At 44.3% G+C, this 461,373-nt stretch carries 400 protein-coding genes, 3 tRNA genes, 2 pseudogenes and 1 riboswitch (2 of these 406 only partly in view); of the genes and pseudogenes, 214 read left to right on the plus strand and 191 right to left on the minus strand.

What is annotated here, in order from left to right; genetic code table 11:
• A protein-coding gene (locus tag ALT761_RS01640; RefSeq protein ID WP_129735897.1) for a hypothetical protein crosses the window boundary here: on the plus strand, positions 1-15 show its 3' end. The gene continues 249 nt to the left of window position 1, outside the view; only the last 15 of its 264 coding nucleotides appear in the window; its start codon lies off the left edge, out of view; the stop codon is at positions 13-15.
• A gap of 31 nt (positions 16-46) precedes the next feature.
• On the opposite strand, the gene ALT761_RS01645 is transcribed toward ALT761_RS01640, so the two are convergent.
• The 3 genes from ALT761_RS01645 to ALT761_RS01655 form a co-directional block, all read right to left on the minus strand.
• Positions 47-727: a haloacid dehalogenase type II gene (locus ALT761_RS01645; RefSeq protein ID WP_129735899.1), complete on the minus strand. Its 681-nt coding sequence runs from the start codon at positions 725-727 to the stop codon at positions 47-49.
• Positions 728-744: 17 nt separating this feature from the next.
• Positions 745-1,629: a protease HtpX gene (gene htpX / locus ALT761_RS01650; RefSeq protein WP_129735901.1), complete on the minus strand. Its 885-nt coding sequence runs from the start codon at positions 1,627-1,629 to the stop codon at positions 745-747.
• A gap of 190 nt (positions 1,630-1,819) precedes the next feature.
• Positions 1,820-4,081, minus strand: a complete 2,262-nt coding sequence (locus ALT761_RS01655) for a TonB-dependent receptor (protein WP_129735903.1) — start codon at positions 4,079-4,081, stop codon at positions 1,820-1,822.
• A 311-nt stretch (positions 4,082-4,392) separates the two neighbouring features.
• Here ALT761_RS01655 and ALT761_RS01660 point away from each other — a divergent pair, with 311 nt between their 5' ends.
• The 3 genes from ALT761_RS01660 to treF all read left to right on the plus strand — a co-directional run bounded on the left by ALT761_RS01660 (position 4,393) and on the right by treF (position 8,272).
• Positions 4,393-5,415 (plus strand): LacI family DNA-binding transcriptional regulator, encoded by a 1,023-nt coding sequence (locus ALT761_RS01660; RefSeq protein WP_013785764.1) that lies wholly within the window; start codon positions 4,393-4,395, stop codon positions 5,413-5,415.
• Positions 5,416-5,526: 111 nt separating this feature from the next.
• Positions 5,527-6,765 carry an MFS transporter gene (locus tag ALT761_RS01665; protein WP_172602834.1) on the plus strand — a complete coding sequence of 413 codons (1,239 nt, stop codon included), beginning with the start codon at positions 5,527-5,529 and terminating at the stop codon, positions 6,763-6,765.
• Between the two features lies 1 nt (position 6,766).
• Positions 6,767-8,272 (plus strand): alpha,alpha-trehalase TreF, encoded by a 1,506-nt coding sequence (treF, locus tag ALT761_RS01670; protein ID WP_129735905.1) that lies wholly within the window; start codon positions 6,767-6,769, stop codon positions 8,270-8,272.
• Between the two features lie 156 nt (positions 8,273-8,428).
• Here the strand turns inward: treF and ALT761_RS01675 are convergent, their stop codons facing one another.
• Positions 8,429-9,307, minus strand: coding sequence for a DMT family transporter (locus ALT761_RS01675; protein ID WP_129735907.1), 879 nt, complete (start codon positions 9,305-9,307; stop codon positions 8,429-8,431).
• 209 nt (positions 9,308-9,516) lie between these two features.
• On the opposite strand from ALT761_RS01675, the gene ALT761_RS01680 reads away from it, so the two are divergent.
• From ALT761_RS01680 to ALT761_RS01700, 4 genes are all read left to right on the plus strand, one after another.
• The gene (locus ALT761_RS01680; protein WP_129735908.1) at positions 9,517-10,020 is read left to right on the plus strand and encodes an HAD family hydrolase; all 504 of its coding nucleotides are present in this window, start codon (positions 9,517-9,519) and stop codon (positions 10,018-10,020) included.
• A 243-nt stretch (positions 10,021-10,263) separates the two neighbouring features.
• Positions 10,264-14,169: a hybrid sensor histidine kinase/response regulator transcription factor gene (locus ALT761_RS01690; protein WP_129735912.1), complete on the plus strand. Its 3,906-nt coding sequence runs from the start codon at positions 10,264-10,266 to the stop codon at positions 14,167-14,169.
• 817 nt (positions 14,170-14,986) lie between these two features.
• Positions 14,987-15,154 (plus strand): helix-turn-helix domain-containing protein, encoded by a 168-nt coding sequence (locus ALT761_RS20925; protein ID WP_129740540.1) that lies wholly within the window; start codon positions 14,987-14,989, stop codon positions 15,152-15,154.
• 498 nt (positions 15,155-15,652) lie between these two features.
• Entirely contained in the window at positions 15,653-17,278 is a 1,626-nt protein-coding gene (locus ALT761_RS01700) for a polysaccharide lyase family 7 protein (RefSeq protein WP_129735913.1), read from the plus strand.
• A gap of 58 nt (positions 17,279-17,336) precedes the next feature.
• Here the strand turns inward: ALT761_RS01700 and ALT761_RS01705 are convergent, their stop codons facing one another.
• From ALT761_RS01705 to ALT761_RS01715, 3 genes are all read right to left on the minus strand, one after another.
• Positions 17,337-17,660: a DUF3392 family protein gene (locus tag ALT761_RS01705; RefSeq protein ID WP_126872998.1), complete on the minus strand. Its 324-nt coding sequence runs from the start codon at positions 17,658-17,660 to the stop codon at positions 17,337-17,339.
• A gap of 142 nt (positions 17,661-17,802) precedes the next feature.
• The gene (locus tag ALT761_RS01710; protein WP_129735915.1) at positions 17,803-18,678 is read right to left on the minus strand and encodes a sugar phosphate isomerase/epimerase family protein; all 876 of its coding nucleotides are present in this window, start codon (positions 18,676-18,678) and stop codon (positions 17,803-17,805) included.
• A gap of 31 nt (positions 18,679-18,709) precedes the next feature.
• Entirely contained in the window at positions 18,710-19,717 is a 1,008-nt protein-coding gene (locus tag ALT761_RS01715) for a LacI family DNA-binding transcriptional regulator (RefSeq protein ID WP_129735917.1), read from the minus strand.
• 378 nt (positions 19,718-20,095) lie between these two features.
• Between ALT761_RS01715 and ALT761_RS01720 the strand changes: the two genes are divergently transcribed.
• The 7 genes from ALT761_RS01720 (at position 20,096) to ALT761_RS01750 (ending at position 27,765) form a co-directional block, all read left to right on the plus strand.
• Positions 20,096-21,259 carry a Gfo/Idh/MocA family protein gene (locus ALT761_RS01720; protein ID WP_129740541.1) on the plus strand — a complete coding sequence of 388 codons (1,164 nt, stop codon included), beginning with the start codon at positions 20,096-20,098 and terminating at the stop codon, positions 21,257-21,259.
• A gap of 15 nt (positions 21,260-21,274) precedes the next feature.
• Positions 21,275-22,351, plus strand: a complete 1,077-nt coding sequence (locus ALT761_RS01725) for a sugar phosphate isomerase/epimerase family protein (RefSeq protein WP_129735919.1) — start codon at positions 21,275-21,277, stop codon at positions 22,349-22,351.
• Positions 22,352-22,383: 32 nt separating this feature from the next.
• Positions 22,384-23,598: a nucleoside permease gene (locus ALT761_RS01730; protein ID WP_129735921.1), complete on the plus strand. Its 1,215-nt coding sequence runs from the start codon at positions 22,384-22,386 to the stop codon at positions 23,596-23,598.
• Positions 23,591-24,517, plus strand: coding sequence for a hydroxypyruvate isomerase family protein (locus ALT761_RS01735; protein WP_129735923.1), 927 nt, complete (start codon positions 23,591-23,593; stop codon positions 24,515-24,517). Before ALT761_RS01730 ends, ALT761_RS01735 begins: the two co-directional genes overlap by 8 nt.
• Positions 24,518-24,566: 49 nt before the next feature.
• The gene (locus ALT761_RS01740; RefSeq protein WP_129735925.1) at positions 24,567-26,252 is read left to right on the plus strand and encodes a GMC oxidoreductase; all 1,686 of its coding nucleotides are present in this window, start codon (positions 24,567-24,569) and stop codon (positions 26,250-26,252) included.
• Positions 26,252-26,869 (plus strand): gluconate 2-dehydrogenase subunit 3 family protein, encoded by a 618-nt coding sequence (locus ALT761_RS01745; RefSeq protein ID WP_129735927.1) that lies wholly within the window; start codon positions 26,252-26,254, stop codon positions 26,867-26,869. The genes ALT761_RS01740 and ALT761_RS01745 overlap by 1 nt, the downstream gene beginning before the upstream one ends.
• A gap of 77 nt (positions 26,870-26,946) precedes the next feature.
• Entirely contained in the window at positions 26,947-27,765 is an 819-nt protein-coding gene (locus tag ALT761_RS01750; protein WP_129735929.1) for a 3-keto-disaccharide hydrolase, read from the plus strand.
• A 121-nt stretch (positions 27,766-27,886) separates the two neighbouring features.
• On the opposite strand, the gene ALT761_RS01755 is transcribed toward ALT761_RS01750, so the two are convergent.
• On the minus strand, positions 27,887-28,777 hold the full coding sequence (locus tag ALT761_RS01755) for a LysR family transcriptional regulator (protein WP_129735931.1): 891 nt from the start codon (positions 28,775-28,777) through the stop codon (positions 27,887-27,889).
• Positions 28,778-28,965: 188 nt separating this feature from the next.
• Between ALT761_RS01755 and ALT761_RS01760 the strand changes: the two genes are divergently transcribed.
• Complete coding sequence (locus ALT761_RS01760) at positions 28,966-29,640, plus strand: type 1 glutamine amidotransferase domain-containing protein (RefSeq protein ID WP_129735933.1); 675 nt, start codon at positions 28,966-28,968, stop codon at positions 29,638-29,640.
• Positions 29,641-29,812: 172 nt separating this feature from the next.
• On the opposite strand, the gene ALT761_RS01765 is transcribed toward ALT761_RS01760, so the two are convergent.
• From ALT761_RS01765 to gpmA, 4 genes are all read right to left on the minus strand, one after another.
• Entirely contained in the window at positions 29,813-30,445 is a 633-nt protein-coding gene (locus tag ALT761_RS01765) for a hypothetical protein (RefSeq protein WP_129735935.1), read from the minus strand.
• Positions 30,442-31,632, minus strand: a complete 1,191-nt coding sequence (locus tag ALT761_RS01770) for a DUF3500 domain-containing protein (protein ID WP_232043516.1) — start codon at positions 31,630-31,632, stop codon at positions 30,442-30,444. Before ALT761_RS01770 ends, ALT761_RS01765 begins: the two co-directional genes overlap by 4 nt.
• Positions 31,633-31,866: 234 nt before the next feature.
• Positions 31,867-33,015, minus strand: a complete 1,149-nt coding sequence (locus tag ALT761_RS01775) for an iron-containing alcohol dehydrogenase (protein ID WP_129735937.1) — start codon at positions 33,013-33,015, stop codon at positions 31,867-31,869.
• A 212-nt stretch (positions 33,016-33,227) separates the two neighbouring features.
• Positions 33,228-33,974: a 2,3-diphosphoglycerate-dependent phosphoglycerate mutase gene (gpmA, locus tag ALT761_RS01780; RefSeq protein WP_057794463.1), complete on the minus strand. Its 747-nt coding sequence runs from the start codon at positions 33,972-33,974 to the stop codon at positions 33,228-33,230.
• Positions 33,975-34,368: 394 nt separating this feature from the next.
• On the opposite strand from gpmA, the gene acnA reads away from it, so the two are divergent.
• Positions 34,369-37,080 carry an aconitate hydratase AcnA gene (acnA, locus tag ALT761_RS01785; RefSeq protein WP_129735939.1) on the plus strand — a complete coding sequence of 904 codons (2,712 nt, stop codon included), beginning with the start codon at positions 34,369-34,371 and terminating at the stop codon, positions 37,078-37,080.
• 110 nt (positions 37,081-37,190) lie between these two features.
• Here acnA and ALT761_RS01790 read toward each other — a convergent pair whose 3' ends face one another.
• Complete coding sequence (locus tag ALT761_RS01790) at positions 37,191-39,407, minus strand: GspE/PulE family protein (RefSeq protein WP_129735941.1); 2,217 nt, start codon at positions 39,405-39,407, stop codon at positions 37,191-37,193.
• A 470-nt stretch (positions 39,408-39,877) separates the two neighbouring features.
• On the opposite strand from ALT761_RS01790, the gene rpsJ reads away from it, so the two are divergent.
• From rpsJ to rpsQ, 11 genes are read left to right on the plus strand one after another with little or no spacing between them, the layout of a single operon-like run.
• The gene (gene rpsJ, locus ALT761_RS01795) at positions 39,878-40,189 is read left to right on the plus strand and encodes a 30S ribosomal protein S10 (RefSeq protein WP_006012796.1); all 312 of its coding nucleotides are present in this window, start codon (positions 39,878-39,880) and stop codon (positions 40,187-40,189) included.
• Between the two features lie 18 nt (positions 40,190-40,207).
• Positions 40,208-40,846 (plus strand): 50S ribosomal protein L3, encoded by a 639-nt coding sequence (gene rplC / locus ALT761_RS01800; protein WP_013785735.1) that lies wholly within the window; start codon positions 40,208-40,210, stop codon positions 40,844-40,846.
• 18 nt (positions 40,847-40,864) lie between these two features.
• A complete protein-coding gene (rplD, locus tag ALT761_RS01805; protein ID WP_126872982.1) occupies positions 40,865-41,470 on the plus strand; it encodes a 50S ribosomal protein L4 in 606 nt (201 codons plus the stop codon).
• The gene (rplW, locus tag ALT761_RS01810) at positions 41,467-41,766 is read left to right on the plus strand and encodes a 50S ribosomal protein L23 (RefSeq protein ID WP_013785733.1); all 300 of its coding nucleotides are present in this window, start codon (positions 41,467-41,469) and stop codon (positions 41,764-41,766) included. Before rplD ends, rplW begins: the two co-directional genes overlap by 4 nt.
• 14 nt (positions 41,767-41,780) lie before the next feature.
• Entirely contained in the window at positions 41,781-42,605 is an 825-nt protein-coding gene (gene rplB, locus ALT761_RS01815; RefSeq protein ID WP_013785732.1) for a 50S ribosomal protein L2, read from the plus strand.
• 15 nt (positions 42,606-42,620) lie between these two features.
• Complete coding sequence (gene rpsS / locus ALT761_RS01820) at positions 42,621-42,896, plus strand: 30S ribosomal protein S19 (RefSeq protein ID WP_013785731.1); 276 nt, start codon at positions 42,621-42,623, stop codon at positions 42,894-42,896.
• 12 nt (positions 42,897-42,908) lie between these two features.
• Entirely contained in the window at positions 42,909-43,241 is a 333-nt protein-coding gene (gene rplV / locus ALT761_RS01825; protein WP_013785730.1) for a 50S ribosomal protein L22, read from the plus strand.
• 9 nt (positions 43,242-43,250) lie between these two features.
• On the plus strand, positions 43,251-43,955 hold the full coding sequence (gene rpsC, locus ALT761_RS01830; RefSeq protein WP_013785729.1) for a 30S ribosomal protein S3: 705 nt from the start codon (positions 43,251-43,253) through the stop codon (positions 43,953-43,955).
• Positions 43,956-43,958: 3 nt separating this feature from the next.
• Entirely contained in the window at positions 43,959-44,372 is a 414-nt protein-coding gene (gene rplP, locus ALT761_RS01835) for a 50S ribosomal protein L16 (protein ID WP_013785728.1), read from the plus strand.
• Positions 44,372-44,563 (plus strand): 50S ribosomal protein L29, encoded by a 192-nt coding sequence (gene rpmC / locus ALT761_RS01840; protein WP_013785727.1) that lies wholly within the window; start codon positions 44,372-44,374, stop codon positions 44,561-44,563. The genes rplP and rpmC overlap by 1 nt, the downstream gene beginning before the upstream one ends.
• A complete protein-coding gene (gene rpsQ, locus ALT761_RS01845) occupies positions 44,563-44,820 on the plus strand; it encodes a 30S ribosomal protein S17 (RefSeq protein ID WP_013785726.1) in 258 nt (85 codons plus the stop codon). Before rpmC ends, rpsQ begins: the two co-directional genes overlap by 1 nt.
• A gap of 76 nt (positions 44,821-44,896) precedes the next feature.
• Here rpsQ and ALT761_RS01850 read toward each other — a convergent pair whose 3' ends face one another.
• Both ALT761_RS01850 and ALT761_RS01855 read right to left on the minus strand, forming a co-directional pair.
• The gene (locus ALT761_RS01850; RefSeq protein ID WP_129735943.1) at positions 44,897-45,988 is read right to left on the minus strand and encodes a glycosyltransferase; all 1,092 of its coding nucleotides are present in this window, start codon (positions 45,986-45,988) and stop codon (positions 44,897-44,899) included.
• The gene (locus ALT761_RS01855) at positions 45,985-46,953 is read right to left on the minus strand and encodes a glycosyltransferase family 9 protein (RefSeq protein WP_232043517.1); all 969 of its coding nucleotides are present in this window, start codon (positions 46,951-46,953) and stop codon (positions 45,985-45,987) included. The genes ALT761_RS01850 and ALT761_RS01855 overlap by 4 nt, the downstream gene beginning before the upstream one ends.
• 210 nt (positions 46,954-47,163) lie before the next feature.
• Between ALT761_RS01855 and ALT761_RS01860 the strand changes: the two genes are divergently transcribed.
• A complete protein-coding gene (locus tag ALT761_RS01860) occupies positions 47,164-48,480 on the plus strand; it encodes a 3-deoxy-D-manno-octulosonic acid transferase (protein WP_129735946.1) in 1,317 nt (438 codons plus the stop codon).
• 295 nt (positions 48,481-48,775) lie between these two features.
• On the opposite strand, the gene ALT761_RS01865 is transcribed toward ALT761_RS01860, so the two are convergent.
• The gene (locus ALT761_RS01865) at positions 48,776-50,575 is read right to left on the minus strand and encodes a cation:proton antiporter (RefSeq protein ID WP_129735948.1); all 1,800 of its coding nucleotides are present in this window, start codon (positions 50,573-50,575) and stop codon (positions 48,776-48,778) included.
• 248 nt (positions 50,576-50,823) lie between these two features.
• Between ALT761_RS01865 and ALT761_RS01870 the strand changes: the two genes are divergently transcribed.
• Together ALT761_RS01870 and ALT761_RS01875 are read left to right on the plus strand one after the other, a co-directional pair.
• Positions 50,824-51,687 (plus strand): hypothetical protein, encoded by an 864-nt coding sequence (locus ALT761_RS01870; protein ID WP_129735950.1) that lies wholly within the window; start codon positions 50,824-50,826, stop codon positions 51,685-51,687.
• 116 nt (positions 51,688-51,803) lie between these two features.
• Positions 51,804-52,391: a hypothetical protein gene (locus ALT761_RS01875; protein WP_129735952.1), complete on the plus strand. Its 588-nt coding sequence runs from the start codon at positions 51,804-51,806 to the stop codon at positions 52,389-52,391.
• A gap of 27 nt (positions 52,392-52,418) precedes the next feature.
• Here the strand turns inward: ALT761_RS01875 and ALT761_RS01880 are convergent, their stop codons facing one another.
• Both ALT761_RS01880 and ALT761_RS01885 read right to left on the minus strand, forming a co-directional pair.
• Entirely contained in the window at positions 52,419-54,329 is a 1,911-nt protein-coding gene (locus tag ALT761_RS01880; RefSeq protein WP_129735954.1) for a methyl-accepting chemotaxis protein, read from the minus strand.
• A 324-nt stretch (positions 54,330-54,653) separates the two neighbouring features.
• The gene (locus ALT761_RS01885; RefSeq protein ID WP_129735955.1) at positions 54,654-56,861 is read right to left on the minus strand and encodes a M3 family metallopeptidase; all 2,208 of its coding nucleotides are present in this window, start codon (positions 56,859-56,861) and stop codon (positions 54,654-54,656) included.
• 321 nt (positions 56,862-57,182) lie between these two features.
• Between ALT761_RS01885 and ALT761_RS01890 the strand changes: the two genes are divergently transcribed.
• Positions 57,183-57,701 (plus strand): YgjV family protein, encoded by a 519-nt coding sequence (locus ALT761_RS01890; RefSeq protein ID WP_129735957.1) that lies wholly within the window; start codon positions 57,183-57,185, stop codon positions 57,699-57,701.
• A 182-nt stretch (positions 57,702-57,883) separates the two neighbouring features.
• Here ALT761_RS01890 and purU read toward each other — a convergent pair whose 3' ends face one another.
• Complete coding sequence (gene purU, locus ALT761_RS01895; RefSeq protein WP_129735959.1) at positions 57,884-58,738, minus strand: formyltetrahydrofolate deformylase; 855 nt, start codon at positions 58,736-58,738, stop codon at positions 57,884-57,886.
• A 139-nt stretch (positions 58,739-58,877) separates the two neighbouring features.
• Entirely contained in the window at positions 58,878-59,561 is a 684-nt protein-coding gene (thpR, locus tag ALT761_RS01900; protein ID WP_129735961.1) for an RNA 2',3'-cyclic phosphodiesterase, read from the minus strand.
• 204 nt (positions 59,562-59,765) lie between these two features.
• Between thpR and ALT761_RS01905 the strand changes: the two genes are divergently transcribed.
• Positions 59,766-62,429, plus strand: a complete 2,664-nt coding sequence (locus ALT761_RS01905) for an ATP-dependent RNA helicase (protein WP_129735963.1) — start codon at positions 59,766-59,768, stop codon at positions 62,427-62,429.
• Between the two features lie 28 nt (positions 62,430-62,457).
• On the opposite strand, the gene ALT761_RS01910 is transcribed toward ALT761_RS01905, so the two are convergent.
• Entirely contained in the window at positions 62,458-63,684 is a 1,227-nt protein-coding gene (locus ALT761_RS01910) for a lytic murein transglycosylase (RefSeq protein WP_129735965.1), read from the minus strand.
• 127 nt (positions 63,685-63,811) lie between these two features.
• Positions 63,812-64,015 (minus strand): hypothetical protein, encoded by a 204-nt coding sequence (locus ALT761_RS01915; RefSeq protein WP_013785703.1) that lies wholly within the window; start codon positions 64,013-64,015, stop codon positions 63,812-63,814.
• 226 nt (positions 64,016-64,241) lie between these two features.
• Between ALT761_RS01915 and mrcB the strand changes: the two genes are divergently transcribed.
• A complete protein-coding gene (gene mrcB / locus ALT761_RS01920) occupies positions 64,242-66,587 on the plus strand; it encodes a penicillin-binding protein 1B (protein ID WP_129740543.1) in 2,346 nt (781 codons plus the stop codon).
• A gap of 213 nt (positions 66,588-66,800) precedes the next feature.
• Here mrcB and ALT761_RS01925 read toward each other — a convergent pair whose 3' ends face one another.
• Both ALT761_RS01925 and ALT761_RS01930 read right to left on the minus strand, forming a co-directional pair.
• Positions 66,801-67,088, minus strand: a complete 288-nt coding sequence (locus tag ALT761_RS01925) for a hypothetical protein (RefSeq protein ID WP_129735967.1) — start codon at positions 67,086-67,088, stop codon at positions 66,801-66,803.
• A gap of 370 nt (positions 67,089-67,458) precedes the next feature.
• Positions 67,459-68,376, minus strand: a complete 918-nt coding sequence (locus tag ALT761_RS01930; RefSeq protein WP_129735969.1) for a DUF808 domain-containing protein — start codon at positions 68,374-68,376, stop codon at positions 67,459-67,461.
• Between the two features lie 171 nt (positions 68,377-68,547).
• Between ALT761_RS01930 and ALT761_RS01935 the strand changes: the two genes are divergently transcribed.
• Positions 68,548-69,309 carry an AraC family transcriptional regulator gene (locus ALT761_RS01935; RefSeq protein WP_129735971.1) on the plus strand — a complete coding sequence of 254 codons (762 nt, stop codon included), beginning with the start codon at positions 68,548-68,550 and terminating at the stop codon, positions 69,307-69,309.
• A 229-nt stretch (positions 69,310-69,538) separates the two neighbouring features.
• Complete coding sequence (locus tag ALT761_RS01940; RefSeq protein WP_129735973.1) at positions 69,539-70,417, plus strand: DMT family transporter; 879 nt, start codon at positions 69,539-69,541, stop codon at positions 70,415-70,417.
• 11 nt (positions 70,418-70,428) lie between these two features.
• On the opposite strand, the gene ALT761_RS01945 is transcribed toward ALT761_RS01940, so the two are convergent.
• Positions 70,429-71,301 (minus strand): hypothetical protein, encoded by an 873-nt coding sequence (locus ALT761_RS01945; RefSeq protein WP_129735975.1) that lies wholly within the window; start codon positions 71,299-71,301, stop codon positions 70,429-70,431.
• 225 nt (positions 71,302-71,526) lie between these two features.
• On the opposite strand from ALT761_RS01945, the gene glnK reads away from it, so the two are divergent.
• The 4 genes from glnK to ALT761_RS01965 all read left to right on the plus strand — a co-directional run bounded on the left by glnK (position 71,527) and on the right by ALT761_RS01965 (position 75,988).
• A complete protein-coding gene (glnK, locus tag ALT761_RS01950; protein WP_013785695.1) occupies positions 71,527-71,865 on the plus strand; it encodes a P-II family nitrogen regulator in 339 nt (112 codons plus the stop codon).
• A 32-nt stretch (positions 71,866-71,897) separates the two neighbouring features.
• Complete coding sequence (locus ALT761_RS01955) at positions 71,898-73,145, plus strand: ammonium transporter (protein WP_129735977.1); 1,248 nt, start codon at positions 71,898-71,900, stop codon at positions 73,143-73,145.
• Positions 73,146-73,328: 183 nt separating this feature from the next.
• Positions 73,329-75,008 carry a gamma-glutamyltransferase gene (gene ggt, locus ALT761_RS01960; protein WP_129735979.1) on the plus strand — a complete coding sequence of 560 codons (1,680 nt, stop codon included), beginning with the start codon at positions 73,329-73,331 and terminating at the stop codon, positions 75,006-75,008.
• A 50-nt stretch (positions 75,009-75,058) separates the two neighbouring features.
• Positions 75,059-75,988 (plus strand): Dyp-type peroxidase, encoded by a 930-nt coding sequence (locus tag ALT761_RS01965; RefSeq protein WP_129735981.1) that lies wholly within the window; start codon positions 75,059-75,061, stop codon positions 75,986-75,988.
• A gap of 13 nt (positions 75,989-76,001) precedes the next feature.
• Here ALT761_RS01965 and ALT761_RS01970 read toward each other — a convergent pair whose 3' ends face one another.
• The 4 genes from ALT761_RS01970 to ALT761_RS01985 form a co-directional block, all read right to left on the minus strand.
• Complete coding sequence (locus tag ALT761_RS01970) at positions 76,002-77,084, minus strand: adenylate/guanylate cyclase domain-containing protein (RefSeq protein WP_129735983.1); 1,083 nt, start codon at positions 77,082-77,084, stop codon at positions 76,002-76,004.
• Between the two features lie 18 nt (positions 77,085-77,102).
• Positions 77,103-78,386 carry a glutamate-1-semialdehyde 2,1-aminomutase gene (gene hemL, locus ALT761_RS01975; RefSeq protein ID WP_129735985.1) on the minus strand — a complete coding sequence of 428 codons (1,284 nt, stop codon included), beginning with the start codon at positions 78,384-78,386 and terminating at the stop codon, positions 77,103-77,105.
• A complete protein-coding gene (locus ALT761_RS01980) occupies positions 78,373-79,404 on the minus strand; it encodes an aspartate carbamoyltransferase (protein ID WP_013785689.1) in 1,032 nt (343 codons plus the stop codon). The genes hemL and ALT761_RS01980 overlap by 14 nt, the downstream gene beginning before the upstream one ends.
• A gap of 85 nt (positions 79,405-79,489) precedes the next feature.
• Positions 79,490-80,146, minus strand: coding sequence for a TetR/AcrR family transcriptional regulator (locus ALT761_RS01985; protein WP_129735987.1), 657 nt, complete (start codon positions 80,144-80,146; stop codon positions 79,490-79,492).
• A 120-nt stretch (positions 80,147-80,266) separates the two neighbouring features.
• Here ALT761_RS01985 and ALT761_RS01990 point away from each other — a divergent pair, with 120 nt between their 5' ends.
• The 3 genes from ALT761_RS01990 (at position 80,267) to ALT761_RS02000 (ending at position 85,445) form a co-directional block, all read left to right on the plus strand.
• Positions 80,267-81,421, plus strand: a complete 1,155-nt coding sequence (locus tag ALT761_RS01990; RefSeq protein ID WP_129735988.1) for an efflux RND transporter periplasmic adaptor subunit — start codon at positions 80,267-80,269, stop codon at positions 81,419-81,421.
• A complete protein-coding gene (locus tag ALT761_RS01995; RefSeq protein WP_129735990.1) occupies positions 81,418-84,564 on the plus strand; it encodes an efflux RND transporter permease subunit in 3,147 nt (1,048 codons plus the stop codon). Before ALT761_RS01990 ends, ALT761_RS01995 begins: the two co-directional genes overlap by 4 nt.
• A 185-nt stretch (positions 84,565-84,749) precedes the next feature.
• On the plus strand, positions 84,750-85,445 hold the full coding sequence (locus tag ALT761_RS02000; protein WP_129735992.1) for a DUF2982 domain-containing protein: 696 nt from the start codon (positions 84,750-84,752) through the stop codon (positions 85,443-85,445).
• A gap of 11 nt (positions 85,446-85,456) precedes the next feature.
• Here ALT761_RS02000 and ALT761_RS02005 read toward each other — a convergent pair whose 3' ends face one another.
• Positions 85,457-88,588, minus strand: a complete 3,132-nt coding sequence (locus tag ALT761_RS02005) for a hybrid sensor histidine kinase/response regulator (protein ID WP_129735994.1) — start codon at positions 88,586-88,588, stop codon at positions 85,457-85,459.
• A 294-nt stretch (positions 88,589-88,882) separates the two neighbouring features.
• Here ALT761_RS02005 and parC point away from each other — a divergent pair, with 294 nt between their 5' ends.
• The 3 genes from parC to ALT761_RS02020 are packed head-to-tail and all read left to right on the plus strand — an operon-like array spanning position 88,883 to position 93,961.
• Positions 88,883-91,189, plus strand: coding sequence for a DNA topoisomerase IV subunit A (gene parC, locus ALT761_RS02010; protein ID WP_129735996.1), 2,307 nt, complete (start codon positions 88,883-88,885; stop codon positions 91,187-91,189).
• 60 nt (positions 91,190-91,249) lie between these two features.
• On the plus strand, positions 91,250-91,786 hold the full coding sequence (locus ALT761_RS02015) for a heme NO-binding domain-containing protein (RefSeq protein WP_013785682.1): 537 nt from the start codon (positions 91,250-91,252) through the stop codon (positions 91,784-91,786).
• A 3-nt stretch (positions 91,787-91,789) separates the two neighbouring features.
• A complete protein-coding gene (locus ALT761_RS02020) occupies positions 91,790-93,961 on the plus strand; it encodes a putative bifunctional diguanylate cyclase/phosphodiesterase (RefSeq protein WP_129735998.1) in 2,172 nt (723 codons plus the stop codon).
• 76 nt (positions 93,962-94,037) lie between these two features.
• Here ALT761_RS02020 and ALT761_RS02025 read toward each other — a convergent pair whose 3' ends face one another.
• The 8 genes from ALT761_RS02025 to rpe all read right to left on the minus strand — a co-directional run bounded on the left by ALT761_RS02025 (position 94,038) and on the right by rpe (position 102,703).
• Positions 94,038-94,844 (minus strand): DUF1338 domain-containing protein, encoded by an 807-nt coding sequence (locus ALT761_RS02025; RefSeq protein ID WP_129736000.1) that lies wholly within the window; start codon positions 94,842-94,844, stop codon positions 94,038-94,040.
• A gap of 57 nt (positions 94,845-94,901) precedes the next feature.
• Entirely contained in the window at positions 94,902-96,371 is a 1,470-nt protein-coding gene (gene astD, locus ALT761_RS02030; RefSeq protein ID WP_013785679.1) for a succinylglutamate-semialdehyde dehydrogenase, read from the minus strand.
• A gap of 16 nt (positions 96,372-96,387) precedes the next feature.
• Positions 96,388-97,425 carry an arginine N-succinyltransferase gene (astA, locus tag ALT761_RS02035; protein ID WP_013785678.1) on the minus strand — a complete coding sequence of 346 codons (1,038 nt, stop codon included), beginning with the start codon at positions 97,423-97,425 and terminating at the stop codon, positions 96,388-96,390.
• 24 nt (positions 97,426-97,449) lie between these two features.
• The gene (locus ALT761_RS02040) at positions 97,450-98,658 is read right to left on the minus strand and encodes an aspartate aminotransferase family protein (RefSeq protein WP_126872952.1); all 1,209 of its coding nucleotides are present in this window, start codon (positions 98,656-98,658) and stop codon (positions 97,450-97,452) included.
• Between the two features lie 325 nt (positions 98,659-98,983).
• Positions 98,984-100,150: an HDOD domain-containing protein gene (locus ALT761_RS02045; protein WP_129736001.1), complete on the minus strand. Its 1,167-nt coding sequence runs from the start codon at positions 100,148-100,150 to the stop codon at positions 98,984-98,986.
• Positions 100,151-100,381: 231 nt separating this feature from the next.
• Positions 100,382-100,957, minus strand: a complete 576-nt coding sequence (locus ALT761_RS02050) for an anthranilate synthase component II (protein ID WP_013785675.1) — start codon at positions 100,955-100,957, stop codon at positions 100,382-100,384.
• Between the two features lie 30 nt (positions 100,958-100,987).
• Positions 100,988-101,995 (minus strand): tryptophan--tRNA ligase, encoded by a 1,008-nt coding sequence (gene trpS / locus ALT761_RS02055; protein ID WP_013785674.1) that lies wholly within the window; start codon positions 101,993-101,995, stop codon positions 100,988-100,990.
• Between the two features lie 30 nt (positions 101,996-102,025).
• Positions 102,026-102,703: a ribulose-phosphate 3-epimerase gene (rpe, locus tag ALT761_RS02060; RefSeq protein ID WP_013785673.1), complete on the minus strand. Its 678-nt coding sequence runs from the start codon at positions 102,701-102,703 to the stop codon at positions 102,026-102,028.
• A gap of 387 nt (positions 102,704-103,090) precedes the next feature.
• On the opposite strand from rpe, the gene ALT761_RS02065 reads away from it, so the two are divergent.
• From ALT761_RS02065 to ALT761_RS02075, 3 genes are all read left to right on the plus strand, one after another.
• Positions 103,091-103,813, plus strand: coding sequence for a TorF family putative porin (locus ALT761_RS02065; RefSeq protein WP_129736003.1), 723 nt, complete (start codon positions 103,091-103,093; stop codon positions 103,811-103,813).
• Positions 103,814-104,006: 193 nt separating this feature from the next.
• Positions 104,007-104,285 (plus strand): hypothetical protein, encoded by a 279-nt coding sequence (locus tag ALT761_RS02070; protein WP_129736005.1) that lies wholly within the window; start codon positions 104,007-104,009, stop codon positions 104,283-104,285.
• A gap of 45 nt (positions 104,286-104,330) precedes the next feature.
• Entirely contained in the window at positions 104,331-104,531 is a 201-nt protein-coding gene (locus ALT761_RS02075; RefSeq protein WP_013785669.1) for a DUF2970 domain-containing protein, read from the plus strand.
• Here ALT761_RS02075 and ALT761_RS02080 read toward each other — a convergent pair whose 3' ends face one another.
• The 9 genes from ALT761_RS02080 to pilM all read right to left on the minus strand — a co-directional run bounded on the left by ALT761_RS02080 (position 104,532) and on the right by pilM (position 113,644).
• Positions 104,532-105,410, minus strand: a complete 879-nt coding sequence (locus ALT761_RS02080; RefSeq protein ID WP_013785668.1) for a Dam family site-specific DNA-(adenine-N6)-methyltransferase — start codon at positions 105,408-105,410, stop codon at positions 104,532-104,534. It lies immediately after the preceding gene.
• 211 nt (positions 105,411-105,621) lie between these two features.
• Complete coding sequence (locus ALT761_RS02085) at positions 105,622-107,136, minus strand: SPOR domain-containing protein (protein WP_129736007.1); 1,515 nt, start codon at positions 107,134-107,136, stop codon at positions 105,622-105,624.
• A gap of 88 nt (positions 107,137-107,224) precedes the next feature.
• Positions 107,225-108,292 (minus strand): 3-dehydroquinate synthase, encoded by a 1,068-nt coding sequence (gene aroB, locus ALT761_RS02090; protein WP_129736009.1) that lies wholly within the window; start codon positions 108,290-108,292, stop codon positions 107,225-107,227.
• Positions 108,293-108,318: 26 nt separating this feature from the next.
• Positions 108,319-108,834, minus strand: coding sequence for a shikimate kinase AroK (gene aroK, locus ALT761_RS02095; RefSeq protein WP_013785664.1), 516 nt, complete (start codon positions 108,832-108,834; stop codon positions 108,319-108,321).
• Between the two features lie 272 nt (positions 108,835-109,106).
• A complete protein-coding gene (locus tag ALT761_RS02100; RefSeq protein WP_129736012.1) occupies positions 109,107-110,867 on the minus strand; it encodes a type IV pilus secretin PilQ in 1,761 nt (586 codons plus the stop codon).
• Complete coding sequence (locus tag ALT761_RS02105; RefSeq protein ID WP_129740544.1) at positions 110,867-111,397, minus strand: pilus assembly protein PilP; 531 nt, start codon at positions 111,395-111,397, stop codon at positions 110,867-110,869. Before ALT761_RS02105 ends, ALT761_RS02100 begins: the two co-directional genes overlap by 1 nt.
• Positions 111,397-112,008 carry a type 4a pilus biogenesis protein PilO gene (locus tag ALT761_RS02110; protein ID WP_129736015.1) on the minus strand — a complete coding sequence of 204 codons (612 nt, stop codon included), beginning with the start codon at positions 112,006-112,008 and terminating at the stop codon, positions 111,397-111,399. The genes ALT761_RS02105 and ALT761_RS02110 overlap by 1 nt, the downstream gene beginning before the upstream one ends.
• Positions 112,005-112,589, minus strand: coding sequence for a PilN domain-containing protein (locus tag ALT761_RS02115; protein ID WP_013785660.1), 585 nt, complete (start codon positions 112,587-112,589; stop codon positions 112,005-112,007). Before ALT761_RS02115 ends, ALT761_RS02110 begins: the two co-directional genes overlap by 4 nt.
• A complete protein-coding gene (gene pilM, locus ALT761_RS02120) occupies positions 112,577-113,644 on the minus strand; it encodes a type IV pilus assembly protein PilM (protein WP_129736018.1) in 1,068 nt (355 codons plus the stop codon). The genes ALT761_RS02115 and pilM overlap by 13 nt, the downstream gene beginning before the upstream one ends.
• Positions 113,645-113,783: 139 nt before the next feature.
• Here pilM and ALT761_RS02125 point away from each other — a divergent pair, with 139 nt between their 5' ends.
• The 3 genes from ALT761_RS02125 (at position 113,784) to yghU (ending at position 119,875) form a co-directional block, all read left to right on the plus strand.
• Positions 113,784-116,462, plus strand: a complete 2,679-nt coding sequence (locus tag ALT761_RS02125; protein WP_129736021.1) for a penicillin-binding protein 1A — start codon at positions 113,784-113,786, stop codon at positions 116,460-116,462.
• Positions 116,463-116,533: 71 nt separating this feature from the next.
• Entirely contained in the window at positions 116,534-118,225 is a 1,692-nt protein-coding gene (locus tag ALT761_RS02130; protein ID WP_013785657.1) for an NAD-dependent malic enzyme, read from the plus strand.
• A gap of 792 nt (positions 118,226-119,017) precedes the next feature.
• Positions 119,018-119,875: a glutathione-dependent disulfide-bond oxidoreductase gene (gene yghU, locus ALT761_RS02135; RefSeq protein ID WP_129736024.1), complete on the plus strand. Its 858-nt coding sequence runs from the start codon at positions 119,018-119,020 to the stop codon at positions 119,873-119,875.
• A 97-nt stretch (positions 119,876-119,972) separates the two neighbouring features.
• Here yghU and ALT761_RS02140 read toward each other — a convergent pair whose 3' ends face one another.
• Entirely contained in the window at positions 119,973-120,563 is a 591-nt protein-coding gene (locus ALT761_RS02140) for a TetR/AcrR family transcriptional regulator (RefSeq protein ID WP_129736026.1), read from the minus strand.
• A gap of 153 nt (positions 120,564-120,716) precedes the next feature.
• Here ALT761_RS02140 and ALT761_RS02145 point away from each other — a divergent pair, with 153 nt between their 5' ends.
• The gene (locus ALT761_RS02145; protein WP_129736028.1) at positions 120,717-122,138 is read left to right on the plus strand and encodes an NAD(P)/FAD-dependent oxidoreductase; all 1,422 of its coding nucleotides are present in this window, start codon (positions 120,717-120,719) and stop codon (positions 122,136-122,138) included.
• 18 nt (positions 122,139-122,156) lie between these two features.
• Entirely contained in the window at positions 122,157-123,272 is a 1,116-nt protein-coding gene (locus ALT761_RS02150) for a DUF2855 family protein (RefSeq protein ID WP_129736031.1), read from the plus strand.
• Positions 123,273-123,385: 113 nt separating this feature from the next.
• Here the strand turns inward: ALT761_RS02150 and ALT761_RS02155 are convergent, their stop codons facing one another.
• The 8 genes from ALT761_RS02155 to argC form a co-directional block, all read right to left on the minus strand.
• Positions 123,386-124,276, minus strand: coding sequence for an alpha/beta hydrolase family protein (locus ALT761_RS02155; RefSeq protein WP_129736034.1), 891 nt, complete (start codon positions 124,274-124,276; stop codon positions 123,386-123,388).
• A gap of 91 nt (positions 124,277-124,367) precedes the next feature.
• Entirely contained in the window at positions 124,368-126,623 is a 2,256-nt protein-coding gene (locus ALT761_RS02160; RefSeq protein WP_129736036.1) for a sensor domain-containing phosphodiesterase, read from the minus strand.
• Between the two features lie 148 nt (positions 126,624-126,771).
• Positions 126,772-128,082, minus strand: a complete 1,311-nt coding sequence (gene argA / locus ALT761_RS02165) for an amino-acid N-acetyltransferase (protein ID WP_129736039.1) — start codon at positions 128,080-128,082, stop codon at positions 126,772-126,774.
• Positions 128,083-128,086: 4 nt separating this feature from the next.
• Positions 128,087-129,469 carry an argininosuccinate lyase gene (gene argH, locus ALT761_RS02170; protein WP_129736041.1) on the minus strand — a complete coding sequence of 461 codons (1,383 nt, stop codon included), beginning with the start codon at positions 129,467-129,469 and terminating at the stop codon, positions 128,087-128,089.
• 10 nt (positions 129,470-129,479) lie between these two features.
• Positions 129,480-130,685 (minus strand): argininosuccinate synthase, encoded by a 1,206-nt coding sequence (locus ALT761_RS02175; protein ID WP_013785647.1) that lies wholly within the window; start codon positions 130,683-130,685, stop codon positions 129,480-129,482.
• A gap of 14 nt (positions 130,686-130,699) precedes the next feature.
• Complete coding sequence (locus tag ALT761_RS02180; protein ID WP_013785646.1) at positions 130,700-131,611, minus strand: ornithine carbamoyltransferase; 912 nt, start codon at positions 131,609-131,611, stop codon at positions 130,700-130,702.
• Positions 131,608-132,414, minus strand: a complete 807-nt coding sequence (gene argB / locus ALT761_RS02185) for an acetylglutamate kinase (RefSeq protein ID WP_129736044.1) — start codon at positions 132,412-132,414, stop codon at positions 131,608-131,610. The genes ALT761_RS02180 and argB overlap by 4 nt, the downstream gene beginning before the upstream one ends.
• Positions 132,414-133,427 (minus strand): N-acetyl-gamma-glutamyl-phosphate reductase, encoded by a 1,014-nt coding sequence (gene argC, locus ALT761_RS02190; RefSeq protein ID WP_129736047.1) that lies wholly within the window; start codon positions 133,425-133,427, stop codon positions 132,414-132,416. The genes argB and argC overlap by 1 nt, the downstream gene beginning before the upstream one ends.
• A gap of 527 nt (positions 133,428-133,954) precedes the next feature.
• On the opposite strand from argC, the gene ALT761_RS02195 reads away from it, so the two are divergent.
• Positions 133,955-134,365 carry a methylglyoxal synthase gene (locus tag ALT761_RS02195; protein WP_013785643.1) on the plus strand — a complete coding sequence of 137 codons (411 nt, stop codon included), beginning with the start codon at positions 133,955-133,957 and terminating at the stop codon, positions 134,363-134,365.
• A 78-nt stretch (positions 134,366-134,443) separates the two neighbouring features.
• On the opposite strand, the gene ALT761_RS02200 is transcribed toward ALT761_RS02195, so the two are convergent.
• On the minus strand, positions 134,444-135,283 hold the full coding sequence (locus ALT761_RS02200) for a hypothetical protein (protein WP_129736050.1): 840 nt from the start codon (positions 135,281-135,283) through the stop codon (positions 134,444-134,446).
• Positions 135,284-135,442: 159 nt separating this feature from the next.
• Here ALT761_RS02200 and ALT761_RS02205 point away from each other — a divergent pair, with 159 nt between their 5' ends.
• Entirely contained in the window at positions 135,443-136,192 is a 750-nt protein-coding gene (locus tag ALT761_RS02205) for a flagellar basal body L-ring protein FlgH (RefSeq protein WP_129736053.1), read from the plus strand.
• Positions 136,193-136,204: 12 nt separating this feature from the next.
• The gene (locus ALT761_RS02210; protein ID WP_129736056.1) at positions 136,205-137,395 is read left to right on the plus strand and encodes a flagella assembly protein FlgT middle domain-containing protein; all 1,191 of its coding nucleotides are present in this window, start codon (positions 136,205-136,207) and stop codon (positions 137,393-137,395) included.
• Positions 137,396-137,448: 53 nt separating this feature from the next.
• On the opposite strand, the gene ALT761_RS02215 is transcribed toward ALT761_RS02210, so the two are convergent.
• Positions 137,449-138,261: a Spy/CpxP family protein refolding chaperone gene (locus ALT761_RS02215; RefSeq protein ID WP_129736059.1), complete on the minus strand. Its 813-nt coding sequence runs from the start codon at positions 138,259-138,261 to the stop codon at positions 137,449-137,451.
• A 247-nt stretch (positions 138,262-138,508) separates the two neighbouring features.
• Here ALT761_RS02215 and ALT761_RS02220 point away from each other — a divergent pair, with 247 nt between their 5' ends.
• The 4 genes from ALT761_RS02220 (at position 138,509) to trmL (ending at position 142,203) form a co-directional block, all read left to right on the plus strand.
• Positions 138,509-139,249, plus strand: a complete 741-nt coding sequence (locus ALT761_RS02220; protein ID WP_129736062.1) for a response regulator transcription factor — start codon at positions 138,509-138,511, stop codon at positions 139,247-139,249.
• Positions 139,246-140,616, plus strand: coding sequence for an ATP-binding protein (locus ALT761_RS02225; protein ID WP_129736066.1), 1,371 nt, complete (start codon positions 139,246-139,248; stop codon positions 140,614-140,616). Before ALT761_RS02220 ends, ALT761_RS02225 begins: the two co-directional genes overlap by 4 nt.
• A 72-nt stretch (positions 140,617-140,688) precedes the next feature.
• Positions 140,689-141,654: an alpha/beta fold hydrolase gene (locus ALT761_RS02230; RefSeq protein ID WP_129736069.1), complete on the plus strand. Its 966-nt coding sequence runs from the start codon at positions 140,689-140,691 to the stop codon at positions 141,652-141,654.
• An 84-nt stretch (positions 141,655-141,738) separates the two neighbouring features.
• Positions 141,739-142,203 carry a tRNA (uridine(34)/cytosine(34)/5-carboxymethylaminomethyluridine(34)-2'-O)-methyltransferase TrmL gene (gene trmL, locus ALT761_RS02235; protein ID WP_126872927.1) on the plus strand — a complete coding sequence of 155 codons (465 nt, stop codon included), beginning with the start codon at positions 141,739-141,741 and terminating at the stop codon, positions 142,201-142,203.
• A gap of 60 nt (positions 142,204-142,263) precedes the next feature.
• Here trmL and gpsA read toward each other — a convergent pair whose 3' ends face one another.
• The 4 genes from gpsA to ALT761_RS02255 form a co-directional block, all read right to left on the minus strand.
• A complete protein-coding gene (gpsA, locus tag ALT761_RS02240; RefSeq protein ID WP_129740545.1) occupies positions 142,264-143,268 on the minus strand; it encodes an NAD(P)H-dependent glycerol-3-phosphate dehydrogenase in 1,005 nt (334 codons plus the stop codon).
• Between the two features lie 12 nt (positions 143,269-143,280).
• A complete protein-coding gene (secB, locus tag ALT761_RS02245; RefSeq protein WP_013785633.1) occupies positions 143,281-143,787 on the minus strand; it encodes a protein-export chaperone SecB in 507 nt (168 codons plus the stop codon).
• 62 nt (positions 143,788-143,849) lie between these two features.
• Positions 143,850-144,110, minus strand: a complete 261-nt coding sequence (grxC, locus tag ALT761_RS02250; protein WP_013785632.1) for a glutaredoxin 3 — start codon at positions 144,108-144,110, stop codon at positions 143,850-143,852.
• A 12-nt stretch (positions 144,111-144,122) separates the two neighbouring features.
• A complete protein-coding gene (locus ALT761_RS02255; RefSeq protein WP_129736072.1) occupies positions 144,123-144,548 on the minus strand; it encodes a rhodanese-like domain-containing protein in 426 nt (141 codons plus the stop codon).
• 257 nt (positions 144,549-144,805) lie between these two features.
• Between ALT761_RS02255 and ALT761_RS02260 the strand changes: the two genes are divergently transcribed.
• Positions 144,806-145,960: a murein hydrolase activator EnvC family protein gene (locus ALT761_RS02260; protein WP_129736075.1), complete on the plus strand. Its 1,155-nt coding sequence runs from the start codon at positions 144,806-144,808 to the stop codon at positions 145,958-145,960.
• A gap of 70 nt (positions 145,961-146,030) precedes the next feature.
• On the opposite strand, the gene ALT761_RS02265 is transcribed toward ALT761_RS02260, so the two are convergent.
• Positions 146,031-146,363, minus strand: a complete 333-nt coding sequence (locus ALT761_RS02265) for a hypothetical protein (RefSeq protein ID WP_013785629.1) — start codon at positions 146,361-146,363, stop codon at positions 146,031-146,033.
• Between the two features lie 318 nt (positions 146,364-146,681).
• Between ALT761_RS02265 and ALT761_RS02270 the strand changes: the two genes are divergently transcribed.
• On the plus strand, positions 146,682-147,524 hold the full coding sequence (locus ALT761_RS02270) for a divergent polysaccharide deacetylase family protein (RefSeq protein ID WP_129736078.1): 843 nt from the start codon (positions 146,682-146,684) through the stop codon (positions 147,522-147,524).
• Positions 147,525-147,856: 332 nt separating this feature from the next.
• Positions 147,857-148,285, plus strand: a complete 429-nt coding sequence (locus ALT761_RS02275) for a MerC domain-containing protein (protein WP_129736082.1) — start codon at positions 147,857-147,859, stop codon at positions 148,283-148,285.
• 157 nt (positions 148,286-148,442) lie between these two features.
• On the opposite strand, the gene ALT761_RS02280 is transcribed toward ALT761_RS02275, so the two are convergent.
• The 4 genes from ALT761_RS02280 to rsgA form a co-directional block, all read right to left on the minus strand.
• On the minus strand, positions 148,443-149,132 hold the full coding sequence (locus ALT761_RS02280; protein WP_129736085.1) for a glycerophosphodiester phosphodiesterase: 690 nt from the start codon (positions 149,130-149,132) through the stop codon (positions 148,443-148,445).
• Positions 149,133-150,017: a DMT family transporter gene (locus tag ALT761_RS02285; RefSeq protein WP_129736087.1), complete on the minus strand. Its 885-nt coding sequence runs from the start codon at positions 150,015-150,017 to the stop codon at positions 149,133-149,135. It lies immediately after the preceding gene.
• A 3-nt stretch (positions 150,018-150,020) separates the two neighbouring features.
• The gene (gene asd, locus ALT761_RS02290; RefSeq protein ID WP_129736090.1) at positions 150,021-150,935 is read right to left on the minus strand and encodes an archaetidylserine decarboxylase; all 915 of its coding nucleotides are present in this window, start codon (positions 150,933-150,935) and stop codon (positions 150,021-150,023) included.
• Between the two features lie 168 nt (positions 150,936-151,103).
• On the minus strand, positions 151,104-152,150 hold the full coding sequence (gene rsgA / locus ALT761_RS02295; protein WP_126872918.1) for a small ribosomal subunit biogenesis GTPase RsgA: 1,047 nt from the start codon (positions 152,148-152,150) through the stop codon (positions 151,104-151,106).
• A gap of 84 nt (positions 152,151-152,234) precedes the next feature.
• Between rsgA and orn the strand changes: the two genes are divergently transcribed.
• The 8 genes from orn to ilvN all read left to right on the plus strand — a co-directional run bounded on the left by orn (position 152,235) and on the right by ilvN (position 160,917).
• Positions 152,235-152,780, plus strand: a complete 546-nt coding sequence (gene orn / locus ALT761_RS02300) for an oligoribonuclease (protein WP_013785622.1) — start codon at positions 152,235-152,237, stop codon at positions 152,778-152,780.
• A 104-nt stretch (positions 152,781-152,884) separates the two neighbouring features.
• Positions 152,885-152,960 (plus strand) — tRNA-Gly (locus tag ALT761_RS02305).
• A 171-nt stretch (positions 152,961-153,131) separates the two neighbouring features.
• Positions 153,132-153,207, plus strand: a tRNA-Gly gene (locus ALT761_RS02310).
• Between the two features lie 645 nt (positions 153,208-153,852).
• Positions 153,853-157,224, plus strand: a complete 3,372-nt coding sequence (locus ALT761_RS02315; RefSeq protein WP_129736093.1) for a TonB-dependent receptor — start codon at positions 153,853-153,855, stop codon at positions 157,222-157,224.
• Positions 157,225-157,363: 139 nt separating this feature from the next.
• The gene (locus ALT761_RS02320) at positions 157,364-157,858 is read left to right on the plus strand and encodes a DUF4442 domain-containing protein (RefSeq protein ID WP_013785620.1); all 495 of its coding nucleotides are present in this window, start codon (positions 157,364-157,366) and stop codon (positions 157,856-157,858) included.
• 260 nt (positions 157,859-158,118) lie between these two features.
• Complete coding sequence (gene maoP, locus ALT761_RS02325) at positions 158,119-158,499, plus strand: DUF413 domain-containing protein (RefSeq protein ID WP_129736096.1); 381 nt, start codon at positions 158,119-158,121, stop codon at positions 158,497-158,499.
• Positions 158,500-158,701: 202 nt separating this feature from the next.
• Complete coding sequence (locus tag ALT761_RS02330; RefSeq protein WP_129736099.1) at positions 158,702-160,420, plus strand: acetolactate synthase 3 large subunit; 1,719 nt, start codon at positions 158,702-158,704, stop codon at positions 160,418-160,420.
• Positions 160,420-160,917, plus strand: a complete 498-nt coding sequence (gene ilvN, locus ALT761_RS02335; protein WP_013785617.1) for an acetolactate synthase small subunit — start codon at positions 160,420-160,422, stop codon at positions 160,915-160,917. The genes ALT761_RS02330 and ilvN overlap by 1 nt, the downstream gene beginning before the upstream one ends.
• 71 nt (positions 160,918-160,988) lie before the next feature.
• Here ilvN and ALT761_RS02340 read toward each other — a convergent pair whose 3' ends face one another.
• A complete protein-coding gene (locus tag ALT761_RS02340; protein ID WP_129736101.1) occupies positions 160,989-161,948 on the minus strand; it encodes a hypothetical protein in 960 nt (319 codons plus the stop codon).
• 179 nt (positions 161,949-162,127) lie between these two features.
• On the opposite strand from ALT761_RS02340, the gene tatA reads away from it, so the two are divergent.
• From tatA to hemB, 7 genes are read left to right on the plus strand one after another with little or no spacing between them, the layout of a single operon-like run.
• A complete protein-coding gene (gene tatA / locus ALT761_RS02345; protein ID WP_013785615.1) occupies positions 162,128-162,367 on the plus strand; it encodes a Sec-independent protein translocase subunit TatA in 240 nt (79 codons plus the stop codon).
• Positions 162,367-162,666, plus strand: a complete 300-nt coding sequence (gene tatB / locus ALT761_RS02350; protein ID WP_013785614.1) for a Sec-independent protein translocase protein TatB — start codon at positions 162,367-162,369, stop codon at positions 162,664-162,666. The genes tatA and tatB overlap by 1 nt, the downstream gene beginning before the upstream one ends.
• Entirely contained in the window at positions 162,667-163,422 is a 756-nt protein-coding gene (gene tatC / locus ALT761_RS02355) for a twin-arginine translocase subunit TatC (RefSeq protein WP_013785613.1), read from the plus strand.
• Positions 163,423-163,448: 26 nt separating this feature from the next.
• Positions 163,449-163,973: a hypothetical protein gene (locus tag ALT761_RS02360; protein WP_129736104.1), complete on the plus strand. Its 525-nt coding sequence runs from the start codon at positions 163,449-163,451 to the stop codon at positions 163,971-163,973.
• Position 163,974: 1 nt separating this feature from the next.
• Complete coding sequence (locus tag ALT761_RS02365) at positions 163,975-164,754, plus strand: TatD family hydrolase (protein WP_129736107.1); 780 nt, start codon at positions 163,975-163,977, stop codon at positions 164,752-164,754.
• Between the two features lie 5 nt (positions 164,755-164,759).
• Positions 164,760-166,661: a sensor domain-containing diguanylate cyclase gene (locus ALT761_RS02370; protein WP_172602835.1), complete on the plus strand. Its 1,902-nt coding sequence runs from the start codon at positions 164,760-164,762 to the stop codon at positions 166,659-166,661.
• Between the two features lie 3 nt (positions 166,662-166,664).
• Positions 166,665-167,663: a porphobilinogen synthase gene (gene hemB, locus ALT761_RS02375; RefSeq protein ID WP_129736113.1), complete on the plus strand. Its 999-nt coding sequence runs from the start codon at positions 166,665-166,667 to the stop codon at positions 167,661-167,663.
• Between the two features lie 132 nt (positions 167,664-167,795).
• Here the strand turns inward: hemB and ALT761_RS02380 are convergent, their stop codons facing one another.
• The gene (locus ALT761_RS02380) at positions 167,796-169,307 is read right to left on the minus strand and encodes a Ppx/GppA phosphatase family protein (RefSeq protein ID WP_129740546.1); all 1,512 of its coding nucleotides are present in this window, start codon (positions 169,305-169,307) and stop codon (positions 167,796-167,798) included.
• 13 nt (positions 169,308-169,320) lie between these two features.
• Complete coding sequence (gene rhlB, locus ALT761_RS02385; protein ID WP_126872911.1) at positions 169,321-170,628, minus strand: ATP-dependent RNA helicase RhlB; 1,308 nt, start codon at positions 170,626-170,628, stop codon at positions 169,321-169,323.
• A 99-nt stretch (positions 170,629-170,727) separates the two neighbouring features.
• On the opposite strand from rhlB, the gene trxA (ALT761_RS02390) reads away from it, so the two are divergent.
• From trxA (ALT761_RS02390) to ALT761_RS02405, 4 genes are all read left to right on the plus strand, one after another.
• Positions 170,728-171,054 (plus strand): thioredoxin TrxA, encoded by a 327-nt coding sequence (trxA, locus tag ALT761_RS02390; protein WP_013785606.1) that lies wholly within the window; start codon positions 170,728-170,730, stop codon positions 171,052-171,054.
• Positions 171,055-171,333: 279 nt separating this feature from the next.
• Positions 171,334-172,599 carry a transcription termination factor Rho gene (gene rho, locus ALT761_RS02395; protein ID WP_013785605.1) on the plus strand — a complete coding sequence of 422 codons (1,266 nt, stop codon included), beginning with the start codon at positions 171,334-171,336 and terminating at the stop codon, positions 172,597-172,599.
• A 211-nt stretch (positions 172,600-172,810) separates the two neighbouring features.
• Positions 172,811-174,100 carry an amidohydrolase gene (locus ALT761_RS02400; RefSeq protein WP_129736116.1) on the plus strand — a complete coding sequence of 430 codons (1,290 nt, stop codon included), beginning with the start codon at positions 172,811-172,813 and terminating at the stop codon, positions 174,098-174,100.
• A 27-nt stretch (positions 174,101-174,127) separates the two neighbouring features.
• A complete protein-coding gene (locus ALT761_RS02405; protein WP_129736119.1) occupies positions 174,128-176,938 on the plus strand; it encodes a hybrid sensor histidine kinase/response regulator in 2,811 nt (936 codons plus the stop codon).
• Here the strand turns inward: ALT761_RS02405 and nhaA are convergent.
• Positions 176,900-178,177, minus strand: a complete 1,278-nt coding sequence (gene nhaA / locus ALT761_RS02410) for a Na+/H+ antiporter NhaA (RefSeq protein WP_129736122.1) — start codon at positions 178,175-178,177, stop codon at positions 176,900-176,902. The two genes, ALT761_RS02405 and nhaA, sit on opposite strands and share 39 nt — an antisense overlap.
• A 241-nt stretch (positions 178,178-178,418) precedes the next feature.
• Between nhaA and purE the strand changes: the two genes are divergently transcribed.
• The 6 genes from purE to ALT761_RS02440 all read left to right on the plus strand — a co-directional run bounded on the left by purE (position 178,419) and on the right by ALT761_RS02440 (position 182,643).
• Positions 178,419-178,913, plus strand: a complete 495-nt coding sequence (purE, locus tag ALT761_RS02415) for a 5-(carboxyamino)imidazole ribonucleotide mutase (RefSeq protein WP_013785601.1) — start codon at positions 178,419-178,421, stop codon at positions 178,911-178,913.
• A complete protein-coding gene (locus ALT761_RS02420; RefSeq protein ID WP_129736125.1) occupies positions 178,910-180,046 on the plus strand; it encodes a 5-(carboxyamino)imidazole ribonucleotide synthase in 1,137 nt (378 codons plus the stop codon). The genes purE and ALT761_RS02420 overlap by 4 nt, the downstream gene beginning before the upstream one ends.
• 61 nt (positions 180,047-180,107) lie before the next feature.
• Positions 180,108-180,183 (plus strand) — tRNA-Thr (locus tag ALT761_RS02425).
• 198 nt (positions 180,184-180,381) lie between these two features.
• Positions 180,382-180,867, plus strand: a complete 486-nt coding sequence (locus ALT761_RS02430) for a copper chaperone PCu(A)C (RefSeq protein ID WP_129736128.1) — start codon at positions 180,382-180,384, stop codon at positions 180,865-180,867.
• A 139-nt stretch (positions 180,868-181,006) separates the two neighbouring features.
• Complete coding sequence (locus ALT761_RS02435) at positions 181,007-181,480, plus strand: Dps family protein (protein WP_013785598.1); 474 nt, start codon at positions 181,007-181,009, stop codon at positions 181,478-181,480.
• 29 nt (positions 181,481-181,509) lie between these two features.
• Positions 181,510-182,643 (plus strand): PQQ-dependent sugar dehydrogenase, encoded by a 1,134-nt coding sequence (locus ALT761_RS02440; protein WP_129736131.1) that lies wholly within the window; start codon positions 181,510-181,512, stop codon positions 182,641-182,643.
• A 149-nt stretch (positions 182,644-182,792) separates the two neighbouring features.
• Here the strand turns inward: ALT761_RS02440 and ALT761_RS02445 are convergent, their stop codons facing one another.
• Positions 182,793-183,122, minus strand: coding sequence for a DUF962 domain-containing protein (locus ALT761_RS02445; RefSeq protein WP_013785596.1), 330 nt, complete (start codon positions 183,120-183,122; stop codon positions 182,793-182,795).
• 175 nt (positions 183,123-183,297) lie between these two features.
• Between ALT761_RS02445 and trxA (ALT761_RS02450) the strand changes: the two genes are divergently transcribed.
• A complete protein-coding gene (gene trxA / locus ALT761_RS02450) occupies positions 183,298-184,167 on the plus strand; it encodes a thioredoxin (RefSeq protein WP_013785595.1) in 870 nt (289 codons plus the stop codon).
• 28 nt (positions 184,168-184,195) lie between these two features.
• Here the strand turns inward: trxA (ALT761_RS02450) and ALT761_RS02455 are convergent, their stop codons facing one another.
• Positions 184,196-184,621: a hypothetical protein gene (locus tag ALT761_RS02455; RefSeq protein WP_129736134.1), complete on the minus strand. Its 426-nt coding sequence runs from the start codon at positions 184,619-184,621 to the stop codon at positions 184,196-184,198.
• Positions 184,622-184,904: 283 nt separating this feature from the next.
• On the opposite strand from ALT761_RS02455, the gene ALT761_RS02460 reads away from it, so the two are divergent.
• The 4 genes from ALT761_RS02460 to ALT761_RS02475 all read left to right on the plus strand — a co-directional run bounded on the left by ALT761_RS02460 (position 184,905) and on the right by ALT761_RS02475 (position 188,631).
• Positions 184,905-185,087: a DUF2065 domain-containing protein gene (locus ALT761_RS02460; RefSeq protein WP_013785593.1), complete on the plus strand. Its 183-nt coding sequence runs from the start codon at positions 184,905-184,907 to the stop codon at positions 185,085-185,087.
• Between the two features lie 173 nt (positions 185,088-185,260).
• The gene (locus tag ALT761_RS02465) at positions 185,261-186,559 is read left to right on the plus strand and encodes an adenylosuccinate synthase (protein WP_129736136.1); all 1,299 of its coding nucleotides are present in this window, start codon (positions 185,261-185,263) and stop codon (positions 186,557-186,559) included.
• 236 nt (positions 186,560-186,795) lie between these two features.
• Positions 186,796-188,202, plus strand: coding sequence for an aldehyde dehydrogenase family protein (locus ALT761_RS02470; protein ID WP_129736138.1), 1,407 nt, complete (start codon positions 186,796-186,798; stop codon positions 188,200-188,202).
• Positions 188,203-188,211: 9 nt separating this feature from the next.
• Positions 188,212-188,631 (plus strand): VOC family protein, encoded by a 420-nt coding sequence (locus ALT761_RS02475; protein ID WP_129736140.1) that lies wholly within the window; start codon positions 188,212-188,214, stop codon positions 188,629-188,631.
• Between the two features lie 56 nt (positions 188,632-188,687).
• Here ALT761_RS02475 and ggt (ALT761_RS02480) read toward each other — a convergent pair whose 3' ends face one another.
• Positions 188,688-190,361, minus strand: coding sequence for a gamma-glutamyltransferase (gene ggt, locus ALT761_RS02480; RefSeq protein WP_129736142.1), 1,674 nt, complete (start codon positions 190,359-190,361; stop codon positions 188,688-188,690).
• Between the two features lie 70 nt (positions 190,362-190,431).
• Positions 190,432-191,808: a Na+/H+ antiporter NhaC family protein gene (locus tag ALT761_RS02485; protein WP_129736144.1), complete on the minus strand. Its 1,377-nt coding sequence runs from the start codon at positions 191,806-191,808 to the stop codon at positions 190,432-190,434.
• A gap of 341 nt (positions 191,809-192,149) precedes the next feature.
• Here ALT761_RS02485 and ALT761_RS02490 point away from each other — a divergent pair, with 341 nt between their 5' ends.
• Positions 192,150-194,012: a glycoside hydrolase family 3 N-terminal domain-containing protein gene (locus ALT761_RS02490; RefSeq protein ID WP_129736146.1), complete on the plus strand. Its 1,863-nt coding sequence runs from the start codon at positions 192,150-192,152 to the stop codon at positions 194,010-194,012.
• 238 nt (positions 194,013-194,250) lie between these two features.
• Positions 194,251-195,276 (plus strand): mechanosensitive ion channel family protein, encoded by a 1,026-nt coding sequence (locus ALT761_RS02495; RefSeq protein WP_331903091.1) that lies wholly within the window; start codon positions 194,251-194,253, stop codon positions 195,274-195,276.
• On the opposite strand, the gene ALT761_RS02500 is transcribed toward ALT761_RS02495, so the two are convergent.
• From ALT761_RS02500 to murQ, 3 genes are read right to left on the minus strand one after another with little or no spacing between them, the layout of a single operon-like run.
• Positions 195,229-198,348: an FAD-binding and (Fe-S)-binding domain-containing protein gene (locus tag ALT761_RS02500; RefSeq protein WP_129736150.1), complete on the minus strand. Its 3,120-nt coding sequence runs from the start codon at positions 198,346-198,348 to the stop codon at positions 195,229-195,231. The genes ALT761_RS02495 and ALT761_RS02500 overlap by 48 nt on opposite strands.
• A complete protein-coding gene (locus ALT761_RS02505) occupies positions 198,341-199,783 on the minus strand; it encodes an exo-beta-N-acetylmuramidase NamZ family protein (protein WP_129736152.1) in 1,443 nt (480 codons plus the stop codon). The genes ALT761_RS02500 and ALT761_RS02505 overlap by 8 nt, the downstream gene beginning before the upstream one ends.
• Before the next feature lie 16 nt (positions 199,784-199,799).
• Positions 199,800-200,741, minus strand: a complete 942-nt coding sequence (gene murQ / locus ALT761_RS02510) for an N-acetylmuramic acid 6-phosphate etherase (protein WP_129736154.1) — start codon at positions 200,739-200,741, stop codon at positions 199,800-199,802.
• A gap of 371 nt (positions 200,742-201,112) precedes the next feature.
• On the opposite strand from murQ, the gene alr reads away from it, so the two are divergent.
• Complete coding sequence (alr, locus tag ALT761_RS02515; protein WP_129736158.1) at positions 201,113-202,180, plus strand: alanine racemase; 1,068 nt, start codon at positions 201,113-201,115, stop codon at positions 202,178-202,180.
• A 349-nt stretch (positions 202,181-202,529) separates the two neighbouring features.
• Here the strand turns inward: alr and ALT761_RS02520 are convergent, their stop codons facing one another.
• The 3 genes from ALT761_RS02520 to ALT761_RS02530 form a co-directional block, all read right to left on the minus strand.
• Positions 202,530-203,219, minus strand: a complete 690-nt coding sequence (locus ALT761_RS02520) for a YitT family protein (protein ID WP_129736160.1) — start codon at positions 203,217-203,219, stop codon at positions 202,530-202,532.
• A gap of 191 nt (positions 203,220-203,410) precedes the next feature.
• Positions 203,411-203,713: a hypothetical protein gene (locus ALT761_RS02525; protein WP_013785580.1), complete on the minus strand. Its 303-nt coding sequence runs from the start codon at positions 203,711-203,713 to the stop codon at positions 203,411-203,413.
• Positions 203,714-203,750: 37 nt separating this feature from the next.
• Positions 203,751-204,152 (minus strand): VOC family protein, encoded by a 402-nt coding sequence (locus ALT761_RS02530; RefSeq protein WP_129736163.1) that lies wholly within the window; start codon positions 204,150-204,152, stop codon positions 203,751-203,753.
• A gap of 218 nt (positions 204,153-204,370) precedes the next feature.
• Between ALT761_RS02530 and ALT761_RS02535 the strand changes: the two genes are divergently transcribed.
• The 4 genes from ALT761_RS02535 (at position 204,371) to ALT761_RS02550 (ending at position 209,385) form a co-directional block, all read left to right on the plus strand.
• Complete coding sequence (locus tag ALT761_RS02535) at positions 204,371-205,489, plus strand: hypothetical protein (RefSeq protein WP_129736166.1); 1,119 nt, start codon at positions 204,371-204,373, stop codon at positions 205,487-205,489.
• Positions 205,490-205,498: 9 nt separating this feature from the next.
• Positions 205,499-206,296, plus strand: a complete 798-nt coding sequence (locus ALT761_RS02540; RefSeq protein WP_129736169.1) for a substrate-binding periplasmic protein — start codon at positions 205,499-205,501, stop codon at positions 206,294-206,296.
• A 328-nt stretch (positions 206,297-206,624) separates the two neighbouring features.
• Positions 206,625-208,016, plus strand: a complete 1,392-nt coding sequence (locus tag ALT761_RS02545) for an alginate export family protein (RefSeq protein ID WP_129736171.1) — start codon at positions 206,625-206,627, stop codon at positions 208,014-208,016.
• A 106-nt stretch (positions 208,017-208,122) separates the two neighbouring features.
• Positions 208,123-209,385: an NRAMP family divalent metal transporter gene (locus ALT761_RS02550; RefSeq protein ID WP_442858137.1), complete on the plus strand. Its 1,263-nt coding sequence runs from the start codon at positions 208,123-208,125 to the stop codon at positions 209,383-209,385.
• A gap of 45 nt (positions 209,386-209,430) precedes the next feature.
• Here the strand turns inward: ALT761_RS02550 and ALT761_RS02555 are convergent, their stop codons facing one another.
• The 4 genes from ALT761_RS02555 to ALT761_RS02570 form a co-directional block, all read right to left on the minus strand.
• Positions 209,431-209,673 (minus strand): hypothetical protein, encoded by a 243-nt coding sequence (locus ALT761_RS02555; RefSeq protein ID WP_129736174.1) that lies wholly within the window; start codon positions 209,671-209,673, stop codon positions 209,431-209,433.
• A gap of 7 nt (positions 209,674-209,680) precedes the next feature.
• The gene (locus tag ALT761_RS02560; protein ID WP_129736178.1) at positions 209,681-210,166 is read right to left on the minus strand and encodes a GNAT family N-acetyltransferase; all 486 of its coding nucleotides are present in this window, start codon (positions 210,164-210,166) and stop codon (positions 209,681-209,683) included.
• Positions 210,167-210,271: 105 nt separating this feature from the next.
• Positions 210,272-210,526 (minus strand): RNA recognition motif domain-containing protein, encoded by a 255-nt coding sequence (locus ALT761_RS02565; RefSeq protein ID WP_013785571.1) that lies wholly within the window; start codon positions 210,524-210,526, stop codon positions 210,272-210,274.
• Between the two features lie 156 nt (positions 210,527-210,682).
• A complete protein-coding gene (locus ALT761_RS02570; RefSeq protein ID WP_129736180.1) occupies positions 210,683-211,342 on the minus strand; it encodes an NADPH-dependent FMN reductase in 660 nt (219 codons plus the stop codon).
• 256 nt (positions 211,343-211,598) lie between these two features.
• Here ALT761_RS02570 and ALT761_RS02575 point away from each other — a divergent pair, with 256 nt between their 5' ends.
• A complete protein-coding gene (locus ALT761_RS02575; protein WP_129736183.1) occupies positions 211,599-212,510 on the plus strand; it encodes a 2OG-Fe(II) oxygenase family protein in 912 nt (303 codons plus the stop codon).
• A gap of 399 nt (positions 212,511-212,909) precedes the next feature.
• Here ALT761_RS02575 and ALT761_RS02580 read toward each other — a convergent pair whose 3' ends face one another.
• From ALT761_RS02580 to ALT761_RS02620, 9 genes are all read right to left on the minus strand, one after another.
• The gene (locus ALT761_RS02580) at positions 212,910-213,398 is read right to left on the minus strand and encodes a GNAT family N-acetyltransferase (protein WP_129736186.1); all 489 of its coding nucleotides are present in this window, start codon (positions 213,396-213,398) and stop codon (positions 212,910-212,912) included.
• 1,020 nt (positions 213,399-214,418) lie between these two features.
• Positions 214,419-214,694: a hypothetical protein gene (locus tag ALT761_RS02585; protein ID WP_129736190.1), complete on the minus strand. Its 276-nt coding sequence runs from the start codon at positions 214,692-214,694 to the stop codon at positions 214,419-214,421.
• Positions 214,695-214,928: 234 nt separating this feature from the next.
• Complete coding sequence (locus tag ALT761_RS02590) at positions 214,929-216,008, minus strand: DUF418 domain-containing protein (RefSeq protein ID WP_129736193.1); 1,080 nt, start codon at positions 216,006-216,008, stop codon at positions 214,929-214,931.
• A gap of 127 nt (positions 216,009-216,135) precedes the next feature.
• On the minus strand, positions 216,136-216,861 hold the full coding sequence (locus ALT761_RS02595; RefSeq protein ID WP_129736195.1) for a hypothetical protein: 726 nt from the start codon (positions 216,859-216,861) through the stop codon (positions 216,136-216,138).
• A gap of 134 nt (positions 216,862-216,995) precedes the next feature.
• The gene (locus ALT761_RS02600; RefSeq protein WP_129736197.1) at positions 216,996-217,319 is read right to left on the minus strand and encodes a hypothetical protein; all 324 of its coding nucleotides are present in this window, start codon (positions 217,317-217,319) and stop codon (positions 216,996-216,998) included.
• A gap of 124 nt (positions 217,320-217,443) precedes the next feature.
• Positions 217,444-217,935, minus strand: a complete 492-nt coding sequence (locus tag ALT761_RS02605; protein WP_129736200.1) for a DUF4265 domain-containing protein — start codon at positions 217,933-217,935, stop codon at positions 217,444-217,446.
• 63 nt (positions 217,936-217,998) lie between these two features.
• Positions 217,999-218,262 carry a type II toxin-antitoxin system RelE family toxin gene (locus tag ALT761_RS02610; protein ID WP_129736203.1) on the minus strand — a complete coding sequence of 88 codons (264 nt, stop codon included), beginning with the start codon at positions 218,260-218,262 and terminating at the stop codon, positions 217,999-218,001.
• A complete protein-coding gene (locus ALT761_RS02615; RefSeq protein ID WP_129736206.1) occupies positions 218,249-218,482 on the minus strand; it encodes a ribbon-helix-helix domain-containing protein in 234 nt (77 codons plus the stop codon). Before ALT761_RS02615 ends, ALT761_RS02610 begins: the two co-directional genes overlap by 14 nt.
• 178 nt (positions 218,483-218,660) lie before the next feature.
• A complete protein-coding gene (locus ALT761_RS02620) occupies positions 218,661-219,080 on the minus strand; it encodes a DUF6326 family protein (protein ID WP_129736209.1) in 420 nt (139 codons plus the stop codon).
• A 460-nt stretch (positions 219,081-219,540) separates the two neighbouring features.
• On the opposite strand from ALT761_RS02620, the pseudogene ALT761_RS02630 reads away from it, so the two are divergent.
• Positions 219,541-219,993: pseudogene (locus ALT761_RS02630) on the plus strand (IS110 family transposase); the annotation flags it as partial.
• Between the two features lie 137 nt (positions 219,994-220,130).
• Here ALT761_RS02630 and ALT761_RS02635 read toward each other — a convergent pair.
• From ALT761_RS02635 to ALT761_RS02715, 17 genes are all read right to left on the minus strand, one after another.
• On the minus strand, positions 220,131-220,655 hold the full coding sequence (locus tag ALT761_RS02635) for a hypothetical protein (RefSeq protein ID WP_129736215.1): 525 nt from the start codon (positions 220,653-220,655) through the stop codon (positions 220,131-220,133).
• Positions 220,656-220,773: 118 nt separating this feature from the next.
• Positions 220,774-221,076 carry a hypothetical protein gene (locus ALT761_RS02640; protein ID WP_126874042.1) on the minus strand — a complete coding sequence of 101 codons (303 nt, stop codon included), beginning with the start codon at positions 221,074-221,076 and terminating at the stop codon, positions 220,774-220,776.
• A gap of 111 nt (positions 221,077-221,187) precedes the next feature.
• Positions 221,188-221,610, minus strand: a complete 423-nt coding sequence (locus ALT761_RS20930; RefSeq protein ID WP_172602836.1) for a hypothetical protein — start codon at positions 221,608-221,610, stop codon at positions 221,188-221,190.
• A gap of 218 nt (positions 221,611-221,828) precedes the next feature.
• On the minus strand, positions 221,829-222,257 hold the full coding sequence (locus ALT761_RS20555) for a hypothetical protein (protein WP_172602837.1): 429 nt from the start codon (positions 222,255-222,257) through the stop codon (positions 221,829-221,831).
• Between the two features lie 110 nt (positions 222,258-222,367).
• Positions 222,368-222,679: a hypothetical protein gene (locus tag ALT761_RS02650; protein WP_129736221.1), complete on the minus strand. Its 312-nt coding sequence runs from the start codon at positions 222,677-222,679 to the stop codon at positions 222,368-222,370.
• Between the two features lie 126 nt (positions 222,680-222,805).
• Positions 222,806-223,309: a hypothetical protein gene (locus ALT761_RS20560; RefSeq protein WP_172602838.1), complete on the minus strand. Its 504-nt coding sequence runs from the start codon at positions 223,307-223,309 to the stop codon at positions 222,806-222,808.
• Positions 223,310-223,366: 57 nt separating this feature from the next.
• The gene (locus ALT761_RS02655; RefSeq protein WP_129736224.1) at positions 223,367-223,822 is read right to left on the minus strand and encodes a nuclear transport factor 2 family protein; all 456 of its coding nucleotides are present in this window, start codon (positions 223,820-223,822) and stop codon (positions 223,367-223,369) included.
• A 546-nt stretch (positions 223,823-224,368) separates the two neighbouring features.
• A complete protein-coding gene (locus tag ALT761_RS02665; RefSeq protein WP_129736227.1) occupies positions 224,369-224,797 on the minus strand; it encodes a hypothetical protein in 429 nt (142 codons plus the stop codon).
• A 128-nt stretch (positions 224,798-224,925) separates the two neighbouring features.
• Entirely contained in the window at positions 224,926-225,330 is a 405-nt protein-coding gene (locus ALT761_RS02670; RefSeq protein ID WP_129736230.1) for a DUF1801 domain-containing protein, read from the minus strand.
• A 138-nt stretch (positions 225,331-225,468) separates the two neighbouring features.
• Positions 225,469-225,876: a hypothetical protein gene (locus ALT761_RS02675; RefSeq protein ID WP_129736233.1), complete on the minus strand. Its 408-nt coding sequence runs from the start codon at positions 225,874-225,876 to the stop codon at positions 225,469-225,471.
• A 141-nt stretch (positions 225,877-226,017) separates the two neighbouring features.
• Complete coding sequence (locus ALT761_RS02680) at positions 226,018-226,275, minus strand: hypothetical protein (protein WP_129736236.1); 258 nt, start codon at positions 226,273-226,275, stop codon at positions 226,018-226,020.
• Between the two features lie 136 nt (positions 226,276-226,411).
• Positions 226,412-226,858, minus strand: coding sequence for a hypothetical protein (locus tag ALT761_RS02685; protein WP_129736239.1), 447 nt, complete (start codon positions 226,856-226,858; stop codon positions 226,412-226,414).
• 78 nt (positions 226,859-226,936) lie between these two features.
• On the minus strand, positions 226,937-227,308 hold the full coding sequence (locus ALT761_RS02690) for a hypothetical protein (RefSeq protein WP_129736242.1): 372 nt from the start codon (positions 227,306-227,308) through the stop codon (positions 226,937-226,939).
• 1,164 nt (positions 227,309-228,472) lie between these two features.
• A complete protein-coding gene (locus tag ALT761_RS02700; protein WP_129736245.1) occupies positions 228,473-228,901 on the minus strand; it encodes a hypothetical protein in 429 nt (142 codons plus the stop codon).
• Between the two features lie 107 nt (positions 228,902-229,008).
• On the minus strand, positions 229,009-229,308 hold the full coding sequence (locus ALT761_RS02705; protein ID WP_129736248.1) for a hypothetical protein: 300 nt from the start codon (positions 229,306-229,308) through the stop codon (positions 229,009-229,011).
• Positions 229,309-229,448: 140 nt separating this feature from the next.
• Complete coding sequence (locus ALT761_RS02710) at positions 229,449-229,685, minus strand: hypothetical protein (protein ID WP_129736252.1); 237 nt, start codon at positions 229,683-229,685, stop codon at positions 229,449-229,451.
• Between the two features lie 173 nt (positions 229,686-229,858).
• Complete coding sequence (locus ALT761_RS02715) at positions 229,859-230,296, minus strand: hypothetical protein (protein WP_129736255.1); 438 nt, start codon at positions 230,294-230,296, stop codon at positions 229,859-229,861.
• A 246-nt stretch (positions 230,297-230,542) separates the two neighbouring features.
• Here ALT761_RS02715 and ALT761_RS02720 point away from each other — a divergent pair, with 246 nt between their 5' ends.
• Entirely contained in the window at positions 230,543-231,511 is a 969-nt protein-coding gene (locus ALT761_RS02720) for an integron integrase (protein WP_129736259.1), read from the plus strand.
• A gap of 90 nt (positions 231,512-231,601) precedes the next feature.
• Here ALT761_RS02720 and fadA read toward each other — a convergent pair whose 3' ends face one another.
• Both fadA and fadB read right to left on the minus strand, forming a co-directional pair.
• Positions 231,602-232,765: an acetyl-CoA C-acyltransferase FadA gene (gene fadA, locus ALT761_RS02725; protein ID WP_013785548.1), complete on the minus strand. Its 1,164-nt coding sequence runs from the start codon at positions 232,763-232,765 to the stop codon at positions 231,602-231,604.
• Between the two features lie 18 nt (positions 232,766-232,783).
• Positions 232,784-234,934 carry a fatty acid oxidation complex subunit alpha FadB gene (fadB, locus tag ALT761_RS02730; RefSeq protein ID WP_129736262.1) on the minus strand — a complete coding sequence of 717 codons (2,151 nt, stop codon included), beginning with the start codon at positions 234,932-234,934 and terminating at the stop codon, positions 232,784-232,786.
• A gap of 448 nt (positions 234,935-235,382) precedes the next feature.
• On the opposite strand from fadB, the gene ALT761_RS02735 reads away from it, so the two are divergent.
• From ALT761_RS02735 to ALT761_RS02745, 3 genes are all read left to right on the plus strand, one after another.
• Complete coding sequence (locus ALT761_RS02735) at positions 235,383-237,446, plus strand: transglycosylase SLT domain-containing protein (protein ID WP_232043518.1); 2,064 nt, start codon at positions 235,383-235,385, stop codon at positions 237,444-237,446.
• A gap of 269 nt (positions 237,447-237,715) precedes the next feature.
• Positions 237,716-239,035, plus strand: a complete 1,320-nt coding sequence (gene pepQ, locus ALT761_RS02740) for a Xaa-Pro dipeptidase (protein WP_129736269.1) — start codon at positions 237,716-237,718, stop codon at positions 239,033-239,035.
• Positions 239,036-239,205: 170 nt separating this feature from the next.
• Positions 239,206-239,925 carry a ZIP family metal transporter gene (locus tag ALT761_RS02745; RefSeq protein WP_129736272.1) on the plus strand — a complete coding sequence of 240 codons (720 nt, stop codon included), beginning with the start codon at positions 239,206-239,208 and terminating at the stop codon, positions 239,923-239,925.
• Between the two features lie 4 nt (positions 239,926-239,929).
• On the opposite strand, the gene ispB is transcribed toward ALT761_RS02745, so the two are convergent.
• On the minus strand, positions 239,930-240,904 hold the full coding sequence (gene ispB / locus ALT761_RS02750) for an octaprenyl diphosphate synthase (RefSeq protein ID WP_013785543.1): 975 nt from the start codon (positions 240,902-240,904) through the stop codon (positions 239,930-239,932).
• 769 nt (positions 240,905-241,673) lie between these two features.
• Here ispB and rplU point away from each other — a divergent pair.
• From rplU to cgtA, 3 genes are all read left to right on the plus strand, one after another.
• Complete coding sequence (rplU, locus tag ALT761_RS02755) at positions 241,674-241,985, plus strand: 50S ribosomal protein L21 (RefSeq protein WP_013785542.1); 312 nt, start codon at positions 241,674-241,676, stop codon at positions 241,983-241,985.
• 15 nt (positions 241,986-242,000) lie between these two features.
• Positions 242,001-242,258: a 50S ribosomal protein L27 gene (gene rpmA / locus ALT761_RS02760; protein ID WP_013785541.1), complete on the plus strand. Its 258-nt coding sequence runs from the start codon at positions 242,001-242,003 to the stop codon at positions 242,256-242,258.
• Between the two features lie 172 nt (positions 242,259-242,430).
• Positions 242,431-243,627, plus strand: coding sequence for an Obg family GTPase CgtA (cgtA, locus tag ALT761_RS02765; RefSeq protein WP_013785540.1), 1,197 nt, complete (start codon positions 242,431-242,433; stop codon positions 243,625-243,627).
• Between the two features lie 149 nt (positions 243,628-243,776).
• Here cgtA and ALT761_RS02770 read toward each other — a convergent pair whose 3' ends face one another.
• Positions 243,777-244,145, minus strand: a complete 369-nt coding sequence (locus tag ALT761_RS02770) for a hypothetical protein (RefSeq protein WP_129736275.1) — start codon at positions 244,143-244,145, stop codon at positions 243,777-243,779.
• A 375-nt stretch (positions 244,146-244,520) separates the two neighbouring features.
• Here ALT761_RS02770 and folA point away from each other — a divergent pair, with 375 nt between their 5' ends.
• The gene (folA, locus tag ALT761_RS02775; protein WP_013785538.1) at positions 244,521-245,009 is read left to right on the plus strand and encodes a type 3 dihydrofolate reductase; all 489 of its coding nucleotides are present in this window, start codon (positions 244,521-244,523) and stop codon (positions 245,007-245,009) included.
• Positions 245,010-245,071: 62 nt separating this feature from the next.
• On the opposite strand, the gene rpoS is transcribed toward folA, so the two are convergent.
• The 11 genes from rpoS to ALT761_RS02830 form a co-directional block, all read right to left on the minus strand.
• Positions 245,072-246,064, minus strand: coding sequence for an RNA polymerase sigma factor RpoS (gene rpoS / locus ALT761_RS02780; protein WP_129736278.1), 993 nt, complete (start codon positions 246,062-246,064; stop codon positions 245,072-245,074).
• A gap of 73 nt (positions 246,065-246,137) precedes the next feature.
• The gene (locus ALT761_RS02785; RefSeq protein ID WP_129736281.1) at positions 246,138-247,001 is read right to left on the minus strand and encodes a peptidoglycan DD-metalloendopeptidase family protein; all 864 of its coding nucleotides are present in this window, start codon (positions 246,999-247,001) and stop codon (positions 246,138-246,140) included.
• A 10-nt stretch (positions 247,002-247,011) separates the two neighbouring features.
• Entirely contained in the window at positions 247,012-247,590 is a 579-nt protein-coding gene (locus ALT761_RS02790; RefSeq protein WP_129736284.1) for a YqaA family protein, read from the minus strand.
• Positions 247,587-248,222, minus strand: a complete 636-nt coding sequence (locus tag ALT761_RS02795; protein ID WP_013785534.1) for a protein-L-isoaspartate(D-aspartate) O-methyltransferase — start codon at positions 248,220-248,222, stop codon at positions 247,587-247,589. The genes ALT761_RS02790 and ALT761_RS02795 overlap by 4 nt, the downstream gene beginning before the upstream one ends.
• 42 nt (positions 248,223-248,264) lie before the next feature.
• Positions 248,265-249,008, minus strand: a complete 744-nt coding sequence (surE, locus tag ALT761_RS02800) for a 5'/3'-nucleotidase SurE (protein WP_129736287.1) — start codon at positions 249,006-249,008, stop codon at positions 248,265-248,267.
• A 10-nt stretch (positions 249,009-249,018) separates the two neighbouring features.
• Positions 249,019-250,089, minus strand: a complete 1,071-nt coding sequence (truD, locus tag ALT761_RS02805) for a tRNA pseudouridine(13) synthase TruD (RefSeq protein WP_129736290.1) — start codon at positions 250,087-250,089, stop codon at positions 249,019-249,021.
• Positions 250,086-250,559, minus strand: coding sequence for a 2-C-methyl-D-erythritol 2,4-cyclodiphosphate synthase (gene ispF / locus ALT761_RS02810; RefSeq protein ID WP_013785531.1), 474 nt, complete (start codon positions 250,557-250,559; stop codon positions 250,086-250,088). Before ispF ends, truD begins: the two co-directional genes overlap by 4 nt.
• Positions 250,550-251,281, minus strand: coding sequence for a 2-C-methyl-D-erythritol 4-phosphate cytidylyltransferase (ispD, locus tag ALT761_RS02815; protein WP_129736292.1), 732 nt, complete (start codon positions 251,279-251,281; stop codon positions 250,550-250,552). Before ispD ends, ispF begins: the two co-directional genes overlap by 10 nt.
• A 5-nt stretch (positions 251,282-251,286) precedes the next feature.
• Positions 251,287-251,577: a cell division protein FtsB gene (gene ftsB / locus ALT761_RS02820; protein ID WP_013785529.1), complete on the minus strand. Its 291-nt coding sequence runs from the start codon at positions 251,575-251,577 to the stop codon at positions 251,287-251,289.
• 107 nt (positions 251,578-251,684) lie between these two features.
• The gene (locus ALT761_RS02825; RefSeq protein WP_129736295.1) at positions 251,685-253,403 is read right to left on the minus strand and encodes a TIGR03545 family protein; all 1,719 of its coding nucleotides are present in this window, start codon (positions 253,401-253,403) and stop codon (positions 251,685-251,687) included.
• A 140-nt stretch (positions 253,404-253,543) separates the two neighbouring features.
• Complete coding sequence (locus ALT761_RS02830) at positions 253,544-255,166, minus strand: methyl-accepting chemotaxis protein (RefSeq protein ID WP_129736298.1); 1,623 nt, start codon at positions 255,164-255,166, stop codon at positions 253,544-253,546.
• Between the two features lie 423 nt (positions 255,167-255,589).
• Between ALT761_RS02830 and putA the strand changes: the two genes are divergently transcribed.
• The 6 genes from putA to ALT761_RS02860 all read left to right on the plus strand — a co-directional run bounded on the left by putA (position 255,590) and on the right by ALT761_RS02860 (position 267,543).
• A complete protein-coding gene (putA, locus tag ALT761_RS02835; RefSeq protein WP_129736301.1) occupies positions 255,590-259,387 on the plus strand; it encodes a bifunctional proline dehydrogenase/L-glutamate gamma-semialdehyde dehydrogenase PutA in 3,798 nt (1,265 codons plus the stop codon).
• A 206-nt stretch (positions 259,388-259,593) separates the two neighbouring features.
• Positions 259,594-260,967, plus strand: a complete 1,374-nt coding sequence (locus ALT761_RS02840) for a TolC family protein (protein WP_129736305.1) — start codon at positions 259,594-259,596, stop codon at positions 260,965-260,967.
• Positions 260,964-262,394, plus strand: a complete 1,431-nt coding sequence (locus tag ALT761_RS02845; RefSeq protein ID WP_129736309.1) for an efflux RND transporter periplasmic adaptor subunit — start codon at positions 260,964-260,966, stop codon at positions 262,392-262,394. The genes ALT761_RS02840 and ALT761_RS02845 overlap by 4 nt, the downstream gene beginning before the upstream one ends.
• Positions 262,387-265,518, plus strand: a complete 3,132-nt coding sequence (locus ALT761_RS02850; protein ID WP_129736312.1) for an efflux RND transporter permease subunit — start codon at positions 262,387-262,389, stop codon at positions 265,516-265,518. The genes ALT761_RS02845 and ALT761_RS02850 overlap by 8 nt, the downstream gene beginning before the upstream one ends.
• Positions 265,519-265,532: 14 nt before the next feature.
• The gene (locus tag ALT761_RS02855; RefSeq protein WP_129736315.1) at positions 265,533-266,213 is read left to right on the plus strand and encodes a response regulator transcription factor; all 681 of its coding nucleotides are present in this window, start codon (positions 265,533-265,535) and stop codon (positions 266,211-266,213) included.
• Entirely contained in the window at positions 266,206-267,543 is a 1,338-nt protein-coding gene (locus tag ALT761_RS02860) for a sensor histidine kinase (protein ID WP_129736318.1), read from the plus strand. The genes ALT761_RS02855 and ALT761_RS02860 overlap by 8 nt, the downstream gene beginning before the upstream one ends.
• 117 nt (positions 267,544-267,660) lie before the next feature.
• On the opposite strand, the gene ALT761_RS02865 is transcribed toward ALT761_RS02860, so the two are convergent.
• Positions 267,661-268,263, minus strand: a complete 603-nt coding sequence (locus tag ALT761_RS02865) for a TIGR04211 family SH3 domain-containing protein (RefSeq protein WP_129736320.1) — start codon at positions 268,261-268,263, stop codon at positions 267,661-267,663.
• Positions 268,264-268,440: 177 nt separating this feature from the next.
• On the opposite strand from ALT761_RS02865, the gene ALT761_RS02870 reads away from it, so the two are divergent.
• Together ALT761_RS02870 and ALT761_RS02875 are read left to right on the plus strand one after the other, a co-directional pair.
• Positions 268,441-269,946, plus strand: coding sequence for a CYTH domain-containing protein (locus ALT761_RS02870; protein WP_129736323.1), 1,506 nt, complete (start codon positions 268,441-268,443; stop codon positions 269,944-269,946).
• Positions 269,947-269,982: 36 nt separating this feature from the next.
• Complete coding sequence (locus ALT761_RS02875) at positions 269,983-271,068, plus strand: helix-turn-helix domain-containing protein (protein ID WP_129736326.1); 1,086 nt, start codon at positions 269,983-269,985, stop codon at positions 271,066-271,068.
• Between the two features lie 61 nt (positions 271,069-271,129).
• Here the strand turns inward: ALT761_RS02875 and mutH are convergent, their stop codons facing one another.
• Positions 271,130-271,804 (minus strand): DNA mismatch repair endonuclease MutH, encoded by a 675-nt coding sequence (gene mutH, locus ALT761_RS02880; RefSeq protein ID WP_129736329.1) that lies wholly within the window; start codon positions 271,802-271,804, stop codon positions 271,130-271,132.
• A 116-nt stretch (positions 271,805-271,920) separates the two neighbouring features.
• Between mutH and rppH the strand changes: the two genes are divergently transcribed.
• From rppH to ALT761_RS02915, 7 genes are read left to right on the plus strand one after another with little or no spacing between them, the layout of a single operon-like run.
• A complete protein-coding gene (gene rppH / locus ALT761_RS02885) occupies positions 271,921-272,463 on the plus strand; it encodes an RNA pyrophosphohydrolase (RefSeq protein WP_041453052.1) in 543 nt (180 codons plus the stop codon).
• 56 nt (positions 272,464-272,519) lie between these two features.
• A complete protein-coding gene (gene ptsP, locus ALT761_RS02890) occupies positions 272,520-274,811 on the plus strand; it encodes a phosphoenolpyruvate--protein phosphotransferase (protein ID WP_129740548.1) in 2,292 nt (763 codons plus the stop codon).
• Between the two features lie 59 nt (positions 274,812-274,870).
• Positions 274,871-275,677: a sulfite exporter TauE/SafE family protein gene (locus tag ALT761_RS02895; RefSeq protein WP_129736332.1), complete on the plus strand. Its 807-nt coding sequence runs from the start codon at positions 274,871-274,873 to the stop codon at positions 275,675-275,677.
• A 4-nt stretch (positions 275,678-275,681) separates the two neighbouring features.
• Positions 275,682-276,485: a prolipoprotein diacylglyceryl transferase gene (lgt, locus tag ALT761_RS02900; RefSeq protein ID WP_129736335.1), complete on the plus strand. Its 804-nt coding sequence runs from the start codon at positions 275,682-275,684 to the stop codon at positions 276,483-276,485.
• Between the two features lie 12 nt (positions 276,486-276,497).
• Positions 276,498-277,331, plus strand: coding sequence for a thymidylate synthase (locus ALT761_RS02905; protein WP_129736338.1), 834 nt, complete (start codon positions 276,498-276,500; stop codon positions 277,329-277,331).
• 9 nt (positions 277,332-277,340) lie between these two features.
• Complete coding sequence (locus ALT761_RS02910; RefSeq protein WP_126873170.1) at positions 277,341-278,366, plus strand: response regulator; 1,026 nt, start codon at positions 277,341-277,343, stop codon at positions 278,364-278,366.
• Positions 278,366-279,325, plus strand: coding sequence for a sensor domain-containing diguanylate cyclase (locus ALT761_RS02915; RefSeq protein WP_129736341.1), 960 nt, complete (start codon positions 278,366-278,368; stop codon positions 279,323-279,325). The genes ALT761_RS02910 and ALT761_RS02915 overlap by 1 nt, the downstream gene beginning before the upstream one ends.
• A gap of 83 nt (positions 279,326-279,408) precedes the next feature.
• Here ALT761_RS02915 and ALT761_RS02920 read toward each other — a convergent pair whose 3' ends face one another.
• From ALT761_RS02920 to rapA, 6 genes are all read right to left on the minus strand, one after another.
• Complete coding sequence (locus tag ALT761_RS02920; protein ID WP_129736344.1) at positions 279,409-281,595, minus strand: hybrid sensor histidine kinase/response regulator; 2,187 nt, start codon at positions 281,593-281,595, stop codon at positions 279,409-279,411.
• Between the two features lie 244 nt (positions 281,596-281,839).
• Positions 281,840-283,177 carry an AmpG family muropeptide MFS transporter gene (locus ALT761_RS02925; RefSeq protein ID WP_232043520.1) on the minus strand — a complete coding sequence of 446 codons (1,338 nt, stop codon included), beginning with the start codon at positions 283,175-283,177 and terminating at the stop codon, positions 281,840-281,842.
• A 118-nt stretch (positions 283,178-283,295) separates the two neighbouring features.
• The gene (locus ALT761_RS20910) at positions 283,296-283,619 is read right to left on the minus strand and encodes a hypothetical protein (protein ID WP_013785507.1); all 324 of its coding nucleotides are present in this window, start codon (positions 283,617-283,619) and stop codon (positions 283,296-283,298) included.
• Positions 283,620-283,755: 136 nt separating this feature from the next.
• Positions 283,756-284,622 (minus strand): DUF3530 family protein, encoded by an 867-nt coding sequence (locus tag ALT761_RS02935; RefSeq protein ID WP_129736350.1) that lies wholly within the window; start codon positions 284,620-284,622, stop codon positions 283,756-283,758.
• A 127-nt stretch (positions 284,623-284,749) separates the two neighbouring features.
• Positions 284,750-285,550 (minus strand): pseudouridine synthase, encoded by an 801-nt coding sequence (locus ALT761_RS02940; protein WP_129736353.1) that lies wholly within the window; start codon positions 285,548-285,550, stop codon positions 284,750-284,752.
• On the minus strand, positions 285,550-288,378 hold the full coding sequence (gene rapA / locus ALT761_RS02945) for an RNA polymerase-associated protein RapA (protein WP_129736356.1): 2,829 nt from the start codon (positions 288,376-288,378) through the stop codon (positions 285,550-285,552). Before rapA ends, ALT761_RS02940 begins: the two co-directional genes overlap by 1 nt.
• Before the next feature lie 372 nt (positions 288,379-288,750).
• On the opposite strand from rapA, the gene ALT761_RS02950 reads away from it, so the two are divergent.
• Positions 288,751-290,148 (plus strand): PhoH family protein, encoded by a 1,398-nt coding sequence (locus ALT761_RS02950; protein ID WP_129736360.1) that lies wholly within the window; start codon positions 288,751-288,753, stop codon positions 290,146-290,148.
• A gap of 80 nt (positions 290,149-290,228) precedes the next feature.
• Here ALT761_RS02950 and ALT761_RS02955 read toward each other — a convergent pair whose 3' ends face one another.
• The 3 genes from ALT761_RS02955 to ALT761_RS02965 form a co-directional block, all read right to left on the minus strand.
• Positions 290,229-291,278 (minus strand): hypothetical protein, encoded by a 1,050-nt coding sequence (locus ALT761_RS02955; protein ID WP_232043522.1) that lies wholly within the window; start codon positions 291,276-291,278, stop codon positions 290,229-290,231.
• Positions 291,279-291,412: 134 nt separating this feature from the next.
• Positions 291,413-292,798, minus strand: coding sequence for a siroheme synthase CysG (gene cysG, locus ALT761_RS02960; RefSeq protein ID WP_129736362.1), 1,386 nt, complete (start codon positions 292,796-292,798; stop codon positions 291,413-291,415).
• A gap of 125 nt (positions 292,799-292,923) precedes the next feature.
• A complete protein-coding gene (locus ALT761_RS02965) occupies positions 292,924-294,690 on the minus strand; it encodes a DEAD/DEAH box helicase (RefSeq protein ID WP_129736365.1) in 1,767 nt (588 codons plus the stop codon).
• 216 nt (positions 294,691-294,906) lie between these two features.
• Here ALT761_RS02965 and prsT point away from each other — a divergent pair, with 216 nt between their 5' ends.
• A complete protein-coding gene (prsT, locus tag ALT761_RS02970) occupies positions 294,907-297,684 on the plus strand; it encodes an XrtA/PEP-CTERM system TPR-repeat protein PrsT (protein WP_129736368.1) in 2,778 nt (925 codons plus the stop codon).
• A 137-nt stretch (positions 297,685-297,821) separates the two neighbouring features.
• On the opposite strand, the gene ALT761_RS02975 is transcribed toward prsT, so the two are convergent.
• Positions 297,822-298,667 carry an ion transporter gene (locus ALT761_RS02975; RefSeq protein ID WP_129736371.1) on the minus strand — a complete coding sequence of 282 codons (846 nt, stop codon included), beginning with the start codon at positions 298,665-298,667 and terminating at the stop codon, positions 297,822-297,824.
• Between the two features lie 267 nt (positions 298,668-298,934).
• Positions 298,935-300,302, minus strand: a complete 1,368-nt coding sequence (gene tolC / locus ALT761_RS02980; RefSeq protein WP_129736374.1) for an outer membrane channel protein TolC — start codon at positions 300,300-300,302, stop codon at positions 298,935-298,937.
• A 291-nt stretch (positions 300,303-300,593) separates the two neighbouring features.
• Here tolC and nudF point away from each other — a divergent pair, with 291 nt between their 5' ends.
• The 9 genes from nudF (at position 300,594) to ALT761_RS03025 (ending at position 313,836) form a co-directional block, all read left to right on the plus strand.
• Positions 300,594-301,220, plus strand: coding sequence for an ADP-ribose diphosphatase (nudF, locus tag ALT761_RS02985; protein ID WP_129736377.1), 627 nt, complete (start codon positions 300,594-300,596; stop codon positions 301,218-301,220).
• 41 nt (positions 301,221-301,261) lie between these two features.
• On the plus strand, positions 301,262-301,657 hold the full coding sequence (locus ALT761_RS02990; RefSeq protein WP_013785495.1) for a DUF1249 domain-containing protein: 396 nt from the start codon (positions 301,262-301,264) through the stop codon (positions 301,655-301,657).
• Positions 301,654-302,409: a metallophosphoesterase gene (locus tag ALT761_RS02995; RefSeq protein WP_129736380.1), complete on the plus strand. Its 756-nt coding sequence runs from the start codon at positions 301,654-301,656 to the stop codon at positions 302,407-302,409. The genes ALT761_RS02990 and ALT761_RS02995 overlap by 4 nt, the downstream gene beginning before the upstream one ends.
• Positions 302,406-302,990 carry a YqiA/YcfP family alpha/beta fold hydrolase gene (locus ALT761_RS03000; protein WP_129736383.1) on the plus strand — a complete coding sequence of 195 codons (585 nt, stop codon included), beginning with the start codon at positions 302,406-302,408 and terminating at the stop codon, positions 302,988-302,990. Before ALT761_RS02995 ends, ALT761_RS03000 begins: the two co-directional genes overlap by 4 nt.
• A gap of 214 nt (positions 302,991-303,204) precedes the next feature.
• The gene (gene parE, locus ALT761_RS03005; RefSeq protein ID WP_129736386.1) at positions 303,205-305,100 is read left to right on the plus strand and encodes a DNA topoisomerase IV subunit B; all 1,896 of its coding nucleotides are present in this window, start codon (positions 303,205-303,207) and stop codon (positions 305,098-305,100) included.
• Between the two features lie 451 nt (positions 305,101-305,551).
• Entirely contained in the window at positions 305,552-310,054 is a 4,503-nt protein-coding gene (locus ALT761_RS03010; RefSeq protein ID WP_129736389.1) for a chemotaxis protein CheB, read from the plus strand.
• A gap of 7 nt (positions 310,055-310,061) precedes the next feature.
• Complete coding sequence (locus ALT761_RS03015; protein ID WP_129736392.1) at positions 310,062-311,564, plus strand: GAF domain-containing protein; 1,503 nt, start codon at positions 310,062-310,064, stop codon at positions 311,562-311,564.
• A gap of 142 nt (positions 311,565-311,706) precedes the next feature.
• On the plus strand, positions 311,707-312,384 hold the full coding sequence (locus ALT761_RS03020) for an HAD family hydrolase (protein ID WP_129736395.1): 678 nt from the start codon (positions 311,707-311,709) through the stop codon (positions 312,382-312,384).
• Positions 312,385-312,486: 102 nt separating this feature from the next.
• Positions 312,487-313,836 (plus strand): hypothetical protein, encoded by a 1,350-nt coding sequence (locus ALT761_RS03025; RefSeq protein ID WP_232043523.1) that lies wholly within the window; start codon positions 312,487-312,489, stop codon positions 313,834-313,836.
• Between the two features lie 111 nt (positions 313,837-313,947).
• On the opposite strand, the gene ALT761_RS03030 is transcribed toward ALT761_RS03025, so the two are convergent.
• Entirely contained in the window at positions 313,948-314,262 is a 315-nt protein-coding gene (locus tag ALT761_RS03030) for a hypothetical protein (protein ID WP_129736400.1), read from the minus strand.
• Between the two features lie 164 nt (positions 314,263-314,426).
• On the opposite strand from ALT761_RS03030, the gene ALT761_RS03035 reads away from it, so the two are divergent.
• On the plus strand, positions 314,427-314,618 hold the full coding sequence (locus ALT761_RS03035; RefSeq protein WP_013785486.1) for a hypothetical protein: 192 nt from the start codon (positions 314,427-314,429) through the stop codon (positions 314,616-314,618).
• A gap of 2 nt (positions 314,619-314,620) precedes the next feature.
• Here ALT761_RS03035 and epmB read toward each other — a convergent pair whose 3' ends face one another.
• On the minus strand, positions 314,621-315,646 hold the full coding sequence (epmB, locus tag ALT761_RS03040; RefSeq protein WP_129736403.1) for an EF-P beta-lysylation protein EpmB: 1,026 nt from the start codon (positions 315,644-315,646) through the stop codon (positions 314,621-314,623).
• 36 nt (positions 315,647-315,682) lie between these two features.
• On the opposite strand from epmB, the gene efp reads away from it, so the two are divergent.
• The 5 genes from efp to ALT761_RS03065 all read left to right on the plus strand — a co-directional run bounded on the left by efp (position 315,683) and on the right by ALT761_RS03065 (position 321,390).
• On the plus strand, positions 315,683-316,252 hold the full coding sequence (gene efp / locus ALT761_RS03045; RefSeq protein ID WP_013785484.1) for an elongation factor P: 570 nt from the start codon (positions 315,683-315,685) through the stop codon (positions 316,250-316,252).
• Between the two features lie 205 nt (positions 316,253-316,457).
• Complete coding sequence (gene epmA, locus ALT761_RS03050; protein WP_129736406.1) at positions 316,458-317,426, plus strand: elongation factor P--(R)-beta-lysine ligase; 969 nt, start codon at positions 316,458-316,460, stop codon at positions 317,424-317,426.
• A 251-nt stretch (positions 317,427-317,677) separates the two neighbouring features.
• Positions 317,678-320,104: a TonB-dependent receptor gene (locus tag ALT761_RS03055; RefSeq protein WP_129736409.1), complete on the plus strand. Its 2,427-nt coding sequence runs from the start codon at positions 317,678-317,680 to the stop codon at positions 320,102-320,104.
• Between the two features lie 18 nt (positions 320,105-320,122).
• The gene (locus ALT761_RS03060; RefSeq protein WP_129736411.1) at positions 320,123-320,884 is read left to right on the plus strand and encodes a gamma-glutamylcyclotransferase family protein; all 762 of its coding nucleotides are present in this window, start codon (positions 320,123-320,125) and stop codon (positions 320,882-320,884) included.
• Entirely contained in the window at positions 320,872-321,390 is a 519-nt protein-coding gene (locus ALT761_RS03065; protein ID WP_129736414.1) for a GNAT family N-acetyltransferase, read from the plus strand. Before ALT761_RS03060 ends, ALT761_RS03065 begins: the two co-directional genes overlap by 13 nt.
• Here ALT761_RS03065 and ALT761_RS03070 read toward each other — a convergent pair.
• Positions 321,387-322,010, minus strand: a complete 624-nt coding sequence (locus ALT761_RS03070; protein WP_129736417.1) for a peptidylprolyl isomerase — start codon at positions 322,008-322,010, stop codon at positions 321,387-321,389. The genes ALT761_RS03065 and ALT761_RS03070 overlap by 4 nt on opposite strands.
• A gap of 9 nt (positions 322,011-322,019) precedes the next feature.
• Complete coding sequence (locus tag ALT761_RS03075; protein WP_129736420.1) at positions 322,020-323,294, minus strand: methyltransferase; 1,275 nt, start codon at positions 323,292-323,294, stop codon at positions 322,020-322,022.
• A 30-nt stretch (positions 323,295-323,324) separates the two neighbouring features.
• On the opposite strand from ALT761_RS03075, the gene ALT761_RS03080 reads away from it, so the two are divergent.
• From ALT761_RS03080 to ALT761_RS03095, 4 genes are all read left to right on the plus strand, one after another.
• Positions 323,325-323,954 carry an alpha-ketoglutarate-dependent dioxygenase AlkB family protein gene (locus tag ALT761_RS03080; protein ID WP_129736423.1) on the plus strand — a complete coding sequence of 210 codons (630 nt, stop codon included), beginning with the start codon at positions 323,325-323,327 and terminating at the stop codon, positions 323,952-323,954.
• Positions 323,955-323,961: 7 nt separating this feature from the next.
• On the plus strand, positions 323,962-324,276 hold the full coding sequence (locus ALT761_RS03085) for a BolA family protein (protein ID WP_013785476.1): 315 nt from the start codon (positions 323,962-323,964) through the stop codon (positions 324,274-324,276).
• A gap of 91 nt (positions 324,277-324,367) precedes the next feature.
• Positions 324,368-325,048 (plus strand): phosphatase PAP2 family protein, encoded by a 681-nt coding sequence (locus tag ALT761_RS03090; protein WP_129736427.1) that lies wholly within the window; start codon positions 324,368-324,370, stop codon positions 325,046-325,048.
• 75 nt (positions 325,049-325,123) lie between these two features.
• On the plus strand, positions 325,124-325,723 hold the full coding sequence (locus ALT761_RS03095) for a nucleotidyltransferase family protein (RefSeq protein WP_129736429.1): 600 nt from the start codon (positions 325,124-325,126) through the stop codon (positions 325,721-325,723).
• Here ALT761_RS03095 and ALT761_RS20755 read toward each other — a convergent pair.
• The 3 genes and pseudogenes from ALT761_RS20755 to ALT761_RS03105 form a co-directional block, all read right to left on the minus strand.
• On the minus strand, positions 325,700-326,227 hold the full coding sequence (locus tag ALT761_RS20755) for an ANTAR domain-containing response regulator (protein WP_442858139.1): 528 nt from the start codon (positions 326,225-326,227) through the stop codon (positions 325,700-325,702). The genes ALT761_RS03095 and ALT761_RS20755 overlap by 24 nt on opposite strands.
• A gap of 24 nt (positions 326,228-326,251) precedes the next feature.
• Positions 326,252-327,063, minus strand: a pseudogene (locus tag ALT761_RS20760) (nitrate- and nitrite sensing domain-containing protein); the annotation flags it as partial.
• 257 nt (positions 327,064-327,320) lie between these two features.
• Positions 327,321-327,605 (minus strand): hypothetical protein, encoded by a 285-nt coding sequence (locus tag ALT761_RS03105; RefSeq protein WP_013785472.1) that lies wholly within the window; start codon positions 327,603-327,605, stop codon positions 327,321-327,323.
• Positions 327,606-327,932: 327 nt separating this feature from the next.
• Between ALT761_RS03105 and ALT761_RS03110 the strand changes: the two genes are divergently transcribed.
• The 11 genes from ALT761_RS03110 to ALT761_RS03160 all read left to right on the plus strand — a co-directional run bounded on the left by ALT761_RS03110 (position 327,933) and on the right by ALT761_RS03160 (position 344,317).
• Positions 327,933-329,498 (plus strand): SulP family inorganic anion transporter, encoded by a 1,566-nt coding sequence (locus ALT761_RS03110; RefSeq protein ID WP_013785471.1) that lies wholly within the window; start codon positions 327,933-327,935, stop codon positions 329,496-329,498.
• 353 nt (positions 329,499-329,851) lie between these two features.
• On the plus strand, positions 329,852-332,401 hold the full coding sequence (gene nirB / locus ALT761_RS03115; RefSeq protein ID WP_129736432.1) for a nitrite reductase large subunit NirB: 2,550 nt from the start codon (positions 329,852-329,854) through the stop codon (positions 332,399-332,401).
• Positions 332,402-332,415: 14 nt separating this feature from the next.
• Positions 332,416-332,769 carry a nitrite reductase small subunit NirD gene (gene nirD, locus ALT761_RS03120; RefSeq protein WP_129736435.1) on the plus strand — a complete coding sequence of 118 codons (354 nt, stop codon included), beginning with the start codon at positions 332,416-332,418 and terminating at the stop codon, positions 332,767-332,769.
• A gap of 43 nt (positions 332,770-332,812) precedes the next feature.
• Positions 332,813-335,602: a nitrate reductase gene (locus ALT761_RS03125; RefSeq protein ID WP_129736438.1), complete on the plus strand. Its 2,790-nt coding sequence runs from the start codon at positions 332,813-332,815 to the stop codon at positions 335,600-335,602.
• A 123-nt stretch (positions 335,603-335,725) separates the two neighbouring features.
• Complete coding sequence (gene cobA / locus ALT761_RS03130; protein WP_129736460.1) at positions 335,726-336,625, plus strand: uroporphyrinogen-III C-methyltransferase; 900 nt, start codon at positions 335,726-335,728, stop codon at positions 336,623-336,625.
• Complete coding sequence (locus tag ALT761_RS03135) at positions 336,609-337,604, plus strand: glycosyl transferase family protein (protein WP_129736463.1); 996 nt, start codon at positions 336,609-336,611, stop codon at positions 337,602-337,604. Before cobA ends, ALT761_RS03135 begins: the two co-directional genes overlap by 17 nt.
• Positions 337,605-337,803: 199 nt before the next feature.
• Positions 337,804-339,120, plus strand: coding sequence for a methyl-accepting chemotaxis protein (locus ALT761_RS03140; protein ID WP_129736466.1), 1,317 nt, complete (start codon positions 337,804-337,806; stop codon positions 339,118-339,120).
• 417 nt (positions 339,121-339,537) lie between these two features.
• On the plus strand, positions 339,538-340,953 hold the full coding sequence (locus ALT761_RS03145) for a CmpA/NrtA family ABC transporter substrate-binding protein (protein ID WP_129736468.1): 1,416 nt from the start codon (positions 339,538-339,540) through the stop codon (positions 340,951-340,953).
• Positions 340,954-340,989: 36 nt separating this feature from the next.
• On the plus strand, positions 340,990-341,985 hold the full coding sequence (locus ALT761_RS03150) for an ABC transporter permease (RefSeq protein WP_129736471.1): 996 nt from the start codon (positions 340,990-340,992) through the stop codon (positions 341,983-341,985).
• 15 nt (positions 341,986-342,000) lie between these two features.
• The gene (locus tag ALT761_RS03155; protein ID WP_126872439.1) at positions 342,001-342,867 is read left to right on the plus strand and encodes an ABC transporter ATP-binding protein; all 867 of its coding nucleotides are present in this window, start codon (positions 342,001-342,003) and stop codon (positions 342,865-342,867) included.
• A gap of 274 nt (positions 342,868-343,141) precedes the next feature.
• Positions 343,142-344,317, plus strand: coding sequence for an alginate export family protein (locus ALT761_RS03160; RefSeq protein ID WP_232043577.1), 1,176 nt, complete (start codon positions 343,142-343,144; stop codon positions 344,315-344,317).
• A gap of 177 nt (positions 344,318-344,494) precedes the next feature.
• Here the strand turns inward: ALT761_RS03160 and ALT761_RS03165 are convergent, their stop codons facing one another.
• The 5 genes from ALT761_RS03165 to ccoG form a co-directional block, all read right to left on the minus strand.
• A complete protein-coding gene (locus ALT761_RS03165; RefSeq protein ID WP_129736477.1) occupies positions 344,495-345,097 on the minus strand; it encodes an HD domain-containing protein in 603 nt (200 codons plus the stop codon).
• A gap of 120 nt (positions 345,098-345,217) precedes the next feature.
• Positions 345,218-345,850, minus strand: a complete 633-nt coding sequence (locus ALT761_RS03170) for a thiol:disulfide interchange protein DsbA/DsbL (protein ID WP_013785457.1) — start codon at positions 345,848-345,850, stop codon at positions 345,218-345,220.
• A 197-nt stretch (positions 345,851-346,047) separates the two neighbouring features.
• Complete coding sequence (locus ALT761_RS03175) at positions 346,048-347,976, minus strand: TonB-dependent receptor plug domain-containing protein (RefSeq protein ID WP_129736480.1); 1,929 nt, start codon at positions 347,974-347,976, stop codon at positions 346,048-346,050.
• A gap of 52 nt (positions 347,977-348,028) precedes the next feature.
• Positions 348,029-348,244: riboswitch (cobalamin riboswitch) on the minus strand.
• 44 nt (positions 348,245-348,288) lie between these two features.
• Entirely contained in the window at positions 348,289-349,260 is a 972-nt protein-coding gene (locus ALT761_RS03180; RefSeq protein ID WP_129736483.1) for a serine/threonine protein kinase, read from the minus strand.
• Positions 349,257-350,690, minus strand: coding sequence for a cytochrome c oxidase accessory protein CcoG (gene ccoG / locus ALT761_RS03185; RefSeq protein WP_129736486.1), 1,434 nt, complete (start codon positions 350,688-350,690; stop codon positions 349,257-349,259). The genes ALT761_RS03180 and ccoG overlap by 4 nt, the downstream gene beginning before the upstream one ends.
• Before the next feature lie 320 nt (positions 350,691-351,010).
• Here ccoG and ALT761_RS03190 point away from each other — a divergent pair, with 320 nt between their 5' ends.
• Positions 351,011-351,376, plus strand: coding sequence for a hypothetical protein (locus ALT761_RS03190; protein ID WP_013785453.1), 366 nt, complete (start codon positions 351,011-351,013; stop codon positions 351,374-351,376).
• A gap of 27 nt (positions 351,377-351,403) precedes the next feature.
• On the opposite strand, the gene ALT761_RS20565 is transcribed toward ALT761_RS03190, so the two are convergent.
• Positions 351,404-351,571, minus strand: coding sequence for a hypothetical protein (locus tag ALT761_RS20565; protein ID WP_172602839.1), 168 nt, complete (start codon positions 351,569-351,571; stop codon positions 351,404-351,406).
• Positions 351,572-351,652: 81 nt separating this feature from the next.
• Here ALT761_RS20565 and ALT761_RS03195 point away from each other — a divergent pair, with 81 nt between their 5' ends.
• Positions 351,653-352,198: a DUF3016 domain-containing protein gene (locus ALT761_RS03195; protein ID WP_129736489.1), complete on the plus strand. Its 546-nt coding sequence runs from the start codon at positions 351,653-351,655 to the stop codon at positions 352,196-352,198.
• 139 nt (positions 352,199-352,337) lie between these two features.
• Here the strand turns inward: ALT761_RS03195 and ALT761_RS03200 are convergent, their stop codons facing one another.
• On the minus strand, positions 352,338-354,098 hold the full coding sequence (locus ALT761_RS03200; RefSeq protein WP_129736491.1) for an acyl-CoA dehydrogenase family protein: 1,761 nt from the start codon (positions 354,096-354,098) through the stop codon (positions 352,338-352,340).
• Positions 354,099-354,187: 89 nt separating this feature from the next.
• Between ALT761_RS03200 and ALT761_RS20860 the strand changes: the two genes are divergently transcribed.
• The 3 genes from ALT761_RS20860 to ALT761_RS03210 are packed head-to-tail and all read left to right on the plus strand — an operon-like array spanning position 354,188 to position 355,959.
• Positions 354,188-354,316 (plus strand): hypothetical protein, encoded by a 129-nt coding sequence (locus ALT761_RS20860; protein ID WP_269472492.1) that lies wholly within the window; start codon positions 354,188-354,190, stop codon positions 354,314-354,316.
• Between the two features lie 27 nt (positions 354,317-354,343).
• A complete protein-coding gene (locus ALT761_RS03205; protein WP_129736494.1) occupies positions 354,344-355,093 on the plus strand; it encodes an SDR family NAD(P)-dependent oxidoreductase in 750 nt (249 codons plus the stop codon).
• Positions 355,090-355,959 (plus strand): amidohydrolase family protein, encoded by an 870-nt coding sequence (locus tag ALT761_RS03210; protein WP_129736497.1) that lies wholly within the window; start codon positions 355,090-355,092, stop codon positions 355,957-355,959. Before ALT761_RS03205 ends, ALT761_RS03210 begins: the two co-directional genes overlap by 4 nt.
• Before the next feature lie 60 nt (positions 355,960-356,019).
• Here the strand turns inward: ALT761_RS03210 and ALT761_RS03215 are convergent, their stop codons facing one another.
• The 5 genes from ALT761_RS03215 to ALT761_RS03235 form a co-directional block, all read right to left on the minus strand.
• The gene (locus ALT761_RS03215; RefSeq protein WP_013785447.1) at positions 356,020-356,373 is read right to left on the minus strand and encodes a hypothetical protein; all 354 of its coding nucleotides are present in this window, start codon (positions 356,371-356,373) and stop codon (positions 356,020-356,022) included.
• Entirely contained in the window at positions 356,370-357,656 is a 1,287-nt protein-coding gene (locus ALT761_RS03220) for a hypothetical protein (protein ID WP_129736500.1), read from the minus strand. Before ALT761_RS03220 ends, ALT761_RS03215 begins: the two co-directional genes overlap by 4 nt.
• Positions 357,657-357,720: 64 nt before the next feature.
• Positions 357,721-358,905: a mandelate racemase/muconate lactonizing enzyme family protein gene (locus ALT761_RS03225; protein ID WP_129736504.1), complete on the minus strand. Its 1,185-nt coding sequence runs from the start codon at positions 358,903-358,905 to the stop codon at positions 357,721-357,723.
• A gap of 66 nt (positions 358,906-358,971) precedes the next feature.
• Positions 358,972-359,739 (minus strand): class II aldolase/adducin family protein, encoded by a 768-nt coding sequence (locus ALT761_RS03230; RefSeq protein ID WP_129736507.1) that lies wholly within the window; start codon positions 359,737-359,739, stop codon positions 358,972-358,974.
• Between the two features lie 116 nt (positions 359,740-359,855).
• Positions 359,856-360,377 carry an NUDIX hydrolase gene (locus ALT761_RS03235; RefSeq protein ID WP_129736510.1) on the minus strand — a complete coding sequence of 174 codons (522 nt, stop codon included), beginning with the start codon at positions 360,375-360,377 and terminating at the stop codon, positions 359,856-359,858.
• A gap of 145 nt (positions 360,378-360,522) precedes the next feature.
• On the opposite strand from ALT761_RS03235, the gene ALT761_RS03240 reads away from it, so the two are divergent.
• The 5 genes from ALT761_RS03240 to ALT761_RS03260 all read left to right on the plus strand — a co-directional run bounded on the left by ALT761_RS03240 (position 360,523) and on the right by ALT761_RS03260 (position 368,592).
• Positions 360,523-361,584 carry an efflux RND transporter periplasmic adaptor subunit gene (locus ALT761_RS03240; RefSeq protein ID WP_013785442.1) on the plus strand — a complete coding sequence of 354 codons (1,062 nt, stop codon included), beginning with the start codon at positions 360,523-360,525 and terminating at the stop codon, positions 361,582-361,584.
• A 3-nt stretch (positions 361,585-361,587) separates the two neighbouring features.
• Entirely contained in the window at positions 361,588-364,698 is a 3,111-nt protein-coding gene (locus tag ALT761_RS03245) for an efflux RND transporter permease subunit (protein WP_129736512.1), read from the plus strand.
• Between the two features lie 529 nt (positions 364,699-365,227).
• Complete coding sequence (locus ALT761_RS03250; RefSeq protein ID WP_126872457.1) at positions 365,228-365,632, plus strand: phosphate ABC transporter substrate-binding protein; 405 nt, start codon at positions 365,228-365,230, stop codon at positions 365,630-365,632.
• Positions 365,633-365,665: 33 nt separating this feature from the next.
• Positions 365,666-366,823: a topoisomerase IV gene (locus ALT761_RS03255; RefSeq protein ID WP_129736515.1), complete on the plus strand. Its 1,158-nt coding sequence runs from the start codon at positions 365,666-365,668 to the stop codon at positions 366,821-366,823.
• Positions 366,824-366,972: 149 nt separating this feature from the next.
• A complete protein-coding gene (locus ALT761_RS03260; protein WP_129736519.1) occupies positions 366,973-368,592 on the plus strand; it encodes a methyl-accepting chemotaxis protein in 1,620 nt (539 codons plus the stop codon).
• Positions 368,593-368,843: 251 nt separating this feature from the next.
• Here the strand turns inward: ALT761_RS03260 and rpoD are convergent, their stop codons facing one another.
• From rpoD to rpsU, 4 genes are all read right to left on the minus strand, one after another.
• On the minus strand, positions 368,844-370,670 hold the full coding sequence (gene rpoD / locus ALT761_RS03265; RefSeq protein WP_013785437.1) for an RNA polymerase sigma factor RpoD: 1,827 nt from the start codon (positions 370,668-370,670) through the stop codon (positions 368,844-368,846).
• Positions 370,671-370,994: 324 nt separating this feature from the next.
• Complete coding sequence (gene dnaG / locus ALT761_RS03270; protein WP_013785436.1) at positions 370,995-372,776, minus strand: DNA primase; 1,782 nt, start codon at positions 372,774-372,776, stop codon at positions 370,995-370,997.
• A gap of 141 nt (positions 372,777-372,917) precedes the next feature.
• The gene (locus tag ALT761_RS03275) at positions 372,918-373,364 is read right to left on the minus strand and encodes a GatB/YqeY domain-containing protein (protein WP_129736521.1); all 447 of its coding nucleotides are present in this window, start codon (positions 373,362-373,364) and stop codon (positions 372,918-372,920) included.
• Between the two features lie 339 nt (positions 373,365-373,703).
• Positions 373,704-373,919, minus strand: coding sequence for a 30S ribosomal protein S21 (gene rpsU / locus ALT761_RS03280; RefSeq protein ID WP_012517258.1), 216 nt, complete (start codon positions 373,917-373,919; stop codon positions 373,704-373,706).
• 536 nt (positions 373,920-374,455) lie between these two features.
• Between rpsU and tsaD the strand changes: the two genes are divergently transcribed.
• Positions 374,456-375,469: a tRNA (adenosine(37)-N6)-threonylcarbamoyltransferase complex transferase subunit TsaD gene (tsaD, locus tag ALT761_RS03285; RefSeq protein ID WP_129736524.1), complete on the plus strand. Its 1,014-nt coding sequence runs from the start codon at positions 374,456-374,458 to the stop codon at positions 375,467-375,469.
• Between the two features lie 72 nt (positions 375,470-375,541).
• Complete coding sequence (locus tag ALT761_RS03290) at positions 375,542-376,885, plus strand: alkaline phosphatase family protein (RefSeq protein ID WP_129740550.1); 1,344 nt, start codon at positions 375,542-375,544, stop codon at positions 376,883-376,885.
• A 63-nt stretch (positions 376,886-376,948) separates the two neighbouring features.
• On the opposite strand, the gene plsY is transcribed toward ALT761_RS03290, so the two are convergent.
• Positions 376,949-377,551: a glycerol-3-phosphate 1-O-acyltransferase PlsY gene (gene plsY, locus ALT761_RS03295; protein ID WP_129736527.1), complete on the minus strand. Its 603-nt coding sequence runs from the start codon at positions 377,549-377,551 to the stop codon at positions 376,949-376,951.
• Positions 377,552-377,789: 238 nt separating this feature from the next.
• Between plsY and folB the strand changes: the two genes are divergently transcribed.
• The 4 genes from folB to ALT761_RS03315 all read left to right on the plus strand — a co-directional run bounded on the left by folB (position 377,790) and on the right by ALT761_RS03315 (position 379,997).
• Positions 377,790-378,143 (plus strand): dihydroneopterin aldolase, encoded by a 354-nt coding sequence (gene folB / locus ALT761_RS03300; RefSeq protein WP_129736531.1) that lies wholly within the window; start codon positions 377,790-377,792, stop codon positions 378,141-378,143.
• On the plus strand, positions 378,143-378,637 hold the full coding sequence (gene folK / locus ALT761_RS03305) for a 2-amino-4-hydroxy-6-hydroxymethyldihydropteridine diphosphokinase (protein WP_129736534.1): 495 nt from the start codon (positions 378,143-378,145) through the stop codon (positions 378,635-378,637). Before folB ends, folK begins: the two co-directional genes overlap by 1 nt.
• An 8-nt stretch (positions 378,638-378,645) precedes the next feature.
• Positions 378,646-379,446 (plus strand): undecaprenyl-diphosphate phosphatase, encoded by an 801-nt coding sequence (locus ALT761_RS03310; protein ID WP_057793864.1) that lies wholly within the window; start codon positions 378,646-378,648, stop codon positions 379,444-379,446.
• A 182-nt stretch (positions 379,447-379,628) separates the two neighbouring features.
• Positions 379,629-379,997 carry a histidine triad nucleotide-binding protein gene (locus ALT761_RS03315; protein ID WP_126872461.1) on the plus strand — a complete coding sequence of 123 codons (369 nt, stop codon included), beginning with the start codon at positions 379,629-379,631 and terminating at the stop codon, positions 379,995-379,997.
• A gap of 148 nt (positions 379,998-380,145) precedes the next feature.
• Here ALT761_RS03315 and ALT761_RS03320 read toward each other — a convergent pair whose 3' ends face one another.
• The gene (locus tag ALT761_RS03320; protein ID WP_129740551.1) at positions 380,146-381,852 is read right to left on the minus strand and encodes a dipeptidyl-peptidase 3 family protein; all 1,707 of its coding nucleotides are present in this window, start codon (positions 381,850-381,852) and stop codon (positions 380,146-380,148) included.
• 389 nt (positions 381,853-382,241) lie between these two features.
• Here ALT761_RS03320 and ALT761_RS03325 point away from each other — a divergent pair, with 389 nt between their 5' ends.
• Positions 382,242-383,078 carry an HDOD domain-containing protein gene (locus ALT761_RS03325; RefSeq protein ID WP_129736537.1) on the plus strand — a complete coding sequence of 279 codons (837 nt, stop codon included), beginning with the start codon at positions 382,242-382,244 and terminating at the stop codon, positions 383,076-383,078.
• Positions 383,079-383,126: 48 nt separating this feature from the next.
• On the opposite strand, the gene ALT761_RS03330 is transcribed toward ALT761_RS03325, so the two are convergent.
• Positions 383,127-384,290, minus strand: coding sequence for a benzoate/H(+) symporter BenE family transporter (locus ALT761_RS03330; protein WP_129736540.1), 1,164 nt, complete (start codon positions 384,288-384,290; stop codon positions 383,127-383,129).
• Between the two features lie 164 nt (positions 384,291-384,454).
• On the opposite strand from ALT761_RS03330, the gene ALT761_RS03335 reads away from it, so the two are divergent.
• Complete coding sequence (locus tag ALT761_RS03335) at positions 384,455-385,024, plus strand: helix-turn-helix domain-containing protein (protein ID WP_129736542.1); 570 nt, start codon at positions 384,455-384,457, stop codon at positions 385,022-385,024.
• Between the two features lie 119 nt (positions 385,025-385,143).
• Here ALT761_RS03335 and rdgC read toward each other — a convergent pair whose 3' ends face one another.
• Together rdgC and ALT761_RS03345 are read right to left on the minus strand one after the other, a co-directional pair.
• Complete coding sequence (gene rdgC / locus ALT761_RS03340; protein ID WP_013785423.1) at positions 385,144-386,055, minus strand: recombination-associated protein RdgC; 912 nt, start codon at positions 386,053-386,055, stop codon at positions 385,144-385,146.
• A 93-nt stretch (positions 386,056-386,148) separates the two neighbouring features.
• Positions 386,149-387,885 carry a sensor histidine kinase gene (locus tag ALT761_RS03345; protein WP_129736543.1) on the minus strand — a complete coding sequence of 579 codons (1,737 nt, stop codon included), beginning with the start codon at positions 387,883-387,885 and terminating at the stop codon, positions 386,149-386,151.
• A 202-nt stretch (positions 387,886-388,087) separates the two neighbouring features.
• On the opposite strand from ALT761_RS03345, the gene phoB reads away from it, so the two are divergent.
• The 12 genes from phoB (at position 388,088) to ALT761_RS03405 (ending at position 404,217) form a co-directional block, all read left to right on the plus strand.
• A complete protein-coding gene (gene phoB / locus ALT761_RS03350; RefSeq protein ID WP_013785421.1) occupies positions 388,088-388,777 on the plus strand; it encodes a phosphate regulon transcriptional regulator PhoB in 690 nt (229 codons plus the stop codon).
• Between the two features lie 73 nt (positions 388,778-388,850).
• On the plus strand, positions 388,851-390,152 hold the full coding sequence (gene phoR, locus ALT761_RS03355; RefSeq protein ID WP_129736545.1) for a phosphate regulon sensor histidine kinase PhoR: 1,302 nt from the start codon (positions 388,851-388,853) through the stop codon (positions 390,150-390,152).
• Positions 390,153-391,115, plus strand: coding sequence for a PstS family phosphate ABC transporter substrate-binding protein (locus ALT761_RS03360; RefSeq protein WP_013785419.1), 963 nt, complete (start codon positions 390,153-390,155; stop codon positions 391,113-391,115).
• Positions 391,116-391,139: 24 nt separating this feature from the next.
• Complete coding sequence (locus ALT761_RS03365) at positions 391,140-391,949, plus strand: 2OG-Fe(II) oxygenase (protein ID WP_129736547.1); 810 nt, start codon at positions 391,140-391,142, stop codon at positions 391,947-391,949.
• 207 nt (positions 391,950-392,156) lie between these two features.
• Positions 392,157-396,230, plus strand: a complete 4,074-nt coding sequence (locus ALT761_RS03370) for a hypothetical protein (RefSeq protein ID WP_129736549.1) — start codon at positions 392,157-392,159, stop codon at positions 396,228-396,230.
• A 95-nt stretch (positions 396,231-396,325) separates the two neighbouring features.
• Positions 396,326-399,022 carry a TonB-dependent receptor domain-containing protein gene (locus ALT761_RS03375; protein WP_013785416.1) on the plus strand — a complete coding sequence of 899 codons (2,697 nt, stop codon included), beginning with the start codon at positions 396,326-396,328 and terminating at the stop codon, positions 399,020-399,022.
• A 155-nt stretch (positions 399,023-399,177) separates the two neighbouring features.
• Complete coding sequence (locus tag ALT761_RS03380; RefSeq protein WP_129736551.1) at positions 399,178-399,936, plus strand: DUF3450 domain-containing protein; 759 nt, start codon at positions 399,178-399,180, stop codon at positions 399,934-399,936.
• Positions 399,937-399,949: 13 nt separating this feature from the next.
• Positions 399,950-401,317: a MotA/TolQ/ExbB proton channel family protein gene (locus ALT761_RS03385; RefSeq protein ID WP_129736553.1), complete on the plus strand. Its 1,368-nt coding sequence runs from the start codon at positions 399,950-399,952 to the stop codon at positions 401,315-401,317.
• Between the two features lie 2 nt (positions 401,318-401,319).
• The gene (locus ALT761_RS03390) at positions 401,320-401,838 is read left to right on the plus strand and encodes a MotA/TolQ/ExbB proton channel family protein (RefSeq protein ID WP_013785413.1); all 519 of its coding nucleotides are present in this window, start codon (positions 401,320-401,322) and stop codon (positions 401,836-401,838) included.
• 29 nt (positions 401,839-401,867) lie between these two features.
• Positions 401,868-402,275 carry an ExbD/TolR family protein gene (locus tag ALT761_RS03395; protein ID WP_013785412.1) on the plus strand — a complete coding sequence of 136 codons (408 nt, stop codon included), beginning with the start codon at positions 401,868-401,870 and terminating at the stop codon, positions 402,273-402,275.
• A 3-nt stretch (positions 402,276-402,278) separates the two neighbouring features.
• Positions 402,279-402,887, plus strand: coding sequence for an energy transducer TonB (locus ALT761_RS03400; RefSeq protein WP_013785411.1), 609 nt, complete (start codon positions 402,279-402,281; stop codon positions 402,885-402,887).
• A gap of 4 nt (positions 402,888-402,891) precedes the next feature.
• Complete coding sequence (locus ALT761_RS03405) at positions 402,892-404,217, plus strand: tetratricopeptide repeat protein (protein ID WP_129736555.1); 1,326 nt, start codon at positions 402,892-402,894, stop codon at positions 404,215-404,217.
• Between the two features lie 137 nt (positions 404,218-404,354).
• Here the strand turns inward: ALT761_RS03405 and ALT761_RS03410 are convergent, their stop codons facing one another.
• The 4 genes from ALT761_RS03410 to ALT761_RS03425 all read right to left on the minus strand — a co-directional run bounded on the left by ALT761_RS03410 (position 404,355) and on the right by ALT761_RS03425 (position 411,132).
• Entirely contained in the window at positions 404,355-405,449 is a 1,095-nt protein-coding gene (locus tag ALT761_RS03410; protein WP_129736557.1) for a response regulator, read from the minus strand.
• Positions 405,442-408,753: a hybrid sensor histidine kinase/response regulator gene (locus ALT761_RS03415; protein ID WP_232043526.1), complete on the minus strand. Its 3,312-nt coding sequence runs from the start codon at positions 408,751-408,753 to the stop codon at positions 405,442-405,444. The genes ALT761_RS03410 and ALT761_RS03415 overlap by 8 nt, the downstream gene beginning before the upstream one ends.
• A gap of 139 nt (positions 408,754-408,892) precedes the next feature.
• On the minus strand, positions 408,893-410,461 hold the full coding sequence (locus tag ALT761_RS03420; RefSeq protein ID WP_129736559.1) for an AMP-binding protein: 1,569 nt from the start codon (positions 410,459-410,461) through the stop codon (positions 408,893-408,895).
• 200 nt (positions 410,462-410,661) lie between these two features.
• Complete coding sequence (locus ALT761_RS03425) at positions 410,662-411,132, minus strand: hypothetical protein (protein ID WP_129736561.1); 471 nt, start codon at positions 411,130-411,132, stop codon at positions 410,662-410,664.
• 88 nt (positions 411,133-411,220) lie between these two features.
• Between ALT761_RS03425 and ALT761_RS03430 the strand changes: the two genes are divergently transcribed.
• The 6 genes from ALT761_RS03430 to lysC all read left to right on the plus strand — a co-directional run bounded on the left by ALT761_RS03430 (position 411,221) and on the right by lysC (position 421,819).
• Entirely contained in the window at positions 411,221-412,447 is a 1,227-nt protein-coding gene (locus ALT761_RS03430) for a PQQ-dependent sugar dehydrogenase (protein WP_129736563.1), read from the plus strand.
• Between the two features lie 437 nt (positions 412,448-412,884).
• Positions 412,885-415,698 carry a bifunctional aconitate hydratase 2/2-methylisocitrate dehydratase gene (locus tag ALT761_RS03435; protein WP_129736565.1) on the plus strand — a complete coding sequence of 938 codons (2,814 nt, stop codon included), beginning with the start codon at positions 412,885-412,887 and terminating at the stop codon, positions 415,696-415,698.
• A 200-nt stretch (positions 415,699-415,898) separates the two neighbouring features.
• Complete coding sequence (locus ALT761_RS03440) at positions 415,899-416,915, plus strand: DNA ligase (RefSeq protein ID WP_129736567.1); 1,017 nt, start codon at positions 415,899-415,901, stop codon at positions 416,913-416,915.
• A gap of 334 nt (positions 416,916-417,249) precedes the next feature.
• On the plus strand, positions 417,250-419,862 hold the full coding sequence (acnB, locus tag ALT761_RS03445) for a bifunctional aconitate hydratase 2/2-methylisocitrate dehydratase (protein ID WP_129736569.1): 2,613 nt from the start codon (positions 417,250-417,252) through the stop codon (positions 419,860-419,862).
• A 70-nt stretch (positions 419,863-419,932) separates the two neighbouring features.
• Complete coding sequence (locus ALT761_RS03450; RefSeq protein ID WP_129736571.1) at positions 419,933-420,382, plus strand: DUF192 domain-containing protein; 450 nt, start codon at positions 419,933-419,935, stop codon at positions 420,380-420,382.
• 72 nt (positions 420,383-420,454) lie between these two features.
• Complete coding sequence (gene lysC / locus ALT761_RS03455) at positions 420,455-421,819, plus strand: lysine-sensitive aspartokinase 3 (protein WP_129736573.1); 1,365 nt, start codon at positions 420,455-420,457, stop codon at positions 421,817-421,819.
• A gap of 121 nt (positions 421,820-421,940) precedes the next feature.
• On the opposite strand, the gene ALT761_RS03460 is transcribed toward lysC, so the two are convergent.
• The 7 genes from ALT761_RS03460 to ALT761_RS03490 form a co-directional block, all read right to left on the minus strand.
• Positions 421,941-423,965 (minus strand): HAMP domain-containing methyl-accepting chemotaxis protein, encoded by a 2,025-nt coding sequence (locus ALT761_RS03460; RefSeq protein ID WP_129736575.1) that lies wholly within the window; start codon positions 423,963-423,965, stop codon positions 421,941-421,943.
• A gap of 226 nt (positions 423,966-424,191) precedes the next feature.
• Positions 424,192-425,007 carry a symmetrical bis(5'-nucleosyl)-tetraphosphatase gene (locus ALT761_RS03465; RefSeq protein WP_129736577.1) on the minus strand — a complete coding sequence of 272 codons (816 nt, stop codon included), beginning with the start codon at positions 425,005-425,007 and terminating at the stop codon, positions 424,192-424,194.
• Between the two features lie 12 nt (positions 425,008-425,019).
• Positions 425,020-425,394: a Co2+/Mg2+ efflux protein ApaG gene (gene apaG, locus ALT761_RS03470; RefSeq protein ID WP_013785396.1), complete on the minus strand. Its 375-nt coding sequence runs from the start codon at positions 425,392-425,394 to the stop codon at positions 425,020-425,022.
• Between the two features lie 9 nt (positions 425,395-425,403).
• The gene (gene rsmA / locus ALT761_RS03475) at positions 425,404-426,231 is read right to left on the minus strand and encodes a 16S rRNA (adenine(1518)-N(6)/adenine(1519)-N(6))-dimethyltransferase RsmA (protein WP_126872480.1); all 828 of its coding nucleotides are present in this window, start codon (positions 426,229-426,231) and stop codon (positions 425,404-425,406) included.
• Positions 426,228-427,211, minus strand: a complete 984-nt coding sequence (pdxA, locus tag ALT761_RS03480) for a 4-hydroxythreonine-4-phosphate dehydrogenase PdxA (protein ID WP_013785394.1) — start codon at positions 427,209-427,211, stop codon at positions 426,228-426,230. Before pdxA ends, rsmA begins: the two co-directional genes overlap by 4 nt.
• Positions 427,212-427,225: 14 nt before the next feature.
• Positions 427,226-428,512, minus strand: coding sequence for a peptidylprolyl isomerase SurA (gene surA / locus ALT761_RS03485; RefSeq protein ID WP_269472494.1), 1,287 nt, complete (start codon positions 428,510-428,512; stop codon positions 427,226-427,228).
• 54 nt (positions 428,513-428,566) lie between these two features.
• Positions 428,567-430,801: an LPS-assembly protein LptD gene (locus ALT761_RS03490; protein WP_129736581.1), complete on the minus strand. Its 2,235-nt coding sequence runs from the start codon at positions 430,799-430,801 to the stop codon at positions 428,567-428,569.
• A 441-nt stretch (positions 430,802-431,242) separates the two neighbouring features.
• Between ALT761_RS03490 and djlA the strand changes: the two genes are divergently transcribed.
• The 11 genes from djlA (at position 431,243) to mazG (ending at position 442,792) form a co-directional block, all read left to right on the plus strand.
• Positions 431,243-432,109 carry a co-chaperone DjlA gene (djlA, locus tag ALT761_RS03495; protein ID WP_129736582.1) on the plus strand — a complete coding sequence of 289 codons (867 nt, stop codon included), beginning with the start codon at positions 431,243-431,245 and terminating at the stop codon, positions 432,107-432,109.
• Positions 432,109-433,026 carry a site-specific tyrosine recombinase XerD gene (gene xerD / locus ALT761_RS03500; RefSeq protein WP_129736584.1) on the plus strand — a complete coding sequence of 306 codons (918 nt, stop codon included), beginning with the start codon at positions 432,109-432,111 and terminating at the stop codon, positions 433,024-433,026. The genes djlA and xerD overlap by 1 nt, the downstream gene beginning before the upstream one ends.
• Before the next feature lie 183 nt (positions 433,027-433,209).
• Positions 433,210-433,932: a bifunctional protein-disulfide isomerase/oxidoreductase DsbC gene (gene dsbC, locus ALT761_RS03505; RefSeq protein ID WP_129736586.1), complete on the plus strand. Its 723-nt coding sequence runs from the start codon at positions 433,210-433,212 to the stop codon at positions 433,930-433,932.
• A 137-nt stretch (positions 433,933-434,069) separates the two neighbouring features.
• Positions 434,070-435,791 (plus strand): single-stranded-DNA-specific exonuclease RecJ, encoded by a 1,722-nt coding sequence (recJ, locus tag ALT761_RS03510; RefSeq protein WP_129740553.1) that lies wholly within the window; start codon positions 434,070-434,072, stop codon positions 435,789-435,791.
• Positions 435,792-435,847: 56 nt separating this feature from the next.
• The gene (locus tag ALT761_RS03515) at positions 435,848-436,123 is read left to right on the plus strand and encodes a hypothetical protein (protein ID WP_057793797.1); all 276 of its coding nucleotides are present in this window, start codon (positions 435,848-435,850) and stop codon (positions 436,121-436,123) included.
• Between the two features lie 43 nt (positions 436,124-436,166).
• Positions 436,167-436,880: a DNA repair protein RecO gene (gene recO / locus ALT761_RS03520; RefSeq protein ID WP_129736588.1), complete on the plus strand. Its 714-nt coding sequence runs from the start codon at positions 436,167-436,169 to the stop codon at positions 436,878-436,880.
• 155 nt (positions 436,881-437,035) lie between these two features.
• On the plus strand, positions 437,036-437,773 hold the full coding sequence (pdxJ, locus tag ALT761_RS03525; RefSeq protein ID WP_129736589.1) for a pyridoxine 5'-phosphate synthase: 738 nt from the start codon (positions 437,036-437,038) through the stop codon (positions 437,771-437,773).
• Positions 437,774-437,845: 72 nt separating this feature from the next.
• Entirely contained in the window at positions 437,846-438,223 is a 378-nt protein-coding gene (gene acpS / locus ALT761_RS03530; RefSeq protein WP_013785384.1) for a holo-ACP synthase, read from the plus strand.
• Between the two features lie 17 nt (positions 438,224-438,240).
• Positions 438,241-439,662, plus strand: coding sequence for a 23S rRNA (uracil(1939)-C(5))-methyltransferase RlmD (gene rlmD, locus ALT761_RS03535; RefSeq protein ID WP_129736591.1), 1,422 nt, complete (start codon positions 438,241-438,243; stop codon positions 439,660-439,662).
• Between the two features lie 12 nt (positions 439,663-439,674).
• Positions 439,675-441,858, plus strand: coding sequence for a GTP diphosphokinase (relA, locus tag ALT761_RS03540; RefSeq protein ID WP_129736593.1), 2,184 nt, complete (start codon positions 439,675-439,677; stop codon positions 441,856-441,858).
• Positions 441,836-442,792, plus strand: coding sequence for a nucleoside triphosphate pyrophosphohydrolase (mazG, locus tag ALT761_RS03545; protein WP_129736595.1), 957 nt, complete (start codon positions 441,836-441,838; stop codon positions 442,790-442,792). Before relA ends, mazG begins: the two co-directional genes overlap by 23 nt.
• A gap of 50 nt (positions 442,793-442,842) precedes the next feature.
• Here the strand turns inward: mazG and ALT761_RS03550 are convergent, their stop codons facing one another.
• Positions 442,843-443,487: a tetratricopeptide repeat protein gene (locus tag ALT761_RS03550; protein WP_129736597.1), complete on the minus strand. Its 645-nt coding sequence runs from the start codon at positions 443,485-443,487 to the stop codon at positions 442,843-442,845.
• A gap of 476 nt (positions 443,488-443,963) precedes the next feature.
• Here ALT761_RS03550 and rplM point away from each other — a divergent pair, with 476 nt between their 5' ends.
• The 9 genes from rplM (at position 443,964) to ALT761_RS03595 (ending at position 452,538) form a co-directional block, all read left to right on the plus strand.
• Positions 443,964-444,392 (plus strand): 50S ribosomal protein L13, encoded by a 429-nt coding sequence (gene rplM, locus ALT761_RS03555; RefSeq protein WP_013785378.1) that lies wholly within the window; start codon positions 443,964-443,966, stop codon positions 444,390-444,392.
• Positions 444,393-444,404: 12 nt separating this feature from the next.
• Complete coding sequence (rpsI, locus tag ALT761_RS03560) at positions 444,405-444,797, plus strand: 30S ribosomal protein S9 (RefSeq protein WP_013785377.1); 393 nt, start codon at positions 444,405-444,407, stop codon at positions 444,795-444,797.
• 486 nt (positions 444,798-445,283) lie between these two features.
• Positions 445,284-445,916, plus strand: a complete 633-nt coding sequence (gene petA, locus ALT761_RS03565; RefSeq protein ID WP_013785371.1) for a ubiquinol-cytochrome c reductase iron-sulfur subunit — start codon at positions 445,284-445,286, stop codon at positions 445,914-445,916.
• A 1-nt stretch (position 445,917) separates the two neighbouring features.
• Complete coding sequence (locus tag ALT761_RS03570) at positions 445,918-447,180, plus strand: cytochrome b (protein WP_013785370.1); 1,263 nt, start codon at positions 445,918-445,920, stop codon at positions 447,178-447,180.
• Complete coding sequence (locus tag ALT761_RS03575) at positions 447,180-447,914, plus strand: cytochrome c1 (protein WP_013785369.1); 735 nt, start codon at positions 447,180-447,182, stop codon at positions 447,912-447,914. The genes ALT761_RS03570 and ALT761_RS03575 overlap by 1 nt, the downstream gene beginning before the upstream one ends.
• 109 nt (positions 447,915-448,023) lie before the next feature.
• Positions 448,024-448,656 (plus strand): stringent starvation protein SspA, encoded by a 633-nt coding sequence (sspA, locus tag ALT761_RS03580; protein WP_013785368.1) that lies wholly within the window; start codon positions 448,024-448,026, stop codon positions 448,654-448,656.
• Positions 448,653-449,108 (plus strand): ClpXP protease specificity-enhancing factor, encoded by a 456-nt coding sequence (locus tag ALT761_RS03585; RefSeq protein ID WP_129736600.1) that lies wholly within the window; start codon positions 448,653-448,655, stop codon positions 449,106-449,108. Before sspA ends, ALT761_RS03585 begins: the two co-directional genes overlap by 4 nt.
• Before the next feature lie 330 nt (positions 449,109-449,438).
• Complete coding sequence (locus ALT761_RS03590) at positions 449,439-450,332, plus strand: AraC family transcriptional regulator (RefSeq protein ID WP_129736602.1); 894 nt, start codon at positions 449,439-449,441, stop codon at positions 450,330-450,332.
• A 187-nt stretch (positions 450,333-450,519) separates the two neighbouring features.
• Complete coding sequence (locus tag ALT761_RS03595; protein ID WP_129736603.1) at positions 450,520-452,538, plus strand: cache domain-containing protein; 2,019 nt, start codon at positions 450,520-450,522, stop codon at positions 452,536-452,538.
• Between the two features lie 37 nt (positions 452,539-452,575).
• Here the strand turns inward: ALT761_RS03595 and mgtE are convergent, their stop codons facing one another.
• The 12 genes from mgtE to ALT761_RS03655 form a co-directional block, all read right to left on the minus strand.
• Positions 452,576-453,934 carry a magnesium transporter gene (mgtE, locus tag ALT761_RS03600; protein ID WP_129736605.1) on the minus strand — a complete coding sequence of 453 codons (1,359 nt, stop codon included), beginning with the start codon at positions 453,932-453,934 and terminating at the stop codon, positions 452,576-452,578.
• 156 nt (positions 453,935-454,090) lie between these two features.
• On the minus strand, positions 454,091-454,363 hold the full coding sequence (locus ALT761_RS03605) for an HPr family phosphocarrier protein (RefSeq protein ID WP_013785364.1): 273 nt from the start codon (positions 454,361-454,363) through the stop codon (positions 454,091-454,093).
• Between the two features lie 2 nt (positions 454,364-454,365).
• Positions 454,366-455,208 (minus strand): RNase adapter RapZ, encoded by an 843-nt coding sequence (gene rapZ / locus ALT761_RS03610; protein WP_129736607.1) that lies wholly within the window; start codon positions 455,206-455,208, stop codon positions 454,366-454,368.
• Positions 455,209-455,246: 38 nt separating this feature from the next.
• Positions 455,247-455,690 carry a PTS IIA-like nitrogen regulatory protein PtsN gene (ptsN, locus tag ALT761_RS03615; protein WP_129736609.1) on the minus strand — a complete coding sequence of 148 codons (444 nt, stop codon included), beginning with the start codon at positions 455,688-455,690 and terminating at the stop codon, positions 455,247-455,249.
• An 8-nt stretch (positions 455,691-455,698) separates the two neighbouring features.
• Entirely contained in the window at positions 455,699-455,986 is a 288-nt protein-coding gene (hpf, locus tag ALT761_RS03620; protein WP_013785361.1) for a ribosome hibernation promoting factor, read from the minus strand.
• 29 nt (positions 455,987-456,015) lie between these two features.
• Positions 456,016-457,500 carry an RNA polymerase factor sigma-54 gene (locus tag ALT761_RS03625; RefSeq protein ID WP_013785360.1) on the minus strand — a complete coding sequence of 495 codons (1,485 nt, stop codon included), beginning with the start codon at positions 457,498-457,500 and terminating at the stop codon, positions 456,016-456,018.
• 75 nt (positions 457,501-457,575) lie between these two features.
• The gene (gene lptB, locus ALT761_RS03630; RefSeq protein ID WP_013785359.1) at positions 457,576-458,301 is read right to left on the minus strand and encodes an LPS export ABC transporter ATP-binding protein; all 726 of its coding nucleotides are present in this window, start codon (positions 458,299-458,301) and stop codon (positions 457,576-457,578) included.
• Positions 458,302-458,303: 2 nt separating this feature from the next.
• Positions 458,304-458,867, minus strand: a complete 564-nt coding sequence (gene lptA, locus ALT761_RS03635; protein WP_129736611.1) for a lipopolysaccharide transport periplasmic protein LptA — start codon at positions 458,865-458,867, stop codon at positions 458,304-458,306.
• Positions 458,836-459,414, minus strand: a complete 579-nt coding sequence (lptC, locus tag ALT761_RS03640) for an LPS export ABC transporter periplasmic protein LptC (protein ID WP_013785357.1) — start codon at positions 459,412-459,414, stop codon at positions 458,836-458,838. The genes lptA and lptC overlap by 32 nt, the downstream gene beginning before the upstream one ends.
• The gene (gene kdsC / locus ALT761_RS03645; RefSeq protein ID WP_129736613.1) at positions 459,411-459,977 is read right to left on the minus strand and encodes a 3-deoxy-manno-octulosonate-8-phosphatase KdsC; all 567 of its coding nucleotides are present in this window, start codon (positions 459,975-459,977) and stop codon (positions 459,411-459,413) included. The genes lptC and kdsC overlap by 4 nt, the downstream gene beginning before the upstream one ends.
• Complete coding sequence (locus ALT761_RS03650; RefSeq protein WP_013785355.1) at positions 459,977-460,951, minus strand: KpsF/GutQ family sugar-phosphate isomerase; 975 nt, start codon at positions 460,949-460,951, stop codon at positions 459,977-459,979. The genes kdsC and ALT761_RS03650 overlap by 1 nt, the downstream gene beginning before the upstream one ends.
• A protein-coding gene (locus ALT761_RS03655; RefSeq protein ID WP_129740554.1) for a calcium/sodium antiporter crosses the window boundary here: on the minus strand, positions 460,951-461,373 show its 3' end. The gene runs 534 nt beyond the window's last position; the window shows 423 of its 957 coding nt (coding positions 535-957); the start codon falls outside the window, past its right edge; its stop codon occupies positions 460,951-460,953. Before ALT761_RS03655 ends, ALT761_RS03650 begins: the two co-directional genes overlap by 1 nt.

Here is a 461,373-nt window from a genome sequence, read left to right on the forward strand (position 1 = left end):
AAAACTGATAACTAAAGCCTGCTACACTTTATATACCAAGGGTGCTTTATGCGCCCTTTTTCATTTCTTGCTCAAGCCCAGTTAAACTTTCTACGTTCAAGTCGGGTGCAAGCCCCAACGGATACATCATTTTGCCAGGTCTGTTTACAAACGTGGTTTGCATACCTATGGCCTTTGCACCACTCACATCCCACCCATGTGCCGCTACCATCATGGCATCTTCTGGCTCAACGCCAACTTCTTTGCACGCCCAGCGATACACATCGGGGTAGGGCTTATACGTTTTAATTTTTTCTGTGCTCAGTACATGCGAAAAGCATTCACTGATGCCTGCAAATTCCAGTTGCGCTTTTAGTCCTTCAATAGAGGAGTTAGATAGCGCCACTAACGGCACGTTTAATGACTGAAGCTTTGAAAGTGTCGGCTTCACATCATCATGCGCTGGAAGCTTGGTAATGTGGCTCTTTATGGCATTAAGGGCTTCGTCTTCAGATACGCTAAAACCTTTACTATGCGCCACCATCACCAAGGCAGCTGCCCCAATATTGATAAAATCATGAAATTGGTTAGAAGCTATATCGACAAGCGAGTGATGCAAAAGGTTGGCGAACCACAAATCGACCAAGTCTTCATTGCCACCGAGTAATGGCGCTAAACCATGCTTCATTTCTGCCATATCAAGCAAGGTTTCGTTAATGTCGAAAAAAATCGCTTTAGGTGCTGTCATAGTGGTAACTCCCTTTATTATTGCGCTTTCGCGCGACGTCTAAGCACATCTATACGTTTATCTAAGGGCGGGTGGCTCATAAATAATTCTGAAAATGCCGACTTACCCGAAATGCCAAAGGCCATCATGGTGCCATCTAACTGACTTTCACTGTTCGATTTTAAACGCGTTAACGCCGCTATCATTTTTTGTCTGCCCACTAATTTGGCTGAGCCTGCATCGGCCCGGTATTCACGCTGACGAGAAAACCACATCACAATAATGCTAGCCAAAATGCCAAACAGCATTTCAAGTACAAACACAATGCCGTAATAAGCAAAGCCGCCTAATGCACTGCTTCCGTTATTACTGCCACGAGCAGCATTAGAGATAGCACCGGCAATTACGCGCGCTAAAAAGATAACGAAGGTATTCACAACCCCTTGAATTAACGTAAGGGTAACCATGTCGCCATTGGCAATGTGTGATACTTCGTGGGCAAGCACCGCTTCCGCTTCATCTTCGCTCATACCATTTAATAAGCCACTGCTTACGGCAACTAAGGCATTGTTCTTATTCATGCCGGTTGCAAAGGCGTTTATTTCAGGGGAGTCGTAAATTGCTACCTCTGGCATGCCAATACCCGCCTTTTTAGCTTGGGCAGAGACCATATTAATTAACCAGTGTTCAGTTGGGGTGGTGGGGTTATCAATCACCTGGGCACCCGTACTTCGTTTGGCAATCCATTTCGACATGGCTAATGAAATAAGCGCACCGCCAAAACCAAATACCGCAGAGAAAACTAATAGCCCAGTAATACTGCGGTTATCAATACCAAAAGCAGCAAACACAATATTCAGCACAATACCTAGCACTAACACTACGGCTAAGTTGGTAACAAGGAATAAGAAAACCCGTTTCATATAATGTCTCTATCTTGAGGTAAAAGGTTAAGGTAAAAATTATGGCAAAACGTTATGGCAAAGTGCCCAGCAAAAGAACCAGTACAACAATTACATTATGGTGGCGAAATATGGCGCTTCAAAGAGGGAGGCAATAAAAAAGCCGATGAAATGATCACCGGCTTTGGATTGGTAGCTTATAGTCTGTTAATCAAAAGAACAGATAAGATACGCTTAGTTTAATACTTCTTGGCATGATATAACGGCCATTAGGCGAATCTGGGTTTCTTGGGTCGCCCTCGGTAATGCCTTGCTCATCAGTTAAGTTATCGATAGATAGTTGAACACTAAGTGCATCCGTAGGCTCAAGAGTCATGCCTACATCAACTTTTTCATACCCTTCTAAAATTACCGTATTTTCGTTGTCGCCAAAGCGGTCATCAACTGCTGAAAAGGTACCATATACAGTGGCGTACATATCGCCCACATCGAAACCATAGCTAGGTGTCATACGCACTTGCCAGCCTGGCTGACGTTGGGCTTCGTTGCCTTCGTTGGTAGCGCTAGCAGTAATTTCGGTTTCTTGTAGTGTTGCATTTACACTAAGTGAGAAACCTGAGTCGTTGTTGTACTTCCCATCAAACTCGATACCGTATGCTTCATTCGTTAAAATTTCAGCTGGTGCACCTGGCAGGCGAACAAAGGTATCGCCTTTTACTTCGTTAGCAAACGCCGTAGCGAAAAACTGAATGTTGTCATTCATGTATTTATAGCCAAGTTCGCCTTGGGTAACTTCTTTAATTAAATCGTTACCACCAGTGTACGCTCCCCAGTTATCACGAAAGTCATCGAAATAAGGCATTTTGTAGCCACGGTTCATACGTACGAACACGCCGCTAAAATCATTAAGTGCGTAGTTAGCCCCTAATGTCCACGAAGTTTTGTTTTCGTCATACTCCAGTGCTTTAGTAATCACGCCATCAAGGCCCTCATCAACCGAGTAGCTTACTTCATGGTTTTCACGGCGTAGCCCTAAGTCGATGCTTAAATCTTCAGTGGCGTAATAGGTGCTGGTAGCATAAAGTGCAAATGTACTGGCATCACCAACGGAGTTTATATCGTAACTCCAGCCGCAGCCTTCCGCACTGCTATTACAAGCAATTCCGTCTAGCATTTCGCCGCCAGGTACTAGTGCATAATACGCTTGGTTACCAATACTCCACCAATCTTCTGCTTTAGTAGTTGCGCTATAAATACCAAAAGAGGTATCGAAGTTGTCCCACGATTTAGATACGGCTAAGTCGTTAGTGAAAGACTCAACATCTTTTAGCACAACCCAACGGCCGATTTGTTGAATGGGGGTGTCGCCATCGTAGGTGTTTCCAGTGACTGCACCCGTTGCGCTTTCTCCGTTATCAGCAACTTCAGCCACGGTTATTGCTGAACCATCTGGCACTAAACCAAAGGTGTTTGCATCCCCTTTAGTCAGGTTAAAACGGTCAACCAAATGCCAGCCGCCACCTAGCTCAAGCTTTAAGCTACCACCACTAACATGACCATCCCAGCCTCGCCCATCACCAAAGTCAAAAGACTCAGAAGTAGCATTTTCAGGTCCGTAGTTGATTGTAGCTTGACGGTTCAACGGGCCTATTTGGGTATAATTAGCATCAATGCCATCTACGTTTAACGGCGTAGGCAAATACCAAGTGCCATGATCGTCAGTTTGGCGTGTATAAAGGTTTAGCTCACCTTTATCAAAAATTTTTGTTAGATTAACAGTGAATTGGTTGCCCTCTTCAGAGCTAAACCCAGCATCGCGAATACCATCAGAGCTTTTTACGTAACCGCCTACCATGTAGTAAAGGTCGTCGGCTAGTGCACCGCTAAGTACAAGATCAACGCGATTCAAGCCATAATCTGATACTGTGTATTTCACACTGGCTTCAGTATCTTCACCGCCGCGTTTTAAGCGAAAGTTGGTGGTTAAACCGGGTTGGCCGTTACTCACTACCGGGTTAGGGCCACCACGTAAGCCTTCAACCATTTCAATGGTGTCATCAATTCTAAACATCTGAGAGTTTTCTAAGAACGATAAAGTTGAAGCTGGGTAAATAGGCGAACCTTCCAGTGAAATGGTAAGGAAAGGTGCATCACCGCCACCTGGGAACCCTCGAACAAATACATTCGCGCCTGACTCACCGCCAGAGCTTTCTACCCAAACACCTGGTATGGCTTTGAATAAATCGGCTGTAGATTTTGGTGCTAGTTTTTCAATATCGCTGGCATCAATATTCGTAACAGCGAAGCTTGCATCAATTTTTCTTATCCCTGCGCCGCCTGGCGTTCCACTTACTACAATAACTTCAGTGTTTTCTGCAGTAGCTTGTTTTGTTTCTTCTTGTGCAAAGGCCGTTTGGGTTAACGCTAAAGAAATTGCAGTGGCTAGCATTCCTTTTGTGAACAACGTTTTCATGGTGTGTGCTCCTGAAAATAATTTTTGGGCGTTGTTAACCGAATGCGTGGAACAGGTTAAAAAATTGTCACTCGCTTCGGGAATGAGCAACAAAATAGATCTGTTTGCAAACGATTGCAAGAGTAAAATACAATCGATTGCAAAATAATTGTATAAGCATGTTAACATTTGTTTGCAAAGTGGTTTGGTGCTGAATTGGGATGAGTAGAAGTAAATAACCTGAGATTCAGAGACTTATACCATCGCACGCAGAGCATAGGCTTTTTGTGTATTTCTAGGTATAGTTTGAAAAAAAGAGAGAGCTAAATAACTTGAGTTCAGAAACAAAATTAACGTTGGCTAAGCTGGCAAAGCTTGCAGGGGTTTCAACCTCTACAGCATCTAGAGCGCTTAAAGATAACCCGCTGATAAAGCAGGAAACGCGAAATAAAGTGCAGGCATTGGCAAAAGAATACAATTACAGTGTAAATGCCGCTGCAAGTAGGCTACGTACGCAGAAAACTCATGTTATTGCGGTAATCCTCAACCTTATCGATCATACCGAGCAAAGCACCACAGACCCCTTTTTACTGAAACTGGTAGGTGAACTGAACCAAGCATTGAATGCCAAGGGCTACGAGTTATTGCTATCAAATTCTTTTATGGCGTCTGACGATTGGGCCAACTACTTCATTCATAGTCAGCGCGCTGATGGAATGATTGTAATCGGGCAAGGGAAGTCGACTAAGAAGATTGACCGCGCTGCAGAAGCTGGTGTACCCCTTGTGGTATGGGGCGATCCAAAAAGCGAGGCTCGCTATCCCATAGTCGGTGGTGATAATTATCAAGGTGGTTTTGAAGCCGCCACCCACTTGCTGCAAAAAGGCGCTAAACGCGTGTTGTTCTTAGGTGATGCAGAGCATGCCGAGATGCAAGAGCGTTATAGAGGCTACTTGCAAGCGCATCAAGACGCTAATATTCCAGTGAGTGAAGACTGCACTTGCACTATTGATATAACCTCAAAAGCGGCGTACGAGTATATAAATCAAAGAGTAAAAGCGAACGGCTTAGATTTCGACGGTATCGTGTGTTCAAGCGACATGGTAGCGCTTGGTGCACTTAAAGCGTTGAAAGAGCGCTACGTGGGTATTCCTAGCGATGTAGGCATTGTGGGCTACGATGATATTTCGCTAGCTGAACTTATGCATCCGGCGTTAACAACCGTACGTCAAAACACTCAACAAGCTGCGTCGGCCATGGTAGAGCAACTACTTCTCCAATTTGAAGGCAAAGAAACCGCTAGTTATGTGGTAGATACCCAATTGGTGGTTCGTCGTTCAAGTAAACACGATTAACGCGGTCATAAATAAGCACCACTTAACAAATAACACGTCAATGCAAACGTTTGCATTTTTGTTTTTATCCGTCTACACTCCGGCTTAATTTAGTTAACAGAGTGTTTACACATGTCCAGATTGTTGATTATCGCTGCGATAGCCGTAAGCTATTATGTGTTTGCCATACTGCTAAACAGTGTGGGCACCGTTATTTTGCAATCGATAAACAGTTTCGATGTGTCGAAACCAGAAGCCAGCACCCTAGAAGGGTTTAAAGACTTATCCATTGCGCTGGTATCCTTTCTTGTTGCTAGCTTTATTCCTCGTATCGGCTACAAGGTTTCAATGCTATTCGGCCTTATTCTGGTGGCTACGCTTTGCGCTATTACGCCTAGTATTGGCAGCTTTTGGGTTATAAAACTCTTGTTCGCAGGCATAGGCACAGCCTTTGCGTTAGTGAAAGTGTCGGTGTACGCCATTATTGGTCAACTCTCTTCCAACACCAAAACGCATAGCTCTCTAATGAATACCATTGAAGGTATTTTTATGTTGGGTGTGCTTTCAGGATATTGGGTATTTGCAGCCTTCATCGACCCGACTAATGAAGCGTCTCTTTCATGGCTGAACGTGTATTACCTTATTGCCGCTCTAGTTGCCGTAACGATTTTATTGGTGCTAATGGCGCCGATTCAAAAACCAGAGGTAAACAAAGAAGTTGGGGTAGGGACGGCGTTTATCGATATGCTTAAACTTGCCTATAAACCCTTAGCACTCATCTTTATTATTTCCGTGTTTCTGTATGTATTGATTGAACAGGGCATAGGCTCTTGGTTACCTACATTTAACCGGGAAGTGTTAGGTTTGCCTACCCAAGTGAGTATTCAAATTACCAGTATTTTCGCCGTAGCGCTTGCCGTTGGCCGTTTATTGGCTGGTGTAGTGCTAGCAAGAGTAAGTTGGTATCCCTTTATGAATGCCTGTTTGGTAGGCATGGCTGCGGTGATGTTATTGAGCTTACCTTTAGCCGAAAAGGTAGACGAGAACCTTATTGCTAGCTGGGTAGATGCACCAATAGCGGCGTACCTTATTCCGCTTATTGGGCTTATGATGGCACCCATTTACCCTGTTATTAATTCTGTAATGTTAAGTGCATTGCCCAAGGTGCAACACGCCCCTATGACAGGCTTAATCGTGGTGTTCTCTGCCCTTGGCGGTACCACTGGCTCTATTATTACCGGCTATGTATTTGAAGCAATGGGTGGGCAACAAGCCTTTTACTTATCGCTTATTCCCATAGGTGCACTGCTTGTCACTCTGTTCTTTTTTAAACGAGCAACCTCTTCAATAGTGTTAAAGGATACCGCGTAACATGGCATTAACTACGAGTGGTTGGCGTAAGTGCCTGCCATTTTTTGAAAGCAATTTGTTTAAAGATGTGCAAAACGCGGCCTTGTTTCAAGACAGCAAGACCTTTGCCGATGCCATTGTATTAAGCGATTGGCAGACCGTAATAAATGAATACGAGCTGCAAAAATGTAACGAAGACTTTAGTTTATCCTCTTTCGTTGTCACTCATTTCCAAATGCCAGACATGGTGGCAAACAGTACAAATTTTACATTCAGTGCTGTACCAGACTATGTGCAACATATGTGGGATGTACTGACCCGTACGCCAGATGCAGAAAATATAGATAGCCTAATTAGCCTATCGCGACCTTACATAGTACCTGGCGGCAGATTTCGAGAAATTTATTACTGGGATAGTTACTTTACCGCATTAGGGTTAATTGATTCTGGAAAAGCTGACATGGTAATTAACATGTTGGAAAATTTCTTAGACATATTAGATGAAGTGGGCTGTATTCCAAATGGAAATCGAGCCTACTATTACACCCGAAGCCAGCCACCCGTGCTGGCGCTAATGTTCTCGTTAGTAGAGGAAAAGTTAAGTGAAACACAGCGTCAAAGGGCTATAGCAGGCATCGAAAAAGAATATGCTTTTTGGATGAATGGCGCGCAAAGCATAAGCGACACGCAAGACGCTAAGCAAGCAAGTGAACACCTAGTACGCATGCCTAGTGGTGCTTTACTTAATCGGTACTACGACAGCGAAGCCTCGCCACGACCAGAGTCGTACAGAGAAGACATTGAAACGGCCGAGCTGGTAGGCGCAAAATCAGTAGAGTTTTACCGCCATATAAGAGCCGCATGTGAATCAGGTTGGGATTTCAGTTCCCGTTGGCTTGCCGATGAAAACGCCCTGTCTAGTATTCGTACTACTGAAATAGTACCTGTTGACTTGAACGCACTGCTGTATTTTGTTGAAAGTACATTGGCGCGGGTTGGCACCGAAGCCAGCAAATACCGTGAGGCCGCTGTTAACCGAAAGCAGGCAATAAACACCTATTTGTGGAATGAAGATAAAGCCTGTTTTTACGATTACCATTACCCCAGTAATGCACAAACTACCGTGCTTTCAGCGGCTGCAACCGTACCTTTGTTTCTAGAACTTGCCACCGATGCACAGGCTATTGGGGTAAATGTTGCCCTTCAAACGCACTTGTTAGCACCCGGCGGAATAGTGACCACTGCAAATACCACTACCCAACAATGGGATTCACCCAATGGATGGGCACCTCTGCAATGGTTTGCGGTGAAAGGGTTACTAAATTACGGTTTTAATGATGAAGCTGACGATATTATTAAACGCTTTACGCAAACCATTGAAGATCATTTTGCGCGAACTGGCGTAATGCTAGAAAAGTATAACGTGTGCGAGCCTGACAAAACGGCAAGTGGCGGAGAGTACGAAGTTCAATTAGGATTCGGTTGGACTAACGGCGTTTATACTCGCTTTAAAACCATGCAAGGCTAAACGAAAAGCCGCTAGTTCCGTTATCATTGATTTGTAAATTTAAGATATAAAACAGGGTTAGCGGCACTAGTCGCAGTTTACATCTAATGCTGACTGCAAAGGCGCTGGCTCCAAAAAGCATTAGCTATACACTGAATGCGAAAACGCCTTCTTGTACTACAAGGGCGTACCGAAGCTTACCAAAATACCCACACCCACCAACGCAATTACCGACCATATCAGCGTAGCCTTCGTGGCTTTTTCGCCCATAACCCAAGCAACGCCTAGCGACATTAACGCGCTGGTAGCGATTAAGGTTTGCACCACGGCAGCTTTCGCATAGGCAAACGCGAACATTTGCAGGTAAATAGCGGCGGTAGTGCCTAATAAGGTAGCCAGTACAAACGCAGGCCAAACCCGTTGATTGGTTGCTAATACTGGCATCCATTTAGTGCGGGTAATCACAATTAAGGGTACGACAAAAACCATACCGCCTACCAAGCGCAAGAAGGCCGCGCTGGCAGCGTCTATATCTCCACTACCTAGAATATCGCGGCTAACCACAGCGCCTACGGCCTGGCATAATGCCGCCCCCACACCATACATATAGCCTGAGGTTGCGAATACGTGCGTGGTATTTCGCTTACGGGCTTTTATCACCATGTCGACCGACAATAGCACCACGGCAATACCCACCCACTGCTGCCAGGTTATCCATTCACCAATAAACGCCATGGCAAAAAGGGCAGTAAACAAAGGCGCTAGGGTTTCGGCTACTAATACCGCTTGGCTATCACCAATAGATTTTAATGCTTTAAAAAAGCAGGTGTCGCCAATACCAATACCAATAAAGCCGCTTAATAACAGCCAAAGTACAGCGTTGGTTTCATAAGCATTTGGCTGCACTACCGCAATAACGACTGCCAAAATAGCAATAGAGATAAGGCCCTTCCAAAAATTCATGGTAAGAGGAGAAAACGCGTTGCCTGTGCCCCTAAACAAACGGGCGGCAATTGCCCAACAAAGTGCCGTTCCTAGTGCTGCGAATACACCCATTAGTAACCTATAAAATATGAAGCTTAGAAAAAAGAGCCGCTATGCTAAATGAAAGTGAATGCGTATGTTAGTAGATATTAAAGAATCCGAGTTCAGAAAATAAGTTAACTAACTAAAAGTTAACGGAAACACAGTCACGCTTGTGGCAATGTTATAGCACGAGGGCAAATAGCCTTGCCTACCTTAAACGTAATTAAAGAGTATAAAGAATGGATTTAAGCGGTATTAAAGGTGTTATTTTTGATTTAGATGGCACCTTAGTTGAGTCTAGCCTTAACTTCTCGCAAATGAGAGCAGATATAGGCTGCCCGCAAGATGAAGACATTCTTACGTTTATAGACAATATGGGGTGTGAACAAGAAAAAGCGAAAGCCAACCACACCATATTGCAACACGAACTAACCGACGCACAAAACGCGAAATGGCTACCTCTTGGTAAGCAAATGGTAAATAAGGTTTTAGAGAGTAACTTGCCCATAGCTATTGTTACACGCAACTGCCGAGAAGCCAGTGCCATTAAAATAGCCAATAACCGCATACCCATTGAGTTTGTACTTACCCGAGAAGATGCACCCGCCAAGCCCGACCCCACCGCACTATTACATATAGCCCAACACTGGCAGCTACAACCCGAAGACTGCCTGTATGTGGGTGATTTCATTTACGACCAATTAGCCGCCGAAAATGCCGGTATGCGGTGGTTGTTGGTGTAGTGAGTCTAGACCTATGCCTGGTGGGGTTGGATTTTCTGGACCATTGGGAAGGATAGTTTCATAGTCATGATAAACACAACATGAATAAAATGTCCCGCCATAGACTTTAGTATAATCTTGCTCGTTTAGCTCTTGAATGTTGGTTTTTTGTTCGATACTCATAGTGTTTCCTCTTATGGATTGCGTTGTTTTCATTTTGCTGAGAAAGCAACTAGATAATAAAAATAACTATGAGAAACAGCTATGAATATAGGGACATATCGATTTATTAAGCCACCTTTGAGGATTTTTGGCCTAGTTTTGCATATTTTTTTACTATCTTTACTTTCACCTCAAGTAACAGCAAATGAGATAAATTCATACGGAAAAAGAGCGTTTGCAGGCGTTCCTACTGGATTAATTAGAGATATTGAAGTCTCCGGTGATGTGGTATTTCTTGCGGCTGAAAATGGTGTTTTTAAGGTTATCGGTTCATACGCAGAGCGAATCCCGTTTAATCAAACAAGCGGCAATACGGGCATCATTTCGGACGTTTCGGTTTATGATGGTTACCTTTGGGTCGTTGAATATGGAGTTGGAGTATTTAAATACGATTTAAGCACAGGAAATTCTAAGAAATATTTACCTCATGTCCCAGAGCTCAATAAAGTTTGGAAGTTAGTTGTTTCGCAACAATTTATTGCTTTCTCTACTATTAATGGAATTCTAGTAATAGATAAAAATACCGGAAACTTAGCCGATTGGGCCGAAAATGTTTCCCCAGGAAAACTTGCTAAAGTTTACTCACTAGCAGGGCAGTCACAATCAAGAGTATTCGCTCAATCACAAAGTTACTTAATAGATATAAACATCAAGGATAAGAAAGTAGCCCTCACGCCCGTTAAAGACAACTTCAAAAAGTTATCAGAAATCACAGTTGTTAATGCTCACAAAGACAAGGTCTACGTTGGCGGCCCAGAAGGACTGTATACAACAGATGTCTCTCTTCAGCAGTTATCATTTATTCCTTTTGAGAACTCTACCTCATTCAGAAAACCGGTGGAGTATATTTATGTTTCTTCAACTAATGAGGTATGGATAGCGGCGGGAGGAATTTATAAGGTTTCAGAAGATATGATCAAAACATTAGATTGGATGATGCCAATGTTGAGCTCCGATTCTATTCAGTCAGTCATGTCAATAAGCGAAACTAAAGACAAGGAAATCCTTTTATCCTCCTCCCAAATAGGGATGGTCGCTTTAACGAATACTCAGACCTCAGTTAACTACCTTAGTCTGGGAGGATCTGTGTATGAGAAAAATATTGATGATGTTGGAGTGGATTCGTCAGATCTAATCTTTATAAAAGACTCAGAAGACACTTTTCGTATTACAGGTGATAACAGCACTCTCAGTGTCGTACAGAATGCCAAATTAGGGCAGTGCCTTAGTCGATACGAAGTATTGTTCGAAAAACTATATAGTAAATATATCAAAGAAATAGATTTCTGTAAGGGTAATTACAACCATGTAATTAGAGTAGATAACAAGTCATTCTACGCATATATAGAAACCTCAGATGGTTGGAAATATTTCTTATTTGATGATAATAAAATTTTGGACAGCTTCGACGCTCCTGCATTTGTAAGAGAGTCCATTGTATTGAGTCGTGGTGAAATTCTAGCCTATGATATTCATAGCACCATGCATTTTCAATTGTCGAAGTACAAGTGGAAAAGCCTCACTGCAAACGCTACTAATTTGCAAGGGATAACCTGCGTAATCGAGCTAGGAGACTTTTACCTAATTTGCACGTCAGGTAACGGCTTACGTCAAATTAATAGTGCTAATGGTGAAATTTCAAAATCCTCAATTTTTGGAGATCTTGACATCAGATTTATTAGGGGAGGATTTTTAAGTCAAGAAAAGAATTTATGGCTAGCGACTAATGTGGGGCTATTTATCTATGATACAGAGCGCGACATACTCTACGATTTAGATAGTAGTGATGGTGTGTTTGACTTAGATTTCGACTACAGAAATATCCATGGAGCACAAGGGCGAGTTATCGTTATTGGCGATAGGTTAGTCTACAACTTTGACGAAAGTAGATTAATAGAAAGCCTTAGAAATAATGAGCAAACTTTATCAAGAGCAACCATTTACAAAGCTGACTGGGAAGGGGAAGAACCCCACTCTTTAGATCCCGTTTATTTAGATTTTCCGCCTATTTTAGATAGTCACTATGGAACGCTAAGCTTCAGTGTCGCATCCAATAGCTACGTTGAAAGCTACAAACATAAACTAGAGTTTAGAATACTCGGTTATATTGAAGATTGGCAAACTCATAACGCATCAAGTATGAATTTGGCTATTTCTGATATTGGCTATGGTAATTTTGAATTGCAAGCTAGGGTACAGTCACCCCATAGTAATGTTGAAAACCCTATTAATTCCCTACATTTCAAAATTAATCCGCCATTCTATTTAAGTCGCTATGCCTACGTTCTGTATTCCATTCTTACGTTCCTCTGTTTATATTTGTACAGAAAAGGCTATCTAAAATTGTTGGCTTTAGCGATTATAAATACCTCTCTAGTACAGAAGGTATTAGGTAGGTACGGTGCTGAGCATAAGAATAAAATAGAAGCATTAGCGCAAAACAAAATTCGGCTTTTCAGCGATGTCTCGCACGAACTTCGCACGCCACTGCAACTCATTATGAGCGAGTTAGGTAATTCGAAGAAAAGTGAATTAGAGGAAGAAACGCTTAATATCTCGGCGTTAGTCCACAATGTTCAAAGAATGGAAAACTTATTAGATCAAGTGAACACGGTAGACAAACTGGGTACTTCAACGCTCGAAAACTTTAGGTTGTACTCTGTAGATGACATTAAAATTATAGCTTCAAGTTTAGACTCATTAGTGAAAACAAAGCGCCAAGTACTCGATGTGAATACGCGAGGGAGTGGCACTATTTCACTCTTAAAAGGTAGCTTAGAGTCGATTATTGGTAACCTCATTACTAACGCGGTTAAATTTACCGAAAACAATGGAGTAATTAAATTCTCTGCCGTTTTTGATGAAGATAATCTAACACTGAGTGTGAAAGATAATGGGAAAGGTATTGACGAATCTAACCATCAAGAAATTTTTAAACGTTACAAAAGAATAGATCCATCTCCCGAAGCAGCAGGCGAGGGAATTGGTTTGTCTTTAGTTAAAGAGTTGGTGGCTATGAACCAGGGCGAAATAGCTGTCGACAGTTCGCTGGGCAAAGGTACCAGGTTTATTGTGACTTTCCCCATAGATGATATACAGCTTTTAAATAGTCAAAACGTAGATGAAAGTATTGATAGTAACTGGGAAGACAAGCCAGCTATCTTGTTAGTGGATGATAGCCGCCAACTTCGTAATCATCTTTTTAAATTATTCTCTTCAACCTATAAATGCCTTGTGGCTAGAGACGGCAAGCAGGCTCTAGATATTCTACAGATTCACCAAGTTAACCTAGTTATAACCGATCTTATGATGCCGGTTATGGGGGGGCTGAACTTTGTGGAAAAATTGCGTGATACTGATGCCTTACAATATTTACCTATTATCGTTTTAACGGCAAAAGTAGATGATGAATCGAAAGAAAGGGCATTGCAGGCGAATGTCGACTGTTTGCTTACTAAGCCTATCGCAGATGAAGAATTAATACTTAGAGTCAGGCATCTTGTAGCATTGAAGCGTACCCCATCAAACAATCTCTCGTCGTCAGAAATGAATAAAAGCGAAGATAGCTGTATTTTATTGCCAGAACTTTCGTCAGAAAAAGATATGGCTTTTTACCTCAACTTTATCTCTGTTTTAGAAAAAAATTATCAAGATGAATATTTCACTAGAGATAAAGCTGCTGATTTATTACTAATAAGCCCCAGAAGTTTAAATCGAAAACTTTCAGAGCTATTCGACTACAACTTCAGCGAGTTTCTCTCGCGATTCAGAATCGACAAATCCAAAGCGCTACTAGCAGATGGTGCCTCAGTTATTTCGGTTGCTATAAGCGTAGGCTTTGCTGGGCCATCCTATTTCTCAACCACATTCAAACGTATTATGGGTATACCACCTAAACAGTATTCCAGCACATTAGTACAACCTCACAGTGCCGAAAAGCAGATCTAACCACCAGCAATTCCTCCTAGGAAAAGTGAGGTTGAAGCGCATACATTAATTTATTTAACTAATTTTGCATTAATTGGTAATGCATTTGGCTGTTTTATATCTTAATTTCTTAGATGGTTTTTGTTGGCAAGTCATGGTCGTGCGAAATAGACTCATTGAATAGTTCTTTTGAGGAAGGTATACCATTGAGTGAAAACGTCCCCCCAATTTATAACGCCCCATTTTCTCTAATTTATATAAGTTTAAGGCCCATCATGAATCGAAAAAACGCATATAGACATTACCCTAAAGTTTTAGGGGCTATGGTGCTATGGGCATTGGTAGTTTCCGTCGTTAAACTTATACCAATAGACTGGCTTAGAACAACATTGGTTGTATTAGCAACTGTTGTGACCTTTATCTATGGTTCTTTTTATATATCCAAAAATGACTAAACATAGATTTCAATCAACAAGTAATCATGGCTAGGGGTAATGTGTGCTATTAAAAGAATCGATTTTAAGTTTGAAAAAGTCGGTGTTATTTTCACTAATGGTCTTGTGGAGCGCGTTCTTCGGAATATCGGTTCTACTCAGTCAAGCTGATGCTACTATTTTTTGGATGAAATTGAACCAATTTATAGTTGTCGTACTTTCGTTCATTTATTCAATTTTCTTCATTCTCATTGCAACATCTTCAACCATACAAAATTTAGTTATTCAAAATACAAAACGAAATCAATTTGATGAAAAAGTATTTTATTTTACTTCCTTTGTCTCTTTTGCCTTTTCTGCAACGACATTTTTTTTGAGTTTACAAGCAAAGTAGGGCGTTCCAAATTAGTGGGGGCTTAGCAGATGGTGCCTCAGTTATTTCGGTTGCTATAAGCGTAGGCTTTGCTGGGCCATCCTATTTCTCAACCACATTCAAACGTATTATGGGTATACCACCTAAACAGTATTCCAGCACATTAGTACAACCTCACAGTGCCGAAAAGCCGATCTAACTACCAGCAATTCCTCCTAGGAAAAGTGAGATTAAAGCGCATACATTAATTTCTTTAACCAATTCTGCACTTATTGGTAATGTGTTTGGTTGTCATTTTTCATTTATTTTATCTAGTTTTCGCTTTGTTAACGATTCCATTCTGCTTAATTTGTTAATAAATTTATAAATAATTCTCATTTGTATTTTTTATTTGTTAAATCCGGGCATGGTAGCAATTTGTTGAATTATAAGTGTTTTTGTATTTTCGCTTTTAAATGGTAAGTAGCTTAAAGTCTTTTATCTTACCTTTTGGTAAGCTATTTGTTAAAAGGTTGTGTTGATCTTATTGGGTTTTTGGTCAATCATTTTACATGTGGGTTGGATCATTGGTATTACCGGTTTGGTAAGCTTGGATTCTGGCTCATATCGAAAATTGAATTTCGTTTTTAGTCGCAGCAAATCTCGCTGGGCTTATTTTAATTGGTTTACTAAAACCGTTAATTACAGGACAAATTGCATGAACATCAGCACACGTAAAACATCGCTCTCTTTTTTAATAGGCACCGCGCTTACCTTAGCAAGTACATCATTTGTACACGGGGCGTCGGTATCCATCGACAACCCAGGGTTTGAAAACGGGTTTGATGGCTGGGCCGATACCGACCCTTCCGCTGTCTCTGGGAATGCTTACGCAGGAAGCAGTTCAGCTAAAATTTCTGGCACTAACGGTAAAGTAGAGCAATACGTTGATGTTACCGCTAACACCGATTACACCTTGAAAGCTTACGTAAAAGGTATTGGTAAAATTGGTGCCGATGTAAACGGCACTCGCTTTAACAGAACCGGTGGTGGCAGCGATTTTGAACCTGTATCGGTAAGCTTTAATTCAGGCTCTGCTACTTCCGTTAAAATTTATGCAAACTATTATGGCGGGGAAGGGCGATTCGACAATTTCACGCTGGAAAGTGCTGGCTCTACAACACCTCCCGGTAATTCCACGTGTTCAGGGAATGACAACCTAAGCATTAGTACTGCAACCGACAATGGCACTAACGATGGGCATGGGCCGTTAAATACCATCGACAATGACTTAACTGACGAGTCCCGTTGGTCGTCCAACGGCACTGGCAAAACTATTACTTACGATTTAGGTGAAGTGGCTACGGTAAAAGCACTGCAAGTGAAATGGTTTAAGGGGAATACCCGAAGCTCGTTCTTCGATGTGCATACTTCTACCAATAACAGCAACTGGAACGCAGTGTTACTTTCAGGAGCGTCTAACGGTTCAAGTTCCGGTTATGAAACGCATGATGTTACCGATTCTGATGCGCGTTATGTTCGTATTACTGGGTTAGAGAATTCGGCGAATACCTGGAACAGCATTGTGGAAACCAACATTTATGGCTGTGGCGGTGATACTGACAACACGCCTGATCCAACGCCTACACCTACCCCAACTCCCGGCAATTTTGATATGAGTGATTGGGACATGGAAGGTGCCGATCCTCGTGTTGGCGACACGATGGAATTTGATGCCCTTCGTGAACAGCATGTTACGCCCAATGGTAATGGCTGGCGTCACGAGCTAAAAATTAAAGAAGAAAAACGGGTCGCAATGACCGCCGTGTTTGAAGACTTTCAAGCGAACATAAAAGTGGAAATGTCTGATGGTTCAAAGGCCATTGTTGCCCAGCATCATGCTAGTGACACAGGCACCATTATGAAATTATATGTTTCAGACACCAGTGAAACAGGCTTCACACCCACTAATGCTGGCGTAGAAAGTGACAGCGTTGCAAGCAACGGTATTTTCGATGTGTATGTTCGCCTTGCAAGAGAAGACGGTTCCGGTGAAGACAAGCAGTTATTAGGTACTATGGTAAGCGGCCAAAATTTCGATTTTAGAGTTATTAACGACCATGGTTATGTGACGGTTTCAGCGTTTGGCGAGTCTTTCTCTCGAACCATTGAAGACAGCACAGATTCTTACCTGAAATTTGGTAACTACTTACAAGCACAAGATCCTGAAACAAGAGAAGATGTAGACGACTCAGATGATTGGGCTGCGTTTTATGCCAGTGAAGGTATCACTGAAAGCCTTCTTACCTTTTCAAGCATTAGCTACATTCGTGATGAAGACTAATACCTAGTTAAATACACGATTAAAAAATAGAAGGGCGAAGCCAGTTGGCTTCGCTTTTTTATATATATCTTCTACGCTCGGCCAGAAACCCAATAAACATGAATGCAAATACAAAACCTGCACCTTGGTACTGCCAAGGCAGATAGGCAATAATGTGGTGCAGAAAAGGGGCACCATAAAGGGTTAATGCGCCATAACCAAAAGCACATAGCACTACAAAAAGGCTAACCCGAAGTATGAAATGATAGGGAGCTAAAATACGCTTTATATGACTATTAATAATATCGCCGTAAACCACTAAAATAGTGGCCATCAGCATGATGCTCATTTCAGCGTAATAAGGGCTTAACGTGCGGGATAAGGCACTGAACAGTTCGTTCATACTGCTTTACTCATGATAACGACACCTACAACATAAAGGTGGCGTTATCATAACGATATATACGGTTTTGCTAAAGCGCTTTGCTATAAAATACTTTGTTACACAGCCGTTTGATATATAGCGCTTTGTTACACGTACTTTGCTACAAAGTGCTGTTTAGCATACTTACCGCTTTGTAGCCTTGTTCGATGGTGGCAATGCGATCGCCGGTTTGATCCCGCTCCACAAATTTATGCTCAATTCCAGCCAGCTTTCCATTCGCAAAAATCGTTTCAAAGTCGATAACGCCGGTGCCCACATCGGCAAAACTACCGTCTGTCGCCATGTCTTTTACATGCCATAATTTAAAGCGTCCAGGGTATTGCTTAAAGTAATCTACGGGGTCTTTACCGGCTTTAACTGCCCAGTATAAATCTAGCTCCATAGACACTAAATTCGGGTCAGTTTCAGTAATCAGTACATCCAGTGGTATTTCATCATCACGTACTTCAAACTCGAAGTCATGATTGTGGTACGCAAGGGTAATATCGGCTTTGCTACACGCTTCGCCAATGGTGTTAAGTTTCTCAGCAAGCGCTTTGTAGGGCGCAATACCTTCGCCGCGCTGCGCTTCGCTAAGCCAAGGTACCACTAGGTATTTATGACCTACGGTTTGAGCATCTTCTAGCACTTGCTCTAAGTTATTATCGAAGTCATCTAGCTGAATGTGAGCAGACGGCGCCGTTAATCCTTCGCCTTCTAAAATAGTACTAATTTCTTTTGCGCTATGACCAAAGTAACCGGCGAATTCCAGTTCGTTGTAGCCCACCGCGCCCACTAACTTCAATGTAGCAGGTACGCTAACTTTCATGATGTCGCGAAGGGTATAAAGCTGCAGTCCAATACTGCTGCTGGCCATACCATTTAAAGACTTAGCCGTGTGTGAATGTGCAAGTACGCTGGGTATGGCGGCGCAACCTGCACCTATTGCCGCGGCTCGAATAAACTGCCTGCGGGTGAAGGTGGAAGTGGTAATCATAGCATTCTCCTTAACGCGCCATTATGCGCTGTTACACAATTCGGGCTGGGCCAGTACTGCCCCTAGCAATGAGTTCAAACGGCATAATAACTTTTGGTGCTTTACGAATTTTGCCGTTAATTACATCTATCAATAAGCTAACTGCCGTTCGGCCGAACTCTTCGGCTGGCTGGGCAATTGTGGTTAATGGTGGGTCGCAAAATGCCGAAAAGGCAATGTCATCAAATCCCGCGACTGAAATATCTTCAGGTATACGCAGGCCAGCTTGTTTTAATGCTTGCATAGCACCTATTGCGGTTTCATCGTTTTCACAAAATACCGCAGTGGGCTTGTCTGCTTGCTGGGCAATGGTTACACCGGCGTTATAGCCTGCTTGAAGCGTGAAGTCTCCGGGAAATAAGAGATTTTCATCGAAGGCAATATTGGCGTCGTTTAAAGCATCTTTATAGCCCGATAGTCTGTCTTGCGTAAGCGGGCTGGAGTGAGGGCCTTTTATCATGGCAATACGAGTATGGCCCAAGCCCAACAGGTGTTCGGTCATGGCTTTCGCTGCGGCACGGTTATCAAGCGACACTGTAGGGTAATTACCCTCATCAATTACTTCACAGGCATTTACCATAGGTAACAGGCCATTGTCGTTAATCATGCTGTTGTCGAATGGGTTTAACGCGCGTAATTGAATAAGTCCATCGGCCTGAGAGGTGCTAACCATTTTTGCGTAATGGCTTTCAATGTCAGGGTTACCTAATGTATTTGCCAGTAAAATGGAGTAGCCCAATTCGGCGGCCGTTTCTTGCATGCCGCTAATCACGCGCGCAAAAAATACATTCGCGACAGTAGGAACCAACACAACCAAGTTGTGGGTTTTTCCCGAACGAAACTTTACCGCCATTAAGTTGGGCTTGTAGCCCACAAGGTCTACTGCCGTCATTACTTTGGTACGGGTTTTCGGAGAAACGCGTTCGGGTTGTTGAAGTGCCCGAGACACTGTTGCTACCGAAACGCCAGCGCTATCAGCAACATCTCTAATATTTGCCATTTACTCGTGTCTTGTCTTTATTCACTTGTTTGCGAACCAATTGCATTAATGTAACCGATATCATTTGAGATTTAGAATACGGAACTTTCTTAAAAAATCCAGTGCTAAGTGTATATTTTTTGTAAATGGTTTTGAGGTCTTAATTCGTTTATTCACTATTTTAAGGGAAGATGCGCTTGTTTAAGGGCTGTTTAAGTTATTTTCTTAAACTTAAGTTTAACAAAAAACGCTCAAATACATTGACAGACAAAAATGTAATCCGTTACATTTTAAATATAGTTACAATAATGCAACAAGTTTGCAATGAGCAAGCTTGATACTGGTAACGTTTACTGGTTAAGCACTGCACCACAACAGGAGCTACGCAGCATGGCGAAAATGCAAAAAATAAGATTAGGAATGATTGGTGGTGGTGAAGGCGCATTTATTGGTGCGGTTCATCGCAACGCATTCGGGTTAGATGGCCAGTACGATTTGGTATGTGGAGCCTTTAGTCGCGACCCCAGCAACAATGAAAGCACGGCAGATAGTTTAGGTGTTGAACATAGCCGTACCTATGCCTCGTGGGAAGACATGCTAGAAAAAGAGGCTGCGCTTCCAGAGCAGCAACGCATGCAAGTGGTGTCTATTGTTACACCGAATCATTTACACGTACCTATTTCAGTGGCCGCAATAAAAGCGGGTTTTCATGTGTTCTGCGAAAAGCCTGCTGGTGTTGGCTTAGGCGAAGTAAAAGATTTACAAGACTTACTCCATAGTACCGACAGATTATATGGTCTAGCACACACCTACTTAGGCTATCCCATGGTGTGGCAAGCGCGCCACATGGTTCAAAGCGGCATACTAGGTAACATTCGTAAAGTGTTTGTTGAGTACCCACAAGGGTGGCTGTCGGCAAATGAAGAAACCCACAACAAACAGGCCAAATGGCGTACCGACCCAAGTTTAGCTGGCGGCAGCGGCTGTATGGGCGATATTGGCACACACGCTTTTGGGCTTGCTGAGTTTGTTTTAGATGATGCTATAACAGCCTTGTGTGGTCAGCTATACACGCACATCGAGGACAGACAGTTAGATGACGATGGCGCAGCGCTGATTAAAACCAAGAAGGGTGCTACTGGTGTGTTGATTGCCAGCCAAGTGTGCGCAGGTGAAGAAAACGCCTTAAAGATAAAAGTATATGGCGATAAAGGCGGATTAGAGTGGCATCAAATGGAACCGAACTCTGTGGTGTATCGCCCCATAGGCCAGCCATATCAAGTATTCCGTGCAGGGCTAGGACAACCCGGTTTATGCGACGAAGCTGTCAATCGTTGCCGCATTCCAGGTGGGCATCCCGAAGGTTACCTAGAAGCCATGGCGAATTTATATAACGACTTTGCCAACGCGGTTCGTAGCGAATCAGATCAAACAAGCAGTAAAGCAAGTGGTGTACCTGGCATTAATTCCGGTCTTCGAGGAATGGTGTTTATAGATGCCATGTTGGCTAGTAGTGAAAGTGATACTAAGTGGGAAACCGTCAGCCCAGTTGGTACAGAATAAGTGGAGCATGTGGCAATGGAACAACAAGCAAACGAAGCAAAACCAATTAAAGGCCCTGCCGTCTTTTTAGCCCAATTTATGGGTAAAGAAGCCCCCTTCGATACACTTGAAAACATGGCCAAGTGGGCCGCCTCATTGGGGTATAAAGGCATTCAAGTGCCTACCGATCCGGCACTTTTCGATTTAGAAAAAGCAGCAGAAAGCCAAGAATACTGTGACCAAATTGCTGCTACCTGTAGAGCAGCAGGCGTAGAAATTACCGAGTTATCAACGCACTTGCAGGGGCAGTTGGTAGCGGTACATCCTGCGTACGATGAGCTATTTGATAACTTCGCGCCAGCACATCTACACGGTAATCCCAAAGCACGTACTGAATGGGCGGTGAACCAGCTTAAGTGTGCAGCTATTGCCAGTAAACGCTTAGGTCTAAACGCCCACGCTACCTTCTCGGGTGCTTTGATGTGGCATTTGGTGTACCCGTGGCCGCAGCGTCCTGCTGGGTTAGTTGAGCAAGGGTTTGCCGAGCTAGCCAAGCGTTGGTTACCTATTCTAGATGCCTTCGACGAGGCTGGGGTAGACGTATGTTACGAAATTCACCCAGGTGAAGATTTGCATGATGGCGCTACTTTCGAAATGTTTTTGGCCGCGGTAGATAACCATCCTCGAGCCAATATTTTGTTCGATCCCAGTCACTTTGTACTGCAACAGCTCGATTATCTAGACTTTATCGACAGATACCACAGCCGTATAAAAATGTTTCATGTGAAAGATGCCGAGTTCAACCCAAATGGCAGAAGTGGTGTTTACGGTGGTTACCAAGATTGGAAAGACCGCCCAGGGCGTTTTCGTTCCCTTGGCGATGGGCAAGTCGATTTTAAAGGTATTTTCAGCAAACTGACTCAATACGGATTTAGCGGATGGGCTGTGCTCGAATGGGAATGCTGTTTAAAAGATTCAGCGCAAGGTGCCGCTGAAGGTGCGCCTTTTATTGCTGAGCATATTATTCAGCCAACCCGCTACGCGTTCGATGATTTCGCCGGTGGCGAGGTAAGTGAAACGAAAAACAACCGCATTTTGGGCATAAGCGAATAACGCTGCCCCGCTGACACAGGATAATAAGAATCATGATAACCCTACGTCTTAGCACCATGATGTTTTTACAGTTCTTTATTTGGGGCGGCTGGTTTGTCACCTTGGGAACGTACTTAGCCAGCACCTTATCGGCCAGTGGTAGCCAAATGGGAATGGCATTTTCTACCCAAAGTTGGGGCGCGATTATTGCGCCTTTTATCGTGGGGCTAATTGCCGACCGCTTCTTTAACGCTGAACGTATTTTGGGTGTACTGCATTTGTGTGGCGCGGTGCTGATGTACATGATGTATCAGGCGGGTGATTTCACCACCTTTTACCCGTACGTACTAGGCTACATGATTGCGTATATGCCAACCCTTGCATTGGTGAATTCAGTGGCTTTTGGCCAAATGACAAACCCTTCAAAAGAGTTCGGTAAAATTCGTGTGTGGGGCACCGTGGGCTGGATTGTTGCGGGCTTACTTATTAGTTACGTGTTTTCTTGGGATTCCACATCAGCAATTGCTGATGGCATGCTTAGAAACACCTTTATGTTATGTGCAATAGCGTCGTTAGCATTAGGTATATTCAGCTTTACCTTACCCGCAACACCGCCAAAAGCGGCAGGCCAAAAGACTGGCTTGCGCGATGTGTTGGGGTTAGATGCGCTAGCGTTACTTAAAGATAAGAACTTCTTTGTCTTCTTTTTATCCTCTGTACTTATTTGTATTCCTCTAGCGTTTTACTACCAAAATGCCAATCCGTTCTTAACTGAAATTGGTGTTGAAAATGCCACAGGAAAAATGACGCTAGGTCAGGTTTCTGAAGTGTTATTCATGCTGGCTCTACCTGTTTTTCTTAACAAGTTTGGCATTAAAGCTACCTTACTAATTGGCATGGCGGCATGGGTAATACGGTATGCCTTATTCGCCTTTGGTAATGCAGACGAAGGGCTGTTTATGCTGATAGTGGGTATCGCCTTACACGGTATTTGCTACGACTTTTTCTTTGTGTCAGGGCAAATTTATACCGACGCGAAAGCTGGAGATCGTATCAAAAGCGCAGCTCAAGGATTAATCACCCTCGCAACGTATGGAATAGGTATGCTGATTGGTTTTGCAGTAGCCGGAAAAATAACAGACGAGTACACCACGGCAACATCTCACAGTTGGCAAGATATTTGGTTGTTCCCTGCAGGCTTTGCGGCGGTTGTTTTGGTTATTTTCTTAGTGCTGTTTAAATCTGAAAAGGTGAGTACTGATGCATAACGAACGCAGGCGCAGCTTAATGAAGGCAATGGCGCTAACGGGCGCTGGTGTATTGGCACCTGCTGCGTTTAACAGCGCTCATGCAGCCAATGCAGCAGGGAATACAGCAGCCAATACTACAGAGCACGGCATGAAACAATCATCGCTAAAAGGCAATATTAATCATTCTGTTAGTCGCTGGACTTACGGCGACCTTTCCATAGAAGCGTTATGTAAAACCGTAAAGCAACTTAACTTTGCGGCTATTGATTTGGTGGGGCCGGAAGATTGGCCTGTACTGAAACAGTACGGTATTGATTCTTCTATGTGTAATGGCGCTGAAATTAGCCTTGAAGATGGCTTTATTCACAGCGAACTGCACGACGAATTAGAAGCGCGATACTTAAAGCATATCGACCTAGTGGCAGATGCTGGTTACACCAACCTAATTTGTTTTAGTGGCAATGCACGCGGCATGAGCAAAGAGGAAGGGCTAGATAATGCGGTGGCGGGTTTAAAGCGCATTTTACCTCATGCACAGAAGCGTGGCGTGGTGATCTTTATGGAGCTGTTTAATAGCAAAATAGATCACCCTGATTATATGGCCGATAGTTCAAAATGGGGTGTTCAGCTTTGCAAGCGCCTTAATAGTAAGCACTTTTCTTTGCTGTACGACATCTATCATATGCAAATTAACGAAGGCGATATTATTCGCACCATTCGCGATTTTCATCCTTATTTTGGTCACTATCACACCGCCGGTGTGCCAGGACGAAACGAAATTGGTAGTACTCAAGAGCTGTATTATCCAGCCATTGCTAAGGCCATTTTAGAAACAGGTTTCGATGGTTATTTAGCGCAAGAGTTTATTCCAACACCAGATACAAAAGCAGGCAGAATTGAGTCGCTTAAAGAAGCGATCAGTATCTGCGACGTATGACTTTACAAGCAAACACCATACATGAAGTACGTGTTTAAGGGGACATAACATGGCGACGAACGAGTACGACGCAATCGTAGTAGGTTCAGGTATTAGCGGAGGCTGGGCAGCTAAAGAGCTCACCGAGAAAGGCCTAAAAGTGCTCATGCTTGAGCGCGGTAAAAACATCGAGCACATTAAAGACTACAAAAACGCACACAAAGAAGCGTGGGACTACCCACATCGCGACCTGCCTACACAGGCGATGAAAGTAGATTACCCTGTGCTTAAGCGAGATTATCCGCTTAATGAATCTACTAACGGCATGTGGGCGAACGAAGTAGAAAACCCCTACACAGAGGATAAGCGTTTTGACTGGTATCGAGGCTATCACGTAGGTGGACGCTCGCTTACTTGGGGCCGTCAGAGTTACCGATTAAACAAAGCTGACTTTGAAGCGAATGGTAAAGAAGGCGTAGCGGTAGATTGGCCTATTCGTTATGAAGATGTAGCCCCTTGGTATGACTACGTAGAAAAGTTTGCTGGTATTAGCGGAAACCGTGATGGCTTAGACGTGTTACCCGACGGCATCTACCAGCCTGCTATGGCACTAAACTGTGTTGAAAAAGACGTGGCTGCACGAGTACAAAAAGCCTATAGCGGTGCTCGCCATATTATTCCCGGTCGCACCTCAAACATGACAGAGCCGAAGCCAGAACACGGACGTGCAAATTGTCAGTACCGTAATAAGTGCTGGTTGGGCTGTCCATTTGGTGGCTATTTCAGTACTCAGTCTTCAACGCTTCCGGCAGCAATGAAAACCGGTAACTTAACGCTTCGCCCTTTCTCTATAGTGAAAGAAATCTTGTTTGATAAAGACAAGAAGCGCGCCACTGGCGTTGAAATTATTGATGCTGAAACCAACGAAACATACGTTTTCAAAAGCAAAATCGTGTTTGTGAATGCCTCTGCATTCAATTCATCGTGGTTGCTTATGAACTCTGCCACCGATGTATGGGATGGCGGTTTAGGTAGCAGCAGCGGTGAATTAGGTCATAACGTGATGGATCACCATTTCCGGGTAGGTGCGTCAGCGCAAGTTGAAGGCTACGACGACAAATATACATATGGTCGCCGGCCAAGTGGCTTCTATGTTCCGCGTTTTAGAAATTGGGGCGATGACAAACGAGATTACTTGCGTGGGTTTGGTTATCAAGGTGGCGCTAGCCGCTCAGGCTGGCGACAAGATGTGGCCGAGTTAGGTGTTGGTGCAGGCTTAAAAGAGGCTATGTCAGAACCCGGTGGCTGGACAATAGGCATGACTGCCTTTGGTGAAATGTTACCTGACCATTCAAATCGCATTTATCTGAACAAAGAAGTAAAAGACAAATGGGGTTTGCCCGTACTCGCTATGGATGTTGAGATAAAAGAAAACGAACTGAAAATGCGTAAAGACATGCAGCAAGATGCCATAGATATGTTTGAGGCTGCTGGGCTTAAAAACGTGAATGGCTGGGATGCAGACTACGCACCAGGCATGGGTATACATGAAATGGGTACTGCACGTATGGGCCGAGATGCTAAAACCTCAGTGCTAAACGGTCACAACCAAGTATGGGACGCGCCCAATGTTTTTGTTACCGACGGTGCATGTATGACATCGGCAAGTTGTGTAAACCCATCACTGACCTATATGGCACTTACCGCTCGCGCGGCTAGCTTTGCCGTAGAAGAGTTAAAGCGGAGGAACTTGTAATGGAACGTAGAGACCTATTAAAACTCATTGCTACCGCCACAGGTACTGCCCTTGTGGGTGGTAAAGCGCTTGCTTACGACATTGTTGCCCCTGTGCCTTTGTCTGAAACCGGGTTTTCAAAGGAAGATGTGGCTCTCATTAACGAAATGGCGGAAGTCATTATTCCGCAAACCGATACGCCTGGAGCAAAAGCCGCCAATGTCGGCTTGGTTATTCCGGTGATTGTTGCCGATTGTTATACCCCGAAGTTACAAAAAGCATTTAAAGAGGGCATTAAGGCAATTAATGTTCGTAGCAATGAAGCATTTAAAAAAGACTTCCTGCTATTGAGTAGTACGCAGCGCGAAACCTTGTTTACAACATTAGATACAGAAGCGAAAGCCGCTAATTTAGCTGAGGGTATTAGCAACGGTATTCCAACAGCAAAACCGAGCCAATGGGAGCCCGGCAATGAAGGCCCGCTCCCGCACTATTTCACGTTACTGAAACAACTTACTTTGTATACCTTTTTCACTTCGCAGGTAGGGGCTACCAAAGTACTGCGCTATGTGGCCATTCCCGGTTACTACAATGGTGAACTGCCTTACAAAAAAGGTGACAAGGCGTGGGCGACTTAAGGCTTTTACGTAAAAATAAGTTAGGCGCGAAACCAAATACATAGCGCAGGAGAAAACAAATAGTGCAGGGAAAATACATGAAATTACATAAACACGGATTGCCTAAACTGGCGACCAACACAGCCTTTTCTTTAAAAGCGGGCGCTCAAATAGCATTAGCTGCTTTATTATCAACATCAATAGCACCTTTGGCTTTTGCTGAGAGTGCCGAGCAACTAGAGCGCGCTGAACGCGAAAAACAAGCAGCGAAAACAGAAGTGTGGGAGCCAGTTCCTGTAGTGGTAAGTGCTAAAAAGAACGAGCTTCCTTCTGACGCTATCCCTTTATTAACAAGCGATATGTCAGCGTGGGCGTCGGTAAAAGGTGGTGACGCCAAATGGGATTTCGCAAACGGTGAGCTTACGGTAAAACCGGGCGCAGGCGATATTAAAACCAAGCAAAGTTTTTGTGACGTGCAGCTTCACGTAGAGTGGAAAGTACCGCAGCCAGAGCCTGGTATGGAAGGGCAGCAGCGAAATAATAGCGGGATTTTCTTTCAGCAACGCTATGAAATTCAGGTGCTAGATTCTTACAACAATGCCACTTACCCAAATGGGCAAGCGGGCAGTGTGTATAAGCAGACTATTCCGTTAGTAAACGCTATGCGCGCACCTGGTGAATGGCAAGAATACGATATTATTTTTAAAGCGCCGGTATTCGATGGTGACTTGCTTGAATCACCAGGGTACGTAACCGTTATTCACAACGGCGTGGTGGTGCAAAACCATGTAGAGATTCAGGGCACTACCGAGTGGATAGGTGCACCTAAATATAAAGCCCATGGTTGTGAACCTATTCAGCTTCAAGATCATGGTAACTTAGTCAGCTTTAGAAACATGTGGGTGCGAGAGCTGTAAGTAATAAGCGCAAGTTTTTTGCTGATAAACAGCGAAGCGCTATATAACAATCAATACATACTGCCAGCAGGTTTTCATAAAATACCAGCTGGCAGTTTTTTATTAGCATCTTTATAAATTCTTAAAGCGCCTTGTCTTCCCAATCAGCGAAGTATTGCACTAAATAATCGATGGCCATTCGAACCCTAAGCGGCATGAAGCGTTTGTTCTGATATACAATCCAACTGCTTGCCCCGTTGCCCCAGTAGGGCTGCAATATAGGCTGTAGTCTTCCCGCCTTAACCGACGCACTAAACGTGCTTTTAGGCATATAGCCAATACCCAAACCCTGCTCACACGCGGCAAGTACGGCATTCGCGTTATTGCTGCGCCAGCGGCCTTTTACTTTTATATTTTCCTGCACACCATGGTTTGAAAATTTCCATACATCGTTGTTAGAAATAACGCACCTATGTTTTTTCAATTCACTGGGGTGGAAAGGTTCACCACATTGCGCTAAATAATCGCGGGTGGCAACGGCCATCATGGGCCTTTCAATCAGTTTACGTGCTATTAAACTTGAGTCGGTTAGTTCTCCATAGCGAATAACAAAGTCTACATCGTCTTCCACAAAGTTAACCATGCGACTATTAAAGTCCATATCAATGGTTAACTCTGGGTGTTCTAAAGCAAATTGCATTAATGCGGGTGCCACGGCGTGCTCGGCAAACCCGCCTGCGGCGCTTACTCGAAGAACGCCCTCAAGTGTTACCTGTTGAAGGCTAACCTGCTCATTGGCTTGTTGAAGGCCAATAAGCAAGTCTTTAGCGTGCTGGTAATAAAGTGCGCCGTTTTCGGTTAAATTCACTTGGCGGGTAGAGCGAGCCAATAAAACACAGCCAACTCGCTCTTCAAGACGCGCAACTTGCCTGCTGATGTGGCTGGTACTGCAACCTAGTTGCTTGGCCGCAGCTGAAAAGCCTTTGCGCTCGGCTACCGCTACAAATTCTATAATGCCTTCAAAGCTTTCCATCGAAACTTTCCATTTATTCAACTTCGCGGTGTTGTAGATTCATTTTGCGTTTTAGAGATTATCATTGTTGCTATATGGCAATAGTGATTTAACTATTTCGCATATTATCAAGTTATCAGGGATATTCTATAGTGTATACACATGATTACTACGGCGCAGCTAATGTGCCTTACGCATAGGAAGAAACCATGAAAAAGATACTTATCCCAGTAACGAACCATGCAACACTAGGAACTACTGACCAAGCGAACGGTACTTATTCGCCGGAGATCACCCATGCAATCGATGTTTTTAATAAACACGGCGTAGATTACGATATCGCGTCTATCAATGGTGGTGCTATTCCTATTTATGGTACCGACATTGAAGGCGACGATGTTAATGCCGCCGTGTTAAACAACGAAGACTTCAAACAGCGCACCAGCAACAGCATGCGTGCGTCAAACGTGAACATTGATGAATATGATGCGGTGTTCTATCCAGGCGGCTTTGGTTTATTGTCAGACTTAGCAAGCAACGAAGACTTTGCCAAGTTGTCTGCTGCCCATTATGAAAATGGCGGTGTTATTGGCGCGGTTTGCCACGGCCCAGCGGCTCTATTGCCAATTAAGCTAAGTAATGGCGAAGACTTAATTGCGAGCAAAGCAATTACCGGTTTCACCCGCGAAGAAGAAGTGGATTACGGCACTATTAACGATATTCCGTTTTTACTTGAAGAAGCGCTAGCCCGTAAAGCGGCTAAATTCAGTAAAGTTCAGCCATGGAATGTACATGTGATTGAAGATGAACGCGTTATCACGGGTCAAAATCCAGCAAGTGCTCATGCTGTTGCGCAAGCTATAGTTAGCCATCTGAATAGCTAGGTGACTAACCAGCTAGGTGATTAACTAGCTAGGTAAGGGGCTCGTAGCTCACCAGCTAAAGTAATTTAAAACCTAGCGTCTCTTAATGAAACTGCATTTAAAAAGTACAAGGGCAATGACTGCCCTTGTTCTCGTTTTAGGGGGGAGGCGAGTAACAAATTGAAGCAATCTGTTATGGATGCGCTATTTCATAAGTTTGCGGGTTACCATCAACCATTCTGTAACCAAAATCCACTACGCCCGTCAGTGGTTCAATGTCATCAACATCATCATTTTGCCAGTATACGGTTACTCTGTGGCTTCTAATTTCATGCATAAGTGCATCGTATTTAAGACTAAGAGGAAAGGTTCTAGTTGGTTTTATTGGTGTGGAAACTAATTGCAATTCGATCTGAGAATATGTACCCACATGCTCATTATTTGCTTCGGTAAGGGTAGCGTTTATTAACCTAATTGGTAGCGGTCTCGATGTTTGAGATAATGCAACATGAGCTTCAATATAATGGCGAAGTGCGGTCAATGCTTTCTTTGACGGCGACGTACCACTTTCAACATTAGCTAGGCTTTCAAACTTCGGCTCCACAATAATCAAGTCTTCCAAAGAGAAGGTAATGGTGAAAGATAGATAGTCTTCATTTTCTGAAAAAACCAGTACGCTACCAGGTAGGGCATGGGCGAAAGCAGAGCCTATCGAACCTGCCATGAGAAAGAAGGTAAGCAGCAAAGCACAAGCGCTCCGAAGGCTTATTGCAAAAGCGCCTCGCCAGTTACTCACTAAACCCTGTGCTAAATTTCTTAATATCACTTATTCTGACCGCCGTAATCTGACGTGATATCGCGCCATACCGAATGGGGGTGGTTACCAGCTGTATTGGTGGACTTATTCGACTGAAGCGAGAACTCTATCCATAGTGAGGGCCCATGTACTCGCACATAATCATCTTCACTATTAAGGTCGGTAGTGCCTGAAAAACCCAACACGGTTTCATCTAGCTCAGCGGTGTACTTAGCCATGTATACATCGGCATCTGCATCGTCAATATCACCCACGTAGGTGCGAACGGCTTTTAGCAACAATTCACGCTGGTTATTATCTAGTTCCGATATCGCCAAACCTTCTTGGGTACTTGGAATGGCATCGTCAGCTTGTGGGCCAGCTAGAATATCTCTGTAAGTGCCGTCGAGCATGGCTTTTGATTGCTGAGAAGGCGTTAACGCATTTAATAACGCGGCAAAGGTATCGCGTTCTTGAAGCATAGGCTTATTCGTTCTGCCATTCATTTCAAATGCAGGGAAGGGTTCTATGCCACGAAATGAAGGCGTAGCGCCTATAAGCTTTCCTTCATTGTAGGTATTTGTAAATGCAAAGTGATGACCGCCATAATAAAGCTGCCATAAACCGGTAGTGGAAGGGGAGCCAATAAAAGCAATTTTACCGTTAAACGACGAATAACCCGCTTTGTAATCGTCACTCACTGTGCCGATGTAATCATCCGCATTAAGGGTTTGTACTATTTCATCGAACCCTTCATTTTCCGTCAAACTGGCCGCTTCCATTAAGATAGCTTTTATAACGCCTCGCTGTTCAACGTCAAATTCCCCTAAAAATACCCCTGGTCTAGAGGGGAATGCGCCAGCAGGAAGATTGCTCCACTTTTTAGCATCCTCTACCGAGTATTCTTTTTGAAGCAACGCGAGTATCTCATCTGATGCAGTATCTTTTAAAATATCGGCAAGGCAGACCAAACGGGTTAAGCCGGTATCATTAGCGCAGCTTTCCACAGATTCAGGAATAGGAACAAAGCCCATAAGCGTACTTGTATCGCCCAACCTAGCTTGAATAGCTTCACTTTCAGGTGTCGACTTCATTGGGGGCGGGCCATCAGGGCGAGGGCCATGTTGATTATCTTGAGCCATACTGGCGCTAGCAACAGTGCATGACAATGCCAATGCACCTGCGATATACAGCAATTTACTATTCTTTTGGCTCATCAAATTTACCTTGCTTCTGGAAAGGGGAGCGTCAGCTAAAGCGACACATGTTTAGCACTCGGGTTAAGCGGCTCACGTTAAGCACGCAGTAAACTTATACGGGTGGATGTTACAAAACGAGCAATATTGCATTTAATGATGGGCTAAACAACGCAGACCACAATGCTAATGGTTGAAGCATCAGCGCCCACATCGCCGTAAGTACTAGGGCGGGAGCTAGAGTAAATAAAAAGGCTAAAACGCCTCTTTGTATATCTGCGCGATATCTTGTTTGCTTAGTACTCTTGGGTTGTTGCGTAGTAAACGGGTGACCTTGCTCGCTTCTTCTGCCAACAAGGGAATGGCATCTTCGCTAATATTAAAATCACGCAGTGTGGCGGGGATCTCTACAGTTCTGCACAGCGCTTCAATGGCATCGACTACCTGATTAGCAATCTCTAACAGGCTTTTATTGGCAACGGGTAAATGTAAAAAGCCCGCCACATCAACAAAGCGCTGTTGGCATGCTCCTATATTCCAGCGCATAACATGGGGTAGCATAACCGCATTGCTCATACCGTGGGACAAATGAAAGCGACCGCCAAGCGGATAAGCAAGCGCATGTACGGCGCCAACTCCCGCGTTACCAAACGCTAACCCTGCCATTAAACTTCCGGTTGCCATATCTTCCCGTGCTTTAACATCGTGGCCGTTTGCATAGGCGAGAGGAAGCGAGTGAAAGATAAGTGTCATCGCCTTGCTGGCCAACGCGTCAGTAATAGGGCTGGCATTAACGGACAAGTAAGCCTCAAGCGCATGCACAAATGCATCTACCCCACTGGCGGCAGTAATGTGTTTTGGGCAGCTTAATGTCATTTCAGGCGTGACAATGGCTACATCGGGTAACAGGTAGTCGCTCACAATGCCTTTTTTAACGTGCGCGACAGGGTCGGCCAATATGGCAATATTAGTGACTTCTGAACCCGTGCCCGCCGTGGTAGGAATGGCAATAAGGGGTAGTGCGCGCCCTGCAACCAAGTTCTCGCCAAACAAGTCTGCAATATTGCCGGTGTAATCAAACGTAGCCGCAAGCACTTTGGCGCTGTCTATTGCGCTACCACCGCCAACGGCAATAATTCCGTCTACCTTATGTTGTTTTAGTCGAGCAAGCCTTTGCTCAATAATGCTTATTTCAGGTTCAGGAGGAATATCGTCTATCACAATAGGGCATTCGCAATTCAGCTCATTGGTAACATGGCTAAGACCACCAGATTGGCTTACGCCCTTATCGGTAATAATGGCAGGTGCTGTTATATTTAATCTTGAAAGCTCATGAGCAAGGCTCGCTAACGCCCCTTTACCTGTAATAAGTTTATTGGCTGATTTGAAGACCGACACCTGCATAGTACACCTGCTGAAAAAACTGAGCCTGATGGCAATGTAATGGGAATAGCATGTGTTTACAAATTAGTAACAATGATAATGGTAGAAAAAAGAAATGATTTAAGAAGTGTATTTAAGAGACTAATAGATATAAAAAAACCGCAAACAACGTTTGCGGCTCTTTCGTCGTGGCGCTAATAGTTAGCGTTAGGTTTCTAATAGTTACCTATTAATTACTTAGCTTTGCCTTGCTTGGCAACGGCATCCATCATCGCTTTAATTGCTTCTGGATCGCCCAAGTATTCTTTAGAAATAGGCTTTAAGTTTTCGTCTAACTCGTATACCAAAGGTACGCCAGTTGGAATATTTAGGCTTAGTACGTCTTCATCAGACATACCATCTAAGTATTTAACCAATGCACGAAGGCTGTTGCCGTGAGCTGCGATAATAACGCGCTTGCCAGCTTGAATGTCTGGGCGAATAACATCGTGCCAGTAAGGTAGTACACGCTCGATGGTCATCTTCAAGCTTTCACCACGAGGAAGAATCTCGGCATCAACGTTGTTGTAACGACGATCGACTCCTGGGAAGTGTTCGCTGTCAGTATCTACGGCTGGTGGTGGAATATCGAAACTACGACGCCAGACTTTAACTTGCTCTTCACCATGCTTAGCAGCCGTTTCAGCTTTGTCTAACCCTGTAAGCGCACCGTAGTGACGCTCGTTCAAACGCCAGTGACGTTCAACAGGTAGGTAATGTTGACCCATTTCTTCCAAAGAGATATTCAACGTTTTGATAGCACGAAGCAATACAGACGTGTAAGCCTGATCGAATTCAAAACCTGCGTCCTTCATTAACTGACCAGCGGTTTTAGCTTGTGCTACACCTGTGTCAGTTAAATCAACGTCGTGCCAACCAGTGAAACGATTTTCAAGGTTCCACTGACTTTCTCCATGACGAATAAGTACCAGTTTATACATAGTAAGGTTACCTGCGGCGTTAAAGTGAAAATGCCCAACGAATGCCAATGAAATGGTGCGTCAGACGGATACGAAAAAAGATGATCGCTATCATCGTTGATCGGCAACGAAAAATCCAGTTTCGAAAAGCCGAGTTTAACAGGTAAGACTAGCCAAATAGTAATGCAGACCCCTTTAGTATCAACATAAACTGCTTGGCTAACGGTGTGAAATCAACATGAACTTTTTTTCACATTGTTACCGTATACAACTATAAGTGAGAGTAAGTAAGGGCGCTAATTCCTTCCAGTGTGAAATAGAAGTGCGAAATGGCACTGCAATTCATCTAGTAATAGCGTTGCCTGACTTGCTCCTAAAACTATATTTATGACAGGCAAATAAGGATGGTGAGCGCATGAAATATCAATCTTTTTCCAATATCGATGTCGATGGCAATTCCTTCAAGGCAATTAGCTTTGACAAAGTAAATGAGAACTTTGCGCTCGACCGATTACCGTATTGTATTAAAATTCTTTTGGAAAACTTACTTCGTCATGAAAACGAAGAGTTTGTTACCAGTGGTGACATTGAACAAGTTGCCACGTGGAATACAGAAAATCACGTTGAGCATGAAGTATCTTTCGTTCCTGCCCGCGTGATCTTGCAAGATTTTACTGGTGTGCCAGCTATTGTTGATTTGGCCGCTATGCGGGATGCAGTGAATAAGTTAGGCGGCGATGCTCAAGCTATTAATCCGCTAAATCCCGTAGAGTTAGTTATTGACCATTCAGTAATGGTTGATTTCTTTGCAGAAGAAAATGCGTTAGAGAAAAACACTGACGTTGAAATTGAGCGTAATAAAGAGCGCTACCAATTTTTAAAGTGGGGGCAATCTAGCTTCGACAACTTCAAAGTTGTGCCTCCTGGTCGAGGAATAGTTCACCAAGTTAACCTTGAATACCTTGCACGTGTTGCCTTCACGAAACAAGAGGCTGATGACACCTTGGTGTATCCTGACACGTTAGTAGGTACCGATTCTCACACCACCATGATCAACGGCCTTGGCGTTCTAGGTTGGGGCGTAGGCGGTATTGAAGCTGAAGCGGCGATGTTAGGCCAACCCGTTACCATGCTTCTACCTAAAGTTGTTGGGTTTCGTTTAGACGGTGAATTGCCGACCGGCGTGACAGCAACGGATATGGTGCTGACAATTACCCAGCAACTACGTGCACATGGGGTTGTAGGTAAGTTCGTAGAATTCTATGGCCCAGGCTTGAAGCACTTAACTACAGCCGATCGTGCCACTATTGCCAATATGGCACCGGAATACGGCGCAACCTGCGGTATCTTCCCTATTGATGAGGTTGCGCTCGATTACCTGCGCTTGACTGGGCGTGACGAGTCGCAAATTAAACTTGTTGAAGCATATGCGAAAGAAAGTTCGCTATGGCACGATGACTTTACTAAAGATGCCGAATATCACGAAACGTTAGAGTTAGACTTAAACGACGTTGTCCCCTCGATTGCAGGGCCAAAACGCCCTCAAGATAGAATTGCACTAGATAACGCGGCGAAAGCATTTAATGAATGGCATCGCTCGCAGATTGATGTGAAAGTGCTAGACGAAGAAACTGAATTTGTTGCCGAAGGCGGTGCAGTACCTGAAGTCAATGAAGAGCATGATTCGTATGTAGAATTCCGTGGTAATAAATTTAACTTAGAAGATGGTGCTATTGTTATTGCGGCCATTACGAGTTGTACCAACACATCAAACCCCTCGGTGCTTATTGGAGCAGGGTTACTAGCGAAAAAAGCGGCGGAAAAAGGCTTAACCCGTAAGCCTTGGGTAAAAACGTCTTTAGCCCCAGGCTCGCAGGTGGTGACTCAGTACCTTGAAGATGCAAACTTGATGGACCCACTAGAAGCTCTCGGTTTCAACCTTGTGGGTTACGGTTGCACTACCTGTATTGGTAACTCAGGACCCTTGCCTGATGCTATTAGCGATGCAATTAAAAAGGCCAAGCTTACTGTTACCTCTGTATTATCAGGTAACCGGAACTTCGAGGGTCGTATTCATTCAGATGTTGCGGCCAACTATTTAGCGTCGCCACCATTGGTTGTCGCTTATGCCTTAGCGGGTAATATGAATATTGATATTACTAAAGAGCCACTAGGGTTGGGCAACAATGGCGAGCCAGTGTATTTGAAAGATATTTGGCCTAGTGAAGATGAAATTCAAAGCCATATAGCTGAACATGTCACCAGTGATATCTTTAAAGCAAAATACGCCGACGTATTTAAAGGCAGTGGTGTGTGGAATGACCTAACGGTAAGTTCAACATCGGTATACGATTGGCCTGATTCCACCTATATTAAACATCCGCCATTTTTCCAAACAATGGGCGAAGAACCCGAAGCACTTAGTGCTATCGAGAACGCGAGATGTTTAGTGAAAGTGGGCGATTCAATTACCACCGACCACATTTCTCCGGCAGGCGCGATAGCGCCAGACAGCCCTGCAGGCGAGTATTTGCAAGCAGAAGGCGTAAATACCAAAGATTTCAATTCATACGGTTCAAGGCGGGGTAACCACGAGGTAATGATGCGCGGTACTTTTGCAAATGTGCGACTGCAAAATCAGTTGGCGCCAGGTACTAAAGGCAGTGCTACCACGCATTATCCTAGTGGTGATGCCATGTCTATATACCATGCGGCCATGCGTTATCAAGACGAGGGTGTTGCTGCGGTTGTTGTAGGTGGAAAAGAATACGGTACAGGCTCTAGCCGAGATTGGGCTGCTAAGGGGCCTTCTTTGATGGGCGTGAAAGCGGTCATGGTAGAAAGCTATGAACGTATTCACCGTTCGAATCTCATTGGTATGGGTATCTTACCGTTGCAGTTTAAGCCGGGCGACAGTGCGAGTAGCTTAGGAATTAAAGGTAATGAAACTTTCTCAATTGGTGCAGTAAGCCGCGACCAAAAAGACGTGGATGTCACCGTAACGTCTGATGCTGGCGAGTCGCAAACATTCTCGATGGATATTCGAATCGATACCTCAAACGAATTCACGTATTTCGAAAACGGCGGTATTTTGCACTATGTAATTCGTCAATACTTGAAAAAATAGTGGTTGGATAAACAGCGGCTTTTAGCGTTTTAGTATGCTGGCGGACCAAAGTAAAAAGCCCGTAGGAAGAAGGGCTTTTTACTCACTGCTATATTTGTTGATAGAAGCTACTAGTCTCCACCCACAATTTGTACTTGTGGAATGTCGGTATCGCCCTTAATGACTTTGAAAATAGCATCTTGTACTAAAGTTCGCATACCGTCTTGGGTGGCTTGTTTTTTCATTTCTGCAACACTGGCTTCTTTGTAAACCAAAGAGCGTAGTTCAGGCGTCATTCCAAGTAGTTCATGAACCCCTGTTCTGCCTTTGTAGCCTGTGTTACCACATTCTTCACAGCCTTTTGCCCTGTAGAGTTTGAGCGGAGAAGGCAACGCTAATTCATCTAGCATCTGCGCGCCGTACTGCCTTTCAATGAAGGCCATATCAGTATCACTTGCCACATACTCTTCCTTACACTTACCACAAAGGGTACGAATAAGACGCTGGGCTAATATACCTACACAGGCATCTGAGAAGTTCACAGGATCTAGCCCTAAATCCAATAGACGTGTAATGGTCTCTGGGGCAGAGTTGGTATGCAGGGTAGATAACACTAAGTGGCCAGTAAGCGAGGCTTCAATGCCAGCATGAGCTGTTTCTTTGTCGCGCATCTCACCTATAAGAATAATATCGGGGTCGGCACGCAAAAATGCCCGTAGGGCGTTAGCAAATGTGAAGCCTATTTTGGGGCTTACCTGAACCTGCTGTAAACCGGGTTGAGTAATCTCTACCGGGTCTTCTGCTGTCCATATTTTCTTTTCTGGGGTGTTTAAGTAACCCAAAATAGCATGCAAGGTCGTGGTTTTACCGGAACCTGTTGGCCCTACTACTAACAAGATGCCATGTGGTTTTTTAATCATGTCTTCTAAGCGCTTCAAATTGGTAGGCGCTAGATTCATTTTCTCAATGGGCATAGCGCCACCTGACGCCAGCAAACGCATCACCACCCCTTCACCGGCTACAGTAGGGATGGTGGCAACACGTACTTCTACCAGTTGCCCATTCATCTTAAACGCCAACTTACCGTCTTGAGGTACACGCTTTTCAGCAATGTTTAGGTTAGACATAATTTTAATACGGGCAATAACCGCATTATGGTGTGAGTTAGGCACTTTGTTCATATCTCGGCACACACCATCAACCCGCATTCTTACGCGAGTGGGAGCATTCTTCTCTGGGTCGATATGAATATCAGACGCACCAAGACGTTTTGCATCGTGCAATACGCGACTAACCAAACGTACTACTGCAGGGGCATCGTCTGAAAGTTCATCGACAAGCTCGTCGTTTTCCTCAGTTGATAAACCAATCTCATCAAGAATCTCACTCATGTCACCAGGCGCGTTACCGCCGCCACCTTCACCTAGGTACTGAAGTATTTGATGGGGCAAGCCGACGGCAATTTCATAGCTTTCAATACCCAATGCGCTTTCTGTTTCCATTAACAGCGCGGCATTGTTAGGCTCTGCCATTAAGACAATGGGGTTACCTTCCACATCAGAAATAACCGCAACATGGTTACGTTTAAGGTAAGACAGGTTTAGTTTACTTTCACCTTCATAACGATGGTACTTATCGGGTAAGTAACCAATGAAGGGAACCTGGTAATGGATAGAAAGAGAATGGCCAATTTCATGCTCGGGAACGCGATGCTCAGACATTAAACCCTGCACTATAGTGCGGGTGTCATTAGAGGTAGAGAGTAGACTTTTTAACGCAGGTTCGTTTATTAAGCCTTTATGTAATAAAGAATCAAATGGATTGTTTGTACCACCAAGTTCATAACGGAACTTAGCCCCTAGTACCAATGCTAAGTCGTTTGCACGCGCTAAATCATTATCATCAAAACTACCGTTTCGCTTATTGATAATTTGCATTACACCCATTAACACACCGGCGTTAAGAATAGGCACACATAAAATGTTAGTGGTTTTGAAGTCGTTGTCTTTATCGAACTTATCAGCAAATCGTAAACGAGGATGAATAGCTTTAAGCTCAGCGGCATTGTAAGGGTCGACGATGAGTAAAGGCAATTGTGAGATAGCAACATAGCCTGCAATAGACATAGGGCTAATAGGCACTTTAATCTCTAACGTTTCTTTACCCGTTTTAAACCGAGCGACTAAGTCTTGATGTTGTCGGCGACGCTGAAAGATGCTCATACGGGTAGCACCAAACATGTTAAGAATGATGGGTTCAAGCAAACTGTATGCGTCTAATAAAGACGAGTGATTATTCAGAATGCGTTTAACATGGGTGAAAATATGCTGACTGTCTTCTACTTCCATAGTGTTCTTAGCACAGCGCAAAGCTGCTATATCCAAATTTGATTAAACTTTGTAACATACGTTTTACCACCTTATAGGTATAGCGCATTAACGGCAATACAACTTATATTAAGGTAGTGCAAGAATAACGTAACTTTACATTACCTTTCAAAAAGAAGCAGCTGTACTTAAGTCATAGATTTACAATTAATGTGTACAAAAAGCGATCTAGCTGTTGCAATGTATCCTGCCTTCTGTATAATTCGCGCCCACTGCCCAAATAGGGCAATGTTTCTAACCGCGACCTCACTGCTTTTAGGGTGGTTGCCAGCGTAGCAAGCGAAATCGATAAGATAAGACTGCTACAGGCGTGTTAGGAAAAAGAACAGGGTTCCAATTGGGAACCATCGGTTTACGCACATCTTTTCTTTCCAGAATAAAATGGAAGAGAAAAGGTGAATTTTTTTGTTCTTTCGATTGGAGCTTAATCGATGCCAAATCAAAGAATTCGTATTCGTTTGAAAGCGTTTGATCACAAGTTGATCGATCAGTCTACGGCTGAAATCGTTGAAACGGCGAAACGTACTGGTGCTCAGGTCAGCGGTCCTATTCCTCTGCCTACTCGCAAAGAACGCTATACAGTATTGACATCTCCTCACGTAAATAAAGATGCACGTGATCAATATGAGATTCGTACTCACAAGCGTTTAGTAGACATCATTGAGCCAACTGATAAAACAGTTGACGCATTGATGCGTTTGGACTTGGCTGCCGGTGTTGATGTTCAAATCAGCCTGGGCTAACAAGAGAGGGTAATAACAATGGCGATTGGTCTAGTCGGTCGTAAAGTGGGTATGACTCGCATCTTCACTGAAGATGGTACGTCTATCCCTGTGACTGTTATTGAAGCGACCCCAAACCGTGTTACTCAGTTACGTACTGAAGAACTTGACGGTTATCGCGCTCTTCAGGTTACTACTGGAAGCAAGAAAACGAACCGCGTTAACAAAGCTGAAGCAGGTCATTTTGCTAAAGCTGGTGTTGAAGCAGGTCGTGCTCTAGTAGAATTCCGCCTGGAAGATAACGAAGGTGGCGATATTGAAGTAGGCAGTGAAATCACTGTTGAAATCTTTAACGACACTAAAAAGATTGATGTCACTGGTACATCAAAAGGTAAAGGTTTTGCTGGCGCGATCAAACGTTGGAACTTTAGTTCACAACGTATGACTCACGGTAACTCTTTGTCTCACCGTGCACCTGGTTCGATTGGCCAAAACCAATCACCTGGTAAAGTTTTCAAAGGTAAGAAAATGGCTGGTCAGCTTGGTAACAAGCAAGTGACTACCCAATCTTTGGAAGTGGTACGTGTAGACGTAGAAAACAGCCTAATCCTTGTTAAAGGTGCCGTACCTGGCGCAACTGGCGGCGATGTAATCGTCAAGCCAGCTGTTAAAGCGTAACGTCTGGGGAGTGAACTGATGGAATTAACATTGAAAGATGCGCAAAGCGCTCTTGAAGTATCCGAAGCGACCTTTGGACGTGAATTCAACGAAGCCTTGGTACACCAAGTCGTTGTAGCTTACGGTGCAGGTGCTCGTCAGGGTACAAAGGCGCAGAAGACTCGCGCTGAAGTACGTGGTGGTGGTAAGAAGCCATGGCGTCAAAAAGGCACAGGCCGTGCTCGTGCTGGTACTATCCGCAGCCCAATTTGGGTTGGTGGTGGTCGTGCATTCGCAGCCAAGCCTCGTGACTTTGATCAAAAAGTTAACAAGAAAATGTATCGTGGTGCTTTAAAAAGCATCTTGTCTGAACTAATCCGTCAAGACCGTTTGGTTGTGGTAGAGAAGTTTGGTGTGGAAGCACCTAAGACAAAAGAACTTATTGCTAAGCTTAACGACTATGAACTAAATGATGTTCTTATCGTTACTGCTGATGTTGATGAGAACTTGTTCCTAGCGGCACGCAACTTGTACAAAGTTGACGTACGTGATGTTGCAGGCATCGACCCAGTAAGTTTGATTGCATTTGAAAAAGTGCTAATTACAGCTGATGCGGTTAAACAACTTGAGGAGGCGTTAGCATGAAAGAAGAACGTCTACTGAAGGTGCTTTTAGCACCGCATGTTTCAGAAAAGTCTACTATGGCTGCTGAAGCAAGCAACACGGTTGTATTTAAAGTAGCGAAAGATTCGAACAAAGCTGAAATCAAAGCTGCAGTTGAAAAACTGTTTGAAGTTGAGGTTGAAGGTGTTCGTACTGTAAACGTTAAGGGTAAAACCAAGCGTCACGGTCAGTCTTTCGGTAAACGCAGTGACTGGAAAAAGGCCTACGTGGTTCTTAAAGAAGGTCAGGACATCGACTTTGTCGGTGGCGCTGAGTAAGAAGGGGATTAGAAATGCCATTATTGAAAGCTAAGCCAACTTCTGCCGGTCGTCGTCACGTTGTTCAGGTTACTAACCCTGACCTTCACAAAGGCGCGCCTTACGCACCTTTGCTTGAAAAGAACAGCAAATCTGGCGGTCGTAACAACCATGGTCGTATTACAACTCGTCATATTGGTGGTGGTCATAAACAACACTACCGTTTGATTGACTTTAAACGCAACAAAGACGGCATTCCAGCCGCTGTTGAGCGTTTAGAATACGATCCTAACCGTTCTGCTAACATTGCACTAGTATTGTATGCAGATGGTGAGCGTCGTTACATTCTGGCTCCAAAGGGTATGAAAGCTGGTGATGCAATCCAGTCTGGTTCGGATGCTCCGATCAAGTCTGGTAACACATTGCCAATGCGTAATATCCCAGTAGGTTCTGTTGTACACGCAATTGAAATGAAGCCTGGTAAAGGTGCACAAATTGCACGTTCTGCCGGTGCTTATGCTCAGATCCTAGCACGTGACGGAAACTACGTTACCTTACGTCTACGCTCTGGCGAAATGCGTAAAGTACTATCTGATTGCCGCGCCACCATTGGTGAAGTAGGCAATGCAGAGCACATGCTGCGTTCACTGGGTAAAGCCGGTGCAACCCGCTGGCGTGGTGTTCGTCCTACAGTTCGTGGTGTTGCCATGAACCCAGTAGACCACCCACACGGTGGTGGTGAAGGACGCACGTCGGGTGGTCGTCATCCAGTATCTCCTTGGGGTGTTCCTACTAAAGGTAAGAAAACCCGAAGTAACAAGCGTACCGATAAACTTATCGTACGTCGTCGTAATAAGTAACAGCGAGGATTCACCATGCCACGTTCTCTCAAGAAGGGTCCATTTATTGACCTTCACTTGCTGAAGAAGGTAGAGGCTGCAGTGGAAAAGAACGAACGTAAACCAATTAAGACTTGGTCTCGTCGTTCTATGATCATCCCAGATATGATTGGGTTGACCATTGCGGTCCATAACGGTCGCCAGCACGTTCCAGTCATCATCAGCGATGAAATGGTCGGCCACAAGTTGGGCGAATTTGCGCCAACGCGTACTTACCGCGGCCATGTCGCGGATAAGAAAAGCAAACGATAAGGGGTAGGATAAATGGAAGCATTAGCTAAACACCGTTTTGCCCGCTCGTCTGCTCAAAAAGCACGCTTGGTAGCGGATCAAATTCGCGGTATGCACGTTGAGAAAGCTCTTGAGCTACTTACGTACAGCCCGAAGAAAAGCGCAGCGCTGGTTAAGAAAGTTTTGGAATCTGCGATTGCAAATGCAGAACACAATGAAGGCGCTGACATCGACGAATTAGTCGTTGCCAAAGTTTTCGTTGACGAAGGTCCAACTATGAAACGTATCAAGCCACGTGCCAAAGGCCGTGCAGATCGTATCTTTAAGCGTAGCAGTCACATCACTGTGGTTGTAGCGGATAACTAGGAGTAGATAATGGGACAGAAGGTACATCCTACAGGTATACGCCTGGGTATCAGTAAACCATGGACTTCTACCTGGTACGCTAATACTGGTGACTATGCGGATAACCTGTATAACGATCATCAGGTACGTAAGTATCTGACTAAACAGCTTAAAAGCGCTTCACTTTCTAAAATCGTGATCGAGCGTCCTGCTAAGAGCATCCGTGTGACTATTCACACTGCTCGTCCAGGCGTTGTAATCGGTAAAAAAGGTGAAGATGTAGAGAAGCTTCGCGCCTATGTTTCTAAGCTAGCCGGTGTGCCAGCTCAGATTAACATTGCAGAAGTTCGCAAGCCTGAGCTTGACGGACAACTGGTTGCCGACAGTATCTCTAGCCAGCTAGAACGTCGTGTAATGTTCCGTCGTGCTATGAAGCGCGCGGTACAAAACGCAATGCGTCTTGGTGCTAAGGGTATTAAAGTTGAAGTAAGCGGCCGTTTGGGCGGAGCAGAAATTGCTCGTTCTGAATGGTACCGTGAAGGTCGCGTACCTCTGCACACTTTCCGTGCAGATATCGATTACGCAACTTCAGAAGCTGCAACTACCTACGGTATTATTGGTGTGAAGGTATGGATCTTCAAAGGTGAAGTTCTGGGCGGTTTGCCTACAACTCAAGAGCAAGCTCCGCCTGCTCAACCTAAGAAGAAAGGCCGCAACTCTAAGCGTGAGGGCTAAATCATGTTACAACCAAAGCGTACGAAATTTCGTAAAATGCATAAAGGTCGTAACCGTGGTCTTGCCATTGCGGGGAGCAAGGTAAGCTTCGGTACTTATGGCCTGAAAGCAGTTGGCCGTGGTCGTATGACCGCTCGCCAAATCGAAGCAGCGCGTCGTGCTATGACTCGTCACGTTAAGCGTCAAGGTAAAATTTGGATTCGAGTTTTCCCTGACAAGCCAATTACTGAGAAGCCTCTTGAAGTGCGTCAAGGTAAAGGTAAAGGTAACGTTGAGTACTGGGTATGCCAAATTCAACCTGGACGTGTTCTTTATGAGATGGAAGGTGTTCCTGAATCTCTAGCACGCGAAGCGTTTGAATTGGCAGCGGCTAAACTGCCATTTAAGACAACCTTTGTAACTCGGACGGTGATGTAATGAAAGCGACTGAACTGAAAGAAAAAAGCGTAGAAGAGCTGAACGCAGAGTTGATTAACCTGCTACGCGAACAGTTCAACTTGCGCATGCAGCACTCAACTGGTCAACTTGAAAAGACTGATCAATTGAGAACTGTACGTCGTAACATCGCGCGTGTTAAAACCATTCTGACTCAAAAGGCTGATGCGTAATGACTGAACAAAAAGTTCGTACAGTGCAAGGTCGTGTGGTTAGCAACAAGATGGATAAAACCATTACTGTTGTTGTTGAGCGTTTTGTAAAACACCCTATCTACGGGAAGTTCATCAAACGTTCTACTAAACTTCACGCCCACGATGAAGAAAACGTATGTAACCAAGGCGATGTAGTCACTATTAGTGAATGTCGTCCATTGTCTAAAAGCAAAAATTGGACATTGGTTAGCGTTGTAGAAAAAGCTGGCGTTTAATCGCTAACTTTTCTTACAATTGAAAAAGCCGCTCTCGAGCGGCTTTTTTATTGTCTAAAATTTAACAATGCAATACTTATGATGGCTGTGTCACAGTCACGTACAGCTCGCTATAACTGGCTGCCATTTCGTCAGTACTGAAATGCCCTTTTACATGTTGATACAACTGATTGCCCAAGGTGTCTCGGGTTTGCTTATCATTCACCAGCGTAATTAATGCATCGGCAATCTCATCGATATTTCCTGGCGTTACCATTAGTCCTGTCTCATTGTGTTCAATTATCTCAGGAATACCGCCTACCGGTGTCGATACCACCGCACGCTTACACGCTCCGGCTTGAAGAAGAATAACGCCTAAGCCCTCTGCATAAGCCGGGTGAACTACAATATCAACACTGGGAAGAATTTTACTGACTTCATCGGTAAAGCCACACAGGTGAACGTGTTCGGTAAGTAAATGCCGGTCGATAAGCGCTTCGTAGCTTTCTTTAAGATTTCCTTTGCCAAAGAGTAAACAACTCACTTTAGGGTTATTTTGAACCACTTTTTCCATAGCTAAAATAATATCAGCTTGGCCTTTACGAGATATAAGCTGAGCAAAGTTAGCAATAACGGTATGATCTGAAGGAATAGAGAAGGTTTCACTTAGCCACGCTTTGTCACCAGGCTTCGAAAACTCTTTAAAATCTACTGACGAGTGAATAACCGGTTGGTGTTTCACTGCTTCACAGTGATGACTCACCACATTAAACACGCCCTCAGAAATACTCGCGACAGCCGCAAACTGACTGTATTTATAAGTGGCAAACAGTGATTCTGGGTTATCTACTCGTCGTGTGCATATAGCAGGAATACCAGTGATCTTCGCTACCATAGCGCCGAAAACATCTGCCCCACGACGGCTATGAACATGAATGACATCGGCGTTAATTTTACGGGCGATATTAACCATGCGTTTCACGGCAAATAAGTCTGTTTCTCCGCGATAAGCAATAGTATGCGTTTGGCAACCTGAAAGAGACAGCGATGCAATTTTACTATCTTCTGGGCATATTAAATGGTTTTCGTAATCAAACTGGCGGTTCAATGAATCTAACAAGTAAACAACTTGTTTAGCGCCGCCATACAGGTTTCTACCCAACTCTATATGCAAAATCTTTAAGCTCACAGATATTCCTTCACAGTGGTAAAAACTTCTTCTGGGCGAATAAACGCCATACAGTCAAATGTACCATTGCACGTTGGTTTACGCTTACATGGCGCACAGACTAGCTTTTTATATAATACATGAGTGTTGGCATTATCAGTATAAGTATACGGACATGTAGACCCAAAAAGCGCAACTGTAGGGCGAAGAAAAGAAACCGCCATGTGTGTCAGGCCAGTATCCACACCAATAAATGCATGAGAATGTTTAACCGCCACGGCTGATTCAGCCAACGATACATGACCCGCTAATGAGTAAACATCATCTTCATTGAAGGTCAGTGCCTCTGCATCACAGCTATCAGATGGGCCGCCTAGAATAACGATGGAGATATCACTGTGCTGACGGATAAGCGTGATAAGTTGCTTCCAATGATTAATTGGCCAGTGCTTTTGCGGACGAGTAGTAAAAGGGGCAAGTACGATATAATCGCCATTTACCGACAGTGCACCTAGCGTGCCCTGAAGCTTTTGTGCTGCAGGTACCCCCATTTCAATATGTAGTTCGTAAGAATGCGCTCCCATATGCCTTGCCAAATATCGATACTCGCTGCTGATTTGGTTTGATATTGGTTTATCTATTGTATCGGTTAAGAAACGTTGGCTTTGCTCTTTACTATTAAAACCAATTCGGACACTTGCACCACTGAGATAGGCTAAAAAGGCACTTTTAAGTAAGCCTTGGGCATCAATGGCGTGGGTAAAGCCTTTATCGCGGAGTTGTCGCCTAAATGCCCAAACGGATTTGAACAAAGACCAATAGGCGCGCTTCTTACCAAACGCTTTCCATTCGCTTTTGGGCCACACGAGAATGTCGTCAACAAAAGGGTGGTGTTGTACTAGTCCTGCATACGGTTTTTCAACTAACCAGGTAACTCGAGCATTAGGAAGAGCCTCTTTAATGCTGGACGGAAGCCCTGAGGCCATTACAATGTCACCAATAGCGCTAAGCCTGATTAAAAGTACGTTCGGCTGGGTTGCAGTAGAGCACATAAAACTTACATGTAGACGAGTTATAATGGGTGAGTAAAACACATAATAACGTCAGTTTGATGACGACCTAGCATAGCGCTATGCATTTCATTTATTGTCTAGTGAGCCAGTCAGGCTACCAAAGAATAACAATAGGAATTACTAATGATAAGAGGCGGTAAAGAAGCCGAATACAGACCTACATTACTAGAAGATGTGTGTCGCTGGCTTTACTCCTGTGTATTGTTTTGCATTATCCCTTTTGCATTTATCCAACTAATGCGCCGAGGTGCGACAAGAAATAAAGAATACAACCAACGCCGGTTTGAGCGATTCGGTTTTGTTGCGAGACCCCATAAAACGGGTGGTTACCTGTTTCACTGTGTTTCGGTTGGTGAAGTGGTGGCGGCATCTTGCTTAATAAAGCGCATCATTCAGGCTGAGCCAGATACCCAGATTACGGTGACTACCACTACACCCACAGGATCGGCAAGGGTGCGGGATATTTTTGGTAATACGGTACACCATTTTTACTTGCCCTATGATTTGCATACGGCGATGGCCGCAATGATAAAGCGCATTAAACCTAAAGCGGTGCTTATTACCGAAGTCGAATTATGGCCTAACTTTATCCATGCTTGCTGGAAGCGCCACATACCGATAATGGTGATTAATGCGCGTATGACAGATAGGTCAGCTAAGCGCTACATGAAAATAGGTAAACTGTTTAAACCCATGCTAAACAAACTTTCTCATATATGTACTCAAGGTCAGCGTGATTACAATAATTATCTTGCGCTAGGTATGCCTGAAGCACGTATGACTCAAACTAATAATATTAAGTTTGACCAAGCTGCGTCTACATCGCATCAAAGTATAGGGTTCATGGGCCTTTCACTAACAGACGGCCCAATATTAGTTGCTGGCAGTACCCACGATCTTGAAGAGCAAGCCATGATTGATGCCGTGAAGATACTTGGCTCGTCAACCGCAGTTAATCTTCGCTTGCTGTTAGTACCTCGCCACCCAGAGCGGTTTGATACCGTTGCTAAGCTATTAGAGCAAAACGAACTTGAATACGTTCGAACAAGTAACATTGATGCTATAGCGCCAGAGACGAAAGTTATTTTGCTCGATGAAATGGGCAAATTGAATAGTGCTTATAGCGTGGCTAGTTTTGCATTTGTAGGGGGCTCGATTGCAAATCGCGGTGGGCATAACGCGTTAGAGCCAGCCGCCTTTTCTATTCCCATCATGATGGGGCCACATACCTATAACAATCCAGTAATTTGTGAGTATTTGGAAGCGCGTGGAGCCCTTACAAAAATAGCGAACGCACAAGAAATTGCTCAGCAATGTGAAGCTTGGATTAATGCCCCGATGAAACGTGAGGAAGCTGGAAAAGCCGGCCGGAAAGTTTTAGAGGAAAACAGTGGTGCATTGGATAAAACGCTAGCGGTTATAAAACGTAATGTAGCTTAACCTTACTTATAAATATCAATTGGTTAATTTTAGCTCACCAAAGTTGTGCGCACATTGCACCAAGGTTTTTATTTGCACCCCTGTGGAAGCCTGCTATTTTATTAAAAAATACGTAAACTATTGAAAATGTTTTGAAAATACAAAGTGGTCTACTCTTTGCTTTTATAACGCCGACAGCGTAGTTACGGTAAAATATAAACAATTATGCTTCTCATGAAGAAGCACTGGATTACGCGTTCTCCAGGGAGATGCACCCTGCCTAGGCAGGGTGCCATCTTAACCCACAAGCATCTTCTTACACTGCTTCACCTTCAGGTAAAATCAAACTTATTACTCGCCATCCTGCCTTAGGATGAATGCTGTTCCCATTCACGAACGTGAAGCTTTTTCCTTCAACATCTATGGCTATTAATGGTGTGGCTCTATCACCATATTTTTCATTATATTGCGCGAATGTAAACTCATCAGACAGCCGTGTTGTTTTAATACTGGCGTTACGAGCAATCGCTGATGCCAGATACCCATAAGTCACCCCTTCATCAAATAAGGTAAGACGTTTGGCGTATTGTTCACTGACTTGGTGACTTGGACGGGTAGATTGTTCGTTACTTGTCAGTGCCCATACTTTGTCTTTGCCCATGGTATTTTCAAAATGATACGCGATGGGGGGATTAAGCTGTTTGTAAGGTGACATAATCAACACCGTACCAAAACTGGCAATATCAAGATGTCGAGCTGCGTGATCTGACATAGGGTTACCAAAATACACGGGAATATCCATCATTCGGGCTTCACGAATGGCATCCCAGTTGGTATCAGCAACGGTAACGCTCAACTCTTGCTTAATCATTTCATCAGCAAGCATACGGTTAAACTTACTGCCACCGAACACAAGGTAAGCGGTAGGGGCAGGAGCTCTAACTTTTAGTAATTGTGCGACACTTCGAGAAGTAAGGCTTTGTACAACGACGGTAGCAATAATCACAAGAAAGACCATTGGCACGATAATGCCAGCACCCTCGTAGCCAATTTCTTCAAGCTTTAAAGAAAACAATGCAGATACGGCTGCGGCCACAATACCGCGAGGTGCAATCCAGCTCAGCAAGGCTAGCTCATTAAGTTTAAGACCAGTGCCAATAGACGACGCTGCTACCGATAACGGGCGAGCAATGAACATGATTGCCCCAAGGACAATGAGCGCTCCCCAGCCCACATCCGCAATAGATTGAAGGCTAAGACGGGTAGCAAGTAATATGAACAAGCCTGAGATAAGCAGCACACTCAAGGTTTCTTTGAACTCTAAAATGTCTTCTACTTCCACGTTCTTCATGTTGGCTAATACCATGCCGGTAATGGTAACGGCCAATAGTCCAGATTCATGTGCAACATAGTTTGACGCTGCAAACACGCCGAGAATAATCGTTAAAACCGCGGTGTTTAATAAGTAATGCGGGATCCAATCTTTGCGGATAGAAAGCCCTAGCAAATAACCCGAACTAAAACCAAGCAGGAAACCAATTCCGATGGTTTTGCCAAAGGTGATAAACGTGTGGGAAATAGCATTGCCTTGAGAGGCAACGATAAACTCAAAGACGAGTACAGCCAGCAGGGCGCCAATGGGGTCGATAACTATGCCTTCCCATCGTAGGATGCTTGCCAAGTTAGATTTAGGCCGCACAGTACGCAGCATGGGCACTATTACGGTGGGGCCGGTTACCGTCACGATAGCGCCGAATAAAAAAGAGAGTTGCCACGACAAGTCTAGGCTGTAATGGGCCGCCACTGCAGCAATAACCCAGGTAACCAATACACCCACACTACATAGGTTACGCACCATATTGCCATGACCAGCAATATCACCAAACTTAAGGGTAAGGGAACCTTCAAACAGAATAATAGCAACGGAAAGTGATACAACTGGGAACAAAAGGTCGCCAAAAAGCGCGTCTGCGTCAAGCACGCCAAATACAGGGCCAACCACAATACCTACAATTAAAAGCGGTAAGATGGCAGGTAAACGAACTTTGTACGCGAGATATTGGCAGCTAATCGACAATAAGCCAACGGCAACCAAAGACATGAGTGGATCTGACAATGCGTGTTCCCTTATTTATATAATTGTAAGTATGTAGCCATACTCATATTGTTATGCGGTTCCATCATATAGCAACTTATCTACAAGCCGACAGAGACTTTCGTATAAGCGCCATGTAATTAAAACAGAGTTTAGCCTATGAGGGATCAATTCGCTTATATTCAACGTTGTCGTGGAAGGGGAAGCATAGTATTTTAAGACTTCATTAATTACGCGCCAAAGAGCGCCTTATCAACGGACTATCTACGTTGCTTAATCATTCACTTTTACCTGTAGCAGTTGCTACGTTTTTTTCGCTCTCGTTACTTACTGGTTGTGCTGCTTCATACCCTGAAGCTCAGACAAAAATATCTGTAGGTAAGTTAACGGTGCTTCCTGATGTATTGGAAGAAACGTCGGGGCTGTTTTGTAATGCCTCAACACTCGTTAGTTTGAACGACTCTGGTAACAAACCCGAATTGTTTCACCTATCTTATGAAGGCAAGGTGATTAAAACCGATAGAATGGCGTTAGACAACATTGATTGGGAAGCGGTTACAGCAAGTTCAACGCATTGGTATGTTGCAGATGTTGGTAACAACAAGGGCCGTCGTGAGAGTCTTGCTATATATAAGGTCAATAAAAATGACCTTAACGATATAGTCACAATGACAGTAGCCTATGAAGGCAACAATCCAAGTAGTAACATGCCTTATGCTCATGACTTTGATTCAGAGGCCATGACGTATGCCAACGGAAAGTTAATACTGTTCTCGAAAAGCTGGCGTACCGGTGTGGCTAAAGTGTATGAAGTTAATGAATCTACACAGCCCCAGACATTAACCGCGTTTGCGAATATTGAAGGTTTACCAGGTGTTATCACCGGCGCAGATTACGATGCTGCTCGTAACTTATACGTTATAGTGGGCTATAAATCTGACCCTTTTGGTAACTTTGATACTTTCATGGCTCAGGTTGATAATCAGTTTGTTCCTATTAATATTTGGCCATTACCTGCTTATAAACAAGTAGAAGGTGTATGTGTTGATGACAACGGTAATTACTGGTTTTCAGAAGAAGCTGCTGGGCATCGTAAGGCATCACTTACCGAAGTTACCATTAGCCAAAAATAAATATGTATACAATTTAACCACTTGAAGGGAGTTAGCATAATGGCTAATTCCCACGTTTTACACTTCGTGGTTATATAAGGTTCTACTCTGCTTTTGCATATTAGGTAACCGGTTTAATGCGTAGACTCTCTCAGCTTCTAGTGATGCTTACGGCGCTTCAAAGTGCATGGGTATCAATGTCTGCCTCTGCATCAGCAATAGAAGATGCTGAGCAGTGGTTGAGCGAATATGTAAGTTTGGATGACACCTTTTCAATCGCGTTATCTAAAAACAAAATTAGATTTAAAGGCTGCAAGCAGAAGCAGTATCAATTAGTCGTAAACCAGCAATTCACTAAACGCTTCAATGTAGAGGCAATTGTCCACTATAACAAAGGCTTACTCGATTACGGCGTGCTTGCTCAGAGAGTTAAGAGCCATGAATTTGAGGTGGTGAGTTGGTGGGATAAAGGAAGTTACCGAGTTGGGTTAAGTCACAAAATTAGGCCTGAACACGAAATTTCCATTCCTGTTGCTGAAGTGATTCAACTCCCTACTAGTACGACGGCTAGTGTGTATTTTGAAGTTCCACTAATGGAAGAAAGACACACGCTTACGGTTGCGGCTTCTAGAGAGTCGTGGAAGTCGGACAGCGCAACAATTCAGTTGCCGTGGAGCGAAGCCCACGACAACCAAGTTAAACTGCAATACGCTATTGCGTTCTAGCCAAGCAGTATTGAAATAAAACTAATCTCACAACTTAAACTGGCTAACCTCTTGAGCCAGTTCGTTTGCGAGTTCGTCTAGCTTCTCGCTAACGCCTACTAACACATGTGTGGCTTTAAGGGTTTCATCACTTGATGAACTTATCTCATTAATACTCCGGCTAATATCTTCAACGACGGTCGCTTGTTGTTCTGTGGCGGTAGCCACTTGCGTATTCACATCATTAATCAGCACAATTTCCTCGGCAATTTTCTGCAGCAGTTTATCGATATCATCGGTAGCGCCAACCACGTCTTTGGTTTGTGCTTTGCTATCTTGCATTTGAGAAACGGCCGTTTTGGAATCGAGTTGGAACTTATCAATCTTGATCTGTATCTCATCGGTGGCGGCAGCTGCACGCTGAGCCAGTGTCCGAACTTCATCGGCCACAACCGAGAAGCCTCTACCATGATCGCCAGCCCGAGCGGCTTCTATCGCTGCATTCAAGGCAAGTAAATTAGTTTGCTCTGAAATGCTGCGAATAGTATCAAGTATGCCGCCGATAGCCGCAGTGTGCTCATCAAGAGACTGGATAACCTCAGACACACTTTCTACTTGGGTGGAAAGGTTCGATATTGCGTGCACCGCTTTTTGAGTAAATAGACGACCTTCTTGCGAGCTCTCAGTCGCACGATTCGCATTTTGCGCAGCATAAGTAGCAGACTGTGCGACTTCAGTGACCGTGCTGCCCATTTCAGTTAACGCTGTTGCGGCCTGCATGGTTTGGTCTCGCTGACTACGAGTAGAACGTTCATTTTGTTGAGATTGGCTGGCCACTTCTTGCGCTGAGGCTTTAAGGGCTTGGCTAGTTTTAGCTACCGATGCAATAGTACTGTGAAGATGATCGATAAAGCTATTGAAGCCTTCAACCAGTCGAGCGGTTTCTTTTTGTTCTGGTACGTCAATTCTTGAACGTAAATCGCCTTGCCCTTTACCAAGTTGCTGGAAAATATCAGCCAGAGATTCGATAGGTTTGGTGAGAGACGATGCCAGCCAAATTCCAAGTAGCGCAAACAGGCCCGCGATGGCAATAGACCATAAAATGATCTGGCGACTGCCTGCATTTAATGAGGCATAAAGTTCTTGTTCTGGTACTTGCGCCACCACGTACCAACCGGATTTTTCTACATACGTACTAGCAAAAAGGACGTCATCGGCATGTACTTCACTAGTTGCCATCGCAAAATCACGTTGTTGCAGTAAAGTCCGCGAAGCATTTGTGCCACTAATGGCGCTTAGTTTGGATTTTCCTAAAAGGCTAGTATCAGGGTGGGCAATAATAGTGCCCTCGCCATCAACTAAATACACGAAGCCGGTTTGAGCAATTTTTACCGCGTTAATAATATCTAATAGCTCGTCAACAGACTTCGCGACACCAGACATGCCTCTGCCTGCGGTTTGTTGGAAGTTAGCGAACAATCTATAACCTTGGCCAGGTTCGTTATACAAGCTAAGTGAAATTGGCGTACCACTATCACGGTAAGCAAAAAACCATCCATCGAATTCATCGTTTTTTAGCACTCGTAAAAAACCGTCTTGATTCCAATACTTAGTGGTTTTTCTATCGACGAAAGAGGCTACGGTTAAATCGTTGAAATTCACGATATCGTTCAGATAAGCGATAAGCCGCCTTTCACCTGAACTATCAGCGCCTGCTGCCGACCAAGCTAAAATGTCAGGGTTGGATGCAATACCATGGGCAACAGAAAGCATCACACTGGCTTCTCTGTCTACCTGATTTCCTATTTGCTTCAACAGTGAAGGAAGTTGAAGCTGCTCCATGTTTTCTTTAACTAAGTCTCGGGCTATCCACTGGCTAATTGAACCTACCAAGATTGAGGCAGCCAACACGGCCACCATTAGTGAAATAATTAGTTTTTGTTTAATACTCAAAGTCATAACTTCCGACCATATTTGGACTGCTAAAATAACGACGCTGCACTGCAGGCACAGTCACGTCTTGGGCGTTGGGTTATTACTGTTAGCGTCTACGTTGCTGTTTAGTAGCAATTTATTAATCACTTCATGTAACACGAGGAGAAGTAGTGCGCACTAGTTTTTTATTGTTCTGTTTGTATCGGCAGATAATCGCAAATTATTATACTTTCGACGTATAAAAACCGATAAAACGATTTTGAAGTTAAATTGACCGAAAGGTCAAGAAAAAGCCGCGAAATAAGATGGATTTCTCAACTTCGCGGCTTGTTTAGGTAGGTTTAACGATTAATCTTCGCTTTTATCTTTACTTTTGTCTTCGGGAATTGGAAAACCTCTGTCGCGCATTAATGCGTCAACTTTGGCATCACGACCACGGAATTTGCGATAAGCCTCAGCGGGATCCATCGCATTACGCACAGAGAAGAGGTACTTCACTAAGCGATCGCCCACTTCTTTGTCGTAAAATCCACCTGGTGCTTCCATAAAGGCTTCTGATGCATCAGCGGTTAGCACTTCTGCCCACATATAACCGTAATAGGCTGCGGCATAACCTTCACCCGAGAACACGTGACCAAAATGAGGTGTGCGGTGACGCATAACAATCTCTTCAGGCATACCGAGCTTTGTAAGCTCTTCACGTTCAAAGGTATCGGGCTCAATAGTCGCTGGATCAGTGGTATGGTACTTCAAATCCATGATGGCAGAAGCCATATACTCAGTGGTTTTGAACCCTTCATTAAAGGTTGATGCTTTCTTGATCTTAGCCACAAGTTCAGCAGGAATAGGTTCACCCGTTTCATAGTGCACTAAGAATTGATTAATAACTTCGTCGGTGGTTAACCAGCGCTCTAATAATTGCGACTGGAACTCGGTGTAATCACGCACGCCTGAGTGCGAAGAAGGGTATTTAACATCAGCAGATAAGAAATGCAGCGCATGACCAAATTCGTGGAAATAGGTTTCTGCATCATCAAATGAAATGAGAGTGGGTTCGCCTTCAGCCCCTTTTACGAAGTTAGAGTTGTTAGAAGACAACACCGTCTTTTTGCCGTCGAAGGTTGTTGACGAGCGATAGGTTGTGGCCCATGCACCAGAGCGTTTACCTTTACGAGAGAACGGATCTAAGTACCATAAACCAATGTGTGCACCGGAATCTTTATCGGTCACTTCCCATACTTTAACGTCTTCGTGGAATACAGGCACTTTACCTTCTTCCACTGGGGTAAAGTTGAAATTAAACAAACGACCAGCAACGTAGAACATAGCATCGCGCAGTTTATCTAGCTGCAGATATTGCTTCACTTCGTTTGAGTCTAAGTCGTACTTGGCTTGGCGAACTTTCTCAGCATAAAAACGATAGTCCCACGGGGCGATAGTAATATCAGCGCCTTCAGCGTCAGCAATGGCTTGCATATCGGCCACTTCTTGATCTACCCGGGCTATGGCTGCTGGCCAAACCTTCATCATAAGATCCATGGCGTTTTCAGGGTTCTTTGCCATACGGTCTTCTAAGCGCCACTGGGCATAGTTTTCATACCCGAGTAATTCCACGCGCTCATCACGCAATGTCAGAATGCGTTTGATCGTTTCGTTGTTATCAAATTCATCTGCGTTGTCGCCACGGCTGTAATAGGTGTTCCATACTTTTTCGCGTAATTCACGGTTAGTAGAATAGGTTAGGAACGGATCCATTGAAGAACGGGTGTTTGTTATTGCATATTTATCCGGCTCGCCACGGCTCTGGGCGGCAGATTTAGCGCCTTTTACGAAAGATTCAGGCAATCCACCTAATTGGTCTTCAGTAATATAGGTTACGTAGTTCTCTTCATCCGCTAGTACGTTATTCGAGAACGACGTATAAAGGGTTGCTAACTCTTCATTGATGGCGGCGTAGCGCTTTTTCGCCTCGCTATCCAATGTCGCGCCATTGCGGGCGAAGTCGTTATAAGTCATCCAAGTAATGCGCTGTTCTTCTTCGGTCAATGTCGATAGTTCATCTGACTCATAAACTGCTTTTACACGCTCGAATAACTTTTCGTTTTGTGTGATTTTGGTAGAAAATGCGGATAACTTGGGCGACATTTCTACTTGGATAGCACGAAATTCAGGGCTAGATTTATTCGCACTCCAAATGCCGTAGTAGCGAAATACGCGGCTAAGCTCGCTACCTGAACGTTCCATAGCCACAATTACGTTTTCAAACGTAGGTGGCTCGGGGTTATTCGCAATTTCATCAATCTCTTTAAGATTTAGCTCCATTGCTTTTTCAAGGGCCGGTTTCAAATCTTCCAGTTTCATTTTATCGAAAGCTGGAACGCCGCCGTAGGGGCCTTTGAATTCTTGAAGGAGTACGTTGTCGAACTGTTGGTTTTCCTGCATTGCGGGGGCTTCAGTAGTATCTACTGACGTTGTCTGAGGCGCTTTTTGCTCAGAACAAGCACCGAGTGCAAGCACTACCGCCATCGCGGTAAGCGACGTTTTAAATTTTCCCATTATTATTTCCTGTCTTATTATGATTTCTTTTATTGTTTTTTGTCATTAGCTCAACCCGCTCCAGTAGAGCAGATCAATATCACCGATTGAAGCGTTAATTAAAATCTCACACATTCAATACTATGCCATTGTAAAACTAACTTAAATGTCTCTTAACGTATTAAGCCGCTAGGCCAACGAGAATGCGAGTAATAGCGCTTAAATGGCACTCATCGAAAAGCCTAAAAAAACCATTGAAAGTTTTAAGTTAATCACTACACTTCGCGCCATTAATTAACGGTTACTTTTTGCCTCATTTGTTATCTATAAAGGAGCATTGGCGTGTTTGAATTATTGCTTCATACAATCCCTGTATTGTTTGCTATTGGTTCGTTTTGGTCCAATACAGAGCGTAAGCTTTTATTATTGAATTTAGGGTTGTGTGTAGCACTTGCCAGTTTACTTGCCTTCGAGCAAGCATGGGGTGGGGCGATTGTTATTACGGTTGCAGGCTTAAGCACAACATATCGTATTGTTACTCAGAAACTTTTACCCGCGTACGCCACTTATATTATTCTGACGCTGATGACCGTGCTAGTGGCAAGTATTAACACCCTTACGGGTAAGACTGGGCTACTAGAACTTATGCCAGTACTGACTTTCATGGTATATCGCTTTGGTGAGTTACACTGCAAAGAAGCAGGGCTGCGTACTTGTATGATAATTGGCTCAGTAAACTTTACGGTATACGGCGTGGCTACTCAAACATGGGGTCTGGCGATTACCGAAGCCTTATTCGCTATTTCAAATGCGTGGTATTACGTTAAGTTACGCAAGCAACTTGCTGCATTGTCGGTATAAAGCAAAACAATCGGCCAAGTTGGGCTACAAAAGAGGGTGAGCGCGAAAGGCTGAAATTGAGCCCTGTAAGCAGGTTACAGCGCACAAAGTAAACATGTTCATGCCTGTCAGAATTAAAAAAGCCAGACGAGTCACTCTCGTCTGGCTTTTTTATCTTGCTGCGATATTTATAAAGCAGTGTCTTACGCAAACACCACGGTTTTATTGCGATGAATAATTACGCGATCTTCTAAATGGTAACGCACGCCATGGGCAAGAGCAGTTACTTCACAGTCTTTGCCTTTTCTCACCATATCAACCGCGCTATCACTGTGGCTAATTCGCTTAACGCTTTGCTCAATAATGGGGCCTTCGTCTAGGTCTTTGGTGACGTAATGGCAGGTTGCCCCAATTAACTTAACGCCGCGATCGTAAGCCTGTTGGTAGGGTTTAGCCCCTGCAAAGCTCGGTAAGAAGCTATGATGAATGTTAATTGCTTTACCTTGGAGTTGTTGGCATAGCGTATCTGGCAAAATCTGCATGAAGCGGGCAAGTACTGTCAGGTCAATTTTATACTCTTCCAATAAGGTTGAGATTTGCGCAAAAGCCGCTTCTTTACCCAGCGCTTTAAAGTCTACCCAATGAAACGGCACTTTATACCAATCGGCAAATTGCTTCATTTGTGGATGATTGCCAATAATGCAAGGTATATCGCAATCAAGCTCACCGGTGTGCCAGCGATGCAGTAAATCAACCATACAGTGAGATTCCACGCTACCCAGTAAGGCAACGCGCTGCTTCTTACCCGAATCAGAGAGCTTCCAATTCATTTGAAATTCGTTCGCCAAAGGCGCAAATTCTGATAAAAAGCTGTCGTAATCTAACCCAATAGAATCGGCACCAATTTCATGGCGCATAAAGAATCTACCGGTTTGTAAATCGGTATGATGGTTAGCTTCAACGATGGTGGCACCATGGCTAGCTAAAAACTGAGAAACACTGGCAACTAAGCCAATTTGGTCAGGGCAATCTATTACTAATCGAAACGTTTGTTGCATGGAATTGAGGTCTCACTAAATAAGACCCCCTTTTTACCCAGCTACGCCAGTGAAGTAAAGGTTTTTGGGGTGAAAAAACCTAACTGAAATAGGCTATTTTGCTATAAATAATATCACCCGATGAATGATCGTTAACCAACTACTCATCATTAATCCCTCGGCGTAGCTTCTCACGCACTGACATATTGTGCTTTAAATTCCAACTTTGCCTAACGGGGTATGTAACCCCTTGCGGTGTAGAGACGGATTCAAAAAGGTGAAACGCCGAGGCGTGCATCTCTATATGCGGTGTATACAAAGGCACAGGAAGCGCTGCCGTGGCTTTTCGAATAACAGTAACATGGGGCGAAAAAGCTTTACCATCAACCTCTATAGCTGCTGATCTGGCGGCCTTGCGGGTAGATTTTGCTAAGGCCATGAGCTCTGCTGGCGGTGATTGTGGTGCGGCAAAGAGAATCTTAGGGCCGTTCCAAATACCTGTAGTGTCTAACGTTAGTGAAAAAGGTGCATGAACTAGCGTATCTAGTTCGGCGACTAACGCCTCATGTTGTCGGTGAGTAATGTGACCGAGAAAACTTAAGGTCATATGGTAATTGGCTGCGTTAACCGCATAAGGTTGGGATACGCCTGAGTCACGCCTTTTACCTTTGCTCTCTTTACCCTTGCTTCGCCTGCCTTCGCTCCCTCTACCTTCATTGTGGGCTCGGCCCTCAGAAAGGTTGAACATGTTGCGGGCTGTCACCTCTGGGAGGGCTTGTTGCCGCCAACTATCAAGGGCTAACTTTTCTGTTGAATGTAAATCTAAACCAATGAAACAACGCATACCCACTCCTCTATCTACGTGTAATGAAGTCAACACGCCCTAGTTAATAGAAAATTGTTTAAACCCAAATGGACATATCGTCAGGTGTCTCTATTTAGCTGTGCTTAGTCTAGCAGTGCTTGTTTTAACGTAATGCAAAACTTCTGCTACAGGTAAATTCAAGTACAATAGTGTGAGAAGTTTATCTAGGTATTGCAAACCTTTATGTTACAGCCGTTATTACATTTACCCGCCGCCCAGCTTATCGAACCCGTTAACAAGGCGATTAGCGAAAACAACCTTATCATAGGTGCACCGCCGGGTGCAGGTAAGTCTACGGTGCTACCACTTTCTCTGTTAAGCGCGATACCACAGGGCAAAGTGTTGTTGATGCAGCCTCGCCGCGTAGTCGTAAGGAATTTGGCGAATTATCTGGCAGGCATACTTAATGAAAAAGTGGGCGACACAGTAGGTTACCGTATTAAAGGTGAAAGTAAGGTAGGAAAGAACACCCGCCTTGAACTCATTACCGAAGGTATACTCGCCAGAATGATTCAGTCTGACCCTGAACTTGCTGGGGTATCGGCCATTATATTTGATGAATTTCATGAGCGCAGCATTCATAGCGACTTCGGTTTAGCGCTAGCCCTCGACGTACAAGCTGGCTTGCGAGAAGATCTCCGCCTAGTGGTGATGTCGGCCACCCTTGATGTAGAGCCGCTTACTGCATTAATGAATAATCACGGGGCTATGCCCGCAATCAACCTCGATGCAGAAGGGCGAACTTTCCCCGTTACTATGCATTACAGCAAAGATGTGCTCGCCCATGAGGTGGTTAGCGCCACCGCAGAAATGACTACCCGAGCGTTTTCTCAACACCAAGGTGATGTACTGGTCTTCTTGCCAGGAAGCGGAGCCATTCGAGGGGTGGCACAACGACTTTCTACGCTGGAAGATAAATATGATGTGGCATTGCACACACTTTTTGGGGCGATGAGCAAAGAAGCCCAACAATCCGCTATCAACCCTGACCCACAAGGACGACGTAAAATTATTCTTGCCACCAATATTGCCGAAACCAGCTTAACCATAGAAGGGGTTAAGGTGGTGGTAGACAGTATGTGGGAGAATCAAGCGCAATATAACCCTTCCAGTGGTTTTACCCAGTTAATGCAACAGCGTATATCTCGAGCATCGGCTATTCAACGGGCTGGGCGAGCGGGACGCGTTAGCGCGGGCGATTGCTACCGGCTATGTAGCCAAAGTAGTTTTGAACGTATGGCGCAGCATAATGCTCCGCAAGTATTACGAGAAGATGTGTCGTCCTTATTGCTCGATGCCTTGCAATGGGGCGCTACGCCCTCATCGTTGGCGATGTTAACCCAGCCAACTAATGCACAGCTGAAGGTGGCTAGTAATAACTTAACCGCCATAGATGCTCTTAGAGATCTTGATGACAACCCAATAATTACCTCCTATGGGCGTAAACTGTCCGACATACCCTGCCATCCGAATTTGGCGAATTTGTTAATACGCTGCGAGCAAGGTGTTGAAGGGGTAGAGCCTGCACTGCAAAGGAAACTTAAATGTGCTGCGCCTTTTGTGGTGGCATTGGCCGAAAACCTAGCTGGACAGTTTACACAAACCTATGTCATTGATGCGCTGTTGAATCTTGATGGTCAAGCGCGCAAACAGCTTCATCAGCAAGCATCTAAATATGCAAGATATGTTGGTCTTACGGCGAACGATTTGGACATTAACATTATAGACGAAGAAGCATTGGCGCTTTGTATTGCCATTGCCTTTCCTCAGCGGGTGGCGTTTTATCGGGGGCAAGCATCTGATAAGGCCAACGGAAAAGCAAATGGAAAGCAAAACGGACAAGGGGCTACACAAGGTGCTATACGAGGGACCCTGCAAGGAAATATGCAAGGAAAGCCCCAGCAAAATGGATATAAGCTCGCCAGTGGCAAGGGGGGCGAATTAGAGCAGCATTCCCCTGAACCGTGGTTGGCCGTTTTACATGGTCAGCAAACCGGAAATACGGTGAAGTTCAGGTTAGTCCAGCCAATTAATGAAGCCCTGCTTCGTGCCGTGTTCCCAAATGAGTTTACTAGCAAAAAGCAAGTACGTTACAACGTGGCAAAAAAGGCTATGGAAGCACGGGTGATTGCCGGTTTTCATGCCATCGACTTAGCCAGTGAGCCCGTATCAGGGCAAGAGAAACAACAAGATAATCGCTTTTGGAAAAAACAGACTGCTTTTGCATGGTTTGAATATTTAGAGAACATTCCAGTAAGTGAGTGGCCACTCACTGAAGGTGACTGGCAATGGTGGAACAGACTTAAACTTGCTGCTTCGTTGAATTTACCTCAGCCGCAGGCGTTCGATAAACCAGACCCGTGGCCTCAGTCTTTGCCGGCATTAATGCACAATGCAAAAGAGGCATTAATTGAGCCTTTAAGTCGATGTGAGTCTTTGGCGAAACTACAAAAGTTGCCATGGAAAAATACGCTAAATAATGCACTTAGTTGGCCGCAGCAAGACGCCCTTGCTTCACTATTACCAACTCATTTACCGATACCCACAGGGCGTGATGCTGCACTTGAGTATCGCGATAACGGTGATGTGGTGTTAGCGGTTAGAATGCAAGAGATGTACAGCCAAACTGCCCCACTGACGGTGGCGGGTGGCAGAACCAATATTGTTTATGAGCTATTGTCGCCAGCAGGACGACCACTTCAAACCACTAAAGATTTAGCGGGGTTCTGGACGGGGAGTTATTTAGCGATTCAAAAAGAAATGAAGGGGCGTTACCCCAAGCACTTTTGGCCAGATGAACCAGCTACCGCTAAACCCACCGCCAAAACAAAGAGGGCGATGAGCTAACGGGGCAAGTAAAGCCTTTTAAAAGCGGCTAAGCACTCTTATCAACTAAGTTCAAAGACTGCATCACATTAAGGCCCGGAAAGCCATCAGCAATCATATCGTTTGCTATTTGATAGTTGCGGATACCTTCGCGAGTGGCTGGGCCAATTATTCCATCGGGTGTACCAACATCGAAGCCGCGGTCATTCAGTTTTTTCTGTAAGCCAATAATATCGTTGCGGCTGTAAGCGGGTAAATCAGGTAGGGGAGCAATAATCCCGGATGCGCCTGAAATTCTATCGGCTAATACGCCTACCGCAATGGCGTAAAACTCTGAATTATTCCAACGCATGATCACGCGAAAGTTCTGGTAACCCACAAATGCTGGGCCTGCATGTCCTGCAGGAACCACCACGTATGCTTTAGTATCGTCGTCGCCTAATGGGCTAGCATCGGCTTGTTTCACGCCTAGTTCGCTCCACTGGCTCAATGTACGGCGGTTCTTATAACCAGAAAGTTGATAATCGAAACTATCAGGAAGTTGCACTTCCCGGCCCCAACGAAAGCCTCGTTGCCAGCCTAAACTTGCAAGAAAGTTGGCCGCAGAGGTTAGTGCATCTTCTTCACTATTCCATAAGTTAATTTGACCGTCATTGTCGCCATCTACCGCGTAATGGGTATAAGCTGACGGCATAAATTGGGTATGACCCATAGCGCCAGCCCAAGAGCCGACCATTTCCTCACGGGTAAGTGACTCACGCTCAAATAATTTCACTGCAACCAAAAGCTCTTGGGTAAAGTATTTGCTTCTTCGGGGATCGCAAGCAAGCGTGGCTAATGAATCAAGAACAGGCATTTTGCCTTTGTAATTACCAAAATTAGTTTCAAGCCCCCAAAAGGCAAGCAAATAGTGCGGCGGCACACCGTACTTGTCACTTAATTTGTGCAACAAGTCCTTGTGCTTTTCGTACATTTCCTTGCCCTTAGTCGTGCGCCAATCGGTTACACGTTTACTAAAGTAGCCCGGAAACGTTTGCACGAATTCTGGTTGGCTTCTATCAAGCTCTATAACACGAGCTTGGTATACTAATGAGGGGAAAATGGTATCGACAGTGTCTTGACTGACACCTTGCTCAAGTGCTTTGTTGGCAAGTTGAGAGGTACACACGGAAAACGCCTCATCGGCTATTGCAGTCGTGCTGCAAAGCCCTGATAGCAGTGCTGACATCATTGATGCTGCAGTGACCCACTGCTTCCCTTTACCCTTTAAACCCATAATTCAATTCCTGTATTGCGAGTACACATGCTATCTCAATGTGACTGTAAAACGCGAGTATAATTCAATGATGCGCTAAGGTTTATGGCAGATGATACGTAACAATATGTAAACCTACCTTGCGACGTTATGCTGTAGGCGCTTGTTTTAAAATACCAACAATGTCGCCATCGTTGTTTAATTCAGCAAGCTCGATTAAATACCCTTTTTGAAGTTCATCTAACGAACGACCCTCTAACAGCTCTTTCACTCTGGCCTTTTCTCCCGCTACTATAGCCGATTGTAACCCTTCCATATTGGCAATAGAGCTCGCCTTATTTTCAGATGTCATAATTTCTCCTTGAGTGTAAGCATTCAACATTACTACGGTTGGTAACATTGAAACGATTGATTTTAGCGTGACGCTATTTTTGTAGTTGTTGCCGAGGGGGAGCAGTGGTAGTGTTCGCTAACTTCAGAGTGTGCAGCACGCAGTTGTTTATATGCTGCTACAAAATTCTTCAGCATTCGCTGGAAATTGTGTTCAGAAAGCTGCACAATTTTTTCAGCTTCATATCATGGCATTCTCAGTGGCAAAAAAAGTGGCAAAAAAACAATCAAAAGCGGCATCCAAACCTAAATCTTTTTCAATAATGAAGCTCTTCTTGCGCTTATTTCTAATAGGCGTTGTGGTACTTGGCGCCTATGCCTTTTATTTAGATGCGCAAATTAAGCATGAATTTTCAGGCAATAAATGGGAAGTTCCAGCACAGATTTTTGCCCGTCCTCTAGAACTGAGTAAAGGGCAGGAAATTACTCCCACCGAAGTGATTGATGAATTAACCTTGTTGGGATATCGCAAAGTTAATGAAGCAGATGGTAGTGGTGAGTACAGTTATCGAAATGGCATTTTAAATATTCAGCGTCGCGCTTTCCATTTTCCTGAAGGCGCAGAAGGGCTTCGTCATTTAGAGATAACTTGGCAAGGCAGTCGGATTAGTCTGATTCAAGACAGAACGCAAACTCGCCCATTTGGCACTGTAAAACTTGAGCCATGGTTGGTTACGCGCATGGTCAGCGGTAGGCAGGAAGACAGAATGTTGGTCACACTGGATACTATTCCCGATATGCTGCCAAAAGCGTTAACGCTGGTGGAAGATCGCAATTTTTATAATCACCACGGTGTAGCGCCTTTATCTATATTACGGGCGCTATTAGCAAATATTGCGGCGGGCAGAACCGTACAAGGTGGTAGCACGCTTACCCAGCAATTAGTCAAAAATATGTTTCTAACCCGTGAACGCTCGATTGTGCGTAAAGCGAAAGAAGCCATTATGGCGGTGATCATAGACGCCAGGTATTCCAAGTCGGAAATCATTCAAGCCTATTTAAATGAAGTCTTCTTAGGGCAAAATGGAGACATGGCGGTGCACGGTTTCGGGCTGGCTAGTTATTTCTACTTTGACCGCCCAGCGAATGAACTGAGCACAACTGAAATAGCAACGCTTGTGGCTATTATCAAAGGCCCTTCTTATTATAATCCACGTAAACACCCTGAGCGCGTTAAAGAGCGCCGAGACTTAGTGTTGCGTATGTTATTTGACGAAAATGAAATCGACCGCAGTCAATATGAGCGGGCGATTAATATGCCGTTAGGTTTGGCCAGTGGCGCTAGTTTGGCCAGCGGCAAACATCCTGCTTTTATGGAGCAGGTAAGACGAGAGCTTGCAGATATTCTAGCCGACTCAAGCTTACGTGACTCGGGCGTAAAAGTGTTTACCACGTTAGATATCGTTGCTCAGCGCCGGGCAGAAAAAGCCCTCTCTGGTACGATTGCCAGTTTACAAACGAACAGAAAAAATCCCCTTCAAGGCGCGATGGTTGTGACCGACAGTGCCAAAGGCGAAGTGCGGGCCATTGTTGGCGGTAAAGATTACTCATTTAAAGGGTTTAACCGAGCGTTAGGAGCGAAGCGTCCAATCGGTTCATTGATTAAACCTGCGGTGTATTTATCAGCCCTTGAAGATCCAACCCAGTTTAATTTAGCCACGCCACTTGAAGATGAGCCTATTACGCTAGAAAGCCGTAATGGACAGCAATGGTCACCATTAAATTACGATAAAGAATTCAGAGGGCAAGTGCCGCTTATTCAAGGATTGGTTGAATCTTTGAATGTGCCTACCGTTAATTTAGGCATGCAAGTTGGGCTTGATGTTATAGCTGACACTATTGCGCGATTAGGCGTTACCTCTCAGGTCAATTTGGTGCCTTCTCTCACGTTAGGGGCGATTGAGTTGACGCCGTTTGTTACTAACCAAATGTACCAAACACTATCAAACGGCGGGCGCTATGTGCCTTTGCATACGGTAAGTTCAGTTGTAACTGCTGACAATGCACTGTTATGGAAAAAAGCGGAATTCTACGCGCAGCGAACCGATGAAGCTGCTACTTACTTACTGAACTATGCACTTTACAAAGTCACGATAGATGGAACGGCAAAACAAATAGGTGCCAACTTTGGTAACGTGAATATGGCGGGCAAAACCGGTACTACTGACGATTATCGTGATAGTTGGTTCAGCGGCTTTGACCGTAACAATGTGGTGACTGTGTGGGTCGGCAATGATGATAACTTGCCAGTAAATTTAACCGGTGCCAGTGGTGCCTTGCCGGTATTTATTAATTACATGAAGTCTCAATCACCTAAGTCTTTATCTCGCCGCTTTCCAGATGGTTTGGGTATTGCGCACTTTGACGCGAAGACCGGCGCGGTAGTGATTGCCGGATGTGCCGGAAGCATGAGTGTACCAGCTATTCTGGATGTGTTACCGCCTGCGCAACAAGATTGTTCTGGTAAAGCAGTGAAGCCTGATGGAGAAAAAGAAGGCGAAAAGAAAAGCTGGTGGGAAAGAATATTTGGATAAAAAAACAGGTAGGCAGTAAAAAGCATCCAACTCAATATGCTTTTTATTGCCTCCTGAAAAAGCCCCAGGGAGTAGGCTAAACTTTAAAAGTAGTACTAAAACTGGTCTAACATATATCGCGCTGTTGAAAACACTACAGCGCTAAGTGCAAATGCTGCTACGGGTGCCAAGACCAACATAAATAATGCGCTAGCGGTTAGCATACCTGCCTCCTTACGCGTCGTTATCGTTTTGAAACTCATCACTTTTCATTGGCGTAATCGTAATATCTGCAATTAAGGTGCTGGCTTCTGCCGCATTCGGCTCAAAAGTATGACTGGCCGTTAATACGTCATACGTGATGCCTATCGTCATATCTTGTTTTACTTCAGCCATTGCACTAGTCACTAAATAATCGGTTTGCGATAGTAGGTTGCTTGTTGGTTCATCCGCCATTGCAGTGGTGGCTGTAAATGCAGTACTTAGAATCAGCGCAGTAAGTAATTTTTTGTTGGTAAACATGGTTCATCTCCTATGAGTAAAAGTAAGTCACTGCACTAAATCGGACTGCTTGGCAGTTATTTATTAAGTCGTTATCAATTAACAATTAGTTTATAGCGAGGGATGTGCCATCTTTTTATAATTAGTTAAGTTAATGATTATTATAATGTTTTATTTTTATTGTTTTTAAGGTAGGTTTTCGCAATTAACGAATTAACTAATATTTAGTTAGTTTGTAGATGTGTTTTGGTCAAAATAACTAACGCGGGTCTTGAGGGAAATGAAAATTAAAGCGGGACACAGTAAAGCAGAGAATATGGATAAGGTAAGTAGATGCATATTTGGCTAAAAAAACGTAAGGGGCAGTGATTCTACCCCTTAAACACACCATTTAGTTTTTGCGTAAGCGAGAAACTAGGGTGAAGGTGACGGCTAAAACAGCGCCTGCTATTAGACCTGCAAGGCCATCGGCAGCAATAGCCATTACGGTCGTTATTGATGGCGCGAGTTCGCTAAACCACACTGCGGCGTGATGCAGAAACCCAATGTTGTGAGTAAGAATACCGCCGCCCACCAAAAACATGGCAATGGTGCCAACTATTGCAAGGGTTTTCATCAAAATAGGCGCGGCTATTAACAGTGCACGGCCAAAGAAGCGTTGCAGGGTGTTCATGGTGCCCGTGAGTGATTTACGCAGTAAATACAGCCCAACATCGTCCATTTTGACAATGCCAGCAACCAGCCCGTATACCCCTAATGTGATAGCAATGCTAAGCGCCACCAATACGCCTACTTGAGTGGTAAAAGTGGCATCCGTTACACTCCCTAGTGCAATCACAATAATTTCCGCTGAAAGAATGAAGTCGGTACGAATAGCGCCTTTAATTTTCTCTTTTTCAAACGCGACCATATCCACTTTTTCATCAGCAAGGGCGTTTATTCTGGCTTCACGTTCTGCTGACTCATCATCATGAGGTAAATATTTATGAAGCAGCTTTTCAGCCCCTTCAAAGCACAAATAGAGTCCGCCTAGTACAAGAAGTACGGTGATTAACGAGGGCACAAAAGCGCTAATAAGAAGGGCGGCAGGAACCAATATAACTTTATTTAGCAATGAGCCTTTTGCTACGGCCCACACAACGGGTAATTCTCTGTCAGCTTTCACGCCCTGTACTTGGTTAGCGTTAAGCGCCAAATCATCCCCCAGAACACCAGCAGTTTTCTTTGCTGCCACCTTCGACATAACAGCAATGTCATCCATTAATGTTGCGATATCATCGAGAAGGGCTAATAAGTTCGCAGCGGCCACGTCACATTCCTTTCAAAAACCAAAAATGCAGCATACGTTGCACTGTCATAGGTTGGCAATGTTAAGGTATAAAAAGTAATAGCTAATTTTTAACGTATTGAGTTTTTGCGCCCTAATGACTTTTATAAGAGGCACGTAAGCTTAAAGCACTATGTATGACTGTGAGGTATCGTGAAGCCGTCATTATCTATTCGTTCTTATACTCGCACTATGTGTATGCACGCTCATGACTATTACCAGTTAGTATTGCCACTTAACGGGCATATCGATATATCGCTTAATACTTTCAGTGGGTGCGTTGGAGTAGGTGAGGGGATTTGTATAGCACCTGGTGCCATACATGGCTTTACTGCTGATGAGCAGGCGAAATTCATTGTAGCGGACTTGCCATCGGTGCCGGGAAATATTGCTGGCGGCACTTTATTTGCTGATGGCTCTCTACCCGCTGATGGCTCTGACCCCGCTAAAGGCGCTCCCATTTTTCAAATAAGCACACCCATGCAGGCGTTTCTAGCGTATGTGGAAGTGCAATTAACGCATCACATCACTGATGATGAGAATGACGCCATGTTAAGTTTGTTCTCGGCACTTTTAGCCCAGCAGCAACGCGGTGTCGCCACTGATAAGCGTATAATCCCAGTGCTTTCTTGCATTCACCAAGATGTCGCCTACCCACACACTATCACGTCCCTTGCTAAAATTGCCTGTGTGGGCGCAACACAATTTAAAAAGCGCTTTATAGCCGCTACTGGGATGGGGCTGAGGGAATACCTCATTAACGTGCGTATGGAGAAAGCACGGGCCTTACTAAGCAACACAGATATGCCGATTATTGCCGTGGCAGTAAACGTGGGGTATGACGATGTGTCTGCGTTTACCCGTCGGTTTAAACACCATGTGGGCATGCCGCCCACGCACTTTAAGCGTCGATAGCCACGAAGGTAACTATGATCAGTTCCTTTCATTAGCTAAGCTTTTATTCCCGTAATATTTGCCCGTAAAATAATTGCCCGCAAAATATTTGAAAGCGCAGTATTCATTAACGTAGAAAAGTTTAATTGAGAATCAGGCTGTTAAACCAACCACACCGCCTTTTCTGCACAGATAGAATATACAATTACGGTTATGCTTAGGGTTCTTAACTTTTAACAATAGGCAAGTAATGGCAACGTTTATAGGGCTTTTGGCCATCATTTCGTGGGGCGTATTAGCTGTGTTGGGTGTTTACGCATCGTCAGTGCCGCCTTTTCAGCTGCTTTTTATCTGCTTTTCAGTTTCTGCGCTATTGCTTTTTTTAAAGCGATTAATTAAGCGAGAGCCTTTATTTACATTACCTAAATTAACACTTACCCAATGGATAGTGGCTACCAGCGGTCTCTTCGGATTTCACTTTTGCTATTTTCTAGCCCTTCGTTATGCACCGCCTATTGAAGCAAGTCTTATTGCCTATCTATGGCCGTTGTTACTCGGTATTGCAGTGGCTAACGCGCACCAACGGTTGTTTGCTGTAATTGGAGGTGCACTAGGTTTTATTGGTTGCGGAATTTTAGTTACAGGGGGTGAAAGCATTCAATTTAATAGCGAATTTACACTGGGTTACGGGTTGGCATTTATTTGCGCCTTAATCTGGTCGGGTTATTCGTGGTTTATGGCTGGCACAAAAAGCGATGTTGAAGACATTGGCTGGATATCTATTGCAGTAGCAGTGTTAGCGCTGGGCTCCCACTTAACTCTAGAGTCGAGCCATTGGGACCTTTCATTTAACGCTTGGGCAAGTGCAATATTACTAGGACTTGGGCCTGTAGGTGGCGCGTTTTACTTGTGGGATATTGGGCTTAAATTTGGTAATCGCCAGTTATTGGCGAGCCTAAGCTTTGCCACACCTGTTATCTCCAGTATTGCGCTATTTTTATTTGGAATAAGTACACTGTCCACCGCCATTTCAATAGCAATTGTACTTATTATGGTAGGCGCGCTAATTAGCAATGCTGTGCCAGCGCTCATCATGAAACGTCGTCTACGCCAAGCGGCAAGGGCATGATTGTAAAACGGCTAATCTTTCTTAGGCACTTTGTTAACGCGGGCTTCAATAAAGCGGTCGTAGTCGCTGCCCTTGCTACATTCAAGCGTACCGCCAGCAAAACCACTTAAAATGGTAAGCGCTTTGTTGGTCGTGCCGGAGCAATTTACTTTTTTCACCGGCCGTTCTTCATATGACGTGTCCTCTTCGCCTTTTCGAGTATCCACAAGGTCTGGGCTTTCTATTTTCTGCCTATGTGCTTCAGCCGCTTTTAACCCTTCTTCGGCAATTTCTTCTTGTTCTCTTCGATTAAAAAATTGCGAGGCACTGGCCCTTGGCGATAAGTTCAAATTGCCAGCTTTCTGGTTTCTTGTCGAAGTGTCGATAGTAGTTTGGCTATTGGGTATTGTAGGCGCGGGCGTTTCAGGGGGAGATGTTTCTGTATTTTTGCTTTCGATTGTCGGTGCTGTACTTTCCTGCTTAGCTTCGGTAGGCATAACTTCTACTGGCTTAGTCTCTACCGTTTTTATTTGCTCGGCAGGGTCAGTCACTTTTGTTTTGGGGCTTTCTGATACGTTAGGCTCAACAACGGGAGGGGTAACTTCTACCGGTTCAGGTGCCTCTATAATGTTTTTTTCTGCACTGACTTGAGGGAAATACAAGGTTGCACTAATGGGAGCAGGCTTGTGTGCTGGTGTCACACCACTTTCAAACGTAGTAAAGAAGATTACTATTACTAACCCAATAAGGTGTAAAAGGGTTGAGATAAGTAGGCCTTTTGCGAGTTTACCCTTCTTGCTCGCATGAAAAACCTGCGCTCGTTCAGGCACATACTCAGGCTCTATAATAGGTGTGATAATTGTCATACCTACTAACTGACCCGCATCGCCAGTAATTAGTTCCATCCTAATTTCATCGCTATTTTCAGTTAATTTAACTCACTACGCTCTAAAGTTGGGCATTGATGGCGCCATGCACCAATCTAGTGCGATAAATGTAAATAAAATGCATCACGTTTTAGTTAACTGTTTGTTTTTAATGTCTAATTATTTGTGGCACATCTCTTGGTTTACTTCCCTGTACAAGACACGAAATGTGCAAAACAACCATTAAAAAAACTGGAGCAACTCATGAAACTAGTCACAGCTATCATCAAGCCGTTCAAGCTAGATGATGTTCGTGAAGCCATTTCAGAAATCGGAATTGACGGTCTAACCGTTACCGAAGTGAAAGGTTTCGGACGTCAAAAAGGGCACACTGAACTTTACCGCGGAGCGGAGTATCAAGTGGATTTCTTACCTAAAGTCAAACTGGAAATTGCCGTTCAGGACGACCAGGTAGATCGCTTGGTAGAAGCCATCGTTGGCGCAGCCAAGACTGGCAAGATTGGTGACGGTAAGGTATTTGTTTACGACCTTGAACAAGCCGTACGTATTCGAACTGGCGAGTCAGACACAGACGCGTTGTAAGCCACAACGATTAATTTGCGGAGAAAAGCATAATGGAAATTACATTTGAACTCGGGTATGCACTAGATACCTTTTACTTCTTAATCTGCGGTGCACTAGTTATGTGGATGGCGGCAGGTTTCGCCATGCTAGAAGCTGGTTTAGTACGCGCTAAAAACACGACAGAAATTCTAACTAAAAATATCGCGTTATTTGCCATTGCTAGCACCATGTATATGATTTGCGGCTACGGCATCATGTATGGTGGCGGCGAGTGGAGCCCGTTCCTAGGTGGAATTATGGGTGACGGCGCAACAGGTGTTGCTGAAGATGCGGCAACATATGCACCTTCTGCTGACTTCTTCTTCCAAGTAGTATTCGTTGCAACGGCAATGTCTATTGTTTCTGGTGCAGTGGCTGAGCGTATGAAGCTTTGGGCTTTCTTAGCATTCGCTGTTGTGATGACTGGTTTCATCTATCCAATGGAAGGTGCTTGGACGTGGGGCGGTGAAGCTGTATTTGGTATGTACACCCTTGGTGACCTTGGTTTCTCTGACTTTGCAGGTTCTGGTATTGTTCACATGGCAGGTGCTGCTGCAGCATTAGCTGGTGTATTAGTACTAGGTGCTCGTAAAGGTAAATATACTGCGGACGGTAAAGTTAACGCTATTCCAGGTGCTAACCTTCCACTTGCTACGCTAGGTACATTCATTTTATGGATGGGTTGGTTTGGCTTTAACGGTGGTTCAGTACTTGCTACTGCTACAGTTGAAAGTGCAAACGCGGTTGCGATTGTATTTATGAATACTAACGCCGCAGCAGCTGGTGGTTGTATTGCAGCGCTTATCTTAGCACGCATTCTGTTCGGCAAAGCTGACCTAACTATGGCTCTTAACGGTGCACTAGCTGGCTTGGTAGCAATTACTGCAGAGCCTTCAACGCCTACTCCACTGCAAGCAACCTTATTCGGTGGTCTTGGTGGTATCTTAGTAGTACTAAGCATTGTAGCGTTAGATAAACTTAAAATTGATGATCCAGTAGGTGCTATCTCTGTTCACGGTGTGGTTGGTTTACTTGGTCTTATCCTTGTTCCATTTACTAACGACGGATCAAGCATTGTTGGTCAGTTAATTGGTGCTGCCACCATCTTTGTTTGGGTGTTTGTAGTAAGCCTTGTTGTTTGGTTAGCGATTAAAGCCGTTATTGGTGTTCGTGTAACTGAAGAAGAAGAATTCGACGGTGTTGATATGAGTGAATGTGGTCTGGAAGCATATCCTGACTTCACCAACGGCCGTACGTAAGGAAGTCTGAACAGGCAAAATTACTTATAATAACGATAATGCCTGTATCACCAATCTTAAGCCCCGCATCTGCGGGGCTTTTTTCGTTTTTCATAAAGTTAAAAATAACGCTAAACTATTGATAATTTACTTAGTTAGCAATAATGCTACATTAGGTTTGTTCTTTTATTAGGAAAGTAAATCATGCTGTTGCGATGTTTGTTACTACTGTGTGTCAGTCAAATGGCTTATGGGTACGATAGGGTTACCGGCGCGCCGTTTGCGAGTCGTTCAGAAGTTATTGCTCAACATGGTATGGCTGCGACAAGCCAGCCTCTTGCTACCCAAGTGGCTCTCGATGTTCTTAAACGCGGCGGTAGTGCAGTAGATGCCGCCATTGCTGCAAACGCCATGTTGGGGCTTGTTGAACCCACAGGGGCAGGTGTAGGCGGCGATCTATTCGCAATAGTATGGGATGCTAAAGAAAACAAGTTAGTTGGGTTAAACGCATCGGGCCGCTCTCCTAAGCTGCTGACCAAACAAGTGTTTAACGATAGAGGTTTAGCGCAAATACCTAAATTTGGGCCACTGCCTGTGTCTGTGCCTGGGGCCGTAGATGGCTGGTTTATGCTACATGAAAAGTTTGGCAAGTTACCTATGACAGCGTTGCTCACGCCGGCCATTGAATATGCCAAAAATGGCTTTCCTGTTTCTGAACTGGTTGCTTATTATTTAGCAATGAACAACGAAAGAATAGGTCATTACGATGGGTTTGCAGAAACGTTTCTTATTAATGGGAAAGTCCCCAAAAAAGGGGATATTTTTAAGAACCCTGGTCTCGCGGTAACCTACGAAAAAATTGCCACCGGCGGGCGAGATGCTTTTTATAAGGGTGACATTGCGCAAAATATTGACGCCTATATGAAATCGCAAGGTGGCTACCTTTCTTATGCTGATTTAGCGTCGCATACGTCAGAATGGGTAGAGCCGGTATCAGCAAATTATCGCGGCTACGATGTATGGGAGCTTCCCCCTAATGGGCAGGGTATTGCGGCATTACAAATACTCAATATATTAGAGCGCTATGACATTGAAGGCATGGGCTTTAATTCTGCCGAGTATATTCATACCTTTGTGGAAGCGAAAAAGTTAGCATTTGAAGATCGCGCAAAGTTTTATGCTGATCCCGCATTTAACGACATTCCAGTTGAGTGGTTAATTTCCAAAGATTACGCCACTGAACGTCAGCAGCTTATTAACGGCGATAAAGCCGCAAAACGTGTAGACGCAGGTATTTACGATGGCGATACAGTTTATTTAACGGTGGCCGATAAAAACGGTAACATGGTATCGCTAATTCAAAGTAACTATCGCGGTATGGGGTCAGGAATGACACCCCCAGGGCTTGGTTTTGTACTACAAAATCGTGGTGAAATGTTTACCTTAGAAGAAGGTCATTTCAACGAACTTAAGCCTGAAAAGCGCCCATTTCATACCATTATCCCTGCATTTGTAACTCGTAATGGTGCACCATTTTTAAGCTTCGGTGTAATGGGCGGAGGTACTCAGCCTCAAATGCATGCGCAAATTATTGTAAACATGCTCGATTTTGGTATGAATTTACAAGAAGCAGGTGATGCTCCGCGTATTTTGCACAGTGGCTCTAGTTCGCCAACAGGCAAGTTAATGCTTGATGGCGGCTATATTAGTCTTGAATCAGGATTTGATGAGACAGTACAGCGAGAGTTAATGGAGCGAGGTCACACATTGCGTCGCGTTGTTGGTGCTTTTGGGGGCTATCAGGCAATTATGTGGGATGATAAGCGCAACGTTTACTTTGGGGCTTCTGAAAGCCGAAAAGATGGACAAGCTGCGGGTTATTAATACACACTCGTATCATTGTTCGCCATGGTTAAATAACAATAAGAGTGCCCATGACACAACCACAAAAAGGGATTTGCGCAGAACCTAATTTACATGCGCAATATTTACTGCTTAACGTTATTGATGACGATAGTGAGGCGGTAAGGGCGAAGCTTGCCCGCGTATTAGATATATTCGAACACTTTGAGTCTGAGCATTACGAAGCTATGGTGACCGGTGTTGTGGCGATTGGAACTGGCTATTGGACTGAAGTGTACCCAGGCTTAATTCCAGTAGAATTGATGCCTTTCCCCGATATGCAATGTGAAGATAGAAGTGCGCCTACTATGCCCTGTGATTTGTTTATTCAAATTAGGGCTGACCGTTTAGATATTTGCCATGCTATCGGCATAGAGGTCATGGATTTACTCCGATTACACGTAGAAATGGTAGAGCAAATTCGTGGTTTTCGTTACCTCGATGGACGGGATCTTACCGGGTACTTGTATGCCGCAGATAACCCTCGTGGAATGAAGCGCAGAGAGGTTGCCATCGTAAATGAAAACGATCCTGATTTTAGCGGTGGAAGTTATCTACACGTGCAGCGCTACAAGCATGACTTACGCCGTTGGCATAGTCTTTCATCACGGCAGCAAGAACAGGTGATGGGGACCACTCAGCAGCATAACTTGGTAAGTGCAGAACAGTCTGAATCTTCTCATAGTGTTCGCGCCAACATTATTACCACTGAAAGTGGTAAGGCGGGGCTGATCAAACAAGGCATGCCGTATGGTGATATGGTGTCGCAAGGGCTACTATTTGTGAGTTGTTCGGCCAGTGCTCGGCCTTTTAAAGCCATGCTGCATAGCCAAATATACGGCAATGGTGATGGAGATTATGATCGCTGGTTAGATTTCACTAACGCAGAAACGGGCGCTGCCTTTTTTGCGCCATCCGTTACCTTTATTCGTGAACAGGCGAAAAATATAGAATCTGAATAGGGTCGGTGACGCTTTACTGAATAGTTAAGGCGCCATCCCAATCATCTGGCAGCAGCATGTTTTGATATATACGACACACATCAATATGGTGCTTCGCCAAGGAGTCTTGAGGAAAAATAGCCAACGCCGCTTCAAAGTGCGCTATAGCCAAATCCCACTCTTTATCTATTCTACAGGCTAGGCCAGCGGCAATTTTAGATTGAACCGAAAACCGTTCTTCCTGCTGTTGATGTGGTAAATGGCTAAGCACCTCATAAATTTGGATTGGGGCTTTGCGTCCTTTTACCCGAACCCAGTCAAGAAGCCGCGTTTTAACAGGGAACTTGTCCCCCATTCCTTCAAGTACTTGTGCACTAACAATAATGTCAGCCCCGTACTTTGGCGCTAGTGCTTCTAAACGACAAGCAATATTAACGCTGTCGCCAATAACAGTGGTATCCATTCTGTCATCAGAACCTACCGTTCCCATTACCACAGGCCCATAGTGTATTCCCACACCCACATTAATGGGAACAAAGCCCTTACGCTTACGACGAATATTGTAAAAATCGAGGGTTTTGCGTAATTCCATCGCAGCGTTAATTGCGTCAATAGCTTTATCTTGCGGGGTACCACCTGGATGATCAAACAATGCCATCATGGCATCGCCGATAAATTTATCAATAAACCCGCCGTTCTCGTGAATTGGTTTATTCATACGCAGGAAATACGAGTTGAGAAACCCCATAAGCTCCTGTGGGCGCATTTTTTCTGATAAGCCGGTAAAACCGCGAATGTCGCAGAAAAGTATTGCGACATCCTGCTCATCGGCATAGCCAAGTTCAATATGGCCTGAGCCGGTCTTAGTGATATGATCGATAAACTGTTGAGGAACAAATTTTTGAAAGGCTTGAGATAACCTTAACGCTTCATCAGCAACGTGTTGATTATGCTGTTCAGCTGAGGGATCTGATTTTAAGTTTGCTTTACGTCGCTGTCGGTAGATAAGTCGATTAAGTCTGTGCTGGCGATACTTCACCAGCACAGCGGTAACGACAACACTGTAAGCAAAAACTAAAAATAATACACTTAGTAGTAACCAATCCGTCGCCGTCAAAATACCTATCCATTGTTATTATTTAAGCATTGCAAACACCTTGTCAGCTGCTTCTAAAGTTTTCGCAATGATGTCCTTATCATGCGCTTTCGATACAAATCCAGCTTCGTATGAGGCAGGTGCCAAGTAAACACCTTGCTCCAACATACCGTGATAAAATTTGTTGAACTGCTCTGTATTGCAGTTAATGGCCTGCTGATAATTAGTCACGCGCTCAATGTCCGTAAAGAATATCCCAAACATACTGCCGGCAACATTAGTACTTAGTTTAATGCCGTACTTATTGGCAAGGGCTTGCATGCCATCAGCAAGTGCTTGGGTATTTTCAAAGATGCCTTCGTAAAGGCCTTCTTCTTGAATTTGCTCCATGGCGGCTAAACCTGCTGCCATCGCCACTGGGTTGCCAGAAAGTGTACCAGCTTGGTAAACAGGGCCTGTAGGAGCAATATGAGTAAGAATGTCTCTTCTACCACCAAAGCAGCCAACTGGCATTCCGCCGCCAATCACTTTACCTAAGCAAGTTAGGTCTGGTTTTATGCCGTAACGTTCTTGAGCTCCGCCGCGTGATACTCGAAAACCTGTCATCACTTCATCAAAAATCAGAAGGCTACCGTATTCGTCACACACATCACGAAGACCTTCTAAGAAGCCTTCAACAGGTGGAATACAGTTCATATTACCAGCAACTGGCTCAACAATTATACAGGCAATGTCGTTTCCGTGTGCCTTAAACACATTCTTTACACTTTCTATATTGTTATATTCAACCGTTAAGGTGTGCTCGGCCACGTTAGCAGGTACACCAGGAGAACTCGGCACACCCATGGTCAATGCCCCTGACCCCGCTTTTACTAGCAACGAGTCTGCATGACCGTGGTAACAGCCTTCAAATTTAACGATTTTATTGCGGCCCGTGTAGCCGCGAGATAAACGAATAGCTGACATGGTGGCTTCAGTGCCTGAATTTACCATGCGTACCATTTCCATTGACGGCACCAATTTACTTACCGTTTCAGCCATAATAATTTCAGCTTCGGTAGGTGCACCGAATGAAAGACCGAATTCAGAGGCATCGATGACTGCTTGACGAATTTGTGGATTATTATGGCCCAATACCATGGGACCCCACGATTGCACGTAATCGATATACTGTTTACCATCGGCGTCCCACATGTAAGGGCCATCAGCCTTGGTAATAAAACGAGGTGTACCGCCCACAGCTTTAAAAGCGCGAACGGGAGAATTAACACCGCCAGGAATGGTTTTTTGGGCGCGGGTAAAAAGGACTTCAGATTTTTGCATGTAATTCATTGCTCTTGTTGCTGAACCATACCACTTCACGTTCATATTTAGTCAATAACTCTTCAACGCCTAACGTAAGCGCAAATAACGCCATGCGTACGAGAACGCCGTTGTCGGTTTGTCTGAATATGGCAAGGTTTGGATTTAAATTTAGGTCGTTATCTAGCTCGTTAGCCTCTATACGAGAATCCCGAGGAAGTGGATGCATAATGACAGTTTTGGACTGAAAATGGCGAGTATAAATAGAGTGGTTTAAACGGAACTTCCCACGGTATTTATTGGCTTCTTCTTGAGAAGGAAAACGCTCTTCCTGAATACGGGTTTGGTAACAAATGTCGGCATCTAAACTGCCTTCAAATGTTTCCGTTATATTAAGCTGGTGCCCCGCATTTTCAATCGCATCGATAATTGGTTGTGGCATGGCTAATTCTTTAGGCGATATTAGCGTGAAGCGCACATTTTTAAACAAACATAAAAGGCGAGACAACGAGTGCACGGTTCTACCGTAACGAAGGTCGCCAATCATTGCGATATGTAAACCATCAATACCATGGCCATGGTATTCCAATTCACGTTTAATGGTAAATAAATCGAGTAAGGCTTGAGTGGGGTGCTCATTAGCACCGTCACCACCGTTAATCACTGGAACACGACTGCCTTCTGCGAACTCGGCTACCGAACCCGCAGCAGGGTGACGCATAGCAATAATATCTGAGTAACCGCTAAGTACACGGGCGGTATCATAAAGTGATTCGCCTTTCGCTAAGGCTGAACTGGCCATGCCGGTGGTTTCACGCACTTCGCCACCTAAAAGGTTAAACGCAGTACCGAAACTGACGCGGGTACGGGTGCTAGGTTCGAAAAATAAATTACCAAGGATGGCGCCTTCAAGCACAGTAGTGCGCTTTTGGCGTTTCGCATAGGGCTGCATGGAATCAGCAACTGAGAATACTTTCTCAATAGCCTCACGATCGAATTGATTAACCGAAAGAATATGATTACCGGTAAAGTCAGACATGTGTCACTCAATCATCAACGAAAACGGCTGTAGTGTATAACAAACGAGGAAATAAGTAATCCTTCGTCGCCGTCTAGATGGTGAGTTATTCGACTTTATTTGTACAATAAGTATTAAATAGCAGTAAGGTTTTCTCGACAGCAATTTCTACATGAGCGCTAATTGCTTCATCAAGCATTGCCTCTTGAACACCGCACAGCAATTTGTTGTGAAAGTCACTTTGTAACAACGAGCAAAAGTCTATGGCCAACTGCACACTGTTAGCTTTCGTTAGCGCGCCTTTACCATAAAAGAAGAACACTTCAGAGAAGGCCTCTATCGATGCACCAGGTCCAGCATCATAAAATAGTTTTGCCACATGAGGTGTGCTTTGCGCTTCACCAATGACCAATCGGAAAACAGCAACCGCCTCTGGATCTTGTATCAACCTGATGAACTGCGTACCTACCTGCTTTAAATAATGGTTTAGCGGAAGGTTAGCATTCGTGCCTTGCATCAATTGATTGGTATCTAGTTGGTAAGATTGGCATTTCTTCGTAATAGCGGCCTTAAACAAGGCATCTTTATTATCAAAGTGGGAATAAACCGTTTGTTTTGATACCCCAGACGCCTTAGCAACATTGTCCATTGAGGTATTAGCGAAACCATTTTCGATAAATAAACACGACGCTGAATGAAGAATAAGGTTATGTTTTTCTTCGCTTTTTGGGCGGCCTTGTCGTTTGTTTTTTTGTTCAGGCAATGGAATCTCACTTAAATTTTAATATCAAACTAGACGGTCTAGTATTTATAATCTAGCATAGTAAAAATAGTATACCAAATATGCCTAGGCGAATAAGCCTGCAGAAGCAAGGAAAATGAAATGACAATTGAGTCTACTGAACAAGGAAAAGGGGCATCGACAGCATTGTATGCTGCTATCGCTATCTTCGTTGTTGGATTAACGCTTCTGCTGTTTGCTGCCGGGCTTAATGGCGCGACACAAAAACTTGCTGAGCATCCACCTACTGCGGTTTCAACTAAGCGAGTCACGCTACAAAACGGTTTTGAAATGCCGGTAAAAATTTATGGACTCATTGAATCTCCCAAAGCGGCGGATGTGTCTTTTGATACCAGTGGCCAAGTCATGGCAATTTTCGCTGATGAAGGCGATAGGGTTCAAAAAGGTGATGTACTCGCGAAGCTAGACAATGACAGGTTGTCTGCGCGTCTTGTGGAATTAAACGCAACGTTAGAACGTACCCGTGCAGATTTAACGTTAGCAGAGCTCAGTGAAAAACGGGTGACTGTGCTGGTAGAGAAAAAACTAGAATCGTCGCAACGTTTAGATGAAGTGAAAGCCAATACGGCTGCAGCGAGCGCACAGGTAAAAGAAATTGAAGCGAGTATTGAAAGTTTAGATGTAGAGCAAACTAAAACAGCATTGCTCGCGCCTTTTTCAGGCACAATCAGTGCGCGTTACTTTGATGAAGGTAGTGTTGTCGCTGCAGGGGCTGCTTTGCTTAGTCTTACCAGCGATGCCCCTTTACAAGCCCGCTTTGCGGTGCCAGCGGATATGGTTTCTCTATTTCGTGTAGGTGAAAAGGTAGCCCTGAATGTTGATGCGTTAAATATTGAAGCGATGGTGAGCCAACTTTCTCCTGTACGCAACAGACAAACCCGTACTGTTGATATTCTGGTTAATTTATCGAGGAATGCTGGCTTAAGACCGGGCGATCTTGCCACCTTGATAGGGCAACGTCACGGCGATAGCAACGGCAGTTGGATACCTGCTAGTGCACTTAGCAATGGTTTACGAGGGCTATGGCGCGTGTTCGTAGTGTCAGAGCAAGAAGGGCTTACCCTTGAAAGTAGAACCGTTGAAGTTATTTATACCGACGGTGAGCGTGCCTTTGTACGCGGCGCATTAAGCGAAGGCGACCGCTTAGTCACAAGTGGAACGCATAAGCTATCGCCAGGGCAAGCGGTTAAATTGAGTGAGGGTGATGTGAATAGCGCTGATGGAGCAACGCGATGAACCCTATGCTATTTGATACCGATAAAAAATATCCATGGTATACCTTATTCTACCGACGACCTCACTTACTCGTTTTAAGCTTAGTGATATTGCTCGTTGCGGGTATGTCTGCGTTAGGTAATTTACCGCGCTTAGAAGACCCTAGAATTGATACCCGAAATGCCCTTGTGATCACGTCCTACCCAGGGGCTTCGGCTGAACGGGTGGAAGCGCTTGTCAGTGATGTAATAGAAGATAAGCTACGAGAAATCTTTGAAATAAAGGAAGTTAAATCTACCTCAAGAGCTGGTATTTCAGTCATTAATATTGAAACCCAAGATTGGATTGATAGCAGCAGTAACGAACAGTTATTCAGTGAAATACGAGACGCTATAGGCGAAGCATCAGCAGGTTTCCCAGAAGGCGCAGGTTCGCCTATATTCGATGAAAAGCGCGGTGCCACTGCATTTACATTATTGTTGGCATTAAAAGCGTCGCACCCTGATACCACATCACTTACTCTTACGGGGCGTTTAGCGGAAGAACTCACCGATAGACTTCGGAATGTACATGGCACCGAGTTAGTACGTATTTATGGTGCCCCCGAAGAAGAAATTAGCGTAAGTATCTCCCCTGATAAACTCGCTGCAACTGGCCTAAACCTTGGGCAAGTAAGCAATATTATTAGTAACGCAGATCCCAAACTTCCTGCAGGTGTGCTGGACACTGAAAGCACAAATTTACGCTTCACTGTCGCGAAAGGGTTGGATGGAGTGGCGATGGTGTCTGCTATTCCGTTGGTTAATCAAGATGGTCGTTATTTACGTGTAGAAGACGTTGCAACGGTATCCCGTGGGTATGTGACCCCTCGTTCTGACATTGGCGTGCTTGACGGAGAAGAAGTTATCTTCGTTGCTGCCCGTATGCAAACCTCGCTACGTGCCGATGTGTGGACCAACGATGCGTTAACCGTGGTTGATAGTTTCAATCGGGAATTTAAAGGCACGGTAACAGCCGACATTGCTTTTGAGCAAAATAAATATACCGGCAATCGCTTAGCCGAACTATCAGGCAACCTATTAATGGGTTGTGCGGTAGTCATGTTAGTTATATTACTCTTTATGGGTTTTAAAGCGTCTTGGATAGTGGGGTTGGCGCTTCCGTTATGTGCGTCTTTTGCGTTGTTCTCTCTTAACTTTTACAACGAGCAAATTCACCAAATGTCCATCTTCGGCATGATCATCGCTATCGGACTATTAATCGATAACGCCATTGTTATTACCGATGAAATTAGGATCAATTTGCAAGACCCATCAGCCACTCGGGTTGGTGCAATGGCCAAAAGTGTTTCTCACCTTTTCGCGCCTTTATTGGCCTCTACACTTACCACCATATTGGGCTTCATGCCTATTTTCCTGCTAAACGGCAACATTGGGGATTTTGTTGGGCCTATTGCTATTAGCGTGGTGATGGCACTAATCGGCTCGTTGTTTATATCGTTGACAGTAATAGCGGCATTAGCCGCTCGCTTTCTGCCTAAAGGTGAACAAGCTGAAAATATGGCGAATAAACATTGGTGGCAAGTGGGGTTACAAGCCCCTAAATTAAGCCAAGCGTTTCGCGTACATTTAGCCGCGTGGATTGCTCGACCGATTTTAGTCCTACCCCTAGTGCTTGTGTTTTGTATCTCTGGTTTTGTGCTTTCAGGCACGTTGGCAAACGTATTTTTCCCCAGCGCAGATAGAGATCAGTTCGAAGTTTATATGTGGACGAAAGAGGGTAGTAGCATAGGTAATACCCTTGCTTACACCCACAAAGTCGACAATGTTATTCGCGAAAGCGAAGGGGTTAAACAGGTGACATGGTTAGTAGGAGGTTCTGCTCCCTCAGTATATTACAACCAAATCATGACACGTGATAATTTACCCAACTTTTCCAACGCCGTTGTTACAACGCATACGGTAGAAGAGGCGGCCAAATTAATTGGCCGTTTGCAACATCATCTTGATGATACCTTCCCTGAAGTTCAAATTGTGGTGCGTGCATTTGGACAAGGTCCGCCTATTGCTGCGCCGGTAGAAGTAGAAATTTTCGGGCCCGATTTAGACATATTGAATGAATTAGGTCAGCAAGTTCGATTTTTAATGTCATCAGTGCCCGGTATTTCCCAATCTACAGCCAGTATCACCATGGGGGAGCCACAACTTAATGTAGATGCCTCAAGCGATACATTGTCTTACCTTGGCTTGAGCCTTTCCGATTTAGCGAGTCAGATGCAAATTAACTTTTCAGGGCTTGCTGGTGGTTCAGTTTTGGAAAGCACCGAAGAAATTCCTGTGCGCGTAAGATTATCAGATAGTTTCCGACAAGATGTGGCGGGCATAAGCTCCATGCCTATTCCGGTGGCAGGAGACAGTTCGGCAAATAGCGCTATAAACTGGTCGTCGTTAGGGGCAGTGGCTTCGTTAACATTAGCACCGTCTATCAGCAGTATTACTCGACAAGATGGCGAGCGGGTCAATCGTATTCAGGCTTACCTTTTGCCGAATGTGCCCCCGGTTGATGCCAGTAACACGTTAAGACAGAAGCTAAACGACAGCTTAGTGTTGCCAGAAGGGTATCGTATTCACCTTGCAGGTGATGCAGATGAACAACAACGGGCAATGGGGCAGTTAGGGACTTATGCACCGGTGCTCCTTGTACTCATGCTGACTACTCTCATTCTAACCTTTACGAGCTTGCGTATGGCGGGGGTGATTGTATTGGTAGCTATACTGTCAGTAGGGCTTGGCATGTTTAGTTTATGGTTATCGGGCTTACCGATTGGCTTTAACCCTTTATTAGGCTCTGCGGGGTTAATCGGGGTTGCGATAAATGGCTCCATTGTGGTTATTGCGGCGATAAATGCAAACGCAGAGGCTAAGCATGGGAATATCTCAGCTATCGTGCAAGAAACCATGGGGTGTAGTCGACACATTCTTTCCACCACCTTTACCACGGTGGGTGGGTTAATCCCGTTATTGCTTTTCAGTGAAGGAAGCTTCTGGCCGCCTCTTGCTGTTGTGCTGGCCGGTGGTGTGGGTTTTTCTGTCATATTATCGTTAGTGTTTACCCCCACCTTGGTGGCAGCATTTCAGCGATACCGCTATCGACATATGGCCTAACAACACGCGTTATAAACAGGTAAACTGTATTTATTATTAATCTGTTTGCCTGCTTATGCGTAAAAATCAGAATAAACAAAATGCGCCAACACGCCATTTTAGCTGGTGGAAGACAGACTGTGTCGTCTGCCAGCGTATTCGACTTTATGTGCTGTGGGCCTTAATTATGGTGGTTGTGTACCTGTATGTCTGGCAATAGTCCTGAACCTATTCTTATTCGAGCCGCGTCAAAGAGTAATGGCATAACCAGTATTGTTATTGGTTGTGCAGGGCTAGTGTTTGCAGCGCTTTGGTTTGTATTGCTCCCTGATTGGCTTTTCCTTGCGGGTATTCTGATCACCAGTGCCGCATTAGTTACCTTGCTGGTGGGCTATTTTAAAATTCGAGAGCCTGAATTCAGCCTAGAAATGACCACAGAGGTAATTACCTATCGCCACCGGTTGGGCAGTTGGCGAATACATTGGGAAAACCTACAACGGGCAGACTGCCCTAGAGTACGACAAGGTTTAGATCATGTAGGGCTTGAAACCGTAGGCTTCAAATTAAAAGACTATACCGAGTTTCTCTCCAGTATATCGCCACGTTTAGCCACCCATTTGCTTATGGAACAGCGACCATTGTTGCTGCATAACACCAATGAAGGGTGTGCAACGGGAAGTTGCTACGAAGAGTCTATGTTCGATGACAATCATTTCACGTTGAACAATGGCACGGTACTCACTGGGGTAAAAGCGATGTTGGCAAACCGTATGGCAGAGCTTCGCAAGCGCCTAGGCTATGACGTGTTTATTGCTACCTCTGACATAGATAGAACCCCAGAAGAATTTGCTGCGCTCATTTCTCAATGCCAAGCCGCCCGCAGAACCAATAACGTCCAATAACCCAGGTTAAGCTAGCCTGTGCGCGTCTGCCCTTCAGAGCAGACTCGCTCAATTTCATCAAGTAACAACGGCAGATTCTCAGCAACTAGAAAATGTTGCCCTAGTTTAAGGGCGCTTTCGAGCTCATCTGCCAAGCTTTGCAATCGCGGGGCGCCTATATAACAGCATGCCCCGTGTAACTTATGAATTTCGAGTTTAAGCTCTGCGTAGTCTTTTTTATTCCACAGCGCCTTCAAGGTCATTAGCATCTCTGGCGCCATAGTAATAAAGTCTTCAAGTAATTCTTTTGCTGCTTCATGGTTCTGGTGTGCGCGTTTTAGCGCAAGCTGCCAGTCTAAGGAAGGAAGTAATATGTGCCCAGGCTCAGCTGCATGGCACCACGAACGAATAAGGTCTACTAGAGAACCTATCTCAATGGGTTTGGGCAAATAGTCATCCATGCCCGAAGCGAGTAATCTTTCTTGCTCTTCTTTAAAGGCATGGGCGGTTACCGCAATAATAGGTGTGCCCATGTTCAGCGTCGTTTTTCTTATCGCTCGAGACGCTTGAAGCCCATCCATAATAGGCATTTGAACATCCATTAATATCAAGTCGAACTCTTGGGTTTGGCACTGATTAACCGCGTCTTCGCCACTGGTTGTGGTCACTAATGATATAGGTGAGTTATCAAGCCAGGTATGCAGTAACTTGAGGTTCATATCCATATCATCCACGGCTAGAATTCTTGCCGGTGGAAGGGAATTCAACTTATCTTGAAGCGGATTTCTTGGCACCGCTTTCTTATTATTCACTAAGCCATCGAGCTTACTTAGCGTCATCGGCATGCGTATTTGAGTATGAAAGTGCTGAGACAAACTTGGGTATTGAGTAAAAGGCTCTGGGCCTGAATACCAAAGCACGCGCTTGGTGGCATTAAACTGTACAAAGCGGCTTAAGAACTCATCCCGCTTGTCCATTTTTGATACCGGCACTGTTGCCATAAAGAAATCAGTGGAAGATGACTGTAGCGATAGTCTGGAAAGGTAATCAACGGATTCAACCGTGGTTACGTTAGCACCCAGTTGCTTCAACATAGAGGCGCTGGCACGGCGGGTAGCCGGAATGGGGTCGAAGATAACCACATTTTTTCCATGCCATTCGGTATCAGCACTCAATGCATATTTCTGGCTTAAGTGATTGGTTCTAAGGGTAACCACAAAGGTGGAACCTTGTCTTGGCGTACTTTTGAGGGTTAAGTCGCCTCGCATGAGTCGAACTAGCTCTCGACTAATAACCAAGCCTAATCCTGTCCCTTGGTAGTTTCGGTTTATCGAGTCATCTACTTGAGAAAAAGCATTAAAGAGTTTCTTTCTGTCCTGCCGGTTTATACCGATACCCGTATCTTCAACGGTGATTTCAATTTCATGAATTCCGTGCAACAGCGGGCGGCCTTTAACTGCCAGGGTAATCGTACCGGAAGGGGTAAATTTTAAGGCGTTGCCAAGCAGGTTGTTCAAAATTTGCTTTATTCTGAACACATCACCTATTAACTTTTCTGGCAAGGGCGCTAGGTCGAAAACAAATTCTAACTTTTTAGAGTGGGAGGACTTCGCCATAATTGTCACCATTTCTTCCAATAAAGTATTGGGTGAAAATGGTTGGTTGTTGATTTGTAGCTTACCGGCTTCAATCTTAGAGAAGTCTAAAACATCGTTCACTATAGTCAGCAAGTTATCAGCGGCAGTATTGATAATTCGCACTTGCTCTTGTTGATCAGACGGCAAAGAGGCATGGGTGAGTTCTCGGCTAAACCCTAGAATACCGTTAAGAGGCGTACGTATTTCATGGCTCATATTGGCAAGAAATTGCGATTTCACATTACTGGCTTTAATTGCGTCTTTACGGGCAATATCTAAGCGCGCATTTTGCTCTTCAATGAGTTCCATATTATTGCGTAAGTCATCGGTGGCTTGCTCAACCTCATGCTCAAGTTGGCTTCTACTTTTTTCCATTAGCGCGAATGAAAACAGTCCAGACTCTAAGAACACACCCACTTGGAAACAGTAAGTGGTGAAGTCGTTTGAGGGGAGTACGCCAATTAAACTTAGCATGCCAATAATGGCACCTGATGCCAGCATTCCCCAAGCAAATATAAAGTATCGGGCAGGTTGGAAGCGGTTAATGAAGGCTTCTATACCGGCAAATATATAACTACAAATTGCGATTAGACCCACACCGTACACCAGATTATTCTTCCAGATTGAGGGAAGCACACCTAGAAAACAAACTACCCCAATAACTATTTGTACTGCCAATAACAAAACAATGACAGGATGTGCAGCCTTGGCGTTCTTTTTGGTCTCAAGAAAGCTCACGGTAAATAACCCGGATGAGATACCTATGATCACAAATATCAGTTCGGTGTGGCCAACAAGCCAATAGGGTATTCCCCCAGAAAACAGCAGGTGGATATGGCCGCCCCAAATAAATTGCCAAAGTATAACGGCGCATATATAGCCCACATAGGCAATAAGACTGCGCTCGTGAACCCCGAAATACAGCACAAGGTTATAGACCGCCAGTATCAGCAACCCCCCGTAAAACAAACCCCACATTAGGCTGTCCATTTGGAACGAACTGCTATGAACTGGCTCAGGTTGCACGCTTAGTGGCGTAATAAGACTTGATGATTGGCTTTCAACACGTATGAATAAATCTACCCGCTCAGCGTTGGACAGCTTTACCCGTAATGTAGGAATGCGAAAAATTTGTTCTTTTTGAGATTTACCCTGATGGCTTTGCTGCAATACTTCTCCATTTTTAACCAAATAAAAGTCGACTTTATCGAGTTGGCTAAAATTGATGGAAAATACCCAGTTCTCTTGGTTTGATACGTTGGAAAATGACGTCAATAACCACATTCCTTTGTCTCTAAATCCAAAGTTGGGGTTACTATAGGGATGCATTCGAAAGTCGCTGCGCCGTCTACTCACATCGTTTATTGTAAGTGGCAGATTGGTTTCGTATAAATAGTACAGGGAGTCGGAGAGGTCTAAAGAAGCATCTTCATCGAAAAGTTGCTCAATGTGCTGAGCGTGTGTTGATTGAGGGGCGATAAGCCAAAATAATGCGCACAACAGTGTAAAAAATCGAAACAAATACATCCTGAATAGCTTCTTAATCTTCTTCTATTCTTATTAAACCACTCTGGCGGACAATTGTACAAAAGATTGAAGCATTTACGTCTATCGCTATACTGAGTTAACCTGATAGTGATTATTGCACTAGCCCCTAGTTTGCCCCACAATAGAAACATTGAAGGCTTAAGAAAAAGTCCTATTTTGTGGTTAAACACTTCCACATAAACACGCCGTTCGTTAACGCTGCTACCTGTTTAAATAAACTAAATGCTTGGCATTAACGCTGTATTGTGAAAATAACAAAACGAAAAAATTATCATGAGCGACGAGATTATTATTAACCGCGACGGTGTAGAACAACTGCCTTTAAGGCGCTTTACCGAAGACGCTTACTTAAACTATTCCATGTACGTCATCATGGACCGTGCCCTACCTCATATTGCTGACGGCCTAAAGCCCGTACAACGACGCATTATATACGCCATGTCTGACTTGGGACTGAGCGCTAATGCTAAGTACAAAAAATCAGCTAGAACGGTAGGGGATGTATTAGGTAAGTTTCATCCTCATGGAGATTCCGCGTGTTATGAAGCCATGGTATTGATGGCGCAGCCCTTTTCTTATCGCTACCCCTTGGTAGATGGGCAAGGAAACTGGGGAGCACCAGATGACCCTAAATCTTTTGCTGCCATGCGATATACCGAGGCTAAACTTTCTCGTTTTTCAGAAGTTTTATTGGATGAATTAGGTCAAGGCACCGTCGATTGGACCCCCAATTTCGATGGCACATTAGAAGAGCCTTGTGTGCTACCCGCTCGTTTGCCACATATCTTGCTTAATGGCGTTACCGGTATTGCTGTGGGTATGGCAACAGATATTCCACCACATAATGTGCGTGAATTGGCTTATGCCTGTGCCATGTTGCTCGACAATAGCAAAGCAGAGCTTAGCGATGTGCTAGAGCACGTTAATGGGCCAGATTATCCTACCGAAGCTGAAGTTATTACGCCTAAAGCTGATATTCGTAAACTGTATGAAACTGGCCGCGGCTCAATTAAAATGCGTGCGGTGTTCCACGAAGAAAATGGCGATATTGTTGTTACTGCGCTGCCTCACCAGGCATCAGGTGGTAAAATTTTAGAGCAAATCGCAGGGCAGATGCAGGCTAAAAAGCTGCCAATGGTTAGCGATTTACGCGACGAGTCAGATCACGAAAACCCTACCCGCTTACTTATTACGCCGCGTTCAAACCGTATCGATACTGCTCAGTTAATGCAGCATTTGTTTGCGACTACCGATTTAGAAAAGAACTATCGCGTAAACCTAAACATGATTGGTTTGGATGGTCGTCCTAAGGTTAAAGATCTTCGTACTATCTTATCTGAATGGTTGGTTTACCGAAAAGAGACAGTTACCCGTCGTCTTCAGTACCGATTAGACAAAGTGCTGGCTCGTTTACATATTTTAGAAGGCTTGCTCATTGCCTTTTTGAATATCGATGAAGTTATCGAGATTATCCGTACCTACGAAAAGCCCAAGCAAGAGTTAATCTCGCGGTTCTCGCTTAGCGATAAGCAGGCAGAAGCAATACTAGAATTAAAGCTTCGTCATTTAGCCAAACTTGAAGAAATGAAAATTAAGGGCGAGCAAGACGAGTTGGCTGCAGAGCGTGACAAACTGCAAACCTTGCTAGGCTCAGATCGCCGCTTAAAAACCCTGATCAAGAAAGAAATTCTCGCCGATGCTGAAAAGTATGGTGATGATAGACGTTCACCTATTGTTGAGCGTGGCGAAGCGAAAGCATTGTCTGAAAAAGAACTCGTGCCAGCTGAATCAGTTACTGTGGTGTTATCAGAAAAAGGGTGGGCACGTTGCGCCAAAGGTTATGACATTGATGCCGAGGGATTAAGCTACAAAGCGGGTGATGGCTATCTATCAAGTGCAGAAGGGAAAAGTAATCAACCTGCGGTATTTATGGATACCTCGGGACGTACTTTCTCCTGTGATGCCCATGGATTGCCATCGGCGAGGAGTCAGGGGGAACCGCTGACAGGGCGTTTTGCATTGGTAGGTGGTGAGTCGTTTGAACACGTTATTATGGCATCCGACGAGGCTAAGTTTTTGGTTGGCTCCGATGCTGGCTACGGCTTCGTAGGCACATTCAAAGATATGGTGAGCAAAAATAAGGCGGGGAAAGCATATCTTTCTTTGCCAAAGGCCGCCAAGGTAATGAAGCCTAAACCTGTCACTAACCCTGAGTCAGATTGGTGTTTAACCATTTCGAACGAAGGGCGTATGTTGCTGTTCCCACTTAAAGACTTGCCAAGCCTAGGTAAAGGAAAAGGGAATAAGCTGATTAATATTCCTGGTGCCAAAGCGCAATCCCGCGAAGAGTTTGTGACTGTATTGGCGGTAGTGCCTGATGGCGCTTCATTAAAAGTGACCGCGGGTAAACGTAATATGACCTTGTCTGCTTCAGATTTAGAACACTATTATGGAGAGCGAGGGCGAAGAGGTAACAAATTACCTCGAGGTTTACAGCGGGTGGATAGTGTTGAAGTGGTGCAAAATCAGAGCGCTTCAAGTGACGATAGTTCAGATGCCCAAGAGAATGATATTTCCTAAACAATGGTTGTCGTTAGGTGTGACTGAACTACACTATTATTAATTGTATAAGGAGACCGTATGTTAGGGTTTGTATTTACTTCGCTCGTAGACATGCTAGAAGAAAAAGTATCGCCTGAATTTGCTGACGAAGTAATTGTTGAAGCTGAGTTAACAAACGATGGAGCCTATACTGCGGTCGGCTATTATCCTTTTGAAGAAATGCAGAAAATATTATCTATCCTTACCGCGAAAACCGGTAAGTCGGTTAATGAACTGCTGTACGATTTTGGGGTTTATCTTTTTGGTAAGCTAGCGGCAGTACATGGCAATGTACTTGCAGACACGAAAGACATTTTACAGTTGCTAGAACACCTTGATGGTGACATTCATGTTCAAGTGCGCAAACTCTATCCAGATGCTGATTTGCCTAGGTTTACCGTTATATCTAGAACCGATAATAGTATGCGCTTGCGCTACTTCTCGGAACGAGAATTGTATCCCCTTGCTGAAGGGTTGATGGATGCAGCCGCTGCGCACTTCGATTGCACGCTAGAACGTGAAACTCATCAAATGTCATTCCCTCACACTTACGAATTTAGTATTCAGGTTGTGTAGCCGGTGGGCGCCGATCTAGATCCTCTAGAGAAAAAACTACGAAGCTTAGAAAGGCGACTTCAACGTGAAAAAACGGCAAGAGAAAATGCAGAATCCTTGCTGTTGCTAAAAGCTGACGAGCTATACAATTCACTCCTTTTCAGTCAGCAATCCCAGAAAAAGTTAGAACTCGCATTATGGGCATCTCAAGAGTCATTTTGGGATTGGCAGGCCAGCCATGACATCATTGATATTCGTGCGTTTACATTAAATTCAGAAAGCGAATCTACCTGGTCCGGAACCCCAATCGACTTAATGGCGTTAGTGCATGAAGACGACTTGGAAAACTTACAATTTCAATGGTCGATGGCGCTTCATGGTGGGCGCGAACGCATAGAACTTTCCTTTCGTATGAGCATACAGGGGCAGTTGCAATGGGTTCGCTTAAGAGGGCGTGTACTTAAGCGGGGCAGTAGTGGTGAAGCCTTACAAATAGTGGGGACCACGAGAGATATAACGCAGCAAAGGGAAGCCGAGCAATCCTTTCAACTCATGGCATCAGCCTTCGCGAATTCTCGCGAACCCATGTTGGTATTATCTCCTAGCTTAAGCATAAACGAATGCAATGAGGCGTTTGTGAAGCTGGTAGGCGCGCCAGATAAGATGGCCTGTATCAATCTAAATCTTAATGATTTGTTGAAGGGTGAAAAGGTAAATACCAATAGCTTAGAGCATAAAAAACAGCTTAGGTTTGAGTCTGTTATTGTACCCAGAGTGGGGGAGCATACCGCGGTTGATATATCCGTATCGGTTTTTGACAATTACCTAGAAGCCTCATCATCGCTTATTGCCACTATGCGGGATATTAGTGAACGCAAACGCAATGAAGCTCGGTTAAAGCAACTTGCCCTGTACGATGAATTAACTGGGCTCAATAATCGCAGCGCCCTGCGTGATATTTTCCAACAACTTTTCGACAGCCACGGCGACTTTTTAGTCGTGTTCATCGACCTTGATGGTTTTAAGGCTATTAATGATACCGCTGGACATGAGAAAGGAGATATTGAGCTTCAGCGAGTTGCTGCATTGCTTACCGCTTCTTTTGGTCCGTTTGGTGATGTGGCGCGGTGGGGAGGCGATGAGTTTATTGCGGTACTTTCAAAACAAAATATTAAATGGGCGGTGGAAAAATCCGAAGCGCTCATTCGGCTCATCGAAGAAGATGTTGTGGTAACTAATAAGGTCGAATTGAAACTTTCTGCAAGTATCGGTATTGCCAAATTTCCCGAACACAATGACAGTATTGAAGGCGTTGTACAATGTGCAGATGCGGCAATGTATCACGCCAAAAAACTTGGTAAAGGCCAAGTGAATGTCTATGAGGATGGGCTTTATGAGAGAATGTCGCAACAGGTCAGTATGGTTAACGACTTGCGTAAAGCTATCGAAAAAAACTTGCTCGATTATTATATTCAAGGCAAGTATGACTTACAGGGCAATTTGAAAGGCGGAGAAGTGCTTTGCAGGTGGATATCTGGTTTGCACGGTGTTGTACCTCCTCTGGTATTTATTCCCATCGCTGAAGCGCACGACTTAGACTGCCAGATTGGCTTGCAAGCGCTGGAAGCCGCATGTGACTATATTGCGATGATGGAAGCGCAGCAAGGAGAGAGCATTCCGCTTTCAATTAATATCAGTGTTAACCAAATGCTAGACACCGATTTCCCCGCCCAAGCCACGAAAATTTGTAATGATAGTTCGGTGCGAACCAACATGATTGAACTTGAACTCACCGAGTCTATTTTTATCCGTGATGAAAAAGCCGCGCTTGCCGCGCTAAATAGTCTGCGTGAAGTTGGCTTCCGCCTTTCACTTGACGATTTTGGCAGTGGCTTTTCTTCCTTAAGTTACCTTCGAAACTTTCATTTTGAAGTCGTTAAAGTGGACAGGAGCTTGGTTAAGGATATCCATAACAACAGTAAAGCGAATGCGCTTTTCTGTGGTTTGGTGGCCATGCTCAATAGGTTGCAGATTGAAATTGTGGTGGAAGGGGTAGAACAGGAGTCTTACTTACCCTTTATGGAAAATGCTGACGTGAACCTCATGCAGGGTTTTTATTTCGATAAACCTATGCCTTATGATCAGTTCCTTGCAAGGCATACAAACTTGTCAGATACGTTCCCTAGCAGAAAATAAAAGGGCTTTCGCCCCTTTACTCATCCCATTTAAACTCTTTGTTGTTCAGACTGCGCCGATTAAACGCATCAAAACGTTAACTGGCGTTAGTGCTTTCAAATATCTTATCTGCGGAAGCTGCCACAAAGCCTTGGTAGCGTTTGCCATTAGGCATGTTATAACGCTGTGCAAATTCGTAGAAACAACTTGGAATGGCAGCGGTCTCGTCAGAGAAATTCACAGGTGCCCGATCGGCCATTGTAGATGACTGCGCTAAGAAGACCTCAGGCCCACCTTTTATTTCGCCGCCAGAGGTGTTTAGCACAAAACCGGCTTCTTTTAAGCGCGTATTTACGTCTGAAAGCTCATCAGTTTGCCCTAAATGATTCACGCTAACCGTGAAGTGATTAGCGCGAAATCCCCATGCCGCTAACCACGCTGCATATTCTGATTCGTTAAGCAGAGCATCGTAATCGGCTTTGCTGATATCCCAGTGACGGCCTGAATAAAGGAAGTTATCAGCAGTCACGACATCGGCATCCATTTGCGCTACAAGCTTTTGAATTATGGCTTGTGCATTGTCAGACAGTTCGTTCACTCTCAACTCGCTGATGAAGACTTTTGGTTTTGTGTCATCAGGGTGCTCGAAATGCTTAGCGGTTAGCTTCTTCGCTTCGAAATTATAATCACCCATTTCGGTATATCCAAGGGCAAGAAAGTGAGCGGCCAATTTTTCAAGCGCGGTTTTATCTACTGCAAAGGTTCTAAAAGCTACATGGTCGTTAACAATGTTATTTGTGCTTTCTTCATCCGCAAGCAGGGCATGAATTTTGTGAGCTGAAGGGGTAATTGCAACATAATCTTCCCACATATTGGCAAAAAGCGTATCGATATTGTTATGCATGGGGTGTGTCCTATAAATAAAGCCGCTATTAATAGCGGCTTTGTCTGTATTGGTTGTTTAAAGTGTTAGGCCTGGGCTTAACTTGCCCGGCAAGGTCACTTTTTCAAGCTCTACCGAGGCGACAGGAAACGCACAGTAGTCGGCGGCATAAAATGCACTGGCGCGATGGTTTCCACTTTCACCAATGCCACCAAACGGTGCTGCACTGCTTGCACCCGTAATAGGGCGGTTCCAGTTAACAATGCCTGCACGAATACGTGCAAAAAAGTAACGGTAGTCTTCTTCGCTATCAGCTAGCAATCCTGCCGATAAGCCAAAGCTGGTATTGTTCGCCTCTTCAATTGCGCTATCAAAGTCGGTGTAGCGAATAACCTTAAGCAATGGGCCGAAGTGCTCTTCATCAGGCAATTCAGACAGCATATCAGTGACATCAATAATACCAGGCGTGGCGAAACCCTTTTGGGTATCAGGCTGTTCTAATCGCAATAACACCTTGCCGCCTAAGGCTTCAAGGTCTTGCTGCGCTTTAACCATAGATGCTGCAGCATTGGCTGAAATCATTGCGCCCATGAAAGGCTGATCTTCTGCGTCATAGTCATCAATTTTGATATTTTTAGTGACTTCAAGAAGGCGAGCTAATGTGGCATCACCTTGTGCATTGGCAGGCAAAAACAAACGGCGCGCACAGGTGCAACGTTGACCCGACGTAATAAAGGCTGACTGCACGATGTCGTGAACCGCACCATCAATATCGGCTACGTCTTTCACAATTAACGGATTATTTCCGCCCATTTCAAGGGCTAAAATTTTACCGGGATGACCCGCAAACTGTTCGTGCAAAATTTTGCCCGTACGTGAACTTCCGGTAAAGAATAACCCATCAATACCATTGTGTGACGCAAGCGCTTTACCGGTTTCAACTTCACCTTGTACTAAATTAAGTACGCCGGCGGGCAAGCCTGCTTGTTCCCATAGCTTAACCATTTCTTCGGCAACCATAGGGGTCAAGTCGCTTGGTTTAAATACCACGGTATTGCCTGCAATAAGCGCAGGTACAATGTGACCATTAGGTAAGTGGCCAGGGAAATTATACGGGCCGAATACGGCTACAACACCATGGGCTTTATGGCGAATGAAGGCTTTACCTACAGGCATAGGGTTTTCCACATTGCCGGTACGTTCGAAATATGCTTTTTCAGAAATAGCGATTTTGCCCATCATAGCGCCCACTTCTGTGGCCGTTTCCCACTCAGGTTTGCCGGTTTCTTTTGCCATCACTTTAGCTAGGTGCGCTTTCGCTTCGCCTAATTTTTCGCCGTAAACCTTAATAATGCTTAAACGTTCTTCAACCGTCAGCATTCCCCATGCAGGGGCAGCGGCACGAGCGGCCTTCACTGCTAAGTCAATTTGGCTAGGGGAGGCTGACTTACCTTCCCAAATAACCTGGTTTTTAGCGGGATCGATTGAGGTTAGGTCGTGACCTTCACCGGTCACCCATTGTCCGTCGATAAAATGTGTATGTAACATATAAAGTGTCCTTCAATTAGTCTCTGAACTTTACAGGTGCAAGACGAACATAGTCGCCCTCTTGCACATTCAGAGCGGCTGCAGCCTGACGCGAAAGCACGGCAATATTTTGCTCTTCGTTAACCCCTATTTCGGTGGCTACCGCGCGAAAGTCTGCAACAGAGGTGTTAATGATGTAGTGGGTTTGGCCTTGTGCCGCCGCCGCGTCATCAATAACAATTGGCATTTTTAAGCTAGACTGTGCCGTTCGGATATGACTGAGATTGGCCTCTACCGTAGGACCTGCATCAAAAATATCGACGTATCCGCGACAACTAAATCCTTCGCCTTCAAGTAACTGCAGAGCGGGGCGTGTTTTGTCATGAACCTGACCAATAACCGCCTGTGCTTCTTTACTTAATAAATTGACGTAAATAGGGTATTTAGGCATCAGTTCTGCAATAAACACCTTATTACCAATACCGGTTAAGTAGTCGGCAGTAGGAAAGTCCATTGAGAAAAAGTGGGTTTCAAGCCATTCCCAAAAAGGCGAACGGCCTTCTTCATCACTTACACCACGCATTTCGGCAATAATAGTTTCAGAGAAGCGTTCACGGTGCTCCATCATAAATAAAAAGCGTACTTTCGATAGAAAACGCCCGTTTATTCCGCCTCGGGCTTGTTCTCTTAAAAACAGCGTACAAATCTCAGTCACGCCCGTGTAGTCATTACAAAAGGTGAGAATTTCAACCGTATTGTGAATGTTTAGCTCGCGAGAGGCATGTACCACTTTACTCAAGTGATAGTGGTAAAACGCATCATCGATACCTACGGCTGCTTCAATACCTGAAGTGCCCACTACTTCGCCGGTGGTCGTATCTTCCATAACAAACAGGTACGACTCATCACCGGGTTGGGTCACGTTAGCTTTGGTGAAAGCTTCTTGCGCACGGTCGACTTTTCTATGCAGCAGATCATCGTTAACTGGCAACGAGGTAAACCCAATACCTGATTCTACTGCAATGTCGTACAAAGCCTGGTAATCAGCTTGTGTAATAGGGCGAATTATATTCATGTTCGCTACTCGCTAAATTGGCGTTTATTCGGCGTTCACAACAGCGGCAACGGCGCGTTCAAAGCGGGCTAGCCCTTCTTTAATATCTTCATCAGGAATAACCAAAGAAGGAGCAAAACGAATAACGTTAGCGCCAGCAATTAAGCACATAAGGTGTTCTTTTGTTGCGGCCATCATAAAGTCGCGAGCGCGGCCTTGGTATTTTTCGTTTAACGCGCAGCCAAGCAACATACCTTGTCCACGTACTTCAGAAAATACTTCGTACTTGTCGTTGATGGCGGTTAAAAGCTCACGATACAAGGCTTCTTTGTGTAGCACGCCTTCAAGTACTTCAGGCTGGTTAACAATATCAAAGGCTTTTTCAGCCACGGCACAGGCCAATGGGTTACCGCCGTAGGTACTTCCATGAGTACCTGCTTTTAAATGTGCGGCAATGTCAGTAGTTGTTAGCATGGCGCCAATAGGGAAGCCTCCGCCTAACGATTTTGCGGTAGTTAAAATGTCAGGGGTCACATCTAAGCCCATGTAGGCATACAGGTGACCAGTACGGCCAACACCCGATTGCACTTCATCAAAAATGAGCAAGGCATTGTGCTTATCACACAACTCGCGCACGCCTTTGATAAATTCAATATCAGGAGAGATAATTCCGCCTTCGCCTTGAAGGGGCTCCATCATAACGGCACATGTGTTGTCTGAGATTAATGCTTCGAAAGCGGCTAAATCGTTATAGTCGCAATGCTCAACAGCACCAGGCTTAGGACCAAAGCCATCTGAATATGCGGCCTGTCCGCCAACGGTTACGGTAAAGAAAGTACGACCGTGGAAGCCTTTGTTGAAAGCAATAATTTGGTTTTTATCTTCACCGTAGTTATCTAATGCGAAACGACGTGCTAATTTTAATGCTGCTTCATTGGCTTCTGCGCCTGAGTTAGCAAAGTACACTTTCTCTGCAAACGTAGCATTGACCAGTTTAGAGGCTAAGCGAAGTGCTGGCTCATTAGTGAATACGTTGCTCAAGTGCCACAACTTACTGCCTTGTTCGTTAAGCGCCTTAACGAGTTCAGGGTGACAATGACCTAGTACGTTCACGGCAATACCGCCAGCGAAGTCGATGTACTCAGCACCATCTTGATCCCATACACGTGAACCTTCTCCGCGTACGGGTACCATGCCCGCAGGATTGTAGTTAGGCACCATCACTTCATCAAACGTTGCGCGAGTTACTGTCATTTTTGTTACCTCTGTTTTAAGCGCCCTTGTCGGTACAATAGACCTCGAACAGGCGGAAAAATAAACGAAATTACCGGTAAGTATGCCATTTTTTTAAGGAGTTGTCTTGTTTGTGAATGGCTACAGCCCTTTATATACAAGGACTCTGGCTTAATTTGCAGGAAAAGTGAATAACTATTTACTACTAAGCCATATTGTTTAGGAATAGTGTAATTAAAAGGTGAATTAGACGTGTAATCTCACAGCCAGAGCGCGTTGATCTGGCGTGGGTCAAATGAGGGTAAAAGAAGATATTTGGCTACTTTGCATGAATATCCACAAAAAATTAGCTGTTTTCTTCCTCCTTTGATAAGGGAAGGGTGAAAATATCAACAGATCTTAGTTTTTCCAATGCACCTGATGGATATTCTTGTTCTTTAATCATTGGTTTTACCTCTGCCACTTCAACGATACGTGATTGATGCAGCATTCTTACCTTCGAATAGGTGCGAGCTTGATGTAGAAGCTTAGACATGGAGCCTACTTCACAGGGCTCTCTAGTGGCACATTGACGCATCGCATCACCAATAAACAAGCGTTTCAACATCATGTTTTCAATAAGATCGGCGGACAATGCATCAGCATATTCATCTTGTAATGCAATCAGGTAATTCGCTGATGGCGCCAGCTTTAATAAAGCTTCATGACGCATGCGCTCTTTGTCTTTTTGGCTTTCGGTCAACAGGTGAAGCTGCACCTTATCAAACAACTTGAAGTACAAGCGGATGATGGCACAACGACCTAATTGACTGAGCATGCCAAAACTATAAGCCTGAACGGGGTTAAGCTTATAGTGCGGCGCGAGATGCCTAGCGGATACCGCCGTGCCGTGGGCAAACTGAGTGAGTTTAAGCTTAATGCAAGGGTACGGATCGGTTACCTGAGGCATGGCACGTTTTATAATAAGAGAAGGAATAAGCAGGCGTAAATTCTCAATGCCTAAGAAGCTAAGTGCCGTTCTGAAAGTTTCAACCACGATAACCCTACCTTTGGAGTCTCGTCTTCTAAAAGCCGGAGAGTTCACGACTTGCATCAGCTCGTCATAAAGCCAAGGTAAGTTAGCTGCAATAGGTTCTAGTTTTGATACCGATGCCGCGCGTACCGATAGCGCGTCGAGTAAAGCACCCGTGTCATCACTTAAATTTAATGTATTGTTGAAAACATCTGAGGTAAACGATAGCTGCTCGGTAAGCTCACCTAATAAAACTTCATGCAAGTAATGATTAACTGTTTCGGTATATGAGGCATCAGACTGGGCTTTTAGGCGCTTATTCTCAATAGCGACTTTTTCTACGTGAAGTAATTGTCTGCGGGCGTCACCTTGTTCAGATTGTTCAAAGCTGATTTCACCAGGACCACGCTTTCCCAGCATTTTCATCGCAAGCTCTGGAGAAATTAATAGGCTCTCAAAGCGCTCATCGATAGGCGGCGGGGTCGATGCTGGGGTCGTCATCTTAAAGTAGCTCCTGCTAAGTAACTGTTCGTGCGTCTGTTCATAGATGCCGTGCATTGGGTCGCCCTAATTCCTAAATGTATCTACTTACAAAGGCGCTTTGTTGATTAACCTATAAAAAGTAAACAAAAACAACGCCAAATGCGAGAAACTGCAGAACTTTTTATCGGCAGGAAGCCATATAGCTTAAGTTTATTCTGAACCCTTGGCAGAATAACTAAGAGTCAAGGCCTAGGCATTTAGAAAAGCATTTAAAATATCGTGACCATACTCGGTTAGTAAGGATTCAGGGTGAAATTGTACACCCCAGATAGGGAGTGCGTTATGAGAGATTCCCATAATTTCTTTTTCCCCGTCATCAGTCACGCACCACGCATCTATATTTAGAACGTTAGGGAAGTGGTTTTCATCAAGCACCAATGAGTGATAGCGAGTTACTGCGTAACCTTGTTCAAACCCATTAAACAGGCCTCGGTTTTTATGAAAGAGCGCAGAGGTTTTGCCGTGCTTAATTTCTTTTGCACCGATAACAGAAGCACCAAAAACCTGGCCGATGGCTTGATGGCCTAAGCACACACCAAGTAATGGAATTTTCCCAGCGAAGTGCTTAATTGCCTCTACGCTAATTCCTGACTCATTAGGTGTGCAGGGGCCGGGTGAAATCACTAAATGACTTGGCGATAAGGCTTCTATATCGGCAATGCTAAGGGCATTATTTCTCACCACTTTAACGCAAGCACCTAATTCAGTAAGGTAACGGGCTAGATTGTGAGTAAATGAATCGAAATTATCAATTAACAGCAACACGGCAATCTAACCTGTTCAATACAACACTAATTAAGGCTTTGGAATAAAACCAACAGCTTCATACACCTTTTTAAGGGTTTCTTCTGCGCGGGCTGATGCTTTTTCAGCGCCATTTCGCATAACATCGTTTAAGTAATCACGATTCGTACGAATATCGGCATAGCGTTGCTGAATTGGCTCTAGTAGTCCCACTACCGCTTCTGCTACGTCACCCTTTAAGTGACCATACATTTTATCTTCGTAGGCCGGTACTAATTCATCTATCGACTTACCTGTTGATAGTGATAATAAGGTAAGCAGGTTTGATACCCCGGGCTTTTCTTGAGGGTTAAAGTAAATGTTCGCTTGTTCGTCTGAATCGGTTACCGCACGCTTAATTTTCTTGGTGATTTTTTTAGGATCTTCAAGCAAGCCAATGAAGTTATTCGGGTTAACATCAGACTTCGACATCTTCTTCTCTGGCTCTTGTAGGCTCATAATGCGGGCCCCAAACTCTGGGATATGAGGTTCTGGTACACGCAAAATGTCGCCGTATAAGTTATTCATTCGGTTGGCGATATCACGGGTAAGCTCAAGATGCTGTTTTTGGTCGTCGCCAACGGGTACTTTGTCAGCTTGGTACATTAAGATGTCTGCTGCCATCAATACCGGATAGCCATAGAGGCCAACATTAATATTGTTTTCGTTTTTCGCTGACTTATCTTTAAATTGCGTCATGCGATTTAGTTCACCCATTTGCGTGTAGCAATTGAGTACCCATGAAAGCTGGGCATGTTGAGGTACATGAGACTGCACGAATAAAGTGCTTTTTTCTGGGTCGATACCGCAAGCTAGGTATAATGCCAAGCCATCAAGACAGGCTTCGAATAACTGCTTAGGATCTTGCCTAACCGTTATGGCATGTAAATCGACCAACATATATAGGCAGTCATGATCGTCTTGCATGGAAACCCACTGCTTAAGCGCACCCATGTAATTACCAAGGGTAAGTTGTCCAGAAGGCTGACAGCCACTTAATACAATAGGCTTGTTACTCATAATGTGTACCTGTACGTTAACGTTGTTTAGTTACGCCTTAGAAAGGCGAGATAATTCAGTGCGCATGTCATCAATAACTGCGCGATAATCTGGCTCGGAAAAAATAGCAGAACCGGCTACGAACATATCAGCGCCAGCTTCAGCAATGGCGCGAATGTTATCGACTTTTACGCCACCGTCAATTTCTATTCTTATATCGTGACCACTTTCTAACACTCGTTGCTTAACGGCGCGCACCTTATCTAAAGTGCTAGGAATAAACTTTTGTCCACCAAAGCCCGGATTGACCGACATAATAAGGATATGGTGTAACTTGTCCATGACATGATCCAGATAATGCAGAGGTGTTGCAGGGTTAAAGACTAAGCCAGGTTTACACCCTGCATCAATAATAAGCTGTAGTGAGCGGTCTATATGCTCTGATGCTTCAGGGTGAAAACTAATATAACTGGCACCGGCATCGGCAAATTTTTCGATTAAGTCATCAACTGGTTTCACCATTAGATGCACATCAATAGGTGCAGTAATGCCATATTTTCTTAAAGCCTCGCATATCATAGGGCCAAATGTAAGGTTGGGCACATAGTGATTATCCATTACATCAAAATGAACCACATCGGCACCTGCGCTCAATACGTTCTCTACCTCTTCTCCTAGCCGGGCAAAATCGGCAGACAGAATGGAGGGGGCAATCAAAAATGGTTTCATCGGTTTTCCCTATTTACGAGGCAATGCACGTGCTAAAAGGTGAAGTTTACCGAAAGTTAGCAGTTGAAAACAGCGCTGATTGCATTCGATGACGTGTTACAGATAAGTAAATATTAGGGGGGTAAAAGATTAAATTAATTGCACGCTATTGGTGAGGTTGCATTTTTTTGGTGCATTTCTGTGCACCCATCTTAGCCGTTAAATTCTTTTCGTTTAAGTGCTTTTATTTTAAATGTCTATAAATCATTGGCTTATGTGTTTTTTGTAAGTGGTGCTATATGTGCAATAAGTGGGCATCACTCTTGCGTAATCCAACTCAAATATAAGAAAAATCAAGACAGAAAAATTAATTACAACAAGTTTTGGAACTTCACGGAGAACACACACATGAAATTATCTACTAAAAGCACTTTGCTTGCTGCTGCAGTATCGTCTGCTTGCATGTTTACTGCCTTGCCTACCTATGCTGAAGTTACAGCTAACGCAGGTGTAACAAGCAACTACATTTGGCGTGGTCTAACACAAACAACAAATGATGCGGCGGTTCAGGGTGGTATTGACTATGCACACGAAAGTGGCTTTTACGCAGGTACCTGGGCATCAAATGTAAACTACGGTGCTGATGATGTTTATTCGTACGAGCACGATATGTATTTTGGGTTCTCAGGTGAATCAAACGATATTTCCTACGACTTCGGTTACCTCTACTACAACTATGATGCTGAAGCCAACTTCGATTTCGCTGAAGTATATGGCTCTGTGGGTATGGGTGGATTAAGCTTGACTCTTTCTGTTCTAGCTCATACCGAAGCGGATGAAGCTGACAACCGTGATTACGGTTTTGGTGAAGCGACTTATGTTTCTCTAGATTATGGTTTAGAAGTGCTAAATGGCTCGGAACTAGGTTTCCATGTAGGCTACCACCAAGGTGATTTCGCGGAAGACTTCAACGGTGTAGTTGGCGGTTACGCAGATTGGGGTGTGTCGATTGCGAAAGATGGATTTAGTTTCGCAGTGACGGGTACTGACTTAGATGATGACGGTGCCGACGCTTACGATAACGATTCAGTGAAGTTTAGTGTTGGTTACAGCATGGACTTCGAACTGTAAGTTTAAAATGACCTCGAAAACAATAGATTAGTTGTTTCGAATGTCTGAATCTAAAAGCCTGATACTTATGTGTCAGGCTTTTTTTACTGATGAAGTTAGTATTAATATTCATCATTATTGAATATTATCTTGTGACTAATAAGGTTTTATTTATAATGAAGTTCAAAGCAAAATAGCGTAAGGAGTGTTCAGGATGAAAGTACTTCCATTTTATGCAGTATGCGGCATGGTTGCGCTAGTTAGCGTAGCGGTCTATCCACGTTCGGGCTCGGAAGCCTCAGTGTGCGAGTTTCAACCCTCTTCTCGTTTTAACCCTAAGTTACCTGCTAGTCATGTACAGAATCAGTGTGCCAGAGACAGAGACGGCGTTACTGAAGTCAGTTGGCTGTCTTGGATAGCGGGAAAATCGCCTTCATTTCAGTTCCATTTTCTCGACTTGCTTGAGCTACTTCATGATGATGACAGTAAGTAAGACAGCAAATAGTATGACAATTCCCCAACAAGAGACTTATCAGTAATGAGTCAACAACCGGGTACCGGCTTCTGGTCAGTGCTTATGAGTGTTGTAGCGGGTGTGTTCGGTGTACAAAGCCATAAAAACTACGAGCGTGATTTCACGAAAGGAACTTTTGTTAGTTTTCTGATCATTGGCATAATTTTAGTTGCCATGATGGTGGTCTCTTTAATGATGTTTGTGAAGTGGCTAACCGGTTACTAATTACTTTTTCGCTACAATAGTTTTGCGTTGATTTCGTTTTGGCTTTTTTACTACTGCACTAGGCGGGAAATACGCCAATATTTCATCTACAGGTTTTCTCGTTGCACCATTTTGACTAATGGAGCGCTTTACCGACAACATGCTGAAGTCTGCTCCCTTATACAAGGAGCGGGTAAGTGGCAAGTCGTGATTAGACACCAATACGGGGATCCCCCGCTTTTTTGCTGATCGCATCGCGAGTTCTGCTAACTTTTCTTGCGCGTCTTGCCCAAAACTGCGTGCCGCATAACTCGTAAACGCAGCTGTTTTACTGATAGGCGCGTAGGGTGGGTCACAATAAATGACATTTCCACGGCGAGCACGAGTAAATACTTTCTCAAAGGGTAAACAAGTGAACGTGGCTTTTTGCGCTTTTTCTGCAAACACAAACATTTCATGCTCAGGAAAATAAGGCTTCTTATAGCGGCCAAAAGGGACGTTGAACCTGCCCGCTAAACTATAGCGACATAATCCATTGTACCCATGCCTATTAAGGTATAGAAACAAAATAGCTCGATAGTACTCGTCTTCGGTTGCATTAAATTCTTCTCGCAATGCATAGTACATTTTCTCATCGTTACGTTCGCCGTTAAAGAAACTGCGTGCGTCGTGGATGATGGCATCGGGCTGAACTTTTAAGAAGTTGTACAGGTTTATTAGGTCAGGGTTGATGTCGTTCAGCAAATACCGCTTATACTGAGTGTTCAGAAACACTGACCCCGCGCCTACAAACGGTTCAATAAGTTTGTTTGCTTGAGGTAACCTTGCCTGAATATGCTCTACTAGGCTGTACTTGCCACCGGCCCATTTTAAAAAGGCCCGGTTTTTCTTCTGCATCATGCGTAAACGTTACTACCTGCACGGAATAAAGACGGTTGTCAATCCGGTACTCGCCGAGTTTGGCGTAATTCTGGGGAGTGGCGTTGCAATTACCTCGCAATACCACGCTAAAGATAGATTGTATCTTTCCTCATACGTTGGAACAACCATGAAACGTAAAGCATACGGCTTTTCTTTTGTTTGAAGTCAGTACAATGGGCACAACGTACTATTATTCGCCAGCTACCAGCGCCATTTCGTCTAGAATTTGCTGCCCACGTTTGATGAACGCTTCGTTCTTAGTCGGGTAATCGGGCAACGCGGACAGCGCTGCTCGAGCTTCTGTTAATGATCGGAATGGTTGATGAAAAACAACTACATGCCAATCACCGCCATACCGCGTAGTCACATACTGTCGGGTCACGGCATACAAGTTATGTTGAGCAATAAATTGGCGAACCACGTTTTTATCTTTAATGCCTACCATTTGAATCACAAAGTCGTTGGGTAAAACCATGTCAGGGCGTAAGATTTCTGCGCTAGCGGCAGTAACACCTTCACGGGTTGTCCCATCATCGCTTAGTGATTGCTCTTGCACCTTTACGCTACCTTGTTGAACCGAGGTGCCTTGCGGCGAGGCTTGATTTGCTGCGGGTGTTGATACACTGCTATCAGGCGTGTTCGAAGAAGGTACGCTATTGGCCACTTCACGGGAGATGGCTGTTTGTTGAGGCTCTTGATTGCTGCTTTGCATTGTTGTACCTACTACTTGCGATGCAGGCTCAACTGCGTTACCTGTAACAAAGCCATCAGCGGAGTCGGCGCTGTCTACTAAGGTACTATTTGTTACATCGCCATCAAGCGAAGAAACGGCCCCTGTCCAGTCAGTCACCAGTTCTACGTTGCTCTCATTATCTGAAGTTGGCGCAATAGGCTGCTCAACTTGGCTGTCTGCGACTTTGCTAAAAGCAGAGCCTGGTACCACACTTTCAGCCTCAGAAGGCTTAGGTTGTTGTGCAATAGGTGAAAATAATGAGGATATTGAATCGCCATACTGCCAGGTAACCAACCCGCCAAAGGTTAATAAAAAAACTAAAGCAATCGCAATATAAAACCCCGTAGAAGTAAGTGGATTGGACGGGGCAGTTTCCATAGGAAGATTTCGTTTATCAAGATGAGCTTGAAACGCTTCTCTGCGCTGGGAAATCATCCTATCTAATTCAGAGCCTTGGGGCTTTGAACCTTGAAGGTTTGAAGAAATAGACTGGCTACTAATAAGCAATGGAGTATCGGTATTTTTGGTCGGGAGCCACTTTTTGGCATTTTCAGCCCACTTGGTTGTGGCAAACAGTAATACGTTCAAATGCTGCTTGTTACCCGCAAAGCGGCTTTGTAATACTAAATCCCATAGTTCTTGAAGCAGTTTGTCGGGCATGTGCTCGGCTTGCGTGATAGCAATGAGGACTGGACCTTCATGGTTATTTAGCGCAGATAAAAGTTCGTTAAGAGGGCGTACGAAACTGCCGACTACTTGACCTAACAACTGACGGCACAACTGACCACGGTAGTCAGAAATTTCCATATTGGATTCAGCGGTTAAATACGCTATCTCAGTATCGTCATGCTGCTGGTAAACGAAGGCTTCAAGGGTTTGTTGTTGCTCTGCAATAGAGTCGCCACTGACAAAAACCAGTTGAGAGGAATAATTAACTAAATACTCAAGACGTTCATGCAATTCACTGTGCATGCGCAATAACCCCATAAAGCCCGATACCTGTGTAAAGGGCTAGCAAAGAAAACGAATGTTGGTGTTAGTTAGGTTTGCCAGTAAATGGCTAGCGTAGAATTTCAGTAAGAATATCGTCAGTCACATCTTTAGTGACGACTGCATTGCCCATATTCTTAGGAAGCACAAAACGAATATTACCGGCTTCTACTTTTTTGTCGCGCTTCATATGCTTAACATAATCTGCTTTACTCATTGTGCTAGGCCCTTCCACTGGAAGTGAAAATGCCTCAAAGAGTGATCGTACGCGACGAGTTTCTGACGCTGTAAACCAACCTAACTGCTCTGCAGCTACACAAGCAATTATAGTACCAGCTGACACGGCTTCGCCATGTAACCAGTTGCCGTAGCCTTGTTCAGCTTCAATTGCGTGACCAAACGTGTGACCCAAGTTCAAAATAGCTCTTAGGCCGCCTTCACGTTCATCTTTAGCGACCACTTCTGCTTTAATTTCACAGCAGCGTTTAATGGCAACATTAAGGGTTGATTCATCTAGCTGTTTTAATGCTTGCTCATTCGCTTCAAGCCAAGAGAAAAAGGCTTCATCATAGATAATGCCGTATTTTATGACTTCCGCCATACCAGCAGAGAATTCACGAGGAGGTAGCGTAGACAGTGATTGCGTATCAATAGCGACCAAGACTGGCTGATAAAATGCGCCAATCATGTTTTTGCCTAGAGGGTGATTAACCGCAGTTTTGCCACCTACAGAAGAATCTACTTGTGAAAGTAGGGTGGTGGGCACTTGAATAAAGGGTACGCCACGTTGATATGTTGCAGCTACGAAACCACACAAGTCGCCAATAACCCCGCCACCTAAAGCTATTAGGGTGGTATCTCGAGCCGCGTTGAGCTCAAGTAAGCGGGTCATGACTACCTCGAATTGCTCAAGGTTTTTATATTGTTCACCGTCAGGTAATACAATGGTTTCAATTTGCTTACTACCACATGCCGCTTTCACGGTATCAAGGTACAAAGGTGCAACGGTTTCGTTGGTAACAATAACCGCTAACGGACCTTTTATATAAGGCACAAAAAGGCCAGGCTGCTTAAGCAACCCGGCCTCAATATGTATAGGATAGCTACGTTCGCCAAGTTCCACAGTTAAGGTTGACATGGGCGTAGCACCTCCAAATATTTTATTTATAAACCGATTTTACTAATGATCTGATTTGCCACTGCGCGAGCAGATTGGTCATCAGTATCAACTACATAATCTGCAACTTCTTCGTAAAGAGGATTACGCAAATCTGCAAGATCGCGAAGTACTTGCTCCGGATCGTTGTTTTGAAGCAAAGGGCGACGCTTATCGCGCTGTGTTCGAGCAACTTGCTTATCAATCGTAGTTTGCAAGTAAACAACAATGCCTCGTGCAGACAAACGATTACGAACTGCTTTGGTTACAATTGAACCGCCACCAGTGGCAAGCACAATACCCTGCTTGTCTGTTAAATCATTGATGATGTTTTCTTCACGCGCACGGAATCCATCTTCGCCTTCAAGGTCGAAGATCCAGGCGATATCAGCACCAGAACGGCGCTCAATTTCCTGATCGGAGTCATAAAAATCCAGGTGAAGTTCGTCTGCCAGGTGTCTACCGATGGTGCTTTTGCCAGCACCCATTGGGCCAACCAAAAAGATATTACGTTTTTCAGCCATATTTGCTTATATCACAACTTTATCATGTTAGGGGCATGCACTGTTGCCTTACCAGCCTACCCATTGACTCGTGCTTATTTAATGTCCAATAAGCACTACTCCTTTAACCTCGCTAAAATTTCGAGACCGCGATTATCTCAGTTTCTAACAAGCCCTTGCAAGTATTGTTGAAAACAATTAGCACTATAATGTAAATACAGGGGCATTGCAGTACGAGAAAACGCAAAAAGCGGACTGCTCTCAGCCCGCATTTTACCTTGAATTATAGGTTGTTACGGTTTTTCTGTAATTATTTTCGGTGTTACAAATATAAGTAGCTCACGTTTCTCTTGAAACTCCGAAGTATTCCGAAACAGCACACCTAAAAACGGCAGGTCACCAAATAATGGCACTTTTGACACGCTATCGGTACTTGTTTGCTGGAAAATACCGCCTAATACGATGGTTTCGCCATTTTCTACCAAGACTTGAGTTTTGATTTCTTGAGTATCAATAGCCACCGCATCACCGGTTGAAGTTGAAACGGTTTCGCCACGGGTATCTTGGGTAACGACTAAATCCAAAATAATGCGGTTATCGGGTGTAATTTGCGGTGTTACACGAAGTGATAATACCGCTTTTTTGAATTCAACCGACGTTGCACCACTTGAGGTTGCTTGAACGTAAGGAATTTCGGTTCCTTGTTCAATATAGGCTTCTTGTTGGTTCGCCACGGTAATACGTGGGCTGGCGATAATCTCACCTTTGTTTTCAGATTCAAGTGCTGACAGCTCTAAATCTAATATGGTTCCATCAACCAAGCTCGCGATTTGAAAGCCGATAGTACCGGCTGCACTAGACACCGGAAGGTTTACGTTTAGTCTGTCGTCAATACCAGGAATAGAGCCGCCTGCAATAGTTTCGGCGCCTTCAATACTCCCTGAAACACCACTGTCGCTTTCTCTATCGCTCAAGCCCCAGCGAACGCCTAGCTCTTCATCCACGTTATCAAGTACGGTCACCATTCTGCTTTCGATTAATACTTGTTTGACGGGAATGTCCAGCGCATCAATCATTTTTCTTGCTTCATCAATTGACGGCAAAGTATCTCGAATAAGCATCGTGTTGGTGCGCTCATCTACAGTGACTGTCCCGCGCTCAGATAAAATGCCGCCCTCTGAAGATTTTAAAATAGTTGCGAGGTTAGCTGCCTTGGCATAATTTACCGAGATATTTACTGTGCTAAGCGGGGCTAAATCAGATACCTGCTTTTTCGACTGCAGTGCTTGGGTTTCTCTGGCGGTCAGCTCTTCGGTTGGCGCAATCAACAAAATATTGCCCTCTAAGCGTTTATCTAAGCCTTTAACGCGCAAAATCATATCAAGGGCTTGATCCCAAGGTACACCAGATAGGCTGATGGTGACATTTCCGGTCACCGTGTCTGTGGTCACTAAGTTAAAGCCGTTAACTTGCGCGATTATTTGTAATACCTGACGTACAGGAACGTCTTGAAAATCTAGCGAGATAGGGTCGCCTGTATAGGTTTTCTTGTTTTCTAACTCTTCTTGTTGCGACAAGCTCATCGGCTCAATTTTGATACGAATGACGTTATCGTCTATCGCGTGGCGAGCGGTCACGGTATCGCTGTAGAGAATTTCTATGCGCGTACTCTTCTCGTCTTGAAAGGTTTCAATGATTGATACTGGCGTGGAAAACTCTGTCACGTTTAATTCAACGAGCTGACTTTCATCCAACACGCTATCAGCGAGGGTAATGGTAACCTTTCCCTGAGATTCAACGAGTTGTGGTGTAGGCGAAGCACCTTCAAAGGTGACTAACGCAACGCCGGTATTATTGGCTTCTCGGGTAAAGTCTATGCCGGTAATTCGCGTTGACGGGGTATCGTCATTTGGGTCGTACAATACGGGTTCTAACGCGTTGGCAGGCGAAACATAAACCATCAATACCGTACAAATAGCAGCAAAGCTCAGCAACCAAGGCCAGCGAGAGCTTCTACGATTTAAAGATTTGTTAAATAAGTAACGCTCAGCCATTATTTTTTCTCTCCTGACGTTGAGGTTTTGCTCAACGTTATCTCTTTTTTCTGCCAGCAACCTGCGCCATCAGGTATAAGCTGTTCTATTGTTAGTGAGTTTGGATTAATTCCAGTGATTTTACCGTAAAATAAACCGATGCGGCTGCCAATTTTGGCTTTATGTAGAATACCGTCATTACTAGTGACTAGCGCCCATTCAACGCCTTGGCTTTTAAAGTTTCCAGTTAACCCTAATGAGTCTAAGCCATATCTTTCCAACTTCTGCTTTGTGCGTTCAAAGTCAGGTTGAACACAGTTTTGTTGTCGAGTTTGTGTTAGTGGTGGCGTATTTTCTTTAGGTGAATCAAAAGGGCTAGGCAATTCGCCCGCTGAATATACAAAGGTTTTAGGTGTGGCAAACTCAGGGTAGGGTTCAATATTATGAACCGCGCTATCGCTCACACTTTGTGTGTACGCCTGCAGGTCATCAAGTTTTGGTGAGCAAGCGGTTACCATAACCACCGCAAAAAGAACTAAGAAATAGCGCATCACTCAGAGCCTCCGCCTATACCGGTACTATTTTCAGAACGGTAGGTTTTCGCCTGCAATTGCAAGGTGAGCCCATTGCTTTGCCGTAAAATATCGAAGTCATGCAAGGTGACAATTCGAGGTAGTCCAGCCACTTTAGAGACGAACTCTCCAAATTGGTGATAGCCGCCACTGACTTCAATTTCAATAGGCAGCTCGGTGTAGAACTCTTTAGGCACCTCTTGTTGCCAGTTCAATAGCTTAAAAGTAAGGCCAGAGGATGTGCCTACATAGGTGATATCGTCTAGCAAACCTGGAGTTTCATTGCTAGTAGGTAAGCTTTTCAGCATGGAGGAAAAGTCGTCTTCTAGCTGCGCGAGCTGTTCCCGGTACGCTTCTTTGTTTACCGCTATGCGGTACTTAGCTTCGTATTGTAGTTTAAGCTCTTGTTCCTTTAATTCTGCCGCCTCAAGAATAGGTAATTTAGGGCTTATAAGCAGATAATAGCTAAGCGCACCAATTAAGATTGCCACAAAAGCAGCAACCACGATGCGTACTTCGTTGGGCCAAATTGCGATTTGCTCAAAGTCTAGTTCATTCAGTTCTTTGAGCTTTTCTACATCAAACTTCATTGTTTAGTCTCCCCTTCAGCGTCTTGCTCCAACGGTGCGACCGAAGGGCTAACCATAAAGGTAAGCGTGAAGGTGCTTATTGCGCGAGAAGCATTGGTGTCAGCTTTTATAGAGGATAACTCAGCTCCAACAAAAACATCAGAGTTGTCTAAAGAACGCATAAAATCAGAAAGACGGTTATTTGAATCACTGATGCCTTCAATTTCTAACTTATTCCCTATGCGCTTCATGGATTGGAAGGTCACACCAACAGGTACGATTTTAGCCAGTTCATCAAAAATAATGGCCGCTACATTTCTGCTAGCCTGCAATTGCTCAATAAGAGCCATGCGCTGTTCAATCGCATTTTTGCTTTCTTTTATATTTTTTATGTCTGCTATTTGCGCATCTAATAAGCCAATCTCTCGTTCAAGAAACTGGTTTCTTGAATTCTGATGATTAATTTGTTGGTCGATGGCTTGCCCGATAAACCAAAAAATTAACCCCACGATAGCGGCAACGGCAACCAAACCCATTAGATACTGTTGCTTTTGATGTTGGCGCTGTTGTTCTCGCCAAGGAAGTAAGTTTACATGTGCCATGATGTGAAACCCCGGCTAGCAAGGCCCGCAGCAATAGTTAGCTGTGGGGCGATACGACGTAACCGCTGCGAATCTAACTTAGGGTTCATGGTCATGCCTAAGAAGGGGTCGAATACATCAACTTCTAAGCCTAAGTCTTGGCGTAATATGTCGACTAAAGGTTGAATAGTGGCAGCGCCGCCGCAAAAGAGAATTTTTGCAGGGCGGTCAACATGAAATGTTGTCATATACATTTGTAACGCACGATTTATGTTTTGCTGTAAGTTAGCGGCAAAGATAGGTAAAACTTCGTCTACCCAACTGTTAGATGATGACTCATCCATTAATAGACGCTCGGCTTCCTCACGCTCAATCATTTGAATAGCGCTGATGTCGTTGATTAAGTTATTTAGACCGAATGCATGCTCTTTTGTGTAGATAACATTACCGTTACGTAGCACGCTAACTTGGAGTAATGAGGCGCCCACATTAATGGCACAAATAGCTTCATCTTCTACTTTTCCATTATAGAAAAAGTCGATGGCATTCCCAATCGCGTAATTTTCCACATCAACAATTTTAGGTTCGAAATCGGCTTCTCTAGACAATAGCAGTCTGCTATCGACTAAATCTTTATGTGCAGCCGTTAACAGAACATTGACCTTACCAGAATGTGTTTCACTTGGGCCAAGCTCTTCAAAGTCTAAGTAAACCTCTTCAAGGGGAAAAGGAATAAGACTGTCAGCTTCAATTTCTATCTGGCTTTCAAGTTCATAATCGTTTTGGTCGGGCTCCATATAAACGATTTTACTGATTACCGATGTACCCGCTACCGCGACATTAGCTTGCTTTATTTTAGTTTTTAAGCTGTTACGCACTTTTTTAAGTGCTAAACTTACCGCCTCGTAATCTTTAATATCGCGCTCTGAAAAAGCCACTTTATTGATAGATTCACAAGCATAGCCTTGAAGCATGTAGCCATTGACTGAATGTTCTAGCCATACCGCTTTTATTTGACGTGTGCCTATGTCTAAACCCACAATGGGAGGCATCTTTTTCTTGAACAGCGATTTCATTTACAAGTGTCCGGTTTCAATGGTAATTGCTCTAAAGTACAATATTACTCAGTTTTTATTGTGCGTATGGTTCTATTGATAACACATACGTATGAAAATATACGTCATTTTCGCAAAAATGCCTTGGTATCCTTAAATTGTGAAGTACATTAAACCGTTATTATTATTCTTTGTCATCTCAGGCCTTATTGGTTTTGTCGCGCTTGTTGGTATTTACTTTTATATCAAACCTAACCTACCAAGCGTTACTGTACTTAAGGATGTTAGACTTCAAACGCCCATGCAGATATACACCCATGATGGAAAATTAATTTCCCAATATGGCGTTAAACGGCGGATCCCCGTAAAACTTGAGGAAGTACCTGAACAATTAATCCACGCGATATTGGCAACCGAAGACAGTCGCTTCTTTGAACATCACGGTATTGACCCCATCGGAATCGCTCGTGCTGCTTTAAGTTTAATTATAACGGGTGAAAAAAGGCAAGGCGCCAGTACATTAACAATGCAGCTTGCCCGAGGCTTCTTTTTAAGTCGAGAAAAAACGTATATTCGTAAGGTAAAAGAGATATTTATCGCTTGGCACATGGAGCAGGAACTTAGCAAAGAAGAGATCCTTGAACTCTATTTAAATAAAGTTGAGCTAGGCCATCGTTCTTTTGGTTTTGGTGCCGCTGCCCAGGTGTATTACGGCAAATCGCTTAATGAACTCACGCTGGCACAACTTGCCACAATTGCTGGCCTGCCTAAAGCGCCTTCAGCACTAAACCCTATTACTGACCCTGAAGCATCAGCAGGTCGCCGCCGCGTCGTGTTGCTGCGTATGCTCGATGAAGAATACATTACGCGAGCGGAATTCGATTCGGCATCAACCGAAGCTATTACGGCACGTAAACATGGCGCTGAAATTGAAGTGGATGCCCCGTATTTGGCCGACATCATTTATAACGAAATGGTTGATATTTACGGTAAAGATGAAGCTGAAACTGGTGGTTATCAAGTTTATGCAACTGCAGGTTCTGACTTGCAACTTGCTGCTCAGCGCGCGGTGGTAAGAAATCTACACGATTATGATGAGCGCCATGGTTACAAAGGACCACTTGGCTATTTGTGGGGCGCCCCTTCGCCAGACAGCCAAGATGAGCCAGTGCCTCAGCTGTCTTTAAATACCGATATCAGTGACAAGTTGCTTGCCAGTGATTGGAGTGAGCGCGAGATGCTTTCTGCGCTGTCACAAGTGGCGTACATAAAACCTCTTGTGCCTGCAGTTGTGCTTTCAGCTGCTGAACAATCGATTGATGTGCTTGATGTAAACGGCGAGAAGCGCACGATTACGTGGGAAGGCTTAGACTGGGCAAGGCGTTATATCACTGACTTTAGACAAGGCAGCGAGCCTGAAACGGCATCGGATGTCACCCAGCCTGGTGCGGTAATTTACGTTCGTGAACAGGACGGCGCATGGCGAATTGCACAACTCCCTGAAGTGAGTGGGGCGTTTATTGCGCTTAACCCAAAAAACGGTGCGGTTGAAGCGGTAGTCGGCGGTTACAGCTTTTATCAAAGCCAATTTAATCGTGCGACGCAAGCAAAACGACAAGTAGGCTCTAACATTAAGCCCTTTATTTATTCTGCGGCGATAGACAGCGGCTATACCCTTGCTTCAATTATTAATGATGCCCCTATCAATCAATGGAATGCGGCGACCGGTGTGGCGTGGCGCCCTCAAAACTCACCGGCAGAGTACGATGGCCCTATTCGTATGCGTAAAGCATTGGGTAAATCGAAGAACGTAGTGTCAGTTCGTCTACTGCGCGGGGTTGGGCTTCGCAAAGCGGCAGACTATCTGACTCGCTTTGGTTTTGATCCAGACGATATACCATTAGACGAAACCGTATCGTTAGGGTCTAGCTCTCATACACCGCTAGAAGTGGTTCGTGGTATGTCAGTTATTGCTAATGGCGGTTATCTAGTAAATCCTCACTTTATCGCTAAAGTGCTGGATGAACATAATCAAGTGTTGTGGCAAGCCAATCCTGTTTGGGCATGCGACAACTGCACTAAAGCACATGCGCCTGAAAGCTATCCAGAAAGTGACTCACAAAGCGATATAGACAATGACGAGGTTGATGTTGAAGCCTTACTTGAAGCCCAGCTGAATAAAGATGTATTGCTAGCCGAAAGCGAAATAACTGAAAAACAAAGTGCACCGCAAGTCATTACCGCACAAAATGCTTTCTTGGTAGGTGAGATGATGCGCACGGGTGTGCGAGCAAATGGGAATTGGAGTAAGAAGACTTATTGGCTTGGTACAGGTTGGCGTGCGCGAAATATTCTTCAGCGCACCGATATTGCCGGCAAAACAGGTACCACAAATGATTCAAGAGATACGTGGTTCAGTGGTTTCCAAAAAGATATCGTTGCGACTGCGTGGGTGGGTTTTGACAACATGGGCAGACAACTAGGCCGTGCTACTCGTAACCAAAATCTCATTAATCGTAACCCTGAAAAGTTTAATTGGATTGGTAATGCATTAATTGGCACTGAAGACGGTGCAAAAGCAGCAGGTCCGGCTTGGATAAGATTTATGGAGTATGCATTGGCAGAGAAGCCGCATTCACCGATTCCTGTGCCTGAGAAGATAGTACGTGTTCGCATTGATCGTACCAGTGGGAAGTTGACCCGAAGGACAGACCATACGACACTGTTTGAATATTTCTTGCAAGGCACCGAACCCACCTCATATGTTCTTGATGATGAAGTGGTCGACCCTGCCTCGCAAGATAAAACAACGACGCCTGAGCCTGAAGAAATATTTTAATATAGAGCGTGCAAAAGCGCGCTCATCAGGTTGCTGCTAAGTGATTGCCTGAAAATATAACCGGATAACCCATGTCAGAAGATTCAAATCGATATCTTTATATTCCTCATGCTGGCCCCTCGCTGCTGGAAACGCCCCTGTTAAATAAGGGCAGTGCATTTACTTCCAGAGAACGTGCTGCATTTAATCTAACCGGCTTAGTACCGCCTCGCTACGAAAGTATTGAAGAGCAAGTTGAGCGTGCATATATGCAATACAGTAGCTTCGACGAAGTACTGAACAAGCATATCTATTTACGCGCTATTCAAGATAATAACGAAACCTTGTTTTATCGTCTTATTCAAAAGCATATTGATGAGATGATGCCAATTATATACACCCCAACAGTGGGTGATGCTTGCGAGCAGTTCTCGGACATTTATCGTAGTTCGCGCGGATTGTTTGTATCGTGGGAAGAGCGCCACCAAATAGATGACATTGTTCGTAATGCCACGAAGCGTAAAGTCAAAGTGATTGTAGTGACTGACGGCGAACGCATTCTTGGTCTTGGTGACCAAGGTATTGGTGGAATGGGTATTCCAATCGGCAAGCTATCTTTATATACCGCTTGTGGTGGCATTAGCCCTGCGTACACCTTGCCGGTTATGCTTGATGTAGGAACGAACAACGAGAAGTTGCTTAACGACCCAATGTACATGGGGGCACGTCATCCTCGTATTGGGCAAGAAGACTACGATGAATTTGTCGATATGTTCATTCAGGCTGTGAAACGCCGCTGGCCTGAAGTCATGATTCAGTTTGAAGATTTCGCACAACCGAACGCTATGCCATTGCTAAACCGCTATCGCAACCAAGTGTGTTGCTTTAACGACGATATTCAAGGTACTGCTGCGGTTACATTAGGCACTATTTTAGCGGCATGCCGCATGAAGCAACAAAAGCTATCTGACATGAAAGTGGTGTTTGTTGGAGCAGGTTCAGCCGGTTGTGGTATTGCTGAGATGCTTATTCAGCAAATGGTGCATGAAGGTATTAGCGATGCGCAGGCGCGTAAGCAAGTCTTCATGGTAGACCGCTTTGGCTTAGTGACCGAAGGTATGGAAGGCCTACGTGATTTTCAGCAAAAGCTTAATCAACAGTTAGTCGACCTTGAAACTTGGACTTTTAGCGGCGATTACGCATCGCTACTTGATGTTATGCACTGTGCCAAGCCAGATATTCTTATTGGCGTATCGGGGCAACCTGGTTTGTTCACTGAGCAGGTGGTTCGCGCCATGAAGCAAAACTGTGAGCTACCGATTATCTTTCCACTAAGTAACCCGTCTCGTCAGGTTGAAGCACGACCAGAGCAGGTTATTGAATGGACCGATGGCGAAGTGGTTATTGCAACGGGAAGCCCGTTCAAGCCAGTTGAATACAAAGGTAAAGTATTTACCATTGCCCAGTGTAACAACTCGTATATTTTCCCTGGCATAGGCCTGGGTGTGGTGGCTGCAAAAGCAAAATTAATCAGTGATGAAATGCTGATGGCTGCAAGTAACGCACTTGCAGATGCGTCGCCTTTGGTAAACACCGGAGAGGGTTCCTTATTGCCACCACTCGGTGCTATTGCTGAGCTTAGCCGTAAAATAGCGTTTGAAGTAGGTAAGGTGGCAATGGCGCAAGGGCTTGCCCTTGAGTTGTCAGACGATGCGTTGAATGACCATATTGAGCGTAATTTCTGGAAAGCTGAATACAGACCATACAAGCGCGTTAGCATTTAAACCTGCGCGTTTATGTAAGCGTTAATAAAAGTCTATAAGAGCAGCCCTAGGGCTGCTTTTTTTATCCCTGCCGTTAGGTTTACTCGCTCTGACGCATTCTTTTATTCACTCCATGCTTTAGCCCCACATTCCCTCTATTTTCTTAGTCAGTAAAAAAGTGTTGCGAGAGTGCAACATTTTCTCAGCGTCTCTTATTCCACCTGCTCCATGATTTTGGGTAAGGTGTTGATATTTATATATTTGTTGTGGTGGCACAAATGCTGCTTAATCAAGGTTAAGAGTGAAGCAATGGCAACATCGGTATTGCGCCTCAAAGCAATACCCACAGGGAGGAAGCGTATGTTTGCAATAGTAAGGAACTTTACCAAAACCATTTTTGCTAATGAGCTTGTGTCAAACGAGCTCATGACGAACGATTTCAATACGTGCATGTTGCTTGATGCACTGTCCTCCTTGGAACAAGACTAGGTTTTTTCAAACGGCTACTAGTACTTGCTAGGAATAGTACTTATTTAGAGAAATTCGGTTATTGGTGATGCTAGTTATAGCGAATACGCTATTTAACAGCACGCACCGAATAACCACACAGTTTGCGGGCAATGGATTGCGCGCCTTTTATTAACGCAGGGGCAGTTTAAAATACGCTTTAAAACGATTTTACTCTGCCTTCTTTGCGAATTATCCCAGCGAGAAGCGCTTGGTCGTATATCATTTAGCCTATCCCTTGTAATTCCCTATTCAGCACACACATCAAATTTATAATCATGCTAATGCAATAGAAAAGGATCTGATATGTCTGACAGTAATACCTATACGCCGCCCAAAGTATGGAGCCAAAATGAAGATGACGGTAACAAGTGGGCTAGCATCAATCGACCAGTGTCGGGAGCCACTCATGAGCAAGAGCGCTCTATAGGCCAGCATCCACTTCAACTGTATTCTTTGGCAACGCCTAATGGACAAAAAGTCACCATCATGTTGGAAGAGCTCTTGGCTGCAGGTATTGCTGACGCTGATTACGATGCGTGGTTGGTGAATATCGGCGAAGGTGATCAATTTTCGTCTGGCTTCGTTGATGTAAACCCAAATTCAAAAATTCCTGCCATGGTAGATACATCGACTACACCTGAAACAAAGTTATTTGAATCGGGGTCAATACTTCATTACCTAGCGGATAAGTTTAATGTGTTTATTCCTAACGATCCTGCTGCAAAAGTAGAATGTTTCAATTGGTTATTTTGGCAAGTAGGTTCAGCGCCTTATTTGGGCGGCGGGTTTGGGCACTTTTACAGTTATGCGCCGTACCCAATGGAATATCCTATTAACCGTTTTACCATGGAAGTGAAGCGAGAGCTGGACGTGCTAGACAAACATCTCGCCAAAAATACCTATTTTGCCGGTGAGGAATACAGTATTGCTGATATGGCTATTTGGCCATGGTACGGCAATCTGGTACTCGGTAATCTTTATGACGCAGCCACTTTCTTGCAAGTTAATGACTATAAGCATGTTTTACGCTGGGCTACTGAGGTTGGAGCCCGCCCTGCAGTTCAGCGCGGTGTGATTGTTAATCGTACGTGGGGCGATGCGCAGCTTAAAGATAGGCACAGCGCGAAAGATATTGATGATGCGCTAAACGAAGCGAAATAAGCCTCGATCACGGCATAAGTTAGCAACATATAAACCGCCGCCTATTTCGTACCTACGCGTGATAGGCCGGTTAATGTGTTGCTGCTTTGTGCTCTTTTTATGAATGACTGTTGTGCGCAGCAACCAACGCGTAAACATGCAAGCGAATAGCATTTAACGCCCGTGCTTTCCAGTCTACCCAGTTTATTCTATTGCTAATTTCATGTTGGTTTAAACTGATATAACCATGACACAGCGCCCAAATTTGCATGGCTATATCTTGACGCTCTTCTACAGCAATCTCTTTTTTAATTATCGCCGATACCACTTTAGTTAAGGTAATAAACGCCTTTTCTCCAGCAGCAAGTGCGTCTTCACTCGGGGTGTAGTCTTTTAGGTTAGAGCCAAAGATCAAATTGTAATGCGCTGCATGTGCCTCAGAGAATTGAAGTACGTGTTCACAGGCATTAAGTAACCTATCTGACGGGGTATTGCCCTCAGACTGCTTCATCATCTCATCGACAAGCGTAAAGCCTTCAATATACAGGGCATCAAGAATACCTTGTTTCCCTTTGAAATGGCTATAAATGCCAATTGTAGACACGCCTGCACCTTCAGCTATAGCGCGAACGCTAAGAGCGTGAGTTCCGCCCTTTAAAAACAAGGTTGAAGCAGCTTCTAAAATCTTCTGACGAGTATCTTTTTTCATTTACATTGAATTTACATGTTGCGCAATATAACGGCGTTATATATATTAAATATAACACTGTTATATTTAATCGGTTCCATTAGATTGTCGATTAGCGTGACTACATTTATTAAACCCGCGTGCAGGCAGGTTTATACGTAAAGGACATAGTATATGAAAGCAGAACAATTAACTTGCGATTATTTGATTGTGGGAAGTGGGGCGGTAGGCATGGCGTTTGCTGATGTACTACTCAGTGAAACCGATGCCAGCATTATCATTGTCGATAAATATGCCAAGCCCGGCGGCCATTGGAACTTAGCTTACCCTTTTGTCACCCTGCATCAGCCTTCTGCTTTCTATGGTGTTTGTTCACGAGAGCTAAATCGCGGAGTGATTGATAAAACAGGAATGAATGAGGGCTTGATGGGCTTGGCTTCTGGCGCCGAGGTGAGTGCTTACTTCGATTCAGTCATGCAAGAAACCTTTTTGCCTTCAGGGCGCGTTCAATACTTTCCCCTCAGCCAATACGAAGGCGAGGGCAAATTTACCAATATTACTGGCGGTAAAACTTACGACGTTACTATCAACAAAAAAATCGTGGATGCGACCTACTTAAAAACCAGTATTCCTATTACCCACAAGCCCAGTTTTACCCTTGATGATGAGGTTGATTTTACGCCAGTAAATACCTTAACCCAACGAGTACGAGGCCGTAAAAACTATGTGGTCATAGGCGGCGGTAAAACGGGGATCGACACGTGTTTATGGTTGCTTAGCAATTTTGTAAACCCTGAAAACATTCATTGGGTAGTATCTCGTGACGCCTGGCTGCTAAATAGAAAAAACACTCAGCCACTCAGTGATTTTTTCTTCGATACCATTGGCGCACAAGCTAACCAAATGGAAGCCATTGCACAGTCGACCTCTATCGATGACATGTTCGATAAATTAGAGGAAGCAGGTGTCATGCTGCGCATAGATAAAGACGTTAGGCCTGCTATGTTCCATGGTGCAACGGTAAGTGAAGCCGAACTGGCAGCGCTGCAAACCTTACCCAATGTAATTCGCCATGGCAGAGTAACGCATGTGGGAAAAGAGGCGCTTACATTTCAGGATGCTCAGTGGGCAATGCCAGAAGATGCATTGGTGGTGGACTGTTCGGCGTCAGCACTCACCAATTTGGAGATAAAGCCTGTTTTTGAAGGCAATATTATTACGCCGCAAACCGTGCGAGCTTACCAACCGGTGTTCAGTGCAGCGTTAATTGCCCACGTTGAGGCGGCCTACGAAGATGAAGCTACAAAGCAGAAACTGACGCAAGTTGTCCCGTTGCCTAATCGTGATATTGATTGGGTGCCTATGACAGCAGCAATGCTGCGAAATATGCATATTTGGGGAGAGGCGCCTGAGCTTCGTGCATGGATCCACAATTGCAGGCTCGATGGTTTTTCTAAAATTGTTCATGGTGTGGCCAAAGATGATATGGCCAAACTACAAGTGCTAGGGCGTTTAAAAGCTGCGTCGCAACCTGCTATGGGGAAACTCATGGAATACATGCATGGATTAAAAGCAAGTGGAAAATTAGCGTTTTAGCTAATAAGGGAGAAGGCTGTGAAACAGTTTCAAGTTAATAAAAAAGAGTTAAGTAAATACCGTGTAGTGCAGAATGAAGAATTACCCCTGGCCCAAGCAGGGGTGACCTTTGAGGTCGAGCGCTTTGCGTTTACCGCTAACAATCTCACCTACTTTATGATGGGTGATAAGCTTGGCTATTGGCAGTTTTTCCCACCAATCAATAGTCATTCAACTAAAAACAATAACGAAGAAAATTGGGGCGTTGTTCCGGTATGGGGAATAGGGAAGGTAGCAGCATCTAGCGTAGAAGGTGTGGACGTAGGCAGTCGCTATTTTGGGTATTTCCCGCCCGCAACACACCTTCATATGGACTCTGTCACCTTTGCTCAAAACAACGTGATTGATACCAGCGCGCATAGAAGGCCATTACCACAGGGATATAACTTGTATCGCCCGTTAGAGTGTAGTGGAGATCAAACACAGTCACACCGTGAAAACCTGCAAATGTTACTTTGGCCTTTATATATTACGTCTTACTGTCTGTGGGATGTAATTGACCAGTGCAATATGCCTAAACCAAAACAAGTGATTGTCTTAAGCGCATCAAGCAAAACCAGTTTAGGGTTGGCTTATGCCCTTAAAAAAGATGGCTATCATGTAGTAGGTGTGACTTCAGGTAAAAGCCAAAAGTTTGTTGAAGGACTAGATGTTTACCATCAAGTGGTTTGTTACGAGAACCTAGATGACATCGCCAGCAAAGCCAGCATTGTAGTAGATATGTCAGGCAACAATAAGATAAAGCTGCGGCTTAAGAATAGGCTTGGCGATGATCTAATGCGCTATGTGCAAGTGGGATTAACCCATTGGCAAGATGCTAAAGCCGATGAGGCCTCATCAAACACTTTGGAGACCTTTGATAAGGAAGATGAGTTTTTCTTCGCCCCTGCACATATTCAAAAGCGAATTTCAGCACTCGGTGCAGACGTATTTCATGTAAACAGCGGTAGCTTTGTTAAAGAAGCAATGATGTGGACGGCGTCGTGGTTAACGGTCAAAAACCAACGTAATATTGACAGCCTAGCGAGCGATTTTGAGTCGATTTGCAATGGGCTTGTGCCTGCCAGCGAGGGGCTAGTTTATAGCCCCCAATAGTTCTATTTTTGTGAGATCGAGCCTAGTCCCTTGGTAATCACACCAGCCCAGATAGTTGCGACTAGATAAGCTTAATCCCAGTCTCTGTGGAAATTATACTGCAGAGACTGGGTTCACATTACAAGGGATTGAGTCTCGGGCGCGGACAATACACTATGTGATGATAGAAAATCACTAACCTCAGGCCACAATGCCTGACATTTTCTTGAGAAAAACTTCATGTGGCCTATCTCTGCCAGGTTATAGTCATCGGGGTTGAGCAGACGAATATCCGCTTCGAGCTCTGGAAAAACACTAATCATGTCTTTCACATTCGACAAGTTTGCTATGTCATCATCAGTGGCCAATATCCATTTAGATGGCAGGCGTATATCATCATACCAATGCCTGAGTACTTCTTTACCAAAGGCTTCCTTCACATACCCTTGACCATTACACCACTTTTGCCACTGCCTGCTAACGCCTTTAGGCAAGGGCTCACCCATGCCGACTAAGTGAGATTTAGTGTGCCCGAAAAGTAAGTTGTTCAAGGGGATATAAAAATTCATGAAAAAGTGCGCTTTTAGCAAATACCCCGCCCGCATATTACGTAAACTGCCCGAAGAGCTACCGAAGTTACAAAATGCAGTAAGGTCGTTTACGTTTGGCATTAGCCCTAAAAGTTGCCCACCTGCGCTATGGCCAACTAAGAAATATTGGGTCTTAGGGAAGTGCATTTTTAGGGTTTCTAAAACGGCGGGCATATCTTGTTGCCCCCAGGTGACTAGCGACGCTTTACTGTGTTTAATCTTCCCTTTTAACGATTCAGCAATACCTCGATTATCAAATGTAATCACACCAAAACCCTGCTCACAAAGATAGTTAGCAAACGCTGCGTAAAACTGACGCTTAATTCCCGTGGCGGGCGCTATCATTACTGCGCCTTTAATGGCGCGTTCAGGTGTGTAGAGGGTTGCGGTTAAGTGAGTACTGTCTTCACAGGTAACGCTGATATCTTTAATCATCTATCGTTCTCGCTCTTCTGGTCTTACCAGTAAAGCGAGGAGTGCGTGAAAATGCAAGAGAATAGGTATTTAAATTTGTTATAGACCGTTATTAAACGGCAGGTTTTCCAACAGTAATAGCCTTGTCCATTCCCTGCCATGCTTCAATTGGGGCTGGTTTGCCGTACAAATATCCTTGGAAAAGAGTGAAGCCCATATCGACAAGTAGGTTTAGCTGAGCTTGAGTTTCTACTCCTTCAGCAATGGTTTGCATATCTAGGCTTTTTGCCAACTCTATTGTCATTTGAACAATCTTACGGTGACGTTCTGAGCTATCTATCCGGTCTATGAATTCTCTATCTACTTTCAACACCGATGCAGACATATCGATAAGTTGCGACAGTGATGCATGGCCAGTTCCAAAATCATCAATAATAATAGTCGCGCCCACGTTGGCCAATGAAGTTAGCCTGCGTTTTGTTTCTTGGTGGCTCGCCAATACCGACGTTTCTGTCAATTCCAGCTTCAGGCGATCTCGTAAAAATGCGCTTTCTGAATAGCGGCGCAGTAATTTTTCGTAGAACAAATCACTGAGGAGTTCAGGGCCTGACAAATTTATAGCCACAGGAACTGGCGGAATACTGCTTGGCCAGTTTTCAATAAGCTCAATAGTGTTATCAAGCACTTTTTGGGTAAAGAGAATGTGCCAGTTGTTCTTTTCAATAACAGGAAGAAATTGATATGGGTGAAGTATCTTATTTTCTTCATCATCTTTGAGCCTAGCAAGCACTTCAAAACCTACAATTGTGTTATCAATTGAAACCTGAGGTTGTAGCCATAACGCTAAACAGCGGTTGTCGAGTAACCGCTTTACCTTGTCTCTGTGTTGCGTGTCTTTACGAATAAGCTTTACTACGTTGCTATCGAACTGACTGAAATCTTTGTCGCGACTGGCTTGGCTTAAGGCAATAGCACAAGACTCAGTAACCTGAGAGGGAGACTGGGGGGTGCTCACATGTACAAAACCGCCCAGCCAGTTTAATGGTTGAGACAGCTTGACGAGATTGTCATCAATCTGAATGGTGCCAGGAAGCATTTCTCGTAGCCAAGCATTAAAGTCTTCTGACTTGTGTGAGTCGTGTTGACATGAAACCAGAAATCTAGCGCCAGGTAATCGATATACGTTCACCGATGCGGGCAGCACACTTTGTATCTGCGCTGCACATCGGGCCATGGCTTTATCACCTTGGGTGTAACCATACTGCAAATTAATGTCACGTAAGTTTGCAAGTTTTAGCATGACCGCTTGCGTGTTTGCCGGTACAGGTTGATTGACACTGCTGTTCCAATAATGATGGTTTCGCAAACCGGTGAGCTCATCGTAATAATGCTTTTCAAAATGCTGGCGTCTAAATGCGTCGAACTTGCGGTCATGTTCCGTTGCTTCAGATACGTCGAAGCAATGAATTAATTGCTTTTTGTGATGCTGAAGGCTAGCTGATTGAAGCTCAAAGGTGGCCTGTGGATTGCCCGATATATGTGTTTTTTGCCGATGGCCTGCACTTAGTGGCTCATTTAGTTCAAAAAGTTGATGAATATAATGGCAGGGTTCTGGTAATTGATTAATCAGTTTTCGAGCGCTTTTATTCGCTTGTAATATCTTCCCTTGTTGATCACAAAAGAGGGAAGGGGTGCCGCCGTTGTTAAAAATTTCTTGATAGCGACTTACCAGTTTTGCCATCTTTTTCGTTTGCTTCAAGTTTAACGATGACTGACTTTCCAATGATGTCATCACGCGAATCACGGCCATGGGAAGGCAAAAATTAAAAAACATGAATATTAGCGAACTTAAATAGGTGTGCGTGTCGGGTAACGTGATGTCGATGCCGAAAATTGGAGCAATTGGCTGGTTGTTTATTAGAACCGCAAAAGGAATGAGGTTTAAAAACATGCCGATTATGGCAGCTTTATTGCCATAAAATAGCCGTAAAATAATGGGAAGCGTGAAGAAAAATAGTAAGCCGTAACGAGCAGAGGCAATATCTATCGTGAAGAAAAGTATGCACAGCCCCGCTAATACAATAGTGAGGGTAAGGCTGGCTGACGCGAGTTTTATCTGACCTTTACGAAGCCCCAGTGTGGCATAAAGTAACGCTGAAAAGCCGATGGTAAGATACAAAACGTAATACATGCCCTTTTGATAGGCCGCATAAGAAGAGTGCAATACGATGGCTGAGGTTAGGGTAACACCGATAAGGAGGATGATTCGCAGCACGCTAAGCTTCCATGTATCAGCGTCTGGGGCGCGAACATGCTCTGCATCAAGAAGAAGATAACGTTTGAGTAAAGTACTGCAACGATTAAACACTACATATAACCGAGTAATTATTCTGTCATCAACGTTATCTCAGCCTAGGCTGTTTGTCGAGAGTATTGTTGTAAATTATTGATAGTTATTAACAATTTACTGTTTTTTAACAAGCGGCGCGCTAAAGTGATAGCGCGCTATAACACTACTAAATGTTTAGGGTGAACACTTTAGAGTTTCGCTGAAAGTTATAAAGTTCTTTTTTCACTTCAGGCAGAGCACTAATATCTGCGTGTTCAAAACCTTGCTCTAAGAACCAGTGTGCAGTCACTGTGGTAAGTACGAATACACGATTGATATCCGCTTCGCGGGCGCGTATTTTAACTTCATCTAAAATTCGCTCACCACGATTTTTACCACGATAATCAGGGTGGGTAGCCACACAGGCTAACTCAGCGCAGCCATCTTCGGGGTAGAGGTAAAGGGCCGCGCACGCGATGATCATGCCATCGCGAACAATCACAATAAACTGATTGATTTCACTTTCCAGCCGTTCACGTGAGCGTTTTACCAACACACCGCTTTCTTCTAGCGGTTTAATGAGCTTTAAAATGCCGCCCACATCGTCAATAGTCGCGGCACGAAGTTGTTCGTAGTGATGCTCCATTACCAGCGAGCCTGTACCATCGCGGGTGAATAGCTCTTGCAGCAACGCGCCGTCTTTCTCGTAACTAATGCAGTGCGCACGAGGTATACCAGCTGCTACGCTGGTGGTTAACGCCTTTAACACCGTATCTTCGGTAGTAATATTGCCGCTCAAAATAAGCTGCTCTAACTGAGGGCGTTCAATAGTGCGAAGTAACTTTTCTTCACTATTGTATATACCGTCTAAGTTAGAAAAAACAATAAGCTTGTCAGCTTTAAGGGCAATGGCCGCTTGGGTTGCTACATCTTCATGGGAAAGATTAAATACTTCCCCTGTAGCGGAATACCCCATAGGGGAGAGCAGCACAATAGAGCCATCGTTCAGGTGGTCATTTATACCGGTGGTATCAATACGACGAACCATGCCGGTATTCTCAAAATCAATACCGTTTCTTACACCCATAGGCTTAGCAACGACCAAGTTACCTGAGCACACGCGAATTTGTGCGCCATGCATCGGTGAATTAGGTAGTCCCATGGTAAGTAGGGCTTCTACCTGTGAGCGCACAGAGCCTGCGGCATCTTTAACGCACTCTAGGGTTTGCTTATCGGTAATACGCACGCCATGTTCAAATCGACCTTCAATATTGCGAAGCGCAACACGTTGATCAATCTGCGGGCGTGCACCATGGACCACTACCACGCGAACACCCAAGGTATTCAGCAGGGCAATGTCATGAATAATATTGGGGAAGTTAGGATGTTCAATGGCTTCGCCACCGAACATCAAAACAAAGGTTTTCCCTTGATGAGCATTGATATACGGCAGTGAACTTCTGAAAAGTTTAACGCCGTCATGATGGGCAAGCACCATGTGATTACCCTTGCTTATCTAGGTTTTCTAGCTCTTGATACAGTGCTTTAGTCACTGTTTCTTTGCTAGTGCCACCTAATATATTGCGCTGATTTACGCCGTACTCTAATTGCAATACGGTATAAACATCATCTTCAATTTTATCGCATACCGCTTGTAGGCTAGCTAAAGGTAAGTCTTCAATCGCGCAACCTGCTTCAATGGCTTCTAGTACCACTTTACCGGCAATATCATGACCCGTTCTAAACGGAATACCCTTGCCTACTAAGTAGTCGGCAAGCTCAGTCGCGTTAGCGAAGCCTTGTGTGGCAGCTTCACGGCAGCGGTCTTCATTAAGTTGTAATGAATCGAGCACCTCGGTAGCAATACACAAACAAATGTGCCATTGGTTTACCGTGTCGATAGCGCCTTCTTTGTCTTCTTGCATATCTTTATTGTACGCAAGAGGTAAGCCCTTCATAGTCACAAGCAAGGCTTGTAGTGAACCGAATACACGGCCACATTTGCCGCGCATAAGCTCTAATGCGTCAGGGTTTTTCTTCTGAGGCATTAGTGAAGAACCAGAGGTTACGCTATCGCCAAGTTGCAAGAAGCCCGCTTCACCAGAGTTATAGAAAATCATGTCTTCAGCCACGCGAGACAAGTGCATCATGCTGGTGCTCGCGACAAACAATAGCTCTAGTACGAAATCTCTATCTGAAACAGCATCAAGGCTGTTTAAGCATGGTGAGTCAAAGCCTAACTCAGCTGCAATCGCGTGGCGATCCACAGGATAAGTCGTACCCGCTAATGCACCAGAGCCTAATGGGCACTGGTTCATACGTACTTTTAAATCGTCTAAGCGGCTTAAATCGCGCTTGAACATTTCAACATACGCTAAGCACCAGTGGGCGAAGTGTATAGGCTGAGCACGTTGCAAGTGCGTGTAACCAGGAATGATGGCTTCCTGGTGACGACTTGCGGCATTAAGGAGTGAGCGAATAACGGCCACTACATCGCTACGAAGTGACGCAATATGTTCACGTACCCACAAGCGAAAATCTGTAGCTACCTGATCGTTACGGCTTCGGCCCGTATGTAATTTACGACCAATGTCACCAAGTTGCTCAATAAGTGCAGACTCAACAAAGCTATGAATGTCTTCTTCGCTAGAAGCGTTGAAGTCTAGTTCACCCGCGTCAGCTTTCGCTTTTAAATCGCTCAGTGCACCTTCAAGTTGTGCTTGTTCGTCTGTTGTTAGTACGCCTGCTTTTTGCAGCGCACGAGACCAACTAATAGAGCCTTGAATATCTTGGCTTGCCATCACTTGGTCAAACGGCAACGAATCGTTAACCTGCTTGAACATGCTACTAGCGCCTGATTCGAATCGACCACCCCACAATGCCATGTGTTACTCCTTAACCTTGATTTTTCAATGCAGCAATACGACTTGAAAGACTGAATAGGCGAATAAAGCCCTCAGCGTGTTTTTGGTCGTAAACATCATCTGCACCAAAGGTAGCAAAATCTTCAGAGTAAAGGCTGTTCGGTGAACGGCGTTGAGTAACGGTTGCCTGACCTTTATAAAGCTTCACTACAATGTCGCCAGTCACTTTCTTAGCGAAAGATTCTGCGCCCGCTAGTAAGGCATCATTTAAGGCAGTGAACCAACGGCCGTCGTACATTACGTGCGAGAACTCAAGGCCAATTTGCTCACGGTATTTGAGCGCGGCTTTATCAAGTACCATCGTTTCAAGGGCTTTGTATGCTTTAAGCATTACCGTGCCCCCTGGTGTTTCATAACAACCACGAGACTTCATGCCAACCAAACGGTTTTCAACAATGTCGATACGGCCAACGCCATGTGCAGCTGCCACTGTGTTTAGCTTAACCAACGCTTGGTAAGGCGATAAAGCTTCACCGTCAACGTGAGTAAGTTCACCTTCGTTGAAAGAAAGCGTGACGCGTTCTGGCGCATCTGGTGCATCTTCTGGGTCAACCGTCATCGTCCAGATTTGCTTAGTAGGCTCTTGCCATGGATCTTCTAATTCCCCACCTTCGTGAGAAATATGCCATGCGTTTGCATCGCGGCTGTAAATTTTGGTAGCAGACGCTGTGGTTTCGATATTACGTTCAGCTAAGTAAGCTAATAGGTCTTCACGAGATACCATGTCCCACTCACGCCATGGCGCAATTACCGTAAGCTGTGGTGCAAGGGCTGCAAACGTACTTTCAAAACGTACTTGGTCGTTACCTTTACCAGTACAACCGTGGCAAAGTGCATCTGCACCTACTTTAAGGGCAATTTCTACCTGAGCTTTTGCAATAACAGGGCGCGCCATAGACGTACCTAGTAGATATTCACCTTCATATACCGCACCGGTTTTAATCGTTGGGTAGATGTATTCGCGTACAAACTCTTCTTTTAGGTCAACGATGTGACATTCGCTAGCACCAGAAGCAATCGCTTTCTCGTGTAAGCCTTCAAGCTCTTCGTCGCCTTGGCCGACATCGGCCGCAAAGGCAACGACTTCGCAGTTATAGTTTTCTTTAAGCCATGGAATGATGGCTGAAGTGTCAAGACCGCCTGAATAGGCGAGTACGATTTTCTTTACGTTTTGCATCTAAAAGAGTCCTCTTAGGCACTTAATAATTGAGTGAGAATGGCGTTTTGGCCATGCATTCTATTTTCGGCTTGTTGCATCAATAACGACTTGTCGCTATCAATCAACGAGCCTGTAATTTCTAGGTCGCGGTGTGCCGGTTGGCAGTGCATTACATAGCTTGCACCGGTAGATTCCATCAACGCTTCATTCACTTGGTAAGGCATAAACTTCGCTTTGATATCAGCCAGCGGTGTTTCGTCACCCATCGACAACCAGGTATCAGCGTAAATAACATCAGAACCGTCGGCTGCGCTAACATCATAGCTTTCAACAATAGTCGCGCCAGTTTGCTCGGCAAGCTTTTTAGCATGCGCGACAATCTCGGCATCACATTCGTGACCTTCAGGGGTAACCACTACTTGATTGCATCCTAATAATGCACCAGCAATTAACAAAGAGTGAGTCACATTATTGCCATCACCAATGTAGGCCATGGTAATGCCTTGGGTCTTACCGAAACGTTCAAATACGGTAAGGTAATCGGCCAATGCTTGGCATGGGTGATACTTATCGCACAGTGCGTTGACTACAGGTACTTTAGAGGCAGCAGAAAACTGCTCTAGTGTGCTGTGAGAAAATACACGGGCAACAATAGCATCAGCCCAGCATGCTAGATTAGCTGCCATATCAACCGCGTCTTCACGGCCAGCAAGCTTGCCACCTTGGCTATCTAGATAAACCATGTGACCGCCTAAGCGGTTAATACCAATATCGAAGCTGACACGGGTACGCAAAGAAGGCTTTTCGAACAAGGCGACTACCGATTTTCCGGCTAATACATTGCTGTAGCTTGAAGGTGATTGTTTAATTTCAACAGCCAAATTCAACAACTTATGCATTGCTTCGGGTGTCCAATTGGAAAAAGTCAGTAGGTCTTGTTTCATAATGCGTCTCCTAGTACGCCATGTTCCGGTGCTTGCGATGTAGGTAATATCTGCGTGCCCGTAATCTTATTTAAAATGTCAGTAATGTCAGCTGTCCAGCTAGCAATATAAACAGGGAGTCCAAGGGTATTGGCAGACTGCAACGCGGCATCTACCTTAACTTTCATACCATCAGTAATTACCCCAGCTTTTGCAAGCTCGGTAATTGAGTCTTGCTCAAGCACTTCAATAAGCTGCTTATCAGCATCAAGTACGCCATCAACGTTCGATAACAACAGCAATTCAGCGTCAAGCAGCTCGGCAACTACAGTAGCGGCTTGATCTGCGTTTATATTTAACAAACGCCCTTCAGGGCTGCTGCCAATTGAGCTTATTATCGGTAATGTGGCTTGCGCTAGCGCACTCTTAAGGAAAGAGGCATCGGCAGTTGAAGGAATACCTACAGCGCCATACTTCTGTGCCATCGGTTGGCACACTACCATATTGCCATCAAGTAAAGAAAGGCCGACGGGCGTTAATCCTGAGGCAATCGCCGCAGCACATAATTGTTTGTTTGCCGCGCCCGCTAATGCACCACAGATATAAGGCATATGTTCATCAGGCGTTACCCGAAGGCCATCAATTTTGGTGCTTGCTAAACCTAAACTTGCCATCAGGGTTTCAACCAAAGGGCCGCCACCGTGAACCACGGCAACAGGGCGCGATTCGCTAACTTGTTTAATGCTTAAAAATAGCTTTTGCATTGCGGGTGCGTCGTCTAGCAACGCGCCACCTACTTTAATTACTACAGGTGAGCTGTTCATTATTGCACGAGTCCTGTTTCAACCGGTTGGGCAGTCATAATATTAAGGCATTGAATTGCCTGCGATGCTGCCCCCTTCATGACGTTGTCGATAGCTGCGGTCACTACTGCATAACCTGATGCTTCATCAAGCTTCCAGTGTAAATCAACAAAAGGCGTATGCGCCACATCGTCAATTTTGGGGAAGCTAGTGCGTAACCTTACGATTGGCGCATTAGCATAAGCTTCGGTAAATGCAGCATCTAGTTGAGCGCTAGTTACTCCTTGATTAAGCTTAACGGTAACAGTGGCAAGTATGCCCCGTTTAAAGTTGCCTAAATGAGGTGTAAATATAACCGGTGTCGCTAAATAAGCTTCAATTTCTGGCGTATGGCGATGACCGAGCACACCATAAGCTTGCAAGCTCACTTCATAGAAGCTTGACGTTAGGCTGGCTTTTCGGCCGGCACCGGATACACCCGATACCGCATTGATCACAGGGCGAACCGCATCATCTAATAGGCCACTAGCAGCCAAAGGTTTTAGCGCTGACAAACTCGCAGTTGGGTAGCAGCCAGGTACTGCAATAATATCGGCTTGTGCAATATCGTCTTCGTACCATTCAGCCAGCCCGTATACCGCCTTTTTTAAACTTGTTGTGGCGGTATGAGGGAAACCATAAAACTGCTCAAAGACTTGGGTATCTTTAATTCTAAACGCACCAGATAAGTCGAGTATTTTTGCTTTGCCCGCAGACAAGGTTTCCATCCAATCGTGGCTAGCTTCATGTGGCGTAGCCAGTAATACGAAGTCCATCTCCGTCGCCAACTCTACTAATATGTCATTACTAATAGGCGTCAACGTGTAGTTGAGGTGTGCTAGGTTGCCATGAAGAGCCGCAATGTTTTTTCCCGCATCGGCACTGTTTTCTGAAACATAAGTACCCTCAAGCGACAAAGCAGGATGTTGATGAACTAATTGAACTAGCTGTGCGCCGGTGTAACCACTGGCACCAATAATCGATACGTTATACATAATGAGAAATTCAATAAATGGAGAAAAAAATCACTTTTTACCTTTGTAAACTGATTTGGCGAAATGTATTGCCTAACCGCTACCACATTACAAAGGTAAAAAGTGTGCTACCGAAAAAGCATAATCGCAGACATTCGTCGTCGCAAGCAATGCAATGTGCAGCTATCCAGGGGAGTGGTTAACTCATTGACGTTCCCAGTATTACTACCACGAACGAGAGTTGGTTGTGTCATCAGTGCTTCCTGTGTCTGTATCAACCCTAAAAATGGGATGGATGCCTTAACCGTCGACTAGTTTACTTATATGGAATATTTATGCAATAAAAATGTATAAATATTTTGAGTCTCGAGCGCCACAGATATACTAATAGACAGATGGGTAAGAGTTTTACCTATAGTAGCCACTGAGTTATGACATAATGTTGACAATTGAGTGTATAAAACTGAATATTTATACTAATTATCGCATAAATCGGCGATGATACGGATTAAGCATGGTTAAACAATCGACAGGTGGAATTTCTAAGTATGAGTAAACTTACCGTTGCGCTGGTGGCTCACGATCATAAAAAGCCCGAATTACTTGCATGGGTACATAATCACATCGAAATAATGAAGCAATGTGACCTAGTGGCAACTGGCACTACGGGCGGGCTCATCAGTGACGAAACTGGATTAGAAGTAAAACGGTTTAAAAGTGGACCACTTGGCGGCGACCAGCAAATTGGTGCATTAATCGCTGAAAACAGGCTTGATGCGCTGTTTTTCTTTTGGGACCCATTAAATGCAGCGCCTCACGACCCTGATGTTCGCGCACTATTGCGATTATGTTCAGTGTGGAATGTGCCAGTGGCATGTACGCCAGCCACCGCTGATTTAATGGTAACATCTCCGCTTTTCTTATCGTCTGAATACAAACCAATCAAGCCCAATTTTTAAGCGTGGCGGCGCTAACCGCCGCTTATAGCTATTCCATAAATAATACTTGTACATTACCTTGTCCCATTGCGGCTTCCCTTAGCCCCCAGCTTGTCGACGTACAAATTCATAAACGTCACTAGCAGGTGTTGATGATGTCTCGCCATCGGCCTCATCTGTCATTAAGCTATCTTCACCTGTGCTTTCAGTGGCGGCATTGCCGTTGATTATTTGTTTACCGGCATCCCATAAATTATTTGAGATACTTTTACCCGTCAGCCCTTCTACGGTTAGGTCGACGGCGTTATAAAGTAATCCACCGAGTCCGCCATATAAGAAGCTACCCGCCATACTGGATGCGGCTGCAATATGGCTTGATGTCGTCGCCTCATATATATCAGAAACAACCGGCAAGTGGTTCACAATATTAAGTGCGTCGAACCCGTCTTGTAGCCCTAGTCCGTCTTCACCGAATGCCGATGTCATCATGCTATCGAACATCGAGGTTGTTTCGGTTTCAGAACTTGTGGCTTCTACAGAAGTTGAAGTGATAGTTGAAGACGCTGTGCCGCTTGATGTTTGTGTTGCAGTGTCGGTAGAAGACGTAGATGCTGCCGCAGTAAGCGCCGCGAAGACATTATTTTGTAGCGCACCAAGCAATTGGTTTTGCATGAGACTAATGGCGTCATCAGTAACCAGGTTCGATAACAAGCTAGTATCAAATTGACTTGTGCTAGTGCTGCTTTGTGAATCTGTCGTTTCTGACGTGTCGTCATTGCTGGCTTCTTCATTTGACAACAAAGCGGCAAACATAGACGGCAAAGACTGGCTAGTCGTTGCCGCTTCCTCTGCCGTATTAGAGGTGGAATTTTCCCCCGCTAATGGCACTGCTGAAAGCAACGAATTTATTGTGCCTTGTGTAGATGTTTCAATGGCCATAACTTTCCCATACCCGCAGGCATATCATTGTTTTGTAAAGGTTTTGCAAAGTTACTAAAGAACGTATTTCGTGTTGAAATTATTCGTTTAAACTTGCTCCTGTTCGGGTCATGGATGGCACTTAATTAACATTATTTTTTATTTCCTTCAGAGCACATTATGAAAAATCGATGCCAGAAAGTGTTTCTTGCCCTAATCTTTACAATGACCGGCTGTGCCCAAACGGTTTCACAAGAAGAAGAAGTGGTAGCAAACAGCCCAACTAATCCAAAAGTAGAGCAGCGCGCAATATCGCCCACCTCTGATGAACCTGCGCCGGGCGATCCTACTTATGCACCACCCCGGGCTTATTCTGTTGAACAAGTTCGAATTCCTAGCGGCTCTTTGTTTAATCCGGAGCTTGCTATGGGGTTATACCAGCGTCACAGCCAGTACAAAGTTGGCGATATGATTTTAATAAAGCTAGATGAGACCACCCAGTCTGAGAAATCACTTGATTACAACCAAGATAAAAACAGCACCTTTGATATAGAACCTTTAACTGTGCGGGTAGGGGGCATTCAAATTGAAGGCGATGATCTTGAAGTAGACCATGAACAAGACAGCGAATTTACCAGTTCGGCCCAATCAAGCCAGTCAAACTCATTGCAAGGAAGTATTACGGTTTATGTCACCGCCATTACGCCAGCAGGAAACCTGCTGGTCACAGGGGAGAAATGGATAACTATGAATAAGGGGAAAGAATATATTCGTTTTTCAGGTGAAGTACGCAAGCAAGATGTTGATGAAAGCAATACAGTGGTCTCTTCAAAAGTGGGTAATGCACTCATTGAATATAGCGGCACTGGAGATTTGCAAGAGAATCAAGAGCGCTCTGTGATAGACAAATTGTTCGCAATATTCGGTTAGTAGGTGAAAAGCATGAAAGGCTATCTTCGTCTTGGTTTAGCAGTAATAACTATGTGGCATGGCGCGGCCATGGCCATATGGGTACAAGGTGAAGCAAGTCTCAATTTTACCGGTGCCGACTTAGATTCTGTGCGCCCTACGGTGATTAAAAATGCTATCGCGGATGCGTCTTATAAGAGCGGAAGTGTTATTGCCGCCGAAGATGTTCTAATCAATGGGTTAATACTCAGTAGCAAAGCAGAGCTTCGTACCGCAGGCCGAATACAGCGAGTCGAAATTATTAGCGAAAGTGTTCAAGATAATGTGCTATCGGTAGTGGTGAATGTCAATTTAACGCCCTTGTTTGATTGTGAACCCAATCGCTTTCAAAAGCGCTTGCTGGTGACTCACTTTGCCCTACTCGACTCACGACAGGCGGCCACAGGCGGTATTTATAATATTGGCAAACACATTACGCAACGATTTGCGCAGCAACTGAAAAATACGGCGGATACACCTAATGTCATGCAGATATCACAAGCCATGACCAGCGCCGATATGTGGTCTGCTGAAGCACTCTCAGGCGTAGAGTTACAACAAAAATCGACTTACTTACGTGATACCTATGGTCAGCAGTTCGCACTATTCGGCTACATTAAAGATGTAAGCCTGTTTGAGCAAATAGCACAAAGTGAGTCCTTTTTCGACAGCGACGAGGTGGCGGTTAGGCGCAACTTTACCCTTCAAGTGTTCGTGCTAGATACCTTCAGGCAACGTATCATTTATAACGACAGTTATCACAGTGAAGCAGATTGGGAGTTTGAAAATAGCTATCAAGTCGATACTAACAACAGCTTATTTTGGCGTAGCGAGTACGGGCGAATGGTATTAAATACCGTAAATGCTGCAGTAACCGATATTTCTGCCGCCATTACCTGCGAGCCTACTTTTGCGCGGGTGGTTAATACCAGTAACCAGCAGTTGATTGTCGATTTAGGTATTGCCCAAGGTATCCGCGAAGGCGATAGCTTTCAGTTATATAAGCAGCAGTCGTTACCGGTACTTTTATCGCCAACTAAGAGCGTGATGTTACCGGTAGAAAATGGGCAGTTTGCTATTACCCATTTAGGGGATGAAGTGAGTGTATTAAAGGTTGAAGGCGCAGAATCGGCGGTTCACTTATATGACATCGTTTCGCCAGTACAAAAAAAAGACGCAAACTAAAGTTTGCGTCTTTGCTTACGTTCCATGTTGTTATCTTTTTCTGACGAGTAGTTTTAATTACCGCTAAACAAACGGCGAAGCGCGTCTACGTTTTCGCGCTTTTGCTGTATCTCGGCTTGCTGTGCGTCGGTAAGTACTGCAAATGTGGCTTGTTTATGAGTCATGTTTTCTATTTCTGCATTAATGAGATCATCTTTATATTCAGCGTAAAGTGCATCCCATGCAGATTCGGAAAAATTGCCACTTCGCACAAGGGCTTGCTCAGCGTTTCTGAGTGCATCCATTGTGACTTTATGTTGAAAGCGGGTTTCACGAAAAGTGGCGTTTAAGGTTTCAAGTGATGCTAACTGCTCGTCAGTCAGTTGCAGTTCTTCAAACGGCAGTCGAGGGCCTCTTGGCGGCTGGCCTCGCATAGCGCTTCTGACAGTATTTCTTTTCCCACCGTGCGCGACTTCTCGGTTGGCTTCTCGTTCAGCTTCAAACTTGGTTAGCATGTTACGTTGCGACTCTGAAAGCAGGTTGTAAATCTCACTGCGAAGTTCTGCAATAGCAAATTGATGCGATTGTTGGTTCTGTATCCTGGTTTCAACAAGGCTACGAATTTCACTTTCTGAAAGGGTAGCGAGGTCGGGCTTGTCTGGGTGCTCTAGAGGGGCGTCTGGGCGCTCATGATTGGTTTTAAACGCGGTAACAAGCTTTTTCACCTCATCCAATTGCTCTGAAGAAAGAGAAAGGCGGCTTAAGGTTTTGATCATTTCCATCCCAGGAGCATGATCACGCATTTGGGGGCCTTGAGGGGCCGCATTTGCGCTGTGGGCTAGGGTAAAAGTGGTCGCTAATAACCCAGCAATGAGAATTGATTTCACGGGCGTCTCCTTTGTATTCGCACCCCAGAATATTACTCGCTCTGGGGCCAAAAGCAGTCAACGCACTGTAAAGCTTGTGTAAAGTTTGAACCATGTGCAGATTCTATCGGTCACAAAGTTTATCATTTCCATCGTTTGTGTGTGGGAATGGCTAGGTAGTCGCTTGTGGCGTTTCCTAGTTTTTAACGCAGCGCGCAGTATTTGACCGTTGTCATTCCTCTATGCATTATACTTGGGTATCCGAAAGATGAATCAAGCCGTCGTAGGTTTCAAAAACATGAGTTCAGAGTTTCATTTACAGTCCATTCTTATTATCGATGATGATAATGAACTAACTGACATGCTAGCCACCTATCTATCAAGTATGGGGTATCAAATTCAGGTCAGTAATGATGGACAAGCTGGGTTGGCGGAAGCGACGGCAGGTGGTCATTACGACCTCATTCTGCTTGATGTCATGATGCCCAAAATGGACGGTTTCGATGTACTTAAGAAGTTAAGAGTGAGTCATGCGACACCCGTGCTTATGTTAACGGCGCGCGGTGATGACTACGACCGCATTCTAGGGTTAGAGCTAGGTGCCGACGATTACTTGCCAAAGCCGTTCAATCATAGAGAGCTGGTAGCGCGAATAAAAGCTATATTCCGAAGACTGGCATTGACCAACAGCGGTGGTACCATTGAACAAGACTTGATTGTGAATGAATTATTTTTAAGTAGCAGTAGCCAAGTCGCCAAAGTGGGTGAGGTTGAAATGACCTTGACCAGTACAGAATTTTCTATTCTTCGGTTGCTTATGCTAAACACAGGAAGTCGAGTGACGAAGGAAGAAATCAGTTTGAAGGTATTAGGTAAACCTCTTCAAGCGTTTGATAGAAGTATCGATATGCACGTAAGTAACTTGCGCAAAAAAATAGCCGCTATCAGCAATATCGAAAAAATTAAAACCATCCGCGGCGTGGGTTATATGTTGCTATCTGGTCAATGACGTTTTTTCGTAAAATAAACCCTGCCCGCGCCATTATGGGCCGCCTTTTTTTGTGGTTCTGGGCTACCTTCATTGTTACCGCTGTACTTGCTGTTTGGGGAAGTCGATTCTTCTTTGAAGAACTTCAGGTTAACACAGCGTCACCTCAAGAAATTCAACAACTAGAACGTTTACATAATAGCATTACTAGCGAGCGCGCAATGCAAGCGCCACTGCGAGCAGCACTAGACCGAAATGGACGTGCCGTTAGAGGAAGAGCAATAGCGGTTGATGTTAAATCAGGTCGTGTGCTCGCTGCTGGAGGCCCGCCTTTACGTGAGGACGATAGGAGAGATATAGAGCGGATCGTCGACCAAAAAGTACCGATCACACTAAATCGGGGCGCGCTAAAAATAACTGGGCCAATGCTCTTTGAGCGTGATGGTAAAAGGTTTGCTTTGTTCCTTGCCAAAATGGATTTGCCTGGTGAAAACTCTCCTCCCTTTGTTCTCTTTCTTTGTATCGCCATAGTGACAACGACCTTGCTGTCATGGCTATTTGCAAAATCCCTGACTCGACCTATTCTTCGGCTGCAAAAATCAGCGCGTTCATTATCTACTGGTAATTGGGAAGTAAGAATTGATAATACTGAGAAGCGACAAGATGAGCTTGGTCAACTAGGGCGCGACTTCAATTCAATGGCAGATCAGCTGGAGAAAATGTGGAGCGGGCAAAAACGGCTATTGGCCGATATATCCCATGAACTGCGTTCTCCCTTGGCTCGACTACAAATGGCACTTGGTTTAGCGCATCAGCAAAATGTAGACCCAGCATCACTGGCCCGCATCGAGCGAGAGGCTGAGCGTATGGAAGCTTTAGTGAGCCAATTGTTGGAGTTAAGCCGCGCTGAAAATGGCGTAACCACCTTCTCATCTTATTCTTTATCTCTGTTGTTTCGCGATATTTTCACTGATGGTCAGTTTGAAGCCGCAAATAGCAATAAAGCCCTCGACATAGATGACATACCCAAGCTGACCGTGCTGGTAGACCAAGTTTTACTTTGCCGTGCGGTTGAGAATGTTCTACGTAACGCCATCCGTCACAGCACATATTTAACAACGGTTGAGTTTACCGTCACCGACACTGAGTGGTCAGTGACCATTTGCGACGACGGTGAAGGTTTATCAAGTGAAGAGTGCGAACGTGTGTTTGCCCCTTTTTATCGTGCAACCTTAGCCCGAGAAAGAGCTTCTGGCGGGGTAGGTTTGGGCTTATCCATTGCAAAAGCTGCCGTAGAATTGCATCATGGCGCAATAAAAGCAGTGACAAGAGAAGAAGGTGGCCTAAGCGTCACATTGTCCTTCCCTCGTAAGTTAGAAAACACTTAACGCGCATAACTTTGCATTGCCGTGTAGCGTTTTAGTCATCACTGCCTCACGATTCTATTAGGATATGCCTCTATGAGCTGGACGTTTACGTCAGAGCAAGACTTAGCTTCGACCTTTGCCACTGAAATAAATCCTTTTTGGCAAACTTCTGTCACTTTTGGCGAGTTTGTTGGTAAAGATAACATCGATGTGCATTACGCGTGGTGCATACCAGAAAACCCCAAATCTACGGTAGTGATCAGTTCAGGGCGTATCGAGTCGTACTTAAAATACAAAGAACTCATTTTCGATTTATATCAAAATGGCTTTGCAGTTTTTATTCTTGATCACCGAGGTCAAGGGTTATCGGGGCGTATGACTCATGATCCTCAACACGGATACGTGGCGGATTTTGCCGATTACGTGGATGATTTAATTACCTTCGTAAACGATATTGTGATGCCACGCCAACAGGGTGAGTTGCAGTTACTTTGCCATTCTATGGGCGGCGCAATTGGCGCATTAACCTTATTAAGAGACCCTAGCTTATTCGACAAAGCAGTTCTCGCGTCTCCGATGTTCGGTATTAAACCGGCGCTACCAAATTGGTTGGCCAATAGCCTTATAAAAGTAGGGCTTAGTATTAATAAAATGAAGAAGCGTGAGTCAGGTTACTTCTTTGGGCAAACGCCTTACATTGCATTTCCTTATGCCTTAAATAAACTTACGCATAGTAAGAATCGCTACAGCTTATTTCGCCAGCTTTATGATGAAGAGCGCCAAATTCAACTTGGTGGCGTAACCACCGAATGGTTGCGGGCAGCACAAGCCGCGATGAATACCATTGAACTCAATGCGGCCGCTATTACTACGCGCTCGTTAATTTTAAGTGCAGATGGCGATAGTATTATAGAGAATAAACGCCAACGTCGTGTGGCGGCTAAGTTCCCCAATGCTCAGGTAGAAATTATTCCTGTGGCGTATCATGAGGTGCTTACCGAATCGGACGACATTCGTGATGCTGCACTTTCTACTGTATTTGATTTTTTAAGCGCGTAAAATAACGCTAATGGGCGATGAGCGCCCGTTCGTCATATCGCCATTTAAAAGCGTGGCAATTTAGCATTTCGACAGTGAGCCAGCATGTTAGACATCGTACTTTACCAGCCAGAAATCCCCCCCAATACGGGAAATATTATCCGCTTATGCGCCAATAGCGGCTTTATGCTGCATTTGATTGAGCCGCTTGGGTTTGAGTGGGACGATAAGCGTGTACGTAGGGCAGGGCTGGATTACCACGAATTTGCTCACGTTAAGCGCCATGCCTCATTAGAAGCTTACATTGAAAGTGAAAAGCCAAGTCGTATTTTCGCTTGCACTACCAAGGGCAAAGCATTTCATAGTGACGCTCAATATAAGAAGGGTGATGCTTTATTATTTGGGCCAGAGACCAGAGGCTTGCCCGATGATGTTATTGACGCGCTACCGCCAGAACAGCGAGTACGTATTCCTATGCTACCCGATAGCAGAAGTATGAATTTATCAAATGCGGTATCGGTTTTTGTGTATGAAAGCTGGCGTCAACTAGGCTACGATGGCGCACGCTAGACATAAAAAAACGCGCAGTGTTGATGCTGCGCGCCTTATCAGTTTTGTATAATTTTTTAATCAGGCTTCGTTTTTAAGATCGCGACCCAGTAAGGTTAATGCGGCCTCTTTTGGCGATTTACCGTGATAAAGTACCGCGTAAATCTGCTCGCAAATTGGCATCTCAACACCTACTTTATGCGATAACACATGCACTTCTTCCGTGTTGCGATAGCCTTCTACCACTTGCCCAATTTCTTCAATCGCCGTGTCGACGGATTTACCTTGGCCTAAAGCTAAGCCAAATCGACGGTTACGTGACTGATTGTCGGTGCAGGTGAGTACTAAGTCGCCAAGGCCAGCCATGCCCATAAAGGTTTCTGGCTGAGCGCCTAGCTTCACGCCAAGACGAGTAAGCTCTGCAAGACCACGAGTAATCAATGCGGTACGGGCATTCGCACCAAAACCTAACCCATCTGCCAAACCAGCGCCTATGGCAATCACGTTCTTCACTGCACCGCCTAATTGTACGCCGGTGAAGTCTGGGTTTTTGTATACCCTGAACGATTTCGCGCAATGTAGCTTAGCAGCAAATTCGTCTGCAAAAGTTTCGTCAGTGGATGACAATGAAATAGCCGTTGGCAAGCCAGCCACCATTTCTTTGGCAAATGTGGGGCCAGATAATACGGCTAGCGGATAGGCAGTACCCAGAATTTCTTCTGCAACTTCTCGAAGCAATCTGCCGGTTTTAGGTTCAAGCCCCTTGGTTGCCCAAATAATTCTATGGTTGGGCTGCAACAAAGGCTTAATGCTTTGAAGCATTGCAGCAAAGCCATGGCTTGGCACTACCACAAGAATATCTTGGCTAGCGGCAATGACCGTTTCTAAATTGGCATCTACATTAAGCGCATCAGGGAAGGTAGCACCTGGCAAATACCGAGCATTTTCTCTGCTTGAAGCCAGCGCTTCCATGTGCTTTTCGTCTCGCCCCCACAACAAGGTAGGGTTACCATTTCTGGCTAAACAAAAAGCAAGGGCGGTGCCATATGACCCCGCCCCTAATACTGAAACCGAATTCGGGTTCATCATAATGGTGGCTTACGCGTCCATCTTAGGCGCTTCGCCTTGTGCTTGCTGTGCACGCTTTTGAACGTAAGCAGCGAAGATAGCGTCGAAGTTAACTGGCGCTAAATTTAGTGGAGGGAAAGTTCCACGGTTCACAAGGTTTGAAATCGTTTCACGTGCATACGGGAAAAGCATGTTCGGGCAGAACGAACCTAGTGTATGCGCTTTGTTCTGATCAGGCATTTCACCAATGGCAAAAATACCGGCTTGCTGAACTTCACATAAGAATGCAGTTTCTTCGCCAAGTGTTGCGGTAACCGTTACTGACAACACTACTTCGTAAACGTTTTCGTCTAGTTTGTTAGTGCTAGTGTCAATATCTAGCTTAATTTCTGGCTTCCACTCTTTAGTGAAAATAGCTGGCGCATTTGGCGACTCAAAAGAGATATCTTTAGTGAAGATACGCTGAATGTTGAATTGAGGGGCTTGCGCTTGGTCGCCTGCTGCGGCGCCGTTAGTAGTCTGATTATCGTCAGCCATGATATTTCCTGTTTAATTGTCGTTTTACTTTAATGTATTGCGTTGCTTTACGCGCTGACGCGTTATGCTAACCCAAGCATAGGATTTAGTTTTTGCTGTGCTTCTAGTGCCATCATGTCATCGCAGCCACCAACGTGCTTATCGTCGATGAAAATTTGTGGCACTGTCCAACCGCCATTCGCGCGCTCGATCATCACGTCACGCAATTCTGGTTGAACATCAATAGGGTACTCTTGAAACTCAACACCTTTCTGTGCGAGAAGAGCTTTAGCACGATGGCAGTATGGGCAATGGCCCTTGGTGTAAATCTCTACTTTACTCACTATGATCACCTATTATTTTGAAATCGGTAAACTTGCACTTTGCCACGCGTTCATGCCGCCTTTAAGGACTTTGACATTAGTGAAGCCTGCTTTTGACATCGCCCCAGCTGTACCACGAGCTTGATTGCCCATAGCGCATACAACGATAATGGGTTTATCTTTACTGTTTTCAAGCTTAGCGAAGTTTTTCTCGCGCAATTCTTCTGGTTTTATTTGCTTAGCACCTAAAATGTGCCCCGCTTTAAAGTCTTTAGCCGAGCGAGTATCAAAGATAATCGCATCGTCTTTATTCATTAACAAAGTGGCTTCGTGTGTATTAACTTCTTTGATTGAAGAGGTAAACGTTGAAATGTAGCTAAACACCAACATGCCCACCAAAGCAACCCATACACCAGCAAGTACAATATTATCGCTGGCAAACGCTATTAGCTGATCCATTACTTCTAACCTTGTCTACAGACCATAAAAAGAGTGCAAAGTATATAGAAAAACGGGCGAGAAACCACCCTGCAATAATCAAGCGTGTCTTGTAATTGTGTGCGGCACAATAGCGGATTGATATTACAACCAAATTGCACTGGGATTTAATCTAGCCCTCAGATACACTGATACGCTAACTATCATCATGATTGTAGGCGGATTCTGCAATCTGTTTTTGCCACCAATACACCGCCAAAGGCTACTATTACCTTTTTATGTTTATTCAACGCTTTTGCTCCATTGCCTGTTTGCTTGCTGTCATATTCGGTATGGGTTTAGTCTCATCTACCGTAGAGGCGCAAGATGTTAGCCAAGAGAAGCTAGCAGAACTACAAGTTGAATTAAGAGCGCGTCAGCAGGTTTTAGAAAATAACAAAGCTAGCGCACAAGAACTAGAGCAAGTGCTCAAGCGCTCAGAACTTGAAATAGCGAAAGTAGCGAAAGCCTTGGCGCAAAACAAACAGCAATTAAATAGTGTGTTAGCGGAAGAAGATGCGCTTATTGAAGAGCAGGAAGGATTAAAAGAAGCTATTCGCCAGCAACAGTCCTTGCTATCAAGCCAGTTGAAAAGTGCCTTTATGGCAGGGCATTACGACTACGCTAAAATGTTATTCTACCAAGAAGACGCCCGTAACTTCGAACGGGTCATTACGTATTATCAGTACTTGGCAAAAGCCCGTCAGCAAGAAATTACCCGATTTAGAGATAACGTGGCTCGCCTTGAAGCCGTTACCGAAGAACTTGCTGAAAAAGCAAAATCTTTGCTAGCCCTTCGCAAGACACAAGAAAGTCAGCGTGGGGTGTTACTCACTCGCCAAGACGATAGAAAGCAAACTTTAGCCAAGCTTAATAAAACCATTGCAAGTGAAAGCGGACGAATTGCCACCTTGCAGGCAAATGAAAAGGCGTTGCTTGATGCTATCGAAGCTGCGCGTATTGCCGCTGAGCGCGCCGCGGCTAGAGCCAAGGTATCGTTGGATGGGTTAGCCAAATTAAAAGGTAAATTACTCGTGCCTGTTGAAGGTCACATTCGTAAACTTTTTGGCAATCGCAGGCAAGGGCAAGTGCGCTGGAAAGGTATTATTATTGATGGTGCTGAAGGCGAGGCAGTCAAAAGCGTGGCATCGGGCAAAGTACTTTATGCCGATTGGCTTCGTGGGTTTGGTTTAGTGGCCATTGTCGATCATGGCGATGGTTACATGAGTGTTTATGGGCACAACCAAGCGTTGTTGAAACAAGCTGGTGACGATATTCTTTTAGGCGAAAGTATCGCTTTGGTAGGAAGAAGCGGCGGACAAGATTACCCTAATTTGTATTTTGAAATACGCCATAAGGGAAAAGCGTTAAATCCCACCGCTTGGTTTAACTAATCGCCAAGCACGCTATATAAACAGGCTACTTAAGCAGACGACTCAGTGAAGAGTTAAACATGTTTGACGGTTATACCGTTATTGAAAATGTGGAATTGTCAGGTAAATTCGATGCTTCTTGTTGTGGAGGCGGCGGTGGTTTGCCTATTCCTGCTAATTCAGCAATATTTTTACCTTCAAAACCTGCACTGCTTAACGCCGTATTCAAAGACTTACTTGGCTCAATACCTGCCTCTTTGAATTGCTCTACAATAGAAGCCGCATCTTCGCTTGATAAATTTTCTGGGTCGTAAGATGACAAAATAGCGCTCACAGATTCTTTTTGTGTATCGCTAAGGGCTTGGCCTTCAGGGCGTGGCGGCATGCCAGCTTGCATGGTTGAACTGTTAACAGAAGAAATCATAATTACTCCACAATAAATAGTATACGTTGTAACCTTATCGACAATTAAAGCTGAAATTGAGCTTGGCGGTCACTCTTTACGCAACCTTTACACACTACGAACGGCTGAGCAGTGCTTGTTTCCTTTTTGTAAATTGGTATGCTGCATTAATGCTAGCTCAATTGAACCGAGATGCAGCCACATTATTGTTGTCTGGCTGAGTTCTTATCAGGCTTAGTTCTTTTTAGGCCCAATTCTTATTCGGCTTAGTATCTCGTTGTTAATATCAGCAGTGCGCGTGGAAATAATAAAATCAATAATGGAAGTGAAGAAACGTAGATGAAGGTGCTTTGGCGTCTGTGTGTTTTATCGTTAATTATAACGACGAGTTTTACGAGTCATGCTGCGGCGTCAGCGACTATTTCAGTAGAGCCTCGTGTTATTATTATTCTTGATGATCTGGGTTACAGAAAATCAGATATGGCGGCCTTTGCACTTCCAAGTGAAGTGACCTTTTCCATTTTACCGCGAACTCCTCTTGCACAAACAATTTCACGTAAAGCCGAGCAGCAAGGGCGCGCTGTCATGTTACACATGCCAATGCAGTCAACCAGTGGCAAAGCCATGGGACCCTTAGGTTTATCTACCGATATGTATCCTGCTGCCATTACTCACACGCTAAGAACAGCACTTAAAAGTGTGCCCAACGCGGTGGGAGTGAATAATCACATGGGCAGTGCATTTACGGTTGAAGAGCCCGCCATGCAAACTATTATGGAAGAGATAAAGCGCCAAGGGCTATTCTTCGTAGATAGCAGAACCAGCGTAAATACTACAGCGCAACAGGTGGCGGACAGAGTGGGTGTGCCGAATGCGAGTCGGCAGGTGTTCCTCGATAACGATCGCTCCGAAGCATCACTGAGTAAGCAGTTCGAATACACAAAACGATTAGCTAAACGAAATGGCACCGTTGTGGTAATTGCACACCCTTACCCAGAAACGATTACTTTTTTGGCGCACACGTTGCCTAGCTTGGCAAACGAAGGAATTGCTTTAGCGTCAGTAAACGATTATTTCACACAGGTATCTAATACCCCCAATAGCCTCCCCAATAACGCTTTGGTTAAAGAGGTTCATCGAAAGCCGCTGTTAGAAACTGAAGCGGCCGCGCCGAATGAATAGTCTCCGCGCCGAATGAATAGCCCTCGTTAATTCCTCTAATGCAGTAAGCATTAGTTTCTTCCTTTCGCTTTTTCCGTGATCAGCACGTCTACATTTAAACTTATTAATAATCAGCCATTTCCCGACTCTAATCTTCACTTATGGCATTTTGTTCTGTTAAAGATTGAAAATATCATAGGGGAAAGTTTCGCATTCCCATTAAAATGTTATATTATAACGTCTCTGGCAGAGTTAATCTGTGGCTACAGTGCGCGCGAGGCTTTTGGTCATATTACTAAAGCGTGTATAAAGTGGCGTGTTTTGAAGTTTTTGATGTTGCAAAGGTACAGTAAATGAATCCGGTAGAAGACAATCCAACAAAATTAGACAGACTTGGCATTTGGGTGTCGGGCTTGTGTGCGTTGCATTGCCTAGCGTTGCCTGTTGTTGTGCCATTATTGCCACTTATCGGTTCTTCATTTTTCGCACAAATTTGGTTTGAACGAACCATATTAACTATATCGTTAATTATTGGTGCGGTTGCACTTATCGGCGGGGCCACTCGCTATCACGGACGTTATTATCCGTTGGCATTGCTGTTTACGGGTGGTGCCATTTATTGGAACAAGAATATGTTTGGTGAAGCCTATGAGCCGTTCACCATCGCGGTGGGTGCGCTACTTATCGTGGCAGGGCATTGGATTAACATGCGTTTGTGCCGTCAATGTAAGTGCTGTAAAGAAACGGTATTTTCTAGTCACTTATCTACCGAAGTAGAATAGCTTAAGCTTTACGTTAATTTTTATTGCGTAAATTATCTGACGTAAATTGTTAGCCCAAGTTTCAAGTCTAAGCGCTATCGTTAAGACAAAAACGCTAAGTTTTAGCTTCTTTGCCCTTAACCCTTAACCCTTAACCCTTAACCCTTAACCTTAGCCCTTAACCCACAACTTGCTTTGCAATATCGGGCACGTTGGTAAAAATACCTGTCACGCCCCATAATTTCAATTGAAGCATATCTTCTGGCTCGTCTACCGTATAAACATACACATCCAACCCTTCTTGTTTCGCCGCATTTACAAAATCAGCATTCACCACATCTAGCGCAATATTAATAGATTTCGCTTTAAGCTGACGGGCACAGTACGTTGCATCAAGTGCGTAGGTGGCGGTTAATGCGCCAACAGCCACCTGTGGCCATAATGCGCTTATTTCGGCTAGCCAATGGTGATTAAACGAAGAAATAAGTAAGGCATTTGGGTTTATCTGTGCATCTTCTACTGCACGCTTTACGTCTTGCACCCAGGTTTCAGCATTGCGTAAGTGCTTCACTTCAATATTACACAGCGCACCATCTGGTACGGTAGCCAGCACTTCTTCCAAGGTAGGAATAACCTCACCGTCCCCGGCATCTAGCTGCTTTAAATCCGCCAGTGAAGTTTGTAATAAAAATCCTGAACCGTTTGTGGTGCGCCCAAGAGTTTTATCGTGAAATACTATAATGGCATCATCATGTTGGTAGGTGTCGAATTCTATACCATCAGACTGCTGCTCGAAGGCGAGTGTAAATGCTTTAAGCGTGTTTTCAGGCGCAAGAGTACTCGCGCCCCTGTGAGCAATAATAAGCATTTAGTCGCTTTCCTTTTCTGACTTACCGTGCAGCTTATGGGTATTGAGTGTTTCATAGATAGATGCAGAAGTAATAAGAATACCGCCCAATAGCGTGTTTCCACTGGGGTTTTCATCCAACAGCAATACGGCAAGAATAACCCCATAGAAAGGCTGCATGCAGGCAATCAGCGAAAAGGTTTTTGCTCGTAAATGACGTAAACTTGCTGCAATTAATGCATGTGGTAACGCGGTAAAAACAGTACCTAACAGCAGAAGCATTAACCAAGCACTCATCGGGGCATCTGTAATTTCATTGCTGCCGGTAGGTAGCAAGAAAATAGCAATCACTAGGGTTTGCCACGCCATGGCTTTCGCGCCACTGTATTGTTTGAAGTGTTTTCGGTGGATCAGATTTCTGAACGCGTAAAGCACCGCAGAGCCCACACCAATAAGCACCCCTAAAGTGATGTCATTATCCAGTGACGTTTCTGGCACAATAAAATACACGCCTGCGATAACGGTAAGCGCAGATACAATGTCTTGCCATACCAAGCTTACTTTTTCGAAGAACGGCTCTATCAGTACGGTAATTACGGGGAAAGTGAATAGGGCAATCATACCCACCGACACACTAGAGTACTGCATTGCCGCAAAGTAGGTTACCCAGTGCAAGGCCATCAAGATACCTAGCCCTATGGCTATTAGATAATCTTTGCGGCTTGCCAGCGTCAAACTTTCGCTAGAAAGTCTTAGGAAGAGAAATAATGCGATACAGGCAAATACCGATCGCATTAGCGTGATATCACTGGCACTCAGAGGCACTAGATGAGAAAAAAGCGCAGTACCGCCTAATAAGACAACGGTAAAGTGCAGTGATATCAAACTTCGTTTTACTGCATTCATAAACTAGCTTGGTGTCGCTTGCGTGCCTAAATCAGCGCTCGCATCAGTATTTACTGGCGCGTTCGCAACAAAGGCCATAGGTTCACCTAAACGGGTTACTTGTCCAGGTGCTAATGCATCAAAATCAATCATGTCTTTTTCGAAACATACCACAATGGTAGAGCCCAATTTAAAGCGGCCTAGCTCATCACCCTTCGCAAGGTGCACGCTTGCTTCGGTATCTTTCTCGTAAGTCCAGTGTTGTACATTTTTACCGGTAGGTGGCGACACAGTGCCTGCCCAAACGGTTTCTATACTGGCAACAATCGTAGCACCCACTAGTACCATAGCCATTTTGCCTACGGGCGTATCGAATAACGCCACAACGCGCTCGTTACGGGCAAACAAGCCAGGAATGTTTTGTGCGGTAAGCGGGTTTACAGAAAACAACTCACCAGGCACATAAACCATGTCGGTAAGCGTCCCCTCTACCGGCATATGAATGCGGTGGTAATCTCGAGGGGCTAGATAAATAGTGGCAAATTTTCCGTCTTTAAACGGCGCCGCTAACTCTGGCTTACCGCCTAATAAACTGGTTAGACTGTAATCATGGCCTTTGGCTTGAAATATACTGTCAACTTCAATGTCGCCAAATTGACTTACCGTACCGTCCACCGCTTGAATCAATACATCTTCTCGTGGGTCAACGGTGCGTACTTCTGGTTTTAATGGGCGAGTAAAGAAGGCGTTGAAACTGCGGTAATGCGCAGGATCTGAATGTAATGCCTCACTCATATCAACATTATATTGTTTGATGAAAAGCTTGATAAGAAACGTGGTAAAGCCACCAAGCTCTGCTGCCGCTAATTTGCCTACTAGGCGAGACAACAAATGTTTAGGGGTAATGTATTGTAAGTTTATTTTAAGCCAGTCCAGCACGAAAGCTCTCCATTAAAAAGACAGGTTAATTGTACCCTAACTTATAAGCGCGTAAGCAACTTTAAGATTATGTATGCTACAAACTTGGAATAAGCCAGAAGGGGCAGGCTTGTTGAAGTCGTGTTTATATTCATTTTCAACAAGCCGTATTAATAGTAAATGCTAGCCTTATGCGCCAGGTGGTTGACTGTGGCTCGGACGTTGCTCGTCCATGGTGGTTAATATTTTGTGGTAGCTAGCAAAACGCTCAGCATTAATTTTACCTTCTTCTACGGCTTCCCGAAGTATGCAGCCAGGGTCGTTAAGGTGTTTGCAGTCACGGAATTTACAGCCACCTAAGTAATCTCTAAATTCAATAAAGCCCCAAGTAATGCGTTCGGTAGGAATGTGCCATAAGCCAAATTCACGGACGCCTGGAGAATCAATTAAATCGCCGCCAGCCGGTAAGTGCAGTAGTTTGGCTGCGGTAGTGGTGTGTTGGCCTAAGCCTGAGTTATCTGATACTTCACCGGTGAGTATGTCGGCACCAGGTAATACTTTATTAATTAAGCTAGATTTCCCTACACCCGATTGACCTACGAAAACACTAACGTTGTTATCAAGATAGGCATTAAGCTCATCAATACCTTCACCGGTCTTGCAGCTGGTGAAAAGTACCTCATAACCTAAATCGTTATAAACCTTTAATTGTTCGTTAATGGTTTCTCTTTCGCTTTGTGAAAGGAGCTCCACTTTGTTTAAAACAATAAACGGCGTAATACCAATGTCTTCACAGGCCACTAAATAGCGGTCGATAATGTGCGTAGAGAGTGATGGAAGGGTGGCGCTTACCACAATAATTTTATCGATATTGGCCGCAATGGGCTTTATGCCGTCGTAAAAGTCGGGGCGGGTGAGGACTGAATGGCGATCGTTAACTATTTCGATAACACCTCGTACACTGCCAGAGTCGGCATCGTCGCCTTTGCTGAATAGTACTTTATCACCACATACCACAGAGTCTACTGTACGGCGGATATGACATCGTGACACATTGCCCTCGGCGTCTTCAACATCGGCATGTTTACCAAAGCGACCCGTCACAACGCCGCTCATCAGTTGGCTTTCATCTACCGACGTTTGCTTATTGTCACCATGCTTATCTTGCAGCCGTTTGCTTCTGTTAGCTGCGACTTGGCGTTTCTGTCTGTGTGTAAGTTTTGGTTTTTTCGCCACGATTCTTTTCTAGTTCACGTATACTGCGCTTATAATAACGTTTGTAGGGCATGGTTGCCATGCCTCAGTACTAAGAGGAAGCCGATGACAAAGCACGACAGTAATTTAGTGTGGATTGATATGGAGATGACAGGGCTCGATCCAGAGACTTGTGTGGTGATGGAAATTGCAACCATAGTGACAGATGCACAGCTAAATGTGCTTGCTGAAGGCCCCGTTATTGCAGTGCATCAGCCTGATGATGTACTTGATAATATGGATGAGTGGTGCACCCGTGTACACGGTGAAACTGGGCTTACTGCACGTTGTCGAGCCAGTTCGGTGAATGAAGCTGAAGCAGCCCGTCAAACAATGGCGTTTTTATCTGACTATGTTGATGCCGGTAAATCTCCTTTGTGCGGAAACACTATAGGCCAAGACAGACGCTTTATGGTGAAGTACATGCCAGAGCTAGAAGATTACTTTCACTACCGCAGTATTGATGTGAGCAGCGTAAAAGAGCTGATTAAGCGATGGAAGCCTGAAGTTTTAGATGGATTTGATAAAAAGGGGGTTCACCTTGCCCTTGATGACATTCGCGAGTCTATTGAAGAAATGCGCTACTATCGTGAGAAAGTGTTCACGATTTAAGCGGGAAAGGTGCGTTTGTACAAAAAAATCCAATTAATGGTTGCCAAATAAAAATATTTTTGTACAATGCGCACCACTTCAAAACGAAGTGCCTTTTTTTGTATGCGGGAATAGCTCAGTTGGTAGAGCACGACCTTGCCAAGGTCGGGGTCGCGAGTTCGAATCTCGTTTCCCGCTCCAAAAAAACTTAGTGTGAATCGAAAGGTTTATACTCAGAGTGTGAAAGCGCGACCCCACGGGTCACGACCGGTTCCCGGCGAGTTGCAAATCTCGTTTCCCGCTCCAAAAAAAAACTCCTATCACAATCCAAATGGTAGTGAGTATCATCAGATGCAACAGCATCGACTCTATGCGGGAATAGCTCAGTTGGTAGAGCACGACCTTGCCAAGGTCGGGGTCGCGAGTTCGAATCTCGTTTCCCGCTCCAAATTTTCATAATTTAAGTAATCAATTAAAATTATTTAGTTTGAATAATACGACCCCTGTGGGCCCGCGACCGAATGTCGGCCAGTCACAAATCTCGTTTCCCGCTCCAAATTTTACACTTCAAATTGAACTAGCACGATTTCAGACTGAATAATGCGACCCCTGTGGGCCCGCGACCGGTTCCCGGCGTGCGAGTGTCGGCCCAGCGAATGTCGGCCAGTCACAAATCTCGTTTCCCGCTCCAATTATTCAATAGTGAATACTTATTCGAAGTTAGGTACAAGTAATTGTTTAAATTTAGTGCAATTGTGCATTTCTGTAGTGCAAATTAAGCTTAATTGTGTTTTTAAAAAAACATTTGCACTTATTTAGAGCTTTCCATGCTGTTCAGATTAATTTCTCTGCATTTTAAATAGATTTTATTAAATACTTATGCATAATTCTCGGCGAAATAAGGCCGTCAATGCACTTTACGCCTAATTTACATAGGCATGGACCTTGCAATTGAGCTGCATAAATTGTCGAAATAAAAACTATAAATCAACAGTTTTCGTAAACGCACCATTTTCGCGCCCATGTATTGTTAAGAAACATTATAAAACACAATCGTTACCGAATAATAAAAACTAGCTGGAGAAACACACAAATGGCTTTTCAATCATCGAAGCATTACTGCACCACATTATTAGCAAGTGCAATAGCATCTGCGCTTGCACTGAATGCAGGCTTAGCACAGGCACAGGAAGATGCCGAAGTAAAAGAACAGGATGTTGAGAAGGTACTTGTTACGGGCTCACGTATTGCTAGAGATCCAAATTTAGCATCTCCTTCACCTGTTCAATCTATTTCAGAAGAAGATATTCAGCTTTCAGGCGAATTCTCAATTACTGACGTCATCAATGATATTCCTGCGTTATTTTCATCTACGAGTTCAGAAAGCTCTATCGACTCAGGAACTTTCGCTGATGGGGCAAACGTTTTAAATTTGAGAGGTTTGGGGACCAACCGTACGTTAACCTTGGTAAATGGTAGAAGACATGTTGGTGGCGTAGCGGGTTCGGCCGCCGTTGATGTTGGTTCTATTCCGGTTAAGCTTATCAAATCTGTTGAGGTGCTTACCGGTGGCGCGTCTGCTGTATACGGTGCCGATGCTGTTACAGGTGTAGTTAACTTTATTCTTCGTGATGATTATGAAGGGTTCGAATTTGATGTAAATTCTGGGATTTCATCAGAAGGCGACGGTGAGCAAATTAGCATGTCGGCCTTGTATGGTAGAAACTTTGATAACGATAAAGGTAATTTTGCCATTAGTGTTGAGTATCAGAATGACGAAGGTGTAAGGGTAAGTGAGCGTGATAATGGGTTGATCATTGGCTCAGCACGAGATTGGACAAACCCTGCGTTACGCTTTCAGCAAGGGGATATTGGAAGCAGTACTCCGAATTTGTCACAGTATTATAACTACGATAATACAGGCCTATTCAACTTTGGTTTAAGCATACCAAGTCAAGATGATTTTATACAAAATTTCACTGATCAATTTGGTAGTGCGCCCAATCTTACCGCTGAAGAATTAGCCTTATTCCAACGTGCTACTAGCGTTAATCCTCGTGCAGTTCTTCCTTACAGGACATTTCCATTTACATCTGGGTATGGCTATATCGTGCCGGGTAACCCCTACACGTTTGAAGGGTTCGATCCTTCAACCAACATAGACTTAGATGGCAACGGAACTCCCGATTGTTTAGACTCATTTTCAGGCTACAACAGTTCATTTGGTGCCGCGTCATTCGGTGCATTAGGTGGGTGTTGGAATGTTACAGAAAACGGTTCATACCGACCTATTCAAGATGGTTTAGTTTCTGGGAATTTTGAAGGTTTCGGTGGAGACTCTTTTAATACAATTCAACAGCAACGCGGTTACCTTATTACGCCTAACGATAAAATATCGCTTAATTTCTTAGGTCACTACGATTTATCCGAGAGCATGACAGTTTTTGGTGAATTAAAGTACGTGGTGCAAACAACAGAAAATGAAAGCCAACCGTCCTCTTATTGGGATCTACTTTTTGGTGCAGCTGATAACCCTTATTTGCCAGAGTTTATCCAACCTATTGCTAATGAGCTTGGTGGTGTTGCAATTACCGCAGACCCTATTGGCATTGGCCAAGGTAAAATTGAAAACGAACGTCGCACACTTCGTGCGGTTTTAGGTATTGAAGGTTATTTTGAAAATGATTGGGAATACAACTTAGCTGTAAATTATGGCAGGTTCGAATTCGAACAAAAAGGAACTGAAAATAACGTTATTGTTGATCGCTTTTTCTCAGCAATTGACGCTGTTACCGACCCCTCTACCGGTGAAGCTACTTGTCGCGTCAATCTAGACGCGAATACTCCTCAGGTAACAACCGCCTTTAACATTCCGGTTTATGACCCTGGATATTTTTCATTTACACCCGGAGACGGTAGCTGTGTCCCACTGAATATATGGGCAGGTGCGACGGGTATTTCACAAGAAGCAGTAGATTGGATCACCAATGATAGCCGTGATCAAACCACGCTAGAACAGCTAGTTATAAGCGGCTCTATTGCTGGCGACTCTTCTGATTACTTTGAGTTGCCTTACGGCCCAGTCTTTTTCGCTCTAGGTGGTGAATATCGCAAAGAGAAATCTGAAGCAACGTTTGATAATTGGCAGTTAGGTGTCCTTCCTGAAGGCTCACAATACCAATCTGGTACGTTAATATCTGAGTATTCGACCAATAACTCCTTAGTGTTCCAACCTTCAATCAAAGTTGCGAACGAAACAGGTGATTTTGATGTTAGCGAGATATTTGTTGAAGTGTCTCTACCTCTGATAGAAGGAGAGATGCTGGTAGAAGAGCTTACTTTAGATTTGGCAGCTCGGTATTCTGATTACTCTACCATCGGTGATACAACAACGTGGAGAGCAAATTTAATGTACTCGCCGTTTGATGACTTGATGATTCGTCTGTCTCAGTCGCAAGCCATCCGTGCTCCGAATATCAATGAGTTATTCGGGCCTGAGGTCGGAGCCACGTTCCGTCCTACCGATCCATGTAATGCGAGTGTTATCGAAGGGATAAGAGGCAACGACGCAAATGCTGCCGATATTATTCAAGCAAACTGTGTTGCTGACCTTCAGTCTATCGGCTTCGATCCTATTGATGAAAATGGCAATTATATCTACACCGATCCATTGTCGGCAGCTTTCCCTGGTGTGACCGGAGGTAACGCTGAACTTCAAGAAGAAACGGCAGATACCACAACCCTAGGTTTTGTATATCAGGCGAGTTGGCTAGAAGGCTTCTCGTTAACCGCAGACTACTGGAGTATCGAAATTGAATCAGCAATCAGTTCAGTAACATCAGACGATATAGTTAATGGCTGTTATTCTGGCGAAACGCTGAACGAAAACTTTTGTTCGTTATTTACAAGAAATACTGATTCAAGCTCTCCACAATTTGGTGGGTTCAACTTTCTTCGTACAACGGCGGTTAACTTTGCACGTCTTGAAACATCAGGAGTTGATTTTAGCGTAGGTTACGATTTCGCCGTCGGTGCACATAATTTTATGACGAAAGTATCTGGTACTAAAGTTAATGAGATTGATCAGTACACTAACCCTAATGATCTAAACGATGTAAATCCAGAGTTGGGCGAGGTTAATAAACCAGAGCTTGCTGGCAACATTAATCTGACTTGGCAGTGGGAAGACATTCAAATTGGTTGGCAAACACAATATATGGATGAGCAGCTAGTCGGTTACGTGGAAATTGAAGACTACGAACGAGGTGATTATGATGACTCGGTCGTTATGGATGAATTTTGGCAGCACGATATCAATTTCTCTTACAATATTAACGAAGAGCTTATGGTGTATGGTGGAATCAAAAATGTGACTAACGAAGAGCCGTTTTTGACCAATTTCGCCTACCCAGCTAGTGCTCGAGGTCGATTCTACTTCGTAGGGATAGATATGCGACTTGAGTAACATTAATTAGTTAAGTGACTTAAGAAGCAGCGCTCAGCGCTGCTTTTTTGTTCTATACAACAAATATACTTGCAACAGCACAGCGTTAATATTAAGTTAACTGGTCTAACCAGAAGAAGTGTATTTCAGAGAGAAAATTATGTCCGTACCAAACCCGTTGCGCAACTTTGCAAAAAAAGCCAATACCTATCCAACTTGGCTACGTCAACGCATGTTGACATGGATGTTCCGCTACAAAGTGAAACTAACGGGCACGGTCAGTATCGATATTCTGGAAACCGATTTAAAGTCGGTAACGTTTCGCCAAAAAAACTACAAGAAAGCGCAAAACCATATTGGCAGTGTGCATGCGGCTGCAATGGCATTGCTAGCGGAGTCTTCTACGGGCTTCGTAGTTGGGGTTAACTTACCTGGCGACAAACTACCGCTTATCAAAGAAATGAATTTTAAATATGTGAAGCGCGCACAGGGTGATATGCATGCAGTAGCGCACCTTACCGATGAACAAATAGCGTTAATGCAAACTCAAGAGAAAGGTGAAGTTACGGTAGCGGTTAAAGTAACCGATGCTCAAGGTATCGAGCCTGTTCTGTGTGAAATGATTTGGGCTTGGGTGCCTAAAAGCAGGAAGTAATACCTGTATTAAAAAAATAGGCCGAGTACTCACGATTACCATGTGTGCGTTGCTTGTGTAACGCGCATGTTCTATCTAAGCATTTTACAGTTTTATTAAGTTTTCTCTTATCTCGTTTTTCAGTTTGACAGCATTCTTAATCCCAACTATCTAATTATCAGTGTAATGAGCCAAGCGACACAGATGCGCGGCTAATGGGTCCTCATCGGCGCACGATGGGGAGTATGATAATAGCTATAAAGGCTGAGATAAGGGGTCATATGACAACGTTATCCAGAGAGAAACTGATTAACCGTCCGTTTGCAGATAAAAAGCACTACCCATATGGCTTCGCTCGCTCCGGTGACTTTTCAATTTCTGAAAGCAAGTTATTGCAAGCCCATGGTAGTTTGTTTGCAGCCTTAGTAGATGGCAAGATTGAACCTAGTTCTGATGTTGAAATTAACTATCTTAATGCTGCGTTGGGGCAATGTGAGCCACAAACACCTCAGGCAAAAGCTTGGGTCAAATATCAAACCCGAATCAACCGGCCCAAAGCGGCCAGTATTTATGGTTCAAAGCGAGTAGTAACCGAAGATACAGACGATACTGTCGAAATAGATGACGATAATGACCTTGAAATAAATATAGATGACGATTAATTGTTAAATTGTTGTGAAGCTCATCCTAATATTAGCTAATAATTTCATCGCATCAAAAGATTCATCCTAATTATCTTGAATATTGGGATATATATCTCACTTTTGTGCGGTTTGGTGTTTTATCTTCCTACTTCCTTCGTTATAGTCCGCTCATCGTCAACATTCGCTGACAATACACCAAACCGATACAGGAGAGAGAACTGTGAAAATGATGTCGGGCGCTGCCATGGTGGTAGAAGCGCTAAAAGATGTAGGAGTAACACATGTGTTCGGCTACCCAGGTGGTGCCGTACTAGACATTTATGACGCTTTATATGCGCAACAAGATGTCGAACATGTCCTCGTGCGTCATGAACAGGCAGCCGCTCATATGGCGGATGGTTATGCACGTTCAACTGGCAAAACCGGCACAGTCCTCGTCACTTCAGGCCCTGGCGCAACCAATACCATCACCGGTATTGCTACCGCTTATATGGATTCAATTCCAATGGTTGTGTTGTCAGGGCAAGTACCTTCAATGCATATTGGTGAAGATGCCTTCCAAGAAACTGACATGGTAGGGTGTTCTCGTCCAATCGTAAAACACAGCTTTCTAGTAAAGCGCGCGGTAGATATTCCAGAAGCCATTGCGAAAGCGTATTACATTGCAAATACTGGTCGCCCTGGTCCAGTGGTAGTCGATTTACCAAAAGACATTGTTAATGTTGCTGAAGACCACCCTTACGTGTTCCCAACCGATGTGACAATGCGTTCGTATAACCCAACCGAGCGTGGGCATACAAAGCAAATTAAGAAAGCCGTCGCTTCTTTGGTAAAAGCCGAACGTCCAGTACTTTATGTTGGTGGTGGCGCGGTTACATCTGAAGCGTCGTCACGAGTTATCGAATTAGCTGAAAAGTTAAATGCACCAGTTACCTGTACGTTAATGGGGCTAGGTGCCATGCCAGGCACACACGAGCAGTTCGTGGGTATGCTAGGTATGCACGGCACACTTGAAGCAAACAAAACCATGCACAATGCTGATTGCATTATTGCCTTGGGCGCACGTTTCGATGATCGCGTTACCAACAATGTAGCGAAATTTTGCCCGCATGCCGATATTATTCACGTGGATATCGACCCTGCGTCTATTTCTAAAACGATTAACGCGCATATTCCGGTGGTTGGTTCAGTCGATAAAGTACTCGACCAAATTTTAGAACAGCTTGTTAATAAAGACCTGTCTGGTCAAAAAGAGAAGCTAGCGGATTGGTGGCAACAAATTACCCAATGGCGTTCTCGTGAATGTTTGAACTACGAGCAAGGCGATACGGTAATTAAGCCACAGCAAGTTATCCAGTCTATTTACAAGCACACCAATGGTGAAGCTTATGTAAGCTCTGACGTGGGCCAGCATCAGATGTTTGCGGCTTTGTATTATCCGTTTGATAAGCCTCGCCAGTGGATTAACTCAGGCGGCTTAGGCACCATGGGCTTTGGTTTACCTGCGGCGATGGGCGTACAGTTTGCACACCCTGAATCTACCTCGGTAGTGGTAACAGGTGACGGTAGTATTCAAATGAATATTCAGGAATTATCTACCTGTTTGCAGTACAACTTGCCGATTAAAATCATTACCTTGAACAACCGCGCATTAGGCATGGTTCGTCAGTGGCAAGATATGATTTATAAAGGTCGTCACTCGCATTCTTACATGGACTCAATGCCAGATTTTGTGAAACTAGCAGAGTCTTATGGCCATGTAGGCATCAAAGTAGATAAATTAGACGAATTAGATGCAGCGATGGAGAAATGTTTCAGTCTTAAAGACCGCCTTGTGTTTATGGACATAGCGGTAGATCAGAACGAGCACGTATATCCAATGCAAATTAAGTTTGGCGCTATGGATGATATGCGCTTAAGTAAGACGGAGCGTACCTAATGAAACGTATTATTTCTGTATTAATGGAAAACGCACCTGGCGCGTTATCTCGTATCGTAGGTGTCTTTTCACAGCGTGGTTACAACGTAGACTCTCTTTGTGTAGCCCCTACTGACGATGGCAGCTTATCTCGCCTTACTATCATTACTCATGGTGATGATAAAGTGATTGAGCAAATTACTAAGCAAGTGAACAAGCTGATTGATGTGCTTAAAGTGGTGGATTTAACTGAAGGCACCCATATTGAGCGTGAGCTTATGTTGATTAAAGTGGCGACTCGCACTGAATCAGTACGTGCTGAAGTAAAGCGCAATAGTGATATTTTCCGTGGGCGTATTTTAGATGTTCATGCGAATAACTACACCATTGAAATCACGGGCACTACCGATAAACTAGACGCTTTTGCGGCTACCATGGCTCAATGTGCGGAAGTGATTGAATCGTCGCGCACTGGCGTGTGTGGTTTAGCACGTGGCGAGCGCGCGTTACGCCCTTAACGGGTGAGAATTAACGTGTAAAGCGAAGCATATAAAGCGCTAAAGAAATGAAAAAGGGCGAGTAACGAGAGTTACTCGCCTTTTCCGTAATATGCTTCTAAGCGAAGTGCCATACCATAAGACGGCGAGAAGTCCTCGCTTCGAAGCCACAATACAAAGGGTTCTACCTCGAAATAAAGCCATTCTCTTATTGGATTGCTGCGCCAACGTAAACCTGTGTACACCTCTTCTACTTGATAGGTCGGTTTATTCAAGCCTTCCACCATAAAGCTATAAACCAAAGCGTTGTGGTTGTTGATAGGGTACAAATGTTGTAACTCGTGTCGCCACAACCAGTCGTTGCTATTGTCTCGAAAATAAAAGCGGTTATTTATCCGAGTAACATTGTTGTTACTGCTAACATGCTGGATAGAGGTGCCTAACTCTGCGCCAAATTGATCCCGCGTGTATTGATATATTTCAGTGTCGTAAAGCATGGCCCAGTGGGAATTAAATGCATAAGCATCACGGTAGCGAGCTTTTACATACAGCTGGTCCCGTCTTCCTGCACCAACACGAAATGAGTAGTGAGAGTTTTGATCTGGGCGAAAGCGCAGCGAAATGGTCGTATTGTCTTGTCTTCCCAGTGAGGGAGAGCGCGCTGCTTTTATCGTATCGCTTTGAGTTTCGTCTTCATTGTCACTTAATAGCAAGTCTACGCGATTTTCGAGTTGGGGAAGTGAAACACGAATACGAAAACGAATATCGGTTTCTGCAATATCTCTGGTTCTAGGCTCCCAGCTAAGTTGAATTCGACCTTCTGCTTTTGCCTTTTCTTTGGCTTGTGAGCCATCAGAGAACAAACCATCGAACTTACTTACGGTAAAGTCCATAGAGTCGGTGAAGCTGCGTTGCCACACATCAAACCATTGCATAGGTTGATGTGGTTCGACATTGTTTTGTGCATTATTCGCTACCTCGAGGGCAGGAATAGGCTGGTTATCACCCTGGTCGTTAAGCAATAAACACAATGAGACAGCTAAACACAACATAACAACCCAAACTCCCTCTATCGATTACGCGGTGAAATGATATCCGTATCAATTAATTACCATCAGGATGCGTGTTGTGATAATAAACGTCAACGATTATTCATCCATGCAAATATTCACGTGAAAGCTTGCGCTTTGGGTGGCATACTGTCCTTACTGTTGTATCGGAGATTATTTTTATGGGCGGTATTGGAATCTGGCAGTTACTTATTATCTTAGTAATTGTAGTTTTACTTTTTGGCACAAAACGTTTGAAAGGGATTGGCACCGACTTAGGTGGCGCAATCAAAGGTTTCAAAAAAGCAGTAACTGAAAACGAACAAGATGCCGATTTCGAGCAGAAGAAGCAGGTAGAAGACAATGATACTGCTGACACTGTTTCAACTAAAACGCAGAGCGACGTTAAAGAAAAATCCTGATGTTTGACATTGGCTTTTGGGAGCTATTGGTAATTGGTGTGATGGCCTTGTTGATACTAGGTCCAGAACGTTTGCCAGGTGCCATGCGGTCCACCATTAACACTATTCGAAGTGTACGAAATACAGCAACGGGCTTTAAGCAAGAAGTTGAGCATCAGTTGCGCGTGCATGAATTACACGAAAACCTGAAGAAAGCTGAGCAGCAAGGCTTGAAAGATCTCTCGCCAGAGCTTGAACAAAGTGTTGATGAGCTTAAAAAAGCGGCTGAGTCGGTTCAGGAACCATATAAAAAACAGTAAATGTCTGACGCAAACAATTTAATATCTCATTTAATTGAGCTTCGTAGCCGCATTCTAAAAGCACTGTTAAGTGTGCTGGTGGTATTTTTGTGTTTGGCGTACTTTTCGCAAGACCTCTATCAATGGCTCGCTTTGCCGTTGCTGGATTCTATGCCAGAAAACGCTAGCATGATTGCCACCGATGTTGCCTCACCTTTTTTCGCACCGTTTAAACTTACGCTGGTGTTGTCATTCTTTATCGCTATTCCCTATGTACTTTATCAAGTATGGGGCTTTGTTGCGCCAGGGCTATATCGTAATGAGAAAAAGCTTGTTGCACCGCTTTTACTCTCAAGTACTTTGTTGTTCTATGCAGGCATGGCCTTTGCGTATTTTGTGGTATTTCCTATCGCATTTGCGTTCTTTAATAGTGTGGCACCAGAAGGTGTTACGGTCAGTACCGACATCTCTAGTTATCTTAATTTTGTATTGAAACTCTTCTTTGCTTTTGGGGTCTCATTTGAAATTCCCATTGCCATTATCTTACTGTGCTGGACTGGGGTAACCGATGCAAAGTCACTTCGAGCAAAACGCCCCTATGTGGTCGTTGGTGCGTTCGTGGTGGGCATGTTACTTACGCCGCCGGATATCATTTCTCAAACGCTTTTAGCTATCCCTATGTGGATATTGTTTGAAATAGGCGTGGTGGTAGGCAGTTTGTATGCGGGTAAAGGTCGCCGGAATAGCGACGAAGAAACTGGCACTGAAATCGAATAACAATTAAGTAGAACAAAGGATTTACCATGAACAAACGTGCATTATTACTACTAGTAAGTGTACTCCCTTTTAGTGCCTTTTTAGCACAAGCGGAAACCGTAGGCGAGGCACTAGCTAAGTGCAGCGAGACTAAGAATAGCCTTCAACGTTTAGTGTGTTATGACCGCGTAGAAAAGCAAGTAAACCGTCTCTCAGGTACTCAGGCAGGTATACCCGTTGCAATACCTAGCAATACACCCACTGTTGCCTCTGAGCGTCGCCGTGAAGTGCCGGTAAGCCAAGCCCCAGCGCCCAAAGGCGAACAGTTTGGTTTAGAGCACACCGAAAAATTAGCTGACTCGTTCACTGGTACTATTAACAAAATAACGAAAACTGCACGAGGAAATCTTATTTTAACGTTTAATGATGGCTCGGTTTGGCAGCAAACTACCAGTACCGAATTGAAGCTGAAAGAAGATGAAACTGTTATGATTCAACGCGGAATGATGGGGGCTTTTTATATGAAAAAAGAAGGGCATAACAAACGTATGAAAGTAAAACGTGTAAAATAATATGCCTTGGTTTGACGCTGGCGTTAATTTATTAGATCGCAGATTTAATCCTCAAGAAATTATTTCAAGTGCGGTGGATGCCGGTGTTTCCAGGCTGTGTATTATTACCACTCACCCTAATGACTGGGATGCGGCAGCAGCACTTCACCAGCAGTTCCCGCAGATATGCAGCTACACCTTAGGCATACACCCCCATAATGCTAAAGATGTGGTTGAAAGTGACTACGCACGTTTAAGAGGCATGGCCAACGACGCTGGTGTAGTGGCGGTGGGCGAATGTGGCTTAGATTTCAATCGCAACTTTTCTCCGCCAGATGTTCAAATAAGTGTGTTCGAAGCCCAATTAGCGTTGGCAGTAGAATTGAACTTGCCAGTGTATCTTCACGAGCGAGATGCGTTTGAACAACAAGTATCCTGTCTGCAAAGGGTGCTGCCGTCTCTGAGCGGCGGTATTGCCCATTGTTTTACAGGCGATACCACGCAGCTGAGTACTTATTTAGATATGGGGCTGTATATTGGCATTACCGGCTGGGCATGCGATGAAAAGCGCGGAGAAGCCCTTCGTAGCGCCATTCCAACCATTCCCTTAGAACGTATCATTCTAGAAACTGATGCCCCTTACCTATTCCCCAAAACTCTACGTCCAAGAAAACGTAACAACGAGCCTGCGCTATTACCTCATATTGGTGAACAAATTAGCGAACTAATGCAGGTTGCCCCTGATAAATTGCGAGATAGCAGTTATGCTAATACTTGTCGTTTATTTTGTATCAGTGATTAATGGTAATGCACATAAATCGTCAAGGGGTTCGCAATTACGATCTTTATCTCTTCGTTATTACCGTTATTGCGGTATCGATTTTTGCGTTTGTTGCACTGAGTGTAGTCCCCGAGCGAACCACAAATAGCCGAATTTCTCAGTTAGCCTTTATTAGCGATCCCGAGGAACGGTTAACTTTTGAAACAGTACTTGATAAAACCGCGGATAACTCCCCAGAACGGTGGACGCCAACGGTGTCGCCAGTTAATTTAGGAATGAGCAGCGACGTACATTGGTTCTCTTTTGTTGTCACGCCTGATAGTTCCCGCGCAGTAAGTTACCTTTTCGAGATTGACTATGCTTTGCTAGATAGTGTGGAAGTTGCGGTTTACCCGCTGTCATCAAGTTCACCCGTTGTGCGTTACCAAGCGGGAGATAACCTCGCCTTTGATGTACGTCCCATCGCAAATAATACGCCGCTGTTTTCCTTGCCCTTAAGTGCTACACCGCAAACCGTAGTGGTTCGCGTTGAATCTAGCGGCACTATTCGCATGCCCATCGCGGTATGGGAAGAAAAAGAATTTATAGAATACGCAGCAAGCCAAAATCTAGCGCTAGGGCTGTTTTTCGGCTTCTTATGTGCCATGGCCTTAAGCAATATTTTCTTATTTTTTACTACCAAAAATCGCTCGTTTTTATTCTATACCGGCTATGCACTGAGCTTAGGCTTAACCTTGGCTTCATTGCAGGGGTTGGGGTATGCCTATTTATGGCCTGAGCAGGTATGGTTACAGGGTAAGGCGGTACTCATTTTTGGTAATGCGACGATTTTGTTTGCCGTACTGTTTTCCCGGCATTTACTGCCTATTGCTGAATTTAGCCCTTTGGTCGATAAAATTTCCAAGGTAGCAGCGTGGGCATTTGGGGTCTGTATATTAACGAGTACATTGCTGCCTTACCCATTCGCGATAAAGCTGTATTTAGTTATGTTGGCGATAATTGTGTTTGTAGCAATGTACACAGGTGGTTGGCTATCTTTTAAAGGCGTGGCGATTGCTCGATATTTCTCTGTGGCGTGGCTATTTTTATTGGTTAGCGGCTTTGTTGTTAGCCTAGATAGTGTGAATATAATAAATTTAGGTATTTCTACGAGTTATTTACTTATTATCGCTGGCACCGTCGAAACAGTGATTTTAGCCCTTATTTTGGCAATCAATTATAGCCACAGTTACGATGAACTCATTACCACGCAAGCGTTTGCCCTTGAACAAGAGCAGCAGGCGAGTAAGGCAAAAGAAGATTTACTAGCAGTGCAAAAGCGTTACCAAGATGACTTAGAATACAAAGTTGAAGAGCGAACGTTAGAGCTTGAAATTACCTTGCGTGAGCTGTCTGAAGTTAACCAAGAACTAGAGCGCCTAACGGCAATCGATCCGCTTACTGGTATTAATAATCGTCGTCACTTTGATAAAAAGTTAAAATCAGAAGGCAGACGGAGTCGCCGCGAGCAAACACCTTTGTCTATTGCAGTCATTGATATTGACCATTTTAAACGTATTAATGATAAGTACGGACATGCTGGCGGAGATGCTTGTCTTATTCATATAACAGGCATTATTCAAAGTATGCTGCTTCGTTTATCCGATGATTTATGTCGAATAGGCGGGGAGGAATTTGCGCTTATTCTTCCGAATACCGACAGCGATGGCGCCTATCACGTGGTAGAAGCGATTCGCGGTCGTATCGAAAAATCTCACATCACGTTTGATGGAGAAGCAATACAGCTAACCATAAGTGCAGGGCTGGCCACCAGTGTTATCACGGATGAAGATCATGCTGCCGCGTTGCTTCGGTTGGCTGATGAGCAGCTTTATGCTGCGAAAGAATCAGGACGAAACAAAGTACTCTTTAAACCGATTTCAGGATAATTTATGAATGCTTCATTCCCGGCTCGTCGTATGCGACGCCTTCGTGCCAAAGATGCACTGCGAGATTTAGTTGCCGAGCAACATCTTACTACCAACGATCTTATTTACCCTGTATTCGTTCTTCCTGGTACTGGCCAGCGTGAAGAAGTGCCTTCAATGCCAGGGGTAGAGCGTCTATCTATCGATTTATTATTAGAAGAGACGGCAAAATGGGTAGCGCTTGGTATTCGTACGCTAGCCTTGTTTCCTGTTACTCCTATGTCACTTAAAACCGAGTGTGCCAAAGAAGCGTTTAATCCAGATGGCCTTGCACAAACGGCTATGCGTGCATTAAAAGCACAGTTTCCAGATGTGATGTTAATGTCAGATGTCGCATTAGACCCCTTTACGTCTCACGGGCAAGATGGCTTGGTGGATGAGGCCGGTTACGTGATGAATGATGTCACTATTGATGTGTTAGTCAAACAAGCATTGTCACATGCAGAAGCAGGCGCAGATATTGTGGCACCTTCTGACATGATGGATGGACGTATTGGGGTTATTCGTGATGCACTTGAGCGCGAGGGGTTTATTAATACCTGCATTATGGCGTATTCAGCAAAATACGCATCTGCTTATTATGGACCATTTCGCGACGCTGTCGGCTCTTCAGCGAACATAAAAGGCGGTAACAAGAAAACCTATCAAATGGATCCTGCAAACAGCGACGAAGCCATACACGAAATTGCCTTAGACGTGCAAGAAGGTGCTGATATGGTGATGGTGAAGCCAGGTATGCCCTATTTAGACATTGTTCGTCGTTGTAAAGATGAGTTAAAGGTACCTACCTTTGCTTATCAAGTCAGCGGCGAATATGCCATGCATCAAGCGGCATTTGCGAATGGTTGGTTAAACGAAGAGGCGGTAATTCTAGAATCTTTACTGGCTTTCAAGCGCGCTGGCGCAGATGGCATTCTTACTTACTTCGCCCCTAAAGCGGCAGCACTTCTCGCTGGCAACTAATGCAGCGACCGAAAAGCAAAGAGAAAAGCGAATAGAGAAATAAAGAGAAAAGCATATAGGCCAGTTGCTAAAAAAAAGGGATGCGACTTAATGTCGCATCCCTTTTTTATTCTTGATTCTTTATAGCACCGGCTATTTACAGACGAGTTCCCAGCCTGCTTTGTGCTGTAACCAGCTTTCATTGGCCAATTCAGCATTAATCAACGGGTGAGCTTTCAGCCAGCCATCAGGGAAGGAGACTTCCCATTTATCACCTTCGCAGACTAAGTCTACATGGGGGATATGCTTGTTTTGTCTTCGTAAACACAGCACCACAGAAATACGCAATAGCCTAAGCAAACCCTGCAGCATAGGTTGAGAGTCATCATGGTAATTGCTAAAAGCATCAGTGGGAATGGTTAAACGATGATGGGCAACAAGGTCGCGTATAGCCGCTCGCTGCAAGCGTGTGAAGCCTGGCAAGTCAATAAAAGACAGAATGTAAGCGCCATGCTCATGATGCTTTTTATACTCTATATGCAAGCCGGTTTCATGAAGAAGTGCCGCTGCACCTAAAATAGCTTCGGTATCAAGGTGACAAATATTTTGCTGTGAACATAACTGTGAACACAGCTGGGTTGCTACACTTTTAACTGAATTCGCTTGGGCTTTATCGATATGGTAACGCGCCATCGTCTGGTTTAGCGTTTGATCGCGACGGTCATTTTCCTGCATGTTATCTAACATGCCGTAAATAAGCCCTTCACGAAGTGCGCCACCAGAAATATTCATATTTTGAATGGCTAAGGCTTCGAATAAACTAATTAAAATGGCTAAGCCAGAAGGAAAAATGGCCTTGCGATTTTCTTCTAAACCTTCAATGTTAAGCTGGTTAATTTCACCACATTCAACACATTGTTTTTCTAGGTGATAAAGGTAATCAAGTCGTATTGAATCGCTAATGCCTTGCGCCACCAGTATTTCAGTGATGGCCTGTGGAGTACCAGAGGCACCTAAGCAATTTTCCCAATCAAAACAAAGAAAGGCGTCCGCTTCGGGTAAAAGTAATGCTTTCGCCGCTTGCTTGGCATTTTCGAAGTTTTCAGCAGTGATTTTTCCGCCATCAAAATAGCGTTCCATAAAGGTCACGCAGCCCATATCTAAACTTTTTAAGTGGATGGGTTGCATGTCGTTGCCAATAACAATTTCAGTACTGGCACCGCCTATATCTATCACTAAGCTATTACCTTGATTCGCAGAGGTATAGGCTACGCCAAGATAAATCTGACGTGCTTCTTCTTCACCGCTTATCACGTTGAGCTTATGCTTGAGAATTTGTTCGGCTTTCCCAATAAACACTTGGGCATTAGTCGCAAGGCGTAAGGTAGCGGTAGCCACTACCTTAATATTTGAGGGAGGAATATCTTGTAACCGTTCGGAAAAGGTTTGCAGGCACTGCCAACCACGCTCCATGCTCATTTCATCTAGTGCAAAGTCGTCATTCAACCCTGCCGCTAAACGTACTTTCTGTTTCACCTTACCAATGATCTGAACGCTACCATTAACTACGTGAACAATGACCATGTGAAAGCTATTAGAGCCTAAGTCTACAGCGGCGTAATACTCGCCATAGCTTTCAGAGTCGTGTTGAAGTTCTGCCTGCATATTGTCTCGAATGTTAGTTACTGTTTCCGCGGTTAGACGGTTTACCTCTATTTCCACCACTGTTGCCACGACCTTTACCGTTGCCGCGTCGAGACGAGTTTCTCGTGTTTGGTGTGCGTCTGCGTCTTGGTTTAGGCGCATTTACATCATCAAGCAAAGCACTCGCATCGTAATCAGTAACAGGAATAGCATGTTGAATATATTTTTCAATATCTGGCAAGTTCATCGCGTATTTTTCGCACGCAAAACTTATTGCTATTCCACTTTGACCAGCGCGACCGGTTCGACCAATTCGGTGAACGTAGTCTTCTGCATCATCAGGTAAGTCATAGTTAAACACATGGGTGACAGAATCAATATGTAAGCCACGTGCGGCAACATCCGTAGCCACTAAAATATCTAGCTTACCTTTGGTAAAGTCTTCCAAAATACCCAAGCGTTTTTTCTGTGGTACATCACCGCTTAACAAGCCCACACGGTGACCATCGGCAGTAAGCCAGTCGGTCACGCGCTCACAACTGTATTTGGTGTTAGCAAACACAATAGCTTTGTCTGGCCATTCTTCTTCAAATAGCGAAAGAAGCAGTAGCATCTTGTCATCATCTGAAGGGTAGAACAGCTCTTGCGAGACCCGTGTCGCCGTCGTTTGCTCTGGCGCAACTTGAACGTGAGTTGGGTTGTTCATGTGTTCGTAAGCGAGTTCTTGAACGCGATAACTAAGTGTAGCTGAAAACAGCATGCTTAGGCGTTCAGTAGCAGGCGGTAGGCGACGGAACAAAAAGCGGATATCTTTAATAAAGCCTAAATCGAACATGCGATCGGCTTCATCAAGTACGGCAACTTGAATATTATTCAAGGTAAACACGTTCTGTTTATAATAATCCAGAATGCGTCCTGTCGTACCAATAATGATATCTACCCCTTCTTCTAGGGTTTCCCGTTGACTTTGGTAACCTTCGCCCCCATAAATCAATCCAAGCGATAAACCGGTATGCTCACTGAGCAGTTTGGCATCGTTGAAAATCTGAACGGCTAACTCTCTCGTCGGTGCCATTATGATGGCTCGAGGTCCTTTTGATTTGCTGTTCTCGTCATTATCTGCTTTGCTTAGCAAATAGTGAAAAGTAGCAACCAAGAAGGCAATAGTTTTACCTGTACCCGTTTGAGCTTGTCCGGCAATATCTAAGCCTTCAAGCAACGGAGGCAGAGATAACGCCTGTATTGGTGTACAATTATTAAAATTTGCCGCCGTTAAGGCGTCAACAACCTTGCTATTAATCGGCAGGTCGGAAAAATGAGTATCAGTTAAGTGAGTAGGCATAGCTTATAGCTTATCAGTGCTTGCATTAAAAACGGTTTCTATATAACACTTATGGTAGAGCTGAAACAAATCAGCGACCGACCAAAAATGGAGAAAAGAATGAGCGACAAAATTATCCAGTTATCTGACGATAAATTCGAAGCAGATGTTATCAATGCTGAAGGTCCTGTACTGGTTGACTTTTGGGCCGAATGGTGTGGCCCCTGTAAAATGATCGCGCCAATCTTAGAAGAAGTTGCGAACGAGTTTGAAGGCAAGTTAACAGTTGGCAAGTTGAATGTCGATGAAAATAACGAAACTCCACCTAAATATGGTATTCGTGGTATTCCTACATTACTACTTTTCAAAAACGGTAACGTGGCGGCAACGAAAGTAGGTGCGTTATCTAAAACTCAGTTAGCTGAGTTCTTAAACGAAAACCTTTAGTAAAATAGAGTAGTACAGAAAAAACCGGTGGCCGAGCTACCGGTTTTTTATTTTCACGTGAAAATAAGCAGTTACATCGCCTACAACAGTGTGAATACAAGTTATTTAACAATTGACGAGTAAAACGCTGGACGTTGATTAATTTTAGTGCTAACTTTTCCTTAGCGCTCACCCGAGCAGCATTCTGCTTAGCCTCTATTCAGGCATAATCAAATCAAAAATTAGAACAGAGTGACTACCAGTCCTGTAAGCAAACCCCAAGCACAAAGACCCACCAGTATGAATTTAACAGAATTAAAGAACAAACCGATTAGCGAATTAGTCGCCATGTCCGAAGAAATGGGCCTGGAAAATATGGCTCGCGCTAGAAAACAAGACATCATATTCTCGATACTGAAATCGCATGCGAAAGGCGGCGAAGATATTTTCGGTGACGGGGTTCTGGAAATTTTACAGGACGGTTTTGGTTTCTTGCGGTCAGCAGACTCTTCGTATTTAGCAGGGCCTGATGATATTTACGTATCACCAAGCCAAATTCGTCGATTTAACTTACGAACCGGCGACACTATCGCAGGAAAAATTCGTCCTCCGAAAGACAGTGAGCGTTATTTCGCATTACTTAAAATTCGTGAAGTAAACTTTGATAAACCAGAGAACTCACGAAACAAAATTTTATTTGAAAACCTCACACCTCTACACGCAAACGACCGCTTGCGTATGGAGCGTGGTAATGGCTCAACCGAAGATATCACGGCTCGTGTACTTGATTTAGCGTCGCCAATCGGAAGAGGTCAGCGTGGTCTTATTGTTGCGCCGCCAAAGGCAGGTAAAACATTACTACTGCAAAATATTGCCCAGTCTATCGCAGCCAATCACCCAGAATGTGAATTGATGGTATTGCTTATCGACGAACGTCCAGAAGAAGTAACAGAAATGCATCGCCTGGTACAAGGTGAAGTGGTTGCTTCAACGTTCGATGAACCTGCAAGCCGTCACGTTCAGGTAGCTGAAATGGTTATCGAAAAAGCGAAGCGCTTAGTTGAGCACAAGAAAGATGTGGTTATCTTACTTGATTCAATTACTCGTTTGGCACGTGCTTACAACACGGTTATCCCATCATCAGGTAAAGTACTTACCGGTGGTGTTGATGCCAATGCACTGCATAAGCCTAAGCGTTTCTTTGGTGCTGCACGTAACGTTGAGGAAGGCGGTAGCTTAACCATTATCGCTACAGCGCTTATCGATACTGGCTCTAAAATGGATGAAGTTATCTATGAAGAGTTTAAAGGTACCGGTAACATGGAATTACACTTAAATCGTAAGATTGCTGAAAAGCGTGTATTCCCAGCTATCGACTTCAACCGTTCAGGTACCCGTCGTGAAGAGCTATTAACGTCACAAGAAGAACTACAGAAAATGTGGATCTTACGCAAAATTGTGCACGAGATGTCAGAGATTGATGCCATAGAGTTCCTTATCAATAAGCTCGCTATGACTAAGACTAACGATGAGTTCTTCAACGCCATGAAGCGTCAAAAGAGCTAACCCGTTTTTATAGAAAAAGCGCCTAAGGGCGCTTTTTTTGTGTCCGAATTTCACTACCCACCTAATCGAAATAATTCTTATTATACTTCTGTCTAATGTTCGATGCCCATTAAATAGGTTATTTTTAAAAGTCACACCGCAATTGGTACTCGTATTTTTTAGCTACCAGATAGTTTATTCTGGCGTTTTACTCTACAACGGAATAGATGTTATGTATCGAAAGTTAATCTCGCTCGCAATGGTAAGTTGTGCCACTTTTTCCTTTGCACAAGTCGATGTTGATGCATTGGCTACGGAAGTAGAAGCAGACGTTATTGAATGGCGCCACCACTTTCACGAATTCCCTGAGCTTTCTAATCGTGAATTTAACACCGCAAAATACGTAGCTAACTACCTAACATCGCTAGGCCTAGAAGTTGAAACGGGTGTGGCCAGCACTGGCGTAGTTGCAATACTTGATAGCGGCAAACCAGGCCCTGTAGTTGCACTTCGTGCAGATATGGACGGCTTACCGGTTAAAGAACAGGGTGATTTGTCCTACCGTTCTACGCAAATGGGTGAATATAACGGCCAAGAAGTGCCTGTTATGCATGCATGTGGACACGATACGCACATGGCCATGCTAATGGGGGCGGCAAAGATACTGACCAGTATTAAAGGCGAACTTAAAGGTAAAGTGAAGTTTATCTTTCAACCTGCTGAAGAAGGCGCACCTGCTGGTGAAACCGGCGGTGCTGAAGTCATGGTTAAACAAGGGGTACTTAAAAACCCTGATGTAGACGTTATCTTCGGGTTACATATTAGTTCGAACACTGATGTAGGCACAGTGCGCTACAATTCTGGTGGCACCATGGCTGCGGTAGACCCGTTCAAAATTGTTATTCATGGTAAGCAAGCCCATGGCGCATACCCGTGGAAAAGTGTCGACCCAGTGGTCACTGCGGCGCAAATGATCATGTCTATTCAAACCATTGTTAGCCGTGAACTTAAGCTTATTGATGATGCAGCAGTGGTTTCTATTGGTTCAATTCATGGTGGAAACCGCTCTAACATTATTCCCAATGAAGTGGAGATGGTAGGCACCATTCGCACGCTAAATAAAGCGGCCCGTGAACACATTTACGAATCGCTTCCACGTAAAGTGAACGCTATCGCCGAGAGCATGGGCGCAAAAGCCGAACTTACGCTTCCTTTAGATTACTACTACCCCATTACCTATAACGATCCCGCACTTACGCAAGCCATGGTACCAACCATGCAACGCACCGCAGGGGCTGAAAATGCTATCGTTTCAAAGCCGGTTACCGGTGCTGAAGACTTTTCCTTTTTCCAAGAAAAAGTACCAGGTTTGTACGTTTGGGTAGGTGGTAAGCCTCTAGATGTTTCCGAGCAAGAGAGCCCTGCTCACCACACACCTGAATTTTACGTAGACGATTCGGGTATGAAGTTAGGCGTGAAACTACTGACTAACTTTACGTTAGATTACATGGCGCAACATTAATCATGGTGATGCCAGTGGGGGGCGTTGTTGTACGATAAACATCGGTGGTCGTTATCTCTGGTATTACACCTGTTACTTGTAGTGGTTGTGGGTATTGCATTAAATGCAGTGCCTGCGCCATTTGATAGCAGCGGTATCGCTGTATTCGGGGTAGGGGTTGGCGTATACGCCGCACTACGGTTTCCTCCTATAGTCGCAATTCCTATTGCGTTAATTATCTGCGTCCCCTTATGGCTAACTCACGGCAGTATTGTGGGTAAAGAAAGCCTGTCTTTACTGCCTATCGTAGTAAGTTTATTTGGATATAAAAAATCCCTGAGCCGAGTCATTAAAGTTGGTGCTGGTTTTTGGTCACTTATTTTCCTCCCCATTTTATTATTAGAGCACGCGCTTTACGAAGCCGACCAGCCAACGATGATGTTTTCTGGCGTGCTTGTTACTTGGGTAAGTGGCGTGTTTGGGCTTATCTCTGGGCATTTTGTCTTTCTAGCGAATAAAGGGCTTAAACACACTAATACAGGTTCAAAAGAAAAAGTTTCACTGCATTTCCTGTTCAGTTATTTCTTCTCAGGTTGTTTTTTTGCAGCCTCCATGGCGGTGGTGTATTTATCTGTAGCGCTTTATCAAGATGATCAAGAAGCACAAATTATTCGCTACATGCAACAACGTGTCGCGGTATTAGAGCAACAGCTATCCGATTTTATTGGGCAACACCAAAAAGCGATAGCGGTTGCCTCGCAGTCACTTTCTACGCCTTATGCGATTGAAAAATTAGAAGAGGCTAGCAACAATCAGCTTTCAGTTTTGGCTGCGCACTATCCTGAATTCATCACTTTCTTAGTGGCTGATGAAAGTGGGAATATAACCCATTCCTACCCACCTGGGCTGCTAAATAAAGCACAGGCAGCTGGGGCTGCAAATGTGGCTTATCGGCCTTATTTTTCTCAGGCAATGGAAATGGGCGGGCCGTATCTTTCTAACGTTTTCCAAGGCCAAGGGTTTGGAAACGACGCCATTGTTGCCATGTCTTCACCTATTATAAATGAGTATGGCGTACCTATTGGTATCGTGGAGGGCTCATTATCTCTACGCAGCTTCTCTTCAGTAGATGCCCTTAATCTCGATGGTTTTTCGCTTTTGCTCGAAGATGCAAAGGGCGAGGTTATTTACGCATCATCAGAGCTAGGCTTGAAACCACTGAACAAAGCACCTTCGTATTTATGCGAAGGTGAGTGTGATATAAAAATTGAAGACGGACCGCTCAATAAGGAGTGGTTGAGGCTGCAAGGTCAGCTGCCTACTGCAAATTGGCAGGTTAGCTATTACTACGATTATCGACGTTTGTTGTCGGTAATGAGTGAGTATTTGTTGACTGATTTATTGTTGCTACTTGTCTTGTCTGTATTTGGTACATTTATGGGCTCTGTGGTGGCACGAATGATTGAGTCTCCTATTCGCAGGCTCATACGTTATATCGCCAATTTTACGCCCTCAGAAGTGCGTAGAGAGCCTAACTTGGTGGGGAGTACGTTGCATATACAGGAACTCGCTTCACTAAATGACGAGTTCAGTAGCTTAGAAGGGCGCCTAGTTGATGCGTTTAAAGCCCTTGAATTTGCCCGCGTTAAAGAACAAACGTTGAACGTAGAGCTTGCTGAGTTCAACCATAGCTTAGAAAATAAGATAGAAGAGAAAACGCGACATTTGGCTACGGCGCTTGAAGAAGCAAAAGCGGCGAGCGTGGCTAAAACCCAATTCTTAGCCAATATGAGCCATGAAATACGTACCCCAATGAACGGCATTATTGGATCGTGTGAATTAATGATGGAATTACCTTTACCTAGCGGGGCACGGCATAGAACAGAAACGATTTCGACTTCTGCCAGCCACCTATTAATGATCCTTGATAGCATCTTAGATTGGTCAAAAATTGAATCTGGTAAAATGTTGCTAGATAAGCGTAGTGTTTCCGTCGCCCAGACCATTGATGCATGTAGTGTGCTATATGAGCGAAGTGCAAGTAAGAAGGGCATTTCGATTAACGTTAATATTGATGAAAGCGTGCCAAAAGCGGTCATTACTGATGGTGGTAAGCTTAGTCAAATCATTAATAACCTTGTCAGCAATGCAATTAAGTTTACTCACCAAGGCACCATTTTGGTTGAGGCCAAGTACAGACAAGGCGAGCTCTCTTGTTCGGTTACTGATTCGGGCATTGGCATATCTGCACAAAAAATAGAGAGTATATTCGACCAATTTGAACAGGCTGATGCCACTATAACCCGAGATTATGGTGGAACTGGATTGGGCTTAGCCATCACAAAAGGCTTAGTGGAGCTACTTGGTGGCAGTATTTCAGTTGACAGCAATGAAGGCACGGGTACCACGTTTTGTTTTAGTTTTCCGTGTGAGAAAGGCGACGCGCAAGAAGCTTCCTCCAATTTAAAAATACAGTCTTTACCAAGTACATTAAGGGTATTGCTTGCTGAAGACAACGATGTAAATGCCGATATTGTAATGGATATGCTTGGCTCTGTTGGCGTTAAACGCTTTAGGGCTAAAAACGGTATGGAAGCGATTGAAGCCGCAAAGCGTCATGCGTTTGATGTCATTTTGATGGATTACCAAATGCCCGTTATGGACGGGCTGACAGCCTCGAAACACATTCGCCAACAAGCTAAAAATAAAGATAAGGTGATCATTATCGCACTAACGGCAAATGCTTATGCAGATGATAAAGCGGCATGTTTAGCCGCGGGTATGAATGCACATTTAAGCAAGCCAATTAGGAAGCAGGTATTAATCGACAGTATTGCCCGTGAGCTTGCTCGCGTTTGAGGCTATCTTACCTTCATTGTTAACCGGTTTGTTGCCTACGAAATACAATACAATGTAACCCAAGATTGCTGATACAACTGACCCGGCCAAAATACCTACTCGCTCGTCAAAAATCTGATTAATACCCGTTTCTTCAAAAGCCAAACCACCAATAAATAAGCTCATGGTAAAGCCCACACCACACAGCAGTGCACAACCGTAAATATGCTTTAAGTTAAGGTCATCAGGCAAGGTCGCTAGCTTGAGTTTAATCATCAGATAACAAAAGCCAAATACGCCAATTTGCTTACCAATCACTAAGCCTAAAAATATGCCAAAAGTAACAGGGTGAAAAATACCCTCGGGGCTAATATTACCGAAGCTTATTCCTGCATTAGCGAAAGCAAAAAGGGGTAAAATGGCGAAACTTACCGTGCTATTTAAGCTATGTTCTAAGCGCGTAACCGGTGAATAGGTTTCATCCCTACTGTCTCGCATAGGGATAAAAGCCGCTAATATCACACCTGCTAGCGTAGCATGCACCCCAGATTTGAGCATGGCTACCCACAATATAATACCTACCATCATATAGGCGGGAATATCCACTACATTTCGTCTGTTCATTTGCCACAACAGCAGTAAGCACGCTGCTGCCACTAACAGCGCGCCCATAGTGATGTGGTTAGTATAGAAAAGCGCAATTATCACAATAGCGCCAATATCATCAATAATGGCCAAGGTGACTAAGAAAATCTTAAGGCTAGTGGGTACACGACTCCCTAATAACGCCAAAATACCCAATGCAAAGGCAATATCGGTTGCCGCTGGAATCGCCCAACCGGCAATGGCCACAGGGTTATCCCAGTTAATGCCTACGTAAATTAGGGCAGGTAATAACATGCCACCAATCGCACCGGTGGCAGGTAAAATAATGTCTTTAGGATTTGATAACTCGCCTTCACATATTTCACGTTTTAACTCTAGTCCAACATGAAAGAAGAAAACGGCCATAAAACCGTCGTTAATCCATAACAATAAGGGTTTATCAATCGCCCACGTGCCCGCAGAAATTTGCACTGGAAGGCTAATTAATTGGTCGTAAAGGTGATCAAGAGGGGAGTTAGCAATAATAAGCGCCAGTACAGTAGCAATCATCAGTAAAATGCCAGGCGCGGCTTCTCGATTGAGAAAATCTGATACTACAACCTGTACTTCTTTAATCGCGTCATCAATTACGTCTGTTTGATGTGCTTTCGACATTATCGATACCTCCGTTTACCTAAGCCTTATGAAGGCCCACAACCAGCCAAGTGAAAAAGGTAGTCATAAAGAATACCAAGTGGCACTGGAAGGATTAACTATTTGTAATTATATAGGGGTTTTACGAAAATGAAGGCCTTGCCAGATCACTTACGGCTAATATGTGGGATTTGTTGGCGATTTAGGCTACAATCGCGGGCTTTTCCGGTTATCCAATTTACCTATCTCAGAGGATTTCTAGATGGCAAAAGTCGCAATAGTTATGGGCTCGACCTCAGACTGGCCCACCATGCAACAAGCAGCAAAAATGCTGAAGTCGTTTGGTGTTGAATTCGACGCAAAAGTGGTGTCAGCACACAGAACGCCAAACTTGTTGGTTGAATTTGCCGAAGGGGCAGCAGATGAAGGCTTTAGTGCCATTATTGCTGGCGCAGGTGGTGCAGCACACTTACCGGGAATGATTGCTGCGCACACGCACTTGCCAGTATTCGGTTGTCCAGTAAAGTCTAAAGCATTAAGCGGTCTTGATTCCCTGTTATCAATTGTACAAATGCCCAAAGGCGTTGCGGTTGGCACATTAGCCATCGGCGAAGCGGGTGCAGCCAATGCAGGTTTGCTAGCGGCGCAAGTGGTGGCATTGCAAGATACGAATGTACGCGATGCGGTTATTGCCTTTCGAAAGCAGCAGACTGAAACAGTATTGGCTTCTAGCAATACTTTGGAGCTTGACGAATGAGAGTAGTCGTTTACGGTGCAGGCCAATTGGCGCAAATGATGTATTTGGCGGGCAGTCCGCTTGGCATTGAAGTGCAGGCTGTCGACGTAAACAACGATACTGTCGTGCACCCTGTAAGTAAAAGCCCTTTAGATACTTCCTTAGACCAAGCCTTAGAAGGTGCTGATGCACTCACGGTAGAATTTGAGCATGTGCCAGAGCACCTGCTTGAAGAAGCTACCAAAACGGGTAAGTTAATGCCCAGCATTGAAAGCATTTTAGTCGGTGCTGATAGAGTGCGAGAGAAAGCATTGCTTGAGGGCATGAAGGTCGCTAACAGTGCACACCGCATTGTTACTCACCTAGAACAGCTTGATGAATGCATTGAAACGCTTGGTGAAAAGCTCATTCTAAAATCCAGTCGTGATGGCTACGATGGTTACGGTCAATGGCGATTAGCGAATAAAGAAGAGTTGCCTGAGCTTAAACGGGCTTTAGCTACCTTAAATTTAGAGAAAGTACCTCTTGTGGTAGAGAAGATGGTGCCTTTTGAACGTGAACTTTCATTAATTGGGGTACGCAATAAGCAAGGTGATGTGCGTACTTACCCGCTTGCTGAAAACTTACATTATCAAGGCCAACTTCATGTGTCGGTTGCCCCTGCTACCCAAGTTGACGATGCACTTCAAGCCAAAGCGCACGATATTTTCGTGAAACTGGCTGAAGGCATGGACTATGTCGGCGTGTTAGCGGTGGAATTATTTCAGTGTGGTGATGAACTCTTGGTTAATGAACTTGCGCCAAGAGTGCATAATTCTGGTCATTGGAGTCAATCGGGAGCAGTAACCAGTCAATTTGAAAATCATCTTCGTGCCATTTGTGGTTTACCTTTGGGTGACACATCGGCTATTGGCCCAAGCGCAATGATTAATATTATTGGCTGCAGCAGTTTCTCAAGAGAACTTTTGAGTATTGATGGCAGTCATCTGCACTGGTATGGAAAGTCGGTGCGCGAAAAACGCAAGATGGGTCATATTAATGTGACTACTGACAGCTACACAAAATTGGGCGAAAAATTACACGATTTGAGTCAATATTTGCCATTAGAGTACTTTCCGAAACTGATTGGCGAGGCAAAACGTTTAAAAGGTTGACAACCTTTTAATTGTGGCTATTATACGCATCCGCTGTTAACCCAGCGGGTGTGAAAAGTGTGCCGACTTAGCTCAGTTGGTAGAGCAACTGACTTGTAATCAGTAGGTCGCCAGTTCGATTCCGGCAGTCGGCACCATTCTCTCACAGTAGGGTCTTTCACGTTATGGTCTTTTACATAAAGGCCTTCATACAATGTTTTGACCTAGCGTTTTCTAGGTTAGCTTCGTTGTTATAGTTTTCCCTTTCGGGATACATCTCCAGATTTTCTATATTCTCTTCTTTATTGAATAAACCTACCGTACACTAGCAGCCAACTTTTTTTGGAAGCAGCGGTATGACACCTATTACTCATTCTTTACCCTTTAAGTTACTCGCCCTGTTTATGTTTGCGCTGTCGGCGTGCAGTGTTCAAGCTACGCACCCTATTTCTATTAGTGCCGGTTACGCCCGCGCTACGTTTCCAATGGCACAATCTGCAGCACTTTATTTCACTTTGCATAATCAAAGCGAAACACCGACTAAAATAACGGGCGTTACGGTCAGCAGTGATATTGCCAGCGACGCGCAAATTCATACCACCGAAATGAATGATGACATGATGCGTATGCGAGAAGTAAAAGAAGGAATAGTCATAGCGCCAAATGACTCGGTTTCTTTTGCGCCTGGCGGGTATCACGTGATGTTGTTGGGATTAGAAAAAGGACTGGTTGAAGGAAGCAGAGTGTCATTGACCTTGTCTTTTGATTCCGCCGCTGACTACACCGTTGAATTACCGGTTAAAGGAATGGGTAAAGATGCAGGCCATCAGCATCATCACTGAAGTGAATCGTCAAAGTAGATGTGTACAATCGTTAAAATAATAATCCAAATCAATATTCTTAGAGTATCATTAAGGTAAGATTTGAATGGTATTTCCAATTCTAAATTAGTGAATTAGTTGCTAACCCAAGGAGAGATATATGAGCAAGATTGATATCGGCATTTCAGAAGAAGATCGTAATGCAGTGGCTGAAGGCCTTAAAAAACTATTAGCAGATTCTTACACGCTTTACCTACAAACCCATAACTTCCATTGGAATGTAGAAGGTCCACAATTTAGACAACTACATTTGATGTTCGAAGAGCAATACACAGAGCTTGCAGAAGCCGTAGATGAAATTGCTGAACGTATTCGTACACTGGGTGTTTCAGCGCCAGGTACTTACAAATCATTCGCGGAATTAAGTGCAATTGATGAAGTGGAAGGTGTACCTGAAGCATCAGAAATGGTGGCGTTACTTACCCATGGTCACGAGCAAGTGGTTAAAACATCACGTGATTCACTTAAGTTAGCGCAAGACGCAGATGATGAATCTTCTGCTGCATTGATTGGCGACCGTATGCGCGTTCACGAAAAGTCTGCTTGGATGCTTCGCGCAATGTTGGCAAAATAAGCCGGAATATACTTCACGGCGGATAAATTATGACACGCACTATGATAAACGTGCTGTCTGTTTGTACATTAACGCTGGCTGGGGCAACTCAGCCAGCGTTTTCGCAACAAGCAGATGCTAAAACACCAACAGATGAAAACCTTGTCGTTACTGAATTAGCACAAGGATTAGTTCACCCTTGGGGGATGACCTTCCTCCCTAACGGCGACATGCTGATTACCGAGCGAGAGGGCGGTATTAGGCGCCTAAGTCAATCCGGTGAACTATCGCCGCGCTTATCAAATGTGCCTGAGGTAGAAGCGAATAATCAAGGCGGTATGTTAGATATTGCTATCGACCCTGAGTTTGAAGCTAATAACACGGTTTACTTTTGTTTTAGCCAGCCGGGTGAAGGTGGAAGCAGCAGTAGCGTTGCCAAAGCAACACTAAGCGGTAACGCGCTGGCAAATGTAGAAACTATCTTTAGTGCCGCGCCACTTATTGATAATGGCTTTCATTTTGGTTGTCGCTTAGCGTTTGATGCGAACAAGCAATTGTTTATCACCTTGGGCGACCGTTATAAATATATGAAGGAAGCGCAAAATACCGATAACCATTTCGGTACTATTGTGCGAATTAACCGCGATGGCAGTGTGCCTAGCGATAACCCTTTTACTGACGGTAAAGCGCCTGAAATTTATAGTTACGGCCATCGAAATGTTCAAGGCATTACCATTCACCCAGAAACGGGTGAAGTATGGGCAATGGAACACGGGCCAAAGGGCGGTGATGAAGTTAACTTGCTGTCGAAAGGTGCTAACTACGGTTGGCCTGTCATTACCTATGGTATTGATTACAGCGGCGACATTATTAGTAATAAAACGCATATGGATGGCATGGAACAACCCGTACTTTACTGGGACCCTTCTATTGCACCAAGCGGTATGACCTTCTACCACGGTGACTTGTTTCCACAGTGGAACGGAGATTTGTTAGTAGGCTCGTTAAAGTTCACTCACTTACGACATATCGAGATGGATGGCGGTAAGCCTGGTGAGCAGCATGAATATGTGCGTGATAACCAAGCCCGTATTCGTGATGTAGAAGTTGGACCTAACGGCGCTATCTATTTACTAACCGATGCCACCAACGGCAAAGTGTTAAAGCTTACCCCTGCTAAGTAAATGAGTGGCGTAGCCTTATTTCTGCCGTGTTGAAAACGGCTAGATATTGAGACTAAAATTTCAAAAGCCAGCGTACTGGGTGTCACTTCACTGTGTGCGTCTGGCTTTTTTGTTTTTTGTACCGATTAGGTGATAGGGTTTTACAGTCGCTAAGCGCTAAGACTTACTTTACCTATTAGAATGTCTTTAAACATCACCCAGTCTCCCAGCAGGCTATAAAGCGGGTGGCGAAAAGTCGCAGGCCTATTTTTCTCATAAAAGAAATGCCCCACCCACGCAAAGCCGTAGCCTACTACTGGGATCAGCCATAACAATGCGAAGTTACTCGTAATTAAGCTGCTGGCGATGACACCTAACACTAACCAAGAACCAATAAAGTGTAATTTTCTACAGGTTAAATTGGCATGTTCTGCAAGGTAATAAGGATAGAACTCGCTAAAAGATTGAAATTGAGTTTGAACGTTTGACTCGGTAGCCATGACGTAGCCCTCCAGTGAGTATCGTTATGCGTGAGTTAACAACAAATTAACACGCCAGCCAAGGTAAGTATGTCGTGAATACGACATTGTTGCCGATTTTTTGTAGCGGTTGTTTTTTGCTATCAGTTACCCCATATTCATTGTCAGAAAATAAATGTTTTAAAAGGCCCACGTTATGGACAATCTTGTTGCGAACAATGCGGCAACTATCGTTGATATTACTGTTGAAAATTTTCAGCAAGTTATCTTGGAAGCATCACAAGAAAAGCTAGTGCTTATTGATTTTTGGGCAGACTGGTGCGAGCCATGTAAAGATTTACTGCCTATCTTAGAAAAGATAGCAGGAGAGTATGCCGAACACCTTATTCTTGCCAAAGTAGACTGCGAAACGCAGCAGGAAGTTGCAGGCCAATTTGGTATCCGTAGTTTGCCGACCGTGATGGTGGTGCAAAACGGTCAACCTGTAGATGGCTTTGCGGGTGTGCAACCCGAAGCGCAAATTCGTGAGATGCTAGCTAAGTACCTACCTAATCCAGAAGATGATTTTCTTGCGGCGGCAGGACAAGCTATTCAACGGGGCGACTATGTAGAAGGCTTATCGAATGCGAAACAAGTTTTAGAGATGAGCCCTGACAACATCAATGCCAAGTATATGGTTATTGATTGCTACATTGAGACAGGGTCGATAACACAGGCTAAAGCCATGTTGGACGAGATTAAGTTAGTCGATCAAGATGCGCGTTATAATACCCTTAACGGTAAAATAGAACTTGCTGAACAGGCAGCTGATACACCTGAAATTCGCCAATTGCAGGCGTCGGTAGCGGCTAATCCAGATGACTTACAACTTAAAGTGGATTTGGCTGTGCAGTTACACCAAGCTAATAAATCGGAAGAGGCGTTATCCTTGTTGCTCAGCGTACTTAAAAAAGAGCTAGGCTTTGGGGATGCACGTAAAATAATGCTGGATATGATTAATGCATTAACCGACGGTGATGCGCTCAAATCTGAATATAGACGCAAGGTCTACAGCTTGCTTTATTAACATTAAATGTAAGGGCGCTTATGTGCCCTTACGTTTTGGCTATAGGTGAAAAGCCTTCTTTGTCTAGCCAATTAAGCGCTGAGAAGTAGTGCTGAAAGTAGTTTCTTTCATAACCTTGAAGATTAAAGTCTCTTTCTTTGGCAGGGTGGGTATATTCTAGCTGCGCGCGCTTTACCATGCCGGTGTCTAACACATAGGCAGAGCGTCGTAGCCCTTTAGTAATGCTATGTTTTATAGCGCCAATGACGACTTGTTGTGTATCTGGTGTAGACAATACCCATCTGCGGCCATCTAGAATAGCGCCCCATGGTTTATCTTCGAACCTGTCCACTAGGTCATGCATTTCTTCAGAAAAGGCTTCAGCGGTTTTTAAATTCCACGCGCCCGTAGCAAACACTTCCAATACATTCCCAGAGATATCTAACGCATAATTTCCATATTTGGGAAAACGCATGAATTTGTTTCCGTGTGATTGAGTGCAATACTTTACATATAGCAGATGATAGATTTTTTGCACTATTTTGCGTTAGAAAAAGTGAAAAATTTCAGTAGGTTGAATATTAAATACTCGAATAACCATTAGGTTAGCAAAATAAGGTATTTATGTGTGCCGTATTCTCTGATGAGTGATTACTATGCTTACGTAATTACCTTAAGCGCCGCTAGCTGCTAGTACGCTTTATGGTATGTTACAGGGTTTAGGTGACAATAATTTAAATAAAACAATGAGGTATATAATGGACTGGCTTTGGCCCGCGCTAGCAATAGTGCTTATTGTAGAGGGAATTGGCCCTTTGTTATTTCCTACGCGCTGGCGCTTATATTTATTGCAAATAAGTCAGATGCCGACCAATCAATTACGCCAAACCGGCGGTGTTTTAGTTGTCATCGGTGTGGTTTGCCTTTTTTACTTGTCTTAATAGGCTTAAATGCGTAACTAAAAATAGTTCGAATATACAGATGGTTAGCGAGGTTCAGACTGAAAAAGTCCATAAATCTGCAATAACTGGCGTATTTTTGCGCATAAAACAGATGATAAAGGGTATGAATTTTTGATAGAATCCCCGCCTAATTTTCTTACACAATATGATTCATGGCAAAGAACGTTGTGGTACTCGGCACTCAATGGGGTGACGAGGGTAAAGGCAAAGTAGTAGACCTACTTACTGATCGAGCAAAATATGTGGTTCGCTATCAAGGCGGTCACAATGCAGGTCATACTCTAGTAATCGACGGTGAAAAAACCGTTCTTCACTTAATCCCATCAGGCATTCTGCGTGACAACGTTACCTGCATTATTGGTAACGGCGTAGTACTCAGCCCAGACGCACTTATGACTGAAATGACTATGCTTGAAGAGCGTGGTGTTCCAGTTCGTGAGCGTTTGAAAATCAGTGAAGCATGCCCGCTTATTCTTCCTTATCACATTGCTTTAGACGTAGCGCGTGAGAAAGCTCGTGGTGCTAAAGCAATTGGTACTACTGGGCGCGGTATTGGTCCAGCATACGAAGATAAAGTGGCTCGCCGTGGTTTACGCGTGGGCGATTTATTCAATGCAGAAGACTTTGCAGCTAAGCTCAAAGAAGTACTTGATGTACACAACTTCACATTGACTAAATACTACGGTGAAGAAGCGGTCGATTTTGATGAAACCTTAAAAGGTGCCATGGCCGTTGCTGACATCCTTAAAGCGATGGTGGTTGATGTTACCGACGAACTAGATAAAGCCCATAAAGCGGGTTTGCCAATCATGTTCGAAGGTGCGCAAGGTACATTACTTGATATCGACCACGGTACATATCCTTATGTAACGTCTTCTAATACTACTGTTGGCGGCGTAGCTACCGGCGCTGGTTTTGGTCCGTTAAAGTTAGATTATGTACTGGGTATTGTTAAGGCTTACACCACACGTGTAGGTTCTGGCCCATTCCCGACCGAGCTTGATTGCGAAGTGGGTAATCATTTAGGTGTTAAAGGTCATGAGTTCGGCGCGACTACCGGTCGTAAACGCCGTACTGGTTGGTTCGATGCCGTGGCAATGAAACGTGCCGTACAAATCAACTCGATTACCGGTTTCTGCTTAACGAAGTTAGACGTGCTTGATGGCCTTGAAACTTTACAAATCTGTGTCGGTTATAAAGATGCAGACGGTAAGGTAAAAGATGTGCCTCCAATGGCGGCTGACGGTTACGATAAAGTCACCCCAGTGTATGAAGAAATGCCAGGTTGGAGCGACAACACGTACGGTGTTACTACGTTTGCGGGCTTACCACAAGCTGCGAAAAATTATATTCAGCGCCTAGAGCACCTTACCGGTGTTCCTGTAGATATTGTTTCTACCGGCCCTGATCGTAACGAGACGATTGTTTTACGTAACCCATACGACGCGTAAACTAACCCCGTCTGGTTAGGCACTTTAAAAGCCCGGTACTTTTTTAAGTTCCGGGCTTTTTTGTGTAGGCAGTAAGCTGATAATGAGGTAATAATTAAACATTAATTAACAAAATAATTGTGTTGTGTTTTATCGCCCTCATTACTATAAAATGAATAACAGCTTATCCGATTGCCCCTGAACCTGAATTTAAATCCCAGCAGGTCAACAGTCTTCATATGTAGGTGGAATGTATTATGTCTAATCAACCAACGCTTCACGCCGTAGAACCCAGCATTTGCTTTCTTGATACGGTGGCCTCGCTTCAAACTAGTTTTAAATCTGGCAAAACCCGCTCAATAGAATGGCGTAAGAGTCAATTAGACGCGCTAAAGCGCCTGCTGATTGAAAATGAGAAAGATATTCTACATGCACTTCATCAAGATTTAGGCAAAAGTGAAAGTGAAGCCTACGTGGCTGAACATGGCTTTTTGCTAACGGATATTAAGCATACCCTAAAGCATTTAAATAAATGGATGCAGCCTCGAAAGGTATCCACCCCACTTATTGCGTGGCCGGGTAAAAGCTTTCAGCAACCAGAACCTTTGGGTACAGTGCTTATCATAGGCGCGTGGAACTACCCCCTTCAGTTGTTGCTAGCACCTTACATTGCAGCACTAGCAGCGGGTAATTGTGCGGTGTTAAAGCCGTCTGAGCTGGCCGTTGAAACCTCAACGATTGTGGCAAAACTCATCCCCCAGTACATGGATACTTCATGTGTAGAAGTCATTGAAGGCGGAAAAGAAGAATCGTCGGCGTTACTTGCGTGTAAATGGGATCATATTTTCTACACTGGCGGCGAAGCGGTTGGCAAAATTGTCATGTCTGCAGCCGCTAGGCATTTAACCCCTGTTACGCTGGAACTTGGCGGTAAAAGCCCCTGTATTGTTGATAGCAGCACCAACTTGAAAATTACCGCGCGTCGAATCGTTTGGGGTAAGTGGATGAATGCCGGGCAAACCTGTATTGCGCCCGACTACGTGCTAGTAGTGAAAGGTTTTGAACAAAAGCTAATAGACGCCATTAAAAAAGAGCTCAAATCTCAGTTTGGTAAAAACCCATTTTCTTCAGATGATTACGGCAACATTATTAATACTCGCCACTTGCATCGCCTTCAAGGATATCTAGATGGTGTAAATGTGGTTTACGGTGGCGATATCAACGAAGCGCGACCTGCCATGACACCCACCTTGGTGCTCGACCCCGCGAAAGACAGCGCTATTATGCAAGAAGAGATATTCGGACCTATTTTACCCATAGTGCCTGTTGCCTCTATCGACGAAGCTATCGGTTTTATCAACGATAGGCCAAAACCACTAGCGCTTTATGCGTTCAGCGACGACGATAAAGTACTTAATAGTATTATTGATAAAACCAGCTCTGGCAGTGTGTGTACTAACGATACGATGATATTTATGACTAACCCAGAACTTCCCTTTGGTGGGGTGGGTAATAGCGGCATGGGCAGTTATCACGGCCAAGCAGGGTTTGATACTTTTAGTCATGTCAAAACCGTAATGAAGCGGGCTTTCGCTTTAGATGCCCCCGTACGTTATGCGCCATTTTCTAAATTCAAACTATCGTTACTAAAGAAATTTTTATAGGACGTGACCATGGCGCAGCCGTTTCATTTAGCAATACCCGTCAGTAACCTTGCCAATGCAGAGGCCTTTTACGGCGAACTATTAGGCTGTGAAAAAGGGCGCAGTGATACCCAATGGATTGATTGGAATTTCTTCGGTCATCAGTTGGTTACCCATTGCGTTGAGAAAATGCCTTCACCCCCTTCCCATAATGGGGTAGATAGCCATGCTGTGCCCGTTCCGCATTTTGGCGTGGTGCTTGAAATGTCTCAATGGCAGGCGCTGGCTGACAAAGTAAGCGCCGCCGATATTGAATTTGTTATAGAGCCTTACATTCGATTTAAAGATCAGCCAGGCGAGCAAGCCACTATGTTCTTCATGGACTATTGCGGTAATGCGCTGGAGTTCAAAGCATTTGCCTCTATCGAACAGTTATTTGCGACTGATTAGCCTGTATTGAACCGTGAGCGCTTTCTAGGGCGAAAGCGCTACAGCAACAGCACGATTTAGCGCGCAGACACTATGCTTTTACCGCGACCACTTGCTTCAGAAGCGGCCTCTACACCTTGTGAGGTGCGCTTAATTAAATGCACATCTCCAAAGCGGCGGGCATCTATGGTGTAACCCATGTCAGTCAATTCAGCCAATGTTGACTCGTCAAACCCCGGGTGAACACGAATAGTATCTTTAGGCAGTAATTGGTGGTGAAAGCGAGGAGCGTTAGCAGATTTTGTGGCATCAAAATCAAACAATAATGCGTTTAATAACGACTGTGCTACCGACGAAATAATGGTTGTGCCACCAGGCGAGCCGGTTGCTAAAACCACATCACCGCCTTGTGTTACTAGGGTAGGTGTCATTGAAGATAGCATGCGCTTATAAGGCGAAATGGCATTCGCTTCACCGCCAACAGCACCAAAGAAATTAGGCACGCCAGGCTTAGCACTAAAATCATCCATCTCATCATTAAGCAAGAACCCTGCACCCGTTACTACCACGCCGCTACCAAAAGTAAGGTTAATGGTGGTGGTGTTAGCAATAGCATTGCCCCATTTATCCATAATAGAAAAGTGGGTGGTATCTTCACTTTCTTTCAAGCCTGGTTTAACACTTGGCGTGTCTGAAATACTATTGGGTTGAATAAGCGCAGCGCGGGCTTTGATATAATCAGGAGCAACAAGCTTAGCTACAGGGACTTCAACAAAGTCAGGATCGCCTAAGTATTCTGCTCTATCTGCAAATACACGTTTACCAATTTCAGCCATCACATGCAGGTATTCCGCGCTGTTATGATCTGGCAGTGTATGATTGCTTCCATAGCTTTCAAGCATACCAATCCACTGGGCTACCGCCACGCCGCCTGAACTTGGTGGTGGTGCTGTAACTAGTGTGAATCCTTGCCAATTCAGTTCAAGAGGTTTACGCCATACGGCTTTATAAGCCGCAAGGTCGGTGTGGTTAATTAGCCCACCGTTTTCTTTCATAAAGGAAACAATTTTCTCAGCAACCTCGCCTTGGTAAAACCCATCTTGGCCATGCTGTTGAATCGCCTTTAACGTAGTGGCTAATTCAGGTTGCTTGAACACCGTATTGGCTTTGGCTTGTTCAAAGTAACTAGCAAAGTTACTGTTTAATCCTTGTTCGCGGGTACGAGCTAAATATCGAGTGATGTTGCCAGCAAGTTTTTCAGGCACTAAAAAGCCATTTTCAGCAAGCTCAACCGCAGGTGCTACTAAGCGACTCCACGGCAAACTGCCGTATTTCTGATGGGCAGCCCACATACCGGCAACCGTACCTGGAATACCTGATGCTTTCGCGCCAAAAAGTGACTCGTAGGGTTTTACGTCTCCTTCGTCATTTAAGTACATATCTCGATGTGCTTCAGATGGCGCCATTTCGCGGTAATCAAGAAAGTCAGTGTTGCCCTCAAACGCAATGGTCATAAAACCACCGCCGCCCACATTGCCCGCTTCAGGTAGGGTTACTGCCAGCACAAATTGCGCAGTAATGGCAGCATCTACCGCATTTCCACCCTCTTCTAGTACCGCATAAGCGGCGTCGGCACTAAAGGTGTCGGGCATCGCTACGGCTTGCTGTTGAGTTGGCGTTGAATCACCGCCTGTTTGACTACATGCTGTCAGAAATACAAATGAGAATAGAAAAAACATTTTCTTCAACACTGTCTAACTCCTTAAAATTGAGAAACTTAGATAAAACTTATTATCAGAATTGTGAAAAATAGACCTAGCGCTAGCCAATCATAATAATGCTAGCAATAAGATAACCCACCAAGGTCAACCCGCCCGCCACAAGGGCGTAAGGAAACTGGGTTTTTACATGGGTTAATACATCACAGCCTGCGGCCAATGACGACACGGCCGTGGTATCGGAAATAGGCGAACAATGGTCACCAAAAATTCCGCCACCTAAAATGGCTGCAACAACCAACGAAGGAGGTAACCCAAGGGTTTGAATTAATGGCACGCCGATGGGAATAAGAATCGCGAAGGTGCCCCATGATGTACCGGTGGTAAAGGACATCACCGCCCCTGCAATAAACAACATAGGTACGATGAAAACAAGGGGAAGGTATTCGCCTACCACGCCTGCCACAAATACACCTGTGCCTAAGTCTTTTAAGCTATTGCCCAACGTAAGAGACAGCAACACAATGGTGACAAGTGGCAGTAATTCGCCCATACCTTTAAAGCCAATTTCTACTGCTTCTTTGTGAGTGAATCGTTTGTGCCAAAGTAAAAGGCCATAAGCGATAGCGGTGGCAAGTGCCGTGGCATAAAGCACAGATTTACTGCCGCTTCCTTCAGACAAGGTGCCGTTACCGGTCCAAAACATAAAGCCCACCATGCTGAATACCATCGTTAGCAATGGCACTAACATATAACGCGCTTTAGTGGCGGTTTCAGTTTGTTGCGGAATGTCTGTTTTCGATAGGTTTTTCTCTTCTATCGCTAACGGACCGTGCACTTTGTCTGCGGCTATGGTGTAAGCCACAATTAGCAAGGTAAAAATAGCGTAGAAGTTAAAGAACACGCTGCCCCATAATATTGAGGCTGAAGATGCTGGTAGCTCGTAGGTGTCGAGCAAGCTTAATATGAACGCTCCCCAACCATTAAGTAAAATGAGTATGCATACTGGTGCGCTGGTGGAATCGATAATATAGGCTAAGCGAGCGCGGCTCATGCCGAAGCGGTCAAATAAACCTCGAGCAAAGATCCCCGCCGTTAACACACTCAAATTCGATTCAATGAATACTGCGATACCGGTAAACATTGTCAGGCTGCCAACCTGTTTCTTATTCTTGGCCACCCCTTTGCCCACTAAGTAATTAACCGTAGCAGTTACACCGCCTGAGTCGCGAATAAACGCCAGCAGGGCGCCTACTAAAACAGAAAATAAAATGACTCGGGTATTACCTGGGCTTGACGCGGTATCGACAACGCGCTCTATAGCATTGATTGGTGCAAGTAAGCTGGTGGCGGGGCTTGTAGCTAACAAAATAAGAGCTTCAGAGCACAGCACTGCTAATAGCAATGCCAAGATAACTTCTTTTTTCCAGAATACGACAATGATCGCAACCAATGGGGGGATAATTGATACCCAATCCATACTACTTTCCATACTTTATTATTGTGAAATACTGCCATTCGCTTAATGAGCGAATATCTGAGCTTGTACGTTGATGCTAAATCGAAACGTCGATGTTCGTGAATGCGAAACCATCGACTTGCTAGTAAACTGCACATCTATTAGCCATTCATATTCATTACTATGAGCAATAGCGACTAGCGTACCGCAGAGCACACGGTTAATTCCACAGAATGACACGTATTTATTCTGTATGCATTGGTTTTTGATACTATGGCAATTATTATGCGTATCAAAGCTTAACTTATCGTTGTAAGTACACCGTTAACTGTTAAAAAATCTATAATTACCTAGGATCTTATTTGCGCCTTATTCCCTCGTTAGCAACCGTTTTATCTCGCGTTTTTTTATTTAGTCTATGCATTTTACTGTTGCCTAGTACTTATGCGAACCAATCAAACCAGCATGAACAGATAAAAAAATCTCTTGGCCAAAAAATCATTCTAGATTTTCGATTCTACTGCGATGATGGCACTAGCTCGAAAGCATGTAAAAAGCCGGTAACCACGCTACCAAATGCGCTTAAAGACTTACTCGTCACCCACAATATTGGTGGCGTTATCTTATTTTCTGAAAATATTAAAACCAACAAGCAGCTAATAGAGTTGAATTACGCCATGCAACAGGCCATGGCAAAAGCGAAGCTGCCACCGCTATTTATTGCTGTAGACCAGGAAGGGGGAAGAGTGGCTCGCTTACCTTCTTCTATGCTCGCGCCTTTCCCCGGAAATTTGGCAATAGGGGCAAGCTATTATCAGCACGGCACTGCTTTTTCCGAAAACGTAGCGAAGGGCATTGGAAGTAGTTTGAGCTCCTTAGGGATAAATACAAATTTCGCCCCGTCCGTAGACATTAACAGTGAACCTAAAAACCCAGTCATTAATGTACGTAGTTTTGGCGAAACACCTAGCGATGTTGCGGTGCTAGGGCAATCGTTTGTAGATGGGTTGCAATCAAGCGGTGTAATAAGTGCTATTAAACATTTTCCTGGTCATGGCGATACACAAACAGATAGCCACACCGGTCTGCCCAACGTTAAGCATTCAAAAGCGCAAGCGCTAAAAGGTGACCTATTACCTTTTAGCCGAATTATCAGCGGTGGAAACCCGCCAGGTATGTTGATGAGTGCGCATATCCAATACCCATCATTAGATAGCACTACCGTTAAAGACAAACAGGGAAGGGAGATGACCATTCCCGCAACTTTGTCACGTAAGATTCTCCATGATGTATTGCGAAACGAGCTGGGTTACCAAGGCGTGGTTGTTACCGATGCATTAGATATGGCGGGCATTGCTAAATACTTCTCACCAGAAGATGCCATGATAAAAGCCTATCAAGCGGGTGCCGACATTGCCTTAATGCCGTTCACCATTAGAACACCACAAGATATCAAAATGTTTGCTGCATTAATGGGCAAGGTAAGTAAGCGAATAAGCAGTGGTGAAGTGCCCTCAACACAGCTTGCAGCTTCCGTACAACGCATTACGTTGCTCAAAGCTAAATTCAGCCTGAATAGCTATGCTGAGAAAGCGCTTTCTTGGCGGGTTTCAGACGTAAAGAATAACGTTAAAAAAACACGTAATATTCAAATTGAGAAAGCGCTTTCTAGGGCGGCGATCACATCACTTTACGGCGCAGAAAAACTGCCCGTTACTCAGAAAACCTGGCTGGCATTAATGCCCGATGCGCTTAGGTGTTTAGCGCTTGAAAAAAGTTTGTCTAGTATTGCGCCCACGCTGGGAATGGCGTGCCTGCCGCTTACAAAGCTTCCAAACAAAGCCACCTTCGAATATGCATTGAAGCAAGCCGACCTGTTAATCGTGGGGGATATCTCACCGCAACATGCCGTTTATGAGATGAAAGGCTTCGATAATGAAGAAGCGATGGCTTCAAGGGCACCGCTAGCTGATGTGCATAGATTTACTAAATCAGCCTTGCAACAAGCTAAAAAACAAGGGCTTACCACGGTTTTAGTACCGCTTCGTATGCCCTATATAGCGAAAGAAATGCAGCCACACACCGATATCGCTATTGCTACATTCAGTTACAACGTAGATAGTGAGATATACAGCCCTATTTTTGATGCTCTAATAGAAACCATATTAGGCCTGAACAGACCCAACGACTATGTGCCTGTTCAGTGGAGCGGCGCATCTGATTAGTGTTAGCGTTAAGGCGCCGAGCAGTCGACCAGTCAGTGGAAATTTAAATAATTGGTAGCGCGTATAACGCATTGATAATAAACAATTAAGTTTAGTGGTTTACACTAACCCGCGCTAATAAGCTAAAGTACAAAGTAACGCAAAAATACGACGCCATACGGCGCAACACTAAGTTAAGTGTGACTTGGTAATAAGAATAAAATGGAGTTTCAGTGTGGATACAGTGGTGGCTTTTCTCATGCCTTTTGTTCCGCTAGTACTAGCAATTGTACTGGTGGTATTGGGGCTAGGTGCACTTCATTACGTGCTACTTGCGCGACAATCTCACTTAACTAGTGAAGAAAAATTGCCACGCCAAGTTACTTTGTTAGTACTTACTATTATAGGCTTGGTCGTCATCTCCATGGCGCTGCCGGTGAACGAAAGTACGCGCAATCAGGTGATCGCGTTAATTGGCGTTTTGTTATCCGGTGTCATCGCGTTTTCATCTACCACCATGGTGGGAAATCTGATGGCAGGTTTGGTATTACGTGTAAATAAACCGTTCAAAGTGGGAGACTTTATTCGCGTAGAAGATTACAGCGGAAGGGTAGCTGAGATGGGCTTACTAGACACGGAAATTCAAACTGAAACTCGTGAGTTAATCGCTTTTTCAAACACCCTAATGGTGAACACACCAGTGAGAGTAACCCGTGCCTCAGGTGCGATTGTCTCGGTTGATTTAAGCTTAGGATACGAAATTCACCATTCAGAGGTTGAGAAGCACTTACTAACTGCAGCGGCCAATGCTGAATTGGAAGATCCTTTCGTTCAAGTAATCTCCTTAGGAGATTTCTCGGTTAGCTACCGAGTTGCAGGTTTGCTTAAAGAAGTGAAAAGCATGCTAAGTGCGCGCTCGCGATTACACAAATCGGTGCTTGATGCATTGCATAACACGGGCATTGAAATTGTCTCACCGACCTTCATGAATCAGCGGCCTCAAGTAGACGGTGTGCAAATGATTCCTCGGCAACCTGGCTCATCAAAAGAGGCAGCTGCTTCCAGGGACGAAGAGGAGGAAACTAATCCCGAGGCCATCGTTTTTGATAAAGCGGAAGAGGCTGAGCAGCACGAGAAAAATCGAGAAGGTCTAGCCGAGCAAATAGCGGCTATCCACAAGCAACTTGAGACCGCAGAGGGTGACGAAAAAGAACAGTTGAAAACACACAAAGCGACGTTAGAAAAGCGGCTGGCTGACCTCGTCGAGCAGCACCGCGATGTGTGAATAAACCACTCCACTGTGAAGGCTTAAACCAATCGCGCACGTTGCGCTATTCGATACTCCTCTATAACAATCTTCAGGCACCTGACTGGCAAGCGGTGCCAGTGCACTTTGGTTCAAACCCGGATTAGTGAAGCCCTTAGTACCCGCAAAGCCGCAACAGGTGATGTCAGTGGGAACAATAACGTTTGAAGTGCAAAGGTTCGTCAACGCGTTAATAGCAACCCCTGAATCTAACTTAGTACTTGAACACCCAATATGAAGCATTGTCGGGACATCTGTTTTAACCACCTTTACCCGAGGTGAAATGTACTGAAGTAAATACTCGCTAACTTCCAATGTTTCTATTTTATTAGAGTCTGAGTTGTTGGTGCTTTTTGAGATTACGTTATAAGCACACGCGCTGTTGTCAACGATGACGGGCCAGCGTCCTTGTTCTGAAAGTGTGTAAACTTCTTGTGTCCACGCCGCGAGTTTAACTCTCGCGGTGCTTGCTTCACCTTCACTATCCCAAGGCTGGCCACAACAAAGGTCTTTTGCGCTAGAGAACACCACTTCCACGTTGGCCTTTCCACATAAAGAAACCACAGCCTGAATAACACTTTTTTCATTAGCGTTGCCATCGAAAACTTTGCTTGGGCAACTAACCATGTAAATCACTTTTGAACCCGTCTGAGGAGCCGTCTGAGAAACCGCCTCAGAAAGCGCTTTCTCAGCCGATTTTTCAGCGGTATTTTCAGAGCAGTTTTGTTGACCTAAATGGGTAGGTAATTCTGCGATGTATTCAGCGTCTTTTTTAGTCGCTGTATGTGCTTCATATGCTATTTCATTAGCGTGGGTAATAGCTTTAAAACTTGCCTCATTTTTATACTGCGAAGCATTTTGGTTGTACTGCGAAGCTTGGGGAACCGTATTATGAAGCTGCGGTAAATGTAGTGTACCTGTAATAGAATTGAATGCCTTTTCACCAATTACCCCTTTTACTTTATGGCCGGCATTTAGTGAAAACCGTGCAATTGATAACGCCTTATCGGTATGTTTAGCGGCAAGGTCACTGACTAGTTTGGTCGCGGGACCTCTAGCACGCTGGCCACGTATTTGTTTTATCCACTGCCCTGTATCAATGCCTACCGGACAAGCGCTTGCGCATAGCCCCGTTGCGGCACAACTATCTACGGCTAGATGTGAAAATGCTTCGTTAATTTCATTAATAGCCGAAGGTTCTGTCAAAGACGTTTGTCGGCGCTTTAATGCAATACGTTGACGGGGCGACAACGTATAATTGAGCGAGGGGCACTGAGGTTCACAAAAGCCGCACTCAATACAGGCATCTACCGTGTCTTGTACTGCAGGCATCGGCTTAAGGTGAGTAATATGCGCTTGAGGGTCGTCATTTAAAATAACCCCTGGGTTTAATATACCTTTAGGGTCGATAATGTCTTTAAGAGCACGCATTAACGCCACACCTTCATCACCCCATTGTGCGGTAAGAAACGGTGCCATATTACGCCCCGTTCCATGCTCGGCCTTTAGGCTCCCCGCAAAGCGCTGCGTAACGAGCACGCTTATATCGGCCATAAAGGCCTGATAGCGGATGATTTCATTTGGGGTATTGAAACCTTGGCTAAACACAAAGTGCACATTGCCATCGAGCGCATGTCCAAAAATAATGCCGTCGTGGTAATCGTGTTTTTCGAATAAGGCGACTAACGCATTTAGCCCATCGGCCAAACTTTCCAATGGAAAGGCTACATCTTCAATAATGACCGTGGTGCCAGTGGGCCTTACTGCGCCTACTGCGGGAAATAGCCCCTTTCGAATGCTCCACAAGTTTTCGATGATGTTGGGCTCTGCGGTAAAATCTTGCAGAGGCTGGCCTTGCTTCTGCTCTTGCTTATGCTCTTGTTTAGGTGGGTGCTCATGTTCTTTGCTTATACCCACTGCTGGCTGGGTTAAAGTTTTGCGCACCGTCTTAAGCTTACTATCTAGTTCAGCCTGTGAAGGGGCTCCCACGTCAATAAGTAGGGCAACAGCATCTGGGTTGCTAATATCGTGATTGGGTTTGCTAACCACCACCTTGTCTATCAAAGGCGCAACTGCGCGCAATGCCCTGGCATCCATCAACTCTACAGCATCTACATCACAGGCTTTTAGCGCAGGAATAACCGCACACGCGTCTTTGAAGTTTTCAAATAAATACAACCCGGTTTCTCGCGCCTGAGGCAAAGGCACGGTGTTGTAGGTAATGTTGGCAATGAAGCCCAATGTACCTTCTGAACCAATCATTAGGTGGGTAAAAATATCTAGCGGGTTTTCATAATCAAGTAAGGCGTTGAGGCCATAGCCCATGGTATTTTTAAGGCGATATTGATAGCGCACTTTTTCAGTCAGTGCTGTATTCGCTAATAACGTGCTGCGAAGCGCAGCAAGAGAGGCTAATAATACACTATGGCTTTGCTCAAACGCTGCAACGCTTTGCGCATCAGCGGTATTGACTTCACTGCCGTCGGGCAACAATACGTGAATGTGACGCAGGGTGTGATACGAGTTGTTTTTTACCCCACAGCACATGCCCGACGCATTATTCGCTGCAATGCCGCCCACTTTACAGGCGTTAATAGAAGCCGGATCTGGCCCAATTTTTCGGCCATAACCTGCCAATATTCGATTCGCTTTTGCGCCAATAATCCCCGGCGCTAATGATATTGCCTCGCCGTTATCTATTACCTCAAACTGTTGCCAATCTGGGGTTAGCATGACCAATACCGAGTCTGTAATTGCTTGACCAGATAAACTGGTGCCCGCCGCACGAAATGTCAGGGCAATATTTAAGCGATTAGCCATTGCTAATACGCGGCCCATAACGTGAATACTCGGCACTTTTATGACTAACTTAGGAATTTTGGTGTAAAAACTGGCGTCAGTAGCAAGGGCAATTAGCCTAGGTTTATCGCTAATAATATTATCAGGCGCTAACCATTTACTAATGCCCGTTAAAAAGGTATGAAAGTTATCAGTTGCGTTATCCACTACCTGTTCGGTCTTGGCTTTTCCCTTCCCGTTATGGTTATTCATGATGCGTTTCTGCTTTCATATTGATAGTGTTAACGCCGCCTTTTCCTTCGCTAGGTAATTCAGAAGCCGTTAACGGGTAAAGTAAATAGGGGGCGCGAAGTTGTTTAAATGTGGCTAAGCCACCAGCCCAGCTTGCTTGTATTTGCTTGCTGGTTTTCCCTGCGATAATGGCCTGGCGAAGTGAATCCGTACCGGCTAATTTATCGAAAAAATCTGGGCGAGTGAAAAAGGTAATGCCTTGTTCTTTAAACTGAGCATAAGCGCTAAGTAGTACCTCAATATCTAACCCTGAAACAAGGGCTTGAGTCATTAATGAAGCCTTCAGGGTAGTGTTATTGTGTTTAGGCGATGGTGCTGCTTGGTTAGCCGCTACGCCTATACTTTCATCGCCAAGCGCTACAACAGGGTGGCCGATAAGTTGAAAAGGAAGCGGTGTACCTCTTCCCACACTTACGTCCGTGCCTTCAAAAAAACAGAGGGTGGGGTATAAGGTAATGGCAGCATCAGTAGGCAGATTCGGGCTGGGGGCAACAGGCAAAGAGTAAGGCATTTGTTTATGATAATTGGCCACGGGAATAACCGTTAACAGCGCCTGCGGCTTGGGCTGATGCGGCTTAGATTGATACTGCTGCGCTGGTTGTTTGGCATCACTAACATCGGTCGCAATCCACTGTTCACCCACTATCATTAATGCGAGTTCGCCTAACGTCATACCGTGCAATACAGGAATGGCATGCATGCCTACAAACGATACATAATCCGGCTGTAAAATAGGGCCATCAGTAAAGGCGCCATTAGGGTTGGGCCTGTCTAATACTATGACAGGAATGTGCGCCTGAGCAGCGGCCTCTAGCACGTAATGTAAGGTGCTTAAATACGTATAAAAACGCACCCCTACATCTTGAATGTCGAACACCAAAATATCGGTATTGGCTAACATGTCGTCCGTTGGCTTTTTCGTTTTCCCGTAAAGGGAGTGAATAGGAAGGCCCGTTTTAGCGTCAACATCGTTATCTATTTTTTCACCCGCTCCCGCCTTGCCGCGAAAGCCATGTTCAGGTGACATAATACTCACCACATTGATATCACGACTTAGCAGCACGTCGACTAAGTGGGTAGGCTCCGTCGAGCTTTTTACAGTCGAGCTTTTTATAGTTAAGCTTTCTACCCACGAGCCTTCTATAATTGAGCTTTGGTTAACCACCAATGTGACTCGTTTGCCTTCAAGTAAAGGCAAATATTCATCAAATTGCGCCGCACCTACTTGTAACCTACGCTCAGCAACGTCAGCTCCCTCATGAGCTTTGGTATTTACAGCGACTTTGGTATTTACAACGGCGTTGGTATTTGTAGCAGTTTGGGCATAGCTTGGCCTACTAAAAGTAATAGCAGCACTTAGTAGCAAAACGAATGTTAGTAGCGACTTGATAGGCATTTATGAAGGTGGCCTTTTAAAGCGGTTGTTTTACAGCGTGACGCAAATAGCCATTGCTTGCCACCAATTGTTTAGCCGCGTCGTCGGCATTGGCCCCCGTTAGCACCATTAAGATAGCCAGCTTTGCATTGTTGTTCGAGGCTTTTAGCGCGGTAGTGGCATCGTGTTCATTACATTCCGTGGCTTGCATCACAATGCGTAGGGCCCGGGCTTTTAGCTTTTCGTTAGTTGCGTTGACATCCACCATTAAGTTTTCAAAGGTTTTGCCCAGCTTGATCATGGTGGCGGTGCTTATCATGTTAAGTACTAGCTTTTGCGCAGTGCCAGACTTCATTCTTGTTGAACCGGTAAGTGCTTCGGGGCCCACCACTGGACAAATGGCAACATCGGCATGTTCAAATATGGCCGAGTTTGGGCTACAAGCGATAGCTGCTGTCGTCGCGCCAATAGATTGCGCATACGCAAGAGCGCCTGATACATAAGGCGTGCGCCCACTCGCCGACAACCCAACTAATGTGTCGTGTTGACTAAGCGTAATATTAATAACGTCTTGCTTGCCGGCTTCTCGATTATCTTCTGCCCCTTCAACTGCGTGTAAAACCGCTCGTTCGCCGCCAGCAATAATGCCTACTACAACCCCATCTGGCACACTGAAGGTGGGCCTACATTCGGCTGCATCTAGAATACCTAGCCTGCCACTGGTGCCCGCGCCTATATAAATGAGTCGCCCACCTGTTGCGATGCTTTGAGCAGCGGCGTCTACCACTTTGGCGATGGCTGGAATTTCTGTAGCCACACTTGGTGCAACTTTGGCGTCTTCATGATTAATTCGCGCCAGCATCCCTTCTGTAGAAAGGGTATCAATATCTACAGTATTGGGGTTTCGCCCTTCAGACACCACCCGCTCTAAATCTTTAGCGAGGTGGTGAATACTGCGTGATGAGTCGGTGGGCTGCATGGTGATACCTTACGAAAGAGAAAGGGAGTTAATTTGCTATACACGCATTCAGTACACGTATTCAGTACATGCATAAAATACATTCATGCTGGATGTCTTGGCTAGCATACTGAAGTTGTATATATGTGTAAGAGCAAATTAACCATATTTACAACGCAGTATAATGTGGCGGACCTGCAGCGTAAACCAGAGAGCGCAAACCAAGGCGCATACGAAAGAAGCGCAAACCAACAAGGCGTGCTCCGTAGGGCTTAACATAACAGGAGCATAGTTCGTACATGCACGCATAAATTTGTATACCGAGAATTCGATTTCATTCAACTCGTGATACACTCTACCCCTATGCAAATACAAAGGATTATCTGTTTACTGTGAGCCGTCAAACCCAAGCCATTATTCACGCTGATGCTATTTTAAGTAACTTTAAACTATTAGCAGAATTAGCCCCTACAAGTCGTTCAATGGCGGTGGTAAAAGCAGATGCTTATGGGCATGGTGCAGTTAACGTTTCACGTATTCTACAACATGTATCCCCTCGGTTTGCAGTGGCAATTATTGAAGAAGCTATTGCACTACGAGAGGCAGGGATAACGGCGCCTATCGTAGTATTAGAAGGTGCACACCAAGCTAAAGAGTGCGCTATGGCTGCAGCACATGGCTGTATTCTAGTGATGCACAATCAAGCGCAATTAGAATGGATGTTAGCCTGCCCTGAAGACCGTCGTCCTACTATTTGGCTAAAAGCCGACAGTGGTATGCATCGGTTGGGTTTCGCGCTGAACACGCTACCGAGTATTGTTAAGCAGTATGCGTCGCTTATTACGAGAGATACCGTGCTAGTTACTCATTTAGCCTGTGCAGACGACACCAGCAACGACTTCACGCAGAAGCAACTTAGTGCGTTTTTACAGATAGCTACACAGTTAGCGCTTCCTGTCAGTATTGCTAATTCTCCGGCCACCATTGAATGGCCACAAAGTCGAGGCGATTGGAACCGCCTAGGCATTGCTGTTTACGGCGGCCAGCCTAATACGGCCAATGTGGCATTAGCCCCTACCATGACGTTACGTTCTAGTATTATTGCCCTTCGCGATGTGCCAAAAGGCGAGTCGGTTGGTTACGGCCAAAACTGGTTGGCACAAAAAGATAGCCGCATTGCTACGGTAGGTATTGGCTATGCTGATGGTTACCCAAGACATTGCCCTAACGGTACGCCTGTTGCGGTAAACGGCGAGCGCGCTGGCCTAGCAGGGCGGGTGTCTATGGACATGATCACCATCGACGTTACCCATATTTCGAACGTTAACATTGGCGATAGAGTAGAACTTTGGGGTGAGAATGTACCTATTAACGAAGTGGCAGAAGCTGCCGGTAGTATAGATTACGAATTGTTAACCCGAGTATCAGCCCGTGTACCTCGCATAGTGAAATATCGCTAGTATTTACAGTATTTTACATTCTTGAAAATGCGCTGATGAATGACCATTCACCGAAACAATGGGGTGTTTTTCACTCGCTTGTGCCTATACTAACGTCCCACTTTCAGTATTGAGATGAATATTTCACCTTCGACTGTTGTGGGTATATCACGTAAGTGAGGTTTGTATGCGTACTTCGTTTTCTCGCCCTAGGGTGAATCGAGGACTAGTAAGTCGACCGTTTAAGCCTGTGCAGAAAAAAGCAGTAGGGTAGCGACAAGGATACAAAGCGTTACGTTAGGAATAATATAAAAACCCGGCATTGATATGGCCGGGTTTTTTACGTTTAGCGCAGGCGAAAATTAACAGATTAGTTGTTTTGAGCGTGTAGATTAGTGTTTACTGTTGCACACGACTGCACGCTAGGCCCCTTTTTTTCAGGCGACTTTTCACTCTTTTTGTTCGCAGGTATATAACGTTCAGGGCGATGGTTTAACGAAATGACCATATTTAGGCAGAACGCGGCTAGAATCGAAATAAGCACTAAATGCCATGGAATAAAGAAAAGCCCACAAAGCAGAATAACGCTATCTACCGTAAGTTGAAACGTACCTGCGCGCACATTAAATCGAGACTGCAGGTAAAACGCTAAAATACCCAAACCACCTAAACTAGAGCTATGTCTGAACATAATCAGCATGCCTACACCAATAAGCAAGCCACCAAAAATGGCAGCAAAAATAGGATCAATGCTAGAAATGTCGACGAAGGCTGGGATCTGCTCAGTCAAGACAGATACCGTGGTCACAGAAATAAACGTATTTAATGTGAAGCGCTTGCTGATGCGAGTCCAAGCAAGGGTATAAAAGGGTAAGTTAATCAGGAAGAATAGAACACCAAAGTCCATATCAATTGCGTAAGTCCCCAGCAATGCGATACCCGCAGCGCCACCCACCATCAAATCTTGTGATTGGAACAGAAAGACACCAAATGCTACGAATAATCCGGCACTAACTAATGCAAAGATATCTTCGATAACACTGTGATTGGAGTTTTGCATAAGTGGCGATTCTTAGTTGATAAGACACGCTGTAATTATACGTTTACGTTGGTGGGGGATACAGGGTTGTGGTTAGATAACATGCTACGCTTAAAATCTATTGGTACGCACAGCTTTACGACTTTTAACCGCAGGGTAAACGGTAAGTTGCCGACTTGTAAATATTGCACCATTTATGAGCGAAAAATGGGTTATTCCACCACTGAAAACACTACAATGTCTTGTCTATTGAATTCAACACGGCAGTGCATGTAGCCGAAGTTTAGCGGGCTATAAGCCACTATTCGGCTACCAACCGCTAAAAATTCGGTATCCCATACCAGTAAATTGGTGGTATTTAATTGTCGTTCCACACTATTTTTCGATACCCCTGGCGTAAAGTTATCACATAAATAAATAACTTCTTTTCTAGCTTCAAGCCCATAAAACGCCGTTGCAATGAGAATCGCAATGGCCAATATAGCCACAATATCGGTAATGATTGAACGCTTCATGGGGGACAAAACAAATCTCCAGAGGGTGTAGTTACACCTAATTAAGGTTGGCAGGCGAAGGCTGAAGTAAATCCCACTTATTGCCAAAACAGTCTTTAAAAATAGCTACTGTACCGTAAGCTTCTTCTCGCGGCGTTTCTAAAAACTCAACGCCTTTGTCACACATTGATTGATGATCGCGCCAAAAGTCGTCGGTATGTAAAATCATAAACACTTTACCCCCGGCTTGCTTTCCAATCATCGCTTTATCTTCTTCCGATTTAGCTTTAGCTAACAAGAGTGACGTTGCACTACCTTTCGGTGTGACTAATACAAAGCGTGCTCCTTCCCCTTTATCTCTGTCTTCGGTAAGTGAAAAATTAAGGGTTTGGGTGAAATAGGCAATAGCACTGTCGTAATTGTCTACAAGGAAGGTAATAGCTGAAATATGATGTTGCATAGAATCTTGTTTTACGTGAATTTTGTGAAATCTTACCCATAAATTAACGCAAATGAAATGCGCTTCATCGACAAATGCGCTTTACATATTTCGTGTACGACAATGATCTTTTTGTAAGGTTCACTCTATAAAATTTGTATTGAAGGAATATATATCACACCGAGGTTCTCCAAATTGGAGTGATCTAAATTGTGAACAAATTGACATTAGGACAAGGAATGAACAGACAACTTCCACTACTTTCCTTAGCCGCGCTACTAGGCAGTAACTCCTTAGCAGTGCAGGCAGATGAGCTTCCTTTTACGCTGAGTGGCCACGTACGGGTTAACTATGGGCACCAAGATTGGCAACTCCCTGAGATAAGAGATGGATTCGAATTTGAATCTATCAAGTTAGGTGTCGCTGGCGAGTCAGATCAGTTCAGCTATAAAGCAGAATACCGATGGTACGAGAATACCGATTTCGACACTATTCGCTTTGCCGAACTTACCTACCATTGGGACGAATCGACCGACATTACTGCAGGTATCACCCAAACCCCTTTCGGCTTACAGCCCTTTGGTTCAAACAACTTCTGGTTTTCAGTAAATTATTACTTAGGCTTTGAAGATGACTATGAAGCCGGTATTAAGATAAATCATGATTACGGTAATTGGGACTTTCAAGCCGCTTACTTCATGAATGATGAATATAACGATGCCGCTGAATTTGGCCGTTACTCATTCGATGTGGCCGATGATGGTGAGTTTCGTAACCAAGAAGATGGCCAATACAACTTACGTGCGAACTATACCGCGAAGCTGTTGCCTAGAAGTACTACCGACATTGGTGTGTCTTACCAATATGGCGATATCTTAAACTTAGATACACTAGAAGATGGTGACATGACGGCTTACGCTGTTCACGTTCGTCATCAGCAAGGTGATTTTAAAGTAGAACTACAATACATTGACTACGAATACGATTTAGCTGCGCCTGAGGGCCAAGCGACCGATAGAATTTCGCTTTCTGCATTCACCTTTCCTTTCTTAGCTGCGGCCGATGGGTCGACGTATTCGGCGAATTTGGTGTATTCCGTACCTTATAAATTCACCCGTATTGACTCACTTACGTGCTACACCGAGTACAGTGTGGCGCAGGGTGACGAAGCGTCAGGCCGAGATTCATCGCAGTGGATAAATGGCTGTAGTTTTGGCTGGGACAAATTGTTTGTTTATGTAGATAGTATTCAAGGGAAAAATATGTGGTTTTCTGGTGGTCCAGGCGTGGGCTTAGATCTAGGTGGTCGACAAGAAACAACACACAGATTGAATATTAATTTAGGTATCTATTTCTAAGGGAAGATTATGCGTTTATTGGCTATTTTCACACTACTTTTGGCGTTAGTCCCACTGCAAAGCTGGGGGCATGCCTGGTTAAAAATTAAAATTGCTACCACTGAATATGCGCCTTACACCTCTTCAGAGATGGAGCATAATGGCTATATTAATCACATTATTTCACAGGCTTTTTTAGAAACCGGAGTGGTGGTTGAATTTGTCTCAATGCCATGGGATGAAGCTGTGGAAGCCACATTGAATGGCGAATTTGATGCACTTTCATATGGTAACTTTGTGCGTGCTAGAGGCGAGAAATTCTGGCATAGCGATCCTATCACTGCCGAAAGTCTGGTTTTCTATGTTAATACCAAATCTGATCTAGATACCTGGTCGAATTTTGATGAGCTTAAAAGCAAGAAAATGGGAGTAACGGAAGGCTATTTATACAATAACGAGCTAGCGACTTATATTAAAAATACTCCAACAGTAACGACTTACGCTACAGACAAAGAGAATTTAGAGGCATTAGTAAGCGGTGAAATAGATTTATTTCCAATAGATGATCTTACTGGATGGTACTTGCTTCAACGAGACTTTACCGCAGAGCAGCGCCAAGCCGTGATGCCGATTAAACCGTTCATTTCCACAGTAACCACGCATTTACTAGTGGCTAAGGGGCGAAACGACGACAGGTTGCTTATTGAGTTATTCAATAAAGGCTTGGAAGAACTCACATTGGATGGCAAGCTCACCCGTTTCAAACGGTTGTTAAAAGACGGCTTTTACCAAGATCCTAAAAAACCTGTGAATTTTGACAGACGCTAGTGCGGGTTCTATCTCAATCGAGCTATAGTCCTTATTAAAGAGCGAGTCATAAGAAGTGAGTCCTAAGAAGCGAGAGACAAAGAGCCACTGAGCGAATTATTTAACTGTTATACTGATTGAAAGGAGAGCTTGCTCTCCTTTTTTATGCGCTAAAACTTTTATATAATAAATAGTTACACTCTTAGTATACCAAAGATATAAGGAAAATTTCCAAAGCGGATATATACTTCACGCGTCCAGAGTATGCTAAATGAAAAGTCTGCTGATGTACTTTTCAATTTTGCCAAACATATCTTGTTAAGGCAGCATAAAAACAGTGAGAGTGTAGATGTATACGCGTAGTAGTATGAATGGGTGGTTACACCCTGTTAAGAATGTAGCTTTCTATCTTGCTTTATATCTTTTGATACCCTGCACGGTAATGGCTGCTGTGGTAGGGCTTTGTGCTAATGCCAACGCAGAAAATATTTCAAGTTCTAACGTAGCGTCTTCTCAGCCCACATTCGATATTAGCGGCTCTTTCAGGCTTAAATACGAGCATCTGAATAACCCTATTTTTCCTTCTTCTAGTGAAGACCGAGCGCAAGTCAATCGCCGAATTTCATCGCGCCTATTAGTGAAAGCCGAAGCGAATTGGGACGTATTTAATGTTACTGCTGAACTTGCAGACTCACGCGCGTGGTTAGACGATAACGACCCCACATTAACGTCTTCCCAAGTTAATACGCTAGAACCATTGCAGTTCTTTGCTCGCTATACTCCCAAAAATACGATCGCTGCCGATGAAAGTGGATTGAAATCCATAACGGCAGGGCGAGTCACTTTCGACCATGGTTCTCGTCGACTAATTGGGCAAGGCGTATATCGAAATACAAAAAATGCCTTCGACGGTGTATTGGTAGACTGGACGGTAAACGAGTGGAACGTTCGTGGTTTCTACTTATTGCCAGTAAGCCGATTACCCACGGATAGCGGTGCTGTGGCCGATGCCGACCGCGCTTTCGATAAAAGCTACAGCGAACGGAAGTTTTTTGGCTTATATGTTACCTCATCTGATAACAACGTGAAGGTGCACAGCTACTGGTTAAAAGAAGAAGACTCGGCGAAGCTCGCTACGAAAAACCGCGACCTTTACACCTTGGGTGTCGAATACACCAAACCTTTTGCCGATACATGGAAAGCCAATGTGGAAGTGATTGGGCAAACCGGAACCTCTCATCAAACCGCAAGTGCTAGTGACACCGCTGAATTAGACGTAGAAAGCTGGATGGTACACGCTAATTTGGGTAAGAAAATTACCGACTCTACCTTGCTACGTGGTGAAGTAGATGTAGTAAGCGGTGACAACGACAGTACCGATAACACCATTTCTGACTTCGATAGCCTTTACGGTGTAAGAAGGTTCGATTTTGGGCCAACAGACGTTTACCAAGCTATGCCTCGCAGAAATTTAGTCACTGCAGGTGCGCGAAGCGTAACCACACCCACTACCGAACATAATATCATGGTGAGCTATAAGGCCATGTGGTATCAAAAAGCCCCAGAGTCTGTTGATAGCTTCATTGGTCATCAGTTAGAAGCAAGGTGGCGTTGGCAGATAAAATCTTCACTACGATTTGCTATTGGTGCGGCCTATCTTTTGAAAGGGGATGGGTTTGAGCGGGGTGATTACCCTGATGATAGCCTCTTTATGTTCACTGAGGCACTTTATACTTTCTAGTTTCTCATCCTATTTTCACGTTAACACTGCTGGAAGCTCGCAATTTTGTTGCGGGAATAGGTATACTCCGTAACCGCTTCTAGCAGTTTGCGATTAAGGGAAAAGATTGAGCGACAGTACTTCACTCACACATTATCAACGCTTCATGCGCATGGTGCAGTTACTTGGCCCAGGCGTACTAATGGCCACTGCCGCCGTTGGCGGAAGCCATCTTGTTGCCTCTACCCAAGCGGGTGCGAAATTCGGTTGGCAGTTGGTGGTACTTATTCTGGCGGTTAACGTTTTAAAGTACCCTTTTTTCCGTGCAGGCGTTAGCTATACCATTAGCACTAGGCAAACCTTACAGTTCGGTTACCATAAAATGGGTAAGGGTTATTTAATTGTGGCATTGTGCCTAAATGCATTGGCTTCAGTGGTGAATGCCGCCGCACTTTTGTTATTTGCTGCAAGTTTGTTGTCTTATTTTTTGCCTTTCAATGTCTCTATTGCCATCGCGTCGGCCGCTACTTTGGGCGCTATATTGTTCATATTGCTAGCAGGGCATTTTGAAGCCCTTGAAGGGGTGGCAAAAGCCATTATGGGGGTGCTGGTATTGGCTACCTTCGCTGCCTTTTGCGCCGCAGTGGTGAATCTAGAGCCTAGGCCACCTAGCTTTGAATCGCCATCACCCTGGACACTCGCGACCGTAGGGTTTTTAGTGGTTACCATGGGGTGGATGCCCGCACCAATAGAAATATCTAGCATCACGTCGTTATGGTTAAGACGCCAGTGCCAAAACCAACCTGTAACGCCTAAAAACGCCTTGTTCGACTTTAACCTGGGTTATGCGGTGACCACCATTCTAGCGCTGCTTTTCTTAAGCTTAGGCGCATTGGTATTACACGGAAGTGGCGAAACACTTGCAACAGGTGGCATAGGCTTTTCACAGCAACTGGTCAGCTTATATGCCAATACAATTGGCGATTGGGCACACTGGCTTATTGCCGTGGTAGCCTTTCTTTGTATATTTGGGTCGGCATTAACGGTTTACGATGGTTATGCCCGCGTGATTGCCGAAGCCATATCATTGGTATCGCCACATAAAATGGCGCGTGATGCGGTATTCGTTCCCGTACTGCTGGCTATGGCAGCCATTAGTTTTAGTATCGTACTGTTTTTTAAATCTGCGCTACTGGCCATGTTAGGCTTTGCTATGACACTGGCCTTTGTTACCACGCCCATGTTTGCATGGCTAAATCATCGTTTGGTAAAAAGTGCTTCGCTGCATGAAGATGCAAAAGCCAGCTGGTGGGTAACATTGCTTAGCTATGTAGGCTTGGTGTATTTGTTTGGCTTTTTACTGCTGTTTGTTTGGTGGAAGTGGGGCTAGGATCACATTAGCAGAATGCTAAGCATTCTAACTAAACCCGCTACGTTACGATGGCGTGCGTTTTGTGAAGGCAAGTGCAACTATCTTGTACAGCACGTAAAAGCCTACCAGCAGTGAAACTGCTGCAATAAATGGGCTTAACAATAGCCAGCACAACACGTAAAGAACAAGCCCTTTCACCCCTATTTCAGACGCCCTAGCAAGTAAGTCTATAGCGCCTAATATAAGTGCCGTGGCGCAAATTAGGCCAACTACCACGGTGGTTATAATTAAAAGTGCGTTTTCCACGTTTAGGCTATCCTAGCTTCTTTTGCCAAAATAGCGCGTGGCCTTCACCTTCCGCCAGTTCATAGCTGGTAAAGCCAAACTTTTCATAGGCCGATTTTGCCACTGTGTTATTACTTAATACTTCTAAGGTAATCTTGCAGCAGCCTTTCTCTAGCGCTATTTCCTCTACTTTATCTAACATTTTTTGGCTAAGTCCTAAACCACGGAACTCGGGCAACACAGCGATATCGTGAGTATTAATAAGTGGTTTGCAGGCAAAAGTAGAAAATGCTTCAAAGCAATTTATTAGCCCAGCGGGTTTGCCGTCAACATAAGCAAGAATACTAAAGGCATGGGGTAGTGTAGAGAGCTTATCGACTAAGTTGTCGTAGGTATGTTTAGAAAGTGCCTCAGCGCCGCCCATAGGATCTTTCGCATATTCGTTTAGCAAATAAGGAATAGCTTGCTTATGTGCGTCGTCAAAATAATCTGCTTTTATGATTTCTATATTCATACATACCTTCACTTCTTTATATTACCCCAGCTTGATATAGATCCCATTTATAATGAGAACCAATGCTGGTGGATTTGCACTACCACTATGTTCTTTGTATCGGATTTACTTCGTTTCGGGTTTATCTTCTGCTTTCTTAACGCGGATATTCGCATCGCCTAACGCATGATTGTTTAACGACTTAATGGCCGCTTTAGCTTCACCTGGCTTAGGCATTTCTACAAATCCAAAGCCTTTAGAGGCACCGCTCTTTTCATCAACTACAATGGTGCAAGACTGCACAGAACCGAAAGCTTCGAATAAACTCGCAAGCTCTTCTTGTGTAGTTTGTCTGTCTAAATTACGTATTAATATTTTCATTTTGTTTCCTGTGCGCTCGGCAAAGTAAGAAGAGGCTTGTTATACAGCAAAGCTAAAGCGATGTAGATAGGTTTCGTCATACTTACCGGCAGTAACTCAAATTAAAAGCACGTCAACGTGCTGGTTGGGTAATTTGCCCCGATTGCGCTCTTTACCTTAGGGCGCATCGCGCTCTGACGGTACGGTATTAAAGTTTTTAATCACCTCATGGGGGTTAACGTCTTCACTATGGCGCTTAGCTGCTTCTGCCCACCACATCAATTGATTCAAAGTACGAGCAAAGTAATCAAACCACGAAGACTGGTCTTCCCCTGAACACATCTCACCATTCTCTTCGAATACTTGTTGCGCCTTGGGAATATGAATCATAGCCGATACTGGCAAGCAGCCTAACTCAGACAAAAAAGTACGCATGCCTACCGCTGCCCGCATACCACCCCATTGGCCAGCTGAATAAGTGACAATAGCACTAGGCTTGTAAGCAAATAATGAACTACCGAAGTGATTAAGCAAATTAGCAAGGGCAGGGCTCATAGAGTGATTGTACTCGGGGCTAACCATGACATAGCTATCACAATTGGCAATTTTTTCGGCCAATGTATTTAGTTCGGCAGGCGCCTTACCTTTGGCATAGGCAAAATGGGGCTTAAAGATAGCGTCTAAGGGATAATCTAATGAGTCTATCAATTCTACATCATGCTCGTTGTAACGAAGCTGCAAACAGGCCATTACCGCTTTTGCCACACGTTCTCCAAGACGAGCGGGCCTAGGTGGCGTGCTATCCCGAACAGTGCCTAAAAAAATAAGAAACTTCATTGGTATGCTCCTTTTCCAAAACTATTCGATGTAGTTTACTAACACCGCTGGTGGAAACCATACTGATGTACTGAAGCTAAAATCGCAAATTATCGCAGTGAATAGCCATTTTTGATTATCTTCTAAATCTAAATTCTGTTTCCAGAATAGCCGCATTTATTAACTAAATCAGGTGTAATAGATTATAGGCATAGGTTTGGGGCTCGGTTTGAAATACAACGCCTGTCCCCCATTTTGCCATTGGAGATAATTTATTATGACATTTACTCAATTACAGCAAGCACGTGCTTTAGATTTACCAAGCCGCGAGGCTATGCTTCATCGTGCGCCATCCGTGCAACAGTTTTGGAGTACAAATAACGAGTTGCTTAGCAACGCGTGGAGCGAGTGGGAAGCCAGTGAAAAAGACAACCTATTCACCCTTGATGATTCTTTACTAGATGCCAAATTACGCAGCGCAGTCACGCAAGCGTGGGAAAATCCTGAAAAAGAAACAGAGGTGAAAGCGCTATTAGAAGAGGTGTCACCCGATGTATATCAATTTCAATTCTTTGATCCTGAAAGGCTAGTTGAGTTACACGCCTATTTAGAAAAAGTATGGGATGCAGAAATAGCGCTAAGACCGCCCTACGGCATTGTGTTAAACCGTCGTGGTGCCATGCTAGATAAGCGTTCGGAAGGCTATTTGGCTGCGCCAAGTTTCCAAGCGTTTTATCGCATGATGCTAGACACTTACATGCGTCCGATTGCTCGTTTACTGTTTCCGGAAATTATGGGGTACGACACACAAACCTTTGGCTTTTCTATTCATTATCAGCCAAATACCGATACATCGATAAGACCGCATACCGACGCGTCAGCAGTAACGTTAAATATTAATCTAAACGTTCCGGGTGAAACATTTACGGGGTCGACAGTGGATTTTTATGATGTAAAAGCAGGGAAAGTAAACCCCCTAACGTTTACGCCTGGCAGCGCTATGCTTCACCGTGGAAACGTACCGCATGCGGCACAGCCTATCACCAGTGGAGAAAGAACCAACTTCGTACTCTGGTTGTATGGTAATCGCGGTCAAATGCCACCACAAGGTGAGAAAAGCGTTGATATTGATGCCCGTGAAAGGTGGACAGTACCATCTCAACCGCAAGATGACTTTGCGCCTTTTTAAGTGCGGTATCTAGCAATAAGTAGCAGCAATAACGGGGGAGGGATCCTCCGTTAATCTTGTTTCGAATTTAGCTTCTTTGCCGCCATCAACCCGACAATAAAAATGATAAAAATAACAAACCCAACTGAAATTAAAATATTGAGTAAAAAGTCCACAATAGCACCTTAATTTTTTAGTGATTGGCGAGCACACCGGCGCTCGCAGTGACAATATATCTATTTATACCATCAGAACATCTGATTAGCCCATGTTGTTATCATATTGTTACTTGAACGAAGGCAGAGATATATGTTCGCTAGGTATGCGTTAAAAGGCATGTGTTATTTCCCTACAGCTTTTATGGTTTTGCCTGAGAAGCGCCCTTTAACTATACAAAGCGTTGAAAAGTCAGTAATAAATCTAGTTCAATTTCGCGAAAACATGCTTGTCGTAAAAACGTCCATTTTTATAAATGGCTTTTTTCAGTATAGCTTCTTCGCTAAAGCCTGATTTCAAAAGCAACTGCATAGAGGCGTGGTTACCCGCAAACACAGCGCCAAAAAGTCTCACGATATTGGTATGGGTAAATACATAGTCTGATATTTGTCGAATAGCCTCTGCTGTAATGCCCTTTCGCCAATAGCGCTTATCAAGCCAATAGCCAACCTCACCAGAACGCTCGTATTCAAACTGCCCTCGATTAACGCCAATGCAGCCAACTAATACATCATCGTAAGAAATGGCTTTAATGATGCCAGATTGACTGCCCTCATTAACCCACAAAGCCGCATCCTCTTTTGTATAAGGATTAGGAATTTTAGTAGAAAGAAACTTAGTGACCGCCTCATCATTTAAGATATGCACTAACCTATCAATATCGTTTTGATTGAAGTCTCTCAGGTTAACCATTCTAATCCTTTCTATATTTTAATAACTCAGCCAAGCAAAATTATCACTCGTTTTTAGCCCGATAGACGCCGAAGTGTGAGGCGTATTGACGTGTACTCAAATGGTTTGCTCATGTGGTCATGGAAAGCGTTGAGCGCGATGCTATATGGCTATGTGGCTATACGGCTACTCACTAGCTGCATGTTTGGGAGGCATGAGATTCATGAAACATCCTTGCGTGAATATACAAAATAGCTACCTCAGTATAGAAATAACGTAAAAACGACGTACAACAATAAGAGCAATGCAGGAAATAGTACAATACCTTTTAGAATTGAAGCTCTTTTTTGTTGTTTCCAAAAGTATTGCTGCTTCCGCTTTTCAAAATCAGTTAACCAATGATGACAGTGTGGGCATTGGTTTTTGAGATGCATTATCAATGCGCATTGAGGACATTTAGCTGAAGGCTTGTATGAACCATTCCCCCAAATTGTTGGTTTTTCAAAACTCATAACTACCTTATCGAGTATGAATACAGGTGCATGTTATGACTTTCATTGCCCATCTTGAAAACCTTATTAGCAGTACTTTACTTACAATCTGTTTTAGAATGCCCGTATTAAACTCACTGAATTTTATATCCATGCAGTTTATAAAAAGGCATTTTACACACACTCGTTCTCTACCCGACCTTTCAATTTTTTAACGCAACGTACAAAAATAGATACGGAAGTGACTCCAGCACAAATGATTCCGATTTGGGGAATGGATAGTTCAATAGCCCCTAATATGAATAGCCTCCCAATCGTTGAACCAATTACAAATACAGCAGCCAAAAACACTACGATAGCAGTAACTAACATTAACCACGTCGCAGTCTTTCCCCATTCAGACATATTCTCTACTTCCTTAAAATTTACGTTAATACATAACTTTTCAATAACGAGCGCAGGCACTTAGGGCATAATGACGAAGCCGCCCCGCGTCTATGCGTCCCAGCCCGCGTAGCGGGCGAACTTGATTTTTTTATTATATTGCAACTCAAAATAACCACTGAATTAAAAAGTAAACTGGTAAAGCAACGAGTGTAATAGGGATAATTGGAAGCAGGATTACAACAATAATTGCCTTGGCATACGCATTGACGGTTGTCTCATTAAAGCCATAAGAAAATAGGAAATCATTAATCATATTATTGCCCGTTTCCTTTTCGTATTCTTTTTCAAATTCACTATCGGTAACCCAAACGGCTTTGAAAAGGTACTTAATAATTGGAATGCACGTCACGAATCCAACTAAAAAAGATACTAACATCACTCTATAATCCATGAGCGCCCTCTGAAATATAACACCCGCATAACGTGCAAAAACACGAAGACTACAATACTAAGCGAAGCGCAGGAAGCCTACGTATTTTGTTCCAATGAGCGCTAGCGACTGCGTTTGTTAGTTGCCGTAGATTCAATGGTTGTACTAACATTTGTGCGTACATCGCATGAGGACTTTACCATGGATACTCGCATTCAATGACTTGTCCGCTGCAATGCTTTGTTAGCTTGCAACTTTACGGAAAATCCACTCTAACGGTCCAATTTTGAAAAACTTAAGCCAAACAACACTAAAAACTATCCCGCAAACACAAAATATTAATGCGCTAAGTAGTGAGAAGTTTATTGTCTGATTTTCTAAGCGATCGATTGATTCAAGGATGCCCATACCAATAATGACGTGGGCAACATACAAGGTCAAAGACAATTGTCCTGTTTTGTACAGCCATTTGTTGATATTGCTTTCAGAAAATCTATCTGAAAAGTATAAGCAAGCAACCAGCAAAATAACGGCGGAACTGCCAGCAGAGATTATGTATTGGGGCAATGGAGGTATAATTGATGTTGAAAACAGAAATGTTACTACTTCAGGTGTCAATTCGGACGCAGTATTATCACCAATAGTCAATCTTATCAAATAAAAACCACATTCGGTGACAAGCAAAGTGATGAGTGACAAAGCAAGCAGCTTTTTTCTCATCAAGCTTTGGGATAAATCCTGCCTCCCCAACCACATCCCAAATATCAAAAAAGCCGCCCAGGGAAAGACGGGGTGGAAGCCGTTAAATACTATATGCCTGACCATTCCATCGAATGACCAAAAATTCTCGTAGGTTAATGTTGACCAATTCCAGTTCTGCTCATAATTTAGAAACAGCATTAAGACTGGAAATATCAGCATGATAATTGCCGAGGTAAATAACAAGGCTTTATCGTTAATTGTAAATATGGCCGCAGCTATTAAAAAATAAAATCCATAAAAATGGAGGATATCAGCTTCCCATATTGGCGTGTATAAAAGACCGACCGCAATCAGTAATAATCCGCGTTTTATCAGCGATAAACGATTTTTTAATACAAGTGAGCCATCACCAGACTCTCTTGCTTTGTTAGTCAAAAATGTCACGCCAACACCTGCAAGAATAACAAACAAGGCCGATGCCCGACCTTCAAAAAGCCCAGCAAAAATCATTAATAACCGGTTGCCAGTTTCAGCATTCATGGCAATTTTAAAATTAACAATGACCATGCCGAATATCGCCAAAGCTCTTGCAAGGTCAAACCCAGTAACTCTTTGCTTCATATACGCTCCGTGAGAAAGTTAACACCCCACTAAGGGGCGATAACATATGAGCTAAAATTAGGAACGAAGTGACGCAGCCCCTTGTATTAGTGTCCCAGCGAGCAGAGCGCGTGCCTTTAGTGTTCTGTTAGATACCAATTTTCACCTTGTACACTTTTGCTTTTTCAGAGAGCTGCTTAATGCGCCATGGAGGATTGGTAACATGAACGTTTTTAACTCCAAGCTTTTCCAAATCTTCATTTTCATAGAACCAGGCAACATAATTTTCAGAGTCATACAGTGATTTATACTGCTGTGCATGTCCTAGTGTGGTTATTTCTTGGTTTACACCGATGCGCTGAAAAAATAGCTTTTCTCGTTTTTGTGCGCTTTCAACATATTTGGCCAATTGAGCCGTAATTTGATTTCTAATACTCTCTCTTTGTTCTTTAGGAAAAGACGCTACCTGTTCTTCTATTTGAGATTTGTCTAACACCTCACTTGAAGCGCCACCATGAAATCCTACAATAGCATTGTTTCCGAGAGATTTTTTATTGGCAGCGGTAAAGACATAATTTGCGCAAGACGATAGACAATAATTGGGGATTGAAACATTAAGTTTATTTTTGTGAATAATTTCACCGAAACTCATGCCGGTATTAATTTCACCCCCCTCACTTTCTATTTCTAACCACCGAACATTGTCACGATGTTCGTCCAGTAAATTTATAAACATTTCGAGACCAGATTCGGTTAGTTTGCCAGAATATGAAACCTTATTGGTTTTGGGGTTAAAAGAAACGATAGCGGTTTCCTGCGCGAGTAGCTTTGTAGTGAGCAAGAGTGAAATAAGAAGACAAATCCGTAAAATCATGTTTAATCCTTTTGGGTGCCTAACTTTTCAATAACGAGCGCAGGCCCGTAGGGTATAGTGGCGAAGCCGCCCCGCGTCTATGCGTGCCAACGAACGCAGTGAGTGAGTTTATAGAGTTGTTAGCCACGCTTTGCTTACGAAGTGCTTTTTTGAAACTTACGCATAGCTCTGACGACATTAATAATGGGCAATGTCGAGAAGAGAACAAAAATAGCGACGAACAGCAAAAGGTTTAAATAAGCTAAGTAAGCCAACACCCCAACTAAGATTTGTACTACACCAGATAATAAAAAGCTATTGCCTACGTATTTGCAGAAAGCAGGTAGGTTGGCAATTTCAGAAAAGTCGATGCCGTTAAGCACATCCGCTTTTTGTTTGAAGGTAAGCAGATAGCCAATGATTAAATATATAAAGCCGCTTAAGCAGGATATTAAAAGAATTAGAAAACCTGTATCCATGAAAAATCCTTTTTAGTGGCTAAGGCCCCAATCAGGGACTGCTAATAGCTTGCTAAAATGTGCAGTGAAGCGGAACCGAGCAAGCTGTTAGCAGTTCCACGCTGAGTTTGCTTGTTAGGTGAAATTATTCACCATGCCTCCAGACAGGAAATGCATACTCTAAGCCTTTTTCTTCATGTAAGTCTAAAAGCGGGTCTAGTGCATCGAGATCTAGTTCTGGTGGTACATCGACTGACATTAAAGAAAACTGATTTAGAGTCTCGACTTTACAGCCAATTCGTTTGAGCATATCGACGAAAAATGTCGTGTCTATATCTTTATTATTCATAACCCAAATAACAGAGTGACCTGACTCTTCCATAATTTCGAATTCGAATATATGTTGATTTACTTCATCAGGAGTAGCTGAAAATATATCACCATATGCCAAATCAGGGATAAAGAAAGGGGCATTGACTAGCTTATAGTTGCCGTTAACTCGCTCGCACCAAGCACCTTCAGCACTTACTGGAGGCCAACCATTTTCGATATCTAAAGCGAATATTACTTTTTCGGTAGACACTGAACTTCCTTTTTCACCTAACTTTTCAATAACGAGCACAGGCGCGTAGGGCATAGTGGCGAAGCCGCCTCGCGTATAGGCTTCCCCGCGAACGAAGTGAGAGTGTTGATTGGGTTGTTAGGTACGTTTATAAACATCAGAGCGATGCCCTACTTTTATCACCTGTACCACAAGCTCGTTTTCTCGGATTTCATAAATTATCCTATAAAGGCCTTGCCGAATGCGATACAGGTCGTGTCCGCTAAGCTTAATTGCTCCATCTCTTCGCGGGTCTTCAGCTAATAAGTCAATTTTGGCGAGGATCTTTTTAACGTCCGATTTGGGAATTGCCTTAAAATCTTTTACTACTGATTTCTTGAAAATGACACTATATTTTTCCATCAGCTTCCAAACTGTTTAGCATGTCCTCATAGGAAATTTGAGGTTCTTTGGCCCTTTGTCTTACCGCAGCCAAATCTTCTTGATCTTCTTTCATAAGGAGTCTCACTGCCTCATCAATTAGTTCTGATATTGAGGTATCTGATGATGCTGCCCGCAGTTTCAAAGCATTGTGAATTGATGGCTCGAAGTAGACGGTTGATCGTTTTGATAAAGTACTCATGAATAAGTCCCCACTTAAGTAACGTTAAAACATTATAGCGTCAAAATGTCAGGTGGGCTAATTTTTACCCAAAAGTGGCTAACTTTTAAATAACGGGCACAGACAGGTGGGGCATAATGGCGAAGCCGCCCCGCGTGTTGGCGTCCCCGCGAACGAAGTGAGTGACTTAATTTTTTTGTTATGCGTTACGTGTTGATTTTGCATCACATTGTTTCCAAGTACTTGCGAAGTAAAGGATAATCAGAGCGGTTGTGATTTCAAAGATGCTAAAAAATACATAGTGAAGAGTGCCTCCCATATACAATGTGTAGCTCTGTATTGAACCTGTTATGAGAGCTGCTGCTATATTCAAGTACTTATTTAATTTAAAGACTAAAAACCTGGAAAGAACGATCATTAGCATTGGAATTTGCATAATAAATGCGAATGACAAAAGAAACTCTTCAGTTAACTCCATTCCACCAATTTTACCTGCTAAAAATGCCTGCAGGGTCTCTGCGTGGTGAAGCGAAAAAATATCACAATAGATGTAGTTGACCGTAAGAAATACCCATAAAACTGATAGAAGTTGCTTCCTATCTCCATTCCATTCAAACATCCCTATACTTCTCCATATACAAATTAAAATAACGAACCAAGTAGCGCATACGCTTCGAATATGGCGCGCGCGATTTTTGCGCGTCCAGTGGAGGCCGTTTTTTGGCCGTAATGATGTTTAATAAACTTGTTATGTGTACGTTACTCGACGTTTGCTGCTTTCTCTTTTGCGACTTTTACCTTCAAAGAATGGAATAGAGAGGCGAATAAGAAAGTTGTGAATAACAAAAGTGAGCAAAGTAGTTTTATCCCTATGCTCTCATGTTCTATGAATTCATTTAAAATTGCGGATAAAAGTATCCACCCAACTAAATAGTAACTATGTATGCTGCTCACGAATACTCCTTGTATACATAGACACAATGACTCCCTGAGAAATGCTAGCCTCCGCATTTTCGTGGGTTAGCTGAAAGCCAGTGCCATAATTAGTTTGCTTAAGACTAAATCATTTGGAGGCTAGCATGAATAAACATAGCATGATTTTTATAGGGTTGGATACGCATAAAGAGTTTCACGAAGTGGCTTATTGTGAAGAGCAGCGTGGAGCAAGTGCGGTGCACTATGGCCGCATTCTTTCTTCAAAAGTCAGCGTCAAAAAGCTTATCCGTCAGTTTGAATCGAAATATCCTGGGGCAACAATTCACGTGGTGTATGAAGCAGGGCCGTGTGGCTATTGGATTTATCGGCTGATAACGAGTTTAGGGCATTGTTGTTATGTCGTCGCGCCTTCTCTTATACCCAAAAAGCCTGGAGAACGTATTAAGACTGACCGCCGTGATGCACTTAAATTAGTGAAGTTGCTAAAGTCGGAAGATCTTGCACCCATTTATGTGCCTGAGCCGGAGGATGAAGCTGTTCGGGATTTATCCCGCGCCCGAGAAGCAGCAATGAAAGATTTAAAAGAAGCTAAGTACCTGCATGATAAACGAGTTTGAGCTAACGCATTCGGATCAGGCCGCGGAATGTGGCACAACCTACGAGGGCGTTATGATGGCAGTAACTTAACGGTTATTGAGCCCACGTGTTATTGTCCCAGGGAGCTTGCGACCGTCTACAGCGGTTTGTTAGCCGCAGACACCTCATTTAATACTTCCTTGATGATCCTTCTAGATCTCACCAATGAAAACGGAAAAGGTCGATAACTGATGCAAAATAACAAAACACTATTTTCTGAATATATTGCATAGAAGTCGTCGTTCATATAATGCCCGAGTTTTGTATATTGAGCAGCGGTAAATTGCTTGTTGTCATACTGAGTTATGAAATCTAACTTCTTAAGATATATTGTTAAAGCTTCACGAAATTCACCCGATTTCAAAACGACCCCATGAGTCCCACGAAACTGCAACTTAAACGTTAAAAAACCAAATAGCGTAGAGAAAACAAGAGTTGCCATAGCAAATCCTGCATTTTTTGCGGTTGGGAAAGTAAACTCAAAAAATGCGATAGCTATAATGATGAAAATGACGCCGTGAAATGCAGCGTTAGATAATAGATCTAAATAACGACTTAAAAAGGAACCTTCCGCAGCAAAATTCTTAGTTCGTTTAGTTTGAGAAATCTTAGGCTTTTTCATAAGTGGCTAACTTTTAAATAAGGGGCGCAGGCATGTGGGCTATAATGCGAAGCAGCCCACGTGTATGCGTCCCAACGAACGAAGTGAGTGACTTAATTTTTTTGTTATGTGCCAAGCCTCAATCTCCTTCCGAATTTACATTAGGTGAGTTTGGGTTATTTGCCATATAACCTTTCTCTGAAATACCAGGCTTAATTCCTTTAAGTATTCCATACGCCACTATTGGGCCAAAAATTGGAGCGAACAAAGCGAATACTCTATAACGTTCTAATTCATTTATTTTCTTTGAAGCGTACCTATTATTTTTAATTTTCTGAAGCCTCAAAATCACCTTGGATACCTGTGATGTGACAACAATTGCAAAAACAAAATGAACTAGAAGTACAGCTAATAAAACGATAATAATTTTGGTTTCACTCATGGCATATAACGTTCCGGTAAGGGGCAGTTGCTTGCATGCGAAAATCGCGGAGCCGCATGCGAGGAACTGTCCCAGCGAACGGAGTGCGCGAGCTTGACCGGTTTGTTATAACTACTCATCCTCTTCATCCAATAAGAACTGTCTTAGCATTGGGCGAACTACTGCAAGAATAAGAACAATGATAACCAATGCACCCATGACAAGTTTAACTAATGGGAGAAACGTTGGTTGTTCCCAGATTTGACCGTTTAGTTCTTTTTCTTCCTGTTGCTTTATGAATTCATCATATGCTGTATTTAAATCGCTATGCTTAGTTATTTCGGGGTATTCAATAACAAACCCTTTCTTCGCGAGAGCTACCCTTGCTAAGTCAGATTTCGCTTGGTCTACATACAGCATATGGTTTTTGACATCCGAGTAATACCTGATGCCTTCTTGGTCTAAAACGTCCACTATTTCAACGGAGTCTACTAGGCGCATATCTTGGATTAGAGGTCTATAAATAGGACTATCTGTTCGAGCCCAGATCAGCACAAAAATAGCAACAGTTACTGAAATAACCAAAGCAATGATTAGTTGAATTTGTCTACTTAGGGAATTAGAAATTTGCTCTCTCCTTGAATGAAAAAAATCACCACTGCTACCTGTAGTTATAACTTTTCAATAACGGGCGCAGGCACGTAGGGCATAATGGCGAAGCCGCTCTGCGTGTATGCGTCCCAGCGAACGAAGTGAGTGAGTTTATTGAGTTGTTATGCATGTTTATATACAGAGTGAGTTGTGTTTTTAAAACAGTTTAAGGCGATAAAGGCCCCTAAAGTTAAACTCGCCACGCCACACAAATAATTTAAGTCATAGATTATCGTTTCCATTAGGCTCTCACTGTCGAGAAAAACATAATACGAGGACATTATGTAAAGTAAAGCTATGACAGAGCTTCCAATTTTATAGGAAACCTTTGACGTATTAAAAGCAGCGAACAGCAATGCTATTGAAAAAAACACACTCGAAAATGCTCCGATGTAATAAGCTGAGTCTTGGAACTGATATCCTAATTCTTCATCGCGTAACATAACAAAAGGGGATATGAAGCCGATTAACTCCGCTAGAATTGGTCCACTAAATAGTCCAAAGATTAAAATTTTAAGAGCACGAACCATTAAACCGCCTTCTAAATGCATAACGCTCGGCTAAGCCGCCGGAACTGAGTGGATTGTTTTGTGCGAGCGTAGCGGAAAAGCACAAAACGAGCAACGCAGTGGAGGTCGGTTTGAGCCGTTTGTTAGCAGTTTTATTGTGACACTTCATTTATAGTAAACTCGATTTTCAATGGCTTAAAAAAAGAGAAAATCCATAGACCAAACGCACATACACTACCGATTATTGCTGTAAAAATTAATGACATAAATACGGCCATTAAAGGACCAACAAATATTGCTTTGATACCTGTTACCGGCTGCTCGTTCCAGGTTAATGCTTCCATGCCAAAAGCGCCTAAGATGCCAAACAACACGAACAATGGGAGAAAGCCTACGGTTAACCCAATTGCAAACAATTTATACACAGTCCCTGCACTAACTTTCTTAACTTCAACTTGCTCCATGATTTCTCCTATTTCTATTTGACTGCTAACTTTTAAATAAGGGGCGCAGGCGGGTAGGGCATAATGGCGAAGCCGCCCTACGTGTATGCGTCCCAGCCCGCGCAGCGGGCGAACTTAATTTTTTTGTTATGTGGCACGCCTAAAATAGCCTACGGAATAATACAAACTGACCAAAAATAAACTAGTTAAATAGGTAAATGCAACTCTTGGATAGAGATTATCTTGAATACAATGTAGCTGCTGACGTGTATTTATTATTTGAGAACAGTCGATATTTGATGTTATGGAAAAAACTAAAAATAGAACTGAAGCAAGCAAAGAAAGGATGCAAAAGATTACAATTAAAAAACGTATTTGGGTAGCTAGCCAATAGACAGCAAAGGCTGCGGCGACAATCGGAACAGAGTTAGCTACAGCTGGTTTAGGGTATTCGTAAAAAGATATGCAGCCTATAACGAATAACATACCTGCAAACCCAATCCATGTACCAAGAAACTCAAACTCTCGATCGCCGTGAAAGTTTTTGAGGTTAAACTTTACTTTGTATCTATGCATGTTTCTTTGCCACATAACTTTTAAATAAGGGGCGCGGGCATGTGGGCTAAAATCCGAACGAAGTGAGCAGCCCACATGTTTGCGTCCCAGCCCGCGCAGCGGGCGAACTTAATTTTTTTGTTATACCTTACACTATTCTTCATATTTCCGAATCACCGCTACTTTGCCATCTTCAATTTCCAAAACTTCCATCGTTGAGTAATGTAATTCTATGAGTTCATTTGTTTGAGGGTGTACTCCCTTGCTAGATGTAGTGTATGTAATGGCAATTGCATTGTGAGCGGGAATAACTTGCTTCAAGATAGCTTCATATACCGAATGAGAGCCCAAATAAAACAGCATCCCTTCGCGTATACTTTCTTTCCCGTCAGGTAATCGCGAATCATCTGAGTCGAAGGGCAAGTGTTGGTGGGCGACATCGGCCTTAAGGAAAGACAGGTAGTGCTCTAAGTCTTTTTCAGTAGCATCGGGAGATTGAGTTGCTGCCCATGCTGAAAAATACCTGTTACCGAGTTCGGATAAGCCTGTGTCTGCTATTGCGTTAAGAGACCAGAATAAAGTGACTAAAGAAAGTGTCCATCTTTTCATCAAAACCTCCACTGTTAAAATTAGGTATAACTTTTAGCTAAGCGGCGCAGTTGCGTGGGGCATAATGGCGAAGCCGCCCCGCGTAACTGCGTCCGAACGACCGAAGGGAGTGACTTGAGCGCTTTGTTAGAAGCAGAGCCTGTTCCTTTGGCCTAGTTAAAAACTAATAAAGTCAGCATACGATTGATTATTAACACAAACAAGTAAAACAACAGCGCATTGATGGTATTGATTTGACTGAAGCAAGCTGCCATTCGAGCCGACAAACGCAATGGCGCTTCGTGATTCAAAATAAGAACTTGGCGATAAAGCGCCTATTGCGTGACCTTTGAAGTGAATACAGCGAAGTTATAACCACCAAAAGCCAGAGCGATTTTTGAAACAGCAGGTGAGGGCGGTTGAACTGATATCTTTATAAAGCCAAGCGCAGTTTAGGCTGACGCCTTCTAACTTCCAAATATGGGGCGCAGACATGTGTGCAAAAATGGCGAAGCCGCGCACATGTTTGCGTCCCAGCGAGCGACAGCGAGTGCCATAATTTGTTTGTTATGCATCAAAAACCCCAAACAACCTAATGTAGTTCTTTTTGTAGATACTAACGGTAATAAATGGGCGAACCAAGCCTGCATTAATTAGTGTTGGGAAAAGGGCAACAATAGCGAAAAAGGCTAAGGGGTCGAAATGGATAGAGAAGCTAGCAATGGCGACGGATATATAGGTCACAAATGAGTATACGTTAAACCATTTAATATTCTTTTTTAAAACTGAAATTTCATTTTCATCGGTATAATCGCTTATGAAAAAGTAAAAAAACACTAAACCAATGAAACCCAGAATAAGGCTCTCTGGCCTTATTTCTGAAATTGCTGCACCGGCAAACGTTGACGCTAAACCCAGCGCGAAAGAATCGGTGTAGGCCATCTTTAAAAGAATAGATAGGTTAACTGGCTCTTTTGAAAGAGGCGCTCGATTCATTATTTACCTTGATGCATAACTTTTAAATATGGGGCACGAACAGGCAGGCGATAATGGCGAAGCCGCCTGCCTGTTTGTGTCCCAGCCCGCCTGCGGGCGCCATGATTTTTTTGTTAGGTGCGTGTATTTTACAACCCCAATAGCGGTTTGTCTTTAACCTGATGATATCTAAGAGCGACAGATATGCAATGCGCTAGTTCTGGTTTTGCTGATATTTGATTAATGCTCAATAAGACTTCTCTATTGCCCAAATATCGAAAGTCGTTGGGATATAGCTCTTTAAATGTTGCTATAAGCTTGGTTCGGCAATGAAAAAAGAGTGAAATGGTTTGCGGAGAGTCTGGACGCCAGTCGATTCTTAGCGGGCTACCATTTGGACAAGAATAACTAAGTTGTGACCATTTTAGGTTTTCTGTAACTGGCCCAAGAGATTCTGAATTAGCAATTTGAAGTATAAGCTTTCGAAGTTGGAGTAAAGCACTTTTCGCATCAGTTGGGTAAGTGTTTAACTTAGACGCTATTGATTCTTCCATGACATTTTCCAATTACTAAAAAGCACCTAACTTTTCAATAACGGGCGCAGGCACGTAGGGCATAATGGCGAAGCCGCCCTGCGTGTATGCGTCCCAGCGAACGTAGTGAGTGCGTTAATTGCCTTGTTATATTTCGGTTCAAAGTTCGACAAAACGAGAATTATCTACCAATAAACTTAACTTTTTAAAGTAACACTCTTTACCTTGACCAACAGCTATAACCGCATAGTTTTTATTTGAAGATGCATCAAAGTTAAAAGTACTCGTTTTTGAAAAGCTACCTATAGTGCATTTAGTTGTATAACTATACTCACCGGCAAGAATAGAAATGTCTGAATTAGTGACGATATCTTTGTCGTTGAGTTTTAATGATGTAATTTGAAGAGCAGAAGGGGAAAATTCTTCATCAAGCTTAGATGCGTCCGTCCATAAACTTATAGTCGCAGTCTCGTTGCTTGATTTTGATGGCCCATCATAGAATTGAATCGCGGTTGAACCGCAAGCACTCAATCCTACAATTGCCAGAAATAAAAACAAGTTTTTCATCTTAAAACATCCTTTTAGAAATATAACTTCCCGCATAACGGGCAAATATACGTAGGCTAAAATACCGAGCAGAGCGAGGGGAGCCTACGTGTATTTGTCCCCCGCGAGCGAAGCGAGTGTTTATGCGCTTGTTATGCGCCATTAACCGTCAACATCATAGTTATAGCCTGAAAGGTCTTTGGCGTAGTAGTCATTGATAACGTTTAATTTAGCTTTTTTAAAAACACGAGTAAAACAACTAAGCAGAGCTATCAATCCTAGTGCTGCAAACACAATTGAAATTGGATTGAATATGTACAGGCTTTCACAGTCAAAACAAGATACATCTTCGTATGCAGTAGCAAAGGTAAGAATTGAGAGAACGACTCCAAGAAATAAGTACAAAATAGCCAGCTTCATCTAAATTCCCCTTTGGCACATAACACCCGCATAACGGGCAAAAATACGTAGGCTACAATACCAAGCGAAGCGCAGGGAGCCTACGTATTTTTGTCCCTAGCGAGCGCAGCGAGTGTTAATGCGTTTGTTATGTACCTTACGCATATCTGTCTAACTGTTGAAACAACTCTTCAGAACCTTCAATGTGAATTGGCACGAATATTTGACCTTTTTTTCCAGCATCCACAACGACAACAGGCATACCATTACTATTGAAAGGAAAGGCCTTTTCAATTTCGTTCATTTTGAAGCGACGCTTGAGTAACCAATAATTTCTACCACTGATTTCATTATTTTCTATTGTAACGTACGAGCATTTAAGTAAATAACCTATTGTGACACCGAAAAATAAGCTGAATAGAAATATAGCCAAAAACATCAATGGAAGTTGAATAAGGCTGACGTGTTTAAACGTTTCTTCAATATCAAATGATACTGAAAAGAGACGAATACACATGATGATTGTAAAGCCGACCGATAGAATGATGAACAATTGCTTGACCATGTGTCGTGCAAGCTCTTTCCATTTTACTCGATAAACCATTGAACTATCCTTGGTACATAACGCCCCAATATGCCGACGAAACGAGCGCAGCGAGTTGAGGTCGGAATAATTGGATTGTTATGTTGCATTTGCTCTCCTAACTTTTATAAAAACAAATGCTTCGTAAATAAATAATACTGCCATACCGCAAGCCCAAACCCTGAATGCAAATACTATTTCAGGACTGCCACAAGAACCTGATTGTTGTCCCCAATGCCAAAAATAGGCTGGAAAGTATGTAAAGGTAGTAATGAACAATAAAGGCACCCAGAGCCTATGAACATTTGAGACAAGGCGCAAGATGACTGACAGAAACAACAAGGCGATAGCAACGCAAAATGCAAAAAATGATTGGGACTCATGCAATTCTCTCAGCCCTTCGGGTGGCGAAAAGCATGCAAAGGATTCGCCAGCAAAAAATACTGTAACTATGAAAAATAGATATTTCACTAGTCTATCCCTGCAACATAACTTTTAAATAAGGGGCGCAGACATGTGGGCTATAATGCGAAGCAGCCCACGTGTATGCGTCCCTGCGAACGAAGTGAGTGACTTAATTTTTTTGTTAGGTGCGTGCAGATACATCCTAGTTTTCCTTGCCGATCTTTCTGAAATATATAGTTAAACCACAGTAAAAAATTAAGTAACTTGGCAAATAAACCAGACTTCCGATCACAACTCCTTGCATTGGATTAAATCCATCCAAATAGGGAGTAAGATAGAAATAACCGAAAAAGCAAAACGTTGCTACAAGTAAGATACTGTGTTTCAACCTATTTTTATTTCTTACTACCTTAGTGCTAGCAATAGCTGCAATAAATATTGGTACGAAAATAAAAACTGAAAATATCTCGGTTCCCATAAGCACCTAACTTCCAAATATGGGGCGCAAACACGTGTGCAATAATGGCGAAGCCGCGCACTTGTTTGCGTCCCAGCGAGCGGCAGCGAGTGACATAATTTGTTTGTTATAAGCCACTGTTTAAATAGCCTTGCGCATTTTATCTATTAACTCAAGGGATGCCTGATAAAGCAAGATTTCCATGTCCTCATTATGGTAAAGAGGTCCCCAACGGAATAGTCCTTTGAGACTAAATTGCTTTGCAATGAATTCGCGCCATGTCACAGATTTAGAAACACTGAAGGTTTTAACTGTCTTGCCGTGTTTAATATTATATAGGCGCGAAACCAACTTGATTTTTGGGCGCCAAAATATTGGTATGCCAGACGTTCCAAGGTTTACGGTGAAAGCCTCGCCACCATGCAGCGTAACTATAACGACATCCAAGGCAATGTCAGATTTCTTGGGCTCAGTAATGTTAGAAATACTATGGAGGCAAAAGATCTCTTCGAATTTTTGCGCATATGATCTTGTAGTGAATTTCCAGTTATAGAAAAGAACGACTCTATTTTAGATAGGTTGCTGTCATTAACTACAGCCAATGAACCCAAGTATACATTTGGCTTTTCAGAGCTGAACCAATCGAAGAGCAAATTCAAATTCCTTTTGGCTTATAACTTTTCAATAACGGGCGCAGGCACGTAGGGCATAATGGCGAAGCCGCTCTGCGTGTATGCGTCCCAGCGAACGAAGTGAGTGAGTTTATTGAGTTGTTATGCATGTTTATATACAGAGTGAGTTGTGTTTTTAAAGCAGTGTAAGGCGATAAAGGCCCCTAAAGTTAAACTCGCCACGCCACACAAATAATTTAAGTCATAGATTATCGTTTCCATTAGGCTCTCACTGTCGAGAAAAACATAATACGAGGACATTATGTAAAGTAAAGCTATGACAGAGCTTCCAATTTTATAGGAAACCTTTGACGTATTAAAAGCAGCGAACAGCAATGCTATTGAAAAAAACACACTCGAAAATGCTCCGATGTAATAAGCTGAGTCTTGGAACTGATATCCTAATTCTTCATCGCGTAACATAACAAAAGGGGATATGAAGCCGATTAACTCCGCTAGAATTGGTCCACTAAATAGTCCAAAGATTAAAATTTTAAGAGCACGAACCATTAAACCACCTTCTAAATGCATAACGTTTCACATATGGGGCGCAGGCTTGCTGGCTATACTTGCGAAGAATGAGCCGAGCCAGCGAGTATGCGTCCCAATGAGCGCAGCGAATGAACATAATGTGTTTGTTAGGTTTCAGGGGCATCTTGGGTACCAGAATTTCCATTTAGAACATCATTCTCGAAAACATACCAAGAGCGCTCCATATTTGAAATCCAATGTTCTTTATTTCGAACTTGGCCGGATGCTTCCTTGGCGTAACCAACAGCTTCACTTAATTTCCCTGATGTATACCCATTTAATTGCGGCTTAATCTGTGCCGCCATAAATTCCAGTTTTCGTAAGGGGCTGGCAGCTTCTTTTTTATTGTGAGAGTAAATTACCTCATCAATTAAGCTTCGCAGTTTTCTTAGTTTTTCACTATCCATTTCGACTAAATCCTCTTATGAAACCTAACTTTTCAATAACGGGCGCAGATGCGTGGGGCATAATGGCGCAGCCGCCCCGCGTGTATGCGTCCCAGCGAACGAAGTGAGTGAGTTAATTGAGTTGTTATACGAATAGCCAATTAATTCATAGAAAGAAGGCTACGAGGTTTAAGCTCTAAATTACTTTCCAGCCTTTCTATTTTTGAAAGAAGCTCTTGATTAGCTTTGCTTGTTTGGTCGATTTGATTCTGAAGCTTGTCTACTTTGACCTGTACAGTCTGATTGGCCTGATTTTGTTGATATAGGATGTATGATTGCAAGCTAATTACAGTTGCGAAAGCGATAGTTGATAAAGCTACTTTTGTACGACTTTTCATAGAACTTCCTTATTTCAATTGAATATTAAGACTACCAGTGATTTTTTAGTTTTTCACTTATTCGTATAACTTTTAAATAAGGGGCGCAGGCACGTAGGGCATAATGGCGAAGCCGCCCTGCGTGTTAGCGTCCCAGTGGGCTTTAGCCCACGACTTAATTTTTTTGTTATACGTCATTGGCGTAAAACATCTACGGTTGCTTTGTGAAATGTATCCGCTGGGTAGAGCTTAGTCTTGCATGAAGTTAACATATGGATACTCTCTTCTTTTGAGCTTACAGATGGAATTTTTGCTTCACATTGCCCTATAAATTCGCCGTCTGTGTTAAATAGGCTGAATCTTAAACTAAGCCCGAAAGCATTAGGAGTTAGGCCCAAATTAATCATCTTGGTTGTTAGTAGGATCTCATTGTCTACTACTTGAGAATTTACTAATTCAAGACTTAGCGAATCTACAAATGTATCCATATCCTCTTTAACGAGTTCACGCATGGAATACTTATAAGTCTGTTCTATTTTTATGTGTCCAACAATGAAGTAGGTTGCTAAAACCAGAACAACGGCAACAGCAAATCCAGTGCCCCAGAAAAAACCATCCAATATCTTGCGCAATCTTTAAATTCCTTTTGACGTATAACAATTTAGTGTACGGAAAAAATCCTTTATGCAAGGCGGAAAGTTTCCATATATCACCCAAATAATATTTTAACTTTCGCACGTAAGTTAACTTATATCAATATCCTACACTTTGTATCTGAAAACACTGTACTTAAGTACGGAATGTTTCCTTTTTATTTTACGGCGTACTAAAAAATCGTAATGCTGTATGTAATTACAGTTTAAATGTGAAAAATAAAAATGAAATCAATGTTTATGCAAATGGTGGTTCAACACATGCGAAATCGCCGTTACGCTAAGCGCTCTATCCAGCTTTATAGTGGGTGGATTGTTAGTTATATCCGGTTTCACAATACTAGGCATCCTGCCGAGATGGGAGACAAAGAAGTAGAGTTGTTTCTATCTCACTTAGTGAATAAAAAGAATGTAGCGCCGGCTACTCAAGCCAGCGCACTCAATGCGTTGGCATTTCTTTATCGAGACATACTAGAAAAGCCTCTTTCCTTGAGTCTTGATTTTGTTACAAGTCGCAGGCAAGCCAAGTTACCTGTTGTGCTTACGCAAGAAGAAGTGGTGGCGCTTTTTGCTCAACTTCCCGCTCATTTAAAGTTACCTATTTCGTTACTTTATGGAAGCGGGTTACGTTTAATGGAGGCTGTGAGGTTGCGGGTAAAAGACATTGATTTCGACTATAACGCTATTCGAATTTGGGATGGCAAAGGCGGGAAACATCGTGTCGTTACTTTAGCAGCAGAGCTTAAACCCGGGCTTAATCGGCAAATGAGTGTAGTTGAAAATTACCTTGTTGCAGATTTAGAAAACCCTAGTTACCAAGGGGTATATTTGCCCCATCGTTTACGTGTTAAATATCAAAATGCACCTAGAGAGCTTGGATGGCATTATCTTTTTCCTTCTGCGCGTTTATCGGTTGATCCCGAGAATGGAAAAACGCGTCGACATCATATAGATGAATCAAGCATACAAAAGGCGATAAGAATAACCGCAAGTGCGTGTGGGCTTAAAAAGAAGGTTACGCCGCATACCTTGCGACATTCGTTTGCTACTCACCTTTTACAGTCGGGTGCCGACATTCGGACTGTGCAAACGCAGCTTGGTCATTCAGATGTGAAAACTACGCAAATTTACACTCATGTATTACAACAGGGGGCGCAGGGTGTAGTTAGCCCGCTTTCCCGTGTTTTAAAATAGTTGTGTTTGCCGAAGATGTATTGAGCTTTACGAACCTCATGCAACAAAAAAGGGCCCGAAGGCCCTTTGAAATAAAACGTGAATAACTAATTAAACACGTTCAAATACAGTCGCTATACCTTGGCCTAAACCAATACACATAGTGGCTAAGCCTAGCTCTACATCTTGCGATTCCATCAGGTTAATCAAGGTACCTGATATACGTGAACCAGAACAACCTAGCGGGTGGCCTAATGAAATAGCGCCGCCGTTAAGGTTAATCTTGTCATCAAGATTGTCCATCCAACCTAGTTGCTTAATGCACGATAGTGCTTGGGCAGCAAAGGCTTCGTTGAACTCAGCTAGTTGAATATCGTCCATGCTAAGGCCAGCACGTTTAAGGGCTTTTTGTGTTGCCGGTACTGGGCCGTAACCCATAATAGCTGCATCACAACCTGCCACTGCCATTGAACGAATTTTAGCGCGAGGTGTTAAACCTAGTGCTTTTGCTTTGTCGGCAGACATAAGCAACATGGCAGACGCACCGTCAGACAACGCCGAAGATGTACCTGCTGTAACGGTACCGTTCACTGGGTCAAATACAGGGCGAAGTTGCGCCATGCTTTCAGCTGTGCTTTCTGGGCGAATAACTTCATCATGGTCAATCAGTTTAAGCGTACCGTTGGCATCATGGCCTTCGATAGGCACAATCTCGTTAGCCCAGCGGCCTTCAAGGTGTGCTTTATGCGCTAGCTGATGCGAACGTGCGCCAAACGCATCTTGCATTTCGCGGGTAATACCGTTTTGACGACCAAGTAGCTCGGCGGTCATACCCATCATGCCAGAAGCTTTTGCGGTGTACTTAGCAAGGCCTGGGTGAAAGTCGATGTTGTAGTTCATAGGTACATGGCCCATGTGCTCAACACCACCAATCATGTATATGTCGCCGCGACCACTCATAATACCGCTAGTCGCATCATGCAATGCTTGCATCGATGAACCGCATAAACGGTTAACGGTGACTGCACCTGTAGTACGTGGAATTTGGGTTAGCAACTGGGCATTACGCGCAATGTTGAAACCTTGTTCTTTGGTTTGCTGTACACAGCCCCAAATAATGTCTTCAATTTCTGCTGGATCAACACCTGGGTTGCGCTCAAGTAACGCGGTCATTAGCGCGGCAGACATAGTCTCTGCACGAACATTTCTAAATACACCGGCTTTCGAGCGTCCCATAGGGGTACGAACACAATCGATAACTACGACTTCTTTCATTATTAGTCTCCTTGGGAATTAAGCGAAGTAAGATTTACCTTCAGCGGCCATCTTGCGAACGCCATCTGAAATTTGGTAAATCGGGCCAAGACTGGCGTATTTGTCGGCAAGTTCGACAAAGTTCGCTAATCCCATTGTTTCAATCCAGCGGAATACACCACCGCGGAATGGAGGGAAGCCTAAACCGTAAAGTAAGGCCATATCTGCTTCAGCAGCAGTACCTACAATGCCTTCTTCTAGGCAACGAATTGCTTCGTTAGCCATAGGAATCATCAAGCGTGCAATAATGTCTTGCGCGTCGAAGTCTTTAGTATCGGCAGTAATAGGAGCAAGCAAGCTATATGCTTCTTCAGCAGCCACTTTCGTAGGCTTACCGCGCTTGTCTTTACCGTAGTTATAAAAGCCTTTGCCATTTTTCTGGCCTAAGCGTTTTTCTTTATAAAGCACAGTTACTGGGTCGTCGCCAATACGTGCCATACGCTCTGGAATACCTGCAGCCATAACGTCTGCAGCGTGGTCGCCAGTATCAATACCAACAACATCCATTAGGTAAGCAGGGCCCATTGGCCAGCCGAACTGTTTCTCCATTACTTTATCAACAGCAACAAAATCAGCGCCATCTATTAGCAACTTACTGAAGCCTGCAAAGTAAGGGAACAATACGCGGTTTACTAAGAACCCTGGGCAATCGTTTACCACAATAGGGGTTTTACCCATGCGAAGTGTGGTGGCCACTACGGCATTAATAGTATCTTCCGAGGTATTTTCACCACGAATAATTTCAACCAATGGCATGCGATGTACTGGATTAAAGAAGTGCATACCACAGAAGCGTTCTGGCTTGTCTAAGCTTTTCGCTAATTGGTTAATTGAAATAGTAGAGGTGTTAGAACAGATGATAGCGTCATCGGCCACTACGTCTTCTACTTCTTTAAGCACGATGCCTTTTACTTTCGGGTTTTCAACAACCGCTTCAATTACAAGATCTGCATCTTTAAGCGTGTTGTAGTCAAGAGTAGGCGTAATAGCGTTAAGGGTTTTTGCCATGGTTTTGGCATCAACTTTACCGCGCTGCATACCTTTACCAAGAATATTGGCAGCTTCGTTTAAGCCTAGGTCTAGTGCATCAGTGTTAATGTCTTTCATTATCACTGGCATACCTTTAACAGCACTTTGATACGCAATACCGCCACCCATAATGCCCGCACCCAGTACGGCATTAAGTTTTACCTCTTTTGTGGCAGCTTTAGCTTGTTTCTTACCTTTTCCTTTTACTAGCTGATCGGCTAGGAAAATACCAATTTGCGCTTGCGCTGCATCGGTTTTAGTTAGGGCAACAAAGCCAGCGTTTTCAAGCTTAAGTGCGCCATCGCGGTCAAGGCCTGCGGCTTTTTGAACGGTTTCTACCATTTTGTGCGGAGCAGGGTAGTGCTTGCCGGCTTGGGCAAATACCATGGCTTGCGCAGTAGAGAAGCTCATCATGGCTTCGTTTTTGTTCAGTTGTAATGGGGCTTTTTTCTGAGCACGACGTGCTTCCCATTTAAATTTACCATCTACCGCGTCTTTCAACATAGAAAGCGCACTGTCGCGTAATGACTCTGGTGCAACTACCGCATCAACGGCGCCTTCAGCAAGGGCTTTTGCGCCTTTTCTGTCTTTACCAGTGGTCATCCACTCTAGTGCATTGTCGGCACCAATTAAGCGAGGTAAACGTACGGTGCCACCAAAACCAGGCATTATGCCTAGTTTAACTTCTGGTAGGCCAATAGAGGCAGTTGTATCTGCAACGCGAAGGTCACAGGCTAGTGTCATTTCACAGCCACCACCCAGTGCAAAACCGTTAATGGCTGCAACAGTAGGGAAAGGTAAATCTTCGAAGCGGTCAAACACCTGAGATGTGTTTGCTACCCAGTTTAGTACTTCGGCTTCATCCATCGCGAATAAGCCGGTAAATTCGGTGATATCAGCACCTACAATAAATGCAGATTTTGCGCTGCGTACTACTAAGCCTTTAACACCGCTTTCTTTAAGCAATGCTTGGGTTGCTTCATCAAGTTCTGTCACCGTCTGGCGGTCGAACTTGTTTACTGAACCTTCGGCATCAAATACCAGTTCAGCAAAGCCGTCATCTAACAGACTGACGGATAAACTCTTGCCTGTGTATATCATTATCATCTCCTTCGGCGTTGGCCGGGATAGTAGTGTAGCAATCTAACCATTCGCTTTAAGCGTATAAACCAAACATACATTCTGGTCTTACCACAACACTAATGCGTTAGGGTGGCTAGCTTTTTAACTAAACTTAAACAAAATATCAATGAAAAATTCAAACGAGCGTTTCAATTGTTAAAAATGGAGGTCATTCATCGAAAATCAAGCTTCATTTCAATAATAGTGCTTGTATAATGGGTGCTATTGACGCAAAGCGCCAATCCAGCAAAACAATAATCTACAATCATGGTGTAAATGTTTGTAAGTCATAATCATCAACGCTGGCACTTTTTACTTCTGTGGCACGGATCCACGCCGATAATTTATCGGCTTTCACGCAAGCATCGTTTTATCATTACACCAACTCTGGTGTATTTGAATGCAACAAGGGGTAGGAGTTCACATTGTGTCGTATAAAGTAGGAATAAATTTTTTTCCAACTGCACTCGCATTTTTTAAGCAGTTGCCTTTGCATAAGCCATTGGGGTTATTTACGTTAGTGGCTATCTCAAGCTGCTTTCAGCTAAGTCATGCGCAAGTTTCGCCGCTATTCCCTGATGACATCTACGCAGATGAGCGGGCCCGTTTCTTAATTTTAGAAAAGAGCCTGCGTACGTTACCCAAAAGACGTTTAGAAGATTTAGACGCAGAAATTTACGGGTTGGCGAATTATCCACTTTATCCCTATCTACTTCGGTTGCGATTAGAACGCACCATGTCGCTTAAAACTCAGCGTGAAGTAGAGCAATTCTTAGAAGATTATGCAGGGCAACCTGTTAGTTATGGTTTGCGCTATAGATGGTTAAACTACCTTGCCTCTCGAGGCCACGAAAACGCGTTTTTAAGCAGTTATCGTGATGGCATGGGCGCTAAACTTACTTGCCAAGCGTTGGGTTACAAATTAAAGCGTACCGACGATCCCAAACCTGTGCTAACTGATGTAGACCCTCTTTGGTATAGCGGCCAGTCGCAGCCCGATGAATGCGACCCTCTATTTGCAAAGTGGCGAAGTAATGGTCTCATGACGCCAGATAAAGTGATTAAGCGTATTGCCATTGCAGCGAAAGAAGATAATCGCCGTATCATTCCTTACCTCAAACGCCAATTGCCAACCAGTCATCAATACCTTGCCGATGCGTGGTCGGCAGTGTCTCGCGACGTAAGCTTAGTCAATCGAAGTCGCCTGTTTCCTATGAAGCACAAAAACAGCGAGGCTGAAATATTAACCTGGGGTATAGAAAAGCTGGCGTGGAGAAACCCCAAAGCGGCAATAAAGGCTTACGATACCTACGCCCCGAAAGAGATTTTCTCAGAGCCTGAATTACATATTATTCAACGGGCTATTGCCTTAAGCGCGACTTTAGATTTCTTACCTGAAGCTCATGAATGGCTAGATAAGGCCGATATCGCAGGTGCCAGCGATGATGTGAAACTTTGGCATGTGTCGTTTTTGCTTCGCGGCAAACAATGGCAGCGGGTTGTTGATGTGATTGATGCCGCCAGTCCTGAACTCCAGCAAGAGGAAAACTTCCGCTATTGGAAAGCCCGCGCGCTCGAAGAACTAGGAAATGTGATGCAGGCTACGGTGATGTATCAGCAACTGTCCACCGAGCGCAATTATTATGGCTTTATGGCGAGTGCCCGTATTAATAGTCAGCCTAATTTGGCACATACGCCTGCACCTCGAGTGCAAAGTGCGGTGCACGCTATTGCGAATACCCCTGCTACCCAACGGGCAATGGAGTTTTACCGTTTAGAGCGTTCTACGAGTGCGCGTCGAGAGTGGCGCTATTTGCTATCGAATTTACCCGACTCACAAGTGACTGATGCAGGCGTATTGGCTTACGAGTGGGGCATATACGACCAAGCCATTGTCAGTTTCGCTAAAAGTGGTTATTGGGATGATGTTGAGCGCCGTTTCCCCTTGGCGTTCGAGTCACAATTTAGTGAAAAGAGTGAAACCTACGACGTATCAAAAGCATTTGCGATGGCAATCGCCCGTCGTGAAAGCTCGTTTATGGTTGATGCTGTATCGCCAGTCGGCGCGGCAGGGTTAATGCAACTTATGCCAGGTACCGCGCAATACTTAGCCAAAAAGAAAGTCAGTCGAAATACCTTGTTTCAAGTTGAGAATAATCTCGACTACGGTGTGCAGTATTTACGTTATCTAGGCGATAAACTTGATAATAACCCTGTATTAGTGTCGGCGTCGTATAACGCTGGCTGGCGTAAAGTGTTGGAATGGTTACCCGCAGGCGAAGCGTTGCCAGTGGACATTTGGATTGAGAATATTCCTTACAAAGAAACCCGTAGTTACGTGAAAGCGGTATTGGCTTATCAGTATATCTACGAGCATCAGTTAGGTGAAAATAAAAACGTGTTTCCGCAGCTTACCCAAGATGTTATTCCTTCATCGAGTGCAGTTAGCACCCACCCTATAACGGGAACCTTGCAATTAGCGCCTCACTAGCGCAGATGTTTAACTGCAGATGTTTAACTAATGATACAAGCCGCTCGGTGAAAGCTAAGCGGCTATCGTGGTACACTATTCTCCTTTAAGAGAGCGTACTCAAGTCGCCTTAGAAGAGAAGCACACTTAACGACAATGGCTAATATTATTCACTTCTCGCACTTTAGTGAAGCTAGCGTAGAACCAGCGTATTTGAAACGGCTGGTAACGCGTTGCTCATTGAAGAAGGCCAGTTAGCCATGCAAATCAAAAAACCTAAATGAGGTGTTATGTCAAAACATCAGGCAAGCTATCAGCAACATATCGAGGAACTACAATCTCGCACTCGCGAAGCACTTCAGCGTGAAGGGCTAGAAGGGTTAGTTATCCATTCAGGGCAAGGCAAGCGCTTGTTCTTAGACGATAACCATTATCCATTTAAGGTAAACCCACAATTTAAAGCATGGGTGCCGGTTATCGATAACCCCAATTGCTGGTTAGTGGTTAATGGTGAAGATAAGCCTACCCTTATTTTTTATCGCCCAGAAGACTTCTGGCACAAAGTACCGCCAGAGCCACAAGATTTTTGGACCGACAGCTTCAATATTATTTTACTTCAACAAGCCGATGCAGTAGAAAAGCATCTGCCTTACGATAAGCGTGGTTTTGCTTATGTTGGAGAATACATTGAAGTAGCCAAAGCATTAGGGTTTGAAAACGTAAACCCAGATAGAGTGCTGCATTATTTGCATTACCAACGGGCGTATAAAACCGATTACGAACTAGAGTGTATGCGTGAAGCAAACAAGCTGGCGGTAGCAGGGCACAAAGCGGCAGAGCAAGCCTTTATTGAAGGCAAAAGTGAATTCGATATTAATTTAGCGTACAGCGCAGCGTGCCGACAAGGCGATAACGACGTGCCTTACACCAGTATTATTGCGCTAAACGAACACGCGGCAATTCTGCATTACATGCAGTGCGATACCATTGCCCCTAAGCAGTCTCGTTCTTTCTTAATTGATGCTGGAGCGAACTACCACGGTTATGCTGCTGATATCACCCGAACCTACAGTCAAAACTCGACGCTATTTTCAGACCTTATTCAAGCCGTGGATAAAGTCACGCTAACCTTGGTAGATTCGCTTAAGCCGAGTGTGGCCTATACCGATATTCATTTGCTTGCCCATGCAGGTATAGCTCAAATCCTACAAGATACTGGCATTGTGAATCTTCCAGCGGCAGATATTGTAGAGCAAGGCATTACACGAACCTTCTTCCCTCACGGCATTGGTCACTTCTTAGGGCTACAAGTGCACGATGTAGGTGGTTTGGTAAATGACGACAGAGGCACGCCAAAACCAGCCCCTGAAGATCATCCTTTCTTACGTTGTACGCGCATGATTGAAGCGCGCCAGGTATTTACCATCGAGCCTGGTTTGTATTTTATTGACAGCTTGCTCAGAGATTTAAAAGCCACCCCGGCGTCGAAATACATTAATTGGGATACGGTAGATACGTATCGGCCATTCGGTGGTATTCGCATTGAAGACAACATCATTGTGCACCGCGATAAGAACGAAAATATGACCCGAGATCTTAATTTAAAATGATCTCATCGCCACGCATCACTCTATGATTAATAGCGTTAGGCTTTAAAATTATAGATGCGCTAAGCAAAAAAAGGCAGCCAACGTTGAGCTGTCTTTTTTTATGGTTATTAAGCACTTTACCAATAGTGTTAGGCTAAGTAATGGAACGACTCAAGGCATAGGGAGCAAACATGCAGCAACCCGATATTCTAAATCTCATTATAGTGGCAACCTTAGCTGGCCTCGCTATGCCTGCTGGTGCGCTCTTATCTAAGGTAAAAGGCTTCCGTCCTAAGTGGTTAGAACAAGAATTGCGTCACGGTATTTTAGCCTTGGGGGCGGGTGCGTTAATTTCAGCGGTAGCATTAGTGTTGGTGCCTGAAGGTATCAAAGACGTATCGGTTTTAATGGCGTGTAGTTGTTTTGTCGGCGGGGCACTTGCCTTTATGGCGTTGGATATTTATCTGGCAAAAAAGAAAACCGCAGGAAGCCAACTTGCCGCCATGTTAAGTGATTTTGTACCTGAATCGGTAGCGCTAGGCACCACTGCCGCCTTAGGTGGAGGTACTATGTTGTTAGGTGTGTTAATAGCAGTACAAAATCTACCAGAAGGGTTTAATGCTTATCGTGAAATGACCCCAGCGAACAAAAACCGTAGTACTAAGCTTATTTGGATTTTTGTATTGATGAGCTTACTTGGCCCAATAATGAGCGCGATAGGGTTTTATTATTTGGCAGATTTCCCCGTCATCATGAGTGGCATTATGCTATTTGCAGCAGGGGGAATTTTGTATTCAGTCTTTCAAGACATAGCCCCTGGTATTCGCATGGAAAACCATTGGTTACCCCCCTTAGGCGCAATACTTGGCTTTTTAGTGGGGCTGGTGGGCGCTATGCTTGAAGCGGGTTAACGCACTAACTAGTGCGTTCTACCGAGATATGAGCAAGAGCAATCAATGCCTCTTTGTAAGGTGAATCTGGAATAATAGATAAACTATCAATGGCCATTTTCACTTCGTTATTGGCACACGTGCGGGTGTAATCGAGTGCCCCAGTGCTTTCCATGATTTGTTGAATGCGGGTAAGGTGAGGTAAACCGTTGCTTTGCTCTATGGCATCGCGAATAAGGGCTTTATCTTCTTCACTGTCGGTATTCCACATTGCATATAGCAAAGGTAGCGTAGGCTTTCCTTCCGCTAGATCATCGCCTGCGTTTTTGCCCATTTCATCACTGTCGGCCATGTAATCTAGAATATCGTCGGCTAACTGAAAGGCGGTGCCTAAGTGCTTGCCGTATTCTTGCATGGCATGCTCTACGTTTTCTGGTTGGTCGGTTAGTACCGCTGCCAGTTGGGTAGCCGCTTCAAACAAGCGGGCGGTTTTACCGTAAATTACGTCGAAATACCGTGCTTCTGTGGTAGAGGCATCGTTGCAGTTCATTAACTGCAATACTTCACCCTCGGCAATTTGATTGGTTGCTTCAGATAAAATGTCCATAACACGCATGCGTTTTAAACTTACCATCATCTGAAATGAGCGGGTATATAGGAAGTCACCTACTAAAACTGATGCTTGGTTACCAAATACGGCGTTAGCGGTTTCACGTCCGCGTCGCATGGTCGATTCATCTACCACATCGTCGTGTAACAAGGTGGCGGTATGTATAAACTCGACAATAGCGGCAAGGGTATGATGGTCAGCATTTTCAATGCCCATTGCACGTGCACTTAGCACGGTGAGTAATGGGCGAAGGCGCTTACCGCCACTATTAACAATGTAGAATCCCAATTGATTAATAAGCGCAACGTCAGAGTCGACTTGCTGTTGAATCAAGTGGTTAACCGCTTGCATATCATCGTTTGATAGCGCGCGTATTTGATTTATATCCATTGGCATGGGCGTAAAAACTTATTCATTTCTTAGGCAATTATAGGGGCTGATTGTACCTGAATGCGCTGTACTATCCACCCAATTAAACACATTAGCCACCCAATTAAACGCATTGGCCACCGAATTAAACGTATTGGCCACCGAATTAAACACATTGGCCACCGAATTAAACGTATTAGCCAACTAATTCAACTGGATCGCAGTCGAAATGTTTTAAAAAGTCCACAATGACTACATTTCTGGGAATCGCACAGCAAGTTATCAATCAGTCGTTTATATATTTACTACGTTAAGTCTTATTATAGGTGCTATCACTCAATTTTGACGTGAAATGTGTATTTTCAGAAATATTCTTTTTGCTAGCTGCGAAGTTCAGATCAAAATGCTACAATCTCGGATCTGTTATTCGATCGTTTCGATCATGGTGATTTGAAGGCGCGGTTTATGCGCGTTTTTATGATCAGATCGGCGCGGTTGGATCGTATTCGATTTTCCATCTACAGATAACGCATTCCATGCTTTTATTAGTTACAAATGCTTATCGAATTTGGCGGTTATCATCTCGAATTTTACCGATTGTCATTTACTTAGTGCTGTTTTCTAAGCGTGACAACGTGCATTTTTGGGTGAATTCACGCGAAAATTCACCCATGTTGGAAAAATAATCTACTTTTATCAGAATCGGGGTTGTGATTTGCGGATGTTTCACGTACAATTCGCGCCCTGTTTTTTGAATTGATTGCGTCAGTGACGCAGAGCGGAGTTAACTATGTACGCGGTTTTCCAAAGTGGCGGTAAACAACACCGTGTGGCCGAAGGCCAAACCGTTCGTCTAGAAAAAATCGAAGTTGCCCCAGGTGACACGATTGAATTCGACAAAGTTTTAATGGTAAGCAACGGTGACGATGTAAAAATCGGCACACCAAACGTTGCTGGTGGTAAGGTGACTGCTGAGGTGGTTACACACGGTCGTGGCGATAAAATTAAAATCGTTAAGTTCCGTCGTCGTAAGCATTCACGTAAGCAGATGGGTCACCGTCAGTGGTTCACGGAAGTGAAAATTACTGGCATTAACGCTTAATAGGAGCACGAACACATGGCACATAAAAAAGCTGGTGGTAGTACCAAAAACGGTCGTGATTCAGAGAGTAAACGCCTAGGTGTTAAACGCTTTGGTGGAGAATCTGTTCTTGCTGGTAACATCATTGTTCGTCAACGTGGTACTCGTTTCCACGCTGGTGACAACATGGGTATCGGTAAAGACCACACGTTGTTTGCATTAAAAAGCGGTAAAGTTCAGTTTGATGTTAAAGGACCGAACAACCGTAAATTTGTAAGCATCGTAGCAGAGTAAGCGCCTTAGCTACTCGCCGAACAGGCTTAGAAAAACCCCGCGCTTGCGGGGTTTTTTGTTTTATGGAAACCCGAGCTTTAGTATCTGGGCAGTACATAACAATTTGGTGTAAACTTAGTAGTTAAATACTGAGTATAAATAACCCCTACGGCAACAATGCCCGGAGTGATAAATGAAATTTGTAGATGAAGCTGAAATTCGTGTTGAAGCCGGTGACGGCGGCAACGGCGTAATTGGCTTTAGAAGGGAAAAATATGTTCCCAAAGGTGGCCCTGATGGTGGCGACGGGGGCGACGGCGGTAGTGTTTTTCTTCTTGCCGATGAAAACCTGAATACATTGATCGACTATCGTTTCGAGCGTTTCCACCGTGCAGAGCGTGGCCAAAATGGTCAAGGCGCTAACTGTATTGGCCGTGGCGGTAAAGATTTAACGGTAAGTGTTCCAGTAGGAACCCGAGCTACCGACAGCGATACGGGTGAAGTACTTGGCGACCTTACTCGTCATGGCCAACAGCTCAAAGTAGCACAAGGTGGGTTTCACGGTTTAGGTAATGCGCGTTTTAAGAGCAGTACTAACCGTGCACCACGTCATAAAACCAATGGTACGCCAGGCGAAATTCGTAATTTAAAACTCGAATTAATGCTATTGGCCGATGTGGGTTTACTAGGTATGCCGAATGCAGGTAAATCTACGTTTATCCGCTCTGTATCTGCAGCTAAGCCTAAAGTGGCCGATTACCCGTTTACTACGCTAGTGCCAAACCTAGGTGTAGTTCGTCAAGACGCACAGCGCAGCTTCGTAGTAGCCGACATTCCTGGGCTTATTGAAGGTGCAGCTGACGGCGCAGGTTTAGGTATCCGTTTCCTTAAGCATTTAGAACGCTGCCGTATACTGCTTCATGTTGTAGACATTATGCCTGTGGATGAAAGCGATCCAGCTGAAAATGCCAAGGCTATTGTTGAAGAACTCGAAAAGTACAACCCTAAATTAGCAAGTAAACCTCGCTGGTTAGTGTTTAACAAAGTCGATTTGATGCTTGAAGAAGAAGCCAATGAGCGCTGCAAAGAAATTGCCGCACAAATTGGTTGGGAAGGCCCGATATACCAAATATCTGCTTTCCAGAAAATTGGCTTAGAGCCGCTTTGCCGAGAAATCATGGACTTCATCGATACGCTTCCAACCGAAGTTATTGCAGAAGAAGAAACGAAAGATGTTGAGTTCAAATGGGATACTTACCATCGTAATACGTTAGAAGCACAAGACGCTGACTTAGGCGACGACTTCGAAGACGATTTAAGTGATGACTTAGACGATGATGAAGATTGGGACGAAGATGACTACGATGTAGAAGTTGAGTACCGTCGTTAACTAAAAAAGCATTCACGCTTATTTCAGTGCTAAACGAACAACATTAAAACCGCTAGTTTGCGAAAACTAGCGGTTTTTTTATTAATAGCATTTGATTTCTTTTTAAAATATACAGCTTACATGCTAAGCCGGTAAGCATTTTTATCAGCTTACTGATGCACAGATTTAAGCAAAAAAGCTGACAACATTGCTGATTCTGTGGCTTGTAAGACGGAATTAGCTCTATCTAAAATGGCGTTTCGGTACTCGGGTAGTTTCAGGTGGTAATAGGTTTCTTCAAGTAGCCCAGCTAGGCTCGTCACTTTGCTTTTCATCGCTTCATTTTCGCCGCCATCTACTTCTAAGAGAATAACCGCAATATCAAAAGCGCAACCTAAGTAAGGAATAGCTTCGGTGTATTGTCCGCAGTGCAGTAAAAGCGTGCCTTGCATCTCGTCTCTGGCCATAAAGTGAAGCGCTTGCTTCGGGTTGCTGTAAATCCAATCTTCGTGTTTTGCACACAAGTAAGTTATTTGCATTTGCTTGCCCTCCTAATTACACCCTAGACGATATAAAACATTATCACAAATGATAATTGTTTTTATTTGCATGTGGTTCGTAATTAAGATTGACTCGTCTCGCTTTTTTCACCCTAGCAACGCGCAGTAGACAATAAGGCCCAGCAGGCCATATGGGGAGAAAGGAGAAAGCAGAAAGGAGAAAGAGTAAGACTACTTAATCTGTATCTAAGTAAGTCAAAAATGAGAAAATAAACAGGAAAGAAAAGTGGTTAGGTTTGTTTAAATTCATAGTAACGGGGGCAGGTAAGTCGAAGGGTGTTATCGCCTCGGTTTTAATCAGTTATCATAGGTGCAATTGAAACACTTTTGGTCAGTATTACTATGAAAATTGCGATGATTGCCGCGATGGCTAATAACCGTGTTATCGGAGCTGATAACGACATGCCTTGGCATTTGCCAGCAGATTTGAAACATTTCAAACAAGTAACCATGGGTAAGCCTGTCATTATGGGGCGTAAAACCTATGAGTCTATCGGACGCGCTTTGCCGGGAAGGCCGAATATTGTTATCACTACAAACAGCGCTTACAGTTTGCCAGACGCGTCGGTTGTATCATCACCTGAAGCGGCTATCGAATATGCTTCAGCATTAGAGAGTCACCCAGATGAGGTTATGATTATTGGTGGTGGCACCATTTATCAGGCGTTTTTAGATAAGGCTGATACTTTGCACCTAACATTTATTAATTTGGCAGTAGAAGGCGATACACAGTTTCCTGATTATGATGCCCATGGCCATTGGAAAGAGAAAAGCCGTGAGGAGCACACCGCTGATGAGAAGAACCCCCATAACTACACTTTTGTGAGTTTAACCAGGGTTTAAGACTACAAACAAAAATGCCGAGGGCAAAATGCGCCTCGGCATGGTGTTAGTACAATGTGCTATTAATTCATTTGGTTAAATAAATTTTCTAGCGATAGGCCTTGGTGGCCTAGAATGTCTCGCAATCGACGTAATGCCTCTACTTGAATTTGACGAACTCGTTCACGAGTAAGACCAATTTCAGCACCCACATCTTCAAGCGTTGAGGGCTCATAACCCATTAATCCAAAGCGTCTTGCCAACACTTCACGTTGCTTAGGGTTGAGTTCTTCCAGCCAGCCAACAATATTTGATTTGATGTCTGAGTCTTGTAAGTTCTCTTCTGGACCGAATTCTTTTTCATCGGCTAGAATATCTAATAACGCTTTATCGTTTTCGCCACCAATTGGGGTATCTACCGACGTAATACGTTCATTAAGTCGCAGCATCTTGGTAACGTCTTCGACAGGTTTGTCTAAGGCAAGTGCAATTTCTTCGGCAGTAGGTTCGTGATCGAGTTTCTGAGATAACTCACGAGCTGCACGTAAATATACATTAAGTTCTTTAACGACGTGGATAGGTAACCGAATCGTGCGCGTTTGATTCATAATTGCGCGTTCAATGGTTTGTCTTATCCACCACGTTGCGTACGTTGAAAAACGAAAACCACGTTCGGGATCGAACTTTTCAACAGCACGTATAAGTCCTAGATTCCCTTCTTCGATTAGATCTAACAAGGCAAGGCCGCGGTTGTTGTATCGACGCGCTATTTTCACTACTAGGCGTAAATTACTAACGATCATGCGCTTGCGTGAGGCTTCACATCCACGTAGAGCCTTTCTGGCGAAAAACACTTCTTCTTCTGCGCTAAGCAGAGGTGAGAAGCCGATTTCACCTAGATATAACTGTGTGGCATCTAGATTTTTTGGTTGGTCGTCTTGGCTTAACACTAATTCTTCTGAATTGGTGTCAGTGTCATCAGATATTATTTTATCTGTTTTCAGATCGGCTGGCATATCAATGACGTTTAAGTCATCTTTTGTATTTGATTCTAGGCTTTGATTTATATGACCCACGATGAATCTCCTGCTTCAAGGTTTACCTTACGACGTTTCTCCTTAATTCGTTTCTTATTATTATTTTTTATTATTATGGTCGTTTAGCTGGCAGATAACGCAGTGGGTCTAAAGACTTTCCACGATACCTAACTTCAAAATGAAGTTTTACCGAATTTGTTCCGCTGTCACCCATGGTGGCGATTTTTTGCCCCGCTGACACCCAGTCTCGTTCTTTGACGATAATAGTGTCGTTGTATGCGTAGGCACTTAAAAAGGTGTCGGTATGTTTGATAATAACCAAATTACCGTAGCCTCTTAAGGCGCTTCCTGAATAAACAACTTTTCCATCTGCTGCCGCGTGTATCGATGTACCTTTTGCCGCAGCGATATCAATTCCTTTGTTGCCCGACTCTGACTTACTGAACGTTTCGACAATTTTTCCTTTGGAAGGCCAAACCCACTTTTTTACCTTGTCAGGAAAACTGTTTGGTGTCGTTATTTTGACGCTTTCTGACGGCCTCTTGACGCTCGTAACGTTTTGTCGCTTAACAACTTTTTCACCTTCACCATACCCCTGTGATATAGGGCGGTCAATCAAACTTTTGTCTATCGGTGTCGTGGTCGGATCTGCTGACTGAATGGTCTGAGGTTTGGATCTTGACGAAATCTTTACAATTTCAGGCGGGGGAGTAATGCGTAATTCTTGACCAGGGAAAATGCGGTAAGGTTCTGATAAGCTATTAAATTTAGCGATATCTCGATAGTCATTTCCGGTATACCAAGCGATACCAAAAAGGGTGTCTCCTGGCTGTACTTTATAGGTATCTGATGTGAATCCACCAGACTCTTGATCTGATTGACTATTTAATAAAACCACGGGGGCTGGGCCGGTTCGGCTACTGCAACCTTGTAGTAGCAGTAGCAAAGTACCAATCAGAAAAAAGCGGTATGACATCGCTTTGCTATTATCGCAAGATGAGGTAAGCGGCAACAGCCATTAACACTACTGCCCAGCCTAATACTTCTACATACTGGCGAAGTTTGGCTTCCATAGGGGCGCCGCCCCAGCGCATAAGTCCGGCGACTAAGAAGAATCTTGCACCACGGCCTACCGCAGAGGCAATAAGAAAAGGAAAAAAGGCCATCTGCAGAAAACCTGCACTGGTGGTGAAGACCTTGTACGGAATAGGGGAGAACCCGGCTACAAACACCACCCAAACACCGTAATCGGCAAACCACTGCGTGGCAGTTTCTATTTTGTGAGTATAGCCCCAACTTTCAATGATAGGCGCTAACCACGCATCAAAGGCAAAATAACCCAGCCAATAACCCGCTATACCTCCAAAAATAGACGCAAGGGTAGTAATAAGCGCGAAGCGCCACGCTTTGTCCGGTTGAGACAACGACATGGGCGCAAGCATGACATCTGGTGGAATAGGGAAAAATACTGACTCAGCAAAACTAAGCCCACCTAAATATTTAACCGCATGGCGGTGTCTAGCCCATCGAAGTGCCATGTCGTACATTGGCTCAAACAATTTCACAATAGCTCTCCTGCTACTAAGGGAACAAAACGCACCGCCTCTATAGTGGTGGTTTTTAGTTCGCCTTCTATCCTGTCGATACACAATAGAGACTGCTGTTCATTTCCTACGGGAATAATCAGGCGGCCTCCTTCTTTTAATTGATCGCATAAATCTTGCGGCAAACTACTGGCCGCAGCCGTCACAATAATGGCATCGTAAGGACCTTTAGATGTCCACCCTTTCCATCCATCACCATGCTTCATGGCAATATTATGTAAATCGAGTTGGTTCATCCGCCTTTTGGCATGAAACTGTAGCGATTTGATTCGTTCTACGCTAAATACCGCCGAAAAAAGCTGTGCAAGAATAGCGGTCTGATAACCGGAGCCGGTGCCAATCTCTAGCACTTTTTCTGGTTTATTCGGACTATCTAGCAGCAGTTCGGTCATTTTCGCAACAATATAGGGTTGCGAAATGGTCTGTCCCTGCCCAATAGGCAGCGCAGTATTCTGATAGGCTTTATGCTTAAGCGCATCAGGTAAGAATGTGTCCCGGGGTGTACCGGCAATGGCGTTAAGCACAGGCTGCGAACGGATCCCTTCGTCATAAAGCAGCTGTGCTAGCGCATCCCCTTTTCTGGAGGCTCTCATGGTGGTGCTTATTATCCTTATTATCGGCCGCGCATTATTTGGTTACTTGGCTAACCATTCTTTCATATTGTCTAAGCTTTGGTAGGCAGTCATATCAACACTGAGCGGCGTAACGGAGCAATATCCGTTTGCCACTGCGTGAAAGTCTGTACCTGGGCCTGCATCTTGTTCTGAACCTGCTGGGCCATACCAATAGATGGTTTGACCAAACGGGTCTTTGTCTTCAAACATCGGTTCAGCGCGATGTCGGCGACCTTGTCTGGTTACTTCAATACCTTTAAGCTCATCATAGGGTATATCAGGAACATTTACGTTCAAAATTTGATTTGCAGGTAAAGGGTGAGATTGAAGTTTACGGATAATTTCTAGTACTACCCGCGCAGCCGTTTCAAAGTGCTCCCCTTTCTTGCTGGCTAGCGACACGGCAATGGCAGGCAAGCCCATATATCTCCCTTCTGTCGCCGCGGCTACCGTACCAGAATAAACTACATCATCGCCTAAGTTAGCACCATGATTAATACCAGATACCACCAGTTCGGGGTCATCTTTTAATATTCGGCTGATACCTAAATGAACACAGTCTGACGGCGTGCCATTGACAGAATAAAACCCGCTGTCCATACGTTGAATACGAAGGGGCTGATGTAACGAAAGGGCGTTACTTGCGCCGCTACAGTTACGATCGGGGGCGATAACAGTAATATCGTGCTCGCTGGCGATGGTTTCGTGCAAAACAGCTAAGCCTTTTGCAAACACACCATCGTCGTTACTCATTAGGATCTTCATGCAATCTCAACTAAATACTGTGAATGGGAGAAACGGTTTCAACACACTCCCTAAGAACGGATGTAGCAAAACAACCGCTAGGTAATGAAAAAGATAGGGTTAATGTATCACCCTTACTTTGCCATTCAAGTTGCGATGGCCATATTTTTATTGCACGACGTTCTTGCTCGAATCCACATTGCCCTAGGAAGTCGATAACTTCTGGGTGACTCGATGCAACCTGCTCTTCAGTGGCGTTTGCCTCTGACATTGTAATTAGGTCACCCTTACCCCACAGCGGTGCCGAAGGACATACGTCTTTGTCTTCATAACGTTGCTGGCTGTCTTGCTGCTTATCATCGTCAATAAAGAAGCTGTTTGAGCCGGTTAATACCAATGCGTCACCGGTAAGTACCTTATCGAAGGTCTCGTTTTCTATACGAGTAGAGATGACCTCATTGAATAGCCAGCTACGCAAGGCCGATAGTGCCATAGAGCGCTTATTTCTATGACGAATGGTTTCACCGTTTATCATCCGCTCAGCCATGGCAAGGTTGCCACCGCGCTGCACTTCACCTTGCTCGTTTACACGCATGACACCAAACCGCTGTTCGCCATAATAATTAGGTACACCATGTTTGGCGATTTCATGAAGGCGCTCTTCAATGGCTTCAGGGTGCACAACTTGGCGTAGCGTAATGGTGAAGGCATTACCTTTTAACTGACCGGTACGAAGTTTTCTATTGTGGCGAGTTTGCTTAATAACCCGCACACCTTCTAGCTCAAAATCGCTAAAATCGAAATCAGCTTGCCCTGGTGCATGCAAACCAAACCACTGACGGGTAAGGGCATACTTATCTTTACGGCCAGCATAAGTTACTTGGCGAAGAGGTAACTTGGTATAGCGAGCCAGTTGTTCAGCCACAAAGGCAGTATTGGTATTAATTTTCTCTACAAATATGAATTGATGTTCGCCTTCACCGCAGGGTTCATAACCTAAGTCTTCAACAACCTGAAAGTCGTCAGGTTGGAACTTAAATAAGCCAGTTGAAACGGGTTTATTAAAGTAGTAATTCCAGTGTTGAGTATGTAATGGTTTCATATCTTTTCTAGTAGCACTACCGCGTGTGCAGCAATGCCTTCCTTTCTGCCTGTATATCCGAGTTTTTCTGTCGTCGTCGCTTTTACATTGATTGCATCAAGCTCGCAATGACAGTCTTTGGCTATGATTTCTCGCATGGCCTGAATGTGTGGTGCCATTTTTGGGGCTTGCGCCACTATGGTCATATCGGCATTGCCTAAGGTATAGCCCTTTTCGTTTACTACGTGAACCACATGCCTGAGTAGTACACGACTATCTGCACCTGAATAGGCATCATCAGTATCGGGAAAATGTTTGCCAATATCACCTAGGGCTGCAGCGCCAAGTAAGGCGTCGCATAACGCATGTAGTAATACGTCGCCATCAGAATGGGCGACTAGGCCTTGTTCATAGTCAATGCTTACACCACCAATAACAATGGGGCCGTCGCCACCAAATTTATGAACGTCGAAACCGTGTCCTATTCGCATTCTGATTGTGCCTTCTGTCGTTGATGTAAGTAAAAATCTGCCAAGGGTAAATCCCCTGGGTGGGTAATTTTAATATTGGCTGGGTCGCTATCAATAAGTGCAACCTTATGCCCGCTGTATTCTATGGCTGATGCTTCATCGGTAATGCATGCGCCAGCGGCTAGGCCATCGTATAACGCGTTCTTAAGCAGCGTAGTGGGAAACAACTGCGGCGTAAGGGCATGCCATAAATTTTCTCTACTCTCAGTATGAAGAACGGTGGGGAAATTGGCATTAGCTGCCTGACTATCTGCCCCACGCTTCATGGTATCTCGTACCCGAGAGGCTAAAATACCGCCAGCTACCTGTTCATTATCCATCACCGTTAGCAATTGAGTAATGTCATGAGTACTTACGCAAGGACGCGCGGCATCGTGCACTAATGCCCACGTATTTTCTGGCAGGGTGTTTACGGCATTTAGCACAGAGTCAGCTCGCTCGTTGCCACCTTCTACGACTTTTACCTTCGGATTATTAGCAATGGCAAGAGAAGGGAAGTAAGTGTCGTGAGGGCTAATGGCAATAACAAGGTAATCGATGGCGTGATGGTTTAGCAGTATTTCAACGGTGTGTTCAAGAATCGTTTTCCCTTGAAGGGTTAAATACTGCTTGGGGCGATCGGCCTGCATTCGGCTGCCAATTCCAGCTGCGGGAATAACCGCAACCACAGAGGAGGATGTCATGTTACTCACTTAGTTTCTGGCGGTAAAATCCGGTAAAAAGTTTCCCCTTGCTTAATTAGGCCTAGTTCATTGCGAGCACGCTCTTCAATGGCTTCTAAGCCTACTTTAAGGTCGGTGATATCTGCGTTTAGTAGGGCATTTCGCTGTGCAAGGTTTGCGTTTTGCTGCGCTTGAGTTTTTACTTCCTGCTCTCGACTAAGGTAGTCAGGAATACTGTTTTTCCCAAACCACAGTCGATACTGCAACAACCCTAATAGGGTGATGAGTACAATAGGAAGCCATTTATCTTGCCACACAAAATCACCTGAAAACCGCTAAGCGGAGGAAAATTTAAAAAGGGCAGTAAACTGCCCTCTACGTTATTACCTATTATGCCGCGAAGGGCTAAGGAATCAAAGGAGCTTTATTCACCTTGCCCTAATTTACCTTTTAGTTTGTCGAACAATTTATTCTTTTGTTCTTCAACTACGCTGCTCAATTGGCTTTGAAGTAGTTCTTGTAAGGCGCCGCTGTCGCCCTGTGCCGCACTTAGCATTGAATTAACATCAACCAATTCACTCGATAGAGCATCTTGTTCGCTGGCAACCATCGCATTTAGTTTGGTATTAAGTTCATCAAGCTTATCTTGCTGAGACGCGGTGAGTTGAGAGATAGCAGCTTGGGCCAATTTATTGTCTAAATCTGACTTAATATTAAATCCAGGGTTAGCTAAAGTGCCATCAAGTAGCATGGTCATCGATAAACTACTTAACGATTGAAGTGCCGAGGCAATCGCGCTTGTCACGTCGCTTGTACCTGTGGCTTCCATCACTAACTCTTGCAAGTTAACCTTGCCGTTGCCGCTAAGCTGGTTATCAACCACTTCCATAGATCCAGTGGTTGCCATGAGTGCGGTTTTCATCACGGCGTTAAGGGTTTCATTACCGCTTACGGGAATATTTGACATATTTACCCCAGCTAACTCCCACACTTGGCTCGCATCTACGCCACTTTCATCAATCCAGAATTCACCACTTGAGGTAAATTGCTTAAGCATGTCGCCAGCCGCTTCAATGGTAAAGGTGGTTGGGTCGCCAAACACACTGTGGGTGTTGGTGATGTTTTGCCAAGAACTACTTATCGATTCGTTTTGCCAAAGCACAGACACATTAGCTTGCTTCACCAAAATAGAAGGCATATCGGCAGCAGGTTCTTCGGGCGTATCACCACCTTGAAGTAGTGGCATCACGATTTGCATGGCCGACATTAGGTACTCTGTGTATTCAGCAGCTTTGTCGCCAAATACAAAGTAAGTCACTTGAGATAGGGCTGCTTCATCGCCCGCAATCACGCCTTTAAGTAACGCATAATCTTCACTAGGCGCTTCTTTTAAGGCCTTTACCGAGCTGCTCAACGCACTCTTAGCATTCGACGCTTTTTCGGTAAAGCTGCTAATAAGCGCACGATCTGCACTCATCTCTTCTTTTAATTTATCTAACGATGACTTGGCTTGAATGAGGGCTTGTGGATCTTTGTAATTCGTTTCTTTAAGCGCAGCAACCTGGGTTTTGTAATAGTCGATGCGTTCTTTATCAGGCAAGCTTTCATAGTCTTGCTTCAAGCCTTCAGAATAGGTGGCATAGGCTTCTTTTGCCTCGGCAACGGCGGCGGTAGTTTTTAGTGGATTACGGGCAAGCAATTCGTCTACAGAAGGCACTGCTTCTTTGGCTTTTGCTTTAATTTCATCGTAGGACAGTGAGCTTTCAGGCACTCGGTAAACTTCACCTTCGTGCTCGCGGACCTGGTCAAATTGCACATCAAGTAAGTTAAGGTTGTTTACTACAACTTGATTGGAAAGCAGGGGCATTAGGGCAACGTCAGCATTTGCTTCGCCAACGAGTACTTGATTATGAGAAGGCTTAGTCGCATTGGTTAAGCCAATGCCTTTAAGAGTGACAGTGGTAGGATATAAAGAGTGATCAAATTCGGCAATGTTGACTTCTGCGCCATAAGACTCGCCTAATTTCGACTCTAGTACGGCTTTAATAATGGTATTAGCAAATAGAACATACACTAAGATAAGTAGTACAAAAAAGCCCAATACCCAATACTTGATTGGGATCCCTTTACTCTCACTGCTCATATATCACTCCTTGTAAACGACGTTTAACTGGTTATCTAACGATGTAGATAACCAGTCTAAAGCACCGCTTTAAATACTTCCATACGCAGGAAGTAGTATAAACCTGTGAATACCTTCCTTTTTACGACTAATTTGGTTCACTAAAGTTTAAATTTGCTGGCAATTTCTTTTATCGCCACACAGCTTGCTTTAAGAGCCTGACTGGCACTGGCTAATTTTTCCGCCGTTTTTAGACTGTTATCAGCGGCACCTGATAAGGCATTGATACGAATGTTAGCCTCATTCGCGGCTTCAGCTTGTTGCTCTGTCGCACGGGCTATTTGGCTGCTCATTCCTGAAATCTCATTCATAAGCCGGTCGGCTTCTTTTAAGCTATCGTTTGCTTTGTTGGCATTGTCCACCGTATTTGCTGAAGCATTCTGACTTACTTGCACGGCTTCTACGGCGGCTTTTGCATTGCTCTGTAGCTTTTCAATCATCGCTTGAATTTCATCGGTACTTTGGCCTGTACGACTGGCTAGTGTACGAACTTCATCGGCCACCACGGCAAACCCTCGGCCTTGTTCCCCAGCGCGAGCGGCCTCAATAGCGGCATTCAGTGCAAGTAAGTTAGTTTGATCGGCAATGCCGCGAATCACGTCTAGAACAGCGCCAATGCTGTTAGTTTGGTCGGCAAGCTCGCTCACCACATGGCTCACGCTCTCAATGTTCGATGTCAAAGAGTGAATATCGCTGACAGTACTTTCCACCACGCTGGTACCTTGTTCTACGTTGGCGCGTGCGCCGCTGGTACTCGTTTCAGCAGTATCTGCATTTTGACTTACTTGTTGGATCTGAGTGGTCATTTGCTCCATGGCCACAGCAACTTGCATCATATTTTCATTCTGGCTTTGCGCTTGACCGCTACTATCTTGGCTAACGTTTTCAACCAGCACAGCTTGTTGGGTAAGAGCGGTGATATTTTCACGTATACCTAATAATGATTGCCGCATTTTATTGGTGTATTCATTGAAATAACGCGCAAGTCGAGTAATTTCATCTTGGCCTGATTCTGGAAGTGAACGTGTTAAATCCCCATCTCCCATAGCAATATCTTTCATTCGCTCGGTGACTTCTTGAACAGGTTTAACAATACTGCCACCAATATAGAAGATAAGCGCTACTACTAATAACACGCTAATAATACAAATAACGATAAGCAAATTACGTAAGTGAGCGTACTCAGCTTCAAGGGTGGATAAGTAAATACCTGAACCGACAGTCCATCCCCATGGTTTGAACTCTTTAACATACGAAATCTTATCTACTGGCGTTTCTTCCCCTGGTAGTGGCCATACATAGTCAACAAAGCCACTACCTGAAGACTTAACCTGTTGGGCCATTTCCACAAAAAACGCTTTGCCGTTTCCATCTTTAAAGGTTCGTAAATCTTGCCCGTTCAGCGATGGTTTGATGGGGTGCATTACCATGGCGGGGGTGGCATCTTGTATCCAAAAATAATTGCTTTGATCATATCGAAGGCGGCTAACAGCGGTCAGCGCTTGCTGTTTAGCGGCTTCTTCATCAACCCCTTCCAGTGCCTCAAAATTAGCCAGTAACGTATGAACAACTTCTACAAGGTGTTGATTTTCTTTATACGACTTCTCCTTCAGTGCTTTATAGTGCTGGTTTAATACCACACCGGTTAGCACTAAAAATAAAAGCGCCGTAAGCGCAACAATGATACCGAGCCTTTGAATCAAACTAAAATTGCGTAACCACATCAGCGTTAATCCTCACTTTTTTATCTTATCTAGTGTAGACCTAATATGAGAGATGTAGTCCTTGATTAAAGATTTTTTAAACATTTAACTAACATTTCGTAAAGTGACGCCTGTGATATAAATAGTCTTGAAATGTTATTCACCCGCGTTCTTAGACGCCTTATCACAGTGGTGCAAAAAGTTGACAGCAAGGGCTTGGCGAAAAAGGCAATTGTGCTAGTATCCGCGCAATTTCGGCGATATCGTGATCTTCATTGAGAGGATCGAAGTTTAAATACCTAGATACGCAGGCGCGGCACACTTTAGGTGGGGCGCTTCAAGCAAAGCTCAGCTTTACTTGTTAATTTCATTTTTCCATGTAACGTTATTCTTGTTTTCCGTTACCGGAACCATTTTCTACAGCTTTTCGAATAAAGGGTTGCAATGCTCATTAACGACACACTTCATACTACATCTCCCCTACGCCAGCGCATTCGAGACTACTATCGAATTAGTGAGTCTGTGGCTGTGGATCAAATTTTACCGATTGCTGAAGTAAACCCCCGTGCCAGAAGTCGTGCGTGGGAACGCGCCCGTAAAATGGTACTGCAAATTCGCCGCGACCAAGAAGGTCATGGTGGCGTAGATGCGTTGCTAAATGAGTATTCACTATCCACCTCAGAAGGTGTGGTACTGATGTGTTTAGCCGAAGCCTTGTTACGTGTGCCCGATGGCGATACGCAGGATGAACTCATCCGCGACAAATTATCTAAAGGGCAGTGGACACCACACCTTGGTAATTCAGATTCTTTATTCGTGAACGCTTCAGCATGGGGCTTATTGTTTACCGGCAATATGGTGAACTATGCTGATAAGCGCAAGAAAGAACAGTTTGGTCTGTTAAAGAAAACCTTGGGTCGCTTAGGTGAGCCGGTTATCCGCCGCGCAATGAATATTGCCATGCGGGTTATGGGTCGTCAGTTCGTGATGGGCGAAACCATTAAAGACGCGGTAGAGCGTGCGAAGGAAAAAGAAACCAAAGGCTACGTGTATTCTTACGACATGTTGGGTGAAGGCGCCCGCACGATGGAAGATGCAGACCGCTATTACGATGCTTACGTTAAAGCTATTGAAGTAATTGGTAAAGCGGCTAACGGCCGTGGACCTAAGCGTTCACCGGGTATTTCAGTGAAGTTGTCGGCAATACATCCGCGCTTTGAATTCTTGCACAGAGAACGTGCAATGCGTGATATTCCGCCGCGCTTAAAAGCGCTATGTATGCAGGCTAAAGAGTACGATATTGGCTTAACGGTAGATGCAGAAGAAGCAGACCGTTTAGAGCTTTCGTTAGATATTATTGAAGCGGTATTCCGTGATGAAGATTTAAATGGTTGGACGGGGTTTGGTCTCGCAGTTCAGGCCTATCAAAAACGTGCTATTCATGTGATTGAACATTTGCGTGTGCTTTCGTTAGAAGTAGGCCGTTCATTAATGGTGCGATTGGTAAAAGGCGCTTATTGGGATACGGAAATTAAGCTTACGCAACAAGCGGGCTTAGAAGAGTTTCCTGTATTTACCCGTAAGTCATCAACCGATGTGTCTTACCATGCCTGTGCAAACCGCCTATTAGAATATCGCGATACCTTGTATCCGCAGTTTGCTACTCACAACGCCTATTCAGCGTCAGTAATTATTGAACTGGCTGGCGACGATAAAGAAGGGTTTGAGTTCCAGTGCTTACACGGCATGGGCGATACCCTATACGATACCGTGGTAACTGAAGAAAAAATCCAGTGCCGTGTTTATGCGCCTGTGGGTGAACATGAAGACTTATTAGCTTACCTAGTGCGTCGCTTATTAGAAAATGGCGCAAACTCGTCGTTCGTAAACGCCATTGTTGATGATGAAAAGCCGGTTGAATCATTACTTGAAGATCCGGTGGAAAAAACCCAGCGCCTTAAAGTGCGTTTCAACAAACTAATTAAAACACCACGTGGTTTATACGCACCTGAACGTGATAACTCTCGCGGACTAGATTTAACCGACGTGAACGCGGTTACTGCACTTCAGCATGAACTAGAACGCTGGCAAGAGTTTTACAGTGTAACCGATGGTGTGCCAGAGGGAGCAACAGCGGTAAGAAACCCAATGAATCACGACGATGTGGTGGGTTACCATTATTACGCACAACCTGATGATATGCGCAAAGCGTTAGATGACGCAGATGCAGGCTTCGACGCTTGGTCTAAGCGCGATACCTCAGAGCGTGCTGAAATTCTTAATCGTTCAGCCGATGCCCTAGAACGCCATATGGCAGAGCTTATTGCTATTTGTATGCGTGAAGCCGGTAAAGTTGCGCAAGACAGTATTGATGAAGTACGTGAAGCCGTAGATTTTTGTCGTTATTACGCCGCTCGAGCTCAAGAACTTGCAGAAGACAAGCGCTTGCTTCCTCGTGGTGTTGTACTGTGTATTAGCCCGTGGAACTTCCCACTGGCAATATTCTTAGGTCAAGTATCTGCAGCATTGGTTACCGGTAATACGGTTATTGCCAAACCCGCTGAACAAACCAGCATGGTGGCGAAACGCGCTGTGGATATTATGCAGTCGGTAGGCCTACCTGAAGACGCGTTAAAACTCATTATTGCCCCAGGTAAAGAAGTAGGTGAAACCCTGCTTTCTGATGAACGCATTAAAGCGGTGATGTTTACCGGTTCTACCCAAACAGGCACGCTAATCTCACAAGAACTTGCTAATCGTGGTGGTGAGCAAGTACCGCTCATTGCCGAAACCGGCGGGCAAAACTGTATGATTGTGGACTCAACTGCCCTGCCAGAGCAGGTAGTTGATGATGTTATTCATTCTGGTTTCCAAAGTGCGGGACAACGCTGTTCAGCCCTTCGCGTATTATTCGTGCAAGAAGAAATTGCTGATGATCTTATCAGTATGTTAACCGGTGCCATGAAAGAGTTAACCATTGGCGATCCGACTATGCTAGCCACTGATGTTGGCCCCGTTATTGACGAAAAAGCACTGAAGAGCCTAACCGACCATGTAGACTTTATGGAAGGAAAAGGAAAACTGCTTTATCGAAACGAGCTGCCTGAAGGCACTGAAAACGGCACTTTCTTCCCTCCTACGCTTTATCAGATAGATAACTTGGATGTGCTAGAAAAAGAAGTCTTTGGCCCAGTGGTGCATCTAGTGCGCTTTAAATCAAAAGAGCTAGACAATGTTTTAGAACAAATTAATGGTACGGGTTACGGCCTAACTATGGGTATTCACTCGCGCATCGAAGAACGTGCATACGAGCTTGCTGCGAAGAGCCGTGCAGGTAATGTCTACATTAACCGCAACATGATAGGCGCTATTGTTGGCGTACAACCCTTCGGTGGACGTGGGTTATCAGGTACGGGTCCAAAAGCGGGTGGGCCTAACTACTTGCCACGTTTAATGATGGAACGTGCTACACCGAAACCAACATTGATTGATGATGTTGATGGTACTGATAACGCCCTAGTCGGTGACGATAAAATTGCAGAACGTGCCCATGTGGTGATGGATCAAGCTAAGGAAGTTGAAGCTCAGTGGCGTCATATGGCTTTAAATGATCGTATCTCTATGGTGCGTCAGTTACTGGCCAAAATTGCCAAGGTCGACATTGTTGACGACTTAGCCGACGATTTAAATCGCACGTTGGCCACTGCCCGTCAGCAGTTAACCAGTGTTGAGCGTAAGTTAGCGAAACCTACCGAGCTACCTGGTCCTACAGGTGAATCTAACAAACTTTACCTTGAACCCAGAGGCACCCTGGTATGTTTCGCCGATAAAGATGTATCGTTTGAGTACTGGATGCTGTCTATTGTTACTGCACTTGCCACAGGCAACACGGTGGTGTCGGTGGTATCTGAAATCTTCTACGAAGAAGCTATTGAGATTCAAAATAAGTTTGAGTCTACTGGTGCGCCGAAAGGGGTATTCCAAGTAGCGCGTTTAGGTCACTTCGATGCCTTATTGATGGATGAAGACTTAGCGGGTGTGGTTGTGGATTCAAGCACTGAACGTACGGCCCGTATTACCGCAATGCTGTCATCGCGTGAAGGGGCTATTTTGCCAGTGATCACCGCTGAATATAACGATAAGTTGATTCAGCGTTTAATGACTGAAAAAACCATTAGTATCGATACTACGGCATCCGGTGGTAATACATCACTAATGACCTTGGTTGAAGATGACGAGTAATTATATAAAGGCATAGCATCTTTAAATAGCAAACACCTAAAAAGCCAGTCTTCACGACTGGCTTTTTTTATGCTCACGCTTCTGAGCAACACTATGGGTCTTCTATGGTGCCATCCAAAAGACGTAAACCTATTATTTCCCGTTAACCCTGCCTTAACCCCTGCTGTGACATCCTTGTATTCATGGTAGGCAATAATCGAATAACAATGATCGAGTTAGGTAAAATTTCATTCACGCCTTTAGTCGCAATTATGCTGGCAGGGTTAAGCGCGTGTGCCAGTCATGACAAAGCTTCGCTTAGTGAATCGGCTTCTGTGATGACGGGTGAAGCAGTAATATGGCAAGCGCAATCAGAAAGCGCTTCAACGGCCACCGCGTTAACCGACTTAGTGTTGGTAGAAGGGCTGCAAGGCTATATTGATGAAGCGCTTGAAAACAATGCAAGCTTGCAGCAAACCCTTATTACCCTGCGAAAAGCGCAGGTGGCGATAAAGTCGGCAGATTCAGCAGACAATCTAAATCTTGATGCGAGCTTTTCAGGCAGTAAAATTGAAGGTAGCAATGAAAGCTATACTGCAGGGCTAACCGTAAGTTGGGAGTTGGACTTATGGCAGAAAATTAGTGATAGCGTGGACGCTGCCAGTTTTGATGCTGCCAGCGCACGTTCTGCTTATCAGTCTTCTCGCGATGCACTTGTCGCCAGTATTATTCGTAGCTATTTAGATATCATTACTCAGCAACAACTCCTTGCGATTGAACAAGAACGTTTGCGCGTTTATGAAAATAGCGAAAGTATTATTCTTAAGCGCTACCGCACAGGGCTGGGCTCCCTTGATGATTTAGATAACGCAAAAACCAGCAGCGCTACTACCCGTGCCTCTATTGCCTTGTATGAAAATACGATTAGCGCTGCTAAGCGTACGTTAGCAGTATTGCTAGGTCGCCAAGACCAAACGCTGTCAGATTTCCCTTCAGTTACTGAGTTTCCGGATGTACTTGAACCATTGCTTGCCTTACCCGAGCAAGACTTGGCCAGACGCCCCGATTTACAAGCCGCTTACTACGGCATAAAAGCCAGTGAAGCGAATGTGAAAGTGGCTTACAAAGCACTTTTACCCAGTATTAATTTATCAGCAGGCCTTACTGATATTGGCACGTCGCCGTCTCAATCATTATTTACTAACCCACTGTGGAATTTGTTGGGGCAGGTAACCGCGCCCCTATTTCAAGGCGGGGCGTTACGAGCACAAATCGATGATGCTGAATTAACCGCGCTGAATAGCTGGTGGGAATATCGTGAAACCTTACTAACGGCTGTGCAAGAAGTGCAAGACGCATTAGACAATGAAAAAGCGCTCAGCCAGCGCCAGTACTACACCAATATCGCCTATCAGAATGCCTTAAGTAGCGCCGACACATTTTCGGGGCAGTATCGCCAAGGCTTGGTGGATATTTTAGATTTACTGTCGGTTTACGACACTACCTTCAATTTGCAGGCGCAGCGCGTCGAGCTTCAAAATTCTCAATTAAGTAATCGTATCGACTTAGGTCTTGCGCTAGGCCTTGGAGTGTCACAATGAATAAGAAAAAAGTTTTCGTCACCCTGGGTGCTGCAATGACTATTGTAATCGCCATTCTTTACACTATGAGCCAATTAGGAGGCTCAGGCGGCCCAGGTATGGGGCCAGGTCCGAAAGGAGAGAAAGCGGGCAGAGCGGGTAAAGAAGGCCAAGAGATGAGTGCGCCTAGAAACGCAAATGCTGAAAAAGCGATTACGCAAGTAGAAGCACAAAGCAATATAGAGCAAACCGTGCTTGCGCCAACAGGCGAACAAGGTGAAAGCCATCAGCCAAATAATCGCCCACGTCCTGATATGTCTGATCAAAACCCAAATTCTAATCAAGGACGAAATCAAAACACGGCGAAAGGCGTAGCTAATAACCAAGCGGTAGGCAGTAGTGCAGCAGATGTTGCCGAAGTAGGTGTGGTAGAAGTCTATCCAACCACCTATAACGCAAAAGTGAAAGGATATGGGCAAGCCAGTGCTACTCATATGCTCACGTTATCAGCACAAGTCAGTGGGCAAATTACTGCGTTGTCGCCCCGTTTTGAGACCGGCGCTTTGTTAGAGAAAGGTGAAGTAATGGCTAATGTAGATAATACCGATTATCGCCAAGCATTAGCCGCTGCCGAAGCTACTTATGAAACTGCTTTCGTTGCTCTTGAAGAAGAACGTCTTCAGGGTCTACAAGCACAAGATGAATGGACACGCTCAGGGTTAACCGGTGAACCCGAGTCAGCCTTAGTGCTACGCGCCCCCCAACTTAAATCAGCGCAAGCTGCATTGCGTGAAGCCGAGCAAAATGTCGCGGCGGCAAAACGCGATTTAGCCTTTGCTAACATCAGCGCCCCGTTTAATGCCTTAGTGGTTAGCCGCAGTATTCAGCCTGGCAGTTACGTGCAAGTGGGCACAGAAGTGGCCAGTTTATATTCTGCTGATGTGGCAGAGATTTCTATTCCTCTATCACCTAGTCAATGGGCGCAGTTGCCGCAAGCTAAGGTGGGTGAAAAGCCAGATTGGGAAGTGCAGCTAACAGATACCACTGGTGAGCACCATTGGCGGGCAACTATTGAGCGTGTAGAGCTTCACCAAGACGAAGATACTCGACAACGTAGAGCCGTTGCCGTGGTTGAAAAGCCATTATCGCTATCAAGCCCTCTGTATTTCGGTACGTTTTTAGTGGCTGAAATTGAAGGTCGAGCCCTTGATAATGTATGGAAAGTACCGTCTTCAGCCATATCGCAAAAACAAGAAGTATGGTTTGTTGCGCCAGACACAAACTTGCTAAACAAGTTTACCCCAAGGGTACTTTTTGAATACGAAGGATTCGCCTATATCCAGCCTATGACGGGGGCGAGCCAAGCGCTGATTGTGGCGCGCCCACTTAATAATTATCTTGTTAATACCCTTGTTAAGCCAGTTGTTGAGGGTAATGGCAATGAATAGTCACAAGGGTGTTATTGCGTGGTTTGCGCAAAACTCGGTGGCTGCCAACCTGTTAATGGTCGGTCTAATCGTGCTTGGCATGGTGTCTTATGGCGATATTAGAAAAGAAGCCTTTCCTAGCATGGAGCCTAGGTTTGTCACTATATCTATGACCTATGAAAGTGGTGATGCCGAACAAGCCGAAGAAGGCATCGCGATTAAAATAGAAAACGCATTAGAAGCCGTACCGGGTATTAAACGCATTACGTCTACTTCCAACTCCAACGGCGCCAGCGTTCAGGTAGAAAAAGAAACCGACTACGATTTAGACACACTGTTTAACGACATTAAAACCGAAGTTGATAGTATTTCAAACTTACCTTCTGATGCTGAAAACGCCATTATCGACAAAGCTACCCGCGATGAACATGTTATCTGGGTGCAGCTTTACGGCGATGCCAGTCATGCTGAATTGCAGTATTTAGGTGAGCAGTTAGAGCGTGACTTATTGGCACAAGATGATATTCGCGATGTGAACTCAGGCAGCTTTATTGACCCTATGATGTCGATAGAAATAGATGAAGCCAAGCTACAAGCCTACGGATTAACGTTGTCAGATGTAGCCTCGCGTATAAACGAAGAGTCTTCTACAGCACTCACCACAAGCTTGCGTAACCAAGAAAAAGTGATTCGCTTAAAAGCGTCTGAACAAGCTTACTACGCGGGCGATTTTGCCAAAATCCCCCTCGTGACAAGCGCCGATGGTACGGTGTTGATGGTAGGTGATGTTGCAAAAATTAGTGACACGTTTTCAGACGATAGCTACTCATTAGCACGATATAACGGCCAAAATGGGTATGGTCTGCAAGTACTTATGGATAAATACGGCGATGTAACCGATATGGTGGCGCAAGCCCATGCGGTGGTAGATAGCTGGCACGAGCGTGGCTTATTGCCCGAAGGCGTGCAGCTAGAAACTTGGTATGACAGAAGTACGCTTATTACCGAGCGTTTAGACTTACTTACCAGTAATGCTTTAATGGGTATTGTGCTGGTATTTATTACCCTCGCGGTTTTTCTAAACTTACGGGTCGCCTTTTGGGTTGCTGCTGGTTTACCGTTTATTTTCTTCGGCACTTTATATTTCATGACCGATTCTTATACCGGCATGACACTTAACGAAATGACCACGTTCGGCTTTATTATGGCGCTGGGTATTGTGGTGGATGATGCAGTAGTGGTGGGCGAAAGTGTTTATTCCACTAGGCGACGTTACGGCGATACGCTTGCTAATACCATAGAAGGTACCCGTAAAGTAGCTGTCCCCACTATTTTTGGTGTACTCACCACAGTGGCTACTTTCTTTGCTTTGTCGAACGTATCTGGCGGTCTTGGCACCTTGTATTCCCAGTTCGGTACCATAGTTACCCTTTGCCTTTTATTGTCGGTGGTGGAGTCTAAATTAATACTGCCTTCTCATTTGGCGCATTTGCCTACCAAGAAAACCACAAAAAAAGGCATTGCTGGTTTATGGGGGAAAGTACAAGACGGCGCCGACAATGGGCTAAATTGGTTTAACGAAAAGCTTTATCAACCTGTGCTGAGTGCCACTATTGCTTATCGCTATGCGGCAGTGTTGCTGTTCATTACCTTGTTTATTGTGGTGATGAGTTTGCCGCTAACGGGCGTAGTACGAGTCGGTTTCTTCCCCAGCATGCAAGGGGATACGGTATCTGCCAATATGTCGCTGTTTAGTGATGCCAGCTTTGGTCAAACCGATCGTAATTTACTACGTTTAGAACGTGCAGCGATTGAAGCCGATAAGCAATTAATGGAAGAAAAGGGCGCAGATGTAAGTGGCATGAAGAGCCTGCAAGTGACAGCTAGCGGCGATCAGAGTGGCACAATTACTATCTCGTTAGCCGAAGAACAGCCTTATACCTTGGATGAATTAGCGGCTCGCTGGACAGCATTAAGCGGTAATTTAGAAGCTGTGAAAAAACTCAAAATTCAAGCGCGCCGTGAAATGGTTGATGCCTTTAGAGTTGAACTGAAAAGTATTGACGACGCCACCCTAAAAGCGGCAAACACGGCATTTCAAGACGCCTTAGAAAACATAGATGGCGTATTCGGTGTGGAAAGTTCGTTAACCCCAGGTGAAGCCATGATGCGCTTCGAGCTTACTCCTGAAGGCCGGGCTATGGGAATGGACACGCAAAGCTTATCCCAACAGTTGTTAAAAGCGTTTGGTGGCGAAATAGTGCAGCGCTACTTACGCAATAAAAACGAAGTGAAAGTGCGCGTGCGTTACCCTGAAGAAGACAGAATGGACCCATCGGATGTAATGAATACCCGTGTGCGTTTAGATGACGGTACCGTAGTGCCATTAAGCGTTATTGCTACTATGACACCTGATGTGCAGCAAAAGCAGGTGGTGCGTATCGATGGACTTCGCGCCCTTACCGTTAGTGCATCGGTAGACAGTGATGTGATAACCGCCACTGAATTGGTGAACTACTTAAACGAAAACTTTGTTCCAACACTATCTCGTCAGTATCAAGATTTATCACTGCATTTTGCCGGTGAAGCAGAACAGCAAGAAGAAACGCAAAGCTCCATGGAAAGCGTATTTATACTAGCGTTAATCTCTATATATGCGTTGCTGGCAATTCCGCTTAAGTCTTACGTTCAGCCGCTGATTATTATGACTGCCATTCCATTTGGCATTGTTGGGGCGGTATTAGGGCATTGGAGTAATGGGTTAATGCTTAGCATACTGTCACTCAACGGTATATTGGCGCTAAGCGGTGTGGTAGTTAACGACAGCCTATTGTTGGTGTCTCGCTACAACGCATTGAAAGAAGCGGGTATGCGGGTGCAAGAGGCAGTTATTGAAGCTTGTTCAAGTCGTCTTCGTGCCGTATTGCTAACGTCTATCACCACCTTTTTAGGGCTTTACCCAATATTGGGTGAAACCTCTATTCAGGCGCAATTTTTAATACCAGCTGCGGCATCACTGGGTTATGGTATTTTGTTCGCTACCGCCATTACATTGGTATTAATCCCCGCATTGCTGTTAATTTATGAAGATGTAGCGCAGCTGGGTAAAAAAACCAAAGACGCTGCTGCACAAGTGGCTGGCTAGAAAAGGTGGAAGCAATGATTCGAGTATTGTTAGTGGAGGATGATATTGGGTTGGCCGGTAACGTCCTTGACTACTTAGAGTTAGAAGATATGCAGTGCGATTATGCCAGCAATGGCGTGGCTGCGTTGCAACTCATTGATCAGCATCAGTACGATGTATTGGTGCTTGATATCAACTTGCCTCGACTAGACGGATTCAGCGTTTGTGAGCGTATGCGAAACGATGGAAACGATATCCCGGTTATAATGCTTACTGCGCGGGATCAGCTTGAAGACAAGCTCACCGGCTTTCAAAAAGGAGCCGACGATTATTTGATAAAGCCTTTTGCGATGGCTGAATTAGTCGCGCGAGTTACAGCTTTATCAGGACGTCGCTCAGCACAAGTGAATCAGCTAGTCATGGGTAATGTAACCTTAAAAATTAATGGTCAAGAAGCACAAGCAGGTAGTAGTGACATTAAACTCAGCCCTATTACTCATGCACTGCTTAAAAAGCTAATGCAGGCAAAGGGCGATGTGGTGAGTCGCGAGCGCCTTATTGAAGCCGCTTGGAAAGACAGTGTGCCAGAAAGTAATGTGCTTAAAGTGCATATGCATCATTTGCGTAAAGGCTTAGAGCAAGCTAATGCCTCTATTTCAGTATTAAGTAAGCCGAATAGCGGCTTTTATCTAGCCGAGGATGTAGACCATGGTTAAAGGCTTGCATTTAAGCTTGCGGCGTTATGTGTTGTGGACACTGCTTGCTGTGGGTTGCGTATTGATAACCTCATTTTCTTTACTCTCTTCAGAGCGTTTCTTTCAAGGTATGGACGGTATGTTACGGCACACTATGGTGCGTTTCGCGACGACTATGGACATATCGGAAGACGCACCCGAAAACACGTTGAATTTCTACATTAGTGCACGATTAGACCAGCAACCAGATGAAATCCTCAAGTCGTTTGCAGATAAAGAGCTCAAACCCTATCAGTTGGAAAAAGTCATCGAGAGAGAATGGTTTCTTGCTCGTCCCCATGCTGCAAGGTTCTTGATGATGGTGCCGTTAGAAAATGGAGACGTACGTTACGTGTCACAGTTATTTACGGGGCCAAAGCCTAGTGGTGGGAAGCCAGCGTGGCTTAGTCATGAAGTGATGAGTATGGCGATAGGATTAGCGGCTCTAGGCATCTTTGCCGCCATCTTGCTATTGATTATGCGCAGTGTAACCAAGCCCGTTGAGACACTTCAACAGTGGGCTGCGGGGCTGGATGAAAAGCAACTTGATGCGCCTATTCCAACATTTAGGTATCAAGAACTCAATGGACTCGCTTCTCTCATTCACAGCAGTTTGCAAAGTGTTAGGCAAACGCTGGAGCGAGAGCGCACCTTTGTGAATCATGCTAGCCATGAACTACGCACCCCTATTGCAGTGATACGTAGCAGCACCGAACTATTGCAACGGGTGTTATCAAAAGAACAGCAACAAGCGCATATGCTGACTACCAACAGTAAAAGGGTAAACGCTTTAGCGCGTATTGATAATGCGTCGAAAACCATGACGGACTTAACTGAAACCTTGCTTTGGCTTGCCCGCGATAACGACCAAGCTTTGCCTTATCATAATGTTGATGTGTCAGAAATGGTGCGACAGCTCTGTGACGACCTTGGTTATTTACTAAAAGGAAAATCGGTGGAGGTTGAGTTAATCGTACCGAGTACCGAAATGTACCTTCCTGATACGGCCAGTAGAATAATTATCGGTAATGTTATTCGTAATGCCTTTCAGCATACCGACTGCGGTGTGGTGAAAATTAATTTACAGGGCAATACATTAACGGTAGAAAATCATGAGCAAGAGGGCGGTGTAGACAATGCTGATGATGCTATGCTTCAAAAGCCAGAGCTAGACGATACCGGTTACGGCTTAGGCCTTAAATTAATTACTAAGCTAACAGAGAAGTTAGAATGGGAATTTGAAGCGGGCGCTGTGCCTAGTGGGTATCAGGTTAAACTCGAACTCCATGAACCGAATGATTCAGATACTTAACCAACGCGTTCGTTTTTGTGTGCATGGTGTGTGTTCGTGAAATAAAAAAGCGGCGTTAAAAGCCGCTTTTTCGATTTATATTTTTGGTACCAGCGTTATCGCGAGTGCTCGCAAAAATTACATCCACTCTTTACTGCGGTTACGCTTTTTCGGCATATAGGTAATCAAAACACCTAATAAAATACCGATCCCAGCTACCATACCGCCACGGGTGAACCAAGTGACCAATTCATCTTTATCGGCACTTTCTACCTGAGCACTCAAGCGTTTAATATCGTTGCTTTGCTGTTCAGTATCCGTTGTGAGTTGCGTAATTTGCTGGCGCGCATCATTCAGCTGCTGACGCAGGTTCGCATTCTCGCGCTGAGTAGTTTGTAAGCTGGTTTGGCTTTGTGCTAACTGCTCACTTAGCATAGGAAGCTTCTCAGCTTGTGACATTTCTGTCGTCACATACTTTGATTCAACCCACCCCTTACGACCTTCATCATCGGTCACTTGCGTGAATTCTGCATCTGCATCACGGTCTAGCACCGTAATCGGTGTGCCGGCCTCTACAGACCCTAGAATACGGTAGTTCCGGCCTGGGCCCGTATGTAAAAAAATAAATAAATCATCGCGAATATAGTGCGACGACGACGCTTCTAGCGTATCGCTCTCTTGAAGAGCCAGCGCTTGGCAAGAGCATGCAAAAAGGGCAACTGCTAACCACTTTCGAATCATAGGTAGTCCAAATACTCGTCTAAAACATGGAGATGGTATTGGTTGACCGCGATAAAGGCAAGTTTGTTCCACTTTTGTCTACTGGTTAATTTCATCGCAACCAGTTAACGGTGTCATTGCGAATTAGTTTGGACACAGGTAAGGTTGCATCATTATCACGTGTGCCACAGCGCAAATATGTCTGAAATTGAACTAAAATTTGTTACTCGAGATGGTGCGCACCAAGCATTCAAAGACCGCGTACTTCCTCTTTTTGAAAGAAATAATATTACCCTAATTTCCCACACCGAACTTCGGCTTGAAAATGATTATTACGATACGGTAAATCACGATTTTCAAGAAAGTAAGATGGGTTTTCGTGTGCGCGGCAATAATGGCAGCTACGAGCAAACCTTAAAAACCAATGGGAAAGTCAGTGGTGGATTGCATCAGCGTGCGGAATACAATATTGATCTTGATGCTCCTGAGCCCGATTTAACCCTGTTCGATAATTCAGTGTGGCCTTCTAGCTGGAATATCCCCAGCATGAACAGCAAATTGGAAAAGCAGTTTAGTACCCACTTTACCCGTCATGCTTATATCGTAGAGGTAGAGAAGAGTCGCGTAGAAGTAGTACTTGATTGCGGTGAGGCGGCTACCGACAAAGCCAGTTCGCCCATTAACGAGATTGAGCTAGAACTACAAAGTGGTGACCTAGACAGCCTATTTATATTAGCCACGCATATCAACAGTTGCATGGATGTCAGACTAAGTGATGTGTCTAAAGCGGCGCAGGGGTATCAATTACTGCATGGCTTTAATGCCAAAGTAAAATCCTTGCCAGAATTTCTACCACTGAATCCAAAGTCATCGACTGAAGAAGCTTTTTCAAATGCGCTTCAATTGGCTTTAGCCCATTGGCAGCACCATGAGCATGTGTTTATTGAAAGTGGCTCTATTAAAACCCTCGCTGAAGTGGCAAAGAGCGTACGTTTGCTTTTACAAAGCGTGTCTTTGTATTTACCAGTATTACAATGCCCAGAAATGCTCGCGTTACATAAAAAGCTTATTGCTTATGCGCAGCAATGGGCATGGCAAGACGATTTGCAAAGCTTGCGGTATTTGTTGTCTAAAAAAAGTTTATTTCACAAAACGTTGAGCAAACACCCCGCAATTGTCAGTTACTTGCAGGGGCGTAAAGCCGGACTATTGCATGCCCATGATCCCGCGAGTTTATTTTTCGACAGTATGGCGACCGATATTAAGTTGCAAGCTATCGATTTAATAAACGCTAAACCATGGCGTAGAGAAGCCACAGGGTATGATTTGCTGGTTTTAGATCATGCCAAAGGATGGTTGTCCCAGGGGTGGCAAACGGTGCAGCAAAGTATGCCAGCCAGCAAAACCATGGGGCCTGCGAACTATACGCTAGTGGAGATCGTGCTTCGACAAACCTTGTGGAGTGGTTTTTTACTCGGCGACTTATTTGTAGAAGAACGGGGTAATTTCAGAGCACCTTGGTTAGATTTGTTAACCGGTATAGAGGAGCTTAATGCGTTGCTTATGCTTCGCCAAGCAGTACAAGACTCCGAATTAGAAACACAAGATGAACTTAGTAAGTGGACAAGTAGCAAGCTGTCCGTGCTCGTAAAAGTCATGGAGCGAACCCGCGCTGTGGCGTTAGAACGAGATATTTACTGGTAATGATGCTAGGTAAATCGCGAGCAAGGATGTAGTAAAGTGAAAGCAAATATGGTGTATGACTACGCCCTTTATGCGGCGCTGTTCTTCTATTTTATTGTGGTAGTACGATTTGTTTATTATCGTCAGCGCATCTCTCAAAGCCCTTGGCTAGCGGCGGCCATTCTAAGCTGGCCCATTTTCATGTTAGATGAATGGATGCGGTTGTGGCAGTTAACCCAACTGGCGCCACTGTATGGGCTATCAGACGTCTTTGCGGTGCTACTAATGACCTGTAGCTATAGAATGGTAAAACCTATGCTATTGGCTTATCCGTCGAAGCGTTCTCGACTGTGGGTGCCTTTTTGGGTAATGGCTGTATTGCAATTAACCATTTTGCTTATTCCCACCGAAGACAAGCTACAGTGGCTCGAAGCTTCTCCAAGTGGCGAGCCATTAATGTTGTGGCCAGCTTACTTAGCCTCGCTAACTACCGGGTTCTGCGTGCTGCTTATTGGCATTCTTATTACTGAACATATTCAAATGTATCATAGGCATTTGCCCGAGCAGGCCGTCGACGTTCAAGAGTTTCGCGTACCAAGGCTTGCCAGTGTTATGGCAAACACGGTTGTTGTCGCGTTTGCCAGTATTTTACTGGTGACTGCTGCCACCTTTGGCTTTTTTATCGTGCCTTATTGGGAAAGCCTGCACCATATGGCCCTTGGCGTTTCTCTACTTGTGGTGTTATTCAGCCTTACCTTTCCCAGGACTACGTCTCCGTCACCGTTAGATTACGAGCGGCTGGATGAGGGCGTGGTAAAACCAGCAGAAGTGCGAGCGGTCATTGGCGAAGCTAAGCGCACCATGATTGACGGTAAAAACTACAAGAAGCTCGGGCTAACACTGAAAGACTTTAGCGATGAGGCAGGGGTAGATCCCACCACACTGGCGATTGCTTTGCAGTTAGAGCTTAAGAAAAACTTTCGCGGTTTTGTGTATCAGTACCGGTTGGACTATGCCAAAAACGTGTTACTGCGAAGTGATGCCAAAATAGCGAAAGTCGCGAAGCGCTTAGGCCTCAATTCTGAAAAGTTTTTAGGCGATGTGTTGGTAAAGTACCTACGCAATAGCCAAGAGCCACACTAGTTCAGTAGTCTTTATTTAATCTACGAAACCATTAGAGTTAAACGCGGATAGTTAAACGCGGCTAGTTAAATGCGTTGTATAGCACCTGCTGCGTAAAGGTTTTGCGCAAGTAGAAGCCACGAGGACGCGTTTTTATTCGCTCGCCTTGCGGACCTAAGGCGTCAGCTAATACTTTGCCGCTAGCGGCCTTAGGGCGAAGATGTAATGCCTCCCCTTGACGTGAAGTGATTGATTCAACATGGCCTGTCAGTATTTGCTCTGTAAGCTCTTCCCAATCTTGTTTTAACAGAGCATCTTCTTGTGCGCTCGGTTGCCAATAAAACGCACTGGCCACTCTGCGCTGCGCCAATGGAATGCGTCTGTCTCCCTCGATAGGTAACCACAGCACCTGTTGAATTTTATTGCGCACATTGCTTGTTTCCCATGTTAATCCTGGCTGCATCAACAAAGGTGCATAGCAAACATAGGTGGTTTCAAGGGGCATAAAATTGGCATCGATGGGAATAGTTTTAAGCTCAATGCCTAGTTCAGGGAAGTCTTGTTGAGGCTTAGAGCCGGCACTGGCCCCTAGCCAACGCTCAATCAACATACCAGGCCACCCTTTGTGACGCTGTAAATTTTCTGGTATGGCAACGTCAGCCATGGCTGCTAATTCCCCTAAGGTTAAGCCTGCAATCGCGTCACAGCGCGCTAATAATGTGGTTGAATTTTCAGGTGGAGAGTCGGGTGGACGCATAGTTAAGCTCAGTAATTTTCTATAAGGAAAGCATGAATTTCGATTAATGCTTTGAATGGTGTATATATTATGGAAGAATGCAGAGATATAAAAGTATAGTGTGCCCGGGAGTCTATGTGATAGATGCCGATGGATTCCGTGCGAATGTGGGCATAGTGATTTGCAACAAAATGGGTCAAATATTTTGGGCAAGGCGTTATGGTCAACATTCATGGCAGTTCCCTCAAGGCGGAATTGATGAAGGGGAATCTGCCGAACAAGCTATGTACCGCGAGCTGCACGAAGAAGTGGGTTTGACACCGAAAGATGTCACCATTCTAAGTGTTACACGTAACTGGCTTAGATATAAGCTACCTAAGCGATTAATTCGTCAGGGAAGCAATCCGGTCTGTATAGGCCAAAAACAAAAGTGGTTCCTGCTGCAGCTTGACTGTAATGAGCGGGACGTGAATGTATTGAAAACAGGGCACCCAGAATTTGATGATTGGCGTTGGGTGAGCTATTGGTATCCAATTAGAAATGTCGTGTCGTTCAAGCGAGACGTCTACCGTCGGGTTATGAAGGAATTTTCCCCTGTTGTCATGGCTGCTCAACAGCGTCCACAACAGCGCCATAATACGTCGTCGCAAAAGCGCGGTAAAAAGCGTAGGCGAGGCTAGGCGAACGAGCAAAGTATAGGGAGTAGCGATTGGACACTCAGGGTCACAAAGGCGCAATGTTAACCACGCTTAAACGTATCGTGCAGGAAATGAATCAAATTCCTGCACTAGATACTGCCTTGTTTCGTCTGGCATCTCGCGTTAAACAAACGCTAGATGTAGACTCATGCTCTATTTATCTTGCCGATTACGAGAAACAAACCTTTATTCTAAAGGCTACCGACGGTCTGCACCCTGATGCAGTAGAGCAAGTTCATATTGGCTTTTCTGAAGGCTTAATTGGCTTAGTCGGTCAGCGCGAAGAACCGCTCAACATCGTTAATGCTCAGCATCACCCTCGCTTTAAAGAATACCCAGAAGTTAAAGAAGAAAACTACAACGCATTTTTGGGTACGCCCATTATTCACCAGCGTAAAGTGTTAGGGGTAATTACCCTACAGCAAAGTGAAATGCGCCGTTTCAGTGAAGACGAAGAAGCTTTCTTAGTTACCCTAGCAGCACAGCTCGCGCTTGAAATTACCAACGCTGATATGCGTGGTGCACTGAACAATACTGCCAGTGTGAACAGTATTGCTCTACAAAAAAATGTCTCTGGTATTGCGGGCTCGCCCGGCCTTGCTATCGGTAAAGGCTTTTCACCTGATAAATCACTTAATTTAAAAAACTGGGTTGTTAAACGCAGTAAAAATCCAAACGACGAAATCCAAACTTACCGTAAAGGCGTGGAAGTGACGCGCCAACACGTAGATGGATTATCGAAAAGTTTAGATGACGATATTCCAGATGACGTTAAATCCATATTTCAGCTTTATCATCATTTACTTGATGCCAATAGTTTAGGCCGCGAAGTAGAAGAGAAAATAAGGCAAGGATGGGATGCTGCATCGTCACTTAAAATGGTAGTCGATGGGTATGCTGCGCGGTTTCGTGCCATGGACGACCCTTACATGCAAGAGCGTGCCATTGATATCGTCGACCTTTCCGATCGTATTTTGGCTAACATTCTTACCGAAGGGCAAGGGCAAAAGCTAGTAGAGAAACTCGCCACCGAAGACAGTATTTTGGTGGCCGATGAAGTATCAGCAACCATGCTAGCTGAGTTTCCAAGAGAAAAGCTTAAAGGCATTATCTCAATTCGTGGGTCGAACAACTCTCATGCGGCTATTCTAGCAAGGGCAATGGGGGTGCCTGCGGTCATGGGGTGTCAGAATGTGTCTCCTGCACTGCTTGAGGGTAAAGAGCTTTTACTTGATGGCTATGCGGGCGAAGTTATTGTTTCCCCAGAGCGAAACATTAAAACTGAATTTATTCAGCTAATTGAAGAAGAGTCGGCGATAACCGAGCGTATAGACGCCGAAGCCGGACAGCCTTGTGAAAGCGTCGATGGTTGCCGCATGTCGCTATATATCAACGCGGGCCTGTCAGCAGAAGCCGAGCTTAATGCTGGCCATATTGGCTCGGGTATTGGTCTATATCGTACTGAAATTCCCTTTATGCTACGGGAGCGTTTTCCTTCTGAGCAAGAGCAAGTTGAGCTTTACCGACAAATCTTAGAATCTGCCCCCGAATTACCTATTACCATGCGTACCCTTGATGTGGGTGGAGACAAACCTCTTCCTTATTTCCCCATCAATGAAGAGAATCCGTTCTTAGGCTGGCGGGGCATACGATTAACACTCGATCACCCTGAGATATTTTTGGTACAAGTTCGGGCCATGCTAAGAGCCAGTATCGGGCTTAAGAACTTACGCATTATGTTACCGATGATATCCACGGTGTCAGAAGTGCAAGAAGCCAAGCGCTTAGTTAACCAAGCCTACTTTGAGATATGTGACGAGGTTTGTGAGTCGGGTGAAGCACTTCAGCGGCCTAAGTTAGGTATCATGTTAGAAGTACCCTCGGTATTGTATCAACTGCCACAACTTGCGAAACACGTCGATTTTTTCTCGGTGGGCAGTAACGATTTAACCCAATACTTGTTGGCGGTAGACAGAAACAATACCCGCGTGGCGGGGCTATACAACAGTTACCATCCGGCGGTATTAGCTGCACTTTACGATATAGTGCAGCAATCAAATGAGAACCAAATCCCGGTTACTATCTGCGGCGAGATTGCCGGTGAACCGGCTGGTGCCATTTTGTTAATGGGCATGGGGTATCGTCGTTTAAGTATGAATGCATTCAACATTCGAAAGATTAATTGGCTTATTCGTAAGGTTTCGCTGGCAGAAAGCAAACAGCTTCTTTCTCTCGCGTTAACGTCGCAAAGCCATGAACAAGTATTCGGTCATTTAAACGAATATTTAGAGACAAAAGGCTTAGGTGGGTTAATACGGGCAGGTGCGTAAAATAGGCATGGCGCTAGCGTTGTAAATGCTAGATTCTGCTGCGCGATAAAGGATTTTAAATGGAACCGTTAACCATCATTTTTGTAAGCTGCTTGGCCCTCGGCGTGATCGTCGGGCTATTAGCAGGTATGTTAGGTATAGGTGGTGGTCTTATCATCGTTCCTGTACTCTCCTACTTATTGATTCACTTTGCTGGTATGACCGTTGAGACCGTGGTGCCGGTGGCCATTGCTACTTCACTTTCTACCATCATATTTACGGGCATGTCGTCTGCGTTCGCACACTATCGCTTAGGTAATATCCATAAACCCACGGTGCTTTATACTGGGTTGGGCATAGCCATAGGTGCTATATTAGGGGCGCAAATTGCCAGCCATATTTCTGGTGCACTGTTAAAAGACATTTTTGCTGTTTTGGTGATTATTATCGCCGCACAAATGATATTTGGTAAGCAGAAAGCATCAGGCAGTGAAGCATCTCCATGGGTGCTAAGTTGTGTAGGTAGTGGTACAGGTCTAATTAGCGCACTGATGGGTATCGGCGGTGGCGCCTTGTTAGTACCTGCCTTGGTGTGGTTCAGAATTAATATAAGATTGGCGATTGGTTGCGCTGCATTTTGTGGGCTGCTAATTGCGGTTTTTGGCACCGCCAGTTTTGTTGCTGCGGGTTGGCAGCAAACAGGGATGCCACAATGGAGTTTAGGTTACGTATATTTGCCCGCCACGGCAGGTATTGTCACCACATCAATATTTACCGCAGGTATCGGCGCTAAGCTGGGCCAGCGAGTAAATACTCGAGTTTTAAAAGCAATGCTAGCGTGTTTGCTGGTGTTGGTAAGTATCAAAATGTTTGTAGGAATTAATTAAGCGTATGGCTGAAAGCAGTTATTTGGTTTTTCCCAGTATAGACCCTATTATTTTTAGCCTCGGGCCATTGAGTGTCCGTTGGTACGGCATGATGTACCTTGTTGGTTTTATTGCCGCTTATTTGCTAGCGCAAAAGCGTTTGTCTCGTACTGAATGGACGCGCGATCAACTTAGTGATTTATTATTCTGGAGCTTTGTTGGTGTGATATTAGGTGGGCGCATTGGTTATGTGTTCTTCTACCAGTTTGGTATGTTTCTAGATAACCCACTCTACCTGTTTAAAATATGGGCCGGTGGCATGTCGTTCCATGGCGGTCTTATTGGCGTGTTAGTGGCGCTGATGTGGCAGGCTAAGCGAATGAAAACCACGTTTTTACGTTTAGGTGATTTTGTGGCTCCCCTAGTGCCAATTGGCTTGGGTGCAGGGCGTATTGGAAACTTCCTTAACGCTGAATTATGGGGCCGTACCACTGATGTGCCTTGGGCGATTATTTTCCCCAGTGCCGGTAATGTGCCTCGCCACCCTTCCCAGCTGTACGAATTTGCCTTGGAAGGTGTATTATTGTTTGTTATTTTGTGGCTTTATTCTGCTAAACCTCGACCGGTTGGCGCGGTAAGTGGTGTCTTTTTACTTGGTTATGGGAGTTTCCGTTTTATCGTGGAATACTTTAGAGAGCCAGATGCTCACATTGGTTTATACCAAATGGGGCTTAGCCAAGGGCAGCTATTATGTTTACCTATGATTGCATTAGGCATAGGGCTAATAGTGCGCGCCTACACCCGCCAACAGCAACAAACTAAACAATAAATAAGAAGAAAGATGAAAGAATATCTCGCATTGATGCGCCATGTACGTGATACAGGTGTAAAAAAGGAAGACCGCACTGGAACCGGCACATTAAGTGTATTTGGCTATCAAATGCGGTTTGACTTACAACAAGGCTTTCCGTTAGTTACCACTAAAAAATGCCACCTCAAATCTATTATTCACGAACTGCTATGGTTCTTGAAAGGCGAAAGTAACATCGCTTATTTGAAAGAGAATGGTGTGAGCATTTGGGATGGTTGGGCAACAGAAGAGGGTGAACTGGGCCCTGTTTACGGTAAGCAGTGGCGCAGTTGGGACAATGGAGATGGCACAACAATCGATCAGATAGCTGATGTGATTGATCAAATTAAAACCAACCCAGATTCTCGCCGTCTTATTGTCAGTGCATGGAATCCGTCGGTATTGCCAGATACGCAATATTCGCCAAGTGAAAATGCGAGTATGGGTAAGCAAGCATTGCCACCGTGTCATACCATGTTTCAATTCTATGTACTTGATGGCAAATTGAGTTGTCAGCTATATCAACGCAGCGGTGATATTTTCTTAGGTATTCCTTTCAATATTGCTAGCTATGCCTTACTTACCATGATGATCGCCCAAGTGTGTGACCTTGAGCCAGGTGATTTCATCCTGACCTTAGGTGATGCACATTTATACAGTAATCATCTAGAGCAAGTTGACCTGCAGTTAAGCCGAGAGCCTTTCGCGCCGCCCGTTATGGAATTAAACAAAAGCGTGAAAGACATTTTTGATTTTTCTTTTGAGGACTTTACGCTTAAAGGCTATCAGTCTCACCCTCACATCAAAGCACCTGTCGCAATATAAGGAGGTTTTGTGTCTACACCTATTCTTATATGTGATGATTCAGGCTTTGCACGACGCCAAATGGCACGCAGTATCCCAGATAGTTGGGAGGTTGAGATTTCATTTGCCGGTAATGGACAAGAAGCGCTTGAGGTTATACGTGCTGGTAAAGGCGATGTAGTCTTTCTTGACTTGAATATGCCGGTCATGGATGGCTATGAAACCATGGAAGCCATTCGAAAAGAAGACCTACCTTGCTTAGTTATCGTAGTATCAGGAGACGTTCAAGCCCAAGCGCGAGAACGAATGCTAGCCTTAGGTGCCATTGATTTCATCCGTAAACCTATCGATAACGAAAAACTCACCAACATTTTATCCTCCTATGGCATTTATAGCGGTGTTTCGACTGCAGTACAGCGAGAAGCCGTTGCCAGAGACACCGATGCGTCGTCGCTGGAAGACAAGCTAGACGCTTACCGTGAAATGGTGAACATCGCTATGGGGCGAGCAGGTGAAAGTCTAGCGCAGCTTATGGGCGAGTTTGTCGACCTGCCTATTCCCAATGTCAATTTACTAGAAAGTAACGAACTGTCGATGGCCATTGCCGAGATTAATCGCAATGACTGTGTATCGGCAGTATCGAAAGGTTTTGTCAGTGCGGGAATTCGCGGTGAAGCGCTGGTTATCTTCAATGATACTAACTCGCAGAACATTGTTGAGTTATTAAAATACGATGCCCACCAATCCACTGGCAGCTTAGAACTTGAAGCGTTAATGGATGTGTCGAATATATTAATCGGCGCATGCCTAAATGGATTGTCTGAACAATTAAACGTGTCATTTAGCCATACGCTTCCTGTATTGCTCGGTCGTCATCAGGGGCTAGCTGCATTACTTAACGACAATGTTAAGAAGTGGGGCAAAGTCATGGCAATCGAGATTGGTTACGCTATTAAAGCTAGAGATATTGCATTCGACTTATTACTGCTGTTTCCCGATGAAGCGATGAACCATATTTATGGTCGTTTAGTGGATGTAGACAAGGAAGCTTCATAATGATTTCACTCACCCAAAACGGAAATTTGCCTGCTGAACTACTCGACTCTATCGAAGTAGGTATTGTCGTATTAGATAGAGATTTCAATGTAGAGGAGTGGAATAAATTCATGGAAAACCACTCTTCCATTCCACCGCACGATATTAAAGGCACCTCGTTGTTCAACCATTTTTCAGAAATAGATGAAAAATGGTTAAGGCTTAAATCAGGTCCGGTCTTTAACTTAAAAAGCCCTGTATTTATTATTTGGGAACAGCGCCAATATTTATTTAAATTTGGCGGCAATAGGCCCATTACCTGTCAAGCCAGTTACATGTATCAAAACGTGACCATATTTCCCTTAATTTCTGAAACCGGTGAGGTTGAGAGGTTCTGTATCGTAGTGTATGACGTAACAGACCAAGCACTCAGCAAAATTGGTATGGAAAGGCTGAATGAAGAGCTGAAAACAGCCAGTCGAATTGATGGCTTAACAGGGCTGTTTAATCGTCGATACTGGCAGGAGCGTTTCGAGCAATCTTATAAGTTAGCGAAGCGCCAAGATATGGCAAGTACCGCTATGATGTTAGATATCGATCACTTTAAAAAAGTGAACGATACTTATGGTCACCAAGCAGGCGATAAAGTGATTCAAATGCTTTCTGCCCTTATTAAGCGCTGTGTCCGGGAGACTGATTTAGCAGGCCGATATGGCGGCGAAGAATTTGCCGTTATTCTTACCGATTCCTCCGTTGAAAAAGCCGTCATAGTGGCTGAGCGTATTCGTCGTTTGGCTGAGCGTTTGGTGGTAGAGCATGATGGTGAAGAAATTACCTTTACAGTGAGTTTAGGCTTAGCTGAATTCGACCCTCACAGTAAAAGCTCTATGGCTTGGCTTGAAAAAGCCGATCAGGCGCTTTATGAAGCCAAAGAAAGCGGGCGAAACAAATACTGTATTAGCGCGCTGGTTGGAGTGTAACGCTGCTATTTACATCGTCGTTTTCGGTAGTATAAAACAGAGTTGGTGCTGCGCTTATTACACACTAACTCTGCGTCTACGCTCTATAACTTTAGCAGCGTCAATCCTAGCGTATTCTTCAACTCTTGAAAGGTAACCGGCTTAACCAAGTGGTAGCGAATACCTGCAAGCTCAGAGGCCTTTCTATCGTCTTTATGTGCGTTAGCCGTAATAGCAACAATAGGAATATTCGGCTTTTTCTCTTTAATGATTTTTGCCACTTCTAAACCGCTTATATCAGGTAAATTAATATCTAGCAAAATAGCGTCGTAAGACTCTTCACGAGCCTGAATAATGGCGTCATTACCATTGGTGACAGTCTTTGGCGAGTGGCCCATGCATATCAGCATGTTTTCTAGCATTTGTGCATTGATAAGTTCATCTTCTACCACCAGAATTTTGGCATGATTCACTGCTTGATAGGCGGACTTGCTCGGTTGCGCCAAATGGTGAAGGGTATCCACAATACGGTTCTTATCAACAGGTTTAACAAAAGACTGCCATATATCTAATTGGCTATTTGCAATCACATTGGCAATATCCGGTGTTGCCGATAACACCACAATGGGGGGCGTACGTTTTCCATAAATAGCATGAAGTGTTCGAGTAAGCTCTAAGCCATCGATACCCGGCATGTAAAGATCGGCGAAAATGGCAGTGTATTGTAGTAGCTCATCATGCAGACTTAGTAGGTCTGAGCCTGAAGCAAAACAACGGGCGGAAAATCCTTCGCCCGTAATAATATTTTGAATATGCAGTCGAGAAATTTCTAAATCATCAACGATAGCGAAGCGCGCATTGCTAGTGCTAGTTTTGGGTGATTCGGTATCTTGTAAAGGCGCAATGGGTATAGTGGCAACAAATTCAGTGCCAATGCCTTCTTGGCTAGTAAATGAAAGGCTGCCACCGAGTTGATTAATACTTTTTTGTACCACGGTGAGCCCGATACCTGCACCGGGAAACCTATGATCTAGCGGCTGTTCTCCACGGAAAAATCGCTCAAAAATTTTAGGCTTTATGTCATCTGCAATGCCTAGTCCAGAGTCTTTGATTTTTATGACCAAAAACACTTTTTTGTTTTTCACCAAGGTGGTGATATTGACATCAATAATGCCGTTGGGGGTAAACTTAACGGCATTGTCTAATATGTTAGAAATCACTTTCGATAAGTTAGCGGCATCTCCTTCGATAAAATGAGGCACGCTATGATTACAATGCATCGTGAATTCGACTTTTTTCCCTCTAACTTGAACAGAGTAAGGGGAGATACATTCATCAAGTAAACTGATGAGGTCAACACGACCGATGTGCTTATCTTGCTCGCTACCAATCGATAAGATATCGAGCAGATTATTGGTTAAATTCAACAGTCGGTAACATGATTGCTCAGCTTGTTGAATAAGCTTTCCTTGCTGCTGTTTCATGTTAGGAATAAGTTCTAGTGCAGTAATGATGGCGCTGATCGGCCCTCTAAACTCGTGGCTCATTAAGTTTAGAAAATCGCGCTTTTCATTCTCAAGTAAGACTTCGGATTCTTTATGTTTCGAAGAAACGCGCGCTTCACTCTTAGTCAAGGAAGTTCTATTTTTACTGATGGTTGAAAATACAAATAACCACAGCGCCATAAGTGAAAGCGCTAATAAGGCGGTAATCACGAATAGGCTTACCTTCAGGTTTTGAGCGCTTTGACTCAGCCGATTTAAGGTGATTTGTTCTTCAAGTCGAATATCCCTGATGATTGGCGAAAGCTGAAGCGGGGGGGATAGATAATCCGCTACTTCACTAGGGGGTAAATCAATAATGGTGCGTAGTAAATTCAGGGTGACTTTAACCTGCTCGGGAAGGATAAGTGAGATGCTTCTTTGTTGCTCTTTGATATAGTCTTCGAGACTAAGCGCTTGGGTATTAAAGTCATTAAAATGCGCATCGTCAATTAAAAAAGCATGTTGAAAGTGGTACTTTGCTTCAACGGCAAGGGGCATTAATTCCCTTTGGATAGTGGCTGTTTCGTCAGAAGATTTTGGCTTAGCAAGTGTCTCTATATGATGTTCTATTTCAATGAGTGCATGATGAAGTGAGTTGCTCGCATTTAACGATTGCGACAACGTGTAATGGGTGTGTAAAAAGTGGTATAGGTAAGCAAAAAAACACAATATGACTACGGCAAACCCGGTAGCGATGTATAAATTCCAATGCTTTTCTTCGTAAACTGGTACTTCATTCTTGCTCATAGCGACTCCATGCTACTACGCCTACTTTTGGCATTTTCTTGGTTATTTCTTTGCCGTTACTGGCTTTTCACTTAACCATCGGGCTTGAACCAAGCCAACTTCTACTGCGTTTTAATCGGCTATCTTGAAGCCAAGTAAGCTTATTTTATGGCTAGTTTAGACCATTACCTTGCGAACCTAATGCCTCGTTATTGCTTATATGCACGGTAGTTTAACTTTAGATGGGAATTGAGTTATTGCAACGTTATTGCTTAGAAGTTTTAGATTTTTCCAAATGCGTAATTTTATGGCGAATATTGTGTAGGAACAGCAGGCTAGGAATAACCATCAGTGCGGTAATAACAAAGAACTGGCTCCAGTTACCATCAAGGAAATCAACCACGAATCCACTACTAGAGGCCACTAAGGTTCTTCCCGCTACGCTCAACGATGCCATAAGCGCATATTGAGTGGCACTGAAGGCGCGATTACACAAAAGGGAGATAAAAGCGACCATGGCCACTGTGCTCCAAGCAGCCGTAAAGCCGTCGATAATGACCGCAGCGGCCAGAAGGGTAACATCAGGCCCGGTAGTGGCAATAAGTGAGAACATAAGGTTGGAAGCCGCCATAGCAATGCCGGCAGTCATTAACCCCTTGTAAATGCCGTAGCGAATGTTAACTAGCCCACCTATCAGAGAAAAGATAATGGTTACCCACCAGTTGAGCAGCTTTGAGTAAGTGCCGATATCGCTATTTGAAAAACCAATTTCTTTGTAAAAAACGATACTCATTCTTCCTAAGAAGGCTTCTCCTATTTTAAACAAGAATATAAACAGTAAAAACGACAAAGCGAGTTTTACGCCATTGCGTGAGAAAAACTCAGAAAAGGGGGCCACTAAGGTTTGTTTAAACCAAAGCGCTATTTTAGAAGACGCTTCGCCTGTATTACTGTGTGCTGGGTTCGCTACCGCTTGGCTACGCAATAGGTCCCGATCTATGTCTGGCTCTTTGGCAAACACCGTGCTGACCATAAGTACAAGCATAAACAGGGCGAGTAAACCGTAAATGTCAGGCCAGTACCAGCTGCTATTGTCCGCAATAAAAAACGGAATGGCGCCAAGTCCACCATAGCCCGTCCACCATCCTGCGGTGGCAACGGAAGATGCAGCAGACAAACCATCATTGTCATTTTCTTCAATAACATCAATTCGATAGCCATCTATCGCAATATCTTGAGTAGAAGAAAAAATGGCGATGAGTAAACCCACCAATGCCAAATAAAACAAGTGACTATTGGCTGATAATTGTGTCATTAACGCACAACACAGGGCTATGCCGCCTTGCATGATGAAAATCCAGCCTCGACGCTGGCCAAGAAAGCGAGGTTTTACGCGGTCAATTAAAGGAGACCAAAGAAAATTGAATGAATAGACCGCAAAGATAGCACCAAACAAGCCAATAGCTGACCGAGATAAGCCTTCATCTTTCAGCCAGGCCGACAGCACTGAGCCGATCATAATCCATGGAAAACCACTGGTAATGCCAAATAGAAATATACTGAGGTAACGACGGTCGTGATAAGTTTTGAGAGAGTCTAACAAATGCGTTCCATGGCCAAAGCGTGATCCATTCATATTGAGCCATGATCACGCTTGAGTTTCAATGAAAACGAGCAATAAAGGGTTGAATCACTGATAAATTAATGAATAACGAAAGCCGCTAGGGGCGGATACCTACACAGTCGATGGGGCAGTGCCCTTTACCTTCTAAGAACAATACACAGTTCATTAACTCATCGACGAGATATTTATCTGAACGTAACTTATCTTCTTGCCAAAAATGGACTTGATGGAGCAAATGCCAAAAGACCCGTTCCTTATAGGTGTAAGGTTGGGTAAATGTGTACTCTATCTGGCCCCATTCTTCCATACTATCCCAAAAGAATAGTTCGATCTCCTCGACCGGAAGCTCTCCTTGCCAAAATGACCTCAGATAAAAACACAGCTGCTTGGCCTTTTTGTTTACGAATGTTTGAACAGTCATAGACACACAGCCGCCGTTATTAAAGATTAAAATGAATTATAGTTCAGAACACCCAGTGATACCTCGTGAAACCCAAGGCAAATAAGATAGGTTACTGTTTTAAGCTATAAATTAGACTAGTTGGTTTAGATCCTAATTACCAGCCTAAATGTTGAGCCCATCCAAGAACGCTGCCAGCAATAAACTGAATTTTAGTGCTATTTTCATTGTCCATTAGACCAAAGGCTGAATTTTGAATGGATAGAGACTGCTGTCTGTAGTGCAGTTTGAGGGAAGTGGTGGCAAGTTGTTTTCGTTTCGTTTGGGTTTGCGACGCCCACGTATTGGTGTCGTTAATTGACAAGTCTAACACCGGAAATTCCGTTCCGGCAATAAATTCAGGTACACCGCGGTTTATGTCGGCATTCGGCCAAAAGGGGGTGATGGCGACCAAAGTGTCTGGTGAAGGAATAATGCCTTTAGAACCTAAATCTAGTAACTGCGCTGCTTGCATGCCATAGGCAATGTTCATTCTAAAGCCCTGATGACTTTCAAGGTGAGTGTTTAGCGCATTAACTAATATGGTTAAGTGTTGGCTGGACGACACGTAACTTTGTCGTTGAAGTCGACTGTCAGTTTTCGGGTGAATGGCTTCATCGACGGGAAGCTCAGGGTCTTCTTCTAGCGTGAATGAAACTGGGCTAACCACCGCATGCCACCCTTTGGCATTAAGTAAGCTGGCTAAATGACGTGCATCCCCTATGGAAAGACCGCTAGGCGAGGCATCAGCTAAAATAATGGCGGCGCCGCGTGAAATAGGTAATGCTGAGGGGCTCTCAAAAATAGGCACGCGGATTTCCCCAGCCATTACATAAGTAATGTCATCGGGTAAAAAAGCGTGGGTAATATCCTCATACAAGCTTTGCCCTTGCGCATAAGGCACAGAACACAGCAAAAAAGATAATAAGCTGCAACCCACCACAAGAAAACGAGATAAACGTAACATGGCGTACCAATAAAGCATTCAACATTCTTATTATCGGCCAAACCTGTGAAAACTTCAGTTCGAACCAAGAGTATTTTAGTGCTTTATGAGTCAACCGCTTATGAAAAAATGGGTGTAGCAGGTTACTAATTAGCGCCCGTAAGTCTTAATCTATAGACAGTGGAGCGGGGGTGTAGTGGGCATAAGCAGTGAACGGAATAGGCGTTTGAAACGTTAACCAATCTTGCGATGCAGGATGTGCAAAGCTCAAGCTTTCTGCATGCAGCTGCAATCGTTCAGCCATACCTAGCGCTTCATCATGGGCATAAAGCCTATCGCCTAAGATAGGGTGACCTAACTCAAGCATATGGACGCGAAGTTGGTGAGAGCGCCCTGTAACTGGGTATAAAGCTACTAGGGTTTCGTTTTCCTCGCCCGCCACGGTGCTAATGGGGGAGTTAACGCCAGGGCTAGTGCCGAAGCTAGTATCATTTTTTGAACTAACCACTTGATGTGATTCGTCAGACGTTACCTCTACCACTTCATAATGGGTCAGGGCTTTTTTGCCGCGCTCATAATCCACCATTTGCTTCGGGCGATTAGGCCAATCACAAATAAGGGGTAAGTTCACTTCCCCTTGGTTGCTTTTAACCTTGCCAAAAACTCGGGCGAAATAGCGCTTCTTGGTTTGGCGTAATTCAAATTGCTTTGAAATATGCCGATGGCTTTCTTTGTTTAGCGCCATCACCATAATGCCCGATGTTGCCATATCAAGCCTATGTACCACAGTGGCCGTAGGAAACACGGTATTTACTCTGCTTATAAGCGAGTCTTTATGTTCTTCTGCTTTACCGGGCACACTTAATAAGCCACTGGGCTTATTCGCTACCAAGATGTCATCATCTTGGTAGAGAATAGTTAAATAAGGCTGTAGCGGCGGGTTATATACAAATGCAGGATTAGCCATTAAGGATTGTTCACCACTAAACGTAATGCATCAAACTGTACGTCCGCGCCTTGTATTACTTTGTCTAAGGCACTCATTTGGTTTTCAATAAATTCAATTTCACTGTCACGTACTGACGGGTTACGCTTTTGCAAATCGACTAAACGCTGAATTTCACTGTTTAGCGTTTTATGCATGTCTTGCAGTGCATCATGCAGTTTTTGATTCGCTTGTTGATGTGCCAGTTTACGGCTGTTTTCAATTGCTAAAGTAAGCGGTTGATGCAGTGCTTTTATCAGCTGGTGCGAAATTTTTCGGTTTACCTTACGCTTCACGTCAAAGGTTAAATCTACCTGGTTGCCTTGCGCATCTAAACAAATGCGCAGTGGCGTTTGCGGTAAAAAGCGGCCAAGTTGCAACGCTTTAGGGGCGTTAGCATCTAATACAAATAACGCCTCTAACCAGTAAGCGCCTTTGGGTAAGCCAGGGTCGGCAATAAAACCAATGCTGCTCTTACCATGCACATCACTAAGCACTAAATCGATAGCGGTATGTACAAGAGGGTGATCCCAACTTAAGAATTGAACATTTTCCAAGGTGGTAGCCACGCGGCGTTTATAGGTTACCGTCATGCCTTCAGGATCGAGACCTGGTAATTGACTAACCATAGATTCGGTTGGCATTAGAATAAAGCAATCGCTGCCTTTTTCTTCTTGCTGAACACCAATAGCATCAAATAGTCGGCCCATAAAGCGAGACAAATCTTGCGAGTTATCAAGCAATATGATGTCTTCAAGTAACTGTTCAACACGGCCTTCACCCGATGCATTAAGCTCTAATAAACGGTCACGACCCGCTTCTAGCTGTGCTACTAGCTGGCTATTTAATGTGGTACTTAAGTTGATAAGTTCATCACGGGTATGAAGGTCGTGTGGGTGCAAACACGCGCCAATCAACAAGGTTTTTACGTCGTCAAACACGCCTGATCCAGTAGGGCAGGTTTTCTCAAACGCATTCAACCCTTCATGATACCAATCCACCAACACGTGCTGAGCCGTGTTTTTCAAATAAGGTACATGAATTTCAACGGTTTGAGTTTGACCGATACGATCTAGGCGACCAATTCGCTGCTCTAGTAAATCTGGTGTAACGGGTAAATCGAACAACACCAAGTGATGGGCAAACTGGAAGTTACGACCTTCACTGCCAATTTCACTACACAGCAATATTTGCGCGCCGTCTTCTTCGTCTGAAAAATAGTGAGCCGCTTTATCTCGCTCAACAATGCTCATGCCTTCGTGGAATACGCTATGACGAACACCGGTTTGAGTGCGAATGACTTCACCAAGTTCTTGTGCGGTACGTGCACTGGCACAAATCAGTAATATCTTTTCGGGTTTTACCGATTGCATAAAATCAAGCAACCAGCCTACGCGAGGATCTTCATCCATCCAGCTATTCACTACACTAGGCATACGCTCAGGGTATAATGCATGGGTTAAATCACCACCGGTTACCGCACTTTCATAAGCCTCTGGCAGTTCAAGTTGGTAGCCAAGTAGTACACGGTCAGGGAAGCCTTCAATGTTGGCTCTGCGGTTTCTAAACAGCATTCTGCCCGTGCCGTGGCAATCGATAAGCTGATGCACCAGCTCTCTGCGTGCTTCAGGCTGTGCTAAATCACCTGCATTTTCCATCACATCCGGGGCGAAGTCGGTTAGCTTAGTGCGCTGTTTTTCGTCCGGTGTGGTGTCTGAAAGCAAAGGGGCTACTGCGTCTGCAAGCTGACTGTAACGCGACTCTTCGGTTAAAAAGGCTTCGTAGCTATGGAAGCGGGCAGGGTCGAGTAAACGCAAGCGAGCAAAGTGGCTTTCATGGCCTAGCTGGTCAGGGGTAGCAGTAAGCAGCAATACCCCTGGGGTTTCATTGGCTAACGCTTCTACGCAAGTGTACTCAGCAGAGGGCGCATCGGCAGACCACGCAAGGTGATGGGCTTCATCAACCACCATTAAATCCCACGATGCCGCTTGAATTTGTTGCTGACGCTTTTCGCTCTGACTTAAAAAATCGATGCTACATAGCACTAACTGATCGTTATCAAAGGGGTTAGTTTCACCGTCATCATCTAAGGCTTCGCATCGACTTTCGTCAAAAATAGCGAAAGGCAGGTTAATTCTGCGTAGCATTTCAACCAGCCACTGATGCACCAATGAATCTGGCACTAAAATTAGCACTCGCTGCGCACGACCGGTACGAAGCTGCTGATGAATAATAAGTGCAGCTTCAATGGTTTTACCTAAGCCAACTTCATCGGCAAGTAAAACACGCGGTGCATGACGGCTACCCACTTCAGAGGCAATGTGTAGCTGGTGGGGAATAAGGGAAATACGTGCGCCGGCTAAACCAAGTGTGCTAGAGCGTAAATAATCGTATTGGTGATTTAGTGCGTTTAGGCGCAAGTCGAACCACTTAGGGTGGTCGAGTTGTTCGCTGAACAATCGCCTTTCAGGTTGGTTTAATCGAATGTGGTGATCAAGTAAGGTTTCAGAAAGACGAACTTGTGCTTTGGTGTCTTCGCGAATGCCGAAATAAATGCAAACGCCCTGACTTTCTTCAATTTCAGAGATAGTCATTTGCCAGCCGTCTTGGCTTTTCACGGTTTCGCCAATATCGAATACCAAACGGGTCAATGGTGCGTCTTGCTTTGTATACATTCGCGCTTCTCCCGTGGCAGGGAAAAACAACTCAACTGAGCGAAAATCAACACTAATAACAGCGCCTAAACCTAATTCGGTTTCAGAATTACTTAACCAACGCTGACCAATGGAAAACGGATTTCCTGAACTCATAAATCACCAACCTTTTTTGCGGGGGCGGTATTGTACGCATTGTGTATTAATAAGTCATTAATACTAGCCCATTTGCGCGTTTTAATCTTGGGTTGAACAGTGTGGTTGGAGGAGGAGAGTAGGTACACAAGAAAAAATATTTAGCAGAAAAACAGTGCTAATAATGAAAATCTGGATTATGGTGGATTTAGCGCTTGTGATTGTTTGTTGGGCAAGCGTGTGAAGTGGCGGTGTTTAGGTTACTGCCACTTTTCGGTCGACGCGACAAGGAGTGGAAGTCCTGTTCGAGCGACAACTTCTCCTCCTTCAGCGGAACTGTTCCTAGCACGCTAATTTGTTGTGTGTGCCTGGCCTTATTTACCGGAGTAAAGGATGCCAAGAAAAAATTCCACTGATACAAAAATATACGTCCTCGATACCAATATTCTGCTGCACGAACCTCACGCATTTCTCTCCTTTAAAGAACACGATGTCGTTGTACCAATGACCGTGCTTGAAGAACTAGATTACATCAAAGACAGTAAGAAAGACGTTGCCCGAGATGCGCGAGTATCTATTCGTGCAATGGAAGACTTACTGCACGATGCGTCACCTGAAAATATGGTGGCCGGTGTGTCTATGGTTGGAATGGGCGCAGGTGAAACAGCGCCGACAGGTTCTTTGTCTATTTATACTGATTTGAGCATGGCGCAATCGCAGCAAGTGTTCACCAGTAATGAGAACGACAACCGCATCATTAATGTGGCGTTGCATTTACAAAAAGCGAATGCACCGCAACAAGTGGTGTTAGTCACTAAAGACCTCAACATGCGTCTTAAAGCGAAAGGCGCAGGTCTTGCGCATGTTGAAGATTATCGCACCGACCAACTTATTAGTGATATTAAATATCTCTCTCGGGGTTTCCATCGCTTTGAGGGCAACTTCTGGGACAAGGTGAAAAGTGTAGACAGTCGCACTGAAGGTCGCGATACCATTCATACCATTCCCAAAGCCATGCTGCCAGAAGCTTACATAAACGAGTTTTTACTCGATGAAAGCAACGAGTTTGCTGGACTGGTTGAAGCTATTAACGGCGACTCTCTTGAGGTGCTTGATTTAGGCTATGAGCGCTTAATGGGCCGTCATGCGTGGGGAATAACGCCAAAGAATATTGGTCAAGCCATGGCGCTTCATGCGCTACTCGACCCACACATCGACTTAGTGATCCTTACCGGTCCTGCCGGTAGCGGTAAAACCCTATTGGCCCTAGCCGCCGCCCTTGAAATGGTGGTAGAGCGCAACATGTACGATAAGATAATCGTAACACGTAGCACCCCAGAAATAGCTGAGTCGATTGGTTTCTTACCGGGAACCGAAGAAGAGAAAATGTTGCCATGGTTAGCAGCCATTACTGATTCGTTAGAAGTGCTGCATAAACACGATGAAAACGTGAAAGGCTCTATGAACTACATCATGGAAAAAGCCAACATTCAGTATAAGTCGGTTAACTTTATGCGGGGGCGAAGCATTCAAAACTCAATTGTTATTTTAGATGAATCGCAGAATTTAACGGCATCACAGCTTAAAACCATTATCACCCGATGCGGTGAAGGTACTAAGATTATTGTGGGCGGAAACTTGGCCCAAATAGACAGTAATTACTTAAGCGCTGTGACTTCAGGACTAACCTACTTAGTAGAGAAGTTTAAAGACTTCTCGGGCAGTGCAACCTTAAACTTAGATGGTGTAGTAAGAAGCCGCTTAGCCAGCTTTGCGGAAGAGAATCTTTAGTTTTTACGTGTAAGCAAATCAGTAACACTAAAATAAGACTAAGCGTGTTCGTGGCTCAAGCTGCGAATGCGCTTTTTGTTTTAGTCAATTTTCTCCACTTGATAACGGCCGGTAGAGATGTAGCGTTTCGTGTCATCTGAAATATCGCCAAAGGGGATAAGGGCTGGGCCTGTTGGGTCAAACAGTACATAAGTCTCACCCTCAACCTCTAATTTCTCGTCTTCAGGAACGGCATTGATAGCTACCCCTAATAACGCATGATGGGGAAGAAAAACCATAACGATGTTGGTGGAAGGAAGAAAGGCACGTACCAGCGCGCCAGTTAAAACCGCCTTACTGTCGCAGTCCCCCCTATTTTGCATCAGTAACCCTAGTGGAGGCGCAAACCCAGAACCATTACTGGCAACTCTGTCTTCAAGGGAATCATAAGGAATACTTTGTACCCAGCTAGTCATCAATTGTAAGTAAGCACGGTTATTTTCAATTCGATCTACTTTGTCGTAAAACGCTTCCGAGATAGGTCTAAGTGATTCAAACGTTTGTGCAACATAACGAAGGTGATCAGGCTTTACCGCTTGCTGGTTAAAAAGCGTGGTGAACCGAGTGTAATAGTGTTTATCAAGATAGTCAGTATAAGCGGTACGCTGCACACTTTTTAACTGAGATAATATCTGGTCAGCTTTATTTGGTTTTGTTGATGTAACCTTAATATTAATAGCGTCGTTTTCATTGGAAACAGACACCACTGCTTCACGTGGGTCGACCTTCTTAGCCTCTTTAAGTAGCGATACGGTAACGTAACGTTGGGCTATTTCGGGTTTATAGTTGGCCTGTGTGGTAGGCGCGACCTTTAATGCACTATTGGGCAAAGAGAATGCAATGGATTGCTCAATACCTTCACTATCTAACCATCGATATTTAAACTGTATATCATCAGTCGAGACGGTTTTGTTGAAAGAGAGTTGAGCAGCGTAAGTGGCGATAGGGGCAAAGCAAAGAAGAAGCGCAAAACTAAGTGGCAAGGCAGTCGAAAGCACTAGCGACTTAGATAGTCGAGTTGGCAAACCTGTGACATACAAGGCCGTTTGCTGACAAAGACGACTTATTTGCCCCATACTTATTTGCCCCATAAATGTAACCTTCGTTTTGGTGTGACGACCAATGTGCTGCTGACAATATGCCGCGTAGCTGATTAATTCAGTATGCGTTCGCAGGCATAAATTGCAACAAATTAGTTAAAACCACGCCTGCTTACTAGCGCAAACTAGTCACCGAACCAATTCAGCTGTTTATGTAAACTTACCACAGTACCCACAATGATTAACGTTGGTGGCTTTAATGCTGATGTAGCAGGGTTTTGCGTAATATCGCTAAGTGTGCCTGTCACCACTACTTGGTTTTCGGTGGTAGCCGACTGAATAAGGGCAATTGGCGTATCTGGTGTAAGACCGTTTTCGATTAACTTTTCACAGATAATGGGTAAGCCCGTTAACCCCATATAAAATACAATCGTTTGGTTTTTATGTGCTAACGACTGCCAATTCAAATCAATCGTACCGTCTTTTAAGTGGCCTGTAGCAAACACCACTGATTGCGCATGATCTCTATGGGTTAGAGGAATGCCTGCATAGCTTGATGCGCCATTAGCCGCGGTAATGCCAGGTACAACTTGAAACTCTATTCCATGTTGAATAAGCGTTTGAATTTCTTCGCCGCCACGGCCAAAAATAAACGGGTCTCCGCCTTTTAAGCGCACAACCCGATTGCCTTTTTTCGCTTCATCAACCATCAACTGGTTTATGTCATCTTGCGGCAAGCTATGATTGCTCTTCGCTTTACCAACGTAAATCTTTTCAGCATCGCGGCGAACGAGTTCTAAAATCTGTGGCGACACCAATCTATCGTAAACCACCACATCGGCTTTTTGCATTAGGCGCAATGCGCGAAAGGTTAATAAATCAGGATCGCCAGGGCCTGCGCCAACTAAATAAACCTGACCTTGAACTTGGTTATTTTCAGCCGCTGCCGTTAGCGCAGTCTCAAACGCCGCATCGGCTTTACTGTCTTGGCCTTTTTCAACCATTTCAGCTATATCGCCGTCTAACACGTCTTCCCAGAAATATCGCCTAGCAGTAACACCATTTAAAGATTGCTTTACTTTTTCTCTGAATTTTTCAGAGAAGGCACCTAGTTTACTTAAATTAGCAGGCAGCACGGTTTCCAGTTTTTGACGCAAGTACCGCAATAACACCGGGGCTACGCCGCCACTGCTCATAGCAATAATAATAGGGGAACGGTCTACAATAGAAGGGGTGATGAATTGGCAAAGTGGCGTGTTATCAACCACATTGACGAGCACTTTTTGTTCGCGCGCTAAATCGTGAATAGCTTGGTTGGTTTCAGATTTATCAGTGGCGATAAAAACCATGTCTTTATCGGTTAAATCGCTGTCGATAAACTCCCGTTCAATAAGGGTTACTTTCTCGTTTTTAGCCAAACGTTTTACGGTTTCGCAAGCCCAAGGCGCCACCACAGTAATGTGGGCAGGGGTTTTCATGATGAGCTCAAGTTTGCGGGCAGCGACTTCTCCAGCGCCAACAATTAAACAGCGAAGAGAGCGAGCATCTAAAAATAGGGGAAAGTAATCCATTGAGGTGCACATAAAAAAAAAGAACTAACGCTATTTTGCGCTAATTCTTTTTATTTATAAACAACGAAATCAGCCTTTATATTCACTAATGTTATATAAAGGCGAAATGTTCTTGTTTTTCGTTCTTACGACTTGCGACGTGCGCGATTATCGCGGCTGCGGTTTTCACCACGGTTGTCGCCTCGCTCACGCTTTGCCGGTGGTGTGTCTGACCATTCGCGAATAGACAAACGTTGACCCGCTACGCGAGTACCTTGAAGCTTGTCTTTAGTCTCTTTTGGCATGCCTTCAGGCAAATCAACAGTACTGAAGTTATCATAAATTTCAATAGCACCAATGTGCTTAGAATCCATGTTACCTTCGTTTGCGATAGCACCAACGATATTACCCGGCTTAGCACCGTGAGTATGACCTACGTCAATACGGAAGCGTTGCATACCTGCTTCTGGCTTACGACCAGTGCGAGGTGCTCTAGGCTTACGTTCACGACCGTCACGTCCACCATCTCTGCGGTCGCCACGAGGCTCACGGCTGTCACGAGGTGGTTTGCTGTGAAGATCAGGGCGGTCGCTTTCTTTAAGGATAAGCGGCTCATCACCTTGTGCAATCTTAAGCAATGCTGCCATTAGCACTTCAGGAGAAGCTTCAGCTTCTTCTTTAATCATCTCAACTAATGGAATAAGTGTTTCAATGCTGTCATCTTGCGTAGCTTCAATAACAGATTGCTTGAAACGGCTTAAACGGGTTTCGTTGATTTCACTAATTGAAGGAATTGGCATTACTTCAATTGGCTGCTTAGTCGTTTTCTCGATAGAGAAAAGCATACGCTTTTCACGATGTGAGATGAAAAGTATTGCATCACCAGTACGACCTGCACGGCCTGTACGACCAATACGGTGAACATAAGATTCACTATCGTAAGGTACGTCGTAGTTGATAACGTGGCTAACACGTTCAACATCAAGACCACGTGCAACAACATCAGTTGCTACCAAGATATCAATGTTACCTTGCTTAAGTTTATCAACAGTACGCTCACGAGCGTTCTGAGGAATATCACCATTTAGCGGTTCAACATCGTATCCACGTGCAGAAAGTTTATCAGCAAGTTCAACAGTCGCTGTTTTAGTACGCACGAAAATAATCATGCCGTCAAAACGCTCTACTTCCATGATTCGCGTCAGTGCCTCAAGCTTATGATGAGGTGCTACTTGGCAGTAACGTTGACGAATAGTACTTGCAGTACTTACCTTAGAAGCAATTTTTACGTGCTTAGGATCTTTAAGGTAACGCTGAGTAATTTTCTTAATTGGACCAGGCATAGTTGCCGAGAACAACGCCGTTTGGCGTTCAGCTGGCGCGTGGCTCAAAATAAGCTCAACGTCATCAATAAAGCCCATGCGTAGCATTTCGTCGGCTTCATCAAGTACGAGGAATTTAAGTTCACTTAAATCCAACGTTTTACGTTTGATATGGTCGATAACACGACCTGGTGTACCTACCACAACTTGAACGCCGCGCTTAAGCTGGCGAATTTGGTTGTCGTAAGATTGACCGCCGTAAACAGGCAGTACTTTAATTTTATGGCTGAAACTAGCGTACACTTGGAACGCTTCTGCTACCTGAATCGCTAATTCGCGAGTAGGTGCTAGTACCAGTAATTGCGGCTTACGTTGCTCAGGATCGATATTTGCCAACATTGGAAGGGCAAACGCTGCGGTTTTTCCTGTCCCTGTCTGGGCCTGACCGAGTAAGTCGTGACCTTCAAGCAGTAATGGAATACTCTCGGCTTGAATAGGTGACGGTTTCTCGTAGCCAACTTTTTCAAGGGCTTGTAAGATAGGTTCTGGTAGTTTTAGATCTTTAAATGTCATGTCGACAGTTGTTGTCATTAAGGGTCCTGATGCTTTAAGTAAGGAGGGTGCGGCATACTGTAGGACGCCTTCAAACGTCGGAGTGTGCTCGCGGTATTGCAAAAAACGTTATTATATTCGAATAATGGTCAGGTTGCCACGAAATTGCACAATAATGACGAAAAAATGCACAATTGATAGTGTAAACTTCGGGTATACCTCGAAATTCAAATGATGTAGGGCAAAGGAACGACAATGAATAAGAAATACCCACAGCAGATTTTTAAGCGATCTTCTATCGCAGTTCTTCTTTTGAGCAGCCTTTTAGCAGGATGCGGTGATAAATCGATAGACGCTCATCTAGAAGACGCTCGCGCTTATGCTCAGAATCAAAATAACGCTGCTGCAATTGTTGAATATAAAAATGCCATTCAGATGGACCCCAATGCAGCGGTACCTCGTTTTGAGTTAGGTAAATTATACCTTCAAAATGATAATTATGTCTCAGCAGAAAAAGAATTAAACAAAGCGTTAGAGCTAGGACACCCGGCCAGTGAAGTGATTCCCTTACTCTCAGTTGCCTATCAACAATCGGGAGCAGAAAACGCGTTAGGAGAAGTGGATTATCGTGCAGAGGGCATGACCGCCGTAGAATCTGCCGAAGTCGGTTTCTATAAGCTCCAAGCCTTAGTACAGTTAGAGAAATTGGCAGAGGCTGAAGCGCTACTAGATGATTTACTAACCCTCGATACGCAGTCTGTATATAAGGGGTTAATTGAAAGCTATCAATATGTACTTGCCGAAGACTATACACAGGCACTGACTGCTACAGAAGCACTCCGAGAGCAAGCGCCAAGCAACAAAGATGTTTTACTACAGCTTGCCCGCCTTTACTTGTTAGAGCAAAAGCAAGCAGAAGCCATTGGTGTTTACGAAGATTACACCAAAGCCTACCCTAAAGACGTGACCAGTAAATTCGCCTACGCTGCTTTGCTAATAGAGCAACGCGATTTAGCACGTGCTGAGCCAGTGGTGGATGAACTATTAACGCTGAATGAAGCCCATCCATTGCTTAATACGTTTAAAGGCATAATTGAATCAGCGAATGGTAATCATGCAAAAGCGTTAGCGCATTTGGAAACAGCAGTACAAAACGGTCGTAACGATCAAGTGGTGCGATTGGTTGCCGGTTTCAGCGCGTATCAAATTCAAGATTTTGAAGCGGCCCAACGACATCTTACTATGGTGGCGTCACGGTTACCTGAAAATCACCCAGGCTTAAGAATGCTGGCAGACAGCATGTTGCAACTGGGCGAAAATGACGAAGCCCTTGCTGTATTAAACCGAGTAGAAGGCGACGCGACCACAGACGCAGCGTTATTCTCAAAAGCGGGGTATCAATTACTTCGTGAAGGTAACGTGGTTGGTGCTAAACAAATGGTTGAAAAAACCGAAGCGGTAGTGGATACCTCACCAGAAGATCTCGCTCGTTTAGGTGTGTTACAACTCTCGTTAAACGATGTGGCCGGTTTGGTTAACATTGAAGAAGCCGTTCAGCGGGCGCCAGAATCTGCCGCCTCTCAAAACACTTTGCTGCGCGCATACATCGCTACTGGCGAGCTAGAAAAAGCCAAAGTTGCTGCCAGTGAATGGCGTGAGCAAGCGGCAAGTGATGCACTGCCTTTGGTGTACTTAGCTAGCATTGCTATTGTTGAGGAAGACTTTACTACCGCCACTGACTTATTAAATAGCGCTGAAAAGTTAGAGGGTGCCGATAAAGAAGTGGCTTATGCCAAAGTGAAGTTACTGATTGCGCAAAAGCAGTTTGCTGACGCTATTACGCTTGTGAAGTCTCATATAAAAGATAACCCTTCGGACGTGCAAGCGTTGACCATGTGGTACGCCCTAGAAGCGCGAGAAAAAAATGAAGCAGTAGTGGTTGATTACTTAGAGAAGCAACTTGCTAAAGAATCAGCCGATATAAACTTGCGTTTATTATTGGCGCGTATTTATTCGCGAATGGGCGAAGTAGCCAAGAATAATAGCTTGTTAGCCTCTGTTGAAGGTGATGAAAGCACCCCAATCGCGTTTTGGAATTTAAAAGGTCAGGGCCTAATTCGTGAAAACGAAGTTGAAAAAGCCAAAGCCTTGTTCGAACGTTGGATTGAATTTTATCCGCAAGATAAAAATGCGGTATTGGGCATGCTGCTTATCCTTGATTCTCAGAATAACTACCGCGACGGTTTAGCGCTTACTGAAAAAGTATTAGCGAAACGTCCAGATGCCCAGATTAGTCTTTTAAAAGCGTATTTCCACGCCATGATGGGGCAAAGTAAACCAGCATGGGAGATTATCAATAGTACCTCTGATGAGGTGCAAGCACTGCCATTCGTTCGCGGTATTCTTGCAAGACTGTATGTTATCGATAAGCAACCAGAAGAAGCATTGGAGCATGCAGAGGTGGCTTATGAAGCTACGCCAAACTCGGACATGGCCTTGCTAATGGTTGCCATTCTTGAAATGACAGGTAAACAAGCCGAAGCCTTTTCATTTCTTGAAAAGCATGTGCAGAACACGCCAAGCGATGTGCGCAGTGCCATGCTATTAGCCGAACGCCAAATTGCTAGCGATAAACAAACAGCTATAGCGACCTATGAAACTATTTTGACTAAAATCCCTGATAATTTTGTGGTGTTGAATAACTTAGCGTTTTTAAGTTTTCAAAATGGAAACCTAGATAAAGCGGAAACCATGGCGAAAAAGGCCGTATCTTTACAACCTGAAAATGCAGACTCTGTAGATACGCTAGCGCAAATACTGATTGCCAAAGGCGATAAAGAAGCTGCGCTTAAGCTGTATTCAGATATTGCAACTCGACCTATTTTAAATGATGAGGTTTACCTTAATCACGTAGAGCTGTTATTGCAGATGGATAAAAGTGCGTTAGCTAAGCGACGCCTAGCAAGCAGAGAGTTTGAAAAAGAAGTATCACTTGAGCGTATAGAAACGCTTAAAACGCGCTACGGATTATAAAGGGTGTTTGGCACCTTAAAAGCTAGTAGCCAAACTGACCGCTAAATAGGTTACTAAACCGATAGCTAAGTTAATACAAACGAAAAAAGCGCCTAGGTGATATCTTCCCTTGGCGCTTTTTTATTGGCTGTTCGTTATTACTGTTCGTTATTTTTTGAGTTTGGTTCTTCGAGTTTGGCCTTAATCGCCGTGAGCTCTGCCATTACGTCTTGTAATGTAGGTTCGCTGTGGCCTTCAGCTTCTAATTCCGCTCTTAGCAGCGCTTCTTTTTCTTCCCTGGCTTTTTCGTTTTCACGCTCCATCACGTTCACCACAATACCAATCACCATGTTCAAAAAGGCGAATGCAGTAAAGAAGATAAAGGTTAAGTAGTACACCCAGCTAAGCGGATAAACCTCCATGGTTTCGTACATAACATCGGTCCAATCTTCAAATGTCATCACCCTAAATAGGGTAAGCAATGAGATGGTAATGTCGCCCCAAAGCGTTGGGTTGATATCGCCAAACAACGTGCTGCCAACTGCGGCGTATATGTAGAAAATGATAAACATGAGCAACATTACGTAGCCCAGTTGAGGCAAAGCTTTTACCAGTGACACTAAGAGTATGCGAAGTTCAGGAATGATAGAGATCATCCGCAATACCCTAAATACCCTAACTAATCGTGCTATCAACGCAAGTTCAGTATCATCGGCGGGTATAAGGCTGATAATAACTATGACGGTATCGAAAACATTCCAGAAACTTTTGAAAAAGTCTCGCTTTCGGCGTTCACCTAAAAAGCGAATAGTAATTTCAGTTAAGAAAAATGCGCTGATAAACCAATCTAGTAGTAGGGTAACACTGCCAAACCCAGCAGGCAGTTCATAGGTTTTGGCGCCAACTAATAACGCTGAAATGACGATAACGCTAACCACGAAGGCTTCAAACCATTTATTGGCGCGAATACGTTCAAATCGACTTTGTAACTCAGAAGCTTGCATGTTTTTCTTTGCTCACATTACAAACAAATAAGCGCTGCCAATCACTTAAGATAAATAGGCTTATTTAGGGATAGTAAAAAAGGGGCAACATCATGGACGATGCATTGTGCTTGTTGCAAGTAAAATTGTATTACCGGCATATTACCGGCTTAACGTGCCTGACATTATCTTTAAATATTACATCATTTACAAAGAAGGCGGCTAATGCCGCCTTTTTTTATGACACTGGTTTATCGCCAGGTATTATTCAATTTATATTGCCGATGATTATTCAGCGTCTTCCATTGGCTTTAAGCCACGGTTGATAATAGCCACATCTTCGCCGGTTAAGGTACCAGCAGCTTGCTTCAGCGTAACAACCGACTGAATAAAGTCGTAGCGCGCGCCAGATAAGTTATTGCGTGCATCAAACAAATTACGGGTGCTATCAAGTACATCCACAATAGTACGCGTTCCTACATCAAATCCCGCTTCAGTTGCTTTTAACGCACTGTTTGCAGAAACCACAGACTGTTCAAGGGCGCGAATGGTAGATATTGACGCTTTTACGTTATTAAACGAGCTGCGAATAGACTGAACCGTTTCACGGTACGTTTGTTCAGCCGCTTGGCTGGCAGAAACGTAAAGGTATTTCGCTTGGTCAGTTTGCGAGCTTACACGGTGGCCAGAGTAAATCGGTACTGACACTGACAGGCCAATTGACTGGCTATCAAGGTAAGGCGTTTCGTACTGAATAACTTGCGAGTCTACGTCATTTTTCGAGCGGCCAAGGCTTGCCGATAAATCAAGGGTCGGTAAGTGACCTGAACGAGCAGCCGCGATATCTTCTTTAGCAATATCCATCGCTAAACGGTCAACCAACAATGCTAAGTTTTTATCTTGCGCTGTTTCTAACCAGTTATCGACTTTTGCAGGCACTGGCATAGTGGCAGAGAAGGTTTCTTTATCTAAGCCAAACAAACGGTCGTGGTATTTGCCGGTGATCACACGTAACGCTTCAAGGGCAAATTCTAGCTGGTTTTCAGCCTGAATCTCTTGGGCCACTGTGCTGTCATAATTAGCTTGTGCTTCGTGAACATCGGTAATAGCAGTTAGACCAACTTCAAAGCGCTGACGGGTTTGTTCTAACTGGCGTTCAATGGCACGTTTTTCTGCATTAACAAATTCAACGCTATCACGTGCACGCAATACATCAAAATAAGCAGTAACTGTTCGTACAATTAGGTCTTGCATACTAGCGGCTAATTGCGCATCGCTTTGTTCTGCCACTTTTTCGGCACGATCTAAGCCAACCCAGTTTGCGTGGTCGTACAGCGACATAGACAACGAAATACCGTAATCGATATTGTCATTGTCTGTTTCAAAGGTGACTACTTGTAAATCTTCTGCGTTAGTACCTAATGTTTGTGCACTCTCTGTGGTAGAGGTGGTGTACGACATAGACCCAGAGATTTGAGGAAGAAGGTTTGCACGACTAATGCTGATCCCTTCAAATGCAGCATCACGCTGCGCTTTCGCTTGATTTACCAAAGGGTCATTGGCGAGTGCTTGTTGATACACTTGCGTCAGATCATCGGCAAGGGCACCGGTTGTTACTGAGAAACCGATTGCCAGCGACAGAAGTTTTCGATTCATGCTTACGTCTTCCTGTTATGTCTAGATGAGTCTAAGTGACTGCTAATAATTATAAATAATATGTGAAGTGTATAAATTTTATTCGCAAACCGAAACAGTACAGTCGTAACAGTGTTGTTTTAACTGTAACAGAATATGTGATCGACCTCGTTCATCGGCAAGTAAACACATTTATCTTAGAAAATTCGGTGTTACTTTTTATGCTTTCGTCCGCGGTTAGGGCGCGTATACAAAAGTTGTATGTCTATGTACTATGCATGATAAATCGTTTCGAACCAAAAGTGTCTGCAAATGAGCAAGAAAATCCTTTCATTTACCTCAAACGACGTTGAAATTACCAGTGTCAAACCGGTTTATCGTGGTTTTTTCACCATGCAAGAATATCTGTTTACGCACAAATGCTTCGACGGTTCCCAAAGCGGGACAGTGAAACGAGAGCTATTTGAACGTGGACATGCTGTAGGCGTACTGCCTTACGACCCTGTTTTAAAAGAATTCGTTTTAATTGAGCAGTTTAGAATAGGGGCGTTGGCCACATCTTCAACCCCTTGGCTGATAGAAATTATCGCCGGTATGATTGACGAAGGGGAAACCGAAGTAGACGTATGTCATAGAGAGTCGATGGAAGAGGCTGGTATTGAGCTTGAAAATCTCACCAAAGCAATGAGTTATTTATCTAGCCCTGGAGGGACGACCGAACGTATTCACATCTTTATTGCAAAAACCAATGCAGAAAAAGCCCATGGCATTCATGGATTAGAAACCGAATCGGAAGATATTAAAGTTCATAGAGTGGCTGAAGCAACAGCCCTTGAATGGCTGGAAAACGGCCATATAGACAACGCTGCCGCAGTAATTGCGCTACAATGGTTCTTTATGAACAAATCCACGCTAATGGAGCAATGGAAGATATCGTGACACAACGTACCCACAGAAAATACGTCCCTCATCTACCCACAATGCAGGCATTGTGCGAGCTAAACTATGCGCACATTCTTCGTATTCTGCCAGATTGTGATACAGAGGAACTTAACTACGTATTTACCGTGGGCGACGCGCTTACGTACGAAATCAAGATTATTGAGTCTGCACGTTACACGAGTACGTTAAGCCTTAAACAAACGTCCGACGATATGCCCAGTTATTTAACGCCATCAATGACGGTGCGTTTGTACCACGATGCCCGAATGGCCGAAGTCATAAATAGCCAGAATACGGGCGCGCTACAACCCTCGTACGAATATCCTAATTTAAAAATGCGCCAACGCAATGAAAAGCAAATGGTGAATATCTTTCTTGCTGAGTGGTTAGATTTTTGCCGCAAATTGCGTCCTAAGGTAACTTCGCTAGCGTGAGTACCCTGCTGCATATTAGTGATTGCCATTTATTTGGTGATACCACTCGCCAAGGCTACGGCGCAATTAACCCTCACCTCAGCTTAAAACAAATTTTGATTGATGCTTTCAAGCACGGCGAAAATATCAGCGCGGTTATTGTTACCGGTGATATTAGCGGCGATGATTCTTTCGAAAGCTATCAGCATTTTATTGCTTTGATGGAAAACTACGCGAATACACCAGTTTATGTGATTGCGGGCAATCATGATAATAACCCTCACTTTGATACATTATCTGCTTACCATCTTGTTGCTGGTACGCCTGTTGAATTAGGCGATTGGCAAATTCACGGCCTAGACACCCGTTTTGAAGGGGCGAGAGGTCAGGTAGATACTCAAGAGCTCAAGGCTATAGGCAAGCAGGTAACTGAAAATTCTCATCGCCATCATTTACTGGCTATGCATCACCATGCCTCGCCATCAGAAAGTTGGATGGATAAACACGACTTGTCTAACGCCGATGCGTTTTTACACTGGGTAGAAGAGGGCATTGCATTAGCGGCGATCATTCATGGCCATGTACACTCCCCCCTTCGTTACACGTTAGGTACAGATAATCCTGTACCAGTGATGGGCTGCCCTGCGAGCTGTTGGCAGTGGGAAATGGCATCTGAATTTGCGTTAAGCAACGAACAGCCCGGTTATCAACTCATTAGGTTACACGACGATGGAACGTTAACCAGCGATATAAAGAGAATAAAAACAATATGAAACACGTGTTATATCTTCATGGCTTTTTAAGCTCACCAAAGTCTGTAAAAGCGCAGGCCACCAAAGCGTATTTTGAGCAGCATCATCCCGATGTAACCTTGCATATTCCCGCGCTTTCGAATTACCCGAGTCAAGTAGAAAGCCAGTTATTGGCATTGATAGAAAGTACCCCCGCGTTAATTAAAGATGGGCTGCGTGTTATTGGCAGTTCTATGGGCGGTTATTTATCTACGTTTTTAATTGAAAAATTCTCGGGCAAAGCCGTATTGATAAACCCTGCGGTAAAACCTTATGAATTACTGCAAGGTTTTATTGGTGAACATACCAACCCGTACACGGGTGAAGTGTTCCACATCGTTGAAAGCGATATTAATGTAATAGAAAAGTTAGACGCTAAAGAATTACGGCATGCACCTGCGTATAAAGTGTTATTGCAAACTGAGGACGAAACCTTAGATTATCGTTTAGCAGAAACCAAGTACGCGTCGAGCACGCTAGTCGTTGAAGAAGGCGGCGATCACAGCTTTGTTGGCTTTGAAAATCACTTGCCCGCTATTGCAGACTTTCTACTTAACGATTAGAAGCCGTTAACGACGTCGTGCTTCTCGTTGTTGCGTTGCTATTAGCAGTATTTATTTTAGCAGTATTAGCTTCATATCGTACCCACCAAGCTTGCTGACTTTCGCCTTTTCATTGCGAGGGTAGGCAAGCCTTGGTAACATCAAATTATCTTGCGTTGCAGTTGTCTTCTGCGTACGTTAACCCTTGTTGCTGGCTTAAATAATAACCATAACTATGTCAAATCAATATAACTCTGATGCAATTGAAGTCTTAAACGGTCTCGACCCGGTTAAGCGCCGCCCAGGCATGTATACCGATACCACTCGTCCCAACCATTTGGGCCAAGAGGTTATCGATAACAGTGTGGATGAAGCCTTAGCAGGTCATGCATCCAACATTAAAGTTATCTTGCATGAAGACCAATCTCTTGAAGTCATTGATGATGGCCGTGGTATGCCGGTGGATATCCACCCGGAAGAGAAAATCTCTGGTGTAGAACTTATTTTAAGTAAGCTACATGCTGGGGGAAAATTCTCCAACAAAAACTATGCGTTTTCTGGGGGATTGCACGGGGTGGGCATTTCAGTGGTAAACGCTCTCTCTACACGGGTAGAAGTGACTATTCGACGCGACAGTAACGTGTATCAAATTGCCTTTGCCAATGGCGATAAAATTGAAGAACTCGCGGTAATAGATACGTGCGGTAAACGCAATACTGGTACACGGGTACATTTTTGGCCCGACCCGCAATACTTCGATTCAGCTAAATTCTCAGCCAGCCGGCTTATTCATAATCTTCGTGCAAAAGCCGTACTAAGCCCAGGCTTACGTATTCGTTTTGACAATAAAATCGCCAAAGATTCACAAGAATGGTACTACGAAGATGGTTTGCAGGATTACTTATATCAAGCGGTGCAAGAATACGAAACACTTCCTACCGATGTACCTTTTGTAGGTAGCTTCAAAGGTAACACCGAAGGCGCTGATTGGGCGGTAATGTGGCTACCTGAAGGCGGTGAATTAACCACAGAAAGTTATGTTAACCTTATCCCTACTGCCCAAGGCGGTACCCATGTAAATGGTATGCGCCAAGGCTTGTTAGAGTCTATGCGTGAGTTTTGTGAATTTAGAAACTTAATGCCTCGTGGGGTGAAGCTGTCACCGGATGATATCTGGGACCGATGTGCTTATATTTTGTCCACCAAAATGCAAGACCCACAATTTGCAGGGCAAACCAAAGAGCGCTTGTCGTCACGCCAAGCCTCTGCTTTTGTCTCTGGCGTGGTAAAAGACGCGTTTAGCTTGTGGTTAAACCAACATACCGAAGTGGCCGAAGCCTTGGCAGATATGTGTATCAACAATGCACAGCGCCGTTTACGTCAAAACAAAAAAGTGGCGCGTAAAAAGGTCACCCAAGGGCCAGCACTGCCAGGTAAATTAACCGATTGTTCGTCTCAAGACATTTCCTACTCTGAGCTTTTTTTAGTGGAAGGGGATTCGGCAGGTGGTTCTGCTAAGCAAGCTAGAGACCGAGAATTTCAAGCGATTATGCCGCTTCGCGGTAAAATCCTAAATAGCTGGGAAGTAGACTCTTCTCAGGTATTAGCATCACAAGAAATTCACGATATATCAGTAGCGTTAGGTATCGACCCAGATTCTACTGATTTGTCAGGCTTACGGTACGGTAAAATTTGTATATTGGCTGATGCCGACTCTGACGGATTACACATAGCTACCTTGCTATGTGCATTGTTTGTGAAGCACTTTAGAACGCTAGTAGACCAAGGCCATGTTTATGTGGCCATGCCACCTTTATTTCGTATCGATGTGGGCAAAGAAGTTTTCTATGCGCTGGATGAAGGCGAGAAAAAAGGCATATTGGATCGTATAGAAGCCGAGAAAAAACGCGGTAAAGTAAACGTTCAGCGCTTTAAGGGGCTAGGTGAAATGAACCCGTTGCAGCTTCGTGAAACTACCATGGATCCCAATACCCGTCGGTTAGTTCAACTCACTATAGAAGACTCGGCAGAAATGCTGGAGTTGATGGACATGCTGTTAGCCAAAAAACGTTCTGGCGACAGAAAAGTATGGCTTGAAAGCAAAGGAAATATGGCGGAAGTCGGAGTTTAACCTCTGCTCGCCTGTTAGCCATATCGGTATCGATATGGCTAACACCCTGTTTAATACACTGCCTAGTTTGCTTTTCAATTTACTTATCGAATTACCTATCAAATCATGTCGTCATTCAATAAAGGCATGTAATCATCGCCTATAAACCTACTTTACTGATATTATTGCCAGTCGCGAACCCGTATTTTAGCTTATAGATAAATACTGATAAATTAGTCATCTAATACCAGTGAGTTACCCTAATTTTTTCGTTGTTTTTCAGCATCAACATGGGGAATATTGAACCTTTTAGGCGCATAACACGTTTTATTTAACGTAATAATATTAGACTTTAGTATACTTATGAAGTGCTGATTACTGGTATAGTAAGCATATTAGATGCGGTGAAGATGCCGCAAATACTGAATGTTCGCATTGGCATTCAGTTAACTCAAATGGAGCTAAATGTAGTATGGAATCTTTACCGTCATCGCGGGTGACTAAACCTGAGATAGCTCCTTTTATTGTTGGCGTTGGCTCTTCAGCGGGTGGAATAGAAGCGTTAATTAACCTGGTAAGCGAATTACCAAAAGCCATTAATGCGTCTTTTATTATTGCTCAGCATTTATCTCCTACTCATAAAAGCCAAATGACGGAAATATTGGCGCGAGAAACGGAATACCCTGTCATTGAGGCTACACCGCATTGCAAAATTAAAGCGAACACCATTTATGTAGGCCCACCGGGTTACCACCTCAAATATAAAGAGGGGTATTTACACCTCGATAAATCACCAGATGAACTATCGCCTAAGCCCTCTGTTAATCTCTTGTTCGAATCGTTAGCCGATGAAATTGGCGATCATGCGATTGGCGTTGTCTTATCGGGTACTGGCGGTGATGGTGCCAGAGGGCTTAAGGCTATTAAAGGCGTCGGCGGGTTTGCTTTTGTACAAGACCCTGCATCAGCAAAATATGATGGCATGCCCAAAGCGGCTCTTGATAATGTGGCTGTGGACTCAATTCTTGAACCCCAAGAAATGGGGCAAGAAATTGCACATATTACGCAAAACATTGCCCGTAATTTTTTAGCGGTGCAAGAAGATAGCCGAAGTGAGCTGATGAGCGAACTGTACGGGAAAATAAGGGTTGCGACTAAAATTGACTTCAGTTTCTATAAACAGTCGACCTTATTGCGCAGAGTGAATCGCCGTTTAATTGCCACACAAACTGAAGATTTGCCGTCTTATCTGGCTTATTTAGATAATAACGCCGATGAAGTTATTGCGTTGTCAAAAGAGCTTTTAATTTCAGTTACAGACTTCTTCAGAGACAGCACTGCATTTAAGGCTATCAAAACACACATTGAAAGCATTGTAGAAAATAAAAATAGCGGCGACGCTATTCGATTATGGGTCGCAGGATGTGCTACAGGTGAAGAGGCATATTCATTAGCCATCTTGTTTCTTGAAGCCATTGAAAAACAGGGTATTGATGCCAACTTGCAGGTATTTGCGACTGATATCGACGAACATGCACTCTCAGTTGCTCGTAAAGGTGCCTATTCTGTTCAAGCTATTGCAAGCCTTTCATCGGATTTAACCGATAAATACTTTCGATATGCAGACAATGCGTATTACCCGCAAAAATTGCTGCGCGATGTAATTACTTTTTCGCGTCAGGATATCACGCGGGATCCGCCGTTCTTACACCTTGATATGGTGTCGTTTAGAAATGTACTTATCTACTTTAACAGCGATTTGCAGCAGCGGGTTCTATCACTGTTTCGTTATTCGTTAACCAAAGAAGGTATTCTCTTTTTAGGTAAGTCTGAATCGATTGGCTCGACAGAAGATATGTTTGTTGCCCTTGATAGGCGCAGTAGAATTTTTAAAGTGAGCGAGGCATCTAAGCCTCCTGCACTGCCGAAAATGTTAAAAAGCCATGTAGATATCACCAAAACGAAAACGGCTATCACTAATAGCTACGAAAATATCTTTACCCGTTCGGTGCTGAATAGTTTTGGCCCAAGTTTACTAATAAGCGAGAGATTTGCCATCTTGCACTCTCATGGCAACTTACAGCGCTTTATTACCTTTCCATCTGGGGTGCCCGACCTTAACTTATCGAAACTGATTGCTGCGCCTTTTGCCGCAGACTTAATTTCTTGCGTTAATAAGGCAAGTCGTACTGGTGAAATAGCGACAAGCCGCGCGAAGCGACTAGGTGACGATGACAGTCAATTATGGAAATTACGGGTACTGCCGCTAGAGAACCAAAATCCTCAACACTACTTGGTTAATTTTTACGAAGACGAGGCCATCATTGATGCTGAGCCTAAAGACGCGGTGGCAACCAATGAAGCTGATGTTGCTGAGCTGATTGCGGCCCGAGAGCAACTACAGACACTTACCGAAGAAATGGCTGCCTCTGCAGAAGAAATGCAGGCACTAAATGAAGAAGTGCAGGCCGCTAATGAAGAGCTACAAGCGAATAACGAAGAACTGGAAGCTACCAACGAGGAGCTTCAGGCTACCAATGAAGAACTGATTAGCGTTAACGAAGAAAGCATGCGTAAGTCTGCTGATTTAGGTGCGATAAACAGTGAGTTGATGAGCGTTTACAACACGTTAGATTTTCCAATCTTGGTCTTTGATACCGATACCTGCTTAAGTCGAACCAATGACGCAGCCAATCGACGTTTTCATTTAAATAATGGCTCGTTTAAAAAGCCGATGTACTCGCTTAATTTCCCCGACTATTTTGAAGACATTGAAAAGCGCTTAAGTAAAACCCTGCGTAATGGGGTAAACACGAGCATGGTGATCAAGCCATCAAGCCAAGAAACTTACAATGTATTCATTACGCCAATTCTAAACAGTCGAGAGCGCATCACTGGGGCTATTCTAGTTATTATTGATAACTCAGAATTGGTCATTGCCCACGAACGAATTGAAAAAAGCCAAGAGCAGCTTTTATCTATTATGAATAACTCGTTGGCGTTAATTGCACTTAAAGATAATGCGGGTCGATATGAGTTTGTGAACGCTCGGTTTGAAGAAGTCTTTGGCGTAACCGCGCAAGATGTGATTGGCAAAACTGATCTTCAAATTTTTGAGCGTGATACTGCCCGTCAGTTCCGTGAAAAAGACTTAGACACAATGCGTACTTTGTCACCGGTAGAAACCCTTGATGAGTTCACCTTGCGGGCCGGTAAAGTTATTATCAAAAGTGTGCGATTCCCTATTTTTGATGCCGAAGGCACCATAAAGTCAATTTGTACCCAAGCAACAGATATTTCAAAAGAGCTTCATGCCAATGAACAATTGCGTTTAGCTGGCAAGATATTTGAGCGTACCAGTGAAGCTATTCTTGTTACTGATGCCAATCAGCGCATTCTTACCACTAACGAGACATTTGCTGAATTAACAGGCTTTTCTCAGCAAGAGTTGATTGGCAAAAAACCAGACCTGTTAGAGTCGGGTGAGCATTCAAAAGACTTTTTTGCAGCAATGGATGCGTCGTTGACAGAGAGAGGGTTTTGGCAAGGCGAAGTCATTAACAAAGTGAAAGATGGTAGTCATGTGAAAATGTGGCTTTCATATAATGCGGTAAAAGACGCAAATGGCGACATTGTTAATTATGTTGCGGCCTACAGCAATATTGATGAGATAAAAAATATGCAGCGCCGCATTGAATATCTTGCTACCCATGATGAGCTGACAGGGCTACCCAATAGAACCGTGTTACTTGAACGCCTTGAACTCATGATTAGTGGGGCGAAGCGCAGCAAGCAATTATGCGGTGTACTCTTTGTTGACTTAGATAACTTTAAGCCGGTTAACGACAACTTAGGTCATAAGGTGGGTGACTTGCTCCTAAAACAGGTTACTAAGCGACTACAACAATGTATACGCGACACAGATATGTTGGCGAGAATTGGCGGTGATGAATTTGTAGCCTTAATATCGGCCTCTCACATTGACGAAATTGATGATATTGCAAAGCGTATCATTAGTCAGGTTCAAAACGAGTTTGATGTATCTACCCATTCTATTTCGGTTTCTGCGAGCATCGGTATTGCCGTTTACCCTGCAGATGGGATCAGCTCAGAAATACTCTTGCAGCACGCAGATGAAGCCATGTATTTAGCGAAATCTTCTGGTCGCAATCAATATCAGTACTTTACCGCGAAGATGAAAGAGCAGGCATTAGCCCGTTTAGAAGTCGAAAAACAGCTTAAAGTAGCATTAGATGGTAAACAGTTTTCAATGGTGTACCAACCTCAGTTTGAGTCTACGTCGAACGCCATAGTTGGCGCCGAGGCACTACTGCGTTATAAAAATAGCGACGGTGAAGTACTTAACGCTGAGACATTTATTAATATTGCCGAGCGCGGAAAACTGATTGAAGCAATCGGCTTTCATGCGGTTGAGTTGGTTGCGCGAGAAATTGCTCAATATATTCAGTTTGGGAACGAACTGCCTGCTATAGCCGTTAATCTATCTGGTGCACAGTTGCTTACATCTGATTTTATTAAAAACTTTGTGGCAGTATTAGAGCGTTATGAACTTACCCCGGGTCTATTTAAATTCGAAGTATCTGAAAAAGATATTGAAAGTGGTGAAGAGCGAATTTACCATCGGCTGAAAACATTGGCTACGATGGGCAGCGTGATTAGCATTGATGACTATGGCCTGTACAACAGTGCAATATCACAGCTTCAACAAAGCGGAGCGAGTGAAATTAAGCTATCCAGCCGATTATTGGCCGATGTTAGCGATAGCAATAATTCAAACAAACTTATTCAAGCTTTAGTTAATGCAGGAAAAGCACTAGGCCTTAAAATCATCGCAGATAAAGTTGAAACTCAGCAGCAACTCGATTACTTACGGGATATCGGGTGCGATGTAGTACAGGGGCTTGTTCTTTCGCCTATGCTTACATGCGCAGAGCTTAATAAACAAATTAGTTAATGAGATTATGAACCCTGATACGACAACCCGTAATAAACACAATGCTGAGATGGACGCCTTGGTTGAGAATTGTGAAAAAGAGGCTTTGCATTTAAGTGGCAAGGTTCAGCAGTTTGGCGGTGCGTTCTTTATCGATAGTGAATCTTTGCAGGTCACTGCCGCTAGCAGTAATTTGGCCAGTCTTATTCACCTATCGCCCTCTGAACTGGTGGGCTGCCCAGTAAAGTCACTCGATTGGTTGCCGTTAAGTTTACTTTATAATTTAGGCTCAAAGACTGGCGATAGGGCCTATGCTTTTAACGAGCCGTTTAATGATAAGGTATTGAATTTCAGAAGCCATCGCAGTGAAGAAGGTATTCTGATTGAGATTGAATCAAGCATAACGAATGTCTCTCAGCGTCAATATCTACAATTACGATCTTCAATACTTCCAACTATTGAACAGCACTGGGAAGATGAAGATTTCTGGAAGCAACTTATCTCAACACTTGATGAGTTTTTACCCTGTGAACGTATATTGCTTTATCGCTTTAATGAACTTTGGAGCGGCGAAGTAGTGGCTGAAAAGGTGATTGAAGGGGCGCCAAAGTACCTTGGATTAAAATTTCCAGCATCGGACATACCTGCTATTGCCCGCCAAATGTATTTTGAAAATCCTTCGCGATATATTGCCAGCAGTGCCTTACCGCCCGCTGACTTTTTGAATCAAGCGGAGCAACCGCTAAACCTAACGTATTCAGATTTACGCAGTGTGTCGCCTATTCATGCCAAATACATGCAAAACATGGGCGTGGCTACGTCATTTTCTATTCCCATCATTCAAACCGGTAAATTGTGGGGCTTAGTGTCGTGTCACAATAGCACCGAATCGCACATAGATGCGCAATTGCGCCATCAAGCGGAAATGCTGGTGAAGTATTTCTCTATGGTGTATTCCACGCACAAATCGAAAAAGCGCCTGCAATTGCTCACGTCATTGGATGAGAAAGTTGGGGTAATTACGCATAAGCTTCGCTTAAAAGATGCCGAAGCAACTCAAGCGTTTTTAGAAGACGTAAAACGAGATTTCACCGCGTGCGGGGCTGCCATTTTTATAAATGGGAAGTGGTATATTAGTGATGATAATGGCTGTGACATTGGTCAACTAAAACGTATCGATAAAGCCTTTCAGTCGGACACGTCTGATGTCATCCTGCACACCCAAGATATTCGTCAGTATGCTGGGTTAGAGGCATTAGACTCAGAAAATGTCAGAGGCGTGATGCTAATTCGTATGAACTATGAATTAGCCCGAGCGAGATTGTATATCTTTCGACAGCCCGAAGCGCAGATAACCTATTGGGCCGGCAAGCCGGAAAAAGAGGTAGACGAACAAGGCATGCTTTCGCCCCGAGCGTCTTTTGAGCGGTGGAGCGAAGTTGATGGTGAGCAAAGCTTACCGTGGACTAAACGAGATATTTTGTTTTCCAAAAAGCTGCGGGCATCGTTAATTCGAACGCTAACACGATAGGTATTTAGTCTGACAGTCTATCTAGAACCTCCTGATTGGAGGTTCTTTTTTTCAAGTACAGTTACCACTGCATGTTTTAACAATCATTCACGCAAGTAGTTGGAAAATCGTTTTAACATTTATTCATATTCGAGGTGAACCGATGGCAAATTCTTCCGTTTTAAATAACACTACCACGCTATTGTTTGATCACGATGGAACCTTGATTAATTCAGAGCGCGTCCACTTTACACTGTGGCGAGAAATAGTGGCCAGTTATGGTGCAGAGTTAACAGATGAGTTTTACTGCAAGGTAATGGCGGGTATACCCGTGAAACAAAATGCGAAAGATGTTGTTGAGCATTTTTCATTAGACGTAGAACCTGAGCAGCTGGCCAAAAAGAAACACGACAAAGTTGAAGCGTATCTTTCACAGCAAGCTTTTCCACTTATGCCGCACGCTGCTGAAACCATAAAGGCGTGCGCAGATGCAGGGTTCACCATAGGGATAGTGACGGGGGGGAGTACATTATCCGTTGAAAAAACGCTGACTAATTATGGCCTAGCGCAATACATTTCATGTGTGGTGGCGGTAGAAGATGTCACTTACAGTAAGCCTGCCCCCGATTGCTACCAGCTAGCCATGGAGAAGCTGGGCGTATCGCCTGGCGAGTGTATTGCCATAGAAGATACGTATACTGGCATGCAATCAGCGTTGTCGGCTGAGTTAGCGTGTGTGGTGATCCCTACTACGCAATCGGCTACCCACGATTTCACCCAGGCCACCTCCCGTTACGAAAGCTTACAATTATGGGTGGAACAAGAGATCACAGGTCGCTAGTCATAAACACTAGATTTAGCTACTATTTCTACTCTTCACAACGTAGCGTTTAGGTAAGGTCTTGGTGGTATGTATGCATGGTGTTTGGGAAGTGATTAAATCATGATAAGAATGGCCCGTTGGATTCTTGGTGTTTTCGTTGTTTTATTCGTGGTGACCTTTGTCGTATTGATTGGGGTAAGCGTAGCTGTGGTTCAGCGTTCGCCGTTGGTGGTGTCTAGTGCACCAAACCAATTAGATGGCGCAGATAGCGTTAACGACTTGCTGTCTCAGTTACAAAATGCGTTCACTCAGCGAAGTTCTAACCACGTTATTCATTTAACCGAAACCCAAATAGAAAGCTTAGTGGGCGTATTGCAGCGGGCCGTGCCTAATTTTAGTGGCGTCGTGAACGTAACAGAAGTGGGCAGTACGATTACCTTTACCTTTTCACCCAGCAGTGTTGATTTATATTTCAATGTATCAGCGTTAATTTTACCCGGCGATAGCCTGCAAATTGATTATATTAGTGTGGGAGACTTGTCTTTGTCTGGGCCTCTCATGCTCTCGTTTGCTGAAAAGGGTATAAATTATTGGACTAAGTCCGAGATTGCCACTATTGCACTGACCCGTGTTGAAAAAGTGACGATGCGCCGCGGTGAAGTGTCCTTACATACTGCGCCACTGGCCTCTTTATTAGAAGAGCTTACCGTGGTGTCTAACAATATGGGCGTTCAAGAAGAAACAGAGCTTCAAACCCTTGCTGCTTATTATTTGCGTTACATCTCAGGGCGAGATTTAGCGCTATCAAAGCAACCAGTGCCTCTTATTGAGTACTTACGAGAAGGCATGGCTCGCGCAAGAGAGCAAAGCCATTCTCCCCACGAGGCAGCGCTACATAATAAAGCGGTGATATTGGCCCTTGCTGCGTATGTGGGGCACTATCGTATTGGTAGCCTAGTGGGCGATTTACAGCCCGACCCAACAAAAGCATTAAAGCCCCGAGCCCCGGCTATTTTATTAGCGCGTAACGACTTAGCCCGCCATTTTATTATTTCCGCTGCCCTTGAGTTACTTGCCGAGCAGGATATGTCGTGGGCAATTGGTGAATTTAAAGAGTTAATGGACAGAGGAGCAGGTGGTTCAGGCTACAGCTTTGTTGATTTAGGTGCTGATATGTCGGGCTCACAATTTGCCCGAGTGGCGACCATGCCTGAGCATGCCGAAAGTACACAAAATGCTGTGGCACGAATTCAATCTGATAACGATATTGTTCCAGCGATTAAAGCCTTCCCTGAAGGCTTAAGTAAGCAAGCATTTACCGAAAAGTATGGGCGTGTAGACAGTGAAGCTTATTTGAATGAAGTGGCTGAGATTAAACGCCTTATCAAACAAGTGCCCATGTATCAAAAGGCGCATGCTGAGGGGAATTTAATAAATCAAATTGAAGCGGGTGATGTCGGGGAGCACTAATAGCGTGCGCTAGCACTTTGAGCCTAAATCTAGCAAGCCATGCTACCTAAATCGAGTTAAGGTAGCATGGAAATTTATAGGTTAATGGTATTTGTAGGTTAAAAAGCGCGACTATTTACCTGCCAGTGACTGCTGAAATTGAGAGACGGTAGTGAGTGCCAATTCAATCTTTTTAATCAAAGAAGGTAGCGCTGCCTTCGCTTCTTCTTCTGTCATGTCTTTAAGCGCTTGCCAATCTAATGCAATTTCCTCTACATATGGGCCGAAGCGTTTTGCTTGTGTAGTGAACGGGCTATCTTCTGCAAATATGGCGGCAAACTTACCTTGACTGTCTTTTTGCAAACGATCCAATGCCTGATCTGCATCCACCGCCTTACGGTAAAGGGCCTGGATAGTATCTTGTAGTTGTTGGTGAATAGCTTGCATATCTTTTCCTGTAAAAGAAGCCCCATAAAAGACGTCTCACAAAAGTCGCCTGAAAAAAGCAGTGTAAAATTAGATTAAAGTTTCAGCATGTCGAGCCGATAACCTCGAAGGTGGGCAATTTTGCCTATTTTTTTACTTTGCTTCAAGCAACAAAGGAAAACGGTATGGATCTACAAGGTGCTAGTGCCTCTGGAACGTCCGGTGCGTCACTTGAACTCGCTTCACTTAAGTTGGCCAAGGGTCAACAAGAGCAAGAAGGAAAAGCGGCGCTTCAGCTATTAGAAAATTCAGCTGACGTACCAAAATCAACATCTTCTAATCCAGCTGTAGGCGCAAATATAGATACTTTCGCTTAAGGTTAGGGATGTAAATGTAAGTCGATGGGCGTTTTGCCAGGCTGAGCGCCTATCTCTCTAACGAGTTTAGGCACAAGGAAACCTGGTAGGCGCTTTATCGCTTCTTGCATAATCTGTCTTGCCATGTCGTCACTAACATAAAAGTGACTTGCCCCTTCTACTTTATCAAGTACATGTAAATAGTAGGGCAGAACCCCTGCATCAAATAACCGCTCACTTAATTCACACAGTGCATCCGCTGAGTCATTTACATCTTTTAGCAACACCGATTGGTTTAACAAGGTAACCCCGTGAGTGCGCAATTTTTCTAAGCGGCTCTTAAGCGCTGGTGATACTTCATTTGAATGATTAACATGCAATACGAGTATTTTTTGAATAGGCAGCTGAGTAAACCAGTCAAAAAAAGCATTGTCGAGGCGTTCGGGTAGTACAACCGGTAAACGGGTATGAATACGAAGTCGTTTAATATGCGGTATTGTGGCGATTTCTTTTGCTAATGCGGCCAGGTGATCATCTTTTGCCATTAGCGGATCGCCGCCTGAAAAAATCACTTCGTTAATGGCAGGGTTGCCAGCAATGTAATCTAATGCCTCTTGCCACTGGGCTTTATTCACCGCGTTATCGGCATATGGAAAGTGTCTGCGAAAACAATAACGGCAATTAACCGCACACCCGGTACGTACCATTAATAATACGCGAGAGTCGTACTTATGTAGCAAACCTTTACCAGCAGTTTCGTGTTCTTCTAATGGGTCTTTCGTGTAACCCGGTTCAATACTAAACTCTTGTTTAAGTGGCATCACTTGCAAAAAAAGCGGGTCGTTGGGGTTTCCTTTTTCCATTAACGAGGCAAAGTGCCGAGGAACACGCATAGGAAAAAGGCGTCGTGCTTTACTGTCTTGTTCGTAGTCTTTGCTGGGTAAATCTAAAAAAGACAACAGCTTTTCAGGGCTGGTAAAGCTATTAGCTAATTCTTTTTGCCAGTTATGCTCTACAGAAATCGCTTTTTTAGGTATTATTTGTTCCACGAAATTTTTTGTACCTTATGTTTAGACAGAGGAATTATGGCTAATTACAGCACTAACGAGTTCAAAGCCGGCCTGAAAATCATGCTGGACGGTGAACCTTGTAACATTTTAGAAAACGAATACGTGAAGCCGGGCAAGGGTCAGGCATTTAACCGCGTTAAAATTCGTAAACTTATTTCAGGTAAAGTTTTAGAAAAAACTTTCCGCTCTGGTGAGTCAGTAGAAGGCGCAGATGTTTTAGACACTGAACTTGCTTACTTGTACACCGACGGCGAATTCTACCACTTTATGAACAACGAAACATTCGAACAAATCGCGGCTGACGAAAAAGCAGTAGGCGATAGTGTTAAGTGGTTGGTAGAAAACGATGTGTGCGTTATTACCTTGTGGAACGGTACGCCAATTACAGTAACACCACCCAACTTCGTTGAACTAGAAATTACTGAAACTGACCCAGGCCTTAAAGGCGATACAGCGGGTACAGGTGGTAAGCCAGCTACACTAACAACGGGCGCAGTAGTGCGTGTTCCTTTGTTTGTGCAAACCGGTGAAGTGATTAAAGTAGATACTCGCTCTGGTGAGTATGCGTCTCGCGCGCAAAAGTAAGTAACAAAAGTAAGTAAGAAAAGTAAGTAAGAAATAAGAAACAGCTGCAGTTAGCCGATGCCGTATTTGGCATCGGTAACTCGCTTATCGATACGCATTTTACCCTATGCGTTATTCGCCAAATAAAGCTTACCAATCGATAATCCCCGAAGCTGTTTATCGTATTTGTCATCATCCTTATCAATAATCAAAGACACCTCTGTTCATGAACGACTGGCAACCAACCTCATCGCATGATTCTCGAATTGCACGAGCTAATTTACTGCGTAGCATTAGGCACTTTTTCTATACCCGAGATGTGCTAGAAGTAGAAACACCATTGTTGTCCAGCGGCACGGTAACCGATGAACATCTTGATGCATTCCTTACCGCGTTCAATCATTCGCAGGGTGGCGCACCGGTAGACCTTTATCTACAAACGTCTCCTGAATTTGCTATGAAACGCCTGTTGTGCGACCAAAGTGGTGCTATTTATCAAATCTGCAAAGCATTTCGACATGAAGGGGAAGGGCGTTGGCATAACCCTGAATTCACCATGCTGGAATGGTATCGACCGGGGTTCAATCATCACGCCCTTATGCAGGAAGTTGATGCGTTATTAATAGAAACCCTAGGCACAGATGCTGGCGAGATAATCAGTTATCAAGATGTGTTCAAATTTCGTTTGGGCATAGACCCGCTCACCGCTACTGATGAGATGCTTTTGGCTAAAATGGCTGACTGCAACATTGATATATCAAGCCCTGAACAACTTGATAAAGACAGTAAGCTACAATTGCTTTTTGCAATGGAGATTGAGCCCGTTATTGGTCAAGAGCGGCCGTGTTTTGTGTTTGGTTTTCCTGCTTCACAAGCATCGCTTGCCCGTATTAATACACAAGACTCACGTACTGCCGACAGGTTTGAAGTGTATTTTAAAGGGGCAGAGTTAGCGAACGGATTTCATGAACTCAGCGATGCTTCAGAACAACAGCTACGTTTCGAGCAAGACAATGAGAAGCGTCGTAAAAATGGCCAGGTTGAAAAGCCTATTGATACGCGATTTTTGTCAGCACTGAAAAGCGGCTTGCCACAGTGCGCAGGGGTAGCGCTAGGTATAGATCGGTTGTTAATGCTTAAAATAGGGGCGTCGCATATTCAAGAGGTGCTTAACTTTCCAGTGAGTAGAGCCTAGGTTCTTACTTTGCTCGTAACGCTTCCTTCCTATTACCTGTTTCCAGCCCAAGATAGTAATTGTAGCAGCTCAAATCAGAGCGTTGTTTTCACCAAACAGTGACTTACTTAAATAATCTTGTCGTTGAATGAAGTCAAATCGTAGACAAGTTGCCATTGACAATAAACGCCCCAACCTACAAAATGTTATAACATCACAAAAATGACCATGCAAACGGTCAAAATGAATAAAAATTTGTTAGGGAAACCGTTATGAAAATGCGTTCACTGCTAAGTCTTACGATAGCAGGTCTACTCTCGTCTCCATCCTTTGCGACTGTAATCAGCGGTAAAGTTACCGATGTGTCAGGTCAGCCAGTTGAAGGTGCCGAGGTTAGCATTGAAGGTACGCGCCGAGTCGTTACCACCGATGAAAATGGTGTTTACCGTTTTAGCGATGTTAAGCAAACTCATGTGCATCTTCACGTATTTTCAAGCCAATATATTCATGGTGATAACGACCTTGGTGAAATCGTCGGTGATAAAACCGTTGATTTTTCACTTACCCCTTCGTCAGTTGAGAATATTGTTGTGACGGCTACCGCATTACAATCTTCAGTACTTGAGTCTGTAACGCCTGTTACTGTTATTGGTGCAGAGCGTCTTAGACGTATTGAAGCGCCTACATTAGGTGAAACGTTAAAGAACACGCCTGGGGTACAAAGCACTTACTTTGGTCCGGTTTCAAGTAGCCCGATTATTCGAGGTAACGATGGCCCACGGGTTAAAATTGTACAAAACGGATTGGATGTTTCTGATGTATCTCGTGTTGGTCCTGATCACAACGTCACGAGCAACTTGGTAAGTGCCACACAAGTAGAAGTGCTTCGCGGCCCTGCAACATTACAATATGGCAGCGGCGCCATTGGCGGTGTGGTGAATATTGTTGATAAGCGTATTGTGCAACACCAAATGGACGGTGTTGAAGGCGAGGCTGAAGTTAGCTACAGCACAGTAGATAACGGTAAATACGCTCGCGGTGATGTCACTGGTGGCAGCGGTAACTTTGCATGGCATATCGATGGTTATTCTCGTAACACAGATGACACTGATATTCCTGGTTATGCCTCAGTAGAGCCTGATGAAGACGAAGCATACGGTGTATTAGAAAGCACAGCGATGGAAACCAGCGATATAACGGCTGGCTTGTCTTATATTGGTGAGGAAGGTTACTTTGGCTTTGCGGTAGAGCAACTTGATAACCGTTATGGCGTGCCTGGTCACAGTCACGAACATGAAGAAGACCACGATGATGAAGATCACGACGACGAAGATCATGATGAAGAGTTGCACGAAGAAGAAGGCGTATTGATTGACGTAGACATGACACGTTATCAAGCGGCAGGTGAATGGCATTCACCTATCAAAGGGTTAACCAATGCTAAGTTTGCTGCGGCTTATACCGATTACGAACACGTGGAAATTGAAGATGGCGAGCAAGGGACTATCTTCACCAATAAATCTAGCGATATTCGCGCTTCAGTTTCTCACGAAGAAGTGGATGGCTGGCATGGTGTGCTAGGTGTTCAATTCCAACACAGTGATTATGAAGCAGAGGGTGAAGAAGCCTTTACCCCTGCAAATACGTCTTCTAACTATGCAGTTTACCTTGTAGAGCAAAAAGTCGTGGGTGATGTGACCTTCGAATTAGGTGGTCGTGTTGAATACACCGAATACGATGCTGATGATAGTGAATTATCTCTCGAAGTGACCCATGCTGATGAAGAAGAGCATGAAGAAGAAGAGGATCACGAAGAACATGAAGAGCAAGTCACGTCATATAGCTTCAACAAGTATGACTTCACCAGTACGTCTTTATCTGCTGGTTTAAACTGGGAATATGCAGAAGGTCGCTCAATTGCCACTACACTTTCACGTAGTGAACGTGCGCCTAGCCAACAAGAGCTGTTTTCTGCAGGTCAGCATTTGGCCACACAAAGCTACGAGCTAGGTTTGGTTTTTGATTTGGATGAAGACGGTCATATTGAAGAAGACTTAAAAGACGTAGAAAAAGAAGTTAGCACCAATATCGATGTTACTTTCCGTAAATTCACTGGCGATTGGGGCTATACGGTTTCATTGTTTTATAACCAAGCAGATGATTATATTTATCAAACAAATACAGGGTTATTGGCAATAACTGAAGAGCACGAAGATCACGAGGAAGAAGAGGAAGGCCATGAAGAAGAAGGCACACCTATCTACTACTTCCAGCAAGCTGATGCGGATATATGGGGCCTGGAAGCCGAAGCCTACTATGATGTAAATGCGCAAGTACGCGTAACGGTATTTAGCGATTACATTAACGCAGAAATTGAAGATGATAACCTACCTCGTACGCCTCCTATGCGATTTGGTGGTAACATCAGTTATATGAACAATGGGCTAAGTGCTGATGTTGGCGTAACTTGGTATGATGACCAAGATGACGTTGCGTCTTACGAAACACAAACCGATGGTTACACTTTGTTAGATGCCAGTGTTCAGTACGAATTTGGCGGCCAAGGCGTTGAGTGGATTGTTTATGCAAAAGGAAACAATTTAACCGACGAAGAGGCTCGCGTTCATACATCATTTTTGAAAGATCAAGCGCCACTACCTGGCCGTAATCTTACGCTAGGAGTACGTGCGCTGTTCTAATATTGCAGCGAAAACGGGGTGCGCTTGGTAGACGTAAAAGCAACAGAAAACTCGGTTAAAGACTCGGTAAAAGGCTCGGCAAATGAATCGATAAAAGATTCAGCGAAAGACAGTTGGTTAGCTACCTTAGCTAGCCAGCAAAGTCAGCATATTGTGCTAGGTTATGGCAGTTTGCTTAGTCGAGATTCCCGAGAGCGTCACTCCGGTATTTATACTCAAGGTTTACCCGTGCGTGTTTCAGGTTTTAAACGCGCATGGGTTACTCGTAGCCTGCAAGAAAAACAAACCTATGTAGGCGCCGTTGCCGATAAAACATCTCAATTAAATGCCCAGCTTATTCCTGCCGAGGTAAACCCTTCATTGCGCGCGCGAGAAAAGAACTATCGCTTTGTGGAAGTGCCAGCTAGCGCAATTGAACATTTAAGTTCCTCTTTGTGCAATCTACCCTCTTTCACTCCTGCGCTTCGCGATGCGTTAAGCCATCATCAACTCTGGTTATGTGAAACTTTACTGTGTCATCACCCCAGCACTGACTTCCCTGTTTCACAAACCTACATCGATACCTGCCTTGTGGGCTGTTTAGAGCATGGCGGGATAAGTGAAGCCGCCGCTTTTATTGAACACACTCATGGGTGGAACCACCCTAGAATTAATGACAGAGTGAATCCTGTTTACCCAAGAGCTGCAGTTATTTCTAAGCAACATTTGGCGCAGATTGACGTGTTGTTAGAGAATGTAAAAAAGTCCACCCAGAGGCGTACTCATTCATGTTGTTACTAACCGAACGGTTGGAATTAAGCCCACTGACGCAAGCTGACAAACTGTGGATAGTTGAAATGCACCAAGACCCGCTATGGAAGCAGTTTATTGGTTATCGTGGTGTGGCGAGCGTTGAAGATGCCGCTGACTATATTGACCGAGTAAACGCGCAGGTTAGTGAGTGGGGATATGGCCTATTGGCAATAAGAAATAAGAAGACCAATGCGCCTTATGGTGTGTGTGGGCTTATTAATCGCTATGTTTTCAGTTGCCCTGATTTAGGCTTTGCGCTGCTACCGGGTGCGCGTAAACAGGGGATAGCGTTAGAAGCAACTAAAGCGGTTATTGATTGGGTGGAGATGGAAGAAGATATGCATTTCATTACCGCCTCTACCCACCCCGAAAACGCGCGCTCTCAACATCTATTACACCAGCTAGGTTTTAAAAAACGCGGCCCTTACTTTATTGATAGCTCCACACCGGTTCAAACCCTATTCTGGCGCAACAGTGATTTCGCTAGCCGTTAGAACGGTGGAAGCACAGTCACCTTTTTAATGATTATAGGCTCAATAGGTACATTGTTGGTGTTCAGCATTAGCGAATACTCGGTCTCCACTTCAGACATCGCATCTACAATATCTTCACCTTCTACAATCATGCCAAAAACCGCATAGCCCCAGTCTCGACCTGGATTTAGGGTCTCGTTGTCATTAACGTTAAAGAAAAACTGACGATTTGCAGTATGCGGATCATCTTGTCGGGCCATGGCGATAGTGTGTAAATCGTTGGTAAGACCGTTCCCCGACTCATTGAAGATTTCAGGGTAGTTAGACTTACCATCAAAATCGGTGGTATAGCCGCCGCCTTGCACTACAAACCCTGGCACAATACGATGAAAAATGGTGTTTTCATAACTGCGCTTGTCTACATAACGTAAAAAGTTATTCACGGTAATAGGCGCGCGGCGACGGTCTAATTCCACCACGATATCACCCATGGTGGTTTCAATTTTAACTCTAGGATAATAGTTATCTGGCTGAATTTGTGAGCCATCATCTTTTTTAGCCGCCAATGCGTTAGGGCTTATTGCTGCAGACGTAAAAACGAAAGCTGAGAAGATTAAGGCCGTTATGAGCGATTTTAACATGTGCATTCCTTATCGTTTAGCTGTGCCCAAAATAACAAATTTTTTGTCGCTTGCCAGCACGTCTGAACCACCAAACATGCGTTTAAGTTTAACGTGATGTTCAAGATGCCTGTTTCCAACCACCACTAACTGACCACCTTTTACTAACGCGTGTTTTGAGTCGTTAAACATTTGCCATGCAATATGGTCGGTAATCGCGTTTTGTTGATGGAAAGGGGGGTTGCACAATATCTTGGTTACCCAAGGCGATTGCTGCTTTTCTAGCAAGCTTTCAAGGCAATTACTGGCAATGAACTCACACTGGTCAATTTTTTCTGGGAAATTCTCAAGTACGTTTAATCGCGCACTCTCCACAGCCATAAAAGACTCATCAATAAATATGACCTTGCAGTCGCCTGCCAAGGCTAAAGCGTTTACGCCTAATATTCCATTGCCGCAGCCTAAATCGACCACCGTTTCATTGGCACTTACCGTCATATGCTCAAGCATTAAACGAGCACCAATATCTAATGACTGACGAGAAAATACATTTGCGTGGTTTTTTAATAGGAATGTTTGGCCTGTGGCGCCTTTGCATTCCCATGTTTCAGGATAAGGCGAAGGGATAGGTGAAATACTTTTATCAAGAGTACTAAAAACCAACCGCGATTTTTTCTTTGCCAAGGACGTTTTGGCAGGGCCAATGATTTTCTCAAACAAGGCGGATACCGACTTGGTCACGGCTTTTATTTTACCTGCCGCCACAATATGCGTACCAGGCGCAGCATAGCGTTTAATATCGATAAGCTGTTGTTCAAGTAACGCCAGTGTGCGAGGTACTTTCAGCATGATAACGCTGGGGGCACTCTCTGGCATGAAAGTAAGGCTTTCAACACTGGTTAAACTGGTTACGGGTGACGTTAGCGCGCCAGCCTCATCAATAATCGGTTTTAAATGGTTACGCCTTAAGTTTTCTTGTAATGATCGCAAGCTAATATACGAATCTGAAATCCAAATAGGATTATACTGCGTAAACCAACATCCAAGGGTACCAAAGTCATCATTAAAAATGAGTATTGGGCCCAAGGTAGATGATGTTTCAGTTTGGTTTTCGTCTTGGCCTTCATTTCGGGCTTTATTTCGAGCTTCATTTCGAGATGCGGCAAGCGCTTCAAGGTGCGCTTCCACATGCTCAATAAGCAGTTCATCGGCACTGTCCCACGCTTGTAGGCTTTTGTGCTGATGTTTTTCAGGGTAGCGTATTAAGGTAAACTGGCGCTCTGCCATTGAAAATTCTGTATTCATTATTTTCTTGTCTAAAGTTATCGGGGTGTTATGCAATTACCACTTTTTACTGATGCGAAAGCAGCGAAAAACTCACCCATTACGCTACCGTTGCCAGAAGCTGAGGTGCGCTATTATCCGCAATGGATTAGCTCAGAGCAAGCGAATGACTACCAAGGCGTGTTTGAAAGCACTTTGCCGTGGCGACAAGATACCATTCGTATGTATGGAAAATACCTCGACGTGCCTAGATTGCAGGCTTGGCACGGTGACCCTGAGTGTCTTTATAAATATTCGGGTATTAAGCTTGCACCACAACCTTGGACCCCTGAATTGGCGGTCATACGAGATAAATGCATCGAGGTTTGTGATATTCCCTTCAACAGTGTGCTGGCAAACTGGTATCGTCATGGGCAAGACAGCATGAGTATGCATGCTGATGATGAGCCTGAACTCGGACCTAATCCCGTGGTTGCGTCGGTCACTTTTGGTGAGTCTCGCCCTTTTGTGTTTAAACACAAAGAAACCGGTGCCCGTTTTACCCAAATATTAGAGCACGGAAGTTTATTAGTCATGGGGGAAACCACTCAATCGAATTATCTGCACGGTATTGCTAAGACGACTAAACATATCGGTGGTAGAATTAACCTTACTTTCCGGCACTTAATTTCAACCAAGTAGTTTTCATATGAATGTTAAAGAATTTATAGAATCAACCCTAACAAGCGCGCTTTCGCCTGCGTTGTTGAACGTGGAAGACGAGAGCTTTATGCATAATGTGCCTGACGGTGCACAAAGCCATTTCAAGGTCACCGTCGTTACTGATGCCTTTGAAGGCAAACGTTTAATTGCTCGTCATCGTGAAATTAATACGTTGGTCGATGAAGCCTTGAAAGGGCCCGTACATGCGCTAGCATTACATACTTATACCCCAACAGAGTGGGTGGCCCGTGGTGGCGAAGCGCTCACATCGCCAGCCTGTCTAGGTGGCAGTAAGTCATAACGCGTTTTTATCGTCGTTTCATTTTTCAATTAAGAACTTAATTAAGTATTCATTTTGATTTTCTATAGCCCCAATAGGAGCGCTACGTAACATGGAAGTAAGAAGTTCGGTTAACGCGTATTTGCAGATAGTAAAAACACCTACGGTACAGGTGGTGTTATTAGGCGGAGGCTTTTTGCTGCTAATGCTATTTGCCACTATGGAAGTATTAGCGCCTTTTGACAACGCCGTCATTGAAATGTTGGTGTGGGACGATATGCCTGGAGTGATTCAACGCTTCTTTGAAAATTTCACTGCGCTTGGCAGTAATGAAGTGCTTATCTTTTTTTCACTTGCCGTTGCTGGTTTTTTGAAATTGACTGGGCATCCAAAAAAAGCACTTACGCTATTAATGGCGGTAGCTGCAGGTTTAGTGATTACCTTTGTGCTTAAAGCGGGTATAGACCGTCCTAGGCCGCCGCTGTCTGGCCATCAAGTGACCGTATTAACGCAAAGTTTTCCCTCTGCTCATGCCATGATGTCTACCCTTGTTTACTTCTGTATAGCGAGGCTTTTTTGCTTTTCTATTACAAAAGTTAAATTGAAAATATGGGTATACTCTCTGACTACGCTATTGGTATTCGTTATTGGTCTGAGTCGTGTGCAGCTTGGTGTGCATTGGCCTACAGACGTAATAGCGGGGTGGCTAGGAGGCGGGGCGATAGCCGCATTTAGTTTCTATGTGATTAAATGGCAAAGGAATTTACGCATTCGTTCTGATCATTCGAAATAACCCTTAGCTTTTTATATATTGGCCTTCTCAAATTAGCCTCATAAAATTAGCTTTCACAAAAAAATGGCTTCTATTATGACGAACGCAGAAAGCACAGAAAGCGATGCCAGATTAGCGGTTAGCCGCATGCTAACCGAAGATCTCTACCGCATGCAGTGCTTGGCCGCATTAAAGTCGCAACAGTTGCCCCAAGGGTATTTAGCGGCGGGTTTTTTACGTAATGCCATATGGGATGAGCTTCACGGCTTTAAGAAACCTACGCCGTTAAACGACATCGATGTTATCTACTACAACCCATCAGATACCTCAAAAGAATCAGAGCTCCACATAGAAAATGCGCTGTCTGCGCAAGTACCTTCAGCACACTGGCAAGTGAAGAATCAGGCGCGTATGCATGTGAAGCACGGCCACAACGCGTATAAAGACTGTGAAGAAGCGATTAGCTATTGGATAGAACAAGAAACCTGTGTAGCTATTAGGCTTTGCCCAAATGAAGAGGGCGATAAGTTTGATATGCTTGCGCCCTATGGGCTATCACGTAATTTTGCCGGTACGATTTCGATAAACCCCCGCTACCCTAGAGCCGATGTATTTACCCAGCGGGTACACTCAAAAAATTGGCTGCTAACGTGGCCGCAACTTACATTGGGTTCAGCGTTGGTTGGCTCTATTTGATATTTCAACCACGGTAGCGGCTATATCAGTAAGTTTTTTATGCTCATTCATGGCCTGCTTTTGTAGTTTTCGATACGCATCATTTTCATTTAATTGAAATTGCTGCATTAGAATGAGCTTGGCTCTATCCACCAACTTGTGCTCGGTGATGGCGCGTTTAGCTTCTTCTAACTCACGGCTCATGTCTTCAATATACTGAGCTTGTCCTCGCAATAAATCGTAAAATGAGCGGTGTGCAGACAGGGTTTGTGTTTGTTCGCTAATATCAGTGTTTTTACTCGAACCCGTCATATCATGCTGTTGTAATGAGAGATCACTGTCTTCCACTAAACCTGGCATGCTAGGGTCGAATAGCATTGTGAGGGGGGAGCCATCTTGTGCGTGTTCATCGGTAAAGCTTTCAATTAACCGCTGATGGTTTTTCATTTCATGATGCGCATTGTTTACTTTCGTCTGCGCTTCTTTCGTTAAGCTGTCGGTTAGTTTATTTTCAATTTCTTGCATGGCATCAATACGTCGTGTGGCCACATCGAACCAGACTTCACTAATTTCAGCCGCAATGGGGCTGCCATCAGCAAGTTGTGCAATCATCTTGCGTAATTGATTAATATCGTGTGCGGCAGGGCTGCCATCTAAAAGCTCATAAGCCTCTTTATGGCAGGTGCGGGCGAATTCATTAAACACGGCAAAGTGATGCTGCTGGGCGTGTTGTAGTGCGCTGAGCTTGTCACACAAGCGCTTGTCAAAATGCGTCTCTGCAAAGCCAATAGCCCCCATGCACGTTCTTGCCCCGCATATTCTTTTCCCTGCATAAAGTTAAATAGTGCAACTAAAAGGCGGGTAATGACGGGATCGCTCGCAATATCTGCCGCTTCAAAAATTACAGTAAGTAACCCTGCCACTAAGCGGCAATAAGCGCGGGTGGAATCTAACGGTGAAAGGGTCAGGTTTCTCGCTTGTTCACGAAGTACGGGCAGGTAATCAATGCCTTGAAGGGCTAAAGTAATGCTGCTTAACAATCGAGGGTTAGCCGTGTCATGGCTATCGGTTAAATACAGTGATTTAAGTTGGCTGCGTAACATCGACTCTGCTTCACAGCTTGCTTCAATATGGGTGGCACGTTGCCCTGCAAACCTATCGCCTTTAGACGCTAAATAAATGTTAGTGGCGCCACGTTCTCGCTGCAGAGCATGCACCATATTTCGAACGGAAATAACAATGCGGCAGTTGCTAGATAGCTGCTCAAGCACCGTAATTTCAGCTCGTTTCGCGGCAAGCAAGAAGCGCTTAGTAGCATCGCTATAATGCGTAGCGGCCGTTATTTCATGGTTTGTTTGCATGATACGTTATGGAATTAGCGAACTTAGGGAATACTTTATAAAAGCAATGCGTATGCCTTAACGTACTACTCTTGAATATGTTTATCTAAGCTTTTGTTTTTGTTTGTTTATTTATTTTAATGGGAGATGGTGAAGGTGGGTTTTTGAGCAGGTATCTATAACCAGTATTGCGCGTACCACGGTTTATGCTCAATAACGGTGCAAGTTAAGAGGCGCTTAACCTTGCACCTACTTCAATATTCGATATTACGTGCTTACTACGCTCTTACAACTCGAAGAAACCAGCCGACAAAAATAGAAATAAGAAGCCCGAAGAAAGACATCAACGCAGTAATCATCAATAATTTGCCTGAAAAGTCAGGGTCTTCACCGGCTTCCGTCATTAGCATGCCGGATGCTTTGAAGATAAATAATGCGGCAATAGAAAATAGCAAAATGACTGCAGTAGACATTAGTGTAGATTTCCAAAAGGTTTTTGGAAATGCCCAATGAATAGCGCCAGCCACTAGCACGCATAAAATAGTGAGTAAATAAGGGACCACTTCCACTCCTTATCGGTAGGTCAAATACACCTCATTGCCAAAAGTATCAGCAATGTAGATTGAAAAAATTAGTGTGAATACAACTGAGAGCGTCAATGACAATAAACGACGAATCAATTGTTAGGAAAAAACTAAGCTTATTACGATGCCATGGAAAGCCAGCCTTGTCAGCTTAAAATCCTCTGTACGATTAACATTCTATTAAAAGATTTTAAGCATTAATGGTGGTAGAATCGCACACAAAATTTGTGTATGACAGTGATTTACAGTATTCACAGCTGTACTGTTAACGCACGCCCCCTAAAACCTCTAGACTCCTGAGAAAACATGTTTGATTTAATTACTAATCGAGATAGTAATGTAAAAAATGACGTGCTTTCTGGTATTACCGTTGCACTTGCACTGGTACCAGAAGCGGTTGCTTTTGCATTTGTTGCTGGTGTTGAGCCCATGATTGGGTTGTATGCCGCCTTTATGATGGGACTTATCACGTCGGCCATTGGCGGGCGTCCAGGAATGATTTCTGGTGCGACAGGTGCGATGGCCGTGGTTATGGTGGCTCTAGTAGCACAGCATGGTGTTCAATATCTGTTTGCCGCTGTTATTTTAGCCGGCCTACTGCAAATACTCTGCGGCATATTCAAGCTTGGTAAGTTCATCCGATTGGTGCCTTACCCGGTTATGCTCGGCTTTGTAAACGGCTTAGCGATTGTTATTTTCCTTGCTCAGCTAGGGCAGTTTAAAGTGGTTAATGCGTTTGGTCAGCTGGAGTGGATGCAGGGAACCATGTTGTACTGGATGCTTGGATTGGTTGCACTGACCATGGCGATTATCTACTTACTGCCTAAGTTAACCACGGCGGTACCGGCGTCTTTGGTGGCTATTGTTACTGTAACGGCTATGGTACACGGTCTTGATTTAGAAGCGCGTACAGTCATCGATTTCGTGCGTGATTTATTACCTGAAGCGCAAAAAGCCACTGCTACACTTGCCGGTGAGTTGCCTACGTTTGCTATCCCTATGGTGCCATTTACCTGGGAAACAGTGATGATTGTTCTGCCTACTTCAATCATTTTATGTTTGGTTGGTTTGATTGAGTCATTACTGACCTTATCACTTATTGATGAAATGACAGATACCCGCGGCCGTGGCAATAAAGAATGTGTTGGTCAGGGTGTGGCAAACACAGTGAATGGCTTTTTCGGCGGCATGGGCGGTTGTGCCATGATTGGACAAAGCATGATCAACATTAACTCTGGTGGTCGTGGACGTTTATCAGGAATTACTGCTGCATTGGTACTTCTTGCCTTTATCCTTTTCGCTGCACCATTAATTGAAATGATTCCGCTAGCGGCATTAGTTGGCGTAATGTTCGTGGTGGTTATCGCTACCTTTGAATGGGCATCGTTCCGTATTATTCGTGGTGTAAACAAAGAAGACGCTTTTGTTCTGTTCTTAGTTACCGCGGTAACGGTCATAGCTGATTTAGCGATTGCCGTTGTGGTGGGTGTTATCGTTTCTGCCTTGGTATTTGCATGGAAGCATGCACGCCATATTGAGGTTAAAAGTCACATCGATAGTGATGATTGGAAAGTCTATGATTTAGAAGGGCCACTGTTCTTCGGCTCTGTAAGTCATTTCAAAGACTTATTTGATATTGCCAATGACCCAGAACATGTGGTTATCGACTTTAAAGAATCGCGAATTTGGGATTCATCAGGTATAGATGCCTTAGATACGTTAGCTGATAAATACGAACAACAAGGCAAAAAACTGCATATTCGTCATATTAGTGATGAGTGTCGCAACTTATTGCGTAAAGCTGATAAGTTCGTAGAAATTAACGTGAATGAAGATCCACGTTATCGTGTTGCTACCGATAAGCTAGCTTAACCGCTGCTGGTTTTCGCTGTGGTGTTGCTACTGAGGCAGATTACCACTACGAGAGAGCATGATAGAGCACTTAGATGCACCAAATGAAATCGCAAATGCTTTTGTTTGGTGCAAATTAAGGTGGTTCGAAAAGCCTGTTTTTTGAATAAATCTATATAAAACAGCCTGGTAATGACATGGCACTAATATTGGATATACTTTATTGTGTGAAAAATTGTGTGTGTATGTTTAGAGCAACCTAGCTCATAAAAATTTGATAGCTATGATCACTCGTAGCGCTTGATAGGCAACGAAGCCCGCAACAACGAAAGTTGGTGCGGGCTTTTTTTTGTCCCGAATAAAGGGGAGAGACCATGACATCTTTGGCATCTAAAACGCGAATTCTCGTCGTTGGTAACGGAATGGTAGGGCACCATTTTGTTGAACAGCTTCATCAAAGCAGCGATAACGTTGACATCACCGTACTGTGCGGTGAGTCGAGACTGGCCTACGATAGAGTACATTTGTCCTCTTACTTTAGTGGTGCTAGCGCAGACGACTTAGCCCTAACAACCGCTGATGTATATCGTGAGTGGGGCGTTAATGTGGTAACGAACGCTATAGTGACTGACTTGCTGCGCGACGAAAAAAAGGCGTTAACGGAAGATGGTCAGGTTTTTCCTTACGATAAGTTGGTACTGGCCACTGGCTCTTACCCGTTCGTTCCGCCTATCCCAGGAAACGATCAAGAGCACTGTTTAGTGTATCGCACTATTGATGACCTGATTGCGATTGAGAACTCTGCCCGCGAAAGCAAAGTGGGTGTGGTAGTGGGTGGCGGTTTATTAGGGCTTGAAGCGGCAAACGCGTTAAAAGAAGCAGGCCTTGAAACTCACGTGGTGGAATTTGCGCCTCAGCTTATGGCCGTGCAGTTAGACGAAACCGGCGGTGACGTACTTCGCAGTAAAATTGAATCGTTAGGGGTAACCGTACATACCCAGAAAGCAACACAGGTTATCGAAGCTGGTGAACAATCACGCTATCGCATGGTATTTGCTGACGGTACTTTTCTTGAAACCGATATGGTGCTGTTTTCAGCGGGTATTCGGCCATCAGATCAACTCGCCAGAAAGTCCATGCTAGCCCTTGGTGAGCGTGGCGGTATTGTCGTTGATGATAATTGTTTAACGTCCGACCCTGATATTTTCGCCGTGGGTGAATGTGCGCTGTGGCAAAACCGCATATTTGGTTTGGTTGCGCCAGGTTACACCATGGCTCGTGCCGCAGTAAGCGCACTAACAGGTGGTGATGCCGTATTCACCGGCGCCGACATGAGCACAAAGCTTAAGTTGATGGGCGTGGAAGTGGGCTCTATTGGTGACGCGCATGAGCGTATCACTGGCGCACAAAGCTACACCTACTTTAATCAGCCAGAAGGCGTGTACAAGAAGTTGGTGGTAGATGAAAGCCAACAAAAAGTGTTAGGTGCCGTGTTAGTTGGTGATACCAGCGATTACGATACCTTGTTGCAATACGCCTTGAACGGCATTGATTTACCGGAAAATCCTGAAACCCTTATTTTGCCAAGTGCAGGTGCTGCGCCAGCTTTAGGGGCTGATGCATTGCCAGATACCGCCACAATTTGCTCTTGTCACAACGTGGCTAAAAGCGACATCGTATCGGCTATTGATGAAGGCTGTAGTAGCCTTAGCGATGTCAAAAGTTGCACAAAAGCTAGCACGGGTTGTGGTGGGTGTACTGCACTGTTGAAAAACGTGGTTGATAGCGAGCTTGAAAAGCGCGGAGTGGAAGTCTCGAAAGCCATTTGTGAGCATTTCAATCATACCCGCCAAGAGCTTTTCCATATTGTAAAAGTGAACGGTATTACCTCTTTTGACGAGTTACTCGAAAAGCATGGCACTGGTCTTGGCTGTGAAATATGTAAGCCAGCAGCAGGCTCTATTTTAGCGTCTGTGTATAACGATTACGTACTTAAACAAGAGCATTTACCCCTGCAAGATACCAACGATATCTATCTTGGAAACATGCAAAAAGACGGCACTTACTCTGTGGTTCCTCGTGTGGCGGGAGGTGAAATTACGCCAGAGAAGCTTATTTTGTTAGGCGAAGTTGCTAAGAAATACAGCCTGTATACCAAAATCACTGGCGGTCAGCGAATTGATTTATTTGGCGCGCGGGTCGATCAACTTCCTGATATTTGGGAAGCCCTTGTCGAAGGCGGCTTTGAAACTGGGCACGCATACGCTAAAGCCCTTCGAACGGTGAAGTCGTGTGTAGGTAGCACATGGTGTCGTTACGGGGTGCAAGACTCGGTGAAAACCGCCATCGATTTAGAGAACCGTTATAAAGGCCTTCGCGCACCGCACAAAATTAAATTTGGCGTGTCTGGCTGTACGCGGGAATGTGCAGAAGCACAAAGTAAAGATATTGGCGTTATTGCAACCGAAAATGGCTGGAACTTATATGTGTGCGGAAACGGCGGTATGAAGCCTCGTCACGCCGATTTATTCGCTACCGATTTAGATACGGAAACACTGGTTAAATACATCGACCGCGTATTGATGTTTTATGTGCGCACCGCTGACAGGTTGCAACGTACATCGGTATGGATGGACAACTTAGAAGGGGGCTTAGCTTACTTGCAAGATGTCGTTGTAAATGACTCGCTAAATATTAACGCGGATTTAGAAGCCCAAATGGAAACCGTGGTTGGGGCGTATCAATGTGAGTGGAAAACCACGCTTGAAAGCGAAGCATCGCGTAAACGTTTCCGTCAATTCGTTAACACAGATGGCACCGACACAAACATTCAGTTTGTTTCTGAGCGAGGTCAAGTTAGGCCTGCCACTGAATTAGAGAAATCTAAAGGTGCCGACAATCTCATTGCGGTTGACGTAATTTAATAAGGAATAAACTGATGACAGCAAATACAGAAGCAGCGCCCCTTTGGCATGATGTATGTGGCATTGATGACGTGGTAACAAACAGCGGTGTTTGTGCACTTGTAGAAGGTCAGCAAGTGGCACTGTTTAGTGTGATGAAAGGTGGTGAGCAATTCCTTTACGCCATTAGCAATTGGGATCCTATCGGTAAGGCAAACGTGCTATATCGCGGCCTTATAGGTTCTATAGCTGATGATGTCGTGGTGGCATCGCCCCTTTATAAAGAGCACTACGTGTTGGCCACAGGAAAGTGTATTGAACGTGATGACGTAAGCGTAGTGGCGTATGACGTGAAAGTGGAAGGTGAGCGAATACTCGTTGCTGTCTAACCCACTTTTCTATGTTGTTTTTGTTTATTAAGAGAGTTTATCCATGAATATGGCTACACCAAAAACCACTATGCTGAAACCACGACTACGGCAAAAGCAAACCACCTGCCCTTATTGTGGTGTGGGTTGTGGTGTAGATATCAGTTGCAACGTTAGCGGGCGTACAGCCTCCCTGGACAAGGTTACTGGTACGCCCGAGCATCCGGCCAATTATGGTCGTCTGTGTGTAAAAGGCACAAACCTGCTTGAAACAAACGATCTTAGCGGCCGTTTGCTTCACCCAACCATGGCAGGTGCAAAGGTAGATTGGGACACGGCTACCCGCGCGGTGGCTGATAAAATCACCCAGACTATTGCTGAACATGGGCCGGATGCCGTTGCGTTTTATGTGTCAGGGCAACTACTGACCGAAGATTATTATGTTGCTAATAAGCTCATGAAAGGGTTTATTGGCAGCGCCAATATAGACACGAACTCACGGCTTTGTATGTCTTCTGCCGTTGCAGGTTATAAACGCGCATTTGGCGAAGACGTGGTGCCTTGTGATTACACCGATTTAGAATGTACCTCACTATTGGTGCTTACAGGCAGCAACACCGCGTGGGCACACCCCGTATTATTCCAGCGCATTCAAAGGGCTAAGCTGCGCAATCCTGATATGAAGGTGGTGGTAATTGACCCGCGAGAAACTGAGACCTGCACAATTGCAGACTTACATTTACCGCTAAAAGCAGGCAGCGACGTTGCGTTGTTTAATGGGTTACTTCAATTTGCTCACAACAATGGGGCAATAGATGAAGCTGCGATTGGTGAGTTTACCCAAGGATTGAATGACGCCATCACAAGTGCTAACACTATAGATGCAAAAGATGTGGCTAGTGTGTGTGGTTTAAATGAGGCGGATTTAACCACCTTTTATGATTGGTTTATCAATGCCGACACTGCAATTACTTTCTATTCTATGGGTGTTAACCAATCTTCAGCAGGGGTAGATAAAGCCAACGCGATAATTAATTGTCATCTTGCATTAGATTCTATCGGCAAGCCAGGTTGCGGTCCTTTTTCTATAACTGGTCAGCCAAATGCAATGGGGGGCAGGGAAGTGGGGGGCTTAGCTAATATGCTGGCGGCCCACTGTGATATTGAAAACCCTGAGCACCGTGAAAATGTAAAAGCGTTTTGGCAATCTCCGGCTATGCCAGAGCAAGGCGGATTAAAAGCAGTAGATTTATTTTCAGCTATGGATGCGGGACAAATCAAGTTTGTGTGGATAATGGGCACGAACCCTGTAGTGAGTATGCCTTATCGGGAGCAAGTTGAATCGGCGCTTAAAAAATGCGATATGGTGGTGGTGTCAGATATTGTACAAAGTAACGATACTCTTGCCTTTGCTGATATTGCATTGCCTGCAACAGGATGGTCTGAAAAAGACGGTACTGTAACGAATTCCGAGCGCAGAATTTCCCGTCAACGAGGCATCATGCCGCCTCCAGGTGAAGCCAAACATGATTGGCAAATTATGTGTGATGTAGCCGATAAAATGGGCTTTGCCAGCGAGTTTTCTTACTCTCACCCTAGCGAAATATTTGATGAACATGCCCGTTTGACCGCATACAAAAACGACGGCGCGCGATTGCTTAATCTTGCCCCTTTAACCGGGAAGTCTCAGGCTCAATATGATGCAATAGCGCCTGTGCAATGGCCACTTATTACCAACAGCGACCAGACACTTGCACCTGTTCGCCCCTTTTATAACAAAGTGTTTTCTACCCCGTCGGGCAAAGCAAATTTTGTTGCAGTGCGATTCTTACCTCCCACTCAAGTTACCTCGAATGCATTTCCTTTTGTGCTTAATAGTGGGCGAATGCGTGATCAGTGGCACACCATGACACGAACAGGCAAAGCGCCGGTACTCCATGCTCATACTGACCACGCTAATGTTTATATTCATCCCGAAGATGCAAAAGCATTAGGTGTTTCAACGAACGACTATGTCACGCTTAGCAGTAAAGTGAGCGGCGAAACACCCTGTATTTTCCCTGTGCAAATTGATAAACGTCAGCGCCAAGGCGATGTATTCGTCCCTATTCATTGGTCTGGGGAGTGGGGTTCGCACAGTAAGTTGGCAAAACTTTATGCGCCCGCGACCGACCCTATTTCAGGGCAGCCAGAACTTAAGCATGGTGCGGTATCCATTACGCCCCTCAATTTTTCAAGCTACGGAAAGCTCTATATTAGTGATGACGTTCAAGCGGCACATGGCGAATGGGATATCGTAAAGGTGCTGAACGAGGTAGTGGAAAGCAATAACGGCTACTGGGCTAAATATTTAATTGATAATGGGCTGGGCGTATCTATTGCCAGCCAACTTGAATCGCAAGCGGTAATAAAAGGGTTGCTAGAAAAACTACCTAAAAATTGGGTGTGCTATCAACACAAAACCGCCGACAGCCAAGTGCTTATTTGTACATATGAAGATTCGTTTTGTTTTATGGCGTTTTTTGGTGTGCAAAGCCCCAGTACGAAGCCAAAGTATGATGTGCCAAATTCATGGGTAGACAGCGCATTAACGCAAAGTTTCAACCCTGAAAAACTGGCTAACTTTTTACGTTGTGACGTTGACGAAGAATTTTTAAATGGCCCTGTGGTTTGCAGCTGTTTTTCTGTAAGGGAAAAAACCATTAGCAAAGCAATAGTAGAAGGTTGCTCATCAGTTTCTGCATTGGGCGATACATTAAAGTGCGGCACAAACTGCGGCTCCTGCAAACCGGCTTTAGCAACATTAATTAACGAACATGCTACCACAGTAGAAGACGTCGCTCGTGAAAGTTAACCCCAAGCGGGTGGCTGATAAGAAAGCTACGCAGATTACTATCAAGAATGCTACTGGCATAGCATTTTGCATGAACGTGACTAACACAAGAGCGACGACGAACCTTGCTCTGGAGAGATTATCATGAACACTTTGTTTAACACCTTTGGGATGTTGTTTCGCGATGCATTATCGCAACCTGCTCGTCACTCTACATCAGGTTTTTTAAGTGGGTGGTTAGGCAACGGAAAAAGCGCGCCACGTAGCAAAAAAGAGGGCAAAGTGTACATTGTTGGGGCTGGCCCAGGCGATGTTGAATTACTCACCCTTAAGGCGCTTAGATTAATCAAACAAGCTGATATTGTTTTGTTTGACGCATTAGTGTGCAAAGATGTTATTGCTGAAATTCCCCGTCATGTGAAACGTGAATATGTGGGTAAACGCTGTGGTCAGCACAGTATGAAGCAGCAAGAGATTAGCGCGAAGGTGGTTGAGCTAGCGAAGGCCGGTCATTGTGTGGTGCGACTTAAAGGTGGCGACCCTGCGTTGTTTGCTAGGACTTGCGAAGAAACCATGGCACTGACAGAAGCAAATATTCCTTTTGCTATTGTACCTGGCATTACGGCGGCCTCAGGCATGTCTGCTTACACAGGTATCCCGCTAACGGATAGACGCTGTGCGCAGTCAGTAAGTTTTATTACTGCCCATTTTCAAAATCCTGAAGCATGGCCCGATATGCCCCAGTTGGCAAAAAACGTAGCCTCTCAAACCGTGGTGGTTTACATGGGGTTAAGTCGCTTGTCTTTGCTATGCGACGCGTTGGCAAAGCAAGGCATTGCCAACGACTGGCCTGTAGCGGCAGTTGAAAATGCAACAAGCCCACAACAGCGGGTGATAGAGGGGAGCTTAGGTACCATTGGTAGTTTGGTGTCTGAAGCGAATGTTAGTGGTCCTACGTTACTTATTTTTGGAAAGGTGGTAGAGTCACGACAACTCGTCAATACATCACTTTTACACAATAAGCAGCATGTCTCAGCAATTTAGCAACTATATAAAAATCATCGGCAAGGGCCAAAAAGGGGGGCGCAGTCTTACCCGCCAAGAAGCTTACGAGTCTATGAAGATGGTTTTGTCTAATCAGGTTACCGGCGATCAACGTGGTGCGTTTTTAATGCTCTTGCGTACGCGAGAAGAAACCCCGGAAGAAGTCATTGGGTTTATTGATGCATGCCGTGAATTACTAGAACCTGAACTTGCTAACTTAACACCTACATTAGATGTGGGCTGTTATGCCGGTAAGCGCCGCCAGTTACCCTGGTATCTGTTATCGTGCGCGGTACTGGCTAAAAATAATTACACCATTATGCTACATGGCGCCCATGAGCCAGGCTCAGGTCGGTTGTATGCAAGCAAAGCTTTACCTGCTTTGGGGCTTGTAGAAGTAAATAGTATTGCCGATGCCTCTCGCCAAATGGGTGAGTTTGGTGTGACCTACCTCGACCTGTCGCACTTATTGCCAGCGCTTAATACCATCATAAAATTACGTGAAGTGTTTGGGTTACGCTCATGCGCAAATACCTTGGCGCGCTTGTTGAACCCGACGTCTGCTCCTTATTGTGTGCAGGGTGTCTATCACATGCACCTTGATCATAAACATTGTCGTGTGAATGAAAGTTTTCCTGCGTTCGAAGCGCTGTGCTTTCGAGGCGATGGAGGAGATCCGGAAGTAAACAGTGAACGAAAAACCGAACTCTATGTCACGCGCAATGGAAGTACCGAAGAAATTATTCTTCCAGAGTTGACAGAAAAAATGGCCCTTAAAGATACGCAAATGAACGTGAACGACATGCTCGCGGTTTGGCGAGGTGAGACTTCGCATCTTTATGGGGAACAAGCCATTCACGCTACCTTAGTGAGTTACCTTATCTTGCTTGAAGGGTATGACGTAGAGAAAGCCAATGCGCTTGCTGCACAAATGTGGGCAAAACGAGACAAAGCTAAGTTACCGTTTACCCAGCATTAGACCATTCGCGTCTAATGCTACTGTCTATTAATCAATTCGTTTTCAAATTCTTCTAATAATTAAGTAACTTGTAAATCCTCTGCTATCTTTAGATCAGCCAAGTAAAGCAATAACGACTTTGCATCCTCGCTTGCTCTCATAAACGTTATGGGAAGTTTGTGTGAGCGAGATGCTATACCCGAATGTCGAGGAGCACGGGATGTTTTTTAAGAATAAGCAATTATTAGAAGAAGTAGAGCGTTTACGCAAAGATGTTGAATCATTTCATACGGTGGAAAGTGAACTCAGGGCTGAAATGCTTTATGTCGAATTGGATAGAAACGGCAAAATCAGTAAAGTGAACGACAGCTTTTCAGATGCAATAGATTTTTCATCTAATGCGCTCGATGGAAAAACCATGGATAGCCTCATTCCTCAGGGAGTGATGGGGCAGCCCGCCACGAAAGAGTTTGTTGCGGCGATTAAGCAAGCACAGCATTGGCACGGTGCGATAAATCTTGCTAATGCTAACGGTGAAGACCGCTGGTTTAGAGGTATATTGCAGCCAATTACTAACGAATCCGGTGGTGTAGAGCGTATCGCGCTGTACATGGCAGAGCAAACCAAAAATATCAATAAAAGTCGTGAAATGAACGATATGCTAGATGCATTAAACCGTTCCACCGCGGTAATTGAGTTTGACCTGACAGGCAAAATTCTTAAAGCTAACGATAATTTTTTATCGACGATGGGCTACTCATTAGAGCAAATTCTTGGAAAGCATCACAAAATATTTTGCCCAGCAGATCAAGTCGACACACCAGAATATCGACAATTTTGGAGTGACCTATCGCAAGGGAAAATGTTTTCAGACCGCTTTAAGCGGGTAGATAGTCGAGGCAATGATGTATGGTTGGAAGCCTCCTACAACCCTATTAGGAACGATCAAGGCGTGCTTTATAAGGTTGTTAAATTTGCTACGGCGATCACAGAACAAATGCAAAGGGAATTTGCTATTTCTGAGGCCGCTAATGTTGCTTTCAATATATCGGAAGGTACGGGAGAGCAAGCCCAAAAAGGTAAAGAGGTAGTGGGTAGTATGGTGCGAATTATGGGGGAGCTCACTTCGCAAATGGGGACAGCTAGCGAGGGGATTCGCGAACTCGATGAACAGTCGCAAAAAGTGGCTGATTTAGTTAAAAGCATCAGTGGTATTGCCGATCAAACCAACTTGCTGGCGCTGAATGCGGCAATTGAAGCCGCCAGAGCGGGCGACCAAGGAAGAGGCTTTGCCGTTGTTGCTGATGAAGTGCGCCAACTTGCGTCAAGAACCAGTACTGCCACTGAAGAAATTGTCAGTGTGGTAAATGAAAACAGAAAGCTTACCGAAAATGCGGTGCAACTCATTGAAGCGGGCCAGGAAAAAGCGAGAGAAGCGCTTGAGTACTCGACTGAGTCGGGCAAAGTCATGAACGAAATTCAAAATGGCTCCTCAGAAGTCGTAAACGCCATTGGTCAATTCACCCAACGGCTGTAAAGCCTGAAAACGATAAATAAAGCACTGAGGGAGAGTGTGGTGTCTCCCTCGTGTTTCTATTCTCCTCCCCGCTGTGCATCTAACATCCCTATGCTGTGCATCGAACACTTCTAGTGCAATAAACGCACTGTTATTGTTCAGGCAAAAGAATGATTACTATTTGTATTTTTGCTAAATCCTATTATTTCAGTGTGTTAGGGTTTTGGCACGAACTCTGCTTTATTAATAGCAGTTATACTATTAAGCGATACCAAAATAAAAAAGTACATTAAGTACTGGTAGCAACATCTAACACCCAAACAATAAGTTAGCCTGTACCTCATTAACTAATGATTACAGGCTCGGCATCGAAGCCCACCAAGCGCGACGTTTATTCGTCTTCGCTGGTGGGTTTTTTTTTGGCTAAAGGAAACATAAATGACCAAGTTTAAAAACGTTTCAATGCTCAAACAAATAAAGAAAAAAATGACAGCAGGTATAACCGCTGCGATAGCTCTTTCTTTTACCTTAGGCGCGCCACTTGCTAGCGCACAAAGCGATGAAAAAGTGGGTTGGCCAGAAAAAGAAGAATTAAAATTTGGTTTTATCAAATTGACTGATATGGCGCCATTGGCCATTGCTTATGAAAAAGGCTTTTTTGAAGATGAAGGTTTATATGTCACCTTAGAAGCCCAAGCAAACTGGAAAGTGTTGCTTGATAGAACCATTGACGGCCAACTTGATGGCGCCCACATGCTAGCAGGGCAACCTCTTGGCGCAACCATTGGTTTTGGTACCGAAGCGCATGTAGTGACGGCGTTCAGTATGGATCTAAATGGTAATGGCATCACTGTTTCAAACGAAATATGGGAAAAAATGAAAGCCCATATTCCGGTGGAAGACGGCAAACCTGTTCACCCTATTAAAGCTGATTATTTAAAGCCAGTGGTTGAAGAATACCGTGATGCGGGTAAGCCGTTTAACATGGGTATGGTTTTTCCTGTATCGACGCATAACTACGAGCTTCGATACTGGCTTGCTGCCGGTGGTATTCACCCAGGCTATTATGCACCCCACAAAGGTGACAATGCTGGGCAAATTGATGCTGAAGCTTTGCTATCAGTTACCCCTCCCCCTCAAATGCCAGCTACGATGGAAGCCGGCACTATCTATGGGTATTGCGTAGGCGAACCTTGGAACCAGCAGGCAGTATTTAAAGGCATTGGTGTGCCGGTTATTACCGATTACGAAATTTGGAAAAACAACCCAGAGAAAGTATTTGGTGTAAGCCAAGCGTGGGCTAAGAAGTACCCAAATACTCACATTCGTGTGGTTAAAGCGTTAATTCGTGCCGCGATGTGGTTAGATGAAAATGACAACGCTAACCGCCCAGAAGCAGTAAAAATCTTAGCGAAAAGTAACTATGTTGGCGCTGATGAAGATGTATTGGCTAACAGCATGACAGGCACCTTCGAATATGAAAAAGGCGACAAGCGTGAAGTGCCAGACTTCAACGTATTCTTCCGCTACAACGCTACTTATCCATTTTACAGTGATGCGATTTGGTATTTGACGCAAATGCGCCGCTGGGGACAAATTTCAGAGCCCAAATCAGACGATTGGTATAAAGAAACTGCACGCAAAGTGTATAAGCCTGAAGTTTACGCGATGGCAGCAAAAGCGCTTATTGCCGAAGGAAAAGCAAAAGCGACGGACTTCCCTGCATTTGCTACTGAAACTGGTTTTAAACCACCTCAATCTGAGTTTATCGACGGTGTTACCTACGACGGTAGCAAGCCAAATGCTTACCTTGAACAGTTTGGTATTGGGCTAAAGGGTGAAACTGTTCTTTAACAGTTTTATTGTCATACACAATTAGCGGAGAACAACATGAGTAAGATGGCAAATATATTAAGCTTTTCGCCAGCCAAATCACCAATGAGCGGCCCGATGGGAGCGGTTTATAGTCGAGCGCCAGCTTTGTTATTGCCACTCATTGGACTTTTGATGTTCCTCGCTATTTGGAATGGTGTGGCAAAAAGTATTGATACCTCACTCGGTCAATTTCCTGGTCCTGCTCAAGTGTGGGAGCAGGCAGGCTCGCTTATTACTGAGCATAGTGCTCAGCGAGATAAAGCTGATGCATTTTACACAAGGCAAGAAGAGCGCAACGCCGCGCGGGTTGCACAAGACCCAACTTACGAACCAAAAATTCGCGAGTTCACCGGTTCACCGACCTTCTTTGATCAAATATGGACAAGTCTTTATACCGTCATGGTGGGGTTTCTCATTGCCTCAGTGATTGCCGTTCCTGTAGGTATTCTGTGTGGGCTAAGTAGGTCAGCTTATGCGGCAATTAATCCGCTGATTCAATTGTTTAAACCCGTATCACCTTTAGCATGGTTGCCATTGGTCACTATGGTAGTGAGCGCGCTGTACGTTAGCGATGATCCTATGTTTTCAAAATCATTTGTTACCTCGGCACTCACGGTATCCTTATGCTGCCTTTGGCCTACGTTAATTAACACGGCGGTTGGTGTGTCTGCGATTGATCAAGACCTGCTTAACGTAAGTAAAGTATTGCGTTTAACGCCGATGTCTCATTTAACAAAAATCATTCTGCCATCTTCCATTCCTATGATTTTTACAGGGTTAAGACTGTCACTTGGCATTGGCTGGATGGTATTGATTGCGGCAGAAATGCTGGCGCAAAACCCGGGCCTTGGAAAATTTGTTTGGGATGAATTCCAAAATGGTAGTTCAGAATCTTTAGCACGCATCATGGTAGCGGTGCTCACTATAGGTGCTATTGGTTTCATACTAGACAGAATAATGTTGTCGGTTCAACGCGCAGTAAGCTGGGACAAAACCAGCGTATTACGGTAATTAAGGAGAAAGAACATGCAAGCTAAACACTTGGAATTAGAACAAGTAGGCATCGATTTCCCTACACCGAAAGGCCCGTTTACGGCACTTACTGATGTAAACCTTAAAATTGCGAAAGGTGAGTTTGTTTCATTAATCGGTCACTCGGGCTGTGGTAAATCAACCGTGCTAAACATTGTGGCGGGTTTACATCAAGCCACCACGGGCGGCGTCATACTCGACGGTGCTGAAGTAAAAACTCCCGGGCCAGAACGTGCGGTTGTTTTTCAAAATCACTCGTTATTACCCTGGTTAAGCGTTTATAAAAACGTGGAATTGGCGGTGAAGCACACCATGCGTGGTAAATCTAAAAAGGAAATGCGAGATTGGATCATGCACAACCTAGAGCTTGTGCATATGACCCACGCCCTTGATAAATTACCCAGTGAAATATCTGGAGGCATGAAGCAACGTGTAGGTATTGCTCGCGCGTTAGCCATGGAACCAAAAGTCTTACTCATGGATGAGCCCTTTGGGGCACTAGATGCGCTAACTCGCGCGCATCTGCAAGACTCATTGATGGAAATTCATGCCGATTTAGGCAATACAGTGATTATGATCACTCACGATGTCGACGAAGCAGTATTGCTTTCAGATAGAATAGTGATGATGAATAACGGCCCTGCAGCCACTATAGGCGAAATTCTTGATATTGAGCTGCCTAGACCCCGAGACAGGCTTAAGCTGGCTGATAACCCCCAGTACAACCATTACCGGCACGAAGTGCTGACCTTTTTGTATGATAAGCAAAAAAAAATTGAGCCGGTGTCTTCCCACATTAAATCTAACCAAGCTGGAGGTGGTTCTGCAAAAAAAGCGAACAGTAAATCCGACGCAGCTTGAGTTAGGCGTTTCACGCTAATTCAAAGCGCGACAACATAAGTCGCTAAAACTTATTTAAACCCTTAGGTGCTTATCCCATTTTTTACTGGGAGGGAGCCCCTTAACTAAAAATCGTCAATAAGAACGCTAACCAACAAACGTTAACATCGTTAATAACAAGGGAACGCACATGAATACGCAAGATATAAAAGCATCAGCACAGCTAACAAAAGCACCGTCAAATAGATTTAAACCGGTACAAAAGCGCTTTGCTCAAGCAGCACTGACAAGTGCTATGTTGGCGTGTTTTAGTGCGCCATCAATGGCACAGAGCTGGCATGATGTGCTTAGTGAGGCGTCTGCATGGGCAGATTTGAACTTACGTTATGAATCAGTCGACCAAGATAATGCACTGGATGATGCTAGCGCATTAACACTTCGTACTCGCCTGGGTTTTAAATCCGGAACGTTGAACGGGTTTTCCTTTACCGCAGAAGTGGAAGATAGCCGCATTGTTATGGGGCAGGGCGATTATACAGTAGGCCCTACTGGCTATAACGTAGGTGAGTATTCAGTGATTGCAGATCCTGAAACCACAGAAGTGGATCAAGCCTTTATTCAGTATAAGAATGAAAAGCTAACACTCAAAGGGGGCAGACAAGTGATTGCCCTAGATAATCACAGATTCGTTGGGCATGTGGGATGGCGTCAAGATAGGCAGACCTTTGATGGCGTTACTGCTACCTATGCGCTTAACGAGAAAGTGAATTTCTTTTATGGGTACCTTACCCAGCGAAATCGAATTTTTGCAGAAGCCGCCGATTTTGATTCAAAAGATCATTTGTTCAATGCAAGTTTCAAAACAGCGGTAGGAAAATTTACCGCTTATGGCTACTTGTTAGAAATTGATAATGACACCGATAACGCGCTTGATACCTACGGTATTCGCTATAACGGCAGTATGAAAGGTGAGACGGTGAACTGGGCATACGGCGCTGAATTTGCTACGCAAAGCAGCGAGTCAGGTTCAGGCGACACCGCTACCGATTATGATGCGAGTTATATTAATGCCAACCTAGCGGCTACCTTTTCAGGCATTACCGCTAAGATTGATTATGAATTACTGGGTTCTGACGATGGTGCGTACGGCTTTGCCACGCCACTAGCCACCCTGCATAAATTTAACGGTTGGACAGATCAATTCTTAGGTACACCTGCACAGGGTCTTCAAGATATTACTTTTTCGGTATCTGGAAAACTAGCCGGTGGTAAATGGTTGTTGGCCTATCATGATTTTAGTGCCGATGAAGCTACAGCCGAGGTGGATGATTTAGGTAGCGAAATTAACGTGCAGTATGTGACTAAAGTGATAGATAACGTCACATTAGCCGTTAAGTACGGCAGTTACTCTGCGGGTGACACCAAGGTAGATGCCAACAAATTATGGATGTGGGTAAGTACTCGTTTTTAATCATGCTTGAAGGGAGTTTGATGACGCTTTTGATAAAAAGCGACATCAACTAAGCGTTACTAACAAGTTCTACCAAAAAAGCTCATAAAAAAGCGCATAAAAAAAGGTGCTAGAGAATCTGTTCTCTAGCACCTTTTTTGTCTTTTATGAGCGTGAACGTCAGGGCGTTTTACCGTTTTAGCTTTTTGCTGGAAGCAGCCAATTATTTTGGACCGCGGTATCTAATTGCCGAGTGACGTAATCCCATAATTTAGGCGCACAATGCTTCAAATGTAAGTTACGCTTTTCTATCTTATCTCTAGTAACAGCGTGTTTATTCCAACTACCACCTTGGTTCTGCATGTTTTGAAACACAGGAAGCACCCGGTCCATCGCCTTGGCAAACTCAGCATCTGGAGTTTTCGCCTCTTCAAATTCTAGCCATAATGAGAGTAGCTCATCGGCATAAGAGCTAGGCAGTAATCCAAAAATACGTTTTGCCGCATCAAGCTCTTTTTGTGCTTGTGCATCGTGCTCTGAGGCATCGTTGAAGGCAAACAAATCGCCTGCATCAATTTCCACTACATCATGAATCAAAATCATCCGTATCACCCGAGCGACATCGATTGGCTTTTCGGAATAATGTGCCAAGGTACTGGCCATCAATGCCACATGCCAACTGTGCTCAGCAGAGTTTTCCTGACGATTGCCATCACAAGGTAAGGTTATTTGGCGCTTAACACGCTTTAGCTTGTCTAGTTCGCAAATAAAGGCACTGAAATCTTCCGGTAAAAACGACATGAATAACTCCTGCTTTTTTACGCAATAAAAATGAAAATGGGCCTTAGCGTTAACCGCTACGGCCCATTTAACTCTTTACTGAAATAGGCATGTTGCAGCCTACTTCAATAATATTAGCAATTACTTTTGCTCAGATAACCAAACAATCAAATCAGCAATATCATCAAAGGTCATATCAGCAGTAAACGTAGGCTGATATTTACCATTTATAACGAAGCTTGGTACGCCTGATAGGTAGTCTCGGTTCTTGTCGATAAGTTGCTGGTTCTTACGAATCATGTTGTTTACACCAAAGCTGGTGGCTAACTTATCAAACTCAGCGCCATCAACACCGTTTACCACAAAGATGTTTCGCAAATCTTTAAGGTTAGTAATAGTCGCACGTTGCTTATGAATGTAATTGAAGATAGCAGTGTTCATCGCATCTTCCTGTTTCATTGCACGGGCAATTAACATGGCATGGGTCGCGGCATCTTGAACATCAGGGCCTGTAAAGCGCATAAAGTTAACATGCACTTTTTCGAACTTAGTGTTCTCGCCTTTTTTCTCTTTAATTTGTTTTACGATTGGCTCAAATTGGAAGCAATGTGGGCACCAGAAAGAGAAGAATTCTGTAATAACTGGTTTTTTAGTCGCTTCTTCATCTAATACCGTGTAATGGGTACCTTCTTTCCACTTAGCTGTGCCTTCTTGGGCGCATGCGGTCAATGGCAAAAGCATCGCCATTACAAACAATACTGCAAACTTCTTCATGTAATTGAATCCTTTGATTTCAAATCTATCTATCAGTGCTGAGGTTACCACAGGCTTTTATTGGGCACTAGTTTACGCGACAAGCGAGCGGAAAAATGCAACGAATGGATAATATATGAGGGGAAAGCTTCGCTTCTTCGTAAAGAAGAAGCGAATAAAATGTCACTGTTTGCGTCTAAAAAGTGACGTGGTAGGTTTTACTGGTGGCGGTAGCTCACAGATAGCAAAGCACGTCGTTCTTGGCCTGCATAGCCCACGATATCCTCGTAGTCGGTATCAAAAAGGTTATTCACTTTTAATGATAACGCCCACTTTTCAGAAATATTATAACCAAGGTTAACTGACGCTAGTGTGTAAGCTGACAATCCCAAGGTTTCTGCATTCGCTGGGTAGGGTGGGAAATAAGTATCGTAATGGGTGCCGGTATAGGCCAGTTTTGCATAAAGGCTAAATTTCTCGGTACCTAAGTCAGATAATACCGATAAAGCGCCTTGGTGTCGTGCACGTCGAAGCTCGGTGTTAGCAATACCATCATCTTTTTGCTCGGCGTCTAAATAGCTATACGACGCTGATACCTTCGCTAAATCGTGAAGCCACGTTACTTCAACGTCTACGCCGTCACGGCTACTTTCACCGTCTGTATTCGCAGCGGTATACACGCCTTGAGTGGTGTCAAAAACGAAGCCATTAATCTCATCTTCAAGTTGGGCACTATAACCACTTACTTGTGCTGAAACCGAATTCCAATTTGCTTTTACGCCAACTTCCCATTCTTCACTCTCTTCAGGTGTTAAGTCTGGGTTGCCAATAAAGCTATCTGGGAAATAGCCAAATCGCTCAGTAAAGGTTGGGGTTTTAATGGCCTTGCCGTAGCTAGAAAATAGCGCATAGTTTTTTGATACTTGCCATGTAAGACCTGCGCGATAACTCACGGCGTCATCAAATTCACTGTTGTTATCGAATCGTGCGCTTAAGGTTGCGAAAACATTCTCAACAAGGTCACCTGTAGCTTCACCAAATAGGCTGGTGGTATTGTCGTGTTGCTTTTGATTAGGATCGCCAAACAGCACAGGGCCACGTTGTTCAAACAAACGTTGTAAATATTCAGCACCACCTGCCACTTGCCAATTGTCGAAGCGATAAAAGCTTGTCCAGTTAAGTGCTAGGCGCTCGCCAGTCGTACCACCCGCATCGGCACCCGACGTGGTATTGTCATTATCATCTTTTCGGTAATCGAAAGACACCGTAGATGCATAAGCTGATGCATCGGGTGCGTAGCGCCATGCTAGTTTAGTGCTTAGTTGGCTACCATCAGTCACATTGTCGGCATCAGCAGGCAACCCAGTGGTAACATAGTCAGTACCATCGTAATCATTTTCGTATTGGGTACTGCGGAATTTCGCGCTTAATGTGTGTGCATCTGCCAACGCATAATCAACATTGATGCCTGCGGTCATGTTGTCATAACCGTCATCTTCATTACCGATGCGCGAAATGTTATCGCCGTCTGTTTTAAGGTATGTGGCGTAAGTGCGCACTGCCACATCGCCATTTTGCGTAGCGGCGTTAATGCTGCCTTGGTAAGTACCTTGTGTGCCTATTCCTGCACTTAAATTAATGCTAGGTTTTGCACTGGTTCCTTCACCGGCTTTGGTGGTGATGCTCAATACGCCACCAATTGCGCCACTGCCCCATAAGGCACTTTGCGGGCCACGTAGTAGTTCTATACGTACCACGTTCGCTGAGGTCAAATGGGCCAAGTCTATCAAGCTTCCTTGGCCAATGTCGTTAGACACCACACCATCAATAAGCACAAGCAAGTGATTACTTTCGCTGCCTCGAACACGAAGTTCGGTAAGGCCGCCTGGGCTACCTGATTGGGAAAGGCTTACGCCAGGCAAACCACGAATTAAATCGGTAAGTTGCACAGCGCCTGAGGCTTGAATATCTTGCTCGGTAAGCACGCTTACCGATGCGGGTAGCTTAGCTATTTGTACCGGTAAACGGGTGCCGGTAACAGTGAGTGTTTCTATGGTATCAGGAGTTTGTGCTAAAACAGGTGCAGACAGCATTGTCGCCACAGCAGCGTATACTGCCGTGCAGGTAAAGTGTGTTTGAAATTTCATTGTATTTCTCGCTATGTACTCCGCCCGAGTACAAGGGTGAATGTAAGCAGAATAACTGCCGTGAAGCTAGGCCGGTATCCGGGCTCACTCACCAATACTGTGTATGGTTTCTCTGCCTTCCCATGTCGCGACATCAATAGCGATGACACAGTGGCGTATAAAGGAGAATGTGTGTGGTCACACTGAGTTTACCGTTGCGGGGGCAGCATCAGATTTCACTGATTTCCCGTTTAACCCATAGATGGGCACCTAAGCGCGAAGGAGTATAGCTTAAGTGCCTAATAAATAGCGAGTGTGTTCAGGTTTTGCGCGCTAATATCCGAGTTTGAGAGGCGCTTCCTGCATGGCGGAAAGTTGTTCTTTTAACGCAAGAATTTGACCTTCCCAGTATTTATCATCGGCAAACCATGGAAAGGCACGAGGGAAAGCTGGATCTTCCCAGCGTCGAGACAGCCATGCCATATAGTGCACCATACGCATGGCGCGAAGGGGTTCAATTAGCGCAAGCTGATTGGTATTAAACGGCTGAAATTCTTCATAGGCTTCAATCAACGTATCGAGTTGCAATAGTTGTTGCTGTCTGTCGCCGCTCAGCATCATCCATAAATCTTGAATGGCAGGGCCCATTCGACAATCATCTAAATCAACAAAGGTGGGGCCATCGCGCCACAGAATGTTACCCGGATGGCAATCGCCGTGCAGCCGAATAACGTCGGTGGCTTTGTAAGCCGAAGAGGCCGCGGATATAACAGGGTTCAAAATAGCAAAAAAGGCCGTTTTGAGATGATTGGGCAACAAGGTGCTATTTTCTAAAACCTGGCGAGGTTCATCCAAATAACTTTGCGTGTCGATATCTGGACGTTGCTTAAAGGTTTTCGCTTGAGACACGCGGTGAATACGGCCAATAAAGCGCCCCATCCACTCAAGTTGATCTAAATTATCGTTCTCAAACTGGCGGCCACCTACCGAAGGGAAAACGGTAAAGCGGTAATCGCCATGGTGATGAAGGGTTTTTCCGTTTAGCGCTAGTGGCGCCACAATCGGAATTTCGCTATCAGCAAGCTCTTGGGCAAAACTGTGTTCTTCCAAAATTTGCGCGTCTGTCCAACGGGCAGGGCGATAAAACTTAACCACATAACGTTTGTTGTCATCGGCTTGAAATTGGTAAACCCGGTTCTCGTAACTATTGAGAGCAAGTAAGCCGCTTTGAAGAAAAATGCCCTGAGTCTCCAGGGCATCTAATATAGTGTCTGGATCTAATCCAGAAAACGAAAAGTCTTTCATCGATAAAGGAATTTGGTTGGCTCATTAACCGTAACGTTTTCACCTGAATCGGTGGTAGTGGTCACGGTGAATTGAATGTCTGTTACCACATCTTCCAGATTATACGGGTCGGTTGCAACCGAAATCGGTGTGCTATAAACCTCACCACCTTGTACCGTCACTTCTTTATTTCCAATAAAGGTGTATTCAGGCAGCCCTTGAACCGAAATAGTATAGGTCTGAGTTTGTTGAGATTTGTTGAGTACTTTAACGGTATAAACGTTCTCAATTAACCCTTCATTGGTTTCACGATATAACGAATTACGGTCGCGAATAATATCAATTTCAAGAGGCACGCGGGTTACAATGTCAGCAACCAATAACCCTGTCATGACAATGAGTACGATTAGGTAGCCAATAAGCTTAGGCCGCACGATGTGTGTTTTGCCCCCCGCCAGCTCTTCTTCCGACGTAAAGCTTATTAGCCCTTTGGGGTAATCCATTTTATCCATTACCCCGTTACACGCATCTACGCACGCGCCGCAGTTAATGCATTCATATTGTAAACCGTTTCGAATATCGATACCTGTGGGGCAAACCTGCACACATAGGTTACAGTCAATACAGTCGCCCAGGCCTTTTTCGTGCACCTGTTCATGACTTAGTTTACGAGGGCGGGGGCCTCGCTGTTCGCCTCGTTTCGCATCGTAAGAGACGGTAAACGTGTCTTTGTCGAACATGGCCGATTGGAAACGTGCATAAGGACAAATATGGGTACACATGATTTCACGCATGTAACCCGCGTTAGCGTATGTACACACTGCGAAAAAGACCACTGAAAACGCGGCCCAGAAACCCGTGTTGAAGGTAAAGAAATCAATAAAAAGGGCGCCGATGGGGGTAAAATACCCTACAAAGGTAAGTGCGGTAAGGAGGGCAACTGCCACCCAAGCCGTATGTTTGAGGGTTTTGCGAATAAACTTATCCGCGTCCATTTTTCGTGAATCTAGTTTTATGCGTTTATTTCTAGGGCCTTCTATCTTCTCTTCAAACCAAGTATAGATATATACCCAAGTGGTTTGAGGGCACATGAAGCCGCACCAGACCCTGCCAGCAAAAGTAGTCACAAAAAATAACGCGAATGCACCCACGATAAAAATGTAAGCAAGCAAGGTTAAATCTTGCGGCCATAACGTTAACCCAAAGATAGAAAAGCGCTGTTCTACAATATCGAGTAGTACCGCCTGCTGGCCATTAAATCTTATCCAAGGAATGGCGGCGAAGATGGCCAGAAAAAACAAACCGAAAAAACGTCTAAATGTTTCAAGAGGGCCTTTAACCGCACGAACGTAAATTCGACTACGCGAGTCGTATCGCTTCCCTTCAGTGGTGGATGCGGGTTTGTGCACCTTTACGGGAGTAACGTTTTTAACCGGAATTTGTTCGTTCATTTTTTCAAAACCTTAGCCAACTTCTTGTATTGCGCGGCGCATTATAACAGCTGAAATTTAAGCGTGTTTAACATAGATCAATGATAGGGCTAATGATCTTCTTTATTTATCTTTCAGTCAATACTGAAAGTTCAGAAATTATATTCTATCAATCTATCTTTACTTAATGCTAGTTGACTACTATGACGATAATAGTTTTAATACCGAATGAAAATTACACAAATAATTATCCTTTTGATTTTTTTAACGAAAATGTTTGTTGAAAATAACTAACGATAGCTGCGTTGTTTGAATTAAGTATAGTAGTGGAATAATTTTAAATGCTTCGTTTCTTTGTAATCTGTGCCGAAATTGTATTGTTGGTGATTGTGCTACGATCGCCTTTTGTTCAGTACTTTTTTTCAGATATACAAAGTACGGTCTCAGGTTGGTTTGTTTCCATTTCTGAGCTACCTGAACAAAGAGAGCTAGATGCGCTAAGAAATCAGGCGGCAGCGCAGCTTGCGCCATTAAAAGAATTCGAAGCAAACTACCTTCGAAGAATTCTGGCAAGTCGTTCAACGGTAATGCGCTTTCATATCGCTTACTGCGAAACCACCGATATAAACCCGAATTTTAGCCTCGGTAAGCGTCAGCAGTTGTGCACACTGATAGAGCAATCAAAACTACTGGAGCCCGATAGATAGTTACTGGAATGCGATAAATAAATAGCGCTAAGGCGTTGTTTCTTTTTTCTTGCTTCTTTTTGTTGTGCCTTCTAATCCTTCCTCACTTTTACCGAGTATTAAGAGTAAGCCATTCACTTTACGTTCAGCTTCCTGTGCTACTATTGAGTATATAGTTGTGATAAAAGTAGTAATGCTGCTAAAAGTTGAAGCCATGCTTCATTAAGCGCCGTTACCCGTTTACTCAGTCTTGTAGCTGACTAATACCGGGTTTTTATAAACGAGGTAGGGGGTCACATGAAAATAGCTAAGTTAACCGGTTTATGTACGCTTTTGCTCGCCAGCGTGGGAGTGTCTGGTGTCTTGCAAGCAGCGCAGGTTGAAGTAACCTGGGAAGAGCCAAAGTCTTACCGAGATGTTAAACCATCGAACGAATCTCGAACTCGCTTTAGAGAACGCACTTTTAAAGAGCTTGATGAGTTTTTCACTGAACTCGCTGAAAAACTTCCCGAAGACCAAAAGCTGTCAATTACCGTAACAGACTTAGATTTGGCGGGTCAGGTTTGGCCAGCCTCTTTTGTTGGAATGGGGCAGTCCGCTGCCGATGTTAGGATCATTAAGGAAATAGACATACCTAGAATGTCATTCTCATATGTACTTTCAGATAGTGACAACACGGTGCTTAAAAGCGAAGACGTTAAAATAAAAGATATGATGTTCATGAATACCGTTAATCGTAGACTATCTAATGATAATCTAGTTTACGAAAAGAACATGATTGAAGATTGGTTCAACGATACGTTCAACGATACACTTGCAAAAAGTGTAGTGAGTAACCATTAGCACAACGAATAACCGAGCATAGTCGCGCCAATAAGCGGTAGTCATACTGCTTATTATCGGTTCTTTGTCCGCTGTTTTACTATATTAAAGATAATAAAAAACCGCCTATTAAGGCGGTTTTTTTTATTAACGATGAACGTTAAATGTAATCGAACTCACTGCCAGATACCGCGAGTGTGCTTTCATACCCTGCTGAGTACGCTTGTTTGTGCGCATTGCGACGAGGCAATATACGTTGCATGTAGAAATCACGAGTTTTCTGCTTGGAAGAAGCGAGTACTGCGTTATCTGTGCTCGCTGCTTTATCTGCCATGCTGTACCACAGCACACCAATTAGCGAGTAGGCAGAATAGGCTAAGTAATCGGCTGCCGCCGCTGCCGCAGTGGTGCCATCCATACCTAGGCAGTCAGCCGATGATGCACGCCAATCGTCAAGTAAGCCTTGTGCCAGTCCTTTGTTTTCAGCATCGCTAATATCAGCAACTAACTGTGCAAAAGCTTGGTAGGTGGCTTCCATCATTTGTCCGCCGTCACGGGTTAATTTACGGCCAATTAAATCTAATGCCTGAATACCATTGGTGCCTTCATACAGCATAGCGATACGTACATCACGCATCAATTGCTCCATGCCCCACTCACGAATAAATCCATGACCACCAAAAACTTGCACCCCAATGCTGGTAGTTTCAAGGCCCATATCTGTCATGTAAGCTTTGCAAATTGGCGTAAGAAACTGCAAGACTTTATCTGCATTTTCTTTTTCTTCGTCAGTGCCTAATTTTTCTATATCCATGTACTTTGCATATAGTAAAGACAGTGCGCGGCTACCTTCAATTTGCGATTTTTGCGTAAGTAGCATACGGGCTACATCAGGCTGAAATACAATAGGGTCGGCTTTGCCATCAGGGTTTTGAATGCCTTGTGGCGCACGAGATTGAACGCGCTCGCGGGCATACGTTAACGCACCTTGGTAAGAGGCTTCTGCAGCGCCTAAGCCTTGCAAGCCAACTTGGAAGCGTGCGTCGTTCATCATAGTGAACATACAGGCTAAGCCTTGATTTTCTTCGCCCACTAGCCAGCCTGTCGCCTCATCGAAGTTCATCACGCAAGTCGGGCTCGCTTTAATACCCATCTTGTGTTCAATACTGCCCACAGACAAGGAGTTTGGTTCACCTGGCTCGTTATTTTCATCAAGCATTAGCTTGGGCACTAAAAACAAGCTAATACCTTTCACGCCTTTAGGCGCATCGGGTAAGCGAGCAAGTACCAAGTGAATAACATTGCTGCTCCAGTCTTGATCGCCAGCAGTAATGAAGATTTTATTACCGGTAACTTTATAGCTTCCGTCACCTTGTGGTTCAGCCTTAGTGCTAAGTAAACTAAGGTCGGTACCAGCATGCGGTTCGGTTAAGTTCATCGTACCTGTCCACTCACCGCTGATGAGTTTAGCGAGATACTTGTCTTTCAATTCCTTGCTAGCATGTTTAGTCACCGCCAAAGTGGCGCTTTCTGTTAGCATCGTCGTTAAACGCCAGCTTAGGTTTGCAGCATTTAGCATTTCATGTACAGGCACCGCCATGGTGTAGGGAAGTTCCTGTCCATCATATTCAGCCGTACCTAACATGGCGTTCCAGCCATTTGCTACATACTCTTGATATGCGTCGGCAAAGCCTTTCGGTGTGGTGATTTTTCCGTCTTCCAGCTTACAGCCTTCTTCATCACCTTCACGGTTTAACGGTGCAACAACATCAATGGCGAATTTAGCGCCTTGTGCAATGATTTCGTTGGCCAATTCGCTATCAAAATCGCTGATACCCAATTTTTCATAGTGGGCATCTAGGCCCAACCAATCCTTAAGTAAGAACTGAAAATCGGTAGTAGGGGCGTGGTACAGAGGCATAGAAGACTCCCTTTTCAAACAAGTGTTTTAATTTTGCCACATTATAGACACAAAAAGCATAGACAGAGTAGCCCGTTAAGGGAAAGTTAATGAAAAATAATATCGCTGTATTTGCACAACAACTGCTCAATGTCTTTCAATTTTCATTACCGCGCCATCATAATCTTTGGCAAAGCTTGCTTTTCAACAGCTCGCTGGCATCCTATAACTATCGTTAATGCCATGTATTAAGAAGTAGAGTATTCATGAACCACGGGCAATCAGTTTGTGTCGTTACCGGCGGAAGTTTAGGGATAGGCTTAGCGGTTTGTCATACCTTTAGTGAAAATGACTACCGAGTGATAAACCTAGATGTGAGAGATTTTGACGACACACCAATTAACGCTGAATGGGTGGCGTGTGATGTCAGTAACGTGGAACAGGTGCGACATGCTATCGACAATATTGCTATGAAATATGGCCGAATAGATGCCTTGGTCTGTAATGCAGGCATGCACGTGTCGGCAACCATTGAAGACACGGATGAAGCATTGCTTGATAAGGTAATGAGCCTAAACATTAAGGGCGCGTACGGTGCAATTAAAGCCTCATTACCTACCATGAAAGCACAAAAAAGCGGGGCTATTGTGGTGATGGGGTCAGATCAATGTTTTGTGGGTAAACAAAACTCTTTTGCCTATGGGTTAACAAAGTCTGCTTTAGCATCTATGGCGAAAACCACGGCATTGGATTATGCCCCTTTCAATATTAGGGCTAACGCGGTATGCCCAGGTACGATTGAAACGCCTTTGTTTCACCACGCCATTGATAAGTACGTTGCGGCTTCTGGCGCCGATAAAACTGCAGTTGTAGCCCAAGAAGCTGCGGAGCAACCTATTGGCCGTATTGGCCAACCCGAAGACGTGTCTGAACTGGTGTATTTTCTTTGCAGTGAAAAAGCGACCTTTATCACCGGTAGCTTACACGCTGTTGATGGCGGTTATACCGCCAAGTGAATATCGTCGATGGTCACTTACATTTTTTTGCCCTAGAGGCGGGGGATTACCACTGGCTTAAGCCGCAAAACCCGCCATACTGGAAAGATAAGCAAGCTATTGCGGTGCCGTGTGATGAAAGAAGCTTAACACTCTCTTGCGGCCACACCCTTGCTGGCTATGTGCATGTTGAGGCAGGGTTCGACAATGAGCGTCCTTGGCGTGAAATCCGCTATTTAGAACAGCATGCCCAACTGCCTTTTAAAAGTGTTGCCAGTATCGATTTGTGTGGCGAAGGTACGTTGTCTCATATTCAAACATTGGCAGGATTTTCTTCAGTCGCAGGGCTTCGCCATATTTTGGATGAGCAGGCCGTTTCTATATTGACCCACCCTAAAACAAAACATGCGCTTAAGCGTAGTAGCGAATATGGACTGTCTTTCGATGTCCAGCTGGATGTGGGCGACGACAAAGCAGTAAGTGCATTGCTAAGGTTACTAGAGGCATTACCGGCACTGTCAGTCATTATTAATCATGCGGGTTCAGCGTTGTTAGGTTCTGCTGTTACCACTGCCGATGTTAAGCAGTGGCATATTAATATGAAAGCACTTGCTCAGTGTTCTCGTGTGGCGGTAAAACTCTCAGGATGGGAAATGCACTGCAGAAACTGGCACTGGCGCAGTGTACAAAGTGTGGTCGTTGAAACAGTCGCTATATTTGGCATGTCACGAGTAATGTTAGCAAGTAATTTTCCACTTTCTAACTGGCGTCACAGTTATCAAGAGCTGTGGCTACAATATGAAAAAATGCTGGGGCCGTTTACCCTTGACGAGAAACGCAGCCTGCTGGCAAATAATTCCGCCCGTTGTTACGGCTTAGAGATTTAAGCCGCTACTCTAAGGAATTATTCCAAGCCGCGATTTTACATCAGAAGGCTAATCCATTGATTAGTCTATAAGTTGATGGTGGGCGGCTACCGTCTGGCTCTCTATATGAATAAAGCTAAATTCTGCGTTTTGCTGCTTTTTCAAGATAGTGAGGAAAGCACGAAGTTCATCCACAAAGCGCTCTGCTTTATCTGGCATAACCGCGCACCATACACATAGCGATTTCTCGGTAATTAAACTGGCGTCGTATCGGGGTTTGAATTCGCAGGCATCTTCGCGCCATGAACCTTCACAATCAATGTGTGTACATCCACCGTAATAAGTAGATAAGTATTCGTTTAATGCGTGTTTCACGGGCTCGTAAGCATGTGTGCCTGGTGTCAGTATGATGGTAAATTTTGTGCGCTTATTCATTTGTTCTTCGCAAATAGTAAGGCCATTAATAGCACCGCTATTAAGGCTAGGTTAACCGTATTTTCAGATGACATTAGCGAGAAAATATCGTAGATACCCCACGTTGAATCGTGCTTCACAGATTGTGAGGCGGCGACAAAGTTGTTGGTAATATCCACCAAAGAAATACCCCCTATTAGCATGAGTATTACTTCAATCGATTTATTTATAGCACGATTAAGTTGGTTCTCGTAACTTGATATGGCGTTATTAATATAGGCTGCCCTATCAAGTAAACTTTCTTCTATCGCATTAATTTCCCATGCATCTATAAGTGCGTTCGCGAGTGTTTTTCGACCTCCTTGCAGGCCTCGAAGCGAATCGCAAAACTCCAATCGAATATACTCTAGGGTTCTAATTGAAACCATGCGCTGGATCAACTTTTCCAGGGCTTTTCTGCGTCTGCCCGACGACAGTGCCTTTAGCGATTGCAGTTGATGATAGGCGTTGCTCATCGATTGTTGATAGGCATACAACATAGCATTGTAATGCTGAAGTAAAAACAAAACCCGTCGGTTATCCAGCGACAGCGAAATATCATTGTCTAGAAATAGGCAATTTCCCGAACGAAAGAAAGCTTCATTATCTTCATAGTCGGTTGGTGGACATTCGTGAATAATTGAAAAGGCTTGCTTGGCTTCCTCGGTAGACTCTGGAACGCGAGTAATATAACAACGTCCGGTCCACAATACCGCGTCACTGTCAGTGAGTTCTGAGGTCAGCAATTTACAGCGTTTAATCAATGTATCGAAGCTGGTGTTTAACAAGTTAATCATTACATCGCCAGCCGCTTGTAAAATTAAAGACAGGCGTTGTTCAATATCTCTGTTTTCAATTTTTTGCCAACACACAGTGAGTTGGGCCTCGGATGTGGGTGCCAATGTAGCTTGTAGGGTAGCAATACCCGTTTGATATAACCGTAAATTCAAACCCTGAAGCTTAAGGCCTATTTCTTCTAAAGTTGAAAATGCATGCTGAAACGCCGGGCTTTCGTGATTGACTTCAAGCTTTACCAAGGGAGTAAACATGGGGCTTAATAAATCTGAATCGGTAGATACATAGCCCATATCCAGTTTACTTTCTTGGTTAAGCACCCAACTCTGGCTGTGCATGACTTCTTCAACTTTGCTAGTTAAAGACGGCGTAAGCGCACTGAATTTACGGGTTAACGCGATAGGCGTATAAGTAACAATAGAGACCGGTGGTGAGCACAATAAAGCCGATGGGGAAGGCGAGGGTGACATACTTCTTCTTATCCTTGAAAACAGACGGGGCTAGGAAAACCATTGCCCCAATCTATGCGTTTCGTTATTTAAGTTCTGTTACTGTCATGTGAGGTGAGCGGTAAACAATCTCGTCGTTCAAGTCGATACCTAATCCAGGGGTATCTGGGGCTTCAATAAAGCCGTTTACCGGTTGTGGGTCTTGTAAACAAAGCTCACGGTTCCAGTCTTTAATGGCGTAAGTGTGATGTTCGTGAATTAAGAAGTTAGGTATTGCGGTTTCTAAGTGCAAGCTTGCTGCTGTTGCCACAGGGCCGCCACATACATGGGCTTGAATGCGCACATCATAAATATCAGCGTAATCACATACCTTTTTCGCTTCAGTAAAACCGCCACATAAGCCTACGTCAGGCTGGAGTACGTCAATAGACTGGTCTTCTAAATAAGGGCGCACGTCCCAGCGATGATACAAGCGTTCACCTCCAGCAATCGGTACGTTTACATTTTTAGCCACTTTATCGTGTAGTTTTGAATTCAAGTAATTGACGGGTTCTTCGTAATACAAGCAACCTATCTCTTCAACAATATCACCAAGCTGTATGGCGGTAGATGCCCCTAACAAGCTGTGGCATTCGAAAATAATATCGCCATCTTCACCCATGGTGTCGCGTATGGCTTGTAAGCGGGCTTTAAATAGCTTTAATTCTGGTTTAGAGAAAAGCTTAGTGCGGTCGAAGTGGGTCACGCCATCTTTATCGTAAACAATAGGGTCTACTTTCACGGCATCGTAGCCATCTTTTAACGCTTTTTCGGTCGCGCGTGCATAGTCAGCAGGATCGTTAAGCTTAGTCACTTCTTTATCCCAATCGAACTGCAATTGACTAGCATAGCTGCGTAGCTTGCCGTTGGTTTTCCCGCCTAATAGCTCGTACACGGGTAAGCCTAGGGCTTTGCCTTTAATATCCCAAAGTGCAGTATCAATAGCACTCATGGCTGCATAAATAACAGGTCCACCACCTAAGCCCCAAAAACCTTCACGTAACATACGCGACCACAATAACTCAGTGTGGAACGGGTTGAAGCCAATTAACATGGCTTCAGCAATTTCTTTTATCATGTGCGCTGCAGCACTATGACCCCAATCGTAAGCTAAGCCTGCTTCACCGACACCGGTAATGCCTTCATCGGTATACACTCGTACGAAAACAGGGTTCCACGCTGGGCGCTTTGGGCACTCAATATCAAATATTTCTACTTTGGTTACTTTCATTTATGGTTTCTCTATTGTCTGTTTGTAGTCGTCGCTAGTGGCACTGGCAACGACGCATAAAATGGATTATTCGCAAAAGCCTGGATCGAGCGTGTAGGCTTTTCTTAGCATGGCGGGCCAGGCCTTCTGGCCGCCGGTTTCACCACTGTGCACTACGCTGGCTTGCTGATAAATTCCGTCAATAATAGGCTGCGGTATATCAATAACGTCTTCGTTCGACTGCATGAGCGCCAACTGAATTTCACAGGCTCTTTGTAAATCATAAAAGCGCATGAAAGCATCGCCTACGGTGGGGCCGACAGTTAACCCTCCGTGATTAGGCAGTAGCATATGGTTGGTATCGCCTAAATCATCTTGAAGGCTTTTCTTTTCGCTGTCGTTTACTGCCAAACCTTCATAACTATGGTAAGACAACGAGGGAAGTGAAAATAAAGAATACTGGCTCCAAGGCTTTAATCCGCCTTTTACCGATGCCACAGAAATGGTGGCGAGTGTGTGCAAGTGAATAACGCACATTGCATCGTGACGAACCTCGTGAATGGCACTATGGATAGTAAATCCGGCGGGGTTTATTTGGTAAGGCGAGTCATCAAGGATATTACCTTCAAGATCAACTTTTACAAGGTTAGACGCGGTTACTTCGTCAAATCCTAACCCAAAGGCGTTAACTAAGTAATGGTCGGTGCCGGGAACTTTCGCAGAAATATGCGTATAGATAAGATCGCCCCAACGCATATCAGCAACCAGTCGATAGCATGCGGCTAAATCGACGCGCGTTTGCCATTCTATTTCAGACACTTTTCCTTTAAGGCTAAGAGGAGCTAATGAATACACGGCCTGTCTCCTAAATATAGTAGGCTAAACATGAAGATAATGATGGCTAAACGCCTTCTAATAACAGCGGGTAGTCAAATTACCAAAGCAAGGGCATTGGCACAACTAATCACACATTATTCTTGCTGGGACTGGCTCACGCTAATTTTATTAAAGCTATCGCGAAACGCAATTAGATCGTCAGGAAAGCGAAGTTCAACATGGTTGAGCAAAAAAGGATCGGCCTTTACCAGCTCAATCACTTCTAGTTTTGCCCATGGCGGCGCATCAAACACATCTGGCAAGTGTTCTACCCCAGCATTTAATGTACACTCAAATAGCGCGAGTCCATTTTGTGTGACGGCCAATTTCTCACCAACCTCAACATTGAAACCTGTTTCTTCCCATGTTTCTCGGTGGGCTGCGCAAACTAATGATTCACCCTCTTTTTTTCCGCCACCAGGGAAATCTAAACGGTTTGAAAGACGATGTTTAATCAAAAGCGCTTTGTCTTGCACTTTAATGATGCATGCAGCAGCATTTTGAATATGCTCCTCGTTATTCGTGCTTCGGCAAAAAGGCGCTTCAGGTACCGTCTTTGTACATCCAAAAAACGTTAAAACTACCAAAATGGATGATAAGCGAAAATTGATACTCATTAGTTTGGGTAAAATACTATTCAGAAAAAATTAATAATAATAAAAACGTAGATAAAGGTTTTGGTTTGAACGCGACCCTGAATCTCGTTAATGCACCAACTTGGTTACTTTATCATGTGGTGCATATTTACCAATAGGAAAGGTTATGTCTTCACGCAAATTACTATCTCCATTATTAATAGGGGCTTTATTGTTAGCGGCTGTGGTTGTCTATTTAAACTTACCTGCAGAAGAACAGGTGAAAAAAGGCGGTCCACTACCCACAACAGTGAAAACCATTTTGGTAGAACAAGGCGCAATGGCAATAACCATTGAAGCCCTTGGTACTGCCAGAGCGAACGAATCGATAGCAGTAACAGCGCAAGTTACCGAAACCGTGCGCTCGGTTAACTTCGAAGATGGCGATAGTGTGAAGGCCGGCCAAGTGCTTATTCAGCTAAACAATAATGAAGAGTTGGCTCGGGTGGCTGAATTGCGCGCCAACATTGATGAAGCTAAGCGCCAGTACACCCGTATTTTCAACTTACGTGAGTCTAGCGCGGCATCAGAACAGTTGCTTGATGAACAACAAGCACGCGTAAAAGGACTAGAAGCGCAGTTAGACATCGCTGAAGCACAGGTTGATGATTTGCAAATACGCGCGCCATTTTCAGGCGTGCTGGGTGCACGACAAGTTAGCATCGGTTCATTAGTGCAGCCCGCAGGTGTTATTACTACTCTTGATGATATTAGCGTAGTAAAAGTTGATTTCAGTATTGCCGAAAACCAGTTGGCGAGTGTAGCAAAAGGTCAGAAGGTTTCTGCTACATCAGTGGCCTATCCGGGTGAAACGTTTAGCGGTGAAATTACGCATATTGATACCCGATTAGACCCCATTAGCCGTGCTATTAGCGTACGCGCAATTATCGATAATAAAGACCAACGATTACGACCGGGTATGCTGCTTACCATCGTGGTTGAAAAACGTGTGCTTGATACGCTTATCCTTCCTGAGAAAGCTTTAGTGCCCGTGCAAGATATTCAATATGTGTATGTAGTGGAAGATGACGTGGCCCATCAGCGTGAAGTGGTTATTGGCGAGCGCCGACCCGGTATTGTCCAAATTGTTTCAGGCCTTAAAGCCGGAGATGAAGTCATAACGGAAGGCACCCTTAGAGTACGCGACCAGTCGGCTGTTAACGTTCTTAACCGTAACAATGAGGGTTAAGTCATGTTGTTATCTGACATTTCAGTAAAAAGGCCGGTATTTGCAACGGTTATCAACCTACTGCTGATTATATTTGGTGTGGTCGCCATTTCTATGTTGGCCCTTCGTGAATACCCAGACATTGACCCGCCTATCGTCTCGGTTTCCACCAAATACACAGGCGCATCAGCCAATATTGTTGAAACGCGCATAACCCAATTACTCGAAGACAGGATTTCGGGTATTGAAGGGATTAAAAATATTACTTCAACGTCCACCAATGGGCGCTCTGATATCACCATCGAATTTAAATTATCCCGAGATATTGACGCTGCAGCCAACGATGTGCGAGAGCGAGTGAGTCGGGCACTGAACAACCTGCCTGATCAGGCCGATCCCCCAGAAGTTTCAAAGGCCGACTCTGATCAAAGCGCTATTGTGTGGTACAACCTGCGCAGTACAAACCTTAATACCATGGAGCTTACCGACTACGCAGAGCGTTTCTTAGTTGACCGCCTCTCGGTAGCCGATGGAGTAGCTCGGGTTCAAATTGGTGGTGGTCGTCGCTATGCCATGAAAGTGTTTCTTGATAGAAACGCGATGGCTGCCCGCGGCATAACCGTTGCCGATGTTGAAAGCGTTATTAGTTCCGAGAACGTTGAACTTCCCGCCGGTGAAGTGGAATCGCTAGATAGAAACTTTGAAGTGCGTGTAGCACGTACGTTCTTATCGCCAGAAGATTTTGCGGCGTTAACCGTAGCGGTAGGGGACGATGGATACCTTGTTCGCTTGGGGGAAATTGCGAACGTAGAGTTAGCGGCTGAAGACGACGAAACCGAGTTTAGAGGTGACGGCGTTAACATGATTGGTTTGGGCATTATAAAGCAATCAAAAGCCAATACCTTAGATGTTGCACGCTCAGCAAAAGCGCAAATCAGAAAAATTGAAGAAACCTTGCCGGACAATATTTTCATTGTGCCTAGCTACGACTCATCGGTATTTATTGAAGCATCGATTAACGAAGTTTATGAAACCCTTGCCATAGCCATGCTTATGGTGGTGATTGTTATTTATCTTTTCTTAGGCAATGTACGCGCCACACTTATTCCCGCGGTCACCGTACCCGTGTCTCTAGTCGCAGCATTTATTGTGATGTATGCATTAGGCTTCTCTATCAACCTACTTACCTTACTGGCCATGGTGTTGGCGATTGGGCTGGTGGTAGATGACGCTATTGTGGTACTTGAGAATATTTCCCGTCGTATAGAAATGGGCGAGCCCCCTATATTAGCCGCTTATCGAGGCGCTAGAGAGGTGGGTTTTGCAGTTATTGCTACTACCCTTGTATTGATTTCTGTATTTGTGCCCTTGGTGTTTTTAGAAGGTAATGTAGGGCGTTTGTTTACTGAGTTTGCCTTAGCTATTGCTGCTGCTGTGGCGTTTTCTAGTTTCACTGCATTAACCCTATCGCCCATGATGGCCTCGAAAATTCTGAAAAAGCGTACCCGTTCAGCAGGATTCGGTGCGTGGATGGATAAGCGTTTTCATGCCCTAGAAAATCGCTATTTCAAAAGCCTAGGAAGTACTATTCACCAGCCGTTTATCATGGTGTTATTGCTGATTGTTTCAGTGGTGGCATTAGTGCAAATATCAGAAAAGTTACCTAGCGAATTTGTGCCAAAAGAAGATCGCGGTAACTTTTATATTTTAATGAATTCGCAAGAAGGGGCTAGTTTCGAAAGCAATGCCGCTAATTTAAAACTTATCGAAGACATTCTAATGCCTTACCGTGAAAGTGGTGAAATAGGCAGATTACTGGTACGTACACCTGGGTTTGGGAATAATGCAGGTATGGCTATTATTGGCTCTGCTGATTGGGATGAACGTGACTTTAGCACCTTCACATTGATGGATGAAATCAGTGCGAAGCTTGATGTCGTGCCAGATGTAAGAGCATTTGCCATCATGCGAAGTGGTATTTCAGGCGCAGGTTTCGGCCGCCCAGTGCAATTCGTCTTGCAAGGTGACACTTATGAGAACTTAGTTGAGTGGCGTGACATCCTAATCGAAAAAGCGTCAGAAAATAGAAGCTTAGTTCGTATCGACTCTGACTATAAAGAAACATCACCTCAGTTGTTGGTCAATATAGACAGAGACAGGGCAGCTGATTTAGGTGTGTCTATAAGTGATATTGGCCGTACCTTAGAAGTGATGTTAGGGCAACGTACGGTATCCACATTTTTAGATAGAGGCGAAGAGTACGATGTTATTATCGAGGGTATAGAAGCTGATTTCAGAAGCCCAAATAGTATCGATAATCTTTATGTTCGCTCTTCCAGAAGCGGCGAGCTTATTCCCATGGACAACTTGCTTACTTTCGAAGAGCAGGCAACGTCCTCTCGTTTAAATCGCTATAACCGTATGCGTGCTGTGACCATTTCAGCCAACCTTGCCGGCGACTACACGTTAGGAGAAGGTTTAGCTTACCTCGAGAATATCGTACGCACAGAGCTACCCGACAACGTATCTATCGACTACAAAGGTGAGTCACAGCTCTATCAAGAACAAGGAAATTCATTTATCTATGTGTTCATGCTGGCGCTTGCAGTCACATACTTGATCCTTGCTGCGCAATTTGAAAGCTGGATACACCCGCTCGTCATCATGTTAACCGTACCTCTTGCGCTGATAGGTGCTTTTATTGGCCTCTATTTTGCCGGTATGACACTTAATATTTATAGCCAAATAGGGCTGGTTATGTTGATTGGTCTTGCTGCGAAGAACGGTATTTTGATTGTGGAGTTTGCGAATCAACTTCGCGATGCAGGTATGAACTTCGAAGATGCACTACGACGGGCAGCTGCTCAGCGTCTTCGCCCTATCGTTATGACTGGTTTTACGACGGTATTTAGTTCTTTGCCCTTAGTGTTTGCTTCAGGGCCTGGCGCGGAAAGTCGCATGGTTATTGGTATGGTTATCGCTGCAGGCGTGTTGGTTTCAGCATTCATGACCTTATACGTAGTGCCTACCGCTTACAGTTGGCTGGCCCGAAATACAGGCTCACCACAGCAAAGAACCACTGAGATAGAACGCTTAGAAGTTGAAATTCCCTACCGTAAAGGAGAAGAAAACTAAGTCTGTTTTACTATGAGCAAAAGCGTGTTTATTAAACGCCTATTCAATTCATCTATACGTAGTGAATAACTAAGAAGTATTGAAAAGTTCAAAAAGTCGTACGATATTAAGGTATATGTTTTTATACATTAATATCGTTCGACACTCCTAAGTAAATTTTTTGATCTTATTGTATATATTTGATTATATTGGTTTTTATTTATTTTTCCGCTAAGCCTTAATTATTTTCACGTATGAATCAGTGACCCCTACCGATACGCTTATCCTTTAGTATAGTTGTTTCTACGCCCTTCTTCCCTAAACTGCGCTTACTTTTTAAAGCCAGACTGAACGTACAGAAAGTTTATACGAAAATTTTTTCGTATCTCAGTTGGCAGTTTTTCCCATCCTTGCTAATACTTATCTTAATCTTTAAGCAGGAAGATATCTGTATGAGTAAGCTTAATAAATAAGCATATCGGTGTTGCGAATTGAAAATTAACGTTCTTAAATCGCACTACCGAAACAAATACGACTTAGAGGACATGTAATGAAACAGTGGATACTAGCAGCAAGTTTGTGCAGCAGCATGGCTTTTGCAGATGTAGCAGTGATAGTTCACCCATCAAACGGTGATGCATTAGATAAAGATTCAATCAGCCGACTCTTCCTTAACAAAATGAAAGCTTTTCCAAACGGCACGAAAGCAGTACCGCTAGCGCTTGCGGAAGGGCAAGCTGCGACAGATGAATTCAACGGTAAAGTTTTGAATAAATCAGCGTCTCAGCTTACCGCGTTTTGGTCAAAACTAGTTTTTACTGGGAAAGGTCAGCCCCCTAAAGCATTAGGGAGTGACGCCGAGGTGGTTTCAGCTGTTGCTGCAGACCCAGGTGCAATTGGCTATGTAGATGCTGGCTCCGTCGACGGAAGCGTTCGCGTAGTAGCCACGTTCTGATTACACAGTTTAAAAATATTTTAAGGATTCAACATGAAAACCAAACTTGCCCTTTTATCAGTTGCTAGCTTACTTGCCATGCCGGCGGTTGCAGACATAAAAATCAATGGATTCGCCAACCTTATTGGTGGAATGACACTAGATGATGACGAAGCTGTATACGGTTACGATAGCGATTTTAATTTCGAGCCTGCGAGTGTTTTTGGACTTCAAGTTCGTGGTGATGTTAGTGAGAAGCTTTCTGCAACCGCGCAACTTGTTGGTCGTGGAAGTGACGATTACGATGCAAGTTTCGAATGGGCATACATGACATATGCACTTTCAAATAACTCGAGTATCAGTGCTGGAAGAGTTCGCCTACCATTTTTCAAATATTCTGCTTCTTTGGATGTAGGTTATTCTTACCACTGGTTAACACCACCTGATTCAGTTTACGGCGTACTTATTAACAATATGGACGGCGTTCGTTACGACTACAGCAACTACGCGGGTGACTGGGAATATGGTATCCAGGCTTTTGCAGGACGTGGGGAGGCTGATGAAGTAGAGGCGGAAAACCTTACTGGTATTTCTTTTGAAGCGACGCGTGACTGGTTCAATATTCGTACTATTTATGCGCAAGCTAAATTTACTAGTCCAAATGAAGATCTTGATTTTTTAACAGATAGCATTAATTCATTTTCTGCCGTTGTTCCTACTGTCACTGACTTTTCAAACAACTTCTTAGTAGATGACGATACGGTTGGTTTCTTCGAACTTGCTGTCAATATAGATAAGTACGATTGGTTTGTAGGTGCAGAATATACTCACATTTCGTTTGATGAGGCCCCTATCGCAAATGATGATGCTTGGTATGTTACCGCGGGAATGCGTTTTGGTAAGTTCACTCCGCACATTACTTATGAACACAAAGAATCAGATCCTGATGATGTTGCAACTTACTTAAATGATGTTCCTTCAACTATTTCTACAGGCGATGCTGCCACTGATGGGACATGGTCATCGTTGTATCAAGGTTTTGCAGCTGTAGCAGCATCAACTTTAGAAGATACATCCGCATTAACCGCCGGTTTACGTTACGATGTCGAGCCAGGTTTCGCGGTTAAAGGTGAGGTCACTTGGTTCGAAGACGACGCAAACGACGCGAATGATGCGACTCTATTAAGAGTGGGCGTTAACTACACTTTCTAGTCTTCGTTTGTAATAAAGTTTAGGCCCCGCTCAGTAATGAGTGGGGCTAAGATATTTCTAAAGTTTTTCGAAAATGTGAAGATATAGAAATACAAAGCCATGATTTGTGGCCGTGCCTAAAGTAACGTGACGTAATTGGTGAGATAAAAATGAATTTTCTAAAAAAAATGCCCATCGCAACAAAGATTTTCCTGATACCAGGAATTGCTGCACTAAGCTTTATTATTTACCTCTTAATTACGGTTTACGTTGCTCTGAACAATGGCGACACCCTAGAGAAAGTTGAAAACGTTCAGTTCCCCGCACTTCAATTGTCTGCTTCTACCTTGGTAGATATGCAAAAAGTGAGAGATACATTGAGTAGCGCGGTGACCACAGGCGATCAAGATACATTAAGCGCTGCGAGTGAGTTAGCCTCTGATGCAAAAGCAGGGCTTGATGAGATTAAAGCAATTAGTCCTGAATTCGGTCCCGCGATATCCAAGATTTCCCAGGGATTTGATGATTACTTCGAAGTGGCTTTCGGTGTATCTCAATCTATGGTTGATGGCACTGCTGATTTTAGCCGTTTAGGTCAATTATCGTCGCAGATGAATGGCTCATATGACGCCGTTATTGCCTCTATGTCGAATTTTAGAGACGAGCAACAGGCCGCTTTTGTTGAATCGTTTGAAAGAACCAACGCCGCGAATACCTCACTTATTAGTACCGGTGTGGTAATGACTATCGTCGTCACCTTGTTATTGTTTGCTACCGCTGTGCCCATCGTTCGAGGTATCAAGCAAAGCATTGACGATGTAGTGCGCTCGCTTAAAGATATTGCCCAAGAAAACGGTGATTTGACCGTTCGTATCGCAACGAAGAGTGAAGATGAAATTGGTGAATTGGTTTATTGGTTTAACCAGTTCATGGATAAACTGCAAGGTGTGGTGAAAGACGTGGTTGAGGCAAGTTTGCCGTTATCAAACTTGGCGCAAAACCTTCGCGGCCTAACGGAAGAAACTCAACGCACTATTGATATTCAACAGCAGTCTGCACAAAACGCCAAACTAGCGGTTGATACCATGAGTGGTTCGGTCGACGGTGTGGCACACAGTGCTGCGCAAGCTGCAGGTGATGCTAACGAAGCGACTAGCGCTGCTGGCGAAGGTCGTCTAATAGTACAACAAACCGTTTCTAGTATTCAGCAGTTAGCCGAAAACGTGCGTGAAACCGCTGACGTGATTGGGCGCCTTGAGTCAGATTCTAATAAAGTTGGTTCGGTACTCGACGTGATTAAAGGTATTGCTGAGCAAACTAACTTACTGGCACTTAATGCCGCTATTGAAGCAGCTAGAGCCGGCGAGCAAGGGCGTGGTTTCGCCGTTGTTGCTGATGAAGTTCGTACATTAGCATCACGTACCCAACAATCGACTGAAGAAATTCAAAGCACCATTGAGCAGCTACAGAGCGCAGCGCATTCGGCTGTAGAAGTGATGTCTCGCGGTACCGAGCAAGCAACCAATAGTGTTGAAACAGCTAATAAAGCCGGTGTTAGTTTAGAAACGATAACCAGTACAATCGGTCGCATTAATCAAATGAACGAACAGATTGCGCACAACACTGAAGATCAGCGTACAGTGGCGGTAGACATTGTTAGGCATGTTGAAGAGATTCACCAACGTACAGAGCAAACCTCTAGTCGTTCGGGTGAATTAGGTGTTATGTGTAACGAACTTGCCGATTTAGCACAGCATTTAGAATTGATAGCAAAGCAGTTCCGTGTATAACCGCTAACCAAACATTAAAAACGCCCTCAACATTGAGGGCGTTTTTGTATCTGGCATTAAGTCGTATCGCCCAGTACAAATTGCGAGCGACTGAATAATTAGCGCCGCAAATGAAACGTAATTACTTTGACAAGTAACCATGTTGGCTGTTGCAAGTGACTATTTTGTGCCACCGCTTAGCGCTAATTCAGATAAAAAAAATCCCCTGACAAAGCAGGGGATTTTTAACTGTTTTATTACTCGCGAGTATTCTACTCGTCTAAGAAGCTTCGTAGCTGCTCAGAGCGACTAGGGTGACGTAGCTTACGCAATGCCTTCGCTTCAATTTGACGAATACGCTCACGGGTAACGTCAAACTGCTTACCCACTTCTTCAAGTGTATGGTCAGTATTCATGTCGATACCGAAACGCATGCGAAGTACTTTCGCTTCACGTGCTGTAAGCCCTGCCAACACTTCTTGTGTTGCGTCTTTAAGGCTACCGCCGGTCGCAGAATCGAGGGGCTGTATAATGGTACTGTCCTCGATAAAATCACCTAGATGCGAATCTTCATCATCGCCAATTGGCGTTTCCATAGAGATTGGCTCTTTAGCAATTTTCAACACTTTGCGAATTTTGTCTTCTGGCATAAGCATGCGTTCAGATAATTCTTCAGGTGTTGGCTCACGACCCATTTCTTGTAGCATTTGACGAGAGATACGATTAAGTTTGTTAATCGTTTCAATCATGTGCACAGGAATACGGATAGTACGCGCTTGGTCGGCAATAGAACGGGTAATTGCCTGACGAATCCACCAGGTAGCATAAGTTGAGAACTTATAACCACGGCGATATTCAAACTTATCTACCGCCTTCATCAGGCCGATGTTACCTTCCTGAATAAGGTCAAGAAATTGCAAACCACGGTTGGTGTATTTCTTAGCAATTGAAATAACCAAACGTAAGTTAGCTTCAACCATCTCTTTCTTCGCACGGCGAGCTTTTGCTTCACCAATTGACATACGACGGTTGATGTCTTTGATATCAGCAATAACCAAACCAGTTTCTTGTTCAACCTGGTTCATCTTGCTAATACAGCGTTCAATTTCTTCTTTATTAACGGCTAATGCGTCAGAATAAGCTGCGTTAGCTTTAATCGCTTTTGTTAACCAAGCAGAAGACGTTTCGTTTCCTGCAAATGCCTTAATGAAATCTTTCTTAGGCATTTTAGCGTTAACAACACAGAACTTCATGACAAGACGTTCTTGGATACGCACTTTGTCCATCATTGAACGCATGTTTTTAACCATACGATCAAATTGCTTAGGCACTAGACGGAATTCTTTGAAGACTTCACTCAATGCATTGATTTGCTCACGAGCGGCGGCATGAGAGCGGCCTTTCTTCTCGATAACGTCACGTGCTTTGATGTATTGATCACGAAGTGCACCAAACTTAGCACGGGCTAATTCAGGATCTACACCGCCTTCATCTTCGTCTTCTTCATCATCGTCATCATCTTCATCTTCCAGTTCTTCTTCTGAAAGTTCAGAGCCGATGTGCGTGGCCGTAGGAGCAAGATCTTGATCATCATTCGGGTCAACAAAACCAGAAATAATGTCGCTAATGCGAATTTCTTCTGCTTCGTACAAGTCCCATTGATCGAGCAAATAGGTGATGGCTTCAGGGTATTCAGCAACAGAGCACTGAACCTGGTTAATACCATCTTCTATACGCTTGGCAATTTCAATTTCGCCTTCACGAGTAAGAAGCTCAACCGTACCCATTTCACGCATATACATACGCACAGGGTCGGTGGTGCGCCCAATTTCGCTTTCTACTGTAGCAAGCGCTTGAGCCGCAGCTTCGGCTGCGTCTTCATCGGCGGTTGCTTCTTGCATGAGAAGTTCGTCTGAATCTGGAGCAGATTCAGAAACTTGAATTCCCATGTCGTTGATCATGCGAATAATATCTTCAATTTGATCAGAATCGACAATATCTTGCGGCAGGTGGTCGTTAACTTCTGCAAAGGTTAAGTAACCTTGCTCTTTACCTTTTGCAATCAGGAGTTTAATCTGAGACTGCTTGCTTTGCGCCATATAACCTACACTTCTCACATTCAATTAGTTTGCAATAGAAATACCCATACCAAAGAGGTATGTACATTATTTCTCTGTAGTACTACTGTTGTATCAATGCCGCTTCCGCTCGGTGTCACGTCATATTAAACGGTGCACACCTGCCCGGGTTTGGTTCTGCCCGTTTTGTTCGGCTTTATAATTGCTACTGACATTGCTGCAAATTTGTTCACATTTATGCTTATAAGCTTGCGTGCAGCGAATTAGCCAGTATAGCAGAATTACTAATGGTTTTACCAGATTGACGGCTGTTTTTTTAGCCAGTTATTAGCCTCGACCTTATGGTCAGCTTTTCTGGCGCTCCTTCATTAACAAGTTCAGTTCCTCTTTTTCCACTTGAGTGAGTGGTTGAACCCGAGAGCGGGAAATTAAAGTTTCTATGCGGCTATCGAAATGCCAATCGAGTAATCGAGCAAAACTGTCGCTATAAACACGCTCAGCATCCTCGTCTTTAACAAGATGTTCTTGTAACAATAATTTCGCGATAGTAGAAGAATGGGGATGATTGCGGAAGTTTTCAACTAGCTGAGCAGTGGTTGCTTGGGGATATTGGGCACAATAGCGATGAATATCCAATAACAGGTCCATCCCAGTTGCGTCACTCCCTTCAAATACCGAAGGTTGCACGTCATCACAACGTGTGGCTAACGAGGGAGAGTCTAGCAGTAACCTAATCAGCATGCGTAGCGGTGACAAGCGAGCTTTACCTACTTGATTTCTATTCGCTGAATATGCGGGTTTGCTACTGGCGTGGTTCGCTTTGGATATATCTTGCTGTAACTTAAATCTATCGTATTCACCGGTGTGTTTAGCAAGCTCTTCTAATAGCATTTGCTTTTGGTCGTCACCCTGCACACTCTCAATTAACGGCATGGCTGCTTTGCGAAGCGCTATTTTACCTTCCGGTGTACCCACTTTATGTGTTTTCAATTGATTTTCGAAGAAGAAGCGTGACAATGGCATAGCATTATCAAGCATTTCCATGAAGGCATCTTTACCAATTTTTCTTACCATAGTATCTGGGTCTTCGCCGTCAGGTAAGAATAAGAAAGACAGTCTGACACCGTCTTTCAAAGCAGGCAGAGCATTTTCTAATGCGCGCCACGCCGCTTCTCGACCTGCACGGTCGCCATCATAACAACAAACAATATGCGGGGTTGCGCGCACTAACATTTGCATATGTTCAGCCGTGGTGGCGGTGCCAAGTGCAGCCGTTGCTTGGTTAATACCAAACTGACTTAACGCCACCACGTCCATATAACCTTCAACAATGAGTACTGCGTCGAGCTGACGGTTCTGTTGACGAGCTTGGTAAAAACCAAATAGCTCGCTGCCTTTATGAAAAATACGGGTTTCAGGGGAGTTTAAGTATTTAGGGCCACCGTCTTCTAATACACGGCCACCAAAACCAACAACGCGGCCTCGCTTGTCCCGAATGGGGAACATAATTCGGTCGCGAAAGAAGTCGTAGCGTCTGCCTTGGTCGTTCTGATTAACTAATTTTAAGTCGATAAGCTGCTTTACTCGGGCTTGATCTTTGCCAAACGTTTTTAGCAACGCATCCCAACTATCGGGTGCATAGCCGATTTCCCATTGCTTAACGATATCGCCACTAAGCCCACGGCTTTTTAGATAATCTATGGCTTTACCACTATTTTCATTTTGTTTTAATTGGTGTTGAAAAAAGCGAACAACTTGTTCCATTAGTGAGTAGTCGTCTTGCTGCTGTTGCTTTTTCTCTTCGCTAACAACAGGTAAGTGACCTTTCTCTCTCGGCACTTCTAGTCCATAGAGTTTGGCGAGTTCTTCAATGGCCTCAACAAATTCAAGGCGGTCGAACTCCATCAAAAAGGAAATAGCGTTGCCGTGCGCACCACAACCAAAACAATGATAGAACTGCTTTTCTTGGCTTACGGTAAAAGAAGGGCTTTTCTCATTATGAAAAGGGCAGCAAGCTTGATAATTTTTGCCCGCTTTTTTTAACTTCACCCTACTATCAACAATGTCTACAACATCGGTACGTGAGAGAAGATCATCAATAAAATCGCGAGGTATTTTTCCGGCCATGGGGAGACACTAAAGCTTATAACGGTAATTAGGGTAGCACAAAAAAGTACTGTAACAGGGAAGGTAAATAATGAAAATGCCAGGTTTGCGATTACACAAACCTGGCTAGGTCTATTACTACCGCTCGATTTTTATCGATACTTAGGCATTTAAACGGGCTTTTATTTTAGCGCTTAGTGCGCCCATATCTGTGCGGCCTTGCACTTGTGGTTTTAAGCTACCCATTACTTTACCCATGTCCTGCATGCCTTGAGCACCGGTACTTACCATAGCTTCTTCAATTAAGGCGGCAAGTTCGTCTTCGGTTAAAGGCTGTGGAAGAAAACCTTCTAACACAAGAATCTCTTCACGCTCTTTACTGGCCAAGTCATCACGGTCTGCGGCGTCAAACTGAGATGCGGCATCTTGACGCTGTTTAACCATCTTGGTTAGTACTGCAAGAATGTCGCTATCACCTAAGGTGATTTGCTCGTCGATCTCACGTTGCTTAATGGCGGCTATTGCCATGCGAATGGTGCCTAGACGTAATTTTGCTTTAGCGCGCATTGCATCTTTTTGTGCAGATTTTAAATCGTCGATTAAAGCCATGATGCTCCCAAATTAAGTAAAGTTTCAACAAAGAAGGGTTGTCACTATAAGGTATAAAAAAAGGTATAAAGAAAAAAGTAAAACAGTAAAAGTAAAAAAAATATTTTATGTAGGGATACCCATAAAAGGACATACACTATCGATAACAGGCGAGTCAGTGACCTATTAAAATCAATGGCTTCCAACAGACTTTTTTAATATTCAACACCGGGCTGCATATTAATGACCGCCGAGCTGCAAATAAATAACAACAAGTGCCAATGAAGAATTTTCTGTACCCCAGAAACGCGAAAGGTGCTGCAATTGCAACACCTTTCAGACTCGTAACTTAACCCTGTATTAGTAGAGTTTTACGCGACGTGCGTTTTCACGAGCTAATTTCTTTAGATGACGCTTTTTCGCAGCGGCTTTCTTACGCTTGCGTTCCCAAGTAGGCTTTTCGAAGAACTCACGACGACGAACTTCAGACAATACGCCTGCTTTTTCACAAGAACGCTTAAAACGACGCAGCGCTACATCAAACGGCTCGTTTTCTCTAACTTTAACGATAGGCATTTAAACACTCACCTCAAAACTTTTGCTGTATAATTCCGGGAAATTGAGCGCTAAAAAGGCCACCCGGGTTAAAAATGGTGCGAAATTCTAATCATTTCCGAACAGAAAGTAAAGACTGAATTGCCAAAAAATAGGCAATATTGCGCAAATAAACGAAGCACCATTCCAAGATATGCGGAATAAAGGTAAACTCTGCGCCCTCTGAGACAAGGTAATACCTTTTATCTGTCTGCGTGAGAAGAAGAATTCAGCGCGATCCCGCATTGGTTGAGTGGATCATATCACAGATCGCAGATGATCAAACAGGTCAGGTGCTGATCTATTGTAATAAACTTTGTTGCAATAATTACTGAGGTAACTCAACTAACCTATTGCAGGGTAAATGATGCTGATTATGCTCAATACTTGCGATTCGGCTATAGCTTGTGCTCGACAGGTTCGACAACTAAGCAAGCCATTGGTGTTTGTTATACCGTAAACATTGTTGTTAAAGATGTAAAAGTAAGGTTTGGCTCAATGCAAATATTAGGAATAGTATGCGTATATTAGGAATAGAAACTTCTTGTGATGAAACGGGTATCGCCGTTTATGACGATACTGCGGGATTATTGTCACACGAATTATACAGCCAAGTTAAATTACACGCCGATTACGGCGGTGTAGTGCCTGAACTTGCGTCACGGGATCATGTTAGAAAAATTATCCCGCTTATCGAAAAAGCGCTTAGTGATGCTAACACCCAACCTAATGAATTAGACGGCGTAGCGTTCACCCAAGGCCCTGGTCTTGTTGGTGCGTTACTAGTAGGTTCTTCCGTGGGGCGTTCGTTAGCTTACGCGTGGGGTGTACCCGCAGTTGGTGTACATCACATGGAAGGGCATTTACTCGCCCCCATGTTAGAAGATAACGCGCCTGAATTTCCTTTTATTGCATTGCTGGTATCGGGCGGCCACTCTATGTTGGTAAAAGTAGAAGGTATAGGCAGCTACGAGGTTCTTGGTGAGTCTATTGATGACGCAGCCGGTGAAGCCTTTGATAAAACCGCCAAACTACTGGGGCTTGATTACCCAGGCGGGCCTTTATTAGCCAAGCTGGCAGAAAAAGGCGAGCCAGGACACTACAAATTCCCAAGGCCAATGACAGACCGCCCAGGTTTAGATTTCAGCTTCAGCGGCTTGAAAACTTTTGCAGCTAATACCATCCGTGCTGCGGATGACAACGAGCAAACCAAAGCTAATATTGCATACGCGTTTCAAGAAGCGGTTATCGATACGCTTATTATTAAGTGTAAGCGAGCACTCAAGCAAACGGGTATGAAGCGCTTAGTGATTGCCGGTGGAGTAAGCGCGAATACCATGTTGCGTACACAAATGAAAACCTTGATGGATGATTTACGCGGTGAGGTTTTCTATCCTAACTTAGCGTACTGTACCGACAACGGCGCCATGATAGCTTATGCAGGTATGCAGCGTTTGAAAGCCGGTGAAGTATTGGGGCTTTCTTCACAAGCTAAACCTCGATGGCCGCTGGATACGTTAGCGCCAGTATAATAATGTTGTCATCACGGGGTATTATCATGCTAAATAGTCAGTAAGTTTATTTAGCATGTAGGAAATCTAGTGGTGTTTTTTCGTGATAGCGCTTGGCTCATAATAAAGTTTATTGGCGTGGTACTTACCGCTAGTTGGTTGTCGCTAGCGGCCTTTAGTGCCCATGCTATTAATAAGCATGCAATTAATAACACCGTCATTAATAAGAATGCGGTTGGCCTTAAGAATCTGGCCTCAAGCCAGTCGGCTGAAAGTAGCAAAAATCATGTGGTTCTTATATCTTTAGACGGGTTTAGACATGATTACATCGAGCTGCATAATGCAAAGAATCTCGCACGAATTGCTAAGGCTGGTGTGCGAAGCAGATCGTTAACACCTGTCTATCCCGCAAATACTTTCCCCAACCATATTTCTATTGTTACTGGGCTACTACCCATACACCACGGCATTGTCGATAATCGTTTTCATGACAAGTTGCGACCCAGCAAAGAGGGTAGCTACGCACAATATTCTATGGGGAAGGCACAAGGCGATAGCAGCTGGATTACTGCGATGCCGCTTTGGCATTTGGCAGAGTTTCAGGGGCACAAAGCTGCAACCTATTTCTGGCCTGAATCTGACGCTAGAATAGCAGGAGCGCTGCCTACTTATCTTTATCACTACTCGAAGCATGCAGATTACCAACAACGGGTAGACCAAATCGTTCAATGGTTAAGCCTGCCGGAAGCTGCAAGGCCACTTTTTGTCTCAGGCTACTTTTCATTGACTGACACAGTGGGTCACGACGAAGGACCTATGTCGGAGAAAACAAAAGAGGCTGTTGCAAAGGTAGATAAGCTAATCGGTCAATTGTACGACCGCTTAAATGCGCTTTCGATAGACGTTAATTTGGTTGTGGTATCTGATCACGGTATGACCAACGTAGCCGATAGCCACCAGATTATGGTTGAGTCTTTAAATATTGCTGATGACTTTACGGTGCTTAACAATGGTGCGCAAGTGCGCCTATATGCAAAGCCAGAGGTTACACACGAGCAAATTGAAGATGAGAAAAATCGACTCCGGGTATTGGCTGAGGGGAAATTTATCGTGCTTAACTCCGTTGAACGCGATGTCAGGCATTCACAATACAATGCACGAACCGGCGATATTATTATGGAGACTGCCCCGCCTGCACGGTTTAAAAGTGAAGGAGATACTCATGTGAGCAAAGGTAGCCATGGTTATCTCAATACGTTACCAGACATGGGTGGACTATTTGTGGCGTCCGGGCCTTCGTTTAAACAAGGTAAAATACTTCCAACTTTCAGTAATCTAGAAATATACCCAGCGCTTGCTGAAGTGATGGGCTTGGCCTTACTTGCCCCTATCGATGGTGAAGTTAAAGTGTTGCGCGAAGGTTTAAAAGAACAATGATGCTTAGCATGCTTTAGCATACGCCCACGTTAAAATATAACGGGTACGCAAATGTGGATTTGCTTACTCTTTGGTATTGCCTTTGTCCCAAATTTTGCCCTCAGAGCGGCTGACTAATCTTTTGATGTTGTCGCGATGCCGCAAGATAATTAGTAAAGAGAGCATGATGACTGGAACGGTGTAAAGGGGTTTTATTAACCAAGTGAAAAGCGGGGCAAGGCTTACTGCCATCAATGCACCCAGTGACGAATAGCCGGTAAGAAATACCACAATAACCCAGCTCAAAATAAGCAAGCCAGCTAAATCTAATCCAATAGGTAACATGGCACCAAATGCCGTTGCTACTGCTTTGCCCCCTTTGAAGCCAAAATACAAAGGGAAAATATGACCTAAACATGCGGCAATAGCGACTAGGCCTAAAAGTACGGGATCTAAGCCTAAAAAGTAGCTGGAATAAACGGGAATAGTCCCTTTTAAAATATCCATTACCAGCACCAGCAATGCCGGAATCCTGCCGCCAATTCGATATACATTGGTGGCGCCGGGGTTCTTAGAACCAGCAGTGCGGGGATCGGGAAGAGAAAATGCTTTGCAGATAACTACCGCGCTCGATAAAGAGCCAAACAAATAGGCTACGCAAATCATTAATAGAGCTAACAGTATCATTATTGCTGCTTTAACCTGCTGCTTTGTACACTAAACGTATATCTACACTAATAATATGGGACGAATGCTATTGTGCGTGTTGCCCCCACTTGCAGTACAACGGTATAGTTGTGCCACCATCGCCCTATGGCGAATAACGTAAAACGTAAAGCTACTCCATTCAAAAGTGATATACCACCTTTTGAGAAGAAGTTAACGTGGTAGTAAGACCAGTATGGTCATAAGAATGAAAAGGTTTATGGGAAAAATATATATAACAGAGCTCGCTGTCGATACCCTTATTGGTGTGTATGATTGGGAACGAGAGCGTTTAACCACGCTGTTGCTCGATGTTGAACTCGACGCTAACCTAGATGCCGCAATGCAGTCAGATAATGTCGATGACACCATTAACTATGCCGACGTGGCTGATTGTATTACCGAAGTAGGAAAAAACAGTCGTTTTATGCTGTTAGAAGCATTTGGTGGTGCGGTAATGAACAAGGTACTAGCCACCTTTCCGGCCCATGCCATTCGTCTTAAAATTGTGAAGCCGAATATTCTACCTAATGCGCAAACGGTGGCAGTGGCTATGTATCAGGAAAAGTCCTAGTGGGGCGTCATACTATTTTAATCAGTGTGGGTTCTAATATCGACAAAGAGCACTACATACGAGAAAGTATTAAAGCGCTTAAACTGCATTTCGATGATGTTAGTTACTCTTCGGTATATGAGAGTGAGTCAGTCGGCTTCGATGGCAGTGCCTTTTATAACCTAGTGGCGAAAGCTGTTACTTCTATGAGTATTATTGAAGTGCGAGATACCTTTCGTCAGATTGAAAGTGACAATGGCCGTAAACACGGGGAAAAGAAATTTTGTTCCCGTACACTGGACTTAGACTTACTAACATACGACGACCAAATTACCCATGAACCCGTTGTGCTACCTAGGGAAGAGATTCTGTATAACGCCTTTGTATTATGGCCGTTAGCTGAATTGGTCCCTAACGATATCCACCCTGTTGAAGGCAAAACCTACGAGGCGCTTTGGCAGGCATTTGATAAAGAAAAACAAACACTCTCGCCCATCAATTTTACTTGGAGCTAAGCAACGGAATGACACTGTTCGAAATAATCATATTGGCCATTATTCAGGGCGTTACCGAATTTTTACCTATCAGCAGTTCTGGGCATCTTTTACTGCCCGCAGAATTATTTGGCTGGGTAAGTCAGGGGTTAGCGTTTGATGTTGCTGTTCACGTGGGAAGCTTACTGGCGGTAATGATTTATTTTCGCCAAGAAATTGCACAAATGACAGTGGCTTGGGTAACTAAGGGTTTTACAAAAGAGCAAAACACCGACAGTAAGTTAGCATGGTATGTGATTATCGCGACTATACCTGCTGTGATTATTGGCTTTGTAATGAAAGACTGGATAGAACTTAACGCCAGAACCGCCCTTGTTATTGCCGCTACCACCATTATTTTTGGCCTTGCCCTATGGTATGCCGACGCCACTGCGAAACGCACCCAAGAATTAACATCGCTTAATTGGAAACAAGCATTGTTGATTGGGTTAGCACAAGTGCTGGCACTTATTCCTGGTACTTCCCGCTCGGGTATTACCATGACCGCAGGTTTGATGTTGGGGTTAAATAGAGAGAGTTGTGCGCGCTTTTCGTTTTTACTTTCTATACCCGTTATTCTGGGCGCAGGTTTGCTTGCCACCCTTGATTTATTACAAGCTAACGAAGCGGTTGATTGGTCTGCGTTGCTTTATGGCGCTGCGTTTTCATTTGTGAGTGCGTACTTATGTATTTACCTTTTCCTTAGCTGGATATCACGAATTGGTATGCTGCCATTTGTGATTTACCGCTTACTGTTAGGCGTCATCTTGCTTTGGTTCGTTTTTGCATAAGTTGTTCTTATAAACGCAAGGTCACAAATGACTGGGTCACAAATGACTGGGTCGCAAATGACTGGGTCGCAAATGACTGGGTTGGCGTAATACAATAAGGCGAATTCCTGTCTAGGGAATACGCCTCTTTTAAAGCGTAAACAATGTAATATGGTTACAATAATTGATGCAGGGAGTACGCAATGTTAGACACTATTTTTACGAAGATTATCAATAAAGAAATACCAGCAGATATCCTTTATGAAGATGATATCTCATTGGCGTTTAGGGATATAAATCCGCAAGCGCCGGTTCATTTTTTAGTGATCCCGAAAAAAGCGATCCCTACTATCAATGACATTACAAAAGAAGATAGGGAAGTCGTAGGGCACCTATCTTATGTGGCTGCAAAGGTCGCGGGTGAATTAGGTGTAGATGAGCAGGGTTACCGCACGGTAATGAACTGTAATGAGTTTGGTGGGCAAACGGTGTACCACATACATTTACATGTGCTAGCCGGTAAAATCATGGGCTGGCCACCATATACTGATACCGCAAAGCGTTTGGAATAGATAGGGTTTGGACGAGAAAGTCCTTAGGATGAAAAACGTTTTAAAGAACCATTCAGTGTAGAATGGTTCTTTAAATAGCCAGTCAGTTGCTTAACATAGGCAACTGACTGGCCTAGTGTTTAATGAACCGCATATCGATAGATAGTGGTTAGTTCAAACCAAGTACCTTTTTACCTTGTTCGAAGTGAATATCGACAGGGATGTTTGCCGCCTCTAAGCGCGCTAAATCTGCCGCTAGCTGTGGTTTAATCACGCCCATACTGGCTACAAGCTCAGCAACACCATCGTAGTCGCCATCACCTTGCAGGGTTAAAATAAGCTCAGATAATGCGGCTACTGCTGCGCCCATCTTCTCAACATTAACGCGATAAACACCTTCTTCGGTTTGTTCAAAAGCACCTTCTTGTGCAAAGAAATTAAAGCGGATCATATTCGCCTTACCGTGCGCACTAGATGCCCCAAAACGTACTGAGCGGAAAATGCCAGCCATAAAGGTGACGTAATAGTCTTCAAGTGTACCCTCTGAAATCTCACCTTTTTCGAGCAAGCTTTGAATCATGTAAAGACCCAAAATGTCAGCTTTACCTTCTTCTAATGCAGAGGCGTGCTCTTTTAGTGAGCCTCTCACTGTACCGCTTCCATCAAGGGTGTTTTTTATACCTAAGCCATGCGCCACTTCATGAAACATGGTGTTAGCAAAAAACGCATCAAACGTAATATGGTCACGTTGCTCAGGTGCAATTAACATATCCGCAATAGGAATAAGAATATTGTCGAACTTGGCACGCATCGCGTTTTTAAGTTGCAAACGACGGGTGCCTTTTTCAAGCTGTACACGCTCATCATTAGGTAAGTTAATCGCAATGGTTTTACTGCCAGCATTTGAATGCCCCGCGTAATACACAACGTCATAGGCGTTTAAGTCGGCATCGGAGCCAGGTACTTCCGCTTTGTACTGAGCAGGTACAGGTAAACCTTTTTGTAGCTCTGGAAGAAAAGCAGCGTATTTTGCGAGTTTTTCACTCCACGCTAAATCTTTTACCAGGACATAGGCTTCAAAGGCGGCGCGATAACCAAATAACTGGTCTTCATAGCTTTCGATTGGACCAATTACCAACTCTACAGGATTGGTCTTCATGTCCATCCACGCCATATCTGAGGCTAAGTAATCGTCGGTAAGTAATGCTTGTGCACGTAGGGTTAAGTAGGCTTTAAAGCTTGAATCTTCGGCAAGTTCAGCAGCCTCTTTAAGAATATTTGATGCAGCGGTTAATTCACTTTTGTACGCCTCAGAGTAGGGCACTGAGTAAAGGTTGCCAGCTTCATCTTGCTTCACCAATGAGTATAAGCCTTGTTTGTCATCAAACGTGGCGGTCGCGAAGCCAGCCTTTGTCATGTTGTGAGGATAAAATTCAGCACCTAGGGCTTTCTCCTCATAGCCCGAAAGAAACGCGTTATCGCCGTTCAATCTGTCCCATGGGCCATAGTTGATTGAAGCAAAGTGTTTAACGTCGTCGTTTTCAATACTATTTAAAAACGCATTTTTATCACCGAAGAAGGCTTGTTTCCAAAACAGGTCGTCCATTATTTTAGACGCATCTATGAGCAAACCTATCATCTTTTGTTGGTTGTCACTTAAATGGGATAAGTCGCTGGTCAGTTCAACAGGATGATAAATAGATAACCGAGACTCATTCACAAGAAGCGTACTGTCAGGTAATACGGTTTGTGAAGCTTTTTCAGTGGTATTAGCTTGTGATACGGCTTCTTCTGGCGCCTTGGAGCAGGCGCTCATAAATAAACTTGTGGCAACTGCCACGGCAAGAGTAGAGTAATGTTTGCGTGATAATTTCATCATAAAGTTTTCTGTTCTACATTTATTGGCAGGTAAAGAATATACAATAAAGTAACATGTTAGCGAGTGGCATTTTGATGTGTATCAAGGTTTCATGTAAAGGCATATGTACTACACTGTTGATAACGCGTAATAATGCATATTCAATGTTGAGTTAGTAAAAGGTTCAATATTATTCGAGCTCAATAACGGTTATAACATAAGGGGAATGTGATTTCCTGCTATCATAAAGCTATGCTTTTCATATGCGTAGCGTATAGTGGAATAGTAAGACTCTGAGCAACTGCAACTTGGTCATTTACTCGCAAACAAGGATTACAGTGTAACCGCGGGTATCTTAAATTCATTGCCTTTTAGTGGCTATTTGAAACATATCTAAGGGTAGGTATATGTCTACACAAAATGCGCTCTCAACAATTCTTGTTGAAAAAATAACAAACGACACACTCGTACTTCCTACGTTACCGGCTATTGCTTTAAAAGTGAGAAAGTCAGCGGATGATCCTAATATCAACCTAAGTGCTATGGGTGATGTTATCGGACAAGACCCCTCCTTAAGCGCAAGAATGATTAAAATTGCGAACAGCGCTTATATGGGTCGCAGTATCAAAGTAAACTCTATCAGCCAAGCGGTAACCCGTATTGGTTTACGCCAAATCAAGAATATCTCAACCGCGCTTGCGATGGAGCAGCTGTTCGTTTCTAAAAACGATGTAGTGAGTGCTTATCTACAAAAAGAGTGGGCGAATACCGTTAATATCGTGGCTAATTCAATGGCGGTCATGCAGCTTTATATCGCTCGCACGAAAAAGCGTGAAATGAGTATGGATATTATGACGCTAACAGCGTTAACCCATAACATTGGCGTATTGCCTATTCTAACCGAAGCAGAAAGACATCCTGAAGTGTTTGCGAATCCAACCTTTTTAGAAGTGGCTATCGACAAGCTAGCGGGCCGAATTGGCGCTAGTATCATGCGAGAGTGGGGGTTCGGTGAAGAGTTTGTGAATGTAGCCAAATGCTGGAAAGATTTAAGCTACATACCTGAACAGGTTACCTACATAGATTTCGTCCGTGTTGGCGCTGCCGTTTCTGGCGCAATCGACGGTCAAAAAGATGCGGTTTTGAATTTAGCCATACAGCGTGATGTTATTGATGATGTGGCGATACTTCACTCAGATGAATTTGCCGATCTTGCCGGTGCGGCGAAACAAATATTTGCCTAACACCTTACTAGCATGATGTTAGTAAAGCAGGATTATCTGAAGCCGAACTTATGTTCGGCTTTTTTGTTTGTTGCTTTCAACCAACATTAACAATAAGCCAAGTAAAAGGCCCCACACCGCTGACGTGATGGATAAAAGACTAAAGCCTGATGCCGTACATAAAAAGGTGACCAAGGCAGCGTGACGGTACTGGTCGCTCTCTACGGTTTTGACCAAGGCTGCTTGCAAAGTGGCCAGTAGTGCAAGACCAGCCAGTAGATGCACTACAATAGGGGGCATTGATACGAATAGCACCACCACAACAGACGCGAGTAGCCCCATAAAAAGGTAGCCAATACCTGCGGCAATAGCCGCTTTGTAGCGCTGGCTTTTATCTTTGTCTGCTTCTTCGCCCATACACAAGGCAGCAGTTATTGCCGCTAGATTAAACGTGAACCCGCCAAACGGTGCCAGCACACCCTGCAATATGGCAATGCCACTTAGCACTTTTTTATGGTCGGGATGATAACCATGGGCATGATGTATCGCAATACCGGGCAAATTCTGAGAAAGGGTAGTAATGATGTACAAGGGAACGGCAAGCCCTATAGCGGCGGTTACTGAAAACTCAGGGCTAACCCACACGGGAGTTGGTAGTGCAAGTGTTAAGGGGAGCTCGCCGTTTAACCAGCTACTTGTAACGATAGAAACAGCCAGTAAGCACAACATAAGGTAGCGAGGGAAAAACCGGCTTCCAACAAGATAGATAGCCAGAAAACTGGCAACAATGTAGGGGTGTTGCTCTACATCAGTAAATATCGAAATACAGATAGGCAGTAAGATACCTGCCAGTAGCGCCGATGAGATACTAGCCGGAATACGGCTTATTTGATTGAGCAAACTGCGACTTTGCGCGGTAACCAGTGAAAGCAACGCGCAAATAATAAAGGCGCCAATACTCTCGGGAAGACTGTACTGTTCAACGCTCCCTAATAAAAAGGCCGCACCTGGGGTAGACCAAGCGGTGACCACGGGCATTTTTGTTAGCCAAGAATAGAAAATACAGGAAATACCCATTCCTAGGCCTAATGCGAGAAGCCAACTTATGACCATATCAGGGCTTGCCCCCGCTTTACGGGCAACATCGATAACAATAACAACGGCGCTGCTATAGCCAACGGTGACTGCGGTTAACCCTGAAGAAATGTGGCTAATCTGCCATTTTGATTTCATCTTTGCCCCAACAATTTGAACCCGTTTCAAAATTACTTCATACTCTGTGCGTTATAACGTACAAGTTTAACTTACTTTACACGTGTGCGTTATAGCGCACAAGGTGTTTTGTTTTTAAAATACTCAATCGATTCTATTTGTGGGTATTCGATAAGAAGCAGTGAATGATGAAGAACAATAGCGATGCACTACAGGCGGGGGATTTTTCGTTAAGTATTTCTTCGCGTTTGAAGCAATTACGTAATGATATGGGCTTGTCTCTTGATAAAGCCGCTACGCTAACCGGCGTATCTAAAGCTATGTTAGGCCAAATAGAGCGGCAAGAATCAAGCCCTACTATCGCTACCTTGTGGAAAATTGCGACTGGGTTGAATGCTTCGTTTTCCTCCTTTATTGCGGCAAACGCACAGTCTGAATTCGATGTTAATCACGGCTTTATTCACGACCCAAACATGCAAGTGAAAACCCTTTTTCCTTTTGATGTAAACAAAGGTTTTGAGGTGTTTGAAATTACCCTAACTCACTTCCATGAACAGCGTTCTACCGCCCATCAAAGTGGGGTGACAGAGCATATTCATTGTATTGAGGGCAGGTTGACCTTGAGGCAAGGCGATGAGAGTAAAACCATCACGGCAGGCGAGCAGTATTTAATAAAGGCCGATCAAGTACATGGCTATAAAGACGAAAGTGGGGAAACCCAGTTTATTAATATTATCCACTATCCGGTGCTGTAGAGGCAGATGACAGGCAAATGGTTAGATGCAAAGCTGGTGGGTAAGATAAATAAAGTGTTGAGCGGTGCCAATGAGGCACTGCTCAACACGTATTGGTTATGCGCTAGTTGAAAATGATATTACGTGTTAGCGTCATTCAAGTTGAGCGTTTCTCGCAAGAAGTTTAGCAAAGTACAAAGCTCCGCAGACATTAAGGCAAATTCAGCATCCAAGCGGGCTTCCACTTGGTCTTTAGGAATGTCTTCAGTCTCTTCTTTTAATCGGTCGGTAAACTTAATACGCTTTAACGATCCGTCTTCAGCAATAACAGCCGTTAGCGTATCTTGGTATTCAAAAGCGACTTTTTGTACCAGCTTTCCTGCATCCAAATGAATCGTGATTTCATCACTATCCAGAGGCTGGTTTTTGCAGCGAATAATACTGCCGGCATCATCTGTCGATTTAAACTCGGCTTCTTCAAGTAGCGCTATGCCATCTGGCGCAGCATCAGTCAGCCAGTGAGTAAGTTCAGACTGCAAACTGTGTCGAGCTAAAGGCACAACAGGCAGTGAGCCAATGGCTTTTCTTACCAAGGCTAAAAAGGCTTCAGCTTTGCCATCGGCAGAGGCATCAACAGCTACAAGATTATCTTCTAACGATATAAAGCCATGGGTATAAGTGTTTTTAGTAAACGCTTGAGGTAATAAGCGAGTTTGAATTTCCTGCTTAAGATCGGCTTTCGCTTTTTTACCTACAGGTGAACCGGTTTCCATTTCAATTTTGGCAACCATGTCGTCCAGTTCGGCATTAATGACCGCGGCAGGGAGTAGCTTTTCCTGCTTCTTAACAGTAAGCCAGTAACGTTGGCCAACACGCTGAAACATGGTGCCTTGTTTACCGGCTTGAGAGAAAGGGGAGGCAAAGCCCATAGTGGCCAAGTCTTGACTCTTACAAGGGCGGAATGCTTGCTCGCTTAGCACGCGCTCTAGGTCGCCATCGTCAAGGGAAAGTGGCTGTGTAATTTGGTAGGCTTTTATATTTTTAAACCACATTTGAGGCTATCTCTTTTAAAAATGGTGGGCAAGCGTACCAAGCTAGCGAATGCGGTGCAACGGATATAGTACGGGAGCTATAGAGAATTTTTGTTAAGCCTGTTTACCCTTCATAGGAAAGCGAATGGTATATTGAAGGCCGTCGCCAGGTTTGCTTTGCGCTTCAATGTGGCCAGATAAAGACTGAGTAACAAGGTTGTACATAATGTGGGTGCCAAGCCCGCTGCCGCCTTCTCCTCGCTTAGTGGTAAAGAAGGCATCAAATAACTTATCCAAGTCATCATTAGACAAGCCTTTTCCATTGTCGCGGTAACGCATCTCTATGGTGTTGTTATCAGCACTTACATCTAGCGTAATTTTGCCATCGTTGGTATCTTCAAAACCATGCACTAAAGAGTTTACAATCATGTTTGTTACAATTTGAGCAATGGCACCTGGTGCACAGCGAATATAAAGATCTTCAGGGCAATTAACCACTATCTCATGGTTACTGTGCTTGAAGCTTGGCTTAAGCGATTTAATGATGTCACGAATGTAATCATTCAGGTTTATCTCTCGCTCTGTTTCGCTGGTTTGATCCACCGCCACCTGTTTGAAGCTGGCAATAAGCTCAGACGCTCTATTTAAGTTAGTTAAGAGAAGATTTGCTGTTTGTTCTGCTTCATTAATGAAGTTTTCCATGTTCTTAGTTGTTAGGCTTTTCTCTTCAAAACTAGTTTTTAAGTTACCGAGTCGCTCTTGTAAAAAGCTGGCTGCCGTCACGCCAACGCCCAATGGTGTATTTACATCGTGGGTAATACCCGCTACTAAACCGCCAAGAGAGGCCATGCGTTCAGATTCTACCAACTGGTCTTTGGCAAGTTGTAAATTTCCCATTGAATTCGCCAACTCCGCATTTCTTTTACGAAGCTCGTCTTCTATATACTGCCTATTTTCATTCTCTTGACGGAGCTCTCTTTGATTTGCGATAAGTTCGTCTTTTTGCTGTTCAAGGCTAAGCATAATTTGAGAAAGCGAAGAGGTTTTCTTGGCGACTTCTTGCTCTAAAATGAGGTTCTGATCGTCTAGCTTTTTATTGGCATGTGACAGCTGGTCTTGTGCATTGGTCAACTTGTTATTAGAAACGATTAAATCGTCGATAACGTTGTTGTAGGATTCTTTTAATTGCAGTAATTCATTATCGTCATTAATTTTTACTGAAAGCTTACTTTCGTTGGGATGAAGCGGGTCGAACCCTTCCATTTGATGAATTATTTCAGCTAAGGGTTCCGACAGCATGGTGCGAAACGCGGTCATAAAAAGAAATACCAAGAAGGTCGTTTTTATTAACGCATTACCAATAAGAAAAAAGATCCCAATTTCAATACGACCAAAAATAGTATCGAAACTTGAATAAAGTGTGACATCACCAACCGTGGATTCTCGGCCGGAAAATTTAAATATTAATGGAAAGCTATAGCTAAAAATACCACCTGGGTGGTCTTCAATAAGTTCTTCTTCGATGGGAGAGCGAGGACGCTGAATACTTAAACCGTAGTCGGCAATTTGATTGCCATTTTCATCTCTAACTTGCACGCCTTCAACAATAGGAAGTTCTAATAACCCCTCTGCAATTGAGTTTGCTTGCTCGGTGTTTAGTTCCCACAGGGCGCGGGTTAAGCTGGTTGAGAAGGTGTTTTTTAACGTTTGTAATTCGTCTTCAACATGATCTTTGGTGCTTAAATACTCAGTGAAAATCTGTCCGACAGTAACAATAAGCGTAAGAATGAAGTATACAGAGAGTACTCTTGTCAGCAGTTTTCTTGATAACCCAGTTTTTACCGCCGCCATTGAACAACATTCCTCTGTCTATGATTTACTTGACCTTCATTGCCAAGAATATGCGTAAATGTATGAATAAACAAGCAAGCGCTATGAAGAAAATACTACCCATCTTTGTAGAAAACTTGACACATTAATGTAATCGTTTTAATAAAAGTGTCACAGTGCACATTAATAATAGCGGCGTTTTGTGATGAGCAGGAAAATAATAATGTCTCGTACAGTTTTGGTGGTTGAGGACGAAGCGCCCATCCGTGAAATGCTTAAGTTTGTGTTAGAGCAATCTGGTTTTAATATTATTGAAGCCGAAGATTACGACATAGCGCAAGAAAAAATATGTGAACCTTACCCAGATTTAATCTTACTCGATTGGATGCTACCTGGTGGAAGCGGCGTTCAATTGGCCAAGAGTTTAAAGCAACATGAGTTCACTCGTGATATTCCAGTGATCATGCTTACCGCAAGAGGCGAAGAAGAAGATAAAATTCGCGGTCTTGATGCGGGTGCTGACGATTACGTCACTAAACCGTTTTCACCTAAAGAGCTTATTGCTCGAATAAAAGCGGTGATGCGACGGGTAACGCCTACATCAAATGAAGAGCCTATTGAATTTAACGGCTTGAAACTTGAGCCTGTTTCTCATCGCGTTATGGCCAACGAAGATCCGTTAGACATGGGGCCAACCGAGTTTAAACTTCTTCACTTCTTCATGACCCATCCAGAGCGTGTCTATAGCCGTGAGCTATTACTCGACAATGTCTGGGGGACGAATGTGTATGTGGAAGATAGAACGGTTGATGTGCATATCAGACGTTTACGCAAAGCTATCTCTCGTCATGGGCATGATGCTATGATTCAAACCGTGCGTGGAGCCGGTTACCGTTTCTCTACCAAACTCTAAATTCTCAGCGGATAAGAGACGCCGATAGCGTCTCTTCGCTCTCCGCGTTTCACTGTTTCAGGGCGCATTCACTATGTACTACCCGTTCTCATGGCTGAGAAGTACCCTTCGACTAGTGCTATACCTTTTGGTATTCGCGCTAATCGGTTGGTATATGAATGACATGTTATTTGCTGTAGCCATTGGCGCCACCTTGCTGCTTATCTTCAACTATTGGCATTTATACAAGCTTAACCGCTGGTTGTGGCATAGTCGTAAAATGTCACCACCCACCGTGCGTGGTGTGTGGGAACATATTTACGAAGGCATTTATTACCTGCAGCGCAGAAACAGAAATAAGCGTAAAGAGCTAGGTGAACTCGTGAAGCGATTTCGTGAGGGCTCTGAAGCCTTACCCGATGCCGCGGTCGTGGTGGATTCAAAAGCATGTATTATTTGGTGTAACCGTTTAGCGCGGCTGGATTTGGGCTTGAAATGGCCACAGGATTCGGGCAGAAGGCTCGATAATTTGCTACGTCACCCAGAGTTTATTCAGTACTTCCATGCTGGAAATTTCAAATATCCTATTGAAGTACCATCGCCAACCAACCCGCATAAAACCTTTGAATATCGGGTTATGCCTTATGGCGACGAACACCTTTTATTAATTGCGCGTGATATTACCCGCGTTTCTCAGTTAGAGGCCATGCGTAAAGACTTCGTCGCTAATGTTTCACATGAACTACGAACGCCTCTTACGGTAATTAATGGGTATTTAGAAATTTTGCCGGTGGATGAGTCGGCCGATCCTTTTATGCAAAAAGCCATGAAAGAAATGACTGCGCAAACTCATCGTATGCAAAATTTGATTGAAGATTTATTGGTATTGTCTCGCATTGAGGCCAGCTCTGAACGTATTTATGAAAACGTAGTGAATATTCCTACGGTACTGTCTCAAATAGAGCGAGAAGCGCAGGCGCTTAATAAAGAAAAACAGCACCACATTGAATTTCATATTGATACCGGACTAAAAGTGTTTGGGGTTGAAACCGAATTGCGAAGTGCTTGTTCTAACTTGGTATTTAATGCTGTGCACTACACTCCACCTGGTGGAGAAATTCATGTATATTGGCATGGTGACGAGGAAGGGGCTAAATTTGCCGTTCATGATAATGGCGACGGTATTGAGTCTAATCACCTTAATCGACTTACCGAGCGTTTTTACCGTGTCGATAAAGCACGGTCTCGAAAGACTGGTGGCTCAGGATTAGGGTTGTCGATAGTGAAGCACGTACTTAGCCATCACAATTCACGTTTAGACATTGCCAGTACCTTAGGTGAGGGCAGTCAGTTTTCCTTTGTGCTTGATAAAGAGTTAATTGCGGAGCAAATTTAAATGCGAATAAAGCAATTCATCGCCTCGTGCAATGTGGCCGTTTTGCTTCTTGTATCAGGCTCGTTGGGGGCTGAAACTACCCATGAGCTAGAATACGAACGCCAACCTGGGGTGGCAGGAAAGATCACCTCGGTAGGTTCAGACACACTCGCGAATTTAATGACCTTTTGGTCGCAAGAGTTCAAAGCCCTCTATCCGCAGGTGGGTTTCCAAATTCAAGCCTCGGGGTCTTCTACTGCGCCCCCTGCGCTTATTGAAGGTACAGCCACTATCGGCCCCATGAGCCGAGAATTAAAGCCTAGTGAAATTCGCGACTTTACCCGCAAGCACGGTTACCCGCCTTTAGTCCTTAAAGTCGCGATGGATGCTATCGCTATTTTTGTGGAACGCAGAAACCCGCTACAAGGGCTTACCCTAAATCAAGTCGATTCTATTTTCTCCCAAACACAATTTTGCGGTGGGGATGGACCAATCAATAAATGGTCAGAGTTAGGCATTGATGCTAATGGGTATCGCGCCCCAATTCGCTTGTACGGGCGAAACTCGGTATCAGGAACCTATGGACTATTTAAAATCATAGCCATGTGTGACGGTGATTTTAGAAATACGGTAAACGAGCAGCCTGGCTCGGCTTCAGTAGTGCTGTCTGTCGCCTCAGGAAAAGGCGCTATGGGTTATGCGGCCTATGGTTACAAAACCGCAGGGGTAAGGGCGCTGCCGTTAGGTGAAACGAAAGATTCGTTAGTGCCACTTACCATAGATAACGTTCGTAGTGAGTCTTATCCGTTCTCGCGCTTTTTGTATTTGGTGATAAACAAAAAACCTGGTGAGCCACTGCCTACCCTTGAAAGAGAGTTCTTGCGTTATATTCTATCTGAACAAGGGCAAGAACAAGTCGCTCGTGATGGGTACTTTCCAATTCGTGAAGATATGTTGCTAAGGCAACGTAGGTTGGTTGATTAGTTAGCGTAAAGCAGGTGTATAATTGTGGAGCATGTTTCATCCCGCTGGAAAACATGGGTAGTAAAAAGTCTCTTAGCTGGCACGGTACCGCCTGTAATTGCTGAACAGTTAACCCTAAATGGGTTTGACGCAAAAACAATTCGCACGCTTTTAGCCAGTAATTTACCGGCAAACTATGTTTTTGATCGGGATGTAGAATTTTATCGCAAGCTCGCATACCCCACTTTTTTAAATCAGCTTTCAATTAACAATGTGACCTGTTTGTACGATGAAAAGGTAATTCAGCTTTATCGCGTTGATAACTTTTTATCTGGGCAGGAGTGCCAAGATGTCATTAGTCTTTCCGCAAATAAACTTACCCCTTCTAAACTGACAGGTGCGCCTTCTGCAAAGGGGATAAGAACATCTTCAACCTGCGAACTCGCTTTCATGGACAGCGCGTTGGTTACCTCTATAGATAGTCGTATTGTCAGCTTCTTAGGATTGGGCGTAGGAGAAAAAGAGGTGATTCAAGCGCAACATTATAAGCAAGGGCAATATTTTAAACCGCATTTTGATTTCTTCCCACCAGGCACTCCTCAGTATCTAGAACATGCCAAAAAAAGGGGGCAGCGGACATGGACTTGCATGATTTATTTAGACGATAGCATGGAAGGTGGGCATACTCACTTTACAAAAGTCGGCGTGTCGGTAAAGCCCTGCCGAGGCGCAGCACTGATATGGAATAATTTGACCCAAACCGGCGCGCCTAATTTTAACACTATGCATTATGCTGAACCGGTGACCGTTGGTAATAAAAACGTCATAACTAAGTGGTTTCGAGATAGAAATTAGTCCTTCTAACAATATAACCAGTTGCTGTAACACTCAAAATTCACTCCAACCCATTAAAAAACAAGACAATCTTTAAGCCATTAAAGGCGATCTACAAAAGTTCCAAATATTTCTACCTGAATGTACATTTGTAACAAAAATGTCACCCTTCTCATTTAATCTCTACCGGACTTTGAAATTCAAACTAAGATCTAACTGGAGAATTTAATGGAAATTCGTAATGTTTTTAAGATCAGTGCAATCACGACTGCACTTGTTCTTGCAGGTTGCGGTGGCGATATAAATATTAATGAAGGTGACGAAGTTGTTGCAACGCCAACGACTCCTACCACGCCGACTACCCCAACTACGCCAACTACCCCTGATGTTGATACGCCATTTTCATTAGGCTTGGCGACTGATGCATCAAGCGAATTCTCTACAATTACTGATAAGCCTGTTTATCGCTTAGATGACGATTTAGTGTTAACGCAAGACATGACGTTAACCAATGATGCGCACTGGATCATTAAGGGGCGTACGGCAGTTGGTAACGACAACGCAGATTCAACAGTACTTACCATTGAAGAAGGTACAACCGTTATCGGTGAAGACGGTGACGACTTCTTAGTAGTACGCCGTGGTTCACAAATTGAAGCGTCTGGTTCATCTTCAGCGCCAATTGTAATGACATCTATTCAAGACGTTACTGGTGAAGAAACATCAATTGGTCAATGGGGTGGTGTGGTATTACTAGGTAATGCACCCACTAACCTTTGTAACACAGGTGACGATGACCAAACGTCTGACGACGAACTAGCGTCTTGTGGTGTGTCTGCGGAAGGTGATGCTGGCTTGTACGGCGGAAACGACGCAGAAGATGATTCTGGTACACTAGAATATGTTGTTGTTAAGCATGCTGGTAAAGCCTTGGCGTCTGGTGATGAACTAAACGGTATTTCATTTGCTGGTATCGGTTCTGAAACAACAGTAAATCACATTCAAGTTCACCAAAATCTTGATGACGGTATCGAATTTTTCGGTGGTACGGTTAGCGTAAGCAATGTAGTGCTAACAGACATTGGTGACGATTCTCTAGATTGGTCTTTCGGTTGGACGGGTAGTGCAACTAACGTTTATATTCAGCAATCTGCAGACGGTGGCGACAACGCTATTGAAGCGGATAACAATGAAGATAACCCTTCATGGTTACCACTTACCAAGCCAACTGTTTCTAACGTAACCATTGTAAGCGCCGACGGTACTAACGGCGTTCGTTTACGTAACGGTACAGCAGGGGTGCTATCTAATGTAGTCGTTACCGGCTCTACATTAGCGGCTAACTGCCTGCGCGTAAATGGCGACGAGTCAATCGCGAATGCAGAGTCTGGTGAGCTTTCAATCACTAACTCGGTAGTTGCTTGTGAAACCCCCGCAAACAACTTTGGTTCAGATGAAATTAGTGGCGATTCTACGCAAGCGTGGTTCGAAGGCCAAACCGGCAATAGTGTACTAACACCTTCTGAACTTCTTTTTGAAGATAACGGGTATTTCCCTACGTCAGCTTCGCCTTTAGCAAACAGTGGAAACTACATTGGCGCATTTGACCCTGCTGGTGAAGACTGGACTACAGGCTGGACGGTTGGTGTAAACGGTGGATTCCCAACTGATATTCAGACTGCTTTCGAGCAAGGCCTTGCGACAGATGTATCAGCTAACTTCCCAGAATTAACTGACAAGCCAGTTTATGAACTTGCTGAAGATACAACACTAACCAGTGATGTAACATTAACTAACGATGCTTACTGGTTAATTAAAGGTCGCTTAGCTGTTGGTAACGATAACGCAGACAACGCGGTACTTTACATTGAACAAGGCACAACCGTTTTCGGTGAAGAAGGCGATGACTTCTTAGTAGTGCGTCGTGGCTCTCAAATTGAAGCTGCGGGTACGGCCAACGCGCCAATTACCTTTACGTCGGTTCAAGACCTAACAGGTCAAGAAACGTCTATTGGTCAATGGGGTGGTTTGGTACTTCTTGGTAATGCACCTACTAACTTATGTAACACGGGTGACGATTCAGATACCTCTGACGCTGAATTAGCAGCATGTGGTGTAGCAGCGGAAGGTGATGCAGGGCTTTACGGTGGTGCAGATGCTGAAGATAACTCAGGTACGCTTCGCTATATTGTTGTTAAGCATGCAGGTCGCGCATTAGCGGCAGGTGACGAGTTAAACGGAATTTCATTTGCAGGTATTGGTTCTGGTACTGAAGTTGAATTTATCCAAGTTCACCAAAATCTAGATGACGGAGTTGAATTCTTCGGTGGTACAGTAAGCGTTCGTAACATTGTGTTGACTGATATTGGCGATGATTCACTTGATTGGTCATTTGGTTGGACTGGTAACGCACAAAATGTTTATATCCAGCAATCGGCTGCGGGTGGCGATAACGCTATCGAAGCGGATAACAACGAAGATAACCCTGCGTGGTTGCCGCTTACTAGCCCAACTATCTCGAACGTAACTATTGTTGGTGCCGAGGGTACAAACGGTGTGCGTCTACGTAATGGTACCGCAGGTGCACTGCGTAACGTAGTGGTTACTGCGGGTGAAGGCTATTCAAATTGCCTACGTGTTAACGGTGCTGAATCTATCGCGAATGCAGAGTCTGGTGCGCTTTCAGTAGAAAACTCAATAGTTGCGTGTGAAACTGACGACAACTTCGGTTCTGATGAAATCGGCGGTGGTTCAACAGAAGCATGGTTTACTGGCCAAACTGGAAACAGTGTACAAACGGCTGACGCACTAATGCTTTCTACCGATGGCTTCACACCTCGCTCTGGTTCTCCATTGCTAGGCGCTGGTGTTGACATGTCTGCAGACAGTGATTTCTTCACATCAACTGACTACATCGGTGCATTTGACGGCGAAAACAACTGGATGGACGGTTGGACTGTTGCTGTTAACGACTCAATTCCTTCTGATGTGACTAACGCATTTGAGCAAGGTTTGGCCACTGACGTTTCAGGCAGCTTTGCCGCGATTACTGACAAGCCAGTGTATCAGCTAGCCGCTGATACTATCTTTACCGCAGACGTTTCTTTAACCAACGATGCTCATTGGTTGATTAAAGGCCGCACTGCTGTAGGTAACGATAACGCTGATAGCGCTACGCTTTATATCCAACGCGGTACTACCGTATTTGGTGAAGATGGCGACGATTTCTTAGTAGTACGCCGCGGTTCGAAAATGGAAGCGTCTGGTACTGCAACATTGCCTATCACTTTCACCTCATCTGAAGATATGACGGGTGGCGAAACTACTATCGGTCAATGGGGTGGCCTAGTTATCTTAGGTAATGCACCTACTAACTTGTGTAACACAGGCGACGACGACGCAACCTCAGATGCGGAATTAGCATCATGTGGTGTATCTGCTGAAGGTGATGCTGGTCTATACGGCGGCGCTGATGCAGAAGATAGCTCTGGTACTTTCCGCTACGTTATTGTTAAGCATGCAGGTAAAGCACTTGCTGCTGGTGATGAACTAAACGGTATCTCATTCGCAGGTGTTGGCAGTGGTACAGAAGTAGACTTCATCCAAGTGCACGAAAACTTAGACGATGGTGTTGAGTTCTTCGGTGGCTCGGTAAACGTTAGTCACCTAGTGCTAACTGCCATTGGTGATGACTCACTAGATTGGTCTTTCGGTTGGACGGGTAAAGCACAGTACGTGCTTATCAAGCAGGGCCTTAATGGCGGCGACAATGCATTTGAAGCTGACAACAACGAAGATAACCCTACTTGGACACCACTAACAACGCCTACTGTTTCTAATGTAACCATTATTGGTTCTACAGATACCAACGGCGTACGTCTTCGCAACGGTACCGCAGGAACCATTAAGAACTTAGTAGTAACTGGCGGCGCTGACTACAGCAACTGCCTACGCGTTAACGGTGATGAATCAATTGCAAACGCAGCAGATGCTTCACTTACTGTTACTCACTCTACAGTGGCTTGTGAGTCTACCAGCGCATTTGGTTCTGACGTAATTGGTACGGCAACAACCCAAGAATGGTTTGAAGCACAAGACGGTAACACCGTTGTAGCAGACATTGACGCGCTAAGTTTCGATGATGCAACCGGTTATGTTCCAAGCAGTGATTCAGCGTTACTTGGTTCTGGTTTTGATGCGTCTACGCTAGATAGCTTCTTCGATAGCACAGATTATAAAGGTGCATTCGATGGCGAAGCTAACTGGACGCTAGGCTGGGTAACTGTAGGTCTTGAAGACTAATAAACTTTCATCATTCATTGAAGCTAAGGCGCTTGCGCGCCTTAGCTTTTGTGCTGAAAGGTCTTCCTAACCACAGTCCCATAGGAGTTTCCATAATGAAAAATAATCAATCGTCAATATTCAAATTAGGTAGTCTGACGCTTGCCATTTCTACTATTCTAGGTTCAAGCTTATTGTCTACCACGGCAATGGCGCAACAATCAGAAGATGAAGTGATTGAAGAAGTTGTTGCTACAGGAACCCGATTAAAAGGGACAGCAACAGCGGTAATGCAAGAACGTCAAAACCAAGCGTTTGTTGCCGATATCATGGGTGCAGATCAAATTGCACGTACCGGTGATGGTGATGCTGCGGCGGCACTTCGCCGTGTAACTGGATTGACATTGGTAGATGGCAAGTTCATCTACGTTCGTGGTTTGGGTGAACGTTACTCAAGTACACAGTTAAATGGTATGACAGTACCTAGCCCTGATCCAACGCGTTCGGTGGTTCCGCTAGATTTATTCCCTTCAAGCATCATTGAAAGCTTGAACGTTCAAAAATCGTTTTCGCCCAATATGCCTGGTCATTTTGGTGGCGGTAACGTTAATATTCGCACTAAATCTATCCCTACTGAATTTGTTTTCAGTGTGTCCGGTGGAGCAGGTTGGAATTCAGAAAACAGTAACGATGGTTTTTTCTACGACGGTGGAAGCGACGATTGGACTGGACGAGATGATGGAACACGTGCCTTACCGTCTATCATAGCATCGAACCTAGCGGCTTCTGGTTCAGATGGGTTTGAAGGTGATTCTTCACGCACGTTAGCGCAAACACAAGAAATACTAAATTCGTTCAATTGGGATATTGGCCCTGAAAGTAAGTCTGCCGACCCAGACTTCAATTTTGGCGCAACCTTAGGTAATCGTTACACGTTTGACGATGACAGTGTATTGGGTTTTCTCGCGACGGTTTCTTACAGTAATGAATGGTCAATTACCGAAGAGCAATTGGGTAATGATATTGGTGGCGGACAAGATAATCCGCGCTTTACTAAATATCGTGACATGATTTCTACCGAGCAAAATGTTCGTTGGAGCGGCATGTTCAACGTGGGCTACGAGTTAAATAGCAACCACAAAATTGAACTTGTTAATATGATGCTGCATGACATGCGCGACCGCCTGCGCGATGGCGAATACTTCGACGACAGTGAAACAACGGTAGGCGTTGAAGAATTTAGCCGTATGGATATCATTTTCGAAGAGCGTGAAATGGTATCGTCACAGTTGAAAGGAACCCACAACTTCCTTGACATTGCTAACGGTGTATTCTTTGATTGGTATGCAGGTACAAGTCGTGCCTCACGTGAAGCGCCAGATATTATGGAAGTCACTTACCAGTTATTTTATGACGACGCAGGTGCGTTAGAGCTTGAACGTATTGATGATACTTCAGGGACTAACTTAAACCGTCAATATCAAAGCCTTCAAGATGAATCTGATACTTATGGTTTTAATGTCTCTACCCCCTTCTATGGAGACGGGTATGATATTGAAATTAAAGCGGGTTTCGACTATTACGAGAAAACTCGTGATGCCGTTAATATCGATTTAGCTATTCGTCATTTTGGTATCAATGATGAGTTTAAAGTGGGTAACCGTCTGTATGATATTTTCTCAGAAGAAAATATTAATAACCCAGACTTCTACGCAAGCTCAACCGGTAGCTCGTTATTCCAAGACAATACCGGTGAAGGTGATAAGTATTCTGCAGCAAGTAAATTGACTGCCGGTTACTTGATGGTAGATGCCTTTATCGATAAGAAATGGCGTCTAAGTGGTGGCGCACGTTGGGAAGAGTTCCAGCAAATTTCAGTCCCTTATGTTGAACACTCGAATGAGTTTGCAGCAGAGACAGATGAAATTGTTGATAGTATTTACAACGAAGATGACATCCTACCTTCATTCGCGTTGACGTATATCGCTAATGATGAAATGCAGTATCGTTTCAACATCAGCCAAACGTTAATTCGTCCTGATTTACGTGATATCAGCACCACATTCTTTATCGATCCGCTTACCGAATTCCTTGTTCGTGGCTCACCATCTTTGGTAGAAACAGAGCTAATGAACATAGACGTTCGCTGGGAATGGTATATGTCTCAGGGGAATAACGTATCTGTAGCTTTATTCTATAAAGACATGGAAAACCCTATCGAGATGGTTCAGTTCGATGGTGGTGAGGGTGTACCTCAGTTACTTACCGCTAACGGTGAAGAAGGTGAGTTGTACGGGCTTGAAGTCGAGTTTTTACACGACCTTAGCTTCGTCAGCGATTCAATGAGCAACTTCTTTATATCCGGTAACATGACTGTATCGGATTCAGAAGTGACTATTGGCAGCGGTGATCAAGACTCTTTGTTCTCACAGCAAGCTCGTGAAGCTTATGGCGGTACTATTACAGCGACTATTACTAATGACCAGCGTCGTTTAGTGGGCCATTCAGAGTGGGTTGCTAACCTTCAACTAGGTTGGGATTCAGACAATGGAGAGCACTCGGCTTCATTGGTGTATAACTCGTTTGGTGAACGTATTATTGCGCCAGGTGTTCGCGGATTTGAAGATGGTATTGAAAACCCTTTCCATTCTTTAGATTTTGTTTACACCTACTATCCAGATTTCAATACTACGATTAAGGTTAAGTTTCAAAATATCCTTAACGAGGATAAAGAAATTGAACAGGAAGGGCTACTGTTACGCCGTGAATCAGTCGGCACAGGCATTAGCGCTAGCGTGAAGTACGACTTCTAATTTAAAAAGCCCGGAATTATCCGGGCTTTTTATTGCGCGATAGTCTACTGAATGTGACGGTTGTGTAATAAAACTGTCATGGAAAACTCCTATCCTACGCCCAGAATTTTATAGTCGGTAATCCCGATTTCTTTTAACTTTAAAGGTTTGAATGTATGAAGCTTATCAATTCTTTGCTTATAGCAGGCGCGCTTGTGGCGACACCTGTACTAGCACAAGACGATGAAGTACTAAATCCCGTTATCGATGAGGCGGCGAAAATTAATGAATCTGCTGCGAAGTCGCAGGAAAAAATCAACGGTATCACCGATCAGATTGACAGCAAACTTCAGCAATTCAAAACATTGATGAAAGAAATAGAAGGTTTGGATGTTTATAACACCCAACTTCGTAAGCAAATTAATAGCCAAGAACAAGAAATGGATGATTTGAACGCCGCTATCGATGAAGTATCGGTTGTTGAGCGTCAGATCACCCCGTTGATGATGCGCATGATTGACGGCATGGAGCAGTTCATTGCTCTAGACGTACCTTTCCTTCCTGAGGAACGTAAAAACCGCGTAATGGATTTGAAAGCCATGATGGACCGCGCAGATGTTGCCGCATCTGAAAAATTCCGTCGTGTAATGGAAGCGTACCAAGTTGAGATGGACTACGGCCGCACCATGGAAGCTTACAGTGGTTTGCATACTATTAATGGTCAAGAGCGTGACGTTGAGTTTTTGCGCCTAGGTCGCACAGCGCTTATTTATCAAACTCGTGATGCTAGTTCACAAGGTGTTTGGAACAAGCAAACTCGCCAGTGGGAAGAGCTAGACAGCAGCTACCGCACACAAATTACAAAAGGTCTGCGCATGGCGAAGAAACAACTTGCCCCAGACTTATTAATGCTACCAGTGGCTATCACAGACTAAGAGGTTGATGAGAATGTTTAATTCAGTAAAACGTATCGCTTTTGGCCTAGTAGCCCTTAGCTTAAGCGCTGGTGCAGTAGCACAGAACGACCGCGCAATGGACCTTGATGCACTGCTTAAGCAGCTAGAAGAAGGTCAATTTGCCCAGTCTGAGCAAAATAAACAACGTGAGCGCGATTTCATCGCTCAACGTGCTGAGCAAGATCAAGTATTGCGTGACACCCGTGCTCGTCGTGACCAAATGCTAGCTCAATCAGAACAGCTTGAAACGCAATTCGAAGAGAATGAATTCAAATTAGCTGACCTTAACGGTGCACTAGATACACGTTTAGGTTCATTAAAAGAATTGTTCGGTGTACTACAGCAAATTGCAGGCGACACAAAAAATAAATTCTATAACTCAGTAGTATCGGCGCAAATCTCAGGCCGCTCAGACTTCTTAGATAAGATGGCTCAAGACATGGGCTCTAGCTCAAAGCTTGCCTCTATCGAAGAAATCGAGCGTGTATGGTTTGAAATGCAACGTGAAATGACTGAGTCAGGTAAAGTAACCAAATTCACTACTGACGTAGTTGAAGCGGGTGGCCAGAAAGTATCAAAAGAAGTGGTGCGCGTAGGACCTTTCGCATTAGTTGCTGACGGTAAATACCTTGAATACAACGGTGTGACTGGTACGGTTTCAGAACTTATCCGTCAGCCTGCTGACCGTTACAACAGCTCTGCTGCAGAACTTCAAGAATCGGCAAGCGGTGAACTTGTTCAGTTTGGTATCGACCCAACGGGTGGTTCAATTCTAGGTTTGTTAGTTCAAGCGCCTAATCTGAAAGAGCGTGTAGAGCAGGGCGGCGTGGTTGGATACATTATCCTTATCGTTGGTGCGTTTGGTTTACTACTAGCCATAGAGCGTTTGATTACTTTGTCGCTTATTCGCATGAAAGTGAACAAGCAACTTAAGAGCAAAGAAGTTAAAACTAACAACCCGCTAGGCCGTGTACTTAAAGTACGTGATGAGCATCCAAATGCTGATGTTGAAGCACTTGAGCTTCACCTTACCGAAGCCATTTTAGGCGAAGTGCCTAAGCTAGGGCGTAACCTTACTATCATTAAGATTATCTCAGTGGTAGCACCGCTTATGGGTCTACTTGGTACAGTTACCGGTATGATTAATACTTTCCAGGCAATTACCTTGTTTGGTACAGGCGACCCGAAACTAATGGCGGGTGGTATTTCAACAGCACTAGTTACAACGGTTCTTGGCCTAGTAGTCGCTATTCCAATGACTTTGCTATACGCCATGCTAAATACACGTTCTAAGAACATCGTATACATTCTTCAAGAACAAGCGTCTGGCGTTATTGCAGAGCGCGCAGAGCGGAGCTAATCATGATCGAGTTTCTGGAAGCAATTCGCGATTTCACAGAAACAGGTGGCCAGGTTCTCCTGGTCATCGGTCTGCTGATATTCGTTATGTGGCTTTTGATCCTCGAGCGTGCCATGTATCTGATGATTTGGCATAAGCAAGCTAAGAAAGAAGCGGTGTCTATGTGGACTGCACGTAACGACCGCGCTTCTTGGATTGCACAGCAAGTTCGTCAGAAAACGATTTCACAGTTAACTATGCGTCTTAACGGTAGTATCCCGATTATTCAGTCTTTGGTTGCGCTTTGTCCGCTACTTGGCTTGATGGGAACGGTAACCGGTATGATTGAAGTGTTCGATGTGATGGCCATTGCAGGTTCGGGTAACGCCCGCTCTATGGCATCAGGCGTATCGAAAGCCACTATCCCCACTATGGCGGGCATGGTTGGTGCACTTTCAGGCGTATTTGCCTCTACATGGCTTAACCGTATGGTGAAATCTGAACGCACGCATCTTGAGGATGCATTGACTATTCAACGTTAATGCTACGGCATTAAGGTAAGGTAAAAATTATGAAGCAACATTTTCAAAACCTAGTTGATGAAGAAGAAGCAGCCATCGATATGACGCCCATGCTGGACGTTGTATTTATCATGTTGATTTTCTTTATCGTAACCGCATCCTTCGTAAAAGAAGCGGGTATTGATGTTAACCGTCCTGAAGCAGCCACTGCTGTTAAAAAAGACCGCGCTAACATTCTTATCGCTATCTCTGATAAAGGCGAAATTTGGATCAATAAGCGTCGTATAGATGAACGTGCAGTACAGGCGAACATCGAGCGTCTTCACGCTGAAAACCCGCAGGGTACCGTTGTGATTCAAGCAGATAAAGAATCAACCACTGAAACCCTTATTAAAGTTATGGATGCCTCCCGTGCGGCAGGTGTTTTTGATGTTTCGATTGCAGCTCAAGAGCCATAAATCATGCCACGATATATAATCGCATTTGTTATATCCCTTGCGATCACGTTAGGCCTGTTCTTCTTGATGCAATCACTCATCAAGATGGGTGGCAGTGCGTTAACGGAACCGCCAAAGGGTAGTGTACTTGACTTTGTTAGGGTTAAGCAGGACGAACAGGTCGAGAAAAAAGATCGTAAGCCTAAGAAGCCGCCTAAGCCAGATCAGCCGCCACCGCAAATGGAGCAACCTCAAATGGACTCACCTACTCCGGATGCGGAAGGGACGTCTATGGACTTCGGTGCAGATGTTGGTGATGATATTTCACTAGACGGCGGGTTAGCCCTAGAGTCTGGTGATGGCGAGTATTTACCTATAGTTAAGGTGGCGCCGGTTTATCCTCGTCGTGCTTTGCAACGTGGTATCGAAGGCTTTGTTATTGTTGAATTTACGGTAACTAAGCAAGGCGCAGTACGAGATCCTATCGTGATAGAAGCCAACCCAGAAGGTATATTTGAACAAGCAGCAATGGATGCCGCAATGAAGTTTAAGTATAAGCCGCGAGTGGTAAATGGCGAAGCCACGGAAGTCTCTGGTATTCAAAACCGTATTACCTTCCAGATAGACGGATAATGACATGAGAAAAAAACAAACGAATACATTGCTTAGTGCACTGGCGTTTGCAGTTGTTTGCGCAACTGTGTCTGTTCCTACTCTGTTGGTTGCCGGTGATGCAGTTGCTCAGGAACAAAAAGCCAGTGATAAGAAAACCCGTCGTGTGCCTACACTTCGTGGAAAGGTTTACGAGCAGTTAGCGCGAGCACAGTCAGCCGCGGATGATGCAGGGAATGTAGAAGAAGCTATTGCTATTCTTAAAGAGGTAGAAGAAAAAGCTGACTCGATGAATAGCTACGAAAAAGCCATGATGTATAACTTTTTCGGCTTTATTTACTACAACGATGAAAATTACGACAAAGCGTTAGAGTCGTTTGAAAACGTGGTTAACCAGCAACCTATTCCTGAGAAGTTCGAAATGTCGACACTTTTCAGCTTAGCGCAGTTGCATTTGATGCAAGGTAACTACGACAGAACGATTGAGTTTATCGAACGTTGGGAAGTATTAAACGACGGTGTTATACCACCTAAAAATAAGGTGTTAAAAGCACAGGCGTATTATCAGAACAAGCGTTACGATGATGCAGCTGATTGGATAACACAAGCCATTAAAGAACATGAAGCAGAAGGCATGTTGCCCGATGAAGCATGGCTTATTCTTCAACGCGCGGTGTTCTATGAACTTAAGCAGCCTGCTAAAGTAAAAGATGTTTTGATCAAGCTGGTAAAGCTTTACAGCGAACCGAAATATTGGATACAACTGGCTGGTATGTACGGCGAGTTAGGTGAAGAGCGTAAGCAGCTTGCGATTATGGAAACAGCTTACCAACAGGGTTTTGTAGAATCTCCAGCGGATATCTTCAACATGGCACAGCTTTATTACTATCACCGTGCTCCTTATAAAGGTGCATTGTTGATGGAACAAGCCATGAAAGAAGGCGTGCTGGAAGAAAACCTTCGAAACCTTAAGTTTTTAGGCCAAAGCTGGACGCTAGCCAAAGAGCAAGACAAAGCCATTCCGGTGATGATGCAAGCAGCAGAATTATCAGAAGATGGTGAGTTAGATGCTCAGTTAGCGCAAATTCTACTTAACGAACAACGCTGGGATGAGGCTATTGCAGCGGCAGATCGCGCCGTTGAAAAAGGTGAGATGCGTAACCCAGGCTTGGTGTATTTGATTAAAGGCATGGCCCTTTATAATCAAAAGCAGTACGCACTTGCGCTTAACCAGCTTGCTGAAGCTGAAAAGCATCAGAAAAGCCGAGCTATGGCACAGCAGTGGAAACAGTTTGTTCAATCTGAAAAGAGACAAGCTGAAATCATCGAAACTGAGCTTGGCAATAGTTAAACGCAACAGTGAGCACGTTTATACGTGGTAGTCGAAACGCCGCAGGCATCTAAACGAGCCTGCGGCGTTTTTGTTTGCACTATATGGACTGCCTTCGCTTATTAGTGCCTTTCACAGAAGGCGCCAAGAATAAAGGTTCAGGGAAGAAAGGCTTCAATGGAGGGGAGTTCATTTCTAGCTTCAAGTTCATTCCAGTAAACTTTAGTTTTCATCACGTCTTCTTTGATAGACAAAAAAGTGGACACTAATTCCGGGTCGAAGTGCTTGCCCGATTCACTTTCAATGTAGGCAAATGCTTCTTCATCTGGCCACGCTTGTTTATAGGGCCGCTTCATGGTCAGGGCATCAAACACATCTGCAATTGCCACAATGCGTGCGCTTACTGGAATTTGTTCACGCTTTAATGAATTAGGGTAGCCACTGCCATCCCATTTTTCATGATGATAGCGCGCAATTTCTGCGGCCAAGCTAAACAAGGGCGAATTACTGCGGGTTAATATTTCATAGCCAATTGCCGCATGCGTGCGCATGACTTCCATTTCATCAAAGGTAAGTCGTCTAGGGGCTTTTAAAATATTATCAGGAATACCTATTTTTCCGGTATCGTGCATAGGCGCGGCTTGTGCCAGCAAAGAGGCTTCTTCAGGTGACCAACCATAGGCTAATGCTAAACACTGACAATAAGCGGCCATGCGCCAGATGTGATGGCCAGTGTCAGTATCGTTGTAATGTCCGGCTGCGGCCAACATGCTAATAGCACTTTGCTGACTACGAAGTAGTTCTTGAGTTCTGATCTTAACTTCTTGTTCAGTTACTCTCACTTGGTGTGCTAACGAGATGTGAGTTTTTACTCTAGCAAGCACCAGGGCCGGTGAGATAGGCTTAGTAATATAATCCACTGCCCCTAATTCAAATCCTTTCTCTTCATCTTGACCTTGGCCCAAAGCCGTAACAAAGATGATAGGCACCTTAGCCAGTCTTGGGGCAAGCTCTGGGGAAGTTTTAATCTGTCTGCATACTTCATGACCATCAATACCCGGCATCATGATATCGAGTAAAATAAGGTCAGGGGTGAACTGCTCTACGACTTTCAATGCAATCTGCCCAGTAGGCGCGACCTTTACTTGGTAATAAGGCGACAAGATACCCTGCAATAAATCGATGTTTGCTGGCTCGTCGTCAACGACTAAAATGCTAAAGTCCGTTTTTCTCGATTTCTGGTTATCAGCCATTTAGCAATGTATCCCTAAGGCGTAAAAGTTCTTCAAGTGCTCGGCTGTAATCGTAAACACTAACAAGTTGCCTTGCATGGTTTAGTGCATGTGCCGATGCTGATGATGCATGTTTGTTGTAAAGCGTTGAAAGCAGAGATACTGCCTCGGCATCGTAAGACTCAAGGCTTGTGATCACCGCTGACAAATCTGAGATAGATAATACCTCTCCTGCTTCTTCATCATCATACTCTTTTGGCAATGAAAGCGTATGCGCAATAAGTCGAAGAGTGGCGTCTAAAGCGAATGAGATGTTCGATATTTTATGCGCATAATTAGTGTTGTCTTCAAGGCTGTTTGGTAGCCTTTCTAACGCAGTAACCAAAGTATCAGCCCCTATTTTTTTAGCATCGGCCAATAGCGAGTTAATAGCATCATGCTTCGCGTCATTCTCAATCATAATATTAATAAGCTGCGCGAGTAACTCTGCATTTTTGTAATTCGAGTAAAATTCAGCCAAGGAAATAAGGAAGGGATCGTCACTGTCATGCATGTTGTTTAAATTGACAGAAGTGTGAATATTGATGTCGATGACATGTAATATTTCAGCTGCGCTTGCGGGTTTTACCAAGTGGGCACACATACCAACGCTAGACGACTTTTGTTTGTTTTCGCTGCTACCATCAGCACTAAGTGCAATGATAGGGCAGTGCCAGCCATTTAAATTATTTAGTTCCTCAGCAACAGTGAATCCGCTCTTATTTGGAAGAATGCAATCGAGTAGTACCACGTCGAAGTCGTTACTATTTCCCAGTGCCAAAGCTTGCTCACCAGAGGTTGCTGTGGTCACACTCAAGCCTGCATCAAGTAAAATTTGCTGCGCTATTTCAAGACTTATACTGTCATCATCTACCAACAATGCGTGCTTTCCTGCTAGTCGTCGCTTGCGCCATATCTTGCTTTCTAGCCCATCAATGAGGGTGGGTAACTTGGTATTTGAAGTAGGAACTAATTCCCGCAAGACGTCATTATCGGTAAAAGGTAGCTCTATAATATTAAGCGTGTTGAGTTTGACAGATTGTAATCGACGCTTAGCTTCTTCGGTGTCGATGGGGGTCACGATACACACTAGGTTTAGATTTTCATATTCACCAAGTTTTATATGGTTGACGAATTTTTGCCATTCTGATGGCTTAGCGGGAAGCAACACCATTGCATCATGCCGCGTAACTGGGAACGCATCTGTATTTGGGTTAACAAAGCTGCAAGGTATGGAGAGTCGCGACAGTGTGTGTGCTAAAATATTGTTCGCTTCATCCATATCCTGACTTGTATTCACACACAGTAATGGGTGATTCAGTTTCGGTAGGGGCACGGCTAACTTCACTTTTTCACGGCTAATTTCATTAGCCGTCTCATGAACCAATTCCGGAACAGCAAAACAAAATTGCGTTCCCTTACCAAGCTCACTGATAAATTCAAGTTCACCATGCATCAGTTCAACTAAGCGCTTGCTAATCGCTAGGCCTAATCCAGTACCGCCATATTCCCTTGAAATAGACGCATCGGCCTGTACGAAGGCGTTAAACAGTTTTTCTTTGTTGTCGGCATCAATGCCTATACCTGTATCGCTCACACAAAAACTAAGGGCGTCTCTTTCTTTACTGACGGTTAATTTAACGAATCCGTGACGAGTGAACTTGATGGCATTTCCCAATAAATTAACCAATACCTGATAAATCTTGTCGCTATCACCCTTACAGGTAACGTCTGTGTCTAAGCGCATGTCGAATAGTAACTGTAAACGCTTCTGGCGCGCTTTATGTTGAAACACCTGTGCGAGCTTGTTCATCATATCGGCAAGGTTGAAATCAGCACGATGCAATTCAACTTGTTGGGCTTCAACTTTCGAAAAATCTAAAATGCCGTTTATTAGCGTAAGCAACGAGGTAGCGCTGCCTTTCACTTTGGTCATGTAACTTTGTTGCTGCGACTGATTATCGGTTTCAAGTGCTAAATGGGTTAAGCCAATAATGGCATTCATAGGGGTGCGAATTTCGTGGCTCATTGTCGCTAAAAAATCTCCCTTGGCCTTGTTAGCATTAGCGGCTTCTTTGTAAGCATGTTGTAGTTTACGCTCCAACTCTTTACGATCACTTATATCTCTGAACACACCAACATGGCCGTTGGGGTTGCCATGAATGTCTTCAAGGGGAACTGCAATAATTGAAATTGGAAAGATGCGTCCTAGCTTATCGGTAAAGAAGTCTTCATCAGAGCTATAGGTTTTTCCCTCACAAATAGCCTGATTTACAGGGCATTCATCTCGAGATAAAAGTGTGCCATCTCCTTTTTGATAATGAACAGCATTGTGGAACCTGTGGCTTTGTAAATCTGCTAATTCCCACCCCAACAAACGAGATGCTTCAGGGTTGAGAAATTGCGTTTTACCTGTTGCATCTACGGCATATACACCTTCACCGATGCTGTTAGTAATACTTTGATAAAACTGCCTACCTGTCTCTAACCTTTTTTCTAACCTTTTTTGATTGGAAATATCTGTGCAGAGTACGACGAGATTTTCAACGCGGCCTTGTTCATTAACGTTGGGAACAATGGTACAAAATACGAACCAAGGGGTGCCGGATTTCGTGATACTTTGAAGCTCGCCGTGCCAAATCTCACCTTTAAATAGGGATTGAATAATGGTGAGGCGCGTTGGTAGGGGGACATTATTTACATTGAGCATATCCGCACTGTTCCCGATAAGCTCGTCTCGAGTAAATTCAGATAGCTGACAACATTTATCATTAGCGCTTAAGATAGTGCCATTTAAGTCGAGCGTGACAACTATGCTGTGCTCATCCATAGCTCGCCTTTGGATCAGCATGTCGTTCTCTTTATGTTGTTGCTCAGTAATTAAGTCTAATACCAAGGTGGACAGCGACGTTAAGCTAGCAATATCGTCATCAATTTCTGGTCGCGCTTGCGCTGTTAATAATGTATTTACCGATTTAACAAGGTTGCCGGTTATGGTCGCTAATTCTTGAGGCGAGGTTTGCCCCTGAGCTGCAGGTGGCCTGCCCATATTATTTTGACGTGCATAACCGCCGCTTGTTGTCTCACCTTCTGCTTCAAGACCATGTTGGCGGTATGTATTGTCGATAGAGGCGAGCAATGCACTAAGGCCCGTGGTAAGGCGGGATGCATCATGGTTGTCTAACAAAGAGGTTTTATTAAGTATATCGTCTAGCCAAAGTTCGCCTTCTTCGTTGTTTTCACAAGAGAATGCAGCTTTGATTTGCTTGATTAAAAGAGAGTTCACAGCGTTGGGAGCAGACTTACGTTAGGCTTAATAGATTATGTATAGAATGAAAATGGTATTGCAGCAAACAAACCAGGTTATTCTTTGGTAGCAATAACCTGATTTTATTCATATTAACGGCAATTAGCGCCAAGACAATTTAGGCTGAACGAAGCTCTCTACGCAGAATTTTCCCAACAGTAGATTTAGGGAGTTCTTCTAAAACCGTAAGTTCCTTAGGGACTTTGTAGTTGGTTAAGCTTTCTTTGCAAAAGGCAATGATGTCATCGTTACTTACGGGCTTGCTGACGGTGATGAACGCGCATACTCGCTCACCCGACTTATCATCTGGCTTGCCAACAACAGCGGCTTCCATGATATCGGGGTGAGCTGTGAGCACATCTTCTACTTCATTCGGGTAAACGTTAAAGCCCGAAACAATAATCATGTCTTTCAAACGGTCGACAATTTTAAGTGCCCCTGATTCAACCCAAACGCCGATGTCACCGGTTTTAAAGAAGCCATCTTTGGTCATGACTTTTGCTGTCTCATCGTCTCTGTTCCAATAGCCCAGCATCACTTGTGGTCCACGAACCGCAATTTGCCCTGACTCGCCTTCGCCTACTGGGTTATCGTAGCTATCTAGCAAAGCTACCTCAGTATCTTGCAGTGGTTTACCAACGGTACCAATTTCTTCCTCGCCAGGCAGATTAAAAGAAACGACGGGGGCGGTTTCTGATAACCCGTAACCTTCAGTAATCGTATTACCCGTTACTTGTTTCCAAATAGACACGGCACCTTGGGTAAGCGCAGTTCCGCCTGACATCGTTAAATGCAGTTTTGAGAAGTCGAGCTTGGCAAATTCGGGGTGACGACCCAAACCAACGAATAACGTATTAATACCTGCAAACGCCGTAATTTTGTGCGGTTTTAAGGTTTGAATAAAACCGTCTATATCGCGAGGATTTGGAATAAGCACGATATGGCTACCCTTCGCGAACAGCGCCATCATACAAACGGTGAAAGCATAAATGTGATACAACGGAAGGGGGCAAACAACCACCTCCTCACCTTCTTTGAAAAAGCCGCCTAGGTGATCGAGCATTTGAACGCTGTTGCTCATGACGTTTTTATGGCTAAGGGCTGCGCCTTTAGATACCCCTGTGGTGCCTCCCGTGTATTGCAACATGGCAAGGGATTCAAACTCTGTTTTAGGTCTGACTACGCCAGGCAAATCTGCACCAGCTTTAATCGCATCGGTTAATGACACTGTACCCGTTATAGCCGGAGCCGTAGCAGCATCTAATAATTCCGTTGCCGAAGTAGCAACAACGGTTTTAATTTGAGTGTCGCTTTTGATGGCATCAAACTTAGGCAGTAAATCACTTAAGATCACCAATGCTATTGCGCCGCTATCAGTAAATTGGTGCTTCATTTCCCGCTCGGTATAAAGCGGGTTAGTGTTAACCACTACCAAGCCCGCGCGCAAGGCAGCATAAACGGCAATAGGGTTTTGAATGAGGTTAGGTAGCTGAATAGCAATTCTGTCGCCGGCTGCTAGTTTGGCTTCATGAGTGAAGTAGCGCGCTAAGGCAGCAGATTTTTCGTCTATTTCCTTGAAGGTTAGCGTTTGACCTAGTGCGGTATACGCCGGTTTGTCAGCATGCTTAGTAAGAACGGCTTCAATATTGTCGGCCAGGCAAGTAACGTTTTCTGGGTACGTTAACATAATGCTTTATCCTGAATGAGAGGTTTCAATGAAAGATGACTATGCGGATACAGTAACAAATGTTCATTTTTATTTACATACCTATTACATTATAGCTAAACATTCACCTCAGTGATGATTGCTGACGACTTGAATAGATTTGAATAGGTTCAAAAAGGTGTGGTTTGAGCGTGGTGTTCGCGCTGGGGAGTGTGAAGCTATTAGCGCGTTGATAGCGGACGCGACGTATTAGTTACTCGTAGTAAGCCATAAATAAAACCGCCTATTAAACCTGCGAAACATTGAAGTAAGAAACCATCGAACCCACGAGCACCTGCAATCAGTGTGACGTTAAGAATGGGCTGCATAGCAAGCAATGCAACGGCGATGCTACTTGCAGCGGCTATGCTCGTTAACGCAATAACGCGAGGTTTTGTAACCTTCTGCTTCATGGCGTATTTACGAATAATAGTGACAACACTGAATGCAAGTAACAGTGCGATAGCGATAATAATGCCATAAGTGGGTAGCAAGCCTATTGCATCCTTCCATGCGGTAGATAGCCACTCAGAGGGGGTAATTACTACCCCAAGATTGGACAGTGCATCTAATACTTGGAATGTGTGTAAACTGCTAGCCAATAGAAAGGCTACTAACCACGCAGGAAGAAAACTTTTGATAAAAGACCACATAACCGCTCTTTTCGCTATTTTAAGGTGTTATAACATTCAAGTTACTATTGCATGCTAAGGTAGCGTAATAAATAGGGGGAAGGAAATTATGTTTATCCAAAGCGGGTTCGAAATGCCTGGTAGTATAAAAAACCAAGCACAACGACCTACACGGTATCTAACCTTGATGATGTTCACGTGCTTGAGCTTATTGTCGGTCAACGGTGTTTCAGCAGATACGTCGGGTAAAGTTGCTCTTGAAGTACAAACTTCGGATACAGCAATAACGAGGGTCATCGCCGATACTCTGCATTACCCGAAAGCACTTCTTCAATTGCCCGATAGCCGTTGGTTAGTGGCCGAACGCGATGGCAGAATTGTCACCGTACCTTCTACAGTGGTTAGTTCTGATAAACCTTCTTTTTCCCAAGTGTTGCCACTTCCGCAGCTGTATCAAAAAGGGCAGGGCGGCCTGCTGCACATGGCACTTTCTCCCGACTTCAGCACCTCGAAAGTCATTCTCTTTTCGTACTCGAAGGGCACCGACGACGCTAATCGTTTGGCAGTGATGCGGGGCGTTTTGACTGATGATGGGCAAATTAAAGCACTAACACCAGTAATAGAAATAAAAGACAGCAAGGCTACGCCAGTGCATTTTGGTGGCAAGCTTGTAGCCATGGAAGATGGTACTTGGTTGGTAACCACAGGTGACGGTTTCGATTATCGGGAGCAGGCCCAAGTATTAAGTTCACAGTTAGGGAAAGTGCTTCGTTTTACTTTAGATGGAAAGCCCGTCTCAAATGTTCCGTTTAACAATGCACCGTTTGTTTACACCTTAGGGCACAGGAACCCACAAGGGTTAGTGAAATTGCAAAATGGTGATGTCTACTTGCATGAGCACGGCCCGGATGGCGGTGATGAGTTAAACAAGCTTACGCCTGGAATGAATTATGGTTGGCCGGTGGTTACGCTAGGTAAAGATTATTCGGGGGCAACCATTTCCCCGTTTAATCACTATGAGGGTATGGTGGATCCACTCGTAGATTGGACACCATCTATAGCGCCATCATCCATGGCGGTATACAACCACAATGCGTTCCCCACACTCACTAACCACTTGCTTGTTTCTGCCCTAAAAGCGAAGGCGCTTTACGCTGTAGATTTATCAAGTCAACCGTTTCAGTATCGAAAGGTATTTTCTTCTATAAATCAAAGGGTTCGTGATGTTGCAGTAGGGCGCGATGGTGGTGTTTATGCGTTGACTGATGGGGAAAGTGCCGAGTTAATACAGTTACTGCCACCTGATTCTTTTGATGCTGTAACACGCCCAGACTAATCATATTCAATCCATGAGCTATTAAATATTGTAAATTTACAACATTATTGTTTATTATTTCATCTGGTTAGACCATAAATACGAGAAATACCTAAGATAAGTCATGCTTTGTATAGGTTGCTTTTATCATTGCCTCACAAAGCAATGTAAAATGAATGCCATGTGATATGGTTATTCATAACTTAATGAAAAATAGTGATTATTTTGTTTTTTGTGAGGTTGGCTTCAATCTGTCAAACGAGCAAAATGTAAATACCTTGTAGCTAATGAAAAGGGTAAAAGTGGCAATGTGCTCTTGTGCCATTTTCTAATGATTACCTGATGCTTAAAAATCAGTTAAAATAACCACTATAATTTCATGCGTATAGCTAAGACCGACGTATAATTAACCCCTGCGTATAAAAATAACTACGTATAACCAAGACCGAGAGAATTATATGAGTTTGTATTCAGAATACATGGCCGAAATCGAGACCCGTAAAGCGGAACTTGGTTTACACCCTAAGCCTATCGACAGTGCAGATTTGCTGTCAGAAATTATTGCTCAAATTAAAGATACGAATAATGAGCACCGTGAAGATTCTCTTAACTTCTTCATCTACAACACACTGCCAGGTACAACAAGTGCTGCAGGTGTTAAAGCTGCATTCCTTAAAGAAATCGTACTAGGTGAGTCAGTTGTTGCTGAAATTACACCTGAGTTTGCGTTAGAGCTGCTTTCACACATGAAAGGTGGCCCGTCTGTTGAAGTGCTTTTAGATTTGGCACTTTCAGACAACGACGCTGTGGCTAAGACAGCTGCTGAAGTAGTAAAAACACAGGTTTACTTATACGAAGCTGATACAGAGCGTTTAGAAGCGTCTTACAACGCAGGTAACGTGATAGCAAAAGACATTCTTGAGAGCTACGCAAAAGCAGAGTTCTTTACTAAATTGCCTGACGTACCAGAAAAAATTGATGTAGTGACTTATATTGCTGCAGAAGGTGATATCTCTACTGATTTACTTTCTCCGGGTAACCAAGCTCACTCTCGTGCAGACCGTGAACTACACGGCCAGTGCATGATCACGCCTGAAGCACAGCAAGAAATTGTTGAGCTAGGTAAAAAGCACCCTAACGCTAAAGTAATGCTTATTGCTGAAAAAGGCACCATGGGCGTAGGTTCTTCGCGCATGTCTGGTGTGAATAACGTTGCACTTTGGGCCGGTGAGGCAGCAAGCCCTTACATTCCATTTGTGAACAAAGCGCCAGTAGTTGCAGGTACTAACGGTATCGCGCCTATCTTCTTAACGACCGTAGACGTGACTGGCGGTATTGGTTTAGACCTTAAAAACTGGGTTAAAAAGACGGATGCTAACGGTGAAGTGGTTCGCGATGCTAACGGCGACCCAGTGTTAGAACAAGCATATTCTGTTGCTACAGGCACCGTGCTTACCATCGACACTAAAGCGAAGAAACTGTTTAACGGCTCAGAAGAACTTGCGGATATATCAAGCGCTTTCACTCCGCAAAAAATGGAGTTTATGAAAGCCGGTGGTTCTTACGCGGTAACGTTTGGTAAGCAGTTACAAACTTTTGCTGCAAAAGTGTTAGGCACAGACGTACCTGAAGTTTATGCACGTTCAAAAGAAGTATCTGTAGCGAACCAAGGTCTAACAGCTGTTGAAAAAATCTTTAACCGCAATGCGGTAGGCGTTAAGTCTGAGACTCCGCTTCACGCTGGTTCAGACGTTCGCGTTAAAGTAAACATTGTAGGCTCACAAGATACAACCGGCCCGATGACATGCCAAGAGCTAGAGTCGATGGCAGCATCAACTATTTCTCCGCTTGTAGACGGTGCATACCAGTCGGGCTGTCACACAGCGTCGGTATGGGATAAGAAAGCCCAAGCTAATATTCCTAAGCTTATGTCTTTCATGAATAACTTTGGCGTAATCACGGCACGTGACCCTAAAGGGGTTTACCATGCAATGACTGACGTTATTCACAAAGTATTGAACGATATTACCGTTGACGATCGCGCTATTATCATTGGTGGTGACTCACATACTCGTATGTCTAAAGGCGTCGCGTTCGGTGCTGACTCGGGTACGGTAGCGGTAGCACTTGCGACAGGTGAAGCGGCGATGCCAATTCCAGAGTCGGTTAAAGTGACCTTTAAAGGCCACATGAAGAGCCACATGGACTTCCGTGACGTTGTTCATGCTACTCAAGCTCAAATGCTGAAGCAATTTGGCGGTGAGAATGTGTTCCAAGGTCGTGTTATTGAAGTGCAAATCGGTACTTTGCTTGCTGACCAAGCATTTACCTTTACCGACTGGACAGCAGAAATGAAGGCGAAAGCCTCAATCTGTATTTCTAACGACGAGACTATGATCAAGTCGCTAGAAGTGGCGAAGAGTCGCATTCAAATAATGATCGACAAGGGCATGGAAAACGATGCCAATATGCTTCAAGGTTTGATTGATCTTGCTGATAAGCGTATTGCTGAAATCGAGTCTGGTGAGAACCCTGCACTAGCACCAGATGACAGCGCGAAGTACTACGCTGAGGTTGTGGTTGATTTGGACCAAATCGACGAGCCAATGATTGCCGACCCAGACGTAAACAACGACGACGTTTCTAAGCGTTATACCCATGACGTTATTCGTCCAGTTTCTTTCTACGACGGCAAAACCGTTGATTTAGCCTTTGTTGGTTCTTGTATGGTTCACAAAGGTGACATGCAGATTATCGCTCAAATGCTTCGTAATTTAGAAAAGCAAAATGGCAGTGTGTCGTTTAACGTACCACTTGTTGTTGCACCACCAACATACAACATTGTTGATGAGCTAAAAGCGGAAGGCGATTGGGACATTCTTACTAAGTACGCAGGTTTCGAGTTTAACGACGACAAGCCAAAAGAATCTGCGCGTACCAAGTACGACAACATCATGTACCTAGAGCGTCCAGGATGTAACCTTTGTATGGGTAACCAAGAAAAGGCAGAACCTGGTGATACGGTAATTGCTACCTCTACGCGCTTATTCCAAGGTCGTGTTGTTGCCGACTCTAACGAGAAGAAAGGTGAGTCACTTCTTGGTTCAACGCCATTGGTAGTGCTGTCTGCTGTGCTAGGTCGCTTCCCTACTATGGAAGAGTACAAAGCTGCGGTTGAGGGTATTAACCTTACTGACTTCGCGCCGCCAGCAGAAGACATGAGCGTTAAAGCTAAGTTCGAGCCAAGCGTTGCTGTTAAAACAGTAGGCTAAAACGCTACTTAACCTTACGTTAAATAGCAACTAGCGTATAAAGCCTCAACCTCGGTTGGGGCTTTTTTATATCTCTTGCCACCCGTATTCTCACCTGTATTCCGCCTGTATTCTAGGCCTCCATGTAAACCAGTCTTAAGCCCAGTTTACTCACGAGTTGATAAGCGTAAGCTTTTTTGTTTTTTAACAAGAATGCCAAAATGAATTTTAAATATTTTATCTTGATACTACTACTCGCGATAAGCCTGCCTACCGTTTCATTTGCCACACCCGTTGCCACCCCCTTTGCCACTCCAGGCACTTACCTAACGTCTGACACAACTGAACCAATTTCTGACTTTGCTAAGCCAATTTCTGATACTGCTAAGTCGATGGCTAACGTCGCCAAGCCAGTGTTTAGCCCGATTAAACGTGTGATAAAGCAGGGTGAAACGCCTATCCAATTGGCAGCGACCTACAATAAGAGTGACTACATCAATATTGCTGAGTATTTGGTTAGCGAAAAGCTAGATGGCGTGCGTGCCCGCTGGACGGGCACGCAGCTTCTTACCCGAAACGGTAATAAAATTCACGCACCTGAGTGGTTTACCAAGAACTGGCCTGATGTAGTTCTTGATGGAGAGCTATGGACACAGCGAAGCAGTTTTGAAGCTATCGCTTCTATTGTACTTAGCCATACGCCTGATGAACGCTGGAAGACGGTGAAGATGATGCTGTTTGATATGCCCGTCAGTCATGTCCCGTTTGCCACACGTTTGTCTAGGATGGAGGCACTGGTAACGCGAGCTAATAGTAATAGTTTAATTATGATCCCGCAGTTTACATTAGGTTCTCAGCGGCTTCTTGAAGCGACAATAGATGAGGTCACCGCAAAGGGCGGTGAAGGCCTAATGCTGCATCACAAAGCTGCCTTTTATCAGGACGGACGCAGTAATCAGCTATTAAAGGTAAAACGGTTCAACGATGCTGAAGCCAAAGTGATTGGCTATGTAAAAGGTAAAGGGAAGTTGGCCGGCATGATGGGCTCGCTTATCGTCGAGACGCCAGAGGGGATACAATTTAAAATCGGCACAGGATTTAGTATGAAACAGCGCCGATATCCGCCACCCATGAACAGTTGGATCACCTTCAAATACTTTGGCGTAACAAAGAAGGGCATTCCCCGCTTTGCGAGCTTTAGGCATGTGCGTCCAGCTAAAGACCTTCCAGATTTATAAGACGTTATGCCCTTGTGGTGTTCAAGCCGAGCTTGGTTTTCACGGTTATCGACTCTACTTCAATAAAGACAAGAAATAATAATAGGGAGCAATAGCGCTCAATAACATTTAATAACCTTGATTGCTTTTAAAGTTTAATTTAACAGTTTTTAATAGTTTTAGTCGTTCAATATCAAGTGCGCTGAATGGCGACTATAAACGAATAATAAGCCTCAAAAATTTAATTTAGGCAGGTTAATCGTTATACTTATGAAGTATTTTTAATCAGACCTTGCGTCAAGATCGTACAAGACCGTTATTCCCATTGCGCAAGCTAAACCAAGAGGAAGACATCGTGTTACAAGACTATCGCAAACACGTAGAAGAACGTGCTGTTGAAGGGATCCCTCCTAAGCCGCTAAATGCTGAACAGGTAGCAGGCTTGGTTGAGTTAATTAAAAATCCACCAGAAGGCGAAGCAGACAATTTACTAGAATTGTTGTCTGAACGTGTTCCACCTGGCGTAGATGAGGCCGCTTACGTTAAAGCCGGTTTCCTAAGTGCTATCGTTAAAGGCGAAGACAGCTGCTCGTTAATTTCAAAAGAAAAGGCCATTGAGCTATTAGGCAACATGCATGGTGGCTACAACATCGTGACATTAGTTGAGCTTCTCGACGATGAGAGCCTAGCGCCACTAGCGGCTAAAGAACTTAAGCACACGCTGCTGATGTTTGACGCCTACCATGATGTTGAAGAAAAGCACAAAGCCGGAAATCAATTTGCCACTGACGTTATTAAGTCGTGGGCAGAAGGTGAGTGGTTTACGTCGCGTAAATTAATGGACGATAAGATCACTTACTCTGTATTTAAAGTGACCGGTGAAACCAATACCGATGACTTGTCTCCCGCCCCAGATGCGTGGTCGCGCCCAGATATTCCACTTCACGCATTAGCCGCTTATAAAATGACCCGTGATGGCTTAGAGCCCGAAGAACATGGCGTTAAAGGGCCAATGCAACAAATTGAAGATGTAAAAAACCAAGGTTATCCCGTTGCCTTTGTGGGTGATGTGGTAGGCACAGGTTCATCACGTAAATCGGCCACCAATTCAGTGTTGTGGTTCTTTGGTGAAGATTTACCTGGCGTGCCAAATAAGCGCGGTGGCGGTGTATGTATTGGTAGCAAAGTGGCACCTATTTTCTTCAATACTATGGAAGACGCAGGGGCCTTGGTATTTGAAGCTGATGTAGAAAAAATGAATATGGGCGATGTTATCGACATCTACCCGTTTGAAGGCAAAATTACCAACCATGAAACAGGTGAAGTGTTAGCGGAGTACGAATACAAATCTAAAGTCATTTTAGATGAAGTACGCGCTGGTGGACGAATTAATCTTATTATTGGCCGCGCGCTTACTGAAAAAGCACGAGAAACATTAGGTTTAGGTGCAACAGATTTGTTCCGAACCCCAGAACAACCTACTGATACTGGTAAAGGCTACACCCTTGCCCAAAAGATGGTAGGTAAAGCGTGTGGCGTTGAAGGCATTCGCCCTGGTACTTATTGCGAACCTAAGATGACCACGGTTGGTTCGCAAGATACTACAGGCCCTATGACGCGAGATGAGCTAAAAGATTTAGCCTGTCTTGGTTTCACTGCCGACTTAACCATGCAGTCGTTCTGTCATACTGCGGCGTATCCTAAGCCTGTAGATATTGAAACACAGCATACCTTGCCAGACTTCATGATGAACCGAGGCGGTGTATCCCTTCGTCCCGGCGACGGCATTATTCACAGCTGGTTAAACCGCATGTTGTTGCCAGACACCGTTGGTACCGGTGGCGATTCACACACTCGTTTCCCATTGGGTATTTCATTCCCAGCAGGGTCTGGCTTAGTGGCTTTTGCTGCAGCGACCGGTGTGATGCCCCTAGATATGCCTGAATCCATTCTGGTTCGTTTTAAAGGCGAAATGCAGCCTGGCATTACCCTGCGTGATTTAGTACACGCCATTCCGTTATACGGTATTAAGCAAGGCTTACTTACCGTAGAGAAGAAAGGCAAAATTAATGCGTTCTCTGGTCGCGTACTTGAAATTGAAGGGCTGGAACACCTAACGGTAGAACAAGCATTTGAATTATCTGACGCATCGGCAGAGCGTTCAGCGGCGGGTTGTAGTATTAACCTTTCAGAAGAGTCTATTGCTGAATACCTTAACTCAAACATCACTATGCTTCGTTGGATGATTAACGAAGGTTACGGCGACCCACGTACGCTTGAACGCCGTGCTCAGAAGATGGAAGAGTGGTTGGCCAACCCTGAACTTATGCGCGCCGATGCAGATGCTGAGTACAAGGAAATCATCGAGATAGACCTCAACGACATTAAAGAGCCTATTGTGTGCTGCCCGAATGACCCTGATGACGCGAAAACCTTATCAGACGTTGCTGGTGAGAACGTAGATGAAGTCTTTATCGGTTCATGTATGACAAACATTGGTCATTTTAGAGCGGCCGGTAAATTACTCGAGCAGTTCAATAAAACCTTACCCACCCGTTTGTGGATGTCGCCACCCACGAAAATGGATAAGGCTCAATTGATGGAAGAGGGCTACTACAACATTTATGGGCGAGTGGGCGTGCGTACAGAAATGCCTGGGTGTTCATTGTGTATGGGTAACCAAGCACGTGTAAATGCAGGTGCTACGGTGCTGTCTACCTCTACCAGAAACTTCCCTAACCGTTTAGGTGATGGGGCGAACGTGTACCTTACGTCGGCCGAGTTAGCGGCGGTAGGTGCTATCGTTGGCCGTATTCCAACGGCAGAAGAATACATGGAATATGCGAGCAAAATTAACTCCATGTCGTCTGAAGTATTTCGCTACTTAAACTTCGATAAAATGCCAAGTTTCAAGAAGGCAGAGGAAGAGGCGAAGGCCAATATCATTCCAACGTTGAATGTTGCCTGATTTAGTGTATAAACTACAAAGCCGGGCACCGTAAGTGTCCGGCTTTTTTTATGGGTAAAAGGAATGTCTAATGGCTAAAACTACTTTCATCGCAATCGCGCTATTTGTGCTTCTAGGATATGGCGCTTTAAATGCCAGCGCACAAATGGAACCTAGCGTAGAGTTTGATCAAATCACCTTAACGATTGATGGAAAACTTTACCAAATGGAATACGCGCACTCTTTTGATCAACGTGCCCAAGGGTTAATGTTCAGAGAATCTCTGTGTGATGACTGTGGAATGTTCTTTAAGTTTGCATCGTCGCGATACGCCAGCATGTGGATGAAGAATACGAATATTGCTTTAGATGTCGCCTATATCGACAGAAATGGCGTAATTACAGATATAAAACCTCTAGAGCCTCACGACCTAACGTCTGTGCAGGCGACTAAAGAGGTACTCTACGCGCTAGAAATGAACCAAGGGTGGTTCGCTTCACACAATATCAGTGTGGGTGACCAGATAGAAATTAATCGTTAAACCGGTGCGAATAACCTATTCGCCGGTCATTATCGAGCACTGTGCTCGGTAAAAGAAATTCGGAGTAAAATCGTGGCAAATGCTTTAACCATCGCCAAGTTCGGCGGAACCAGTGTTGCGAACTATGAAGTGATGCAAAACTGTGCGCGAATTGTTGCCTCAAACAGTGCGACCCGTATCGTGGTTGTTAGTGCATCAGCAGGGGTGACAAACCACCTGGTGAATTTAGCGCACAGCCCACTTACCCAAGAGCAAATAGAATCTACTTGCCAGTCTATTGTTAATATTGAACTTGCCATTCTCAACAAGCTTGCAGATAAAAACTCGGTTGAAAGCAAGCTAAATGATTTGCTTGATGAAATGAAATCCCTAGCATTTCACGAAGAGATTTTACATAGAAACGATTTGAAAGATCAGTTGCTTTCTATGGGTGAGCGCATGTCGTCATTGATGTTCAGTGCAGTCTTAGCCGAACAAAAAGTAGCTGAACAAAATGTGACTACCATGAACTTCGATGTACGCAAAGTCTTGCGCACCGACAGTGAATTTGGTGAAGCAGTGCCACAGATAGACACCATTGAAGCTTTGGCAAAGCAATTGCTGGCCCCTGAAATTGAAAATGCCATTGTGGTTACACAAGGGTTTGTGGGTGCTGATGATGAAGGGCGAACTACGACCTTAGGTCGTGGTGGTTCTGATTTTACTGCCGCGCTTCTAGCAGAAGCATTAGACGCTGACGCCTGTGAAATATGGACAGACGTGATTGGGGTTTATACTACCGATCCACGTATTACTGCTGCTGCTCGCCCATTACCAGAACTTAGCTTTGAAGAAGCGGCTGAAATGGCGACATTTGGTGCTAAGGTGCTGCATCCTGCCACCATGGAACCAGCCCTTCGTAAAAATATTAAAGTGTTCGTAGGTTCAAGTAAAGAGCCAGAAAAAGGCGGTACTTGGATTGTTCGAGACTGTGTAGAAGAGCCACCTTATCGTGCCATTACTCGCCGTAAAGACCAAGTTATGGTAACAGTAAAAACACCTAAGATGATGTACGCACAGGGCTTTCTACAGCAGGTTTTTGCCATCATCGCTAAGCACAAGCTAAGTGTTGATTTGGTGACTACATCAGAAATTTCGGTGTCGTTTACCTTAGACAACCCTGCCAATTCAGTGGCACAGCGCTTAAACAAAGAAACCATTGCAGAGCTTGAAACTATTTGTGATGTGAAAGTAGAGAACGGTTACGACTTAGTCACTGTAGTAGGTAACCACATGCAAACCGCCATTGGTGTGTCTAGCAAGATTTTTGCTGCGGTGTCTGACTTTAACTTACGCATGATTTGTTTCGGTGCTAACCCGCACAACCTGTCATTCTTAGTGAATGAAACTGACAGCGATAAAATAGTGAAGGACTTACATAAAGCGCTTTTTGAGTAGCGTGTAATGTGTTTTGTCACAGACAAAAAAGGGAAGGTTTTTAACCTTCCCTTTTTCATTTAACGCTGAGTGTTTAAGTTAATCTAATTCAATTAAAATAAACCAAATACTCAGTGTGATTTTATACCTTAAACTGACGGATAGATTGCTGTAGTTCTTCAGCAAGCCTTGCCACTTCATGGCTAGAGTCAGAAGTTTGCTGGGCACCTGAAGTGGTTTCTTCAGCAATATTAACGATAGTTTCAAGCTTCTCGCTAATTTCTTGTGATACCGTATTTTGTTCACGTGCGGATTGTTCAATTTGAGAACTTACGTCGTGGGCTTTGTGTACCGCTTCAGAGATGATATCTAGCGCTTGTGTCGCTTTTTCCGTTTGCTCTACACAGGCTACTGTTTGCTCTTTACCTTGATTCATTACTGATACCGCGCGTTCAGCACCCGCTTGAAGTACCTCAATCATCGCGTTAATTTCTTGCGTAGACTGTTGCGTTCGGCTCGCTAGTGTACGTACTTCATCAGCAACTACCGCAAAGCCTCTACCTTGCTCACCCGCACGGGCAGCTTCAATGGCGGCATTCAAGGCAAGTAGGTTAGTTTGGTCGGCCACGCCGCGGATAACATCAAGAATACCCCCGATGCTAGCGCTGTCTTGATGAAGCTTGTTGATAACATCGGCAGCGTCTTGAACGTCTTTGGCGAGAATTTCGATAATACGTTTATTCTCAAGTGAGATTTGACGTACATTTTCAGCTTCGGCATCAGCATGGCGAATTTGGCTCAGCGTATCTTCAGCGTTTTGCACTACTAATTGTGAGGTAGAGTGCATCTCTGTAGTGGCGGTTGCCACTTGGCCAATTTGCGACTTCTGATCTTGAATCGAATGCGTGGTTTGCGCAGTAACGGCTGAGGTTTGTTCTGATGCCGCGGCAAGTTGCTCGGCACGGGTATTAATTCCTGAAATCAGCTCTTTGAGGTTGCCAATTAGGGTATTACAGTTTTTAGCTAACAGACCAAATTCATCTTGAGCAGAATCGTCAAGGCGATGTGTTAAGTCTCCAGATGATGCTACGGTAAGCAACTCGTTCACGCGATAAAGAGGACGGGTAATAGCTCTTACCGTCACGTAACCAATCGCAGCGGCTATCAAAATTGAAAATATTACCACCGCTATAATGATGATATTGCCTGTAGTAATAGCACCATTCACTTGATTTTCTACGTCTTTTGCTTTTGCGTCCGCAAGCGCTAGTAATTGTTCAAGTTCAACAATACCATTTGCAATGTTCTTATCTGATGCATTAAGTGCCGCCTCAGAATCGTTTCTGCGTTCTAGCCTCTCTACATGCAACGCCATTACGCCGTCACTGGCTGTAATCGCATTAAGGGCATCGTTAACCAATTCATTAATATCGCTAAGCGTACCAGACTGGTCTCGCTGCCCAGCGGCTTGGCTCATATCGCTAAGTAAAGTAGCAACCTTATCTACCACTAAGTCAACTTCGTTACCCAGGGTTTGAGAGCGTACGATAGTTTCGGTCTTTACGTATTCATAAGAAACGGTAAGTAGAGAAAGTAATGAGGTTTCTAGTTGGCTACCAATATCTGCTGCGCGTCTAAGATTTGGGTCACTTTGCACTGCGTCAAGGTCAGAAAAGTCTAGTAGGTAAGTAGACGCATCGTCAGCGTTATCTTCAGCATCACCTAAACGGTCGTCAATGGTGTTTCGGATATCCATGAATTTTTGGTGGTTCAGGTAAACCGCTTCAACATTCTTAATGTAGTTATCATAGGAAGCTCGAACACTGTTTAACTTACTTTGTAGTTCAGGTTCATTGGCAACTGCAGTGGCAAGCTTCTTATATTCAGTCTCGAACATATCTCGGCTTTGATTGAATGCTGTGCGCTTTTCCTGAAGGCCAGACAAATCTTCTTCAATATAGGCTTCGAATGTCAATCTACCCATGTTTAGGAAGTTCGCTTTTAAGGCGTTACTACCCGCGACTGTAGGAAGCGCAACGTCATTTACCTCTTCGGTTGCTGAACCAATGGAATTGAGGTTAAACAACGAAACAACGCTAATGACAATCAGTAGACAAGTAATTGCTACAAAACCGCCGACTACGCGAGTGGCTACTGTAATCTTCATTGAAACTCCTAGACTATTTTTTATTCTTTTGCGTGACGATACTACCCCGCACTACGTCCAAAATACACCTCAATGACCTAGAGGAAGGTATTAAAATGTATAACATGAACGGTAATGGGATTATAGACTAACGTATATAACCAACGTATCGGCAGGTAAGCCATTAAGTTAACAAGTAAAGCACAAGAAATTGCGATTTAGTAGTTTGCTGTATCAATTAAGTCATTTACGCATGTACTTGGATGAGTTTACCTGTATTGACGTCCAGCATGGTCATTTCTTGACCCCAAACATACCCAGTGTCTAGCGCGACAAAACGATCATCTTGCGTCTCGCTGTTAAGTGCAGCCCAATGACCGAAGAGTACCTGTTCTTGTGCCTTAAGATGAAGGTTATCTACCTTGAACCAAGGAACAACAGATTTCGAAGCCTGAGCAGGGTGGGTTTTCGTCTCAAACTCTAAGCTAGTATCTGCGTGTAGAAAGCGCATTCTGGTGCACGCGTTTACAATAAAGCGGGTTCGCGATTCACCTTCAAGTTTATCAGACCATTTAACCGGTGTGTTGCCATACATGTTTTTTAAAAAATCAGTGTAGTGCTTCGATTGTAATTTCTTACTGACTTCATCGCTTAAGCTGACGAGTGTGTCTGTACTCCAGTGAGGGTAGAGACCGGCATGTACGATGGTGTGATTGTCATTGATTTTTTTCGCGAGGGGAAATTGGCGAAGCCAATCTAGTAGTGCTTTTAAATCGGGAGCATCAAGCAAGGGCTGTAGGTTGTCAGCTTTCTTAGGTTTACGAATTTTGTTCGCAACCGCAAGCAAGTGAAGATCATGGTTTCCTAGTACGGTTTCAAAACTGCTACCTAAGCTTTTTAGAAACCGTAAGGTGCTTAACGAGTCTTCGCCTCTGGCAACTAAGTCGCCGACGGCGAAGAGTTTATCTTTATCCGCAGAGAATTTGGCTTTCTCCAGCAGTCGCTGTAGCCCGCTATAACAACCTTGAATATCACCCACGACGAAGGTGTTGCGATAAGTCATAAATCTCAAAAATCAGTGAAGAATGTTGGGAACCGCTAAACGGAATACTTCAATTGGAACACGAAAACGTTCTCCGTTTTCACGCTCCATTTCGTAATAGCCTTGCATATTTCCTACCGGGGTATCAAGTACTGCACCACTGGTATAGTCAAAATCTTCGCCCGGTTTTAATATGGGTTGTTTACCCACAACACCTGAGCCACTCACCTCTGAGGTTTTACCATTAGCATCGGTAATTTGCCAGTAACGATTAATAAGTTGTACCGTTTCCTGGCTGTCATTCACAATGGTCACGTGATAAGCGAACGCAAATTGTGGCGAATCAGAAGGTAGGTGCTCGGGAAGGTGACGGGTTTTCACCCGCACCTTAATTTCAGACTCATTCATAAGCTAACTTTAATTTTCTTGTGCTTCTTCTAACGCTGATACTGCATTCGCTATAGTGGCGAAATCCTGCAAGGATAGCACTTCAGCCCTTACGGTTGGGTTTATACCCAGCGCGCTGATTTGTGCTTCAGTAAGACTTTCTTTTAACGAGTTTCGTATTGTCTTGCGACGTTGATTGAACGCCTGCGCGCATACTCGCTCAAGGGTGGCTACTGAAACCACATCTACTGGCGGTGTTTTGTGCGGAATAAGACGTACTACCGCAGAATCAACCTTCGGGGGCGGCTTAAAGGCACCTGGTGGCACATTGAGTACCGGCATAACCTTACAATAGTATTGGGCCATTACCGATAATCGGCCATAGCTTTTAGAGCCATGCCCTGCAGCTAAACGATTCACCACTTCTTTTTGTAGCATGAAGTGCATGTCATCTACGCACGCAGCGTGAGAGAACAGGTGAAACATTAGCGGCGTTGAAATGTTATACGGTAAGTTACCAAAAACGCGCAACCCTTTATCTTTCACGGGCATAGTTTTAGCCAGCTCGGTGAAATCCATGGTCATCGCGTCTTGTTCAATAACAGTTAGCTTATCGCCGTTAAACGGATGTTCTCGTAAACGCTTAGCCAAATCTCGGTCAAGCTCGATAACGGTAAGTGCTTCAACTTCATCGCAAACAGGATCGGTTAGCGCGCCTAAGCCAGGGCCGATTTCAACCAAGTTTTGCTCGTGTTGCGGATTAATGGCCGACACGATTTGTCCAATCACATAGTCGTCGTGAAGGAAGTTTTGTCCGAAGCGTTTTCTGGCCGTGTGGCCTAAATGTGTTTTACTCATTGTTGATGATGTGCAAGCTCAATGGCTTTTTCCAATGCTTTTCTGAAACTGCCAGGATCGGCATTACCATGGCCTGCTAAATCTAGTGCAGTACCGTGATCGACGGATGTTCTTATAAATGGAAGGCCAAGGGTAATGTTAACCGAAGCGCCAAACCCTTTATATTTTAGCACGGGAAGGCCTTGGTCGTGGTACATCGCAAGAACAACATCTGCATCTTCCAGATATTTAGGCTGAAATATAGTATCGGCAGGAAGTGGCCCGGTAATATTTAGCCCTTCTTCACGTAACTCGTTTAGCGCCGGAATAATGGTTTGAATTTCTTCTGTGCCAATATGACCATCTTCACCTGCATGGGGATTAAGCCCACACACGTAGATATGCGGATTACGAACACCAAATTTTAGTTTAAAGTCGGTGTTAATAATATGGAGCACTTTGTGAAGGCGTTCTTTAGTAATAGCGCGAGATACATATTCTAAAGGAATATGCGTAGTGGCTAGTGCGACATTTAAGCCTTCTGTTGCCAACAACATGACAACATCAATCGTATTGGATTGATACGCGAAAAATTCAGTATGACCACTAAAAGATACGCCAGCCTTATTGATAATGCCCTTGTGCACCGGTCCGGTGACTACCGCATGAAAGTCACCTTCCATGTTTGCTTGGCACGCTTGTCGAAGGGTTTCTACTACGTATAACCCGTTCTCACTATCTAAGGTTCCTGCAACCACATCGGCCGCTTTATCAATTTGCTTAATAAACAGCGAACCCGCAGGCTGAACCTGCGGGTTTGATGCATCATAAGGAAGCAGTGTAAGCGGTAAACCAAGTGCTTTCGCTCTGGTTTCAAGTATCTCGCCATCGGCGAATACCACTAACTGAGCTTGCCATGATTCTTGAGCCAGCTTGATAATTAAGTCTGGCCCAATACCGGCAGGCTCACCTGGTGTTACTGCAATTTTTATCGGTGTCATTTATGCTCTATATATTACTCGATAACTTCAATGTAGGCAGCGTCGCGCATTTCACGTAACCAGTTTTCCGTTTCTTCTGCGAACTTTCTGTTGAAAATAAGCTGATACGCTTTGTCTTCTTTGCGGCGCTCTGTTGCGTCGTCTACACGTCTATCGATTAATTGGATTAAGTGCCAACCGTGTACTGAACGTACTGGGTCGCTGTATTCACCAGCTGATAATTGCGCAAGGGCGTCTTTAAAAGCTGGTACGTAGTTGTTTGGATCTGACCAACCAAGCTCGCCGCCTTTAAGGGCTGAACCTGGATCTTCTGAATGTTCTTTAGCAAGATCTTCAAATTCAACTTCACCCGCTTCAAGCTGAGTTCTGAATTTTACTAGCATCGCTTTGGCTTTGTCTTCACTGAGTATGATTGAAGGCTTAACGAGGATATGACGAGAGTTAACCTCTTCAATAGTGACTTTTTCAATGCCTCGAGTATCTAATACTTTCAAGATATGAAAACCAGCACCACTTCTAATAGGGCCGACTAGCTCGTCTTTTGCTTTACCCTGAATAGCTTCAGCAAACAAGGTAGGCATAGCGTTAATGTTCAACCAACCCATGTCACCACCTTCTAAGGCTTCATTACCTGATGATGATGCGATAGCTATTTTAGCAAAATCTGACCCAGAATTTAATAGAGAAAGTACTTTGTCTGCACGCTCTCTTGCTGCATCGATTTGTTCGTCGGAAGGATCCGATGGAAAGCCAATAAGAATGTGGCCTAGACGGTATTCTTCTTGTTCTGCACCTTGTTGTTCCATAAGTTCAATAAGGGTTTCTCTTTCTTGGTCGGTAATATAAACACGGCGGCGAACATTCGCGCGACGTACTTCACCCATCACGATTTCTTCGCGTATATCTTCACGGTAATCTTCATAAGCGATGCCTTCTAAACGCAATTGTCTGCGTAGTTCATCTACCGTGGTATTTTGGTTTGCAGCAATATTTGCAATGGTTTGTTCAAGCTGTGGGTCGCTTATTTGGATACCCATTCTTTGTGCCATCTGCAACTGAAGACTTTTGGTGATTAAACGCTCAATGGCTTGAGTACGCAGTGCGCGGTCAGAAGGAAGGTCTTGCCCATTTGCCTCTGCGTTACGTTTAACGTCATTCATGAGTGCATCGACTTCACTTTGAAGTACAACACCCTGATCGACAATAACCGCTACGCGGTCAAGCATTACTTCTTGCGCGTAGCTGCTAAACGACAACACTGCACTGACTAACAAGGCCCGGATTATGAACTTCATACTCACTCTTTTATTATTGGTTAATGCTTAACGTAGGGCTACTCCCCACGCTACAACGGATTAATTTAAACTATATGGCTGACGATAGCCAAACATGCCATCTTGTAACATGCTTCTTTGTGTACCAGACGTACCGATACCTTTGAATATAAATTGTAATGACACACCCGTATCGAAATCGTCGGTAGATTGTTCACCCGATGAATCATAACGGTTGCTTAAACTTCTTTCTGCCACTAAGCGTATTGCCCAACAACAGGATTCATACTGAATACCTGCATAAGTCTCAATACTTCTATCGCGCTCGATGTCACGGTAAGTTCTACCCACCCATTGCCAGTTTTCAGCAATAGGCCAACTCGCCGATATTCCCACTTGGTCAATGGTTTCACCACTTAAGTCACGAACATATCGGTGACTCAACTGAATAAATCGCTTTGCATCTTGTCGATATTCTAAGCCAACACTACTTAAGTCAACTTTGTCGGTGTCGGTAGTCACTTGAATATCAGAATGGGCGTACCAGTTTTTGTTAAAGCGCCAGTCCATCTCAGCGGCTAGCGCCGAACGGTCTTGATTTTTAGTCGCGGCAATAACCTTGTTATCTTCAAGGTAGAATATCTGACCCAAGCTAAGTACAAATTGTTCCCTATTGTTTTTATCCAATATTCGACTGGTTATACCAAGGGTAACTTGGTTGTTATCTGAAATTCTATCCAATCCGGTAAATTCTTGCCCTCTGAATAGCCCTTCAACATCGGTTAACAGAGGCGTTGAATCATACAGCCCAATCGCTGTTTGGTCTTCATATGAGGTGTAAAGATACTGAATTTTAGGTTCTAACGTCATGGCGGTATCGTGACCAAACCATGAGGAATCTTTTTCGAAATACAGCGCGCCGAATAGGCGAGCTTGACCTAAAGTACGCTCTACATTTTCTTCTAAGTCAGTATCTTGAATATTTTCTTGCTTATAAACCGTTTGCAACACAGTGGTTTCAGCAACAAATTCACCCCATGCTGCACGAATAGGCATAGAGAGGGTGGGGGCTACATGAAAGCGGGTTGCTGTTGGCGCGGTTTCAGAAGTGTTGTCAAAATACGCTAGTTCAGAGTTAACACTAAATTCGAAATAGCGGCCAAAAGGCGTACGGTAATCAATTTTAACTTCAGGAAGCGCACGATAACTGTCGGCGGTATCACCCAATATTTCGAAGTCTTTTACTTGCATATTTACTGTGAGATCTCGGGTGTAATAACCCAAGCTTACGGTACGATAAAGGTGTGTATCTGCGCTATTATAATAATCAGAGCCTAAATCAACAATGTAGTTGTCATCACTCAAACCATTGAAATCGATACCCAGTACCCAGTTATCGTTAAGTTGACCTTGATGCTGTAAACGGTAGAAATAACGATCGGGAGACCCTTCAATATCACTGTCACTTGGCAAGTATTCTACGTACGCGGTCCCTTCACTTTTTTCGGTTAGGTAACGAAACTCTGTATTTAGCTGAATACCGCGCTGGGTCATCACCCGAGGCGAAATGGTCATGTCAAAATTAGGGGCAATATTCCAATAAAATGGTTGTGTGTAATCGATGCCGGTATTGCTAGAGCTTGTTATTTCGGGAAACAATAAACCTGTTTGACGTTCATTACTTACTGGAAATGCGAAATAAGGGAGATAGAAAACAGGAACGTCAGCGACATAAAAGCGGGTATGTTTGGCTTTACCCCATGCTGTGCCTTTTTCAATGCTAATCTCACTGGCCCGAATCATCCAATCTTCATGGCCTTCGGGGCAGGTAGTAAAACTCACTTCCTTTAAAACAATACCTTCATTGGTATCAACCAATATGTCTTCGGCTGCGCCTTGTCCAACAAACCCAGTGAGTTGATAACGGGTATTTTGCATTTCTAAGCGTTCTTCTTTTGAACGAAGTGACACCGCATCACTTTCTACGCTTAACTGTGCATCGCGAAAATGCACATCGCCTTTTGCTAGCACGTCTTCACCATTGCCATTCACTTGTGCTTGAGACGCACTGATGATGGCGCTATCAGATGTAATATCAACATTACCTGAAAACAGTGCTACTTTATTTTCGATGATTTCAGTTCGGTTAGCTTCAACTTTCACATGCCCCTTCGGCATAAGTGCTGAGCTTTTAAAGACAATGGGCTCCACCGAGCAAAAGGCTAGCGGTGAGACTGATTCTGGATTAGCTTCCTGTGCAAACGCGACGTGAGTAGACAAGGTCGCGGAAACAAGCATGGCGCAGGTCTTTTTCATGCGGTGGTGAATGGCCTGTTTTGTTATTCGGTGCTGACACTATAATGATGTGACCTTAAGGCACACATATAGTTCTGCATAGAGTTAATAATACGCCAACCTAGTAGCGTTGGCAGTTAACGCAATGTAATTAGCCGTCAATTCTAAGCACTTCTGTTGTATTTACCAACCATTGGATTAAAAAAATCGTATTTCTCTTTATCTAAATAGGGATTTACCGCATATTTACTGACTTATTGGGTAAAAATCGTCTCAATTAATGAAGCGAATAGACGAGTTTTTAGCTTGAAAAGCGTCAAGCTGTACCTACTTATAATGATTACTTTATTTTTATAGCCTTTTAAGGCTTGCAGATCATAGTGCTTAAACAACGATTTCAGACGTGGGTTGAGTGCAAAATCATCATCAATAATGCGCTAATGATTACAGGAGAATACTGACATGGCCGTGTGGGGAAAAATCCTTGGTGTGCTTTTTGGGTTTATGTTTTTAAAAATCCCCGGCGCTATTTTAGGGCTAATTGTAGGGCATTTCTTCGATAAGGCGTACAGCCAAGACTTTAATCAACTCGGTGGGTTTGGCCGTTTCTTTACCGATCAGAATAGTATGAAGCAACAAGCGGTATTTTTTCATAGCTTGTTCTCAGCGCTGGGTCATTTAGCGAAATCTGATGGCAAAGTAACCAGTCGTGAAATTCAAATTGCTACTGCACTCATGGATGACATGAAGTTAACCGGTGATGCACGAAAAGAAGCACAAGAAGCGTTTCGTGAAGGTAAAGCCAGAGACTTCCCTATTACTGATACGTTGAAAGGGTTGTACGAGGCCAGTCATGGTCGCCGAGATATATTACAAGTTTTCTTGGAGATATTGATTCAAGCGGCATTTGCCGATGGCAAGTTAACCCAAGAAGAGTATGTGGTTTTAGAAAAAGTAGCGAAGCCGCTGGGTTTTAGACGCCGTGATCTCGATTATCTTATTTCCATGTTTGAAGCCGAAATACGCTTTAGGCAGCGAGGCGGACAAAGTGGCCCCAATGGACAAGGCTCCAATGGGCGTCAGCGTTCTTCGCAACAAAGTGCCTATACCGAAAAACAATCTCTTGATGATGCTTATCGTATTTTGGGTGTTAGTGCATCAGATGATGAAAAAACCATTAAGCGTGCTTACCGAAAACGTATGTCTGAGCACCACCCAGATAAACTCGTCTCGAAAGGGTTACCTGAGCAAGCTATGGAAATGGCGAAGAAAAAGACCCAAGATATTCAGTCTGCTTATGAGCTTATCAAGCAAAAGCGTGGCTTTTAATGGCGCGTGAGCTCACTTATGTGCCTGCTGCTAGTCAGGCACATATCGATGACTTTATAGACATGCTGTGGCTTGAAAAGGGGTTGTCTGATCATACGCAGCAAAGCTATCGTACCGATTTAACTAAACTGGCTATATTCTGTAATAACCAAGGCATTAAAGACATTGCGGTACTGACCACCGAAATGATGCAAGACTATCTTGCCTACCGCCACGACAAGGGGCTTTCGGCGCGAAGTACACAACGGGCAATGAGTGCGCTACGAGCCTTTTATACGTATTTAATCGGTAAACAAATACGGGTAGATAACCCTATATCTTCCTTATCAAATCCCAAACTACCGAAATCTTTGCCTGCCTCTTTAAGTGAACGCCAAGTAGAAGATTTACTCGCTGCCCCCTTAGTAGAAGACCCAATAGAATGCAGAGACAAAAGCATGCTAGAAGTGCTTTATGCCACAGGATTGCGGGTAAGTGAGCTTATCGGTTTGCAAATGAGCGAGGTAAGCTTACAGCAAGGCGTGGTGCGGGTTACCGGTAAAGGTAATAAAGACAGGTTAGTGCCATTGGGTGAAGATGCCATAGAATGGCTATTAACGTATATAAAAACTGCCCGCCCCGTGCTGGCCACTAAGCAATCAGACTATGTGTATTTGAGCAAACGTGGTCAAAAAATGACGCGGCAAACTTTTTGGCATCGTATTAAATATTATGCTGTTAAAGCGAATATTGAACAGCATCTGTCTCCACACACTTTGCGTCATGCCTTTGCCACCCATTTGCTCAACCATGGCGCCGATTTGCGGGTTGTGCAGATGTTGTTGGGGCACAGCGATTTGTCGACGACCCAAATTTATACCCATGTGGCGACCGAGCGTTTACAAACGCTCATTCACAGCCATCACCCTAGGGGATAACTCCACTAATTGGTAAGGCAAACTTCAGTGTTACCCAGCGAGTGGTGTGATAGCATTACGTTAAATACTCGCTAAGTATCGCTTTAGTGAAATGCGCGAATGAAATTTTTCTCTTGCATGGGCGGTCTTAGTTATATCCCATTTTAATATTTTGAAAGCATGATTGCTGTCGGAGTAAATATAGTGAAAGTAGTAAAATTTAGCTTATTGGTTGCAATGGTGTTCACTACGAGCCTTTTCGCGAGTGTCGCAAGCGCAGCAGATGAAACGGCAATTAAGAGTAAGCTGACTAATATGCTAGGGCTAGAGGTTGACTCTCTTGCCGATTCACCCATTCCTGGCTTGGTACAAGTATCGACCAATCGCGGTTTCTTCTATGTCAGTGATGATGCTAAATATTTGGTTCAGGCGCGTATTCTCAATATAGATGAAGGCATGCGTAATGAAACCGAAGCCGCCTATTCGGATCTTCGCATCGAAGGTGTGAAGGAAATGGCGCCATCTGCAATTACGTTTAAAGCTAAAAACGAAAAGCATGTGATCAGTGTTTTCACCGATACCTCCTGTGGTTATTGCCGAAAGCTTCATAAAGAAGTGGGCGACTTAAACGACATGGGTATTACGGTAAACTACTTGGCTTTTCCTCGTGCTGGATTAGACAGCCAGAACTACCAGGATATGGTATCGGTATGGTGTGCAGCCAACCCGCAAAAAGCGATAACTGATGCAAAAGCGGGCAGCGATGTAGCAACCGCTAAATGCGCTAATAAAGTGGCAGAGCAATATTTGTTGGGACAAAAGCTAGGCGTAAGCGGTACACCTAATATCGTATTGCCAGACGGCTCGCTAATTCCGGGTTACCAACCTGCAGGTATGATTGCACAAGCTATTGAGCAAGCCAAATAGCGCCAATTCCAATTATTTAAAACGCACCACAGCAAAAGTTAATGCCTAGGCTTGGTGCGTTTTTTTATGTTCCGATTTTACCTACCTCATTCCCTTGGGTATCATTACCCTCTAATTAACCGTAGTGATGAATGTCGATGATATTGCCTGTAGTGCGCCGTGAAACTGGTGACGCCCCTCTTGCTTCTACTTTGCACCCTGTAATAGACCGTATTTATCGCGGCAGAAATGTGCAAGATGTTAGCGAATTAGAAAATGGGCTGAAGGGCCTTACCCATTTCAATGAGCTAAAAGGCATGGCCGGTGCGGCAAGTATTCTGGCTGATACTATTGAGCAAGATAAGACGCTTATTATTGTGGGTGATTTCGATGCCGATGGGGCGACCAGTATTGCAGTGTGTATTCATTCATTGCATATGATGGGGTTTAATAAGGTTGATTATTTGGTGCCAAATCGTTTCGATTTTGGTTATGGCCTTAGTGTCCCTATTGTTGATATTGCCAAGCAGCAAGGCGCTGACGTTATTATTACGGTAGATAACGGCATTGCCTGTATTGACGGAGTGACGCATGCAAAAGCCTTAGGCATAGAGGTTATTGTTACTGATCACCACTTACCCGGTGACGACCTTCCCCCTGCCGATGCTATTGTGAACCCCAATCAACCAGGTTGTACGTTCCCTTCTAAAAACTTAGCGGGGGTTGGCGTAGCGTTCTACATCATGCTTGCACTTAAAACCGAGCTACAACAACGAAATTGGTTTACTAAAAAGAATCTTCCAGCGCCTAATTTGGCATCGTTACTAGATATTGTAGCCGTGGGTACGGTGGCCGACGTGGTGGTTTTAGATAAAAATAACCGAATTTTGGTGCATCAAGGCCTGCAGCGTATTCGTGCAGGTAAATGCAGACCGGGTATTAAAGCGTTAGTTGAAGTGGCTAACCGTGATTGCGCTCACCTTACTTCAACCGATTTAGGTTTTGTTATTGGCCCTCGCTTAAATGCTGCCGGCAGGTTAGATGATATGTCTCAAGGCATAGCTTGCCTGCTAGAAGACGATACAATGCAAGCTCGCATGATAGCCTCGGAGCTAGATGCACTTAACCGTGAACGCCGAGAAATAGAAACCGGAATGAAGGCGCAAGCAGAACAAGTGCTAGAAAAAATGTCTCTTACCGAAGGGGATATTCCTGCCGCGTTAGTGGTGTATCAAGCCGATTTCCATCAAGGTGTGATTGGTATTGTGGCGGGGCGTTTAAAAGAACAGTATTTGAAACCGGTTATCGCTTTTGCTCATCAAGACGAGACGACAATAAAAGGCTCGGCTCGCTCTATTCCAGGGGTGCATATTCGTGATGTACTCGATGAAGTGAATACGCGTTTTCCGGGGGTTATTGACAAATTTGGTGGCCATGCAATGGCAGCAGGGCTAAGTTTGCCGGTGGCTAATTTAGCCGCATTCCAAAAGGCCTTCATCGATATTGCTAAGCAGCATATGGATAAACTAGACGGTAACCAAGTGTTACTGTCTGACGGCAGCTTAACGGGCCAAGAGCTATCGTTGCCATTCGCCCACTTGCTTAGGCAAGCAGGCCCGTTTGGGCAGGGCTTTGAATCGCCATTATTCGATGGCGAGTTTCAAGTAGTGCAACAGCGACTAGTGGGTGAAAAACACTTAAAGTTGGTACTCCGAGAGCCTTCGGTTGGCGAAGTGGATGCGATTGCCTTTAATATTGATATTAAAGCTTGGCCCAATGCCATGGTGAAGCAGGTACGCATTGCCTACCGATTAGATGTAAATGTATTTCGCGGTCAGGAGTCGATACAGCTTATTATCGAACAGCTAGAAAGCGCTTAAAGGTAAAGCGCTTAACGTTCACATATCAGAATACAACGCGGCGCAAGGTGAATAACATGAAATCAGAGACTGACAAATTAATCAGCAAGCATGGCCAGTTAAATCAGTCTGATAATATGAAAGTGGTGTCGCATGTCCAGCGTGAAGAAGATGACTGGATACGTCACACGGTAATGCTTGAAGGCATTGATGTACCCTTTATCTATCGCCGCAAAAAGCAGTATCAAAGCTTAAAAGGGGCGCGGGTTAATATCACTTACTACCGACAGGTAGAAGAGGTGGCAGGGATTGAGTTTGAAACCATGAAAGTGGTACGCATTAAACGAAGCTAAGCCCATTACTCTGTTAGAGTTGCTAATACATACAGGAAAATGAATGAATAACGACTGGTTGACTGCTTTTGTGTTGCACCGCCGAGCCTATAGAGAGACCAGTTATATCGTCGATTTCTTTACCCTAGAACAAGGCAAAGTGAGTGCCGTGGCAAAAGGTGTACGTAACAGTAAGTCCGATAAAAAAAGTCTGCTTCAACCTTTTCAAGCTCTCAAACTACAACTTGCCGGTAAATCTGATTTAAAAAACTTGCGGCATGTAGAAAGCACCGCGCCATCCATTAATTTAGTGGGCACGCCGCTATTTTGTGCCATGTACCTCAATGAACTTACCAATCGAATAATGCCTGCTGGCCTTGCCAGTGATGCGGTATTTGAAGCTTACGGTCAGGCGCTTACAGCGCTATTTAGCGATGATGATATTGAAATTACCCTGCGAAAATTTGAACTGTCACTTCTAGATGAAATGGGACTACTGCCTGATTTCACTGAAGATGTAGAATATGAAATGCCCATCGAGGCCGAAAAGCACTATGTACTGCAGCCGGAATTTGGCTTTTGTGCGCTGCCAGATGATGTGCCAAATAGCTATACTCGCAAGGGTTTACCGGGTAGTGCACTACTTGCCCTAGCCCAAGGTGAGTTTACGCCCATGAGTAAACGTGTGGCCAAAGTGTTATGTCGTGATTTACTCAAGCCGCTAATTGGTGATAAACCGCTAAAAAGTAGAGAGTTATTTGTGGTACGAAAGCACTAGCAAGCTAAGTGTTACGCATATTTAATCACGCTTTTTGCCATGTGATAGTTCGAAAGTTTGTTACAATAGCGCTTAATCAATTTTAGACAGGTAATACGCGCCTTTACTATGAAGCGCTGATTACCAAAGGCTTGTTCTACTATAGGTATCTGTTAATGAGTACACTTCTTCTTGGCGTTAACATCGATCACATTGCCACACTTCGAAATGCACGTGGTACCAACTACCCCGATCCTGTGCATGCAGCAGATGTTGCAGAGCGCGCTGGAGCAGACGGTATTACTGTTCACTTACGTGAAGATCGTCGCCATATAAAAGACAGAGATGTACGCATTTTGGCGCAAACTATCAATACGCGCCTAAACTTGGAAATGGCGGTTACCGACGAAATGCTAGCGATTGCCGAGGAAGTAAAGCCGGTGTTTTGTTGCTTAGTGCCTGAGAAGCGTGAAGAGCTAACCACTGAAGGCGGCCTTGATGTAGCGGGTAATTTGGCCGTGATGAAACAAGCATGCGAGCGTTTGGCGGCCGCGAACATTTTGGTGTCTTTGTTTATCGATGCAGATAAACAGCAAATAGACGCAGCGGTTGAGTGCGGTGCGCCTTATATAGAAATTCATACTGGCCAGTATGCTGAAGCAACCAGTGAAGCCGAACTTGAAGAAGAACTAGCTCGATTAGTGGAAGGTATTGAGTATGCCGATAAACGAGGTCTTAAAGTGAATGCTGGTCATGGTTTGCATTATCATAACGTGAAACCGATTGCGGCTATCCCTCAACTAATCGAGCTGAATATTGGCCATGCAATTATCGCAAGAGCGACGTTTGATGGCTTAGCCACTGCGGTGGCTGATATGCGTAAGCTCATGTTAGAAGCAAGAAGTGGAATCTAACGTCATATCCGTTTAAGTTGCTAAACAAGTAAAATTGAAAGTAAACACTAAAAACCAAAAAGAGAATACCTTGTGGCCATAGCTGGATTAGGCACAGACATTATTGAAATTGCACGTTTGAATAAAAGCGACGCTACTACCGAGCGCCTCGCCAAACGTGTACTCACGCCTTACGAGCTTAACCTTTATGTTGCTAGTAATGAGCCCGTGCGCTATTTAGCCAAGCGATTCGCCGCTAAAGAAGCAACAGTGAAGGCGTTAGGGACAGGTATTGGTAACGGCGTCAGTTGGCAACATATTGAAGTGCGCAATAATGCTTTAGGCGCGCCAGAACTTCACTTTACTGGAGAGGTTGCCATGCTGTGTGAACAGCGAGCCATTACCTCTAGTGTTATCAGCATTTCCGATGAAACTCACTATGCGGTTGCTACCGTTATTCTTGAAAATTAATGTAACGGGAGCACCACGTGGCCATATTTTATAAGCCGAGCAAAGGCAAAAACAAAAGCAATGTGAAAGGGCGAGTACGCGGCGCTGGCTCAGGTGAAAAGCAGCACATTGTAAAAACTAAACAATCATGGCCCTCGGTTGATGACATTAATACTGCTAATGAAGCGGTAACCATTGATGGTATGGATTGGCAGGGGCAGGGCGTTGCTCGGGGTGAAACCTTATTTTTTGTTGATGGTGCTTTACCTGGTGAAACCGTTGAGATAAAAGCACTTTCAAGCAATAAGCAGATTGTTAACGCAAAAGTCACTAAAGTGAATACACCCTCAGAGCACCGCCAAAAACCGTTTTGCGGGGTGGCAAATCAGTGCGGTGGTTGTCAGCTCCAGCACGTAGAGCCTCAGGAAGCCCTCGCACTGCGAGACGATGCGCTAAAAAGTATGTTCCAGCGTAAACTCGGTTTCAACGAGGGGGCCTGGCAAGCGCCCGTCAGTGGTAATCGACCACGCTACCGCCGTAAAGCTCGACTAGCAATTGATGCAAGAAACCCAGATAAAATAAAACTTGGCTTTCGAGAAAATGCAGGCAAAAACATTGTTGATATCGAAGGCTGCCCAGTTTTAGTTGAATCGTTAAGCCAACTTATCGCGCCACTTAAATCTGCCATTACTGGCTATGCTAGCGCTCGCCTTGTTGGGCATGTCAGCTTATTGGCCGGAGAAAACGCGGTGCAAGTCACGGTAAAGCATACCCGTTCATTAGCCAACGACTTTATTGCATCGCTTTCCCAGTTCGCTGTGGAACAAAACGTGAATATGACAATCGAAGACGGTAATGGCGAATTTACTCATTTGCATGAAATAGCGCCAATTACCTGTAACACAGTAGACGGCTTTTATTTGCAACCTGGGCCTAATGATTTTGTTCAGGTGAACGCAGAAGTAAATACTAAAATGGTGGCGCAAGCCCTGTCGTGGTTAGCACCAAAAGCCGGTGAACGTATAGCCGATTGGTTCAGTGGTTTAGGTAATTTCACCTTGCCTATTGCCAACAGTGGCGCCACCGTAAGCGCGGTAGAAGGGGTTGCTGAAATGGTGCAGCGCGCCAAAAGTAACGCCCTCGAACAGGGCATAACGAACGTGGATTGGATGCAGCTTGATTTGGCTGATGAAAAATCAGTGGATAAAGCGTTAGCGGGTGGCTTCGATAAAGTCTTGCTTGATCCGTCTCGAGAAGGAGCATTGACGGTTTGTCATGCACTGGTTCGAGCAACTCCTAGTACGATAGTGTATGTTTCTTGCAACCCGAACACTTTTTCGCGGGATGCGCGTGTACTGATAGATGGAGGTTATCAAATGCAAAAAGCGGGTGTGATTGAAATGTTCCCCTTTACCCATCACATGGAAACGATGGCGCTATTTTCACGCCAACAGCAATAGCGAGCAGCGGTTATGGTGACAACAAGAAAAGTGCATGCAGCCGATAGGCCTCCTTTTGAGGTGTGGCTAGACAGTCTCGATTTAAGTGAAGAAACGAAAGACAAACTACGCAGTGTGTCTTCTATGCCAGAGCGCCTTCTCGTTGGCCAAGAAATGGTCGAAATACTCTGTCAGTTGAATATGGATGACGTCACCTTGCAGGCGGCATTGGTCTTTCCTTACTGCGAACAACACTGTTTAACCGAAGCTGATATTGAGCAAGAATTCGATATTGAAATTCGTGACTTAGTGGTGGGGGTTAGGCGTATGGACGCCATTAAAACCTTACACGCTAGAAAAAATAATGGCTCGCCGTTCAACGAAAAATCTGATGAACAACATATAGATAGTATTCGTCGTATGTTGCTTGCTATGGTTGAAGATGTTCGAGCCGTTGTGATTAAAATGGCAGAACGTATTTGCGCCCTTCAACAAGCGAAAAAAGCGGATGAAGAAACGCGGGTTATGGTGGCCCGTGAATGTGCTAGCATTTATGCCCCGTTGGCTAACCGTTTAGGAATAGGTCAGTTAAAATGGGAGCTGGAAGATCTAGCTTTTCGCTATTTGCATCCTATCACCTACAAACAAATCGCTAAGCAACTTGACGGTAAACGTCGAGAACGAGCCGATTATATTGATGGCATCGTTGATGATCTTCAATCATTAATGAATAGCGAAAATATTCGCGCCGATGTATACGGTAGGCCAAAACATATTTTCAGCATTTGGAAAAAAATGCAGAAAAAGCGCCTTACCTTCGAACAACTTTTCGATATACGTGCTGTGCGGGTAATCGCTGAGCGGTTACAAGATTGTTATGCCGCACTTGGCACCGTGCACGCCAGCTACAAGCATTTGCCCAATGAATTCGACGATTATATCGCCACGCCTAAAGCTAATGGCTATCAGTCTATTCACACTGTTATTGTGGGCCCAGAGGGTAAACCGGTAGAAATTCAAATTCGTACTCACAAAATGCATCAAGACGCCGAGCTAGGTGTTGCCGCGCATTGGAAATATAAAGAAGGCAGTACGGGTAAACAGTCGGGCTACGATGAACGCATAAACTGGCTTCGCCGCATATTAGCCTGGCAAGAAGAAGTGGCCGAATCTGGTGATATGGTGGAAGAGCTGCGCAGCCAGGTATTTGATGACCGCGTATATGTGTTTACGCCTAAAGGCGATGTTATCGACTTGCCTCAAGGTGCTACCCCCCTCGACTTTGCCTACTATATTCACAGCAACGTTGGGCATCGCTGTATTGGGGCGAAAGCCAATGGACGCATTGTGCCTTTTACTTATCAGCTGCATAGCGGTGACCAAGTAGAAGTGCTTACTGGTAAAGAGCTTAATCCTAGTCGCGATTGGATGCACCCAGGCTTGGGCTATGTTCACTCATCTCGCGCCCGCGCTACTATCCATTCCTATTTCAAAAAACAAGATAGGGATAAAAACCTAACCGCAGGTAAAGAGTTGTTAGAACGTGAACTGCATCGCGCTCATTTGCCCACCAAAATAGCCAGTGAAGTGTACGAGAAGTTTAATGGCCATAGCGCTGATGATCTCTATGCGGCAATAGGCACAGGTGATGTAAGGGTGATGCAAGTGATTAACTTCATTCATTTCTTACAAGAACCAGAGCCAGAAGAGCCTGAAATTAGCCCAAAAGTAAAAACAAAGCGTACGGCTAAGGGCGCAGGTAAGAAAGACGCAGTTGTTGTACAAGGGGTTGGCCACTTGATGAGCCAGCTGGCCAATTGCTGTAAACCCGTTCCTGGTGAACCTATTATGGGGTATATCACGCAAGGGCGTGGAGTAAGCGTGCATAAAGAAAGCTGCGATCAATTGCAGCATTTGCTTGAGCAGCACCCAGAACGGCAAATTGAGGTGAACTGGTCTCAAGAACTTAAAGTAGGATTTGAAACCTCTGTCGATATTTTCTGCCACGATAGAACTGGTTTACTGCGCGATATCACAACCGTGCTGGCAAATGAAAACGTGCCATTGCTGGGTGTGAATAGTTTAAGTGATAAACACAGGCAAACGGCGCTAATTACCATTTCTATTGAAGTACAAGACTTAGATACCTTATCAAAAGTACTTGCACGATTACGTCAGTTAAAAGGCATAACGGATGCAAAACGCAAACAATTCTGAGTTGCCTGAGATAAAACGACTTCAAGAAATAATGGCGACGCTTCGTGATCCGGAGTCTGGCTGCCCGTGGGATGTTAAGCAAACCATGGAAAGCCTAACCCGCTATACCATTGAAGAAGCGTACGAAGTGGCTGATGCTATCGTGAAAGGGGAGCCTTCAGATATTCGTGACGAACTGGGCGACTTGTTGTTTCAGGTGGTGTTCTATTCCCGTATTGCAGAGGAAGAAGGCAATTTTACCTTAAACGATGTTGCGAAAAGCATTAGCGACAAAATGACCCGCCGTCATCCACATGTATTCGGCAATGCTTCAGCGCAGCCAAGCAGCGAAGAAGGCTTAACTGCACAGTGGGACAGTATAAAAGCCCAAGAAAAAGCGTTAAAGCATGAGAATTCAAGGCGACGGGCTTTAACGCAAAAGCCGACTTCCACATCGCCAAGTAAAGATAATGAACTGGCTTTCCCGAGTCTACTTGATGATGTGCCAGTGGGAATGCCGGCATTAATGTATGCCCAAAAATTACAAAAAGCCTGTGCGAAGGTCGGTTTTGATTGGCCAGACGTTGCACCTGTTTTAGATAAAGTGCGAGAAGAAGTTGAAGAAATTCAACAAGAGCTTGACGCCGAAACCCTTAATCAGCAAGCCTTAGAAGAAGAAATTGGCGATGCATTGTTTGCTATGGTTAATTTGGCAAGACATTGTAAAGTCGATGCAGATACAGCGCTTCGCAATGCCAGTAACAAATTCGCCAAACGCTTTAAAGTAGTAGAGTCTTTAGCCTTCAAAGCAGAATCAGCTAATAAAATAGCCTCGGAATACTTGTCTATAATAGACGGCGAGCCCGAGAGTAAGGGCTCACCCTTAGCTAATATGACGCTTGATGAGATGGAAGCGCTATGGCAGCAAGCAAAAATCACCACTGCTAATTCATAACGCTTTACCGGTTTTACTAAAGCTTAGCCATGAAAGCTTGCTCGCTGCTTTTAAAGCTTATCTGCTACCTTGGCTTCTAATATTTCTATTTCTGCTCTTCGGCCTTTGTCCGCAATAGGGCGGTTTGGTTTTTCAGGTGCGCTTTTGGCTAGAGTTAAGTGTCGAGCTGCCTCTTCATACTCACCATCATCAAACAAGTATTCTGCGTAAAAGTAATGTGCGTCCATACTGTTTGGGTAAAGCGCTAGGGCTTTTTCAAACAAGCGCGCTGCTTTTTTATCACTGCCAAACGCAACAGGCCAGCCAGGTACATTGTGATATAGCGCGGCTAATACAGTTAATGCTGTACCTTCTAATACCTGCTCATTTGCCTCTATAGCTTTTTCTAGGTTGGCTCTAGCCGCTTTGGCAAAATCGAGTGCACCTAAACCACCTTTAGCTTTCGCTGCACTAGATTGGGTAACGGCTAACCACGTAAGTGCTTCGGCACTATTGTTCGATGATGCAACAAAGGCTTCAGCATCAGCGATAAGCGCTATAAACGCCTTCTCTTTCTCGCTGCTATCTGCGTGATAGTTGATTGACGCCCATTGCTGTTGAATACCAAGCAATGTGTGATTGTTGTCAGCGAAGGTAGGGTTTGCATAAACCATAAGAGAGATGAAAACAGCGATAAGTCCACGTTTACTGCGCATTGTGGGTTCCTCATTAATTATAAGTCGTATTTTAGGCGGGTGTTTTACCAGTAATACGGGGTATAAAACAAGAAAAATGGCCACACGAGGTCATTATTCGCTTTCAGGTCAAGGGTATTTAATCGGTGTACTACTTGTCGATATTGCAACATAGCTTGAGGGGGCAGGTAAATCTTGCGTATCACCCTATTCGACAGGCCGGCAATATAACCTCAAGAGCCTTCTGCTTAAAATCACCGGAATTAATTTGGCTTGTCACGGTCTCTGTAGAAACTTTGTGCAGAAAAACTCCCCTTAATTGCAAATTAGGGGTTCGCATTTTCGTCAAAACCTGTATAATTCGCGCCCTGCCCAGTTACGCCCACCTTTGGGAAGGTGGAAGAATCGACCGGCTCGAAGGGGTCTTTGTGTTGATTTTATGGTGATTTCTGGTGTTCAGAAATCAGTAACGACGATATTATTCGGGTGATATTTAAATGAAAACTTTTGTTGCAAAGCCAGAAACGGTACAACGTGACTGGTACGTGGTTGACGCCACAGACAAAACTCTAGGCCGTTTGGCTTCAGAAATCGCATTGCGCCTTCGTGGTAAGCATAAGCCAGAGTACACGCCTCACGTGGACACTGGTGATTACATTGTAGTTATCAATGCCGATAAAATTACGGTTACTGGCCGTAAAGCATTGAACAAAATCTATTATGCACACAGTGGCTATCCAGGTGGTCTGAAAGAAACTAACTTTGAAAAGCTGCTAGCTTTCAAACCAGAAATGGTTATTGAGAAAGCAGTGAAAGGAATGCTGCCAAAAGGTCCTCTAGGCCGTGCAATGTTCCGTAAAATGAAAGTTTACGCTGGTGCTGAACATAAGCACGCAGCACAGCAACCACAAGTTTTGGACATCTAAGGGGCAATCGACATGGCAGATACTCAATACTACGGCACCGGCCGCCGCAAAAGTTCTACCGCTCGTGTGTTCCTGCGTCCAGGCTCAGGTAACATTCAAGTAAACAAACGTGCTCTAGACGAGTACTTTGGTCGCGAGACTGAGTGCATGGTTGTTCGTCAACCTCTAGAACTTGTTGAAATGTTGGAAAAGTTTGACCTATACGTCACTGTTAAAGGTGGTGGTTCTAACGGTCAAGCTGGCGCAATTCGTCACGGCATCACTCGTGCTCTTATGGAGTACGATGAGACGTTACGTCCTGCTCTACGTAAAGCTGGCTTCGTTACTCGTGACGCTCGTCAAGTTGAACGTAAGAAAGTGGGTCTACACAAAGCACGTAAGCGTCCACAGTTCTCAAAACGTTAATTTTACGTTTTATATATTGTGCAAAAAACCCGGCTTATGCCGGGTTTTTTATTTTCTGGCGCTAAAAGTTTACTTCCTTCAGCGCGTCACATAATTTTTCTCTTAACGGCGCTCATCGACCTAGTCAATTAGTATTCTAAATTTTCCGGCTTCAATTCAACATAAAGCTAACAATGTTTTAATAAAGACGCTGATTTGGCCGAATTTCGGTCAAATTCTTGATTTTATTCCAATCACTCACTAATTCTTAACTATGACCCCAGATTAATTTATTGCTTAAATACCAGTAAAACCTTGTGTTTATAAGGGCTTTTCTTTTATCATTTGCGGTCGAAATTTGACGAAACTTTAGTGAATTCTCGATTGGGCGCAAAAGCGCCTTAGAGTTAACTTCATGACAAGCCATATGATGGGCGATCCTAACGTGATAAAACCAGTAAAAGTTAGGGTTATACATCATAATTATCCGAACCTGGAGAAATGTGGATGAGCAATGTATCTGTAGATGCAACAGAGTCTGCACACAATGATAACCAGCCAGAAAACAACACCCGTCGTCGGTTTTTGACCGTTGCCACGTCGGTAGTTGGTGGTGTAGGTGTTGTTGGAGCGGCAGTGCCTTTTATTGCGTCCTGGAATCCAAGTGCCAAAGCGAAAGCGGCCGGTGCTGACGTTGAAGTAGATATCAGCGGGATTGAACCTGGACAGCTAGTGCGTGTGATGTGGCGAAGCAAGCCTGTATGGATTGTTCGTCGTACTCCTGAAATTCTTGAAGAATTGAGCACTCACGAAGATAAACTGAAAGATCCTAACTCTGAAGCAGAGCAACAACCTACGTTTGCCCAGAACCGTTTCCGTTCTATGAAAGAAGAGTACCTTATCTTAGTCGGTATTTGTACGCATCTAGGTTGCTCACCGCAGCACCTTAAAGATGGCGCTTTCGAAGAAGTGGTTGAAGGGGTTCCAGACGGTTTCTTCTGCCCATGTCACGGCTCTAAGTTTGATATGGCGGGTCGAGTATTCCAAAACGTACCTGCGCCGTTGAACCTTGTTGTTCCGCCTTACCAGTTCGTAGATGACACAAACATCATCCTCGGCTCAGAAGCGGAGGCTGTGTAATATGAATGCTTTTTTAGAGTGGATTGAAGCGCGTATTCCAATTATGCGTGTGGCGAATATGCACGCCATCCAATACCCAGCGCCTAAGAACATGAACTTTTGGTACGTGTTTGGATTTTTGGCTACCATCGTTTTAGTTAACCAAATTATTACTGGAATCTGGTTAACAATGAACTTCGTACCAACTTCTGAAGGTGCGTTCGCGTCTGTTGAATACATCATGCGTGAAATTGATTACGGATGGATTATCCGCTATATGCACAGTACTGGCGCTTCAGCGTTCTTTATTGTGGTATATCTGCATATGTTCCGTGGCATGATTTACGGTTCTTACCAAAAGCCTCGTGAATTGCTTTGGGTGTTTGGTATGTTTATCTACCTTGCACTAATGGCTGAAGCCTTCATGGGTTATGTATTACCTTGGGGACAAATGTCTTACTGGGGCGCACAGGTAATCGTATCGCTATTTGGTGCAATCCCAGTTGTAGGTCCAGACTTAGTTATCTGGCTACAAGGTGACTATGTAATCTCGGGTGCTACCCTAAACCGATTCTTCGCATTGCACGTTATTGCATTGCCATTGGTTATTGTTATTTTAGTGTTCTTACACATTATTGCGCTACACGAAGTGGGCTCTAACAACCCAGACGGTATTGCGATTAAGCATAAGAAAGGCTCGTTACCTGAGTCAGAAAAGACTAAATTCCAAATCCATGAGTACTACACAAGCAAGTATGATATCGCTGATGACATCTTGCCATTCTTCCCGCACATGGTGCTGAAAGACTTAGTAGCGTTCTGTATTTTCTTAGCCTTGTTCACTTATATCTTGTTCTTCGCACCTGAAATGGGCGGTAAGTTCCTTGAGCATCCTAACTTTGAAATTGCGAACCCGTTGAAAACACCTGAACATATCTTCCCTGTTTGGTACTTCACGCCGTTCTACGCCATCCTTAAGGCAGTACCTGATAAGCTAATTGGTGTACTTGCGATGTTTGGTGCTATTGCAGCCTTGTTCGCTTTACCATGGATAGATCGCGGTCGTGTTAAATCGTGGCGCTATCGTTGTGGTTTACACACAGTAAACCTTATTGTGTTCGCAATTGTATTCGTTTTCCTAGGTTACTTAGGTGCTACACCTCAAGAAAACTGGAAGATTGTTGCGTCGCAAATCGCGACTGTTATGTACTTTGGTTTCTTCGTGTTGTTGTTCCTATACAGCCGTAACGAGAAAACCAAGCCTGTACCAGAGAGGATTGCCTAATGAAAAAATTGATGTGCTTTTTAGCATTTTTTCTACCGGGTGTAGCGTTAGCCGCTGGTGGTAGTGTGCATCTTGATAAGGCACCTATCGACCTAACTGATAAGGCCTCGTTGCAACGTGGTGCGCAGTTGTTCATGAACTACTGCTTAGGCTGTCACTCAATGAAGTATCAGCGTTATCAGCGTACGTTTGCCGATTTGGGCATTCCAGACGAGCTAGGAACTGAAAACCTTCAGTTTACGGGCGAAAAGGTTGCTGATTATATTACGCGTGCAATGCCTGAAGATGCAGCAGCAGGTTGGTTTGGTGCTGCGCCACCAGACTTGACTCTTGTAGCTCGTGTTCGTGGTGAAGATTGGATTTACACTTATCTACGTTCTTTCTACGTAGATGAGAGTCGTCCATTTGGTGTGAACAATAAAGTATTCCCAGAAGTGGGTATGCCGCATGTACTTCAACCTTTGCAAGGTACACCAACTGAAATGCACGAAGAAGTTATGGTCGACGGTGAAATGGTTGAACAATATGTAGGTATTAAATCTGATGGTACAGGTTCAATGTCTCCAGATGAGTACGACCAAGCTGTTGCCGATATTGTTAACTTCTTAGAGTATACCGGTGAGCCAGCTAAGCTAGAGTCACACCGTATTGGTAAATGGGTTCTTATCTTCATTGCCGTACTGTTTGTATTTGTTTACTTGCTGAAGAAAGAATACTGGCGAGAAGTGCACTAATCGCACAGAATTATGTATAATGGCAAAGGGGGCTTCTCGCCCCCTTTTTTATTATTTGAATTTCGCCCGATTTAGCGGGCATAACTAGTTTCTCGACGGAGGAAATTGAATGGCCGTAGCCGCGAATAAACGTTCTATTATGACGTTGTTCTCTGACACAATTGATATTTACAGCCATCAGGTGCGTATTGTGTTGGCAGAAAAAGGTGTGGGTGTTGAAATAAGCTACACAGATCCTAGCAATCTGTCAGAGGATCTGTTGGAGTTAAACCCTTACGGAACCGTTCCAACTCTTGTTGATCGTGAACTGGTGCTTTATAAATCGCATATCATCATGGAATACCTTGATGAGCGTTTCCCGCATCCACCACTTATGCCAGTTTATCCGGTATCTCGTGGCCAAAGCCGTCTTATGATGCACCGCATCGAACAAGACTGGTATTCGTTAGCAGCTCGTATCTTCCGTGGTGAAGGTAATGTTGAAGCTGCGCGTAACGACTTACGTGAAGCGCTACTTGCATTAGCACCTGTGTTTGGTGAATTGCCTTACTTCATGAGCGAAGAGTTCAGCTTAGTTGATTGTTATCTTGCTCCGTTATTATGGCGCTTACCTGCTTTAGGTATTGAGCTTAATGGCGCAGGTAGTAAAGAAATTAATGCCTACATGAACCGTATCTTCTCTCGCAGTTCATTTAAAGCATCGCTAACCGATCAAGAGCGCGAGATCCATAACCCACTATGACATCTATGACGTCTAATCAGCCCTACCTTTTAAGGGCCTTTTACGAATGGATAGTGGACAACGATCTCACACCATACATTGTTGTTGATGCAACGAATGACATGGTGGAAGTGCCTTTAGAGTTTGTTAAGGACGGGCAAATCGTTTTAAACGTGTCGCCTAGTGCGTGTGTTAATTTTTCGTTGGACTTAACCGGGCTTTCTTTTCAAGCTCGTTTTGGTGGCCAACCAAGAAGATTAAGCATGCCTAGCGAAGCTATTATGGCGATTTATGCGCGTGAAAATGGCGCCGGTACTGTATTTGCTACCGAAGAGGAGATGGCCAAAACAAGTAAGCCATCTGAACCTCAAGCCACTGGGCCAGCATCTATTGAAGACGTAGACGCGTCGGATAATACAGATGCACCCGTTCCCCCTAAAAAGGGAAAACCTACCTTAAAAGTGATTAAATAAGCATTCTGACTTCCTGCTGCCTTAGCAGGAAGTCAGCTTATTCTTTTCGTTTTATCTTCTTATCTACTTCTATGCGCTCTATATTCATTACGTACTGCTTCTGTACTAACAAATAAATTCCTAAACTGAACCCATAGTCCGTGTTGTTTAACGCTACTTTTCTGCAACTTTGCTTGTCTCTTCGGTGTCTATTTAACTTCTGCGAGATAAACTATCATGGTTATATCGCGAGGTTTGTATGCTACAAAGCGCAAAAAAATTGCCTATTTGTCTTGTAGTTGCTTTATATTTTCCTTTGTTAGTTTTATTGGTTTTGCGGGTTCAATGACTATGTTCAAAGAAAAAATTAAAACGCTCATCGAGAATAAGCTTACCGAAGATGGCCTATTTGAAACCGGTGTTAAAGGTGTACAGCTATTTAAAGTGACAGAAGGTGTTCGCTGTGCGCCCGCGGTATATGAGCCTACAGTAGTGGCGATTGTCAGTGGTACGAAAGAGGCGATACTAGACGGGAAATCTTATGTTTATGGCACAGACCAGTACATGTGCTGCAGTATGTCTATGCCTGTTGAGGCGGGCACACCTAACGCATCGCCCGACAATCCATTGTTAGGTGTGTTTATTTCCCTTGATACTCGCGTGATGACCGAGCTTACCATGGAAGTAGAGCGCGCTTGCGGCATGCAAAAACAATCAAAAGGGGCAAAGTTTCCGCCAAGTATTGCACTGTCTGATTGGGACAATGACTTTGCTGAAGCGTTAATGCGATTATTACAGTTAAGCCAAAATGGAGCGGATACCGCTGTACTTGGCGACAGTCGCCTTCGTGAAGTTTATTACACCATTTTGAAAGGTGGGGCTGGCGAATCCGCAAGGCGAGCGTTTGGCGTAGGCAACGAGATTGCTCGTGCAATCGACTACCTATCAACCCGTTTAAATGAAACGGTCACTATAGAGGATATGGCATCACAAGTGGGCATGAGTCGCGCTGTATTCCACCGCAAGTTCAAACAAGCGACGAGCATGTCGCCCATTCAGTTCGTAAAGTCTATGCGCCTGAACACGGCTGCAATGAAAATTGTAGGTGGTATGACCGTAAATGAAGCTGCAATGGATGTAGGATATGTAAGTACATCGCAATTTAGCCGCGAGTTTAAGCGGTTATATGGTCAGTCTCCTAAGCAATGGAGCCACGATAGGCAAATCCCTGCAGCACTGATTTAATATTATACTAAAGGTGTAAATCTGATGTGTTGCATTGTCGCAAATATACTGGGATGGTAAACAAGTGCATTACACCCTGTGAAGTTAAACGCAATCTTTACGACTAACCACACCATTGTAAGAGAAAATTCGTTCTTAAAGCACAACAACTATTTGTCATAAAATAAAAATAATAGGCAGTGCAGTATTGGAACAGTTACTTTCAAATAACCGACAAAAATTACAAGCGGCAATTCCACTTATCAACAACTACAACGATAGGTTTGATGATTTAAACCATTGGTGGGGCAAAATATCGCTGATAGGTAAAATCAACAGCCATAATGTATCTGATAGCATTTTAGAAGAAATGCTTAGTACAAAAGAGAAATTCTCTGAGTTACAAGGTAGGCTCATTCAAAACCTGATGAAAGAGCATTTGTTGAAGCGTTTGGCTGACGATCATAATAAATCTCAAGTCGCTATTGATATTCTGATCAGAAATTTGTTTGAGCGTACTGCCGATGTAGGCTTTCTGGCTACTGATGATGATATCCGAGCTTTCTTGCTTCACACCGATAAGCAAACCGAAGACATTGAAAATATTCGCCACCGTTTAGCGGAATACGTAAAAAAATATAGTGTATATGATGAAATTGTTCTTCTTGATACCCAGGGGCGGGTTAAGGCTAATTTGGATATTGATAGCCCAATTGAATTTAGCGAAGACCCGCTAATTCCGATAACCTTGGCGTCTACAGAAGACTATACAGAAACTTTTCGTTATTCAGATCTTCAGCCTCACAAGCGCAATTCATTAATTTATTCGTGTGTCATTAAGGAAAGTAACGAAAAAGATGCCAAAGCACTAGGTGTTCTTTGTCTATGCTTCAAATTTGACGATGAAATGCAGTCAATTTTTAGCAACTTACAATCTGAACGTGCCGCCAGCAGTATTATGATTGTGTCTGAAAGCAGAGAAGTCATGGCGACTAGCCATTCACAAAAATTTAAAGTGGGTGAAAAAATACCTAACAGTGGGTCCCCTGATTTAATCACCATAAAAAATAAAAGCTATATATCTACAACGTCGAAAACTAAAGGCTATCAAGGTTTTGAAGGTTTATCATGGCAGGGTGTAGCTATGACGCCACTCAATGATGCCTTTAAGCATTCAAATGAAACTGGGAAACCTCAAACTGACTCTTGTCAGTTACTTAACTCCCAACTCTTTTCTGATGATTTAAAGCAAATATTCAAAACGTCGATGTTAATCAATGACGATCTGAGTTTAGTGGTATTGAATGGCATTATTGCTGCGGCGCGCAATAATGCTGTTGAATTCATGCCTGTACTTTCTGAGATCAAATCGACCGGGGAGAGTATCGCGTTAATCTTTTCTGACTCTATCGATAATTTACAATCTACAGTGATAAGCGCACGGCTTGGTGACGTAAGGTTTTGCGCAAGCTTAGCGGTAGATATTATGGACAGAAATCTATACGAAAGAGCGAACGATTGTCGCTGGTGGGCGCTTACCACTGTATTTCGACAGTACTTGCAACTTCCCACCGTAGGGCCTGATGCTCAGCAAGAAATTTCAAACATTCTTGGTTACATTAATGACCTATACACGGTTTACACCAATTTATACGTTTATGACAAAAATGGCATTATTGTCGCGGTATCTAACAAAGACCATGCGTCAGTCATTGGAGACAAAGTCGATACACAGAGCGGCGCTATAGATGCGTTGAGTTGTACAGATTCACAGAAATATTCGGTATCGAAATTTGTTCCTAGCAAGCAGTACGATAATAAGCACACTTACGTTTATAACGCGTCAATTACCAGTCTAAAACAAAATAACGTGGTAGGCGGTATAGGAATTGTATTTGACAGTGCACCACAATTCACTGAAATGTTAAATGATTCGCTACCTAAAGACGAAAGTGGGCATACTTTAACGGGGTGTTTTGGCATGTTTTGTCAGCCTGATGGGATGATTATTTCTGCTACAGAAGGTAGCCCTCAGCAGGTGGGGGACGTTATCGAGATAGACGACACACTTTTAGGTTTGAAAAATGGCGAGAAAGACTCTCGAATTACAAATTACCAGGGTAAGAAATACGCAATTGGTATTGCCGCGTCTAAAGGGTATAGAGAGTACAAAACAACCGGTGATTATCAAAATGATGTGGTGGCGTTCATCATGATGCCAAGCTAAATAGCATTAGAACAACGCCTACACGATTGTCACGGTATTACATTAGAAACAGGGTTGCAGTACCTAAAAATGCAAATATACCCACCACGTCAGTGATGGTTGTGAGTATTACGCTTCCTGCTAGTGCAGGGTCTATTTTCAAACGCTTCATGATGAGCGGCAAAGTAGCGCCTGCCAGCGCTGCGGCTATCATGTTAACCAACATGGCGAAGGCGATAATGATACCTAGCATGTAGTCTTGTTTCCAAAGCGCAATTACCGAAGCAATTAATATTGCCCAAATAGCACCGTTTAAGAAACCAATAGATATTTCTTTGCTTATCAACCAACGGGAGTTGCTGGCGTTAACATGCCCTAGAGCCATACCACGAATAACGAGAGTGAGTGTTTGGTTACCCGCTACGCCGCCCATGCTAGGCACTATGGTATTGAGTATGGCAAGTACAGCCAATTGACTGAGTGTGGCTTCAAATAAATCGCTTACCATGGCTGCCATTAGCGCGGTAACCAAGTTTACAGCCAACCATACGGAGCGTCGTTTGGTACTTTGAAGCACAGGAGCAAAGGTATCTTCGTCATCATCTAAACCCGCCATACTCATCATCGAGTGCTCGGCATCTTCACGAATAATATCAACCACGTCATCAATGGTAATTCGGCCGACTAAGCGATGTTTCTCATCAACCACAGGGGCTGATAGCCAGTTATAACGTTCGAATAAACTCGCCACTTCATCATCTGGCATATGAACAGGAATCGCTTCAGACTCTTCATCCATCACATCCGATACCTTGGCTTCGGTTTCGGCGGTAAGTAATCGCGTTACTGGTACGATACCGACTAAATTGTCAGTTCGATTCACTACATAAAAAGTATCAGTGTTTTCAGGTAATTCGCCCTTAAGGCGAATATAACGAAGTACCACATCAATGGTTACGTCAGGGCGAAGAGTAATGGTATCTGTGTTCATGATGAACCCAGCAGTCTCTTCGCCGTAAGACAGCGCTTGTTCAGCTCTGAGTCTGTCTTGTGCATCCATTGAATCAAGAATGTCTTGCAGTACTGGTTCTGGAAGGCTGCTAAGGGTAACCGCTAAGTCATCGGTATCCATTTCTTCTAACGCGTCTACTACGTTGGCCGGCAGCATTTTGGTGATGATACCGTTACGTACATCGTCAGAGAGTTCTTCTAGAATATCACCGTGGAAATCACCATCAATAAGTTCCCATAGTTCGTCACGGGTGCGGCTTGGGCTAGATTCGAGAATATGTGCAACATCAGAAGGAGGCAATTCCAGCAGAAGCTTACGTACAGAAACAAATTGACCGTTAATTAACGCGCCATTAAGTGCCCTAATTTGGCTTTGTACGTATTTTGAGACCAGCGCTTCTGCCACTGCTTTCGCCTAAAAATGGAATTTCTATAATGATAGGATATCGCACTTGCCATGACGCTGTCATGACAAAAGCGCAGCAGAGACAGACAATTACAAGCTATATGATGAAATTATAGGCGGCTTTATACTGAAACCGTATAACAGGAGAGCACAGTATTACTCGTCTTCGTTGAAACGGCCTTCAATTAACGTTTCAATGGCATTTAATGCCGCTTCGGCATCATTACCTTCAACCACAACGTTAACTTGTTCACCTTGATGGCTTTCCAGCATCATTAAGCCCAGTACACTGTTTGCATCAGCTTTCTTATCGCCTTTTACCAACACGATTTTAGCGTCAAATTGATTAGCTAATTGAACCAGTTGCGTGGCCGCGCGCGCATGTAGGCCTAGCTTATTGACTATAGTTAGTGTTTTTTCAATGGTCATTACTAGTTTAACTCGCGGTGGCGAATTTGCACATCGGGGTGTATTTCGCCAAAGGTTTTCGCTAACGATTGTGCAATAAATACTGAGCGGTGCTGACCGCCAGTACAACCAATCGCAATGGTGACATAACTACGGTTATTGCGTTCCAAATGTGGCAGCCATGTAGTGATTAGGTTCTGAATTTGCCAAATAAATTTGGTTACAACAGGTTGAGAACCCAAAAATACTTCAACCGGCGCATCTAAGCCCGTTAAGTGCTTTAAATCTGGTTCCCAATGCGGGTTGGGTAAAAACCTTGCATCGAACACGTAATCTGCGTCTTTAGGAATACCGTGCTTAAAGCCAAACGATTCAAACACCAATACTAAGCGAGAGCTTTTCTTACCTAGAATTCGTTCGCGGATAAGTTCTGCGAGTTGATGAATAGTGAGTTTATCCGTATCAATATACAAATCGGCGCGTTCAACGATAGGCGCAAGTAAATCTGATTCGGCCTTTATAGACTCAGATAATGATTTGTTGAGTTTGGCTAACGGATGCAGTCGGCGGGTTTCGCTGAAACGCTTCACCAGCACATCGTCGCTTGCGTCGATGTACACAATGGTCATAGACCACGATGAGGGTAGGTAATCTAAAATTTCTACCAAGTCCGCTGGGTTTTTGGGCAGGTTTCTTACATCGATACTTACCGCAACTTGGTCATATTCATCAACCACGGTATGGGTAAGAGTAGGGAGAAGGTTAACCGGAATATTATCTACGCAATAGTAACCTAAGTCTTCAAGGGCACGTAGCGCAACTGATTTTCCTGAACCGGATCGACCACTGATAATAATCAGTTTCACCTGCATTTCTCCCTCTAAAAATATGGTGCTGTGCTTTTTTAGCTTAAAGCCGTAATAATGTCGTCACTGGTGGAGGCCCGTCTAATGGCTTTCACCGTTTCTTTATCACTTAGCTTACCCGCCACGGTAGCGAGTGTTTGTAAGTGACCTTCTGTTTTCTCTTCAGGCACCAACAAGGCAAAGAATATATCTACGGGCTGGTCGTCAAGCGCATCAAAATCGATGGCAGGGTGACTAGTTACAATAATGGCGATAACGTGTTCTAAACCCGGTAAACGACCATGAGGCAATGCAATGCCATTGCCAATCCCCGTACTTCCCATTCGTTCACGGGCAAGTAGGCTCGCTAGCACTGTGGCCTGATCGATGTCGGGATTATTCTTAGCGGCAATGTCGCTAATAATCTCAAGAATACGCTTTTTGCTATTACATTGAACCGCACACTCGGTGCGGTCCAAACTTACTATGGCTTGAATTTCCATACTAATATTTAGTGCTTTTTCAGCTTTTCCTTATGCTTGATAACTTGCCTGTCGAGTTTGTCGATCATGCTGTCTATCGCCGCATACATGTCTGTATTATGAGATGAAGCAAACACTTCTGCGCCGCTAAGGTGCATGGTGGCTTCGGCTTTTTGATTGAGTTTTTCGACGTTCAGGATGACATGCACATTAGATATGTGATCAAAGTGACGCTCTAGTTTGCTGAACTTAGTATCGACATAGCTACGCAAAGAGTCAGTAATTTCGACATGATGACCGGTAAGGTTGATTTGCATATTTCGTCTTCCTTAAATTATCAAGGCCTTTAGATAAGGCTTTTGCGTTGGTTTGACGGCGGAATCGATAACGATTCCCGGTATTTTGCTATTGTCCGCCGGGCTACTTTAATGCCTTGTTCGGCCAACAATTGAGCAATCTTGCTATCGCTTAATGGCTTGCTGGGCGTTTCCGCTGCCACAAGCTTTTTAATTAACGCGCGAATAGCGGTAGATGAACACTCACCACCAGATTCCGTTGCTACATGGCTAGAGAAGAAATACTTCAACTCGAAAATGCCACGAGGGGTATGCATATACTTTTGCGTGGTGACACGTGAAATGGTGGATTCATGCATATCTACCATTTCTGCGACATCATTTAGCACCATTGGTTTCATCATTTCTGGGCCGTGCTCGAAAAAGCCCATTTGTTGCTGCACAATACAGTTTGCTACTTTCATCAAGGTGTCGTTTCTTGACTCAAGGCTTTTTATAAACCACTTGGCTTCTTGCATATGCGAGCGAATAAATTGCGAATCGCTGCTGTTTTTAGAGCGTCGGCTCATGGCAGCGTATTGTTGATTTACGCTTAATTTTGGCAAGCTGTCGGGATTAAGTTCTACTACCCAACGGCCATTCTTTTTGTTTACCGAAACATCAGGAATAACGTATTCGGGTTCTTTAGTAATTAATGCACTGCCAGGACGAGGATTCAACGTTTGCAATAAGCGCATGGCTTCGCGAAGTTGATCTTCTTTCAAACGGCTCTTGCGCATTAACGTACGGTAATCTTTGCTGCTCAGCAGGTCTGAGTACTCATTAATAAGCTGTCTGGCTTCGGTGAGCCATGGCGTATCGTCTGAGAACTGGCGAAGCTGCACGAGCAAACATTCTTGCGGTGTACGTGAACCTGAACCAATAGGGTCGAACATTTGAATACGTTTTAGTACACATTCAACTTCGTCCATTTCTACCAACTCTTCAACATCGTCAGAGTTTACCGATTCTAAAATCTGTTCAATGGGTACGTTAAGGTAACCAGATTCATCAATGGAGTCGATAATGGCGGTAGCAATGGCGCGGTCTGTATCTGAAAACGGGGTTAAACGCATCTGCCAAAGCAAATGGTCTTGAATATTGTCGGTGGTTTCACCCTGAAACAGTTGGTCGTCATCATTATTCGATGGGCCAGGAGCGGGGGCAGAAGAGGCCGAGTAATACTCATCCCATGTGCTGTCGATTGGCAACTCGTCGGGAAGGTCGTTCTTTTCAAGCGCGTCACCAGCTTCCAACGAATCGCTAGATGCAGTGGGAGCCGCTTCCACAGAAGGGTCGTCACCATCCATGTTGTTTTTCTCAACCGGGTGGTCATCACCGCCTTCTTCAACTTCTAAAAGAGGGTTTGAGTCAAGTGCTTCCTGAATCTCTTGCTGCAGGTCGAGCGTAGACAACTGCAGCAGCTTGATTGCCTGCTGCAACTGCGGTGTCATGGTAAGTTGTTGACTGAACTTTAGCTGTAAAGATGGTTTCATCTACGTCTTATTTTTAAACTCTTGTTGTGAATATACCCGTGCTTAAAACTGAAAATGACAATTCGGTTACAGTAACTATAGCCTGAATTGTTCTCCTAGGTATACATCCCTTACTTTCTGATTACTTAAAACTTGTTCTGCCGTCCCTTGCGCGATGAGTTCGCCTTGGCTCACAATATACGCTTTCTCACACACATCCAGTGTTTCTCTTACGTTGTGATCGGTGATGAGGATTCCAATTCCTCTGTCACGAAGATGTTGAATGATCTTCTTTATATCATTAACCGATATAGGATCAACACCAGCAAATGGCTCATCAAGCAAAATAAATTGCGGATCGGCTGCTAATGCTCGTGCGATTTCTACTCGGCGGCGTTCACCACCGGATAAACTCATACCCGTACTATTACGTATATGGTTGATATTAAATTCATCAAGTAGCGCATCGGCTTCTTGTTCTTGTTCTGATGAACTTAACCCTTTACGGGTTTGCAAGATAGCCATGATGTTCTCAAACACCGTCAATTTTCTAAAAATAGAGGCTTCTTGCGGCAAATACCCAATACCGCGGCGAGCACGTTCGTGCATGGGCTCGTGAGTTAATTCGCTGTCATCAATACTGATTTTGCCCTTATCTAAGGGAACTAAGCCAACAATCATGTAGAAGGTAGTCGTTTTACCGGCACCATTAGGGCCGAGTAGTCCAACGATTTGCCCCGTCGATACTGATAAGCTTACATCGCGAACCACTTGACGTGCTTTATAAGCCTTTGCAAGGCTCTGTGCGCTCAACGTTGCCATGATTAGTTGTCGTCCGCCTTATCGTCTTCGTTATTCGATGACGCTTTACGTATTGCCTCAGGGGTAAATACGGTAGTGACTCTGCCACCTTCGCCGTCTTCGCCGCCTGTTGCAAGTAATTGTTCAGTGACCATGTCGAAGGTAATCTTGTCGCCTTGTACTTTACTGGTGTCTTGCTGTAGCTCAGCATTTCCTTGTAAAGAAATAGTTCGATTTACTACTTCATAGCGAATTTCATTGGCCTTCGCTGTAACAGGAGCACCGTCTTCAAGTTTTTGCGAATAGCTGGCTGGTTTGCCGCGAGCCACGAATATCTCTCGTCCATCACCTTCGCTGGCAATCACTTCAACTTCATCAGCATTTATCACCAAAGAACCTTGAGTAATCCTTACATCATCTTTAAACAATGAGGTTTTGTTTTTACCGTCAACAAATTGCGATTTCGAGTCAACTTTAATTGGTTTATTAAAGTCGCTTTCAGCCGCTATAGCCGCAATAGCAAATAGGCTAACAGCGAGGCTAGTCGCTAATGCTTTAGTGGCTAGGCGAATAAATGGTTTGTACATGGTCTATTAACTCGTATTCCTGGGTACGCAAATTAGCGTTAAACCCATTGCTGTTAATCACATATTGTAAGCCACGTATTTCCACGGGCTGATCAGATGTCATTTGCTTAGTGTACAGGTTTATCTCTATAAACGCTGTGCGTATTGTTCTTACAAAGTCATCGACACTTTGGTTTTCAATAACGACATTATTTTCTAGCTGTATCAATTCGTTATTATACAAAGTGCCTTCTGTCGCGGTAACTTCCCACGGTGACTGTGCATCGTCGGTATACAATGTATATCTGGGCTTTTGGAATAAAACAAAGCCCAATTGGTCGTAATGTTCCATCGACGCTGCAAATACTTTGTGATTTAGCTGTCCTTCTTGATTGTATAAGGTGGTCGTTAGGTTTTTGGCTTTATATGCAGGCTTCAATGCGTCCGGCCCTTGATCAGATTGCTGAGCAGGGTCTTCGTCCATCCAAATAGGAATATACAGGGCGGATGCCAATATAAATAACACCGAAATACTTAAGCCTAATCGGTCAAAACCTAATACCTTCATACGCTAGCACCTTGAATTCCGTGTAGCTTGTCGTTTGCTTGAAGCAAGGTGTCACATATTTCGCGAACGGCCCCGAAGCCGCCGGGCAACGTGGTGATCCAATTCGCTTGCTGTGCAACCGCAGGGTGGGCGTCTTTTACCGCAATTCTTACATTAGCGTGAGGATACATGCCCGTATCAGGCATATCGTCACCTACTACCGCCACATGCTCGGGCTTAAGTGATAAGCGAGCCATCAGTTCTGCAAGGGCGTCAGATTTATTTTCTTCACCCTGCACAATGTGTGCGACATTCAGTGCTTTCATTCTATTTTCGACAATGGCAGAACGCCTGCCCGTAATAACCGCCACTGCCACACCTGAATTCACAAGCGCTTTAACACCATAGCCATCACGGGTATGAAATGCTTTTAACTCTTCGCCAGCATTACCAAGGTAAATACGGCCATCTGAAAACACACCGTCTACATCACAGACTAATAATCGAACTTGTTTTAACGAGGAATACAACGCCGTTGGCATAGCGGTATAAAGTGTATTTACGGCTGTTTGGGTGTCGTTCATTATAAAACTCCCGCTTTAAGTAGCATGTGCATATTGAATGCGCCCACAGGCTTGCGGGCATCATCCGTTACCATAAGCGCACTTATCTTATGAGTTTCCATTACATTTAGCGCTTCTACGGCGAGTTGTTCAGGCATGGTTGTTTTACCGCCTTTGGTCATCACCTGCGTAACCGTGGCGGTATGCAAGTCTATGCGGGCATCTAAAATACGACGTAAATCACCATCGGTGAAAATTCCGACTAAAACACCATCGCTATCGATAACCCCGGTCATACCCAGCCCCTTTTTGGATATCTCCAATAGTGCTTCTGCAACCAGGGCGTTTTCGTCTACCAAGGGTAGTTCGCTACCTGTGAGCATGATGTCACTCACTTTCAGCAGTAATTTTCTGCCTAAGCTGCCACCCGGGTGGGAAAGCGCAAAGTCGTCAGAGGTAAAACCTTTGCGATCAAGTAGGGCTACGGCAAGGGCGTCACCCATTACCAAGGTAGCGGTGGTGCTAGAGGTAGGTGCTAAGCCTAAAGAACACGCTTCCTTTTCTACACTAATATTCAATACCACGTCTGCGTGCTGTCCTAACGAACTAGTTACGCTGTTGGTCATTGCTATAACAGGTACATTTAATCGCTTCACAATGGGCAGTAAATTAACTAGCTCTGCGGTTTCACCAGAATTAGAAATAGCGAGTAGCACATCACCTTTGCTTAGCATGCCTAAGTCGCCATGGTTGGCTTCGCCTGGGTGCATGAAAAACGACGGCGTTCCGGTACTGGCAAGTGTTGCAGCAATCTTGTGGCCAATATGCCCTGATTTACCCATTCCGCACACAACAACTTTACCCACACAGTTTTGTAATAAATTACATGCGGTAACAAAATCATCGTTCATACGCGATGAAAGCGCTGAAATTGCCTGCGCTTCAATCTCTATAACGCGCTTGGCTGAAGTGATGAAGCTATTTTCTTGTGACATTACGCAAAAAGCCAAAATTGATAACCAATAAAGCAAGCAATCAATAAGCCGCCATTTCTTCGGCTTATTCGTCGATTACCCATTAAGGTGAAACTAAACAAAAATAGCAATAGGGTTAGCCCGAGCACAACGAACATATCGCGGTTATACACATCAGGGTCTAATGTGCCAGGCGCTATTAGGCCAGGCATGCCTAGTACAGCTAGCAAGTTAAAAATATTAGAACCAATAATATTGCCTAACGCTAGGTCATCTTCCCCTTTAAGCACACCAGCAATACTGGCAGCCAGTTCGGGTAAACTTGTGCCCAACGCAATAATGGTCAAGCCGATAACTAAATCTGACATGCCTAGGTATTGGGCTATTTCTACCGCTGAACCCACTAAGAAGTGTGCACTTAACGGTAACAGTATTAGACCAAC

Source organism: Alteromonas sp. 76-1 (assembly GCF_900654235.1).
Lineage (GTDB): Bacteria > Pseudomonadota > Gammaproteobacteria > Enterobacterales > Alteromonadaceae > Alteromonas > Alteromonas naphthalenivorans.

Excerpts from the sequence above, each read along its gene's own strand:
- ALT761_RS02315 (WP_129736093.1), top strand. The coding sequence starts at position 153,853 with ATGGCTTTTCAATCATCGAAGCATTACTGCACCACATTATTAGCAAGT.
- ALT761_RS03330 (WP_129736540.1), bottom strand. The coding sequence starts at position 384,290 with ATGAAATCAAAATGGCAGATTAGCCACATTTCTTCAGGGTTAACCGCA.
- ALT761_RS03165 (WP_129736477.1), bottom strand. The coding sequence starts at position 345,097 with ATGTCGTTTTTACCGGAAGATTTCAGTGCCTTTATTTGCGAACTAGAC.
- ALT761_RS03125 (WP_129736438.1), top strand. The coding sequence starts at position 332,813 with ATGAATATGGCTACACCAAAAACCACTATGCTGAAACCACGACTACGG.
- ALT761_RS03435 (WP_129736565.1), top strand. The coding sequence starts at position 412,885 with ATGAGTTTGTATTCAGAATACATGGCCGAAATCGAGACCCGTAAAGCG.
- ALT761_RS03405 (WP_129736555.1), top strand. The coding sequence starts at position 402,892 with ATGAGAAAAAAACAAACGAATACATTGCTTAGTGCACTGGCGTTTGCA.
- ALT761_RS02505 (WP_129736152.1), bottom strand. The coding sequence starts at position 199,783 with ATGCCTATCAAGTCGCTACTAACATTCGTTTTGCTACTAAGTGCTGCT.
- rplB (WP_013785732.1), top strand. The coding sequence starts at position 41,781 with ATGCCATTATTGAAAGCTAAGCCAACTTCTGCCGGTCGTCGTCACGTT.
- ALT761_RS01915 (WP_013785703.1), bottom strand. The coding sequence starts at position 64,015 with ATGACATCTGAAAATAAGGCGAGCTCTATTGCCAATATGGAAGGGTTA.
- apaG (WP_013785396.1), bottom strand. The coding sequence starts at position 425,394 with ATGAATGAGTCTGAAATTAAGGTGCGGGTGAAAACCCGTCACCTTCCC.
- ALT761_RS02140 (WP_129736026.1), bottom strand. The coding sequence starts at position 120,563 with ATGAAAAAAGATACTCGTCAGAAGATTTTAGAAGCTGCTTCAACCTTG.
- ALT761_RS03390 (WP_013785413.1), top strand. The coding sequence starts at position 401,320 with ATGATCGAGTTTCTGGAAGCAATTCGCGATTTCACAGAAACAGGTGGC.
- folA (WP_013785538.1), top strand. The coding sequence starts at position 244,521 with ATGATTGCCGCGATGGCTAATAACCGTGTTATCGGAGCTGATAACGAC.
- ALT761_RS02275 (WP_129736082.1), top strand. The coding sequence starts at position 147,857 with ATGAATCCGGTAGAAGACAATCCAACAAAATTAGACAGACTTGGCATT.
- ALT761_RS02920 (WP_129736344.1), bottom strand. The coding sequence starts at position 281,595 with ATGAGCAAGAATGAAGTACCAGTTTACGAAGAAAAGCATTGGAATTTA.
- rpsI (WP_013785377.1), top strand. The coding sequence starts at position 444,405 with ATGGCAGATACTCAATACTACGGCACCGGCCGCCGCAAAAGTTCTACC.
- ALT761_RS02855 (WP_129736315.1), top strand. The coding sequence starts at position 265,533 with ATGATTCGAGTATTGTTAGTGGAGGATGATATTGGGTTGGCCGGTAAC.
- ALT761_RS03240 (WP_013785442.1), top strand. The coding sequence starts at position 360,523 with ATGTCTTCACGCAAATTACTATCTCCATTATTAATAGGGGCTTTATTG.
- ALT761_RS01990 (WP_129735988.1), top strand. The coding sequence starts at position 80,267 with ATGACAATTGAGTCTACTGAACAAGGAAAAGGGGCATCGACAGCATTG.
- ALT761_RS02530 (WP_129736163.1), bottom strand. The coding sequence starts at position 204,152 with ATGCAACATCATATTTCAGCTATTACCTTCCTTGTAGACAATTACGAC.
- ALT761_RS01885 (WP_129735955.1), bottom strand. The coding sequence starts at position 56,861 with ATGGGAAAATTTAAAACGTCGCTTACCGCGATGGCGGTAGTGCTTGCA.
- ALT761_RS03650 (WP_013785355.1), bottom strand. The coding sequence starts at position 460,951 with ATGTCACAAGAAAATAGCTTCATCACTTCAGCCAAGCGCGTTATAGAG.
- putA (WP_129736301.1), top strand. The coding sequence starts at position 255,590 with ATGCTCATTAACGACACACTTCATACTACATCTCCCCTACGCCAGCGC.
- ALT761_RS01745 (WP_129735927.1), top strand. The coding sequence starts at position 26,252 with ATGGAACGTAGAGACCTATTAAAACTCATTGCTACCGCCACAGGTACT.
- ALT761_RS03385 (WP_129736553.1), top strand. The coding sequence starts at position 399,950 with ATGTTTAATTCAGTAAAACGTATCGCTTTTGGCCTAGTAGCCCTTAGC.
- ALT761_RS03225 (WP_129736504.1), bottom strand. The coding sequence starts at position 358,905 with ATGAAAGTAACCAAAGTAGAAATATTTGATATTGAGTGCCCAAAGCGC.
- ALT761_RS03180 (WP_129736483.1), bottom strand. The coding sequence starts at position 349,260 with ATGAAAGACTTTTCGTTTTCTGGATTAGATCCAGACACTATATTAGAT.
- ALT761_RS03325 (WP_129736537.1), top strand. The coding sequence starts at position 382,242 with ATGTCTACACAAAATGCGCTCTCAACAATTCTTGTTGAAAAAATAACA.
- ALT761_RS02650 (WP_129736221.1), bottom strand. The coding sequence starts at position 222,679 with ATGGAGCAAGTTGAAGTTAAGAAAGTTAGTGCAGGGACTGTGTATAAA.
- ALT761_RS02655 (WP_129736224.1), bottom strand. The coding sequence starts at position 223,822 with ATGAAAAGATGGACACTTTCTTTAGTCACTTTATTCTGGTCTCTTAAC.
- gpsA (WP_129740545.1), bottom strand. The coding sequence starts at position 143,268 with ATGAACCCGAATTCGGTTTCAGTATTAGGGGCGGGGTCATATGGCACC.
- ALT761_RS02465 (WP_129736136.1), top strand. The coding sequence starts at position 185,261 with ATGGCAAAGAACGTTGTGGTACTCGGCACTCAATGGGGTGACGAGGGT.
- tatB (WP_013785614.1), top strand. The coding sequence starts at position 162,367 with ATGTTTGACATTGGCTTTTGGGAGCTATTGGTAATTGGTGTGATGGCC.
- ALT761_RS02595 (WP_129736195.1), bottom strand. The coding sequence starts at position 216,861 with ATGATTTTACGGATTTGTCTTCTTATTTCACTCTTGCTCACTACAAAG.
- ALT761_RS02710 (WP_129736252.1), bottom strand. The coding sequence starts at position 229,685 with ATGAAAAGTCGTACAAAAGTAGCTTTATCAACTATCGCTTTCGCAACT.
- ALT761_RS03625 (WP_013785360.1), bottom strand. The coding sequence starts at position 457,500 with ATGAAACCATCTTTACAGCTAAAGTTCAGTCAACAACTTACCATGACA.
- relA (WP_129736593.1), top strand. The coding sequence starts at position 439,675 with ATGGTGACAACAAGAAAAGTGCATGCAGCCGATAGGCCTCCTTTTGAG.
- ALT761_RS02270 (WP_129736078.1), top strand. The coding sequence starts at position 146,682 with ATGAAGGTGCTTTGGCGTCTGTGTGTTTTATCGTTAATTATAACGACG.
- trxA (WP_013785595.1), top strand. The coding sequence starts at position 183,298 with ATGGACAATCTTGTTGCGAACAATGCGGCAACTATCGTTGATATTACT.
- ALT761_RS02380 (WP_129740546.1), bottom strand. The coding sequence starts at position 169,307 with ATGCAGGCAGAACTTCAACACGACTCTGAAAGCTATGGCGAGTATTAC.
- ALT761_RS02260 (WP_129736075.1), top strand. The coding sequence starts at position 144,806 with ATGTTTATTCAACGCTTTTGCTCCATTGCCTGTTTGCTTGCTGTCATA.
- ALT761_RS02745 (WP_129736272.1), top strand. The coding sequence starts at position 239,206 with ATGCAGCAACCCGATATTCTAAATCTCATTATAGTGGCAACCTTAGCT.
- ALT761_RS03235 (WP_129736510.1), bottom strand. The coding sequence starts at position 360,377 with ATGAGTATCAATTTTCGCTTATCATCCATTTTGGTAGTTTTAACGTTT.
- ALT761_RS02445 (WP_013785596.1), bottom strand. The coding sequence starts at position 183,122 with ATGGCTACCGAGTCAAACGTTCAAACTCAATTTCAATCTTTTAGCGAG.
- argB (WP_129736044.1), bottom strand. The coding sequence starts at position 132,414 with ATGAACAGCTCACCTGTAGTAATTAAAGTAGGTGGCGCGTTGCTAGAC.
- ALT761_RS02950 (WP_129736360.1), top strand. The coding sequence starts at position 288,751 with ATGCCAAGAAAAAATTCCACTGATACAAAAATATACGTCCTCGATACC.
- ALT761_RS02470 (WP_129736138.1), top strand. The coding sequence starts at position 186,796 with ATGTCTAATCAACCAACGCTTCACGCCGTAGAACCCAGCATTTGCTTT.
- ALT761_RS02045 (WP_129736001.1), bottom strand. The coding sequence starts at position 100,150 with ATGACGACCCCAGCATCGACCCCGCCGCCTATCGATGAGCGCTTTGAG.
- ALT761_RS02265 (WP_013785629.1), bottom strand. The coding sequence starts at position 146,363 with ATGATTTCTTCTGTTAACAGTTCAACCATGCAAGCTGGCATGCCGCCA.
- tolC (WP_129736374.1), bottom strand. The coding sequence starts at position 300,302 with ATGAATCGAAAACTTCTGTCGCTGGCAATCGGTTTCTCAGTAACAACC.
- ALT761_RS02210 (WP_129736056.1), top strand. The coding sequence starts at position 136,205 with ATGAAAGGCTATCTTCGTCTTGGTTTAGCAGTAATAACTATGTGGCAT.
- purE (WP_013785601.1), top strand. The coding sequence starts at position 178,419 with ATGGCAAAAGTCGCAATAGTTATGGGCTCGACCTCAGACTGGCCCACC.
- ALT761_RS03075 (WP_129736420.1), bottom strand. The coding sequence starts at position 323,294 with ATGAATACAGAATTTTCAATGGCAGAGCGCCAGTTTACCTTAATACGC.
- recO (WP_129736588.1), top strand. The coding sequence starts at position 436,167 with ATGAATAACGACTGGTTGACTGCTTTTGTGTTGCACCGCCGAGCCTAT.
- ALT761_RS03140 (WP_129736466.1), top strand. The coding sequence starts at position 337,804 with ATGTTTTTTAAGAATAAGCAATTATTAGAAGAAGTAGAGCGTTTACGC.
- ALT761_RS01945 (WP_129735975.1), bottom strand. The coding sequence starts at position 71,301 with ATGGAACTAATTACTGGCGATGCGGGTCAGTTAGTAGGTATGACAATT.
- ALT761_RS02640 (WP_126874042.1), bottom strand. The coding sequence starts at position 221,076 with ATGAGTGAAACCAAAATTATTATCGTTTTATTAGCTGTACTTCTAGTT.
- ALT761_RS03020 (WP_129736395.1), top strand. The coding sequence starts at position 311,707 with ATGGCAAATTCTTCCGTTTTAAATAACACTACCACGCTATTGTTTGAT.
- ALT761_RS02255 (WP_129736072.1), bottom strand. The coding sequence starts at position 144,548 with ATGGATCAGCTAATAGCGTTTGCCAGCGATAATATTGTACTTGCTGGT.
- ALT761_RS02175 (WP_013785647.1), bottom strand. The coding sequence starts at position 130,685 with ATGCAAAACGTAAAGAAAATCGTACTCGCCTATTCAGGCGGTCTTGAC.
- mutH (WP_129736329.1), bottom strand. The coding sequence starts at position 271,804 with ATGCGTCCACCCGACTCTCCACCTGAAAATTCAACCACATTATTAGCG.
- rplD (WP_126872982.1), top strand. The coding sequence starts at position 40,865 with ATGGAATTAACATTGAAAGATGCGCAAAGCGCTCTTGAAGTATCCGAA.
- ALT761_RS03090 (WP_129736427.1), top strand. The coding sequence starts at position 324,368 with ATGGAAGTAAGAAGTTCGGTTAACGCGTATTTGCAGATAGTAAAAACA.
- ALT761_RS02865 (WP_129736320.1), bottom strand. The coding sequence starts at position 268,263 with ATGATTCGAAAGTGGTTAGCAGTTGCCCTTTTTGCATGCTCTTGCCAA.
- lptB (WP_013785359.1), bottom strand. The coding sequence starts at position 458,301 with ATGGCAACGTTGAGCGCACAGAGCCTTGCAAAGGCTTATAAAGCACGT.
- trpS (WP_013785674.1), bottom strand. The coding sequence starts at position 101,995 with ATGAGTAACAAGCCTATTGTATTAAGTGGCTGTCAGCCTTCTGGACAA.
- ALT761_RS01690 (WP_129735912.1), top strand. The coding sequence starts at position 10,264 with ATGAATATAGGGACATATCGATTTATTAAGCCACCTTTGAGGATTTTT.
- ALT761_RS02825 (WP_129736295.1), bottom strand. The coding sequence starts at position 253,403 with ATGAGCAGTGAGAGTAAAGGGATCCCAATCAAGTATTGGGTATTGGGC.
- ALT761_RS02110 (WP_129736015.1), bottom strand. The coding sequence starts at position 112,008 with ATGAAGTTTGATGTAGAAAAGCTCAAAGAACTGAATGAACTAGACTTT.
- purU (WP_129735959.1), bottom strand. The coding sequence starts at position 58,738 with ATGCAACAAACGTTTCGATTAGTAATAGATTGCCCTGACCAAATTGGC.
- ALT761_RS03335 (WP_129736542.1), top strand. The coding sequence starts at position 384,455 with ATGATGAAGAACAATAGCGATGCACTACAGGCGGGGGATTTTTCGTTA.
- ALT761_RS03320 (WP_129740551.1), bottom strand. The coding sequence starts at position 381,852 with ATGAAATTATCACGCAAACATTACTCTACTCTTGCCGTGGCAGTTGCC.
- rpsJ (WP_006012796.1), top strand. The coding sequence starts at position 39,878 with ATGCCAAATCAAAGAATTCGTATTCGTTTGAAAGCGTTTGATCACAAG.
- ALT761_RS02535 (WP_129736166.1), top strand. The coding sequence starts at position 204,371 with ATGAACAGACAACTTCCACTACTTTCCTTAGCCGCGCTACTAGGCAGT.
- sspA (WP_013785368.1), top strand. The coding sequence starts at position 448,024 with ATGGCCGTAGCCGCGAATAAACGTTCTATTATGACGTTGTTCTCTGAC.
- ALT761_RS02675 (WP_129736233.1), bottom strand. The coding sequence starts at position 225,876 with ATGAAAAACTTGTTTTTATTTCTGGCAATTGTAGGATTGAGTGCTTGC.
- ALT761_RS02615 (WP_129736206.1), bottom strand. The coding sequence starts at position 218,482 with ATGAGTACTTTATCAAAACGATCAACCGTCTACTTCGAGCCATCAATT.
- ALT761_RS01860 (WP_129735946.1), top strand. The coding sequence starts at position 47,164 with ATGATAAGAGGCGGTAAAGAAGCCGAATACAGACCTACATTACTAGAA.
- ALT761_RS02870 (WP_129736323.1), top strand. The coding sequence starts at position 268,441 with ATGTCTGAAATTGAACTAAAATTTGTTACTCGAGATGGTGCGCACCAA.
- yghU (WP_129736024.1), top strand. The coding sequence starts at position 119,018 with ATGTCTGACAGTAATACCTATACGCCGCCCAAAGTATGGAGCCAAAAT.
- lptA (WP_129736611.1), bottom strand. The coding sequence starts at position 458,867 with ATGTACAAACCATTTATTCGCCTAGCCACTAAAGCATTAGCGACTAGC.
- ALT761_RS02830 (WP_129736298.1), bottom strand. The coding sequence starts at position 255,166 with ATGTGGTTACGCAATTTTAGTTTGATTCAAAGGCTCGGTATCATTGTT.
- ALT761_RS02680 (WP_129736236.1), bottom strand. The coding sequence starts at position 226,275 with ATGAAGCTGGCTATTTTGTACTTATTTCTTGGAGTCGTTCTCTCAATT.
- ALT761_RS01965 (WP_129735981.1), top strand. The coding sequence starts at position 75,059 with ATGACACAACCACAAAAAGGGATTTGCGCAGAACCTAATTTACATGCG.
- ALT761_RS02400 (WP_129736116.1), top strand. The coding sequence starts at position 172,811 with ATGTATCGAAAGTTAATCTCGCTCGCAATGGTAAGTTGTGCCACTTTT.
- ALT761_RS02230 (WP_129736069.1), top strand. The coding sequence starts at position 140,689 with ATGAGCTGGACGTTTACGTCAGAGCAAGACTTAGCTTCGACCTTTGCC.
- rplW (WP_013785733.1), top strand. The coding sequence starts at position 41,467 with ATGAAAGAAGAACGTCTACTGAAGGTGCTTTTAGCACCGCATGTTTCA.
- hemL (WP_129735985.1), bottom strand. The coding sequence starts at position 78,386 with ATGCAAAAATCTGAAGTCCTTTTTACCCGCGCCCAAAAAACCATTCCT.
- ALT761_RS01705 (WP_126872998.1), bottom strand. The coding sequence starts at position 17,660 with ATGAACGAACTGTTCAGTGCCTTATCCCGCACGTTAAGCCCTTATTAC.
- ALT761_RS01940 (WP_129735973.1), top strand. The coding sequence starts at position 69,539 with ATGGCAACGTTTATAGGGCTTTTGGCCATCATTTCGTGGGGCGTATTA.
- ALT761_RS02115 (WP_013785660.1), bottom strand. The coding sequence starts at position 112,589 with ATGGCACATGTAAACTTACTTCCTTGGCGAGAACAACAGCGCCAACAT.
- ALT761_RS02155 (WP_129736034.1), bottom strand. The coding sequence starts at position 124,276 with ATGATTAAAGATATCAGCGTTACCTGTGAAGACAGTACTCACTTAACC.
- ALT761_RS02845 (WP_129736309.1), top strand. The coding sequence starts at position 260,964 with ATGAATAAGAAAAAAGTTTTCGTCACCCTGGGTGCTGCAATGACTATT.
- ALT761_RS03430 (WP_129736563.1), top strand. The coding sequence starts at position 411,221 with ATGTTTATCCAAAGCGGGTTCGAAATGCCTGGTAGTATAAAAAACCAA.
- aroB (WP_129736009.1), bottom strand. The coding sequence starts at position 108,292 with ATGTCAACCTTAACTGTGGAACTTGGCGAACGTAGCTATCCTATACAT.
- ptsN (WP_129736609.1), bottom strand. The coding sequence starts at position 455,690 with ATGGAAATTCAAGCCATAGTAAGTTTGGACCGCACCGAGTGTGCGGTT.
- ALT761_RS02670 (WP_129736230.1), bottom strand. The coding sequence starts at position 225,330 with ATGGAAGAATCAATAGCGTCTAAGTTAAACACTTACCCAACTGATGCG.
- ALT761_RS20910 (WP_013785507.1), bottom strand. The coding sequence starts at position 283,619 with ATGACTGTTCAAACATTCGTAAACAAAAAGGCCAAGCAGCTGTGTTTT.
- thpR (WP_129735961.1), bottom strand. The coding sequence starts at position 59,561 with ATGCGTTGTTTCATTGGTTTAGATTTACATTCAACAGAAAAGTTAGCC.
- rplV (WP_013785730.1), top strand. The coding sequence starts at position 42,909 with ATGGAAGCATTAGCTAAACACCGTTTTGCCCGCTCGTCTGCTCAAAAA.
- ALT761_RS02590 (WP_129736193.1), bottom strand. The coding sequence starts at position 216,008 with ATGAAGCAAAGAGTTACTGGGTTTGACCTTGCAAGAGCTTTGGCGATA.
- ALT761_RS03215 (WP_013785447.1), bottom strand. The coding sequence starts at position 356,373 with ATGAATAAGCGCACAAAATTTACCATCATACTGACACCAGGCACACAT.
- pdxA (WP_013785394.1), bottom strand. The coding sequence starts at position 427,211 with ATGACACCGATAAAAATTGCAGTAACACCAGGTGAGCCTGCCGGTATT.
- ALT761_RS02720 (WP_129736259.1), top strand. The coding sequence starts at position 230,543 with ATGAAATCAATGTTTATGCAAATGGTGGTTCAACACATGCGAAATCGC.
- rplC (WP_013785735.1), top strand. The coding sequence starts at position 40,208 with ATGGCGATTGGTCTAGTCGGTCGTAAAGTGGGTATGACTCGCATCTTC.
- ALT761_RS02940 (WP_129736353.1), bottom strand. The coding sequence starts at position 285,550 with ATGGCTAATCCTGCATTTGTATATAACCCGCCGCTACAGCCTTATTTA.
- ALT761_RS02075 (WP_013785669.1), top strand. The coding sequence starts at position 104,331 with ATGAGTCAACAACCGGGTACCGGCTTCTGGTCAGTGCTTATGAGTGTT.
- ALT761_RS02685 (WP_129736239.1), bottom strand. The coding sequence starts at position 226,858 with ATGGTTTATCGAGTAAAATGGAAAGAGCTTGCACGACACATGGTCAAG.
- murQ (WP_129736154.1), bottom strand. The coding sequence starts at position 200,741 with ATGCAGCCCACCGACTCATCACGCAGTATTCACCACCTCGCTAAAGAT.
- ALT761_RS03070 (WP_129736417.1), bottom strand. The coding sequence starts at position 322,010 with ATGTTAAAATCGCTCATAACGGCCTTAATCTTCTCAGCTTTCGTTTTT.
- ALT761_RS03170 (WP_013785457.1), bottom strand. The coding sequence starts at position 345,850 with ATGAAGAAGTTTGCAGTATTGTTTGTAATGGCGATGCTTTTGCCATTG.
- rplM (WP_013785378.1), top strand. The coding sequence starts at position 443,964 with ATGAAAACTTTTGTTGCAAAGCCAGAAACGGTACAACGTGACTGGTAC.
- ALT761_RS03370 (WP_129736549.1), top strand. The coding sequence starts at position 392,157 with ATGGAAATTCGTAATGTTTTTAAGATCAGTGCAATCACGACTGCACTT.
- ALT761_RS02025 (WP_129736000.1), bottom strand. The coding sequence starts at position 94,844 with ATGCATAACAATATCGATACGCTTTTTGCCAATATGTGGGAAGATTAT.
- ALT761_RS02575 (WP_129736183.1), top strand. The coding sequence starts at position 211,599 with ATGACATTTACTCAATTACAGCAAGCACGTGCTTTAGATTTACCAAGC.
- ALT761_RS01655 (WP_129735903.1), bottom strand. The coding sequence starts at position 4,081 with ATGAAAACGTTGTTCACAAAAGGAATGCTAGCCACTGCAATTTCTTTA.
- ALT761_RS01730 (WP_129735921.1), top strand. The coding sequence starts at position 22,384 with ATGATAACCCTACGTCTTAGCACCATGATGTTTTTACAGTTCTTTATT.
- ALT761_RS01710 (WP_129735915.1), bottom strand. The coding sequence starts at position 18,678 with ATGATTACCACTTCCACCTTCACCCGCAGGCAGTTTATTCGAGCCGCG.
- ALT761_RS02935 (WP_129736350.1), bottom strand. The coding sequence starts at position 284,622 with ATGCTTTATTGGTACGCCATGTTACGTTTATCTCGTTTTCTTGTGGTG.
- ALT761_RS03155 (WP_126872439.1), top strand. The coding sequence starts at position 342,001 with ATGCAAGCTAAACACTTGGAATTAGAACAAGTAGGCATCGATTTCCCT.
- ALT761_RS03275 (WP_129736521.1), bottom strand. The coding sequence starts at position 373,364 with ATGGCTTTAATCGACGATTTAAAATCTGCACAAAAAGATGCAATGCGC.
- ALT761_RS02225 (WP_129736066.1), top strand. The coding sequence starts at position 139,246 with ATGACGTTTTTTCGTAAAATAAACCCTGCCCGCGCCATTATGGGCCGC.
- trmL (WP_126872927.1), top strand. The coding sequence starts at position 141,739 with ATGTTAGACATCGTACTTTACCAGCCAGAAATCCCCCCCAATACGGGA.
- ALT761_RS02560 (WP_129736178.1), bottom strand. The coding sequence starts at position 210,166 with ATGAATATAGAAATCATAAAAGCAGATTATTTTGACGACGCACATAAG.
- pdxJ (WP_129736589.1), top strand. The coding sequence starts at position 437,036 with ATGAGTACACTTCTTCTTGGCGTTAACATCGATCACATTGCCACACTT.
- prsT (WP_129736368.1), top strand. The coding sequence starts at position 294,907 with ATGAATAAGAAATACCCACAGCAGATTTTTAAGCGATCTTCTATCGCA.
- rplP (WP_013785728.1), top strand. The coding sequence starts at position 43,959 with ATGTTACAACCAAAGCGTACGAAATTTCGTAAAATGCATAAAGGTCGT.
- ALT761_RS03195 (WP_129736489.1), top strand. The coding sequence starts at position 351,653 with ATGAAAATAGCTAAGTTAACCGGTTTATGTACGCTTTTGCTCGCCAGC.
- rpmC (WP_013785727.1), top strand. The coding sequence starts at position 44,372 with ATGAAAGCGACTGAACTGAAAGAAAAAAGCGTAGAAGAGCTGAACGCA.
- ALT761_RS02005 (WP_129735994.1), bottom strand. The coding sequence starts at position 88,588 with ATGTATTTGTTTCGATTTTTTACACTGTTGTGCGCATTATTTTGGCTT.
- ALT761_RS03030 (WP_129736400.1), bottom strand. The coding sequence starts at position 314,262 with ATGCAAGCTATTCACCAACAACTACAAGATACTATCCAGGCCCTTTAC.
- ALT761_RS02895 (WP_129736332.1), top strand. The coding sequence starts at position 274,871 with ATGGAACCGTTAACCATCATTTTTGTAAGCTGCTTGGCCCTCGGCGTG.
- ALT761_RS02220 (WP_129736062.1), top strand. The coding sequence starts at position 138,509 with ATGAATCAAGCCGTCGTAGGTTTCAAAAACATGAGTTCAGAGTTTCAT.
- rdgC (WP_013785423.1), bottom strand. The coding sequence starts at position 386,055 with ATGTGGTTTAAAAATATAAAAGCCTACCAAATTACACAGCCACTTTCC.
- rpsC (WP_013785729.1), top strand. The coding sequence starts at position 43,251 with ATGGGACAGAAGGTACATCCTACAGGTATACGCCTGGGTATCAGTAAA.
- ALT761_RS03425 (WP_129736561.1), bottom strand. The coding sequence starts at position 411,132 with ATGTGGTCTTTTATCAAAAGTTTTCTTCCTGCGTGGTTAGTAGCCTTT.
- ALT761_RS03605 (WP_013785364.1), bottom strand. The coding sequence starts at position 454,363 with ATGACCATTGAAAAAACACTAACTATAGTCAATAAGCTAGGCCTACAT.
- surE (WP_129736287.1), bottom strand. The coding sequence starts at position 249,008 with ATGAAGATCCTAATGAGTAACGACGATGGTGTGTTTGCAAAAGGCTTA.
- ALT761_RS01715 (WP_129735917.1), bottom strand. The coding sequence starts at position 19,717 with ATGGCAAATATTAGAGATGTTGCTGATAGCGCTGGCGTTTCGGTAGCA.
- epmA (WP_129736406.1), top strand. The coding sequence starts at position 316,458 with ATGAACGACTGGCAACCAACCTCATCGCATGATTCTCGAATTGCACGA.
- ALT761_RS02840 (WP_129736305.1), top strand. The coding sequence starts at position 259,594 with ATGATCGAGTTAGGTAAAATTTCATTCACGCCTTTAGTCGCAATTATG.
- ALT761_RS02105 (WP_129740544.1), bottom strand. The coding sequence starts at position 111,397 with ATGCGCTATTTCTTAGTTCTTTTTGCGGTGGTTATGGTAACCGCTTGC.
- ALT761_RS01770 (WP_232043516.1), bottom strand. The coding sequence starts at position 31,632 with ATGAGCCAAAAGAATAGTAAATTGCTGTATATCGCAGGTGCATTGGCA.
- ALT761_RS03315 (WP_126872461.1), top strand. The coding sequence starts at position 379,629 with ATGTTAGACACTATTTTTACGAAGATTATCAATAAAGAAATACCAGCA.
- ALT761_RS01995 (WP_129735990.1), top strand. The coding sequence starts at position 81,418 with ATGAACCCTATGCTATTTGATACCGATAAAAAATATCCATGGTATACC.
- ALT761_RS03065 (WP_129736414.1), top strand. The coding sequence starts at position 320,872 with ATGTTGTTACTAACCGAACGGTTGGAATTAAGCCCACTGACGCAAGCT.
- ALT761_RS03035 (WP_013785486.1), top strand. The coding sequence starts at position 314,427 with ATGGATCTACAAGGTGCTAGTGCCTCTGGAACGTCCGGTGCGTCACTT.
- astA (WP_013785678.1), bottom strand. The coding sequence starts at position 97,425 with ATGAATATAATTCGCCCTATTACACAAGCTGATTACCAGGCTTTGTAC.
- ALT761_RS02785 (WP_129736281.1), bottom strand. The coding sequence starts at position 247,001 with ATGTCATACCGCTTTTTTCTGATTGGTACTTTGCTACTGCTACTACAA.
- ALT761_RS03055 (WP_129736409.1), top strand. The coding sequence starts at position 317,678 with ATGAAAATGCGTTCACTGCTAAGTCTTACGATAGCAGGTCTACTCTCG.
- ALT761_RS03360 (WP_013785419.1), top strand. The coding sequence starts at position 390,153 with ATGCGAATAAAGCAATTCATCGCCTCGTGCAATGTGGCCGTTTTGCTT.
- ALT761_RS03095 (WP_129736429.1), top strand. The coding sequence starts at position 325,124 with ATGACGAACGCAGAAAGCACAGAAAGCGATGCCAGATTAGCGGTTAGC.
- ALT761_RS02665 (WP_129736227.1), bottom strand. The coding sequence starts at position 224,797 with ATGAATCGAGCGCCTCTTTCAAAAGAGCCAGTTAACCTATCTATTCTT.
- ALT761_RS02540 (WP_129736169.1), top strand. The coding sequence starts at position 205,499 with ATGCGTTTATTGGCTATTTTCACACTACTTTTGGCGTTAGTCCCACTG.
- ALT761_RS03255 (WP_129736515.1), top strand. The coding sequence starts at position 365,666 with ATGAAAACCAAACTTGCCCTTTTATCAGTTGCTAGCTTACTTGCCATG.
- ALT761_RS20755 (WP_442858139.1), bottom strand. The coding sequence starts at position 326,227 with ATGCAAGAAATTGAAAATAAACTAACCGACAGCTTAACGAAAGAAGCG.
- ALT761_RS01725 (WP_129735919.1), top strand. The coding sequence starts at position 21,275 with ATGGAACAACAAGCAAACGAAGCAAAACCAATTAAAGGCCCTGCCGTC.
- ALT761_RS01875 (WP_129735952.1), top strand. The coding sequence starts at position 51,804 with ATGCGTAGACTCTCTCAGCTTCTAGTGATGCTTACGGCGCTTCAAAGT.
- ALT761_RS03310 (WP_057793864.1), top strand. The coding sequence starts at position 378,646 with ATGACACTGTTCGAAATAATCATATTGGCCATTATTCAGGGCGTTACC.
- htpX (WP_129735901.1), bottom strand. The coding sequence starts at position 1,629 with ATGAAACGGGTTTTCTTATTCCTTGTTACCAACTTAGCCGTAGTGTTA.
- rpmA (WP_013785541.1), top strand. The coding sequence starts at position 242,001 with ATGGCACATAAAAAAGCTGGTGGTAGTACCAAAAACGGTCGTGATTCA.
- ALT761_RS03465 (WP_129736577.1), bottom strand. The coding sequence starts at position 425,007 with ATGACTTATCGCAACACCTTCGTCGTGGGTGATATTCAAGGTTGTTAT.
- hpf (WP_013785361.1), bottom strand. The coding sequence starts at position 455,986 with ATGCAAATCAACCTTACCGGTCATCATGTCGAAATTACTGACTCTTTG.
- rho (WP_013785605.1), top strand. The coding sequence starts at position 171,334 with ATGAATTTAACAGAATTAAAGAACAAACCGATTAGCGAATTAGTCGCC.
- ALT761_RS03085 (WP_013785476.1), top strand. The coding sequence starts at position 323,962 with ATGAATGTTAAAGAATTTATAGAATCAACCCTAACAAGCGCGCTTTCG.
- ALT761_RS01910 (WP_129735965.1), bottom strand. The coding sequence starts at position 63,684 with ATGGGTTTAAAGGGTAAAGGGAAGCAGTGGGTCACTGCAGCATCAATG.
- efp (WP_013785484.1), top strand. The coding sequence starts at position 315,683 with ATGGCTAATTACAGCACTAACGAGTTCAAAGCCGGCCTGAAAATCATG.
- argH (WP_129736041.1), bottom strand. The coding sequence starts at position 129,469 with ATGGCATTGTGGGGTGGTCGATTCGAATCAGGCGCTAGTAGCATGTTC.
- ALT761_RS01750 (WP_129735929.1), top strand. The coding sequence starts at position 26,947 with ATGAAATTACATAAACACGGATTGCCTAAACTGGCGACCAACACAGCC.
- ALT761_RS03025 (WP_232043523.1), top strand. The coding sequence starts at position 312,487 with ATGATAAGAATGGCCCGTTGGATTCTTGGTGTTTTCGTTGTTTTATTC.
- ALT761_RS20555 (WP_172602837.1), bottom strand. The coding sequence starts at position 222,257 with ATGCATTTAGAAGGCGGTTTAATGGTTCGTGCTCTTAAAATTTTAATC.
- ALT761_RS01760 (WP_129735933.1), top strand. The coding sequence starts at position 28,966 with ATGAAAAAGATACTTATCCCAGTAACGAACCATGCAACACTAGGAACT.
- ALT761_RS03200 (WP_129736491.1), bottom strand. The coding sequence starts at position 354,098 with ATGCCTCTGTACCACGCCCCTACTACCGATTTTCAGTTCTTACTTAAG.
- ALT761_RS03205 (WP_129736494.1), top strand. The coding sequence starts at position 354,344 with ATGAACCACGGGCAATCAGTTTGTGTCGTTACCGGCGGAAGTTTAGGG.
- ALT761_RS03190 (WP_013785453.1), top strand. The coding sequence starts at position 351,011 with ATGCTTCGTTTCTTTGTAATCTGTGCCGAAATTGTATTGTTGGTGATT.
- ALT761_RS02955 (WP_232043522.1), bottom strand. The coding sequence starts at position 291,278 with ATGGGGCAAATAAGTATGGGGCAAATAAGTCGTCTTTGTCAGCAAACG.
- treF (WP_129735905.1), top strand. The coding sequence starts at position 6,767 with ATGGCATTAACTACGAGTGGTTGGCGTAAGTGCCTGCCATTTTTTGAA.
- rpsU (WP_012517258.1), bottom strand. The coding sequence starts at position 373,919 with ATGCCTATCGTTAAAGTTAGAGAAAACGAGCCGTTTGATGTAGCGCTG.
- folB (WP_129736531.1), top strand. The coding sequence starts at position 377,790 with ATGGGAAAAATATATATAACAGAGCTCGCTGTCGATACCCTTATTGGT.
- ALT761_RS02080 (WP_013785668.1), bottom strand. The coding sequence starts at position 105,410 with ATGATGCAGAAGAAAAACCGGGCCTTTTTAAAATGGGCCGGTGGCAAG.
- ALT761_RS03015 (WP_129736392.1), top strand. The coding sequence starts at position 310,062 with ATGAACCCTGATACGACAACCCGTAATAAACACAATGCTGAGATGGAC.
- ALT761_RS03460 (WP_129736575.1), bottom strand. The coding sequence starts at position 423,965 with ATGAAGATTACAGTAGCCACTCGCGTAGTCGGCGGTTTTGTAGCAATT.
- ALT761_RS02705 (WP_129736248.1), bottom strand. The coding sequence starts at position 229,308 with ATGGATAGTGAAAAACTAAGAAAACTGCGAAGCTTAATTGATGAGGTA.
- ptsP (WP_129740548.1), top strand. The coding sequence starts at position 272,520 with ATGTTAACCACGCTTAAACGTATCGTGCAGGAAATGAATCAAATTCCT.
- ALT761_RS02600 (WP_129736197.1), bottom strand. The coding sequence starts at position 217,319 with ATGGATACAGGTTTTCTAATTCTTTTAATATCCTGCTTAAGCGGCTTT.
- ALT761_RS02635 (WP_129736215.1), bottom strand. The coding sequence starts at position 220,655 with ATGAAAAAGCCTAAGATTTCTCAAACTAAACGAACTAAGAATTTTGCT.
- ALT761_RS02495 (WP_331903091.1), top strand. The coding sequence starts at position 194,251 with ATGCCTTTTGTTCCGCTAGTACTAGCAATTGTACTGGTGGTATTGGGG.
- aroK (WP_013785664.1), bottom strand. The coding sequence starts at position 108,834 with ATGGCTGAAAAACGTAATATCTTTTTGGTTGGCCCAATGGGTGCTGGC.
- ALT761_RS02100 (WP_129736012.1), bottom strand. The coding sequence starts at position 110,867 with ATGGCTGAGCGTTACTTATTTAACAAATCTTTAAATCGTAGAAGCTCT.
- ALT761_RS01735 (WP_129735923.1), top strand. The coding sequence starts at position 23,591 with ATGCATAACGAACGCAGGCGCAGCTTAATGAAGGCAATGGCGCTAACG.
- ALT761_RS03345 (WP_129736543.1), bottom strand. The coding sequence starts at position 387,885 with ATGGCGGCGGTAAAAACTGGGTTATCAAGAAAACTGCTGACAAGAGTA.
- mrcB (WP_129740543.1), top strand. The coding sequence starts at position 64,242 with ATGGCATTCTCAGTGGCAAAAAAAGTGGCAAAAAAACAATCAAAAGCG.
- maoP (WP_129736096.1), top strand. The coding sequence starts at position 158,119 with ATGACAACGTTATCCAGAGAGAAACTGATTAACCGTCCGTTTGCAGAT.
- nhaA (WP_129736122.1), bottom strand. The coding sequence starts at position 178,177 with ATGTCGAAAGCACATCAAACAGACGTAATTGATGACGCGATTAAAGAA.
- ALT761_RS01855 (WP_232043517.1), bottom strand. The coding sequence starts at position 46,953 with ATGGCCTCAGGGCTTCCGTCCAGCATTAAAGAGGCTCTTCCTAATGCT.
- ALT761_RS02460 (WP_013785593.1), top strand. The coding sequence starts at position 184,905 with ATGGACTGGCTTTGGCCCGCGCTAGCAATAGTGCTTATTGTAGAGGGA.
- ALT761_RS02455 (WP_129736134.1), bottom strand. The coding sequence starts at position 184,621 with ATGCGTTTTCCCAAATATGGAAATTATGCGTTAGATATCTCTGGGAAT.
- ALT761_RS01740 (WP_129735925.1), top strand. The coding sequence starts at position 24,567 with ATGGCGACGAACGAGTACGACGCAATCGTAGTAGGTTCAGGTATTAGC.
- ALT761_RS03440 (WP_129736567.1), top strand. The coding sequence starts at position 415,899 with ATGAATTTTAAATATTTTATCTTGATACTACTACTCGCGATAAGCCTG.
- ALT761_RS02860 (WP_129736318.1), top strand. The coding sequence starts at position 266,206 with ATGGTTAAAGGCTTGCATTTAAGCTTGCGGCGTTATGTGTTGTGGACA.
- ALT761_RS03150 (WP_129736471.1), top strand. The coding sequence starts at position 340,990 with ATGAGTAAGATGGCAAATATATTAAGCTTTTCGCCAGCCAAATCACCA.
- ALT761_RS02580 (WP_129736186.1), bottom strand. The coding sequence starts at position 213,398 with ATGGTTAACCTGAGAGACTTCAATCAAAACGATATTGATAGGTTAGTG.
- plsY (WP_129736527.1), bottom strand. The coding sequence starts at position 377,551 with ATGATACTGTTAGCTCTATTAATGATTTGCGTAGCCTATTTGTTTGGC.
- ALT761_RS01680 (WP_129735908.1), top strand. The coding sequence starts at position 9,517 with ATGGATTTAAGCGGTATTAAAGGTGTTATTTTTGATTTAGATGGCACC.
- ALT761_RS02610 (WP_129736203.1), bottom strand. The coding sequence starts at position 218,262 with ATGGAAAAATATAGTGTCATTTTCAAGAAATCAGTAGTAAAAGATTTT.
- cysG (WP_129736362.1), bottom strand. The coding sequence starts at position 292,798 with ATGGATTACTTTCCCCTATTTTTAGATGCTCGCTCTCTTCGCTGTTTA.
- lgt (WP_129736335.1), top strand. The coding sequence starts at position 275,682 with ATGGCTGAAAGCAGTTATTTGGTTTTTCCCAGTATAGACCCTATTATT.
- fadA (WP_013785548.1), bottom strand. The coding sequence starts at position 232,765 with ATGAAAGAAGTCGTAGTTATCGATTGTGTTCGTACCCCTATGGGACGC.
- ALT761_RS02565 (WP_013785571.1), bottom strand. The coding sequence starts at position 210,526 with ATGAAAATATTAATACGTAATTTAGACAGACAAACTACACAAGAAGAG.
- ALT761_RS02905 (WP_129736338.1), top strand. The coding sequence starts at position 276,498 with ATGAAAGAATATCTCGCATTGATGCGCCATGTACGTGATACAGGTGTA.
- ALT761_RS03110 (WP_013785471.1), top strand. The coding sequence starts at position 327,933 with ATGTTTGATTTAATTACTAATCGAGATAGTAATGTAAAAAATGACGTG.
- ALT761_RS03450 (WP_129736571.1), top strand. The coding sequence starts at position 419,933 with ATGGCTAAAACTACTTTCATCGCAATCGCGCTATTTGTGCTTCTAGGA.
- ALT761_RS02015 (WP_013785682.1), top strand. The coding sequence starts at position 91,250 with ATGTTAGGGTTTGTATTTACTTCGCTCGTAGACATGCTAGAAGAAAAA.
- ALT761_RS02915 (WP_129736341.1), top strand. The coding sequence starts at position 278,366 with ATGATTTCACTCACCCAAAACGGAAATTTGCCTGCTGAACTACTCGAC.
- ALT761_RS03375 (WP_013785416.1), top strand. The coding sequence starts at position 396,326 with ATGAAAAATAATCAATCGTCAATATTCAAATTAGGTAGTCTGACGCTT.
- ALT761_RS02430 (WP_129736128.1), top strand. The coding sequence starts at position 180,382 with ATGACACCTATTACTCATTCTTTACCCTTTAAGTTACTCGCCCTGTTT.
- ALT761_RS01720 (WP_129740541.1), top strand. The coding sequence starts at position 20,096 with ATGCAAAAAATAAGATTAGGAATGATTGGTGGTGGTGAAGGCGCATTT.
- ALT761_RS02205 (WP_129736053.1), top strand. The coding sequence starts at position 135,443 with ATGAAAAATCGATGCCAGAAAGTGTTTCTTGCCCTAATCTTTACAATG.
- ALT761_RS02485 (WP_129736144.1), bottom strand. The coding sequence starts at position 191,808 with ATGGATTGGGTATCAATTATCCCCCCATTGGTTGCGATCATTGTCGTA.
- ALT761_RS02850 (WP_129736312.1), top strand. The coding sequence starts at position 262,387 with ATGAATAGTCACAAGGGTGTTATTGCGTGGTTTGCGCAAAACTCGGTG.
- ALT761_RS03135 (WP_129736463.1), top strand. The coding sequence starts at position 336,609 with ATGTCTCAGCAATTTAGCAACTATATAAAAATCATCGGCAAGGGCCAA.
- rpsS (WP_013785731.1), top strand. The coding sequence starts at position 42,621 with ATGCCACGTTCTCTCAAGAAGGGTCCATTTATTGACCTTCACTTGCTG.
- orn (WP_013785622.1), top strand. The coding sequence starts at position 152,235 with ATGACAAAGCACGACAGTAATTTAGTGTGGATTGATATGGAGATGACA.
- ALT761_RS03490 (WP_129736581.1), bottom strand. The coding sequence starts at position 430,801 with ATGAAAAAGACCTGCGCCATGCTTGTTTCCGCGACCTTGTCTACTCAC.
- ALT761_RS02520 (WP_129736160.1), bottom strand. The coding sequence starts at position 203,219 with ATGCAAAACTCCAATCACAGTGTTATCGAAGATATCTTTGCATTAGTT.
- ALT761_RS03550 (WP_129736597.1), bottom strand. The coding sequence starts at position 443,487 with ATGCGCAGTAAACGTGGACTTATCGCTGTTTTCATCTCTCTTATGGTT.
- ALT761_RS03245 (WP_129736512.1), top strand. The coding sequence starts at position 361,588 with ATGTTGTTATCTGACATTTCAGTAAAAAGGCCGGTATTTGCAACGGTT.
- ALT761_RS02320 (WP_013785620.1), top strand. The coding sequence starts at position 157,364 with ATGTCCGTACCAAACCCGTTGCGCAACTTTGCAAAAAAAGCCAATACC.
- cobA (WP_129736460.1), top strand. The coding sequence starts at position 335,726 with ATGAACACTTTGTTTAACACCTTTGGGATGTTGTTTCGCGATGCATTA.
- ALT761_RS02180 (WP_013785646.1), bottom strand. The coding sequence starts at position 131,611 with ATGAAACAAGACCTACTGACTTTTTCCAATTGGACACCCGAAGCAATG.
- ALT761_RS01665 (WP_172602834.1), top strand. The coding sequence starts at position 5,527 with ATGTCCAGATTGTTGATTATCGCTGCGATAGCCGTAAGCTATTATGTG.
- pepQ (WP_129736269.1), top strand. The coding sequence starts at position 237,716 with ATGTCAAAACATCAGGCAAGCTATCAGCAACATATCGAGGAACTACAA.
- nirD (WP_129736435.1), top strand. The coding sequence starts at position 332,416 with ATGACAGCAAATACAGAAGCAGCGCCCCTTTGGCATGATGTATGTGGC.
- mazG (WP_129736595.1), top strand. The coding sequence starts at position 441,836 with ATGCAAAACGCAAACAATTCTGAGTTGCCTGAGATAAAACGACTTCAA.
- ALT761_RS02145 (WP_129736028.1), top strand. The coding sequence starts at position 120,717 with ATGAAAGCAGAACAATTAACTTGCGATTATTTGATTGTGGGAAGTGGG.
- ALT761_RS02085 (WP_129736007.1), bottom strand. The coding sequence starts at position 107,136 with ATGCACAGTGAATTGCATGAACGTCTTGAGTATTTAGTTAATTATTCC.
- petA (WP_013785371.1), top strand. The coding sequence starts at position 445,284 with ATGAGCAATGTATCTGTAGATGCAACAGAGTCTGCACACAATGATAAC.
- ALT761_RS03380 (WP_129736551.1), top strand. The coding sequence starts at position 399,178 with ATGAAGCTTATCAATTCTTTGCTTATAGCAGGCGCGCTTGTGGCGACA.
- parE (WP_129736386.1), top strand. The coding sequence starts at position 303,205 with ATGTCAAATCAATATAACTCTGATGCAATTGAAGTCTTAAACGGTCTC.
- ALT761_RS02990 (WP_013785495.1), top strand. The coding sequence starts at position 301,262 with ATGCAGGCATTGTGCGAGCTAAACTATGCGCACATTCTTCGTATTCTG.
- ALT761_RS03010 (WP_129736389.1), top strand. The coding sequence starts at position 305,552 with ATGGAATCTTTACCGTCATCGCGGGTGACTAAACCTGAGATAGCTCCT.
- ALT761_RS03000 (WP_129736383.1), top strand. The coding sequence starts at position 302,406 with ATGAAACACGTGTTATATCTTCATGGCTTTTTAAGCTCACCAAAGTCT.
- secB (WP_013785633.1), bottom strand. The coding sequence starts at position 143,787 with ATGGCTGACGATAATCAGACTACTAACGGCGCCGCAGCAGGCGACCAA.
- cgtA (WP_013785540.1), top strand. The coding sequence starts at position 242,431 with ATGAAATTTGTAGATGAAGCTGAAATTCGTGTTGAAGCCGGTGACGGC.
- ALT761_RS03145 (WP_129736468.1), top strand. The coding sequence starts at position 339,538 with ATGACCAAGTTTAAAAACGTTTCAATGCTCAAACAAATAAAGAAAAAA.
- recJ (WP_129740553.1), top strand. The coding sequence starts at position 434,070 with ATGATATTGCCTGTAGTGCGCCGTGAAACTGGTGACGCCCCTCTTGCT.
- ALT761_RS02065 (WP_129736003.1), top strand. The coding sequence starts at position 103,091 with ATGAAATTATCTACTAAAAGCACTTTGCTTGCTGCTGCAGTATCGTCT.
- nudF (WP_129736377.1), top strand. The coding sequence starts at position 300,594 with ATGAGCAAGAAAATCCTTTCATTTACCTCAAACGACGTTGAAATTACC.
- ALT761_RS02000 (WP_129735992.1), top strand. The coding sequence starts at position 84,750 with ATGTCTGGCAATAGTCCTGAACCTATTCTTATTCGAGCCGCGTCAAAG.
- ALT761_RS03410 (WP_129736557.1), bottom strand. The coding sequence starts at position 405,449 with ATGGCTGATAACCAGAAATCGAGAAAAACGGACTTTAGCATTTTAGTC.
- ALT761_RS02285 (WP_129736087.1), bottom strand. The coding sequence starts at position 150,017 with ATGAATGCAGTAAAACGAAGTTTGATATCACTGCACTTTACCGTTGTC.
- ALT761_RS03585 (WP_129736600.1), top strand. The coding sequence starts at position 448,653 with ATGACATCTATGACGTCTAATCAGCCCTACCTTTTAAGGGCCTTTTAC.
- ALT761_RS02770 (WP_129736275.1), bottom strand. The coding sequence starts at position 244,145 with ATGCAAATAACTTACTTGTGTGCAAAACACGAAGATTGGATTTACAGC.
- ALT761_RS02130 (WP_013785657.1), top strand. The coding sequence starts at position 116,534 with ATGTCAGAAGATTCAAATCGATATCTTTATATTCCTCATGCTGGCCCC.
- ALT761_RS01675 (WP_129735907.1), bottom strand. The coding sequence starts at position 9,307 with ATGGGTGTATTCGCAGCACTAGGAACGGCACTTTGTTGGGCAATTGCC.
- ALT761_RS02435 (WP_013785598.1), top strand. The coding sequence starts at position 181,007 with ATGAGCAAGATTGATATCGGCATTTCAGAAGAAGATCGTAATGCAGTG.
- glnK (WP_013785695.1), top strand. The coding sequence starts at position 71,527 with ATGAAACTAGTCACAGCTATCATCAAGCCGTTCAAGCTAGATGATGTT.
- ALT761_RS02570 (WP_129736180.1), bottom strand. The coding sequence starts at position 211,342 with ATGAAGTTTCTTATTTTTTTAGGCACTGTTCGGGATAGCACGCCACCT.
- ALT761_RS03260 (WP_129736519.1), top strand. The coding sequence starts at position 366,973 with ATGAATTTTCTAAAAAAAATGCCCATCGCAACAAAGATTTTCCTGATA.
- ALT761_RS02195 (WP_013785643.1), top strand. The coding sequence starts at position 133,955 with ATGAGTAAACTTACCGTTGCGCTGGTGGCTCACGATCATAAAAAGCCC.
- djlA (WP_129736582.1), top strand. The coding sequence starts at position 431,243 with ATGGCCGTGTGGGGAAAAATCCTTGGTGTGCTTTTTGGGTTTATGTTT.
- ALT761_RS02795 (WP_013785534.1), bottom strand. The coding sequence starts at position 248,222 with ATGAGAGCCTCCAGAAAAGGGGATGCGCTAGCACAGCTGCTTTATGAC.
- ispB (WP_013785543.1), bottom strand. The coding sequence starts at position 240,904 with ATGGATATAAATCAAATACGCGCGCTATCAAACGATGATATGCAAGCG.
- tatA (WP_013785615.1), top strand. The coding sequence starts at position 162,128 with ATGGGCGGTATTGGAATCTGGCAGTTACTTATTATCTTAGTAATTGTA.
- ALT761_RS03395 (WP_013785412.1), top strand. The coding sequence starts at position 401,868 with ATGAAGCAACATTTTCAAAACCTAGTTGATGAAGAAGAAGCAGCCATC.
- rhlB (WP_126872911.1), bottom strand. The coding sequence starts at position 170,628 with ATGCCTACTCACTTAACTGATACTCATTTTTCCGACCTGCCGATTAAT.
- argC (WP_129736047.1), bottom strand. The coding sequence starts at position 133,427 with ATGTATAACGTATCGATTATTGGTGCCAGTGGTTACACCGGCGCACAG.
- ALT761_RS02965 (WP_129736365.1), bottom strand. The coding sequence starts at position 294,690 with ATGACAACAACTGTCGACATGACATTTAAAGATCTAAAACTACCAGAA.
- ALT761_RS02070 (WP_129736005.1), top strand. The coding sequence starts at position 104,007 with ATGAAAGTACTTCCATTTTATGCAGTATGCGGCATGGTTGCGCTAGTT.
- argA (WP_129736039.1), bottom strand. The coding sequence starts at position 128,082 with ATGGTGCTTGCCCATCATGACGGCGTTAAACTTTTCAGAAGTTCACTG.
- hemB (WP_129736113.1), top strand. The coding sequence starts at position 166,665 with ATGAATGCTTCATTCCCGGCTCGTCGTATGCGACGCCTTCGTGCCAAA.
- ispF (WP_013785531.1), bottom strand. The coding sequence starts at position 250,559 with ATGCGAATAGGACACGGTTTCGACGTTCATAAATTTGGTGGCGACGGC.
- ALT761_RS03420 (WP_129736559.1), bottom strand. The coding sequence starts at position 410,461 with ATGTTAACGTACCCAGAAAACGTTACTTGCCTGGCCGACAATATTGAA.
- ALT761_RS01755 (WP_129735931.1), bottom strand. The coding sequence starts at position 28,777 with ATGGAAAGCTTTGAAGGCATTATAGAATTTGTAGCGGTAGCCGAGCGC.
- ALT761_RS03250 (WP_126872457.1), top strand. The coding sequence starts at position 365,228 with ATGAAACAGTGGATACTAGCAGCAAGTTTGTGCAGCAGCATGGCTTTT.
- ALT761_RS02700 (WP_129736245.1), bottom strand. The coding sequence starts at position 228,901 with ATGCATTTAGAAGGTGGTTTAATGGTTCGTGCTCTTAAAATTTTAATC.
- ccoG (WP_129736486.1), bottom strand. The coding sequence starts at position 350,690 with ATGAACGAACAAATTCCGGTTAAAAACGTTACTCCCGTAAAGGTGCAC.
- astD (WP_013785679.1), bottom strand. The coding sequence starts at position 96,371 with ATGTTACATACACATTTTATCGACGGACAATGGGTGACCGGTGAAGGT.
- pilM (WP_129736018.1), bottom strand. The coding sequence starts at position 113,644 with ATGAAATCGCTGTTCAAGAAAAAGATGCCTCCCATTGTGGGTTTAGAC.
- ALT761_RS01700 (WP_129735913.1), top strand. The coding sequence starts at position 15,653 with ATGAACATCAGCACACGTAAAACATCGCTCTCTTTTTTAATAGGCACC.
- ispD (WP_129736292.1), bottom strand. The coding sequence starts at position 251,281 with ATGACATCCTCCTCTGTGGTTGCGGTTATTCCCGCAGCTGGAATTGGC.
- ALT761_RS02545 (WP_129736171.1), top strand. The coding sequence starts at position 206,625 with ATGTATACGCGTAGTAGTATGAATGGGTGGTTACACCCTGTTAAGAAT.
- ALT761_RS01980 (WP_013785689.1), bottom strand. The coding sequence starts at position 79,404 with ATGTCTGACTTTACCGGTAATCATATTCTTTCGGTTAATCAATTCGAT.
- ALT761_RS02420 (WP_129736125.1), top strand. The coding sequence starts at position 178,910 with ATGAGAGTAGTCGTTTACGGTGCAGGCCAATTGGCGCAAATGATGTAT.
- ALT761_RS02975 (WP_129736371.1), bottom strand. The coding sequence starts at position 298,667 with ATGCAAGCTTCTGAGTTACAAAGTCGATTTGAACGTATTCGCGCCAAT.
- rpe (WP_013785673.1), bottom strand. The coding sequence starts at position 102,703 with ATGAAACCATTTTTGATTGCCCCCTCCATTCTGTCTGCCGATTTTGCC.
- gpmA (WP_057794463.1), bottom strand. The coding sequence starts at position 33,974 with ATGTATAAACTGGTACTTATTCGTCATGGAGAAAGTCAGTGGAACCTT.
- ALT761_RS02200 (WP_129736050.1), bottom strand. The coding sequence starts at position 135,283 with ATGGCCATTGAAACATCTACACAAGGCACAATAAATTCGTTGCTTTCA.
- phoB (WP_013785421.1), top strand. The coding sequence starts at position 388,088 with ATGTCTCGTACAGTTTTGGTGGTTGAGGACGAAGCGCCCATCCGTGAA.
- lptC (WP_013785357.1), bottom strand. The coding sequence starts at position 459,414 with ATGAAGGTATTAGGTTTTGACCGATTAGGCTTAAGTATTTCGGTGTTA.
- ALT761_RS02440 (WP_129736131.1), top strand. The coding sequence starts at position 181,510 with ATGACACGCACTATGATAAACGTGCTGTCTGTTTGTACATTAACGCTG.
- ALT761_RS02500 (WP_129736150.1), bottom strand. The coding sequence starts at position 198,348 with ATGAATAACCATAACGGGAAGGGAAAAGCCAAGACCGAACAGGTAGTG.
- ALT761_RS03160 (WP_232043577.1), top strand. The coding sequence starts at position 343,142 with ATGTTGGCGTGTTTTAGTGCGCCATCAATGGCACAGAGCTGGCATGAT.
- trxA (WP_013785606.1), top strand. The coding sequence starts at position 170,728 with ATGAGCGACAAAATTATCCAGTTATCTGACGATAAATTCGAAGCAGAT.
- ALT761_RS01955 (WP_129735977.1), top strand. The coding sequence starts at position 71,898 with ATGGAAATTACATTTGAACTCGGGTATGCACTAGATACCTTTTACTTC.
- ALT761_RS01905 (WP_129735963.1), top strand. The coding sequence starts at position 59,766 with ATGTTACAGCCGTTATTACATTTACCCGCCGCCCAGCTTATCGAACCC.
- ALT761_RS03220 (WP_129736500.1), bottom strand. The coding sequence starts at position 357,656 with ATGTCACCCTCGCCTTCCCCATCGGCTTTATTGTGCTCACCACCGGTC.
- acnA (WP_129735939.1), top strand. The coding sequence starts at position 34,369 with ATGAAATATCAATCTTTTTCCAATATCGATGTCGATGGCAATTCCTTC.
- ALT761_RS03570 (WP_013785370.1), top strand. The coding sequence starts at position 445,918 with ATGAATGCTTTTTTAGAGTGGATTGAAGCGCGTATTCCAATTATGCGT.
- ALT761_RS02360 (WP_129736104.1), top strand. The coding sequence starts at position 163,449 with ATGAACAAACGTGCATTATTACTACTAGTAAGTGTACTCCCTTTTAGT.
- xerD (WP_129736584.1), top strand. The coding sequence starts at position 432,109 with ATGGCGCGTGAGCTCACTTATGTGCCTGCTGCTAGTCAGGCACATATC.
- rsmA (WP_126872480.1), bottom strand. The coding sequence starts at position 426,231 with ATGAGTAAAACACATTTAGGCCACACGGCCAGAAAACGCTTCGGACAA.
- ggt (WP_129735979.1), top strand. The coding sequence starts at position 73,329 with ATGCTGTTGCGATGTTTGTTACTACTGTGTGTCAGTCAAATGGCTTAT.
- ALT761_RS03515 (WP_057793797.1), top strand. The coding sequence starts at position 435,848 with ATGAAATCAGAGACTGACAAATTAATCAGCAAGCATGGCCAGTTAAAT.
- ALT761_RS02475 (WP_129736140.1), top strand. The coding sequence starts at position 188,212 with ATGGCGCAGCCGTTTCATTTAGCAATACCCGTCAGTAACCTTGCCAAT.
- ALT761_RS03175 (WP_129736480.1), bottom strand. The coding sequence starts at position 347,976 with ATGAAATTTCAAACACACTTTACCTGCACGGCAGTATACGCTGCTGTG.
- ALT761_RS03080 (WP_129736423.1), top strand. The coding sequence starts at position 323,325 with ATGCAATTACCACTTTTTACTGATGCGAAAGCAGCGAAAAACTCACCC.
- ALT761_RS03575 (WP_013785369.1), top strand. The coding sequence starts at position 447,180 with ATGAAAAAATTGATGTGCTTTTTAGCATTTTTTCTACCGGGTGTAGCG.
- ALT761_RS20565 (WP_172602839.1), bottom strand. The coding sequence starts at position 351,571 with ATGGCTTCAACTTTTAGCAGCATTACTACTTTTATCACAACTATATAC.
- rpoD (WP_013785437.1), bottom strand. The coding sequence starts at position 370,670 with ATGGCGCAAAGCAAGCAGTCTCAGATTAAACTCCTGATTGCAAAAGGT.
- ilvN (WP_013785617.1), top strand. The coding sequence starts at position 160,420 with ATGAAACGTATTATTTCTGTATTAATGGAAAACGCACCTGGCGCGTTA.
- phoR (WP_129736545.1), top strand. The coding sequence starts at position 388,851 with ATGTACTACCCGTTCTCATGGCTGAGAAGTACCCTTCGACTAGTGCTA.
- tsaD (WP_129736524.1), top strand. The coding sequence starts at position 374,456 with ATGCGTATATTAGGAATAGAAACTTCTTGTGATGAAACGGGTATCGCC.
- fadB (WP_129736262.1), bottom strand. The coding sequence starts at position 234,934 with ATGATATACACAGGCAAGAGTTTATCCGTCAGTCTGTTAGATGACGGC.
- ALT761_RS02280 (WP_129736085.1), bottom strand. The coding sequence starts at position 149,132 with ATGCTTATTATTGCTCACAGGGGCGCGAGTACTCTTGCGCCTGAAAAC.
- ALT761_RS03400 (WP_013785411.1), top strand. The coding sequence starts at position 402,279 with ATGCCACGATATATAATCGCATTTGTTATATCCCTTGCGATCACGTTA.
- rpsQ (WP_013785726.1), top strand. The coding sequence starts at position 44,563 with ATGACTGAACAAAAAGTTCGTACAGTGCAAGGTCGTGTGGTTAGCAAC.
- ALT761_RS01775 (WP_129735937.1), bottom strand. The coding sequence starts at position 33,015 with ATGCAGGTGTCGGTCTTCAAATCAGCCAATAAACTTATTACAGGTAAA.
- ALT761_RS01645 (WP_129735899.1), bottom strand. The coding sequence starts at position 727 with ATGACAGCACCTAAAGCGATTTTTTTCGACATTAACGAAACCTTGCTT.
- dnaG (WP_013785436.1), bottom strand. The coding sequence starts at position 372,776 with ATGGCCGGAAAAATACCTCGCGATTTTATTGATGATCTTCTCTCACGT.
- ALT761_RS02525 (WP_013785580.1), bottom strand. The coding sequence starts at position 203,713 with ATGAAGCGTTCAATCATTACCGATATTGTGGCTATATTGGCCATTGCG.
- tatC (WP_013785613.1), top strand. The coding sequence starts at position 162,667 with ATGTCTGACGCAAACAATTTAATATCTCATTTAATTGAGCTTCGTAGC.
- rplU (WP_013785542.1), top strand. The coding sequence starts at position 241,674 with ATGTACGCGGTTTTCCAAAGTGGCGGTAAACAACACCGTGTGGCCGAA.
- parC (WP_129735996.1), top strand. The coding sequence starts at position 88,883 with ATGAGCGACGAGATTATTATTAACCGCGACGGTGTAGAACAACTGCCT.
- ALT761_RS02040 (WP_126872952.1), bottom strand. The coding sequence starts at position 98,658 with ATGACAGTAACTCGCGCAACGTTTGATGAAGTGATGGTGCCTAACTAC.
- truD (WP_129736290.1), bottom strand. The coding sequence starts at position 250,089 with ATGAAACCATTACATACTCAACACTGGAATTACTACTTTAATAAACCC.
- ALT761_RS02340 (WP_129736101.1), bottom strand. The coding sequence starts at position 161,948 with ATGTTGTGTTTAGCTGTCTCATTGTGTTTATTGCTTAACGACCAGGGT.
- ALT761_RS01925 (WP_129735967.1), bottom strand. The coding sequence starts at position 67,088 with ATGTTTACCAACAAAAAATTACTTACTGCGCTGATTCTAAGTACTGCA.
- ALT761_RS01790 (WP_129735941.1), bottom strand. The coding sequence starts at position 39,407 with ATGGAAGTAGAAGACAGTCAGCATATTTTCACCCATGTTAAACGCATT.
- ALT761_RS03590 (WP_129736602.1), top strand. The coding sequence starts at position 449,439 with ATGTTCAAAGAAAAAATTAAAACGCTCATCGAGAATAAGCTTACCGAA.
- kdsC (WP_129736613.1), bottom strand. The coding sequence starts at position 459,977 with ATGAACGACACCCAAACAGCCGTAAATACACTTTATACCGCTATGCCA.
- rapA (WP_129736356.1), bottom strand. The coding sequence starts at position 288,378 with ATGAGTTCAGGAAATCCGTTTTCCATTGGTCAGCGTTGGTTAAGTAAT.
- ALT761_RS02370 (WP_172602835.1), top strand. The coding sequence starts at position 164,760 with ATGCACATAAATCGTCAAGGGGTTCGCAATTACGATCTTTATCTCTTC.
- nirB (WP_129736432.1), top strand. The coding sequence starts at position 329,852 with ATGACATCTTTGGCATCTAAAACGCGAATTCTCGTCGTTGGTAACGGA.
- ALT761_RS02365 (WP_129736107.1), top strand. The coding sequence starts at position 163,975 with ATGCCTTGGTTTGACGCTGGCGTTAATTTATTAGATCGCAGATTTAAT.
- ALT761_RS01880 (WP_129735954.1), bottom strand. The coding sequence starts at position 54,329 with ATGACTTTGAGTATTAAACAAAAACTAATTATTTCACTAATGGTGGCC.
- ALT761_RS02605 (WP_129736200.1), bottom strand. The coding sequence starts at position 217,935 with ATGCCCTACGCGCCTGTGCTCGTTATTGAAAAGTTAGGTGAAAAAGGA.
- ALT761_RS20860 (WP_269472492.1), top strand. The coding sequence starts at position 354,188 with ATGAAAAATAATATCGCTGTATTTGCACAACAACTGCTCAATGTCTTT.
- ALT761_RS02620 (WP_129736209.1), bottom strand. The coding sequence starts at position 219,080 with ATGTTTGAATGGAATGGAGATAGGAAGCAACTTCTATCAGTTTTATGG.